Raw genomic sequence first — 391404 nt, 5'->3', positions numbered from 1 at the left:
GGCTGGGACATCTCCGGTGTGCAGGAGGCCTGGGCCGAGCGGTTGCGCGACAAGGGCTTCGCCGAGGTCGAGCCCCGCACCAACATGGCCACCCCGGTCTTCGACGGCGCCCACGAGGAAGAGATCGTCGGCCTGCTCGACAACACCCTGGTCAACAGGGACGGCGGCCGTATGGTCGGCGCCAACGGCAAGGCCCGCCTGTTCGACGGGCGTTCGGGCGAGCCGTTCCCGCACCCGATCTCAGTGGGTTACATCTACATCCTGAAGCTGCTGCACCTGGTCGACGACAAGATCCACGCTCGGTCGACGGGCCCGTACTCGATGATCACGCAGCAGCCGCTGGGTGGTAAGGCGCAGTTCGGTGGTCAGCGGTTCGGTGAGATGGAGGTGTGGGCGCTGGAGGCCTACGGTGCCGCCTACGCCCTCCAGGAGCTGCTGACGATCAAGTCGGACGACGTGCTGGGCCGGGTGAAGGTCTACGAGGCGATCGTCAAGGGCGAGAACATCCCCGAGCCGGGCATCCCGGAGTCCTTCAAGGTCCTCATCAAGGAAATGCAGTCGCTGTGCCTGAACGTCGAGGTGCTCTCCAGCGACGGCATGTCCATCGAGATGCGCGACACCGACGAGGACGTCTTCCGCGCCGCCGAAGAGCTCGGCATCGACCTGTCCCGGCGCGAGCCGAGCAGCGTCGAAGAGGTCTGATCAGAAGCTGAGGAGGGGAACAACAAATGCTGGACGTCAACTTCTTCGACGAGCTTCGGATCGGCCTCGCGACGGCTGACGACATCCGCCAGTGGTCGCACGGTGAGGTCAAGAAGCCCGAGACCATCAACTACCGGACCCTCAAGCCCGAGAAGGACGGACTCTTCTGCGAGAAGATCTTCGGTCCGACCCGGGACTGGGAGTGCTACTGCGGCAAGTACAAGCGCGTCCGCTTCAAGGGCATCATCTGTGAGCGGTGTGGCGTCGAGGTCACCCGTGCCAAGGTGCGTCGTGAGCGGATGGGCCACATCGAGCTGGCCGCGCCCGTCACGCACATCTGGTACTTCAAGGGTGTCCCGTCCCGTCTGGGATACCTGCTCGACCTGGCCCCGAAGGACCTGGAGAAGGTCATCTACTTCGCGGCCTACATGATCACGCATGTCGACAAGGAGATGCGCGACCGCGACCTGCCGTCGCTGGAGGCGAAGATCTCGGTCGAGCGCCAGCACGTCGAGCAGCGTCGTGACGCCGATGTCGAGGCCAGGCAGAAGAAGCTCGAAGGCGACCTGACCGAGCTTGAGGCCGCGGGCGCCAAGGGCGACCAGCGCCGCAAGGTCCGCGAGGGCGCCGAGCGTGAGATGCGTCAGCTTCGCGACCGGGCCCAGCGCGAGCTGGACCGTCTCGACGAGGTCTGGAGCCGCTTCAAGAACCTCAAGGTCCAGGACCTTGAGGGCGACGAGCTGCTCTACCGCGAGATGCGCGACCGGTTCGGCCGCTACTTCCGCGGTGGCATGGGCGCCCAGGCCATCCAGGAGCGCCTGACCAACTTCGACCTCGAACTTGAGGCCGAGAACCTCCGCGAGACGATCCGCAGCGGCAAGGGCCAGAAGAAGGCCCGCGCGCTCAAGCGTCTCAAGGTCGTCTCCGCGTTCCTGAACACCCGCAACTCGCCCAACGGCATGGTGCTGGACTGCATCCCGGTCATCCCGCCGGACCTGCGCCCCATGGTGCAGCTCGACGGTGGCCGGTTCGCGACCTCGGACCTGAACGACCTGTACCGTCGTGTGATCAACCGGAACAACCGCCTCAAGCGTCTTCTCGACCTCGGTGCCCCCGAGATCATCGTGAACAACGAGAAGCGGATGCTCCAGGAGGCCGTCGACGCGCTGTTCGACAACGGCCGTCGCGGCCGTCCGGTCACCGGTCCCGGTAACCGCCCGCTGAAGTCCCTCAGCGACATGCTGAAGGGCAAGCAGGGTCGTTTCCGTCAGAACCTGCTGGGCAAGCGTGTCGACTACTCCGGCCGTTCGGTCATCGTCGTCGGCCCGCAGCTGAAGCTGCACCAGTGCGGTCTGCCCAAGCAGATGGCGCTGGAGCTGTTCAAGCCGTTCGTGATGAAGCGTCTGGTCGACCTGAACCACGCGCAGAACATCAAGTCGGCCAAGCGGATGGTCGAGCGTGCGCGCCCGGTCGTGTGGGACGTCCTCGAAGAGGTCATCACCGAGCACCCCGTGCTGCTCAACCGCGCGCCGACGCTGCACCGCCTGGGCATCCAGGCCTTCGAGCCGCAGCTGGTCGAGGGCAAGGCCATCCAGATCCACCCGCTCGTCTGCACCGCGTTCAACGCGGACTTCGACGGTGACCAGATGGCCGTGCACCTGCCGCTGTCCGCGGAGGCGCAGGCCGAGGCCCGCATCCTGATGCTGTCCACCAACAACATCCTGAAGCCGGCCGACGGCAAGCCGGTGACCATGCCCACCCAGGACATGATCATCGGTCTGTACTCCCTGACCACCCTCAAGGACGACGACGAGGACGCTCCGGGACAGGGCCGGGTCTTCGGTTCGGTCTCCGAGGCGCTCATGGCCTTCGACCGGCGCGAGCTGGACATCCAGGCCAAGATCCAGATCCGGATGAAGGGTGACGTCCCGCCGCCTCGCGGTTGGGCCGCCCCCGAGGGCTGGGAGCCGAACGAGCCGTACCGGCTGGAGACCACGCTGGGTCGCTGCCTGTTCAACCAGACGCTGCCCGCGAACTACCCCTACGTCAACTCGCAGGTCGGCAAGAAGCAGCTGTCCGCGATCGTCAACGAGCTGGCGGAGAAGTACCCGAAGGTCGAGGTCGCCGCGGCGCTCGACGCGCTCAAGGACGCGGGCTTCTACTGGGCGACCAGGGCCGGTGTGACGATCTCCATCGAGGACGTCATCGCGCCGCCGAACAAGTCCACGATCATGGAGACGTACGAGCGCAGGGCCGACAAGGTCCAGCGTGAGTACGAGCGCGGTCTCATCACCGACGAGGAGCGCCGTCAGGAGCTCATCGAGATCTGGACGCACGCGACCAGTGACGTGACCGACGACATGCAGAAGGCGTTCCCGAAGACCAACCCGGTCTGGATGATGGTCCAGTCGGGCGCCCGAGGAAACCTGATGCAGGTTCGTCAGATCTCCGGCATCCGTGGTCTGGTGTCCAACACCAAGGGTGAGACGATCCCGCGTCCGATCAAGGCCTCCTTCCGTGAGGGCCTGTCGGTGCTGGAGTACTTCATCTCCACCCACGGACAGCGAAAGGGTCTGGCCGACACCGCGCTGCGGACCGCCGACTCGGGTTACCTGACCCGTCGTCTGGTGGACGTCGCGCAGGACGTCATCGTTCGCGAGATCGACTGCGGTACCGACCGCGCGGTCCCGCTGAACGTCGGCGAGCGCGACGCCCAGGGCAACCTGGTCAAGGCTGAGAACGCCGAGAGCAACGTGCACGGCCGCATCCTGGCCGAGGACGTCGAGGTGGACGGCAAGATCATCGCGAACGCGGGCGTCGACATCGGCGACGTCCAGGTCAGCGCGCTGGTCGAGGCCGGTATCGAGACCGTCAGGACCCGCAGCGCTCTCGTCTGCGAGGCCAAGATCGGTGTCTGCGCCACCTGCTACGGCCGTTCACTGGCCACCGGCAAGCTCGTGGACGTCGGCGAGGCGGTCGGCATCATCGCCGCCCAGTCGATCGGTGAGCCCGGTACCCAGCTGACGATGCGTACCTTCCACACCGGTGGTGTGGCCGGTGCGGACATCACCCACGGTCTGCCCCGTGTCCAGGAGCTCTTCGAGGCGCGCGTCCCCAAGGGTGTCGCCCCGATCAGCGAGGCCGAGGGCCGGGTCCGCATCGACGAGACCGACAAGACCCGGAAGATCGTGATCGTCCCGGACGACGGTTCGGACGAGATCGCCTACCCGGTGTCGATGCGCTCGCGCATGCTGGTCTCCGAGGGGCAGCGTGCCAAGGTCGGCCAGCAGCTGATCGCCGGTGCCGTCAACCCCAACGAGGTGCTGCGCATCCTCGGCCCCCGGGCCGTGCAGCTGCACCTGGTGGCCGAGGTCCAGCAGGTGTACCGCTCGCAGGGTGTGTCGATTCACGACAAGCACATCGAGATCATCGTTCGTCAGATGCTCAAGCGGGTGAACGTGCTGGAGTCCGGCGACGCGGACATGCTCCCCGGTGAGCTGGTCGAGCGGCCGCGCTTCGAGCGGATCAACCGTGAGTGCGTCGCCGAGGGCGGCACCCCGGCCTCCGGCCGTCCGGTGCTGATGGGTATCACCAAGGCGTCGCTGGCCACCGAGTCCTGGCTGTCGGCGGCGTCCTTCCAGGAGACGACACGAGTGCTCACCGACGCGGCGATCCACGCCAAGTCGGACTCGCTGCTCGGCCTCAAGGAGAACGTCATCATCGGAAAGCTCATCCCGGCCGGTACCGGCATGCCGCAGTACCGCAACATCCGGGTCGAGCCGACAGAGGAGGCCAAGGCCGCGATGTACACCGTCGGCGGTTACGACGGCTCCGCGGCCGACTACACCTTCGGCTCCGGCTCGGGTGAGGCCGTACCGCTGGAGGAGTACGACTTCGGTCAGTACAACCGCTAGCCGGTAGGCAACGGATCGACGACGACGCCCGGTTCCCGAGAAGGGGGACCGGGCGTCGTCGCGTCCGGATGCTTTTTGACCGGAACGTTGCCCGGAAAGCCACGAGCCCGTAACCGGAACGGCCGGAGTAGTCCTTGAAGGTGGGTAAACTGTGGCCTGGACCCGACAGCGGCCGGCTGGAAATCGGCCGCGGAGTCGCGACACGAACACCGGCGCTCGCAATGGTGGCCGGAGGACGCAACCGTTTTGACGTGTTGCGTTGGACTGGGTAGTCTTTCCGTTCGTGCCCGTGGCTTCATGGGCTCTCATGCGTGCGCGTCGACAGGTCTCCCGTCTGGGAGTTGACAGAGGCGCCGTATGGCTTCCTCCACCGGAGCGGCCCTCCTTGGGAAGTGGCGCGACAAGTGCGCGACACGCCCGAGCGCGTGGGTCGGAGTGGATGGAAAAACCGCAGGTCATGACACCGGCAGCGCCTGCAAAAGCAACAAAATTCGAATCACCGGCAAGCACGAACGGAGACGCGGTGCCTACGATTCAGCAGCTGGTCCGCAAGGGCCGCCAGGACAAGGTCACCAAGACCAAGACCCCGGCGCTCAAGGCCAGCCCTCAGCGACGCGGCACCTGCATGCGCGTTTACACCACGACCCCCAAGAAGCCGAACTCGGCGCTCCGCAAGGTCGCGCGTGTCCGGCTCACCAACGGCATCGAGGTCACGGCCTACATCCCGGGTGTGGGGCACAACCTTCAGGAGCACTCCATCGTGCTCGTGCGTGGCGGTCGTGTGAAGGACCTGCCGGGTGTTCGCTACAAGATCATCCGCGGTTCGCTGGACACCCAGGGTGTTCGTAACCGTAAGCAGGCCCGTAGCCGTTACGGCGCGAAGAAGGAGAAGTAAGAATGCCTCGCAAGGGTTCTCCTGGCCGTCGTCAGCTCATGGCTGACCCGGTCCACAACTCGCCCCTGGTCACCGCCCTCATCAACAAGGTGCTCCTGGACGGCAAGCGCTCCATCGCTCAGTCCATCGTGTACGGCGCCCTTGAGGGTGCCAGGGAGAAGACGGGCAACGACCCGGTCGTCACCCTGAAGCGGGCCCTGGACAACGTCAAGCCGACCCTTGAGGTCCGCAGCCGCCGCGTCGGTGGCGCGACCTACCAGGTTCCGGTCGAGGTGCGCGCCGCGCGCAGCACCACCCTGGCCCTGCGCTGGCTGGTGCAGTACTCCCGCGCCCGCCGCGAGAAGACCATGACCGAGCGCCTCATGAACGAGCTGCTCGACGCCAGCAACGGCCTCGGCGCCAGCGTCAAGAAGCGCGAGGACACCCACAAGATGGCCGAGTCCAACAAGGCCTTCGCCCACTACCGCTGGTAACAGCGGGTTCGACGAGACGACGAGGACGCGAGAGAAGTGGCCACCACGACCGCTCTTGACCTGGCCAAGGTCCGAAACATCGGCATCATGGCCCACATCGACGCGGGCAAGACCACGACGACCGAGCGCATCCTGTTCTACACCGGCATCAACTACAAGATCGGTGAGGTCCACGAGGGCGCAGCCACGATGGACTGGATGGAGCAGGAGCAGGAGCGTGGTATCACCATCACCTCCGCTGCTACGACCTGCGAGTGGCTCGGCCACACGATCAACATCATCGACACCCCGGGTCACGTGGACTTCACGATCGAGGTGGAGCGCTCGCTCCGCGTCCTCGACGGTGCCGTCGCCGTGTTCGACGGCGTGGCCGGTGTGGAGCCGCAGTCCGAGACGGTGTGGCGTCAGGCCGACCGTTACGGCGTGCCCCGCATCTGCTTCGTCAACAAGCTCGACCGTGTCGGCGCGGAGTTCCACCGCTGCGTCGACATGATGGTCAGCCGTCTGCACGCGACCCCCGCGGTCCTTCAGCTCCCCTGGGGCGTCGAGGCCGACTTCAAGGGCGTCATCGACCTGGTGAAGATGAAGGGCCTGCTCTGGAGCGCCGAGGCGGCCAAGGGCGAGATGTACGAGGTCGTGGACATCCCGGCCGAGCACGCCGAGGCTGCCCGCGAGTGGCGTGACAAGCTCGTCGAGACCGTCGCCGAGAACGACGACGAGCTGATGGAGCTCTTCCTTGAGGGCGTCGAGCCCAGCGAGGAGCAGCTGGTCGCGGCCATCCGCCGCGCGACGCTGTCCAGCGCCATCAACCCGGTTCTGACCGGCACCGCGTTCAAGAACAAGGGCATTCAGCCCCTGCTCGACGCGATCGTCGCCTACCTCCCCGCCCCGACCGACATCCCGGCCTTCAAGGGTCACGCGGTCGGTAACGAGGACGAGGTTGTCGAGCGTCACGCCGACGTGAACGAGCCGTTCTCCGCGCTGGCATTCAAGATCATGAGCGACCAGCACCTGGGCCGTCTCACCTACATCCGCATCTACTCGGGCACGCTCGAGACCGGCACCGCCGTGGTCAACTCGGTGAAGGGCCGCAAGGAGCGGATCGGCAAGATCTACCAGATGCACGCCAACAAGCGTGAGGAGCGCCCGTCGGCGCACGCCGGTCAGATCGTCGCCGTCATGGGTCTGAAGGACACCACCACCGGTGACACCCTGGCCGACCCGGCCAAGCCGGTCGTCCTGGAGTCGATGAACTTCCCGGCTCCGGTCATCAACGTCGCGATCGAGCCCAAGACCAAGGGCGACCAGGAGAAGCTGGGCACCGCGATCCAGCGTCTGGCCGAGGAGGACCCGTCCTTCCAGGTCCGTCGTGACGAGGAGACCGGGCAGACGGTCATCTGGGGTATGGGCGAGCTCCACCTGGAGATCCTCGTCGACCGGATGCGCCGTGAGTTCAAGGTCGAGGCCAACGTCGGTCGCCCGCAGGTGGCCTACCGCGAGACCATCCGCCGCAAGGTGGAGAAGGTCGACTACGTCCACAAGAAGCAGACCGGTGGATCGGGTCAGTTCGCGAAGGTCATCATCGACATCGAGCCGCTGGGCGAGGGCAACGACGGCTACGAGTTCGAGAACAAGGTCTCCGGTGGCCGTATCCCGAGGGAGTACATCCCCTCGGTCGACGCGGGCGCCCAGGAGGCCGCCGAGTTCGGTGTTCTCGCCGGCTACCCCATGGTCGGGGTCAAGGTCACCCTGCAGGACGGTGCCTACCACGAGGTTGACTCGTCCGAAATGGCCTTCAAGATCGCCGGCTCGATGGCCTTCAAGGAGGCCGCGCGCAGGGCGGACGCCGTAATCCTGGAGCCGATGATGGCCGTTGAGGTCACCACGCCCGAGGACTACATGGGTGACGTCATCGGTGACCTCAACGGTCGCCGCGGACAGATCCAGGCGATGGACGAGCGCGGTGGCAACCGTGTCGTCAGCGCGCTCGTGCCGCTCTCTGAGATGTTCGGCTACGTGGGTGACCTCCGTAGCAAGACGCAGGGACGCGCGAGCTACAGCATGCAGTTCGACTCCTATGCGGAAGTGCCTGCGCACATCGCCAAGGAGATCGTCGCGAAGGTACGGGGCGAGTAAGCCCGGTATCCGCCTCGGTGACGGGCGGCGAGATGATCGCCAACCGCCACCGAGGTGTACGGGCGAGGTTCTCATCGGCGGGTCCCCTCGGGGACGCGCCACCCGAACCCGAGTGAAAAGACGCAAGTCAAGTCAGAATCTCTAAGGAGACAGAGCAGTGGCCAAGGCCAAGTTCGAGCGGACCAAGCCGCACGTAAACATCGGCACCATTGGGCACATCGACCACGGCAAGACCACTCTGACCGCGGCGATCACCAAGGTGCTCCACGAGCGTTACCCGAACCTCAACGAGGCGACCCCGTTCGACAAGATCGACAAGGCGCCGGAGGAGAAGGCTCGTGGTATCACGATCTCCATCGCGCACGTCGAGTACCAGACCGAGCAGCGTCACTACGCCCACGTGGACTGCCCCGGTCACGCCGACTACGTGAAGAACATGATCACCGGTGCGGCTCAGATGGACGGCGCGATCCTCGTGGTCGCCGCCACCGACGGTCCGATGCCGCAGACGAAGGAGCACGTCCTCCTGGCCCGCCAGGTCGGCGTTCCCTACATCGTGGTCGCCCTGAACAAGGCCGACATGGTGGACGACGAGGAGATCCTGGAGCTCGTCGAGCTCGAGGTCCGTGAGCTTCTCTCGGCCCAGGAGTTCCCCGGCGACGACCTGCCGGTCGTCCGCGTCTCCGCGCTCAAGGCGCTGGAGGGCGACGAGAAGTGGGGCGACAGCATCATCGAGCTCATGACCGCGGTGGACGAGAACGTCCCGCAGCCGCAGCGTGAGACCGACAAGCCGTTCCTCATGCCGATCGAGGACGTCTTCTCGATCACCGGTCGTGGCACCGTCGTCACCGGTCGTATCGAGCGCGGTGTCGTCAAGGTCAACGAGACCGTCGACATCATCGGCATCAAGGACACCAAGACCACCACCACGGTCACCGGTGTCGAGATGTTCCGCAAGCTCCTCGACGAGGGCCAGGCCGGTGACAACGTCGGTCTGCTCCTGCGTGGCATCAAGCGCGAGGACGTTGAGCGCGGCCAGTGCATCATCAAGCCGGGCACCACGACCCCGCACACCGAGTTCGAGGCCCAGGTCTACATCCTGAGCAAGGACGAGGGCGGCCGCCACACGCCGTTCTTCAACAACTACCGTCCGCAGTTCTACTTCCGTACGACTGACGTGACCGGCGTTGTCAACCTGCCCGAGGGCACCGAGATGGTCATGCCTGGCGACAACACCGAGATGAGCGTCCAGCTCATCCAGCCCATCGCCATGGAGGACGGTCTCAAGTTCGCCATCCGCGAGGGTGGCCGCACCGTCGGTGCGGGTCGCGTTACCAAGATCATCAAGTAGTTCGATCGCGGAGTGGCGGTCGGCCCTCATCCCAGGGTCGGCCGCCGCGCCACGAGGGGGCTCGTGCCGTACGGCCCGCGCCTCACGCCCCACGAGAACCGTGATCTCGCAGTTGGTTCGGCCGCACCGTGACCGAACTAACCGCCAGATCACGGAAGAAAGCGCAGATCATCTGCGTCTGCTCCGTGGGACACATTTAGCGGCAACAGGCCGCACGCAACTTTTTCAGACGACAGCGAAGGACACCGAGGCCATTATGGCGGGACAGAAGATCCGCATTCGGCTCAAGGCCTATGACCACGAGGTCATCGACAGCTCGGCCAAGAAGATCGTCGAGACGGTCACGCGGACTGGCGCTAAGGTCGCGGGCCCGGTGCCGCTGCCGACCGAGAAGAACGTGTACTGCGTCATCCGCTCGCCGCACAAGTACAAGGACAGCCGCGAGCACTTTGAGATGCGTACGCACAAGCGGCTGATTGACATCATCGACCCGACGCCGAAGACGGTCGACTCGCTCATGCGACTCGACCTCCCCGCCGGCGTTGACATCTCGATCAAGCTCTGAGGGAACGCACTGACATGGCTAAGCAGATCAAGGGCGTCCTGGGCAAGAAGCTCGGCATGACCCAGGTCTTCGACGCGGACAACCGGATGGTCCCGGTGACCGTCGTTGAGGCCGGTCCGTGCGTCGTGACCCGTGTCCGCACGCCCGAGAAGGACGGCTACTCCGCCGTACAGCTCGGTTTCGGGCAGGTCGACCCGCGGAAGGTCAACAAGCCGCTCGGCGACTACCTGCGCAAGCACGACATCACCCCGCGCCGTTACTTCACGGAGATCCGTACTGACGACGCGAGTGACTACACCCTGGGCCAGGAGGTTCTGGCCGACACCTTCGAGGCGGGCCAGTTCGTCGACGTGACGGGCAAGAGCAAGGGTAAGGGCTACGCCGGTGTCATGAAGCGTCACGGCTTCAAGGGTCTGGGCGCCTCGCACGGTACCCAGCGCAAGCACCGTTCGCCGGGTTCCATCGGTGGCTGCGCCACCCCGGGCCGCGTTTTCAAGGGCGTGCGCATGGCCGGTCGGATGGGCAACGTCCGCACCACCATCCAGAGCCTCAAGGTCCACGCCGTGGACGCCGAGAAGGGCCTCATCCTGATCAAGGGTGCGATCCCCGGCGCCAACGGCAGCCTTGTTCTCCTCCGCACCGCTGCCAAGAAGGGGGCTGCCAAGTGAGCACCATTGACGTCCTCGACGCGAGCGGCGCGAAGTCCGGTACGGTCGACCTCCCCGGCGACGTCTTCGGCGCCAAGGTCAACGTTCCGCTGATCCACCAGGTCGTCGTGGCCCAGCTCGCCGCTCGTCGGCAGGGCACGCACAAGGCGAAGACCCGTGGTGAGGTCAGCGGTGGCGGCAAGAAGCCGTACCGCCAGAAGGGCACCGGCCGCGCCCGTCAGGGTTCGACCCGCGCCCCGCAGTTCACCGGCGGTGGCACCGTCCACGGTCCGGTTCCGAGGGACTACAGCCAGCGGACGCCCAAGAAGATGAAGGCCGCCGCCCTGCGTGGCGCCCTGTCCGACCGGGCCGTCGGCGGTCGTGTCCACGTGGTCAGCTCGCTGGTCACCGGGGAGACCCCCAAGACCAAGGTGGCGCTTGAGGCGCTGCGCAAGGTCACGCAGTCCCGCAGCGTCCTGGTCGTCGTCGACGAGGGCGACGAGCTCACCTGGCTGAGCCTGCGCAACGCCCCGGAGGTCCACCTGCTGGACGCCGGGCAGCTGAACACCTACGACGTGCTCTGCTACGACGACGTCGTCTTCACTCAGGAGGCGTACGACCAGGTCGTCGCGCGCCTGAGCCAGAGCGGGAAGGAAGACGCCTGATGGAGAAGATCGCCGACCCGCGTGACATCATCATCAAGCCGATCGTCTCCGAGAAGAGCTACGGCCTGATCGACGAGAACAACAAGTACACGTTCCTGGTGCGGAAGACCGCCAACAAGACGCAGGTGAAGATCGCCATTGAGCAGATCTTCGGTGTCAAGGTGGTCAGTGTGAACACCATCAACCGCCAGGGCAAGCGCAAGCGGACCAAGTTCGGTTACGGCCAGCGCCCCAGCACCAAGCGCGCGATCGTGAGCCTGGTCGAGGGTGACCGTATCGACATCTTCGGCCAGGTCGGCTGACCCGCTCGCTGAAGTAAGGAACAGGGAGAATGCCCCCCGTTTACAGCGGGGGGCATTCGACCGGATTAACCGACGAAGGATGAACGAAAAAGATGGGCATCCGTAAACTCAAGCCGACGACCCCGGGTCGCCGCGGCGCCAGTGTCTCGGACTTCGCCGAGATCACGCGCAGCACGCCCGAGAAGTCGCTGCTTGCCCCCTTGCACAGCAAGGGAGGGCGCAACGTCCACGGCCGGGTGACCGCTCGTCACCAGGGCGGTGGCCACAAGCGCGCCTACCGGATCATCGACTTCCGGCGCCACGACAAGGACGGGATCCCGGCCAAGGTCGCTCACATCGAGTACGACCCCAACCGCACCTCCCGCATCGCACTGCTGCACTACGCCGACGGGGAGAAGCGCTACATCCTCTGCCCGACCGGTCTGAAGCAGGGCGACAAGATCGAGAACGGCCCCACGGCCGACATCAAGCCAGGCAACTGCCTGCCGCTGCGCAACATCCCGACCGGTACCTTCATCCACGCGGTGGAGCTCCGTCCGGGCGGCGGCGCCAAGCTGGGCCGGTCCGCCGGTGCGCAGATCCAGCTCCTCGCCAAGGAGGGGCAGTACGCCACGCTGCGTATGCCCTCCGGCGAAATGCGCCAGGTCGACGTCCGCTGCCGGGCCTCCATCGGCCAGGTCGGCAACGCCGAGCAGGCGAACATCAACTGGGGTAAGGCCGGCCGCATGCGGTGGAAGGGCAAGCGCCCCACCGTCCGCGGTGTCGCGATGAACCCGGTCGACCACCCGCACGGTGGTGGTGAGGGTAAGACCTCTGGTGGTCGTCACCCCGTGAACCCGAAGGGCAAGCCCGAGGGTCGTACTCGTGCGGCGAACAAGGCCAGCGACCGGCTGATCATCCGTCGTCGGACCAAGCGGAAGAAGCGGTAGGAGCAGCCAAAATGCCACGTAGCCTTAAGAAGGGTCCCTTCGTGGACGACCACCTTCAGAAGAAGGTGGATGCCCAGAACGACAAGGGCACCAAGAACGTCATCAAGACGTGGTCGCGGCGCTCCATGATCGTTCCCGACATGATCGGGCACACGATCGCCGTTCACGACGGCCGCAAGCACGTCCCGGTCTTCGTGACCGAGGCGATGATCGGTCACAAGCTCGGTGAGTTCGCGCCCACGCGGACCTTCCGCAGCCACGTCAAGGAAGACCGCCGCAGCCGGCGGTAAGCGCCTCACCGGACGGCAGGCCATGCCGGCCGTCCCACACGAAGCAGAAGGTTAAGAGGAGTAAGCGATGGAAGCCAGGGCTCAGGTGCGGTTCGCGCGCCACACGCCCATGAAGGCCCGCCGTGTGGTGGACCTCATTCGCGGGCTGCCCGCTTCGGAGGCGCAGGCCGTGCTGCAGTTCGCTCCCCAGGCGGCGAGCGAGACCGTGTACAAGGTGCTGTCCAGCGCCATTGCGAACGCGGAGCACAACTTCAAGCTCGACCGCGACACGCTCTTCGTGAGTCGTGCGTGGGTCGACGAGGGCCCGACGCTGAAGCGGTTCCGTCCCCGCGCTCAGGGTCGTGCCTATCGGATCAACAAGCGGACGAGCCACATCACCGTGATCGTGGAGTCCCGCGAGCCGAAGGGGAGGACCCGCTAGTGGGTCAGAAGGTTAACCCGCACGGGTTCCGCCTCGGCATCACGACCGACTTCAAGAGCCGGTGGTATGCCGACAAGCTCTACAAGTCGTACGTCGCCGAGGACGTGGCGATCCGCCGCATGCTCAAGAAGGGCATGGAGCGGGCCGGCATCTCCAAGGTGGAGATCGAGCGGACCACCGACCGGGTTCAGGTCGACATTCACACCGCCCGTCCGGGCATCGTCATCGGCCGCCGCGGCGCCGAGGCGGACCGGATTCGCGGTGACCTCGAGAAGCTGACCAAGAAGCAGGTCCAGCTGAACATCCTTGAGGTCAAGAACCCTGAGATCGACGCTCAGCTCGTCGCCCAGGGTGTCGCCGAGCAGCTGTCCAGCCGTGTCTCCTTCCGCCGCGCCATGCGCAAGGCGATGCAGTCGGCCATGAAGAGCGGCGCCAAGGGCATCCGGGTGCAGTGCTCCGGTCGTCTCGGCGGCGCTGAGATGTCGCGTTCGGAGTTCTACCGCGAGGGCCGCGTGCCCCTGCACACGCTCCGCGCCGACATCGACTACGGCCTCTACGAGGCCCGCACCACCTTCGGCCGCATCGGCGTGAAGGTGTGGATCTACAAGGGTGAGGCTCCGACCAGCCGCGCCGAGCGCGAGGCGGCCGCCGCCGGTGCCCGTGCGGGGCAGCGTCGTGACCGTGACGACCGTCGTGGTGGCCCCGGTGGCGACCGTCCGCGTCGTGGTGGCGCCGGTGGCGACCGTCCGCGTCGTGGTGGCGCCGGCCGCGGTGACCGTGGCCCCAGGAACGAGGCGGCCTCCCAGGCCACCCCCGAGACCGGCCCGGCTGCGCAGCCGGGTGCTGAAGGGAGCTGACCATGCTGATCCCGCGCAGGGTCAAGCACCGCAAGCAGCACCGGCCCGACCGTCACGGCGCCGCCAAGGGTGGCACCAGGGTCGTGTTCGGCGAGTACGGCATCCAGGCGATTGAGCACTCCTACGTGACCAACCGTCAGATCGAGTCGGCTCGTATCGCCATGACCCGTCACATCAAGCGTGGCGGAAAGGTCTGGATCAACATCTTCCCGGACCGTCCCCTCACCAAGAAGCCCGCTGAGACCCGCATGGGTTCCGGTAAGGGTTCGCCGGAGTGGTGGATCGCCAACGTCAAGCCCGGTCGCATCATGTTCGAGCTGTCGGGTGTCGCCGAGCCCGTGGCCCGCGAGGCCATGCGCCGCGCGATGCACAAGCTCCCGATGAAGTGCCGGTTCGTCAAGCGTGAAGTGGGTGAGGCGTGATGGCTAAGGGCCTGACCGCCGGTGAGCTGCGAGCAGAGGACCAGGACACCCTGGTTCAGAAGCTGAAGGAAGCCAAGGAGGAGCTGTTCAACCTCCGCTTCCAGGCCGCGACCGGCCAGTTGGAGAGCCACGGGCGGCTGCGCGCCGTCCGCCGCGAGATCGCCCGTATCTACACCGTGATGCGCGAGCGGGAGCTTGGCATCGTGACGGTTGAGAAGGAGTCGGTCGATGGCTGAGACAGCTGAGAGCACGAACGAGGCGCGTAACTACCGCAAGACCCGCGAGGGCCTGGTGGTCAGTGACAAGATGGACAAGACTGTCGTCGTCGCTGTCGAGGACCGCGTCAAGCACCCCCTGTACGGCAAGGTCATCCGCAGGACGACCAAGTACAAGGCGCACGACGAGGCCAACTCGTGTGGCGTCGGCGACCGCGTTCTCCTGATGGAGACCCGGCCGCTGTCCGCCAGCAAGCGCTGGCGGGTCGTCGAGATCCTCGAACGCGCCAAGTAACAAGACGCGCCTCGTGGGGGGTGACCTGATCACCCCCCACGACGGTGTCCAAGGGAACGGGGACGATCCTCGTTCCGCCTGCGGCGGCGGTGGTGCGGACACGGACGCTCATCCGGGCACGGGAAGTGCCCGGCGGGTGGCCGGCCGTACGGCTGTCGCCGGGGGAAAAAGACCACAGCGGTTCCGCAAGGCTTGCCCGGCACACGGGTGAGAACCGGCGAGACAAACAGGAGTTATAGGTGATTCAGCAGGAGTCGCGACTCAAGGTCGCCGACAACACGGGTGCGAAGGAAGTCCTTTGCATCCGTGTGCTCGGTGGCTCGGGTCGGCGCTACGCGGGAATCGGCGACATCATCGTCGCCACGGTCAAGGACGCCATTCCTGGCGGCACCGTGAAGAAGGGCGACGTCGTCAAGGCGGTCATCGTCCGTACTGTCAAGGAGCGCCGCCGGCCCGACGGCTCCTACATCCGCTTCGACGAGAACGCCGCCGTGATCATCAAGGACAGCGGCGACCCTCGTGGGACGCGTATCTTCGGCCCCGTCGGACGCGAGCTGCGCGACAAGAAGTTCATGCGCATCATCTCGCTCGCCCCGGAGGTGTTGTAATGCCGAATCTGCATGTCAAGAAGGGTGACCTGGTCCTCGTCATCGCGGGCAAGGACAAGGGCGCCAAGGGTCGTGTGATCGCCGCCTACCCGCGCGAGGACCGCGTGGTCGTCGAGGGCGTCAACATGATCAAGAAGCACTCCAAGGAGACCCACCAGGGCCCGCGCGGCGCCAAGAGCGGCGGCGTGCAGACCATGGAGGCTCCCATCCACGTGAGCAACGTCAAGAAGCTCAAGGGTGACGAGAAGCCCGCCAAGAAGGAGTCGGCGAAGGCGGACTCCGACGAGTCGGGTGAGGACAACTGATGACCGCCAACACCACTGAGGCCGTCGCGACGAGGCCCCTCCCGCGCCTCAAGCAGCGTTACCGCGAGGAGATCATCGCGAAGCTGCAGGAGCAGTTCGGGTACGAGAACGTCATGCTGATCCCCACGATCACCAAGATCAAGGTGAACATGGGTGTCGGCGAGGCCGCGCGTGACTCGAAGCTCATCGACGGCGCCGTTCGCGACCTGACCTCCATCACCGGCCAGAAGCCGGCCGTCGTGCGGGCCCGCAAGTCCATCGCCCAGTTCAAGCTGCGCGAGGGCATGCCGATCGGCGCCCACGTGACGCTGCGCGGCGACCGCATGTGGGAGTTCCTCGACCGTCTGCTGTCGCTGGCGCTGCCCCGTATCCGTGACTTCCGCGGTCTGTCGCCGAAGCAGTTCGACGGCAACGGCAACTACACCTTCGGTCTGACCGAGCAGGTCATGTTCCACGAGATCGACCAGGACAAGGTCGACCGTCAGCGTGGTATGGACATCACGGTCGTGACCACCGCTAAGACCGACGACCAGGGCCGGGCGCTGCTGAAGCTTCTCGGTTTCCCCTTCAAGGAGGCCTGATCATGGCGAAGACGTCGCTGAAGGTCAAGGCCGCTCGCAAGGCCAAGTTCGAGGTCCGGGCGTACACTCGGTGCTCGCGCTGTGGTCGTCCCCGCGCCGTCTACAGGAAGTTCGGCCTGTGCCGCATCTGCTTCCGCGAGATGGCGCACCGGGGCGAGCTGCCCGGCATCACCAAGTCGAGCTGGTAGTCTCCGCGCGGCCCGGTGGGTCTCTCGCCGGGCCCCCGCGGTGCCAGCCGTACAAGTAAGTCGATATTCACCGGGCGCTGTCTCAAGCGCCCATGACCGCACCGAAGGTCCCCTGGGGAAACCGCGGTGAGGAAGGCCACCGGCCATGACGATGACCGACCCGATCGCAGACATGCTCACGCGTCTGCGAAACGCGAACTCGGCGTACCACGACACCGTGGCCATGCCGTACTCGAAGATCAAGGCGCACATCGCCGAGATCCTCCAGCAGGAGGGTTACATCCAGTCTTGGAGCGTCGAGGACGCCAAGGTCGGAAAGAACCTCGTGGTGGAGCTCAAGTTCGGGCCGAGCCGTGAGCGTTCGCTGTCGGGCCTGCGCCGGGTTTCCAAGCCCGGTCTGCGGGTCTATGCGAAGAAGGACAACCTGCCCCGAGTCCTGGGTGGACTGGGCGTCGCGATCATCTCGACGTCCGGCGGCCTCATGACCGACAAGCAGGCCGGTAAGCGTGGAGTGGGCGGGGAAGTCCTCGCCTTCGTTTGGTAGAAGGGAGAAATCACAGCATGTCGCGAATCGGACGGCTGCCCATCCCTGTACCGAACGGCGTGGACGTCGCCATCGACGGCCGGGAAGTCACGGTCAAGGGCCCCAAGGGCACGCTCTCACACAAGGTCGCTGAGCCGATCGACGTCGTCAGGGGAGATGACGGTGCTGTCACCGTCAGCCGCCCCAACGACGAGAACAAGGTCCGTGCGCTGCACGGCCTGTCCCGCACGCTGATCGCCAACATGGTGACCGGTGTGACCCAGGGTTACTCCAAGACCCTGGAAATCGTGGGTGTCGGTTACCGCGTGCAGGCCAAGGGCCCGACTCAGCTTGAGTTCGCCCTCGGCTTCAGCCACCCGGTGGTCGTCGACGCCCCCGAGGGTGTCACCTTCCGTGTCGAGAAGCCGACCCTGTTCCACGTGGACGGCATCGACAAGCAGAAGGTCGGCGAGGTCGCCGCGAACATCCGTAAGCTGCGCAAGCCCGACCCGTACAAGGGTAAGGGTGTGCGCTACCAGGGCGAGGTTGTCCGCCGCAAGGTCGGAAAGGCTGGTAAGTAGGCATGGCTGGCAAGACTGCGTTCGGCAAGCACACGGCCGCCCGCGCCGTCTCGCGGGCCCGCCGTCACGGCCGAGTCCGCAAGAAGGTGGTCGGTACGGCCGCGCGTCCGCGCCTGGTCGTCAACCGCTCGACGCGGCACCTGTTCGTGCAGATCGTCGACGACTCACAGGGTCACACGCTGGTGAGCGCCTCCACCATGGACGCCACCCTGCGCGCGGCGACCGGTGACAAGACCGAGAAGGCGAAGCAGGTCGGCGAGCTTCTCGCTCAGCGGGCCAAGGCTGCCGGGATCACCGCGGTCGTCTTCGACCGTGGTGGAAACCGTTACGCGGGCCGCCTGGCGGCTCTCGCGGACAGCGCCCGCGAAGCCGGGCTGGAGTTCTGATGGCCCGTACTGACAAGAGCAACGAGAAGAGGAACCACTGATGGCTGGAGCTCCGCGTCGCGGTGGCGCCGCCGGTGGCGAGCGGCGTGACGGTCGTCGTGACGATCGCCGCGGTGGCAACGCTGACAAGGGCGTCTCGTACATCGAGCGCGTAGTGAAGATCAACCGAGTGGCCAAGGTCGTGAAGGGTGGTCGTCGCTTCAGCTTCACCGCCCTCGTCATCGTCGGTGACGGCAACGGCATGGTCGGCGTCGGCTACGGCAAGGCCAAGGAAGTCCCCGCGGCCATCGCCAAGGGCGTCGAAGAGGCCAAGAAGCACTTCTTCCGGGTGCCGCGCATCCAGGGCACCATCCCGCACATCGTGCAGGGTGAGGAGGCCGCCGGCGTGGTCTTCCTGCGCCCGGCCTCGCCCGGTACCGGTGTCATCGCCGGTGGCCCGGTGCGCGCCGTGCTGGAGTGCGCGGGCATCCACGACGTGCTGTCCAAGTCGCTCGGCTCGGACAACCCGATCAACATCGTGCACGCCACCGTGGCCGCTCTGAAGGGCCTCAGCCGCCCCGAGGAGATCGCGGCCCGTCGTGGTCTGCCCCTGGAGGACGTCGCCCCCAAGGCGATGCTCAAGGCTCGCGCCGAGGGTATCGCCGAGGCCGCTGCGGCCAAGGCGGTGAGCTAACCGATGGCACGTCTGAAGATCACTCAGGTCCGCTCGAAGATCGGCGGCAAGCAGAATCAGCGTGATTCGCTGCGTTCGCTTGGTCTCAAGCGAATCGGCGACGTCGTCGTCAAGGAGGACCGCCCGGAGATCCGCGGCATGGTCTCCGTGGTGACGCACCTGGTCACCGTGGAAGAGGTCGACTAGACATGGCAGAGAACACTCCGCTCCGTATCCACCACCTGCGTCCGGCCCCCGGTGCCAACAAGGCCAAGGTCCGCAAGGGTCGTGGTGAGGGCTCCAAGGGCAAGACCGCCGGCCGTGGAACCAAGGGCACGCACGCGAGGACCGGGGTTCCCCTCGGCTTCGAGGGTGGCCAGGTTCCGCTGCAGCGTCGCCTGCCCAAGATGAAGGGCTTCTCCAACGCCCTGTTCAAGACGACCTACCAGGTCGTCAACCTGGACAGGCTCGGCGAGCTGTTCCCCGAGGGTGGCGAGGTCACCGTCGAGGCCCTGGTCGCCAAGGGCGCGGTTCGCAAGAACCAGCTCGTGAAGGTCCTGGGCACCGGTGACATCTCCGTGGCGCTGAACGTGCAGGTGCACGCCTTCTCCGCCAGTGCCAAGGAGAAGATCGCCGCGGCCGGGGGCTCTGTCTCCGAGCTGTAGGACATGGAATTTCACGCATGAAAACGAGGCGCGGGGGCTCATTATGGGCCCCCGCGCCCGTAGTGCGTTAGAGTTCGCTGGACAGCGAGACTCAACTTGTTTCCGTGAGTTCGTTGACACGAGATAGCAAAGATGGACCACCCCCGCACCATCGCTGACCGACATCGCCTTTCAGGCGCGCAGGAGGGCCCGTGCTGACCGCGTTTACCCGAGCGTTCCGTACGCCGGACCTGCGCAATAAGTTGCTCTTCACCTTGGGCATCATCGCGCTGTTCCGGCTGGGTTCGGTGCTTCCGACCCCGGGTGTGAATACGGAGAACATCAGCCGCTGTCTCAGCCAGGCTCAGGCTGGGGACGCGGGCAACATCTACGGAATGGTACAGCTCTTCAGCGGTGGCGCCCTGCTGAAGCTGTCGGTGTTCGCGCTCGGCATCATGCCGTACATCACCGCGAGCATCATTCTGCAGCTCTTGGTCGTGGTGATCCCGCGCCTTGAAGCCCTCAAGAAGGAGGGCCAGGCGGGCCAGACCAAGATCACCCAGTATACGCGGTACCTCACGGTCGGTCTGGCTATTCTCCAGTCGACCGCCTTCATCGCCCTCGCGCGCACCGGCCAGCTGTTCCCGCAGTGCCGTGAGGAGATCCTGCTCGACAAGAACAACATCTTCTCGATCGTCACCATGGTGATCATCATGACCGCGGGCACCGCGGTCATCATGTGGCTGGGCGAGCTGGTCACCGACCGCGGCGTCGGCAACGGCATGTCCATCCTGATCTTCACCCAGGTGATCGCGGTCTTCCCGGTCGAGCTGATGACCATCGCCCGCACCCGCGGCATGTTCGTCTTCAGTGTGGTAATCATCACAGGCATCGCGATGATCGCCCTGGTCGTCATGGTCGAGCAGGCTCAGCGCCGGGTCCCGGTGCAGTACGCCAAGCGCATGGTCGGCCGCAGGATGTACGGCGGCACCTCCACCTACATCCCGCTGAAGGTGAACCAGGCCGGCATCATCCCGGTGATCTTCGCCTCCTCTCTGCTCTACCTTCCGCAGCTGGTCACGACCCTGTTCAGCAACGCTCAGGAAGAGCCGAACGCGGTCGTGCAGTGGATCCAGCAGAACCTGGTCACGGGCGACACCCCCGCCTACATGATCACGTTCTTCCTGCTGATCGTCTTCTTCACCTACTTCTACGTGTCCATTACCTTCAACCCCGTTGAAGTCGCCGACAACATGAAGAAGTACGGTGGGTTCATCCCGGGCATCCGTCCGGGCCGCCCGACGGCTGAGTACCTCAACTATGTGCTCACGCGACTCACCGCTCCTGGCTCGCTCTATCTGGGGCTGATCTCCATGGTGCCGATCGTCGCACTCGCCCTCGTCGGCGCGACCCAGAACTTCCCGTTCGGAGGGACGAGCATTCTGATCATGGTTGGTGTCGGCCTGGACACCGTGAAGCAGATTGAGAGCCAGCTGCAGCAGCGCAACTACGAAGGCTTCCTGAAGTAGTGCGTCTCGTCCTGGTCGGGCCCCCCGGAGCGGGTAAGGGGACACAGGCCCAGTTCATCGCATCGAACCTGTCCATCCCGAAGATCTCGACAGGTGACATCTTCCGCGCCAACGTCTCGGGCGGCACGGAACTCGGCAAGCTTGCCAAGGAGTACATGGACCGTGGCGACCTCGTGCCCGACGAGGTCACCATCGCGATGGTCCGCGACCGCCTCTCGGAGAGCGACGCGCAGGACGGTTTCCTGCTCGACGGCTTCCCCAGGAACGTGCCCCAGGCCGAGATCCTGAAGAAGATGCTTGCGGAGTTCGGTGTCGCGCTGGACATCGTCCTTGAGCTCGTGGTCGACGACGAGGAGGTCGTGCGCAGGCTCGCGGGCCGCCGGACCTGCAGCCAGTGCGGCCGCATCTGGCACGTCGACTTCGACGACAAGAAGGACGATGTCTGCGACGCCTGCGGTGGACGCCTCTACCAGCGCGACGACGACAAGGAGGAGACCATCAGGCACCGCCTGGAGGTCTACCAGGAGCAGACCGCTCCTCTGGTCTCCTTCTACGCCCAGGAACGCATCCTGGTCGGAGTCGACGCGACCGGTCCGGTGGAAGAGGTCACCCAGCGCGCGATGGAGGCGCTGAGCCCGTACACCGACTAGGGACACTTGTCTCCCCGGCACGCCATCCATGGCAACCCCATGGGTGGCGTGCTGTCGTTTAGGGCACAATCGGGGGAATTGGGCTCCCCGACTGCCCGTTGAATCACCCCAGGGGGTGCACACGTGTTCAAGAAGAACAAGCATGGAATTCAGATCAAGTCGCCCGAGCAGCTGGAGAAGATGCGGGCAGCGGGCCTCGTGGTCGGCCGCACGCTGCAACTGCTCCGCGAGAACGTCCGGCCGGGCGTGACGCCGCTGGACCTCGACGGCATCGCGGAGAAGGCGATCCGGGACGAGGGCGCCATCCCCTCCTTCAAGGGCTACCAGGGCTTTCCCGCGACGATCTGCGCCTCCGTGAACCACGAGGTGGTCCACGGCATCCCGAGCGACCGGCGTCCGCTTCGCGAGGGCGACGTCATCTCCATCGACTGCGGCGCCATCCTGGACGGCTGGCACGGCGACTCGGCGATCACCGTCCCGGTCGGAGAGGTCGACCCCAAGCTGACCGAGCTGATGCGGGTCACGGAGGAAGCCATGTGGCGGGGCATCGCCGCGCTCACCGTCGGCCGCCATCTGTCCGACATCGGCCACCAGGTCGAGAAATACGTCCGCTCCCAGGGCCGTTACGGCATCCCCCAGGAGTACGGCGGGCACGGCATCGGCACCGAGATGCACATGGACCCCTGGGTGGCCAACCATGGCAAGCCCGGCAAGGGCCTGTGTTTCGAGCCGGGCATGTGCTTCGCGGTCGAACCGATGGTCAATCTCGGCACGGACAGGACCAGGGTGCTGGCCGACGACTGGACCGTCGTCACCGTTGACGGGAAGGCCTCCGCGCACTTCGAGCACAGCGTTGCCGTGACACATAATGGACCTTGGGTACTGACCGCTCTTGATGGCGGAAAAGAGCGGCTTGCCGAACTGTTGGGCGATGCGGGATAACACGTACCGCCCGCCGATGAGCGGATGTGGTCGACCATGATGCCTGGCCCGGAGATGCGAGCCTCGGACGGTGACCGCGACAAGGTCGCGGGGGTGCTGCGTGAGCACTACGCCCAGGGCAGGCTCACCGGTGAGGAGTTCGACGAGCGGCTCGAACGGCTCTACTCCAGCAGGACCTACGGGGAGCTGGCCAGGCTCACCTCCGACCTTCCCGATGTCGACCTGAGGCGGATGACCCCCGCTCCGGTCCCGGCGAACCCCTCGCGTGAGGCCCAGCGCAGGGGCGCGGCGGCGATGTGGGGCTCCTGGGCCGTGGCCAGCGGTGTCAACTGGGTGATCTGGCTCATCATCGGTGTCACGAACGGCCTCGACTTCCCCTACCCGTGGCCGCTGTGGGTCATGGGTCCGTGGGGCGTCATGCTGCTGGTCGCCACGGTCCTCGGCGGGCGGGGCGGCCACCCGAACCGGTGACGCCAGAGGCCACATACGCGAAAAGCCCTCTCATGACCCGGTCATGAGAGGGCTTTTCGCGTTGTGTCAGATCTTTACCGTCAGAGGCAGTTGGGGCTGGTGAGGAGGGGTAGGTGATCGTTGCCGGGGCACCGTCGTGAGGTGGGGGTGGATGATGGGCCTCAGACGAGACCCTGTGGCGGCGGTGAAGGTCCTCCTGGGCGCCGGAGCGGTGATCGTGCTCACGGGAGGCGCCGCCGTACCGGCCGATGTGCGGGTCACGCCTTCGACGGTCACGCCCGGACAGTCGGTGGCCATCGCCGCGGGGGGCTGCGCCGCTCCGGCGACCGCCTACTCGGCCGCCTTCGCCTCGACCTCGGCGCGGCTGAGGGGCAGGGCCGAGGCGATGCGCGGGACCGCCCGCGTCAACCCCCACGCCGCGCCCGGCACCTACGCCGTCACCGTCCGCTGTGTCAGGGGTGGGCCGTACAACGGCACCTTCGTCGTCGAGGAGCCCCGTCCGGTCCTCGCTCCGGAAACCGGGGGCGGCGGCCTGGCGATGCACGCCCCCGGCGGCGCCACCCGCACCGCCTGGCTCTTCGGAGCCCTGGCCATGGTCGTCACGGTCCTCGGAGCGGCCCTGGCGCTGACGCGCGGGCACCGTGGACAGGGCGGCCACTAGACCTCCGTGCCCGTCCGGAACCGTTGGCGCGCGGCATCGGCGGGGCCGCGCCCCGGCCGGGCACGGATTCATTCACCGTTTCGTCCTGTTGTGGACGCTGGCTCTCGCGGCGGGTTGCGGCGCCGTACCGGAGGGCGGGGCTGCGAGGGGTCCCGCGCGCTCTGTGGCGGTCCAGGCCGAGTCGTCATCGGGGGAGCGGGCAGTGGGCGGGCCGGGCTGGCCCGCGCCGATCACACGCCCACTGGGCCGCGCGGAGCCGACGCGGGTGGTGATCCCACGCATCGGGGTGGACGCCCCGCTCGTGGTGCTCGGCGTCGAGGGGGACGGCAGGCTCGCCGTACCGCCGCTCGACCACGCCGACGCGGCCGGCTGGTACGGCGGCGGCCCGGCTCCGGGGGAGTCCGGCTCCGCGGTCATCGTCGGCCATCTCGACACCAGGACGGGACCGGCGGTCTTCGCCAGGCTCGGTGAGCTGGACCCCGGGGACGCGGTCGGGGTGGTCCGCGCCGATGGCACCGTCGCGGTCTTCGCGGTCGAGCGTGTCGAACAGGCTCCGAAGGACCACTTCCCGGCCGAGCGGGTGTACGGCCCGACGGACGGGCGGCGGCTGAGGCTGGTCACCTGCGGGGGCAGATTTGACCAGGTGAGACGCTCCTACGCCGACAACGTGATCGTTCACGCCCTGTACCGGGCGGGGTACCGCGCTTCGGATCTGCGGTATTCTGAGTAGCGGTTGTGTCAAGGTACCGGCCGTCTGTTTCGCATTTCATCGCCCGGTGCCGTACACTCCTTCTTCGGTTCACTATGACCATTGCGCATCGGCGGTGTCGCAACCGTCGCTCTCATCGAAGCGCTGGGTCGCGGCTGCGTAGTGTTCCAAGAGCCTCAGACGACCGATCAGTGAAACGCGAGGGACATGGCCAAGAAGGACGGCGCCATCGAGATCGAGGGCACTGTGGTTGAGTCGCTCCCGAACGCGATGTTCCGGGTGCAGCTCGACAACGGCCATAAGGTCCTGGCCCACATCAGCGGGCGGATGCGGATGCATTACATCCGAATCCTTCCTGACGACAGGGTTGTCGTCGAACTGAGCCCCTACGACCTCAGTCGTGGGCGGATCGTCTACCGATACAAGTAAGCGTCTGAGGGACGAATAAGGACTATGAAGGTCAAGCCGAGCGTCAAGAAGATCTGTGACAAGTGCAAGGTGATTCGCCGGCACGGTCGCGTCATGGTGATCTGCGACAACCTGCGCCACAAGCAGCGTCAGGGCTAGTCGAGAAAAGGCCCACACGGAGTCCGCTCATCAGTAGCGGACTCGACCCATGTCGGGCCACAAAGTAATCGCGCCCCACACCCGCGCAGGCGACCTTCGGGTCGTACCACGCGGGAGACCCCCGGTCGGAGGCCGGGGCCCTCACCCCGGGCATGGGGAGGGGAAGCGGGGCGTAGGACCTCCGCCACAACGAAGGAGAATGCCCGACCATGGCTCGCCTGGTTGGCGTCGACCTCCCCCGCGACAAGCGGCTGGAGATCGCTCTCACCTACATTTACGGAATCGGCCGCACCCGCGCGCTTGAGACCCTCAAGGCCACCGGCGTCAACGGTGACCTGCGGGTCCACCAGCTCACCGACGAGGAACTGGTGCCGCTGCGCGACTACATCGAGGCCAACTTCAAGATCGAAGGTGACCTCCGCCGTGAGGTCCAGGCCGACATCCGTCGCAAGATCGAGATTCAGTGCTACCAGGGCATCCGGCACCGCCGTGGCCTCCCGGTGCACGGTCAGCGCACGCAGACCAACGCGCGCACCCGTAAGGGCAAGAAGAAGACCGTGGCCGGCAAGAAGAAGCCCGGTAAGAAGTAGTCCGCGTAGCCGCAGGACCGAACACCTCAGGAGTGAAGGCAAGCAATGCCTCCTAAGAGCCGCCAGGGTGCCCCGAAGAAGGTGCGCCGCAAGGAAAAGAAGAACGTCGCTCACGGGCACGCCCACATCAAGAGCACGTTCAACAACACGATCGTCTCGATCACTGACCCGAACGGGAACGTGATCTCCTGGGCCAGCGCCGGCCACGTCGGGTTCAAGGGCTCCCGTAAGTCCACCCCGTTCGCCGCGCAGATGGCCGCCGAGAACGCCGCCCGCCGCGCCATGGAGCACGGCATGCGCAAGGTCGACGTCTTCGTCAAGGGTCCCGGCTCCGGCCGTGAGACCGCGATTCGTTCGCTGCAGGCGACCGGCCTTGAGGTTGGCTCCATTCAGGATGTCACCCCGGTGCCGCACAACGGCTGCCGTCCGCCCAAGCGCCGTCGCGTCTGACGCCCAGGAGAAGATAGAAAATGGCTCGTTACACGGGTGCGGACTGCAAGCTCTGCCGCAGGGAGAAGACCAAGCTCTTCCTCAAGGGCAAGAAGTGCGAGTCCGCGAAGTGCCCCATCGAGATCCGTCCTTACCCGCCGGGTGAGCACGGCCGCGGCCGTCCGAAGGAGTCTGAGTACCAGCTCCAGCTTCGTGAGAAGCAGAAGACCCGCCGCATCTACGGCGTCCTCGAGAAGCAGTTCCACAACTACTACGAGGAAGCCAACCGCAAGTCCGGCAAGACCGGCGAGAACCTCCTCCAGATCCTGGAGAGCCGTCTCGACAACGTGGTCTACCGCGCCGGCTTCGCCGAGTCCCGCGACGCCGCCCGCCAGCAGGTGCGCCACGGCCACATCCTGGTGAACGGCAAGAAGGTCGACATCCCGTCGTACCGCGTGCGCGAGCACGACATCGTCGAGGTTCGCGAGAAGGCCCGCAACCTTCTGCCCTACGAGGTGGCCCGCGCCACCGCCGGCGACAAGACCTACCCGGCCTGGCTGGGCGTCGCTCCCGAGGCTCTGCGCGTGCTGGTCCACCAGCTCCCGGTCCGTCAGCAGATCGACACGCAGGTCCAGGAGCAGCTGATCGTCGAGCTCTACTCCAAGTAGTGGCTTCGAGGGTGCCGTACGGTTCGCCGTACGGCACCTATGCTGTTTATCCGAGCGACGTCAAATAGCGGGCGTCGCCATGCAGGGGGAGTTTCCACATGCTGATCGCTCAGCGTCCCACCCTCCTTGAGGAATCCCTTGAGGAGACCCGGTCCAAGTTCGTCATCGAGCCGCTGGAGCCGGGCTTCGGCTACACCATCGGCAACTCGCTGCGGCGCACGCTGCTGTCGTCCATCCCGGGCGCGGCCGTGACCAGCATCCGCATCGAGGGCGTGCTGCACGAGTTCTCCACGGTTCCCGGGGTCAAGGAGGATGTCACCGACATCATCCTGAACCTCAAGGAACTGGTCGTCTCCTCCGAGCACGACGAGCCCGTGGTCATGTACCTGCGCAAGCAGGGCCCCGGTGACGTCACCGCCGCCGACATCGCGCCCCCGGCCGGTGTCGAGGTGCACAACCCCGAGCTGCGCATCGCCACGCTGAACGGCAAGGCGAAGCTGGAGATGGAGCTGACGGTCGAGCGTGGCCGTGGCTACGTCTCCGCCGCGCAGAACAAGCAGCCCGGCCAGGAGATCGGTCGCATCCCGATCGACTCCATCTACTCCCCGGTCCTCAAGGTCACCTACAAGGTCGAGGCGACCCGTGTCGAGCAGCGCACGGACTTCGACCGGCTGATCCTGGACGTCGAGACCAAGCCCTGCATGAAGCCCCGCGACGCGGTGGCCTCCGCGGGCAAGACCCTCGTCGAGCTGTTCGGCCTGGCCAGGGAGCTCAACGTCGAGGCCGAGGGCATCGACATCGGCCCGTCGCCGACGGACGCGGCCCTGGCCGCCGACCTGGCGCTGCCGATCGAGGAGCTGAACCTCACCGTTCGCTCCTACAACTGCCTCAAGCGCGAGGGCATCCACACCGTGGGTGAGCTCGTGGCCCGCAGCGAGCAGGACCTCCTGGACATCCGTAACTTCGGTGCCAAGTCCATCGAAGAGGTCAAGCAGAAGCTGCACGAGATGTCGCTCGCGCTGAAGGACTCCCCGCCCGGATTCGACCCGAGCGCGGTGGCCGGTGGCGGTTACGACGATGACGACAGCGCCTACGTCGAGACCGAGCAGTACTGATTTTCATCTGACGGGGGCCGGCCGACCGGCCCCCGGCCTGACCGCGGTACCTCGTACGGCCGCGGCGGGTTAACTCTCAAGGAGAACGAAATGCCCAGGCCCACCAAGGGTGCCCGTCTCGGCGGCAGCCCGGCTCACGAGCGGCTGATCCTGGCGAACCTCGCCACCCAGCTGTTCCAGCACGGCCGGATCAAGACCACCGAGGCGAAGGCCAAGCGTCTGCGCCCGCTGGCGGAGAAGCTGATCACCAAGGCCAAGAAGGGCGACATGCACAACCGTCGCCAGGTGCTGACGGTCGTGCGTGACAAGAGCGTCGTGCACCACCTGTTCACCGAGATCGCGCCGACGTTCGCGGAGCGTCCCGGTGGCTACACCCGCATCACGAAGGTCGGCCTCCGTAAGGGCGACGCCGCCCCCATGGCCGTCATCGAGCTGGTGTCCGAGCCGCTGAACACGGTCACCACCACCCGCCAGGCCCCGGCCGCCGCTCCCGCCGCCACGGAGGAGCCGAAGGCCGAGGAGACCTCCGCGGTCGAGGCCGCCGAGGCTCAGGCTGAGGAGGCCCCCGCGGCCGAGGCTCCCGCCGAGGAGACCGAGGGCAAGAAGGACAACGCCTGATCTTCCAGGCTCTCCGGACGGGTCCGGCTTCCTCCACACCGGAGGTGCCGGGCCCGTTCTTCTTTTCCCGGGTCCTCCCGGGGCTCTTTCACCCGGGGTTCTTTCAGGAGGGACGACATCGTGGTACGGCTGCGCCTTGACCTCGCCTACGACGGCACCGGCTTCTCAGGCTGGGCTCGGCAGCCGGGGCGCAGGACGGTCCAGGGGGAGATCGAGGAAGCGCTCGGCAAGGTCTTCAGGTTGCCGGAGCCCCCGTCGCTGACCGTGGCGGGACGGACCGACGCCGGAGTGCACGCCAGAGGGCAGACGGCCCACGTCGACCTGGAGCCCGAGGTGTTCGGCGCGCTGGACAGCAGGCACCGAGGCGGGCAGGACACGGCTCCCGCGGACCCTGTCGCCGACCGGCTGCCCGTTCTGATCAGGCGGCTGGCCGGAATCCTGCCCGGCGACGTCAGGGTCCACCGTGTCACCGTGGCCCCCGAGGGTTTCGACGCCCGTTTCTCCGCGATGTCGCGACGCTACGCCTACCGGGTCTGCGACGCCCCCGGCGGGGGTGACCCGCTGCGTCGTCACGAGGTCGTCTGGTATCCCCGCCCTCTCGACCTGGACCGGCTCAACGCCGCCGCGTCGGCGCTGCTGGGCGAGCACGACTTCGCGGCCTTCTGCAAGAAGCGCGAGGGCGCGACCACGATCCGCGAGCTCCAGAGGCTCGACTGGGCCAGGGAGGGGGACCTGCTGGTGGCGACGGTCGTCGCGGACGCCTTCTGCCACTCGATGGTCCGGGCGCTGGTCGGGTCGCTGCTGCCGGTCGGGGAGGGGCGTCTGCCGGTCGACTGGCCGGGGCAGGTGCTGTCGCGTGCCGTACGGGACTCGGCGGTGCATGTCGCGCCCGCGCACGGTCTGTGCCTTGAGGAGGTGCGTTACCCGGAGGGGGAGGCGCTGGCGCGCCGGGCGGCGCTGACCCGGCGGGTGCGCACGCTCGGAGCCTCCTGAGGGTGATCCGGCCGCCCGGCCGTACGGCGGGCGTGATTCGGCCGGACGAAGAAGGCGGTCTTGGTACAGCCGAGCACCTCGGCCGCTTCGGCGGTGGACAGGCCATGCCAGGCGGTCAGGGTCAGGATCCCTTTGCCGGCTTCGGACACCACGGCAAGCGCGCGGAGTACGGTGACCCGCTCGATGGCCTGTGCGCCCGCGTCGCCGGCGGCCTCTTCCAACCACGTCCTCAGTTCGGCTTCCAGGGATTCACGCCGGGCGGCCCCCGGAGGTTGTCGCGTGGAACGTTGCGAGCGACGCGGAGGAGCCGTGGCAACCGCGCGTGGTCGGGAATGCTGTCCAGACGTCTCCAGGCGACCGGGAAGGTCCCGCTGACCACTTCCTCCGCGAGTCGATGTCCGGCGCGGCTTGCCGCATAGCCGTACACCCGCGCTTGGTGGGTGTCGTAGAGCGCGGTGAAGCGCTCGTGTGGGTTGGGCGAACCGGTTCCTTCGGTCGCTGGCAGGTCGTCCGCAGGGCATGTGGTCCGAAGGAGGGCTTTCTTACATCCCGATCCCACATTTCCGATGTCGGCGCGGCCACGCCGTGACGCGCGCTCCCACCGGCCGGAAGCGGTCCGGGCGGGAGCGGGCGGCGCGGGTAACCTCTGCACACGTGGCAGATGAGGAGATCTTGCAGGATTCCGCGCATCGCAGGGTGGTACGCCTCGGTGACACGGTTCGCAGGCCCACGCACCCGTGGACACCGGCCGTCCACGCGTTGCTCCGGTTTCTGGAGGAGGCGGGGTTCCCCTACTCACCGCGGGTGCTGGGAATCGACCAGGAGGGCCGTGAGATCCTCACCTACCTGGACGGCGAATCCGGCCCGCGGAGCTGGGCCAAGGTGGTCGAGGAACCGGGTCTGACGGCCTTCGCCCGCCTGCTGCGCGACTATCACGACGCGGTCGCCGGCTTTCGCCCGCCTCAGGGACTCAGATGGTCCAGTGGCGAGGCGGAACCGCGCGACGACGAGGTGATCTGCCACGGAGACTTCGGACCGTGGAACATCGTCTGGCAGGGTGAACGCCCCGTGGGAATCCTGGACTGGGACTACGCCCGGCCCAGGCCGCGACTGCACGACATCGCCTACGCGCTGGAATACGTCGCGCCGTTCCGCGACGACGCCGAATGTCTGCGCTGGCTGCGTTACCCCACGCCACCCAACCGGCGTCACCGCCTGGAGCTTTTCGCCACGGCCTACGGCCTGACCTCGACCACGGGCCTGATCGACGCGGTCATCGACGTCCAACGGGACGTCATCGAGCAGGTACGCCGACTCGCCGACGCCGGCCACCAGCCCCAAGCCCACTGGGTCACCGACGGCTTCCTCGACGAGGCGGACAGAAGGCTGGCATGGAGCCGAGCCAACCGCCACCTGCTCGAATAGCACGATCGACGACCGTGGCACGGCCACGGCTCGGGGCGGCGCCCGTCATCCGCGACCGTCCCGCGCGTGCCGCCTGGCCGTACGGCGCGCGCTGTCTTCAGGGACGGCCTGCCGCGTGGCCGGTGCCGGTCAGCTGGTTATACGGCGCTCGATGACCTTGGCGGTCTCGTCGCGGAAGGCGCCGCTGACCTTGCCCAGGTTCTTCTCCTTGGCCGTCGGGGTGTGGCCGTCGCTGAAGGTGGCGTAGCTGAAGACGATGTAGCGCCCCCAGACCAAGCCGGCGGCGTAGCCGCCCGCGATGCCGACGCGCTCGGCTCCGCTGCCCGAGCCTCCCGGCAGGCCACGGAACCACAGGTTGCTGCCCAGGTTCTTCGTCCGGTCGACCTCGACGGCCGACTGCAGGGTGGGCAGCACCGCGATTCCCGTGGTCACGGCGTACTTGCGTTTGCTGTCGACGTACGTGGCCCGCAGCACCTGGCGGCAGTCCTGGGTGGCCAGCGTGTTGGCGAACCTGCCCGCCGCGGCCTCGTCACACTTGTCGGTCACTTCGGTCTTGACCCGGACGAATGTGGCACCGGCCAGGGTCACCTTCTTGGTGAAGGCGTCGGCCACGGTCATCTTGCCCGGGTCCGTCTTCTCGGAGTTGAGGATCTCGGTCTTGATCGGGTCAGGCTCGGGAGGGGCGTTCGGGTCGTCGGTGGGTTCGACGGGAGGCGCGGTGGGGGCCGGAGCCTCCGCGCTGGCCGACCGCCTGGCGTTGAACGACTGGTAGGCGAAGAAGGCCCCGGTGCCGGTACCGCCGACCACGACGGCGACCACGGCCGCGAGCAGGACGGTGTTGACGCGCTTGCGCGGCGGCGCGGTGGGGAGCGGCGGAACCTCCTGGACGACCGCGGACGGCGGGGTGAACGGCCCACGCTCGACCTCGGCCGACGGACGCGGAGCCGGTGGCCTGCCGGGAGGGGGACCGCCCGTCGGGGCGGCGAGCGGCGCCGTGACCACCGGTATGCCCCTGGGCGGGGTCGGATGGTCGCCCTGATCGGGAGGCGGGGCCGACGTCCTGTCGATCACACCGGGCGCGTCGGCCCCCAGGGGAACGGGAACCTGGTCCGGTGCGGCGTTCTCCACCGGGGGCGGGCCTTCGAAGCCGGGGGCCGCCTGACCTCGGTCGGCAGGCTGGGGGACGGCGTCCGGCTCCGGCGGGGGCGCCGGGGTGCCGGGGCTGTCCTGCGCGCGCCCACGACGGACGGGGAGCGGGGCCTGGTCGCCCTTGCGGACCCTGACGGTGCTCTCGTCGTCGGCGATCCCGTCCTGCGGCGTCTCGTTCTCGGCGCCCTCGGGCCAGACGGGTTCTCCGGAGGCCGCGGGCCACCGTGAGGCGTCGTCGGGGTCCTGTCCTGGGGCGGGCCACACCTGCATACCCGCGGCGGCGGCCGTGAAGGCCGGAGGAGGCTGCCAGGACGGCGCGTCAGGTTCGGCCGATGCCGCCGTCGGCGGGTGGACCTCCTGCTGGGGCTGCGGAGGCGCGCCGGGCGGAGCGCCCTGCGGGGACGCGTTGAACGGGGTGTTCTGCCAGGACTGGGGAGGGGTGCCGGCGGGGCCGCTCTGCGGGGGCGTGCCCCAGGAGAGAGGCGGTCCCGCCGGCTCGGCCGGGGGTGCCCACGGTGTCTGGCCCTGTGGTTCTCCGGTCGCGGGACCCCATGGCTGCGGCCCCGGCGACCCCGGCGGCGCGGGCGGCGCGGCGGGGGCGGAGGAGACGCCAGGCAGTGATGCGGACCCTGCTTCAGGAAGTGGTCCGGGCGGGGCCCACGGCTGGGCCGGGGGACCACCGGGGACGGGCGGTGCCTGCCACGTGGGTCCCTGTTGGGCGGGCGGTGTGTTCCAGGGCGGCCCTGGAGGCTGGGCCGACGCGGGTCCCGGCTGACCTGCGGGGGACCAGGGGGCCGGACCGGCCTGGACGGGGGGCCGGCCCTGCGGGGCGTACGGGACGGGGGCCGGGCCTCGAAGGTCGGTCTGTCCCTGGGGCACGTATGGGACGGGGGCCGGTCCCTGGGGGCCGGTCTGCCCCTGTGGTGTGTTCGGGACGGGGATCTGTCCCTGGGGGGCGGCCTGAGCGGAATGCTGTCCTTGCGGTGTGTTCGAGAGGAGAGGCTGCCCTTGGGGCCCGAGCTGTTCGGAACGCGGTCCCTGGAGACCAGGCCGGCCCTGCGGTCCTGATGGCTCCTGAGGCCCGGCCTGGGAAGGCGGCGGTCCTGGGCGCGCGCCGGGGGCCGGAGGGGCCCAGGAGGGTGGGGCACCCCACGACGGCGGAGCGGCCGGGCCGGACGGCTCACGGGAGGGAGCGGGACCGCTCCATGGCCGGGTCGGCGGCTCTTCGGGGGAGCCGTTCCACGGTGGAGCGGGTTCCCCGGGGGCCGCCGACGGCTGCGGCGGCAGGCCGGAGGCACCGTTCGGGTCTCCCTGCCCGGGGCTCTCGGTCCAGGAGATGACGGCGGGCACCGCGGGGGAGACGTCCGGCCACGGCCGGGCCGGAGGCTCCCCGGTCCCCCCGGGAGGGGAGCCGCCGGGGCCGTACGGCTGAGCCGTCCCGCCCGGGCGTTGTTCTCCCGGCCGGGCGCCGGGCCACGGGGTGGGAAGGTCGTCCTCGGGGTCGGAGAACCAGTCGTAGGGCGTGCCGCCGTCGCCGGGCACCACCCATGGCTGGGCGGCTCCCGGCGAGGACTCCGGCCATGCCGGAGACTCGCGGAGCTGGTCGTCACCTGTGAGGTCTGTCCGCGGCACGTGCGGCGAAGGCTGACCGAAACTCGGCGGGGGCGTCGCCGGTGCGGCCGAACCGTCGGCTTCGCGCTTGTGCTCGGACCCGGATTCCTGGCCACGCATAGGTGGAAGAGTAGCGACAGCCAGAGATCATCATGTGGGTATGGGTGTTCCTGGCCGGATCGCCCGCCAGTTTTATCCGGGGAAGTTGCCGTATGAACCTTTGGTCAGGGACGCTTTCCGGTCAGCGAACGTGATTCGAGGGCCGGGGTCACGGTGGCGTCCACGGTCCCGAAGGCCGCCTGGTTGAGCCGCTTGACCTCGGACTTCTTCGGCAGGTGGCCGTCCTTGAACTGGAACCAGACCATCACGGCGTAGTGCCCGTGCCGCCACCCTCCGGCGAACGCCTCGCCGGAGCCGAGGGATTTGGTGACCTTGTCCTTACCGGGCAGCGCCTTGAGGTACTCCTTGCGCGACTTGCCCGCCCCCGCCGAGACGACCTTGGCCGCCGCGGCCGACGTCTTGAGGTTGGCGACGCCCACGGTTCCGATGATCTTCCCGGAGGCGTCGCGGAAGCTGGCCCGCAGCAGTTGGGTGCACTTGCCCGCCGCCAGGGCCTTCTTGAGCTTGTCGCCGACCACGGCGTCCTTGCACTTCTTGTCCATCCTGCGGACCGTCATCAGATAGTCGCGGCCGCCGTAGGAGACCTTCTTGTGCCGGAACAGTTCGTTGAGCGTGAGCGCGTACGGGTCGGTCTTGCGGGCGGCCGCGAAGCCGAACTTGCCGCTGGGAGGCTGGGGGACGGCCGGGGCGCTTGAACTTTGTGTGGGGGCGGCCGTGCCGGGGGAGGGCGTGGAGTCGGAGTTCACGAGCATGGTGAGGCCGACGCCGCCCGCGACGAGCACGGCGAGCGCGCCCAGCGCGACGTACAGCGGCCGCCGCGAGCGCGGACCCTCGTCGTACGGGCTCCACATCTTCTGCCCCCGCGACATCTTCTGGCCCCGTGCCGGGGGCTCCGTGTCGGTGGAGCCGGAGGCTTCGGGGGCCGGCGCGGGAGGCCGTGCCCCCGGAAGGGGGCCCGGGACGGTGCCGGGGGTGGGGGCGTGTCCGGGGGCCGTGCCGTACGGCGGCGTCTCGGCGGGGCGCTCTCCGGTGCCGGGGCCCTGCGGGCCGTGCGGCGCGGGGTCGAACCAACGCTCTCCCCGTGCGGGCGGGGCCTGAGCCTCTGGGCCATCAGGCTGGACGTACGGCTGGCGGCGCGGCGGTTCCCCGGGAAAACCCATGCGCAGAGACTAGCCCGCTCCCCGGGCCGGTTCACTCAGGAGTAGCCGAAGTCCTGAGTCCACCAGGGGCCGCTGATACCGCCCATCACGCCTACCCCGGTCGCCTTGAGCGAGCAGTTGAGGATGTTGCCCCGGTGGCTGGTGCTGGCCAGCCAGCCCCGTACCGCGTCGGCGGCCGTGGTGAAGCCCCGCCCGATGTTCTCCGCGCCTCCGTTGCGGTAGCCCGCGGCCTCCATCCGCTGCCAGGGCGAACGTCCGTCGGGGGAGGCGTGGGAGAAGACGTCGCTGGCGGCCATCTCGGCGGAGTGGGCCCTGGCCGACTGGACCAGCCGCCTGTCGACCCGGAACGGCGCGCATCCGGCCCGCCTGCGCTGGACGTTGACGAGCCTGACGAACTCCCTCTCCAGGGAGCTCAGCGGGGCGGCGGAGGTGACGGTGTTCTCTCTGCCGCCGATGTTCTGGTTGTCCCCGCCGATGATGTAGCGAGGGCCGTTGTCGGTGCCGAGGTCGTCGAGGGGGGCTCGGGGCAGGTTGGTGGCGCGGGGACTCGGGGACGCGTTCTGCGTCACGGGAGAGGGGGTGGGACGGATGACCCGCCCGAGAAGGGGACGGCCGGCGGAGTATCCCTGTTCGGCGGCGACCGTCTGAGTCGGTCGTGCCGGTCCCGCGTTGTTCAGATAGATCTTCGGGGTGTCCTCGTCACGGCTTCCCCGCCCGATGAGATACCCCAGGAGCAGCACCGTCATCAGGCAGGCGAACAGCCCCATACGGCGCAGACCGGTCCGCTGGGTGTCGCGAAGGTGAGGAAGCTGCCACATTCCGCTGCCAAAGATAGAGATGTTTGTGCTGAGGAAGAAGAGAATGTCAAGAACGTGTTGGAACCGTTCTATGAAGAACGAGAAGACCGATCGTGGCGGTGGTCCGGCGGGGTGACGCCGTACGGGTAGACTGCTCGGGGACACCGGTGGGATGAAGCCTGGTTTTGACCCGTGCTCGTCCGCGCCGGTACCCTGCTAGTTCGTTGTGTGCGAATTGGTCCCCTCGGTGGACCGATGCGCGGCGCGTCCGGCGTCATCTCCTGCGTCTTGGGAGACGGAAGGTCCGGGCTGTCGTGTGCCCGCACCTACCGACCATGTTGCTGTCATCTCCGACAGCGCCGAAGACGCGAGCAAAGAAGGCATACGACCGTGCGCACGTACACACCCAAGCCTGCCGAAGTCGAGCGTCAGTGGTTCATCATCGACGCCACCGACATCGTGCTTGGCCGGCTGGCCAGCCACGTCGCGATCCTGCTCCGCGGTAAGCACAAGCCGATCTTCGCCAACCACGTCGACACCGGTGACTTCGTCATCGTCATCAACGCCGACAAGGTCGCGCTGACCGGTAACAAGCTTGAGCAGAAGAAGGCGTACCGTCACTCGGGCTACCCCGGTGGCCTGCGTTCGATGACCTACGGCGAGCTCATGGAGAAGCGTCCCGACCGCGCCGTCGAGAAGGCCGTCAAGGGCATGCTTCCCAAGAACGCCCTCGGTCGGAAGATGATCAAGAAGCTCAAGGTCTACTCGGGTTCCGAGCACCCGCACCAGGCTCAGCGCCCGACCCCCTTCGAGCTCACCCAGATCGCCCAGTAGCCACCGGCTGACTATCGCCAGCAGCGTTGGCCGGACGGCCTGCGCCAAGAAGGAAAGTAAGAGGAGAACCGTGGCTGAGCCCACCGGTGTCGAGACGCCCATCGAGGGCGAGCAGGAAGCGTACTCCACGGAGGAGTTCCCCTCCGAGTACACCTCCGAGTCCACTGTCAGCGGCGAGGCCGCCGTCCGTAAGCCCATCACCACGGGCAACTCCTACGGCACCGGCCGCCGCAAGGAGGCCGTCGCCCGTGTCCGCATCGTGCCGGGCACCGGCAAGTGGACGATCAACGGTCGTCCGCTCGACGTCTACTTCCCGAACAAGGTCCACCAGCAGATCGTCAATGAGCCCTTCGTGACGCTCGGCGCCGAGGACCAGTTCGACGTCATCGCCCGCATCGACGGCGGCGGCGTCACCGGCCAGGCCGGTGCCCTGCGCATGGGCCTGGCCCGCGCGCTGGCCATCCTGGACGTCGAGGTCAACCGCGCCCCGCTGAAGAAGGCCGGCTTCCTGACCCGTGACGCCCGCGCCACCGAGCGCAAGAAGTACGGCCTCAAGAAGGCCCGTAAGGCTCCGCAGTACAGCAAGCGTTAAGTTGGGGCGCCTTTTCGGCACCGACGGGGTACGTGGGGTCGCGGGTCGCGACCTCACGGCCGAGCTCGCCATGGACCTGTCCGTGGCGGCCGCTCATGCCCTCGGCGATGCCGGGGCGTTCAACGCCAGCGTCGGGCGGCGTGGCCGCCCGGTCGCCGTCGTGGGCCGGGACCCGCGGGCTTCAGGAGAGTTCCTGGAGGCCGCTGTGGTCGCCGGCCTTGCGTCGTCTGGCGTGGATGTTCTCCGGCTCGGCGTGTTGCCAACCCCGGCGGTCGCGTATCTGACCACGGCTCTTGGAGCCGACATGGGCGTGATGATCTCCGCCTCCCACAATCCCGCTCCGGACAACGGGATCAAGTTCCTCACCCGCGGCGGCTACAAGCTGCCCGACGCGGTGGAGAACGAGATCGAGGAACGGCTCGGCGAGAAGTGGGACCGCCCCGTCGGCTCGGACGTCGGCCGTGTCCGCGAGGCGTACGGCGAGGCCGACCGTTACGTCTCCCACCTGCTGTCCACGGTCTCCGGCCGTCTGGACGGCCTGAACATCGTCCTCGACTGCGCGCACGGGGCCGCCCACATGGTGGCGCCCGAGGCGCTGCGCAGAGCCGGGGCGACCGTCGAGACCATCGGGACCCGTCCTGACGGTCTCAACATCAACGCGGGCTGCGGTTCGACCCACCTGGACAAGCTCCAGCAGGTCGTGATCTCCAGAGGGGCGGACCTCGGTATCGCCTACGACGGGGACGCCGACCGCTGCCTGGCGGTCTCGCACACCGGAGAGGTCGTCGACGGCGACCAGATCATGGCGGTCCTCGCCACCTCCATGCACGCGGAGGGCAAGCTGGTCGGCGACACCGTGGTGGCCACGGTGATGTCCAACCTGGGCTTCAAGATCGCGATGCGGAACGCGGGCATCGACGTGATCGAGACGGCCGTCGGTGACCGTTACGTGCTCGAAGCCATGCGGGCCGGTGGTTACAACCTCGGTGGGGAACAGTCGGGACACGTCCTGCTGCTCGACCACGCCACCACGGGGGACGGTCTGCTGACCTCGCTCCACCTGCTGTCGGTCGTGGCCCGCACGGGCAGGCCGTTGGCCGAGCTCGCCTCGGTGATGACCCGGCTCCCGCAGATCCTGGTCAACGTCAAGGATGTGGACCGCGCCAAGGCCTCCGCGCCCGAGTTGTCCGCGGCGGTCGCCGCGGTCGAGCTGGAGCTGGGGGAGACCGGGCGGGTGCTGATCCGTCCGAGCGGCACGGAACCCATGATCCGCGTCATGGTCGAGGCCTCCTCCGCGGAGCAGGCCGAGCGGATGGCGGGCCACCTGGCCGACGTCGTCCGTACGGCCTGCGTCTGAGGGCTGTGACGGCCGGTCCGTGAGGGCCGGAGCCGTAGCGATCGTCGCCCGGCGCGCCAAGGCGCGCCGGGCGTTTCGCCGTTCACGGGGGTGCGCCTTCGGGTCACGGCCGCGCCACGGCCCGTTCGGACGATGAGCGGTGACCGATCGGGGAGATGCCGTAGGCGGCGCGGAAGGCGCGGCTGAAGTGGGCGTTGCTGGCGAAGCCCCAGCGGGCGGCGATGACGTGGATCGGCTGGGAGCGCAGGGCGGGATCGGCCAGGTCGCGGTGGCAGTGCTCCAGGCGGCGCCGGCGGATCCAGGCGGCCACGGTCAGGCCCTGGTCCTGGAAGAGCTGGTACAGGCGGCGAACGGAGATCTGGTGGGCGGAGGCGATGACCTCGGCGCCCAGCGCCGGATCGCCGAGGTTGCGCTGGATGAAGGCGTGGATGCGCTTCTGCAGCACCTGCCGGTCGGTCTCCGGCGGCAGGACGGCGTCGAGGTGGTGGGCGCACACCGCGGCGAACAGGTCCACGGTGATGGCCGAAAGGCGGGTGGCGTCGGCGGCGGTGTAGCCGGAGGTGTGCCGTACCAGCGCATCCAGGTGGTGGCGTAGCAGGGCGCCGACACCGTCACGGGCGGGCAGCGGGGTGGCGGCGAGAGAGGTGAGCCTGTCGGCGGGTAGCGGAAGCACGGCCTTGGGGATCTGCAGGACGACGCCTTCGAAGCTGCCGGTGCGGTCGGCGACGATACGGCCGTGATAGGGGTGCGAGGTGTCGCAGAACGACATCTCCCAGGGGCCGGCGGCCGTCTGCCTGTCGAACTGGGTCGTCTGCGTCGCGCCACGCCGGGCGAACGACAGGCAGTACGTTTCGGGGTCGGAGCGGCGGACCAGTGCGGAGGTGCGGTACAGACGCAGGGGCGGGCAGGTCATCACGTACACCTGCACCGGACCGAGGGCGAGCACGTGCATGGTGGCGCGGAAGTCGGCCTCCTGGTCGCTGCGCGCCAGGATGGGCACCAGGGACTGCGACGTCGTCTCGTGCCACCGGGCGAACCGGTCGGAGACGGGGAGCTCCTCGGTCCGGAACACGGTCCCGATCATCGCCGGTTTCCCGCGAGACGTTTCGTACCCGCCGAAAGAAGTGTTACCGGTCCCTCGTTTTCACCGATGTACACGAAACAGGTCCCTTCGCATCTCGGGTTCTGCGGGTTTCCGCCACTGGTTGGATGCGGGCGACCGACGGATTGTTGGGAGAACCGGAACATCCGGGACCGCCCGGCCTCTGCGGCGGCATGATGACACGGAGAGAAGGGCCCCGTTCGTGAGCCGCCCGGGGACGGCTCACGAACGGGGCCACGGTTGTGCGTCCGGCTCTGAGATGTCAACGGTCCCGGCAGGTCTCCCGGGCGGCGCCTACTCGTCGCCGGTCAGGGAGAAGGAGCGCAGGCGCTGGCCCGTCCAGATGACGGCTCCGGCGGTGATCAGCAGGAGGGCGGTCGCGGCGAAGCCGATGGTGAGGTCGCTGGACAGGAACGACGAGGACGAGACCTGGTCGGCGACGGTCTGCGCCCACTGCTGGATCGAGTATCTCCTGGCACCGGGGACGAAGTTGCCGACCACGCCTTCCCAGATGAGCGCGTAGGCGATGCCGACCGTCACCGCGTGCCTGGTCAGGACGCCGAGCAGCATGAACAGCGCCGCGTAGGCGAAGCCCCCGGCCAGGGCGCCGATCGCGAAGCCGAACGCGATGCCGGACTCGAAGCCGACCAGCAGGTAGGCCGCGACGAGGGTCGGCACGGCGGCGAACACCGCCAGGACCGAGGAGGCGACGAGGAACTTGGTCTGCGCGACGGCAGGGCGGGAGATCGGCTTGGACAGCAGGTGGACGATCGTTCCGTCGTCGATCTCGGGGGCGATCACACCGGTCCCGGCGATCAGGCCGAGCAGGGGCAGGATGGCGCCGAGGGCGAACTTCTGCATGAACTCGACCGCGATCCGCTCGCTTCCGCCGCTGATCATCCGCAGCAGTACGGCCAGGGCGATCAGCAGGATCGGCAGCAGGACCAGCAGCCAGATCCTTCTGCGGCCGAGCAGCGCGCGGTAGGAGATTCCGGCGATGACAGCGTTCATGGGTCAGCTGCTCCTGTTGATCAGGTAGGAGAAGACGCTCTCCAGGTCTTCATCGGCGGGGGAGATCTGCCAGATCCGCACGTCCGCGTCCCTGGCGACCCTGGGCAGCAACCAGGTGAACCGCCGGAAGTCGACCGCCTGCACCTCAAGGCCCGTCTGGGTGAGGGAGACCGAGCTGGAGGAGCCGTCGGCGATCAGGGCCGAGGCCAGCCGTCTGTCGTCGCTCGACCGGACCCGGAACACGTGGGGCCGGTCGGTCATCCTGCGGCGGATCTCACGGAAGTCACCGGTGGCCGCGTGGCGGCCCGCGACCAGCACCTCGATGTGCTGGGCGACCCGCTCGACCTCCTCCAGGATGTGCGAGCTGAACAGGATGGTCTTGCCCGCGGCGCCCATGGTGCGCACCAGGTCCATCAGGTGCATGCGCTGGCGTGGGTCCATGCCGTTGAACGGCTCGTCGAGCAGCAGCACCTGGGGGTCGTGCACGAGTGCGGCGGCGACCTTGATCCGCTGGCGCATGCCCTTGGAGTAGGTCTCGATCCTGCGTTCGGCGGCGGTCTCCATCTCGACCGTGGCGACGGCCTTGCGGGCGGCGCCCTCGGGGTCGGACAGCCGGTGGAGCCTGGCGCTGGACAGCACGAACTCCCAGCCGGTCAGGAAGCCGTAGGCGGCCTCGCGCTCGGGGACCAGGCCGATGGAACGGTAGACCTCGTGGTTACGCCAGATCTTGACGCCGTCGAGGGTCACGGTGCCGCCGGAGGGGGCCAGGAATCCGGCCATCATGTGCAGCAGCGTGGACTTTCCCGCCCCGTTGGGGCCGAGCAGGCCGGTGACGCCGGGACCGACGGTCATGGTGACGTCGTTGACGGCCACCACGTTGCCGTACCAGCGGGAGACCTGGGCCAGTTCGATGTTCATCGCGCGGCCGCCTTCCGGTAGCGGGTGACCAGGGCGATCACGGACAGGGCGATCAGTGCGACCACCACCAGCGACTGCAGCGCGACGGCGCCGCCACCGCTCGGGTAGACGACGGGGGAGGAGGGGTCGGCGCCGAAGATTCCGACGTGCACCGCCGCGTCGACCAGGAAGAACGGGTTGATCATCAACGCCCAGCCGGAGGCGGTGTAGTTGTTCACCGACTCCATCGTCGCCGAGACGAGGGTCGAGACCGCCGAGGTGAGCAGGTAGAACGCGATGACGGAGGCCACCCCGAGGCCGCGGCGCGGGGTGAAGGAGGCGATGGCCACACCGACACAGGACAACAGCAGCGCGTAGACGAACGCCCCGGCCATGGCCGTCAGGTAGTTGCCGGTGGGCGAGGAGTCCGGCAGGTCGACGACCAGCTCACCGATGTAGAGCACGGTCAGCGGTACGGCCAGCAGCAGGAACATCGCCGTGACCATCGCCGCGAGCTTCGCGCCGACGTAGTCCCACAGCGTCACCGGGCGGGACAGGTAGAGCGGCAGCACCCGGAAGCGCAGGTCGGGCGCCACGGTGTACGGCGACTGCGAGGCCAGGAAGACCGCCAGCACCGCCTGCATGGTGACGCCGTAGGAGGTGTAGGTCATCACGTTCTGCCGCAGCAGCGCCATGACCGCGATGGAGACGACCGCGGGCAGCATCATGGCGCCCACGATCAGGAAGGGGATGATCTTCGCCCGTGCGGTACGGCCGAGGCCGAAAACCCCGCGCAGGCTGTGCACGGCCAGCGCCACGGTGGCGTGCCTGCGGCCGAGCCGTACCCCGTCGTAGTGGCGGTATCCGATGTCGTGGATGACACCTGTCGGCTCAGACATCGGCGGACTCCCTGCTGACCGGCTCTCTGAAGACGTCCTCGATGCGCTGGCGCCCCTGTTCCATGCGGACCAGGCACAGGTCGAGGTCGCAGACGGCGTCGCGGAGCGTGTCGAAGGTCTCCGGTGCGCGGACCTGGACCAGGAGGGCCCGGCCGTGTTCGACGACGGTCTCGCCCAGCTCGGTCAGGCGGGCGGCCAGCGCCTGGCGGCCCTCCTCGACCTCGACCGTGACCGTCTGGGTGGTCTGGGTGAACTCCTCGATCGAGGAGGAGCGCAGCAGTCTGCCGCCGTCGATCACGATGACGTGGTCGCAGACGCGTTCGAGCTCGCCCAGCAGGTGGGAGGTCACCAGCACGCTGATGCCGAACTCGGTGCCGATCCTGCGGATCAGCGCCAGCATCTCGTCGCGGCCCTGGGGGTCGAGACCGTTGGTCGGCTCGTCGAGGAAGACCAGGCGGGGGTCGTGCACCAGCGCCTGGGCCAGCTTGACCCGCTGCTTCATGCCGGTGGAGTAGCCGCCCATCACGCGGTAGCGCTCCTCGTACAGGCCCACGTGGCGTAGCACGTCGGCGGCGCGCTCTCTGGCGGCCGTACGCGGCAGGCCGGACATCTGCCCCATGTGCACCGTGAACTCGGTGGCGGACACGTCGGGGGGCAGACAGTCGTGCTCCGGCATGTAACCGACGACCCGGCGGATCTCGGCGCCCTGGGTCGTGGCGTCCATGCCGAGCACCTGCGCCCTCCCCGCGGAGGGGTCGAGCAGGCCCAGCAGGATCTTGATGAGAGTGGACTTGCCCGCGCCGTTGGCGCCGACCAGGCCGGTGACGCCGGGACCCACGCTCACGGTGAGCTGGTCGAGCGCCGTCACCCGGGGAAAGCGTCTGGTTAGTCCCTCGGTGGCGAGGATGGTCATGCTCGGACCCTACCTAGCGGATGGGGGTAATTCCTCACCCACACGGACGAGTGGCGCATCGTCCGAAAGTTCGGTCGGGGCGTCTGTCTCTCAGGGCTTTTCCCAGGGTGTACCCCGGCGGGGCCGTACGGGCAGCCGTACTCCGAACCTCGCCCAGTAGGCCCGCTGGGCGAGGAGCGTGGCCGTACCGGCGATGATCATGCCCGCGATGTTCACCGCGAGCTGGATGACGGAGGCGGCCATGTCGTCCCAGCGGGCCAGCGAGGCGGCGACCGCGAAGTATCCGGCGGCCGGGACGGTGGTGACCGAGATGAAGACTCCGACCAGGGCGGAGGACTTGCCCGCGGTGACCGAGAGCACCCCGGCCGCGCCCGCCAGCAGCGCCACGATGAACGACCACCGGTCGGGTTTGACGATGAACTCGATCTCGTCGTGCCGGCTGAGGCTGGACGGCCCGATCCAGCCGAGTCCCCGGGAGACCAGGGCGCAGGCGAGGGTGACCGCGATGGCGAAGGCGAAACCGACGGCCAGCGCGCGCAGGGCTCCGGCGATCAGCCGTCCGTCACGGCGCAGCAGGCCGAAGCAGATGGCGGCGACGGCGCCGAACTCGGGCCCGAGGACCATCGCGCCGACGATGAGGATCGGTGAGTCGGTGACGACGCCGATGCCCGCGAGCTGGGTGGCGATCGCGAGGAAGGCGAGGAAGGCCCAGGTGATCCTGGACTCGGCGGCGACCCGGGTGGCGAGCTCCGACCAGATCACGGCGTCGTCGCTCTCGCCGGGGGCCTCCTGTTCGGCGCGGTCGGCCGCCTCCGAGATGGACAGGTCGATCTGCTCGGCGGAGATCGATCCCTCCGCGCGCAGGCCGAGATGCTGGAGGTGCTCGATCACCTCGTTGGCGGCCTCCCTGGCGACGTCGAACTGGACCAGGTCGCCCCTGGGGGAACGGGCCACACCGGGCAGCACGACGAGGTTGGTCACCCCTACGGCGTCGTCGAGCAACCCGAGCACGTCCTCGGTACGTCCAGGGGGGCTGATCACGCGCAAATGCAGCACGGGGCAACCCTAGTGCGGTCCGCCGCGCACCTTCTCGGCACGACGGTCACGAGACGCGCAGGGCGGGGCGGCGGGCCCAGGTGATCCATCGCCACAGCCACTCGACCGGTCCCTGGCGGTAGCGGCTGAGCCAGAGCGTCGACCACACCCATTGGACGGCGAGGATGACGCCCGCGATCGTCAGGACCGTGGCCGTCGACCACTCCTGCGGCACCCCGCCCACCAGCCGGGTGGCTGCCAGGACGAGCACGGTGGCGGCCAGATAGTTGGTCAGCGCCATCCGTCCCAGCGGTGCGAAGACGCTCTCCAGTACGGCCCGCAGCGGCGTCCTGAGCAGCACGAGCGTCCCGCAGACGTACACGCCCGCGATCAGCAGACCCGCCAGCGCCAGGGTGAGGGTGAACCGTACCTCCCTGACCTGCAACCACACCGCGGGCACCGCGAGCACGGCCAGGAGGAGGCCGAGCGCCGCGGGAACCCGGGTCGAGCGCTCGATCCGGTCGGTCACCCCGTACCGGGTCAGCGCGGAACCCAGCAGGAAGAGCCCCGGCACCAGCGAGAACGGCCCACCGGCCAGGACCAGCGCGCCCGTGAGGAGTACGGCCGCGAGCCCCGCCACCGCCCACCGGGGCAACCAGGTCGAGGGCAGCAGTACCACCAGTCCGACGAGGGCGTAGACGGCCAGGATGTCGCCCTCCCAGAGGAGCAGATGGTGCGCCACCCCCATGGCGAGCAGGGCCAGCAACCTGCGCGTCAGCAGGAGCCGGGGCCGGGCGGTCCGCTCCCCGGCCGAGTTCAGCAGCAGGGAGAACCCGACGCCGAACAGCAGCGAGAAGATCGGATAGAAGCGCTGCTCGACGAACAGGCCGAGCCAGGCGTCCGCAGGACTGGCCTGTCCCTCCAGGATGACCGTCCTGCCCGCGTTGGCGATCGGCTGGACGTTGGCCAGCAGGATCCCGCACAGCGCGAATCCCCGGATCACGTCCAGCGCCGCGATCCGCGGACGTCGCTGACGGAGTTCATATGACATGGGCCTCATCCTGCGGACCGCGACCCGCCTCCCACATCGGCGCAAAGCAGGGCCGGAACGGTACTTTCGGCCGGTACCGGCCAGGCGGCCTTCCCTCCTAGCCTTGACACCGTGCAGGCACCCGATCGGCTCAGGGCGTTGGCCGACGCCGGGCTCGGCACCGCGTTCGCGGCGGCCGTCGCCTTCCAGGCGTACCGGATCGCCGACAGCTGGGGCGCGGGGCACTGGCCATTGGACGCCGTCGCCGGCGCGTCGGTGTGCGCGCTCGCCCTGGCCCGTCGCCGCGACCCGCTCAGGACCGCCGTCGCGGGCCTGGCCGTGGCGGCGCTCGCCGTCCTCCTCAGCGGGCTCGTCCACCTGCCGGCGGAACCCGGCCCCGCCGTCTCCCTCGGCCTGGCGGTGCTCTCCGGCTCCGCGGTCAGGACGCTTCCCGTCCGCACGGCCTGTGGCGTCGCCGTCGCGGGCCTGGCCGTGGTGACGGGTGGTCTCCTGGCGCATCCCGGCTCGGCCGTACCGGTGCTGGGCGGCCTGGTCTGGCTCACCGGCCTGGCGATCGGCCTGGCCTCCCGGCTGCTCGCCGTCCGCCGCCGTGCCGTCGCCGAGCGGATCCGGCGTGCCGAACGCCTTGAGCTGGCCAGGGAGTTGCACGACGTCGCCGCCCACCACATCGCCGGCATCGTGCTCCAGGCCCAGGCGGCCCGGCTCGTCACCCGTAAGCACCCGGAGAGGACGGAGGGCTCCCTCGCCGACATCGAGACCGCGGGTTCCGAGGCCCTGGCGGCGACCCGCCGCGTGGTCGGCCTCCTGCGTGACGGCGCTCCCGCCGGTCACGAACGGCTCGACGAACTGGTCGAGGGCTTCGAGGGTCTCAAGGGCAGGGTGCGTCTCCGGCTGGAGGCCGAGCCGTCCGGCTGGCCGCCCGAGGTGAGCGGCACCGTGTACCGGGTCGTACGGGAGTCGCTGACCAACGTCGCCCGGCACGCCCGGCACGCGGGCACGGTCGCCGTCGACATCACCCAGGCGGACGCCGTCGTCACCGTCGAGGTCGCGGACGACGCCCCACGGGCGCCCGCTCGCCTCCGTCGTGCCGGGTACGGCCTCATCGGGATGCGCGAACGCCTCGAAGCCCTCGGCGGCACCCTGACGGCGGGTCCTCGCCAGGGGCCGGGCTGGTCCGTCCGTGCCACGGTTCCCACGGGAGAACGCCGATGACGCCCTCGAAGCCACTCGCGTTCCCAGAGCCGGCTCTCTCAGAAGGGCGCCCATGACCATCAGGGTGCTGCTGGCCGACGACCAGCCGATGATCCGGGCCAGTCTGCGGATCATCCTTGAGGACCAGCCCGGCATCACCGTGGTCGCCGAGGCGGGCGACGGCGTCGAGGCGATCGAGCGGGCTCGCAGGACACGCCCTGACGTGTGCCTGGTGGACGTCCAGATGCCCCGCCTCGACGGGATCGAGGTGGCCCGCGCCCTGGCCGATGCCCCGCCCAGGGTGGTCATGGTCACCACGTTCGACCTGGACGAGTACGTCTACGGCGCGTTGCGCTGTGGCGCGGCGGGGTTTGTGCTGAAGGACGCCGGTCCGTCCCTGCTGGTCGAGGCGGTGCGGGCCGCGTACGCCGGGGACGCGCTCATCTCACCGTCGATCACACTGCGGCTGCTGCGCCACCTCTCCACCCGGGGAGCCCGGATCACGACCGGGGCGTCCCCGGCGCACTCCCTGAGCGCGCGGGAGGTCGAGGTCGTGCGGGCGATCGCCAGGGGGCGCACCAACCAGGAGATCGCCGACGAACTGTTCATCGCGCTGAGCACGGTCAAGGGACACGTGTCAGGCGTCCAGGCCAAACTGGGCGTGCGCAACCGGGTGGGGATCCTGGCCTGGGCCTGGGAGAACCACCTGACGGGCCGGGAATGACGTTCTCCGGCGTCAGGTCGTGCCCGCTACCGCAGACCGGTGGCCACCTCGACATGCCGGATGACCGGCAGGAGGTCTCGTGATCGGGGGTCGTGCTCAAGCTCGCTCAGCCTGGCTCCCAGGAGTTCGCGGCGCTCCGTCGTGAGCACGGCGCCGGAGTCCAGGCACTCGCTGACGTACCCGCCGACCTCCAGGACGACCGGGTCGGTGGAGGACGCCAGGAGAGGCAGGTGCCGCCGGTGCCAGAACCGCAACGCGTGCAGCGCGGCCTCCCGGGGAGCGCCGTACCAGTACCAACGAGCCTGGAAGTGGGGATTCGGATTCGGTGTCAGATGCGGCGTAGCCGTACGCGGCGGACGGAGTGGTTGGGGCCCTTGTAGAGGACCAGGCCCGCGCGGCCTCTGGTGGGGGCGATGTTCTCGACCAGGTTGCGTTCGTTGATGTCGCGCCAGATGTCCTTGGCGAAGGCGGTCGCCTCCTCCTCGGACAGCTCGGCCAGGTGCCTGAAGTAGGACTTGGGGTCCTCGAAGGCCGTACGGCGCAGCTTGTGGAAGCGGTCGACGTACCAGTCGCGGATGTGCTCGACCTTGGCGTCCACGTAGATGGAGAAGTCGAAGTAGTCGTTGACGGCCAGCGCCGTAGGAGGGGCCGGCTGCAGGACGTTGAGGCCCTCGACGATGAGGATGTCCGGCCTGCGCACGGTCTGCAGCGCGCCGGGGACGATGTCGTACTCAAGGTGGCTGTAGACCGGGGCGCTGACCTCGGGCAGACCGGCCTTGACGTCGGCGACGAAGCGCACCAGGGCCCGCCGGTCGTAGCTCTCGGGGAAGCCCTTCCTGTGCATGATGTCCCGCTCGGTGAGCACCGTGTTCGGGTACAGGAAGCTGTCGGTCGTGACCAGGTCGACCCTGGGGTGCTCGGGCCAGCGGGCCAGCAGGGTGTGCAGCAGCCTGGCGGTGGTCGACTTGCCGACCGCGACACTGCCCGCGATGCCCAGGATGTACGGCGAGGGCCGCTGCCCGGCGCCGAGGAAGGTGCTGACCGCCGCGCCGCGCTGCCTGGCCCCGGTGAAGTGGAGGTTGAGCAGCCGGGTGAGCGGCAGGTAGATGTCGGTGACCTCGGCCAGGTCGATCGGGTCGTCGACGCCGCGCAGCTCCGAGAGCTCCTCCTCGGTGAGCGTCAGCGGCGTGTTCTTGCGGAGCTCGCCCCACTGCTTGCGGCTCAGCTCCACATACGGCGTGCCGTCCAACCCGTTGGCCATAGCTCCGAAGCCTACTGATCGGTCAAAAGTGCCTTTCGGTGGGGACGGCTTTGCTCGATACCGGGCGGGAACCCCGAGCCTGCGGGCACGTTCTCCCTATCTCGTTCGGACGAAAGGGGGGTCCCATGTGCGGAATCGTGGGGTACGTCGGCGGGCGGCGGGCCGTCGACATGGTCGTCGAGGGGCTGGGGCGGCTGGAGTACCGGGGATACGACTCCTCGGGGGTCGCCCTCGTCGGGACCGACGGGGAGCTCACCGTCGAGAAGCGGGCGGGCAAGCTGGCCAACCTGCGCTCCAGCCTGGCGGGGTACCCGGTGCCGCCGGTGACGACCGGGATCGGGCACACCAGGTGGGCCACCCACGGCGCGCCGACCGATCGCAACGCCCACCCGCACACCGACTGCCACGAGCGGATCGCGGTCATCCACAACGGCATCATCGAGAACTTCGCCGAGCTGCGGGCCGAGCTTGAGGACAACGGTCACAAGATCGAATCGGAGACCGACACCGAGGTGGTCGCGCACATGCTGGAGGAGTTCGCCGACCTGGGACTGGCCGAGGCGATGCGCCGTACCTGCCGGCGGCTTGAGGGGGCCTTCACGCTGCTGGCCGTCTCGGTCGACGAGCCGGACACGGTGGTCGGCGCCCGCCGCAACTCCCCGCTGGTCGTCGGGCGCGGCGAGGGGGAGAACTTCCTCGGCTCCGACGTGGCGGCCTTCATCGCCCACACCCGGGAGGCGATCGAGCTCGGCCAGGACCAGGTGGTACGGCTGCGCGCCACCGAGATCACGGTCACCGACTTCGAGGGCCGTCCCGCCCCGACGCGGGACTACCACGTGAACTGGGACGCCTCGGCGGCGGAGAAGGGCGGCTACGACCACTTCATGCTGAAGGAGATCGCCGAGCAGCCCCGGGCGGTCGCGAACACGCTGCTGGGCAGGATCGACGTGGACGGGCTGCTGACGCTGGACGAGGTACGGCTGTCCGCCGAGGAACTGCGGGAGATCAACAAGATCATCGTGATCGCGTGCGGCACCTCCTACCACGCCGGACTTATCGCGAAATATGCCATCGAACACTGGGCGGGCATCCCGTGCGAGGTCGAGTTGGCCAGCGAGTTCAGATACCGCGACCCGATCCTCACCCGCGACACGCTGATCATCGTGATCAGCCAGTCCGGGGAGACGATGGACAGCCTGATGGCCGTACGGCACGCCCGCGAGCAGCGCTCCCGGGTGCTGGCCATCTGCAACGTGAACGGGTCCACGATCCCGCGTGAGGCGGACGCCGTCCTCTACACCCACGCGGGCCCGGAGATCGCCGTCGCCTCGACCAAGGCCTTCCTCACCCAGCTCGTGGCCTGCTACCTGGTCGCGCTCTACCTCGCCCAGGTCAGGGGGACCAAGTTCGGCGACGAGATCTCCCAGATCGTCGCCAGGCTGTGGGAGATGCCCGCGCGGGTCGAGGAGGTGCTCTCCACGATGGAGCCGGTCAGAGAGCTGGCCCGTTCACTGGCCGACGAGCGCTGCGTGCTCTTCCTGGGCCGTCACGTCGGCTTCCCCGTCGCCCTTGAGGGGGCGCTGAAGCTCAAGGAGCTCGCCTACATGCACGCCGAGGGCTTCGCGGCCGGGGAGCTCAAGCACGGGCCGATCGCGCTGATCGAGCCGGGGCTGCCCGTCGTGGTCGTGGTGCCCTCGCCGTCCGGTCAGCGGGTGACCCACGAGAAGATCGTCTCCAACATCCAGGAGATCAGGGCCAGGGGGGCCAAGACCATCGTCGTCGCCGAGGAGGGCGACACCTCGGTCGAGCCGTACGCCGACACGCTGATCCGTGTTCCGGTGGTGCCGACCCTGCTGCAGCCGCTGGTGGCCACCGTGCCGTTGCAGGTCTTCGCCTGTGAGCTGGCCACGGCCAAGGGCCATGACGTGGACCAGCCCCGTAATCTGGCCAAGTCCGTCACGGTCGAGTAGCCGGGGGCCCCACCGCGATCGCCCACTGCCGGGTGCCCGTGAGGAAGGCGCCGACCACCAGGGGCAGGCCCATGACGCCCACCGGCAGGTCGCCCCAGGCGGACATGGGGACGTCGACCAGGCCCCAGACGTAGGCGAAGACCGCGTTGCCCGTGGCCAGCGTGTGGGCCGACCGGGAACGGGTGGCGAGCACGGCCGCGACCACGTCGGCCGGGGCCGCCGGGATCGGGCGCAGCCGCAGGGAGCGGACCAGGAGCAGCGTTCCACCCGTGACGGCGGCGCCGACCCCCGCCCAGGGCAGGGCGGGGGAGGCGCCTCCCGCGAGGGCGACGCCGATCCCGATCAGCAGGCTCGCCGCGCTCAGTACGGCGCCGCCGTACAGGAAGGCGCGGGCCTGGGGGGACAGCAGGCGGGGCGGGGCGGTGACGGCCGCGACCGGCCCCGGATCCCGTCTGGAGCCGATCGCCAACTCGGCCCCGATCACCCCGAGGAACCAGCCGCTGAACGGGTCGATCGACATCCCGAACGGCAGCCCCAGGTCGGTGAAGGGGATCAGGGACAGCGTGAGGAAGAGTCCCGCGACCAGCCCCGGGGCCCGCCACATGCGGGTGGTCCGCAGGTAGTGCCGGACGACGGGTTCGGCACCGGGGGTGATCGCCAGCGCGTGGCGCCTGGCGAACGCCGTGATCCGCTGCGGACGGACCGGGCCTGACCCGTAACGGGCCGCGAAGGCCATCAGGATGGCCACGACGGCCAGCGAGAGCATGTGATCACCTTAGAAGCGGCGACCGACATATCTTGCCATGGAGGATGTGTCCACAACCTGTGGATAACATCCATGGATTGCCGGGGCGGGAAAGTGGGTACCGGGGACAGACCCTAGCCTGGAACCGTGATCGTAGGCATCGGGGTCGACGTCGTGGACGTCGCGCGGTTCGCGGCGTCGCTCGAAAGGACGCCCTCCCTGCGGGCCAGGTTGTTCACCGAGGCCGAGCGCGGGCTGGCCGTACGGTCCCTGGCGGCGCGGTTCGCGGCCAAGGAGGCCGTCGCCAAGGCCCTCGGCGCCCCTCCGGGGCTGAGCCACCTCGACGCCGAGGTGCTCTCCGGCGCGTACGGCAGGCCGGAGCTGCGCGTCCACGGCGCGGTCGCCGAGGTCGCCGTGGCCCTGGGCGTCGTCCGGTGGCACGTGTCGCTGACGCACGACGGGGGCGTGGCCGTCGCCTACGTGATCGCCGAGGGCTGACCGTACGGCCTCACGGTGTGGCGCGGGCCGGACGGGATACCGTCGGATCATGCTCAGCGCTCACACCTCCGATCAGGTCAGGACGGCCGAGGCGGCCCTGATGGCGAAGCTGCCCCACGGCACGCTCATGGACCGGGCCGCGACCGGCCTCGCCGTGACCTGCGCGGCGCTGCTCGGCGGCGTGTACGGCTCGCGGGTCGTGTTGCTGGTCGGCTCCGGGGACAACGGGGGAGACGCCCTGTTCGCCGGGGCCCGCCTGGCGGCCAGGGGGGCCAGGGTCGAGGCGGTCCTGGCCGGGACCCGGGTCCACGAGGCCGGCCTGGCGGCCCTGCGCCGTGCCGGGGGACGCGTCCTCGACATCAGGGCGGCCGAGGACGGCTGGCGGGAGCGGGTGCGCGCGCTGCTCGGGGCGGCCGACCTGGTCATGGACGGCCTGCTCGGCATCGGCGGATCGGGGGCGCCGCGTGAGCCGTACTCGACGCTGGCCGGGCTGACCCGGGAGGCCTCAGGACGGGCCGCGGGCGACGGGCCCCTGGTCGTCGCCGTCGACGTGCCAAGCGGGGTCGACGCCACCACGGGGCGGGTCGAGGGGGAGGCGGTCGAGGCGGACGTCACGGTCACCTTCGGCACCTACAAGGCCGGGCTGCTCGTCAGCCCGGGGGCACGTCACGCGGGACGGGTGGAGTTCGTCGACATCGGGCTCGGGCCGTACACGCCGGAGCCCGAGGTGACCGCGCTGACCGGCGCCGACGTGGCCGCGCTGCTGCCCAGGCCGGACACCACGTCCGACAAGTACCGCAGGGGGGTGGTCGGCGTCGCGGCGGGGAGCCACGGCTACACCGGCGCCGCGGTGCTGGCCGTCGGCGGGGCGGTCAGGTCGGGGGCGGGCATGGTCCGCTACGCCGGGGTCGCCGAGCCGGTGGCGCAGGTGCGCGCCCGCTGGCCGGAGGCGGTGATCACAGAGCTGAGGCCGGGGCAGGGGATCGGCGAGGTCGGCAGGGTGCAGGCGTGGGTGCTCGGTCCCGGCCTCGGGACGGGACCGGAGTCGCTGGAGGTCGTCCGCGCCGTGCTGGCGAGCGACGTGCCCGTGCTCGTCGACGCCGACGCGCTGACGCTGGTGGCCCAGGACAGGTCGCTGCTGCGCCGTACGGCCCCGGTGCTGGTCACCCCGCACGCGGGGGAGCTGTCACGGCTGCTCGGCGTGCCCAGGGAGCGGATCGAGGCCGACCCCCTGGACCACGTACGGCGGGCGGTGGCGGAGCTGGGCGTGACCGTGCTGCTCAAGGGATCGACCACCCTCGTGGCGCGGGACGGCCTGCCGGTCAGGGTGAACCTCACCGGCAGCCCGTGGCTGGCGACCGCGGGCACGGGGGACGTGCTCGCCGGGATCGCGGGGACGCTGCTGGCCGCCGGGCTCGACCCCTACGACGCGGCCTCGTGCGCCGCCCATCTGCACGGCCTGGCGGGCGCGGACGGCCCCCTGTCGGCCTGGGACGTCCTTGAGGCGGTCCAGGGTGTGCTGCGGTCACTCCTCGAATCCGATTTCCGGTCGAGATAAGCGGGGGTTTCGGACAGGGTAGGGAGGGCAGGTGAACACCTCGCCCCGGCCGCCTGCCAGGGCGATGGTGCGTCGCCGGAAACGTCCCAAAAGAGGTGTCTTTGGCATAGGTTAGACCGCTGACCTGGGAGACTGGGGGAATGAGCATGCCGATGACCCCTGCCGAGGCGAGGGTGAACCTCTCCGCCATCAGGGAAAACGTGGCCTTGCTGAGGGAGCGCTCTCAGGGTGCGGAGACCATGGCCGTGGTCAAGTCCGACGGTTACGGCCACGGCCTCGCCGCCTCCGCCAGGGCCAGTCTCGCGGGGGGTGCGACCCGCCTCGGCGCCGCCTACATCCGTGAGGCGCTGGCACTGCGGGCCGACGGGATCACGGCGCCGGTCATGGCGTGGATCATCCCGCCGGGCGAGCCCCTTGAGGAGGCGATCGTCCAGGGGATCGACCTGTCGGCGGGCGCCGTGTGGCTGGTGGACGCCATCGCCGAGGCCGCGGGCCGTACGGGCAGGACGGCCAGGGTGCACCTGAAGGTGGACACCGGCATCAGCAGGGGCGGCGCGTCCGGCGCCGAGTGGCCGACGCTCGTGGAGCGTGCCATGAAACGACAGGTCGAGGGCACCGTCGAGGTCGTCGGACTCTGGTCGCACCTCGCCTGCGCCGACATGCCCGGCCATCCGTCCATCGACATCCAGATCGACGCCTTCGACGACGCCGTGGCGGTCGCGAAGCGGGCGGGCATCGGCGGCTCGCACGTGATCCGGCACCTGGCCAACTCCGCGGCGGTGCTGACGCTGCCCAGGGCGCGTTACGACATGGTCCGCCCCGGCCTTGCGGTCTTCGGGCTGAGCCCCATCCCCGAGATGGGCGACTTCGGGCTGCGGCCCGCGATGACCCTGGTCGCGCGGATCGCGATGGCCAAGCGGGTGCCCGCCGGAGCCGGGGTCTCCTACGGCCACACCTACCTCACCGGGCGCGAGACCACGCTCGGCCTGGTCCCCCTCGGCTACGCCGACGGCATCATGCGGAACGCGGGCAACCTCGCGGAGGTGTTCGCGGGTGGCAGGCGGCACCGGGTCGCCGGGCGGGTCTGCATGGACCAGTTCGTCATCGACGTCGGGGACGACCCGCTGACCGAGGGCGACGAGGTCATCGTCTTCGGTGACGGGTCGCTGGGCGAGCCGACCCTGCAGGAATGGGCGGATTCCCTTGGCACGATCACGCATGAGATCGTGACCAGGATCGGATCGCGGATTCCGCGCGTTTACCACTGAGAGGCACGGCTGGGGGTCGCATGAGCAACACCGCACGGCGCAGGGTCGGCATCGCGGGAGCCGTCGTCGGCGCCGCGTCCGCCGGGGTGGCCGCCGCGGCCCTCGCCAAGCGGTACGCGGTCGGGCGGATCAGGCTCCGTCCGGACCTGGAGATGAGCGAGCCCCTCGGCGAACTGCGCGGTGAGCCGGTCAGGGTCACCACCTCCGACGGCGTCGGCCTCTACGCCGAGGTGGACGGCGTCGAGGACTCCCCGCTCACCGTGGTGCTCTGCCACGGCTACACGCTCAACCTGGACTCCTGGCACTACCAGCGGCGTGACCTGCGCGACTCCCACCGCCTGGTCCTGTGGGACCAGCGCGCGCACGGGCGCTCGCCGCACGCGGGCGCCGAGGGATGCACGATCGACCGGCTCGGCGACGACCTGGCCGAGGTGATCGAGGAGCTGGTGCCCGGCCCGTGCGTCCTGGTCGGCCACTCCATGGGCGGGATGACCGTCATGGCGCTCGCCGAACGCCACCCCGACCTGTTCGGCGACAAGGTCAAGGGCGTCGCGCTGATCTCCACCTCGGCGGGCAAGCTGGCCGAGATCTCCCTGGGGCTTCCCGCGCTGCTGTCGAGGGCCGTGCACAGGGTCACCCCCGGAACGGTCGCCCTGCTCGGCAGGGGCGGCACGCTGGTCGACAAGGGGCGGCAGGCGGGCAACGACGTGGCCTTCCTGCTCCTGCGCCACCTGGGCTTCGGCGACCCGAAGAACGTCAGCCCGACGGTGGTCGACTTCGCCGAGTCGATGATCCGCTCGACGCCGTTCGAGGTGATCGCCGACTTCTACCCCGCGCTGATGTCGCACGACAAACTGGGCGCGCTCGGCGTCCTGGACGACGTGCCGACCTCCATCATCGTGGGGGACAAGGACTGGCTGACGCCGGTCGAGCACAGCAGGGCCATCGCCGCCGCGCTGCCACGGGCCCAGCTCACCGAGGTTCCCGGAACCTCGCACCTGATCCAGCTCGAACGGCCTACCGTCGTCAACGACGCGCTGCGCGACCTGCTCAAGCGGGCGGCGGCCGAACCAGGGGGCGCGGAGCCCGCAGACACAGAGGAGACGAACCGGTGAGAGTCGTGGCGACCGCGGAGGAGATGCGCGAGCTGGGCGTCGAACTGGCCGGGCTGCTGCGCGCGGGAGACCTCGCGGTGCTGTCCGGGCCGCTGGGCGCGGGCAAGACGACCCTGGTCCAGGGGATCGCGGAGGGGCTGAAGGTGCGCGGGCCGATCACCTCCCCGACCTTCGTCATCGCCAGGGTCCACCCCTCGCTGTCCGGCGGTCCCGCGCTGGTGCACGCCGACGCCTACCGCCTCGGCGGGAACCTGGAGGTCGACGACCTCGACCTGGACGCCTCCCTCGAAGACTCGGTGACGGTCGTCGAGTGGGGCGAGGGCCTGGTCGAGGGGCTGACCGAGGACCGCCTTGAGATCAGCGTCGAGCGCGCCGAGGCCGCGGGCGCGACCGAGGAACGGACCGTACGGCTGCGCGGCGTCGGCGCCCGCTGGGAGGGCGTTGTCTGATTCACCCCCGTAGGCCCGGGAATCCTGGCACTCTGGCATCACATCCCACTTGGGATAGATCATCGGTACCGAAGATCGACCATGCGGTTATGTCCATGTTTAATGGAGATCAGGCGGGAAGTTAAGCCGAGCCAGGGTCGTCGGCCGGACTGCGAAGTGGAGTGCGACGGGTGCCAAGGGTGAAGCGTGTCGCGGTTCTGGGGGCTGCCGCCCTCTTCGGAGTGGCCGGATGCACGGCCCAGCCCACCACGGAGGGCACGAACGGGAACACCTCACCCGTGGCGGATCGGACCACGATCAGCAGGCAGGACATCGAGGTCCAGCTCCAGCCGGCCCGCGCCAAGGCCGGGCAGAAGGTGTGGGTGCTGGCCAACTGCCCCATCCCCGAAGGCGGTCCGGAGCACCGGGGAACCGCCTCCGCCGAGGTCTTCAGCGCCGCGATCACCCTTGAGCCGATCCTGGCGACCCCGAGCCCCTCCGCCTCCGCGACCGGCACACCCGCCGCGCGCCCCTGGGTCCGTGGCCAGGCCACCGTCGCCGACGGCGCCAAGACCGGCGTCTACGACGTCAACACCAGGTGCGAGGGCACCAACGACACCGGCAAGGCCAGCCTGAGGGTCGTCTCCGACGGAGAGTCGAGCTCAAAGCCGACCTCACGCCCGAAGCCGACCCGCACGATCATCTCGACCCACGGCCCGGCGACCGGCGGCGGAGGCACCGCCGCCGGCGGTCCGAACGACGGCTCGGGTATGCCGCTCGGCACGACCGGGGCGCTGCTCGCCGTCGCCCTGGCCGGCGGAGCGGGCTACCTCGTCGTACGGCGTCGCCGCTCGTAGCGGTAACCGATGGCCTCCTCCCGCTGGACCCGGATCGTCGTCGCCGGGCTCGTCACCGGCTTCGTCATGGTCGCGATCAACAGGGGCGACCGGGACGAGACCCCCGCCCGCGCCGCGGTCGTGCCCAAGCGCCTCGACATCCCCTCGCTGGGCATCCAGGCGCCCCTGATGAAGCTCGGCGTCACGGACGGCCAGATCGACCTGCCGCCGTTCGACAGGCCGGACGAGGCCGGATGGCTCAAGGAGAGCGCGGTCCCCGGCGACCCCGGCTCCGCGGTGATCCTCGGGCACGTCGACACCAAGACCGACCCGGCCGTCTTCTACAAGCTCAAGCAGATGCGGGCCGGGCAGGCGATCAAGGTCGTGCGCAGTGACGGCAAGGTCGCCCAGTACCGTGTGGACTCCATCGAGCAGACCAGCAAGGACCGTTTCCCCGCGGACAAGGTCTATCTGGAGGACGGCCTGAGGCTCATCACCTGCGGCGGCACCTTCGACTGGGACAGGCACGAGTACCGCGACAACGTCATCGTCTACGCCACCCTCGTCAAAGCGAGGACCTGACCCGGGATGGAGCGGTCGGCCAGGTCGGCGCGCGGATCGGCGCGCGCTCGTCAAGGCGAGGACCTGACCCGATCCGAGACGGACTAGGCTAACTGTTCGTGCTGGTCCTGGCCTTTGATACCGCGACCCCCGCCGTCACCGCAGCGCTGCACGACGGCGAGAGGGTCCTGGCCGAGTCGACGACGGTTGACGCCCGTCGGCACGGCGAGCTGCTCGTTCCCACGATCGAGACGGTCCTGCGGGAGGCCGGTGTCGTCCTCGCCGACGTCACGGTCGTCGTCGCGGGCTCCGGCCCCGGTCCCTACACCGGGCTGCGGGTCGGCCTGGTCACCGCCCAGGCCCTGGCGACCTCGCTGGGCGTGCCCGCCTACGGCCTGTGCACGCTCGACGCCGTGGCCTACGGCAGCGGGCGCGAGGAGCCCTTCCTCGTGGCCACGGACGCCCGCCGCAAGGAGGTCTTCTGGGGTCACTACGAGGACCGGCGGACCCGTCTGTCCGGTCCCGCCGTCGACAAACCCCAGGACCTGCCCGCGGACCTGCCGCTCGTCGGCGCGGGCGCGCGGATGTACGCCGAGGTCGTCGGCGTCTCCCGGCTGCTCGACGCGCCCGAGTACCCCTTCGCCGGGGCGATGGCGGCGCTGGCCGCCGAACAACTCGGCCAGCCCGACGTCGCGGAGGTCGTGGAGAGCGGCACGCATCCCGTGCTGAGCCTGCCCAGGCCGATCTACCTGCGCCGTCCCGACGCCCAGGTGCCCGCTCCGCCGAAGAGGGTCTCCGCGTGAGCGTGATCCTGCGCCTGATGACCCACGACGACCTGCCCGAGGTGATGAAGGTCGAGCGGGAGACCTTCCCGCTGGACGCCTGGAGCGAGGGCATGCTCCGCGGTGAGCTGGACGACCAGCCCAGGACCAGGCACTACGTGGTCGCCGTCGTCGGCGAGGAGATCGTCGGCTACGCCGGGCTCTACGCCGCGGGGGACCAGGCGGACGTGCAGACCATCGCCGTGTCCGAGGGCCACCGCCGGGCCGGGATCGGCGGGGCCATGCTGACCGAGCTGCTCGCCGAGGCCGTACGGCGTGGCGCCACGTCGATCTTCCTTGAGGTGCGCGCGGACAACTCCGGGGCCCAGGCCGTCTACGAGAGGTTCGGATTCGAGCGGATCGGCCTGCGCCGCCGCTACTACGAGGACGGCACCGACGCGATCATGATGAAGAAGGACCTCAATGCGTGACGAACCCCTAGTGCTGGGCATCGAGACCTCCTGCGACGAGACCGGGATCGGCATCGTCAGGGGGCACACCCTGCTGGCCAACACGATCGCCTCAAGCGTCGAGCAGCACGCCCGGTTCGGCGGCGTCGTGCCCGAGGTCGCCTCACGGGCCCACCTTGAGGCGATGACCCCGACCGTTGAGCGCGCCCTCGACCAGGCGGGCCTGCGCCTGACCGACATCGACGCGATCGCGGTGACCGCGGGTCCCGGCCTGGCGGGAGCCCTGCTCGTCGGCGTCGCCGCCGCCAAGGCCTACTCGCTCGGACTTGGCGTGCCCCTGTACGGCGTGAACCACCTGGCCGCCCACGTCGCGGTCGACCAGCTCGAACACGGCGCCCTGCCCAAGCCCTGCATCGCGATGCTGGTCTCCGGCGGTCACTCCTCGCTGCTGCTGGTGCCCGACGTCGCCAAGGAGGTCATCCCGCTGGGCTCGACCGTCGACGACGCCGCCGGAGAGGCCTTCGACAAGGTGGCCCGGGTGCTCGGCCTGCCCTTCCCCGGTGGCCCCCACATCGACCGGGTGGCGGGCGACGGCTCGGGTACGGCCATCGCCTTCCCCAGGGGCAAGCACGACGACGGGACGCTCGACTTCTCCTTCTCCGGGCTGAAGACCGCCGTCGCCCGCTGGGTCGAGGCCAGGGAGCGCGCCGGTGAGACGATCCACGTGCCGGACGTGGCCGCCTCCTTCCAGGAGGCCGTGGTCGACGTGCTGACCCACAAGGCCCTGCTGGCCTGCCGCGAGCACGGCGTACGCGACCTGCTGATCGGCGGCGGCGTGGCCGCCAACTCCCGGTTGCGGGCCCTGGCCCAGGAGCGCTGCGACGCCGCGGGTGTACGGCTGCGCGTCCCCCGGCCCGGTCTGTGCACCGACAACGGGGCGATGGTGGCCGCGCTCGGCTCCGACCTGGTCGCGGCCGGGATCTCCCCCTCTCCGCTGGACATCCCCGCCGACTCCTCGCTGCCGATCACCACGGTCCACGTGTGACGACGGGCCGTCAGGCCGGGTGCAGGGCGAGCGCCGGGTAGTCGGTGTAGCCGGTGTGGTCGCCGCCGAAGGCCTTGGAGAGGTCGGGCTCGTTCAGCGGCGCGCCGAGGCGCAGGCGCACCGGCAGGTCGGGGTTGGCCAGGAACGACCTGCCCAGGGCGACGAGGTCGGCGCCCTGGCCCAGCCAGTGGGCGGAGGCGGCCGAGGGGTCGGCCTTGGCGGGGTCGTTGACGATGAGCGCGTGCGGCCACAGCGCGCGGACCCGCCCGTCGAACTCCGCCGAGCCGCCCGCCAGGTGGTGCAGGTAGACCAGGCCGATGTCGGCCAGCTCGGCGAGCAGTGCCGGGTAGACCTCGTGCGCGTCCTCCTCGACCAGGTCTTGGCTGCCGGTGGCGGGGGAGATCCTGATGCCGACCCGGTGCGCGCCGACGGCGTCGGCGACGGCCCGCGCGGTCTCGACGGCGAAGCGGATCCGGTTCTCGACGGAGCCGCCGAAGCGGTCCTGGCGCAGGTTGGCGTTCTGGGAGAGGAACTGGTGGATGAGATAGCCGTTCGCCCCGTGCAGTTCGACCCCGTCGAACCCGGCGTCGATCGCGCGGCGGGCGGCGTCGGCGAAGTCGCCGATGGTCGCCTCGGCCTCCTCGGTGGTCAGCGCGACGGGGGTCGGCGGGTCCTGCGGGCCGTTCGGGGTGAAGATCTGGCTCTGTAGCCGTACGGCCGACGGCGCGACGGGGATCGCGCCGGTGTTGTCGGGGTGGCCGACCCGGCCCACGTGCATGAGCTGGGCGAAGATCCGGCCGCCCGCCGCGTGGACGGCGTCGGTCACCTCACGCCACCCGGCGACCTGGCGGTCGGTGTGCAGACCCGGCGTGTCCATGTATCCCTTGCCCGCCGCGCTCGGCTGCACCCCCTCGGAGACGATCAGACCGGCCGAGGCGCGCTGCGCGTAGTACAGGGCGGTCAGCGTGGAGGGGATGCCGTCCACGTAGGCACGTGAACGGGTCATGGGGGCCATGACCAGACGGTTCGGCAGTTCCAGGGCACCGAGCCTGAACGGGGAGAACGGCATGGCTGATCCCTTCGGGATTCTAATATGGTCGGCTAACTTGGGCGACCAACTTGGTCGGCCAAGAGTCAGTTCTACAACTTGGGCGACCAACTTGCAAGGAGTAGGCTGGAGTCGAACAGGAGGACGAGATGACGCTTCCACGGCTTGACGAGGAACCGGCGGGGGTCGAAGCCTGGGAGGAAAGCCCCGACAGCCTGAACTGCCTGATGATCCAGGCCGCCCGAGGGCACCGCACGCTCATGGCCGGTCTCCTGGCCGAACTCGACCTCTACCCGGGCCAGGAGCGCACCCTGACCCTGCTCTGGGAGTACGGCCCGCAGCCGCAGAACGTGCTCGCCAGGCTCATCGGCATCGACATGTCCACGATGACCAAGACCCTCCAGCGCCTCGAACGCAGCGGCTTCGTCAGCCGCGCGCCCAGTCCCGCCAACCGCCGGGTCAGCATCGTCAGCAGCACCCCGAAGGGCGACGCCCTGCGCCCGGAGGTCGAACGCGTCCTGGCGGAGGTCCACCGCCGGATGACCGGCGGCCTGAGCCCGGGGCAGGCGGGGGAGCTGACCCTGCTGCTGAAGGTGGTCAGGAACAACCTGTGCGGTGAGGAGGCGTGCGACACCTCCCCCTGCCTACCGGGCGACAACATGTGCTGAAGGCGTCAGTCCCCGTTGCCGTGGGGCCGGCGCAGCAGGGCCTCCGCGAGGACCAGCACGGTCTCCTCAAGCGCGCCGAGCCTGCCGGTCGGGTCGGCGCCGGCGGGCTCGACGGTCCGGGCCAGCGCCTCGGTGAGCCGCTCGCGGCCCGGCTGGGCGCGCAGCACGTCGCCCAAGGGGGCGAGGGCCGCGCGGGCCTGGGCGACGCGCTCCTCGAACGGGTCGAGGCGCCGCTGCTCCCGCTCCCGGGTCTGCAGCAGGCCCTTCAGCCGCTTCCCGGCCCCGGTGACGTGCGCCTGCACGTCCTCCGGCCGCCCGGTGTGGCCGTCGAGCGTCCGTAGCCGGGCGTCGACGGCCTCGATCCGGTTGAGGGTCCGCCCCTCGACGTCGTCCAGGCGTTCGTCGAGGGCGTCGAACCGCGCCTCGTGACGGGCGGCGATCTCGCCGAGCCGCTCGTTCGTCTCCGTCATCCGCCGCTCAAGCGCGGCCAGCCGCCCGTCCAGGTCGTTCAGGCAGTCTCCGACGTCCTCGGTCAGGCCGTCGATTCTGACCATGATCATGTCGATCTTGCCACTCACCTGCTCGACGGCGTCCGACAGGCGGCGGGTCGCCTCGGCGACGACCCCCTGGAAGCCCGCCGACAGCTCGGGCAGGCCCTTCTCAAGGGACCCCGTACGCCGGACCAGCTCACCCAGCCCCTTGTCCAGCCGGGTGAACCGGCCGGCGGCCGCGTCCATGCCCGTCTGGAGACGGCCGAGCCGCTCGGTGGTCTCCCCGGTGTCCTGGGTCTTGCCGGTGAGCACCCGGAGCCGGGAGAGCGCCTCGTCGGTCTTCTCGCTTACGGCGCTGAGATCGGCCCACAGGCGCGGCAGCCCGTCCAGGGGGACGATCTGCGCGCCGACCGACTTGACCTCCCGGGTCAGGAAGCCGACCCGCGCGCCGACCGAGTCCACGTGGTCGCGGACCGCCTCGACGTGCTGGGCGAGTCCCTGGACCCAGGCGGGCGGGCGGGTCAGGGCCTTGTCGAGGCGGCCGGTCACGGATTCGAGCGTGCCGTTCAGCCCGCTCTCCCGATCCCTGACCTCCCGCAGCAGCCACTCCACGCCGTCGAGGCGCTGACGGATCTCATCGAGCCCGGTGCCCTGGGGGCGCTGGTCGTACACGGGCGCGGGGGAGAGCTGCTCGTACACGGGCGTCTGGGGGCACTGGTCGTAGATGGGCGCGGGGGGGAGCTGCTCGTAGACGGAGCTCTGCGGGCGCTGCTCGTACGCGGGCCCCTGCGGGCGCTGCTCGCGCACGGGGTCCTGGGCGGCGTGCGCCAGCAGTTCGCGCATCCGGTCGAAGATCGGGCTCTGCTCGTCCGCGTGGAACAGGGTGTGGCCGGAACGATCCACGGAAAACCCCTTTCCCCGCCGACGGTCGGCCACGCGGCGGGCTTTAATATTTCTTTAAGGACTTTGTTTGTAATTTACCGAGGAATGCTGGCCGAGCTTTCCCCGGAAATCCATGCGCGAGTAACCCTAGCCCCTGAGACATGTGTCCTCCGTGTCAAATTTAAAAAAGACAGATCGCCGGTTAATTGCTGGATGTACCGTTTTGCCAGTTCAGGAAGGGGTGCATATCAAGGCGAAAGGCCTTTCCTCGATCCTGGTGAGAATAACGACCGCAGATTCGCCCCCGGTCAGGCGAAGGTCCTTTCTGAGGCGATCGACGTCGACCGCCGAACCCCTTTTTTTGATCGTCACGTTTCCCACTCCACGCGCACGCAGCGCCGCCCTCAGCCGTTTGAGCGAGAACGGCAGAGTCTCGTGGACCTCGTACCGCGCCGCCCACGGCGTCCGCTCCGCCCCGTCCCCCGTGATGTAGGCGATGCGCGGATCGAGCAGGTGCCCGCCGACCGCGTCGGCGACCTCCGCCACGAGGTGGGCCCTGATCGCCGCCCCGTCGGGCTCGTGGACGTAGCGCCCGACCGGGCCGTGCCCCGCCGTACCGAGCTTGGGATCGGGGGTCAGCGTCGCGCCGGACGGCAGCATCGTGGCCCTGCGCTCGACCTCGCCGGCCAGGGCGCCGCACCAGATCGCGGCCTCCTTGACCTCGCCCCGGTGGGAGACCCACTCGGCCTCCGCCCCCGGTGGGATGAACGCGTAGTCGATCCCCGGGGCCACCTTCAGGCACGCGGCCCTCGCCCCGCGCGCCATCTCCAGCACCTGGGGCCACGGCGGTGAGTAGGCCATCGGATCGAAGGTCCTGCCCCGGGCCGTACGGCGGGCGGGGTCGGCGAACAGGACGTCGAAACCGGACGGGTCGACCGTGGCGGCGTCGGCCGCACGGACCGTGACCCGGTCGCCGAACCCCAGCGCGTCGGCGTTGGCCCGGGCGACCGCGGCGGTGAGCGGGTCGGCGTCGACCGCCTCGACCACGCATCCGGCCCTGGCCAGGGCCAGGGTGTCCCCGCCGATGCCGCAGCAGACGTCGGCGACCCGGGAGCCGGGGGGGACGCGCCGGGCGCGGTGGTCGGCCACCTCGCGCCGGGTCGACTGTTCAAGGCCGTTCGGCGTGAAGTACATCACCCCGGCGTCGGCGCCGAACTTCTCCACGGCGCGGCGTCTGAGCCCCGCCTGGGTGAGCGCCGCGGAGGTCAGGTCGGCGTCGTAGGTCTTCCTGAGCCGGGTGACCGCCGCGACCGGGTCGTCTCCCGCGGTCTCAGCGGCGGCCAGGGCCTCCTGGCCCCGGGGTGTCAACAGCTCCAGGAACGAGTAAAGCTCCACACCGCCCGACGCTACCGCCTCGGACGGATGGAGCCTCTCCTCAGCCCAGCAGGGCGGTCACGCCGCTCGCCGTGGCGTCTTTCCCGTCACCGTTCGTAGCCATCGGGTCGCGTTCCCCCCCGGTGCTCGCTCGTATGTTCCCGAAGTCGTATGTTCTCCGATGGGCGTCCCGGTGTCGCCCCGAAGCGCGGGAATCGGGGTGAAGGTTCTCAGGCGTCCGCGGCGCGGTAGGCGACGAGGGAGTCGACGAACTTCCTGCGCAGCGCCGGGACGCCGCCGACCGCGCGGAAGAACGTCCGGTTGGCCGCCAGGACCGCACGGCCGATGACCGGCCTGTGCAGCAGGTCGTCGCCGTTGGTGCCGTTCTGGGCGAGGGAGTCGGCGACGCGGGCGAAGCCGTACGGGATCATCTCCGCCTCGTAGGCGGCGACGGCGTCCAGCAGCGGCGTGCCGTCACGGACGGTGACGAGCCGCCTGGTCAGGAGCATCGCGTCGCGCAGGGCGGTGTTGGCGCCTACGCCCCGCCCGGGGGTCATGGTGTGCACGGCGTCGCCGAGCAGGGTGACGTTGGTGGTCTCCCACGGGTCCACCGGCTCGGAGGTGCGGATGGCGATGGGGAAGCAGCTGCCCGGGTCGGCGGCCCGGAACAGCGCGCGCAGGTCCGGGTGCCAGTTGGGCGTCATGTCCAGGACCACCCGTTTGAGGTCCTCGCCGCGCAGGTCCATCACCCCGGGCGGGAACCTGCGGGCCGAGGCGGAGAAGCCCCAGTTGATGTAGTCGCGGGTGTTGTCGTACAGCAGGCCGGGCCAGCGCGCGATCAGCTCGGCGTCGTTGCCGCCGACACCGTGCTTGACCTCGCCGTCGCGGTCCCACTTGAACTCCATGACGTGCCAGATGCAGAACTGGCCCTTCGGGGCGAAGGTGGCGGAGATCCCGTTGAAGACCTCCTCGGGCAGCAGCGCCCTGGTCTCCGGGGTCACCGCGACCTTGGCGGAGACCGCGATCACCCCGGTGTCCCTGACCTTCGCGTGCGGGAGGTACTGCCTGCGGACCCTGGAGCCGGTGCCGTCGGCGGCGACGAGCAGGTCGCCGGTGGCCGAGGTGCCGTCGTCGAAGAAGGCGGTCACGGTGCCGTCCGCGCCGCGCTCGTAGTGGGTGAAGGTCTTGCCGAAGCGCACGACGTCGTCCATCCCGGTGAGCAGCACCTGGCGCAGGGTCATCCGGGAGACCGAGCGTTCGCTGTGGACCGGGTCGGTGCTCTCGGGCAGCCGGAAGGAGGCGATCGTCCCGCGCCGTTCGGTCAGCACGTTGAAGTAGGCGGGCGTCCTGGCGCAGGTGGCGGTGTAGGTGTCGAACAGTTCGGAGGGCAGGCACTCGCGGAGCGCCTGGTTGCCCGTCGGGTCGATGCCGACGCGGTAGCCGTGCACGCCGTCGGCGCGGGTGCGGTCGCGTTCGTAGACCGCGACCGAGATCCCGGCGCGCCGCAGGCCGTGGGCCAGGCACATTCCGCCGGTGCCCGCACCGATGACGATCACGTGGAGAGGGGACACGGGTCTCCCTTGGAAGGTGGGTCTGGACAGGGGTGTTCTTCTCGAACGCCATGTATCTTGATGTTCGAGGCATATTTAGCTTGATGGTCGAGAGGCTTGAATGTCAAGGGAAAATGGTCCCGAGCGTCGGGACGGCGCTCTCAGGGCGGAGCTGGGACAGGAGATCCAGGCAGGTCAGACGGCCGTCGACGCCTTCGACGAGGCGGTCGCGATCCACCTCGGGGTGAACAGGACCGACCTGCGCTGCCTGGAGATCCTGGTGCGCGAAGGGCCTGAGGGGAACGTCACACCCAGCGTCCTCGGGACGGGCCTGGGGCTCACCACGGGCAGCGTCACCGCGATGCTCGACCGCCTCGAACGGGCCGGATACCTGACACGCTCCCCGGACCCCGGGGACCGCAGGAAGGTGGTCGTGCGCGCCACCCCCGAGACCCTCGCCAGGGTCGAGGGGCTGTACGGTCCCATCGTCGAACGGGGGAGGCGGCTGATCTCGGGTTACTCCGACGAGGAGATCCGTTTCGTGCTGGGTTTCCTGCGCGGTTCGCGGGAGCTGTACGAGACCGAGATCGCGCGGGTCAGAGGCCTGCCGGCGGCGGGGCGGCGCAGGGTTTGAGGTTCGCGTACCCAGTACGGAGGCGGTTCGTGTTGACTGTCAAGGCCTCCTTGCATACTGTTCCGTATTGGCACTCTCCCGGTGAGAGTGCCAAACATACGCGACGAGGCAGGTCTGACACCCGCGACGGCAGACCGCTGGTCGCCTCTTCTAGATCATTCAAATCTGAAGGGGAGGTCCGACGTGACGACCGCCACCAAGGTTCCCGTTAAGCCGCTCGGCGACCGCATCGTGGTCCAGCCGCTTGAGGCCGAGCAGACCACTGCTTCCGGTCTCGTTATCCCGGACACCGCCAAGGAGAAGCCGCAGGAGGGCAAGGTCCTCGCTGTCGGCCCTGGCAACTGGGACGAGGACGGCGACAAGCGCATTCCGCTCGACGTCAAGGAGGGCGACGTCGTCCTCTACAGCAAGTACGGCGGCACCGAGGTGAAGTACGGCGGCGAGGAGTACCTCGTGCTCTCCGCCCGTGACGTGCTCGCCATCATCGAGAAGTAACCGACACTTCGCAGAGATGACGTATCGAGCCCCGGGTCGCGCGAGCGCCCGGGGCTTTGATGCGCCGACGTGCTTTCAGAGAGGACCACAATGCCCAAGATCCTGTCCTTCGAGGAGGACGCGCGCCGCGCTCTTGAGCGTGGTGTCAACGCCCTCGCCGACGCGGTCAAGGTGACCCTCGGCCCCCGTGGCCGCAATGTCGTCATCGACAAGAAGTTCGGCGCGCCGACCATCACCAACGACGGTGTCACCATCGCGCGTGAGGTCGAGCTGGAGAAGCCGTACGAGAACCTCGGCGCCCAGCTCGCCAAGGAGGTCGCGACCAAGACCAACGACGTCGCCGGTGACGGTACGACCACCGCGACCGTCCTCGCCCAGGCGATGGTCCGCGAGGGCCTGCGCAACGTCGCGGCCGGCGCCCAGCCGCTGTCCCTCAAGCGTGGCATCGACCTGGCCGCCAAGGCCGTCAGCGACAAGCTGATCGACTCGGCCAGGCCGGTCGAGGACAAGAAGGAGATCGCCCACGTGGCGACGATCTCCGCGCAGGACGCCAAGATCGGTGAGCTGATCGCCGAGGCGTTCGACAAGGTCGGCAAGGACGGTGTCATCACCGTCGAAGAGTCCAACACCATGGGCCTCGAACTGGAGTTCACCGAGGGTCTCCAGTTCGACAAGGGTTACCTTTCGCCCTACATGGTGACCGACCAGGAGCGGATGGAGGCGGTTCTCGAAGACCCCTACATCCTGATCAACCAGAACAAGATCGCTTCGGTCGCGGACTTCCTGCCGCTGCTGGAGAAGGTCGCGCAGACCAAGAAGGCGCTGCTCGTCATCGCCGAGGACGTCGAGGGCGAGGCCCTGGCCGTCCTGGTCACCAACAAGATCCGCGGCACCTTCACCTCGGTCGCGGTCAAGGCCCCCGGCTTCGGTGACCGCCGCAAGGCCATGCTGCAGGACATCGCCATCCTCACCGGTGGCGAGGTCGTCAGCGAGGAGGTCGGCCTCAAGCTGGAGCACGTCGGCCTGGAGGTCCTCGGCACGGCCCGCCGTGTCGTGATCACCAAGGACAGCACCACGGTCGTGGACGGCGCCGGCGACGCGCAGGCCATCGCCGACCGCGTCAAGGAGATCAAGCTCGCCATCGAGCAGTCCGACTCCGACTGGGACCGCGAGAAGCTCCAGGAGCGTCTGGCCAAGCTCTCCGGCGGTGTCTGCGTGCTGAAGGTCGGCGCGGCCACCGAGGTCGAGCTCAAGGAGAAGAAGCACCGCCTTGAGGACGCCATCTCCGCGACGCGCGCCGCGATCGAGGAGGGCATCGTCTCCGGCGGTGGCTCCGCGCTCATCCACGTCTCCAAGGTCCTCGACGACCTGGGCCTGTCCGGTGACGAGGCGACCGGTGTCGCCGTGGTCCGCAAGGCGCTCATCGAGCCCGCCCGCTGGATCGCGGAGAACGCCGGCCTTGAGGGCTACGTCGTGACGACCAAGGTCTCCGAGCTCCCCGTCGGTCAGGGCCTCAACGCCGCCACCGGCGAGTACGGCGACCTGATCTCCCAGGGCGTCATCGACCCGGTCAAGGTCACCCGCTCGGCCGTCCAGAACGCCGCCTCCATCGCCGGCATGCTGCTGACGACCGAGGCTCTCGTGGTGGACAAGCCCGAGGAGGAGGCTCCGGCCGCCGCCGGGCACGGCCACGGTCACGGCCACGGCCACTGATCCGCTTTCGCCGTACGGCCCGCATCTCTCACCGGATGCGGGCCGTTTCGTTTTCCGGTAAACCGAAACGTGCCTCAAAGCGTCATGCGACGATGCGCACAAGGAGTAAACTTTCATGTGACCAATGGCCGACATAATCGGCAGTCCAATGAAATATTCCTTCAGGCGCAAAGCCTTACTGTGTCCGATTGATTACGCCCCGTTATCGCCCTCTCAATGTGACCAATCCGTAGCCGTTCGCCATGACGACAGGCTCGATCGGGGCGGGCATCATGCCTAACGTGACCGAGGGATGCGTCGCCGACGCCAAAAGTGGGGTAAGGCTTGCGACGAGATCTGAAGGGGTCCCCCACAGGGACGATCTCAAGGATCTGACGAGCCTCGCCGTTCAGGGAGATCGCACCGCGATCGAATCTCTGATCGCGCAGTTACGGCCAATGGTCGTCCGATATTGCCGTGCTCGCCTCGGGCGGGTTTCCGGTCAGTACCACATCGCGGACGACGTGGCGCAGGAGGTGTGCATCGCGGTTCTGTCCGCCCTGCCGCGTTATCGCGACATGGGCAGGCCCTTCGCGTCCTTCGTCTTCGGCATCGCCTCCCACAAGGTGGCCGACGCGCTGCGCAGTTCGGTGCGCTCCGCCGTACCCACCCAGGATCTTCCCGACGGTCCCGACGAGGGACCGGGGCCCGAGGAGACCGTGGTGCGCTACATCGAGGCCGAGCACGCCCGCAGGCTGCTCTCCAGGCTCCCGGACAACCAGCGTGAACTGCTCATGCTTCGCGTGGTCTCGGGGCTGTCGGCCGAGGAGACGGGTAATGTGCTCGGCATGTCACCAGGTGCGGTCAGGGTCGCGCAGCACCGGGCGCTCGCGCGGTTGCGCGCGATGGCGGAGCTGGAGTCGACGGCTTGATCGCCGACCAGCCGGGCCGGATTCGCCGGCGCCGCCGGGAAGCGTGGAGTGGGTCTCGCCGGTCCGGTGAGACCCGTTGGCGGGTGCGCCCATGACGGCGGTCCACCCCAGGCGTCCCGTCCGGAGATACGGCCCTGAGGAGGATCGGGGCGTCACCGAGACCGACCGCCTTCTCGACGGGCTCTCCCGGCGTGAGCCCGTCCCGTCCTCGGACGTCGCCGTCGGCCTGCTGGCCGCACTGATCGACGACGTCGATCAGTGGTGCCCCTCGGTGTCGGTCACCCCGTCGACGTAACCCCTGGCGTACTCCCAGGTCACATAGTTCGTGGGGTCGGGCTGGTAGGCGGGTTCGTGAACCTGCGGCCTGCCGTTGTCGATCATCTGACGCAGGTTGCCGCGCAGCAGCTCCCAGTCGAAGTAGTGCTGTTCCCCGCACTCGGGGCAGTCGAGCACCAGCCCGAGCACCCCCTGGGGCTCAAGAAGAGACCGGAAGACCTCGACGTCGGCGAGGTCCGTCATGGCCTCGTCGCGTTCGGCGGAGGTCAGCGACTGGGGGGAGTCCGTCTCACCCAGTGCCGCCGCCGGGTCGTCGGGGTCGTCCGCGAACGGGTCGCGGGGGACGTCGTCGAGCACGATCCCACCTTATGGCCTTGATATGACCTTGATGTGCGGCAGGTCCAACCGGCGGTCCACGGGCACGCGGAGCGACGTGCAGGCGCGCAAAGAGGCCTTCACGTCAGCCAGCCGCGCCGGGCGGCCTCCGCACCCGCCTGGAAGCGGGACTGGGCGCCGAGCTCGGCCATGGCGTCGGCGAACCGGGCCCGCACCGTGCGCACCGAGACCCCGAGCTGCCTGGCGATCATCTCGTCGGAGACGCCCTGGGCCGCGAGCCGCAGCACCTGGATCATCCCGTCGCCCCGGCGCGGCCAGGGCAGCGGCGCCGCGCGGGCCCACAGCTCGTCGAAGAGGGAGCGCAGCGCGTCCACCACGACGGGGGTCCTGACCAGGTGGAAGTTGTAGGCGCTCTCCGCCAGCGTGCCGCCCCACCGGGCGGGCACACCCGCGGCGTCCGTCCCGGCGATCAGGAACCAGCTCGGCACCGTGTCCAGGGTGCGGATGCTGGCCCCGGCCTGCTGGAACTGGCTCAGCTTCTCCCGCAGGGCGGGGATCTCCAGGGTCTGGACCGGGATGATGTTCCTGGTGGACAGCAGGCCCGCGCGCTGCGCCCCGATCCACTGGTCGGCGTAGCGGTGCGCGAAGTCGTTCATCGTGCGCCGGTCGGGGATGACCGAGAGCAGTTCGAGCGGCGGTGACTGTACGGCCATGCCGATCACGCTCTCGTACAGCTCGTCCGCCCCGCCGACCAGATCGACCGAGAATTGGCCCGTCTGGTAGTCGCGGCCCGCGTCGTACTGGTGGATGAGGTCGCGGATCGAGCCGACGACGGTGTCGATCCTGCGGCTCTCCGCGGCGAGCCGGTCGAGGCGGTCGGCGAGCAGGTGGCCCAGGGCCGTCGCGGGGTGACGGGCGAGGTACTCACCGCCCTGCTCGTGGACCACGCCCAGCTTCACCAGGGTGTCCAGCTCACGGCTCAGCGGCTCAGGCGAGCCGTCCAAGGCGTCGGCGAGTTCGGCGCAGGTTGCGCGGTGCAGGCGTAGCACCGCGTTGTACAGGGAGATCTGGGCCGAGGTGAAGCCCAGACTCTCAAGCGGCGGTGTGTCGGTACGCATCGGCGAGAGGCTCCAGAGATGACACGGCGTTCCGCGAGAATAACGTCCCGAAATCACCGGTGTCCGGGCGTTGCGTCTTCTGGGCCACTTCCGGTCTCGTGGACGACTCGTCCCGAGCCGTCGCCGATCGGGGAACCCCGTCCGTCCTGGGCGGTCGGGTGCAGCTTCGTGCAACTGCACGTCCGTACATTGCGTGTGAACGGAAGGTAACGCAGACTTTACCCAGCGTCGGCGAGGGGCGTGGGCGTGTAGTGGCCGTTCGGACGCGGAGGGGGGTCCGGCGGCGTGCGGTGCCCCCGCGCCTCCCGCCGGTGACCGGGGAACCGGGCGGGTCACCGACCGCTCGGTTCCCCAAACCCCGGCCGGGACCGGGCGGTCCGTCGGCCGCCCGGCTCCCGTCCTTCAGGGAGGGGAACCGGACGCTCACCGGCCGTCCGGTTCCCCACCTTCCCCGGTGTCCTCCGGGTTTGGCGCCAGACTCTAAACTGTGACCCGGGGGCCGGCGCCTTCCCCACTCCACTTGAGAGCGCCGTGGCAGGAGGGTCGCAGATGGCAAGGTTCACCGAGACCGGGCTCACGTTCGACGACGTGCTCCTGGTTCCCGCCTATTCGGATCTACAGCCGGGTGAGGCGGAGACCACCACCCGCCTGTCGCGGGGCATCACCCTGCGCATCCCGCTCGTCTCCGCCGCGATGGACACGGTCACCGAGGCCCGGATGGCGGTGGCGATGGCGCGTCAGGGCGGTGTCGGCATCCTGCACCGCAACCTCTCCATCGAGGAGCAGGCCCAGCAGGTCGATCTCGTCAAGCGCTCCGAGGCCGGGATGGTCACCAACCCGGTCACCTGCTCGCCCGAGGACACGCTCGCCGACGTCGAGCGCCTGTGCGCGACCTACCGCATCTCCGGTGTCCCGGTGACCGACGAGAACGGCGTGCTGGTCGGCATCGTCACCAACCGCGACATGCGCTTCGAGACCGACCACGGCCGCCTCGTGCGCGACGTCATGACCTCGATGCCGCTGGTCACCGCGCCGGTCGGGGTCTCCAGGGACGACGCCTTCGCGCTGCTGCGCAAGAACAAGATCGAGAAGCTGCCGCTGGTCGACGCGGGCGGACGGCTGCGCGGGCTCATCACCGTCAAGGACTTCACCAAGAGCGAGCAGTACCCCCTGTCCACGAAGGACGCGGACGGCAGGCTCGTCGTCGGCGCCGCGATCGGCGTGGGCGAGGACGCCGAGAAGCGGGCGGCGGCCCTGATCGAGGCCGGGGTCGACGTGGTCGTGGTGGACGTCGCGCACGGCCACTCCAAGGGCCTGGCCGACATGATCTCCAAGCTCAAGGCCAACAGCGGCGTCCAGGTCGTCGGCGGCAACATCGCCACCCGCGCGGGTGCCCAGATGCTGGTCGACGCGGGGGCCGACGCGGTCAAGGTCGGTGTCGGGCCCGGCTCCATCTGCACCACCCGGGTGGTCGCGGGCGTCGGCGCGCCGCAGGTCACGGCCATCCACCAGGCCTCGCTCGCGGCCGGTCCCGCCGGAATCCCGGTGATCGGCGACGGCGGCCTGCAGTACTCCGGCGACATCGCCAAGGCCATCGCGGCCGGAGCCGACACGGTCATGCTCGGCTCGCTCCTGGCGGGCTGCGAGGAGTCGCCGGGCGAGCTGATCTTCATCAACGGCAAGCAGTTCAAGTCCTACCGGGGGATGGGCTCGCTGGGCGCGGTCCGCAACCGCGAGCGCGGCGGGACCTCCTTCAGCAAGGACCGCTACGCCCAGGCCGACGTCGGCAGCGAGGACAGGTTCATCCCCGAGGGCATCGAGGGTCAGGTTCCCTACCGCGGGCCGGTCGCCGCGGTCGCCCACCAGCTCGTCGGCGGTCTGCGCCAGGGCATGTGGTACTCCGGGTGCCGAACGATCGAGGACATGCACAGCAGGTGCGAGCTCATGCCGATCACCGCGGCCGGGCTCAAGGAGAGCCACCCGCACGACATCCAGATGACCGTCGAGGCTCCGAACTACCACCGCCGATAGAGTCCCGACCCGGTTCTCGCGGCGGGCCGGGCCGTGACGGCACGGTACGGCCCGCCGTACAGGCATGACATGGAAAGACAGGCATATGACTCAGGTGGAGATCGGCCGCGGCAAGAACGGCCGCCGTGCCTACGCGCTCGACGAGATCGGTATCGTCCCCTCCCGCCGCACCCGTGACCCCGAGGAGGTCTCGATCGCCTGGCAGATCGACGCCTACCGGTTCGAGCTGCCCGTCGTGGTGAGCCCGATGGACAGCGTGGTCTCCCCGGCGACGGCGATCGAGGTGGGCAGGCTCGGCGGGCTGGCCGTACTCGACCTTGAGGGGTTGTGGACCCGTTACGACGACCCGACGTCGCTGCTGGCCGAGGTGGCCGAGCTTGAGGGGGAGGCCGCGACCAGGCGGCTCCAGGAGATCTACAACGCGCCGATCAGGGAAGAGCTGATCGGCCGTCGCATCGAGGAGATCCGCGGGGCCGGGGTGACCACGGCGGTGCGGTTGTCCCCGCAGCGCACGGTCCAGTACCACAAGGCCGTCATCGACGCGGGCGTGGACATCTTCGTGATCCGCGGCACCACGGTCTCCGCCGAGCACGTCTCCGGACGGGCGGAGCCGCTCAACCTCAAGCAGTTCATCTACGAGCTGGACGTGCCGGTGATCGTCGGCGGCTGCGCCACCTACACCGCGGCCCTGCACCTCATGCGGACCGGCGCGGCCGGCGTCCTGGTCGGCTTCGGCGGCGGCGCCTCGCACACCACGCGCACGGTGCTCGGCGTCGCGGTGCCGATGGCCACCGCGATCTCCGACGTGGCCGCGGCCCGGCGTGACTACATGGACGAGTCGGGCGGCCGGTACGTCCACGTCATCGCCGACGGCGGCATGGGCACCTCGGGCGACATCGCCAAGGCGATCGCCTGCGGCTCGGACGCGGTCATGGTCGGCTCGCCCCTCGCCAGGGCCACGGAGGCCCCTGGCCGCGGGTTCCACTGGGGTTCGGAGGCCCAGCACCCCGAGCTGCCCCGGGGCAAGCGGGTGCAGTTCGGCACGGTCGGCACGCTGGAGCAGATCCTGCACGGTCCCTCCTCGGTCGCCGACGGCTCGATGAACCTCATGGGCGCGCTCAAGCGGACGATGGCCACCGCCGGATACTCCGACCTGAAGGAGTTCCAGCGGGTCGAGGTCGTCGTCGCCCCTCAGGGTTCCTGACACCGCCGTTCCTCCCGTGCCCGGAGCGATTCGCTCCGGGCACGTGTGTTTTCCCGCCCGTGCGCCGTGGCCCGGTGCCGCTCCGGAACAGGTCCGTCACCGACCGGGAAGGTCCCAGGTCGGGTGTCGTCGGATGGCACGGGATGTGCGCCGGGTGCCAGGGATTGGCGCTGGAGGACGCTGTCATGGGTGTCGACGCAGACCGGCGGCTGGTCACGAAATTGACACTGTCTGCGTCGGCAAAAGTGACGTAAGCCGAAAAATCTGTGAACATTCCCATGTGTCGGATGATCGTGAGCTGCGGGTCGCTCTTCGGGAAGGCCCGTTCCACGTCGCGCTCCGCGCCGCGGTCGAAGCGAGGGGGCTGACCCTTGACCGGCTCCGCCACCGCCTTGAGGAGCGCGGGCTGCGGGTCGGGATGACGAGCCTGAGCTACTGGCAGCAGGGACTGCGCCGCCCCGAGCGGCCCGAGTCGCTGCGGGCCGTACGGGCGCTTGAGGAGATCCTCATCCTCCCGCCGCGCTCGCTGATGGGCCTGCTCGGGCCGCCCCGGCCCCGGGGCAGGGGGCAGAACGGCGGGGGCACGCCCGTCCCGATCTCCGCCGCCGTTCCCTACGCCACGATCCTTGAGCCCTCACGCGCGCTCTCGGCCCTGCTGCAGGACCTCGACGGCTCCGCCGACGACAGGCGGCTGCACATCAGCGGGATGTACGAGACGCTGCAGATCGGCCCGGACCGCAGCGTCGTGCGCCGTGAGACGCTCCAGGTGATGCGGGCGCAGGAGGCGACCGACCGCCACATCATCGTCTACCGGGGCGACCTGGGGTGCGACGTCGAACGTGTGCGGATCAGGGCGCTTGAGGACTGCCGGGTCGGCAGGGTCAGGCGGGACGGCCCGACCGCGCTCGTGGCGGCCGAGCTGCTGTTCGACCGCAGGTTGCGGGTCGGGGAGACCCAGGTGATCCGCTACGAACTGGCCGACCCGAGCGGGGTGGAGACGACCGAGTACGAACGGGGGTTCCGCTTCCCCGCCGGGCAGTACACGCTCAGGGTGAGCTTCGCCGCCTCGGCGCTGCCCGCGGGCATCCGCCGCTTCTCCCGTCACGACCACGCCGCCGAGGAGCACGACCACGGTGAACTGACCCTCAACGCCCACCACGCGGTCCACCTGGTGGCCGACTCGCTGCGCCCCGGCCTGATCGGCATCCGCTGGACCTGGCCCTAGGGACCTGGCCGGAGAGGCTAGGTCAGGACCTTCAGGAGGCGGGTGACCTCGGTGGCGACGGCCGTACGGGCCGCGGCGAGGTAGACGCGGGAGTCGACGACCCGCTCGTCGGCGGCCAGGTGGTCGCGGATCGCCCCGGTGAAGGTCTTGTTGAGGTGGGTGGCGATGTTGATCTTCTTCATGCCGTGCCGTACGGCGGCGCGGAGGGTCTCGTCCGGCACACCCGAGGAGCCGTGCAGCACCAGCGGGACGGGTACGGCGGCGCGCAGCGCGGAGATCAGCTCAAGGTCGAGCACGGCGTCCCTGGTCGTCATGGCGTGTGAGCTGCCGACGGCCACGGCCAGGGCGTCCACCCCGGTCCTGGCCACGTAGCCCACGGCCTCGTGCGGCCTGGTCCGCGCCCCGGGCGCGTGCACCCCGTCCTTGCCGCCGACCTCGCCGAGCTCGGCCTCCACCCACAGGCCACGGGCGTGGCAGTGGGCCGCGACCTCGGCGGTGAGCGCCACGTTCTCCTCGTCGGGCAGCGCGGAGGCGTCGAACATCACCGAGCCGATCCCCAGCTCCGCGGCCTCCTCGACCAGCGCGCGGTCGGTGGCGTGGTCGAGGTGGACGGCGACGGGCACGGCCGCCGCCCTGGCGACCGCCAGGGACGCCGCCGCGATCGGGGCGAGCGCGCCGTGGTAGCGGACGCAGTTCTCGCTGATCTGCAGCACCACGGGCGTGCCCGCGGCCTCGGCCCCGGCGACGATCGCCTCCGCGTGTTCGAGCTGGATGACGTTGAACGCGCCGACGCCCGCTGGAGCGTTCCCGACGATGTCGCCGATTCCGACGAGGGACATGGTTGGCCTCCGTTACACAGGTTCCGCTTCCACCCGGACACCCGGGTGGACCTCCCGCAGGACGTCGGCGTCGAAGTCACCCGCGACCGGGGCCGCGACCGCCGCCGCGCCGAGCGCCGCCGCCCGGCGCAGCCGTTCCGGCCAGGGGGTGCCCTCGACCAGGCCGAGCGTCAGTCCCGCGACCAGCGCGTCACCCGCGCCGGTCGGGTTCCCCTCGACCCGGTACGGCATCGCCGCCCGCCACGCCCCCTCGGGGGTCACCGCGAGCAGGCCGTCCGCCCCGAGGGAGACCACGACGGCCCTGGCCCCCGACCGCCTGAGGGCCTGGGCCCCCCGCACGGCGGCACCGGCACTGTGAGGTACGTCGTGGAGGCCGTCGGCGGCCAGGGCGCGGGCGAGTTCCTCGGCGTTGGGCTTGACGATCTCGGGCCGTCCGCCGGGGGCGTGCCTGAGCGGCTCGCCGTCGGCGTCCACGACCGCCGGGACGCCGTGGGCCCGGGCGCGGGCGGCGAGTTCGGCGTACAGGCGCGGGGAGACCCCGGAGGGCAGGCTTCCGGAGATCACGACCGCGGCGGCGCCCCTGAGCCGGGCCTCGTAGTCGCTCAGAAAACGCCCGATCTCGTCCTCGGTGACGAGCGGGCCCGGTTCGTTGAACAGCGCGGTGCGCCCCGGGGCGCGGCCGTGGTCGTGGACGGCCAGGGTGGCGCGGGAGGGGCCGGCGATCGGGGTGAGGGCGGTGGGCAGGCCCGCGGCGGCGAGGTCGGCCAGGGCCGCCTCGCCGTTCGGGCCGCCCGCGAGACCGGTGACGAGCACCTCGCAGCCGAGGGCGGCGAGCACCCTGGCCACGTTGACGCCCTTGCCGCCCGCCCTGCGGTGCACGGCCCCGACGCGGTTGACGCCGTCCCAGTCGACGTCCCCGGTCACATAGGTGACGTCGAGTGCGAGGTTCAGCGTGACGGTCAGGACCGGACCACGGGCGGGCGGGGAGGTCATCGGGGAGCCGTCGTCCAGTTTCCGTGCCGCATGACGCCGGAGACCTCCAGGTCGTCGGTGAGAACCACCAGGTCGGCCCGCTTGCCGACGGAGATGGAGCCGAGATCGTCGGCCAGGCCGAGCACCTTGGCGGGGGTGAGCGAGGTGATCTCGACCGCCTCGGGCAGCGACAGGCCGACCTGCTGTACGGCGCGGCGGAAGGCCACGTCCATGGTGAGCGTGCTGCCCGCGATGGAGCCACCGCCGGCCAGCCTGGCGACGCCGTCGACGACCTCGACCCGCATCGGGCCGAGACCGTACACGCCGTCGCCCATGCCCGCGGCGGCCATGGCGTCGGTGATGAGCACGGTCCTGCCGGGGCCGGCGACGTCGTAGGCCAGGCGCATCATCGCCGGGTGGACGTGCACACCGTCGTTGACCAGCTCGATCGTGACCCGCTCGTCCTCAAGCAGCGCGGCGATCGGGCCGGGGTCGCGGTGGTGCAGGGGCGGCATCGCGTTGTAGAGGTGGGTGGCCACGCTGCCGCCCGCCTCGATGCCCAGCAGGGTCTGCTCGTAGTCGGCGTCGCTGTGCCCGAGGGCGGCGATCACGTCGTTGGCGACGGCCTCCCTGATGGTGTCCAGCGCCCCGGGCAGCTCGGTGGCGATGGTGAGCATCCGTATGTGGCCGCGGCCCGCCTTGAGCAGCTCGGTGAACTCCCGGATGGAGGGCTCCCGCAGGAGGGCGGGGTTGTGCGCGCCGCAGCGGGCCTTGGAGATGTAGGGGCCCTCAAGGTGGACGCCGGCCAGCAGGCCGTCCTCGCACAGGTCGGCCAGGGCGGAGGCGGCCCTGGTCAGCTCGTTCGTGGTCGCGGTGACCAGGCTGGCGACGATCGTGGTCGTCCCGTGCTCGGCGTGCAGGGCGGCGATCCTGCGGGCCTCCTCCGGGTCGCCGCTGGGGAAGGATCCTCCGGCGCCGCCGTGGGAGTGGATGTCGACGAAGCCCGGAACCACGTGGCGGCCCCCGAGGCTGAGCCCGGGGCCGGGGGCGGCGCCCCGGCCCACATGGGTGATGCGGCCGTCCTCGATGGTGAGCCAGCCCTCGTGGACACCTTCGGGGGTCACGACACGGGCGTCGGAGAGTGTGATGCTCATGGCGTCAGTTCTTCCCGTTTCTCCCACCGGTCAATGTTCAGGAGGGGAGGATGACAGAACGGGTCAAGTTGAGTGGTTCGTCCGGGTTGAGTCCCTGGGCCAGTGCCCTGGCCACGGCCACCCGCTGAACCAGGATCAACTCGGCCATCGGGTCGAGGAGACTGTTCAGGAACGCTCCACCCGCGGCCTCGACCTCGGCGCGCAGCCCCCTCGCGCCCTCTCCGAGGACCCAGGTGACGCGGTTCGGGCCCGCGATGCTGATCGGGCCGTGGCGGTACTCCATCGCGGGATAGGACTCGGTCCACGCCCGGCACGCCTCGCGCATCTTCAGGGCGGCCTCAAGCGCCAGGCCGTACGACCAGTCCCGGCCGAGGAAGGTGAACTGCTCGGCGGCCAGGGTGATCTCGGGGAGCGGCGCGGCGAGCGCCCGTTCGGCGTCGGCGATCGCGCCGCTCAGGTCCTCGCCGAGGTGGGCGCGGAGCAGGGCGAGCTGCGTCGTGGCGAAGCGGGTCTGCACGACCGACCGCTCGTCGGCGAAGTCGAGCATCACGATCTCGTCGGCGGCGGTCACGACGGGGGTGCCGGGGGAGGCGGTGACGGCGCTCGTCCTGACGCCCCGCTCGCGCAGGACCGCCAGCGCGTCGAGGACCTCGGTCGTCGTGCCGGACCTGGTCAGCGCGAGCACCCGGTCGTACGGACGTCCCGCGGGGAACTCGGAGGCGGCGAAGGCGTCGGTCTCGCCCTGCCCGGCCCGCTCGCGGAGCACCGCGTAGGCCTGGGCGACGAACCACGAGGTGCCGCAGCCGATGACGGCCACCCGCTCCCCGGGGCGGGGCAGCGCGTCCCTCGGGGTCTCGGCGACGGCTCTGCGCCAGCAGTCGGGCTGGGACATGATCTCGGCTTCGGTGTGCGTGGTCACGGCGCGCCTCCCCAAGAAGCTTCGTTTGTGATTGATTTATACCAGAAATGAGCAACTTTGTGCAGAGGTGGGTTTTGATCGCCTCGTGTGGAAGGCTGACTGCTGTGAGCCGATATGAGCGCTGGAACGCGATCCTCGAACTGCTCTCGCAGGAGGGGCGGCTGTCCGTCGAGGAGGCCGCGGAGGCGCTGACCGTCTCGACGGCGACGATCCGCCGTGACTTCGACCAGCTCGCCCAGCAGCAGATGCTCATGCGCACCCGTGGCGGCGCCGTCTCCCAGAGCGTGAGCTACGACCTGCCGCTGCGCTACAAGACCGCCCGTCACGCCGACGAGAAACAGCGGATCGCGGACGCCGCGGCCGAACTGGTCACACCGGGTGCGATCGTCGGCCTGAACGGCGGCACGACCACCTCGGAGGTGGCCCGCGCCCTGGCGATCAGGGCCGACCCCGACCTCGGCTTCACCGTCGTCACCAACGCGCTGAACATCGCCGCCGAGCTGACGGTCAGGCAGCACGTGAAGATCGTGGTGACCGGCGGGGTGGCCAGGCCGCAGTCCTACGAGCTGATCGGCCCGCTGGCCTCGGGGGTGCTCGAACAGGTCGCGCTCGACATCGCCTTCCTCGGCGTGGACGCGCTCGACCCGGTCGCCGGCGCCTTCGCCCACCACGAGGGCGAGGCGAGCGTCAACAACCTGCTGATCGGCAGGGCCTCCCAGGTCGTCGCGGTCGCCGACGCCTCCAAGATCGGCGGGCGGGCCTTCGCGCGGATCTGCTCGATCGAGGCGATCGGCACCCTGATCACCGACGAGGGCCTGCCGGACGAGGAGGCCGCCCGGTTCACCGACGCGGGTGTGAAGGTGGTCCGCGTCTAGGGTCCCAGAACAGGCATTTGTCGGAAATCATCTAGGATCAGTGGGGTCCGGACGATTCCGCCGCCCGGGGTGGGATGTGTTGATGTGGCCGAACCCCGAGGAGCTTGTCTGTGAGTGGCGCGCACACCCTGCGGCAGACCGAGGAGGCCGTCTCGGGAAAGCTCCAGGGGCTGGAGCTGGACTTTCGCGCCATGACCGCGATCTCGAACCTCTACCGGGTCGCCTCGTCCATCAGGAACCACTTCGAGCAGACCGTGCTGAAGGAAGCCGAGCTCACCTGGACCGCCTTCGTGGTGCTGTGGGTCGTGTGGATCTGGGAGTCGATCGAGAACCGGCACGTCGCCGAGGAGGCGGGCATCACCAAGGGCACGCTGACCGGGGTGGCGCAGACGCTTGAGGCGCGCGGGCTGATCCTGCGAGAGATCCCGGCCACCGACCGCAGGCGTACGGTCTTCTCCCTCACCCCCGAGGGCAGGAAGCTGATGACCACCCTGTTCCCCGAGTTCAACCGGGAGGAGCAGTTCGTGCTCTCCGGCCTCGGCGAGAGGCGGCTGACCGAACTGGGGGAGTCGCTCAGGCACGTCCTCCAGCACCTGGAGAAGGAGGGCCCGGAGCGCAGGGCCTCCCGGGGCGCCTGAGAGCGACCGGCTCTCCGGGCCCTGTGCCGGACGACCCGGTGATCCTCCGGGGTCCGGCGGTGGACGATCCGGTGGCCCTGCGGGTTTCGGCGGCGGATAACCCGGTGCGGTGGGAGCGGGCCGTACGCCACGATGTTCCGATGAACGACCCCTGGCTTGGGAGGATTCTTCGTGAGGGGGCGGCGCCGGAGATGCTTGAGGCGCTGGCCGAGCGGCTGTCCCCCGCGGATCTCCAGACGCTGCTGATGGCCGTCCACCGGCGCCGTGCGGCCGACGTCACGCCCGCCCATCTGCTCCGGCGATACGAACGTGACCGGTTCACCGCCCTCTCACCGATCGACGCGGGCGACCTGGCGCGCCTGACCCTGCTGACCCACGAACGTCTCACCCGGCACGGGTTCACCGACCTCGCGACGGCGCCGGTCTGCCCGCTGGGCACCGCCTCGGCGGTGGCGACCGTGAGCCAGGACAAGGTGCTGACGACGATCCGCAACACCGAGGTCGTCTCGGACGTGACCAACGTCCTGGCCCTCGAATGCGCCGTCCGCCGCCGGGGCCTGCTCCGGGCCGAGCCCCGCTCCCGGTCGAGGGTACGGCTCGGCGCGGCACAGCGCGTCCTGCGCGCGCAGCCGTTCGGTCCGGGCCTGATGCAGCACTTCGCGCTGCTCGGGCTGTGCACGGCGGGCCGGGACGAGGGTTCCTTCGGCTTCGAGACGGAGACCCTCGTCGAGCACGTCGGCGTTCACCTGGACATCCTGGACGGAGCCCGCGACCTCGGCCACGCCATCTCGGCGGTACGCGTCGGCCTCACCGACCTGACCGGAGGACGGCACCGTACGGCGCTGCGCGAACGGGTCCTCGACCGGCTGGCGCCGGAGCACCCGGACGTCACCTTCGTCTTCGACGACGAGCGCGTGACGGGGCGCGGTTACTACACCGGCGTCTCGTTCGGGATCGACGTCGTCACGCCACGGGGTGAGACCCTCAACATCGGGGACGGCGGGTCGACCACCTGGACCGCGGCACTGCTCGGCAACGCCAAGGAACGGCTGCTGATCAGCGGGCTGGGGATCGAGCGGGTGTGCGGACTTCTCGCTGAGTGACCTTCGTCGCGGATTTTGTCCCGTTTCGTAGGGAATGGGGTGATCATTTCACCCTTTTGGGTGACGTGCAGTGCGGCGCGGGTGGCTAAGGTCCTGGGCATGCGTGCTCTCGGATGGACTCTGGCGGTTGCGGGACTGGTGCTTGCCGGATGCGGCACCGGCGGCTCTGAGGAGGGACAGGGCCTGCGCCAGGCGATGGCGCGTCTCGACGCCTCCGGTCCCGCCGCGACCTACCTCGAATACGGCGACATGGCGCACTGGCGCACGCTCGGTGTGGTCACCGACAAGGGGCCGGGCGAGGACAAGCGCTGGAGGGCCGCCGTCGGTTCGGGCTTCGGCGACCTCGCGGTGAGCGGGGACAGGCTCGCCGAGGCGACCGGTCTCAACGTGTTCGCCGCGAACCAGGCCGTCAACATCGGGGTCCCGCCGAAGACCGCGATCCGTGTCGAGGGCGCTCTCGACGCCTCGGGCATCAGCGCCAAACTGACCTCCATGGGGGCCAAGCCCCGGGAGATCGGCGGCCAGGAGGGGTTGTCCCTCGCCGCGGACAACATGATCGACATGAAGGGCCCGCAGTCCGGGCTCGGGCTGATCAACCAGCTCAACCAGGTGGTGGTCACGGACTCCGCGCTGGTCGCGGGCGCCGCGGCCGATCCCGTCGCGGCGGCGCTCGGCACCGGCTCCTCCCTGGCCGACGACCCCGACCACGCCGCCGTCGCCGACTGCCTGGGCGACGTCGTCTCCGCGATCGTCATGGCCCCCACACAGCCGGGCGGGGTCGTCCTGTACGGCGTCGGCCTGCGCAGGCCCGCGTCCACGGCCGACAAGGCGGTCGACGTGGTGTGCGTGCTGCCGAGGGCCGCCGAGGCGGGCAAGGTGTTCAAGGAACGCCTCACCACGACCGCCACCGTCGCGGGCAAGCCCCTGTCCGACTCGGTCGAGACGGTCGCGCACGACGACGTCAGCTCGGGTGACCGTACGGTCCACCGCGCCCTGCTGACCGTCAAGCCCGACGGCCCGGTCCTGCTGGCCAACCAGCTGCTGATCCGCCGCGACCTGGAGCGTCTGGCCGACCCGGCCGCCCCTGTCGACCCGCTCGGCTCCTGAGGGCCTTCACCGGGGCGGAGTCCCGGCCAGGCCGTTCAGGTGGGCGTAGACGACGGCGTGGACCCGGTCGCGCAGGCTGAGTTTGGCCAGGATGCGGGAGACGTGCGTCTTGACGGTCTCCTCACCGACGTGGAGGGCGACGGCGATCTCGGCGTTGCTGCGGGCGTCGGCCAGCAGGAGCAGCACCTCACGCTCCCGGGAGGTCAGCCGTTCGAAGTCGGCGGGCACGGCCGTCGGCTCGATGCTGGTGGTGAACCGGGCGATCAGGCGCCGGGTCACCGAGGGGTCGATCAGCGCGTCCCCCCGGGCGGCCACCCGGATCGCGGACGCCATCTCCTCCGGCGGCAGGCTCTTCAGCAGGAAGCCGCTGGCCCCGGCCCGTAACGCGCGATAGACGTAGTCGTCGTTGTCGTAGGTGGTCAGCACCAGGACCCTGGTGACGTTCCCCGGCGCCGCCAGGATCGCCTCCGTCGCGGCCAGGCCGTCCAGCCTGGGCATCCGCACGTCCAGGATCGCCACGTCCGGGCGGAGCCGCAGGGTCTCGGCGACCGCCTCGTGGCCGTCGCCGACCTCGGCGACGCAGAGCAGGTCCGGCTGGGTTTCGAGTACGGCGCGCATACCGGAACGGAACATCGCGTGGTCGTCGGCGAGCAGCACGCGCAGCGTCACGGCGTCTCCAGGTCTCGGGGGTCTGGGAGGTTCCGGACGGAAGCCGGTTCCGTGCGGAGAACGTGTCACGGACGGCGATTGTCTCCCGGAGGCGGGGACTTTCGCGGACGGTTTGTTATATGGAGAAATTTCCGTATAAAAGCCTGGGGGAGCCGCTGGACTGGCCTTTCCGAACCCAGCGGCTCCCTGCCTCACCCGCCGGAACGGTCGGCCGTCGGCACCCGCCCGTCCGAGGTGACGCCACGCCGTACGCCGTGGGCGTTCCGGGACAGGGGAGAGGGCCACCAGTTCAGCCGGTCGAGCACGATCATGGCCGCCGGCAGGATCGTGGTGCGGATGACGAACGCGTCCAGCAGCACGGCCACCGCGAGGCTGAAGCCGATCTGCTTCATCTCGGCCAGGTGCAGGAACACGAACCCGGCGAACACCGTCACCATGACGATCGCGGCGCTGGTCACCACCCCCGCCGAGCCGGTGATGCCGTCGAGCACCGCCCGCCGGGTCGGCACCCCGGCGACGGCCTTCTCCCGGATACGGCTGACCACGAACACCTGGTAGTCCATCGACAGCCCGAACAGGATCACGAGGAGGAACAACGGCACCCGGGAGCCGATCGCGCCGGTGGCGCCGGGGTCGAACCCGAACAGCGTCGTCGCCAGGCCGTACTGGAAGAACACCACGACCAGCCCGAACGAGGCCGCGGCCGACAGCGAGTTGAGCAGCACCCCGAGCAGCCCCAGCGTCACCGAGCGGAACACGATCATCGTCATGACCAGGCTGACCAGCAGCAGGAGCCCGGTCACCAGTGGCAGCTTCCCGTTGACGTGGTCGAGGTCGTCCACGTTGCGCGCCGCGTCCCCGGTGACGGCCGCCTCCACCCCGGGGATCGCGCCGACCGTGGCGGGCAGGTAGTCGTCGCGGATCCGGTCGAGGGAACGTTCCGCCTCGGCCGAGCTCAGCCGGTACGGCACGGCCAGTTCGAGCACGCTGACCCGGCCGTCGGCCGAGACACGGACGTCGGCCGGGACGTTCGCGGCGAACAGCGGGTCGGCGTGGGCCCGCCTGCCCAGCTCCCGCAACGCCCGGCCGACCTCCTCGGTACGGCCCCGCCCGTCCCGCACGACGACCTGGTGCAGGGTCCGCAGCTCGGGGAACGCGGTGGTCATCCGGTCGTGGATCCGCAGCGCCGGGATCTCCCTGGAGTGACTGTCCCGGTTGAGCACGCGCAGTTGCATGCCCAGCGCGGGCAGGGCCAGGACGACCATCGCGAGCACGGCCACGGCCAGGGTGAGCACGGGGTGCCGTTCCGCGGGCCGTAGCAGTGTCCGCCACAGCCGTTCCCCGCCCGCTCCGCGCTCCCGGCCGCGGCGCGGCGGCAGGCCCCGTCCGGCCCTGCGGGAGGCCCGGCGTTCGGCGCGCAGCCCGAGCCTGACGAGCAGCGCGGGCAGTACGGTCACCGAACTGGCCATCGCGACCAGCACGACGAGCACGGTCCCCGTGGCCAGGGAGGAGAACACGACGTCGGCGGCGAGGTAGAGCGTGGCGGTCGAGACGAGCACGGCCAGCCCGGAGACCACCACCGCCCGGCCCGAGGTGGCGGCGGCCAGTTCGACCACGGCCCGGGGGCTGAGCCGTCCGCCCGCGCGGGCCCGTTCCTCGCGTTCGCGTTTGAGATAGAAGAGCGTGTAGTCGACGCCGACGGCCATGCCGATCAGCAGGATCACGTTGTTGCCGACCCCGGCGTCCGGCAGCAGGTGTGAGACCAGCATCGACAGCCCCATGGCGGCGGCGATCGACGACAGCGCCAGCAGCAGCGGCACCGCGGCCATCAGCACGGAGCCGAAGACCACGAGCAGGGCGACCAGCGTGACCGGGAACGAGATCGCCTCGGAGAGCGCGAGGTCGTCGCTTCGCTGCCGGTTGACGCCCTTGCTGATGGAGGCGCTGCCGGTCTGTTCGACGACCAGGCCGGGATGGTCGCGCTGGGCCTGGGCGGTCTGCGCGAGCAGCGGGTCCACGTGCTGTCTGGCGTCGAGCTCGGGACCCCTCATGGTCACGGAGACCAGGAGCGCCGTGCCGTCGGCCGAGGGCGCGGGAGGGCCGACGCTCTCGACCTCGGGGAGCCGCCTCATGCGCGCGGTGACGTCCCGGGCGGCGGCACGGGCGGCCGTGGGATCGAGCGCTCCCTTCCGCGCCCTGATCAGGACGTACTCCTCGGGCCTGCGCTGCAGTCCCGCGCCCGTGGCGATCTCCTCGGCGCGTCCGGCCTCGCCGATCCAGTAGTCCTCGGTGCCGGCGTTGTGGGTGCCCGCCGCGATCCCGGCGCCCAGGCACAGCGTGACGAACAGCAGCCAGCCGGTGATCGCCCGCCACGGGTTGGCCGCGCTCCAGGCGGCCACGCGCACGACGGGGGAACGGGCGCTCACGGGCGCGCGCCGTACGGGCGGGCGGATTTGCATGGGAGCAGCATGAACTGCTCTCCTTTCTGTGGGGGTACGTGCGCATGAAGGCACGCCGGAAACGGCGTGGTCGCGCGACTTCCTTCACGGGGGTGGCGAGCTGGCACTCGCCGCCCCCGTTCTCGTGATCAGACGGATGCGGGAGAACAGGTCAGCCGACGCTGCGCAGGATGCGCTCGACCTCCGCGACCCGGCCGTTCAGCTCGGTGAGCTGGGTGGTCATCCGGTCCTGCTGCCTGGTCATCCGGTCGACGGCCGCCCGATACTCCGCCATGGCCGCCCGGTACAGCCTGGCGCTGAGCACGAAGGCCACCGTGACGCCCACGGTGCAGATCAATATGACGCCCAGAGGGAGAATCGTTTCCTTCGTCATTGGCTCTCCTGCCCTTCCTTACCGGCCGCTTCGTTCGCTTCGTCCGCGCGAAGAGCGTCAAGGACCGTGTCCACGGTGACGCAGACCCTGAACGGCACCAGCTCGTGGAACTTCATCGCCTTTCCCTCGGGGGAGAGCTCCAGCTCGCCGGTGATCATCCCGGCCTCCTCCAGGCGTTGGAGGTGCATGTAGAGCAGAGGCCGTGAGATACCCAGCCGCCGGGCCAGCTCACTGACGTGCAGCCGCCCCGCCGAGAGTTCGGCGATGATCCTGAGCCGCTGCGGGTGGCCGACGGCCGCCAGTGCTCTCAGTAGCTCCTCACTGGTCAGCGTCCAACTCCCATCACACCGACTTACACCTGTCATTCATATCTTACACATGTCTCATCGGTGGGCCATGGCGACCGCTCAGGGGCATGGCCGTTCCAGCGGGAAGCTGGCCCTGACCTGCCAGTGCCTGCCGTCGGGCTGCACGCCGTAGGTGATCCGGCCGCCGAACAACGCGACCCGCTGCCTGATCCCGGCCAGGCCCCGGTGCGGCGAACTCCGCTCCTCGAAGGGGCCGTGCCACTCGCCCAGCTGGTTGGTCACGGTCACGACCGTCTCGGTCTCCCGGTATTCGAGCTCGACGCCGACGCTTTCGCCCCGGCCGTGCCGCAGGGCGTTGGTGAGGGCCTCCTGCGCGACGCGGTACACCGCGATGTCGAGTGAGCCGGGCAGTTCACGAGGTGGGCCGTGGGTGGTCAGTGTGACCTTCAGGCCCGCGGCCCGCACGCCGTCGAGCAACTCGTCGAGGTTGTTCAGACCCGGCTGGCGCCGTCCGGTCTCGGTCTCGTCGCCGTGCAGGATCGCCAGAAGCATGCGCAGGTCGGCCATGGCCGCGCGGCTGCTCGACTCGACGGCGGACAGCGACCGGTAGGCCCGGTCCGCGGAGCCGTCGCCGGGCGGCGCGCCGAGCCCGAGCCGCGCCGCGCCCGCGTGCATGCCGATCGCGCTGACGTGGTGGGAGATCACGTCGTGCAGGTCCCTGGCGATGGCGCTGCGCTCCTCGGCGACGGCCCGCTGCACCGCCGCCCGCTCGTCGTGGAGCCGCAGCTCGGCCTGGCGTTCCATCTCGGCGATGTAGGCGCGCCGCTCGGTCGTGTAACGCCCGACCATCCAGGGCAGCAGCACCCTGGCGGTGAGGTCGATCCCCAGGACGATCGGGCTCATCGGGCGGACGGCGATGTGGCCGACGGTCAGCAGATAGCTTCCCGTGACCCCCGCCGCCAGCGCCGCGAGCGCGGTCAACGCCTGCGTCGAACGCAGCCACGCCCCCGCGCGGTAGCCCGCGACCAGGAGGCCGGCCTCGACCGGATGCCAGGGGGCGCCGGGGAACAGCAGCGAGGGCATCATGACGGCGAGGCCGTGGATCGTCGCGACGACGCCGGAGAAACGGGGAGGGGTGGCCAGCAACGCGTCGATCACCAGGACGGCGAGGAGCGCCAGCCAGTACTGCCACACGCCGCTCGGCCGGTTGCCGAGCAGGAACACGCCCGAGTCCGCCACCATGCACACACCCGCGACCAGTAACGACTGGCCGGCCAGCGACCGGCTGGCGTCACGTCCCATGGCCCTCGCTCCTCGTCGGTCCCCACCCGGCATGCTGCCCGCTCCCCCATGGAGAGGGAAGATCCCTCCCCATGGGGGAGAACACGGTATCCCCCGTGGGCCCGGCCTTCGCGGGCCGTACCGTCCGGTGGTCGGCTGAGGCGCGTTCTCGCAGGTGGGGCCGTCGTGTCCCTCAAACGGGGGACCCGGATCCCGCTCCCAGGTGACGAAATCCCCGGAACGTCCCGGTTAGCGTCGGCCGCGATGAGAACCTACGGACACCGGGTGCTGTTCCTACCGGCCTTCGTGGTCCTGCTGGCGACCGTGCTGGCGGTCGGTCAACGGCCCGCGCTGGCCGACGGCGCGCCCACGGGGCAGGACGTACACGTCGCCCAGACCCTGGGCACCCGTGAGCTCTCGGTCATCCTGCGCCGGGTGGACGAGGTGCCCGGCCCGCTGCGCGTCGAGGTCCTCACCCACGCGGGGACCTCCTCGGGAACCCTTACGGGAACCTCCGGGGACTCCGCGGGGGCCGCCTCGGCAACCGGCTCGGGGGCGGCTTCGGCGACCGGTTCGGGAGTCGCCTCGGGGGTCGGCGGGGGGAGGCTCACCCTGCGGCTGGTCCCGACCGGGGCCAGCGGCGCCGACGACGGCCTGCCCGTCGCCGGTACCGTCGTCAGCCAGGGAGAACTGGTCCTGGGCGCCACACCCGGCGTGTACGGCACGACCCTGCGGGTCGACCGTCCCGGGCCGTGGGAGCTGACCGTCGACGACGGCCGCGACAGCGGGCGAATCCCGTTCGTCGTGCCCGCCCCGATCAGCTCGCCTCCCGACACGGTCGCCTACGCCGGCTTCTCGGTGGCGGGCGGGCTGCTGCTGGTCGCACTCGGTACGGCGGTGTGGTCGCGGCGCTGGTGGGTTCCGCTGGTGCCGGCCTGCGGGATGGTCGCGTCCCTGGCCACCGGGGTGACCGGTGCCGCGCTGTCCCCGCTCACCCCGCAACCGCCGCTGCCCGGCCGGCAGGTGGACGCGACCGTGGACAACGTCGTCTCGCCCTACACGGCGGCCGGGCCGGTGAACGCCGACTACTCACGGCCACCGGTGAACATGCTGGTACGCGCCTCGGAGACGACCTCGGGACGCCTGGCGGACCTCGACCTGCTGCTGACGGACGGCTCGACGGGACGGCCGGTCGAGGACCTGCTCGTCCACGACGACGCGCTGGTCCACCTGCTGGTCGTCTCACCGTCCGGCCGGTTGTGGCACCTGCACCCGGTCATGGCCGCTCCGGGCCGCTACCGGGTCGGCCTCGCCCTGGCGGAGCCGGGGCACTACGCGATCTCGGCGGAGCTGGCCAGGCGGGGCGGCGGCGTGCAACTGGTCCGTTCGGCCTCCGGGCTGGACGTCGGCCCGGGCGCCACCCCCGTCGCGGCGGCGCCGCAGCCCGGCGGCCCCGGACCGAGGGAGATCGACGGCGTCAAGGTCGACCTGGCCGTGACGGCGCCGTCGGCCGGAGCCGCCACCACGGTCACCGTCAAGGTCGGTGAGCGCGCCGACCTGCAGCCGTGGCTCGGCATGGTGGGGCACCTCATCGTCGTCGGGCCGCTGCCGGACTCCACACCGGTCGGCGCCGCCGCGCAGACCGCGCCGGTCTGGGGGCACGTGCACGCGATGGCCCCCAGGCCCAGGGGCGCGGCGAGCCGTCCGGACGAGACCGTCGCGATGTTCGGGCCCGAGGTGCGCTTCACCCACACCTTCCCCGAACCGGGCCGCTACCGGCTCTGGGCGCAGGTGGAGCGCGGCTACGCGCTGGTGACCGTACCGGCCGTGCTGGACGTCACGGCGCAGGAAGGGGACTCATGAGGCGCCGGGGGGCGTGGGCGGCCGTCTGCGTCGCCGTACTGGCCGGTGCCGCGCTGTGGCTGCTGTGGCCGCGGGGTGGCTCGGGGCCGACGGTGCTGCGCAGCGGGACGGAGCACTACCGGGTACGGCTCACGGTCGAACGCTCGGGGGCGGGCCCCGTGACGGTCGACGTGGCCGACCTTCGGGGACGGCCGGTGACACTGCGCAGCGTCACCGTCGAGCCGGTCATGACGAACATGGGCCACGCCCTCGAACCCGTCCCCACCGTGGCCCGGGGGCCGGGCAGGTACCGGGCGGAACGCCTGGCCCTGCCCATGGGCGGCGCCTGGGCGTTCACCGTGCTCATGAACGGGCCGGGAGGGACCGACCGGGTCACCTTCCCGGTGCTGGTGACCGGGTGACCCCTTCCTGACCGGACACCGGGCGGCCCGTGGGCCCGGTGTCCGACGGACCGACGGGGCCCTCGCGGTGGCCACCGGCGACCGGCGAGCCCGTGGGCCCGGCGACCGGGAGAGTCCGTGAGGACGACGGCATGAACGAAACGACCGAGGAGGAAACGATGACCGTCGCTGACGGGGCGCTGCCGATCGGCGGACGCGCCCCGGCGTCCACCCGAGCGGTGACCACGCCCAAGGGGTGGGTCCCCGCCTATGTCGTCCTGCTGGGCGCGGCGTTCTCGCTGACGGCCGCGAGCTGGGACATCCAGTGGCACATCGACGTGGGGCCCGACACCTTCTTCACCCTGCCGCACCTGTTCCTGTACGCGGGCAGTGCCCTGTCCGGGCTGGCCAGCCTGGCCGTGGTGCTCATGACGACCGCGGCCAGGCGCAACGACCGCGCGATCGACGCCACCGTCGGCGGCCGGGCCGTACGGGTGTTCGGCGGGACCTTCGCCGCGCCGCTCGGCTACCTCGTCTCCGGCACCGGCTCGGCGGGCTTCCTGCTCTACGGCCTGTTCGACCTGTGGTGGCACAGCCTGTACGGCTTCGACGCCGTGATCGCCTCACCTCCGCACATCGGCCTGCTGCTGTCGATCACGCTGAGCATGGTCGGCGCCGTGATGGTCTTCGCCGCGGGCATGGAGCACCCCTGGGCCAGGGTCGGCGCCGTGCTCGCCCTCATCGTGACGCTGGCCTTCAGCCTGGTGGCCGCGCAGGGGCTTGAGGCGTTCGAAGGTGGCCCGGTGGACGCCATCGCGGTCGGCATCACGTTCCTGACGACGCTGATGGTGTTCACCGCCGTGGGATTCCTGCGCGACACCCGGCTGATCCTGGGCTTCGGGGTCGTGTTCGCGCTCGTCCAGGGCCTGCTGTGGTGGTTCTCGCCCTGGGCGACCAGGGCGTACGCGGCCGGGGTCGGCCTGCCGCTGCGCGACTACGTGCCCGCGGCGCCGCTGGTGCCCTCGCAGATGCCGATGTCCCTGCTCGTGGCCGCCGTGCTGACCTGGGGGATCATGCGGGCCGTTGGTCGCCGGTGGACCGGGCTCCTGGCCGCGCCGCTGACGGGCCTCCTGGTCGGGGCACTCGTCACGACCTGCGGGCTGGTACAGACGATCCTGGCCTACGGGCACTCGCTGCCGTCGTTCCTCCCCCTGGCGCCGACGGTCGCCGTGGGCGCCCTCGCCGGGGCCCTGGCCGGGTTCCTCGGCCGCCGCTTCGCCGTCATGCTGCGCGTGATGGCGCCCGTCACGTCTCAGGAAGGTCGGTGACCCGTGTCCCCTCTCGGTTCTCTCTCCGGTTCACGGCGTGCCGTCGCGGCGGTGCTGGCCGCGACCGGCCTGGTCCTGACGAGCGCGACCCCGGCCCTGGCCTATCCGCCGGTCGAGACCGTGCACACCGAACGGATCCAGGCGGGGCCGTACGGCGTCACCGTGGGGTTCAGCACCTGGCCGCTGCGGGCCATGCAGTCGCTGGACTTCACCTTCACCCCCGACGACGGGATCGGCGGCAAACGCGGCACCATCACCATGGCCGGCCCCGGAGGCCAGAAGCACCGGAGCAGGCTGGCCAGGCACCCGCGCAAGCTTGAGGTGTGGGGCATGGACACCCAGGCCCTGCCCAGGGAGGGCACCTGGAGGTTCTCCCTCGCCATCGAGGGGCCCTCGGGACGGGGGGAGGGTGTCATGAAGGACCTCCAGGTGCTTCCGCAGCCGGGGCCGCCGATGGCCCTGAGCTGGTCGGTAGGCACCGTCCCGCTCTGGGCGCTGATCGGGCTGCTCGCGGTGGCCTGGCGCCGTACCAGGATGGCTGTCGCCGAGCAGGTATAGAACCGGAAATATGCCTGACAGGCGGGATGTGTCGTGATCCGATGGCAGGTGGCCCCTCACCCCCGAATGGAGATCACGCATGGCTGCCGAACGGTTCTGGTTGGACGTCCCCTACGACGAGAAGGACGAGGCCAAGACGCTGGGTGCTCGGTGGGACCCGGCCGCCAGGAGGTGGTACGCGCCTCAGGCCGGTATGACCGGGCTGGAGCGCTGGGCGGCGCTGCCGGACGTGCCCGACCTGCTGCCCGGTGAGGACCGTGCCTTCGGCTCCGGCCTGTTCGTCGACCTGGTCCCCACCTCGTGCTGGTTCACCAACGTCCGGTCCTGCGTCGACCGGCGCGACTGGGAACGGCTGCGCCGGATGATCACCCGGCGCGCCGCACACCGCTGCGAGATCTGCGGCCAGGGTGAGGACCGGGTCGTCCAGCGCCGGCTTGAGGCCCACGAGCGCTGGTCCTACGACAAGGCGGCCCGCACCCAGGCGCTGCGGCGGCTGGTGTGCCTGTGCACCGACTGTCACACCGTCACCCACATGGGACTGGCGCAGATACAGGGCAAGGAGGTCCAGGCCGTCGCGCACCTGCGGGCCGTCACCGGGATGAGCGCGGGCCAGGCCGACTCCCACATCGACGCCGCGTTCGCCGAGTGGCACTCCCGCTCGGCCATCACCTGGACCCTGGACCTGAGCATCCTCACCGAAGCCGGTGTCACCCTGGCCGCTCCCCCCGAGGCGGCGGCCCGCGTCCGCCAGGCGGAGCGACGGCTGCGGGGTGTCCGTCAGTAGCCGACCGTGAGGTGCCGGTCCCCGCAGGGGTTCTCCAGCTCGTCGAGTACGGCCACGGCGAGGTCCTCGGCGGAGATCCGGGACGTGCCGTCGGCGTCGGCGATGAGGGTCGTGGTTCCGCGCCGGTACTCCCCGGTGCGGGTTCCGGGTTCGAGGAGGGCGGGCGGGCTGAGGTAGACCCAGCGCGCCGGGTGCGCCAGGCAGGCGTCCAGCTGCGCGGCGCTGGCGGCGGCGATGGTACGGACCTCCGGGGGCACGTACCGGGGGCTGTCGAGAACGAGCAGGCCGGGATCGGCGGGCGTCCGCAGGGGAGAGGCGCCTCCGACGACGAGGACGCGCGCGTCGGCCTTCGCGGCGGCGTCGAGCAGCGCCGTCGTGGTCGCCGCGACGGTGTGCTCCCGCCCGGGGGCGGGCCGGGTCGCGACCACGACTGCGTCGGCGCCGTCGAACAGCCCCGCCATATGGCCGGAGTCGTCGGCGTCGCCCTCGACGAGGACCACCCCGGGCGGTGAGACGGGCCGGGTTCTCCTGAACACCGCGACGAGGTCGTGGCCCCGGTTCGCGGCCTCGCTGACGACGCGCGAGCCGACCATGCCCGCGGCTCCGACGACGACGATCCTCATGAGGTCTTCCTTTCCATGGACGGGACGAGGCGGGAGGGCTGGGGGAGCTGGCCCGCGACGATCGCGGCGAGCGAGAGCCCGAACCCGGCGAGCTGGACCGGGCCGAGCGTCTGGCCGAGCAGTACGACGCCGAGGACGGCGGCGACCAGCGGCGACAGCAGGGCAAGGACCGCGACGGAGGTGACGGGCAGGACGGTGATGCCGTGGAACCACAGGGCGTAGGCGACCAGGCCGCCGACCAGCCCCAGCCAGAGGTAGCCGAGGGCGGCGTTCAGGTCGATCGCCGGAGGCGCCCCCTCGGCGAGGAAGGTGACCGGGACCAGGAACAGGCCGCCCGCGGTGAGCTGCCAGCCGGCGAACGCGGTCGGGCCGACCCCGGCGGGCCGCCCCCAGCGCTTGGTGAGCGTCACACCGAACGCCATGGCGACCGCGCCCGCGAGGCCCGCGACCACCCCGGTGGCGTCGAGCGCCGCGTTCGGCCCGATCACCACCAGGCCGACCCCGGCGACGCCCACCGCCCCCCACAGGATTCGCCAGACGGAGGGGCTCTCCCGCAGGACCGTCACGGCCAGGACGGCGACGACGAGCGGCTGGGCCGCGCCCAGGGTCGCGGCGACGCCGCCCGGCAGCCGTTCCGCCGCCACGAACAGCAACGGCAGGAACAGGCCGATGTTCAGGACGCCGAGCACCGCGGCCCTGCCCCACCAGGCGCCCCTCGGGAGCGTCCTGGTGATCGCCAGCGCGAGCAGACCGGCGGGCAGCGCGCGCAGCAGCCCCGCGAACAGCGGATGCCCCTGGGGCAGAAGCTCGGTCGTGACGACGTAGGTCGTGCCCCACACCAGAGGCGCGAGCGCGGTCAGGACCGTACGCGGCAGATTCGTTGGATTCGTCACCCTCGTAGTCTCACGGGACGGCGATCGATGAGTCCAACACATGTTTGTCAGCTCATCGATCGTCAATCAAGATGGATCCATGGAACTCCAGCAGATGCGCTACGTGGTCGCCGTCGCCGAGACCGGCGGCTTCACCCGGGCGGCGGAGCGGTGCCTGGTCGTCCAGTCCGCCCTCAGCCACCAGATCGCACGCCTGGAACGGGAACTCGGCGCGAAACTCTTCGAGCGCACCAGCCGCCGGGTACGGCTGACGCCCGCCGGGGAGGCGTTCCTGCCCGCCGCCCGCCAGTGCCTGGAGGCCGCGGAACGCGCCGCGGCCGAGGTCGCCGCAGCCGTCGGGGAGGTGCGCGGACGGCTCGCCGTCGGCCTGATCCCCACCGTCGCCGCGGTGGACATCCCGGACGCGCTGCGTGTCTTCCGCGAGCGGTACCCGAACGTGCGCATCAGCCTGCGGGTGGGCGCGAGCGACGACCTCGCCGAGCAGGTCAGGCAGGGGGCCGACGACGTGGCCTTCCTCGGGCTGCCGACCACGGCGCGTCCCGAGGGCGTCGCCGTACGGGAACTCGCCCGCGACCGGCTCGTCGCGGTGGTCGCGCCCGACCACCCCCTCGCCGCCGAGCCCACGGTCACCCTCCGCAGGTTCTCCCGTGAGGTGTTCGTTGACTTTCCCGTGGGGACGGCCGGGCGCATCCAGTCGGACCAGGCCTTCGCCGCCGCCGGGCTCAACCGGGACGTGGCCTTCGAGGTGACCACCGCTGACTACATCACCCGGCTCGTCGGGCCGGGCCTCGCGGTGGCCATGCTCCCCAGCGCCTACGTGCCCCAGCTCACCGGGGTCGTCACGATCGAGGTCACCGACGCGCCGAGCCGGGTCGAGTACGTCATCTGGCGCCGTACCGGCCACCCCCCGGCCGCCGCCGCCTTCCTCGCCATCCTCGGTGTCGAGTCGGGCGAATAGCTACCAGCCGGTAGTAACGGACGGAACGAGGGGGTAGGTACCCGAGAGCAAGCCGGTGACCCGTACCCCGGGGGGATGCACATGACGGCGCGAATGGGCACGGCTCGGCTCGGTCCCGCCGAGCGGGCCACGGCACTGCGGCGGATGGCCGCCCAGGAACTCGACGTGGTGGTGATCGGCGGCGGAGTCGTCGGCGCCGGGGTCGCCCTCGACGCGGCGACCCGGGGACTGACCGTGGGACTCCTCGAAACCCGTGACTTCGCCTCGGGAACCTCCTCCAGGTCGTCCAAACTGATCCACGGCGGGCTGCGCTACCTGGAACAACTCAACTTCGACCTCGTCAGGGAGGCGCTCCAGGAACGGGCCCTGCTGCTGCAGCGCATCGCGCCCCACCTGGTCAGGCCCGTGCCGTTCCTGTTCCCGCTGACCCACCTGGGCTGGGAACGGCCCTACGTCGGGGCGGGCCTGACGCTGTACGACACGCTCGGCTTCTCCCTCGGGTTCACCCGGGGCGTCCCCGGCCACCGGCACCTGTCCCGCAGGCGGGCGCTGCGGCTGGCGCCCGCGCTGCGCCGTACGGCCTTCTCCGGGGCGGTGCAGTACTGGGACGCGCAGGTGGACGACGCCCGTTACGTGATGACCATGCTGCGGACCGCCGCGACCTACGGCGCCGAGGTCGCCTCCCGGGCCCAGGTGGTCGGCTTCCTGCGCGAGGGGGAGCGGGTCACCGGCGTCAGGGCGCTCGACCTGGAGGACGGCGCCGAACTGGACGTCCGGGCCCGCCAGGTCGTCAACGCCACCGGCGTGTGGACCGACGACATCCAGGAACTGGTCGGCGGACGCGGGCAGATCCACGTCCGCGCCTCCAAGGGCGTCCACCTGGTCGTCCCACGCGACAGGATCCACTCGCTCACCGGGATCATCCTGCGGACGGAGAAGTCCGTGCTCTTCGTGATCCCCTGGGGCCGTCACTGGATCATCGGGACCACCGACACCCGCTGGGACCTGGACAGGGCGCACCCGGCCGCCTCCCGCTCCGACATCGACTACGTGCTCGAACACGTCAACCGGGTGCTGTCGGTACCGCTGTCGCGCGACGACGTCGAGGGCGTCTACGCCGGGCTGCGGCCCCTGCTGTCGGGCGAGTCGGAGGAGACCTCCAAGCTCTCCAGGGAACACGTGGTCGCCCACCCGGTCCCCGGCCTGGTCATGGTGGCCGGGGGGAAGTACACCACCTACCGCGTGATGGCCAGGGACGCCGTCGACGCCGTGGCCCACGGCCTCGACCAGCGTGTCCCGCCGTCGTGCACCGACCGCATCCCGCTCGCCGGAGCCGAGGGCTACCAGGCCCTGTGGAACTCCCGGCAGCGCCTGGCCGGATCCTCCGGCCTGCACGTGGCCAGGATCGAACACCTGCTCCAGCGGTACGGCTCGCTGATCGACGAGGTCATCACGCTGATCGAACGGGACCCGTCCCTGGCGCTCCCGCTGACCGGGGCCGACGACTACCTCAGGGCGGAGATCGTCCACGCGGCCACCCACGAGGGGGCGCGGCACCTGAACGACGCGCTGTCACGGCGCACGCACATCTCGATCGAGACCTTCCACCGGGGACTGGCCGTGGCGGAGGAGGCCGCGGAACTGATGGCCGGGCCGCTCGGCTGGGACGCCGAACAGACCAAACGGGAGATCGAGCACTACACCAAGCGGATCGAGGCCGAACGCCTCTCCCAGGAACAGGACACCGACCAGGAGGCCGACGCCATCCGCCTGGGCGCCCCGGAGATAGTCCCGGTGGTGGGGCCCGCCTCGTGAGTCGTGTTCCTCCACGACCAGCGGGTGATCACCGTGAAACACGGCCGCCCCGGACCGGGGTCAGAGAAGGTTCGCGCGGGAGATCAGGCTGATGAGGGTTCTGACGAACCTCTCCGCGGCTTTCCGGGTGAGGCCGAGGTCGTGGGCGGCCCGCTCGACCAGGGCGGGGCCGCCTCCCGGGACGGCGGCGCGGATCTCCTCGATCAGGGGCCGGTACCGCGCGCGGCTGTCGTCGAGCAGCGCGGCCAGGGTTCCGCGGGCCAGCCGCTCCTCCTCGCCGCGGATGATCACCTCCTCCGGGGTCGGCGGGTGGACGTGGGGGAGGGAGGGCTCCCCGAGGTGGACGGCCACGTTGGCCGTGTAGAAGGCGGGACGTAGCCCGCGCAGCCGTTCCAGCGTGTCGCGCAGCAGCCTCCGCGCCGTTCGCACGTCCAGCCCGTGTTCGCCGAGCACCGCCGGGGAGACGGCGAACAGGTCGCACGTGACGCCGCGCAGCCGTACGACCGCGTCGGTCAGCAGGGCGAGGGCGACCGGGTCCCGGCGCAGCGGCGCGGCCCAGTCCGCCTGCCTGAGGTCGCGCAGCGGCTGGGCGGAGGCTCCCCTGGCCGTCGCGATCTTGCGGCGTACCTGCGCCTCCAGGCTGCGCAGCGGGTAGTGGACGAGTTGGGCGCGGGCCGCGCGGATCGCGGCGGGCTCCCCGTCGCCGGGCCGCCTGCGGATCAACAGGGCCGCGTGGCCGACGTCCTGGCGGGCGGCCTCGGGGGAGGCCAGCCAGCGGGCGACCGTCTCCAACTCGCGCACCGGTTCGCCCGTCCGGGTGCGGGGCGGGTCTCCGGCCAGCGCCCGGCGGAGGGAGGCGTATCCGTCGAGCAGGCGGTCGTTCGTCTCCTGCTCGCACTCGTCGCACCAGCGCGTCCCGCTGACCCCGCTGCAGGGACGGCCGCCGTGTCTGGCCCTGCGCAGCGGACCCCGGATCAGGTCCCGCAGCGTGGGGGAGATCAGCGCGTGGTAGACGAGGAAGGCGGCCGAGCGATCGGGGGTGGCGAGGTCGCCGAGGTGCATGGTGCTCCTCCGAGAATGACGAAAGGACGCGCTTCGGGAGGCGCGTTTCTCATGACGTCGACCTCGACATCCGAGGTCCTCAGAAGGAGCGGAGACAACCGCTCAAGCTCGCGGGCACCGGCCGTTGAACGGCATCAGAATTCCAGTCGATCCGATTACCGTCAACCGTTTTCCTGATATACGAGAGAGAGTTGGGAGATGAGCGATTTATAGCGAACAATAAGCTCGTCATCTCCTTTGAGCGGTCCGCCCAGTTCGCCGATCGCCCGCGCCAACACCGTCCGCGCGTCTCCACGGCCGTCCGCGCCGTTGCCGGAACGGCCCCGCCGGTCGAGTCTGTCCAGCGCGTGGCCGTGCAGGGCCTCGTTCGCCCGTTGTCCGAGCTCCCGCAGGGCGGGATGTGACTCGCGCATGTCCTTCCAGGCCCTCCAGGAGAACAGCGCCGGTTGGAGGGCGGAGACGGCGAGGTAGACCGCCAGCCCCGGATGGTCGCCGCACGCCGCCGCGACCAGCCCCAGACGCCCGCGCGCGAGGGCCCGTTTCCGCCCGTCCGTCCAGGTGGGAAGGGCGGGGCCGAACAGGTCCTTCTCCAGCCCTTCGATCGCGGGCAGCGACTCGCGCAGCCGGGACGAGCCTCGACCGGCGAGCCGTACGGCGGTGCGCAGGTCCAGCCGGTGGACGGCGCTCGCGGTCAGCCGGGCCAGGACGTGGTCCGCGCCGAGCCGGGCCAGGACCGGCAGGCCGCCGCGCAGTTCGGGGGCGGCGTTCCCGCGACCGACCAGTTCCGTGACGTGGAGCGGGCAGGCCGCGGTCAGCGACCAGGCCACGCTCGCCGCGATCATGCCGTAGTTCGTCGCCGGAGGCCCGGGGTTGAGCACCAGCAGCAGTTCGTCGATGTCGCGGGGGCTGCCCGAGCCGGTGCGGCCGGTGGGCGCCGCCTCGGACCGCAGCGCGGTGACGATCACCTCGCGGACCCGCTCGATGTCGCCGGAGACGTCCTCGATCACCCGGACGTCGGTGTCGAGGGCGACGGAGGAGACCCAGCCGGCGAGCGCGTGCGCCCGCCGCGTGGCCTCGGGGCTGGCCAGCAGCCGCAGTCGCGGGACGCCCCTGCGCGGCAGCCGATCCAGCCGCCTGCGCAGCTCGGTCAGGATCACCCGGATGGCCTGCCGGTCCTCGGCGTCCCTTCGGCCGTCGGTGAGGCCGTCGGTGAAGCCGTCGCCTCTGTCCAGTCCGACGGCCAGGAGTCCGAGAACGTCCCCGCTGCCCAGGACGGGCCAGCCGGTCCTGCCCGTCCCCGCGACGAGCCTGACCCCCTGGTCGCCCCGCTCCCACTGGTCGGCCGCCGTCAGCAGCCCGGGTGGCAACGGCCCCGGCCCCATGGGTTCGGACAGCAGATGCGCCCGATGGGTCGACGCCCTGGTGTAGAGGTCGGTCAGCGCCTGGTCCCTGAGCAACCGGACGCAGGAGGCGTCGACACGCTCGTCGATGAGGCGGGCGGTCTGCCTGATCCGCCCGGACAGGTGGCCCCGGTCGTCGTCCCGGGTGCCGAGCGCGGTGATGAGCCGTTCGATCTGCTCCCTGACCCGGACGGGCAGTTCCTCCCGGTCGTCGCGGAACAGTTTGCGGAGCCGGTCACCGAACCAGGCCCGCAGCAGGCCGTGGTCGGCGGCCTCGCCGCGTCCCAGCCGCTCGAACAGGGCCGCCTGCATGGTGGGGCGCAACTCGGCGAACTTCGCCAGCTCCCCCCGAGTGATCGTGTCGCTCGCGTGCGTCCGCGCGGCGAGCCGGGTGTCCCCGGCCTGCCGGGCGGCCAGCAGCCGCCACAGCTCCCCGTGGCCGGGGTCGGTCTCCGCGAGCGCGTCCCAGAACCGGTGCCTGAGCAGCCAGGACTCCATGTGCCCGGCCATGTCCGGGGGACGTTCCAGCGTGTACGGCCTGCGCGGCTCGTCGATGTGCACGAGGCAGGTGGGAACGCACGTCTCCAGCGCGGCGCACAGGGCGCCCGCGCTGAGCGCGAACGCCCCCGAGCCGTAGCTGATGAGGACCTTCTCCGGCCGGTGCCGCGCCAGCCAGGCCGTCAGGGACAGCGAGGCGGCCTCCATCCGGGGCTCCTCGACCTCGACGACGTGAACCGCGCCGGGATCGAGGCGCACCCCGCACAATCCCTCCTCGGAGGTGAGACGGGCCCCGATCTCCGTGGCCCAGTGGGCGAACGGCAGGCCGAGGGGGCCACCCGGGTTGGTCGTCCCCAGCAGGGCGAGCACGGAGACCGGCGGCAGCGCCTCGAAGAGCTTCCGCAGCGGCCTGCGGTCCGTGCCCGTCGCCTCGGGGGTGTCGTCGAGGGTGGGAACCGTCCGTGCGGAGGCGAGCCCCAGGTCTCCGCCACCGACGGCGTGGACGAGCAGCACGCCGTCGCTCTTGTCCGGAATGGCCGCCCCCCGTCTTTATGAAGTCATCTCTTGTTACCACCTTTCCGCCGGGGGCCGTTGGCGGCTTTTCTTATGGTTTCTTCGGGCAGCGCTTTCTTCGGATAGATCCTGAGCGGGGGAGCGGTGGCCTCCAGGCCGGGGAGTGAGCGTTTCGTCCGGATTCTCGGTGACTTCTCGTCCTGCTCGTTCACGGTGAACCACTCGAAGTTCCTGCCCCTCGGATCCGGTGGCGCGGGAACCCCGGGGGGAAGCTCGTCCGAACGGGTGCGGGGGTAGTGCACCGGCAACGCCGGGTCGCCACGCGACACCGTGAGCATCGCGTCGCGGATCGTGGACAGCGCCGGAGAGGCGGCCGCCTCCTTCTCGAAGACCCGCCGCGCCTCCTCCAGGACCTCGACGCCGTCGGTCGCGGGAAGGTCGCCGGTGAGGGTTCGGTAGTACGCCGTGTACTCCGCCCCCGTGTGCAGTTCGGTGCCGGTGGGATCGACGGCGAGCCGGACGCTGCCGAAACCGAGCGGACGGCCGAACCCCAGCCGGTGGAAGTGTCCCTCCGGCAGGCCGAGCAGCCAGGCGAGTGCCCCAAGCTCGTGCTCGTCGAGGTCGCGGACCTCGACGGTGAACCGGAAGACCGTGCCGGGCCGTACCCAGCCGTTGATCGAGCGGTTCTGGGAGTCGCGCTGCTCGGCGCCGGGGACGGTCTCGTAGCGTCGCCGGTCCCTGGTCAGCCGGCCGCTGTCGTCGGCGGCCTTCCAGGAACGCGCGTACTCCCGGTGGCGGTCACCGGCCGGAGCCTGTGCCGGGTCCTCGGCGCCGGGGACCCTCCAGTGTTTCTCGGCGTCCAGACCCGCGTGGTGCCAGTAGACCTTCCTGCCGCGCAGCCCCCGCCCCTCCACGTAGAACTCCTCCTTCGGGGTGCCGTCCCTGATCGGCCGCTGGGGACGCCGCCTGGACTCCGCGAGGTAGAACCGCCCCTGCTGCGGCTTGGGGCGGCTGAGGATCGCCAGCGGCAGGCCGTCCCCCTCGAACCTGTCCACGGTTTCCGCGGCGGTGCCGTCGCAGGTGACCGGGCCGACGCGCAGCCGTCCCCGATACGCCGAGGGCCGTACGCCGGCCCCCTTCGGCGCCACCCACCCGAACACCCGGTCGGCCGGGGACAGCCGTTCGTAGGAGGGCGCCGGGGCCAGGTCCTCTCCCAGGAGCCTCGCCGGGGCGACGGAATACAGGTCCCGTGGGATGAGAACCGGATACAGCCGATCGACCCTGCCTTCCACGAGCCTGGCGTAGCAGAGGGTGGAACGGGTCAGCAGCGGCTTCTCCTTGTCACGGAGGTGCGGGCTCCAGGCGAGCTGGCCCGGCCCGTCGCCGATGCGCTGGTCCGGCCCGGCGGGCCTGCCGTCCGGGGTCCGCCTCCGGAGGAGTTCGTCGTCGCCGTGGGCGTCGCGGTAGTTCTGGATCAGCAGTTCCCAGTCCTTGACCAGCGCCTTCCACTCCCGGGCGAGGGGCAGGGGCGACGGTTTCTCGCCCGGTGCCCGGTAGAGGAACCGTTCGTACTTCTTGCGTTCGATGTTGGGGCCGGTGACGTAGGCGTAACCGTCGACCAACGTCTCCCCTCTTCTGGGGGAGAGCGTCTCGGACGAGTCGTACGGGATGAAGTCGAGCACCTCGTTGTTCCTGACGACCGCCCACAGATGCTCCATGTGCCGGGGGGCGTGGTGGTCGTCGTCCGGATAGAGGTTCTCGCCGCTCTTCTTGTCGTACATCTCGAACAACGCGCTCCTGAAGCGGACGAGCACCCCCTCCCCGACGACGTACACCGGCACCATGCCCAGGGCGTACCCCGCCTCGCGCCGGAAGCCGAAGGGGGTGTCGTGGTCCTCGAAGACACCGAAGCGGGAGTTGGTCACGGCCTCGTAGGCGGTGCGGAGCATGCCCTTGACCGTGGTCGCGGGCAGGTGCGGGCGGCCGTCGCGGAGCCGTACGGGGTAGACCCGGTGGTCCTTCTCCCCCGTCGAGGGAGGGGCGGCGCGGGTGGCGTCCAGGAGCAGGAGTGGGGTCTCCACGGTCAGCGTCACCGCGATCCGGCCGGTCAGGCATTCCGCCCGCAGCCGGTCCCTCGACGGGGGCGGGGCGTCCCCGAACGCGTCGGGCAGGACGTCCCTGGGGAAGGCGGGGACGAAGGTGTAGGGGTTGAGGAATCCCTCTTCGCCGGTCGTCACGCGGTTCCTTTCACGAGGTAGGGCTCGAAGCGGATCAGCCGCTCCTCGGCGACGTGGACGTTGCCGTGGTCGTCGCCGACGACGTACTCGCGGGTCAGCAACCGCACCCGCCTGTGGTGTCCCTCGGGCCGGGGGACGGCCGTCGCCATGGGGACGGCCAGGCGGCCGACCCGGCTTGAGGAGAGAGCGGCCCAGCCGGGACCGGGCTCGGCGGAGTCGTCGACCGTGCCCCACAGGAGGTAGCGGTTGTCCAGGGTCGTCAACGCCTCCAGGTCCTCCACCTCCTCGTCGAACCCGGGTGGGAACGGGGCACGGTCCTCGGTCAGCAGCACCGCGCGTTCCTCCGTCCAGCGCAGTTCGGCCTCCTCGGTGAAGACCCGCGCCTCGTAGACGGCGGAGAGATCGACGACCCCCTCGGGCGTGCGGCACGTCCCACCCGTCACCGAGGCGATCCGGTAGGCCGACGGCGTCGTCAGCAGGGCGCACCCGCCGTCGAGGCCGGACGCCTCCAGCGCCCGCGGCAACGTGAGACCCGTGACGGCGGCGGCGCGCAGAACGGTCATGACACCTCCCGTGCCAGGTAGTCGGTCCAGGCCCGCGCCACGGAGGACGCCTCCGGCGAGTTCAGGGCCTGCGGCAGCGTGACCGGCCGTGCCCAGGGCGGGCCGGACAGGACGATCTCGGCGACCTCGATGTCACCGAACCCCCGGTTGGCGGAGGCGCCGAGGGGGATCCGCCCCCCGGCCAGGTCGCGAAGGGTGACGAGCAGCAGGGCCAGCGCGACCTCGGAGCCGGAACCCAGACGGGTGAGGTCGACGGAGAGCCTGATCGGCTCCCACTTCACGGCGTGGGGTTCGAGCACGGTGAACAGCCGTCCGTCGGCGGCCCCGCCGGTCCAGCGGTCGAGGGCGACGTGGTCGGCCCGTGCCATCCCCAGGTCCTCCAGCCGGTCGCGGACGGAGTCGGCCAGCGCCCCCTCCCGCGTCTCCTCGGGCTCGGCGGGGTCGCCTCCGGTGTCCGCCCCGGTCACGGCGTCCCACAGCTCGTCGGGGACGGTCACCAGGGCCACGCACTCCTCGGCGCGCAGCGCCCCCGCCCCACGCTCCCGCCCGTCACGGGCCGCGCCGAACAGCGCCCGTACGGCGGGCAACTGGTCGAGCCGGGCGCGGAAGGCGGCGCTGTGCGCCGATGAGGCGTCGGACCGCACCGGGAGGTCGGGCGCACGCCGCGCGGAACCGTCCTCCCTCGCGGTGCGTTCGACCAGCTCGGCGTGGCTGCGCAGCACCCCCTTGATCGACCCGCCGGGCAGGACGAGCGTGACGTGCCGGCGGTCGACCCGGGTGGTGAGCGGCAGGGTGTCGGCGAACAGGCCGCCCGCCCCCGCCCTGACCATCACCGGCGCCAGCGGCCGCCACTCGACCCGGACGTCGAGGACCTCTCTGGCGGGCGGCAGCCCGGGGTCGGTCCGGCGCGCGGGCTCAGCCCCGCGACGGCGCGCGGGATCGTCCCGCAGCACGGCCAGCAGCCCCTCGGGGGAGTCGAACCGGTCGACGACCAGCTCGAACGGGTCGTCGAGCAGCCGTACCGCGCCCAGCCCCCTGCCGGTCGCCGCGCCGACGCGCACCTTCTCCGCGCGCAGCGCCGTGAGCAGCGCGTCCATCCTCGCCTCGTCGAGGGCGGCGTCCGCGTCCGACTCGACGTCGATCTCCAGCCTGACGTAGTGCCCCGCCGGGACGACGGCCCTGCCGTACAGGAACTCGGGGGCCGCGGCTCCCGTCACCCTGTCGATGCCCACCGAGGGCCGGAACTCCAGGGCGGCGACGTCGAGCGGGGTGGCGGGCAGGGCGTGCTCGTCGAGGCGGGGTTCGGTCGTGACGAGGCCGTCGGCGACGACCACGCGGCTGGCGTGGCCCTCGTCCTCCGCCGACCCCCACAGGCCGTTCAGCGCGCCGGGTTCCGCGCCGTCCATCCAGTGCCGCAGGACTCCGGCCAGGGTGGTGCCGGGGACGTACGGCCTGCCCTGGCCGTCGATCGCGATCGGCAACGGCTCGGACGGGTCGTGTCCCAGCCCGCCGACGTGCAGCGGCGCCGTGGTGAGCAGCCAGCCGCGTGCCCTGATCCTGCTGGTGAGACGGCGTCCCGCTCTCGGGTTCATCTCCCGCTCCCGGTGCTCGTCGAAGTCGCCTTGTCGCGGACGTGCGCGGCCAGGCAGGAGTCCATCAGCACGCGCACCGCCTCGTGCCGGAGCTCGGCCCGCAGGCTCTCGATGCCGTCGCGGGTCACGACGAGCCGGTCCTCCGGCAACGCGAGCAGCGCCCAGACCGTGTCGGGGTCGGTCAGCAGCCTTCTGAGCGCCGTCACCTCCTCCTTCGGCCAGGGGGGCCGCCCCGCCTTGTTCCTGGTGAGCCAGAGCAGGCCACTTTCCGCGCGGCCGGACGGCAGCTCACGGACGATCCGCCGCAGCGCGTTGAGCTGGGTTCCGGAGACCCCGGCGGGGACGACCCGGGCGCGTGACGTCCGGTCGGCCCTGATCCGCTCGCAGGCCCGGTGGATCTCCGCACGCCAGGCGGCGCGCTCGAAGACGCGTGCCTCCCGGTGCCCCCTCTCGTCCGGCGCGAGTGACTCGACCGGCTCGGCGGGTCCGGCCGGGGCGGGCGGCGTGGGAGGGACGGTGCCGACGGGGGTGAGCAGGACGTCGTGGTCGAACTCCACCTGTCCGAAGCCCTCGGCCCTGCGCTCACCCACCCCGGCGGCCCGTACCTCCGCGAGGACCTCCGGAGTGAGCGGACCGTGCACCCCGAAGGTCAGGCAGCTTCCCTGCGCGAGGCCGTACAGGGTGGGGCGGGGGAGGTTCCACCCCCGGTGCCAGCTCTCGGTGCGCTGTACGCCGAGGGCGGCGGTGATCGCCTCCTCACCGGTCCCGGCTGCTCGGCTCTCACCGGTCCCGGGCGTCGGCGTCCCGCCGGTCCCGGTGACCGGCTCCAGCCGTACGCCGGATGCTCCGGCCTTCGCGAACGCCCGCTCAAGCGCCCGCGCGACGTCACGCGGGTCCGTGCTCGGCCGAAGCCTGCGGTCGCGGACCAGCAGGCCGGACAGCAGCCACACCCTGAGCGGGCCACCGCTGTGCCCGCCCGCAGAGGGAACACCGACGGGGGCGCTGACGGGGGCGCTGACGGAGGCACCGACGGGGGCACCGATCGGAACGGCCGTGACTTGGACCTTCCCGTAGTCGTCCTTGGCCGAGCGGCCGATCCGCCAGCGTCCCCCCAGCCGTCGTGCCCAGCCGTCGCCCAGCGAGCCCGTACGGACCCGCACCTCGGCGCGGAGCACCGTCCCGGCCGCCAGCGCCCGGTAGACGTACACGCCGCCGACCTCCCGGGTGGGCCGCTGCAGGTCGTCCTGGATGGTGTTGTGCATGCGCACCGTGCCGGCCGGGGTGACGACCGTGTACCTCTCCGGTCCTTCGGGCACGAGGTACCCCTCCCGGTACGGCTTGCCCCCGGGCGGCCCGCCTTCCGCCATCCGGTTGCCGGTCACCGTGCCGCTCGCGCCCTTCTCGTGCACCAGGACCCTGGGCACCGGCAGCGTCCCGGCCCCCGAGGGGGACACGGGGAAGGCCGCCGTGACCACCAGGTCTCCGGTGCGGACGAGGGCGTGCGCCCCGCCACCCAGCCTCCTGGCCACCTCCGGCATCAGGCACCAGCCGGGGAGGTGGTCGGCGCCCCTGACGACGTTGCCTAGCACCGTGGCCGCGGCGAGCACCGGTTGTTCCACGGTGATGAGCAACTCCACGCGCTCCCACCCCGGGCCCGCCGTACCCGCCGGCTCCGGGCGGTCGGCGACCTCGTGACGTGGACCGTCCGGAGGGGACGGGACACCGTCCAGCGGCGGCGGCGTCCACTCGGGGGAGACACCGAGACCGTCGAGGGTCATCCGGCAGCGGCCCGCGCCGCGCCGCCGCTTGCCGCCGAGCCGTTCCAGCAGCCGCGCCCCGGCGTCCAGCAGGGCGACGGCGGTCTCCCGCCGGGCCTCGTCGAGTCCGGCGAACCCGTCGATCCTGCCCTGCCCCTCCAGGGTGACGCCGCCCCTGGCCATCTCCTCGAAGCGGAGCATGCCCTCCTCCGCGCCGCCGGTCCGTGGATCGACCGCCACACCCGGCTTGCGGAAGGTCGTCGCCAGCGCGACGTGCGGCCGCTCCCGCAGCACCTCGGCGAGCCTGCCGGGCAGCCGCAACGGGCCGTCCAGCGTCAGCGCCGCCGGGCTCGACGTCCTGCCCGTCGCCCCCGGGGTCCTGCCCGCAGGGGCGTACTGGCCGCCGAACAGGAACCTCACCCAGTCGTGCCACACCCCGGCGGGACCGCTGTCCAGGGCGTACGCGGCCAGCTCGCACGAGTCGCGCCAGACGCCGACCAGGGTCTTGGCGGGCACGACCGGGGGAGCGGGAGCGAGGGCGGACGACTGCTCCTCGCGCCGGACGAGCCGGTCGGCGTATCCGTGGACACCCGTTCCCGTGCCCACCCGCCAGTCGCTCACCATGAACAACGAGATCGTGAACTCGCCCGTCACGCGACCCCTCCCTCCGATCTTCCCGGTCCCTCCGGGACGAACGGCCGGGCCGCCAGCACGTCCAGCAGCCTTGTCACGGTTCTCCCCTCAAGATCGGTCCATGTCAGGCCGCCGTCCTGGGCCAGGGTGCGCAGGGCCCCGGTGCGCGCGGCGTCCTTCTCGAAGCGGCGGCGCGCCAGCTCGAAGCGGGACGTCGCGACCTCCTCCCCCAGGCACATCCCCTCGCGCAGTTCGTGCACGAGACCGCCGGGCAGGAGCGCCTCCCCCGAGGCCGGATCACGCCGCCGCAGCGCGGCGACCCCTTCGAGCACGTCCTCCCAGCGCCGCCCGCTCGCCCTGTCGTCCCCACCGCCCACCCCCACCAGGTACGGCGAGGCCGACCGGCCCCCGCCGCCGGACAGGGCGGTCGAGCTCCGGATGCGGCCCAGGTCGGGAGCCGAGCTCTCGAACAACGCGACGAACGACAGGGCCGAGCTCCAGCTCTTGACCCCCTTGGCCTCCCCGGTCAGCTCCTCGGCCAGCTCGTAGGCGAAGTGGAAGGGGTAGTTGCGCTTGACGATCGCCACCCCGGACGCGGCGCTCAGACCGTCCCGCCCGAGTCGCGCGAGAACGGGGCGCAGCAGGGGGTCCTCCTTCGTCATCCGTTCGAACTGCTCCAGGTAGTGCCGGGCGAAGGGCAGCGCGACCGTTCCCTCGCACACCACGGTCAGGTCGTCCCCTCCGATGATCAGCGGCAGGACGGGGACCGGTTCGCCGGAGGCGAGTTCGCGGGCGGTGAGCCGCAGCGCGGCGGCGAACGCCCGTTTGGCGCAGCCGTCCACACCGCGCGAGAGGGCGCCGATCCTCTCCGCGTGGCGGCGGTCCCGCTCTCCGGGTGGCAGGGGCGAACCCGCCACGCCGGGGCCATCATCCGGGCCGTCACCGGTGCTGTCACCGTGGCCGTCGCTGTGGCCGTCGTCGGGGCTCTCGTCAGGGCCGTCGGTGAGGCCGTCCAGGCCGCCGAAGACCTCGCCGAGGCCGTTGCCGTCGGCATGGACCACCGCCACCCACTCGGCCTCGACCCCGAGCCGGTCGACGATCTCGTCCATCGTGGCCCAGCCCGTTCCGGCGATGGCGGACATCCGGGAGAGAGCCTTCGGGTGCGCCTCGCGCTTCGCCCTGGACACGGCCGACTCGGAACGGACCGGTTCGCCCTCTCCCTCGACGTAGAGGCCCTCGGCGGGGAGCCCGCTCGCCGAGCAGTCCTCCACGAAGGGCAGACGGAGGAAACGCTCCTGCCGCCCCGACCGTTGTTCGCGTACCACCGGCAGATCCCGGCGTGCCCTGCGTATGGCGGCGGCCAGCGAGCCCTCCTCGTAGGCGACGACCACACCGCACACGTCCAGCATCGGGGCGGACTTCAGTGCGAGCAGCCCCATCTGCGTCACCAGCCGTTTCCCGGCCGCTCCGTCCCTGACGAGTACGGTGACGCCGCCCGCGCCCGCGACCAGCAGTTCGGCGTCGTGGGTGCCCAGGCGCCAGCCGTCCCTGTCGAAGCCGGGGAAGACCCGTTTCAACGCCTGGTCGGCCCACTCGCCCTCGATCCGGGCGATCAGGTCGGACGCCCCGACGATCTGCTGGCGTTTGCCCGAGGCGAAGATGTAGCGCTGGAGACCGGTAGTGCCGATCATGACGAGGTGCATGTCTCTCCTGTCTCGTGAGGAGGTTCCGTCCCGGGGGAGCGCGGGGACGTGCCGCGAGAGGGTTCCGTCCCGGGGGAGGGCGGGGGCGCCTCGTGGGCGGGCTCGACGACCCGCACCGTGTGGCCGAACAGCCAGCCCAGCGCGAAGGCGACGCCGGTGGGGGCGGCGATGAACAGCCGGTGGGTCAGACCCGCGTACTGCGGCCTGGCCCGGGTCCAGGCGCGCCACGCCGCGTAGACATGCCGTACGACCAGTTCGAAGTCGGCGGTCGTCTCGGGAAGGTTGGCCGGGCCACCGTCGACGACCAGCGCGGCGCGGCACCGTGCCCACTCTCCCCGGGTGTCCGCGCACCCCGTGCCCGCCGCGCGCAGCGCCTGGGCGACCATCAGCGGGTTGTCCGACAGGTGCACGACGACGGCGACGGCCCGCCCCTCGGGGTCGCTCTCGAAGTCCGGCTCCTCGACCACCTCGGCCAGCCTCGCCGCCCGTACGGCCTCCGCCGGGCTCAGCGGATCCTTCAACCGGCCACTGATCCGGACGGCGGTGAAGAAGTCCGTGTGCGGACGTTCGGAACGCTGCGGCAGCGTGACCCTCGCCGGCACCCTCTCCGGGATCTCGCGCATTCCCCGCAGCTCACGCTGGACGTGGAACTTGAACTTCGCGCCCAGCTCGAAGGCGTCGGGCAGGGCGGCGTTGACGTACAGGGACACCGGCGTCGAGGGGTCGGCCGCGGACAGCTCGGTCAGCCGGGCGCTCACCAGCTCGTAGGCCACCTCCAGCGCGTCCTCACGGGCCGTGTCGCCCCCGGCGTTCCCCTCGGCGCCGGATCCGGACGGAGGGACGGCCCGCCGTACGGTGAAACAGGAGTCGTGACCACGCCGGGCGTGGTCGGACGCCGCGACCACCCATTGGCTGTTCCAGGGGTCCCGCCGCCCCTCCCTCGGCAGGGAGACCACGATGCCGACCCCTTTGCTGCGTTGCTGCCACAGGTTGATCCCGGTGAACACCCCCGCCGCGACCACGCACAGCACCGTCAGGAACGGCCGCCGCTCTCCCAGCCAGCTCTTGATCACATCCGGCAGGGTGCCCGCGGCCACCGCGGCGGCCACACCGGCCAGGGCCGCGATCGCCCATGTGGAGGTCCCCGCCAGCACCTCCCTCGCCCTGCCCGTCCCGCTCTTGGCCCGGGGAAGCCCCATCTCCGCACCGCCCCATCCGTCGTTCCCGCCTCTCGTCGACTACTGATGGACGACGGCTTCGAAGGCGTCGTCCATCAGTAGTCGACGAGAGGCGGAACAGGCGGGAGGAAATGATGCGGTTGCGGATCGAGGTCACCACGGGGGCCACCGAACTCGCGTGGACGAAGGTGCTGTCCCCTGGCCGTTCCCTGCTCTACGACCTGCTGACACGTGAGGTCCCCGACCTCGGGCGGCTCCTGCACGCACAGGGGGCGGGACCGTACGGCATGGTCCCGCTGGGGCACGGCGCGCCGGTCTTTCCCAGGGCCGCGCGGGTCAGGGGCAGGTACGCCGTCGGCGGCCGGGGGTACGTGGAGCTGGGCAGCCCCCTCTTCGAGGCGGTGACCGCGATGGCTCAGGGGATCAAACGGCGGGAGCTGCTGGACTGGGGTGGGGCGGCCTTCCGCGTCCTGAACGCCACCCTGGTCGAGCCTCCGGCGTTCACCTCGGGTCGCGCTCTTCTCAGGACGCTCACCCCGGTGGTGGTGAAGGGGGCGGGGAAGGACGCCCAGGGCGAGCGCGTCACCCGTCAGGCGTGGCTGCTGCCGACCGACCGGGAGTTCCCGATGTGCTTCCAGCGCAACCTGCGGCGCAAGGCCGAGACGCTGGGCCTGGACCCGGAGGTCTCGCTGGCCCGGATCACCTGGGTCGGCGCCAGGCGTTCCTTCTCCGTCGGCTCGACGGGCCAGGTGCGGGGCGGCAAGTCCGGGGCGCCGGTCGAGGTGGAACTGACCGGCCCGCCGGAGACCCTCCAGGCGATCTGGAGCTGGGGCCTCGGCGAGGCCAACACCGCGGGTTTCGGCTGGATCGCGGGGTGAGAGATCTCCGCCTCTCTGCGGTTCCCCTTCTCTTTGCGCGGGTCTGGCCGTATGCGATTCCCGCTTTTATCGTGGATTCGGTTGCGGTTTGACGAACCGCGAGATCCGCTGCCCAGACCGTGTTTATGATTTCGGAGCCGAAGGCTGGAGCAAGGTGCGAAGACAGCCTGAGGTGACGTGGATCGTGCGCACCACCTGTCAACAGCACAATCGACTGAGAACCGGCTGAGCGGAATCGGACGCCCCCGGACGTCGCGATCCTGCCGAGCACCGGGTCACCGCTGACCAGTTTGGCGAATCACGCTCCCTCTTGATTTCGGTGTCTCGCCGTCCCCGAAGCGAACGTCGTCATCGCGAGTGCGGCGATCGCAGCCGATTTCTCCGGGGCCTACGCGAAGGCGCGGCGAGTGGCCGACGTCCGGCCTGAGGCGCGGAGGAGGTCCGATGGCGGAAGCCGTACGGGCGTGGTCGAGCAGTCCGGACGAAGCCATGGCCATGGCGGTCGTCCAGATCAGAGGACGGGACGGCGTCGGGGGCGGGGCGGGCTTTCTCATCGCTCCGGATCTGGTGCTGACCTGCGCTCACGTGGTTTCGGCCGCGTTGGAAAGGCCCTGCGAGGAGGCTGTGGCTGAGGGAACGCCGGTCACGGTCGAGTTCTCGCTGCGCGCGCTCCCACCCGGCGACGACGCTCGTCCTGTGTGGTCGGCCCGGGTCGAAAACTGGGTACCGATCAGGGCCGAGAGAACCGGGGACATCGCCGTTCTCCGGCTGCCGGAGCCCGTACCCGGCGCCCGCCCGCTTCCCATGGCCGATCCCGACAACGTGCGGGGTGGTCGGGTGCGCGTGGTGGGGTTTCCGAGGGACGCGCCGGGTGGGACCTGGTTCGAGGGCAGGCTCAGCGGCGCCACGGGCGAGGGATGGGTGCAGCTGTCGAGGGCCAGCGGGCAGGTCGCCCACGTCAGGCCCGGTTTCAGCGGCAGTCCTGTTTGGGACGACGCGCTGGGTGCGGTGGTCGGTCTGCTGGTCGCCGCGCAGCCGGTGGGCGACGCCCAGCAGGCTTACGCGCTGCGTACCAGGACCATCGTGCGGGAGGTCCCCGAACTCGGTCCCGTCATCGACCCGCCTTCTCCCTTCAGAGGGCTGGAGCCGTACGGAGAAGGTGACGCGGACTTCTTCTTCGGGAGACAGGAGGACATCGGCAACATCGTCAAGGCTCTGCGCGGAGCGCGCACCGTGACGGTTTACGGACCTTCGGGGTGCGGCAAGTCCTCGTTGGCCCTGGCCGGTGTGGCGCCCCGGATACGGGAGGACGGACACGAGGTCCTGGCGTTCAACGCCGGGGAGATCTCCTCCGTGCGGTCGGCGCTGGCCACCGAGCTGTACGAGGCCGCCAGGTCCGGACGGTACGGTCCCGTGCGTGCGCGAAGCGCCGACCAGGTCGAGACGTGGCTCGCGGACAAGGGGCTTGCGGACACCCTCCATCGCACCCGTGGTACGGCCTCCGGTGGTCTTCTCGTCGTTCTTGACCAGGCAGAGGCGCTCCTGAACCGTCCTCAGGCCGAGGTTGACGAGCTCGTCGACCTGTTGTTCCCACAACGGCCGACCGCTGGAGTGCGTGTCCTGGCCACGTTGCGCTCTGACCTGATGGATGCGGTTCTGAAACACCCACGGCTGGGGCCCGCCCTGCTCAGCGGGGCGACGGTACCGCTTGCCCCCATGTCCTCCGGGCAGTTGGAGGAGGTGATCGCCAAGCCTGTCGAGCGGCTCGCGGCCGTGGAATACGAACCTGGGCTGGCCCGGCGCATTCTGGACGACACAGGTGGCGAGCCGGGTGTTCTTCCGCTGCTGGGATTCGTCCTGCAGAAGCTGTGGGAGCAGCGGAACGGCGGTTACCTGCGGGACGCGGCCTACGAGGAGATGCAGGGTGTGTCCGGCGCACTGGGACACCACGCCGAACGGGCCTGGGCGGACCAGGTCGACGGCAAGCCGGAGCAGGAAAAGGCGGCGCGACGGCTGCTCACCAAACTGGTGCGGATGCTGCCCGACAGCCAGATCCTGCTGCGTCGCAGGCTCACCCGGGACGAGGTGGACGAGACGCAGTGGGAGCTCGTCAAGGCTTTCGCCGAGCGGCGGCTGCTGGTGCTGTACGGCGGTGAGGGGGAACCGGAGAGCGCGGAGCTGGCCCATGAGGCACTGATCACAGCCTGGCCTGAGCTGCGACAGCAGGTGGAGGCGGACGGAAAGCTCCTGACCGGGCAGGCGGAACTGGCCCATGACCTACGGCGCTGGCAGCACGGCGGACGGCCGGCGAACCTGCTGCCGGACAGAGAACAGTTGCAGGCCATCGACCAGTGGCTGGGCGGGCGTGAGGGTGAGCTGACCAAGGAACAACGCGAGTTCCTGACACTGGCCCGGCGGCGGAGCCGGATGTCGCAGCGGCGAACCCATGCCGTGCGGACCGCGCTGACCATGGTGTTCGCGCTGATCGTGGGCCTGGCCACCTTTCTCGTCGATCAGATGCTGGTCAGCGCGGAGCGGGCGGACGAGAACAGATCACGGGCGCTGGCGAGCTTCACGGCGGAGATGGCCAAGGAGGACCCGGGACTGGCGACCCTGGCAGCTGCCGCCGCTTACGAGATCGCGCCGACGCAGGAGGCTCGTAACGCGTTGTTGCAGCGATATGACCAGCTCAAGGACGCCGTCTGGATGCTGACCGGAGTCCAGGGGCCGATCCGTGCCGCCGGGATGAGCGCCGACGGCACGGTGACGCTGGCCTCCTCAGAGCTCGGCCGTGCGACGTTGTTCCTCCGCCAAGCCGGCGGAAGGATTCTGCGCAAGCATTTCGATCTGGCAGGGTATGCGACGTTTCCGCTGGTCAGCAGGGACGGCCGGCGCATTGCCTATGTGCTGGAGGGGACCGGCACGACGATCTGGCACGAGGTGCGCCACACGGCGCACGGCATTGTCCTGGGACCGGCGCACCGGCTGTACGGCACCGCCCCGCAGAGGTACGTCATGGGAGGAATCTCCGGCTCCTACAAGGTCATCGACTTCTCGCCGAACGCCGACCGGATCGCCACGGTGATCTCCGATGGGCGGCTACAGGTGTGGGACCTGGCGACACAGCGGCTCAGGCGACTGCCGGGGCGACTGCCCGAACTGCGGCAGGTGTGGTTCGGCCCGGACGAGAACACGCTCGTGGCCGTACGACTGGGCGACGGAAACTCCCCGGTGTCCATCGATCTCCGCAGCGGTTCCGTACGGGAACTGGAGAACGGCCGGGGCATGTCGGAGATGGATCTGACAGAGGCCGAGGTGTCGGCTGACGGGAGGGTCCTGGCCCTGTGCAGGAAGCCCTCCAGCGCGAAGAAGGCCGTCTACCAGATCCTTCGCGTGTCCGACGGGCACAGGATGACGCGTTATATTCCGCCTGCCGGCTACAGCTCGTGCCAGGGGCTCGCCGTCGACCGGACGGGCGAACACGTCGCGGTCAATGAGGGAGAAGGGAGGTGGACGCTTCTCAGCGCACGGCCGGGTACCTCTCCACAACGGCTCGAAGGTCCTGTCCTCTCCCTCGGAGACAGGGCGGGTCCCCTGCTCGGTACGCCGGATGCCCCCGTAGTGGTCCGTCGAGACAAGATCAGCGTGATCGGTTGGCGGATGTTCGCCGACGATGGACTGCAGGTGTTCAGCCCGCCGCTGCTGCTCGATCAGGGGCGCACCATGCTGATCCGTGTCGGAAAGAACGGCGCCGGGACCGCTGATCGACTGGTGATCAAGGAGACCGGAGGGCAGGAAAGAACACTCTCCGAAGTCCGCATTCCCGCCATGCCCCCTGACCCGGGACTGCTGTTGACCGTCAACCGCGCTGGGACATTGGTGGCCGATGTGACCGACCAGAACAGGGTCACGGTCTATGAGCTTCCGCACCTGCGCAGAGTGGCCGAGTTCACCGCCCGTATGCCCCCCGCCGGCAAGAACGGGAAACGACTCCGGATGACCTCCTTCTTCTTCACGGACGAGGAACTGGTGACGGTCTCCGGAAGCGTGATCGAACACTGGAACGCCCGTAACGGCCGGCCTCTGTCCGATCCGTTCGACATTTACGGTTTTCTCGGCGGGGCCGACCTCATGGAGCTCACGGTGGGTCCGTACTACGAGCCGGGATACATAAAGATCACGAACGCCCATGATCACACTCTGCGGGCCGTCCGTCTGGCGACCCACATGGAGAACCCGGATCTGCGGATCAGCCTGGGACCCGATCTGATCACCGCGGCGATCGAGCCCAGCGGTCGCTATGCCATCGTGCTGACCCGGGGACTCATGGTCGAGTTGTGGTCGGTACAGGACCGTCGGCGAGCACGGAAGATACTAGGCCCGTTCGGACCCATGGAAGCAGAGAAATGGCAGGTGGGGATCATGGAGAACGACGGATCGGAGAGTCCGGGATTCTTTCTGGCCAACGGAAGTTCCGTACGCCTCATGAGGATGACCGACTCCGGTGACGTCGAGGTGACCTCCTACAACTTCGCCGGCAAGCAGGACTTCATGGAGGCTTCCGACAACGGCAGGGTCCTGCTGAGGAACCGTAAGCCCACGGAGTACACGGCCCAAGGATCTGTGGAGTTGTTCCGGCTCGATCCTGAACTGTGGAAGTCCCACCTGTGCGGCGTCCTTGGACGTGACCTCAGCGAGGACGAGCGCCGCAACCTGCCACGAGGCGTGCCGGACGTCGTCTGCCCCGCCTGACGGTGGAGCGACTCCGGACGTCAGGAGCCGAGGCCGGCAGCAGGGTGGAAGTGAGGACCGGTGCGGGAACCCGGTCCTCACTCCCGTCAGGAGTCACCATCAGAGCGCGTCGTCAGGAGCGTCTTCCCGGCCGACGCGCGAACCGGGCACTACAGGGGAGAGGTCCAGCCGGGCATGTGGGGCAGCGGGGAGACGAGCTTCCGGAGGTTACCGGTCCCGGTGTTCGGCGGGACGGCCGGGCAGCGGGCTCCTCGGGCGGGGAGGGTCCGCGAGATCAGGTAGGAGTCGATGGCGCCCGTGGCACACGGTCCACGGCCGTAGACGATGTGACCCCAGCCCTCGTAGGTGAGCAGGCGCCCGGAGCGGCCGAGCTGGCGGGCCGTGCTCACGGCCCACGGGTAGACGGTGGCCGGGTCGTGCAGCGAGTTGGCGACCAGAAGCGGCGTGTCCGTGCGGACCCTCAGCTCGTGCTGCGGGTTGGGGATCGAACTCGGCTCTCCCAGGCAGGTGAAGACCGGGAAGACCGCGAGGAAGCTGTAGCGCATGTCGGGCGCGATCTTCCCCAGCCTGCGCAGGTGCCTGTCGTACTCGCGGAAGTCGCGGACGGGCAGCCGGTAGTCCTCACAGAAGATCTGGAAGGGGTTGGGGCTGACGTCCTGGGCGCTCTTGGCGGCCAGGGGCGTGGGCAGCTGCCCGGCGGTGGCCTGGCCGGTGTCGAGTGCGGCCAGCAGTTCGGAGAACGGACGCCAGGTGTCGGCGCTGTAGAAGTAGTCCAGCGCGGTCCAGCTGAGGACGAAGGGCGTCAGCAGGGCGCCGGGCTGACCGGGGACACCGAGTTCGCCGCGGTCGGCCCGGGCCATCAGCCCCTTCCAGAGGGTTCTGACGTTCCCGTCGTGCTGGAGGCAGGCCTCGTCACGCTCGCACCAGGCCACGAACTCGTTGAAGGCGTCCTGCGCGCCCCAGGTCCCGGTGTCCATGAAGGTCCGGGTGTCGACGCTGTGGTCGATGACGCTGTCGAGCACGAAGGCCCGGACCCGCCGGGGGTAGCGCTCGGCGTACTGCTGGCCGAGGAGGGTGCCGTAGGAGATGCCCCAGAAGGACAGCTTCTCCTCGCCCAGCGCCGCGCGGAACGCGTCGAGGTCGGCCGCCGTGCTGAGTGAGTCGACGTGGTCGAACACCGGGCCGGTGCGGGCCCGGCAGTCGGCGCGCAGCCGCTTGCTGTAGGCAACGGCCCTGTCGAACTCGGCCTGGCTCTTCACGATCGGGTCGGGGGTCTGGGACAGCAGCTCCGTCGAGCAGACCACCGGGTTGCTGCGGTTCGTGCCGCGCGGGTCGAGGCTGACGACGTCGAAGCGGCGCAGGGTCTCCGGGGTGAGGATCTGCGGGCTCGCGAGGACGAGGTCCACTCCCGATCCTCCGGGGCCGCCCGCGGCCACCACGAGCGTGCCGATCCTGGCGGCCGGGTCGGTGGCCTTGCGGCGGGCGACGCCCACGTTGAACGTCCCGCCCGCCGGGTGCCTCCAGTCGACCGGTACGGCGAGCGTCCCGCACTCCGCGCTCGAATCCTCGGGGCAGGGGGCCCAGGAGATCGCGGCGCTGGGGGCGGGGGTCCGTGTGGGGGCCGCCGAAACCGGGGTGAAGGTGGATAAGGGGATCGTCAGCCCTAATAAGAGGGCAAATGCCTTACGCATGCCTTGATCATGGCCTATTTCCGGCGAGCGATCACCAGGCGGAGGTACGGACCGTTTCCTCCCTCCGGAGGATCAGTGAGACAGGTCCTCGGGGTGAGGGTGGATCACGTGTTCAAGCGTGTCCTGAACCGCTCGTGCGCGCTCTGTTTGGAGATTCCCATCGCCTCTCCGACCTGCGCCCAGGACGCGCCGGACTCCCGGGCCCCGGCGACGGCCTGGTCGAGAAGGACGCGCTGCCAGCCCTCCACCTGGGACAGCAGCGTCAGGGCGGCCAGCGGGCGTTCCGCGGCGAGTCGCGCGATCCGCTCGTACAGGAGGTTCGACTTGACGACCAGTTCGCTGGGCGGGGCGGCGGCGATCAACGGGGCGGCGTGCCTGCTCCACCACCGGTACTCCGTCTCCTTCGCCCCCTCCCGCGTGGGCGGGAACCGGCGCTGGTCGGCCCACCCGCACGAGCAGGCGGCCTGGTAACCGACGAACTCCTTGACGAAGGCGCTTGAGGAGGAGGCCGGTTCGCCGTTGGGCAGCACCGGGGCGGCGAAGCCCTCGTGACCGGGGATGTCGGGACTCATGAACGTCATATTCGTCAGGATATCCTGACGAATCCCGGTCGGTGCAAGGAGTCGTACCGGGCGGAATCGAAGGGATGAACCCCAAGGGGCCGGCGCACCGGGTTCTCCGTCGGCGAGGGATACGTGGGGTACCAGGCCCGGCACCGGACGGCTCCTTCCACCGGCACGCCGCCTTCCGGATCGCCGCCGCGGTCCGGTCTTGAACGAACCGCTCGCGGACACCCGGAGGGCCCTGGGCGGCGGCGGTCGGCGCGCCACCGCCGGGGGATGGGCGCCCCGGGCGGCCCCGGGCGGTCGTACGGCAGTGCGGCCGTCGCCCGGGACACCGGTCGACGGTCAGGAGGGGTCGGAGAGGATTCTCAGGCGGGGTTCGCGCTGCCACTTGACCCGTACCTCGAAGTGGCCCTCCGCGCCGGTCTTGGCGATCACCGCCCCGGCCTCCGCGCTCAGCCTGACGCCGAACTGCAACTCGACCTCGTCCGGTGGCACGGACATCGTCTGGAACTGCTTCAGGGCGCTGGATGCCGCGTCGCGCACCCCGGCCAGGGCGCCCTCGAAGGAGACCTTCGCCTGGGCGAGGACGCCGTCCTTGCGGGAGAGACGTTCGAAGCCGGGGGCCGGGTCGAGTTCGACGAGCACCGAGCCCTCCTCGCCGTCGATGTCGAAACGCACCAGTTCTGTCATGGGGTGACTCCGTTCGGTTTCGTGGGCCGGATGGGCCGGCCGGGCCGGTTGAGGGGGCCGGGGCAGGAGAACGACCGCAGGTCCTCCCGTTCCTGCTCGTTCGGCTGCCACCTGTCCCCGACACGGTCCTGGACCCGGTCGAGTTCGGTGAGCAGGTCGGGCAGCCGTTCCGGGGCGCTCAGATACTCGATGACGGCGTCGCCGAAGGCGTCGCGCAGGGCGGGCGGCATCAGGTCGGAGGCGTCCAGGCACACCATGGCAGCTCCGTCGAGGGTGTCCGCGACCTTCCTGCCCACCGGATCCTTGGCGGAGTGGACGTTGGGGGGCACTCCCAGGTTCGCCGAGAAGGCGGCGCCGGCCGGGATGGCGGGCCAGATTCGCTGGGCCTCGTCACCGGCGAGGAACCTCATCAGCTCCTGGGCCTGCGGGGTCGCGTTGAACATCCCGGCGAAGTCGGCGGAGACCACCACCGACCGGCGATCGGTGCCGCCTTTCTTGGAGAGGAGGGACGGGAAGGGGAAGAAGTCGACGTCACCGCCCGCCGGGTAGGTGACGATGACGAAGGACGCCTGGTGTTCGAGGAGACAGCCGGGCGGGTCGCCGAACAGTCCGAGCCCGGCCTCGCTGAAGTCGGTCAGCAGCGCGACCCTGCGGCCCTGCCGGTCGAGGCCCGAGGCGTCCAGGATCCTCCCCCACGTCTCCCACGCCTGCCGTACCTCGCCGGAGGTCCACTTCAGCGTCCCCGAGGCCCACTCCCGGTACTTCTCGGGACCGGCCTGGTGCAGCAGGACGTCCTCGATCCAGTCGGTCCCCGGCCAGCCCGCCGAACGCAGGGCCTGCATTCCCAGGCACCAGACGCTCCGGGCCCGGCCCCTGGTCCGCAGGGAGAGCGGGTCCCGCGTCTCCTGGGGGGTGGGCCGCCAGCGCGACCGGTCGTACCAGACGACGCTCTTGAGGTTGACCTTGAACGGCACGGCGTACACCTTCCGGTTCAGCCGCAGCAGCCACGGCTGCCCGTACTGGTCCTGCCGGGAGAGCACCATGTCCAGGGGGAGCAGGTCGCCGCTGTGCGCGTACTGCGCCAGGTCACCGGTGCTGGGCAGGATCGCGATGTCCGGGGGTGTCCCGCCCCGCAGGTCGGAGCGGAGCGTCTCGTCGATCGCGCGGGTCCCGGTGTACTCGACGTGGATGCCGGTTCTGTCCTCGAAGGCGGCAAGGACCTTCCCGAAGTGCTCGGCCTCGGTGCCGGTCCAGGTCGCGAGCACCGAGACGGTACGGCCTCCGGGCAGCGGCGCGCACGCCGTGGCGCACATCATGGCGCACAGCGACGCCAGCCCGGCGACGATCCTCGTGGTGATCCTGTGAAGCGTTCGTCGTCTCATCGTGGCCGGTACCTGTACTCGTTGAGGCGTGGGTGGACGCCGCTCCAGATCAGCGCCCCGGCCGCGGCCGAGAGCAGCGGGATGAGGAAGACCAGGCCCGCGTACTCCGTGGCGTCCCGCATCCGGACGTTGACCTCTCTGATCTCGGCCGCCTCCCTCGGGACCGGTGGTGGGGGGACGTTGCTCCGTACACGCAGTTCCTTGGCGACCGTGGGGCCGCACGTGCCCGGCGCGCCGCAGACGGGGTCCAGCAGCCGCGCCAGCCGTTCGTCGCCGTAGTCGTGTTCCGCCTCGACCCCGGCCTTCCTGGCCTCGGCCACCCTCCGCGTCATCGTGCCCGCCTCGTCGAGATCGGCCCCGGAGAAGTAGGCCGGTGAGGTCGCCGCCGCCAGGACGAGCACGAGCGCGGTGGCCGTGAGCAGCCGGGGGTTCAGGTCCCGGCGGAAGCGCCGCCGCAGGAAGACCTGTGTCCCGAAGAGCAGGGCCAGCGTCGTCAGGAGGCTGAGGCCCCAGCAGACCGTGGCCGTCCGCATCGCCCAAGTGGACGGGAACTGCGCGCGCAGCCATGTCCACTGCCGTTCCTGGGCGTCGTCGAGCGTCTTGAGGATGCCCTGCCTGTCATGGTGCATGAGGCGGGAGGCGCCCCAGAGGTAGGTCGCGCCGACGGTGCCGTCCCCGCGCCGGTAGTGCTCCCCGGCCTGCTCGACGAGGGTGGTGTAGACGGCCAGCATCCCCTGGGCGAGTTGCAGGTCGTCGCTCCTGCCCGGTACGTCGTCGGCGACGTCGTCCCTGGCCGCCTGGGCGAGGTTGAGGCCGGCGGTCTGGATCTGCTCGCGGTACTCCTGCTCGGCGGGCAGGGTGAGCGTGGCCCCTCCCGACCCCGAAGCGCCCGACCCCGAAGCGCCCGATCCTGGAGCGCCCGGTTCTGGAGCGCCCGGTTCTGGAGCGCCCGACCCCGAGGTGTTCGGCCCTGAAGCACCAGGGCCTGAGGCGGCCGGTTCCGAGGTGCCGAGGAAGGTCTCGACGGCGGCCCGGTCGGCGGTGGCCAGCGCCTGCCGGACGCTCGATATCTCCAGGATCGCGGAGATCGCCCGGGAGTCCGCGGTCTGGTGCACGCCCTGGAACAGCCAGAAGGAGGTGACGAACAGCGCCGCGACGGCGACCGTCAGCATGGCCCGGAGGCGCCACAGGGTCCTGCGCGTGGTGCTCACCGGTCCTCCGGGGGCAGCTCGTCCGGCGTGTCCGGCAAATCCGATAAATCGGGTGATTCCTGCAAGGGAAGGCCGCACTGTTCGCAGAACAGGGAGTCCGCCCGTGGCACACGTGAGCAGTTCGGGCACCGCCGCCGCGCGGCCACCAGCCGTTCCTCGGGCTCGTCACCGGGCCGCCGGGAACGGGCGCCGGGACTCAGCGTCGAGTGCCACGAGCTGAGCTGCGACCCCTTCATGTCCCTGGGGTCGATCCGCTCCCTCAGCCGTACCCGCCCCTGGGCGGCGTCCACGACGTGGACCAGGTGGGACAGCCACCGCAGGTTCCTGTCGTTGCCGAGTTCCGTCGCGAGCCGTACGGCCCGGCCCCACGCCCGCTCGGCCTCGGCCCTGTCGCCGGACTCGTAGGCCAGGCGGCCCGCGTCGATCGCCTCCCTGAGCGCCAGGTGCCGGGTGTGGTGGCCGACCTTCGGGTCGATCCGGGAGGACAGCGCGGGCTCGTCGGTCCAGTGCACGAGGATCGGCGTCCCCACGGCGGGCAGTTCGACCTCTCCGGAGGCGCCCTCGGCCGCCGCCAGGTCGACCCTGGCCAGCCGCAGGTCCTCACCCCTGTCGCGGCCTGCCGGATCGACGTCTATGCGGACGAAGTACTCCCTGCTCTCCTCACCCCACGGCCCCGTCCCGAACTCCACCGTCCCGCCGGTCCGCACGAGCCGCTCGGTGAGGTCGGCCTCGACGGGGAAGACCTGTTTGACGTAGCGGACCTCGGCGCCGGGCAGCAGTCTCAGCCTGACGCGCAGGTCGGGGACACCCCGGCGCATCGCCGAACGTGTCATCTCCCGGAAGTCGGCCACCAGGTCGGCGTCCTCGCGTACGGCGTCGGCCGTGCCGTTGAGCCCGGTGACGACGCGCAGCAGCTCCTGTGACGCCCAGCCGTCCCCGATGCCGCGGGCGTCGCAGGAGAAGAGCCCCGCGCAGGCGTCGAGTTCCGCGTCGAGCCGTTCCCCGGGCTCGCTCTCGTTGCGGCCGTCGGTCAGCAGGATCGCGTGCCTGATCACGGCGGGCCGGGTGGCGAGGATCCGCCGGGCGAGCCGCAACCAGGTGCTGATCGCCGTGCCGCCGCGTTCGGTGAGCCGCCGCACCGCGGCCTTCGCCTCGGCCCTGACCTCCGGCGTCGCCACGGCCAGCCCGGGGGCGGGCGGGTAGACCATCGCGGCCTCGTGGTTGCCGGAGACGACGGCGAAGAACGCGCCGTCGCGCAGCGTGTCGATCGCCGCCGCGCTCGCCCGCCTGGCCGCGCCGATCTTCGTGCCCGGCCTGCCCATGGAACCCGAGGTGTCCACGAGGATGACCTCGGCCACCGTGGGGGTGAGCCCGTCCAGGCCGTGCGCGCCGATCGTGAGCATGGCGTGCATCTCGCCGGCCGTGGCCCGCAGGTACTTGTTCTGGCCCACTTCGAGGGTGAAGGCGGGGCGTGCGTTCATCCGTTCCTGTTCCTCCTCATCGCCGGATCGTCGCGGGTCATCGCCGGATCACCGTCGGATCACCGCCGTGTTCTCGGACGGACCGTGTTGGCGAGGTCGATCAGCGCGTTGTGCCGCCGGGCGTCGTCCGCCTGCTGGGCGAGCCTGCGCAGGGACTCCTCAAGGAGCGCGCGCTGGGCCGCCTCACCGACCGGGTCGGCCAGGACCGGCGGGCCGTACCCGCGAGGCGCCCCGACCGGCTGCCGCCCCCCGCCCTCCAGCACCCACTCAAGCGCGACCTCCTGCAGCGCGGCCCGCAGCCGGGCGCGGGCGTCGCCGTCCCGGTCGCCGCCGTCCAGATAGAGGTCGGGCAGCCGGTCGACCACCTCGCCCAGGTCCGCGGCCGTCGGCAGGCGCACGCCCCCGCCCGGTCCGCCGGGCAGCCGTCCCGCGTGGATCCGCACCGCGGCGATCCTGGCCGCGTCGAAGTGCCGCGAGACGCGGGGCACCTGGTCGAGGATCCGTACGGCCTCGCCCCTGGCGCCCTCGGCCAGATGGATGCGGGCCAGCCCGAAGGCCGCGCTCACCTGGGAGCGGTCACGGCGCCACACCGCCCGATAGAGCCGCGCGGCCCGGTCCGGCTCCCCCAGGTGCTCGGCGCAGAAGCCCAGGGCCAGCTTGGGCGCGTCCTCCCCGGGCAGCGCCGTGTAGACGGCGTCGAACCTCTCCAGCGCCAGGTCGGCCCGCCCCTCGGCGAGGGCGAGGAGCCCGTGGTGCCAGGCCGTCCGCCAGTCGTACGGCGCGGCCGCGCCGAGGATTGTCCCGGCCCTCTCCAGGCACCGCCCGGCCTCGTCGATCTCGGCCAGTTCCAGGTGGGCCCGGCACATGAGCAGGTACGCCTCGGCCGACTCCCGCCGCAGGGCGCCGAGGGTGTCGACGAGCCGCCGGGGGTCGTCGACGCTCACGTTCGCCAGGTGGCCCGCCTCGGGGTCGTCGGGGTTCACCCTGGGCGTGGGCAGCCGGACGGCGCCCACGGAGGGCGCGGGCCTGCCGGGGTCCAGCGACGCCGTACGGCCCGCGGGCCCGGTCCAGTGGTCGAGCGGCGGCACCGCCCCGAGCCCGGCGTCGAGCAGCGCGGCCGTCGGGGTGAAGACCGTGGACGGCTCGGGACGGGGGAGGCCGTCACGCAGGGAGAGGATCTCCCGCAGCACGCCGCGCAGTTGCTCGGCCATCTCCGCCGCCGAGGCGAAACGTTCGGGGAACGGGGCGGTCGCGCGGCGCAGCAGCCGCAGGAACGACTCGGCGCCGGGGACGTCCTCGGCCCGCCAGCCTTCGGGGAGCAGGGACTCCAGGGTGCGGCCGACCGTGTGGAGGTCGGACCGTACGGTCAGCCAGTGCTCGTCGATCTCCTCCTGGGAGACCTGGAAGTCACGGGTGTGGACGAGGGGGGAGGTCCTGTCGCCGATCCAGCGGGCCGCGCCGAGGTCGATCAGCTTGACCCGGTCCCCGGTGTGCAGGACGTTGTCGGGCTTCATGTCGCAGTACAGCAGGCCACGGCGCCCCGAGCCCGCGTCGGCGAAGCCGTGGAGGTACTCGAAGGCCGAAAGGATGCCCAGGCCGTAGGAGATCACCTGCTCGACGGGCAGGTCACCGGTGGCGGCGACCTCGTGCAGGGACCGCCCGTCCACGTACTCCATGACGATGTAGTCGGTCTCGGTTTTCGAGCGCGGGTCGGGATGGGTGACGAAGTTGAGGATGCGGACGATGTTGGGGTGGTGCAGGACGGTGAGGATCTGCCGTTCCCGTACGGCCACCCGCCTGGCGTGCTCGTCGCCGTCGCCGATCAGCCCCTTGAGGGCGACGTGCAGCTCCAACCCGGTGTCCCAGGCGAGGTAGACCCAGCCGAGACCGCCGTGGGCCAGGCAGCCGAGCACCCGGTAGCGGTCGACCATCTCACCGGGCAGCAGCTTCGGCCTGAAGGAGTACGGGGTACGGCAGAGCGAGCAGACCCCCTCGAAGAGCGGCGGCTGTCCGAGGTAGCCGCCTCCGACGACCCCCGCGCAGCCGGGGCGCGCGCAGGGCCGTCCGTGCTCGGGTGGGCGGGGGGCGGGGTCGACACGGCTGAGCGGATCGGTCGCGGGGAGCACGGGCAGCGGGACCGTACCGGAGGTGCCGTGGGACCTGGCCGGTTCCTCAGCGACCCCAATGGCCCCAGCGGTCCCAGCGGTCCCAGCGGCCCCAGCGGCCCCAGCGGCCTCAACGGACGGCGGGTCGTTCCTGTGCCCCCGGGCGTCGCAGTAGCCGGTCTCGTCGACGACCCCCGTGCAGCCGGGGCGCGCGCAGGGGGTCATCCGCCCCCGCCCGCCCGGCCGGTCGCGCGCAGGCGTCTGACGGCCGTCTCGTAGTTCCTGACCAGGGCGTTCGCCCGGTCGACGTCGCAGGGTCGCCGGTCCCACAGCAGTTCGTGGGCCTCGTCGTAGAGGCGGCCGAGCTCGATGTCCTCGGCCAGGCCCGCGCCGGCCGCCAGGGCCTTGCCGGTCTCCAACCGGCCGCGCAGCTCGTCCCTGCGGCCCAGGGCCTTCCGCAGGCTCCGGCCGTACTCCTCGATCCGCGCCGCCGCGCGGCCCTCGCGGCGCAGGAGTTCCTGGAGCTCGCGGGCGGTCCAGCGTTCCTCGGGCGCCGAGTCCGGATGTCGCAGCAGGCGGAGCCGGAACGCGGCGACGAGGTCGGGCGGGTCGGGCACGCCCGCGACGCGCGGGGCGACCTCCCGCCAGTGTTCGACGGCGCGTCGCTCCGCGACCCCGAGCTTGGCGACCATGTCGGTCAGCTCGCCGAGAAGCCGCAGGACGTGCGCACGCTCGGCGCGGGCCGCCTCCGACTCAAGGGACCGCGCCTGGTCGAGGGCCGGGGAGGCGTCACGCCCGAACACCAGCAGCAGCCGTGACCGCTGCTCGGCGAGCGGCCGCAGCAGGGTCTCCACGAGGGAGACCGGGTCGTCGGCCTCGTCGATGCCGTACACGACGATGGTCATGGACGGGACGCCGTCACGCACCCGCCCGGTCGCGGCGCCGGGAGGGCCGGGGATGCCGAGCCGGTCGAGGATGCGCAGGGAGATCGCCTCCACGGTCTTCCCCGAGGCGTCGACGGCCAGGTCGAGGCTGGCGGCGGGGGAGACGGTCCCCGGGGGCGCGGAGACCAGCACCCCGTCGGGCGGGCGGTGTTCCCGGTCGGAGGAGACGATGACGCTGCGCAGCGTCCGAGACTGCCCCGGGCCGCCGCCGGTGATCACGCGTACGGTGCTCGGCGCGCGCAGCCAGTCGGTCATCCGCTGGGCGAGCGCGACGTCGGGGACCAGCGGGTCGTAGTCGACGGCCGTCTCCGGGTCGACCGCGCCCGGCCCGTGCACCCACCGTCTGGTCCGCGGCAGATAACGCGCGACGGTCTCCACCGGGATCATGTAGGCGAGGTTCGCCGGGCCGCCTCTGCGCCCGCCGACGACCACGCCCATCACGTGGTCGTTGAGCTCGTTGAGGACGGCCGCGCCGCTGAACCCCTGCCGGGGCTCGCCGGGACGCCAGTCGTTGAGCTGCACCCACTCGCCGCGCGGGCCGCAACTGCCCGCCAGCCGCATGGAGGCCCACAGGCCGTCGGGGTGGTCGTGGGGGAAGCCGAGCGCGTGGACCTGGGTCCCCAGCGGGGTCGCCTGCCTGCGCAGGGAGGCGCCGCAGCCCTCCGGCTGGTCCTCGGCGAGCCTGAGCAGGGCGAGGTCGCCCTCGCCCGCCTTCCCCTCGGGAATCCAGTGGTCCGGTTCGACCCGGCCGGTGGTCGTCGCCCCGGGGCGGGTGGTGAACTCGACGACGACCTCGGTCTCCGGCGGGGCCTGCCCGTCACCGGCGACGTGGGCGCAGGTCAGCACGTGCCGGGTGCCGACGAGCATGCCGGCACCCAGAATCCGGCCGGTTCCGGCGTCCCTGATGCGCGCGTGCCAGGGGAAGGGGACACCGGCGGTTTCGGTCGGGCGCACTCTGATCAACTCCAGGCGGCCGGTGGGGGTCGGCCCCCGTCTCTCGAATGATGATCGGAAAGGCGGATCGACCGGGGTCTCCGCCTCTGTCTCGCTTTGGGGCGACGGTAATGCACCGTGTGCAATTCGTAAAGGAATGCGGGTCAGGCTGCCGGGCGTTTTTCCGTCGTTCTTATCGGCTGGCCGGATATGGCGATATGTATGGTGCCGTACGAGGGTCTGTCGCCCTTCTTGTGGTGGTTTGTCGGCCCACATCCGACGGGAGGAGCGGTGTTCTCCATGGTCCTGCGGATCGTGGGGCCTTTCACGTGGAAGACGGTTCCCCGGGTGTCGTGTGAAATTCTCCGCCCCCGTATTCGGGGCGCGCAAGCCCTTGGGACGGGGTCGGCAAAGGCCGGGCCAAGCGCGGAACGCCGTCTTGAACAGGCCACTACGTTATTTTCACAACGTTGCCCGTTGAATGGCCGGTGGCGCTGGAATGCGATCCATACGGGCAATTTCCCGAAAGGCCCAAGTACGTATGCCGTTGATAAGAATGCCCAGCCGTACCATCAGGGTCGCCGCCGGTGTGGTGATCGCGGTCACGGCGCTGTCCTACAGCGCGGGAGACTTCGACCCCCGCCTGCCGATGGCCCTTTCCGCCGGGCTCGCAGCCGGGACGGGCTGTCTGGCGTTCGCCGTCGGGCGCTCCCTGACACGCGCGCTGCGGCGGGGTGAGGCCAAGGTCGGCCGGATGTGCGGGGAGCTGAACCGCGTCGGGCGCAGGATCGGCTCCCTTGAGAGGAAGGGCGAGGCGCGGCACGCCGAGTGTCTGCACTCCCTCACCAGGACCGACCGGCTGGTCGAGGACGGCTTCGAGCGGGTCGGCGGGCAGTACCGCTCCCTGGAACGGGAGATCGGCCGCTCGTACACGCAGGTCGAGGCCTTCACCGACCTGCGGTCGCTCATCACCCCCCGCGCTCCGCTTCCCCCGCTCAGGGGCTGGGCCGCCTCCCCCGACGTGCTGCGGATGATGACCGGATGGATCCTCAGGACCAGGCCGAAGACCATCGTCGAGTGCGGCAGCGGGTCGTCGAGCGTGTGGCTCGGCTACGTCGCCGAACGCACCGGGGCGAAGGTCGTCGCGCTCGAACACGAGTCGCGCTACGCCGAGGCCAGCCGCGACCTGGTCCGCGCCCACGGCCTCTCCGACGTCGTCGAGATCCGTGACGCGCCCCTGCTGCCCTGGATGGAGGCGATGGAGACCTACCTGTGGTACGACCGGGAGGCGCTCGTCGGCATCGAGGACGTCGGCCTCGTCTTCGTGGACGGGCCACCCGGCGCCACCGGGCCCGCCGCGCGCTACCCCGCGCTTCCGCTGCTGCTGCCCCGCTGCTCCGAGCAGGTCGCGTTCTTCCTCGACGACGCGGCCAGGGCGGACGACAAGGTGGTCAGCGACCGCTGGGCGCTGCGCTTCCCCGAGGTGGCCCGCACCACGCACCCGGCGGAGAAGGGCCTGGACGTCTTCGTCAGGGGCGGCGTGTGAACCGCGAGGTGCTCGGCTGTCACATCGGGTTCGAGGAGAGCCCCGCCGTACTGGCGAGACTGCGCGACGGGACGGACGCGACCTGGACGGACCTGGACGCCGTCCCCGCCGACCATGTGATCGCCGAGGAGAGCGAGAGGTTCCTGCTGCTCGCCAGGACCCCCGCCGACCTGCGCAGGGCCGTGCCGTACGGGGGGATGCTGCCGCGGGTGCGGACGCTGACGGTCATGGTCGCCGAGACGCCGCCGTGGCGGGTTCCTCCGGTGCCCGTCCCCGACGGGGCCGCGTTCTGGCGCGCGCTGCGCGAGGTCCACGTGAGCGGCGGGCGGCCGCCCGCCTGGGCGTGGCGCGTCGAGGTGAGTTTCGGCAGGGCCGTACCGGCGGGGGAGGTGCTGCGCGCCGTGACCAGGGGGCTGGGCGGCACGGCCCGCGAGAGGCTGCACGGCCCGGTGGTCGCCCTGGCGGGGACGGGGACGGCCCACTGGCGCCCCGGGGACCCCAACGTCACCCCGGCACCCCTGTCCGGCCCCGTCCCCGTCCGGCGGGACGCCCCGGGCGGGGACCTCTGCCTCCGCGCCTCCTCCTCCGGGACACCGGACTGGCTGGGGGAGGGGCCGGTCCCGATCGACCGGCGGGAACCCGCCCGCCGTTCCGCCTCCCGGCTCGTCCCCGCCCGCCCGGCGCTCCTCGCCCAGGCCAACCTCGTCCCCGGCCCCCTCGCGCCCGTCCCGGACCTGGGACCGGACCTGGGACCGGACCTGGGGTCCGACCCTGGTCCTGACCTGGGCCTCGGGCAGGGCCTTGAGCCGGGCCTCGGGCCGGGCGTGAGAGGGCCGGGTCCCGCCACGGTCCTCGGCCCTCTCACGCCCGACCTGCTCGCGCCGATCGACGAGCGCTCCGTCTGCCCCATCGGGTTCCTGCCGGCCGCGGACGGGCCCGTGGCCGAACTGACCGGACGCTCGGGGGCCTACGAGATCGCCGCCGGGGACGTCGTGGTGCGCGTCCCGCCGTCCGGCGCCCTCACCGACACCGACATCGCCCGGCTGCGCGGCCTCGCGGGCGTCACCGTCGATCTCACAGCCGACCTCGCCGCCGACCTCACGGTGGATTCCACCGGAGACCTCATCGGGGGCCTCACCGGGAGTGCCGCGGAAGCCCTCGGCCTCGCCCGTACGGTCTGCGGGCTGGCCGCCGCGGGTGTCCCCGTCGTCGCCACCCCCACCGGGGCCTGGCGCGACCTGCTCGGCGTCGAACTGGCCTGCCTGCTGGACGGCTTCACCGTCTCCCGGCTGACCGACGCCCTGGACCGTGAGCAGTACAGCGTCAGGCTGCGGCGCCTCGCGCTCGACCTGCACGGCGTCGAGGGCAGGTGGCGCGCGCTCGCCGCCGCGAGAGGCCTGCGCGTCCCCGGGCCGAGGACGGTCTCGGTGCTGCTGTGCACGCGGCGCCCCGACATGGTGGCCTTCGCCCTGCGGCAGGCGGGCAGGCAACGCGGCCCCGAGGTCGAGGTCGTCCTGACCCTGCACGGCTTCCGGGCCGACCACCCGGACGTCGCGGCGGCCGTCGCCGCCCACAAGGGGGCGATCACCGTGATCGAGGCCGACGCGCGCATGGTCTTCGGGGAGGCGCTCAACCAGGCCGCGGAGCGGGCCTCGGGCGCCTGGCTGACGAAGATGGACGACGACGACTGGTACGGCCCCGGCCACCTGTCGGACCTGCTGCTCGCCCAGCGGTACTCCGGCGCCGACCTGGTCGGGTCCGCGCCCGAGTTCGTCTACCTGGAACGGATCGGCGTCACCGTACGCCGTGACATGGCCACCGAGCTGTACACCGGCGTCGTGGCCGGTGGAACCATGCTGCTGTCCCGTGCGGCCTTCGACAACGCCGGAGGCTTCCGCCCGATCCCGCGCACCGTGGACGGCCAGCTGCTGCAGTCGGTCACCGCGGCCGGAGGCAGGGTCTACCGCACCCACGGCCTCAACTACATCCTCCGGCGCCGGGAGGCCTCGGGCCACACCTGGCAGGAGCCGATCAACGCCTTCCTGCGGTCGTTCAGGCGGCAGTGGAGGGGATTCCACGCCAACCCCCTGATGGAAATGGAAGGGCTCTCCGCGACCGGAGAGCGCGACAAGGCATAGATGAAGGGGCCCATGAACATGCACGACTCGCGCGCCCGTCCGGTGCGGGGGGCGCAGCCGCTGATCCGGCTCAACGACTTCGGCGCCGTGACACCCCCCGTGCTGGGAGCGTGGACGCCGAGCCGTACGGTCAGCGTCGTCGTCCCCGTCCACCGAAGCCGTACTCTGCCGCTGACCCTGGCGAGCCTGGCCGCGCAGAGCTATCCGAGCCACCTGATGGAGGTCGTCGTCGTGGACGACGGCGCCGAACCTCCGCTGCCGCTGCCCGAGATCGTCCCGGAACGCACCCGCCTCGTGCGCAGCCGTCCCGGCGGGTGGGGGCGCGCCTGGGCCTGCCAGAGCGGGGCCGACGTGGCCGAGGGCGAGGTCATCCACTGGCTCGACGCCGACATGGTCCTCTTCCGCGAACAGGTCGAGGCGCAGATGCGCTGGCACCACCTGGCCGACTACCTCACCGTGCTCGGCACGTTCAAGATGGTCGCTACCTGGGACCCGGGCCTCACCCCGGCCGAGGTGCACGCCGCGGTGAGCGCGGGCACCACGGAGAAACTGTTCGAGGACGCCTCCCCGGAGGACGCCGACGGCGCAGGGAGCGCAGGGGACGCAGGGAACACGGAGAGCAACGTCACCGACACCTGGACCAGCGAGTACATCGAGCGGACCGCCGGACTCCGGGAGGCGCGCTTCGAGGCCTTCAAGGTGCACGTCGGCGCCAGCGCGTCCCTGCCCGCCTCTCTGCTGCGCCGCGCCGGAGGGATGGACACCTCCCTGGTCCTGGCCGAGGACACCGAACTCGGCTACCGCCTCGCGCAGGCCGGCGCCGTCTTCGTCGCCGACCGGGAGTCCCGCAGCCGCCACCTGGGCGCCTCCACGGTGATGCGCAGGGAGCAGGAGGTCAAACGGCACAACTGGGTCTTCCTCGCCAACCGGGTGCCGACCTTCAGGTGGCTGCGCAAACCCCCGGTCAGGCAGTGGGCGGTGCCGTACGTCGAGGTCGTGGTCGAGGTGGGGGAGGCCTCCTACGAGCAGGTCCGCGCCACGGTCGACGGGTTCCTGCGCGGCGCGGTCGCCGACGTCAGGATCGCGATCGCCGGGCCGTGGTCCGCCCTGCGGGACGGGCGCCGCGCACCCCTGGACGACCCGACCGTCGACCTGCGGCTCGTCCACGAGCTCTACACGCACGAGAGGCGTGTCGAACTCGTGGAGAGCGTGGCGGAGAGCGCCTTCCCCGCCCCCTTCAGATTCGTCTGCCCGCCGGGCTGGGTGGCCGCCGCCGACTGCCTGACCCGTCTCGTACGGCTGGCCGACGACAACGGCTACGGACTGGTCTCGCTGGCGCTGGCCGAACGGAGTGACGCGGGAGCGGACGGGGTGGTGGCCGCCAGGCTCGAAAGGACCGCCGCCTTCGGCCGCGCCGGACTGCTCGCCGAGCGGGGCGGCGGCCCCGAACTGGAGGACCTCGTCGAGGCCACCTTCGGCACGCAGTGGCTCGACGGGGAGACCTGGGGCCTGCTGCCGATGGACCGGGCCGAGGAGAAGAAGCCCGCCAAGGCCTCAACCAAAGCCTCCACCAAGGCTTCAACCAAGGCCAAACGGCGCAAGCGGAAGACGACCCGGCTGCGGGCCGTACTCGCCCGCACCCCCGCCCGGGGGCTGTACCGCTTCCTCAGCAGGGCCGCCAGGAAGGCGCTGACCGTCGCGGGCGTCCGCCGCAGCAGGCACTCCCGCTCCCGTGGCGGGAGCCGTCCGGGATGAGAACCGGGCAGACGACATTCAACCGGGCAGGCCGGGGTGCCGGGTCCCGTCCACTCCAGCCATGGGAGTCCACACCATGCCAGCTCTGAGTGTGATCGTTCCGATCTACGACGTGGAGCCGTACCTCGCGGCCTGCCTGGAATCACTCGCCTGCCAGACCTGGCGGGACATCGAGGTCGTCATGGTCGACGACGGGTCCCCCGACGCGGGCGCGGAGATCGCCGCGCGGTTCGCCGAACGGGACGGGCGCTTTCTGCTGGTCCGCCAGGCGAACGCCGGGCTCGGCGCGGCGCGCAACGCGGGCCTGCGAGCCGCCTCGGGGGAACTGTTCGCCTTCGTCGACAGCGACGACATGCTTCCGCCGTACGCGCTGGAGACCATGGCGGTCACCCTCGCCGAGAGTGGTTCCGACCTCGTCACGGGCAACGTGCACCGGTTCAACGGCCGGGGCGCCTGGCAGTCGAACATGCACCGCGACGCCTTCGCCGAACGCCTCACCCGCACCCACGTCACCCGTGCGCAGACCCTGCTGCGGGACCGCCTGGTCACCAACAAGCTGTGGCGGCGCTCGTTCTGGGAGAAGCACGGGCTGCGCTTCCCCGAGGGCGTGCTCTACGAGGACACCTCGGTCGCCCTGCCCGCCCACTTCCTCGCCGAGGCCGTGGACGTGCTCGCCCGCCCGATCTACCTGTGGCGGGAGCGGGACGGCGACTCCCTGTCCATCACCCAGGATCGCGCGCACGTCAGGGGCGTCGAGGACCGCTTCGCCTCGGTGCGCGCCGTACGGGACTTCCTGCTCACCACCGGGCGCGCCAGGCACGTGCCCGCCTGGGACCTGACCGTCCTCGACGGCGACCTGCCGGTCTTCCTGCCCGCGCTGGAACGGGGCGGGGAGGACTTCCGGCGGCGCTTCCTCGACCTGGCGCGCGAGTATCTCGACGACGCGGGGCCGAAGGTCTTCGCGCGGCTGCCCGCGCAGAAACGGGCCCGCTGGCGCCTCGTCCGCGAACGCCGCATGTCCGAACTGATCGAGCTCCTCGAATGGGAGCGTACGGCCCCGCCGGACGCCAAGGCCGTCAGGCGTCTCGGTCGCCACCACCTCGCCGCCCCCGTGCAGCTTCCCTCCAGGGTGACCCGGCTGCGCGGCGAACTCGAACCCCGCCAACGGATCGACGACGTCCGCTGGGAGGCCGGCAGGCTCCACGTGCACGGCCGGGTGACGCTGAGGTACCTCAGCCCGCGCGAACGCAGGCACCAGCACGTGTTCGCCTGGTTCGTCAGGCGGGACACGGGCCGTGGCGTCAGGGTCCCCGTCTCCGTCTTCCCCGCCGACTCGCTGGTCTCCCGCGAGGAACAGGACTGGTGCGGCTTCAGCCTCTCCGTCGACGCGGACGAACTGACCGCCGGGACGGACTGGCACGTCGACCTGTGGATCGTGCACCGCGGCATGCTCAGGCGGGACCGGCTGCGCAGGCACGGCCCGGTCGAGACGCCGATCGACCACCACGAGTCACGCCCGGGAGTACGGCTGTGGCCCCACTGGACGGAGTCCGGGGAGTTCCGCGTCCGCGTCGAACGCGACCGGCTCGTGGTCACCGGATGCTCCTTCGACGACGACCGGCTGCTGCTGGCCGGCCACGTCGCCGACGACCCGGGTCCCAACCCCGTGCTGCTGGTCTCCCGCGCCGGAGGCGGGGCCGTGCACCGCTTCCCCGTCGACGTCATGGGTGAACGCTTCCTGTCCATGGTCGAACTGGGTGAACTGCTGGCCTCCCGGCTGCCCGCGCTGCCCGCCTCGAGCCCGGAGGCCACGCTTCTCGACGTGCGGGCCGAGTGGCGGATCGAGGTCGAGGGGGCGGGCGCGGGCTCCGTCGCCGCCGACCCCGTGGCCGGGAGCCGCCACAGCCACGCGGGACGCGACCTCACCGTGGGCCCCTCCCTCTCCGGGGCCCTCGTCCTGCGTGAGCACGCCCACGCCTACCACGTCCTGCGGGCCGAGTGGACGCAGGACGGCGACCTGGAACTGACCGGGACCGCCGCCGGGACGGAATCCGCCCAACTGGTCGTGACCTCGCGCAGCCGCTTCGACGAACACACCTTCCCGCTGCGCGTGTCCTGCGGGCGCTTCACCGTCACGATCACCCCGGGCGAGGTCGCCACCCTCGCCGGACGGCTTCCCCTGCCCACCGGCGCGTACCGCCTGGCCGTACGGGCGGGCGGGCGTGAGCGGCGGCTCCTGTCACGTCTCGGCGGGCCGGTCACCCACACCGGGGCCTGGCGCGAGGTGACCTTCGACACCGGCGGGGACGGCGTGCCCACCCTCACGGTGGGCGGCGACCTGCGCGGCGAGGGGCAGGGCGCCAGGGACAGAAGGGTGCTGCGCGACCGGTTCCACGTCAGGCTGCGGGAGGAGGAGCCGCTGCGTGAGGCCGTCCTCTTCGACAGCCGCGCGGGCAGGGGCTTCTGCGGCGACCCCAGGGCGATCTACGAGGAACTGCGGCGCCGGGGGACCGCCCTTGAGTTCCTCTGGCATGTCAAGGACCGTCAGGTGACGCTGCCGGAGACGGTCACACAGGTCGCGACCTCGACCCGCGAGCACTTCGAGGCGCTGGCGACCTGCAGGTACGTCGTCACCGACGGAGCTCTGCCCAGGTGGTTCCGGCGAAGACCGGGACAGGTGGTCGTGCAGACCTGGCCCGGGGCCACCCCCAAGCGGGTCGGCTTCGGCATCGACAGGGGACCGCTGGCCGCGCCGATCCACATGGAACGGCTGGCCAAGGAGGTCGGGCAGTGGACCCACCTGGTCACGCAGGGGCCGTGGAGCACCCGGGTCCTGCGTGAGGCCTTCCGCTTCGAGGGGGAGGTGCTGGAGATCGGCAGCCCCCGCGACGACGCCCTGGCCCGCCCAGGCTCCGCTGTTCCCGGCTCCGTCGCCCCCGGTTCCGCGGCGCTCGATCCCGGGGCGCCTGCGGGACCCCTGACCTCCGGTTCCGCGGCCTCCGGTGCCTCGGGTGCTTCAGGTCCCACGGCCTCCGGTCCCGCCGCCCTCGGAGCCGTCGCGGCCGTCAGGGGACGGCTCGGCCTGCCCGAAGGCAAGAAGGTCGTGCTCTACGCGCCTACCTGGCGCGACGACAGGTACCACGGCAAGGGCCGTTCCCGTTTCGACCTGCGTCTCGACCTGTACCGTCTGTGGCGCGCCCTCGGCGACGACCATGTGATCATGGTGCGCAGGCACCCCAACACCTTCGACCGGATTCCCCGGGCCGGGACGGGGTTCGTCCTGGACGTCACGGCCTATCCCGACATCCGGGACCTCTACCTGGTCGCCGACGTGCTCGTCACCGACTACTCCTCGGCGATGTTCGACTTCGCGATCACCGGACGGCCCATCCTGCTGTACACCTACGACCTTGAGCACTACCGGGACGAGGTGCGCGGCTTCTCCTTCGACCTGGAGTCCCTGGCCCCCGGGCCGCTGCTGCGCACGACGCGGGAGGTGGCGGCGGCCGTACGCGACCTCGACGGGGTGCGGGCCGAGTACGGCGAGCGCTACCGCGCCTTCGTGACGGACCTACGGCCTCCGGCCGACGGCGGAGCCACCGCCAGACTCGTGGACGGCCTCTTCGGCCACCGCCCGGAGATCGACATCCCCCGCCAAACCCGCAAGGCCATCCACGAACGTCCCTCGTGACGGCTCAGGGCGGGCGGGCTCCCGGCGATGTGAAGAGTCGGCAGGAGGGGGAAAAATCACCAGATGACCGATCCCACAGCCCCGACCACGTCGACCACCTGGGTCGAGCCGGAGGTCTACTACGCCGGGCTCGCCACCGTGCACGTCGCCGCCGGTGCCCTCATCACCGACGAGAACGGGCATGTCCTGCTGGTCAAGCCCAACTACCAGCCCTACTGGCTGATCCCCGGCGGGATGGCCGAGGAGGGCGAGCCCCCGGAGGACGCCTGTGTCCGCGAGCTCGACGAGGAACTCGGGGTCTCCATCCGGCTCGGCCGGCTCCTGACCGTGGACTGGGCGCCGCCGTACGGGCATCGCACACGGCCCCTCGTCCACCTGTTGTTCGACGGCGGAACGCTGAAGGACACCCCCATCCGCCTGCAGACCGCCGAACTCGACGACCACGCCTTCGTACCCGTGGACAAGGCCGTCACGATGCTGTCCTCCGCCACGGCGGCCCGGATCCCCGCGGCGTTCGCCGCCCGCGAGCGGCGCACCACCGTCTACCGGCCCACCGGCATCCGAACAGGCTGAAAGCCCCCGAGGTTCGAGGGCTTTCAGCGACGCGTTGGAAGATCAGAGGCCGGAGCCGCCCTTCCCGGCTCCGTCGAACAGGGCGGTCAGCGGGAGAAGGCCTGGAACTCGGCGGCCCTGAGCTGGTCCCGCAGGGGGCTGGCGGTGGCGCAGTCGGTCGAGGAATTGGGGTCGTTGTCCTGCTCACCGGCGTAGAGCGGGTTGCCGGTGCACTGGGACGAGACGGCCCGCAGGGTCAGGTGGGTCGCGGTGGTCGCGGGGATGCGGAAGGACTTGATGATCAGGTCCGAGGCGCGGGGGCGCGGCAGACGGGTCTGGAAGGCGTCGGCGGGGCTGGTGTAGACGACCGAGTACGACGCGGGGGAGGAGCAGTCCTTCCTGGTCGCGTCGCAGGCCAGCACCTCGAAGGCGCGCAGGGCGCTGAAGCGGTTCTGGCCGCCGGGGTCGGCGGGGTCGTTGACGTTGGGCCGCAGCAGGGCGCTGACCTGGACCCTGCGGACCGTGACCGGCGTGGTCCCGGCCAGGTCCACGGTCACCGACCTGCCCTTGACCGGTCCGGTGAGCGAGGCCCAGTCGGTCGCCTCGGTCTCGTCGATCAGCTTGGCCTGGTTCACGCCGTCACCCGAGGCCGTCGCACCCAGGGCGGCGGAGGCGTGGTTGCGCTCCAGGACCGACGGCACGGCCAGCGTCCTGCCGGGCCGTACGGTCAGCTTGAGGCGGGTGTGACCGAAGCCCTCACCGACCACGAGGAAGCCGTAGGTGCCGGGGGTCAGCTCCGCGGTGTCGCCGAGCGGGGTCGCCGGGTCGGTGTCGGCCACCGGTACGGCGCGGCCCTCGTAGTCGCCGACGTAGAGGCGCAGTTTGGCGTCCCTGGTGCTGACGAGCGGGCCGAGCCGTACCTTGCCGTTCCCGCCCTCGGGGTTGACGAAGCTGGGCGTCGGGTCGGGGTCGCCGGGGCCGTTGCTCACCGCGCCCTTGCCGAGGCCGTGCTCGGCGAAGGCCCGCCACATGATGTCCTTGTCCCTGCCGCCGAAGCGGATGGCGTCGGCCGCCAGCAGCGCGTCACGGTGGTCGACGTAGCTGACCGACCCGGAGGCCATCAGCAGCAGCGCGTCGAAGGAGACCTGCGCCCAGCGCCGGTTGCCCGGGCAGTGGTTGACGGACAGGACGCCGTCGGCGCAGGCCCGCTGCTGGGCCGGGACGCCCTTGCCGTACTTGTCGACGAAGGCCTGGCGCACGTCGTACTGGGTGGCGGTCCAGATCTCACCGTCGGCGTGCACCTGCTGTCCGACCAGGTCGTAGGCGATGTCGCTGTAGTTGAGCGGCGACTTCGACATGTCGTAGTTGCGGATTCCGGCCTTCTTGTCGCCGGTGACGTAGCCACCCGTGACGTAGGGCGTGTCGCCCGCGGGGCGGAAGCCGTTCTCGAAGAGGTACTCCATGGCGAACAGGTCGGAGGTGCTCTCGTTCATGGCACCCGCCTGGGCGCCGCTCCACCCGGCGTCCGGGCCGCCGACCATGCGGCCGGAGATGGCGTGGGTGTACTCGTGCCCGATCACCGACATGTCGTAGTCGCCGTCCACGCACGGCGCGTAGAACGAGCCCGCGATGGGCTGCCAGAGGTACATGTTGGTGATCGGCGCGAGCCCGTCGGGGCCGGTGATCTGGTTGGCGTTGTCGCGGACGGTGAGGTCCCTGGCGCCCGCCTGGGCGTTGCCCTGCTCGGGGTCGCCGCCGAGGCCGCCGCGGTCGCCGTTGTCGCTCTGCATGTTCCACGCGGTCTCGGTGAAACCGAGCTTGTAGGACCAGTCGTGCATCCGGTTGTGCATCACGTGCAGGTTGGCGACGGCCGCTTCGAGGTCGGCCTCGCCGGGCCGGTCGAAGGTCCCCGGGTCGCACTTGGCCTTGTACCACGTGTTGGTCCACGGGTAGGTGTACTCGCGGGAGGGCGTGGCCACGTTGCTGCGGGTGCCGACGGTATAGGGATCGTTGCTGGCGCGGTTCTCGAAGGTCTTGGCGGAGTTGCCGACGCTGGTGCCGCTCGGCGTGCCCGTGGCGTGGTCCACGTCCCAGGCCTTGCCGGTCGCGGCGTCGCCGACGGGCGCCAGGTCACAGCCGCGTCCCGGCCTGAGACACCAGTTCACCCGGGTGTCGGTCGAGGAGTAGTCGGCCGGAGGGTTGGCGGTGAAGCCCTTCCAGCGCGGGTTGTCCGGCTGGAAGGCGTGGTCGACCAGGTTCTCGCGGGTGAGGATCTCGCCGCTGACCGCGTCCACGTGGGTGGTGTAGGCGGCGGCCTCGCCCTGGCCGCCACCGATCAGGGTGACCTGGAAGGCGCTGTGCGTGCCGTCGGGGGCGGGCACCGCGACGAGGGTGACCTTCTTCACGCTCGCGGTGGCCAGGTCGATCGCGCCGTCGGCGGCGGCGACCTCAAGCGCCCGCCGCTCGGTGATCCTCGCGGCGGGCGGCGCCGCGCTCGAACGGGCCAGGGTCGAGGTGACGTGCAGGACCTTGCCGTCCACCACGCCGATCGCGACCTGTCCGTCCACACCGGCGGGCAGGTCACCGAACCTCTGCCGAAGCAGTACGGCGTGGCCGTCCCCGATGGGGTTGACCGCGACCTTCTCCAGGGCGTCCACCTCCTCGGCGGACAGGCCGAAGAGCGGCTCGTTGGCCTTGAGGTAGGCGCGGGCGGCCTGCTCGGGGTCGGCGCCGAGGCCCTCGGCGAGCGGTACGACCCCCGCGGCCGTGTCCGGCGCGCCGGTGACGACGGCCGGGGTGCCCAGGGAGTTCCAGCGGATCGTCGCCCCCGCGGCCTTGGCCAGTGAGGCGGGCGGGGCCACGCTGCCCCTGCGGTTGTCCAGGTCGGGCCTCTCGTGCTCCTCGGCCTGGAAGTCGTGTGTTCCCTGGGCCTGCCCGCCGGGCTTTTCCTGGGCGAGTCCTGGAAGGGGGAGTGCGAGCGCCGCTGTCGCGGCGGCTATGACGGTGATGCGTAACCAGGGTTTGGTCGACACCGATCCTCCTGCGCAGAGTTGGCCGTCGTTGGCCATGCGGCACGTGGGTCACGTGCGTTGCGCAAGAGGTAACACCCCACGAAGTGGCCTGACAAGATCTTGTAAAGGGGGATATGTCCGTGTAAAAGCACGTCCCGGCGGGCCGTGAAAGCACGGCCGGCACGCCCCGGGGGAAGGCCGGGGCGTGCCGCCGTACCGTCAGCCGAACGGGATCCAGGACCGCTCGGCGAGGCCGTCCATGGCGTTGACCTTCACGCCCTGCTCGGAGAACGTCCACAGGCCGTCGCCGATGACGACCGCGCGGCGGACGGTCGGGTCGAACAGGATCGGCTCACCCTTCCTCACGGGCTTCGGCTTGGGGTGGACGACGGTCCCCGTCCTGGTGACGGCGGAGTCGTCGATCTTGAGGACCAGCGCGGAGCCGGTGGTGTTCGCCGTACCGTCCCAGGTGTTCAGCGGCAGCACCGCCATGCCCGTCTTCGCCCAGTACAGGAAGGCGTGCGGGTCCCACTCGGCCTCCGAGCCGGAGTCCTTCTGGAACATCTGCGACAGACGACGCGGGTTGGCCGGGTCGCTCACGTCGAAGAGCGAGACCTGGGTGCCGAGCGTACGGCCCTCGGTGTTCGCCTCCTGGCCGATGCCGATCAGCCGTCCGTCACCGGCGGGGTGCAGGTAGGCGGAGTAACCGGTGATCTTCAGCTCGCCGGTCTTCCTCGGGTTGGCCGGGTCGCTCAGGTCGAGCGTGTAGAGCGGGTCGACCTGCTTGAAGGTGACCACGTAGCCGACCGGGCCGATGAACCTGACCGAGTAGATCCGCTCGCCGTTGCCCAGACCGCCGATCTCGCCGACCTTGGCCAGCGTGTCGTCCTTCAGGACGTAGACGGTGCTCGAACTGTTCTCGGTGGAGCGGAAGACGGTGGAGTTCGTGGTCGTCGCGACCCGCAGGTGGCCCTGGTACTCCGACATGGCGTACTGGTTGATCAGCCGTCCCGACACCTTCCCCGAGGCGACGTAACGGGGCGCTCCCGGCGCGCTGATGTCGAACCGGTGGATCTCGGTCTCCTCCGGCGGCTGCTTCGGCGTCTCCTCAGGAGTGGGAGTCGGGTCGGCCGACGGATCGACCGGGGGAGCCGACGGGTCCTCCTGCGTCGGCTCGACCTGCGGAGCCTGCGCGGAGCCGCTCTCGGCCGGGGTGCCGGTCGGGGCGTCGGTTGGAGCGTCGTCCATCGGGACGACGTCGTCGATCGGCCTCGGCCACCACCACCAGCGCGGGTTGCTGGCCACGTACAGGCTGGTGCCGGTGCCGTACACCGTGTCGCCGTCGGCGGCGACGCTGATCGGCGCGGTGTCGGTGAGCCCCTGGGACAGGTCGAGGGTGTGCACGGTCAGCAGCGAGGTGCCGGTGTAGTCGTCGGGGTGGCTGACCTGCTCACAGCCGACCGACTTCTTGACGGACACGCCCTTGGCGTCGGCCGTCTCGAACGTCGGCAGCCACGCCGTGATCGGCGCGTTGTTGACGATCGTCCTGTTCTTCAGGGTCCGCTCCTGCTCGGAAAGCTTGGGACCCAGGTCGGGGAAGGGGATGTCGGGCTGGCTGCGGACCACGATCCGCACCGTCGAGCCGACCATCCTGGCGTCCACGTGCGAGCCGTTCGGAGTCAGCGAGCCGATGACCTTCGGCTCCCCGGACAGGTCGACGAGCACGTAACGCGGTCCCGGGCTCGGCGCCTGCTTGGCCACGGCGCCGTAGGGGATGATCCCGCCGCCGGAGAAGAGCACCAGCGCCCTGTCCCCGCTGACCAGCAGGTCGGCCGGGGCCCACGACTGCTCGGGGCTGACCAGCTTGAGCGTTCCGGTGATCTTCTTGGTCGCGGCGTCGATCACCCGCAGCACCCCGCGGTTCACCGTGATCACCCGGTTGCCGTCGGTCTTGACCATGTCGGGCTCGTCGACCCCGGCCTCGTGGGTGTTCGTGGTCGAGTGCTCCTGGCTCGCCTGGTCCTGCCCCGACCCGATCGCCTTGGCCTCGGCGACGTCGGAACGGGCGTACATGATCTGCGGCCCCCCGAACCCCCACGGACCGACCTGCTTGGCCGCCGCGGCCCGCAGCCCGGCCAGCATGTCGTCGCAGCCGCTGTAGGAGACCAGCTTGACCTTCCCCAGCTCCACGACCGGTGCCGTACGGCTCTCCCCGTCCGCCGACTCCGTCGAACCGCTGCACCCCGTGGTGAACAGCGCGGCGGCGAGAGTGACGGCGCCCGCCGTACGAATGGATGTCCTCATGCCCCCTACACGGATCGTCATCGCGTCCGGTTCATGCCATTACCGCCCAGTAGTCAGCGGCGGTCACCCGGAATACTCTTCGAACATGGCTGTCACTGTCGGTGTGAACCGGACCCTCGACCCGGCGATGATCGCACGCATCGTTCAGCAGGTGACCTCCGACGGAGGGAAACGGACGATCGTCGCGCCGTTCACCGAGGAACCCCTCGCGGACATGCCCGTCTCGACCGCGCAGGACGTCCGCGCCGCGTACGCCAAGGCCCGCGCGGCCCAGCGGGAGTGGGCCGCGCTGCCGGCGCACGAGCGGGCCAAGCCGTTCCTGCTGCTGCACGACGCCATCCTCGACCGGCGCGAGGAGATCCTCGACGTGGTCCAGTGGGAGACCGGCAAGGCCCGCAGGCACGCCTTCGAGGAGGTGCTCGACGTCGCGGGCTGCACGCTCCACTACGTACGGCGCGCGCCCTCCCTCCTCGCCCCCCGGCGCAGGTCGGGCATCTTCCCCGTGGCGACCAAGGTGACCGAGACCCGCCACCCCAAGGGCGTCGTGGCGCTGATCTCCCCGTGGAACTATCCCCTGTCCCTCGGGGTGACCGACCTCGTCCCCGCCCTGCTCGCGGGCAACGCCGTGGTCCACAAGCCCGACACCCAGACCGCCCTGTCCACGCTGTGGACGATCGACCTGCTCGTCTCCCTCGGGATGCCCCGCGACATCTGGCAGGTCGTCCTCGGCGAACCGGACGAGGTCGGCGACCCGCTGATCGCCGAGGCCGACTACGTGGCGTTCACCGGCTCGACCAGGGGCGGCAGGAGGATCGCCGAGGCCGCGGCCTCCCGGCTGGTCGGCTGCTCCCTCGAACTCGGCGGCAAGAACCCGATGATCGTGCTCGACGACGCCGACCTCGACGTGGCCGCCCAGGGCGCGCTGCGCGCCTGCTTCACCAACGCCGGGCAGCTGTGCATCTCCATCGAACGGCTCTACGTCCACGACAAGGTGTACGACGCCTTCGTCGACCGGTTCGTCCGCCAGACCAGGAACATGAAGCTCGGCTCCGGCCTCGACTGGGCCGTGCAGATGGGCTCGCTCACCTCCCGCCGCCAGCTCGACGCCGTCGGCGCCCACGTGGACGACGCCGTCGCCAAGGGAGCCAAGGTCCTCGCCGGAGGAAAGGCGCGCCCCGACCTCGGCCCGCTGTTCTACGAGCCCACGATCCTGACCGGCGTCGAGGACGGTATGGCGCTGTGCCGTGACGAGACCTTCGGCCCCGTCGTCTCCGTCTACCGTGTCGGCGACGACGAGGAGGCGGTCGAGCGGGCCAACGACACCGCCTACGGCCTCAACGCCTCGATCTGGACCGGGAACCTGGCCCGGGGCCGTGCCCTCGCCGCCCGCGTCAAGGCCGGGACGGTCAACCTCAACGAGGGGTACGGCGCCGCCTACGCCTCCTACGACGCGCCCATGGGCGGCATGAAGTCCTCCGGCCTGGGCCGTCGCCACGGCTCCGAGGGCCTGCTGAAGTTCACCGAGGCGCAGACCATAGCCAGTCAGGCCTCCTGGCTCGGCTTCGAACCCATCCTCGGGATGACCTACGACAAATACGCCGACACCCTGACGAGCCTCCTGAAGACCATGAAGAGGTTCCACCTCAAGTAGACGGTTTCAGGGTGTGAGTCCGGACCGGCGCCGGTCCCACCCGGCCGTCAGGTCTGTGGTCGTCAGCCGAGCAGGAACGCGCGGGCCTGCTCGGCGACCGGCTCGGGGGCCGTCCAGAAGGCGGAGTGATCGTGGCCGGCGAGCGTCAGCACGGTCACGTTCGGCAGGATCGCGGCCAGCGCCTGGGCGCCGGCGCGGATGAAGGCCTCGCCGTCGCCGCCGACGGCCACCGCGATCGGCGCCTTGATCGACCAGCGGTCGGTGGGCAGCGGCCCGCCGTCCTGGAGCCCGCGCATGATCCGGCCGTCGTAGGCGTAGGTGTGGGCGTACCTGACCATGGTCTCCCAGGAGGGGTCCTGCTTCATCGCCGGGACGTACTCGGCCGGGACACCGATCATCTCGGTCATGAAGTATTCGACGGCCTCGTCGCGCCTACCCGCCGCGACCAGGGCGTCCTGGTGTTCGACGTAGTCGGCGGGCGCCGGGGGCCTGGAGTCGTCAACGATGAACGGCGGCTCGTACAGGTAGAGTCCCGTGACCTTGTCACCCAGCGCGCTCGCCGCGTCCAGGGCCAGCCCGCACCCACCGGAACCGCTGGTCAGGGCCGCGGAGCCGCCCGCGATCTCGATGAGCGCGGCGATGTCCTCGATCTCGCGCGCCGGGTCGTAGGGTTGCGGGTCGCCGCTGGCCCCGCGACCGCGCCGGTCGAAGCCGATCACGGTGAAGTCCTTGGACAACGCCTCGGCCACGCCCGCGACACCGGTGTGGTCCTCGGCGACATTGCTGATCACGATGACGGCCGGGCCTGACCCGGTCTTCCGGTACGCGATCGTGGTGCCGTCGGCGGAGGTGACGGTGGAGAGCTCGGACAAGATGGTTTCTCCTTCTTTGGTTGACGGGTCGTCCAGCAGGCCGCCGAGCCGGTCGAGGGCTTCGGCGTAGCCGTCGGCCATCTGGAGTTCGACGGCCCTTTGCAGCGCCTGGCCGTCGGGGAAGCCCGCGGCGACGGAGACGACGCAGCCGTTGTCGGTGGAGGTGAAGGTGATCGAGGTCGGGAAGGCGCCCGTGCCGTCGGGCTGCCACGCCGCGTCGGCGAACGCGTCGTCGTAGGCGAGTTCGCGGCGATCGACGACGACGGTGTAGGTGGCGACGCTGCGCACCGGCGGGGCCGAGCCGTCCACGGGCGCGATCTCGAAGCGCCAGCGCCCTCCCGGCCGCACGTCCATCTCGTGCACGGTCGCGGCCCACCCCTGCGGCCCCCACCAGCGGGCGACCGCCTCGGCGTCCGTCCAGGCCCACCACACCCGCTCGACCTCGGCCGAGTAGGTGCGTCTGATGTGGAGGGTGTTGGCCGACCTGTCGACCACGATCCCGTCTGCGATGTCCGGGGACATGCTCAAGCTCCTCATTGATCGGCCGTTTCGTCGAGAAAGGCACCGAGGCGATCCATCCGTTCCGACCACAGAACGGCGAATCCCTGCGCCCAGTCGCTCAGCTCACGCATCGCGCTCGGATGCAGCCGGTAGATCCGCTGCTGTGCCCGCTTGGTGACCTCGACCACGCCCGCCTCGGACAGCAGTCGCAGATGCCGGGACACCTGCGGCTGACCCAGGTCCAGCGCCTCGACGATGTCACCCACCGACCGCGGACCGTCCCTGAGCAACTCGACGATCCGGAACCGGTTCGGCTCCGAGATCGCCGTCATTCGCAGTTGCACGCTGTTGACCACACCTCGAACATACATGGCCGTGTATATATGTTCAAGTGTATGTACAGGGTCAGGGCGCGGGCAGGGGGTTCTCCGTGGCTCTGGGCGTCTTGGTCCGGCCTGGGATTCCCGAAGTCCGGACTGCGAGCGGTGGAACACCAGCCGGCCTGGGTGGGCCTGTCGCACGGTGTCACAGGTTCCATCTGAAACTCAGTCCCTGGACGAGACGTCCTGGTGGGGGGCATCGTGCTGCCCCGCCACCTGGTGAGCGCCGCCCACCTGTCCTTGCCGCCTGACGATCCTGCGCCTCGGGGCCGGACGCTCCCGCCGAGTCGACGAAGGCGGTGCGAGCCGGATCGCCCGGATCATCTCCGCCTCCCGCATCCGCTCCTCCAGCCCCGCACCCGTGACGTCCTCGACGACCACCGGCCGAGGGTTGTCCCAGCCCGCCATGGCGTAGAAGCGGCGATGCCCCAGGCTGTAGAGCACCGTCCACTCGGCCCACGCCAGATCAAGCCGCTCGGCCTCCGCTCGTGCGGGCCCGTCCCACACCCGCCGATACACCGGCGTGTACGGCAGGCCGTCCCGATGCCGCCCCGTCACGAAGACATCCCCTCAACGGCGTCGCGGGCCTTCTCCTCCTGCTTGGCCACGGCCTCCCGGACCTCCTCGAAGGTGTCGGCGTCCACCGCCGGCTCCGCCCCGGCCCGCAACGCCGTGCGCGGGAACGCATGGTCGCGAACGGCCCAGAACCGTCCGGCACCGCTGATGATCAGCCGCCACCCCGGGATCTCCGGGGCAGAGGGAACGGGCATGTCGTTGTGCATGAATCGGGCCTCCACGGTCCAGGAAGGAACGGCGGGTAGGAAAACGCGATAGGGAGCGAACGGCAGAAGTTGTTGTTCGCCGAACCTCGGGCGTCGTTACGCTTGGGGCGCTAGCCGGTAGGTCTTCTCGATTCCGGGAAAACGGATGACGACGCGGTGCGCTATGGAAGGACACCTGGTTGTCCGGTTCCGTCTGAACGGGAGGAGTTCTCGATGAGCGCCACGACTGAGAACGGTCGTGTTTTTCGGGAGGCCTGGATCGCCGGTGTGCTGAGGCACTTTCCTGGTGAGCCCAAGCCCGGTTACGTCACCCCGTGGGACCAGACTCCCGAACGGCGGCGCCAGACCGACGCCGACATCTTCGAACGCATCGAGCTGGCGTCCTGACAGCCGGGCACAATGGACCCAGGCGACGCGCAGGTCGCGCAGCCGAACGTCTGCGGATGGAGGCGGCCGTCCGCCTCCGGTGAAAGGGCCTGTAGAAGGATCTGTCTGTTGAGCCTGTCGCGAGCGATGCCCGCGGAGAACCAGTGGGATCTCCTGGAGGAGCATCTTCTGAACAGCCGCTTCGATGTGGCCTGGATCGACACGGAGGAAATCGGTGAAGCCGCGGAGCGTTTCCGGGTGGATCCGGGCTCTGGAGTTCTCTGCGATCTCGATACCGCGTTCGACCTGATCGAGAACGACGAGCAGGAGACTCTGGTCTGGATCGGGACGCACTCCCCGGGCTGGTCGGTCGCGGTCACCATGAACAGGGGTTTCACGCTGTCCGAGGAAGCGAGCACGGGAGGAAGGGGCGTTCTCGCCCACTGGCACATGGCCGGCCTGTATGAGCTCGCCGACGAGGGGATGGTCTACTACCACGACGGGGAGCACATGGGCAGGGTGGGCGAGGAGGTGTTCCGGGATCACGCGCCGGATCTGGACCTGGACGGCGCCGGGTTCCGGGAGCAGGTGGAGTACTACCTCATCCTGGCGGGGCGGATCACGGGCCGGTTCCTCGACCGGGAGTGGTTCGCGGCGTCGCGCGTTCTCTATCGCGTCCCCGGCGACGCCTGGTCTCGCTGATCGAGTCCTGTCCAGGTGGGTGCGCACGCCGGGACGGGATCAGCGGCGGAACCCCGTCCTTCGGCGACCACCGAGGGCGTCGTGCGGGCGCGGAGCCTGCGGAGCATTCGGGCGTCGCCGAAGCCCACGGCGCGGGCGGCGGTCTCGACGGTCGCGCCGCGCCCGAGGAGGTGTTCGGCGCGTTCCAGGCGCAGGGCGGTCTGGTAGGCCAGGGGGGTGAGCCCGGTCGCCCGGCTGAACAGCCGGGTCACCGTCCGTTCGCTGCACTCCGCGGTCTCGGCCAGCAGGCTCAGCGGCAGCCGCTCGGTGAACCGGGCCTCGATCAGGTCCTGGACGCGGTGAACCGTCTCGTCCACGTGTGAGCGGCGGCGCAACAGCGGGCTGACCTGCTCCGCCGTACCGTCGCGGTGGGTGTGGACGAGCATGGTGCGGGCCACCTGCCCCGCGACGTACGGCCCGTGCCGGGTGGTCACCAGGTGCAGTGCCATGTCGGTTCCGCTGGCCACGCCCGCCGAGGTGACGACGCGGTCGTCCTCGACGTACAGGGTGTCCCTGACGACCGTCGCCCGGGGGTGGAGGCGGGCGAGTTCGTCCTGGACGGCGTGGTGGGTCGTGCAGCGGCGGCCGTCGAGCAGCCCGGCGCGGCCCAGTGCGTCGGCGCCCGCGCACACGCTGGCGACCGTACCGCCGGACGCGTGGTGTTCGCGCAGGCGGCGCAGTGTCTCCCGGCCCGCGGGGCGGGTCGGGCCGCGCCAGCCCGGCACGATGACCAGGTCGTCGGGCGTCAGCGCCGGCCAGTGGGTCTCCGCTCGCAGCGGCAGCCCCTGGACGGTGGCGACCTCGTCGTCCTCGGCGACGTAGGTGAGTGTGTACGGGTGGCCGAGGTCATCGGCGGTGGAGAAGACCTGGGCGGGTCCGGCCACGTCGAGGAGGTGCACCCGCGGGATGAGCAGGAAGACGACCCTCGGCATGACCGGCACCTCCTAGTTTCCGGTGAGCTGGTCCACGGTCCTGATGGCGGCGAAACGGCCCGACAGAGCGTATTCGGTGCGGGCGATGATCTCGTCGACGCCGAGTGTGCGCGGGTGCCGTACGAGTTCGTCGAAGGACAGGCCGTCGGGGGCGGAGCGGTGCGGGATCGGCGTGGTCGCGGTGGCGTCGATGGCGAAGTCGACCTCGAACCCCAGGTCGGAGGCGATGCGAGTGGTGGTCTCGCAGCACTGCTCGGTCCGGATTCCGCAGACGGTCAGCTTCCTGATGCCGCGCTGGGTGAGGTGCTGCTGGAGGTTGGTGGTGGTGAAGGCGTTGTGCGCGGTCTTGGTGAGGACCGGCTCTCCGGGAAGGGGCTCGACGCCGTCCATCAAGCGGACGAACCCCCGGGCCGGGTCGAAGACGGAGCCCGATCCGGGGCGCGAGCCGAGCACCCACACGACCGTGTCCCCCGCGTCCCTGGCGGCCGTGGCGAGGCGGTTGACCTGGGGGACGATGTCGGGTCGTGAGGTGTACCCCCAGTCCGGGAGCTGGAGGAAGGAGTTCTGGACGTCGATGACGACGAGGGCGCTGGGCATGCCCTCAGCCTGACGACGCGGGGGTCCGGGCTGAAGGCATCACCTGGTCGGCCTGCGGACCGATCCGGTCAGGGACCTCACCCGCACGCCGTACCCAAGGCAGCCCGTACCTGTGTCGCTAAAAATAGCCACAAGAGGCCAGAAGGTAGCTCCAAAGGGGTGAATGGGGCATCATTGGGGCGCGAACTGAGATCATCTCAGTTCGGCACGTATGCCAACGCGGGAGCTCGGGGCAACCGGGCTGAGAGGGCAGCTACCGCCGCTGCCGACCGCTGAACCTGACCGGGTAATGCCGGCGTAGGGAGAAGTTGTCCTATGGTGCCACCTGCCAAGAATGCCCAGAAGGCTGCCCAGAATGTCCAGAACGCAAGGAAGATCTACCTCACCGGTTCGCGGCCGGACATCCGCGTGCCGATGCGCGAGGTGCCGTTGACCGACGGGTCGTCCGTCGTCCTGTACGACACCTCGGGGCCGTACACCGATCCTGAGTACGACGCCGACCCGGCCAAGGGCCTGCCGCCGCTCAGGTCGGCCTGGCGGCGGACCGGGGAGACGCTCGCCTGCGGCGGGACGGAGTCCTGCGGCGGAACGCTGCCCAAGCCGGTGCGTCACACGCAGCTGGCCCGCGCCAGACGCGGGGAGATCACGCCGGAGATGGAGTTCGTCGCGCTGCGCGAGGGCGTGGCCGCGGAGTTCGTCCGCGACGAGATCGCCAGAGGCCGGGCCGTACTGCCGGTGAACGTCAACCATCCGGAGAGCGAGCCGATGATCATCGGCCGGAACTTCCTGGTGAAGGTCAACGCCAACATCGGCAACTCGGCCGTCTCCTCCTCGATCGAGGAGGAGGTGGAGAAGATGCGCTGGGCCACCCGCTGGGGGGCCGACACGATCATGGACCTGTCCACCGGGAAACGGATCCACGAGACCCGCGAGTGGATCCTGCGCAACTCCCCGGTGCCGGTCGGCACGGTGCCGATCTACCAGGCGCTGGAGAAGGTCGGCGGCAAACCGGAGGCCCTGTCGTGGGAGGTCTTCCGCGAGACGGTGATCGAGCAGTGTGAGCAGGGCGTCGACTACATGACCGTGCACGCGGGGGTACGGCTGGCCTACGTGCCGCTGACCGCGAACCGCAAGACGGGCATCGTCTCCCGAGGCGGCTCGATCCTGGCGGCCTGGTGCCTGGCCCACCACGCGGAGAACTTCATCTACACCAACTTCGCGGAGCTGTGCGAGATCCTCGCCGCCTACGACGTGACCTTCTCCCTCGGTGACGGGCTGCGGCCCGGCTCGATCTACGACGCCAACGACGAGGCGCAGTTCGCCGAACTGCGCACGCTGGGGGAGCTGACCCACGTCGCCTGGGAGTATGACTGCCAGGTCATGATCGAGGGGCCGGGCCACGTGCCCATGCACAAGATCAAGGAGAACGTCGACCTGCAGATGGAGCTGTGCTCAGAGGCCCCCTTCTACACGCTGGGGCCGCTGACCACGGACATCGCGCCGGGCTACGACCACATCACCTCGGCCATCGGCGCGGCGATGATCGGCTGGTACGGCACGGCGATGCTGTGCTACGTCACCCCGAAGGAACACCTGGGCCTGCCGGACCGTGACGACGTCAAGGCCGGGGTGATCGCCTACAAGATCGCGGCCCACGCCGCGGACCTGGCCAAGGGCCACCCCGGGGCACAGGCCTGGGACGACGCGCTGTCACAGGCCCGTTTCGAGTTCCGGTGGGAGGACCAGTTCAATCTCTCCCTCGATCCGGAGACCGCCCGCTCCTTCCACGACGAGACCATGCCCGCCGCCCCGGCGAAGACCGCGCACTTCTGCTCCATGTGCGGTCCGCACTTCTGCTCCATGCGGATCACCCAGGACGTGCGGGCCTACGCCGAACGCAACGGCCTGACCGACACCGAGGCCATCGAGGCCGGGATGCGGGCCAAGGCCGAGGAGTTCCGCAAGGAGGGCGGCAAGGTCTACCTCCCCATGCCCTCACCCCCGGGCGAGGAGTAGACCCGTCCGTTCGTGGGATGTGGCGCGGCCGGGAGCCGACCAGCATGGAGAGAGGCGGTTGTCGTTTCGACGAGAGGGGCTGGCAGATGGCTCAGGAACGACCCGAGGTGCCGCGCGAGGAGTGGCGCCCGTTCTTGGACGGCCTGACGAGACAGTACGAGGGCTCGGACGTGACCATCGAGGTGCTGGACGCCTCGGCCGGTGACCTCTACCAGGCGGAGAGGCTTCCCCTGGCCTACATCGAGTACGACGACAAGGACGACATCTTCTCCGTGGGCGTCGGAGGAAGCGATCCGCGTTATCCGGTCGTGCTCCGCCACGGCATCGAACACCCGAGGCGGATCCTCGCCGACACCGTCTCGCCGGACACGCCACGGGTCTTCGACGTCGTGGACGGGGAGGGCACCCAGACGATCATCACGATCCACCGGCACGCCGCGTGATCTGGTCCGGCCCCGCCGTCGTCGCGGGGCCGGACCGGAGCCGGTACGGCGGCGCCCTTCCCCGGCCCGCGCCGCCGTACCCTCGAAGGCTCGTCCCGCGGTCCCCTCGGACCGGAGGTCAGGCGTGGCCGCCGGGGGAGATCAGGCCGGTCTCGTAGGCCAGCACGACGGCCTGGACCCGGTCGCGCAGCCCCAGCTTGGACAGGATGCGCGCGACGTGCGTCTTGACCGTCGTCGTGCTGAGGGTGAGCCGCTCGGCGAGTTCGGCGTTGCTCAGCCCGGTGGCGAGCAGGCGCAGCACCTCAAGCTCCCGTGGCGTCAGCTCGGACAGGTCACGGTGCGGGGTGTCGGTCCCCGCCTCCTCCCGGCGGGCGAAACGCTCGACCAGGCGGCGGGTGATGGACGGCGCGAGCAGGGCGTCCCCGGTGCGCACCAGCCGTACGGCCGCGACCAGGTGCTCCGGGGTGACGTCCTTGAGCAGGAAGCCGCTGGCCCCCGCGGCGAGGGCCGTGTAGACGTAGTGGTCGAGGTCGTAGGTGGTCAGGATGATCACCCGGGTCTCCTGGAACTCCTCGGCCATGAGCCGCCGGGTGGCCTCAAGGCCGTCCATCTGCGGCATCCGGATGTCCATGAGCACCACGTCGGGGCCGGTACGCCGTACGGCCTCGATCGCCTCGGCCCCGTCGGCGGCCTCGCCGACGACCTCCGCGCCGTCGGCGGTGAGGATCATCCGGAAACCGGTGCGGACCAGCGCCTGGTCGTCGGCGATGACGACACGCGGCGGCCGGTCGACGGCCCACTCGGGAGGCCGGTTCAAGAGGTCGTCCTGGGCAGGCGGGCGACGAGACGGTATCCGCGGCCCCGGGGGCCCGCCTCCAGGCTTCCGCCGTACAGGGCCAGCCGCTCGCGCAGGCCGATCAGGCCCCGGCCGTCGCCGGTCCTGGAGAGGGCTGGCCGTGTGGCGCCGGTGTCGGTGACCTCGATCCTCAGCCAGTCGCCGTCGTGGCCGATCACGACGGACGCCGCCGCGCCGGAGGCGTGCTTGATCGTGTTGGTCAGGGCCTCCTGGACGACGCGGTAGGCGGCCAGGTCGATCCCGGGGGGCAGCGGCCCGGGAGGCGGCGACAACGTGACGTCCACCGGCGTCCCCGCGGCGCGGACCCGTTCGACCAGCGTGTCCAGCCGGTCGAGGCCCGGCTGCGGTTCGAGACCCTCGCCGGGATCGGCGTAGCGTCCCCCGGCGGGCCCCGCGAGCAGGCCCATGACGTGCCGCAGCTCGGCCAGGGCGGTCCTGCCGCTCGCCTCGATCGCGAGCATGGCCTCCCGGGACATTCCGGGATCGGCCGCCATCACCTTGCGCGCGGCACCGGCCTGAATCACCATCACGCTCACATTGTGGGTCACGACGTCGTGGAGTTCTCCGGCGATGCGGGCGCGTTCGGCCTCGACGGCCCTGCGGGTGGTCTCCTCCTGGGCCTGGCGCAGCTCCTCGATCCTGCGTCTGCTCGCCCTGAGCCGCTGCCGCCAGACGTGGACGAGGCTCGCGACGATCCCGGCGCCCAGCAGCAGGGCCGAGGGGCCGAACCAGCCGGGCAACCGTGGGGCGACACCCTCGAAGGCGGCCCCGGCCAGTACGGCGGCCAGCAGCAGACCGGCCACCGCGGCCACCCGGTTACGACTGTGCGCGACGGCGCTGTAGGCCGCGACGGCGCAGGCCAGCACGGTGATCCAGGTCGCCCCCGCGTAGGTGACCAGCGCGGCGGTCAGCACCGTCCAGAAGACGGCCAGCGGAAAGCGGCGCCGCAACGCCAGCGGCAGCGCCGTCAGCACCACCAGGATCACCGGCGGCTCGTAATCCCCGTAGTCCCCGGGCCAGGCGTCCTCGCCGTCGATCTCGCTGGTGGGCGGCATGACGGTTATGGTGCCGCTGCTCAGTCCGTCGGGACGCAGTCGCAGAACCCCGACCAGGGGCTGCGGACCGCCGTGGTCGTCGCGGTTCCCACCGGGGAGGTTCACCGCCGCGATCACCGCGAGGGCGGTCAGCGCGACCGCCAGTAGCACGTCGACGACGATCGACCGGCGTGACGGTGTGACGGGTTCCCTCGCCGGTCGCAGTACCTCAAGCGCGTATCGTCTCCATGATCGTCGTCCCTCTGCCACCACCCGCCCATTGTGGCCTCCATCACCCGGCCCCCACATCCGCCGGGAAGACCAGGCTTACCTTCCCGGGAAGTACACCGCGCGGACGATCGGGGAAATCGGTCGTTTTCCGGAACACCTGAATCCCGCGCCGTACGCGGCTGGTTTCCCTGCCGGGCGGGGAGGTTGGAGGGTCACAATCTGTTTCACGCAGGTACTCTGCGCGAGATGGCGGATGACCTGTCTGACATGGGAGGCCCGTAGTGCCGACCACCGGTCCATTCACGAAGAGCACGAGCTGTCCCTGATCGCGACCGAGTTCGACGAGGGGACGGCACGCGACACCGGGCTCAGACCCGAGGCCGGGCTGTCTCCGTGCAACCCGTTGTGGGGATCTTCGGTGAATGCTTCGGGAAAGCCGACCTGCTCAGCGGATTCCGGTTCATGCGTGACGCGGTGCGAGGTTCTTTCGCCGACTGGGCCGAAACACCGGGGACGGCGCCTCGCCGGCCCTTCAAGCTCGGCCGGACATCCCGTCAGGAGACGACCCTGTTCGAGGTGGACCTCGTCCTGGGGCACGACGACCCCGTCCGCTACACCTGCGGCTTCGAGCTTTCGGACGAGCGAGTGGAGGCGGAGCGGCCGCACGCCCGCCTCCACGGTCGACGTGACGTCTGTTCGCCGGAGCCGGCCACTGTGGCGGGCAGGGGAGCCGGGTTCCCGGGTGCCCATGTTTCGGCTACACGGATCTCTTTTTCCAGTGATTCTCCCGCTCCGAATATTTCACTTCGTCCTCTCTGTGAAATGTGACGTAATTCAGCTCTTCGAGCTCGCGTAGAAGGGTATCGGCTCGCCTTCTCCGAGGCGCATCCTCCATTCGGGAGATTCTGCCGGTCGAAAATCATCCTGACCGCCCTATCAGGGCGGTCTTCTATCCCGAAGTCGCCCGATAGGCCGTCGGCGGCGGCGGACCGGGAGGTCTGGTGGGTGGGCTGTGAACCCGCGAGGAGGCGAGCTCGTCGGCTCGCCTGATGGGGCGACCTGCGACACGGTCACCATGGACCGCAACGAGCGAGGGTTCGGATGGCGATCGGTCTGTCATAAAGCCGGTGGTAGGGCGGCGCGAACCACGGAATATGGGCTGAAACCGCCGCCGCCGGGCCGGTAACCGGAGCGTCCGGAAATTCGTGATGATACGCCGATTGGAGAATTAGAGTGAGCCCTTTAAGTGCACGGTTCGTGAGAGTGTTTAACGGAAAGTAGTTTCATGGGGGGTCTAGCGCGAACCGTCCGTTTAATCGTTTACTCCGAATGTGTCCACCGGCTGGAAAGTTTGGTCCACCCGAAAGGAGTGAATAGTGCATCAAAGGTATGAGGGAAGGCGTTCTCGGTGGCGGGGGCTGATCGCTCTGCTGATCGGCGCGGTCGCCGTGTTCGGGACAGGGGCGTCGCCCGCCGGCGCCTCCGTCCCGGGAGCCTCTGTCCCGGGCGTCTCGACGGCGGCACTACGCAACTTCGACGCGGTCACCACGGTCAACCAGAAGAACGTGTGGAAGCACCTGGCACTGGTCGGCAGCCAATACGTGATCTTCAATGACGGAGGGGTCATCGAGGGGCCTGCAAGCATCCAGGCGAAATGGCCGTTCCTGCCTGAGCAGTTCACCCACGACGTCGACTCGGCGGGTATCTCGTTCAGCGGCCCTGGCTTCCGTTGGCGGCACACCTGGACTAAGGGCAACCAGGCGATCGTTTTCGAGGACAGCGGCATCGTCGCCGGTCCGACGGTGATACCGTCCCCGTACGACGGTCTTAGTGACTACAATGTCCCGAACACTCCGACGATTTATCATCTGGCGGTTCGCGGGGAGGCTTACGTGTCCTTCCAGGGATACGACTACCAGGCTCCGCTGCGACCGTTGTCGGACTTCTCGTTCCTGCCCGAACGCTTCAAGCGTGATCTCGACGACGTATCGATCGAAATCGAGGGCGCCACAACGAAGTACAGTTTCTACAAGGGTAACGAACGGATCATCTTCGACCAGCGGGGAAGAATCATCGAACTCGTCGGTCTTGATGCCAAGTGGCCGTTCCTGAACTACTGGCGATCCACCGTCTGACCGTTCTCCGTATGAATTGTCCGTGAGCGGGCGGCCCGGCCACCTGGCCGGGCCGTTTGGCTGGGAACGGCGAGGGGATCTTCACGGTTCCTGACGCGCTTGAACCGTTGAAATGGCAGTGAACGCTTTTCGCCCTCAAGTCGCTGTGTAAATCGGTGATCCTGCAGAACGGCGATGGCCTTTGCGCGGGCGGCCGGTCTTGGACGGGCGGCGTCGTGGTCTCCGGGGAATTCTCCGACTCTCAGCGGGTGTTCGAGAACTGATCGACGGCCTCGTCAGACCCATTCGAGTGGTCGTGGTTCAGAGCGCTGAGCGGGACGACCTCGGACGGTCCGTCGCGGCAGCGTGCTGATCGCCGCCCACCGGATCATCGCCGCGCCGGTCGGCGGGTGGCGCTCGTAGTCGGCCCGCGTCCGCCGGGAAGACCAGGCTTACCCTCTCGGGAAGTACATCGCGCGGACGATCGGGGAAATCGGTCGTTTTCTGGACGTATCCAATATCGGTTTGATGGCCGACGCGCGGAGGAAACGGTGGCGCCTACCTTTCCGTCATCGGCCGTCCTGACGGGGCGGCCGTTCCGACGGGGAAGGACGGACATCACATGGACAACGAACCCAGGCGGTACGGCACCTTAGGGCGGGCACCGGGGACGGGAGGGCGGGCCGTACGGGGTGGTCTGGCCGTCGCGGTCGGCCTGCTGGCCCTTCTCGTCCCGCTGACCCCGGCCTCCGCCTCCGGCGGCGCCCCGGTGCCCGCCACCCTCGGTGACGGCGTTCCTCCGGCGGCCGCCGTACCCGGTTCCGGCACTCCCGAGCCTTCCGCTCCCGGTGCGGGCGCCCTCCCGACAGCCGCCGCGCCGGGTTCCGGCACCACTCCGGCGCCCTCCGGTTCCGGCGCCCCGGTGCCCGAAAACTCCAAGGCCTCCGGGGACGTTCCGGTTACGGCGGCACGGCTGCCCGCGCCGACCGGGCCGCATCCGGTCGGCACCGTCTCCCTCTACCTGAAGGACACCTCCCGGCCCGACCCGTGGGTTCCGTCCGTGAAGGTCAGGGAGCTGATGGTCTCCCTGTGGTACCCGGCGGCGTCGAGGCACGGACGGCGGGCGCCGTACATGACGCCGCAGGAGTCGGAGGCCCTGCTCAAGGGGGAGGGGCTCACCGACCTGCCGCCCGGTGTCCTCGCCGAGACGCGGACCAACGCCGTTCTCGGGGCCCGGCCGGCGGGGCGTGGGCACGGGCTGCCGCTGGTGGTGCTCTCCCCGGGCTTCATCAGGTCGCGCAAGACCCTCACGGGCCTGGCCGAGGAGCTGGCGAGCCGGGGATACGTGGTGGCCGGGATCGACCACACCTACGAGAGCCGGGGTACGAGCTTCCCCGACGGGCGGCTCGCCACCTGTGTCGCGTGCGAGGTCGACCACGAGGAGGGCTTCGGGGAGAAGGCCGTGGCCGTACGGGCGGCCGACGTCTCCTTCGTGCTCGACGAACTGACCGGTCCCCGTCCGAAGTGGGCGGGCGCCTCCCTGATCGACCCCGGCAGGATCGCGATGGCGGGCCACTCGCTGGGCGGCGCGAGCTCCCTGGCGGCGATGCTGAAGGACGGCCGGGTGAGGGCCGGGATCGACATGGACGGCACCACCTACGCCCCGATCCCGCAGGAGGGGATCGCGCGGCCGTTCATGTTCCTGGCCTCGCCGGAACACACCCCGGGAGGCGCGAGCCCGGCGTGGGACCGCGACTGGGGGCTCATGACCGGCTGGAAGCGCTGGCTCACGGTGGCCGGGGCCCAGCACTCCTCCTTCACCGACCTCATCTCGCTGGCCGACCAGCTCGGCGTCCCGCACGAGGGCGAGCTGTCGGGTGACCGCTCCATGAAGATCACCCGGGACTACGTCCTCGCCTTCTTCGACCGGCACCTGCGTGGCAGGTCACGGCCCCTGCTGGACGGGCCCTCCGCCCACTATCCCGAGGTCGGGCACTGCTCCCCGCCCCGGAACACCTGCTCCTAGGGTCCGGAGCCTCCCAGGGTCCGGAGCCGACGTTCCGGCCGCCCGGACGGGCCTGCCGGTCCCGGGCCCTTCTAGGGTCTGGGGCCGAGCAGGTCCCAGCGGTTGCCCGCGATGTCGAGGAAGACGGCGATCCGGCCGTACGGCTCAGCGCGCGGTGCGGTGACGAACTCGACACCGGCGGCCGTCATCCGCCGGTAGGCGGCGTCGAAGTCGTCGACCCGCAGGAAGAAGCCCACCCGTCCCGCCACCTGGTTCCCGACGGCCGTCGCCTGGTGGTCTCCGTCCGCGCGGGCGAGGAGGACGCCCGTCTCCGCGCCCGGCGGACGGACGACGACCCACCGTTTCCTGCGGCCGTCGTTCGTCAGGGACGGCGAGTCCTCGGCCAGCTCGAACCCGAGCACCCCGACGAAGAACTCGATGGCCGGGTCGTAGTCGTCAACCACGATCGTGAACAGATCGATTCGCACGCCCCCGATCGTAGGGGCGCCAGAAGGGCTTGGCCGAGGCGAGGGACGCGTATGGTCGCCACGGAAACGGCGGTCCCGGTCTGAGTCGCGTTGACCATGGCGAAAGTGGAGATTCGCGGAGAAATCCTTCAGTATCCCCGGTGTGATCTGGAACGTTGAGGAGTTCGTGGGCGCCGCGGGTGTGACCGTCGAGCGGTTGGCGGCCTATGTGGACGGCAGCCAGCGAGGGCTGTCCCCGGTCGTCGGGCGGCGTCCGCGGGGGGAACTGGCCGAGCGGCTCGGGCTGGCGCGGTGGATACGCGAGGGCGGGATGACGCCGGAGACGTACGCCGAGTTCCTGGCGGTCTACCTCGACGAGGGGACCAGGTTCCACCATCCCGGCCACCTGGGTCACCAGATCGCCGCGCCCGACTTCCCCGCCGCGCTCGCCGACCTCGTGCACGGCGCCGCCAACAACCCGATGGCGGTCTACGAGATGGGCGCGGCGGCGGCGACCGTCGAGTTCGAGGTCGTGCGCTGGATGCTGGACAAGGCCGGGTACGGTCCGGCGGGCGGGGGTGTGCTCACCCACGGGGGGTCGCTGGCCAACCTCACCGCCCTGCTGGCCGCGCGGGCGGCGGCCGTACCCGAGGCGTGGGAGGACGGGGTTCCCGGAGACCTGGCGTTGCTGGTGCCCGAGTCGGCGCACTACTCGCTCACCAGGGCCGCGGCGATCCTCGGGCTGGGCGAGCGGGCCGTCGTGCCGCTGGACACCGACCCCCTCGGCCGGATCGACGTGGCGCGGCTGCCGGAGGCCCTCGACCGGGTACGGCGGGCGGGGCGGCGGCCGATGGCGCTGGTCGCGGCGGCCTGCGCGACCGGGACCGGTCTGTACGACGACCTGCGGCCGATCGGGGAGTTCTGCGCCGCCAACGGCCTGTGGTTCCACGTGGACGGCGCCCACGGGGCCTCGGCGCTGCTGTCGGAGGGGTACCGGCACCTGCTCGACGGGGTCGAACTGGCCGACTCGCTCACCTGGGACGCGCACAAGATGCTGCGTACCTCAAGTCTCGCGGCGGCCGTGCTGGTCAGGAGGGGAGGCGCCCTGGACGCGGCCTTCAGGCAGCGGGCGAGCTACCTGTTCTACGGTGACCAGGGCTTCGACTCGATCGGCAGGACCGTCGAGTGCAGCAAGGCCGAGCTCGGTCTGAAGATCTTCCTCAATTTGGCCTGGCGGGGGGAGCGGGGCCTGGGCGAGTACGTGGCGGGGCGGTACGCCACCGCGCGTCGTCTGTGGGAGCTGGCCCGGGAGCGGCCCGGGTTCGCGCTGCCGTACGAGCCGGAGAGCAACATCGTCTGTTTCCGGTACGGCACCGGCGACCAGGCGGCGATCCGGGAGTCGTTGACGGCGGACGGAGCCTTCCATCTGACCTCCGCCGAGATCGGTGGGATCCGTCACCTGCGGGCCAGTGTGATGGCCCCGGCCACCGACGACAAGACGCTGCACGCGCTGCTCGACAGGATCGCCGAGCCGGGGTGAGACGGGGACGGACCACCGCGCCGCCGTGCCGGTGAGGCGACGGCGGCGCGGGGAGTCCGTCAGATGGTGACGCAGATGTTGTCGGTGATGGGCTGGTTGTTCTCGTTGTAGAACTTCGCGCACCACAGGTGGTCCGGCCAGGCGATCACCCAGGGGTAGGAGTTGTACGGCTCGCCCCAGCCCCAGCTCTTGGTGGGGCTGTCGTCCGACCAGCCGTAGGGGCCGAAGAGGTTGAAGTGTCCGTACTTGGAGCCGGCGGCGCTCCAGGCCTGCACGTGGTTGACCTGGCAGTTGCTGCCGTAGACCACGTAGTAGACCCTGATGGTGATGCCGTCGCCGGTCTCGGCCTTGCTGCCGGGGCAGCTGACCAGTGCCTTGCTGGACTGCGCGGCCTGGGCCGTGGAGGGAACGGACAGGAGCGTGAGGCCGGCGAGAACGGCCAGCACGGTGAGGAAGAGCTTGCGCATGGAGCCTCTTTCCTTGGCCGGTTACGGTTTGATGTTCATCAAACTACTTTTCTCCGGGGTTTTTCCACGAGCGGATAAAGCGCCAAAAATCATGGCTTTCCTGCCAAATGCGCCGGGAGGGAGCAGGGGATCCGTCCTGATCGTCTGATATAGCGTCGAGGCCATGACCGAACTCGACAGCCGCCTGCGCGCGGTGTGCGACCTGTCCCTCTCGGAGATCCGGGAGATGGCGGGCAGACACGAGTACGACGGCCGGATCCAGGACCTCTCCCCCGAGGGGGTGCGCGCGGGGCTGGCCGCGCTCGGCGGGGGAGAACCGCCCGCCGACCCCCACGACGCGGCGCACCTGCGGATCTTCGAGGAGGACGCCCGGGTCAGGTACGGCGAGCTGGAGCTGCACCGGAGCAGCCCGCTCCCGCACCTGGGGAACCTCGACCTGGCGACCTACGACCGCGAGTACGCCCCCGAGGCGGAGCGGGCCGCCGCCCGGAACGCCCACCTCGCCCGGTGGCCCGAGGCCGTCGAGCACGCGATCGCCTCCCTCGACCGGCTCAGCGCCCCCGTCGCGACCGCGCTGCTCGGCGCCGCGCGCGGCCTGGCCGCCGGGGTGCCCGCAGACGCCGACGCCTCCGTGCGCGAGGCCGCGCTCAAGGCCCACGCCCGCTTCGTCGAGCACGTGGAGGAGGCCGCCCGCTCCGGCGACCCCGACGCCTCCCTCGGCGCGGCCGGGCTGGCCCGGCTGATGGGGGCGGGTGACGGCCTCCCGGTCGATCTCGGCGCGCTGGCCGTACGGGCCGACGCCGAGCGTGACCGGCTGCTGGCCAGGCTGGCCGATTCCTGCGAGCGCCTCGGGCAGGGTGGCAGGCCCCCGCTCGACGTCGCCCGTGAACTGGTCAAGGACCACCCCGGGGTCGACGGCGTGATCGAGGCCGCCAGGGCCGGCACCGAGCGGGCCATCGCCTTCACCAGGGAGAAGGACCTGGTGCCCTACCACGACGGCGAGTGTCTGGTCGGGATCGCGCCGGAGTCGCGCAGATGGGCGATGGCGATGATGAGCTGGGCGGCGCCCGGCGAACCCGAGGCCCCCTCGTGGTACCACGTCACCCCGCCCGACCCGTCGTGGCCGGAACGCGACATCGAGGAGTGGCTTGAGGTCTTCAGCGCCACCACGCTTCCCGCGATCAACGTGCACGAGGTCGCCCCCGGGCACTTCTCCCACAGCCGTGCTCTGCGGCGCGCCCCCTCACCGGTGCGCCGTACGCTCATGTCGCTGGCCTTCGCCGAGGGCTGGGCGCACTACGCGGAGGAACTGTGCGTCGAGGAGGGCTTCGCCCCCGAGGACCCGCGCTTCGAGATCGGCGTCTGGCTTGAGGCGCTGATCAGGGTGACCCGGCTGGCCTGCGCGATCGGCGTTCACAGCGGCGCGATGACCGTCCAGGAGGGGGCCAGGCGCTTCGAGGCCGACACCCACCTCGCGGGGCCCGCCGCGCTCTCCGAGGCGGCCAGGGCCACCTTCGACCCGACCTACGGCCGTTACACGTGGGGCAAGCTGGAGATCCTCGACCTGCGTTCACGGGCCAGGGCGGAGTGGGGCGCGGGGTTCACCCTCAAGCGCTTCCACACCGCGATGCTCGACCTCGGCTCCCCGCCCCTCGGCCTTCTCGGCGCCGCCCTCGTCCAGCCGTCCGCTCAGCCGTCCACATAGGCGGAAACCCAGGCGCGTCCGGGGGGAACGACTCGTGAGTAAGCGTGCGGACGAGCGCCGATAGACTGACAGGACCGCTGTGTTTTCTTTGGGGGTCTTGTGTCTGAGTTCGACACGGTCCTCGTCGTCGACTTCGGCGCGCAGTACGCGCAGCTGATCGCGCGACGAGTGCGTGAATGCCACGTCTACTCCGAGATCGTCCCCTCGACGATGCCGGTCGAGGAGATGATGGCCAGGAATCCCAAGGCCATCATCCTGTCCGGAGGCCCCTCCTCGGTCTACGCCGAGGGCGCCCCGGCCGCCCCCGTGGGCCTGTTCGAGACCGGGGTGCCCACCTTCGGCATCTGCTACGGCTTCCAGGCCATGGCCCAGGCGCTCGGCGGCCAGGTGGCCAAGACCGGCGTCGCCGAGTACGGCGGGACGCGGCTCGACGTGGTCAGCGAGGGCGTGCTCTTCGCCGGGCTGCCCGTCGCCCAGTCGGTCTGGATGTCCCACGGTGACAGCGTCGCCGCCGCCCCCGAGGGCTTCCTGGTCACCGCCACGACGGCCGAGACCCCGGTCGCCGCCTTCGAGAACCCCGGCCGCGGCCTGTACGGCGTGCAGTTCCACCCCGAGGTCCTGCACAGCGACCACGGCCAGGCCGTGCTGAAGCACTTCCTCGACGCGGCGGGCTGCCGTCCCGCGTGGACGATGCTCAACATCGTCGAGGACGCCGTGGAGGCCATCCGCGCCCAGATCGGCCCCGAGGGCCGCGCGATCTGCGGCCTGTCCGGCGGCGTCGACTCCGCGGTGGCGGCGGCGATGGTGCAGCGGGCCATCGGCGACCGGCTGACCTGCGTCTTCGTCGACCACGGCCTGCTGCGTCAGGGCGAGGCCGAGCAGGTCGAGCGCGACTTCGTCGACGTGACCGGGGTCAAGCTCAGGGTGGTCGACGCCCAGGAGCGCTTCCTGAAGGCCCTCGACGGCGTGACCGACCCCGAGGAGAAGCGCAAGATCATCGGGCGCGAGTTCATCCGGGTCTTCGAGGACGAGCAGCGCGCCATCCTCGCCGACGGGCCGGTCGAGTTCCTCGTCCAGGGCACCCTCTACCCCGACGTGGTCGAGTCCGGCGGCGGCACCGGCACCGCCAACATCAAGTCGCACCACAACGTGGGCGGCCTGCCGGACGACCTGCGGTTCACGCTGGTCGAGCCGCTGCGCGCGCTGTTCAAGGACGAGGTCCGCCGCGCGGGCGAGGAGCTCGGGCTGCCGTCCGCGATGGTCTGGCGCCAGCCGTTCCCCGGCCCCGGCCTGGGCATCCGCATCGTCGGCGCGGTCACCCGCGAGCGCCTGGAGATCCTGCGCGAGGCCGACGTCATCGCCCGTGAGGAGCTGTCCAGGGCCGGTCTCGACCGGGACATCTGGCAGTGCCCGGTCGTGCTGCTCGCCGACGTCCGCTCGGTCGGCGTCCAGGGCGACGGCCGCACCTACGGTCACCCGATCGTGCTGCGCCCGGTCTCCAGCGAGGACGCCATGACGGCCGACTGGTCCCGCCTTCCCTACGAGGTGCTGGCCCGCATCTCCACCCGGATCACCAACGAGGTCCGCGAGGTCAACCGGGTCGTCCTCGACGTGACGAGCAAGCCCCCGGGCACCATCGAGTGGGAATAGGACACGACGGCACGGCCCCGGAGAGAACCTCTCCGGGGCCGTGCCGTTTCTCCGGCCCTCACCGCTCGCGGCGGAGGGCGACGTACTGCAGGGCGGCGAAGCCGCCGACGACGAGGGCCTGGGCGACCACCCAGACGGCCCCGAGGGTCGTCGTGCCCAGCCCGCCGAGCGCCAGTTCGGCGACGCTCGCCACGGCCCACACGGCGTTCAGGGCGACGACCGCGGCCACGGCGCCCCGGTTGACGGTCCTGGGCACGGCCAGCAGCCAGACCGCGACGCCGTACACCAGGAGGAAGACGCCGACGCCACGCTGGAGGGGTACGGCCAGGCCGAGCAGGTCGTTGATGGGGTCCGCGAGCAGCAGGTAGGCCAGGCCGTTGACGCCGGTGACGACGGCGTCGAGCCTCAGGGCCAGGCGCAGGAGGGGGGCGGTGACGGCGGTGGTGGTCATGGCGGGGCCTTTCCAGGGTTTTTCGGATTCCGCGAAGGCTTTCCGGGGTTTTTCTGTGCGCTTTCCGGGAGCTCCCCGGAGTTTTCCGGGGGATTGGGGAGCGGGCCCGGGACGGCGCCGCGGGGGCCGTCCCGGAAGGGCCGGAAGCGGTCAGGCGGGGACCTGGTCGAGGAAGCCGTGCACGGTCCTGATCCGGCCGTCCTCGGTCAGCGTCGCGACGTCGAAGCCGACCACGATCGCCTCGCCGCCCTCAGGGCCGAGCCTCCAGGTGAAGCGGGCCAGGTCGTGGTGGGCGTCGACGTCGTCGCCCGGGGTGAAGACCAGGCCGGGGAACTGCTGCTGGACGGCGGCGATGGTCGCGTCGATCGCGTCACGCCCGGTGACGTCCACCAGGGGGTCCACGTAGCGGGCGTCCTCGGTCCAGACGGCGTCGATCTCCGCGCGCCGTTCGGCGGCGTCGGTGATGTTCCAGATGGCCAGGTAGCGCTCGACCAGCTTGGCTGCGGCGGTCATGTCGATCTCTCCTCGTCGCTCACGTGCTTCGTTCTCGCAGGTCACAACGTTACGGAGCGGTACGGAACGGGGAATCCGTCATCGACCGGTACTTCTGACGCTCTCTATCGGTCAACCTGGGAGTGTCCTGTGGATGGAGGACCCCGACGGGGCTCGGTCCTGTTTCAGAGGGAATGAGGGGGTAACTTGGGGCGAATGTCTCCCCCGGCCCTTCCTCCGACGTCTCCGCTGCCCGCGACCGGCGAACGCCTGGCCTGGCTGGACGCGCTTCGCGGCGTCGGCGCGGTCGCGGTGCTGCTCGAACACCTGCTGCCGTGGTTCATGCCGGCGCTGCGGCCCTACTGGTTCAACCTCGGGATGTACGGCGTCCTGGTGTTCTTCCTGGTCAGCGGCTACATCATCCCGGTCTCCCTGGAGAGGCGGGGGGACGTGCGGGCCTTCTGGATCAGCAGGGCGTTCCGGCTCTACCCGATCTACCTGCTGGTCGTCGGGCTCGTCCTGGCCATGGGGTTCTGGATCCCGGTCCGTGAGCAGGTGCCGCGCGACCTGTCGGCCGTGGCGGGGCACGTCACGATGCTGCAGGACGTCCTGCACATGGGCGGCCTGGCCGACACCATGTGGACGCTCTCCTACGAGATGGTCTTCTACCTGCTGGTGACCGCGCTGTTCGTGCGGGGCCTGCATCTCAGGAGCGGGCTCTTCGCCGTTCTCTTCGGCGTCATGGGGGTCGGGGCGGGGCTGGTGCTGTCCGCGCCGCTGCTCGGGGGCCCCTGGCCCGCCTACGTCGCCGGGGTGCTGTTCTGCGTGGGCATGGTGTGCGTGGTCGGTGGCCGGTTCCGTACGGCCGCCGCCTGTGCGCTCGGCGTGATGGCCGTCGTGCTGACGCTCTTCTCGGGGTTCGTCCCGTGGCTGGGGGCGACGATCCTGGCGGTGATGTTCACCGGGACCGCGATCCGCCGCTGGGAGCAGGGCGTGGGCGGGCCGCTCCCGGTGGCCGCCGCGACCGTGCTCGTGGCGCTCGCCCCGGTGTGGTCGATCCAGGCGGGCTGGTGGTGGGTCCAGCCCGGTGTGTGGATCACCACGCTCGTGCTGGCGGGGGCGACGTTCGCCGGGGCCATGGCCCTGCGCGGACGCCGCCTGCCACGGCCCGTCGTCTGGCTCGGGCTGATCAGCTACTCGCTCTACCTGCTGCACCACCCGCTGCTGAAGCTCGTCTCCGCCGTTCTCGGCGACGTACGGGCCATGCCGCAGGCGGTGCAGCTGTCGGTCTCGACGGCCTGTGTCGCCGTCGTGGTCGGGCTGAGCTGGCTGACCTACCGCTACGTCGAGCTACCGATGCAGCGGTTCGGCCGGAGACTGGCTCACATGCCGTCCTCGGGGGAGGACGCCTCGGGGCCGGGGGAGTCGGGCGTCTCGGAGGCCAGGTCGTCGTCCTTCTCCGAGCCGACCGGGTAGATGTCGCCGGCCTTCAGGTCCTTCGCGCCGCGCAGCGAGGAGACCGAGACGACGTGGTAGCCCTGCTTCTGCAGGGCCGCGATCAGCTTGGGCATCACCTTGACGGTCTGCTCGACCCAGTCGTGCATGAGGATGACCCCGTCACGCTTGGCGTTCTTGAGCACCTCGTCGTAGATGGCCTTCTCGTTCCTGGTCGCCCAGTCGCGGGAGCCGCCGTTCCACAGCACGATCGGCAGGCGCATCTCCTCGGCGATCGCCCGGACCCTCTCGTCCAGCTCGCCGTACGGCGGGCGCAGCAGGGTGGGGGCCTTGCCGGTGGCCTGCTTGACGATGTCCTGGGTCCGGGTCAGCTCCTCGCGGATCTTCTCCTCGCTCAGCTCGCGCAGGTGGGGGTGGGTGTAGCTGTGGTTGCCGAGTTCGTGGCCCTCGACGGCCATCCGCTTGGCGAAGGCCTTGCGGGACTTCGCGTACTGACCCTCAAGGAAGAAGGTGGCCTTGGAGTTGGTCTTCTTGAGGGTGTCGAGCAGCTTGTCGGCGTACTTGCCGGGGCCGTCGTCGAACGTCAGCGCGATGCACTTGACCTTCGCGCAGTCCACCGGGGGTGCCTTTTCCGCTTTCGGTTTGTTCGCGCTCCATGCCGCGGTGGGCGAGGACAGCAGGGCCGCGGTGCACGCGGCGGCCAGGAGCAGTCGGACGGGAGACTTCATGAGGGTGAGCTTCCGGGTCGAGTGACTTCTGGGAAGCAAACAGCCTATCGAGGCCTGTCAACGCCATTGAGGGGCATGTGTCACGATGTCCTGTGAAAAGCGGATAGCGCTGGTTTCCGTACCGCCGGGGTCGTGACCGGTTGGGTGGAGGCGGCACGGTATGCCACGGCCGGTCAAGAACCAGTATGGAGATCCTCTCTTGGCGTCAGAGTGTGACTCTCCGGTCGCTCCGGGTGGCCATCCTGGTAGGCATGAGGGCCTATTCGTTGAACGATGTGCACGCGACCCGGAAGCGAAAAGACTCCTGGTGGACTGTCTTCCTGGTCGACCCGGTGGCGTGCAGGCTCACGCTCGCCGTCGCCAACCGCACAGACGTCACGCCGAACGGGCTCACCCGTCTGTCGCTGCTCCTCGGGTTGGGGTCGGCGGTCTGTTTCGCGTTGGGACAGGTCGTGGCGGGGGCCGTGCTGTTCTACGTGAGCTTCATGGTCGACTGTATGGACGGGAAGATCGCCCGTCTCAAGGGGACGGGGACCCCGTTCGGGCTCTGGCTCGACTACGTGGGCGACCGCATCAGGGTGGTCTGTTGTGCCACGGGCCTGGCGTTCGGTCAGTACGCCGCGTCGGGGGACGTCTCGTTCGTCCTGCTCGGCGCCGGGGTCGCGGTGCTCGACCTGTTCAGATATGTGAACGCTCCGCAGATGAGGCGGGTGCGTGAGGCGGTCAAGGAGAACCGGGCGGAACAGCCGCAGAAGGACCGTGCCGCCGCCTACCGGCCACCGAAACCGCCAAGCCTGCGGCGCAGGATCGGCCGGCTTCTCATCAAGCACCGGGTGCGCACCCACCTGATCAGCGGGATCGAGTTCCACGCCGCGGTCTTCGTGGCCGGCCCGCTGCTCAGCGCGCTGGCCGGGCCCGCGGTCCTCATACCCGTCACGGCCGTCGCGGGATCGCTGCTGCTGCTGAACGAGATCGTGCTGATCTACCGAATGTGGCGGTTCACCCGGTCGACGCCTTTCGTCCCGCGCCCGGAGAACACGCAGCGCGTACCTGTTTGATCATCTTTTTCGGGGGTTCGTTGTCATGCAGTCCGATCGACCGATCTTCGTGATCGGATGTCCTCGTTCCGGCACCACCATGCTGCAGCTCATGCTGCACTCCCACCCGCGCATCGCGGTGCCGCCGGAGACCCGTTTCGTCGTGCCCGCCTACTACCGCAGGCTGGCCTTCGGGAACCTGCGTGAGCAGGTCAACCGGCGCAGGCTGGCCCGGTGGATCGTCGGCGACAAGGACACCAAGTTCAAGGAGCTCAGGCTCGACGGGGACAAGCTGGTCGAGGACATCGTCATGGGACCGCCCACGCTGGGCTCCGCGCTGGGCATCGCCTTCCGCTCCTACGCCGAGCAGTACGGCAAGTCCCGCTGGGGCGACAAGCGGCCCAGCTACTTCCACCACGTGGACCTGCTGCTGAGGCTGTTCCCCGACGCGCAGTTCGTCCACCTGATCAGGGACGGCCGGGACTGCGTCGCCTCGCTGAAGGAGATGCCCTGGTACACCAAGGACGTCTTCCACGCGGTGACCAACTGGGCCGAGGCCATCGACTACGGCCGCAGGCACGCCGGGAACCTGCCCGCCGACACCTACTACGAGCTGCGCTACGAGGACCTGACGGCCTACCCGGAGACCGAGCTGAGCAAGCTCTGCGACTTCCTGGGCGAGGAGTACGACCCGGCGATGAGCGAGCCGTACCACGTGGGAAGGCTGGCCATCCCGCAGCACAAGGTCTGGCACAGCAACACCCACGGCGACGTGACGACCGCCAGGACCGGGTCGTGGCGCAACAGGCTCGAACCGTGGGAGGTCTCGCTCTGCGAGACCGTGCTCGGTGAGCGGCTGACGGCCAACGGCTACGAACTGAGCGGCGCGCCCGTGGCGGGCAGGTCCCACGTGGACGCGTGCGCGAGCGTCGCGGCGAAGCGGCGCTGGGCCCGCAGGCGCAAGGGGTTCCGCGACCGGATCAACCGTCTCCGCGAGCCGGGGCCGGTGGCCGCGCAGCTCACCACCCGGCAGCTCGGCGAGCTGGCGAAGGTCTGAGCATGCAGTCGGACCGACCGATCTTCGTCGTGGGCTGTCCCCGCTCGGGGACGACTCTGCTGCAGCTCATGCTGCACTCCCACCCCCGCATCGCGATTCCCCCGGAGACCCGGTTCATGGTCGCCGCCTACCAGAGGCGGCTGCGCTTCGGCGATCTGAACGACCCGGCGCGCAGGCGCGAACTGGCCGACTGGGTGGTCGGCCGCCGGCAGTCGCGCTTCCACGAGCTGCGGCTCGACGCCGAGGAGGTGACCAGGCAGATCGTCGAGGGGCCGCCGACGCTGGGCTCCGCGCTGGGCATCGTGCTGCGCTTCTACGCGACCCAGCACGGCAAGCCTCGCTGGGGCGACAAGCGGCCCTCCTACTTCCAGAACATCGACGTGCTGCTGAGGCTGTTCCCCGACGCGCAGTTCGTCCACCTGATCAGGGACGGCCGGGACTGCGTCGCCTCGCTGAAGGAGATGCCCTGGTACAACGGGAGCGTCTACAGCGCCGTCTCCGCCTGGGCCGAGGCGGTCGACTTCGCCAGGTACGGCGCGCCGAAGCTCCCCGAGGGCAGCTACCACGAGCTGCGCTACGAGGACCTGACCGCCGCCCCCGAGGCCCAGCTGCGCAGGCTGTGCGACTTCCTGGGTGAGGACTTCGCCCCGGCGATGTGCGAACCGAGGCTGATCGCGGACGTGGCCGTACCCGCGCACAAGACGTGGCACTCCCGCACCCACGGCGAGGTGACCGCCGCGCGGACGGGCACCTGGCGTGAGCGGCTCGACCCCTGGGAGATCTCGCTGTGCGAGAGCGTCCTGGGGGACCGGCTGGAAACCTACGGCTACGAGCTCAGCGGGGCGCCCAGGACCGAGGCCTCCCGGATGGTGGCCTACGAGCGGATCGCCGCCAAACGCAAGCTGGCCCGGGTCAAACGGGTCGCCTTCGACCGTCTGGTACGGCTCCGCGAACCGAACCCGCTGGGCGCCAGGCTCACTTCGGGCCAGCTCGTGCTCGCCGGGGTCCCCATGCCGCGCAACGAACCGGCGGTGGTCAGCGAGCGGTCAGCGTAGGACCTGCTCGAACAGCGACTCCCAGCGGTCGAGGACCCGTTCCAGCCGGAAGGCCTCGACGTGGGCGCGGGCGGCGGCGCCGAGCCGCCGCCGCTCCTCGTGCGAGGCCATCAGGGTGGTCAGCGCCGCTGTGAGCGCGGGCACGTCGGCCGCGGGCGCCAGCAGCCCGGTCTCGCCGTCGAGCACCAGGGAGCGCACCCCGCCGGAGACGTCGAACGCGACCGAGGGCACGCCGTACGATGCGGCCTCGGCCAGCACCAGCGGCAGCCCCTCGTGCTCGCTGGACAGGGCGGCGATCGCCCCGTCGAGGTACTCGCGGCCCAGTTCGGCCGCGGGTACCGCACCACGGAACACCACCCGGTCGCGGACCCCGCTCTCGCGCGCGTGCGTCCTGAGCCTGCCCAGCTCGGCGCCCTCCCCGATCAGGTGCAGCTCCCAGTCGTCCCCCACCGTACGGCTCGCCTCGGCGAAGGCCGTGATCAGCCGGTCGAAGCGCTTGACGCCCTCCAGCCTGCCGACGCCGAGCACCCGGCGGCGGGCCAGCGGCGAGACCCGGGACGGCCAGCCGGGCAGCGGGTTGGGGATCGCGCAGGCGTTGGGCAGCAGCGCGTGCTCGGAGAAGGACCAGGCGTCCTCCTCGCTGAGGAAGACCGCCTTCTCCAGCCTCCCGTAGTCGCGGCCGACCGAGCGCAGGTGCCACGACCCCCGCGCGTGCTCGTAGGACCCGTGGTACTGCCCGATGGGCAGCAGCCGCCGGGGGATCACGTCCTTGAGCCGGGAGACCACTCCGGGCGAGGAGAGCACGGCGAAGCCCGGTCCTAGCGTGCGCAGCATGCCGCGGAGCCGGTGGCGTTCCCGGTGCGCGGCGGTCCAGGAGAGCCTGCCGGCGGGAAAGCGGTTGACCACGTGACGCCGATAGCCGGGTTGTTCCACGTAGCGGAACGGCCGGACGGCCCGGTGCAGGCCGAGCACGTGCACGTCGTACCCCCGCCCGGCCAGCCCCTGCGCCAGCGTGTGGGTGACCCGCTGCACGCCGCCGAGCGTGTCCGCGTCCAGACACGCGAACACCACCGTCTCGCCGCTCACCGGACCTCCTCCACCTCGGGCGCCGCCGGCCGTACGGCGGGCACGGGCACGGGCGAGAGGCCGAAGAAGGCGTCGACGACCCTGGCCGAGGCGTCCCCCCGTTCCTCGGCGCACCAGGTGGCGCGGAAACCGGCGTAACGGGCGGCGTGCTCGGCGGCGAAGGCGGCCGGGTCGGCGTCGAGGGCGCGGATCGCCCCGATCAGCTCCTCGGTCCCGGTCACGCAGGGGCCGGGGGCGATCGCGGGCAGGTCGTGGTTGACGCCCCGTTCCGCGCGCCGGTACTCCTCCCAGTCGTCGAGCAGGAAGAACATCGGCTTTCCGGTGACCGCGTAGTCGCACATCAGTGACGAGTAGTCGGTCAGCAGCGCGTCCGAGGCCAGCATCAGGTCGTTCACCTCCGGATAACCCCCCGCGAACCGCACGAAGTGCCGCAGCCGTTCGGGTACGGCGTAGCGTTCGACGGGGTGGGTGCGCAGGACGACCACCCAGTCACCGGCCAGTTCCTCGGCCATCATGGCCAGGTCGGCCCTGACCGAGGCGCCGGAGAACTTGGCCCTGTCCCGGTAGGTGGGCGCGTACAGCAGGACTTTGCGGTCGCCGGGCAGTTCGAGCCGCTCCCTGGCCCGCCGTACGGCCTCGGGGTCGCCGTTGACCAGCACGTCGCACCGGGGCGAGCCGTGCCGCAGGACCGGCCCCCGATACCCGTTGGAGGTGACGAAGATCCGTTCGAACTCGGCGCTCGGCATGACGAGGGCGTCCCAGCGGGCCACGGCCCCGCGCCAGGTCTTTCTGGGCGCCTCGAAGTCGGCACGCAGGTCGGGGGCGTCGAAGCCGACCGTCTTGACGCCCTGGCCGTGCCAGGTCTGCAGGTAGCGGGTCCCGGCGGGCTTGGGGTAGGCCAGCGGCAGGCCGTGGCTGTCCACCCAGTGCCCCGCCCTGGCCATGGTCCACAGGTAGCGCCAGCTCATCCGCCGCACCAGGCGGACGTCGGAGGGGAAGTTGCGCCGGTTCCCGGCGACCGACCAGACCATCTCGAACGGCGCCCGCCTGCGCTTCAGCTCCTCGTAGACGTAGCGGGGGTTGCCGGTGTATCCGGCGCCCACGTCCGCCTCGAACAGCACCAGGTTCTCGCGCGGCGGGACGAGCCTGATCAGCGTCCGGTAGACGCGCAGCTTCACCCGGGGGGCGCAGAGCCGCCGCACCAGCCCGGCCCGGAGCCTGCCCAGCCTGGGCGCGATCCACCGCAGTGTCCCCCTGCGACGCCAGCGCACCCGCAGGAACGCCGACTGCCCCTCCGGCCCCGCGACGATCTCGTGGCCGGGGACGGCGACCCTGACCGGTTCGGCCGCCGGATCGACGAGCAGCCGGTCGGAGGTGGCCCGGCCGTCGGCGCGGACGACGGAGATCCTCGGGTCGCGGAAGCTCTCGTGGCCGAAGCGCCCCCGGCCCGCCCTGGCCAGGTCGACGGTCGCCTCGCTCAGGTAGGAGCCGTCGTCGAGCGCGCGCGGCGCCAGCTCGACCCGGTGCCCGCCGAAGCGCGCGAACGCGCGCCAGTCCGGCGCCGTGGCCAGCACTCCGAACGGGTCGTAGGTCCTGACCCTCAGCGCCAGCCGGGAGCCGTCGCCGTGGAAGGCCGCCTCGTGCCGCAGCCTGGCGGCGCCGTAGGGCAGCTCGGCCATCCTGAGCGAGGTGATCTCCAGCTCCCCGTCCGGGACGGTGCCCCAGTAGGTGCGTCCCGCCCGCCGTACGGCGAAGCGGGGCGCGGCCCTCGGAGTGGTCAGCGACCGGGCGGCGACCACCAGCTCGTCCGCGTCCTCGTCGAGGATCAGGCGGCAGCAGACCCGCACGAGAGGATCGGCGCCGTCCATGACGCCGGGGTCGAGGCCCGCGAGATAGGGGCGGACCAGCCGGGTGAACTCCCGCGCCCAGACCGGGCCGCGCGCGGGCAGCGGGTTGAGGTAGACCGGCAGGTCGTGGCGGACGAACCGGCGCTGCCGGTCGGCGACCAGCTCGGCCAGGCCGTTGCCGCGCAGGATGTCGTCGCTCAGCCGGGCCGCCCTGATCCGGTGCCCGATGTTGTCCATCTCCTGGAGGTTCAGCGAGATGGACGGCCTGCCGTCCCCCTCGGCGGCCCGGTGCCAGAGGTAGACGACCCACGGGACGACGGCGAAGCGCCGGGCCACGCAGTACAGCTCCGTGGTGAAGACGTGGTCCTCGTAGTGGAGGTCCTCCGGAAACGGCAGCTCCCGGAGCATTGAGGTTCGGTAGATCTTGTTGGTGCTGAAGGAGTCGAGGAACATGCCCGGCTCCTCGGCGATCCCCTCGACGACTCTGCGGCGTGCGAAAAGCCCGGGATAGTAGGGCTTGATCCTGCCGTTCCACTCGTGCAGCCGGGAGATCTGCCCGGTGACGAAGTCGGCGCCGGTGCGCTCCATCTCCAGGAGCATGCTCTTGCAGGCGTGCGGGGGCAGCTCGTCGTCACTGTCGAGGAACATCGCGTACGGCGCGCGGGCGGCGGCGACCCCGTCGTTCCTCGGCGCCCCGCAGCCGCCGCTGTTGACGTCCCTGCGCAGGTAGCGCACCCGGCGGTCCTCCCGCCTGAGCGCGCGGGCGACCCTTTCCGTCCCGTCCGTGCTGCCGTCGTCGGAGATGATCACTTCGATGTTCCGCAACGACTGGGCGAGCGCGGACCGTACGGCCCTGGGCAGCCGGGCGGAGTCGTTGTAGGTGATGACGATCACACTGCACTCGGGAGCCTTGATCACAGTATGGGGCTTTCCCTGGACTGTGATCGGTATTGTCCGCTTTATGGACCTATGAATTTATTTTTGCGGCCTTCTGTCTTAAGGGGGACGTGTCCCTCTTCTTGCCCTCATCTCCATTGATCATAAATTTCATGGCGTTCCTGGCTTTTCATATCGTTTATGCGGCCCATTGAACGTCGGGCGGACCCTCTCAGAGCGGGGGAGCGAGGGCGACCACCTCGGTCCTCGACCGCACGCCCAGTTTGCGCAGCACGGTCGCCACATGGGTCTCCACCGTACGAGGCGACAGGAACAGCACGTCGGCGATCTCCCGGTTGGTCTTGCCGAGCGCGACCAGCCTGGCCACCTCCCGCTCCCGCCGGGACAGCGCGCCGGAACCGCCCCTGCCCCGGGACCTCGGCGGCGCGACGCCGACCCCCGTGTCACGCAGCGTCCGCCTGCACCGGGCCGCGTCGTGGACCGCGCCGAGCTCGTCGTACCACCCGGCGAGCCCGGCCAGCAGCGAGGCGGCGGCCGGATCGCCCAGGGCGATCAGGGACCGCGCCCTGCCCTCCTGCGCCCTGGCCGCCTGGTACGGCTGCGGCAGGGCCCGGTAGGCCTCGTCGGCCCTGGCGAAACGGTCGGCCGCGGCGGCGTGCCGCCCGGCCGCCGCGGAGATCGTCCCCTCGGCGAGGGCGAGCCCGGCCCGCGCGGCGGGCGTGTCGTACCCCTCGATCCCCCGGGCGAACTCGGCGACCAGGGCGGCGGCCTCCTCGGCGTCGCCGGTCCTGACCAGCGCCGTGACGGCGGAGGGCACCAACGCGGCGCCCCACACCCACACGCCCTTGTGCCGCAGCCGCGCCACCGCGCGCGTGGCGTGACCGACGGCCTCCTGCGTCAGCCCCCTGGCCAGGCACAACTCGATCATGCCGCCCGCCGCGGTGAACATGACCGGCAGGAAGTGGCCGTCGGGCTCCTCAAGGCCGGTCGCGCGCAGATGCCGGGCCGCCTCCTCCCACTCACCCCTGGCCAGCGCCAGCATCCCCATGACCAGCCAGATGTCCGCGGCGGACAGGGGAGTCTCGGGGACCAGCTCCACCAGGGCGCGGGCCCGCTCGCGCAGCCCCTCCCAGCGGCCGGTGAGCCAGTCCCTGCGGATCGCCGTCGCGTTGAGCTGGTAGGCGGAGACCTGGGCGTTGGCCGCGGCGGCCAGCCGTACGCCCTCCCGGGCGAAACGCTCGGCCCACTCAAGGTGTCCCAGGGTCGCCGCCGCGTCCACGACGTTGGCGTAGGCCCTGGCGACCTCCCTGCGCACACTCGGGTTCCCGTCGGTGACCGGCAGCTCCGCCACCAGGTCGAACGCGCGCGGAGAGCCGAGGGTCATCTCGAAGGAGACCCGGTTGACCAGGACCGCGGTCGCGAGAGCCGGATCGTCGGCGTCCGTGATCAGCTCCTCGGCGCGGTCGATCCACTCCTGGTGGGCCGACAGGGGGTCGGAGCCCCACCACGGCATCGCGAGCGCCGAGCAGGCGCGGGCGGCGAGCATCGGCCGGTCCCGCAGCTCGCCGACCGCCGTGGCGATCTCCGGCCTGCCCTCCGCGCTGTTGTTGGCCTGGTTGCACAGCAGCAGCCCCAGGTTGAGCCGCGCCTCGCCGCGCACGTCGGGTTCGAGGAGGTCGTCGCTGAGCAGGCGGCGCAGCAGCCGTACCACCCGTTGGTGGGACAACCCGGTCGTGGCCAGGCGGCTCAGCGTCAGCATCAGCGGTTCCCGGTCACGCGGGGGCAGGTCCGGGTCGGCGAGCATGTCCTCGATCAGCTCGACCGCGACGGGGGTGTCGCCCAGCTTCGCGGCGTGGCTCGCCGCCGCGGTGCCGTACCGCAGCCAGGCCTCGCGCATCCCCGCCTGCCTGGCGTGGAAGGCGAGCTGCACCAGCGCCAGCGGATCGGCCTCCTGGAGCGCCGCCATCGCCCGCTCGTGCCCCGCCCGCCGTTCCGGGCCCGGGATCGCCTCGTAGACCGCCTGCTGGGCCAGGGCGTGGCGGAAGCCGTACCGGCCGGGGGGGTCCTCGTACAGGACCCCGGCGGCGAGGGCCTCACCGAGCCCGGCCAGGTCGCCGCCGACCGCGGTGACGAGCCGTTCGCCGACCGGGACGCCGAAGACGGCGGCGGCCCTGACCGTCCGCACCGCGGCCTCGGACAGCCCGGAGAGCTGGTCGGCGGTCGCCTCGCGCAGCAGCAACGGGACACCGACGTGGTCGAGCGCGTCCGGGCACTCGGAACCCGGCTCGTACGTCGAGGACAGCGACCTGAGGATCTCCTCGATCACGAACGGGATACCCGCCGTCCGCTCCCGCAGCCTGGTGACGAACGGCTCGGGCGGGTCCGGGCGGCCGAGCAGCGCCGCGGCCATGCCGCGCACCCCGGAGACGTCCAGCGGTGCCAGGGTGACCACCACGCTGTCGGCGCCCGCGGGACGCCGGTAGGCGTGGCCGAGCGGCAACGTGGCCTGCCCGTGCTGCCCGTCCCGCCGGTAGGTCACCACCAGCGTCAGCTCCTCCGGCGGCTGCCCGATGAGGAAGTGCAGCAGGTCCCTGGTCCCGTCGTCGGCCCAGTGCAGGTCCTCGACCACCAGTACGGCGGGCCCCACGGCGGCCAGCAGGGCGCGGACGGCGCGGAAGACCCGGTGCCGCTCGGCCCGGGAGTCACCGAGCGGCGGCGGCGCCGAGGGGAGGGGAAGTTCGGGCAGGTAGTCGCGCAGCGCCCCGATCACCGGGTTGAGGTCCCCGACGGGCGGCAGCCCACCGGCCAGGTCCCGCAGCGCCTCGAACACCGGCCCGTAGGGGAACGGCTCACGGATGCGGTGACAGCCGCCCAGCAGGACGAGACGTTCACCGGGGATGAGGTGGGCGAGCGCGGTGCGTACCAGCCGGGTCTTGCCGATCCCGGCCTCCCCCTCGACCAGGACGACCGCGGGCGGCCTGCTCATCGCCCTGACCAACGCCCGCAGCTCGTTGCCACGCCCGATCAGATCGGGTGACGCCGGGCTCCTCATGGCTGCTCCTGACGCTGCATCGCCCTCCCCGATATGAAGACGCTATCCGTCATAGCATCCGCATTCACCATCAGTTTGAGAAATTAACTGACTTGTTGTGACTTCAAGGAAATCATTGCAGTTCCAGGGCGTGGAGAGTCGAAGCGCCGTCGGCGGGTGGATTTCACCGGAAGCGCAACTCATAACTCTCGTTTATGGTTTTCTTCATCTTCCTATAAGGATCGGGGCCCTCCGGCGGCCCCCCGCGGCCCGGCGGCACAGAGCGCGGCGGGCCAGCCACCCCGCCAGAACGAGGACGGCGAGGGCGCCCGCGAACGGGGCGAGACGTCTCAGGAGGGGAATCCCCGCGACCTCCAGAAGGTCCAGGGCCTCCTCGTCGGGTGTGCGGGAGGTACGTGAGGTGCCCGCCGGGTGGACGTCCCGGCCCCCGGCGTTTTCTCCCTCCTTGGACTTTCCCGTCTCCCCGGAGGTTCCCTGCTTTTCGGATTTCGCGGCCTTTTCCGGATCCCCGGGCTTTCCGGGGACGGCGGTGAGACGACGGGACTCCCGGGGCGCGGTCTCCGAGCCCTGAAGCGACTCCGACAGATTCGCCGCGAACCGCTCGACCAGCCGGGAACCGACCTCCGACATCACGCCCCTGCCGAACTGGGCGGGCCGTCCCGTCACCGTGAAGGAGGTGTCCACGGTCACCCGCGTCCGCCCCTCTTCCGGACGCAGGTGCGCGACCACCGTCGCCGACGCCGTACCCGGGCCCCGTGTCTCCTTGCCGGTCGCCCCGATCGTCAGCGTACGGCCTGGTTCGTCCACCTCCTCGAACCTGGCCCTGCCCCGGTAGGTGAGGGTGATCGGCCCGACCTTCACCTTCAACCGCCCGGTCATCTCGTCGCCCTTGGCCGTCTCCAGCGTCGCCCCCGGCAGGCAGGGGGCGACGCGCTCGACGTCGAGCAGCGCCGTCCACGCCCGCTCGACCGGCACAGGAACCGTGAACTCGTGCTCGAACCGCATCGCCATCGAACCGCTCCTTGTCGATCACCACGTCGATCACCGCTCACACGCCGGAGGCCGGGGCCCGGCAGGGGACTCAGTGGCCCGCCGCGACGACCGCCCTGCGGGTCAGCACCCGGGCCAGATGACGCCGGTAGGCGGGGTCTCCGTGCAGGTCGGTGGGCGGGGAGGTGCCCTCGTCGGCCAGGTCACAGGCATGCCTGAGCCGATCCCCACCCGAGGCGGGTCCCCCGGGACCCGAGAACCCGGAGCCCGAGGGCTCCGAGCCTGAAGGCGTGATGGGGACACCCACGAGCGCGGTCTCGGTCGCCCGCGCCCGCACCGGGGTCGGGCCCATGTTGGTCAGCGCGATCCGCGCCTCCTCGACCACCCCACCTCCCTCGCCGAGCCGTACGGCCGCCGCCACCCCCACGGTGGCCCAGGACTGCGCGGTCCGGTGGAACTTCTCGTAGTGGAAACCCCAGCCTGGGCCGAGCTTGGGCACCCGCACCCCGACGAGCACCTCGCCGGGTTCGAGCGCGGACTCCAGATAGTCCACGAAGAAGCCGGCGGCGGGGATCTCCCGTTCCCCCTCGTCCGACCTGACGACCAGCACGCAGTCGAGCGCCAGGGCCACGGCGGGCAGGTCCCCCGCCGGGTCGGCGTGGGCCAGGGAGCCGCCGAACGTGCCGCGGTGCCGTACCGCGGGGTCGGCGACGGTGGCCGTGGCTAGCGCGAGCAGCGGGACCAGTTCCCTGACGACCTCCGAGCGCAGCACCTCGTCATGCGTGGTGAGCGCGCCGACGAACACGTGGTCGCCCCGGTCCTCGACACCGCGCAGCTCGGCCAGCCGCCCCACGTCGACCAGCGCCGACGGGTAGGACAGCCGCAGGCGCAGCAGCGGCAGCAACGACTGGCCGCCCGCCAGCACCTTGACGTCCTCACCCGCCTCGTCGGCCTCGGCGAGCACCCGGCACGCCTCGTCGAGCGAGCCGGGCCTGACGTAGTCGAACGGCGCCGGAATCATCGGGCACCCCCCTCGAAGCCCTCCGGATCGCCGGAGGCCGGAGGCCTCTCCGATGCCCCGGCGGCGTCGGAGCCCACCGAAGCCCCGGAGGCCCCGAAGGCGCCCAGGGCCCGCGAAGCGCCGAAACCCTCCGGAGCCCCGGCGGTCATGGCCCGCCAGACGCGCTCCGGGGTGCAGGGCATCCGCACGTCGTGCACGCCGTACGGGCGCAGGGCGTCGACGACCGCGTTGACCACGGCGGGGGTCGAGGCGATCGTGCCCGCCTCCCCGACGCCCTTGACGCCCAGCGGGTTGCTGGTCGCGGGAGTCTCCGTCCTGTCGGTGACGAACTCCGGCAGGTCGGCCGCCGACGGGATCAGGTAGTCGGCCATCGTCGTGGTGAGCAGGTTGCCCTCCACGTCGTGGATCGCCTCCTCGAACAGCGCCTGCCCGACGCCCTGCGCGATGCCGCCGTGCACCTGGCCCTCGACGATCAGCGGGTTCACCACGGACCCCACGTCGTCGACGGCGACGTACGACCTGATCACGGTCCCGCCCGTCTCGGTGTCCACCTCGACCGCGCACAGATGGGTGCCGTGCGGGAAGGAGAAGTTCTCCGGGTCGAAGGTCGTCTCGGCGTCCAGGCCGGGTTCGACGCCGTCCGGCAGGTCGTGCGCGGCGAAGGCGGCCAGCGCGACCTCCTGGATGGTCCGTCCCTGTGTGGTTCCGCGCACCCGGAACGACCCGTCGGCGAACTCGACGTCCTGCGTCGAGGCCTCAAGCATGTGGGCGGCCAGTTCCCGCGCCCTGTCCTTCACCTTCTCGCAGGCCGACAGTACGGCGACGCCCCCGACGACCAGCGACCGGGAGCCGTAGGTGTCCATGCCCTTGTGCGAGACCGCCGTGTCGCCGTGCAGCACCGAGACGTCCTCGAACGGCACGCCGAGCGCGTCGGCCGCGATCTGGCTCCAGGCCGTCTCGTGCCCCTGGCCGTGCGGGCTCGTCCCGGTCACCACCTCGACCTTGCCGGTCGGCAGCACCCTGACCGAGGCGTGCTCCCAGCCGCCCGCGCCGTAGTTGAGCGAGCCCAGCACCCGCGAGGGCGCGATGCCGCACATCTCGGTGAAGGTCGAGACGCCGATGCCGAGCTGCACCGGGTCGCGCTCCGCCCGCCGCCGCGCCTGTTCCGCCCTGAGCGCGTCGTAGCCGAACAGCTCAAGCGCCCGGTCCGTCGCGGCCTCGTAGTTCCCCGAGTCGTAGGTCAGGCCGCAGACCGTGGTGTAGGGGAACTCCTCATGGGTGATCCAGTTACGGCGCCGTACCTCAATGGGGTCGAGACCGAGCTCGTGGGCCAGCTCGTCCATGGCCCGCTCGATGGCGAAGGTGGCCTCGGGACGCCCCGCGCCCCGGTAGGCGTCGGTCGGCATCTTGGTGGTGAAGACGCCCGTGCAGGTGAAGTCGTAGGCGTCCATCTTGTAGATGCCGCCGTACATGAACGCCCCGAGCAGCGGCACCCCCGGCGTGACCAGCATCAGATAGGCGCCCATGTCGGCCAGCAACTCGACCTGTACGGCCCGCAGCCGCCCGTCCCGCTCGGCGGCGAGCCGGATCCGCTGGAGCTGGTCACGGCCGTGGTGCACGGTCAGGTTCCCCTCGGAACGGGACTCCGTCCACTTCACCGGCCTGCCGAGCCTGCGGGTCAGCAGCAGCGCGAGGACCTCCTCCGCGGTCACCTGGAGCTTGGACCCGAAACCGCCGCCCACGTCGGGGGCGATCACCCGCAGCCGGTGCTCGGGGATGCCGGTGGTCATGGCCAGCATCACCCGCAGCACGTGCGGGATCTGGGTCGCCGAGTACAGGGTGAAGGAGTCGCCGTCGGTCGTCGCGACCACGGCCCTCGGCTCCATCGCGGTCGGGATGAGCCGCTGCTGGACGTAGGAGCGATCGACGACCACCGGCGCGTCACGGAGGGCCGCCTCGACGTCCCCCTGGGAGAAACGCCAGGTGAAAGCCCTGTTCCCGGTCTCGTGGACCTTCGGGGAGCCCTCGGTGAGCGCCTCGGTCATGTCCACGACCGCCGCAAGCGGCTCGTAGTCGACCTCGATGTCCTCCAGGGCGTCGGCGGCGGCGTAACGGTCGGTCGCCACCACGCAGGCGACCGCCTCACCGACGTAGCGGACCTTCTCGACCGCCATCGGCGGATGGTCGGGGATGACGACGTCCTCGGTGACCGGCCACGCGCACGGCAGGCTGCCCTGTTCGCCGGCGAAGTCCTGACCGCGGAACGCGGCCACCACGCCGGGCCGGGAACGCGCGGCGGAGGTGTCGACCCGGGTGATCCTGGCGTGCGCCATCGGAGCGCGCAGGAACGCCACGTACAGCATGCCGGGAAGCCGGATGTTGTCGGTCCAGGTGGTCCTCCCGGTGACCAGCCTGGCATCCTCCTTACGCCTCCGAGCCCTGCCGACCTCACGGCCCTCGTCGGCCTCGTGGTTTCGGGGGAGATCCGCCGGAACCGCCCGTCCGCGTCCCTGAGGCCCGTGGCCCCTGCCGGTCGCGTGGTTCTCGTCGGTCTCGCGATTCCCGCGGAGGGTGCCGAGCCGGTCGTTCCCGGCGGTTCGCTCGGTCATGGCGTTCCGCCCTCTCGCCCCGCCATCTCCTGGGCGCCGCGCCGTACGGCCCTGACGATGCCGGTGTATCCGGTGCAGCGGCACAGGTTGCCCTCAAGTCCCCGGCGCACCGCCTCCTCCGACGGGTCCGGGTCGTTCCTGACCAGGTCGATCGCGGCCATGATCATGCCGGGGGTGCAGTAGCCGCACTGCAGCGCGTGCTCGGCGTGGAAGGCCTTCTGCATGGGATGCCACTCCGGCCCCCTGGCCAGACCCTCGATCGTGACGACCTCACCCCCGTCGGCCTGTACGGCCAGCACGGAGCAGCTCTTGACGCTGACGCCGTCGAGCATGACGGTGCAGGCACCGCAGTTGCCGGTGTCACAGCCGATCGGGGTCCCGGTTCTGCCGAGCCGGTCCCTGAGCAGATGGACGAGCAGCAGGCGCGGCTCGACCTCCTCCTCGTAAGTGATCTCGTCAACGGTGACGGTGATCCGAGGCATAGACCCTCCCGATGCACCTGTGGCGGCCCGGAAGGCGGAGCCGGACAAACGTATACGTATCTCCCTGTTTCTGCCCGTCACCCTTCCTCTTCAAGCAGGCGAATCCGCAGCTCAGGGGCGTGAGATCCACGACGTCGACCGACCGAGTGTCCTCGTACGCGGGCACGAGTGGCGGCCGGCCGATCCACCGGCCGGCGTTCCGTGCCACATCGGCCTCTCCGGTCTCCGCCGCGACGCGGCCGAGAATCAGGTCGGTGCGAGCCTGCCGGGCGCTCCGGTCCTCAACGGCCGCCTTCTCGGGCGTCAAGAAAGGCCACCACCGCCGGGACGGCTTGGAGATTCGTGTGGCCCCGACGCCGTGGGAACGTAAGTGACCGATCGGGGAGCGGCCCGCCGGTCACCGAATTGAACGCCGGATGAAGAAAGACGCTCGACTGGGAAACCCCAGCCGAGCGTCTCGTCAGGCTTCTGGAGGCGGTCGGTTATGCCATATGGAGGGCGATCCGGAAAGTGCGCCGTCCAGGACCGTCGCGTCCGTCATTCTCGGGTGTCGCGTGAGACCCGTTCGGGAAGCGCGCTTAGGTCCGACCGCCGACGTAGATCTTCCTAGCTCCACCGAATGGAAGAGGTCTTGTCGTTCATGTCCGCGCCGATCCAACTGGAATCGTGTTCCCAGGAGGTGCTGTTTCCCTTGAAGTTCTCGTTCTCGTAGTGCATGACCCAGCACCCTCCGTAGGTCTCGTAGGAGGAGATCGCGTTGTTCAACCAGCCCGACAGACTGCTGACCTCGTAGTCGACGCCGACATCCTTCCTGCAGCCGTAAGGGGACTGGAAGGTGTAGGACCCGCCTCCCCAGTTGCCGTGCTCGTACTCGATCCCGACGACGTTCGGCGGCTGGGGGGTCTTGGTGGGCCGAACCGATGCGGTTCGGCCGTCGGTCTGGTCGAGGGCCCCCTGGTTGAGGGCGTTGATGCGGCGCTTGAGGTCGGAGTCGGCCATGGCGGTCGCGGTGTCGGCGGGAGCGTTGGTGATCGCCCCGCCGGTGGCGTCGGCGATGGCCGCGGTGAAGGTGGTGTAACAGGTGGTGTTCTCGCTGGAGAGCACGATGGAGGGCTTGCTCGCGGTCAAGTGGACCACGCAGTGCCTACCGGCCGGAGAGGCCTGGCCGACGGTGTTGAGGGAGGAGAGGGAAACGGGCGACGGAGAGGCTGAGGGCGACGGAGAGGCGCCGACGGCGGGCGCGACGGCCACACCGAGAGCCGCCAACGCGGCGACCGTGCCGATGGACATGGTGAGAAAACGCATTGATCGATCAACCCCCGAAGATTGAATCGGACAACGTGTGAACCGGGTGTTCCCGGCGCGGCTGACCCTGTCAGCAAGATCACTTGAAGATCAATACCGTGTCCGCCCCGGCACCGAAATGGCCCGCGCGGCACAAGACGATCTCACCCCGGAAATGCAGAAATCCGAGAACTCGTCGGCGACCCGTGCCCGTCCGGAAGTGTTCTCCCGAACCCGCACGGTGACGGTTCTCGGGAAAGCCGGCCAGGAAACAGACGGCGCCAAAAGCCGAAGCCGCCAGGCCGGACTTCACGATGCGAACGAAAACGCCCCGTTCCGCCCGGGACTCGGACACCCCAGATGCAAACGTGAAAGCCCCGGCTCCCACTTTTCCACCCCGGAGCGAGGGCTTCCGGCTCAGGCTTTCCCGGTGCCAAGCGTGAGGGTTTTGACCTTGTGCTTTCCCGGCCCCAAGTGTGAGGAGTGTCGGCTTGGGCGCGTCGGTGTCTGGACTGAGGAACGCGGGAGCGCAGCGACGGAGTGACGAGGGAAGACACCGACTCAGAGGCGCCCAAGCCCGCGACGCCGCCAGGCGGAGCAAAGAGGCACGGCTTGGGCGCGTCGGTGTCTGGACTGAGGAACGCAGGAGCGCAGCGACGGAGTGACGAGGGAAGACACCGACCCGAAGCGTCCAAGCCCGCGACGCCGAAGGCGGCGCAAAGAGGCACGACCCGCGCTGCCGAAGGCAGCGCAATATCAACGCCGTACGGCCCTGGCCAAGATCGCCGCGAACCCCGCCAGCCCCAGCCCTCCGAGGACCACCGGGAGCATGACCAGGGGCTCGATGTCGGGCAGGGTGATGAAGAGGATGCCGGTGACGATGAACAGCAGGCCGCTGAGCAGCGCCATCCAGTCCGTGCGGTGCACCCGCCGGCGCACTTCGGGCTCGTTGTCAGGCCGCACGCCGTACCTCCACGTCTCCGATGCCCGCCTTGACGTCGAGCACGATGGTCGGCGCGTCGCCCTTCGGCTGGACCTCGGGCTCCAGGATCTTGTCGTAGCGGACGTCGGCGCCGCCCTCGACCAGGTGGTCGATCTTGACTTCGCCGATCTTGGTGTATGCCTTGACCTCGACCCTGGCGGTCGGGGGGAGGATCACGCGGAGCTCGCCCACGGAGATGGAGGCGGCGAGGACGGTTCGTGACCCGGGGGTCAGGGGCAGTTCGCTCAGGTCGAGGGTGCCTTCGCCGATGCCCACCGCGTAGGCGGGGGCCATGTCGGCCATGCTGGTCGGCTCCCAGTGGTAGCTGCCGAACTTCCTCGGCATGCCGGTGAGCGTCGATCCGGCGACGAGGGCGAGCGCGAGGACGGTGCCCACGGCGACCAGGGCGGTGCCCCTGCCGAACCAGGCGGCGACCAGCAGGCCCGCGCCGATGGTGATGAGCATCGCGCCACCGACGGCCGTCATGTTCACAGATCCGGACGGGGACTGGACCGCCACGATGATTCCTCCGACGATCAGGGCCAGGAACATGGTGATGACCCCGACGAACGTTCTTGGGCGCCTGGGCCTGGCCGTCTTCTGCGGCGGCGGGCCGTACGCGGGCGGGCCGTAGGGGGAGTACGGCTGCTGCCGCCTGCCGGGGTCGAGCGGGCGGTAGGGGCCGTAGGGGGAGAACGGCTCTCCCGAGGAGTCGAAGGGCATCCGCGTCGCGGTGTACGGCCCGCTGGAGGCCGCCCGCACGGTTCGCGGGGCGTCCCCGGGCGGGGCGGGCGCCGCGTTGACGGTCGTCTCCTCCGTGTACGGCCGGGCCGCGACGGGGGGCTCGGGGACTTCGGGTGCCGCAGGAGTGACCGGGGCCTCGGGCGCCGAAGGAGCCTCAGGGGCCGCGGCGGCCGGGGACACGGGTGCCTCGGGGGCCGGGGACACAGAGGACTCGGGAGCCGAAGGCGTCTCGGATGCCGGGGGGACCTCGGAAGTCGCAGAAACCGGAGGCACGGGTGCTTCGGTCGTGTCCTGGTGAGGCCGTGGGTACGGCTGCGCCACGGGACCCTGGGGCGTGCCGTACGGCTCCCCGGAGGAAGGCGGCGCGGGGGAGGCCCTGAAGGAGAAGCCGGGAGGGCCGGGAGGGTTGGAGAAGGACGGGGGAGCCGGGGGGTGGAAGGCCCGGCGCGGGCGGAGCCGTTCGGGCAGGGAACGGGTGACGGCCAGCAGGTCGACGCCGCGCGAGTGGGCGGTGAGCAGCGCGATGGCGAACAGCGTGCCGACCACGACGGTGCCGGTGCCGATGCCGTCCGAGGACAGGTTGATGATCAGGCCGACGGCGAAGACGCCGGCCAGCAGGGCCAGGACGGTCTCGCTGTCGAAGTCGCGCCTGGTCCACTGCTCCATGTAGCCGGGGCCGCCGTTGGTCTCCCGCATGAGCAGGAACGCCGCGATGTAGAGCATGACGCCGATGCCCGACCCCAGCACCAGTATGGCGAAGGCCACCCGGAACAGCACCGGGTCGACCCCTGTGTGGCGGCCGAGTCCCGCGCAGACACCGGTGAGCATCCGGCCCTCTTCGGAGCGCCCGAGCGTCCTGTTCCGCTGGGACGAGGGAGATGGCGAGTCGGGCGGGGTGCTCGCCGGGTCCTGCGCGTTCCCGGTGTCGTTCATGTGTCCATCGTGGCCTGGTCGGGGTGGTGGTCGCATCCGGGAGACCCCTGAGTCGTCCCCTACCGAACGAGCCTTCCTCAGGGTCCCGTCAGGGGAACGCCGGATGCGGAGATACCGTCCGACGTGTGACGATGCTGGTGATATGGCTGACAGAACGATGATTCGCGACGCGGCGCCCGCGACCTCGGAGGAACCCGCCTCCCCCCGGCTGATGCGGCCGGTCGAGGGGCGGCTGTTCGCGGGTGTCGCCCAGGGCGCGGCCGCCCAGCTCGGGCTCGACCCGGTGGTGCTGCGGCTGGCCTTCGTGCTGCTCACGGTCCTGGACGGGATCGGCGCCGTGGCCTACGCGGCGCTGTGGATGTTCACGCCGCGCGAGCCGTACGAGGGCAGGGAACCGGCGAGGGACTGGAGCCAGCTGGCCGCCTACGGCGCGATCGGCATGGCGCTGCTGGCCCTGGGGTGGCTCACCGGAGCCTCCGCGGGGGGAATCGGCGCGTGGCCGATCGCGGTCGGCGGCATCGGCTCGCTGATCCTGTGGCAGCAGGCCGACCCCGACCGGCGGCGGCGCTGGATGTCCACCACGGTCGGGCAGGTACGCCAGAACCGGGTCCGTACGTTCGTCGGCCTCGGGCTGGTGGTCGTCGGGGCGATCGGCTTCCTGGCGGTGACCAACGAGCTGGGCAGCGCCCGCCCCGGCATCATGTTCACGCTGGTTGTCGTCGGCGGGGTCGCGCTCATCGCGGCGCCGTGGCTGGCGGCCCTGTGGAAGGAGCTCCAGCGGGAGCGGCGTGAGCGCATCCGGCAGGAGGAGCGGGCCGAGTTCGCCGCGCACGTGCACGACTCCGTCCTGCACACGCTGACGCTGATCCAGCGCAACGCGCACGACTCCCGTGAGGTGATGCGGCTGGCCCGCTCCCAGGAGCGTGAGCTGCGCAACTGGCTCTACCAGCCCAAGCAGGACGCCGACGCCTCGGTCGCGGCGGCCGTACGGCGGGTGGCGGCCGAGGAGGAGGACGCGCACGGCGTGCCCATCGAGATCGTCTGCGTCGGCGACTGCCCGCTGACCCCGGAGTTGTCGGCGATGATGCAGGCGGCGAGACAGGCTATGGTCAACGCCGCGAAGTACTCCGGCTCGCCGGTCATCTCCGTCTACGCCGAGGCGGAGCCGGAGGAGGTCGTCATCTTCGTCCGGGACCGGGGTGTCGGCTTCGACATGAAGGACGTCCCGGAGGACCGGATGGGCATCCGCCAGTCGATCATCGGCAGGATGGAGCGCAACGGCGGCAGTGCCCGGGTCAGGACCGAGCCGGGCGAGGGTACGGAAGTGATGCTGACCATGAAACTGGAGAAGGTGTGAGCGTGTGAGCGCCGTCAGGGTTCTGATCGTCGACGACCACCGGCTCTTCCGCTCGGGCGTCCGCGCCGAGCTGGGCGACTCGGTCGAGGTGATCGGTGAGGCCGAGGACGTGGAGTCGGCGGTCAAGGCCATCGCCGAGCTGCAGCCCGACGTGGTGCTGCTGGATGTGCACATGCCGGGCGGCGGCGGCCAGGAGGTGCTGCGCCGGGTGCTCGGGTCGGGCTCGCCGGTACGGTTCCTGGCCCTTTCCGTCTCCGACGCGGCCGAGGACGTCATCGGCGTGATCCGGGGCGGCGCGAGGGGTTACGTCACCAAGACCATCAGCGGGCGTGAGCTGACCGACGCGATCCGCAGGGTCGCCGAGGGCGACGCGGTCTTCTCCCCGCGTCTGGCGGGTTTCGTGCTGGACGCCTTCGCCTCCAGTGAGGCCCCGCCGATCGACCCCGAACTCGACTCGCTGACCCAGCGGGAGCGTGAGGTGCTGCGCCTGATCGCCAGGGGCTACGCCTACAAGGAGATCGCGAAGGAGCTGTTCATCTCGGTGAAGACGGTTGAGACGCATGTTTCGTCCGTCCTGCGTAAGCTTCAGCTCTCCAACAGGCATGAACTGTCACGATGGGCGACCGCGCGCCGTCTGGTGTGATCTGTACTATATGTAACTTATGTGCGACTCTGCGATGTATGGGTCGTGACGTACCTGCCATGGTGTTCAGCCGGGAGGACCGCCGACGCTACCGGGACAAGATCCGGCGGTCCCTCGACGCGCTGGCGCGGATGCTGCGTGAGTTCAGGTTCGAGGCCGACAGGCCACGAGCGGGCCTGGAGATAGAGCTCAACCTGGTCGACGACCGGGGCGAGCCCACGATGAAGAACGCCGAGGTGCTGGCGGCGATCGCCCAACCGGACTGGGCGACCGAGCTGGGCCAGTTCAACGTCGAGATCAACGTCCTGCCCGAGCCGCTTGAGGGGGACGGCGCCGTACGCCTGGAGAAGGCGGTGCGCGACCGGCTCAACCACGCGGAGGAGCGGGCCGACACGGTCGGCGGCCACCTGGTGATGGTCGGCATCCTGCCCACGCTGCGCGAGAGCGACGTGCACGAGGGGACGCTGTCGGCCAACCCCCGCTACCGGCTGCTCAACGAGCAGATCTTCGCGGCCAGGGGCGAGGACATGCATCTGTCGATCGAGGGCGGGGAGAGCCTCGACACCTATGCCGACAGCATCACGCCCGAGGCCGCCTGCACGAGCCTCCAGCTCCACCTCCAGGTGGCCCCCTCGGCGTTCGCGGCCACCTGGAACGCCGCCCAGGCCGTCGCCGGGCCACAGGTCGCGGTCGCGGCCAACTCGCCCTTCCTGTTCGGCAGACTCCTGTGGCAGGAGACCAGGATCCCGCTGTTCGAACAGGCGACCGACACCCGTCCCGTCGAGCTGCGGGCTCAAGGGGTGCGGCCGAGAGTGTGGTTCGGCGAACGGTGGATCACCTCGGTCTTCGACCTGTTCGAGGAGAATGTCCGCTACTTCCCGCCGTTGCTGCCCCTGTGCGAGGAGGCGGACCCGCAGGAGGAACTCGACCGGGGCGTCCCGCCGGAGCTGGCCGAGCTGACCCTGCACAACGGGACCGTCTACCGCTGGAACCGGCCGGTCTACGCGGTCGTGGACGGCGTCCCGCACCTGAGGGTGGAGAACCGGGTGCTGCCCGCCGGGCCCTCGGTGGCCGACGTCGCGGCGAACGCGGCCTTCTACTACGGCCTCATGCGCGTGCTCACCGAGGCCGAGCGGCCGATCTGGACGCGCATGCCCTTCTCCGCCGCGCGGGACAACCTGCACTCCGCCGCCAGGCACGGTCTCGGCGCCCGCCTCTACTGGCCGGGCGAGGGTGAGGTGACCGCCTCGGACCTGATCCTGCGCCGCCTGCTGCCGATCGCCGACGAGGGCCTCCGGCTGCGGGGCGTGGACGCGGAGGTACGCGACAGGCTGCTCACCATCGTCGAACGGCGGTGTGCGACGGGCAGGACCGGGGCCAGGTGGCAGACCGGCACGGTCGAGACCCTCGAAGCGGCCGACGGACTCGACCGGCACGAGGCGCTGCGCCGGATGACCCTGCGCTACATCGAGCACATGCACACCAACGAGCCGGTCCACACCTGGCCCCTGAACTGAGCCCCTGAACTGAGCCCCCGAACCGAGCCCCTGCCCGGAGCGCCGTCCTGGGTGCCGTTCCCGGCGCCGGGTACGCCGCGGCGCCTACCCGGAAATCCGCCACGAGGTTGATGTCGGCGTCACCCTGGTCCGCCTAGTCTGTTGATCGGTGGTCCACCAGGGGGTGATGTCATGCGGAAGATGGTCGGGCAGATCGGCTGGGCCGTACGGGGGGCGTGTCGTGCGAGCGATCCCGAGCTGTTCTTCCCGCTGGCGCAGGCGGTCGAGCAGGAGGCGCGGGCGAAGGCGGTCTGCTCAGGCTGCCCGGTCCTGGGCGAGTGCCGCGCCTACGCGCTGAGGGCGGCCGAACCCGAGGGCATCTGGGGCGGTCTCACCGTTCAGGAACGGCGCGGGCTGCGCTTCCCGGCAGGGTGGCGGCGGCCCGAGGCCGGATGACCCATCCCGGAACCGGCAGGGACGGAGGCGGGATGACGCGACGCGTGCACCCGGAGAGCATGGGCTTCAGGACCTTCAAGGCGGTACGGCGGGCGGCGCGCGAGCGGGCCGCGCCCGTCAGGCAGCGGCAGCGGGCCGCGCTGGCGGGGGCGGTCGCCGTGCTGGCGGCGGCCAACGTGCTCAACAACCGGGTCGCGCCGAGGCTGGCCCCGCTGACCTCGGCCGCCACGGTCGGCGTCCTGCTCGCGGTCGCCCGTCGCCGTGGGATCTCCTGGTCGGAGGTCGGCTTCCAGGAGGGTTCCCGCGGCCTGTTGATCGGGGGTGCCCTGGCCTCCGCGGTCGCCGGGGCCTACGGGGTGGGGATCGCGCTGCCCGCCACCCGGGGGTTCTTCCGCGACGAGCGGGCGCTGGCGCTCTCACCGGCCAGGGTGGCCGAGGAGGCCCTGATCCAGGTGCCGTTCGGCACGGTCCTGCTTGAGGAGGTCGGCTTCCGCGGGGTGGTGCACGCCCTCGTCGCCCGTTCGCACGGGCCCGTCACGGCGACCGCGGTCTCCTCGGCCCTGTTCGGCCTCTGGCACGTGCTGCCCGCGATCGACATGCTGACCGCGAACCCGGCCCTCGGCCGCCTGGCCGCGGGGGAGGACCCCACGCCGGGCAAGCCGTCCACGCGGGAGGTCTCCCGGGCGGTCGCCGGTTCCGTGGTCGCGACGGCGCTCGCCGGGGTCGTGTTCTGCGAGCTGCGGCGCAGGGGAGGCCTGGCCGCGCCGTCGCTGCTGCACGTGGCGACCAACTCGCTCGGCTACCTGTTCGCGCGGCTGGCCCCCGCCGACGCCTCTCGCTGACGTGACGGTCCCCGTGCCCTGAGAGGACACGGGGACCGTGGGACGTGCGTGCTCAGCGGATTCCTGTGGGTGCGTGAACGGCATCCCTCCTTTCCGTGTTTCGCGCCGGGACGCGCGGGTCAGTGTTCGGCGTGGTCGGACAGGCCCTCGCGCTGGATCTTCTTCCAGGACCTGGGCTCCTGGAGCGGGCCGGTGGGGGCGGCGCTGCGGGCGTTGGCCGCCACCGGGGGCGAGGCGGGCTTGCCCGCGGTGAACAGCCAGGTCCTGAACAGGTCGTCCAACGGCCTGCCGGCCAGACGCCCGGCGTAGGCGACGAAGTCCTCGACGCGGGCGTTGCCGTACTTGTTGGCCACGGGCCAGCCCTTGAGGATCTTGAAGAAGGTCTCGTCGCCGACCTCGCCGCGCAGGGCCTGCAGGGCGATGGCGCCCCGGTTGTACACCGCGGCGTGGAACTGGTTCTCGGCACCGGGGTCACCCGGCCTGACCTGCCAGAACGGGCTGTCCGCCGGGTAGAAGCCGTAGGTGTAGGCGGCCAGCTCCGCGGCGGTCCCCTCGCCCTCCTTCTCCGACCAGAGCCACTCGGCGTAGCGCGCGAAGCCCTCGTTGAGCCAGATGTCGCGCCAGGTCTTCACCGAGACGTCGTCGCCGAACCACTGGTGCGCCTGCTCGTGCACCACCACGTAGGGGTTGGCCCCGCTGCGGAAGTGACGCGGGCTGTAGAAGGGCCTGGTCTGGGTCTCCAGGGCGTAGCCGGTGGGCACGTTGGGGACGTAGCCGCCGATCGCGTCGAACGGGTAGGGGCCGAAGACCCCGGTCTCCCAGTCGAGGATCTCCGCGGCGCGCCCGACGCTCGCCTTGGCCGCGCCCTCGTCGGCTCCGAGATCCCTGCTGTAGGCGCTGAAGACCGGCAGGCCGCTCTCGGTGGTGTCCGTGACGATCTCGAACCTGCCGACCGCGAGGGTGGTCAGGTAGGTCGCCTGGGGCTTGGCGGAACGCCAGTTGTAGCGGGTCCAGCCGAGGCGGGAGACGGCCGACTGCAGGGTGCCGTTGCTGATGGCCTGGGTCCCGTCGGGAACGAGGACGGAGACGTCGTAGGTCGCCTTGTCCGAGGGGTGGTCGTTGCTCGGGAACCACCACCAGGAGCCCTCGGGCTCGCCCGCCGCCACACCGCCGTCGGGGGTGCGCAGCCAGGGGTTGATGCCGTTGACCGTCACCTGGGACGGCGTGCCCGCGTATCTCACCACGACGGTGACGGGCTGGTTCCTGCGCAGGGGAAGCGCCGGGGTGATCTCAAGCTCGTGGGCCCCGGACCGGGCGAAGGTCGCCTTGCGGTTGTTGACCAGGACCTCGCTGACCGTCAGCGCGAAGTCGAGGTTGAAGCGGGTCAGGTCCTGGGTCGCGGTGGCCGTGATGGTCGCCGTGCCCTCCAAGTGGTCGTCGGCGGGCTGGTACTTCAATCTCAGGTCGTAGTGGGCGACGTCGTATCCGCCGTTTCCGTAGTCGGGGTAGTAGGGGTCGCCGACCCCCGGCGCGCCCTGACCCGCCGTGACGGCACCGGCTGGCAGGCTCGTGAACATGCCGGCGAGGGCGACGACTGCGGTGGCGAGGACTCTCTTGCGCACGTTTGTCTCCATCCGGTCGTTAAGCATGCATTACCTACCTGAATACTAGGTAATGTGGGCAAAGCTTACAAGAGACGAACGCGATCGTGGTCTCAGACGGTCAGGACACGCTGCGGACCGGTCGGACCTTCTCGGATTCCTTCATGGGTTCACCGCGGCCGGAGGATCGAGAACACCGTTCACAGGGCGCTCGACGCGGATGGGAGGGGGCCGCCCGCCCACGCGGGCGGCCTGGGGCTCCGCCGAAGGAGTACGGCTCGCAGGCCGGAGGTCAGACGGTCAGGACGCGCTGGAAGGCCTCCGCGTAACGGCCCTCGCCGAAACCCGCCGTGACCGCCGTCTGGCCGAACCGGTCCCGCACGAAGCCGTCGAGGTCGTCCATGTGGCTCACCTGGCTGGCGTGGGCGCGCAGCGCGCTGATCTTGCGGTCCACGGTCTCGGTGATGTCCACGTGGTGGTCCGGGGTCGGGGAGCCGTTGAGCCAGACCTCCCTGACCGTCCACGCCTCAAGACCCTCCTGGAGCAGAAGCTCGGGGAAGGCGTAGGGGTTGCGGGCGTCGGGGTAGACGGCGTCGAGGGCGGCCCCGCCGACGGCCCGGTGGTCGGGGTGGCTGGGGGCGACGAAGCGGTAGTTGCGCTCCGGTGAGTGGGTGATCACCAGGTCGGGCCTGACCTGGCGGATGACCCGGGCGATGTCACGCCGCAGGTCGAGACTCTGCACCACGGAGCCGTCCGGGTAGCCCAGGAAGCGCACGTCGGTCACGCCGACGGCCTTGGCGGCCGCCGTCTGTTCGCCACGGCGCAGCTCGGCCATCCCGCCGTTGTCCACCTCCCGGTCGAAACCCCCCGCGTCGCCGTCCGTGACGACGCAGTACGTCACCTCGACACCACGGTCGGTGAAACGCGCGATCGAGCCCGCCGCGCCGAAGTCGACGTCGTCAGGGTGGGCGGTGACCACGAGCACCCGCTCGATCTCGCTCTCCGACAACATGTGCGCCCCCTCGTGTCGTTCACGTACTGATGAATTCTCATAACCGTCCACCGGCCCGCCCACATTCCTGGACCCGGCTGTCGGCGGGCCGCCTTACCCTAGGGGACGTGTCGATCCCAGCCGCTCCCCTGACCCATCCGTTGCTCGACGGGCTCAATCCCCAGCAGCGTGAGGCCGTCGTGCACCACGGCGCCCCCCTGCTCATCGTCGCGGGCGCGGGCTCCGGCAAGACACGGGTGCTGACGCACCGCATCGCCTACCTCCTGGCCGAGCGCGACGTCAGGCCGCAGGAGATCCTGGCCATCACCTTCACCAACAAGGCCGCCAGGGAGATGAAGGACCGGATCGACGCCCTCATCGGCCCGCGTTCGGCCTCGATGTGGGTGATGACCTTCCACAGCGCGTGCGTGCGCATCCTGCGCAGGGAGGCCAAGCGGCTCGGCTTCCCCACGAGCTTCTCCATCTACGACCAGGCCGACTCCCAGCGGCTGATGGCCATGGTCTGCAGGGAGATGGACCTCGACCCCAAGCGTTACCCGCCGCGCTCCTTCTCGGCGCAGGTCAGCAACTTCAAGAACGAGCTGATCGACTACGAGACGGCCGCGGCCCAGGCGGGCACCCACCTGGAGCGCACCCTCGCCGAGGCCTACCGCAACTACCAGCGCAGGCTCACCGAGGCCGGCGCGATGGACTTCGACGACCTCATCATGCTGACGGTCACGCTGCTGCAGATCTTCCCCGACGTCGCCGAGCACTACCGGCGCCGCTGGCGGCACGTCATGGTCGACGAGTACCAGGACACCAACCACGCCCAGTACACCCTGGTCAGAGAGCTGGTCGGCTCTCCCGAGCTGGTCACCGCGGACGGCGAGGTGGTCAGGGAGGGCACCGTCGACCCCGCCGAGCTGTGCGTCGTCGGCGACGCCGACCAGTCGATCTACGCCTTCCGCGGCGCGACGATCCGCAACATCCTGGAGTTCGAGCGCGACTACCCCGACGCCAGGACGATCCTGCTCGAACAGAACTACCGCTCGACCCAGACGATCCTCAGCGCGGCGAACGCGGTGATCTCGCGCAACGAGAGCCGCAAGCCGAAGAACCTCTGGTCCGACCAGGGCGCGGGGCCGAAGATCATCGGTTACGTCGCGGACAACGAGCACGACGAGGCCATGTTCGTCGCCCAGGAGGTGGACAGGCTCGCCGACGACGAGGAGGTCATCCCCGGTCAGGTGGCCGTGTTCTACCGCACCAACGCGGCCTCCCGGGTCTTCGAGGAGATCTTCATCAGGACCGGCCTGCCGTACAAGGTGGTCGGAGGGGTGCGCTTCTACGAGCGCAAGGAGGTTCGCGACCTGCTGGCCTACCTCAGGGTCCTGGCCAACCCGAACGACGTGGTCTCGCTGCGCCGCATCCTCAACGTGCCCAAGCGCGGCATCGGCGAGCGGGCCGAGGCCATGGTCGAGGCGTTCGCCTCCCGTGAGCGCGTCTCGTTCTGGGAGGGGCTGCGCCGGGCCGACGAGGCGCCGGGCATGGCCACCCGCTCGCTCAACGCGATCAAGGACTTCGTCGCGCTGCTCGACGGCCTGCTCGCCAAGGCGGAGACGACGCCGCCCTCCGAGCTGGCCCAGGAGGTGCTTGAGGCCACCGGCTACCGCGCCGAGCTGGCCGCCTCGGAGGACCCGCAGGACGAGAGCCGTCTGGAGAACCTCGACGAGATGGTCTCGGTCGCCTCCGAGTTCGAGGAGGCCAACCCCGAGGGCACGCTGGTCGAGTTCCTCGAACAGGTCTCACTGGTGGCCGACGCCGACCAGATCCCGGCCGGTGACGGCGGCCAGGGCGTGGTCACGCTGATGACGCTGCACACGGCCAAGGGGCTGGAGTTCCCCGTGGTCTTCCTGACCGGCATGGAGGACGGCGTCTTCCCGCACATGCGTTCGCTGGGCGAGCCCAAGGAGCTTGAGGAGGAGCGCAGGCTGGCCTACGTCGGCATCACCCGGGCCGAACGGCGTCTGTACCTCTCCCGCGCGGCCGTCCGCAGCTCCTGGGGCGCCCCCGCCTTCAACCCGGCCTCCCGGTTCGTCACCGAGATCCCGGCCGACCTGGTCGAGTGGCGCGGCGACCCCGGCAAGAGCGCCTGGAGCGCCGCGACGACCCGCCGTGAGGCACGGCCCGCCCAGCCCAGGAAGACAGGCGGGCGGCAGGTCCCCAACCTGGCCCCCGGCGACCGGGTCACCCACGACCAGTTCGGCCTGGGCACGGTCGTCTCGGTCGACGGGGTCGCGGAGAAGACCAAGGCGAAGATCGACTTCGGTAGCGGCGGGGAGAAGACCCTGCTGCTGACCTACGCGCCGATCGAGAAGCTCTGACCCCGGTTCACCCGGTGAACAGGCTGTTGAGGGAGACGTTCCCGGGGTCGGCGTCACCGATCCTCAGCTCGTCGAAGTCGGCGACCTCGGCGGCGGGCGGGGCCTTGAGCGCCGAGCGCAGGCCCCAGCCGCCGTACTGGGTGTCGTTGAAATAGGTGACGTCGACGCTGGTCAGGCCCCGTACGGACTGGACGTACGACGAGACGGCACGCCGGGGGAGCTGGTCGGCGCCGAGATAGAGCCGCCAGCTCACCTTGAGCGGGGCCGACTTGGCCGAGGGCTTCGCGCCGAGCACCGCGCGGGCCGACGGGGAGATGCGGTACAGCTCGCCCAGGGTGAAGGAGCCGGAGCGGACGACGGTCCTGGTGCCGTCCAGGGTCCCGCCGGGACGGGCCGGGCCCGCGTGGGCGAGCGCGGCCCGCAGCGTCGCGGGCTCCAGGGGGTTGAACAGCCGCTGCGCGGGGTTGGTCACGGTGAGGATGTCGTCACGGCCGCGCAGCCACTTCTTCCCCTCGGGGAAGGAACCCGCGTAGACGCCGCCCTGGGTGTAGGAGACGCCCTTCACGGTGATCGTCCGGGAGGGGGCGAACGGCTCGGAGGGGGTGCCCTCCGCGGCGGGCAGTTCGAGGGAGTTGGTCAGGTCGGACGCCACGACCCCCGAGGGGCCGAACTCCAGCACGCCCTTGACCCGGCCGTACACCGTGCGCGGGCTTCCGCCGTCGCCGACGAGCTTGGCCCTTTCGACGATCCTCACCCCGTGCCCGGCCTTGAACCGCCCCTTCAACGCCGCCACGGGATCGGCGGCGAGGGCGTTGGCGGGCGGGGCCGCCGTCAGCAGGGGGAGTGCCAGGGCCGTGACGGCGGCACCGGTCAGGGCGGCGGTCGTTCGCCTCATCGAGAAGATCCTCCCGGGGTGTCCCCGCGTCGTCGCAGGGGGGTGAGGAGATTGTCGCCCACCCGGGGGATCAACGAGACGTGCCCGGCGGACACGGTCCGCCGGGCACGTACATGTTCGCCGTCTTTCCGGATCAGTGGTTCCGGGAGGTGCCCGTCCCCGGGCGGTCGACGAAGGCGTTCACCTGACCGCGCAGGATCGAGACCTGGGCCTCGGGCTTGGTCAGCCGCAGGTCCTTGAGCTCGGCGACGGTCTCGGGCTCGGGCGTCTTGATCGACACGATGCTGCCCCAGCCGCTGTAGACGGTGTCGTAGACCGTCGTGGTCTTGGCGCCAAGGGTGTAGCTGGTCGTCAGACGCCGGGGAAGCTGGTCGGCGCCGACGTAGAGCTTCCAGCTCATCACGGTCTTGCTCGCGTTCGTGGTCAGCCCGATGCCCTGCGAGGCGCGGAACCACGGCGAGACCTTGGCCAGCTCACCCCAGGTGATCTTCCCGGCGTAGAACCCGGCGCGCTTGGTGGTGGCGTGTCCGAGCAGCGCCTTGAGCGTCGCGGGCTCGGCGGCGTTGACCGACTGGCTCGCCTCACCGACCGCGCCGAGTGTGCCGTGGGGGAAGCCGATCTTGTCATGGGGGAAACGGATCCAGGACTTGCCCTCGGGGACGAACTCGCCAAGGGGGCCTCCTGAGACGTAGGTCGTCTTCGCGAGGTGGATCACCCGCTCTGGCTTGGCCATACCTCTGATCAGCCTGACGAAGGGATCTTCCTCGCCGTTCTCGTCGGAGTCGGAGAACTCCTCAAGCATCTTGCGGGTCGCCTCGTCGATCCGGTACTTCCCGGTCTGGTCGGACGCGACGACGCCCGACGGGCCGAACTGCAGGACGCCTTTACGGTCGGCGGCGATCGCGCTCTTCTGGCCCTTGGCGTAGATCTTCGTCTTGTCGACGAAGGTCACACCCTGGCCGCTGACGAGCTTGCTCTTCAGCGCGGCGACCGGGTCGGCGGCCTTGGCGTGCGCGGTCGACGCGAGCGCGGGGACGCTCACCACGGCCATGGCCGCGCACGCCAGACCGGCAATGTATCGCTTCAAAGGGGGATTCCTCCTGAACATACCCTCCGCCCCGTTCGGGAGGGCTCAGGGTATTCATATCAGATATGATCATCGTAAAATGCGATATCTGATGGCTTATTCGTAATTAGTTGTGAATATTTGGTGCAGTGTCTTTCCGGTCACCTTCCGTGAACCCCGCCCGCCGCTCCGCACCGCCCAGGACCAGGCAGGCGCGTGAGCCGTACGGCGGGCGGCGGGGGCCGGGCGGCGGGGCGGTGACGGGGCGTGGTGTCCGACAGGCGAGTGCGGCGCAGAACCAGGCGGGACGTGGTGTCCAACTGAGACGGACGGGAATGTCGCCGGAGGCGATATGCGAAAGGCCCGATCGGAGAGAACAGCCGGGCATTCGGCGGCCGTGATTCGCTTTCCGCCTTTATGGATTCCGCGGTTGCACGCGAACTCCGGTGAGCCCGGCGGTCGTCAGCCGCGGCCGGAGGCGCCGACGGCCGGCTCCCGGTCCTCGACGGGGGCCTCGACGACGGGGGCCTCGACATCGGAGGTCCCGGCGTCGCTTCGGGGGGACGGCGCGTCCTCGTGTCCGGCACCCGACCTGGCCCCCTCGGCGGGGGAGTTCGGCGTGCGCTCGATCGCGGCGCCTGAGCCGAGGTAACGGGCGTCGACGACCTGGTCCGCGGGCGGGGCGGTCACGACGATCCCGGTGCCCCAGCCGGTGTAGCGGATGTCGTCACTGCCGTGGGGGTCCTTGGTCGCCAGGCGGGTGGGCAGCCCGCGGGTGTCGAGCCACAGCCGCCAGCCGACCGAAAGACGGCCTGTCTCGACGGGCAGCGTGTAGCCCCGGCGCTCCCTGAAGGAGGGGGAGGCGTCGTACAACCGCTTCAGGGTGACCGTGCCCCGGTACTGGACACCGCCCTTGTACGGCAGGCGATCCTTCGCGGTGCGCAGCAGGAGGCCCAGGGTGGAGGGTTCGAGCGCGTTGACCGCCTGGTCGCCGAGGAGGACCTCCCAGCGGGTGTTCCCGCGGGTGTCGCTGACCCAGGCCTTGCCGTGCGGGAGCCGGTCCGCGAAACGGGGGGAGGAGGTGTAGTTCACCCCGCCGACGGTGATCACGCGCTCCGCGCGCAGTTCGGTTCTGCCGCCGGAGACGGTTCTTGAGACGTCCCGCCGTACGACGTCCAGACCCGCGAGACCCGAGGGGGACAGGCGTAGGACACCCGTGCGGCGCGAGCTCAGGACGCCGCTCGCCGAGGGGGCCCGGCCCGTCTCGGTGACGCGGACGCCGTCCCAGGACGCCAGCCGTTGCCTGAGCGCCTTCACCGGGTCGACGGCGGCGGCCTGCGCGGCGGCCGGAGCCGTGATGGTCAGCGCCGGCGCGAGCAGCGCCGCGGCCAGCGGGGCGATCCATCGCCTCATGGGGTTCACCGTCCTGTACATCAGTTTTCGCAAGGGGAGGGAAAGGCATCATTCCAGACAATGATCATGAATGTGTCGAGATTTCCGGTGGTCCCGTGAAATCCGGCGGGGCATCGCCGGTTACGCTGCGAACAGCTCTTCCGTAGCGCGTGGAGCGCGGACAAGGAGGTCTGCATGGAAGCCGAGTCGAGGATTCGCGTGGTCATCGCCAAACCCGGCCTTGACGGGCACGACCGGGGCGTGAAGATCGTGGCGCGGGCACTGCGGGACGCCGGGATGGAGGTCGTCTACACCGGCCTGCACCAGACACCCGAGCAGATCGTGCGCACCGCCATCCAGGAGGACGCCGCGGCGGTCGGTCTCTCCGTCCTGTCCGGGGCGCACATGACGCTCTTCGCCAAGGTCATCGAGCTGCTGGCGGAGAACGACGCGAGTGACATCGTGGTGTTCGGCGGCGGCATCATCCCCGATGAGGACATGCCCGAGCTGGAGCGTATGGGAGTCGCCCGGGTCTTCACCCCGGGAGCGACCACTCAGGAGATCGTCGATTGGGTGCGAAGCGCGATCCCGTCCCGCGTATGATTCCGTCCCGCGCGAAGAGGGCCCTTTCGTCCGCGAGGACCCGGTGACCTGGCCACGCCCTTCGGGAGGCTAGGCTTCTTTGGCGCAAAGACGCCGGGCTCCCCCATGAGAGCGAGGAGCCGGCCCGCCCGCATTCTGTACACCAGCCGCACAAGCAAGGACGGACCCTCGTGGACCTGTTCGAACATCAGGCGAAGGAGCTCTTCGCGGAGTACGGCATCCCGGTGCCGCGCGGTATCGTCGCGCACACCGTGGAGGAGGCACGAGCGGCAGCCGAGCAGCTGACCGGCCGTGTCGTCGTCAAGGCACAGGTCAAGACCGGTGGCCGGGGTAAGGCGGGTGGCGTCAAGGTCGCCGACGACGCCGCCGACGCCGAGCAGAAGGCCACCCAGATCCTCGGCATGGACATCAAGGGCCACACGGTCCACAAGGTCCTGATCGAGGAGGCCAGCGCGATCGCGGAGGAGTACTACTTCTCCTTCCTGCTCGACCGTGCGAACCGTACCTTCCTCGCCATCTGCTCCGCCGCCGGCGGCATGGACATCGAGGAGGTCGCGCACACCTCCCCGGAGAAGGTCGCCAAGGTCCCGGTCTCCCCGCTGGACGGCGTCGACCGCGCCAAGGGCCGTGAGATCGCGGTCGCGGGCGGCCTGCCCGAGGTCGCGCTCGACGGCGCCGCCGAGCTCATCGAGAAGCTGTGGGCCGCCTTCGTCGACGAGGACGCCTCCCTGGTCGAGGTCAACCCGATGATCCTGTCCGCCGACGGCCAGGTGAAGGCCCTCGACGGCAAGGTCACCCTCGACGACAACGCCTCCTTCCGCCAGGCCGAGCACTCGGTCTTCGAGGACAAGGCCGCCGAGGACCCGCTTGAGGCCGCGGCCAAGGCGAAGGACCTCAACTACGTCAAGCTCGACGGCAACGTCGGCATCATCGGCAACGGCGCGGGCCTGGTCATGTCCACCCTCGACGTCGTCGCCTACGCGGGCGAGGCCTTCCCCGGCCAGCCCAAGCCCGCCAACTTCCTCGACATCGGCGGCGGCGCCTCGGCCGAGGTCATGGCGGCCGGTCTGGAGATCATCCTCTCCGACCCCTCGGTCAAGTCGATCTTCGTCAACGTCTTCGGCGGCATCACCGCCTGTGACGCGGTCGCCAACGGCGTCGTGTCCGCCTTCCAGCTCCTGGAGAGCCGCGGAGAGGCCGTCAGCCGCCCCCTGGTCGTCCGTCTCGACGGCAACAACGCCGATCTCGGACGGAAGATCCTCGCCGACGCCAACCTCAAGGGCGTCGAGCTTGTCGACACGATGGACGATGCGGCCAAGCGCGCCGCCGAGCTCGCCGCGGTAGGTGCGTAATGGCTATCTGGCTGACCGAGAACAGCAAGATCATTGTTCAGGGCATGACCGGCGGCGAGGGCACCAAGCACACCCGCCGCATGCTCGCCTCCGGCGCCCGCGTCGTCGGCGGCGTCAACGCCCGCAAGGCCGGGACCGTCCACGAGGGCCTGCCCGTCTTCGGCACCGTCAAGGAGGCCATCGAGCAGACCGGCGCCGACGTCTCGGTCGTGTTCGTGCCCCCGGCGTTCACCAAGGACGCCGTCAAGGAGGCCATCGACGCCGAGATCCCGCTCTGCGTGGTCATCACCGAGGGCGTCCCGGTCCACGACACCACCGAGTTCTGGGCCTACGCCGTCGCCAAGGGCAACAAGACCCGCATCATCGGCCCCAACTGTCCCGGTATCGCCTCCCCCGGCGCCTCCAACGCGGGCATCATCCCGGCCGACATCACCACCGCGGGCCGCATCGGCCTGGTGTCCAAGTCCGGCACGCTGACCTACCAGCTCATGTACGAACTGCGTGACTTCGGCTTCTCGACCGCCGTCGGCATCGGTGGCGACCCGGTCATCGGCACCACGCACATCGACGCCCTCCAGGCCTTCCAGGACGACCCGGCGACCGACGCGATCGTGATGATCGGTGAGATCGGCGGAGACGCCGAGGAGCGCGCCGCCGCCTACATCGAGCAGCACGTGACCAAGCCGGTCGTCGCCTACGTCGCGGGCTTCACCGCCCCCGAGGGCAAGACCATGGGTCACGCGGGCGCGATCGTGTCCGGCTCGGCCGGAACCGCCCAGGCGAAGAAGGAGGCTCTGGAGAAGGTCGGCGTGCGCGTCGGCAAGACCCCGAGCGAGACCGCCCGCCTGATGCGCGAGGTCATGCAGGCCCGCTAGGACATCCCGGTAGACCACAGGCGAAGGCGCCCGTCCTCGACGGGCGCCTTTCCTTGCTCTCGGCGTTCCGGCGTCCCTGGCGCCCCGGTGTTCCCTGTCGCGTTCTCGACCGCGTTCCCGGCCGTGCGGGATCGTCGGACGCGCAAGGTTCCCGGCCGCGTTGGGTTATCGGCCGTAGGGGGTTTCGGCCGTGGGGTTATCGGCCGCGCGGGGCCGTTCGCACACCCCGGACGCACATCAGCCCGTACGGCGCCGCGACACGCGGGGCGATGAGTGCCTTCCCCGTGGAAGATCCTGAGACCATCGACTATTGTGACGGCCCTTCTCGACCAGCTACGGACGGCTCCCCGAAACGTCCTCAGCCGTATCCCCCTGCCCGGCGTCACGGGTGACGACGACGACGTCCGCAGGCCGCTTCCCGTCTCGGGGATGCTCGCCGCGGTGTGGACGCTCGGCGTGGGTCTCGCGGTGCTCACCACCTTCACCCTGGTCGGCTGGATCGCCTCCCCGAGGGGCGCGTTCAGCAGCGGCCTGCCCGGGGTCTTCCGTACGGCGGCGCAGTTGTGGCTGGTGGCCCACCACGCGGGGTTCTCGATCTCCGGCGGGGTCATCGGGCTGCTCCCCCTGGGGCTGACGGTCCTTCCCGCCTTCCTGCTCTACCGCGCGGGTGTCTGGATGACCAGGGACGCCGACCTGCGGCTCAGGATGCCCGCCAGACTGCCGAAGAACAGCCCGAAGGACGAGGCCAACGCCCGGCGAAGGGCGCAGCTCGTGCTGGTCGCCCAGGCGGGTGTCTCACTGGCGGCGCCGTACGCGCTGCTGGCGGGGGTGATCGCGCTGATCACCGACAACGAGGTCACCCAGCCGTTCATCGGCGAGACGCTGCTCAGCCACCTGCTGCTGGCCTTCGCCGCGGGCTCGCTGGCCACGGCCAGGGCGATCGGGCCGTGGCGGGCGATGCTGAGGCTGCTGCCCGAGCGCCTGCGCGCGGCCCTGATCAGCTCGGCCGCCGCGCTGGGGATCATGCTCGTGGCGGGCACGGTCCTGGTGACCGGCGCGCTCGTGGCGAACTTCTCGCAGGTCAGGGCGTTGTCGGAGATCCTGGCTCCCGGCTTCGTCGGGGGGCTGCTGCTTCTGCTGATCCAGGTGCTCTACCTGCCGAACGCGATCGTCTGGGGCATGGCCTACACCGCGGGTCCCGGTTTCGCCGTGGGCGCGGGGACGCTGGTCGCCCCGACGGGGGTCCAACTCGGCGTCGTGCCCAGCCTGCCGATCCTTGGGGCGCTTCCCGAGGCCGGTCCCACTCCGGCGTGGGTGATGGTGGTGGTCGCGCTGCCGTTCGCCGCGGGAGCGGTCGCGGGCGTCCTGAGCGTCAGGATCGCGCCCTCGCCGACCTACGAGGGAGCCCCGCTGTGGGGGTTCGCCTGCGGGCTGTTCACGGGCGCGGTGGCCGGGGCGCTGTCGGCGCTGTCCGGAGGCCCGCTCGGCGGCACACGGCTCACCGTGGTCGGTCCCGCGGCCTGGGAGGTGATGCTCTCGGTCACCCTGGAGGTCGGGGTCGCCGCGGGGATCTCCGCAGGACTGGCCAACTGGTGGCTGATCTTCCGGGGCCAGAACACCGCCGTCGCCAGGGCCGCGGAGAGGGTCGGCACGGCGACCGCCCCGGTCCGCAAGGCGGGTGTCAAGATCGCCAAGGCCGCGGGCACCGTGGCGAGCAAGGTCGGCCTCGCCGATCCCGAAGAGCTGGGCAGGCTGCCCGGCCACTGGCTGGACGCCACCGAGTGCGAGACCCAGCCGATCCCGGTCATCAGGGACGACTGGCAGGACGAGCACGCCTCGGCCGCCGCGGAGAGCCCGTCGAAACCGGCCGACCGGGAGCCTCCGCGCCCACCCCGGCGTGACATCGTCGACGAGTCGGATGACAAGGGCGGCCACGTCATCTACCTGGACCCCTACGCCTGGGACCGCGACTGACGCCGGGGCCGGATGATCCAGCGGATGTGGCTACGTCCTGACCCGTGGTACGCCGCCTTTGCGACCGATGGAGAAAGCGACACGGTAGACGTCGGGAAGGTCAATACGGCCGTCCTTGCGGCGGCGCATCACTCCCAGATCGATGAGTTCGCCGATGAGATCGGGATAGCGGTCGGGGTTCCGCGGGCCCGTCCTCACCGCCTCGCTTCCAACGGTGCCCGTCATCTGCCGCTGAAGGGACTCGGTCAGCTCGTGATCGCTCCACAGACCGATCACGAGACTCTCGTCGATGGGGACCTGCTGTCCCGCGAGAGGGGCTATGGCTGTCTGAACCCAGGGGAGATCTTCTCTGATCTCCTCCACACGGGTTGTGGACGCCGCCTGAACGCCCCGTCGGATGCCTTCGTGGTGGATGGCATAGGGGTGAGTGGCATACCGTGCCTCGGTCTCCTCGACCGCCTTGGCCAGAGCGTTGAGAAAACTTCGGGGACTGACCTGTTCGGCCCCGTCCATCAGGTGGTTCGGAAGCCAGGTGTAGGTATGCCCCTTACGGAAGTTCGCCCCCATGTAAGGGCCTGCGATGGCGGTGAACAGGGCAGCCTGTTGATCTTCATCACCGAGCAGTGAGGGAGGCGGAAGGTGACGTCCGGGAGTGGGTTCGGTCCATCCGGGGACTGAGGCTCGGAAACGTTCTGCCTCAGTGGTCGCAACGTTACCGAGATGATGGAAGAGAAGCCCGTACAGATTCGGAGGAGACCAGGTCAGGTTGGCCGCGTTCGAAGTGAGCTTCGAGGCATCGGGGAAGGACAGAAGTGCTCCATCGAGCATGTCGGGCCGGATGAAGACCTTGAACCGGATGTTCTGGGTGCGCAGCCGTACCTCAAGGGCGAGCTGGAGGATGCCGGCGACGAGTTGATCCGCATGGCGGCGATCTCGATGGAGGTGCTCCAGGGCATCGAAAAGGATCATCCGCAGGGTTCCGTCGGCCCTGGCCTGCCGGTCGGCGTCGGCGATGACCCGATCCCTAGCCATGGGATGCTCACGCACCCACCTGATGCGCTCCTCCCAGGAGAGGACGCTCTTGAGATCGGGTACGCCGAGCGCGGCCAGGAGCACGGTGTTCCACACATCTTGGGCGGCGACGTCACGGTCCACCAGGTGGTGCAACTCTCCGGGCCCCGGATATCGATCGGAATCGATGGTCGCGCCGTACCCTGCGTCGACTCTCACCCGTGCGAGCCGGTCGATGAGATATTCACTGGCCGCGACCGCGCGTAGGCGATCGTCACGCAGCGATCTGAACCAGAAGGTCTTACCGGCGCCGCGACCACCTCTGACGACCGTGGTGTCCACATCCAGCGCGCGCCGGTGCCCGGCGGGCGTGAACAGTGTGCTCACTGTCGGCTCGATGGTGTCGGCATCGTATGTGCTCGGCAACGCGGCACCGAGCAGCGTGCGGAGCTCCTGAGGAGGGAGCAGGGCGGTCATCATGCTCCTTCGAGGATGAGACGAGTGGCGGTGGTCAGAAATTCGTCATAGGCGGCCTGTACGAACCTCTGCTCGCTCCACCCGGGGCTGGAAACCCCGTCGAGGCCGACGAGATCCAGGGTGAACAGGATGGGGATGGGGGAGTGTGGGGCGGAGAGGTCCTCGGGACTGGGGTTGAAACCAGTCGAGTCGTCGGCTGATAGGTCGTCGTAGAGGATGGAGAAACACGTCCAGGACCGATCGCGAAACGTCGAGAGATATTCCGCGCGGTGCGTGTCCGGAACCATTGAGGCCACCATCTTCACCTTGTCGCGGATCGCCTCCGCCTGGCCGGAGGCCTGCCAGGCGGTGAAGAGGTCGCGGTAGCCGTTCCACGTCTGACTGTTGTCGGAGCCGAACAGCAGAGCCAGGTCGCACAGCCGCGAGATGGTGACCGCGGCGATGTCGTGGATACCGGCCCGGCTGTCCAGCAGGATGACATCCGGTCGGCGGCTCCGGGCGGCGACAGCCGCCTCGCAGGCGGTCACAGCCTGTTCCAGCCGGTCGGCGAAGGTGAGGGACGGAGTACCGGGCACGCTCCCGTAGACGCGGTTGAGTTTGTCGACATACGTGTACGGTGCCGTCCCGGAACCACGGCCCCGTGCGGGGGCGACCCACAGCTCGCCGTTTCCCGCGACCGAGATGCCGGAGGCCGTCGCCACGAGATCCAGACCGTCGGCGTTGCCGAGAGCGAACTCGACGAGATGATCGACCAGGCCGTACTGGGGCGTGTCCTCTTCCCTGAGCAGCAGAGGACCTGACCCCGGCGATTCGAGGTCGAGATCGAGGACAAGGACGCATGATCCCTGATCGGCCAGGTGCTTGCCGAGCATGAACGTGGCAGTCGATCTTCCGACACCTCCCTTGAATCCGTACAACGCGATCCGTGTGGTGCCGACGCCGGAGTCCTCCGTCCGAGGGGTGGTGACAGGCGCCCAGTCCTCACCGACCACACCGTTGTCCAGCACACGAATGCGCCCGTGTCCTGGAGAGACCTCCTGCCCTGGAAGGTCGATCAGATGGGGAGATTCGAAGACGGCTTCTGGAGCGAAGAGGTCGGAGGCGAGCAGGACGGTGTTCGCGGCGGCATAACGACCGAGGCGCTCGGCCAGTTCGGTGCGCCACCTGTCGGCGGACTCCGATGAGACCTTCGGGACTCGGTCGTCCAGAGCCAGGCTGAAACGTCCCAGGATGTCACGCACCAGTACGGTGTCATACCCCTGGGCCGCCGTCGCTCTGGCCACGGCCAGGGCGAGAGGCCAGGCATCGTCAAAACGGACGGTGGTGTCAGGGGTGGTCACTGGATGGCTCCGGTAATGAGCGCCTGCTGATGCAGGGTGAGGATCTGCGTGGCGGCTGCCTTGCGCTGGGTCATGATTGCCGTGCTGAGCGATGGGGCCTTCAGATAACGGTCGGCGACGTCCCAACCGGCGAAGGGGGCGGAAGAGGTCAGCACAGCAGCAAGTGTGCTACCTGTCCGGCCTCGGAGCAGAGTCGCCACGTCGGACCAGATGCCAGGCAGGTGGCCGTGCCTCGTATGACTGCCACCGGTGTCAACGGTCCATGGGTAGTGGGAGGGTCTGCCTCTGGAGTCGATCATCGTGGCGTTGAGGTAGCGCAGGAGAAGGCTCTTCAGCGCGCACTCCACCGCGAATCCGTAGTGATGGTCGGCGTTGGGAAGCCGTTTGTCGTCATGCAGGTATACCGCGTCCCGGTAGTGGCGGAGAGCGGCGTGAGCGTAGTCGTCTTGGGGAGAGGACGGGGGCCCGCTCGGATCTTATTCACTGTTTCCGCAGGGCAGAGGTGCTTGCCCTGGGGGAGGTGCCACCCGGCTGGATGGCCGATATAGGACGTTTACCAGGAAATCCGTGGAAAACCAGTGGGTTGTGGGTACTCCTTTGGGGAGTGTGATTCGGCCCTCGCGGTTGGATTGTGCGCAAAAGGCGCGGCGGCATTTGCTGGGGAAGTGCTTGCCGCCGCGCCCCTGTCGTCCTAGTTCTCCGGCGTCGTCCGCAGCCTGATCCCGTCGAGTTGTTCCTCGGTCATGGCGGGGACGGGGAGTGGACGGGCGGTCTCGGCGCGCAGGCCGTCGAGGAGGAACGACAGGCAACGCCGCCAGGCCTGGGGCGCCACCCCCATCGACTCGCGGATCACCTGGGACATGGCCCAGACCAGCAGGGGCAGGTCCCGCATCTCGAAGTCCGCGCGCAGCGTGCCGCTCTCCTTGGCGCGTTCGACGACCTGGCCGGCGAGTTCGAAGCCTTGGTGGCAGGAGGCGAGCACCTCCTCGCTCAGCGGCAGCCGCCGGGCCATCGCGTCGTTCAGCCCCTGGTCCTCGGCCTGGAGGGCGAACAGCCCCTCAAGGAAGCCGGTGAAGCCGCGCCACGGGTCGGGATCGGCCATCGCCGCCGCGGCGATCCGTTCCAGGGCGGCCAGCCGTTCGGGGAGGATCGCGTCGAAGAACGCCTGCCGGGTGGGGAAGTGGTTGTAGAGCGTGCCGATGCTGACCTCGGCCCTGCGGGCGATCTCCTCAAGCGGCGCGTCGAGCCCGCGCTCGCCGAACACCTGCTTGGCGGCGGCCAGCAACCTGTCGCGGTTGCGTACGGCGTCGGCACGCAGCGGCCTCGCCGGTCTGGCGTGAAGCGCCATGTGTCGTCAGTCCCCTCGAAGCGCGGATCCCACGAAAAGTCGAGGGAAGCCTCGATTTCATGGTACCTTCGCAAGAAATTGAGGACTCCCTCAACTTTTAACTTGAGGGTCGCCTCAATCTATCCTGGGAAGGAAGGCGCAGCCATGTCCGCTTCACGTGGGGTCGCGGTCGTCATCGGAGTGGGGCCCGGCCTCGGCATGTCCATCGCGCACCGGCTCGGCCGTGAGGGCCACACCGTCGTCCTGGTGTCCAGAAGCGACGCCAGACACGCCGGATATGTCTCCTCGCTCGCCGACGCCGGTGTCAAGGCCGAGGCGTTCGCCGCCGACGTGCGCGACCACGACCGCCTGCTGTCCGTCCTGGACACGGTCGTCGAACGGCACGGTCCCGTCGGGATGGTCTACTACGGGCCGGGTTCGGCCGACCCCGAGTCCCATCCCGTCCCGATCCTCCAGGCCGGGCAGGACGACGTCCGGCGGGCGATGGAGTGGGCCTACCCCGCGGTCGAGGTGGCGCAGCGAGTCCTGCCCGGCATGATCGAACGCGGTGAGGGCGGCCTGCTGTTCGCCACCGGGCTCAGCGCCGTCATGCCGATGCCCGCCCTCGGCAACCTGGCGATCCTGTCGGCGGCCCTGCGCACCTACGCGGTGACCCTCAACACGGCCCTGGCCGAGACGGGGGTCTACGCGGGCTGCCTGGTCATCGGCGGTGTCATCGAACGCGGCGACATCCATGGGATGGTCTCCTCCCAGCCGGAGCGATACGGCCCCGTGGCGGACATGACCCTCGACCCCGACGCCCTCGCCGACGCCGCCTGGGAGATGTACGCGACCCGGGGCCGCGCCGAGGCGACCTTCAGCGTCTTCGGCTGACGGGAAGCGCCCGGCGGGGGACACTTTGCCTGAGCCACGGCGACCGGACCGTGGTGCCCGGACCGTGGTGACAAGACCGGGGCGACCGGGCGGGTGCGCCGACGACGAGGGAGCGCGATGGCGGTTCAGGTGGCGGTCTGCGGTCCCGGCGACTGCACGCCCCAGGAGGAGGCCGACGCGCGCGAGGTCGGCAGGCTGCTGGCCGAGCGGGGCGCGGTGGTGGTCTGCGGCGGTTACGGAGGCGTGATGGCCGCCGTCGCGGCGGGGGCGCGATCGGCCGGTGGGACGGTCGTCGGCGTCCTGTCCAGGGCCGACCGGTGGCAGGCCAACCCCGACCTGAGCGTCGTGATCCCCACCGGCCTCGGCGAGGCGCGCAACGCCGTCGTCGTCAACTCGGGAGACGCCGTGATCGTCGTCGGCGGCTCATGGGGCACGCTGTCCGAGCTGGCCCTGACCATGCGCGGGGGACGCGCCCCGGTGGTCCAGCTCGGCGGCTGGCGCGTCCTCGACCGCGACGGCGCCCCGCTGCCCGGCGTACGGCACGCCACCTCACCCGGGCAGGCTCTTGAGCTGACCGGGTTGTGGCCGTGAGGGTTCCTACGGAGTGAAGGGGAACCGGATGTCGCCGGGCTGCAGGAAGGGCATCTTCTTCTGCAGCGCCTGTTCGAGCTGCTGGACGCACTCCCGCTGCGCGGCGACGGTGCCCGCCCCCGCGCGGCAGTCGGTGTAGGCCGAGAGCTCGTCACTGAGATAGAGCTGCATCGCCGCCATCGACAGGGAGATCGGCAGCGCCAGGGCCGACAGGACGATCCCGGTGACGGCCGTACCGGTCGGCTTGGAGACCGAACGCAGGGCGGGGATCGCGCGGATCGAGACGACCAGCGCGAATATCGACATGACAAGGCCGGCGAGAGGGAGCAGGAACGTCATCACCACGGAGGCGAACGCGAGCCACAGCGCCCTGCGCCCCGCGCTTTCCGCAGGCCGTGCCTGGACGGGTGACGTCAACGGACCTCCTTGCGTCGTACGAGCGCACAGGCCGATACCCTTGCAGCGGCGTGAGTCCCGTCCGAAAGGAGTGCGTCGGTGTCATCCCAGGCCGCTCGGCTTGTGGTCCTCGTATCCGGTTCTGGAACCAACCTACAGGCCCTGCTGGACGCTTCGGCCGATGAGGCGTACGGGGCCCGGATCGTCGCGGTCGGAGCCGACCGGCACGGCATCGAAGGACTGGCCCGCGCCGAGCGCGCGGGAGTGCCGACCTTCGTGGAGCGGCTGCCCGACCACGAGGACCGGGCCGCGTGGGACAGGGCGATCGCCGAGAGGATCGCCGAGCACCGGCCCGACCTGGTGATCCTCGCCGGGTTCATGAAGATCCTCGGTGAGCCGTCCACGACCTCCTTCACCATGGTCAACACCCACCCCGCGCTGCTGCCGTCCTTCCCGGGCGCCCACGGCGTCCGCGACGCCCTCGCCTACGGCGTCCGCGTCACCGGCTGCACGGTGATCCTGGCCGACGCCGGGGTGGACAGCGGGCCGATCGTCGCCCAGGAGGCGGTGGCCGTGCTCGACGGCGACGACGAGGAGACGCTGCACGAGCGCATCAAGGTCGTCGAGCGGAGGCTGCTCGTCGAGACCGTCGGCAGGCTGGCCCGGGAGGGCTGGACGGTGACCGGACGGACCGTACGTCTCGGACGATCCGGCGGATGAGCCGGACGGCCGGAAAATCTGAACAAAACAGGAGGACCACGAAGTGACCCGCATCGCCATCAGGCGCGCGTTGATCGCGGTGTATGACAAGAGCGGGCTGGAGGAGCTGGCTCGCGGACTCGACGCCGCAGGCGTGGAGATCGTCTCCACCGGCGGCACCGCCGCGACGATCGCCTCGTTCGGTGTTCCCGTCACCCCGGTCGAGTCGCTCACCGGGTTCCCCGAGTGCCTGGACGGCCGCGTCAAGACCCTGCACCCGAGGGTGCACGCGGGCCTGCTGGCCGACAGCGGCAACCCGGCCCACGTCAAGCAGCTCGAAGAGCTGGAGATCGAGCCGTTCGAGCTCGTCGTGGTCAACCTGTACCCGTTCCAGGAGACCGTCGCCTCCGGCGCCTCCGACGCCGAGTGCGTCGAGCAGATCGACATCGGCGGCCCCGCGATGATCCGCGCCGCGGCCAAGAACCACGGCACCGCCGCGGTCGTGGTGGACCCGGCCGTCTACGGCGACGTGCTCGCCGCGGTCGCGGCCGGCGGTTTCACCGTCACTGAGCGCCGTCGTCTCGCCGCCTCCGCCTACGCCCACACCGCCGCCTACGACACGGCGGTCGCCTCCTGGTTCGCCAACGTCTACGCCGCCGAGGAGGGCGCCTGGCCCACCTACATGGGCGCGGCCTGGACGCTCAGGACGCCGCTGCGCTACGGCGAGAACCCGCACCAGGGCGCGGCCCTCTACTCCGGTCAGCGGGACGGCCTGGCCAACGCCGAGCAGTTGCACGGCAAGGAGATGTCGTACAACAACTACCTCGACGCCGACGCCGCGTGGCGGGCCGCGTGGGACTTCGCCGAGCCCGCCGTCGCGATCATCAAGCACCAGAACCCCTGCGGCATCGCGGTCGGCGCCGACGTCGCCGAGGCGCACCGCAAGGCGCACGCCTGTGACCCGGTTTCGGCCTACGGCGGGGTGATCGCGGTCAACGGTGAGGTCACCGAGGAGCTCGCCGGGCAGATCGCCGAGGTGTTCACCGAGGTCGTGGTGGCTCCGTCGTTCACTCCCGAGGCGCTGACGCTGCTCACCGCGAAGAAGAGCATCCGTCTGCTGGCCTGCCCGAAGGGACCGGACAACAAGGCCGAGTTCCGCCGGATCGACGGCGGCCTGCTGATGCAGACGACCGACAGGGTGGACGCCCCCGGCGACGACCCCGCCACCTGGGAGCTCAAGGCGGGGGCCGCGGCCTCGCCGGAGGTCCTGGCCGACCTGGCCTTCGCCTGGCGGGCCAGCCGTTCGGTGAAGTCGAACGCGATCCTGCTGGCCTCCGGCGGAGCGAGCGTCGGCGTCGGCATGGGGCAGGTCAACCGGGTCGACTCGGCACGGCTGGCCGTCGCCCGCGCCGGTGAGCGCGCCAAGGGGTCGGTCGCGGCCTCCGACGCGTACTTCCCGTTCGCGGACGGCCTCGAACTGCTCGTCGCCGCCGGGATCACCGCGGTCGTCGAGCCGGGCGGCTCCATCCGCGACCCCGAGGTGATCGCCGCGGCCGAGGCCGCCGGGATCACGCTCTACTTCACCGGCACCCGGCACTTCTTCCACTAGTCTCAAGATCTTCCCAGGTCGTACGGCTGCCGCCATCCGTGGGGCAGCCGTACACCAGAGACAGGAACGTGGCGAGACGGACAGGATTTTTCGGCTAAAAAGGGTTTAAAGCCCGGTTAAGGTGAAGCATCCCGTCCATCGCGCCCGTGGAGACTCCCATGCCCCTGCTCGGCTCCTTCCTGAACGCCTTCGTGATCATGAATGGGTTCTGGCAGAGCCCCGTGCTCCTCGTCATCGTGGCCCTCGGGGCCGCCTACCTGGGAGCCAAGGCCGTGGAGTACATCCCCTTCACCCGCCGCATCATCGAGCGCAGGCAAGCGAGCCGCGGCTGAACTTCATGGAAGGATTGGCGCCATGAGCGCGCAGATTCTGGACGGCAAGGCCACCGCGGCCAAGATCAAGGCAGACCTCGCGGCCAGGGTGGCCGCGCTGAGGGAGCGTGGCGTCACCCCGGGCCTGGGCACCGTCCTGGTCGGCGACGACCCCGGCAGCCAGATCTATGTTGCGGGAAAGCACCGTGACTGCGCCGAGGTGGGCATCTCCTCCATCCGCAGGGACCTGCCCGCCACCGCGACGCAGGCCGAGGTCGAGGCCGTCATCGACGAGCTCAACGCCTCGCCCGAGTGCACCGGCTACATCGTCCAGCTCCCGCTTCCCCGGCACCTTGACGCCCTGGCCCTGATCGAGCGGATGGACCCGGCGAAGGACGCCGACGGCCTGCACCCGATCAACCTGGGCCGTCTCGTGCACATGGTCGACGCGCCGCTGCCCTGCACCCCGCACGGCATCGTCCTGCTGCTGCGGGAGTACGGCGTGCCGCTCAAGGGCGCCGAGGTCGCCGTGGTCGGGCGCGGCATCACCGTGGGCCGTTCGCTGGGCCTGCTGCTGACCCGCAGGTCGGAGAACGCGACCGTCACCCTGTGCCACACCGGCACCCAGGATCTCGCCGCCCACGTCAGGCGCGCCGACATCGTCGTCGCCGCCGCGGGCGTGCCCCACCTGATCACCGCCGACATGGTCAAGCCCGGCGCCGCCGTACTCGACGTCGGGGTCTCCCGGGTCGACGGGAAGATCGCCGGTGACGTCGCCCCCGAGGTCGGCGAGGTCGCGGGCTTCCTGACCCCCAACCCCGGCGGCGTCGGTCCGATGACCAGGGCGTTGCTGCTCAGCAACGTCGTCGAGGCCGCGGAACGCCAGGTCCAGGGCGCCCAGGGTCCGCTGTGACGAAGTGAACGACGTGCCGGTGGCTCCCGCCCGGGTGAACGACTACGGCAGCTCCGCCGAGGCGTACCCGGCGGAGAACGACAGCAGCCTCGTGAGCGCCTACTACGCGCGGCCCGCGATGCCGGGCTCCGGCGGGTAGCCGGTCACGGGTTCGGTTCCGAACCGCACGGCTGCGGTGCGACCTCGGGGGTGTGGTTCGCACGCGGCCTGGCCACCAGCGCGTACGCCAGCCAGGAGCCGATGCGGGCCAGGGCGATCCCGACGGTCATCGCGACGGCGCTCGCGCCGCCGAGCGAGGCCAGCGGGGCGATCATGGCGCCGAACAGGAAGCCCGTACTGCCGAGCAGCGCGGCGGCCGTGCCCGCGTTGGCCGGATGACGGACCAGCGCGAGCGCCGTCGCGTTCGGTGAGGCCAGCCCGCCCGACATGATCGTGAAGAACAGCGAGGTCAGGAACACCCAGAGCGGCGCGTGCAGCGCCGCGGCGACGGCCGTACCGACACCGGTCACGACGGCGATCAGCGCCTCGGGCACGAGCAGCCGCTCCGGGGTGAAGCGGCGCAGGAGCAGGGCGTTGAACCAGCCGCCCAGGATCAGGCCGACCGAGTTGATCCCGAAGATCAGGGAGAACGCCTGCGGGCTCACGCCGTAGCCGTCCTGGATCACGAACGAGCTGACCGAGATGTAGATGAACAGCGCGATGCTGCCGATGCTCGACCCCAGGGTGCAGCCGACGAACAGCCGGTCGCGCCCCACGGCGGAGAAGCCCGCCCGCACCCTGGCGATGCCCCCGGCGTGCCGGAGGTCGGGGCGCAGCGTCTCGGGCAGGGTGAGGGCCACGACCAGCAGCACCGCCGAGATCGCGGCGAGGAAGACGAACAGCCCTCGCCAGTCCACGACGTAGAGCAACTGGCCGCCGATGACGGGGGCGACGATCGGCGCGATTCCGCCGATCAGCATGAGCAACGACAGGATGCGGGCCATCTGCCGGCCCTCGTACAGGTCGCGGACCATGGCCTCGACCACGACCATCCCGGCCGATCCGGCCAGTCCCTGCACCAGGCGCAGCACGATGAGCGTCTCGATCGACGGCGCCGCCGCGCACAGCAACGACGCCGCCGTGTACGTCATCACCCCGATGAACAGCGGTCGCCTGCGGCCGATCCGGTCGCTGAGCGGCCCGATGAACAGCTGGCCGACGGCCAGGCCGATCATGCAGGCCGAGATGCTCCACTGGGCGGCGCCGTCCGAGGCCCCGAGCTGGCGGGCCAGCGCGGGCAACGCGGGCAGGTAGAGGTCGATCGACAACGGGCCGAACGTCGACAGGGCTCCGAGGGTGAAGAGCAGCCTGCGGGTCCGGGCGATCGGAGGCGGGACGGCCGGTAGGCCGTCCGCGCTCACGGGTGACCCACCGGGCGACCTCGTCTGGACGCGGTCACCGGGTGGCTTTCCCCCGAATGTGTGCCTGCGCTCACCGGCGCGACCGCCGCTGTCGTCGCTGCTGGTCGAGCAGCATCCTCGCCCGAGGATCGACGAAGGCGCGCAGCGCCGAACCGGTGAGGTTCAGCAGGAACACGAACAGGGCGATGGTCAGGCCGGGGAAGATCACCATGGTCGGGTGGGTCTGCAGGTAGGTACGCCCGTCGGCGACCATGTTTCCCCAGGTGGCGGTGGGTGGTGAGATACCGAGACCGAGGAAGCTGAGCGAACCGTCGATGAGCATGGCGCCCGCCGACAGCAGCACGCACTGCACGACGGCCAGCGGCAGGGTGTTCGGCAGGATGTGCACGCCCAGGGTCTTCCACGGCCCCATGCCGGACACCCTGGCCGCCTTCACGTAGGTGCGGGTGGTCAGGCCGAGCACACGGCTGCGGATGATCCGGGCCGTGTACGGGGTGAAGATGATCGTCACGGCGAGCAGTTCGCTCATCATGCCGGGACCGACCACGACCGCGAACACGATCGCCAGGATGATCGACGGGAACGCCATCCAGGCGTCCACGACTCGCATGATCACCGTGCCGGCCCGCGCGAAGTAGCCCGCGACCAGGCCGATGAACGTGCCGAGCCCGACCGAGCACAGCGTGATCAGCATGGTCATCCCGATGGAGACCCGACCGGCGGAGGCCCACCTGGCGAACAGGTCGCGGCCGTACTTGTCGGTGCCCATCAGGTGCTCACCCGACGGCGGCAGCAACCGGTTCACCGGGTCGGCGGCGTTCGGGTCGGGCAGGAACGGCGGGAGCACCATGACCACCAGGGTGATCAGGATCAGCAGTCCGCCCGTCACGATCAGCGTGGGGTTTCGCCGGACGAACGAGCGGACCCGGGTGGGGGCCGCCACGGTCGGCGCGGTGGCGAGGTCGGTGGTCACGACACCCGCACCTTCGGGTCGATCAGCGCGTAGGCGAGATCGACCAGCAGGTTCATCAGCACGAACAGGAACGCGATGAACATGACACCCCCCTGGATGAGCGGGAAGTCCCGGGCGTAGACGGCGCCGAGCAGTGTGGTGCCGAGGCCCGGGATGATGAAGATGCTCTCGATCACCACCACGCCGCCGATCAGCGAGGCGAAGTTCAGTCCCACCGTGGTGAGGACCGGCAGCATGGAGTTGGGCAGCACGTGCTTCAGCATGATCCGCCGTTCGCCGACGCCCTTGGCCCGCGCGGTACGCAGGTAGAGCTGGGTCAGCTCACCGAGCACGCTCTCCTCCATGGTGATGGTGAGGAAGGCGGTCTGCCCGACGACGAGCACCGCGACCGGCAGTGCCAGCTGGGTGATCGCGGTCGCCGGGTCCTCGAACAGCGGGGTGTAGCCGCCGGTCGGGAACCAGCCGAAGGTGAGCGCGAACAGGTAGACCGCCAGCAGGGCGAGCCAGAACTCCGGCAGGGCCAGCCCGAACTGGGTGGCCCGGTTGACGAGCCGGGCCACCCGGTTGTGCGGCGCCACGGTGACCCAGGTGACGATCAGCACGGTGAGGATGAAGCTGATCACCGTACTCAGGATGGCCAGGGTCAGCGTGGGTGCGATGTTGTCGAAGATCATCTGCAGGACCGGGAGGTTGTACTTGATCGACGTACCGAAGTCACCGCTCAGCACGTTGCCCAGCCAGTGCAGATACTGCTCGTACAGCGGTCCGGTCAGGCCGAGGTCCTGGCGAAGCCGTTCGAGTTGCTCCGGGCTGGCCTTGGTGCCCAGGAGCACCGCGGCCGGGTCACCCGGGATCGAGCGCAGCAGGAAGAACAGTGCGGTGCCGACCACGAACAGCACGATCACCAGATCGCGCAACCGGCGCAGAATGACCCCCAGCATCAGGTGCTACCTCGCCAGCCAGGTGTTGGCGAACTCCAGGCCCCAGCCGTCATAGCCCTGCACCTTCGGGTTGTAGGCCACGTAGGACCTGGCGTGGTAGAGCGTCAGCGTGGGCAGGTTCTCCGAGGTGAACTCCTGGATCTTGTCGATCGCCTGCTTCTGCTCCTCCGGCGTCTTGGCCTCGTTGTAGGTGGTCAGCAGGGGCGCGAGCTTGTCCCTCGGGTAACCCATGTTGTCCATGCCCTGGACGTTGTCGCTGTAGGACGGGACGGGCGGGTTGGCGTCGTCCATCAGCGCGAGCACGTCCCAGCTGTTCGGCTGGTTGTTCTTGCGTCCGATCAGGGTGGCGAAGTCGTAGCTCTCGACGGTCGCGTTGATCCCGATCTTCTTCAGCGAGTCCTGGATGATGACCAGGGCGTCCTTGAACTGCGGGAACTCGTCCGTGGTGATCATGCGGATGGTCTGACCGGGACGCAGGCCCGCGGCGGCGAACATCTGCTTGGCCTTCTCCGGGTCGTGCTGGTCCCACTTGGCCTTGCCGGCCTCGGAGTACATGGCCTTGTTGGTCTGGGTGGCGAACGCGCCGTTGCTGGGCAGCACCAGGTCGGGCACGCCCTGCGAGTCCATGATCGCCTTCTTGTCGACGAGCATGTTCATCGCGTCCCTGGCCTCGGGCTTGGAGAAGATCGAGCCGGAGTTGTGGTTGAGCGCGATGTACTGGACGTTCGCGGCGCCCTCGACGCCGATCTTGAGGTTGGGGTTCTGCTTGACCTGGTCGTACTGGTCGTAGGACGGCTCGGAGACGTCGAGCAGCCCGGTCTGCAGGCTGTTGAACGCGGCGTCGCGGTCGGCGATCACCTTGTAGGTGATGGTGTCCAGGTAGGCGCCCTTGGCTCCGGCGTACCCGCTGGACTCACCGGCCGGCGGCTTGTACTTGTCGTTGCGCTCCAGCACGATCTCCTGGCCCGCCGTCCAGGTCTTCAGCTTGTACGGCCCGGTGCCGATCGAGTGGTCCTGGGGGATTCCGGTGGCTCCGGCGGCGGCCACGTCGGCGGCCCTGCGGATGCCGCTGCCGTGGCTGGAGGCCATGAGGGCGACGAGGTTGAACGGCGCCTTCATGGAGAACACCACGGTGCCCTCGTCGGGGCCGGTGATCTCCTTGAGCACCGGCTTGAGCGAGCCCGCGTAGCTGCCCTTCTCCACCCAGTAGCGCATGGAGGCCACCACGTCCGCCGAGGTCAGCGGCGAGCCGTCGGAGAACTGGACGCCCTTGCGCAGGGTGAAGGTGTAAGTCAGGCCGTCATCACTCTTCTTGTAAGATTCGGCCAGCACGGGCTGGGGCTGGTAGTTGGCGTCGATGGCGACCAGAGACTCGAAGATCTCGTGCCCGAGATAGCTGGTTCCTGCGTTGCTGTTCTGCACCGTGTCCAGCGATCCAGGGTCCTGGGCGAGGCGGACGGTCAGGTTGCCGCCTCGCGCGGGCTGTCCCGCGTCGCTCTGTGCAGCCGGGGTGGCCGGGGTGGATGGGGACTTTGTGGCAGTGCCGCAAGCCGAGAGCAAGAGCCCTGCCGTGACGAGGGCGATGATCTTGGGTTTGCGACGTTGTCCGGTGCGATCCATTGCGGCTCCTCGCGCCTGTTTCCGCGGGTCGGTGGCGGAGAACGTAACCCGGCCCGCCCGCCCAAGATAGGCGTCGATGTCGGCTTTTATGTCACTCATGCGAAATCAGCCCACCTGTGCCCATGAGTGTGGACAGACGCCGTTCCCGATAGGCACACTGTGCCGACAGCCTTGTTAAGCGGCAGCTTTGAGGTGCAGAATCCCCGACCCGAGGTCAGGTTGGCCGACGGAAAGGATGACACCCATGTCACTACTCGAGATAGATCGCCTCTCCGTTGGAGTACTTTCCGACGAGGTGACCACCGACCTGGTCCACGAACTCACCCTCAGCCTTGATTCAGGACAGACCCTCTGCGTCGTCGGCGAGTCCGGCAGCGGCAAGACCGTCACCGTGCTGTCCATCATCCGCCTGCTGGAGTTCGTCGCCCCGGTGCGGACCACCGGTGCGGTCCGGCTCGACGACGTCGATCTGACCTCCCTGAACGCGGCGCAGATGCGGTCGTTCCGCGGCCGGCGGATCGGAATGGTGTTCCAGGAGGCGCTCGACTCGCTGAACCCGGCGCAGCGGATCGGCGCGCAGCTCGGCGAGGCCTACTGGTCGGCCGACGCCGCCTCCCGTCGTGGTGACCTTCGTGCGCAGGGGCAGGCCAGGGCGCTTGAGCTGCTGGGGGAGGTGGGCTTCTCCGACCCCGAGCGGGTGGCGAACCTGTACCCGCACCAGCTCTCCGGCGGGATGCAGCAGCGAGTGATGATCGCCATGGCGCTGATGTCCAGCCCTGATCTTCTGCTGGCCGACGAGCCAACGACGGCGTTGGACGTGACCACCCAGGCCGAGATCCTGCGCCTGTTCCGCACGGTGCAGCAGGAACACCAGATGGCGTGCGTGTTCATCACCCACGACATGGGCGTGGCGGCGGAGATCGCCGACCGGATCGCGGTGATGTACGCGGGCCGCCTGGTCGAGGTCGGGCCCGCGGCCGAGGTGCTCAGCTCGCCCAGGCACCGCTACACGCGGGCCCTGGTCGAGTGCGTGCCGCAGGTGGGTGTGCGCCACACCCGGGGCATGCCGTCCATCGTCGGCTCCGTCCCCGAGGCGGGCGCCAAGCTCCCCGGCTGCCGGTTCGCCCCGCGCTGCTCACACGCCGGGGACCGTTGCCGCTCCGAGGAACCGCCGCTGGCCCTCGTCACCGTTCCGGTGGAGGAGATCAAGCGTGTGGAGCGTTCCGAAACGGCCGTGGTGGAGCGGCAGGCCGAGGTCGCCTGCTGGAACCCCGGCGCCGGCCCGGTCGCCCTGCCCCCGCCCGTCGTCACGGCCGCCGAGGCTGAGGCCGAGGCCGACGCGCGGACCGAACCGCTCCTGGTGATCGACAACGTCCGCCGGGAGTTCGTCACCCGCAGTGGCCGCGCCGGCGGCCTGCTGAGGCTCCGCCGCCGCGAGCGCATGTCCGCCGTCGACGGGGTCAGCCTGGACATCCGGCCGGGCGAGTTCTTCGGCCTGGTCGGCGAGTCGGGCAGCGGCAAGACGACCCTCGGGCAGATCGTCTCGGCGCTCGACCACCCCACCGAGGGCACGATCACCGTGGACGGCCAGCGGCACACCTCACGTGGCCTGGAGGGCGACGTCAGGGCGTTCCGCCGTACCGTGCAGCTGGTCTTCCAGGACCCGCAGAGCTCACTGGACCCGCGCCACACCGTGGGCCGGATCATCGCCGAGCCGCTGCGCGAGCTGACCGACCTGCGCGGCGACGACCTGCGCCGCCGGGTGGAGCGCCTGATCGACGAGGTCGGCCTGCCCAAGGCGATCATCGACAAGATCCCCGGGCAGATCTCCGGCGGACAGCGGCAGCGGGTGGCCATCGCGCGAGCCCTCGCCCCCGAGCCCCGGCTGATCGTGGCCGACGAGCCCACCTCCGCGCTCGACGTCTCGGTGCAGGGACAGGTGATGAACCTCCTGCTCGACCTGCGCCGCGAGCACAACCTGAGCTACCTGTTCATCACCCACAACCTGAGCCTGATCCTCTCGGTCGCCGACCGGGTCGGGGTGATGAAGAACGGCAGGCTGATCGAGGTCGCCACCCCCGAGAAGCTCGCCACGGAGCCGCAGCACGACTACACCCGCACCCTGCTGGCGGCCAACCCGGGCATCACCCCCTCTTCCTCGGCTTCACCGGAAGCCTCCCCGGCTTCACCGGAAGCCGAGGGCACCGCAAGTTCGCGTCAGTGACACTGGGAGCCGCCATGCCGTCCGTGTCGTCCATCTCGTCTGTGTCATCCACCTCGGTCTCTCCCGTCTCGTTCCCGACCCACAGCTTCGACGATCCCCTCATCGGCGACGGGGCCCCCGGTTTCGCCATCGGGTCGTTCGCCGACCTGGCGCCATGGTCGTCCGCGCCCTACCCGCACCGGCACGAGTTCTACGAACTGGTGTGCGTGACCGGCGGCACGGGCACCCATGTGATCGACTTCGTGCCGTACAAGGTCACCCCGACGACGATGTACTTCGTCGCCCCAGGTCAGGTGCAGTTCTGGGAGGGTCACACCCCCCTTGAGGGATACATCGTCACCTTCGTCGAGGAGTTCCTGGTTCCCCAGTACGGGGACCGGGTCTCCCCGCGTCAGTCCCTGGCGCTCGACCCGCTGGGCACCGGGCACGCCCTGCACCTGGCCCCCGAGGAGGTCGAGCCGGTCACCACGCTGTTGGCCGCGCTGGTCAGGGAGTACCAGCGTCCCGGCGGCACCGACGTCTCGGTGCTCCAGGCGTACCTGCACATCCTGCTGGTCGAGATGCGCAGGTTCAGCCGGGGCGCGGACGTCCGTACCGTCGAGGAGGACAGCGGCACCGCGCTGGCCCGCCGCTACCTGCGGCTGGTGAGCGAGGAACTGCCGTACGAGCAGAGTGTCAGCGGCTACGCCAGCCGGATCGGGGTGACCCCCAAGCACCTGGCGGACGTGGTCAAACGCACCACGGGCAAGCGGCCCGCGGAGATCATCCGGGCCGCGCTGACCGTCGAGGCCAAGCGGCTGCTCAGGCACACCGACCTGACCGTCGCCCAGGTCTCCCAGCGGTTGCTGTTCGACAACCCGTCGTACTTCGGCCGCTTCTTCAAGCGCGAGACCGGAACGAGCCCGGGGGAGTTCCGCAGGCGCGCAGGCGCCGCGGATTACCTCCGTTCAGTGACACGGCCGCCGACCTGACGAGCTATATGTGCCGCGACCTGCTGCCTAGCGTTAAGTCATGGAATCCTCCGTTGTGGGCATTAGGGCGCGGTTCGCCGAACGCCGCGTCGAGCAGCTACGTTCGTTGATCACCGAGGACCTGGTGACCGCATGGATCCACGATCCTGAGGCGGTTCACCGGGAGCCCCTGACCCTGCTGGCGAACTTCCTCGGCCAGCGGCCCGCGACCGAGCGCCTGTCCGTCTACGAACAGACCAGGCGCGAGGTCTGGCGGCTGGTCCACCCTCCGGCGCGGCGCGGCGAGACCTACCGGCTCGCCGACCGGCGGGAGTTCACCAGCCTCAACGAGGCACGTGAGGCGGGTCTGCGGCGCGAGCTGTTCGACGTCTTCGGCTGGGGAGAGCCCTCGGAGGACGCGATCGACGGGCCGGAGCTGCGGCACGAGGGACCGGTCCTGCTCGGCTACGCCGACCGGGTGAGCGCGGCCCCCGGCGACCGGATCACGTTCATGGTCAGCGCCGAACAGGTCGCCGAGTACACCACCGAACTGGTCCGGGTACGGCACACCGACGACAACCCGGCAAGCCCCGGCGTCCGGATCGAGCAGGTGCCCGACGTCTGGCAGGGCCGCCACGCCGGCCGGGAACAGCGGGTACGGCTCGGCTCGCACATCGCCGTCCGCGACCCGCACGGCGTGACCACGGGCGCGGACGGCTTCACCGTCGCCGCCTACGTATACCCGACCTGCGTGACAGGCAGGCCGCAGGTCGTGGTGTCCCGCTGGGACGAGGGCCCGCGCGGTTACGCGCTCGGCCTGGACGAGACCGGACGGCTGACCCTCTGGCTCGGTGACGGCTCCGGAGAGAGCGCGGTCCACGCCGAGACCCCCCTCCCGCTGCACCGCTGGTACGGCGTCGCCGCCTCCTACGACCCGGAGACCGGGCGCGCCACGCTGGTCGCCCGGCCGCTGGTGACCGGGGTGAACAGCCGGGTGAGCCCGATCGTGGTCGACGACCGGCCCCAGGTGACCGAGCAGGACGTCGAGGGCGGCTTCGCCCCGGCCGAGCACGGTGACCTGCTGTTCGCGGCCCGCACCCCCGAGGACGACCACTACAACGGCAAGATCGAACGGCCCGGCGTGTGGCCGTACCCGCTGTCGAGGGCCGCGCTGGTGGTCGCGGTCTCCGACGACCACGACGCCCCGCTGCGCTGGTCCTTCGAGCCGGGGGAGACCGCGGCGTCGCTGGTCGTGCCGTGCGTCGGCCGTCCCGGCCTGGACGGCAGGCTGGTGAACCTGCCGGTGCGCGGGGTGACCGGGCGCCACTTCACCGGCCGGATCGAGCACTACGCTGCCGACCCGCGCGGATACGCCGCGATCCACTTCCACGAGGACTCCCTCGCCGACGCCGGATGGGCGCCGAGCCACGAGTTCACCGTTCCCGACGACCTGCCGAGCGGCGTCTACGCCCTGCAGGTCACAGCGGCCGACGGCTCCTGCGACCGGGGCATCCCGTTCGTGGTGCGCCCCCGCCGGGGAACCGCCACCGGCAGGCTCGCCCTGCTCCTGCCGACCGCGACCTACCTGGCCTACTCCAACGAGCGCGGCCTCGGCCACGTGCCGGTCGTCCCCGACGGCACGGTGTTCCTCGAACACCGCTACGACCTGGGGCACTCGGCCTACGCGAGGTACACCGACGGCAGCGGCGTGAGCTACATCTCGTGGAGCCGCCCGATCCTCACCCTGGCGCCGGGCTTCCGCGTCCACCTGTCGCCGTTCATGCTGGCCTCCGACCTGTACTTCCTGGACTGGCTCACCGAACTCGGCTACTCCTTCGACGTCATCACCGACCACGACCTGCACGCCGAGGGCGTGGACCTGCTGCGTCCCTACGCCGGGGTCATCAGCGGCAGCCACCCGGAGTACGCCTCCGAGCAGATGATCGACGCCATCGAGACGTACGTGGACGGCGGCGGCAACTTCGCCTACCTGGGTGGCAACGGCTACTACTGGGTGGTCTCCTTCCACCCCGAGCTGCCGCACGTGATGGAGCTGCGCCGCGGTGAGAACGGCACCAGGAGCTGGCAGGCCCAGACCGGTGAGCACCACCACGCCACCACCGGTGAGCGCGGCGGCCTGTGGCTGAACCGCAGCCGCCCGCCGCAGAAGGTGTTCGGCGTCGGCTTCAGCGCCCAGGGCGGCGGCCCCTCCGGCCGCTACCGGATCGGCCCCGACGCCGTGCCCGAGGACCTGAAGCACCTGCTCGACGGCGTGCCCGAGGTGTTCGGCGACTCCGGGCTGGACGGCGACGGCTCGGCGGGCGGCGAGATCGACCGCTACGACCTCACGCTGGGCAGCCCGCCGGAGGCGGTCGTGCTGGCCACCTCGGAGGGACTGCACGACGGCTACCAGTTCGCCGTCGAGGAGCTGAGCGGCACGCACCCGGGCCACGGCGCCTATGAGGACCCCGAGGTCCGCTCCGACATCGTCTACTTCCACACCCGTGGCGGCGGCTCCGTGTTCGCCACGGGCTCGATCTCCTACAGCGGTGGGCTGTCGGCCCACGGCTACGACAACGGGATCTCCAGGATCACCCGCAACGTTCTCGACCACTGGCTGGGTAAGAAGAATGATTGAGTCGCTCTCGGTCGACCGGATGGTCGCCATCCCGATGCGGGACGGCACCGTCCTGCGCGCCGACATCTACCGTCCGGTCGGGCAGCGCTGCCCCGCCCTGATCTTCCGCACGCCGTACGACCGCACGGGCCTGGGCATGTACGGCACGCTCGCGTTGCGGGCGGCCTCCAGCGGCTTCGCCGTCGTGATGCAGGATACCCGGGGCCGGGGCGCCTCGGGGGGCCGGTTCACACCGTTCGTCCACGAACGCGAGGACGGCTACGACTCGATCGACTGGGTCGCCTCCCAATCCTGGTGCGACGGCAACGTGGGCATGTTCGGCGGCTCCTACGACGGGGTGACGCAGTGGCAGGCCGCCATGTCCGGGCACCCGGCGCTGAAGGCGATCGCCCCGAACGTCACGGCCTCCAGCTACCACCACGGCTGGGTCTACCGGGGTGGCGCGTTCCAGCTCAGCTTCAGCCTGGGCTGGACGCTCTCGCTCGCCGCGCACAACGCCGCCCGTGACCCCTCGGTCTCCGGCGAGGTGCGCGGGGCGCTGACCGACGCCCTGGACGACCTGCAGGACACGGTGCTGACGCTGCCCCTGGACAAACACCCCTACCTGGACGGTGTCGCGCCGTACTACCGGGAGTGGCTCAAGCACCCCACCTACGACGAGTTCTGGGAGCGGCTCGACGTCTCCCGCGCCTACCCCCAGATCAACGTGGCCGCGTTCAACATGGGTGGCTGGTACGACACCTTCCTCGGCGGCACCCTGGCGAACTTCGCGGGCATGCGCGCCGAGGGCGGCGAGGCGGTACGCGACCGGCAGCGGCTGCTCGTCGGGCCGTGGCCGCACGAGGGCCTGTTCAGCGGCAACCCGGTCGGCTCGTGGAACTTCGGCGGGCGCTCGACCGGGGGCGCCCTCGACGTCGACGGCCTGCAGCTTCGCTGGTTCGACCGGTGGCTGCGCGACGGCGGCGACTCGGCGGGGGAGGACCCGCCGGTGCTGCTGTACGCCATGGGGGCCGGCCAGTGGCGGGTCGCCGACTCCTGGCCTCTGCCCGGCACCGACTACCAGGACTGGTACCTGCACAGCGGCGGCCGGGCCAACACGCTGCACGGCGACGGGCGCCTGTCCAGGGACAGGCCCGGGGCGGAGCAGCCGCCGGACAGCTACGTCTACAACCCGCGCAACCCGGTCCCCACGCTGGGCGGCTCGCTGTGCTGCAGCCCGGTGCACACCAAGGGCGGCGTCTACGACCAGCGCCCGATCGAGGAGCGCGAGGACGTGCTCGTCTACACCAGTGAGCCGCTCGGCGAGCCGCTGGACGTCACCGGCCCGGTCTCGGTGGTGCTGCACGCCAGCACCTCCGCGCTGGACACCGACTGGACCGCCAAGCTGGTCGACGTCGGCCCCTGCGGCTACGCCCGCAACATCACCGACGGCATCCTGCGCGCCAGCCACCGCGACCCGAAGGCCGGGCTGAACCCGGTCGTCCCGGGAGAGGTCGTGGAGTATCACCTCGACCTCGGCGCGACCAGCAACGTGTTCCAGCCGGGGCACCGCATCCGGGTGGAGATCTCCAGCAGCAACTTCCCGCACTTCGACCGCAACCCCAACACCGGTGAGCTGCCCGGCAGGTCCACCGAGATGATCAGCGCGTTGCAGAACATCCACCACGCGGGCCTCAACCTCTCCCGTGTCGTGCTGCCGGTCGTCAGCCCGGAGGCGACGCGTCCCTACCACACGGAGCACTGATGTCCATCAACGAATTCCGCCGGCTCGGCCGTACCGGGCTGGAGATCAGCTCGGTCGGCTTCGGCAGCTGGGTCACCGGCGGCCCGGGGCTGATGGGCTGGGGCTCCCAGTCCGACGAGGACTCGATCGCCGCCGTCCACCGCGCCGTGGCGGGCGGGGTGAACTGGGTGGACACGGCGGCGGTGTACGGCTTCGGCCACTCGGAGACGGTCGTCGGCCGGGCCGTGGCCGCGCTGCCCGCCGCCGACCGGCCGCTGCTGTTCACCAAGTGCGGCCTGGTCTGGGACGAGAACGGTGTGGAGAGCCAGAACCTCACCCCGGAGTCGATCCGGCGTGAGTGTGAGGACTCGCTGCGCCGCCTGGGCGTCGACCACGTCGACCTGTACCAGATCCACGCCCCGGACCCGCAGGGCCCGCCCATCGAGGAGTCCTGGGGCACCGTGCTCGAACTGGTGAAGGAGGGCAAGGTCCGGCACGCCGGGGTGTCCAACTTCGACGTCGAGCTGCTGGAGCGGTGCGAGGCGGTCGGCCCCGTCGAGACCCTCCAGCCGCCGCTCTCGCTGATCAACCGTGAATCGGCGGCCGACGTGATCCCGTGGTGCGCCGAGCACGACACCGGAGTGATCGTCTACAGCCCGATGGCGGCCGGTCTGCTGACCGGCACGTTCACCGCCGAGCGGGCCGCCGCGCTGCCGTCCGACGACTGGCGCTCGCGCAACGACGAGTACAGGGAGCCCGCCCTGTCGCGCAACCTGGCGCTCCAGGAGGCCCTGCGGCCGATCGCCGAGCGCCACGGGGTGCCGGTCGGCGCGGTGGCGGCGGCCTGGACGACGACGGTGCCGGGGGTGACGGCGGCGATCGTCGGCGCCCGTAACCCGGGGCAGGTGGACGGCTGGCTGCCCGCCGGATCGCTCAGCCTCACTCAGGAGGACCTGGCCGAGGTGGTGGCGGCGCTGCGGGAGACCGGGGCGGGGAGGGGTCCCGTCCCGGAGGCCTAGGGTGAACGGACGCGGGCCGGGCGGAGTCTCTCCGCCCGGCCCGTTCTCGTCCCCGGCCCGCTCCGGGTGACGTCCCAGGAACGGGCGTGGGGGGGGGGGGGGGTGGGCCCCCCCCCCCCCCCCCCCACGCCGCCCCCCAACCGATCAGGTGTGGCGCGGCACGTTCTCGTCCGAGGCGTAGGACGGGTTCAGCGACAGCGCGATGAACGTGAACGGGCGGTTCACGTAGTTGAACCCGAGCGGGCAGTGCCGGGTGCCCGCGGGGATGAACACCGAGCCGGTCGTGTTGACCGTGTGCCGCTCGCCCTCGATGTCGAGGTACAGCTCCGCGCCGAGGTCGTGGATGTTGTCGGGGTCGTTGCCCATCCAGATGAGGACCTCGTCGTAGGTGTGCTCGTGGTCGTTGACCCAGTGCACCTGCTCCGTCGTGGGGTTGATCCAGCTGTACGCCATGTGGACCGTGCTGAGGTCCACGTCGATGGAGCGCATCAGTCCGAAGGGGTTGCCGATGTTGGCCGGACGCTCGCCACCCGCGGCGGCACCCTCGTTCACCAGGTCGTCGGCGCAGTCCCGCATGTGATGGACGAACAGGTGATCGTACTTGCCCATGCCTCTCCTCGCTCCTTCACGTCAAGCGGTCGTTTCCGCACTTGAATGGTGCTTCTTGGGGCATAGGCGGAAAAAGACACTTATGACAGCGCTCATGTCACTGAACCTGTCATCAAGGGAACGATCCGGTCGTCAGTACCGGGCTCCGCGGCCGGAAAGGATCATGAAATGGGCGAGAAGTCGCTGGTCAACGCGTTGGGCCGGTTCGTGGGCGAATGTGGGGGCCGGTCAGGGGATCGTCACTGAGCGGCCGATGCCCACCGTGATCTGTCACTTTTTGCCCGTTTCTGGCGGCCCGTGCCGCCCCGGCCCTGAAGGGCTGTGCGGGACCGGTCCTGAAGGCCACGCGGGACCCGGTCGCACCGGCCAGAAGAGGGCCGCGGACATGACGGAGCACGGTGTGCCGGAGGGAGGCACACCGTACGCTCGTGCCGACGGAACACCCCACCCCAGACCTGGGGGCGGGACACCGGTCGCGGGCTAGGAGGCCCGGCGGTTGGCCGTCGTGGTCGCGGGTTGCGGCTCAGGAGGACCCGCCGCGCGTTGCGGCGGCACCACCGGAGTCGGCCTGACCAGACCGAGGGCGACCACCTCGTTGGCCAGTCGCGTTCGGCGGTTGGTGCCCTCGGGTATCCGGAACTTCTGGTACAGCCGCAGCAGATGCTGTTTGACCGCGGCCTCTGTCACCACCAGGTCGTCGGCGATCTCCCGCGCGGTCGCGGGAGCGACGAACGCCTCGTCGGAGAGGGCTGGACGGCACAGTGATGTCAGCACGTCCACCTCCCGGCGAGTCAGCTCGGGCGCCGCGGCGCGGCGCAGCTCGACCTCGGGGGCGAAGTCCTCGCGCGGGACCCCGCCTATCCTGCCCCTCGCGGCGCCGAAGGAGACGACGTCGCCGTCGTCGAGCACCCTTCTCGCGATCGGCCTTCCGTTAACCCGTGTGCCGTTGCGGGACAGGCCCAGATCAACGACATACAGGTAGGGACCGCGCCGGACGAATTCCGCGTGCAGCCGGGAAACACTTGGATCGTTGAGCCGGATGTCTACTCCCCGGCCACGCCCGATCGTCGTGATCTCGGGGCGCAACGGGACAACCTCGCCTGTGTCCTCGATGCGTATGAACGGCCCCTCCACGGCAGTTCCTCCCCAGGTAGCCCGCCGTAACTATTCCTACAGCTGCGGCTTACCCAAACGAGGGGAAGGGGAATCGCCTTTGCCGTGAGGAGAATCCCACGTGAAATTGGCCTTGACCTCTTGGGAAGGTTTGTCCTGCTCACAGGTAGACTTCGCTGGAAGAAAAGCGGAGGAAACAGTCATGGCGGACAAGCCCACAAAAGGTCTCGCAGATGTCGTAGCCGCGTCCACGGCGCTCAGCGACATCGACGGACAGGCCGGTCGTCTCTTCTACCGCGGTTACGACATCCACGATCTCGCGGGCCGTACGACCTTCGAGGAGACCGCGCACCTGCTCCAGCACGGCAGCCTCCCGACCAGGGGGCAGCTCGCCGACTACGGCGCCGAACTCGTCAGGGGACGCGCGCTCGGCGCGCTCGCCGAGGCGAACATCCCGGAGATCGCGGACAAGCAGGCTCCCATGGAGGCGCTGCGCACGCTGGTCTCGCTGGCCTCGGGCGACGATCCGGACAAGGACTCCAACAGCCCGGAGGCCAACCTTCGCAAGGCGGCCAGGCTCACCGCCCAGCAACCGATCCTGGTGGCCCGCTACCACGCGGCCAGGACCGGCGCCGAGATCCCCGAGCCCGACCCCGAGTTGAGCGTCGCCGCCAACTTCCTGCTCCAGATCACCGGCCGGGTCCCCGACCCGCACGCCGTCGAGATCTTCGACACCTGCCTGGTCCTGCACGCCGACCACACCATGAACGCCTCGACCTTCGCCGCCCGCGTCTGCGCCGCGACGCTCTCGGACATGCACTCGGCCATCGTGGCGGCCATCGGCACCCTGAAGGGCCCCCTGCACGGAGGCGCGAACGAGCAGGTCATGCGCACCCTTGAGGCGCTGGACCCGGCCTCGGTCGCCCAGTCCGTGCGTGACAGGCTCGCCGCCCACGAGAAGATCATGGGCTTCGGGCACCGGGTCTACAAGACGGAGGACCCGCGCGCGACGCACCTGCGCAGGATGTCGCGGGAGCTCGCCGAGGCCTCCGGGGACGACACCTACTACCGGATGTCCAAGGAGATGGAGGAGGTCGTCTTCGAGACGAAGGGCCTCTACCCGAACGTGGACTTCTACGCGGCGACTGTTTACCACTATCTCGGTATCCCGACCGACCTGTTCACTCCCGTCTTCTCTGTCAGTCGCATGTCAGGATGGACCGCACATGTCATCGAACAACACGCGGACAACCGTCTGATTCGCCCGGACAGCGAGTACGTCGGCGAGCGTGACCAGAAGTGGAAGCCGATCGACGAGCGATGAGCCGGACACGGGAAACGCAGGGGAACGGGCGCGGAGGCGAACGGTGAACGCGGGCGGCGTCCCCAGAGAACGGTGGGGGCCGTACCCCCTGGTCCTGGCCGGCGCGATCCTCGCCGTGGTCTTCGCCGTGCTGGCCGACCCCGAGTGGGGAGGCTTCGCCCTCGGCGCCGTCATGGCGCTGGGCGCGCTGCTGCGCCTGGGCGGGGGAGGACGGCTCGCCGTACGCCGCAAGGGGACCGACGCCGTCACCTTGGCGATCTTCGGCATCGCGCTGATGGTGGGATCGCTGTTGTTGCAGTATCCGTGGCTCATGCCGCGCTATGGCAGATGACAGGGGGCGTCGCAGGGCGGTCAAACCCGTCCGATAGCCTCAACGGCCAGTGAGCCTCAAGGACTGTCTGGCCAGTGTTAGTTCAGAAGGGGAACCACACGCATGCCCAAGATCAAGGTAGAGGGTCCCGTCGTCGAGCTTGACGGCGACGAGATGACCCGGATCATCTGGCAGTTCATCAAGGACCAGCTGATCCTTCCCTACCTGGACGTCGACCTGAAGTACTACGACCTCGGGATCGAGCACCGTGACGCGACCGACGACCAGGTGACGATCGACGCCGCCAACGCGATCAAGCAGTACGGCGTCGGCGTCAAGTGCGCCACGATCACTCCGGACGAGGCCCGGGTCGAGGAGTTCGGCCTCAAGAAGATGTGGAAGTCCCCGAACGGGACGATCCGTAACATCCTCGGCGGTGTCATCTTCCGCGAGCCGATCATCATGTCCAACGTGCCGAGGCTCGTGCCCGGCTGGACCAAGCCGATCGTCGTCGGCCGTCACGCCTTCGGCGACCAGTACCGCGCCACCGACCTGAAGGTCCCCGGCGAGGGCACGCTGACCCTCACCTTCACCCCGAAGGACGGCTCCGAGCCGATCGAGCTCGACGTCTACGACTTCCCCGGCGGCGGTGTCGCGCTGGCCATGTACAACCTGGACGAGTCGATCCGCGACTTCGCGCGGGCGTCCATGCGGTACGGCCTGGCCCGCAACTACCCGGTCTACCTCTCCACGAAGAACACGATCCTCAAGGCCTACGACGGCCGGTTCAAGGACATCTTCGCCGAGGTCTACGAGACCGAGTTCAAGGCCGAGTTCGAGGCCGCGGGCATCACCTACGAGCACCGCCTGATCGACGACATGGTCGCCGCGGCGCTCAAGTGGGAGGGCGGCTACGTCTGGGCCTGCAAGAACTACGACGGTGACGTCCAGTCCGACACCGTCGCCCAGGGCTTCGGCTCGCTGGGCCTGATGACCTCCGTCCTGCTGACCCCCGACGGCCGCACCGTCGAGGCCGAGGCGGCTCACGGCACCGTGACCCGTCACTACCGTCAGCACCAGAAGGGCAACCCCACCTCCACCAACCCGATCGCCTCGATCTTCGCGTGGACCCGGGGCCTGGCCCACCGCGGCAAGCTCGACAACACCCCCGCGGTGATCGACTTCGCCGAGAAGCTGGAGCAGGTCTGCGTCGAGACCGTCGAGAGCGGTCAGATGACCAAGGACCTCGCCCTCCTGGTCGGCGGCGACGCCAAGTGGCTGACCACCCAGGACTTCCTGGCGGCCCTGGACGAGAACCTCAAGAGGAAGATGGCCTGAGAGGCCGTTCCTCACGCGGAGGGGTCGCCGTCACGGCGGCCCCTCTCGTTCTTCCGTGTCCCGAATGTGTCGGGAAGCGCTTTCCCACGTCTCGAAGGCAGAGGCCACGCTCACGGCTCGGTCAGGTCGCCGAGCACGATCGAGTCCCCGTCCGGCAGCCCGGCGATCCGGTGCAGCCGTCCGGTGATCGCGTCGACCCTGAAGAAGCCGAGCAGGTCTCCGGTCCGTCTGTCGGTCAGCTTGACGACGACCTCGCGGACGTTCGCCCAGCCGACGACCTCGGCGGAGGTGGGGTCGCCCAGCGAGGGCATCGGCAGGTCCTTGAAGACCTTCCTGGTCCTGGCGTCGATGACGTGCAGGCGATCGCTGTCGTCCCCGCCCGGCTTGACGGCGGCGGTGAACCTCCCGCTCGGCGAGTCACGCCAGACCCGGTAGGTCTGCCGCATCCAGTCGGCCACCTTCTCCGCGGCCGTCGCCTGGCCCGCGGGCAGCGACGTCGTGGCGCCGGTGGCGAAGTCGGTCCGCAGCCGCCGTCCGTTCAGTTCGACGACGAAGAAGCCGCCGTCGCGCGAGACGCTCACCCCGGTCCCCGTCTCGGTGTCGGAGGGGGCCAGGACCGGCGACAGGTACTTCTTCTCGCCGCTGCTCAGGTCGTGGGCGACGTAACGGCCCTCCGCGGCGCTGAGATAGGCGATACGCCGCCCGTCCCCGCTGACCGCGGGTGACAGGCTCCAGTAGCTCCAGTCGTCGCCGTGCGCCAGATGCTGGGCCGCGTCGGGCACCTTCACGGTGGACTCGCAGTGGCCGGGACGCTCGCACTCGACCGACTCGAGCGCGGGACGGCCCTCGTCGCCTCCGGCCAGCTTCAGTGTCCAGCCCGCGCAGGTGACCTTCCCCGCCCGCGAGGGCGCGGGCCTGCCGTCGGTCGAGGCGCCGTCGTCGGGACACTTGTCCGGTACGGCGTAGCGGATCGTGAACGACGTACGGGGGGTCTGCCAGGCCTGTGGGCCGGGGCCCAGGGTCGACCCCACCCCGGCCGAGGCGATCTGGTTGCTCTCACCGAGCGCGGAGTTCCACACCTGTCCCTGCTGCAGGGTGAAGGCGATGAGACCCACCGGGACCAGGCCCGCGACCGTGGTCAGGAGCACCCCCCGGACGCGGCGGCGGCGCAGCGCGCGCACGGACCTGACGGCGAGGTCGGGAACCGAGGCCTCGGCCGCCACGGCGGCCAGCCTGGTGGTCAGCCGCTTGGCGTCACCCTTGGCCAGGGTGGTCACCGCCTCGGAGACCTCCGTCTCCACGGCCTCCAGGGACAGGCCCAGGGCGGTGGCCACCTCCTCGGGGGTCCTGCCGTCGTGCAGGCACGCCACGGCGATCACCCGCCGGACCGGCGGGAGGCGCAGCAGGGCCGTGGCCCTCGTCGTGACGGGCCGCCGCAGATAGCGGCGGTACATCGTGATCTGGGCGTGAACGGTGGGGTTCTCCCAGAGGGTCGGGGGCCAGCTCAGCCCGACGGAGCGCAGGGACCACAGGACGAGCCGCAAGGCCTGGTCGTGGCTACCGGTGAGGAGCAGGGCCGTACCGACCAGGAGACGCTGATCGCGCTGGATGAAGTCGCGATAACCCGTGTATCGGCGCATCAAGGATTGGCTCCGCTTTGACTGAAGGAACGGTCAACGGTAGCGATCTAAGCGCGTGCCGCGCCATCTTGGGGTGGTTTGTCGGTAATCGGGCAGGTCGGCGTGTCCAGATGACCCGCCACAGACCGTACAAGACGGAGATGGGGGCGCGGGGTCGTAAAGTTTGGCTGGTCGGGGAGTCACCGGATCGTGAGGACGATGATGCCGCAGATCGCGCCGCTGGGGGCGGGGGAACCGCACCAGCTCGGGCAGTTCCGCATTGTCGGCCGGATCGGGGAGGGCGGCCAGGGGATCGTCTACCTGGGCGAGAACCCCGAGGGGGAACGGGCGGCGATCAAGCTGCTGCACGTGAAGTTCTCCGGCGACACGATCGCCAGGTCCCGCTTCGCCAGGGAGGCGCGCGCCGCCCGCCGGGTCGCCTCCTTCTGCACGGCGGGCGTGATCGACGTCGACCTGGACGGCGACACCCCCTACATCGCCAGCGAGTACATCGACGGCAGGTCGCTGCGGGAGGTCGTCGAGGCCGAGGGGCCGCTGCGCGGCACCGCGCTGCAGCGCCTGGCCGTCGGCACCGCGACCGCCCTGACCGCCATCCACCAGGCCGCGATCGTGCACCGCGACTTCAAGCCGGACAACGTGCTCATCGCCGCCGACGGGCCCAGGGTCGTCGACTTCGGCATCGCCCGCGTCATCGACTCGACCGGCACGATCACCAGCAGGGCCATCGGCACCCCCGCCTACATGGCCCCGGAGCAGGTCTCCGGGGGCGACGTCGGGCCGCACACGGACGTCTTCGCGTGGGGGGCGACCATCGCCTTCGCCGCGACGGGCGAGACGGCGTTCGCGGGCGGTTCGATCGCGGTGGTGCTCAACCGCATCCTCAACCACGAGGTCGACCTCGGTGACCTGCCCGAGCCGCTGCGCGGCGTGGCCGCGGCGGCGCTGTCCAAGGCGCCCGACGAGCGCCCCTCCGCCGACCAGATCCTGTTGCGCCTGCTCGGCCACCCGGAGACCGTCAACGCCTCGCCCGCGGTGCTCAACGAGGGGGCGCAGGTCGCGGGCCCCGAGGACGCCACCAACCCCATCAGGATGCCCGTCGCCGAGTCGCCGCCGACCGTGCAGATCCCGCGTCCCCCGCAGTCCTCGCTCTCCCAGATCTCCCGCCCGAGGATCCCCTCGGCCGAGCGCCCCCAGGCCGAACGGTCCCAGCCTGAGTGGTCCCAGGCTGAACGGTTCCAGCCCGAGCGCCCTCAGACCGAACGGTCCCAGCCCGAGTGGTCCCAGGCCGAGCGGTTCCCGGTGTACGGCGAGCGGCCGACCCAGCATCAGGCAGGGCCGGCGCAGCCCGCCTACGGCCCGTCCGGGGGGTACGCCGAGCAGCCGCCGAACTGGCAGGCGACGGTCGCGAACCAGGCCTCCTCCCCGGCTCCCCGGCGGCGTTCGCGGAGACGCTGGATCGCCGCGGCGGTGGCCGTCCTGCTGGTCGCGGGAGCGGGCGCGGTCGCCTACTTCTCGGGCTGGCTGCCGGGACTGGCCGGACGTGTCCAGCAGTCGACCCTGACACCGGTCACGCCGGACCCGAAGACCTTCTCCTCGGTCGTGGACAAGGCGGCGAGCACCCACCGGCTGACCATCGGCATGCGTGACTTCCTGCCCGGCGTCGCGCTGAACAACGAAGGCACCTGGCAGGGGTTCGAGGTGGATCTGGCGACCGCGATCGCCAAGAAGCTCGACGTGCCGGCGAGCGGGATCACCTTCAGGGGCACCTCCCGCGAGGAACGGCCGAAGCTGCTGGCCTCCGGGGACCTCGACCTGGTCATCTCGACCTACTCGATCAACAAGACGGACGCCGTCACCTTCGCCGGGCCGTACTACGTGGCGCACGTGGACGTGCTCGTCAAGGGAGGTTCGGCGATCTCCTCCGTGGCGGACCTCGAGGGCCGCAAGCTCTGCCAGCCGGGGGCGAGCGCCTCGGTCGGCGCCCTGCAGGACGTGGTCAAGCGCCTGGACCTGGTCGCCGCGAGCACCTACACCGAGTGCATGAACATGCTGCTGGCCGGGGACGTGGACGCGATCCCCGGCGACGACCTGGTGCTGGCGGGCTTCGCCGACCGCGAGAGCATCCGCTACAAGGTGGTCGGGCTCAAGCTCACCGACGAGCGCTACGCGGTGGCCCTGCGCAAGGGCGACCAGCGCACCTGCAAGGCGGTCCAGGGCGCGATCGTGAGCCTCTACCGCGACGGCACGATCAGCAGGCTGCTCGACCGTCACTTCTCCAAGGTGGACTTCTCCACCAGGGAGGACACCCTTCCCACGATGGCCGGGTGCGGCTGAGGTCAGCCCTGGTCGGCCGACCTCTCGATCTCGGTCGCGGTCTCCGTGGCCCAGTCGTACAGCAGGCGGGTCTGCCGGATGCCCAGATCAAGGGCGTACCGTCCGAAGCCGGGCTTGAGCCAGACGGAGGCCCTAGCGCGGATGGCCTCAAGCTCGGTCATCTTGGCGGCGAGCACCTCGGCCTGCTCGCGCAGCAGCGCGACGGCCTCGTGCGGTTCGATCGTGGGAAGCAGGAAGGCGCGCAGCGCCACCTCGCTGCGGTGCATGCGTGAGGGCTGTTCGTCCAGCATCCACGCGCGCAGCTCCGCCGAACCCTCCTTGGTGATCGCGTAGCTCTTCCTGCCACGCGGTCCGGCCTCCTCGACCGTGATCAGTCCCTCGGCGGCCATCTTGTTCAGCTCGGGATAGATCTGGCTGTGCCGGGCCTGCCAGGCGTTGCTGATCGAGCTCTCGAAGAGCTTGGTCAGGTCGTAGCCGCTTGAGGGTCCCGCGGCGGTCAACAGGCCCAGGAGCGCGATCCGGAGAGACATGTCCTCATCATAGCTACGCATTGACATGTCAAGACTGACACGTCACTATCAACATGTGTCTACCGACGTATTGAATCCTCCCGTGGAGACCCGGCCCGCGAAGAACGGGCTGTTGCTGCTCGCCGTACTCGGCGGCATGTTCCTGGCCATGCTCGACCAGACGATCGTGGGGACGGCGCTACCCCGGATCGTCCAGGAACTCGGCGGCGCCGGCCTGTACACCTGGGTCGTGACCGCCTACCTGCTGACCTCGACGATCACCGTCCCCCTGTACGGCAGGCTGTCGGACACCTATGGCCGCAAGCCCCTGCTGCTGACCGGGGTCACGCTCTTCCTGGTCGGTTCCGCGCTGTGCGGCGCGGCGCAGGACATGGGCCAGCTCATCGCCTTCCGCGCCCTGCAGGGACTGGGGGCCGGGGCGCTGCTGCCGCTGTCCCTCGCACTGGTCGCCGACCTGTTCCCGCCCGGCAGGAGCGGCCGGGTGCAGGGCGCCCTGGGCGGAGTGATGGCGTTGAGCTACATCGCCGGGCCCTTCCTCGGCGGACTGTTCACCGACCAGGCGAGCTGGCGCTGGGCCTTCCTGGTCAACCTGCCCATCGGTGTCGCCCTCATCGCGATCATCGTCGCCAGGCTGCCGCACACCGCCGGGCAGGGACGGGGCACCCGTCCCGACTACCTCGGCATCGCCGTCTTCAGCGTGGCGATCAGCGTGCTGCTCATCGGTCTGACCGAGAAGGGGATCGACGGGCACACCTGGACCAGCGCTCCCGTGCTGTGGCCCGTCCTGGCCTCCGTCGCGCTGCTGGCGCTGTTCGTCCTCGTCGAGAGCCGGGCCCAGGCGCCGATCATCCCGCTCGAACTGTTCCGCGTCCGCACCTACGCCCTGGCCAACATCGCCTCCTTCTTCACCGCGTTCTGCCTGTACGCCGGGGTGGTCTTCCTGCCGCGCTACTTCCAGGAGTCCGTGGGCCTGAGCGCGACAGAGTCAGGCCTGCGCATCTACCCGCTCATGCTCGGGATGGTCGTGGGCAGCGCGGGCACCGGCCTGCTCATCACCAGGAGCATGCGCTACCGGCCGTGGCTGATCTGCGGGGCGTTCCTCATCGCGGCCGGGGCCCTGCTGTGCTCCGGAATCACCGCCGGGACCTCGGGTGTCCTGCTCGCCGGATGGATGGCGCTGCTCGGCCTCGGCATGGGGCCGATGCTGTCCGGCCTGACCGTCGCGGTGCAGTTCGCGGTGCCGCCCAGGTTCATCGGCACCGCGAGCGCCAACCTGACCTTCTTCCGGCAGATCGGCGGCTCGGTCGCCCTGGCCCTGGCCGGAACGCTCTACGCCTCCGTCGTCAGGCAGGAGGCGCCCCTGCGCGGGCTGAGCGCGGCGCACGCGGCGGCGACCGCGAACGTCGTCCCCTGGCTCGCCGTCAGCGGGGCCGTCGTGGCGCTGATCGCCCTGATCGCGCTGCCCTCCGGCCGGATCAAGGTACTCGCCGCGAGGTCGACGACCATCGACGGGTAACATCCGAACGTCGCAATTCATCCTACGAGTGGGGGAAGGTCATGGCCCAGACTCCCGTAAAGGTCACCGTCACCGGCGCCGCCGGTCAGATCGGCTACGCGCTGCTGTTCCGCATCGCGTCGGGCCAGTTGCTGGGCGCCGACGTCCCGGTCAAGCTGAGCCTGCTGGAGATCCCGCAGGCGGTCAAGGCCGCCGAGGGCACCGCGATGGAGCTCGACGACTGCGCCTTCCCGCTGCTGAGCGGCATCGAGGTCACCGACGACGCCAACAAGGCCTTCGACGGCGCCAGCGTCGCCCTGCTGGTCGGCGCCCGCCCCCGTACGGCGGGCATGGAGCGCGGCGACCTGCTGCAGGCCAACGGCGGCATCTTCGGCCCGCAGGGCAAGGCCATCAACGACAACGCGGCCGACGACATCCGTGTCCTGGTCGTGGGCAACCCGGCCAACACCAACGCCCTCATCGCCCAGCAGCACGCCCCCGACGTCCCGGCCGAGCGCTTCACCGCGATGACCCGTCTCGACCACAACCGCGCGCTGTCCCAGCTCGCCGCCAAGCTCCAGGTCCCGGTCACCGAGGTCAAGAAGATGACCATCTGGGGCAACCACTCCGCCACGCAGTACCCCGACCTCTACCACGCCGAGGTCGGTGGCAAGATCGCCGCCGAGCAGGTGGACGAGGCCTGGCTGCGCGACACCTTCATCCCGACCGTCGCCAAGCGCGGCGCCGCGATCATCGAGGCCCGGGGCGCCTCCTCGGCGGCCTCCGCCGCCAACGCCGCGATCGACCACGTCTACGACTGGGTCAACGGCTCCGAGTGGACCTCCGCCGCCATTCCCTCCGACGGCTCCTACGGCGTGCCCGAGGGCCTCATCTCCTCCTTCCCCGTCACCTCCCGTGACGGCAAGTGGGAGATCGTCCAGGGCCTGGAGATCGACGCCTTCTCCCGCGAGCGCATCGACGCCTCGGTGCGCGAGCTTGAGGAGGAGCGCGCCGCCGTACGCGAGCTCGGTCTCATCTGATCCGAGCGGTCGCGTTCCGCACGCGAGAGGGGGTCCCGGTCCGCCGGGCCCCCTCTCGCGTCTCCCCGGGTGAACCGGTTCAGGTCTCCAGAGCGTCGGCGGGCGGCGTGTCAGCATGCCCCGGGAGGGTGTCTCGCGTTGAATGACCACTGACGTTCGGGGGATCGGTGTTCACAGCGTATGGTGCGGGGCGTTTTGTCGCCGCAGTTGTAGGTTTTGCCCTTTTTATGGCTTTTGTAATGCCAGGGGCGGCTCAGGCGGAGAACAGGGGAGCAAGACCCGGTGGAGCGGACCTTTCGGTGCGGATCCACGCCCTACCGGAAGTGGCACAACCAGGGCAACCACTGTCCTACCGGGTGGAGGTGCACAACGCGGGCCCGGAGGACGCGGTGCTTCCCCTTCTCGTCGTACGGCTTCCGCACGGCGTGGACGTCCTCAGCGTCAACGTCGCCGAATGCGTGCCGGGCAAGACGACCGGCGAGGTGATCTGCCCCTCCCAGCAGGACGTCCTGGCCGGGACCGACGGCGGGGTGACCATCAGCGGCATCGTCAGGACCGGCGCGCACGGCCCGCTGACCGCCACCGCCGCCCTCACCTCCGAGGTGATCGACGCCGACGAGACGAACAACTCGGCCCGGCTCACCACCCAGGTCGACGAGGGCGCCGACCTGGCCGTACGGCTGGCGCGCAAGACCCGGCAGGGCCGCCTGGTGACGATGGACGCCGTGGTCCACAACCGGGGCCCCAGAACCGTCAGGGACGCCTCCGTCTTCCTGCGCACCGTCAAGGCGCGCTTCCTGTCGGCCGAGGGGGCGCGCTGCCACGCGTACGCGGGCTACGTCGGCTGCGCGCTGGGCGCGGTCGGCTCGGGCAGCCGGATCAACCTCAGGCTCGCCTTCCGCGCCAGAAGGACGGCCCCCAAGGCCAGGGCGACGGTCTACTCCTCCCATGTGGGAGACCGCCGCCCGGCGAACAACATGGCGCGAATCAGGCTGTGACCCTTTGCGACGCCTGGCGGCGTCGCGGGTTGTGTCCCTTTGCTCCGCCTGGCGGCGTCGCGGGTTTGGGCGCTTTCGGGTCGGTGTCTTCCCTCGTCGTTCGTCCGCTGCGCTCCCTCACTCCTCAGTCCAGACACCGACGCGCCCAAACCGATACTCCTCACACTTGGCACCGGGAAAGCACAAGGTCAAACCCCTCACGCGTGGTGGCGGGGAGAGGAGTTGTGGTCAGGGGGTCTGTAGGGCGGTCCAGGCGTCGGTGACTATTTCCTTGAGGGTCGGGTGCTCGGGCTTCCAGCCGAGGTCGCGTTGGATCTTCTCGGAGGAGGCGACGAGTACGGCCGGGTCGCCTGGTCTGCGGTCGAGTTCGACGGCGGGGATCGGGTGGCCGGTGACCTCGCGGCAGACCGACAGCACCTCGCGCACGGAGAAGCCGGTGCCGCTGCCCAGGTTGTAGATCCTGTGCTCGCCGGGGGAGCAGGCGTTCAGCGCCAGCAGGTGCGCCCTGGCCAGGTCGGCGACGTGGACGTAGTCACGCACGCATGTCCCGTCGGGCGTGGGGTAGTCCGTGCCGAACAGGCTGACCGTCTCGCGCCCGCCGAGCGCGACGGCGAGGACGTTAGGGATCAGGTGGGTCTCCACGGTGTGCCGTTCGCGGTAGGTTCGCCCGTCCGGCGCGGTGTAGGCGCCGCCCACGTTGAAGTAGCGCAGGCTCACCGCGGCCAGGCCGTACAGGCCGGCGAAGGCGGTCAGGGCCGTGTCGACCGCGAGCTTGGAGGCGCCGTAGGGGTTGGTCGGCCGGGTCGGGTCGGTCTCCAGGATGGGGGAGCGCTCCGGCTCGCCGTACGTCGCGGCGGTGGAGGAGAAGACGATCCGGCCGACCCCGGCGGCCCGCATGGCGTCGAGCAGGGCGAGGGTGCCGCCGAGGTTGTGCCCCCAGTACAGACCGGGCTTCTCGACGGACTCGCCGACCAGGGACTTGGCCGCGAAGTGCAGGACACCGTCCACGCCGGTCAGCACGCCGGAGGCGTCGGTGATCGACCCCTGGACGAACCGCGCGCCGGAGGGAACCGCGTCGGCGTGACCGGTGGAGAGGTCGTCGAGCACGACGACCTCGTGACCCGCCTCGACGAGCTGCGCCGCCACGACGCTCCCGATATATCCGGCACCACCGGTGACCAGCAGCTTCACAAGACCTCCTGTTTGATGATGTTGATACGTGTTTATTTTTGTGAGGACGGTGCCAGCATATGCTTGCACCTCAAATATCGGCCACAGTCGGAACGGGCGGCGGCCATGACGGAGACAATCTCGTGAACAGCGTCCTGGCGAATGCGGCCCTGGTTCTGGTCTTCATCCTGGTCGGGGGTTTCTTCGCGGCGGCGGAGATGGCGATGGTCTCCCTCAGGGAGAGCCAGGTGCGCAGGCTGGAGACCCGGGGGCGCAGGGGCGCCAGGGCCGCCAAACTCGCCCACGACCCGAACCGCTTCCTGTCCGCGGTCCAGATCGGCGTGACCGTGGCGACCATGCTCTCGGCGGCCTTCGGCGCCGACACCCTCGCCAGGGAGTTCCAGCCGGTCGTGGCCGGCTGGGGGGTGCCCACGGCGGTCGCGGCCCCGCTGGCCCTGGTGTTGGTGACGCTGGCGATCTCCTACTTCTCGCTGGTGCTCGGCGAGCTGGTGCCCAAGCGGATCGCCAGGCAGCGGGCCGAGGGCATCTCGCTGCTGGTCGCGCCCTTCCTCGACCGGGTCGCCGCGCTGTCGCGCCCGCTCATCTGGGCGCTGTCCACCTCGACCGACGTCGTGGTCAGGACGCTGGGCGGCGACCCGGAGGCCGACCGCGAGGAGATCACGACCGAGGAACTGCGCGACATGGTCGTCGGCCACCACGAGCTGACCCAGGACGAGCGCGACCTGATCGCGGAGGTCTTCGCCGCGGCCAAGCGTCAGCTCCGCGAGGTGATGCTGCCGCGCACCGAGGTGGAGTTCATGGCGGCCGACACCCCGCTGGCCGAGGCCGCGGTGCTGGCCGCGGCGATGCCGCACTCCCGCTTTCCCGTCTACCGCGACTCCTACGACGACGTCGTGGGGTTCGTGCACATCAGGGACCTGCTCGACCCGGTGCTGACCGGTTCCATCGAGCCGATCAGCGAGCTGGTGCCGATCCGCCCGGTCAAGCTCGTCCCCACCAGCAAACGGGTCCTGACCACGCTGTCGGAGATGCGCGGGGAGGGGCACCACCTGGCGATCGTGATCGACGAGTACGGCGGGACGGCGGGCATCGTCACGCTTGAGGACCTGGTCGAGGAGCTGGTCGGCGACATCCGCGACGAGCACGACGTCCAGCACAAGCGGGTGGCGCTGCCCGCGGGGGAGGTCGAGCTGGACGGCCTGGCCAACCTCGACATGGTCGAGGCGGAGACCGGCATCAGGCTCCCCGACGGGCCGTACGAGACGCTCGCCGGGTTCGTCATGGCCGCCCTGGGACACCTGCCCTCGACGGGAGAACGGGTCGAGATCCCCGGGTTCGAGCTGTCGGTCACCGGAATGGACGGCCGCAGAGCGTCAAGAATCCGGATAAAGCGTCGGGCGCCCGCGTCCGGCGCACCGAACACTCCCGACAGCTGACACAATTACCAGCTATGGCCAGTCCCCGTGTCCTCTCCGGAATCCAGCCCACCGCAGACTCCTTCCACCTGGGCAACTACCTCGGCGCGGTGCGTCAGTACGTCGCCATGCAGGAGGGGTTCGACGCTTTCTACTGCGTCGTCGATCTGCACGCGATCACGGTGGACTACCAGCCGGAGGGCCTGCGCAGGCGCAGCAGGATCGCCGCCGCCCAGCTGTTCGCCGCGGGTCTCGACCCCGAGCGCTCGACGGTCTTCGTGCAGAGTCACGTCCGTGAGCACACCGAGCTGGCCTGGGTGCTGATCTGCCTCACCGGCATGGGCGAGGCGGCCAGGATGACCCAGTTCAAGGACAAGTCCGCCCGCTACGGTGAGGGCTCGGCCAGCGTCGGCCTGTTCACCTACCCCATCCTGCAGGCGGCCGACATCCTGCTCTACCAGGCCGACCAGGTCCCGGTCGGAGCCGACCAGAAGCAGCACCTCGAACTCACCCGTGACCTGGCCCAGCGCTTCAACCACCGCTTCGGCGAGACCTTCACGCTGCCCAAGCCGCACATCGTCAAGGACGTCGAGAAGATCACCGACCTGCAGGACCCGACGGCGAAGATGTCCAAGTCGTCCTCCTCGCCCGGCGGCATCCTCGACCTGCTCGAACAGCCGGGGCCGCTGCGCAAGAAGGTCATGCGCGCCGTCACCGACACCGGTTCCGAGGTCCTGGCCGACGACGAGAACAAGCCCGGCGTCACCAACCTGCTGCGCATCCAGTCGGCCCTGACCGGCACGCCGATCCCCGAGCTTGAGGCCCGCTACGCCGGGCAGGGCTACGGCACGTTCAAGAAGGACGTCGCCGAGGCCGTGGTGGACACCTTCACCCCGATCAGGGAGCGCACCGAGAAGCTGCTCGCCGACGAGGCCGAGCTCGACCGGATGCTCGCCGTCGGCGCCGCGCGGGCCCGTGCGGTCGCCGCGGAGACCATGGCCAAGGTCCGCGACCGGGTGGGGTTCCTGCCCACCGTCTGACGCCTCCCGCCCCGGGCCGTACGTCCCACGTGGAGTCATACGTACGGTCCGGCGGTATTTGGGTAGGTGACGCGCGTGACAAGCGTGCGAGAGCGGATCGTCGCGATCCGTGAGCGGGGCAGGGCGGCGATCGCCTCGGAGCGGGTCGAGCGTCCCTGGTTCGACCACCTGATCAGAACCGTGCAGCGTTACCAGCTCCAGTCGGGCGACCGGCTGGCCGGAGCGGTGACCTACTTCGCCTTCCTGTCGTTCTTCCCGATCATCGCGCTGGCCTTCGCGGTCTTCGGCTACTTCCTCTCCGTACGGCCGGACGCCATCGCGACGTTGCAGCAGGCCATCGACCAGTACCTCCCCGGGCTGGCCGACCAGCTGCCGATCAAGCAGATCGCCGACTCCCGGGGCAGCGCCGGGGTCATCGGCCTGCTCGGTCTGCTCTACGCGGGGCTCGGCGCGATCGACGCGCTGCGCGGCGCGCTCCGCGAGATGTCGATGACCGTCGAACCCCCGCTCAACTTCCTCCTGGCCAAGCTCAGGGACCTGGCCGCCTTCATCCTGGTAGGCGCCACGATGATCGCCTCCGTGCTGGTCGGCGGGGTCGCCACCCAGGCGGGCGGGTTCGTCGCGGAGAAGCTGGGCCTGTCCGCCTCGATCGCGGGGAGCTGGTCGCTGTGGCTGCTCGGCGTGGCGGTCGGCCTGCTCGCCGACACCGTCCTCTTCGTGATCGTCCTGCGCTGGATGGGCCGGTCGCGGCAGCCGTTCGGGGTGGTCGTGCGGGGCGCGCTGCTGGGCGCGGTCGGCTTCGGCCTCCTGAAGCAGCTGGCCGCGCTGATCCTGTCGCGGACCCTCAACAACCCCATCTACGGGGTGTTCGCGGTGATGGTCGGCCTGCTGGTCTGGATGAACCTCTCCGCCAGGGTGATCCTCTACGCGGCGGCCTGGACGGAGACCGCGAGGCTCGGCCCGCCGCCGGACCCGACCCCCATCCCCGACGCGGGCGCGCTGGGCGGGGAGCCGGCCTGAGGGCTCAGCCCGCCTCCGCGTCCGGGGACCGGCAGACCGTCCGCTCCGAGGTGAGCGGGCACGGTATGGTCCCCGAACGGGTCACGACCACGACCTTGACGCCCGGCGGGACGGCGAGGGTGTAGTCGGCCCGGCAGGGCGGGGAGGGCGCCCACGGCGGGCCGTAGCCGGGGCAGTCGAGGTCGACCCGCAGCGTCTTGCCCTTCTCCCACACCTCCCGCATCGTGCGGGAGACCTGGGTCGAGGTGAGCTTCTGCCGCACCGTGAGCCTGCCCGCCGTACCGGGGGTGACGCTGACGCCGACCGGGCCGGTGACGTCCACGATGACCCAGGGGGCGGCCAGCGAGTAGACCTTCGTGCTCTCGCCGTCCGAGGTCTCCCGGCTTTCGATGAGGGAGGAGCCGAAGGAGCCGGGGTAGACGAAGTCGTAGGCGCGGGGCAGTTCGATCTGGCCCCAGGTCGTGACGGCGAGCCCGAGTACGAGGGCGACGCTGAGCGCCCCGCCGACGACGATCCAGGCGGCCCTGACACCGGTTCGCATGCCTGTCCTTCCTCAGATCTTCAGAAATCGCAGTACGGCGAGCACCCGGCGGTGGTCCTTGTCCGCACCGGAGAGGTCGAGCTTGGTGAAGATGTTGTTGATGTGCTTGCCGACGGCGCTCTCGGAGATGACGAGGGCCTCGGCGATCCCGGCATTCGAACGTCCCTCGGCGATCAGCGCGAGCACCTCGTACTCCCTGCGGGTCAGCCGGTCCAGCGGGTCACTGCGCCCGCGCAGCAGGAGCTGGGCGACCACCTCGGGGTCGAGCGCGGTGCCGCCCTCGGCGACCCGGCGCAGCGCGTCCACGAACTCGGCGACGTCGGCGACCCGGTCCTTCAGCAGGTAGCCGACGCCGCTGGTCGCGGTGGACAGCAGCTGGGTGGCGTAACGCTCCTCGACGTACTGCGACAGCACGAGGATCGGCAGCCCGGGATGCTGCCTGCGCAGCACCAGCGCCGCGCGCAGTCCCTCGTCGGTGTGCGAGGGCGGCATGCGCACGTCGGTGACGACGAGGTCGGGGGTGTGCTCGTCCACCGCGCGCAGCAGCGCGGCGGCGTCGGCGACCGCCGCGACGACCTCGATGCCGACACCGGCGAGCAGGCGGACGAGCCCCTCCCTGAGCAGCACCGAGTCCTCGGCCAGGATCACTCGCATGGCAACTCCACCGTGATGGTCGTGGGCCCGCCGTCCGGGCTGTGGATGCTCAGTCTCCCGTCCACGGAGCCGACCCGCTGGGCCAGGCCGCGCAGACCGGTGCCGCCGTCCTGGCGGGCGCCGCCCCGGCCGTCGTCGTGGACGCTCACGTGCAACAGCCGGTCGCGGCGCAGCACCCTGACCTCCGCCCTGGAGGCCCGCGCGTGCTTGGCGATGTTGGTGAGCGCCTCGGAGACCACGAAGAAGGCCACCGCCTCGATGGTGGGGGAGACCCGTTCCTCCACCTCGACCTGCAGCTTGACCGGGACCGGGGCGCGGGCGGCGACACCGGAGAGCGCCGCGTCGAGCCCCTGGTCGTTGAGCACCGCGGGATGCAGGCCGCGCACCAGGTCGCGCAGCTCCTTGAGCGCCTGCTTGGCCTCCTCGTGCGCCTGGACGATCACCTCGCGGGCGGGGGCGGGCAGGTCGGTGAGGGTGGTGCGGGCTATGCCCAGGTTCATCGCCAGCGACACCAGCCGCTGCTGCGCGCCGTCGTGCAGGTCTCTTTCCAGACGGCGGCGTTCGGCGTCCGCCGCGTCGACCACCTCGGCGCGGCTCTCCCGCAGGCTCTCCACCCGCTGGGCCAGCAGGTCGCTCCTGCTCGGGCCGAGCAGCGCCTCGGCGGCGATCAGGTCGAGGGCGGTGATCCCGCGTGCCACCCACGGCACGGTGACGAAGAGCGCCAGCGCGGCCACGACGGGCGGCATCATGTACCACTCACCGCCCGCCCGCCAGATCTGGACGGTCGTGGGCAGCGCGACCAGGCAGGCGGCCCAGCCGCAGACGACCCCGAGGAAACCGACCAGGCCGATCAGCGGCGCCAGCAGGTGGTAGCCGAGCTGCCGCCACGTGCCGCCGTCCCTGGCCGCGCGTACCAGAAGCTTCAGCGGGTTGCGGGTACCGAGACGGCGGTGCGTCCTGGGGATGTCCACACCGAGGAACGCCTGGAAACGGGCCCGTTGCAGGCGGGTGAGCAGCGGTACGGCCCAGACGAGCAGCAGCAGCGCCGCGATCGGGACCACCACGGTCCACACCAGTACGATCGAGGCCGCGACCAGGCCGATGACCACGCCGGAGGACAGCAGGGCGATCGGCAGTCCCGTCACCACGTGGACGGTGCGCAGCCAGGTGAGTGCCGACCAGTGGGCGCGGGCCCGGGCCCGGACCCGGTCCCAGGGGGTGAGCACCTCGTTCATGGCATCAAAGGTATGGACTGCCCGTGCCCGTGTGACATGGGCGAGGTATCCCGGAAAAAGGTGGGGAAAACTCCACCCCGGCGAGGCTCAGGAGGACTTGCTCCGGGAGCGCCTGCGCAGGCCGTACACCAGCAGGACGCCGCCGCCGAGCAGACCCGCGCCGAGCCCGTAGACGGCGGGGGAGACGCCGCCGCTGTTTCCGGCCGGTGCGGCGTCGGCCCTCGGGGCGGTCGAGCGCGCCACCTGGGGTGTCCTCGGTACGGCCTGGCCGGTCGGCGTCGGGGCGGCCTCGGGGAGCGGGTCGACGAGCGTGCCGACCGGTGTGACCCTGCTCCTGGCGGCGAACCCCCAGTCGAGCAGGTCGGCCACCTCGTTCCAGAAGTAGCCGTCATGCCGCATGATCGTCACGATGATCGTGTGGCCGTCACGCCTGGCCGCGCCGACGAAGCTGCCCAGGGCCTTGGACGTCCAGCCGTTCTTGACGCCGATCATGCCCTTGTAGCGCCACAGCAGCTTGTTGTGGTTGCCGATCTCGTAGTAGCCCTTGGGGGCGGGGAACCTCCCGGTCTTCGTTCTGGTGTAGCGCTGGAAGTCGCGGTTGGCCAGCCCGGCGCGGGCGATCAGCGCCAGGTCGTACGCCGAACTGCTCTGCCCCGGTTTGTCGAGGCCGCTCGGCGTCTTGGCCACGGTGTCGTAGGCCTGCAGGCGCCTGGCCTCGGCGTTCATCTCCCTGAGGGTCTTGGCGAGGCCGCCGTTGGTCTCGGCGAGCGCCATCGCGCAGTCGTTGCCCGAGACCAGGAGCAGCGCCTTGAAGAGGTCGTCCACGGTGTACAGGGGTTTGGAGACCAGGCCGACGGCGCTGCCCTCCTCGTTCACCGCGCGGCTGCTCGGCTTGACCTTCGTGTTCTTGTCGAGCTTGGGGATCAGGGTGAGCGCCGTCAGCGCCTTGAGCGTGCTCGCCGGGAGATAACGTCCGTGCGGGTCCTTGGCGGCGAGCACCTCCCCGGTCTCCGCGTCGGCGACCACGTAGGACTTCGCGGCGGTCTTCGGCGGTGCCTTCACCCCGGCGGGGGCGACGACGCCCCGGGTGCCGAGCGCGGCGCCGCCGACAGGCGCGCTACCGGCGGAGTGCGTGGTGCCGCCGACCGGCTCGTTGTCGGCGTGTGCGGGAAGCCCGAGCAGAGCGTTCGCCGCCAGCAGCACCCCGACGGGCGCGACGTGTCTCATCCCCATAGTGATCACAGGGTAGCTTCGTACTGATTCGCATCATGTACACGACGCCCTGATCAGGGGCGCAATGGTGCGACGGAGTACTGAACGCATGCAAATGTCGCGAAAGATCGCCGGTTTCTTGGTCGCCGTCGCGGTTTTCATGATCTTCGAGTGGATAAACCTCGGGTTCAACCTCGCCGACGGCCACCCGACGGCCTTCTACGTCGTACACGGCGTCCTGATCGGGGTCAACATCCTCCTGGGAATCGCCCTCGGGGTGATCGGGCTACGCGGACTCGCAAAGCGCCCGTAGGGTCCTGTCGTGCAGGTCGGCCGCCTCCTGCGGGGAGTCCCCGATGCTGGTGAAGCCGAGCTTGCCGTACCTGTGGATCGCGCCGAGCAGGTGCAACACGTTCCCGGTACGGCTGTCGCGGTCGAAGCCGAGCCCGCTGTCGTTGACGAACTTGACGACGTCCGCGGGCGTACGGCCGAGCAGGCCGTCCGAGGCGCAGTTGTCCGTGGCCACGTAGTACTTGGGGCGCTCCCCGCTCACCAGCCCGGTCTGCCCGCCGGGGGAGGCGCCGGTGGTCAGCAGGGCGGCCCCGAACGGGTGGGTGGTGCCGCCGAGCCGCAGGTTGATCTCACACAGCAGCGCGCGGTACCCGGCGTCGGTCTTGATGGCGAAGAAGTCGACGCCGAACAGCCCGACCACACCGCGTTCGGCGAGAGCCCTGGCGACCCGGCCCGCGCACTCCTGGACCTCGGCGCGGTAGTCGGCCGCCGCGGGGAAGACGCAGCCCTTGTAGACGTCGCCGTTCTGGCCGCCCAGGATCTGCTCGTGCGTGGCGACCACGTGGCAGGAACCGCCCGGGGTGATCATGGCCAGGGCGCTCGGGGAGCGCAGCGGGCGCTCCTCGATGAACTCCTCAAGCACCGCGCCCCGCTCGGCGATCTTCTCGGCGAACGTCACCCACGTCTCGTCGGGGGCGGAGAAGCTCGTCGGGCTCGCGCTGAGCGGCCCGTCCCCCCTGGTCACGACGGCGTTGCCCAGCCCCGAGTAGCTGTTGTTGAGCTTGACCATCAGCCGGGCCGCGGGGTTCAGCGCGCGGGCCGCGTGCTCGACCTCGCTCAGTGAGCGCAGGTCGGAGAAGCCCCGCGCCACCGGCACCCCGGCCGCCTCGGCGAGCGTACGGCCCCCGCTCTTCGACCCGAAGGAGGCCAGTCTGCTCGCGGGCCCGTAGATGGGCAGGTTCAACAGCGCAGAGAGCCGCTCCTCGTGCTCGCTGACGATGAAAGGCACCATCCACGCGTCGGTCGTACGGTCGAGGGCCGCGCGGATCCTCGCCAGCAGGTCGGGGCGGCGCAACAGGGACTCGGTGAGTTGGGTCGCTCCCGTATCACCCAAATTGATCATATGTAACCGCGAACGAGCCTCAGCGGGATCGTCAAGGAAGCTCAGGTAGTAGTCAACCGTGGCGGCGTCCACCGGTGCCGAGGAGAGGTAGACGACCTCGACACCCGGGCGCCGGAGTGTGAGCAGGAAGAACAACATGCGTTCCTCGTAGCAGTAGGCACCCGTGATCCTGCGGAGTTCGTCCTGGGGAAGCGACAGAGAAGGGACGATCACTATGGTCCCTTCGTCCGGTTCGAAGATGCTCAATCCGGAATGCTTCTCCCCGAACGGGATGCAAGTGATCATAGGCGGAGTTAAACATGCATTCCTCCCCTTTGCATCACTCCGTCGGGTTCTATGACTGGTACCTGAGGACACGGAAATTGGCAGCCCTTCGACGTTTCAAACCCCCACAAACCTGCCACTACCCCCAGAGCGGTCCCTCTCCCCACTCCCCAGCCCAAACATCACCGCCCGCGACGGCTGGAAGCCCCTGATCGAGAACGCCCCGGGACGCCCCGGGAGGCCCCCTCACCGATGCGTCCCTCGCCCCGTGAACGCCGACGAGGTTCGCCCCCGCCCCCCTCACGCACAGGGTTTGATCTTGGCTTTTCCCGCCCTCCGCTTGATCTTGGATTTCCCGTCGCCGGGCGTGAGGGGTTGCTTGTGCCTTACCGGTGCCGTGCGTGAAGGGTTTGGCTTGGGCGCGTCGGTGCTTGGACTGAGGAGCGAAGGAGCGCAGCGGATGAGCGACGAGGGAAAGCACCGACTCAGGGCGCCCAAGCCCCCCGCGACGCCGCTAGGCGGAGCAAAGAGGCATAGTCAATCCGGGCCATCATCCCTGGTCCAAGTGGGTCAGGAGATGTGAATGGAGAGCATGGGGCGGCAAAACATTTGGCCGAGATGACGGCGAGGTGTGTCCGAGGGGAGATAAAGTCGAAGTCATCGTCAACACGCCGGTGGACTCTGACCGGCCTGCCGCTTTCGTGCTGGCGGTCCATCGGTCCGCGCCGGAACGGCTTTGGGCACCCCCTCAGGCTTGTCGGTGCGGTGATCGTTTTTGTCGACTGCCCCATGTTTCACGTGATTGAGGGCAGTGGCACGGTGCGTCGGGACCCAGAGCTGGCAGGCGCGGATAGGACGGTGACCAATGCGGGGGCATAATCTGCGGGGGGAACTGGACGTGTTCCTCGCCGAGACCGGGCAGGAGCTGATCGGTTTCCGGCGTGACCTGCACATGCATCCCGAACTGGCGTTCGCCGAGTACCGGACGACCCAGCGCATCGCCGACCGGCTGATCGCGGCGGGTCTCACGCCCTCGGTGCTGCCGCGCGGTACCGGCCTGATCTGTGAGGTCGGCAGCGGCGACGGGCCGACCGTCGCGTTGCGGGCCGACATCGACGCGCTTCCCGTGCCGGATGAGAAGGACGTTCCCTACAGTTCGACGGTTCCCGGGGTGTGCCACGCCTGTGGGCACGACGTGCACACCACGGTTCTGCTCGGCACCTCGCTCTTCCTGGCCAGGCAGGCCGAGGCGGGTCTGCTGCCCGGCAGGGTCCGGCTGATCTTCCAGCCCGCGGAGGAGCTTCCCGGCGGCGCGCTCGAGGTCATGGCGGCGGGTGGCATCAGCGGTGTGGACCGCATCTTCGGCCTGCACTGCGACCCCCGGGTCGACGTCGGCAAGGTCGGGTTGAAGACGGGGCCGATCACCTCCGCCTGCGACAAGGTCTTCATCAGGGTCAGCGGTCCCGGCGGGCACACGGCCAGGCCGCATCTGACCGCCGACCTGGTCTTCGCCCTGGCCAAGATCCTGACCGAGCTGCCCGCGGCGCTGTCGCGCAGGATCGACCCGCGTTCCTCGCTGAGCCTGGTCTGGGGCCGGGTCGAGGCGGGTTCTGTGGCCAACGCCATTCCCGACGAGGGGCTGGCCGAGGGCACCGTGCGCTGCCTGGACGAGCAGGCGTGGCACGCGGCCCCCGACATGATCAAGGCCCTGCTGGAGTCCGTCGCGGGCGCCTACGGTGTCGAGGCCCGGATGGACTACATCAGGGGCGTGCCGCCGGTCGTCAACGACGAGGTCAGCGTGCAGATGCTGGCCGAGGCGGCGGGGGGCGTGCTGGGCGAGGGTTCGGCCGAGCCGACGCAGCAGAGCCTGGGCGGCGAGGACTTCGGCTGGTACCTCGAGTCGATCCCCGGGGCCTTCGCCAGGCTGGGCACCCGTACGCCGGGGACGCCGCATCCGGGTGACATCCACCAGGGCACCTTCGACGTCGACGAGTCCTGCATCGCGGCCGGGGTGCGTTTCCTCGCGGCCACGGCGCTGACCGCCCTGTGGGAGGGGCAGCGGCCCAGCGCGAGCGAGCACGTGGCGGGAGCCATCGCCTGAGGCGTCGTCGCCCGAAGCGCCGCCGCATGAGTGCCTTCGCCTGAAGTGACGTCGCCTGAAGTGCCATCCCGGACGCCGGTCACCGGCGTCTGGGTGGCCGCCGGTGACCGGAGCAGGTGAAACCCGGACGGATCACCCGTGGGCCTCCGCATGGAAGACGGTGCCCTACCGTGACGCTACCGTGACGACACCCGAAGCTACCGTTCGGTAGGATCGGCCGTCCCTGTGGGTCACGAGGTGGCGTGAGCTGCATAACAGACCTGTTGCGGACTGGTGTGCTGGTTTGGTCAACCCTGGTCAACCAACTATCTTCCGTGCAGGGTTGCCGTGCGTCTCCTCGCGCGTGCACTGAACGCGAAGGGGGTCCATCTTGCTTCGGAACCGATTCGGCAGGCTGACCGCGGCGGTGGTCGCGGGAGGCATGCTCATGGGGGCTGCCGCGTGCGGGGGAAGCGAGGAGCCGACGACGTCGGCCAAGCCCGACGCCAGCGCGAGTGGCGCTCCGCAGGAGAAGGGACCGAAGGTCGGCCTGGCGTACGACATCGGCGGTCGCGGTGACCAGTCCTTCAACGACGCCGCGGCGGCGGGCCTCGACAAGGCCAAGACCGAGCTGAGCCTGGCCGACACCAAGGAGCTCGAAGCGGGCAACGGCGAGACCGAGGCGGCCAAGGAGGAGCGGCTCAGACTGCTCGCCCAGGGCGGTTACAACCCCGTCATCGCCATCGGTTTCGCCTACTCGGCCTCGCTGAAGAAGGTCGCCGCCGAGTTCCCCAACGTGCAGTTCGCGATCGTCGACGACGCCGCGGCCACCGGTCCCAACATCTCCAACCTGCTCTTCGCCGAGCAGGAGGGCTCCTACCTCGTCGGTGCCGCCGCGGCGCTGAAGTCGAAGAAGGAGCACATCGGTTTCGTCGGCGGTGTCCAGGTGCCGCTGATCCAGAAGTTCCAGGCCGGTTTCTACGCCGGGGCGAAGAAGATCAAGCCTGACATCCAGATCGACGTCAAGTACCTCACCCAGCCGCCGGACTTCACCGGCTTCAACGACCCGGCCAAGGGTAAGACCGCCGCGCAGGGCATGTTCGACGCGGGCGCCGACGTGGTCTACCACGCCGCGGGCGGTTCCGGCGGTGGCGTGTTCGAGGCGGCCAAGTCCGCCAAGGGGCTGGCCATCGGCGTCGACTCCGACCAGGCGAAGACCGCCGCGCCCGAGGTGCAGGGCGTGATCATGACCTCCATGATCAAGAAGGTCGACGTCGCCGTCTTCGACTTCCTCAAGGGCTTCACCTCCAACTCGCTGAAGCCGGGCACCACGGTCTACGACCTCAAGGCGGGCGGTGTCGACTACTCGACCACCGGCGGTCAGATCGACGACATCAAGGCCCAGCTCGACGAGCTCAAGCAGAAGATCGTCTCCGGCGAGATCGTCGTCCCCGACAAGGCCTCCTGATCCACGACCTCGAAGGGCCCGGCGGATTCCTCCCCGGGCCCTTTGGGTAACGTCCAGCGTTGCGCTTTCACCACCATGGCCATCCGTACGGAGGGGGCCGTCATCAGCACCTCGACACCGGCCGTCGAACTTGAGGGAATCACCAAACGGTTCCCCGGCGTCGTGGCCAACCGCGACATCTCCCTGTCCGTCCAGCAAGGGCACGTGCACGCCGTCGTCGGCGAGAACGGCGCGGGCAAGTCCACCCTCATGAAGATCCTGTACGGCATGCAGCGTCCGGACGAGGGTGAGATCCGGGTCAACGGCACGGGCGTGACCTTCAAATCCCCCTCCGACGCCATCGCCGTGGGCATCGGCATGGTCCACCAGCACTTCATGCTCGCCGACAACCTGACCGTGCTGGAGAACGTGATCCTCGGCAGCGAGCCCCGCGTCGGCGGGGTCGCCATCGACTTCGGCGCCGCGCGCCGCAGGATCAGGCAGATCTCCGACTCCTACGGCCTGGGCGTCGATCCGGACGCCATGATCGAGGACCTGGGTGTCGGCGCGCGGCAGCGCGTGGAGATCCTCAAGGTCCTCTACCGGGGAGCCCGCATCCTCATCCTCGACGAGCCGACCGCGGTGCTTGTGCCGCAGGAGGTGGACGAGCTCTTCGAGAACCTGCGCGGCCTGGTCCGCGAGGGCCTGACGATCATCTTCATCTCCCACAAACTGGACGAGGTGCTCTCGGTCGCCGACGCCGTCACCGTCATCAGACGCGGTACGACCGTCGCCGAGGTGAACCCCGGGGACGTCACCGCCAGGCAGCTGGCCGAGCTGATGGTCGGCAGCGAGCTGCCAAGCCCGGAGACGCGCGAGTCGACCGTCACCGACGAGGTCGCGCTCTCGGTGCGGAACCTGACGGTCCGCGCGCCCGACGGCAGGGTCCTCATCGAGGAGATCGGCTTCGACATCCGCAAGGGCGAGGTGCTCGGCATCGCGGGCGTCGAGGGCAACGGCCAGGCGGAACTGGTCGAGGCCGTCATGGGGATGCGCCAGGCGGAGGGGGAGATCCTCCTCGGTGACCAGGACATCTCCGCCTGGACGACGCTGCGCCGCCGTGAGGCGGGCATCGGCTACATCCCCGAGGACCGGCACCGGCACGGCCTGCTGCTTGAGGCGCCGCTCTGGGAGAACAGGATCCTCGGCCACCAGACACGGCGGCCGAACGTCAGGGGACCCTGGATCGACCGCTCGGGCGCCCGCGCGGACACCCGGCGCATCGTCGAGCAGTACGACGTCCGTACGCCGGGGATCGACGTGGAGGCCGCGTCCCTCTCCGGCGGCAACCAGCAGAAGCTGATCGTCGGCAGGGAGATGAGCGGGGAGCCGGTCTTCCTGATCGCCTCCCACCCGACCCGGGGGGTGGACGTCGGGGCGCAGGCCGCGATCTGGGACCACCTGCGGGCCGCCCGCGCGGCCGGGCTGGCCGTCCTGCTGATCTCGGCGGACCTGGACGAGCTGATCGGCCTGTCCGACACGCTGAAGGTGATCCTGCGCGGACGGCTGGTCGCCGACGTCGATCCGGCGACGGTCACGCCCGAGCTGCTGGGGTCGGCCATGACGGGCGCGGGGGAGGCGGCATGAGCGACGGTACGGCCGGCGGCCGGGAGGCGGGGTCCACCTTCGTCGACAGGCTGATGGGCCGGGTCAAACTCGGCGGTCTGCTCTCGCTGGCCGCGCCGGTCCTGGCCATCGTGTTCGCCGGCCTGGTCACCTCGGCCATCCTGCTGGTCACCGGAGCCCCTCCGGTGGAGACGCTGGGCGTGATGGTCGACTACGGCGTGCAGCCCAGGTCGCTGGCGCTGGCGTTGAACCTCGCCTCCGGCTACTACCTGTCCGCGCTGGCCGTGGCGATCGGGTTCAGGATGAACCTGTTCAACATCGGCGTCGACGGGCAGTACCGGCTGGCGGCGCTCATCGCGGCGGCCGTCGGCGGCGCCATCACGCTGCCCGCCCCGCTGCACATCGCCGCGATCCTGCTGGTCGCCGTGCTGGTCGGCGCGGGCTGGGCGTCGATCGCCGCGGTGCTCAAGGTCAGGCGCGGCGTCAGCGAGGTCATCTCCACGATCATGCTGAACGCCATCGCGACCGCCCTGGGCTCCTGGCTGCTCAACAAGGACCGGCTGGCGGTCGAGGTCGCGGGCAGCAACAACATCGGCACCCAGCCGCTCGGCCCCTCCGCCCAGGTCCCCGGCATCCCGCTCATCCCGGGGAGCCCGCTGAAGGTGGACGGCCTGATCATCCTGGCGGCCGTCATGGGCCTGCTCTACTACGTGGTGCTCAACCGGACCCGTTTCGGCTTCGACCTGCGCGCCACCGGGCGTTCCGAGCCCGCGGCCGTGGCCAGCGGTGTCAACGTCAAACGGATGGTCCTCGTCACGATGATCATGTCCGGCGCGGTCGCGGGCCTGGCGGGCATGCCGAACCTGCTCGGCGAGTCCTACAGCTACAGCCTGAACTTCCCGCCGGGGCTCGGGTTCACCGGCATCGCCATCGCGCTGCTCGGCCGCAACAACCCCGTGGGCATCGCCTTCGGCGCGTTGCTGTGGGCCTTCCTCGACACCTCGTCGAACATCCTGCAGATCCACGACATCTCCCCGGAGATCGTCGAGATCATGAAGGGCACGATCGTCCTCTCGGTGATCGTCGCCTACGAGCTGGTCCACCGCTACCAGATCTCGGCGGGACAGCGCAGGGTCAGCAAGGAGCTGTCCGGCGGACCCAAGGTCCAGGCCGAAGGAGCGTCGGCATGAGCGAAGGCGGTCTCACCCTGGCCAAGGTTCCCGTCGCGGAGCCGCCCAGGCCGCGCAGGTTCAGGGTCACCTGGCCGATCCTGCTGTCCGCCTTCGGCGCCCTGGTCGTGCTGCTCTCGGTCACCAGGACGGTCACCGGCGCCGCCGACCTCACCTCGGCGGGGGCGATCAACGCCGCCGTCGCGCTGGCGGTCCCGATCGGCCTGGCCGGTCTCGGCGGCCTGTGGTCGGAGCGGGCGGGCGTGGTCAACATCGGCCTTGAGGGCATGATGGTCATGGGCACCTGGTGCGGTGCCTGGGGGGCGCTCCACTTCGGCAACCCGTGGGCGGGTGTGCTCGCCGGGGCGATCGGCGGCGCCCTGGGCGGCCTGCTGCACGCGGTCGCGACCGTGACGTTCGGGGTCGACCACATCATCTCCGGTGTCGCGATCAACATCCTGGGCGTGGGCGTCACCGAGTTCCTCTCCAAGATCACCTTCGCGGAGATGCCGGGCGGCGGTGACTCCCAGTCGCCTCCCGTGCCCAAGCCCGGCATCGTGAGTGTGCCCGGCGTGGAGGACGGCCTGGCCGCCCTTGAGTCCGGTCACTGGTTCCTGGTCTCCGACCTGGCGGGCATCGTGCGGGGCCTGCTGACGAACGTCTCGCTGTTCACGGTCCTGGCGATCGCGCTGGTCCCGCTGAGCTACTACGTGCTGTGGCGTACGGCCTTCGGCCTGCGGCTGCGCTCCTGTGGCGAGCGTCCGGTCGCGGCGGAGTCGCTGGGCGTCAACGTCTACTTCCACAAGTACGCCGCGGTGCTCGTCTCCGGTGCCCTGGCCGGTCTCGGCGGGGCCTTCCTCTCGCTGGTGGCCGCGACCGCCTACCGGGAGGGGCAGACCGGAGGCCGGGGCTTCATCGGCCTGGCCGCGATGATCTTCGGTAACTGGCGTCCCGGCGGCCTGGCCGCGGGCGCGGCGCTGTTCGGCTACACCGACGCGCTCCAGCTTCGCCGGGGCGGGGAGTCGGTGCACGCGCTGCTGCTCGTGGTGGCGATCCTCGTCGCCGCCGCGGCCGTCTACCAGCTCGTCGCCCAGCGGCGCACCCAGGCCGCGGTGATCAGCGGGATCGCGGCGGTCGCGGTCTTCGTGGTGTTCGCGCTGACCAGCACCATCCCCTCGGAGTTCACCTCGGTCGCCCCGCACGTCACCACGCTGCTGGTGCTCTCGCTGGCCGCCCAGCGGTTGCGTCCGCCCGCCGCCGACGGCGTGCCGTACCGCAGGGGGCAGGCGAAGTGAGCGGGGAGAACGTGGACTGGCCCGCCCTCAGGCGGGAGGCCGTACGGGTGATGGCCCACGCCTACGCGCCCTACTCGAAGTTCCCCGTCGGCGCCGCGGCCCTGGTCGACGACGGGAGGGTCGTCTCCGGCTGCAACGTGGAGAACGCCTCCTACGGCCTGGGCCTGTGCGCCGAGTGCGGCCTGGTCAGTGCCCTCCAGGCGAGCGGGGGCGGCAGGCTGGTCGCCTTCACCTGCGTGGACGGCCGTGGGGGACTGCTCATGCCGTGCGGCAGGTGCAGGCAGCTGCTGCTGGAGTTCGGCGGCCCGGGCCTGCTCGTGGAGACCGTGGACGGTCCCAGAACGCTGGCTGAGATCCTGCCGTACGCGTTCGGGCCGGACGACCTGGACCGGGGAGACTGAGGAATGGACGCCGTCGACGTCATCGTCACCAAGCGGGACGGCCGTGAGCTGTCAACCGGGCAGATCGACTGGGTGCTCGACGCCTACACCCGGGGCGCGGTCGCCGACGAGCAGATGTCCGCGCTGGCGATGGCCGTCCTGCTCAACGGCATGAACCGGCGGGAGATCGCCGACTGGACCCAGGCCATGATCCGCTCCGGCTCCAGGATGGACTGGTCGGGGCTGCCGGGCCGTACGACGGACAAGCACTCGACCGGCGGCGTCGGAGACAAGATCACGCTGCCGCTGGCGCCGCTGGTCGCCGCGTGCGGCGGCTACGTCCCCCAGCTCTCGGGGCGGGGGCTGGGGCACACCGGGGGCACGCTGGACAAGCTGGAGTCGATCCCCGGCTGGCGCGCCTCGCTGTCGGGCCAGGAGATGCTCGGTGTGCTCGGCGAGACCGGCGCGGTCGTCTGCGCGGCGGGGGAGGGACTCGCCCCGGCGGACAGGAAGCTGTACGCGCTGCGCGACGTGACCGGCACCGTGGAGTCGATCCCGCTGATCGCCTCCTCGATCATGTCGAAGAAGATCGCGGAGGGCACCGGGGCGCTGGTGCTGGACGTGAAGGTCGGCTCGGGCGCCTTCATGAAGACCGTGGAGCGGGCCCGTGAGCTGGCCACGACCATGGTCGAGCTGGGCACGGACGCCGGCGTGCGCACCGTGGCGCTGCTCACCGCGATGGACCGGCCGCTGGGCAGGACCGTGGGCAACGCGCTTGAGGTGGCCGAGTCCGTCGAGGTGCTCGCGGGCGGCGGCCCGGCGGACGTGGTGGAGCTGACGCTGCGGCTGGCCCACGAGATGCTCCAGGCGGCGGGGATCGACGGCGACCCGGAGCGGGCGCTGCGGGACGGCTCCGCGATGGACGTCTGGCGCCGCATGATCGCCGCCCAGGGAGGTGACCCCGACGCCCCCCTGCCCAGGGCGGCGGAGACCCTTGAGGTGACCGCGCCCGCCTCCGGCGTGCTGACCGGGCTCGACGCCTACGGCGTGGGCCTGGCCGCCTGGCGGCTCGGCGCGGGCAGGGAGCGCAAGGAGGACCCGGTCTCCTTCGGAGCGGGCGTCGTGCTGCACGCGGGCCTGGGCGAGACCGTACGGCGGGGCCAGCCGCTGATGACGCTGCACGCCGACGACGCCTCCCGTTTCGAGCGGGCGCTGGCCGCGCTCGACGGCGCCTACGTCATCGCCGAAGGGGGAGCCGTCGAGGCGCTGCCCCTGGTGATCGACCGGATCACGGCCTGAGGCCGGATCACGGCCTGGGCGCAGGTCTCAGCCGCCCAGGCTGAGGAGCCTGTCGACCAGGGAACGGGCGTGGTCGGGGCCGACCGGGCGGCTGAAGAACATCGCGTGGTAGTACAGGGGCGCGATGACGACCTCCATCAGTTCGAGCAGCGTGGGAGGGCGCTCCCCGCGCTCGGCGGCCCTGTCGAGCATGCCCTCAAGCTGCACCGCCCGGTCGACCAGGTAGGTCGCGCCCTCGGGGCCGCGTGAGCCGATCATGGCCGCGCGCAGGTAGAGGTTGCCCAGCGGCCCCGCGACGTCCTCGGCCACCTGGAGCGCGTAGGCCTCCAGATCGCCGCGGAGCGTGCCCGTGTCGGGCACCGGGGACCCCTGGGACAGGCGTTCGACCACCACGTCGTCCACCAGTGCGTTGAGCGTGCCCCAACGCCGGTAGATCGTGGCCTGGTGCACGCCGGACCGTTCGGCCACCACGGCGATGCTCAGGTCGTCCCAGCGGTCCTCACGCAGCAGGTCGAGCACCGCCTCGTGCACAGCCGTCCTGACCTTCGCGGTGCGGCCTCCCGGTCTCTGTACAGGTTGCATGGGAACAGACTAACGCGAACCGTCTTGCTTTAGTGTCGAGCGCACGCTACTTTGAAGCGAAATTACTCGCATTAAGGAGTTGGGGATGCGTCCTCTCGTCTTCGCGGAAGACACCACGTTCTGGTACGAGACACTGCGCATGTTCGGCCACATCGCCTACGGCGGCGCCGACTTCGGCGAGGTCGTCACGACCTCCCAGCGCATCGCCGAGAGCGACTACGACAGCTGGCACGACGAGTGGCTGGCCACGGCGGACCGGGTGGCCGCGGAGGCGGAGCGCTCACGGGCCGCCGGGTACCGGATCAGCGCCGCCGACGGCTTCCTGCGCGCGTCCAACTACTACCGCGCGGCCGAGTTCTTCCTGCACGGCGACCCGTCGGACCCGCGCCTCGCGGCCGCCTACGCGCGGCAGGTCGCGGCCTTCGGGAAGTTCGCCGAGGTCCATGACGTCGAGCCGGTCGAGATTCCCTACGAGGGGACCACGCTGCCCGGCTACCTCTACCGTGGCAGCGGGGGCGCCACGGTCGTCATGCACAACGGCTTCGACGGCAGCGTGGAGGAGATGCACTTCTTCGGGGCGGCGGCGCTGCGGGAACGCGGTTTCAACGTGCTGACCTTCGACGGCCCCGGGCAGCCGGGCGCCATCAGGAAGGGCCTGGTCTTCCGGCCCGACTGGGAGAACGTGGTCGGTCCGGTGCTCGACTGGCTTGAGGCCAGGCCGTACGTGGACCGGGAGCGGGTCGCGCTGCTCGGGGCGAGCATGGGAGGCCTGCTGGCGCCGCGCGCGGCGGCGTTCGAGCCCAGGATCAAGGCGCTCGTCGCCTTCGACGGCGTCTACGACATGGGCGTCGTCATCGCCGAGCGGTTCGGCGGCGACAGGGAGGCGGCCAGGCGGGCCCTCGACGACCCGGAGGCCGACGCGTTCATGCGCGGGCTGATGGAGCGGGACGCGGTCGCGCGCTGGGCCATCGGCCACGGCACCTGGGTGACGGGCACCTCGCCGAGCGGCTACGCCAGGGCGATGCTCGACGACTACCACCTGGGCGACGGCGTCGCCGAGCGGATCACCTGCCCGACGCTCGTCTGCTCCGCCCCCGACGACTTCGCGTTCAGGGGGCAGCCCGAGACGCTGTACGCCCATCTGACCTGTGAGAAGACGCTCATCGAGTTTCACGAGTCCGAGGGGGCCGACGCTCACTGCCAGTCGGGCGCCCAGCGCCTGGCGATGGCCCGCATCGGTGACTGGCTGGAGCTGACCCTCCGGTAGCCGGTTCGGCCGCGGACCGCGCCCTCGGAGGCGGGGATCAGACCTCCGCGGGGCGTGACTCCGTGGTCAGGGCGCGCATCAGCACGGCCCGGTGGGTCGGCAGGGCCTCCTTGTGGCGCGCGCGGCCCTCGTCGGTGATGCGGACGAACACCCCGCGCCGGTCGGCCTCGCACATGTTCCTGCAGACCAGGCCCGCCTTCTCCAGGCGCGCGATCAGCCGCGAACACGCGCTCTGGCTCAGGTGGACGGCGTCGGCCACCTCCTGGACGCGGTATTTGTCGCGGCCGCCCTCGACCATGCGCTCCAGGACCTCGAACTCGCTCATCCCGAGCCGGTGGCGCTCGGAGAGCTCACGTTCCAGCGCGCACGAGGCCGCGGCGTGCCTGGCCAGCACATCTCGCCACAGGTGCACGACGGAATCCTCGTTCATGTCGCGGAGCATACCATCCTCAGTCAACTAATGCATGCGAATTAAGTTCGTTTGCATTAGATGCGTCTGCATGTATGGTTGTCCGCATGATCTCCTCCACGGAAGAGCGCTGGGACGCGCGCCTCTGGGCAGCGCTCGCGGTGCTCTGCGCCGTCATCTTCCTCGACGCCCTCGACGTCTCGATGGTGGGAGTCGCGCTGCCGTCCATCCAGGCGGACCTGGGTCTCTCCACCTCTGCCCTGCAGTGGGTGGTCAGCGGCTACGTGCTCGGATACGGCGGGTTGCTGCTCCTCGGCGGCCGCACCGCCGACCTCCTCGGCAGGCGCAAGGTCTTCCTGGCCGCGCTCGCCGTCTTCGTGTTCGCCTCCCTCCTCGGCGGCCTGGTCAACGACGGGACGATGCTGATCGCCGCCCGGTTCGTCAAGGGTGTCAGCGCCGCCTTCACCGCCCCCGCCGCGCTGTCCATCATCACCACGACCTTCGCCGAGGGCCCCGCCCGCAACCGGGCTCTGAGCGTCTTCACGGCCTCCGGCGCCAGCGGATTCTCGCTGGGCCTGGTCATCTCCGGCTTCCTGACCGAACTCGGCTGGCGCTGGACGTTCCTCATGCCGGTCCCCGTCGCGGTCATCGCGCTGTTCGCGGCCATGAAGGTCCTGCCCAAGCGGCGTGAGGAGAGGGCGGAGAGCGGTCACGACCTCATCGGCGCGGTGACGATCACCGCCTCGATGCTGCTGCTCGTCTTCACCGTCGTCGAAGCGCCCGCCGCGGGCTGGTTCTCCCTGCGCACCATCGGCTCCCTGGTCGGCTCCGCCGTACTGCTCGGCCTGTTCGTGCTGACCGAGTCGAAGGTCAAGCACCCTCTGGTACGGCTCGGCATCCTGCGCTCGGGGCCGATCGTCCGGGCCAACCTCGGACTGGTGATCCTGTTCGGCTCCTACGTCGGCTTCCAGTTCGTGGCCATGCAGTACTTCCAGAACTTCCTGCACTGGTCGGCCCTGGAGACCGCGCTGGCCTTCCTGCCCGCCGGAGTCCTGGTGGCCGTGACGTCGACCAAGATGGGCAGCCTGGCCGACCGGTTCGGCACCGGCAAGCTGATCGCGGTCGGCTCGGCCTCGCTGGCGGGCGCCTTCGCCCTGTTCCTGCGGGTCAACGCCGACCCCAGCCTGGCCACGCTGGTCATCCCCGGCATGGTCCTGCTGGGCATCGCCTTCGCCCTGTCCTTCCCCTCGCTGAACATCCAGGCGACCAACGGCGTCGCCGACGACGAGCAGGGCCTGGCCTCCGGCCTGCTCAACACCTCGGGGCAGGTCGGCGGGGCGATCGTGCTGGCCGTCGTGACGGCCGTGCTCACCTCGAACACCGGTGCCAACCCGCTGGACGCCTTCCGCGCCGCGATCATGGTCTCCGCGATCCTCGCCGTGGTCGGCCTGCTGGTCGCCCTCACCGGGCTGCGCCGCCCCCGCTCCGCGTCCGTGGCCGTGGACGCCGTGGACGCCGGAGAGGGCAGGGTGCTGGAGACCGTCTGAGACGCGCGGGCCGTACGGCTCGCGGAACCTGGCCTTCGGGGCCGCCGACGCAGAAACCGGGGCGCGTCGGCGGCCCCGAAGCCGTGTACCGGGTGTGGATCTTCGCAGGTGGTGAACCCGGCCCGGCCTCTGGGCATCTAACCGGACAGGAGGCCATAATGAAGCGCACCCGCGTCGCACTCGCCCTTGCCCCGTTCGTCCTGCTGACCGGTTGCGGCCTGTCCGGCGGCCCGCCCTCGGCCGCGCCGGGGACGACCGCCCCGCCGACCGTCACGGCCACCGTCACCGTCTCACCCTCCGTCTCCTCCTCCGCCACGGCCTCTCCCGACTTCCCCGGGGAGACCCGGCTCGGGCCTCCGACGAGCACGCGGGAGGTCACGGTCAGGCGGACCACGGACAACCCGCCCCTCGTGCTCGGGGCGCGCTTCGCCAAGCACGACGGGTTCGACCGGGTGGTGATCGACCTGAGCGGCGGGCAGCCCGGCTACAGCGTGCAGTGGGTGCCCAAGCTGGTCCAGGACGGTTCGGGCGACCCGATCGACGCCCCGGGAGGGGCCTACCTCCAGGTGACCATCACCCCCGCGAACGCGCACGGTGAGACCGGCTCCCCGACCTGGGTCGGCGGCCCGGTCTTCCACGCCGGGCTGGGCAACGTGCGCAGCGTGGTCAAGACCGGAGACTTCGAGGCCGTGGTCGGCGTGGGCATCGTCCTCGACCACCGGGCGGCCTTCCGGGTCCTGGAGCAGCGCAACCCGCAGCGCCTGGTCATCGACGTCGCGCACTGACCGTGCCCCGGCAGCGCCCCGGCTGTGCCCTGGTGGCGCCCCGTCGGTGTCCCGGTGGTGCACTGGTGGTGCCCCGCCGGTCGGCGGCGCGCCACCGGGGGAGGTGGGCTCCCGGCGCCGGCCCGAGCGCTGGCAGACTGGCCCGATGGTACGCAGAATCGACAACGCCACCCGCATCCCCGTCCCCGGCGGCAAGACCATCGACGAGTACGTCGGCCGGGTCAACAGCGGCGACACCCAGATCTCGATCGCCCACATGACGGCTCCCCCCGGGTGGGACGAACCCGCCCAGACGCCGGAGTTCGCCGAGTACACCCTCGTGCTCAGGGGCACGGTCGTCGTCGAGCACGACGAGGGTGTCACCGAGGTCGGTGCGGGCCAGGCGTTCGTGAGCGAGCCGGGGGAGAAGATCCGTTACAGCTCCGGCCCCGAGGGCGCCGAGTACGTCGCGGTGTGCCTGCCCGCCTTCTCCCCGGAGACCGCCAACCGCTCCGAATGACGACCGGAAGGCTCCGGGCTTGACCTGGAGTGCACTCCACATCCCAGACTCCTTTACCGGGGCCCGCGAACGCCGGGCCGTACCGGAAGGACACCATGAAGTACCGCACCATCGGCACCGACCCGAAGACCCGCCGCGAGGTGAGCGTGATCGCCCTGGGCGCCATGCTCTTCGGGTCGGCGACCGACGAGAGCACCTCCTACGCGATCCTCGACCGCTACGTCGAGGCGGGCGGGACGTTCGTCGACACCTCGAACAACTACGCCTACTGGGTCGACGGAAGCCTGGGCGGGCGGAGCGAGGAACTGCTCGGGCGGTGGCGGCGCAGCCGCGGCGTCGGGGACGAGATTGTCATCGCCACCAAGCTGGGCGCCCGCCCGCTCGTGCCCGGCACCGGCTACGCCGACGGCGCCGACGGGCTGTCCGCGAAGGCGATCAGGGAGTCCGCCGAGGCCAGCAGGGAGCGGCTCGGGGTGGACAGGCTCGACATGCTCTACGCGCACATCGAGGACAGGAGCGTCTCGGCGCGGGAGACCGTCGAGGGCTTCGCCGAGCTGGTCACCGAGGGAACGGTCGGGCTGCTCGGGGTGAGCAACCACGCGGTCTGGCGGGTCGAGCGGGCCCGTGCCATCGCCGCCGAGGCCGGGCTGCCCGGCTACGAGGTCCTGCAGTACCAGCACAGCCTCCTGCGCCCGCGCTACGACATGCCCTACGGCATCTTCCCCGAGGGCAGCCTTGGTCACGCCGGGGCCGAACTGCTGAGCTACCTGAAGGAGGAGCGCGACCTCACCCTGGTCGCCTACTCCCCGCTGATGGGCGGCGTCTACGCCCGGCAGGACAAGCAGCTGCCGCCGGACTACGACCACCCGGGAACGCCCGTCAGGCTCGCGGCGCTGCGTGAGGTCGCCGCGGAGACCGGGGCGACGGTCAATCAGGTGGTGCTGGCCTGGCAGCTCGGCGGGCCGTACCCGATCATCCCGCTGGTCGGCGCCTCCTCCGTCGCGCAGCTTGAGGAGAGCCTGGCCGCCGTGGACCTGGAGCTGACGGAGGACCAGCGAGCCCGTCTGGACGTGTTCTGACGGCCGTCAGGTCGTCTCCCCACGCCCGAAGGCGCCGGGGCCCGCGTGGAAGAGGCCGATGAGCAGGACGCTCACGCCGATGGAGGCGAAGGCCGGTCCGGGGTGCCGGTCGATGTGCGCCCACCACAGCAGCGCGCCGCCGAGGACCAGGCCCGCCCATCCCGCGACGAGGTTGGGGACGGGCCCGTTGCCCAGGGCGCTCGGGTAACGCCTTCTGGTGATGCCGCGGACGAAGTGCGGCAGCCCGTTACCGGCGACGAGGCCGCCGAGGAAACTGAGAACGATCGTCTGCCACATCGTGGAAGTCCTTATGGTCGGTCGAGCTGACGGCTGAGCATGGGAAGCAGCACCGCGTCCACGAGTGTGTGCAGGAAGAGGTCGTCGAGGGGTTCGCCGGTGACGAGGAGACGGGACAGCAGCGCGGCCGAGCCGATTTCGGCGAGGAGCGCGTGGTCGACCGTCTCGGGAACCTCGCCCCTGGCGGCGGCCCTGGTCAGGACGGCCGCGAACACCTCACGTTTGTGGTCGAGGACGTGTCGCCGTACGGCGTGCGCGAGATCGGGGTCGCGACGCATCGCGACGAGGAGCCCGAGAATGAGCGCACTGTCCTGGCCGGTGAGGCCGGCTCGCAGCTCCAGCAGCACCGCCACCAGGTCGTCACGCAGATTCGTGGTTTCGGGTGGGGTGGCCACCGGTGTTCCGGCATACCGCCGTACGGCCGTCCCCACCAGCTCGGCCTTGCCCGGCCATCGTCGATAGATCGTGGCCTTGCTGGCGTGGGCACGCTCCGCGACGGCCTCGATGGTCAACCGGTCGTAACCGACCTCGCCCAGCAGGCTCATGGCCGCGAGCAGGATGGCTTCCTCCCGGATCTCGCCGCGTCGGCGCGTCGGCATCCCGACCTCCTGTCGAAACGGTGTCGTTCACATCGAGAAGTGTACGCATGCGTTTCGATTTTGCGGAAGAGGCCGACGGGGGCGGGCGCGTGGCCGTCGCCTTCCGCCCCGGACCTCGCCCCTAGGATGAGGAGATGAGTCAGCCACTCGCCCTTGAGGAGATCCGTCAGGCTCCCAAGGTGTTGCTCCACGACCACCTCGACGGTGGCCTGCGGCCGGAGACGATCGCCGATCTGGCGCGTGAGTCGGGATACGCCGGGCTGCCGACGACGGACCCGGACGCGCTGCGCGCCTGGTTCCGTGAGGCCTCCGACTCCGGGTCGCTCGAACGCTACCTTGAGACCTTCGACCACACGGTCGGCGTCATGCAGACCCGCGAGGCCCTGGTGCGGGTCGCCGCCGAGTGCGCGGAGGACCTGGCCGCCGACGGCGTGGTCTACGCCGAGGTGCGCTACGCGCCGGAACAGCACACCCAGGCGGGTCTCAGCCTCGAAGAGGTGATCGAGGCGGTGATCGAGGGGTTCGAGACCGGCTCACGGGGCCGTGGCATCAAGGTGGGCACCCTGCTGACCGCGATGCGCCACCAGGCCAGGTCCATGGAGATCGCCGAGCTGGCCGTCCGCTACCGCGACGTGGGCGTCGCGGGCTTCGACATCGCAGGGGCGGAGGCGGGCTACCCGCCGACCCGTCACCTCGACGCCTTCGAGTATCTCCAGCGGGAGAACGCCCACTTCACCATCCACGCCGGGGAGGCCTTCGGCCTGCCGTCGATCTGGCAGGCGCTCCAGTGGTGCGGCGCGGACCGGCTCGGCCACGGGGTCCGCATCATCGACGACATCACGGTCTCCGAGGACGGGCAGGCGAAACTGGGCAGGCTGGCGGCCTACGTCCGTGACAAGCGTGTCCCGCTGGAGATGTGCCCGACCTCCAACCTCCAGACCGGGGCCGCCCCCTCCATCGCCGAGCACCCGATCGGGCTGCTGCGGTCGCTGAACTTCCGGGTCACGGTCAACACCGACAACCGGCTGATGAGCGGAACCTCCCTCTCCGAGGAGTTCACCAAGCTCTCGGAGACCTTCGGGTACGGCTGGGACGACCTGCAGTGGTTCACCATCAACGCGATGAAGTCGGCGTTCCTGCCGTTCGACGAACGGCTGGCGCTCATCAACGGCGTCATCAAGCCCGGGTTCGCACGGCTCAAATGGCGGACGTGATTCCCCGCGGATGTGTTGAAGCCTCCCGTGATCGGGTTGGATGGAGGTTCGTGACGAGAGTGGGAGCTGTGGGATGAAACAGGCGTTCCGATCGACGGCCGTGCAGGTGCTCGGCTGGATCTGGATGGCCTTCGCCGCCTTCAACGCGGTCGATCTGATCGTCCGGTTCAGCGGGCGGCCCTCGGTGGTCGCCGCCGCGGTGCTGACCGTGCTGACCGCGGTGGTCCTCATCACCTGCCTGCGCCCCGTGACCAAGTTCGTCGAGGGCGGTGTGCTGGTCCGCAACCCCCTCAGGAACTTCTTCGTGCCGTGGCTGCTCGTGGACGACGTCAGCGTCTCCCACTCGATCATGATCACCTCGGGAGACAGGAAGATCCGCTGCTGGACGCCGCAGGCCTCGGGGCGTGAGCGGGTCTCCGCCATGCGCAGGGCCCTGCCGGGCAAGGGGGGCCGGTTGAGGACCGAGCCCGCGCGGTCGAAGGGCGAGCAGGCGGCGGTCGAGGCGCTGGCGGGCAAGACCCACGCCGACTGGGTCGCCGAGCAGATGCTCGAACGAGCGCGCTCGGCCAAGCGGACGGCGTCGAAGGCCACCGGCACCGCGCCGGAGCCGGGGACGGTCAGGGTGACCTGGTCGCCGACCGCCCTGGCGGCCCTGGCCGTCTCGGTGGTCATGATCGTCGTCGCCCTCCTCTCCTGACGCCCGGCACCCGGGGCTCGGCCTCGGATGCCGGGCGTCGGAGAACGCGTCAGAGGATCAGAAGACAGGGTGGATGCCGAACACCGGGGCGCGGACCCCCGCCGGCAGCAGCACCACCCGCTTGGGCAGCAGGCTGCGGTCCTCGATGAGGTTGCGGCCGATGTACTGGTTGGTGCCCGCCAGCCTGATCCTGGCCGTCCGGATCACCTCTCCGGGGCCGTCGGGGGTCAGGTCGGAGGTGGGGCCGGAGGCGAGGCCGTCCTCGATGGGGGTGGCCTCCTCGATGACGAAGACCGAGTGCGGGGGCACGTGGCCGGGGGCGCTCACGCGCAACTGGGTGAAGGGCTCGGTTTGGGGGACGTAGACCAGGCCGTGGGTGCGCTCGTCAAGGAACCGGACGCCGCCGCGGGCGGGCAGAATGCGGAACCTGGTGGCCGGGGGTGAGGGCAGCAGGGCGGCGAAGACCCTGCCGTCGATGTTCACCACGTGCCCTCGGCCGATGGTGAGCGTGACCCTGGGTGGCAGGGGAGCCGAGACGGTCTCGGCGGAGGCGGCGGTGGACAGCCCGGGCACCAGGACGGTGGCCAGAGCAGTGGCCAGAACGGTGGCCAGCGCGGCCAGGTGGGCGCGGATCGGACGCATACTCTCTGCCTTCCTTGTGGAGGGAGACCGAAGGACATCCCGGCCTCGTCTGCACAGAAAGCATGCGATCGATTACTCAGAGTGGCTGTAGCCGTGGGGTGAGGGCTGCCCTACCGTCCCGGAGCCGACCGGCGGGCCACAGGTTCAGAGCGGCGGATCGCAGGCCGGAGCGGCGATTCGCGGGTCGGGGCCGACAGGTCACATTTCCAAGACCGCAGGTCACAGGCCCAAGACCGCAGGTCACGGGTCCAGGATGGCGGGCCACCGGCCTGGGGCGGCGAGCCGCGGGCCGGGGCCGCCGCGGGTCACAGGCCCAGCGCGACGGAGAGGTCGGCGCGAAGGGCGTCGAGGTCGTGTACGGCTCGCTCCCTGGCCGCGGAGACCTCCCCCTCGACCGGCACCACGACCTCCAGGTAGCACTTGAGCTTCGGTTCGGTGCCCGAGGGGCGGACCACGACGCGGGCGCCCCCGGACAGGCGGTAACGCAGTCCCTCTGTCGGCGGCAGCCCGTCCAGGCCCTCACCCAGGTCGTCGACCGCCTCGACCTTGCGCCCGCCGAGCTCGGCCGGGGGCACGGCGCGCAGCCCGGCCATCGCCTCGGCGATCAGTGACAGGTCGGCGACCCTGAAGGACAGCTGGGACGTGGCGTGCAGGCCGTACCTCCTGGCCTGGTCGTCGAGGAGGTCGAGCAGGGTTCGTCCCCGCTCGCCGGCCTCGGCGGCGAGCCCGGCGACGGTCAGCGCGGCGCCGATGCCGTCCTTGTCGTGGACGGGCAGGCCTTCGTCGGAGCCGACGCTGTAGCCCAGGGCCTCCTCGTAGCCGAAGACCAGCCCGGGCCCGGCCTTCATGATCCATTTGAAGCCGGTGAGGGTCTCCGCGTGGCGGACGCCGTACTCGGCGGCGATCTTGCCGAGCAGTGAGGAGGAGACGATCGTGGTGGCGACCAGGCGGTCCTCGCCGGAGGTGTGCCTGATCACGTGCTCGCCGAGGAGCGCGCCGACCTCGTCGCCGGTGAGCATCCGGTGACCCCCGCCGGGCAGGCGCACGCCGACCGCGCACCGGTCGGCGTCGGGGTCGTTGGCCAGCACGATGTCGGCGTCGATCCGCCGGGCCAGCCCGAACGCGAGGTCCATCGCGCCGGGTTCCTCCGGGTTGGGGAAAGCGACGGTGGGGAAGTCCGGATCGGGGGCCGCCTGCTCCTCGACGGCCACGGGGGCGTCGAATCCGGCCGCCAGGAAGGCGCGCGCGGCCAGGTCGCCGCCGACGCCGTGCAGCGGGGTGTAGGCGACCCGCAGCCGCCTGGCCTCGCCGATGGGCAGCGCCGTCACCGCCGCCAGATAGGCGGACACGACGTCGTCGCCGAGTTCGGTCCACGACGAGCCGAGCGGCAGCTCGGAGACCGGCCCGACGGCGTCGATCGCGGCGGAGATCTCCGTGTCGACCGGCGGCACGATCTGCGAGCCGTCCCCCCAGTAGACCTTGTAGCCGTTGTCCCTCGGCGGGTTGTGGCTGGCGGTGACGGTCACCCCGGCGTCCGCCCCGAGACGCCGTACGGCGAAGGCCAGCACCGGGGTCGGCAGCGGGCCGCAGAAAACCGAGGCCCGCAGCCCGGCGCCGGTGAGCACGGCGGCGGTGTCACGGGCGAAGACGTCGGACTTGTGCCTGGCGTCGTAGCCGATCACGACGTGCGCCCCGGGGCCGAGGGCCCGGGCGAGCCCGGCGGCGGCGCGCATGACCGTGACCCGGTTCATCCGGTTGGGCCCCGCGCCCAGCTCGCCGCGCAGCCCGGCCGTACCGAACTCAAGCCTGGTGTGGAAGCGCTCGCGCAGCGCCTCCAGGCTCTCCGGGAACCGGTCGAGCAGATCGGTCAGCTCGGCCCTGGTCTCCGGGTCGGGGTCCTGGGCGAGCCAGGCCCGCGCGCGCCGTACGAGATCGTCGCTCATCGTGGCCTCCCGCTACAGCTTGCAGACGACCTGGGCGAGCAGGTCTCCCATGCGCGAGGCGGTGGCGCGGCCGACCGCCAGCACCTCCTCGTGGTTGAGCGGCTCGCCGACCAGGCCCGCGCCCGGGTTGGTGACCAGGGAGACGCCGAGCACGTCCGCCCCGCCCTCCCTGGCCGCGATGGCTTCGAGCACCGTGGACATCCCGACCATGTCGCCGCCGAGGATCCTGCACATGCGGACCTCGGCGGGCGTCTCGTAGGTCGGCCCGCGGAAGGCCACGTAGACACCCTCGGTCATGGACGGCTCGACCTCCCGGACGAGGTCGCGCAGCCGGGGGGTGTAGACGTCGGTCAGGTCGACGAAGGTGGCGCCGGTGATGGGGCCGGCGCCGGTCAGGTTGATGTGGTCACTGATCAGTACGGCCTCGCCGACCCGCTGGGTCTCCGGGCGTAGCCCGCCCGCCGCGTTGGTCAGCACGATCGTCCCCGCGCCCGCCCTGATCGCGGTCCGCACCCCGTGCACGACCGGGTCGACGCCCCTGCCCTCGTAGAGGTGGGTACGGCCGAGGAAGATCAACGCGTTCGTGCCGGACCCGGTGCGCACCGCGCGGATCCTGCCCGCGTGTCCCTCGACCGCGGGAGGGGCGAACCCGGGCAGGTCGGTCACCGGGATCTCGGCGATCGTCTCACCGATCGCGTCGGCGGCCGGAACCCATCCCGAACCCATCACCAGGGCGACATCGAAGGAGCTCACGCCGACGGCCTTCCTCAGGGCGGCCGCGGCGTCCGTTGCGAGGGCATAAGGGTCGTTGGTCACGAACTGAGGGTACTCGTCCCGCCGTGGGAAACGGCGGGACAGAGCCGGTCAGCCTCCCGCGGACGTGCAGGGACGGCCCCGCAGCTGCCTGACGTAGTCGTCCGGCGCGCCCGCCTTCTCCGCGGCCTCGGCCAGGATGCCGAGATAGCGCGCGGACGGCAGGCCGCCCTCGTAACCGTCGATGACGTAGAACCAGGCGACGACCTCGCCGTCCAGGGTCTGCACTCGGAGCCTGACCTTGTGGTAGAGGCCGCGCGCGGCGCCCTCCCACTGGTCGAGGGAGGTCTCGTCCCACTCGGGCACGTCGTAGAGCACGACGAAGACCTCTTCGAAGGAGTCCTCCACGATGGTGGCGAGAGCGCCCTCCCAGCCGAGGTCGTTCCCGCCGAAGGTGAGGCGCCAGCCCTGAAGCCAGCCCGACCCCCTCATGGGGGAGTGAGGGGCCCGCAGGGCCATCTGCTTCGGGTCCATGTTGGTGCCGTAGGCGGCGTAGACAGGCACAGCGTCCAACACTAATCGAAGATCCGGCGGGTGCTCACGCGTGTCGGTGTGGTGTCGGTGTCTTTTGTCCCACGCCGTTGTCCACCGTACCCGGGTGTCCTTTGCCATAACCGGTCCTTCTGTGACAAGCGAAGGGGCCCCAGGGGGCGAATGCCGCGAAGGATGCGGGACAATGGGGTACGTGACGAGGATCGTGATCATCGGTGGCGGGCCCGGCGGATACGAGTCGGCTCTGGTGGCCGCGCAACTTGGGGCACGGGTGACCGTGGTCGAACAGGAGGGCCCAGGAGGGGCCTGCGTCCTGACCGACTGCGTGCCCTCGAAGACCCTGATCGCGACCTCGGTCCGCAAGCAGGCCCTGCTCGACGCCAGCATGCTCGGGGTGCACTTCACCGGCGGCCCCGACGGGGAGGTCGGCGGCGTCATCGCCGACATGCCGCTGGTCAACAGCCGCGTCAAGCACCTCGCCCAGGCCCAGTCGGCCGACATCGCCGCGCGGCTCGCCGCAGAGGGGGTCGAGGTGATCAAGGCCGCCGGGAGGCTGGTCGACCCCCAGGTGGTCAGGGCGGGCGACCGGACGATCCGGGCCGACGTCGTGATCGTGGCGACCGGCGCGACCCCGCGCATCCTGCCCTCCGCCGAGCCGGACGGCGAGCGCATCCTCACCTGGCGGCAGATGTACGACCTGGAGGAGCTGCCCGAGCACCTCATCGTGGTCGGCTCCGGCGTCACCGGCGCGGAGTTCGCCGGTGCCTACCGCTCACTCGGCTCCGAGGTCACGCTCGTCTCCTCACGCGACCGGATGATGCCCAACGAGGACGCCGACGCCGCCGAGGTCCTGGAGGAGGTCTACCGGCGCCGTGGGATGAACGTCATGGGCCGCTCCCGCGCCGAGTCCGTCAAACGCACCGCCGACGGCGTGGTCGTCACGCTTGAGGACGGAAGGACGGCCGAGGGCACCCACTGCCTGATGACGGTCGGCATGATCCCCAATACCTCGGGCATCGGCCTTGAGGAGGCCGGGGTGACCCTTGACCGGGGCGGGTTCATCCAGGTGGACAAGGTCTCCCGCACCTCCGCCCCCGGCGTCTACGCGGCGGGCGACTGCACCGGCGTGCTGATGCTGGCCTCCGTCGCCGCCATGCAGGGCAGGATCGCCGTCTGGCACGCGCTCGGGGAGGCCGTACAGCCGCTGCGCCTGGCCACCGTCGCCTCCAACATCTTCACCGACCCCGAGATCGCCGCCGTCGGCGTCACCCAGAAGGCCATCGAGGCCGGTGAGATCGTGGCCAACGTCGTCAAGCTTCCGCTGGCCACCAACGCCAGGGCCAAGATGCAGGGCTTCAACGACGGCTTCGTGAAGCTGTTCTGCCGCCCGAACACCGGCATCATCCTCGGCGGCGTCGTGGTCGCCCCCCGGGCCTCGGAGCTGATCCTGGCGGTCTCGGTGGCCGTCCAGCAGCGGCTCACCGTGGACCAGCTCGCCCACACCTTCGCGGTCTACCCCTCGCTTTCCGGGTCCGTCACCGAGGCGGCCCGCCGCCTGATGCAGCCGATGACCCCCAGCGGGATCTGACCTCGCCAACCGACGGGAGCGCCATGACACGTCTCGACGTCAACGGGATCGGGCTCAACGTCCAGGTCGAGGGGGAGGGGCCCGCCGTGCTGCTCGTGCACGGCTACCCCGACAGCCACGCCTGCTGGCGCTACCAGGTGGCCGCGCTGAACGCCGCCGGATACCGTACGATCGCGCCGGACCTGCGGGGATACGGCGACTCGGACAAACCGGCCGGGCTTGAGGCGTACGAGCCCCGGCTCTTCGTCGGCGACCTGCTCGCCGTCCTCGACGCGTTCGGCGTCGAGCGGGCGCACGTGGTCGGACACGACTGGGGGTCGGCGCTCGCGCAGTTCCTCGCCATGTTCGCCCCCGAGCGGGTGGCCAGCCTCACCTGCCTGTCGGTCGGCCACCCCGCCGCGCTGGCCGCCGCAGGCTGGCGGCAGCGGGAGAAGTCGTGGTACATGCTGCTGTTCCAGTTCGGCGGTGTCGCCGAGCGATGGCTCAGCCAGAACGACTTCCGCAACGCCAGGGAGATGCTGGAGGGGCATCCCGACGCCGACGAGATCATCGCGCGCATGCGCGACCCGGAGGCGCTCACCGCGGGCCTGGCGATCTACCGGACCGGCGTGCCCCCGGAGAGCCTGGTCGCCCCGCCCTCGGAGCCGCCCGCCCTCCAGGCCCCCACGCTCGGGGTGTGGAGCAGCCGCGACCGCTTCCTCACCGAGGAGTCGATGACCGGTACGGCCGAGCACGTCAGCGGCCCCTGGCGCTACGAGCGTGTGGACGGGGCGGGCCACTGGCTGCAGCTGGAGGCCTCGGACCGGGTCAACGAACTCCTGCTCACCCACCTGGCCCGCCACCCGGTCTGAGCCCGTCTCAGCGGGACGTCCTGGCGCGCAGCCTGTTCAGGGCGTTCCTGCCGTCCTGTACGGCCCGCGCGACGAAGTGCAGCTCCTCATCCCGCCTGGCCATCACCAGCGCGTTCTTGGCCGCCTCGTAGGCGTCGAGGGCGTGCCGCCAGTCGGCGTCGGCGGTCATGCCGCCCCGCCCGCTGATCTGGAACTCGTAGTCGAGCTGGTCGATCTCCTCACCCAGGCGGGTGATGTCCTCCTCGGCCCCGCGCCGCATGAGCGCGAACCTGGCGTTGCGCCTGTTGCGCCGCTGGGCGCTGACCCCCCAGGCCACCACGGTGACCGCCAGGCCGAGCGCGCTGAGCACGACCATGATGAGCCCGACGGACGTCCCTCCCCGTGAGGCCTGGGCGTCCGGAGTGGCCGTGCTCTTCGGCTCGTCGCTCTCCGGCTCCTCGGCGGGCGTCGGCACGGCGAACGGCCCGTCGATGCCCTTGGGGGTTCCCCGGGCACCGGTCAGGTCGGCGTCGTCGGCCTGGGTGAAGGAGGCGTCGTCGACCAGGGCGCCGACGAAGGAGGCGCCGTCGAGCTCGGCCTGGTCGAACACGGCCTCGCGCAGGTCGGCGTCCTTGAAGACCGCGAAGCCCAGGTCGGACTGCCCCATCTTGGCCTCGTGCAGCTTGGCCCGGGTGAAGTCGGCCTTGCGTCCCTTGATCTGGCCGGGCCTGCTCTCGTTGAGGTCGGCGTCGATCAGCTTGGCGTTGACGAAGTTGACCTGGGTCAGCACTGCCCTGGTCAGCTTCGCCCCGGTCAGGTTGGCGTAGGGGAACTCGGCCTGCCCGGCCTCGGCGTCGACCAGGATCGCCCCGCGCAGGTCGGCGTGGTCGGCGTGCATCTGGCCGAGGTCGGCCTCACTGAGGTTCGCCTCGCGCAGGTCGGCGTACTTCAGCGTGGCCTGGGTGAGGTTGGCCTGCCTGAGGTCGGCCCCGCGCAGGATTGCTCCGGTCAGATCCTTCTGGATGAGCTCGACGCCCCCCAGCTTCGCCTTGGTCAGGTCGGCGCAGCGCAGGCTGTACGGCAGCGCGGCGCCCTTGGTGAAGTCCCTGCCGCGCAGGTTGGCGCCCTGGCCGGGCCTGCACGGCCCGGCCGCGGCGGAGGCCGCCGTCTCGGCCTGGGCCGTGACGGGAGAGATCATGACCCCTGACAGCGCGAAGATCGCGGCGAGGAGTGTCAGGGAAACGGAACGACGCACGGGAACCTCCTTGGAACAGTCCCGATCGTGTCAGTGGATCATTGCATCCCGCTAGACGGAGGCTTGCACGTCGCGAGGGCGCGCCGTACCCCGCGTGACGGGTGTCACCGGGCCACGGCCAGGCGGTAGGTCTCGTCGGAGGCGAGGAGGTTGCGGTGGGTGTCGTCCGCGGTGACGGTGCCGTCGTCCAGGACGAGGACGCGGTCGGCGGCGCCGAGGAAGGCCGGGCTGCTGGTGATCACGATGGTGGTGCGGTCGCGGCGCAGCTTCGCGATGTTGTGCGCGATGAGTTGTTCGGTGACCGCGTCGACGGCCGTCGTCGGGTCGCGCAGGACCAGGATGCCGGCGTCGGCGGCCAGGGCCCGGGCCAGGGAGAGCCGCTGGCGCTGCCCGCCGGAGAGGTTCGCGCCGCGGTCCCGGACACCGTGGTCGAGACCTTCGCGGTGGAGGGCGACGACGTCGGTCAGCATGGACGCCTCGACGGCCTCGTGGATCATACGGTCGCCGCCCGCCGGGGCGATGTTCGTGCGGAGGGTGCCCGAGAAGATCTCCCCGTCGAACGGGTTCACCAGCATGTGTTCGCGGACCGTCTCGACGGAAAGGTCCGCCAGCCTCCGCCCGCCGATCCGCACCGCGCCCTCGTAGGAACCGGGCGGGGCGTCCATGGCCAGCACCGCCACGAGGTCGGCCGCCACGCGCGGCCGGTAGGCGACGATCGCCACGAACTCCCCTGCGGGCACCTGGAACGTCAGATCCCGCAGGGAACCGTGCCGGACGCCGTCCAGCACGAGGTCTCCGCTCTCCGGCAGACGCTCCCTCCCCGGGGTCGTCACCGCGGGCGCGGCCAGCACCAACGCCATCCGCTCGGCCGAGGCGCGCGCGATCATCACGTACTTCGGCATCTCGGAGAACAGTTTCAGTGGTTCCATGATGAACTGCGCCAGGCCCACGGCCATGACGAGCTCTCCGACGGTGATTCGGCCGTCGAACGCCAGCCAGCCCGCGGTGAGGGTCACCGCCGTGGCGAGGAGGGCGTTGAGCGCCAGCGCGACGCCCGCGTACGCGCCGTTGACCCCGGCGACGGTGACCGCCTGGTCTCTGGCCTCCGCGCTGACCTTCCGGTAGGAGAGGAACGCCGCGTGGTTGCCGCCGAAGCCGCGCAGCGGGCGCAGGCCGGCGATCAGGTCGGCGACCTTCGCGGCCGCCCGGGCCACCCTGGCCTGCTGTTCACGGGTGGCGGTGCCGATCCGTCTGGACATCACGCTCAGGACGGACAGGGTCGCGGCGGTGCCCACGATCACCAGCAGGCCGAGCCGTACGTCCGCCGTTCCCAGGGCGACCGCGGCGACCAGCACCGCGACCAGTGAGCTGACCAGCAGCGGCACCACCTCGATGATGTCGGCGGTCTGGTCGGCGTCCTCGGTGGCGACGGTCAGGACCTCGCCGGATCTGAGGTCGAGGTCCCTGGCCACGGGCTGGAGCCCGCAGGCCGCGACCCGTACCCGCCAGCGGTGCGCCTCGGTGGTGTTGGCCTTCTGCAGGATTCGCATCCCGAACCGCCATGAGAGGGAGACGGTCGTGATGATCACGGCCAGCGCGGTGATCGACAGGGCGAGAGCGCCGAGGCCTCTGTCCCGCAACGTGTGCTCGACGATCAGGCCGAGCGCGATGGGAAACGCGGTCTCACCGGCCTGGTACAGGCCCATGAGGAGGGTGCCCCAGGCCATGGCGCCCGCGTTGCGGCGCAGCGCCGTACGGAGGATGCCGGTTCCCGTGCGGAACCGTCGTTCTTCTGAGGTCGTCATCTCAGGCGCGCCGACCGTCCTGCCGCCACGCGTGCCACAGCCGTGCGTACCGGCCGCCCAGAGCCACCAGCTCCTCGTGGGTCCCCTGCTCCACGACGCGTCCGGCGTCCAGCACGGCGATGCGGTCCGCCGTCGTCGCCTGGGTCAGCCGATGGGCCACCAGCAGGGTGGTCCGGCCCAGGCACGCGGCGGACACGGCCCGTTCCAGTTTCGCGGCGCTCTGGCTGCCCGCCTCCGCGGTCGACTCGTCAAGCACCACCACCGGTGAGCGGCCCAGCACCAGCCTGGCCAGGGCGACCTGGGCGGCCCTGGCGCCGTCAAGACGTTCGCCGCCCTCGCCGACCAGGGTGTCCAGCCCGTCGGGCAGCGTCGCGACCCACGTGTCGGCGCCGCTCCCGCGCAGCGCGTCCATCAGCTCGGCGTCGGTCGCCTCCGGCGCGGCCAGCCGCAGGTCGTCGGCGAGCGTGCCGGAGAACACGTGTGTCTCCTGCGTGAGGACGCTCACCAGGGCCCGTGCCCCGGCCTCGTCCAGGTCGGCGAGATCGGTCGATCCGATGCGGACCACCCCTGCCTGCGGGGTCACGACGCCCGCGACCAGCGCCGCCAGAGTCGACTTGCCCGCGCCCGTCGCCCCCACCAGCGCGAGCGAGCCGCCCGCCGGGATCACCAGGTCGATGTCCCGCAGGACCGGCCGTTCCGAGCCGGGGTAGCCGAACGTCACCCCTTCCACGACCACCGGGTACGGCCCGGCGCCCGCCGCGGCGGTCACATGCCCCACCAGCCTCTCCTGCGTCGCCTCGCCGAGCACGCCGACCAGACGGGTCAGGCTCGCGCCCGACTTCTGCGCCTCGTCGAAGGTGAACATGATGGAGCCCAGCGGGTTGAACAGCCGATGGAACAGCAGCGGGGCCGCCGAGGCCTCGCCCAGGGTGACGGCGTCGGCCTCAAGCAGGACGTATCCCACCACGATGATCAGGACCAGCCCGACGAACTCGGCGCGGTTCTCCCTGCCGACGAACCGGCCGAAGAGCCGGAACACCTCGACGCCGAGGTCGCGCACCCGTGCCGACTCACCGGTGACCTTCTCGCGGAAGGCGGCCTCAAGGCGGTACGCCCGTACTGTGTCGATCCCGTTCAGGCCGCTGATCAGTGCCTGCGCGCGATCGGCCTGGGCCTCCCGCTGCCTCCGGTACAGCGGTGCGGACCGGGGGAGGTACCAGCGCAGGGCCAGCGCGTACGCGGGCAGCGCTCCGACGCCCGCAAGCCCGAGCCGCCAATCCAGCCCGAACATGCCGGCCGTGGCGATGACGACCAGCACTCCTGCGGAGAACACGGTGGGAACGGCCGTGCGGACGCCCTTGGACAGCACGGCCACGTCGTCGCCGACCCTGGACAGCACGTCTCCCCGGCCCGCCTGTTCGACGCGTGCGCTCGGTGTTCCCAGGACCGCGCGGACGGCGCCCTCCCGCAACCTCGCGAGCAGGTCAGCGCCCAGCCGCCCGATCAGGTACGTCGACGCCGCGGCGGCCGCCGCGCCGAGGAGCGCGGCGGCCAGCATCAGCGCGCCGATCGTGATCAGCGTCGACCGGGGCTCGCGGTCGATCACCCCGTCGACCACTCGGCCGAGCAGGAGCATCGGCAGCACCTGGAGAGCGGCCCCGGCCACCGTGGTGAGCACGGTGGCGGCCGTCAGCCACGGCACCTCGCGGGAGCGCGCCGCGACCCAGCGGGCCGCCTCCCGCCCGGTCGCCGTACGCAGCGGGGCCGGGACGGCGGGGGTGTCCGTGGTGTTCACCCACGGATCGCAGCGGGACGGGGGATGTTCATCGGTGACCTCAGCCGACCGACTTGACGAGTTCGTCGATCGCGTACGGCAGGGACAGCAGGGTGCTCTGGGACAGGGCCGCGCCGATCGCCGGGCCCTCGCTGTCCAGAAGGTAGGAGACCTTCCCGTTCTTGACCGCGGACAGGTTGGTGAAGAGCGCGAACTTCTTCAGCGCCTCCTGGTCCGCCTGGTCGGCGATGACGAAGATGCGGTCGACGTCGACGAGGTCGATGCGTTCGGGGGAGAGCACGGTGTAGAACTTGCCGCCGGCGATCTTGTCGATCTCCGTCGCGCCCTTGAAGCCGATGCCCGTCACGAGCCGTCCGCGTACGTCGGTGGTGGCGAACGGCGCGACCGAGTCCTTGTACCAGGACAGCGCGACGGCGGTCTGGTCCGCGAACTCCGGGTGCGCCTTACGAGCGGCGTCGAGTTTGTCCTGGATGCCCTGCACCAGCTTCGCGCCCTCGTCGGCCTTGCCGAGCGCCTTGGCGATGTGGAGAGCGTTGTCCTGCCACGGCGCGCTGAACGGCTCCGCCTCGCCCTTGGTACGGCCGACCGTCGGGGCGATCTTGGAGAGCCGGTCGTAGGCGGCCTTGTCGATCTCCGAGTAGACCGCGATGATCAGGTCGGGTCGCAGGGCGGCGATCTTCTCGTAGTTCGGGCCGGAGTCCCCGTTGCTCATGATGACCTCGGGCCGGGCGTCGCCCCACTTGTCCTTCACCCAGGGCCACTGGGTGTTGATGTCGGGGGTCTTGCCCGGCGGGTTCGGGTACTGGTCGACCATGCCGACCGGCCTCACGCCGAAGGCCAGGATGGCCTGGTCGTCGGTGTAGCCGACGGAGACGACCCGTTGCGGGGCCTTGGTGATCTGCGTGGACCCGAAAGCGTGCTCCACGGTGACCGGGAACGCGCCTCCCGGAGTGGCCGCCACGTCGCCGACCGGCTTGTCCGCGGGCTCGGAACCGCATCCCGCGAGGAGGCCGATGCCGAGGGCCGCGGCGGAGAACGCCGTGGCGAACCGCCGCAAGGTCTTCGTGGCCGTTGTTCGTTGGAGGAGCATCCCGGAATCCCTTGCTTTCGTACAATCCGCCACAAAACCAACCAGCGGTGGGGAAACCGTAGCACGTAGATATTAGGCAAGCCTAACCTCACCCTGTTGGCCGGTCACCGGGCCCTGAGGTTCGCCCGCACCAGCAGGTAGACGAGGAAGGGGCCGCCGATCGCGGCGGTGACCACGCCGACCGGAAGGGAGATCGGCAGCACCGTACGCGCCGCCAGGTCCGCGCAGATCAACAGCAGCGCGCCCGTCAGCCCGGAGGCCACGAGCGGCGGCGCCGGGTACCGGACCAGGCGCATCGCCACCTGCGGCGCCACCAGCGCGACGAACGGGACCGGGCCCGCGGCGCTCACCGCCATGCCCGCCAGCGACACCGCGCACAGCAGCAGGATCGCCCGCACCGTCGAGTGCCGGACGCCCAGGCCCGTCACGACGTCGTCGTCCAGTTGCAGCGCCCTGAGGTGGGGGGCGACGCACACCACGACGGCCATGAGGGCGAGCGTGCCCCACAGCGCCACCCGGACCTCTGCCCACGACCGGTCGTTCAGCGAGCCGACCAGCCACGCCTGGGCCCGCGCCACATCCCTGATGTCGGCCGTGACCAGCAGCCAGGTCGTGACGGCCTCCATCACGGCGCTCACCGAGATGCCGATGAGGATGAGCCGGAGACCGTTGATCCCACGTCGCCACGCCAGGAGGTACACCAGCAGACCGGTGCCGAGCCCACCGGCGAGCGCCGCGGCGGACAGGCCGACGGAACCGGCGATCGTCGCGGCGGCCCCGCCCGAAACCGTCACCAGGGTCACCGTGACCGCGCTCGCGCCTCCGGTGATCCCCAGGACGTCGGGGCTGGCCAGCGGGTTGCGCGCGATGGACTGCGTGATCGCCCCGGACACCCCCAGCGCGATCCCCACGACGAGCCCGGCCAGGGCGCGGGGCATCCGAAGGTCCATGATCACGAACTCGTCGACCTGCTCCCCTCGGCCGAGGAGGGTGGCGACCACCTGGCGCAGGCCGATGGGGAAGTCTCCGACGCCGATGGACAGGCAGAACGCCACGAAGGCGGCCGCCGTCAGCAGCAGGGTGACGAGCACCATCCAGGGCCGCCACACGAACGACACGGGGCCGAGCCGCACGCCCGGTGCCGACGATCGCTTCGTCGTTGTCTCGTTCATGCCGTCTTGAACTTTCCACGCCACACCAGCGCCGCGAAGAACGGGGCGCCGACGAGGGCGACGACGATACCGGCCTGCAACTCGCCGGGCCGTGCCACCACGCGCCCCACGATGTCGCAGACCAGCAGGACAAGGGCGCCGAGCAGGCCCGCGCACGGCACCAGCCAGCGATAGTCCGGTCCGATGAGATACCGGGCCACGTGGGCCACCATGAGGCCGAGGAACGCGATGGGGCCGCACGCCGCCGTCGTCGCGCCCGCCAGCAGGGTGATGGCGACGATGCCGACCGTCCGGCTCAGCGTGACGTTCACCCCGAGCCCTCGTGCCACGTCGTTTCCCAGGCTGAGCAGGTTGACGGCGGGCAGCGTGACCGCCGCCAGGGCCAGCCCGGCCACGACGAACGCGGTCAGTGGCCAGATGACGTCGAATCCGACACCGGACACCGAGCCCGCGTTCCAGAAGCGCAGCGCGTTCAGCGAGGCCTGGTCCGTCAGCGCGACCGCCGTGGTCATCGCGGCCAGGAACACCGCGACTCCCTGACCGGTCAGCGCGAGCGTCAGCGGACTGCCCGCTCCCCGGCCGAGACTCGCCAGCCCGAACACGACGGCTCCGGCGATCCCCGCCCCCAGGAAGGCGAACCAGACGTACTGGTACGGATTGCTGATCCCGAACAGGGTGATCACCGCAACGACGGCGAACGAGGCGCCGGAGTTCACCCCCAGCAGTCCCGTGTCGGCGATCGGGTTGCGCGTGTATCCCTGGATCAACGCCCCGCCGACCCCCAGGGCGACTCCGGCCACGATCGCCAGCACGGTCCTGGGTATCCGCACGGTCTGCACGATGAGCGTTATCTCGGTGAGCCGCCGGTCGGAACCCGGGGCCGTGAACAGTCCGTGCCACACTTCCGCGGGACTCAACGCGCGGGTGCCGACGGCCAGCGAAACCGTCCCCACGAGCAGAAGAACGACCACGAGCGTGCCCAGGCCCACCCCTTGCCGTCGCCGACGGACCCCCGTGGCCGCAGACATGGGACGTTTCACCACAGACGCACTCATTCGACGTACGTTATCCCTTTGGTTCGCCGGGGAATCCCTCCGGTCCGCAGGAGAGACGGCCGGTGGCCCGCGAACCGGAACACCTCGGCCGGCCGGGCCGTACGGCGTGCGCCCGCGCGAACGACGACGGGCGCGTCCCCGAGGGAACGCGCCCGTCCTGATCTCTGGCCGGTGAGGGCTCTCAGCCGGTGACCGCGGTGGCCGCCGGATCCGTCAGCGGTGACTACCAGTCGCCGCCACCGAAGTCACCACCGCCGAAGTCGCCGCCGCCGAAGTCACCCCAGCCGCCGCCGCCGAAGTCGCCTCCGCCGCCGCCGAAGTCACTGCCGCCACCGCCGTCGGCCAGGCCCTGCTCGTAGCCCGCGCCGTAACCGCTGTGACCCCAGCCGCCGCCCAGCATGCTGCCCATCATCGTGCCGACGAGCATCGCGCTCATGACGTCGCCGAAGCCGCCGTAGTAGCCGTAGGCGTAGGGCTGGTAGGCCGGGCCCGCGTCGTAGTAGGGACGGTAGTGGCCGTCCACCATGACCTGGCGGGTCTGCGGCTCGAAGCCACGCTCGATGGCCTCGGCGTCGGCCGCGCAGGCGGGCACGTCGCGCACCGCGCCGCCGGGCGGGGCCCAGCGGACGTCACGGACCGAGGGGCCGTGCTGCGGGTTGAAGAAGCACGGCGAGCGCCGCTCGGGGAGCGGCTGGTTGTTCACGCGCGCCTTCACGCAGGCCAGGGCGTAGCGGCCCTCCTCAAGCGCGGTGGTCACGCCACGGAGCTCGTCGGGGCGGTTGACCGCCGCGAGCTCCATCTTGGCCCGCTCGTAGGAGTCAAGGGCGCGCTGCCAGTCCTGCAGGTGATCGGAGCCGTTGCCCAGCAGCTTGACGTCGGTGTCCAGGTCGGTGATCTCCTCACCGAACTTGGTGACGTCCTCGTCCACGGTCTGCTTGACGGCGGCCAGCTCGGCGGCCTCACGGGCCTCGCGCTGCCGCTTCTTCTTGCGGGAGTAGAAGAAGATGCCCAGACCGCCCGCGACGGCCAGCACCAGGATGCCGATCAGCACGCCGCCCGAGGAACCCCCGGAGGAGCGGGAGGAGCTGGAGCCCAGCCCGGCACCGGTGGCCGCGTCGTCGGCCAGCTTCACGAAGTTGACGATGTTGTCCGTCGGGTTCTGGGTCGTGGCGGCCCTGCGGAGCAGCTCGTCCACGTCGATGCCCTTGACGTTGGAGACACCGAACGGCTGCTTGCCGTTCATGACCAGGATGGTCGCCTTGCCTCCGACGTCCTTGCGCAGAGACGTCAGCAGAGTCTTCGCCTGGGACTGGCTGGTGATCGAGCCGGAGGGCAGCAGCGCCACGTAGACCGTCGAGGTCTGCTCGGCGGCGCTGCTCATGGCGTCCGCGGCGTCGGTGGGGATGCCCGCCGCGGGGTCGGCGTAGAAGTGGTCGCCGTCCTTCAGGCCGGACGCGATCGTGCTCGGGTCGGGCGCCGCGGCGTTCGCCGCCGGGGCGATCATGAAAATGGTCAGCAGCCCGGCGAGCAACGCGATGATCGCGGCACCGAGGCGACCTGACGCTGTTTGCTTGGTGGTCACGGCAGAAAGCCCTCCTTCGCCCTGGAAGACGAGCGAGTGGACGTCAGAGTTCCCCCCTGACCGTAATCCTTTCCAAACCTGGACGCGTCACCCGGGAGGAGGAGGGGTCAGTTGTCACGAATGTCACAGATGGCGGCACCCGCCGTGACGGTCTGCCCGACCGCCGCGTTCAGCCCGGCGACGACTCCGGCCCGGTGCGCGGTCAGCGGCTGCTCCATCTTCATCGCCTCCAGGACCACGACCACGTCCCCGGCCGCGACCACGTCCCCGTCGGCGACCGCGACCTTCACGATCGTGCCCTGCATCGGGCTGACCAATCCGTCCCCGCTCACCGCCGCGGCACGCCCGGCGCCCTGGCGCCTGCTCGCGCGCCTGCCCCCGGCACCGCCCTGGGCCGTCGCGCCCGCGCCAGAACCGCCGACCAGCCCGGCGGGCAGGACGACCTCAAGCCGCTTGCCGCCGACCTCGACCGTGACCCGCTCGCGCTCGGCGGCCCCCGGCTCGGCGACCGGCCCGGCGTACGGCTGCACCGGGTTGACGAACTCGGTCTCGATCCAGCGGGTGTGCACCGCGAACGACGACGCCCCGTCCGGCGCGGTGAAGGCCTCCTCCTCGACCACGACCCGGTGGAACTCGGCCACCGTCGGCATTCCCTCAAGGCGCAGCTCGGCGAGCGCCCGCCTGGCCCGGGCCAGTGCCCGTCCCCGGTCGGCCCCGGTCACGATGACCTTGGCCACCAGTGAGTCGAACGCGCCGGGGACGGTCATCCCCGCCTCGTATCCGGCGTCGACCCGCACGCCCGGCCCGGAGGGCCAGCGCACCGCGGTGATCGTGCCCGGCGCGGGCAGGAAGCCCCGTCCCGCGTCCTCGGCGTTGATCCGGAACTCGATGCTGTGCCCGCTCACCCGCGGGTCGTCGTAGCCGAGCGGCTGCCCCTCGGCGATCCGCAGCATCTCGGAGACCAGGTCGAGCCCGGTGACCTCCTCGCTGACCGGGTGCTCGACCTGCAGCCGGGTGTTGACCTCCAGGAAGGAGATCGTGCCGTCCTGGCCGACGAGGAACTCGCAGGTGCCCGCCCCGACGTAGCCGGCCTCCCGCAGGATGGCCTTGGAGGAGGAGTACAGCAGCTCCATCTGCTCGTCGGTCAGGAACGGCGCCGGGGCCTCCTCGACGAGCTTCTGGTGCCTGCGCTGCAACGAGCAGTCACGGGTGGAGACCACCACCACGTTGCCGTGCGTGTCGGCCAGGCACTGAGTCTCCACGTGCCGGGGCCGGTCGAGGTAACGCTCGACGAAGCACTCGCCCCGGCCGAAGGCCGCGACCGCCTCCCGCACCGCGCTGTCGTACAGCTCGGGGATCTCCTCAAGGGTCCTGGCGACCTTCAGGCCCCGGCCGCCACCGCCGAAGGCGGCCTTGATCGCGATCGGCAGGCCGTGCTCGGCGGCGAAGGCCACCACCTCCTCGGACCCGGAGACCGGCTCGGCGGTCCCGGCGACCAGCGGCGCCCCCACCTTCTGCGCGATGTGCCTGGCCTGCACCTTGTCGCCGAGGGCGACGATCGCGGAGGGGGGCGGCCCGATCCAGGTCAGCCCGGCGTCGATCACCGCCTGGGCGAAGGCCGCGTTCTCCGCCAGGAAGCCGTACCCGGGGTGGACCCCGTCGGCGCCGCTGGTCTCGGCGACCGCGAGCAGTTTGGCGATGTCGAGGTAGGTCTCGGCGGGGGACTGGCCGCCCAGCGAGTGGGCCTCGTCGGCGAGCTGGACGTGCAGGGCGTCCAGGTCCTGCTCGGCGTAGACCGCGACGCTGGCCAGGCCCGCGTCCCTGCAGGCGCGGATGATCCGTACGGCGATCTCGCCACGGTTGGCGACCAAGACCTTCTGCACCGACATGGTTCCCTTCATCACGTGCGAACGGGGGGCTGGCGGGCCTCCAACGGAGTTTAGGCGCCGTACGGAGCCTGGGAAGAGCGGGGTCCCGCCCGCCGGGATTGGGATATGTCATGGGTTGTTTTTGGATGGCCGTATTGGTGATGATCCCCGTGCGCCGGAGTGGGCACGGCCGCCGGCACATGGCGCCTCTCGGATGACGATTCCCGGTATGACATGTGACTTACGGCGAATGACGCGTTATCCGGTCCGTGGGTATGGGAAGATCCATAGCCGCTCGGCATAATCCGAGTATCTCCGTGATCCACTCACCTATCGTGATGTCGTTTGGTGAGCCCCCGACACCGATCCAGAAGGAGTGCTGGCATGAGCCAGAACTTGCTTGGTGGCAATCCCGCGGAAATGCAGCAGATGGCCACCCAGTTCACCCAGCAGGCCGACCAGGTGAGGGCCACGATGGCGGCTCTGGACCGTGAGGCGGGAAAGGTCGGCACCGCCTGGACCGGCCCGGGTGCCCAGCGTTTCACCGAGGCCTGGCAGAACTACCGTGCCGCCTTCCAGCGCATGTCCGAGGAGCTCGCCGAGGCATCCCGCGTGATCAACACCTACCGCGGCAACATCGAGTCCGCCACGCGCTGACTCGGCCGCCACGCCGCCCCGGTCTCGTGAGACCGGGGCGGCGTTTTCGTTGCCCCGCCGTACCTCAGCCGGGCAGGGCCGTCTGGACGGCGGTGGCCGTGCCCAGCGTCACCAGCAGTCCCCTTCCCGGCGGGCCGCCGACCGCGCCGCGGGGGAGCCGGATGGTGAACAGGTCGCCGTCCGCGGGGCTCTGCACCGAGAGCAGCAGACCGGTGCGGGCCTTCCTGGCCTCGGCGACGAAACCCCGGTAGGCGGTGGTCAGGTCACCCGTCGTACCGCCGATGATGAGGCCGTGCTCGCTGTCGCGGCCGGTGCGCAACACCTGCTCAAGGGACATGCCCAGGGGTGAGTCGGGGGAGACCAGCTCCGCGTCGTCCACGATCGCCACGTACCGCTCGTGCCCCGCGACGGCCCTGTCGAGGTCGCCGTCCGCGCCGAGTACGGCCAGCACCCCCTCCTGCCCGGCCAGCGTGCTGAGCGGGCTGCGCCTGGGGGTGACCACCACCACGGGCGTCCCCCTGTCCAGCAGGGAACGGGCGGCGGTCAGCAGCGCCGAGGAACGCCCGGAACGGGACGGCCCGGCGACGACCGCGCCGGGTCCCTGGGCGAGCAGGTCGACGCCGAGCGGTGTCAGCGAGTCACCGCCGACGCCGAACAGCGCCCACAGCGGGGAGGGCGGCTCGAAGGAGGGCACCAGCTCCAGCGCCTGCGCCGAGGTGATCCGCATCGGCAGCGCGTCGACCCGCAGCGGCGGCTCGCCGTCCCACGGCCACCGCCCCGGCTCGGCCGTACCGGGGGAGGCGCCGAAGCGGCCGGGCACCTCCCTGGACAGCGCCTGCAACGCGGCGACCTGGGCGGGTCCGGAGGGATCGTCGCACAGCAGCGCGATCTGGCTCTCGACGATCCCGTGCTCCCCGGTGGCCAGCGCCCTGCCGGGGGCCAGCGCGGCGGGCAGGTCCTTCACCGGCAGCCCGGCCAGACCGTAGTCGGAGGGGTCGGCCAGGCGCAGGATCAGCCGGTCCTCGAAGACCGTGGAGATCTGCCCGAGCAGCACCGACCTGTCCCCGGTCACCACGGCGCGCAGCCCGACCGCGGGTCCCTCCCTGAGCAGCTGCATCGCCGACTCGATCAGCCGCCCGTAGTCGTAGCCCTCGAACGCGGCGACGAACCCCTCCCACCGGTCGAGCATCAGCACCATCCACGGCAGCCTGGGCCCGGTCGCGGCGGCGCGCAGCTCGGCCAGCGACGCGTAGCCCGCCTCGGCCAGCAACTGCTGACGCCGTCCGACCTCGGCGCGCAGCCGGGTCAGCAGCCGCTCGACCCGGTCGAGCTGGTCGCGGGTCACCACGGCGCCGCAGTGCGGCAGGGCCATCAGCGGCAGCAGTGCCCCGGAACCGCAGTCGATCGCGTGCAGGTGCACGTCCTCGGGGGAGGCCCCGGCGGCGATCGCCCCGGCGAGTGTGCGCAGCGCGGTCGAACGTCCGCTGCGGGAGGCGCCCGCCAGGAGCAGGTGCCCCCCGGCGGCCAGGTTGAGCGCCAGCGGTCTGCGGGCCTGCGCCCACGGCAGGTCGGTCGTCCCGAAGGCCAGCGGCGGCACCTCCTGGACCCCCGCCCGGTACGGCGGCGCGTCCCCGGGGGCCACGGTGACCCCGGGGGCCACCAGCAGGTCGTCGAGCGGCGGCAGCCAGGGACTCGGCTGCCGGGGGACACCGGCGACCCGGGCGGCCTCGACCAGGGCGTCGACCAGCACGGACAGGTCGGTGACCGCGGCGTTCTCCGCGGCCGTCTCCGGCGGCGTGAGCGGTTGCCCGAGCGCCCGCCAGCCGACCTCCGTCACCCTGGCCCGCACCTCGCTCTGCGCGCCGGGCCCGCGTCCGCCGATCCGCGCGGTCTGCACCGCCGTGGGCGTGCCGACGCCCGACTTCACGTAGCACCGTCCCGGGGTCGCCTTGGAGATGTGCGCGGCGTCCGGCCTGTCGATGACGTCGGAGGACTCCGCGGCCTCCGTCACCCGCAGCGCGATGCGCAGTGAGGTGTTGGCCTGGATGTCGGCGGTGACCACGCCGCCGGGCCGCTGGGTGGCCAGGATCAGGTGGATGCCCAGCGAACGGCCCCGCCTGGCGATGTCCACCAGGCCGGTCATGAAGTCGGGCAGCTCGCTGACCATGGCCGCGAACTCGTCGATGACCAGCACCAGGCGGGGCAGCGCCGCCAGCGGGTCGGTGCGCAGGGGCAGCTGCCTGACCGCCGAGCCCGCCCCGGCCACCATCAGGTCCCGTGAGGCGCGGGCCCGCTGCGCGTCACGCAGTTCGTGGTAGTCCTCGATGTCCTTGGCCCCGGCGGCCAGCAGCAACCGTTCGCGGCGGCGGATCTCGGCGGCCAGGGAGGCCAGCGCCCGCTGGGTGAGGTGGCCGTCGAGATCGCTGACCATGCCGACCGTGTGCGGCAGCCGTACGCACTCCTTGAAGGCGGCCCCGCCCTTGTAGTCGATCAGCACGAACGTCATCTCGTCGGGGCGGTTGGCCACCGCGAGGGAGCAGATCAGGGTCTGCAGCAGCTCCGACTTGCCCGCGCCGGTCGTTCCCGCGATGAGCGCGTGCGGCCCGTCGGTGCGCAGGTCGACGGAGAAGACGCCGTCGGGGCCCGCGCCGATCACCGCCCGTGTCGTACGGCCCCAGCGCTCGGCGAGGACGGCGCCGGAGACCGAGGGCAGGTCGAGCAGGTCGAGCAGCCTGGCGGAGCCGGGCAGGGCCAGGGCGGCCTCGTCACGGCTGACATCGCGCACCGGGGCCAGGGAACGGGCCAGCCGGTCGCACCAGGAGGAGGAGACCTGGTCGGCCAGGATCTCGCCGAGCCCGTCCAGGCCGCCTCCGCGCAGCCGTACGGTGCCGTCCCCGGCCACGTCCGCCACGGTGGCGCACTCTTCGGGCAGCAGCCGCTGGTCGTCGTCGAGGGCCAGGGTGTAGACGCCCGCCCTGGGGCCCTGGCGCAGGACCTGCGGCATGCCGGGCAGGGCGCGCAGGACCTGGGCGCCGTCCAGGACGACCAGCACGTCGTAGGGCCGCTCGTCGTACACGGGCGTCACGTCGGCGCCTCCCGGGGCGCCGTCGCCCCATCCGGAGGCGATGCGGCCGAGTTTGGCCGCGGACCCCTCCTCCTCGCCCTGGCGCCCCTCGATCAACGCGGTCAGCTCGGTCACCCTGCGGGCGGCGGCCTCGGGGTCGGCGCCGACCAGCGCGACGCAGTCCTCGCCGCCGCGCGGGGCGCAGTGCGGCAGCCAGCGCACCCAGTTCCAGTTCTCCTCCCCGTCGCGGTGCGCCGACAGCACCACGATCGCCAGGTCGCGGGGACTGTGCAGGGCGGCCGCCTGGCCGACCAGCCACCTGGCCAGCCCCGTGACGGCCGGTCTGTGCCCGGTCAGGCCGGCGACGCCGAGACGGCGCATGGCCAGGGCCACGGGCACCGCGTGACAGTCGGGCGGGTCGGGGAGCACGGAGTCGGCGGGGGCGGAGCGCTCCGGGGTGAACTCCAGGGCGGCGGGCAGGTCGGCGAGCCCGACCCGCAGCCTGAGCGCGTCCTGGTCGTGGTCACGGCGCTCCCACAGCCGCCGTCTCGGCCCGGTCGCGGTGAGCAGCACCTCGGCCGGGTCCGGCGCGGCGGTACGGCGCTCCGCCTCGTCGTCGGCGCGGGCGCGCTCGACGTCCGCCTCGAAGTCCTTCAGGCGCTTCCTGTACTCCTTCATCCGCTGGCGGTACTGCTTGCGGCCGTGCCGCCGGTCGCTCCACCACTGGCCGATCATGATCAACGGCGTCATCAGCGCCATCAGCAGGAAGTACCAGACGTGCAGGGTCCAGGCCATGACCACGCCGAGCGCGGCGGGCAGGAAGGCGGTCAGCAGCTGCAGCCGCATGGTCTCGGCGCGTTTCGGCTCCGCGGGGACCTCGAAGCGCCGTGTGTTCGGCGGGGTGCGCAGCCTGGGCGGCCGGTTGTAGGCGAGGCCGCCGTCGGGCTGGGCGTCCAGGTGCGCGTCCGGGGGCTCGACGGCCCTGAGGGTCAGCACGCTCGCGCCACAGGTCAGTACGGCGTGCTCCCGCCAGGGCGCCGGGCCTTCGAGCGGTTCCCGGTCGAGTCTCGGCGTGGCGCCTTCCCCCGCCTCGACGGTGATGGCCTCGGGCGTGAGCCGTACGACGGCGGCCCTGGGGGGCAGCATGGGGTCGGCGACGGAGACCGCGCAGGCCGGGCCGGAGCCGATGGTGTGGACGCCCAGACTGAGGCGGTGCACGGACCCGGCGGCGGGCCCGCCGACGACCCGGATCTCCACGACGCCGCCCGGTTCCTCGGCGAGCGTCGCGGCGGCCAGGTCGCGTTCGAGGGTGACGAGGTCGCCGTCGCGGAGCAGGCCGAGGGCGGGCGCGGACGGTTCGAGGAGGCGGCCGTCGAGCCACATGGGCGGGGGTTGTGACCCGGTGTCGCGGTCCAGGCCGTAGGGGGCCTTGCTGCGGGTCAGCCGTACCACGTTGCTCGGCCGCTCACCGCCCTGGCCGGCGAGCGCCTCGGCGAGCCTGGCGACCGTGGTCGTGTCGTCGCCCTCGACCACGACATCGCGGTCGGCGTGCTCGCTGAGCACGGTGAGCATGATCCGCATCGACGCTCTCCTCGGGTCGGAGCCCCGGTCCACGGTACAGAGTGGCACTTGTCGCGAAGGAGTGGTTTGCGGCAATGCCATGGGTTGTGGAGCGGTATGTGGAAAACGTGGCGGCCTGTGGAAAACCGCCTGATGACAGTGGCCGGTCGTGCCGTTTTAAATGGGCGTTCGCTCATCGGGCCGCGCACGGGAATGGCCGGGTGGGGCTGTGGAAAACTCAGGCCGCCGCCTCGCCGTACGGCCTGACCTGGGAGGTCGTGGCGACGGGGCGCGGACGGCGGGCAACGGGAGACGCCGTCTTCGCGTATGTGGTTTCGCGGTGACACGGGTGATCCGTTTTCCTGAGGGGGAACCGCATCCGGGGTGGGGCCGTGGCGGCGCACCCGGGCCACTTCGCCATGACGCAAGCCATGACGCAAGGATGACACACGGTGAACGGCCTTCCGGCCGGATGGTGAAGGGTGCGGGTCTTTCCCGCCGAATGAGCCCCCTAAACGCCGGGGCGGATGCCGCACGAGATTAATCAGATGCCCTTATCACCCCGATAAGTCTCCTGTCATCTCACCGAACCGTCAGTATCCTTGGGATCGACGTTGACAGACCTGTTCCTATCAAACGAGCATGGGACCTGGATTTTGTCTGCCTGTTCATCGGTGCGGTGCGCATAATGGCGTAAATTCGAGCAGTAGTCCCATTTGCGAAGACTCTGGGAGTCCCCCTACCCATGAGGACCAGTGAGAAGCCGGGCGGCCGCCCCCCGGCGAACGCCGAGCGGCCGGGCGCGCAACCAGGGCTTTCCGGCCCGGCGTCGCGCAAACTCCCCGTGTCCCCGCGTGAGCGCAAACCCGCGCTCGCGGCCCTCGCCCTGTTACTCATCCTGGGCGGCGCGCTCGCCACCACCCTCCTGGTGCTGCGCAGCGGAGACCGGGTCTCCGCGATCCGGATCGTCAAGCAGATCGGCGCCGGGCAGCAGATGCTCGTCACCTCCATGCAGGAGGTGCAGATCGCCGACACCGGCATCGACTACGTTCCGTGGTCGCAGAGCGCCCAGGTCGCCCACGACTTCGCCAGCGTCACCCTCCTGCCGGGCACCCTGCTGACCCCCAGGATGGTCGCCTCGGCGAGCGGGGAGCTCGGGCCGGGCAAGGCCATCGTCGGCCTGTCGCTCAAACCCGGCCAGCTGCCCATCACCCTCGACGAGGGCGACCGGGTCCAGGTGATCTACGTGCCGGGCCGGGGCGGCGACGGCACACAGAGCCGGGTCCTGGCGCAGAGCGCGCTCGTCCACCGGATGACCGCGACCAGCAGGGGAACCCCGGCCGGTCCGCTGGCGATCGTGGTCGACGTCAAGGACGCGCCCCTGATCAGCACCTACGCCTCAAGCGGCGAGGTCGCGGTGGTCGAGCTCCCCGGAGCCCGCTGAGATGGCGCTCATCGTGCTGGCGGCCGACAAGGGGGCGCCCGGGGTCACCACGGCGGCCACCGCGCTCGGCGCGGTCTGGCCTCGTTCGGTCCTGCTCGCCGAGTGCGACCCGGCGGGAGGAGACCTGGCCTACCGCCTGCCCGCGCAGGACGGCGGCGTGCTCAACCCGGGCAGGGGCCTGCTCACCCTGGGGGCCACGGCCCGCAGGGGACTGCAGCCCGAGCAGATCCACGAGCACACCCAGCGGATCGTCGGCGGGCTCGACGTGCTGGCCGGGCTGACCCACGGCGAACAGGCCGCGGGCCTCACCTGGCTGTGGGGGCCGCTCGGCCGCGCGTTCGCCGCGCTGCCCGGCGCCGACGTGCTGGCCGACTGCGGGCGCCTGGGCGGTCACCCCGAGATGACCGAGCTGGTCACGGAGGCGGCCCTGGTGGTGCTGTTCACCAGGGCGAGCCTCGACCACGTCGCCCACCTGCGCGAACGCCTCCAGGTGCTGCCCTCCTCGGTGCAGGTCGCGGTCGTGGTGATCGCCGATCCCCGCCAGTACCGCACGACGATCGACGACGTCCGCCGGATCGTCACGGCGACCGGCAGACAGGTCGCCTTCGTCACCGGCATCGCGCACGACCCCAAGGGCGCCGAGCTGCTGCGCGGCCAGTGGGGCGGGCGCCTCGACCGCTCGCTGCTGATCCGCACCGCCCGTGAGCTGGCCGGACGCCTCGCCGCCCAGATCCGCGCCCCGGAGCACGTCCTGTGACCATAGACCACACCCTGGTGAAGCGCTTCCGGCAGGAGGTCGGCGACCGGCTGGCCCACCAGCGCCGCCTCGACCAGGCCAGCGGCCTGCCGCCGATGAGCGGCGAGGACGAACGCCAGTTCGCCCGCGCGCTGATCGCCCAGGTGCTTGAGGAGTTCGCCCGCGGGGAGATCGGCGTCGGCCGTACCCCGCCGACCGCCGAGGAGGAGGAGGCCCTCGCCGGCGGAATCCACGCCGCGCTGTTCGGCGTCGGCCGCCTGCAGCCGCTGCTCGACGACCCCGACGTCGAGAACATCGACATCAACGGCTGCGACCGGGTCTTCGTCGGCTACGCCGACGGCCAGGAGCTCATGAGGGAGCCGGTCGCCGACTCCGACGAGGAGCTCATCGAGCTGATCCAGGTCCTCGCCGCCTACAGCGGCCTGTCCAGCAGGCCGTTCGACACCGCCAACCCCCAGCTCGACCTGCGCCTGCCCGACGGGTCCCGGCTTTCCGCGGTGATGGACGTGACGGTCCGCCCCGCCGTCTCCATCCGCCGCTCCCGCCTGGGCAAGGTCTTCCTCAGCGACCTGGTCGGCAACGGCACCGTGACCCCGGAGATCGGCCGTTTCCTCGCCGCGGCCGTCGCGGCCAGGAAGAACATCATGATCTCCGGCTCGACCAACGCGGGCAAGACGACCCTGCTGCGAGCCCTGGCCAACGAGATCCCGCCCCACGAACGCCTCATCACCGTCGAGCGCGCCCTCGAACTCGGCCTCGACCAGTTCGCCGAGCTGCACCCGAACGTGGTCGCCTTCGAGCAGCGGCTGCCCAACTCCGAGGGCCAGGGCGAGATCTCGATGGCCGAGCTGGTGCGCCGCTCGCTGCGCATGAACCCCTCCCGGGTGATCGTCGGAGAGGTCCTCGGCGACGAGATCGTCACCATGCTCAACGCGATGACCCAGGGCAACGACGGGTCCCTGTCCACCATCCACGCCAACTCCTCGATGGAGGTCTTCAACCGCATCGCCACCTACGCCCTCCAGGCCGCCGAGCGCCTGCCGATCGAGGCGACCCACATGCTCATCGCGGGCGCGATCGACTTCGTGGTCTTCATCGAGAAGCGCAACGACTACGCCAAGGGCGGCAGGCTGCGCCGCTTCGTCTCCAGCGTGCGCGAGGTGGCGGGCGTCGACGGGCGGGTGCTCTCCTCCGAGGTCTTCGCCACGGCCCCCGACGGCCGGGTCCTGCCGAACGCCCCCCTGTCCTGCATGGAGGAGCTGGCCCACCACGGCTACGACCCCGGAGGCTGGGCGTGAACGGCCTTCCCCCCGGCCTGTTCGACCCGCTGGTCATGCTCGCGGGCGCGGCACTCGGCGCCGGGCTGTTCCTGCTCGGCCTGGCCCTGTACGGCCTGCGCCCCCGGCCCGCGACCCCGGGCAGGAAGGCGGGAAGACGCGAGCTTCTCAAGGCCCTGTCCACCCGCTCGGCGATCGGCGCGATCGTGGGCGTCCTGGTGCTCGTGGTGACCGGATGGCCGGTCATGGCGGCCGGGGCCGTACTGCTCGCGCTCGGGTGGCGGGGTCTGGCGGGAGGCGCGGCCGAGGAACGTACGGCGATGCGGCGCCTTGAGGGCCTGGCCGCCTGGACCGAGTCGCTCCGTGACACCATCGCCGGGGCGGCGGGCCTGGAACAGGCGATCCCGTCGTCGATCAGGGCCGCCGCGCCGACCCTGCGCCCGCACCTGCTCTCGCTGGTCGACCGGCTGCACACCAGGATGCCGCTGCAGGACGCGCTCAGGCTGTTCGCCGACGAGCTGGACGACCCCTCGGCCGACCTCGTCGTGGCCGCGCTCATCCTCAACTCGAAGCTGCGCGGCCCCGGCCTGCGCGACGTGCTCGGCGCGCTGGCCGTCTCGGCCCGCGAGGAGCTGGACATGCGCCGCCGCGTCGAGGCCGAGCGCCGCTCGACCCGGCGCAGCGTGCAGATCGTGGTCGGTACGGCCATCGCCTTCGCCGTGGCGCTCGTGGTGTTCAACCCCTCCTACGTCGCCGAGTACGACAGCGCCCTCGGGCAGGCCGTGCTCGTGGTCGTGGCCGCGTTCTTCGGTGCGGGCTTCGCCTGGATGCGGCGCCTGGCCCGCTTCGACAAGCCCGCCAGACTGCTTGGCCTGCCCACCGGAGGGGCCGTGGGAGGCGAGGCGCGCGATGCCGACTGACGCGCTGTTCGCCGGGGGCGTGTTCGGCCTCGGCCTGTTCCTGCTGATGCGGGCGCTGTTCCCGGCCAGACCGGGACTGGTGACCAGGCTGCTGGCCCTCGACGCGGCCAGGGAGGGCACCCAGGCGCCCAGGGCCAGGCTCATCCTGCCGGACGAGGACGTCAGCGCCCTGCGCAGGGAACTCGGCGTACGGCTGGCCCGCCTGTACGCGGCCAGGGGCTGGCAGGCGCGCTCGGCCAAGGCCGACCTGGCCCTGCTCGGCAGGTCGTTCGAGGCGTTCCTGGCCACCAAGGTGCTGCTGGCCGTCTCCGGGCTGCTGGCCTTCCCCCTGCTGGCCGGTTGGCTGGTGCTGATGAGCTGGGACGCCTCGATCACGATGCCGCTGTGGGTCGCCCTCGCGGTCTCCGGGGTGTTCTTCGTCCTGCCCGACCTCCAGGTCAAACGGGACGCCGCGCGGATGCGCCGCGACTTCCGGCACGTCGTCGGCGCCTTCCTCGACCTGGTCGCGATGAACCTCGCGGGCGGCCGGGGCGTGCCGGAGGCGCTGCTGATGGCCGTCTCCGTCGGCGCGCCCGCCGGGGACGAGGAGGAGGCCAACTGGGCGATGGCCCGCATCCGTGAGGCGCTCGGCAACGCCAGGATCGTCGGCATCACCCCGTGGCAGGCCCTCGGACAGCTCGGCGACGAGATCAACGTGGACGAGCTGCGCGACCTGTCCGCCGCCCTCGGGCTGGTAGCCGACGACGGCGCCAAGGTCCGCTCGTCGCTGACCGCGCGCGCCGCGACCCTGCGGCGGCGGGAACTCGCCGAGATCGAGGGACAGGCGGGTGAGCGTTCCCAGTCGATGCTCGTCGCGCAGCTCCTGCTCTGCGCCGGCTTTGTGATCTTCCTGAGTTTTCCGGCAGCGATGAAGATGTTGGGGTCCTGACATGCTGAACCATCCGTGGATCGTCTACGCGACGACCTTTCTGAGCGTACGGATCGACCGGGCGCGCAACGCTCCGAGCAGGGGCGCCTCAGCGGTCGAGTGGGTCATCATCACCGCCATCATCGCCGGGGTCGCCCTCGGTCTGGCCACCCTCATCAGGAGCCTCGTCGAGGGCAGGCAGGGGGAGATCTCCGACCAGTTCGGCGGCGGTGGCGGTGGCGGGGGCGGCGGCACCGACGGCGGAGGTGGCCCGGTTGGCGGCAACGGCTGAGGCGCCCGCGCGCCGCTCCCGGCGCGTGCGCGGACGGGACGGCGAGCGCGGCGCCTCCGTCGTCGAACTCGCGATGATCATGCCGGTCGTGCTGGCCGTCGTGCTGCTCGTCGTGCAGTTCGCCCTGTGGTTCCACGGCCGCCAGGTGGCCGACGCCGCGGCGCGGGAGGGGTCACGGCTGGCCAGGATCGACTCCGACTCCTGGCAGGACGACGCCACCTCCAAGGCCGAGGAGGTGCTCAAGGCCATCGGCCCCAAGCTTCTCGACGGTGCGAAGGTGACGACCTGGGAGGAGGGCGACCAGCGGGGGGTCGAGATCACCGCGACCGCGGTCCAGGTCGTCCCGCTGCTGCCCTCGACGAGCCTCACCATCACCTCGCGCTTCGGCGGCCCCGTCGAGTGCTTCCGGCCCGACGACGGCGGTGAGGGGTGTCAGGAGTGACCAGGAGAGCGGACAGGGACCCCGAGCGGGGGTCGCTGTCGGCGGAGGCCGTGCTCCTCGCGCCGGTCTTCCTGCTGTTCCTGCTGTTCCTGGTGGGCGCCGGACGGATCGTCGAGGCCCAGGGCGAGGTGAACGGCGCCGCCAGGGACGCCGCGCGGGCGGCCTCCGTCGAACGCACCCGTTCCGACGCGGAGAGCGCGGCGGACGAGGCCGCCAAGGGGTCCCTGTCCGGGCAGTGCGAACCGGACGTCAGCCTCGCAGGCACGGACTGGAAGGCGGGCGGCCAGGTCAAGGTGACGGTGACCTGCTCACTCGACCTGGACTTCCTCGGCTTCGGCGCGGCCAAGGACATGCGGGGGGACGCGGTGGCCCCGCTTGAGCAGCTCCGGAGGGTGGAGAAGTGACCTCTGCCCGCCGACCCGGAGACCGGGGGTCGATGTCGGTCTTCACAGTGATCTTCTCGGTGATGGTCTTCATGCTGGCCGGGCTCCTCGTGGACGGCGGGGGAGCCATCAACGCCAGGCTGCGGGCCGCGGACATCGCCGAGCAGGCGGCCAGGGCCGCCGCCGACAAGATCGACGTCGAGTACCTCAGGGAGACCGGTCAGGCCCGGCTGCTGGGCGAGGACGAGGTCTGCGCGAAGGCGAAGGAGATCGTCTCCGGCTACGCGGGCTCCGACGTCCGCCTCGGCGAGTGCTCGGTCGGCGGCGGGCAGGGCGAGGTCACGGTCCGGGTCTCCGCGGCCTGGACGTCGTTCTTCCTGGCCGCGCTCGGCTTCCCCGGCTCCGACATGGAGGCCTCGGCCACCGCGGGACCCGACATGGGGGACGACGGGTGACGGGTGCGGGCCGTACCGATTGAGTCGAACGGCTGGCGGAGCCGGCTGAGGACGAAGAACCTGGACACGAAGGGAGACGCATGCCCACGCGACAGCCAACGCGCATCCGACCGAGACGTACGGCGGGCGACCTGGCCGCCGGTCTCGGCGCGCTGGTCGTGCTGGTCGCACTGGTCGGCGGGGTTCCCTACGCGCTGCTGAGGCTGGCCGGGCCGCCGTTGTCGCCCGAGCTGCTCCACCTGAACCTGCTGACCAGCCAGGTCGGTACGAGCATGATCGTGGCCATCCTCGTGCTGCTGGTCTGGCTGGCCTGGCTGCAGCTGACCGTCTGCGTGATCGTCGAGGTCTACGCCGGGCTGCGCCGGGTCGGCATGCCCGCCAGGGTGCCCTTCTCCGGCGGCACCCAGATGCTGGCCAACCGGCTGGTCTCCGCGGTCCTGCTGCTGTTCACCGTCTCCGCGGTCGTCGTGCCGATCGTCAGGCCCACGGCGACGCCCGCCGCCCGCCCCGTGTCCGCGGCCGCCTCGGTCACCACCCCGGAGCCGGAGGAACGGGCGCCGTTGGTGCACGTCGAGAAGGCCAGGAAGGTCTACGTGGTGCAGCCGCCGCACGGGCGTCACCACGAGAGCCTGTGGGAGATCGCGGAGAAGTGCCTCGGCGACGGGCGGCGTTATCCGGAGATCTACCGGCTCAACCAGCACAAGGAGCAGCCCGACGGCAGCCGCCTGCACATGGCCGACCTCATCAGGCCGGGTTGGGTGCTCGACATGCCGGACGACGCCAGGAACGTGCACATCGTCCCGGCCTCCCAGCCGCGCGGGGAGACCCTTGAGGACCACCCGGGCAAGCCCGCGGAACTCGACGGCCACACCCAGGACATCTCGGCCAAGGGAGGCTCGGACCTGCCGGGCGAGGCCCGCGAGGAGGCGGGCGGCGGGGAGAACAGGGGCGAGGCCCGCAGGCCCGCCGACTCCCGTGAGGAGAGCGCGGACAGCGGCAGGCGGGAGCCGTACAGGACCAAGGACCAGGGCCAGAGCCAGGACCAGGGCCGGAACCAGGGGCAGCAGCAGGGGCTGGAGCTGCTCGACTACCTGGCCGGGGCCTCGCTCGCGGCGGCCGGGCTGCTGGCGGCCCTGGGCCGCAGGCGCAGACAGCAGCTGTGGCACAGGGCGTTCGGGCGCAGGATCGCCAGGCCCAAGGACGACGCGGCCAAGGCGGAGGTGGCGCTCAGGCTGGGCGCCGACGCCCCGGGCAGCCGGATGCTGGACATCGGGCTGCGGCTGCTCGGCCGCTCCCTGGCCGCGCAGAAGCGGATCCCGCCCACCATCTACGCCGCCCACCTGTCGGCGCAGAGCCTCGACCTGTGGATCCACCCGCCCGTCGCCGAGGCGCCCGCGCCCTGGAGCGCCCACGACGGCGGCCAGGTGTGGAAGCTGCCCGCACACGAGGGCAGGATGCTCGACGAACGGACGCTGTCCGAGGCGCCCGCGCCGTACCCCGGACTGGTCTCGCTCGGGTCGAACGGCGAGGGGCGCGTGCTCGTCGATCTGGAGGCGGCGCACGGCCTGATCAGCCTCGACGGCCCGCGTAGCACCGAGGCCCTGGCCGCGCTCGCCGTCGAGCTGGCGACCAACCGCTGGTCGGACCTGATGACCGTCACGCTCGTCGGGTTCGGCGAGGAGCTGACCGTGATCGCCCCCGACCGGATCAGGCACGTCGCGACCCTCGCCGAACTGCTGCCCGAGCTTGAGGCCAGGGCCGCGGAACGCGGCCAGGGCGGGGACGTGCTGACCGGCAGGATCCAGGGGCGGGCCGCGGAGCCGATCTGGCCGCCGCACTACGTGCTCTCCGCGCTCGTGCCGAACGAGGAGGAGGGGCACCGGCTGGCCGTACTCGCCAGGAAGGGCGTCAGGACCGCGGCCGGGTACGTCGTGGCGGGGAAGGTCCCGCACGCCACCTGGAACTGGGAGGTCACCGAGGACGGCAGGGCGAAGGTGGACGCGCTCGGCTTCGAGGTGGACGCCCAGCTGCTGCCCCGCCGCCACTACCGTGCCCTGATCGACCTGTTCGAGACCGCGGGACGGCTCGACGGTGAGCCGATGAGCGACCGGCCGGAGCCCGTCCCGGCGAACGCCTCGGTCGAGGTGCGGGTCCTCGGCCCCGTGGAGATCGCGGGCCCCTCGCCGATGGAGGAGGGGCGGGCCACGCTCGCGGTGGAACTCGTCGTCTACCTCGCGACCCACCCTGGCGGCGTCCACCCGGTCGTGCTCGGCGGCGTTCTGTGGCCACGCGGCGTGCAGGCGGCGGTCAGGGACGCGACCATCGCCAGGGTCGTCGACTGGCTGGGCACCGACGGCGCGGGACGCCCCAACCTCTACGCCGACGAGGCGGGCAGGTTCCGCCTCGGCCCCGAGGTGCGGACCGACTGGATGGTCTTCCGCGACCTGGTCCGCCGCTCCCACACCGACTCCGGGGTGCGCGCCGTACTGCTCGAACGGGCGCTGAACCTGGTGCGCGGGCCGTTGCTCAACGGCCGCCCGCGTGGCCGGTACGCCTGGCTGGCCGACGACGACCTGGAGTACGACGTGACGGCGGCCGTCGCGGACGCCGCGCACCGGCTCTGCGACATCCGGATCGAGGAGGGCGACGGGGGACGGGCCGTCGCCGCGGTGCGGGCGGGCCTGCTGCTCGCCGCCGACGACGAGGGGCTCTGGCGTGACCTGCTGCGGGCCACCCACCTCACCGGAGACCAGGCGCGGCTGCGGACCGTGGTCGAGGCCCTGCACAGGCGAGCCTCCGCCCAGCCGGGCGGGAGCGGGATGGCCCCGGAGACCGAGGCCCTGATCGACGAGCTGCTGCCCTCGTGGCGGATGCGCTCGGCGCCGTCCGCATGAGGACGGCGAAGGCCCTGGTGGCCGGGGCCGCGGCGGCCGGCGTCCTGCTCGCGGGCTGTACGGCGGAGCCGGACAGGTTCGTCCCGCAGGGCGACGCCGGTGGGGTGAGCGCGACGCCGGACCTCTCAAGGGCGCCCGTCGTGACCCCCACGGCGCGGACGGAGACGGTCGAGGTGGCCCCCGGCGTACGGCTGGTCGTCGAGTGGCCCGCCGCCCCCGACCGGGACACCGCCGGGATGGTCGCCGCCTTCCGCGACCACCTGGCAGGGTCGTTCAGGGCCGTCGTCACCGGCGGCAAGGACGTCGGCTATCTCGACGTCGTCACCGGCGACGCGGTCGGCGAGCTGAGTACGTGGGTGGGGGAGTTCCTCGACCAACGCCGTTCGGTACGGGGCACCGCCCGCGTCTACGCGCTGACCGTCGGCCCCGTGGACGGCAGGGGGGCGCAGATGGAGGCGTGCATGGACGAGTCCGGCATGCGTCTGCTCGACACGGCGACCGGGAGGCCGCTCGCCCGCCAGCCCGTGTGGACCCGTCAGCCCTTCCTGCAGGCGGCCGGGATGCGGCTCGGCGACGACGGGGTGTGGCGGGTCGCGCTGCTGCGGCACACGGAACTTCCCAGTGAACGGGTGAAGGGATGTTTGCGATGATCGGGAGAACGGCTGTCGCGGGGCTGGTCCTGCTCGCCTCCGCGAGTCCCTCCGCCGCCTTCGCGGAGCCCCCCGGAGGGGGCGGAGGTCCCAACGCCACGGGCTTCCAGGGGGGCGAGGACAACGAGAAGGTCGGCGTCGTCCTGAAGGACTCCCGGATCGTGGTGTCCGGGAACGGGACGGGCGGCAAGAGCGACGGCTACCGGGTCAAGCGTCCCTGCTGGTACGAACCTGGCGGAAACGCCGAGGACATGCTGAAGAAGCAGGAGGGGAGCAAGCCCGAGTGGATCCCCGAGACGGAGTGGCGCAGGCACCTGGACGACCTCAAGCAGTTCAAGGACAAGGTCGGCAAGGAGGGGAACTGGTGGACGCGCGCCTACAACGCGGCCGACCCGAACGCGCTGTCCTGCCTGGCGGGGCTCGAACCGTACGTGTTCGTCCCGCCGAACACCACCCCGCCCGCCGGGATCACCGTCAGGGAGCTGGCCGACATCGCCAGGGCCGCGCTGACCGTGCCCAAGCCGAAGATCGAGGTCAATCCGAACGTCAAGAGCTACGTCAACCTGGCCACCTGGGTCTGGCTCGGTGACACCGGCGCCAAGACGCGCTCGGTGACCGCGACGCTGCCCGGCGTCATGAGCGCCACGGTCACGGCCACCCTCGGGAGCCTGCAGATCAAGTCGGGCACCACGGGCGATCGCGCCGACGTCAAGCAGGACTGCGAGGGGGGCGGCAAGCCGTACAGCAAGGGGGAGAAGGACACGTTCAGCTGCGGGGTGACCTACCGGCGGGCCTCGGCCGACCAGCCGCGCGGGGTCTACACGATGACCGTGACCGCGGTGTGGCCCGTCACGGCGCCGGGGGTCGACTTCGACTACGCCCCGGTCCAGGTGAGCGCGGACCGGGACGTGGCCGTCGGCGAGGTGCAGAGCGTCGTCAAGGGAGGCGAATGAGGCCGGCCGGTCAGGGCAGGAGGGCGCCCTCGTGGGTGAGCAGCCACCGCTTGACCGGGACGCCGTAGTAGTAACCGCCGAAGCCGCCGGTCGAGGGCAGGACGCGGTGGCACGGCACGAACGGGGCGATCAGGTTCTGCGCGCAGGCGCCCCCCGCGGCCCTGGCGGCCGTCCTGGGCAGCCCCGCCCGCTCGGCCAGCTCGGCGTAGCTGACGGTGACGCCGGGCGGGACCTGCCGCAGGGCGTCGAGCAGCCGCTGCCGTTTCGGGGTGCCGGGCTGCGTCACCTCGACGCCGTCGAGGGCCTTGAGGTCGCCGTCCAGATAGTCCCGTACGGCTCGCGCGGGTGGGCCCAGGTCGTCGGTGACGACCAGGTCGAGGGCCCTGAGGGCGGGCGGGAGCCGTACGAACATCTCCTGGGGGTCGGCGGTGAACCCGGCCGCCACGACGACGCCCTCGCGCGCGAGCAACGCCAGCGGGCCGATGGGGGTGGGGAGGACCTGTGCCTCGACGGTCATGCGGCGCTCCAGAGGTGTAGCGCGGCGTAGGCCCGCCAGGGCCGCCACCGCTCGATGTGATCTTCGGGGATGTCCAGGCGCGCCATGGTCCTGCGCAGCACCAGGTCGCCGTCGGGCCAGGCGTCCGGGTCGCGCAGCGCCCGCAGTGCCACGTAGCTCGCCGTCCACGGCCCGATGCCCGGCAGCGACAGTAGCCGGGAGACGACCTGGGCGGGTTCCTGCGCGCCGTCCAGGTCGACCTCGCCCTCGGCGACGCACACGGCGAGCGCCCTGAGCGTGGCGACCCGCCGCCCGGTCAGCCCGAGTCCTTCGAGGTCGGCTTCGAGCAGCTCGCCGGGGGTCGGGAACAGCACGCCCTCGTGGCCCGCGCGGGCGACGATCCTGCCCAGCAGGGTACGGGCGCCCGCGACGGAGATCTGCTGGCCGACCACGGCGCGCACGGCGATCTCGAAGCCGTCCCACGCGCCGGGCACCCGCAGGCCCGGATTGGCGGTGACCAGCGGCCCCAGGGAGGTCCTCCCGAGCGCGTCGGCGATGGCCTGCGGGTCGGCGTCGAGGTCGAGCAGACGGCGGCAGCGTGCCACGACACGGGCCAGCCCCCGGGTGTCGTCGAGTTCGACGTCGAGCCGCACGTGGCCGGGCAACGGGGTGAGGCTGACGGTTCCGCCGGGGACCACCCGGCTGTAGGAGGTCTCGTCGACGGTCTCCAGGCCGGGGATCGCCCTGGCCCGCAGGAACCGCAGCAGCGTCCGCGAGTCGTACGGCTCGCGCCGGTGCAGCCGCAGCGTCAGCGAGGTGTCGGCCACGGCCCTGCCCCCGTTCCCGCTGGCCGTCGCCCGCAGCTCGCCGGGCGTGAAGCCGTACGTCTCCTTCATGGTCGCGTTGAACTGGCGCACGCTGCCGAAGCCGGAGGCGAAGGCCACGTCGGTGATCGGCAGGCCGGTCTCGGTGAGCAGCTGTTTGGCCAGCAGCAGGCGTTTCGTCCTGGCGACGGCCAGCGGGCCGACGCCGATCTCGGTGGTGAACAGGCGGTGCAGGTGCCGTTCGGTGATGTGCAGGCGACCGGCCAGCCTGGCGATCCCGCCGTCGTCGGCCACGCCCTCGTCGATCAGCCGCAGCGCCCTGCCGATCAGGTCGCCCCGGTGGTCCCAGCCGGGGTCTCCGGGGCTGAGCTCGGGACGGCAGCGCTTGCACGGCCGGAACCCGGCCGCCTCGGCGGAGGCGGCGTGGCGGTAGAAGCGCACGTTGCGCGAGGCGGGCGTACGGGCGGGGCAGATGGGCCTGCAGTAGATGCGGGTGGAGGTGACAGCTGTGTAGAACCGCCCGTCGAACCGGGCGTCCCTGGCGGTCACCGCGCGGTAACAGGAGTCGAAGTCAAGCTCTGCGACGGACATGTCCCCCACGATATGAGCAGCGTAAAGGGGATGACCGGCGGGATTCGGACGTGACCGTGGATCACCGCGGGGAGATCACTTGGAGGAGATGCCGACCCCGATCTCGAACTCGCGGTAGACCCTGGCCCAGAAGCCGTCACGCAGCCAGACCCTGGCCTCGGGGTAGGGGCGCAGGGAGTGGCCCAGCTCCTTCTCGGCCTCGATGAGCAGCTCGGTGTCGATGACCGTGGGCAGGATCGGGCCGGGCAGCAGGTCGCGGATGTTGTCGCGGCCCCGGGTGAGGATCCACTTCTGGGCCACGTGCTCGCCGACGTCCTCGACCCGGGGGCGGCTCGGCCCGAGCTTGGCGGGCTGACCGGCGGGGGCCTTCGGCTTGGCGGCGGTACGGCCGGCGAAGACCTGGGCCGGGGAGGGCGTCACCGGGGGCACCGGGACGGGGACGGGCGCGGGGGCGCGGCTGAAGAAGGAGCGCAGGAAGTCGGCGCTGATGATCTCGACGGTGTCGGACTCCCAGACCAGGCGCTCGGCCTGGTTGGTGCCGTAGGGCGGCTCGACGCCCCACAGGTGGATGCGCACCCCGTAGGCCTGGGCCGCCTCGACGGCGGGGACCATGTCCTCGTCCCCGGCCAGCAGGATGGTGTCGCTCACCGCGTGGTGCCTGGCCAGGGCCTCCAGGTCGCTCCTGATCTGGGCGTCCACGCCTTTCTGCTGGCCGCGGGCGTTGAGGTTGCCGAGCCGGACCTTGACCCAGGGGAGCTGGGCGATGACGCGCTGGTCGACGGTCGGCACCCGGTCTCTGGCGGCGTCGTACCAGTAGATCCGCAACAGTTCGCCGTGGATGCGCGCCTCGGCGTGCTTCTGCAGCGCCTGGATGAGTTCGTCGGCGGCGACGCGGTACTCCTTGCGCTCCTTGGCGCCGAGGAGGACCTCTCCCGCCGCCGCGTAGAGGTAGCCGACGTCCACGAGGACGGCGTACTTGGCGGCGACGGGATGCGTTGTGAGGTCCAGGATGGTCATCTCGTCCTCCAGGCCTCGGAACTCACTGATCGGGCTGACTATATGCGCCCATTTCTTAGATAGTCCCAAGTCTCGTGCAACTTGACACCCCGTTCCATGGATCTAACGAGGCAGTCCGCTTGATCTCCAAGCACCATGTCCGGTGGGCAGATACTTTCGCATGCGGTGTGCGGGATTACGCCAATTTTCGCGCTTTGGTGGTGCTTTCGCCGCCGGAGCCGTCCGTGCGGCGAGGGCGACCACCAGCGCGACGACCTCCTCCTGTGTCGCTTCTCCATGAACGATCTTCAGGTGTGTCATAGCGGGATGTTCCCATGCTTCTTGGGGGGCAGGACCGTTCGCTTGTTACGCAGGGCACGCAGGGCCCTGACGACCTGGACTCGGGTGTCGGACGGGCGGATCACGGCGTCCACATACCCTCGTTCGGCCGCGAGATACGGGTTGGCGAGGGTGTCCTCGTACTCGGTGACGAGTCTGGCCCGCTCGGCGTCGGGGCTGGCGGCCGAGGCCAGCTCACGCCGGTAGAGGATGTTGACCGCGCCCTGGGCGCCCATCACCGCGATCTGCGCGGTCGGCCAGGCCAGGTTGACGTCGGCGCCCAGGTGCTTGGAGCCCATGACGTCGTAGGCGCCGCCGTACGCCTTGCGGGTGATCACGGTGACCAGCGGGACGGTCGCCTCGGCGTAGGCGTACAACAGTTTGGCGCCGCGGCGGATGATCCCGTTCCATTCTTGATCAGTTCCTGGAAGGAATCCCGGTACGTCCACAAAAGTAAGAACGGGAATGTTAAAGGCATCACAAGTGCGGACAAATCTGGCGGCTTTCTCGGAGGCCGCGATGTCCAGTGTCCCGGCGAAACTCATCGGCTGGTTGGCGACGATCCCCACCGAACGCCCCTCGACCCGTCCGAAGCCCACCAGGATGTTCGGCGCGAACAGCGCGTGCACCTCAAGGAACTCGCCGTCGTCGAGCACGTGCTCGACGACGGTGTGCATGTCGTACGGCTGGTTCGCCGAGTCGGGGATCAGCGTGTCCAGCTCCCGGTCCTCGTCGGTGGTCTCCAGGACCGGCTCCGCGTCCAGCACCGGGGCCTCGTCCAGGTTGTTCGACGGCAGGTAGGACAGCAGCGCCCTGGCGAACTCCAGGCAGTCGGCCTCGTCGACGGCCTCGTAGTGCGCGACGCCCGACCTGGAGTTGTGCGTGCGCGCGCCGCCGAGCTCCTCGAACGTCACCTCCTCGCCGGTGACCGTCCTGATGACGTCGGGGCCGGTGATGAACATGTGCGACTTCTCCGACACCATCAGCACGAAGTCGGTGAGCGCGGGGGAGTAGACCGCGCCGCCCGCGCACGGGCCCATGACCAGCGAGATCTGCGGGACGACGCCGGAGGCGTGCACGTTCCGCTTGAAGATCTCGGCGTACAGGCCCAGGGAGACGACGCCCTCCTGGATGCGCGCCCCGCCGGAGTCGTTGATGCCGACCACCGGGCAGCCGGTCTTCAGGGCGTGGTCCATGACCTTGACGATCTTCTCGCCGAAGACCTCGCCGAGGGAGCCGCCGAACACGGTGAAGTCCTGGGCGAAGATCGCCACCGGCCTGCCGTCGACCGTGCCGTGCCCGGTCACCACGCCGTCGCCGTACGGCCTCTCGCGGTCGAGGCCGAAGTTGGTCGAACGGTGCCTGGCCAGTTCGTCGAACTCGACGAAACTGCCCTCGTCCAGGAAGGAGAGCACGCGCTCCCTGGCCGTCATCTTGCCTTTGGCGTGCTGCTTCTCGACCGCGCGCGCCGAACCGGCGTGAGCCGCCTCGTCCAGGCGGCGTTCCAGGTCGGCGAGCTTGCCCGCGGTCGTGTGGATGTCGATCCCCGGGGCTGTCGGCTCGGCGCTCATCGGGTCCCTCACTCCTCGCTGCGTTCGTGACAGGCGCGTCCGGGCGTGGCGGCCGTTGTGCGGCCTGACGTTCCCGGGCGCGCGGGCGCGTTCCCCGCTCGTTTCCAGCAGGGTAGCCCTCCGGTGATCCCGGAACCCAGAGGGGTCCCGGACCGTTCTGAGCTGGGAGGTATGACTTCCAAAAGGGTAATTCTGGCAAAATAGAGGTCATGATGGACAGCGCCGAAGCGGTACGAACACAACAGCTCTTCAAGAGATTCGGGCAGCAGGTGGCCGTCGGCGGTGTCGATCTCATCGTGCCCCGCGGCAGTTTCGCCGGACTGGTCGGCCCGAACGGGGCGGGCAAGACGACCACGCTCAGCATGGTCACCGGCCTGCTCCGCCCGGACGGCGGAGCCATCCACATCGACGGCCTCGACGTCTGGCGTGACCCGGTCCAGGTCAAGGCCCGTATCGGTGTGCTGCCGGAGGGGCTTCGCCTGTTCGAACGCCTGTCCGGGCGGGAACTGCTGTCCTACAACGGTCAGCTCAGGGGCATCCCCAAGGCCGAGGTCGAACACCGGGCCGAGGAGCTGCTGCGGGTCATGGACCTGACGGAGTCGGCGGACAAGCTCGTCGTCGACTACTCCACCGGCATGCGCAAGAAGATCGGCCTGGCCGCCGCGCTGCTGCACAACCCCAGGGTGCTCTTCCTCGACGAGCCCTTCGAAGGCGTCGACCCGGTCAGCGCCAACACGCTGACCGAGGTCCTGCGGCGCTACACCGAGTCCGGCGCGACCGTCGTCTTCTCCAGCCACGTCATGGACCTCGTCGAGCGTCTGTGCGACTGGGTCTCCGTGATGAGCAGGGGCCAGATCGTCGCCCAGGGGCCGCTGGACCAGGTCCGCGCGGGCCGCAGCCTCAACGAGGCCTTCCTCGGGCTGGTCGGCGCGGGCGGCCACGGGCACGGCGACGGCGGAGGGGAGGGTCTGTCATGGCTGGGCGCGACCTCGGCGTGAACGAACAGGCCGCGCGGGTCGGCCCCATGCTCTTCGTACGGCTCAAGCTCAGGCTGATCGCCGGGAACCTGCGCGGCAACGGCGCGCGTGTCGCCGGGTTCGTCTTCACCGTGCTCGCCGCCGTGGTCGTCGCCGGTCTCGGCTTCGTCGGGGTCTCCGCGCTGCGGTTCGCCCCCGCCGAGATCGCGGCCGACGTCGGGGTGGTGCTGTTCACCGTCTTCGTGGTGTGCTGGGCCATCGGGCCGCTGCTGGTCTTCGGCCTTGACGACACGCTCGACCCGTCACGGCTGGCGCTGCTGCCGCTGAGCACCGGCAGGCTCGCGGCCGGGATGTTCGCCGCCTCGATCACCGGCGTCTGGCCGATCTCCGCGCTCATCGTCATGTCCGGCGCGGTCGTCGGCATCGCGAGCGGGATCGGCGGCGTGCTCCTCGGAGTCGTCGCGGTGCTGCTGCAGTTCGCGCTGTGCATCGTCACCTCGCGGCTGGTCACCACCTCCCTGTCGGGCGTCATGCGCACCCGCAGGGGACGCGACGTGCTCGCCGTCTCCGTCGTCCTGTTCGTCCTGGCCGGGCAGATCCCCAACCTGGTGCTCAACGGCGGTTTCTCCGCCGACCCGGGGCGGGTGCTGCACGCCCTGGCCTCGGTGCTGCGCTGGACCCCGCCGGGCCTGGCCGCCCACGCCATCGCGGACGGCGGCCTGGTCGCGTTCGCCGAGCTGCTGGTGCTGGCCGTACTGGTGCTGGTGATCGGGCGGCTGTGGATCGCCGCGCTGCGCAGGGCGCTGGTCACCCCGGACGCCTCGACTCAGGGCGCCTCGGTGCGCAACTCCCGGGGCCTGCTCGCCAGGTTCCTGCCGGACGGGCAGCTCGCCGCGGTCGCGACCAAGGAGCTGAAGTACGCCCGCCGCGACCCCAGGGGCAGGGTCGTCTGGTTCACCTCCCTTGTGGTCACCGGCATCATGGCCTTCTCCCTGAGCCGGGGAGAGGGGATGAGCGGCGCCGGCCTGGTGGTCGGCCCGGCCTGCCTGGGCGCGGTGATGATCGCCCTGCAGTCGGCCAACTCCTTCGGCATCGACGGCCGCTCGCTGTGGATGAACGCCGTGGTCTACGGCACCGGCGGAGACTGGCGGACCGACCTGGCCGGGCGGCATCTGGCCGTCGCGACGATCGCCACGCCGCTGCTCGCCCTGGTGGCCGTGATCGCCTCCCTGCTGGCCGGCGACCCGATGCTGGCGATCCCCGGAGCGCTCAGCGGCTGGGGCGTCCTGGGCGTCGGGCTCGGGGTCGGCGCCCTGACGAGCGTGCTGGTGCCGTACTCGGTGCCGGAGCGGCTCAACGCCTTCACCGGCGCGGTGCCGGGACAGGGCGGCCTCGCCTTCGTGGCCTCCTTCGGCGCGATGATCGGCGGCGGCCTGCTGTCGCTGCCCGTCGTGGTGCCCGTCCTGCTCGGCGCCACCTGGGTCAGCGCGCTGGCGGTGCCGTACGGACTGCTGGCCGCGTGGGCGGGACGGAGAGTGGCGGGGAGCGTCGGTTTCCGCAGGTATCCGGAGCTCGTGGGAGCCGTCTCCCAGGGGGGTTGATTGGTCTAGTCCAATAGGTGGGACCGGTCTGCGGTGAAGAATTCGGACTGACTACGCTGACGATTATGTCCGCTATCGCGAACACCGCAGAACGTTCATCCGCTGTCACCGAGATGCCCGACGAGCTCCGCGCGGATGTGCGGCTGCTCGGTGGGCTCCTGGGGCAGGTGATCGCCGAGCACGGAGGCGACGACCTGCTCGCCGACGTCGAACGCCTCCGCAAGGCCGTCATCGACGCCCGTCGCGGGAAGGTCTCCGGTGACGAGATCACCGAGATGGTCGCGCAGTGGCCGGTCGACAGGGCGGTGCTGATCGCCCGTGCCTTCACCTGCTACTTCCACCTGGCGAACCTCGCCGAGGAGCATTTCAGGATCCGCACCCTCCGTGTCCGTGACACGGGGGAGGAACCGCTGCCGGAGTCCATCGCGCAGGCCGTACAGGAACTGGGCGGTGAACGTGTCGCCGAGCTGGTCGAGGGGCTGCGGCTGCACCCGGTGCTGACCGCGCACCCGACCGAGGCCCGCAGGCGCGCGGTCGTCACCGCGATCCAGCGGATCAGCGGCAGGCTCGCCGCCTACAACAGTCCCGACCGGGGCGCGGCCGAACGGGCCGAGACCCGGCGGCGGCTCCTTGAGGAGATCGACCTGCTGTGGCGGACCGCGCAGCTCAGGTCGACCAAGCTCGACCCGCTCGACGAGGTGCGCACCGCCATGGCCGCCTTCGACGAGACGCTGTTCCGGGTCGTGCCGCTGGTCTACCGCTCGCTGGACGCCGCGCTCGGCGAGGGCACCGGCACCCGTGAGCCGCTGGCCAGGGCCTTCATCCGCTACGGGAGCTGGATCGGCGGCGACCGCGACGGCAACCCCAACGTCACCGCCAAGGTGACCAGGGACGCCGTGCTCATCCAGTCGGAGCACGTGCTGATCGCGCTGGAGAACGCCGCGCTCAGGATCGGCAGGTCGCTCACCCTGACCTCCTCCTACGTGCCCGCCTCCGCGGAGCTGCAGGCCGCGCTGTACGCGGCGGAGAACGACCACCCCGAGCTGGTCTCGGAGATGGCCACCCGTTCGCCGCAGGAACCGCACCGGCAGTGGCTGCTGTTCGTCGCCGCCAGGATCGCGGCGACCAGGAAGCGCGGCCTCGACCTGGCCTACCGTTCTCCGGAGGAGCTGCTGGCCGACCTGCGCCTGGCCCAGGAGTCGCTGGTCGCCGCCAAGGCGTCCCGGCAGGCCTACGGCGAACTGCAGCACCTCGTCTGGCAGGTGGAGACGTTCGGCTTCCACCTGGCCGAGCTTGAGGTGCGCCAGCACTCGCAGGTCCACGCCCAGGCGCTGGCCGAGCTGGCCGAGGGCCGTACCTCGGAGCGCACCGACGAGGTCCTGGCCACCATCAGGACGATCGGCTGGATCCAGGAGCGGTTCGGCACGACCGCCTGCTCCCGCTATGTGGTCTCCTTCACCCGTTCCGCGGACGACGTCGCCGCCGTCTACACGCTGGCCGGGCACGCCCTGGGCGATCGGGCGCCCAGCCTCGACGTGGTCCCGCTGTTCGAGTCGGGCGCCGACCTGGCCAACGCGCCCGCCGTACTGTCCGGCATGCTGGACATCCCCGGCATCCAGGACAGGCTCGCGGCCAACGGCCGCAGGCTTGAGGTCATGCTCGGCTACTCCGACTCCGCCAAGGAGCTCGGCCCGGCCGCCGCGACGCTGAAGCTGTACGAGGCGCAGGAGGCGCTGACCGCCTGGGCCGCCGAGCACGACGTACGGCTGACGCTCTTCCACGGCCGGGGCGGCGCCCTGGGCCGGGGCGGCGGTCCCGCCAACCGCGCCGTGCTCGCCCAGGCGCCCGGCTCCGTCGGCGGCAGGTTCAAGGTCACCGAGCAGGGCGAGGTCATCTTCGCCCGCTACGGCCACGCCGCCATCGCCCGCCGCCACATGGAACAGGTCACCTCGGCGGTGCTGCTCGCCTCGACCCCGACCATCGAGGACCGTACGGCCAAGGCGGCCGGACGCTTCCGCGGCCTCGCCGAGCAGGTCGCCTCCGCCTCGGAGCGGGCCTACCGGTCGCTGACCGAGGCCTCCGGCTTCCCCGAGTGGTTCTCCCTGGTCAGCCCGCTTGAGGAGCTCGGCCTGCTGCGCCTGGGCTCCCGCCCCGCCAGGCGCGGCCTCGGCGCGCCCAGGTCCCTGGACGACCTGCGGGCCATCCCGTGGGTGTTCTCCTGGGCGCAGACCCGGGTCAACCTGCCCGGCTGGTACGGCCTGGGCAGCGGTCTTGAGGCGGTCGTCGCCAAGTCGGGCATCGACGAACTGCGCGCCGCCTACCGCGAGTGGCCGCTGTTCGCCTCGCTGCTGGACAACGTGGAGATGTCGCTGGCCAAGACCGACCGGGACATCGCGGCCCGCTACCTCGCCCTCGGCGGACGGGACGACTTCGTCGAGCAGGTCCTCACGGAGTACGACCGCACCCGCCGCCTGGCCCTTGAGGTGACCGGCCACAGCCGCCTGCTGGAGAACCGCAGGGTGCTCTCCCGCGCGGTCCAGCTCCGCGACCCGTACGTGGACGCGCTCTCGCACCTGCAGCTGCGCGCCCTGTCCGCCCTGCGCTCCGGCGACACCCTGACCGAGGAGGAGCGCGAGCGGCTGTCCACGCTCCTGCTGCTGTCGGTCAACGGCGTGGCCGCGGGCCTGCAGAACACCGGCTGACCGTTCGATCGGGTGACCGGGTCCTCACCCGGTCACCCGCTCGGCGCCCGCGTAGAGGTTGAAACGCTCCTCGCGCAGGAAGCCGACCAGCGTCATCCCGAACTCCCTGGCCAGGTCGACGGCCAGGGAGGAGGGGGCGGAGACGGCGCAGACGACCGGGACGCCCGCGCTCAGCGCCTTCTGCGTGATCTCGTAGCTGGTGCGCCCGCTCACCATCAGGACGTGCCCGGTCAGCGGCGTCATGCCCTTCATCAGGGCCCAGCCGACCAGCTTGTCCAGCGCGTTGTGCCGCCCCACGTCCTCGCGCAGGGCCACCAGGTCGCCCTCCGGGGTGAACAGCCCCGCGGCGTGCAGCCCCCCGGTCTTGCCGAACACGCCCTGTGCCCGTCTGAGGCTCTCCGGCAGGCCGTACAGGGTCTCGGGGGAGACCCGGACGTCACCGGCGGGCAACGGGGCGCACCGGTCGCGCAGCGCGTCCAGGCTGGCGCTGCCGCAGACGCCGCAGGCGCTCGACGTCACGAAGTGCCGGTCGAGAGAGGGCAGGTCGGGCAGCGGGCCGCGCAGCCGTACCGTGACGGTGTTGTAGCGGGCCTCCGGCGCCACGTCCTCGTCCGTGCAGTAGGCGATGGAGACGATCTCCGCCGCCGAGGCCAGGCCCTCGCCGTGCAGGAACCCGGCCGCCAGCTCGAAGTCGGCCCCCGGCGTCCGCATGGTGATCGCCACCGTACGGCGCGCGCTGTCCGCCTGGACCCTGATCTCCAGCGGCTCCTCGGTCGCCAGGTCGTCACGCCTGTCCCGCGCGACCCCGCCGGTCACCTCTCTGACCCGGGTCCTGGTGCTGGGGCCGGGGCGCCGGACGACCCCTCCGGGCACCGGATGACGTGAGTCGAGGCCTTCGTTCATGGTTCCCATCCTGGCGCTCCAGGCGTGCGTCGTCGTCACCGCCCCGGTATTCCCTGCTCAATGCCCTACTTCGGTAACAGATGGTCGCCCGGGGAGGGAAGATGGACGGGTGCTCGACTCGCCCTTCTCCGATCTCGACCGCCCGCCGCTGTCCCAGACGGCGCTCACCCGCGCCCTGGTCCGTCCCGGCGGCCTGTGGACGGACATCACCGTCGTCGGCAGGACCGGCTCGACGAACGCCGACCTCGCCCAGGCCGCACGCGACGGCGCCCCGCAGGGAACCGTCGTCGTCGCCGAGGCGCAGTCCGCGGGCCGTGGCAGGCTCGGCCGCGTCTGGAGCGCGCCGCCCCGATCCGGGCTGGCCTTCTCGGTGCTCCTGCGCCCCGAGCCGTCGCCGTCGCGGCAGGGCTGGCTGCCGCTGCTCGTCGGCCTGGCCGCAGCCTCGGCCGTCCGCAGGATCGCCGAGGTCGAGGCCCGCCTGAAGTGGCCGAACGACCTGCTGGTCGGGGAGCGCAAGCTCGCCGGGGTGCTCGCCGAGCGGGTGGACGGCGCGGTGGTCGTCGGCGTCGGGCTCAACGTGAGCATCCGCGCGGAGGAGCTGCCCGTCGAGACCGCGACCTCGCTGGCGATCGAGGAGGCCGCCTGCGTCGACCGCGACCCGCTGATCAGGGCGGTGCTGAGGGAGATCGAGACCCACTACCACGAGTGGTCGGAGGCGGACGGCGACGCCGACGCGTGCGGGCTGCGGGCGGCCTATCTGGGACTCAGCGCGACGGTCGGCCGCGATGTCCGGGTCGAGCTGCCGGGCGAGCGGGTGCTCACCGGGCGGGCCGTCGGCGTCGACGGGGCAGGACATCTGCTCGTCGAGTCGCAGGGGAGCACGCACACGCTGAGCGCGGGAGACGTCGTGCACGTGCGTCCGCACGTCCCGTGACTAATGAGGTCGAGACGTGCCACGATTTGCCCCATGGGTCTCGCTGATCACCATCTGGCGGAGGGGGAACTGCGCATCCGCACGTTCCACCCCCATTGGAAGCGCCTCGTCATACCGTTCCTCGCGCTGGTCCTCATCGTTCTGGGGTCCGGCGCCGGGATCTTCTTCATGCCGGTCTTCGCCTACGACGGCTACGCGCGCATCGCCGTCGCGGTGATCGCGGTGGGGCTGCTGACGGTGTGGTCGTTCGTGCCGTACCTGCAGTGGAAGAACACCACCTACGTGCTGACCTCGCACCGGCTGGCCATCAGCAGGGGGGTGCTGAACAAGTCGACCGAGGACATCCCGATGACCAAGGTCAACACGGTCAGCGCCGACCAGACCCTGCTTGAGCGGCTGTTCGGCTGCGGCACGCTCAACGTCGAGTCGGCGGGAGAGCAGGGACACGTCACACTGCGTGACATCCCGGACCTCCAGGGCGTACGCGCCGACCTGTTCCGAGCCGTGGACGAAGCCGACGACGAGGAACCGGAACCCCGCACTCCCCGTCCCGCCGAGCCCTGACCCACCCCGCCGGCGTCCCGGGGAGGCGTCCGCCTCCCCGGACCGTCGAAGGTCGTTACCGCCGGGGCGGATCCTACCTGTGATCTCACGATGTCACCGAAGTGCGAGATCGTCGAAGCCGCCCTGTTTGATGTCGTTGACGAAGGTCGTCCAGGTGTCGTGGTGGAACGTGAGGGCGCCGCCTTTACGGTCCTTGGTGTCGCGGACGGTGACGGTGTCGTCGATGAAGGCCACCTCGACACAGCTCGGGCCGTCGGCACTGAGGCTGCTCTTGCGCCAGAGCCCATCGGGGGGGTTGGGCTGCTGCATCCTGCTCCTCCCGTTAGCGATCTTCGCGTAGGGAGGCGATGAGTGCGGCCGAGTCGTTCGGGCTCAGCGCCACCGCGCGAAGATGCTCGCATATGTGGTTGTACCGCTGGATATCCGCCTCTTTCTCAAGAAACAGGCCACCGGCCATGCTGTCAATGTGGATCACGTCGGGGTCATCCGTGCCGAACTTCAGGACGATGAAGCTGCCGGGCATACCCGAGTGGGCTCCGGCGGAGAACGGGATGACCTGAAGGGTGATGCGCGGACGCTTGGCCTGGCGGACGAGATGCGTGAGCTGGTCACGCATGATGGCCTCGCTGCCGACCGTCCGTGACAGGGCTGCCTGGTCCAGGATCGCCCACAGCCGGAGGGGCGTGTCGCCTTCCAGGAGTGCCTGCCGCTGTAGCCGGGCGACGACACGGGTCTCGGCTTCGTCGTCGGTGATGGTCGGCCGTACCCCCCGGATCACCGCCCGCGCGTAGTCCTCGGTCTGCAGCAGGCCGGGGATGAACAGCGACTCGTAGTTGATGGCCTGCTGTGCCTCGGCTTCCAGGCCGATGTAGGTGCTGTACTTCCCGGGAAGATCGGCCTCGAAACCGTGAAGCCAGCCTCGCTGTTTGGCCTCCTTCTGGAGTTTCATCAGGGCGGTACGGCGACTGCCGGTGGCGCCGTAGACGTCGAGCAGAGCATTGAGCGTCCGGAGTTGCGGCTTGGTTTTGGCCGCCTCTATCCGGTGAAGTGTGGCGAGGTTGATGTCGGTCTTTTCGCCCACTTCGGCCTGGGAGAGCCCGGCCTCCTCGCGAAGGCGGCGTAGCTCTGCCGCCAGGCGACGCAGACGTACCGTGGGTGGTTGGCGCCTGGCTGGTGACAAGGGTGCGATTTCGCCCATACGGCCCTTCTCCTGCATCTTTAACGCCCTTCTGGATTATGCGGTCAGTGTAAAAGCCTGCATTGCATTTACTCAGTGTGATGGTGCATGCTCTCACCGTAAAGCCTTCCAGGGTGGCTCTTCCCTGGAAGGCGAAATGTGTGATTTCCCCAGGCGGCCGGGCGGACGATCTTCCCTCCCGATACGGCCCACCCCCTGTCGGGTGTTCCGTCCGGCGCAAGCGGTACGACCGGCGGCAGCCCCCTGTCGTTTCCCGGTCGTGCCCCCACGGGACCGGCGCCGCACCCTCGCCACCCATGAGGGAGCGCTTCCCCGGCTGCGAGCGGCGCCGGTCCCGTATCCGACCTGCCGACCAGGATCGAGGGAAAATGACCGGTGTCAGCGTCAGAGAGCACTACCTGGAACTCTCCGTCTTCCCGACCTCGCCTTACTACGCCCGCCTGCACGTCCAGCGCGTGCTGGAGGGCTGGCGGCGGGAGGACCTGGTCGAGACGGCCCGGCTCGTCGTCTCCGAACTGGTCTCCAACGCGATCAAGGCACACGCCGTGTCCCTCGCCGCGCTGGAGACGGCTGCCCTGGCGAGCCCGGACCGCATCTGGATGGACCTGTACCAGGCGGAGGGGGCGATTGTGCTGCGTGTCTGGGACGCCGGCAGCGCCTCGCCCGTCCTCAAGGATCCTGATCCGGACGACGAGGGCGGACGCGGCCTCTACCTCGTGGACCTGCTCACGAGCGGCTGGGGTTACCACCGGCCGAAATCAGGAGGAAAGATCGTGTGGTGCACGCTGGCGGCTTCACCGGCGCTTCCGGCGGAGAATGCTTGTCCTGGTTTTTCCGCCATGTTCGCCGACCCCGCGGCCGAACCGGCGAAATGAGATCGGCATGGCAGTACGGCAGGCCCCGGCGCCTAGGGCCTCGCTGAACAGGTCGAACTCGTTCGGCGCCTTTGTTCAAGGTGATCGCGCCGTCGGGGGAGATGCCGATACAGCCCCGGCACACTTCGGCCTTGAAGCGGGGCATCTCGGAGCGGCAGGCGAAGGTGGGCTGGTAACAGACCCGGGTGCGGTAGTCGGCGGTGACCGCAGGAAGCGGGTCGATGAAGCCCAGCTACTCGTGGAGGCCGTTCAACGGATGATCTTTTCTGACGGCCCAGCCATTTACGCGGGAACACGGAGTTCCCGGCGTACTCGATGATGAAACTCCTGTACCCGGGTCTCGGCTTTCCATGGTTGCAGGGCTTCGAGAAGGTCCTTGACGTAGGTCAGGGAGCGGATGGAGGCGACCTGGGACAGGATGTCCACGGCGCGGTGCCCGTACTGCAGCCCTTCGTCGAGGTGGTGGGCGTGGAGGTGGGCGGAGCCGACGATGGCGTTGCGCATACCGCACGAGCGCGTGTAGGTGTCGGCGGGCATGGTGGCCAGCGCTTCAAAGCGCATCACCATGTGCGGCATCCGCAGGTCGCGGTGGATCTCGGTGGCGTCGGCGGCCAGTCGCGGGTAGGTGAAGAAGTCGATCCAGTCCGGGTCGTCGTCGCTAGGACGGGCTTGGCCGAGCAGCGTCTCCGCCTGGGCCAGCGCCTGCCCCGCGGCCCGGCCCGCGTGGGCGCGGCCGTGCAGACGAGCGGCACGGGCGTGGGCGCGGGCCTCGACGAGTTTGAAGAAGGCCAGCGTGCGAGGGGTTGCGTTGTGCCGGGTGCGTTCGAAGGCGCCTTGCGCCATGTCCACGGCGTCTTCGCAGAAACCGTTGAGTCCGGCCTGCAGCGACATGGAGGCCAGCGCATAGCCGCCCAGGGGGACGTCTCCGGCGGCGCGGGCCAGCCGAAGGGCCTGGATGTAGTGCCGTTGAGCGCGGGCCTGGTGGCCGAGGTCCCAGGCGGAATAGCCTGCCAGGCGGCCGAGCTGGGCGGTGACGGCGAACAGGCGGCGGCCGATGGCGTCGCTGTAGGTGCCTTTCAACAACGGGACGGCACGCTCACGCAGACAGGCCGTGAGTGTGGACCCGCTGGAGAGACCGCCGTATTTCGAATCGATACGGCGGGCATGTTCCGCGGCCTCGTGTAGTTCGGCGATGTCGGCGGCCCCCACACGCCGTACTTGGGAACGGTCGGCGGCGGCGCTGGGGTCGGAGGGCTGGATCAGCCAGCGGGTGACGGGAGTGGTGAACGTCGCGGCGGCGAACGTCAGCTGGTTGAACTCGCGGCGATTCATTCGATCCCCCAGGACCCACCAGGCAGTGGCGGTGTCGATGGCAGCCGGAAGGTCACGAGGGAAATCCAATCCGATGTCGGGGGAGGTTGTCGCCGACTGCGGCATACCGATTTCGGTGACGCTCACGGGGTGGCCCAGCCGTTCGCTCAAGGCGGCGGCGATCGCCTGCGGGGCCGGCCAGCGGGGAATCATGCCGGAGATCCAGTTGGCGATGGAGGTGTGGGTGTAGCTCGCGGGTTTTCCCATCGCGGCGCAGTGCTGATTCACCCGCGCGGCCAGAGCCTTGTGGCTGATACCGGAGACGACGATCAGTTTCTCCAGTTCCACATTCGGGTGCTCAGACGCACGAGATACCTCGGTGCGCTTCACGGGGCCTCCTGGAGGCGTGAAGTCGAATGTGTGTTCCACGAACGTGGCACCTACGGTAACGCGGTGAGGGCTGCGCGTGAACCTGATCTGTGATTTATGCGCCCCCTTGTGAGCCCTCCCCGGGGCGGCGCAGGTCGGGTTTGGTGGGAGACACCTGCCGGTCCTCTTCGATGGGCCGGTGCCAGTCCAAGGGGGGCGCAGTGTCTTTGGAACAGCTCGCGGGCACGAAGGTATTGGTGACGGGGGCCGGGGGGCTGATCGGCAGCCGGTTGACGGCCCAACTGCGTCAACTCGGCGCGCGGCCGGTGTCGGTGTGCAAGATCGACGCCTATCCGCGGGACGTCTACCACCGCCACTTCGGGATCAGCCTGGACGATGAGGACTTCCACGTCGGCGACATCGCCGAGGCCGGGACGGTCGGCAAGCTGATCGGCGGGTGCGACTACGTGATCCACGCCGCGGCCCTGGCCGACGTGGCGGCCTGCACTCGTCGGCCGACAGCCGCCATCCAGACCAACATCGTCGGCACACAGCGGGTGTTGGAGGCCGCCGCTACGGCCTCCAACGTGCGGCGGGTGGTGTTCGTCTCCTCCGCCAGCGTCTACGGCAACCAGGACACCCATGACGGTGAGCCCGCTGTGTTCGCCGAGGACGCGCCGCTTCGCCCCGTGTCGGTCTACGGCGCCAGCAAGGCGTGGGGGGAGTTCCAGAGCGCCGTGGTGCTGCCGGAGGCGGGCGTCTCGTACACGAACGTCCGCTACTTCTCGGTCTACGGCGAACCGCAGATCATCAAGGAGAACAGCCACTCGTGGGTGGTGGCCTGGTTCTGCATGCGTGCCGCACTCGGTCTGCCGCTGCATCTGCACGGCGGCGGCCGGCAGGTACGCGACCTGGTGCACGTGGACGACATCGCCACCGGCACCCTGCACGCCCTGATCGCGCCTGCGGCGCACAACCAGACCGTCAACCTCGGCACCGGTCTCGGCACCACCATCCGCCAGGTGGCCGACCTGGTCCGCGTCCACTACCCCGACCTCACCGTGGACGACACACCGCTGCCGCCCGGTGACCCGCAGGGAGGCTACGCCTGCCCCCGCCGCATGACCGAGGCCCTCGGATGGCAGCCCGGGGTCACGGTCGCCGAGGGCGTCGCCCGATACGCCGCCTGGCTGCGGGAGACACCCACCGCCATCCCCGCCTGGTTGCGCGAGCCCACCGCCGCCTGAGAGATCGGCCCTGGTCCTTCTCACGAGGAAGAGCAAACGCATGCCGTCTGCCGTCTGGCTCAAGGACCTGGCCCGTACGGGTCGTCTGCCCGATCACCAGGTCATGGACCAGCCCACCCTGACGTGGATCGCCGAACACCGGCCCGCCGAGGCCTCTCGTACGGTGGCCGTGACGGACCCGCCCGGCCTGCTGACACCCGAACCCGCCTGGTTCACCAGCAGGCAGGCCGCCGACGGCATCCACGGCATCCGGCACAACGCCCGGGTCTGCCTGCTGGCCGGGCTACTGGCCCGCCAGCACCGTCTCGAACCCGACGAAGACTCCGCCGTACGGCTGGCAGCCGCCGTTCACGACTGCCGACGCCGCAACGACCGCGCCGACCCCGGGCACGGGCAGCGGGCCGCGTCCTGGCTGGCCCGCCACCACCCGGCCGTCACCGCCGCGTTCGACCTGGACCTTCCGGCGCGGTCGCTGACGGCCGCCGGGACGGCCATCGGCCTGCACGACATCCCCTACTCCTCCTTCTCCCCGGCCCACCACCACGCTCACCGGCGCGCCGAGCCTCTGACGGATCTGCTGAAAGCGGCCGACTGCCTGGATCGCTACCGGCTTCCGCTGACGCGGTGGTGGCCCGACACCTCACAGCTGCGGGTGCCGGTGCCGGACTGGCTGCACGGGATCGCCTTCGACCTGATGCTGCACAGCGAGCAGGCCCGTCTCGAGGGCGCCTCCCACCACGACGCCCTGGTCCACGCCCGCCAGATCATCTCCCACCTGCCTTAGGAGCGTTCGCCGTGCATCACGACCCGCCCCCTGCACCGATGTCCCTGTGGGAGGACGCCCACACCGACTACGGCCTCGGCCGCCACCCACGCCCGGCCCCTCAAGGGCTGGCCGCCAGCGACACCGAATGGCGCTCCTACCTTGAAGAGCAGACCCCGAACGGGTGGCTGCTGCGCTCGGGCTCCCTGCTGGAGACGCTGGCCGGCGGCCGGCCGATCTACCTGATGCACACCACGACCTACCTGGAGGCCATCCGCGCCAGCCGCCAGCTCTACCAGGCCGCCGGGTGCCTGGTCGGCGCGCTGTACTGCGCCCCGCTCACCCACCAGCCCGAGGGGTTGCGCCCGCACAACCTGGGGGCCTGGCTGCTGGAGACCAAACCCCACACCCGCACGATCGTCTTCGAGGTCACCCCCGGGCGTCCGGTCCCCGCCAAAGGGATCAACTACCTCCGGCTGGGCAGCGTCCACCTGCGTACCTACCTGGAGCACCGGGGTTTTCTCACCGAGGCTGAGGACGACCAGCTCCGGCGTACGGCCGTTGGCCGGGTACGGCAGGCAGCCGACGTCCTGGACGCGCTGCTGGCGGGTGCGTGCGGGAACGACACCCCCGCCGAGGTGTTCCTCGACCGGCTCGCCGCCACGGTGCCCGGGGTTCCCGCACTTGGCTACCTGTACTTCGAGGTCGTCGCCGAATACCTCATGCTGCACTCGACCAGCCGCCCGACCAAGGAGTGCGCCCAGGCCGGAGAGCTGAACAACCGCCTGTACAAACAGCTGGCGTTCGCGGCGGTCGACACGATGGGGGAACTGTTCGACCTGGCGCTGTTTCACCCCGGTCACGCACGGCTGCGGCACCTGGTCGAGCAGGTCGATCCCGCGCTGGCCGCCGGTGCGGCCGACTACGTTCGCCGCCGCCTGCCGCACCGGTTCGCCTGCATGGCGCTGACCGCCCGCCAGGACGCCGGCGCCGTCACCTTCCGTCAGGCCACCTTCGACACGCTGGCCACGACCGCCCCGGGACTGCTGGGCCAGATGCTTTTCCGGCTGCTGCGTACCAGCCCTCGCTACCCGCAGCTGTTCCCGATCATCGAGCAGGCCAAGGCGAGTGCCGTATCCGCCTACTGGAACCTCCAGGGCATTCCCACGCCGTTCAACGGCGTCATCCCGAAAGGAGAGATCGGCCTCAACCTGGCCTGGCCCGCCGGGATACGCGCCTGGACGGCCGAGACCTGCCAGCGGGGCCTGCTGCACCCCACCGAGGAACTCGCCCTGACCTTCGTGCCGCGCCTGGCCGATCTGCGCGAGACCGCGCTGGGCCGCGCCCGCTTCCCCCTGCCCGCCCCCGCCCCGACTCCGCCTTCGGCGTCGGCCTTCACCTCGAGAAACCACTGACCAAGGAGTTGAGCTTCATGCGTGTTGTGCTGCTCGGCGGCGCCGGATATCTGGGCGCCGTCGCCACCCGCCACCTGTCGGCGCTGGGCCACCATGTCACCGTGGTCGACGGCCTGATCTACGCCCGCGACGACGACCCGAAGCGTCTGCTGCCCACCGCCACGGCCTTCGTCAACGCCGACCTGCGCGACGTGGATGCTCTGCGCCGGGCGATGCGAGGCGCCGACGCCGTGGTGCACATGGGCGGCCTGGTCGGGGAACCGGCCTGCGCCGTCGACGAGCGCCTGGCCGTCGAGCTGAACTTCGCCTCCCCCGTCCTGGCCGCCGCGATCGCCCGTGACCTCGGCGTGCCGAACTACGTGCTGTTCTCCTCCTGTAGCGTCTACGGCCAGCACGAGGGCACCGTCGATGAGGACACCGCCCCGCATCCGCTGGGCATCTACGCCCGGACCAAGGTGCTGGCCGAAGAGCACGTCACCGGGATGCTGGACGGACAGGCCGGGGTGACGGTGCTGCGCCTGGCGACCGTGCACGGTCCGTCTCCGCGTCAGCGCCTGGACTCGGTGGCCAACCGCATGACCGCCCAGGCCGTGGCGACCGGCCGCATCCCGCTCAACGGCGGCTCCCAGCGCCGCCCCCTGGTGCACGTCGCCGACGTGGCCGAAGTCCTGGCCGCCGTCCTCGGCCACCCGGGCGGGCACGGCGTCTTGAACGTGGGGGCCGACGGTGAGAACTACACCATCACCCAGATCGCGCAGACCGTCGCGCGTGCCGTCCCGGGAACGCACATCGACCGCGGCCCCGAACGGGACGAGGCCGACGCCCGTGACTACCGGACCTCCTTCGGCCGCCTGGCGGACCTGCTGCCTGGCACCTGCCCGACCCCGCTGATCGACGGTGTCCGTCAGATCGCCGCCGCGATGGCCGACCAGCGCATCACCGACCCCGACCGGCCTGAGTACGACAACCTCAAGGGCCTGCGGGCCTGCCATGCCGCCGGTCGCCTGCAGGCGGTGCGCTCGGCCGAGTGCGACCGCCTGTGGCAGGAGTACGCCGACGCCTTCGGAGGTGTTCTCCGGTGACCGCGCAGACTCCCACCACGGTGGAGGTGCCCTGGAACCGGCCCAGTCTGGGCGAGGAGGAGATCGCCGAATTCGCCGGCACGGTGCGCTCGGGCTGGCTCACCCACGGCCCCAAGGCGACCGCGCTGGAGGAGGCTGTTCGTGAGGAACTCGGTGTCCGGGACGCCTTCGCTGTCTCCTCCTGCACCGCCGCCCTCCACCTGGCGTTGCTGGCGGCCGGGATCGGGGACGGAGACGAGGTGATCACCCCGAGCCTGACCTTCTGCGCCGGGCCGAACGTCATCCGGCAGGTAGGGGCACGACCGGTCTTCGCCGACGTCGAGCCCGTCACCTACAACCTGTGCCCCGAGCAGGCCGAAGCCGCGATCACTACCCGCACCAAAGCGATCATGGTCATGCACTACGGCGGCCACCCGGCCGACCTGGCCGCTTTCCGGGACCTGGCCGACCGGCACGGCCTGCTGCTGATCGAGGACGCCGCTCACGCGCTGCTGGCCCGACGCGGCGGACTACGTGCCGGGGCGGTCGGCGACCTGGGAGCCTTCAGCTTCTACGCCAACAAGGTGATCACCACCGGAGAGGGCGGCATCCTCTTCGGCCGCCGTGACCTCGTCGGCAAGGCCCGCCTGCTGGGGCGGCACGGCATCGACTCCTCGGTGTGGCAGCGCCACAACGGGCGCCACACCGCCGACTACGAGGTGGTTGAGGCGGGCCTGAAGTACGTGATGTCTGACCTGACCGCCGCGGTGGGCCTGCCGCAGTGGCGCAAACTGGCGGGCTTCACCGCGCGCCGCGCCGAGATCGCCGCCGCCTACACCGACGCCCTGAGCGGCCTGCCGGGCCTGGCCACCCCGACCGTCCTGCCCGGCGTCGAACCCGGCTGGTTCCTCTACTCGCTCTTCATCGACCCCGCCCGTGCCCCACTGACGCGTGAGGAGACAGCCGAGCGCCTGCTCACCCAGTACGGGATCGCGACCAGCCACCACTTCCGTCCGGTGCACACCCTGCGGTTCTACTCCGGCAGCGCCACCCGGCCTCTGCCGGTCACCGAGACCGCCGCCGCCCGGCAACTGTCGCTGCCCTGCTACCCCGCCATGACCGACGACCAGGTGCAACGAGTCATCACAGCCGTTCGCGCGCTGTGGGGACCCTGACGACACCCCAACGGGCGATCAGGCGGCATACCATGCCGCCTGATCGCCCTCCACTACTGATCTTCACCGATTAAGGTGGGCTGTCCGCAGCATGACGGCAACGTGGCGGCACAGTGAGCGGGCAACGAACACCCCACCATGACCCGGCGTCGGCGTCAGCGCGCTGTGAGGCAGCAAAGGAACCCAAGGAATCCGGTGAGCACGGACATCTCGCGCCCGTCAGTCGGCGCCGTGGTCTTGACCATGAACGACCGCCGCGTCGAGTTCCCCGCCGCCATGAACTCCCTGCTGTCGCAGGAAGGCATCGACCTGGACGTGGTGGTGGTCGGCAACGGCTGCGCACCCGAGCAGGTACCCGACGGCGTGCGGGCCGTCGAACTGCCGCAGAACGTCGGCATCCCCGAGGGCCGCAACATCGGCGCCGCCACCGTCAAGGGCAACCTTGTCTTCTTCTTCGACAACGACGCCGTCCTCCCCACCTGCGATGCCCTGGCCCGCCTGGCTGAGGAGTTCACCCACGACCCGCGCCGCGCGTTCGTCCAGCCGCGCATCGCCGACCCCGTCACCGGCCGCACCCTGCGACGCTGGGTGCCCCGACTGCGTGCCTCCCGCCCCGACCGGGGCGGCACCGTGACCGTCATGGCCGAAGGCGTCGTCATGGTCCGCCGTGAGGCGTTCGAGAACGCCGGCGGCTGGCCAGGGCACTTCTTCCTCTTCCACGAAGGAGTGGACCTGGCCTGGCGGCTGTGGGAGCGCGGCTGGACCGGCCACTACGCCCCCCATGTCGTCGTCCACCACCCGGCCACCAACCCGGCCCGACATGCCGCCTTCTACCGCCTCAACGCCCGCAACCGAGTCTGGCTGGCCCTGCGTAACCTGCCCGCCCCGCTGATCCCCCTCAACCTCGCCACCTGGGCCCTGGTCACCCTGTGGCGTCTGCGAAATCTCGCGGCGCTGCGCGCGTCCGTTGCCGGACTCGCCGAAGGACTACGGGGAGGCCACGGCGCCCGCACGCCGATGCGCTGGACCACCGTGGCCCGGCTCATCCGGGCAGGACGACCTCCCATCTGCTGACCAGCACGTGACGGCCGCACCCTCGGATAGTCTCAAGGACCTTCCTTCCCCTGGGGAAAGGGCCAGAGACAGAGAGGGCGTACAGCAGACACATGGCCGACCGGTTCAGCACCCACCATCTCGAACTCGGCGACAGCGTCGTGATCAAGCGGTACGCGTCATGGAACCGGGGAGAGCCGCATCGGGAGTGGACGGCGCTGACGCTCCTGGCCGAACACGCCCCCGGCCTCGCCCCCACCCCTGTGGAGGCCGCGCTCGACGGCGACCCTCCGGTGATCACGATGAGCAGGCTCCCCGGCCACGTCCTGCGTGGAACACACGCCACCGATGAGCAGATCGGCGCGCTGGCCGCCGCCCTGAACCGGCTGCACCGGATTCCCGCCGCGGTGGTGCGGACGCTTCAGCCCGCCCCCTGGGGGCCCGCCGTGGCCGTCGACAAGGTCCGCACCTGGGCCGACAAACAGCCTGACCTCGGCGACGACCCTCTCGTGCGGCGCGCCTACCAGGCCGGGGTCTCCTGGCTGTCCTCGACCGCGCCGGACGAACTCACCGTGAATCCGTTCCCGCCCGTCATCGGCCTGGCGGACGGCAACCACGCCAACTACCTCTGGGACGACCACGAGCGCCGGATCCGGCTGGTCGACTGGGAGGACTCCGGCCGCAACGACCGCGCCTTCGAACTCGGCGAGGTGACCGAACACATCTCCCGCCTCGACGGCTCCCTCGACGCGGAGGAACTGCTGGCCCACCTCGACCTCGCTCCGCAGGAGGCCAGGCGAGTGCACGACTTCCGCCGCCTCATCGCCCTGATGTGGTTCCTCCAGCTCGGCCCTGACGGACCGGCGACACCCCACAATCCGGCGGGCACCTTGGAGCGCCAGGCCAGAAGCGTTCTGCGGCTGTTCGGCTGAGGCTCTCGGCTCAATGGTTTCGTGACCTTCTCAGCCAGGAGTTCCAGCGTCGGCGGTGAGGTGCTCATCCGGGTCCTGGCGAGTGGCGTGAATCCCGTGGACGTCTCCGTCAGGTCGGGGGTCTATCCGATTCTGGGTGAGCCCGGCTTCGGGGTGGGGCGGGATGTTTCCGGCGTCGTGGAGGAAGCCAGTCCGGGGGCTCGGTTCAAGGTGGGCGACGAGCGCGAAAGCCTTCAAGCGCGAGTCCAACGTGGCTCCCGGTGGATACCGCCGTACGGTCAGGACGGCCTGACGACAGGACGGCGTTGGGCCGGGGGAGGTGCGGCCCCCGGCCCTTCCCTCAGGGAGAGCCCACTCCCTTGAGGGAGATCGGGGTCACAGGCCGAAGGCCAGCAGGACCGAACCGTGGTCGGGGTTGGGGTACGGGGTGAACATGTAGCCGGAGTTGACGTAGACCATCCCGTGCGAGACGACCGCGCCGCCCGCTCCGGAGACGGCGCCACCGCGTCCGGGCAGGCCGTTGACGCCCTGGACCTCGGTGATCGTGTCGTGGGTCCACAGCACCTCACCGGTGCGCGAGGAGTAGGCCCGCATCTTGCCGTCCATGCTGCCCAGCCACACCAGGCCCGGGGTGGTGGTCACGGCGGGGCCGTGGCCGAGCTGGCAGACGTTCGGGTACTGCGCGGCACCGCCGGTGGTGCAGCCGTCCGCCGGGTTGGGGGTCTTCCAGATGATGTGGCCGTCGGCCGGGTTGATCGCGAACAGGGTGCCCGGCCTGCCCATGTAGGTCGAGACGTACAGGCGCCGGCCGTCGAAGCTGGTGCCCCACTGGATGCCGGACAGGCCGCCGCTGGGCATCGGCTCGGAGAGCTGACGCTGCCAGACGATCTTTCCGGTCCTGGCGTCGAGCACGTGGTAGACCCCGGCCTTCTGCCCGATGCCGACCAGGTGCCTGCCACCGGCGGTGAACAGGTTGGGCGCGGCGCCCAGGTCGAAGTCGAGCGCGGTTCCCTGGTCGAGGTTCGGGCAGTACTGCTTGTCCTCGGGAGTACGGGCCGAGCACTCGATCCGCCAGGTGTCGACGTCGGTCATCTTCCTGGTCCAGCGGGCCTTGCCGGTCGTGAGGTCCAGCGCCAGGACCGAGTCGTAGTTTCCGGCGCTTCCGGTGTAGTTCTGCCCGGTCCCGACATACAGGGTGCGGGTGGCCGGGTCGATGGCCGGGGTGCTCCACACACCCGCCCCGGACGGCTCGTACCTCGGCACGCCGTTGGGCCAGGTGCCGTTCTGCTTGGGCTCGGGCACCGTGTAGTAACGCCAGACCTGCTCGCCGGTCTCGGCGTTCAGCGCGTCGATGTGGCCGCGGAAGGTGCAGCAGGGGAAGGTCTTGCCCATGATGTTCTGGCCGCTGGAGACACCGACGTAGACGCGTCCGCCGAAGACGATCGGCGAACTGGTCACGCCGGAGGAGACCTCGGTGTCGATCTGCCGGGCCCAGGCCAGCTTGCCGGTGCGCTGCTCAAGGGCGTAGAAGTAGCCCCGGCCGTCACCGAAGTAGACCTTGCCCCCGGAGACGGCGGCCCCGTCCTGCACCACGGCGCGGAAGCTCGCGGGACCGACGGTGCTCAGGTCGAAGTCCCACTTCGCGGCGCCGGTCCGCGCGTCCCGGGCGTAGAAGTGGCCGTCCGGAGCGCCGAAGTAGATCGTGTCGCCGACGACGGCGGGCTGGCTGTGCGGTGTGCCCGCGTTCTTGGGGAAGGCGAAGGCCCACTTCAGCTTGAGCTGCCCCACGTTGGCCGGGGTGAGCCTGCGCTCGAAGGGATTGGAGCGCGAACCGCTCAGATCCTTCTGCCAGGACGCCCAGTCGCCGGGGAGGGAGTGCCCGCCGAGCGCCTCAGCGGTCGCCTCGGTGGTCTGGGCGGTGTCGTCGGGGGGCGCGGCGTTCGCCGTGAGAGGCGTGTTCAGCAGCAGGGTCAGGCACGACGCGGCGACGACCGCGGTCGATCTGAGCACTTTTCCACTGCGGATGGAACGTGTTCCCATGATCTTCTCTCCATGTGTGGTCCCGGGGCGGAGTGCGCCGTACCGGGAACGGGGAGGCCGGTTGTCGCGTGGGCCGGCCTCTTTCGGTGCGGCCCACGGGACCCGGGGCGGTCCTTTGGGCCGGTTACGACGGGCGGGCACGATGGTGGAGGACGGTCAACCGGCACGCGGGGGCAGGGCGGAACAGCCGGTGAGCCAGGCCGTACACGGGAAGGCGCGCGTCGGATCGTCCGGTCACCGGCTGTGGCGTGCCGCTCAGTGCGTGAAGGCCGCGTACTTCTGCCAGAAGCCGCAGTGGTGCTGCTTGGCGATCTCCTCGGTCAGCTGGCTGTCACCGGCCGGCACGAGAGACATGACCGTCGGGTGCGAGCGGGTGTACCTGGACCAGTACGGCGTGCCGTCCACCGTCGGGTTGCCGGTCTTGGCGAACCCGGTCCACTGGGAGACCAGCTGCCTGCCGAAGGCCTGCTGGTTGCCGTTCAGGTCGGTCCTGGGGAAGATCAGGAACGGCACCTCGTTGATGTGGTACGACCCGTTCGGCTTGGTCGCGTCCAGGAAGAACAGCGGCGGGGCGTCGGCGTTGTCCACCTGGAAGCCGAAGACCGGGATGTGCCGGGACAGCCGCTCGTCGTTCAGCAGGGCGGGACAGACGGAGTTGGAGTCGGCCACGAGGGTCCGGTAGGCGATGAACGCCGAGGGCTCGGGGAAGCGCTTCAGCGGGTAGCGCTTGAACACCTCGGGGGCGAGGGTGTCGTACTGCTCCTTGACCAGCCTCTCGTAGTCCGCGGGGGTGTTGGCCCCGGGGAGCTGGGTCTCGTCGCGGTCGACGCCGTGCATGAGGGAGACCCGGTTTATCCGGCCGGTGGCGAACGCCTCGGCGGGTGACAGGGGCAGCACCGTGCCGTCCACGATCGGGGCCAGCGTGCCCTTGTCGGGGCCGAGGCCGTCGCCCGCCTTCTCCAGCAGGGTCTTGGCGGGCACCGCGCGCAGGCAGGCGGCCACGTCCGCGGCGTCCCCGCAGCCGACGGCGGCGGCGAACCGGTCGCCCGTCTGCTGCGCCTCCGCCTCGGTCGGCAGGTCGGCCTTGCAGTCCTGGGTCTGCCACATGGTCTCGTGGCCGCGCAGCGAGTTGTACTCGCCGCTCTGCGAGATGCCCTTCTGGAACAGCCCCCGCGACAGCGGCGAGGTGGTGTGGGCGCACACGCTGGACCCTCCGGCGGAGGCGCCGTAGATGGTCACGTTGCGCGGGTCGCCGCCGAACCGGGAGATGTTGCGCTGGACCCAGCGCAGCGCCTCCTGCTGGTCGCGCAGCGCCCAGTTGCCCGAGCGGGCGCCCAGCGCCTTGTGCGCCAGGAAGCCGAGGATGCCGAGCCGGTAGTCCACGCTGACGTGGACGACACGGCCCGCGCCGGCCAGGTAGGTCCCGTCGGAGGAGGAGCCGAGCCGGAACCCGCCGCCGTGGAACTCGACCATCACGGCCAGCGGCGTGCCGCCGGCGTCGGCGGGAGCGGCGACGTTCAGCTTCAGGCAGTCCTCGTTGAAGGTCTCGGGAGTGAGGAACGCGGGCTGCGGGCAGGGCGTGGAACGCTGGGTGGCCTGCAGGGCCTCCGTCCACGGGGCATGCCGCTCGGGTGGCGCCCAGCGCAGTTCGCCGACGGGCGGCGCGGCGTAGGGGACGCTGAGCCAGGACTTGACGCCGTTGGTGACCAGGCCGCACACCGGACCCTGGTCGGTCTGCACGGTGGTGTCGGGGGCACAGTCGGGGGCCGCCGTCTGCGGGGCCGCGGCGGTCGGCGCGCCCGCAGGAGCGCTCGGCGCGGCGGAGGCCAGAGCGGTGGGAACCGAGGAGGTGAGGGTCAGGGCCGCCGCGACGAGTGACACGCCCACGGTGAACGTGAAGTGCCGTTTCTTCGTCTTCATGTTGGGTTTCCTTTTGGGACCGACAACAGAGCTGGGGGGATCGGCCGGTGGGGCCGACTTCGATCTGCCGGGCAAATGAACACGAGAGGGCACCCTGACCATAGGACGGGCCGATGGTGCGGAACAGGCATGCTGTGCCGGGGTGGACGAACGGCGTTCCCGGAGCGCTCACCGGTCCCGCCGTGTCGGTGAGCGGTCGAATCACATCGACCAGCGGTCAGGGGAATCCTGACCGTTTCATGACAACGTCGGTAACCGTCGGTGGCGCGGTGGAACACGGTCGGCGACGACGGTCACGGGGCGGCGGGCGCCCCGGCGGGTGATACCGCAGGTCAGGCGTCTGAACGCGGACCCAGGCGGTCGATGGCGGCCGCGGCGTGCACCGCGTGCTCACCGAGGAGCCGGGCGTGCGCCGCCTCAAGACTGAGGACGACCGCGCCGAAGACGGTGGCCAGTTCTCCGATGACGCTGCCGGAGACCACCAGGAACTCGTGCAGCGGCCGGGCCGCGGCCTGGACCGCCTCGACGACCTCGGGGACGTCGCCGATCTCGCCGCCGATCACCACGATGTCGGGGTCGACGACGGCCGCGAGCGCGACACACGCCCTGGCCACGTCCCGCACGTACTCGTCGAGGACGGCCCGCACCTCGGCGGGGCCGGTCGCGACGTCGGCCAGGATCGCCCGCACCACGTCGCCGACGGAGGAGTCCTGGGCGCCGGGGGTGCTCGACCGGTAGGCGTCGACCAGACGGGAGGCCGCGAGCCGGTCCTCCATTGCGTACCGGGAGGCCTGCTCGGCGCCGTCGGCCCAGGGGAACGGCAGCCGGGAGAGCTCGCCCGCCGCGCCGTGGGCGCCCCGGACGAGGTGGCCCTCGTTGATGATCCCGGCGCCGACGCCGACGCCGAGCTGCAGGTAGGCCAGGCTCGGCACCTCGGCGCCGACTCCGATGCGCATCTCGGCCACCGCCGAGCAGTTGACGTTGTTCTCCAGCCGGACCGGGCCGTCGTAGTGGTCCGTGAGCGCGCGAAGCAGGGCCGCGACGGCCCCCCGCTCCCGGTCGGCGTCGGCGGCCGAGACCTGGCGGCGACCCGCGTCGACGATCTGCGGGACGGCGATCGTCACCGCGCGCAGCCGCCGCAGCCGGTCGGGCCGGGCGCACCACTCGGTGAGCTGCTCGACCGCCCGTTCCACGACCGAGGCGGACGGTTCCCGCCGCCGCGCGGTCCCGGGGCCGCCGGGTTCGGTGACGGAGACGTGCGCGCGGTCCGTCCCGGCGAGGTCGACGGCCATCAGCTCGATGTGGGAGCTGCCCAGGTCGACGCCGAGCGCCCAGCCGACCTCCTCTGCCGCCTCGAACACCACGGCGGGCTTGCCCGTCGCGGGGAGGTGCCTGCCGTTGCGGCGCACGTATCCGGCGCCCTCAAGCGAGCTGACGGCGTCGTTGACACTCGGCTTCGACAGGCCCGTCGCCGCGAGCAGCCGGGGCCGGGTGGTCGACCCGTGCCCCAGCGTGTGACTCAGGACGTGCCGCTGGGTGGGGGGCAGTTCCAGGGGACGAACGTCATCGTGCAATCGAGGTCACACCGTCTCGGTCAGGGCGCGTACGGCGGCGGCCGAGCTCGCCCTGGACGCGCCGAAGGTTCGGATCACGCCGGTGGCGTGGGGGTACTCCGTCCCCGGGTATCCCATGTCGACGACGACCAGGCGCGAGGCCCGCAGTCTCTCGAAGACCTCCGCGCTGCGGGGGTGCAGCGGCAGGTCCCGGACCACCGCGACCACCACGTCGGACGGCGCGACCCCGGACAGGTCGGGAAGGTCGTGGATCGGCGGGCTCAGGACCAGGTCGTGGAACGGGACGCCGGCCGCGCGCAGCTCCGGCCCGATGCCCCACGGGACGGGGCCCGCCGCGATGGAGGTCCGGTCGTCGAAGGTCAGGACGTGCACGGCACCCCCGGCGATCGAGACGTCGCCCTCGCGGACGGTCGCCCCCCACGCGGCCTCAAGGGCGACGGAGCGTTCGGCCGTCGTGTCGGTCGCGCCCGGCGCGCCCGGCGTGCCGGGGTAGGCGCGGGCCATCGCCTGGATTCGCCGGTTGGCCTCCTCCAGCCGCTCGACGGGCAGCTCACCGGACTCCGCCGCGGTGACGATCGCCTCGACGACGGCCCGGGTCGCCTCCTCGTACTGCTCGGCGCCCAGGCACAGCGCGTCGACACCGGCGCGCAGCGCGCCGACCGCGGCGGCGGGCAGCGACGAGGCGTGGTCGAGGACGCCGCGCATCTCCAGCGCGTCGGAGATGACGACGCCGTCGTAGCCGATCTCGTCGCGGAGCAGGTCGCCGATCACAGTCTCGCTCAGGGTGGTGGGGACACCGGGGTCGAGACAGTCAATCACGACATGGGCGGTCATCATGCTCGCCACGTTCGCGCCCGCGGCCCGTACGAAGGTCCGCAGATGCTCCGACTCGAAGTCGGCGCGTTCCGCGGTGACCCGGCCGAGCGAGAGGTGCGAGTCGAGCAGGGATCCGCCGAGCCCCGGATAGTGCTTCAGGCAGGCCGCCACGCCCGCGCTCTGCAGGCCCTCGATCCAGGCCGCGGCGTGTTCGGCGTTGGCCTGGGGCGTACGGCCGTACGAGCGGGTGGTGATCGGGCTGGTCGGGCTGGTCACGTAGTCGCCGATGGGCGCGAGATTGAAGTTGACGCCGAGGTCGCGCAATTCGGCGCCGATGCCCCGGCCGACCGCCCTGGTGGCGTCGAGGTCGTCGTTCTCGCTCAGCACGCGGTTGCCGGGGTAGGGGCTGCCGCTGTCGTGGTGGATCCGGGTGACGTCGCCACCCTCCTCGTCGATCCCCACGACGGCGTCGGGGCGCGCGTCCAGGATCTGCCGCACCAGCGCCGCGACCTGGGGCGGGGAGACGATGTTGCGGCCGAACAGGATGACGCCGCCCAGCCCCTCCCGCAGCAGGTCGAGCAGCCACTCCGGGGCCGTGGTCCCCTCGAACGCGGGCAGTACGGTGCCAAGGGCGAGATGACGCAGGTGGGATGTCATGTCAGTTGTTCCTCATCGTTGCATGAAGCAGCGTTGCGCAGGGCCAGTTTGGCGAGCCGGACGGCCCCGAAGACCGGCTCCGTGTCGAGAACCGACAGTGGCAGCGTCACGTCCTGGGCTACCAGCCCGGAGGCGAACGCGGCCCTGAAGGAGGGCTGCTTGACCATGATCGCACCGGCGCCGACGACGGCGTCGGCCCGGACGCCGAGGCGCAGCGCCGTCACGACGTTGCCCGCGAGCCGCCAGGCGTTGTCGGTTATGGCCTGCCGGGCGCAGGGCGAACCGGCCTCGGCGCACTCGAAGACGCCCGGCGCGAGATCGCCGAGGGTCTCCCGGGCGCGTCGCACGGCGCCGGGGAGCCTGCGGTCCTCGGCGACACCGAGCGCCCCGGCCACGAACCGGCCGAACACCGGGTCGCTCTCCTCGCGGTCGAGGCCCGCGGTGTAGAGCCGGAGCGCGTCGACGACGATGCGCGGCGCGCTCCCGTGGTCGCCGAGCAGCCAGCCCCAGCCGTCGGTGAGCACCGTGACCCCGTCGGTGGTCAGCCCGCCGACCACCGCGCCGGTTCCGGCGATCACCGAGAGCGCGTGCTCCCACCCCCCGGCCAGGCCGACCAGCAGGGCGTCGTTGCAGACCCGGACGGCCACGCCGGGACCGAACTCGGCGGAGACCGCGGCCTCAAGCTCCCTGGTCAGCGCCTCGGAGTCGCATCCCCTCGCGCCGACGCCGACCGCGGCCAGGACGTGGCCCTCGGGGGTGACCCGGCGCAGCGCGTCGTGGACCAGCCGGGCCCGCTCCACGGGCGACAGGTCGTTCCAGCCCGTGTTCGACCTGGTCTCCGTGACGAGCGGTTCGCCGGTGATCGCGTCCTCGACGCGGACCCTCAGGTACGAGCCGCCGATGTCGAGGCCCGCGACGCCGCGACGCGGCCGGTCGACCGTGCTCACGCGGCCGTCACGACCTTCGTGTCGAGGCGGGTGAACACCGGGTCCTCGGGGCGGCGGCCGGTGGTTGCGCAGGCCTCCTGGACGACCATCTGGAAGATCACGCTCGCCGCGATGGACAGCTCGGCGTCGGTCAGCCCCGGCAGGTGGATCTGGTGCAGGGGGCCGCCTCCGCCGTACTCGATCGGGTCGGCTCCGATGAGGTGGACGGTGGAACCGTGGTCGGCCAGCTGCCGGGCGAGCAGCGCCTCCGTCCCGCGGTTCACGATCAGGTGGACGGTGCCCGGCTTGGCGCTGTCCATGAAGCCGTGCAGGTAGGACCGGGTGTCGAAGGCGGAGGCGGGGATCGTGAGGCCCTCACGGAACAGCAGCGAGCCCCCCTCGGCCGCGGCCAGCCCCGCCCCTGAGGAGACCAGGTCGACGTGGCCCGCGGCCAGCAGGTCGGCCGCCATACGGCTCGCGGCCCCGCGCCACCGCGTCACCGTGGCCAGCCGTTCGCCGAAGGCGCGCCAGCGCCCCTCGTCGACGCCGCCGGTGAGGTGCTCGGCCAGCAGGGCCAGAGCCAGGGCGGTGGCGGTGTAGCCGACGGTCGAGACCCGGGAGTCCGCGACGTCGCCCAGCCACAGGTGCCGGGGCGTCAGGTCGGCCACCGGCGACGGCACCCGGTTGACGACGCTCATGCGCGACTCGGCGGGAGCCGCCGACAGCGCGCGCACGATCTCGACGCTGCGCCCCGACTGGGAGATCCCCAGGTACGTCGTCCCCGGCCGCACGTGCTCGGCGGTGAAGTCGGCCCCGGTCAGCAACTCGCACGAGACCCCCCGCGCGGTGAGCCCCGCCGTCAGCACGTGGGCCGCGGCACGGCTCGCCCCGATCCCGAACACGACCAGGCGCCGCGTCTGTGGCGCGGTGTGGCGGCGGAGCAGGTCCGGCAGCGTCGTGGCGAGCCGCGTCAGCGCCTCGGGCTGGCTGTCGAAGGCCTGGTCGAATGTGTTCCATGGCGGGCTCTGAGGATTGCCGGTTGCTGTAGCCATGTTAGTAAGGTAGCTTACCTTACTCAGGATCGTCAAAAGCTCAGGATCCTGTGGAGGTACATCTCATGAACGACCGTCCGTCTCCGCTCCAGCCGACCCGTCGCTCGGTTCTGGCGCTCCTCGCCCTCTCGCCTGTCGCGGGCGCGCTGGCCGGCTGTGCCACCGGCGGCACCCGGCAGAGCGCCGCCCCGGCCGCCACTCCGACCGGGGCCGCGGCCGCGGGCAACCCGTTCGGGGTGGCCCAGGGCGCGCCCATCGAGGTCGTCGTCTTCGACGGCGGCTACGGCCAGACCTACATCAAGCTGCCCGTCGAGCTGTACCAGGGCAAGCATCCCAAGGCCAAGATCACCCAGACGGCGACCCAGCAGATCCAGCAGTCCCTCCAGCCGCGCTTCGTCGCCGGAAACCCGCCGGACGTGGTGAACAACTCCGGCTCCAACGCCATCGACTACGGCGCGCTCGTCAAGGACGAGGCACTGCTGCCCCTCCTCCCGCTGCTGGACGCCCCCTCGTGGAGCGATCCAGCGGCCACGGTGCGCGACACCCTGCGCCCCGGTGTGGTCGAGGTGGGCACGCACGGCGGCCAGTTCACGGTCCTGAACTACTCCTACGGCGCCTACGGGGCGTGGTACAGCTCCGCGCTGTTCAAGGAGAAGGGGTGGACCTACCCCCAGACGTGGGACGAGTACCTCACGTTGTGCGACAAGATGGCCACCGCGGGCATCGCCCCGTGGACCTACCCCGGCCAGTTCCCGTACTACATGTTCTGGTGGCTGGCTTCGATGATCTACAAGGTGGCCGGCAAGGAGGTCATCGACAAGATCAACAACCTCGAAAAGGACGCCTGGACCGATGAACGGGCCGTCGCCGCCCTGAAGGCCTTCGAGGCGATCCCCGCCAACGGCTGGGTGCTCAAGGGAAGCTCCGGGCTGAACCACACCGACGCGCAGATGCAGTTCCTGCTGGGCAAGGCCGGTTTCGTCCCGGGCGGCTCATGGCTGGAGAAGGAGATGGGCGACAGCGTCCCGGCGGGCTTCGACATGTCGATCTGCCGCGTCCCGTCGATCACCGCGAACGACGACCGGCCCTTCGGCGCCCTGTGCGCCAAGGCGGGCGAGCCGTACATCGTCCCGCGCTCGGCGAAAAACACCGCGGGCGGCCTGGAGTTCCTGCGGGCGATGCTCTCCGACGAGGGCGCCGCGAACTTCATCGCCCAGGCGGGCACCCTGTCCTCCAACCGCAGGGCGAAGCTGCCCAAGGACGCCAAGCACGGTCTCGTGTCGATCGACGCCGCGCTGGCCGAGGCGGGCGACAACGTCTTCGGCGTCACCCTGGACACCCGTGACAGCCGGCTGTGGGGCGACATCGCCAAGGTGATGGGACGCTTCATGAACGGTGACGTGAAGGCGGATCAGCTCGCCAATGAGGCTCAGCGCCTCACCGACGCGGCCCGCGGCTAGGACGAGCACCCCATGCGCAACCGGCATCAGAGCCGTGTCATCGTCGGCTTCCTCGCCGCGCCCGTCGTCCTGTACACGGTGTTCGTGGCCTCGCCATACGTGCAGGCGTTCTACATCGCCCTCACCGACTGGCGGGGCCTGTCAGCCGAGGTGGACCTCGTCGGCCTGGCCAACTTCGCCGAACTGTCCGGTGACCCGGTGTTCTGGAAGGCACTGCTCAACAACCTGATCCTGCTGGTGACCCTGCCCGTGGTCACCATAGGACTGGCGCTGTTCCTCGCCTTCATGCTCAACGCCGCGGGCGGGCCCCGCAGCGGAGAGATCCGGGGCGTGTGGGGCGCCGGGTTCTACCGGGTCGTCTACTTCTTCCCGTACATCCTGTCGATCGCGATCATCGGTGTGCTGTGGACGAACATCTACAACCCCATCAACGGCCTGCTCAACGGCGCGTTGCGCGCCGTCGGGCTCGAACAGGTCCAGCCGTCGTGGCTCGGCGACGAACGGCTCGCCTTCTGGGCCGTGCTCGCCGTACTGGTCTGGAACGGCGTCGGCTTCTACGTCGTGCTCTTCACCGCGGGCATCAAGGCGATCCCCGCCTCGCTGCTTGAGGCGGCGGTGCTCGACGGCGCGTCGAGAACCCAGATCTTCTTCCGCATCACGATCCCGCTGATCTGGGAGAACGTCCGGACGGCGACGGTCTATCTGGGAATCGCCGCACTGGACGCCTTCGCCGTGGTGCAGATCATGACCGGCGGCGGGCCGAACGACTCGACCCAGGTCGCCTCGTTCTACCTCTACCAGAACGCGTTCTCCTACGGCCGTTTCGGCTACGCCTCCGCGATGGGCGTCGTGCTCTTCGCCGTCACCCTCGCCCTGTCCGCTTTCACGCTCCGGGCGACCCGTAGAGAGAGGATCGAGTTCTGATGGCCACCGCCACGGGCCCGCGAAGGTCGTCCGGCCCCACGATCGCCGTCGCCCAGGTGTTCCTGGTCCTGTGGGCCGTGATCTCCACCGCGCCGCTGCTGTGGGCCGTCGTCAGCTCCCTCAAGTCGGATCCCGAGATCGTCGCCGACCCGTGGTCGCTGCCCGCGGCCCTGCGCTGGGAGAACTTCGCCAGGGCCTGGGACAGCGCCTCCATCGGGACGTACTTCGGCAACACCGTCATCGTGGTCGGCGGCGGCGTCACGCTGACGCTCCTGCTGTCGGCCATGGCCGCCTACGTGTTCGCCCGCTTCGAGTTCCGTTTCAAGGGAGTGCTCTACTACTTCTTCGTCGCCGGGATGACCTTCCCGGTCTTCATGGCGCTCGTCCCGCTGTTCTTCGTGGTCCAGAACCTGGGGCTCGGCGACTCGCTGCCCGGCCTCATCCTGGTCTACACGGCCTACTCGCTGCCCTTCTCCATGTTCTTCCTGGTGGCCTTCTTCCGCACGCTGCCGGGGGAGATCGCCGAGGCCGCCACGCTCGACGGCTGCGGGGAGATCGCGACCTTCTTCAAGGTCATGCTGCCGATGGCCAAACCGGGACTCATCAGCGTCGGGATCTTCAACTTCATCGGCCAGTGGAACCAGTACCTCATCCCGCTCGTCCTCGTCAGCGACGACAGCAAGTTCGTACTGTCGCAGGGACTGGCCAACCTGGCGGTCGAACAGGGCTACGCCGGTGACCGGTCGGGCCTCTTCGCGGGCCTCACGATCGCCATGGCGCCGATCCTGGTCGTCTACGCCCTCCTTCAGGGCAGGGTCCAGGCGGGGATGACGGCCGGTGCGCTCAAATAGGAGCTCGCCGGTCTGACCCGGAGAGTGCGGGCGGTGGCGTAACCTCCTGGGCGGAAGCCTGAGCACGACGGAGGGGACGGCGAAGAAGAACGTGGCGCAACGTCCGACGGCCGAGCAGATCGAGCGCCTGTTCGTCGGCACCTCGCCCCGCTACACCCGGGTCGAGGTCGCCGAGCTGGCGCGGCTGCCGCAGGAACTCACCGAACGGATCTGGCGGGCGCTCGGCTTCGCCACGCTGGCCGACGACGCGGTCGCCTTCACCGACGCCGACGTGGCCGCGCTCGGCCGGGTCAGGGCGATGCTGGAGGACGGCCCGCTGGACGAGCGGGCCGTCATCAGGATGACCAGGGCGATCGGCCAGACGACCGCCAGGCTGGCGCAGTGGCAGGCCGAGATCATGGTCGGCGCCGTGCTCGACGGGCAGGGACGGCCCAGCGACGCCGACCTCGCCGCGGTCCTGGATGCCTCCCGCAGGTTGCTGCCCGACTTCGAGCAGGTGCTGGTCCACGTCTGGCGGGCCCAGCTCGCCGCGGCGGGGACCCGCCTGCTCGCCACGACCGACCTCAGCGAGGAGATCGTGCCGAACCGGCTGACCCTCGCGGTCGGCTTCGCCGACCTGGTCTCCTTCACCCAGCTCTCCCGCGAACTGGACGAGAACGGCCTGGCCGACCTGGTCGAGGGGTTCGAGTCGCGCGCCGCCGACGTGGTCGCCACGTACGGCGGGCGGCTGGTCAAGACGCTCGGGGACGAGGTGCTGTTCACCGCCGCGGAGCCGCGGACGGCCGCGGGGATCGCGCTCGGCCTGGTCGAGGCGATCCGCGACTACGGCCCCGAGGTGCGCGTCGGGCTCGCCTACGGTCCCGTGGTGCCGATGATGGGCGACGTCTTCGGGACCACGGTCAACCTGGCCGCGCGGCTGACGGCCATCGCCCGCCCCGGCACGATCATCGCCGACGGCGAGCTGGCCGAGGCCGTCGCGGGGGCAGCGGGGGTCACGGTCCAGCGCATGCGCCGCCGCCCCGCGCGCGGGCTCGGCATGGTCCAGCCGTACGTGCTCAGAAGGGCCTGACGGGAGCCCGGTCCGGCCTGGTAAGCATGGACACCGGGGTGCCCGGTGAGGCACCGCCACGATGCCAGACGATCAAGGACGAGGTGCAGACATGCCGTACACCGTGCAGGGCGTGGTCGCGCGAGGCAAGGGGGAGCCCGTCTCCCTGGAGACCGTCCACGTGCCGGACCCGGGTCCGGGCGAGGCGGTGGTGAACATCCAGGCGTGCGGGGTGTGCCACACCGACCTGCACTACCGCGAGGGCGGGATCAACGACGAGTTCCCGTTCCTGCTCGGCCACGAGGCCGCCGGGGTGGTCGAGGCCGTCGGTGAGGGCGTCACCGACGTCGCGCCCGGCGACTACGTGATCCTGAACTGGCGGGCGGTCTGCGGGCAGTGCCGCGCCTGTCGCCGGGGCCGTCCGTGGTACTGCTTCAGCACCCACAACGCCACCCAGCCGATGACGCTCGCCGACGGCACGCCGCTCAGCCCGGCGCTGGGCATCGGCGCCTTCGTCGAGAAGACACTCGTGGCCGCCGGGCAGTGCACCAAGGTCGACCAGGCGGCCCCGGCGACGGCCGCCGGGCTGCTCGGTTGCGGCGTGATGGCGGGCATCGGCGCCGCGATCAACACCGGCGGCGTGACCAGGGGCGACAGCGTGGCCGTCATCGGCGTCGGCGGGGTCGGCGGCGCCGCCGTTCACGGCGCCCACCTGGCGGGCGCGACGAAGATCATCGCGGTGGACATCGACGACCGCAAGCTCGCCTGGGCCAAGGAGTTCGGCGCGACCCACACCGTCAACTCCCGTGAGAGCGACCCGGTCGAGACGATCAAGGAGCTCACCGGCGGCAACGGCGCGGACGTGGTGATCGAGGCCGTCGGCCGTCCCGAGACCTACCGGCAGGCCTTCTACGCCCGCGACCTGGCCGGGACCGTGGTCCTCGTGGGCGTCCCGACCCCGGAGATGACGATCGAGCTGCCGCTGCTCGACGTCTTCGGCAGGGGTGGGGCGCTGAAGTCCTCCTGGTACGGCGACTGCCTGCCCAGCCGTGACTTCCCCATGCTCATCGACCTCTACCTCCAGGGACGGCTGAACCTGGACGGCTTCGTCTCCGAGACGATCGGCCTCGGCGACGTCGAGGAGGCCTTCGCCAAGATGCACCGCGGCGAGGTGCTGCGCTCGGTGGTGGTCCTGTGATCGACCGGGTCGTCACCTCGGGGACGTTCTCGCTGGACGGCGGGACGTGGGAGGTGGACAACAACGTCTGGCTGGTCGGCTCCGAGCGCGAGGTCGTGGTGGTCGACGCCGCGCACGACGCGGCGGCCATCGCCGGGCGGATCGGCGACCGGGAGGTCAGGGCGATCGTCTGCACCCACGCGCACAACGACCACATCGACGCGGCGGCCGACCTGGCCGCCCGGGTCGGCGCGCCGATCATGCTCCACCCGGCGGACCAGGTCCTGTGGGAGATGGTCTACCCGGACCTGCCGTACACGCCGCTCGGGGACGGGCAGGTGATCACCGCCGGCGGCGTCGAGCTGACCGTGCTGCACACCCCCGGTCACACGCCGGGCGCGGTGTGCCTGCACGCGCCCGAGCTGGGCGTGGTCTTCACCGGCGACACGCTGTTCAACGGCGGCCCCGGGGCGACGGGCAGGTCGTTCTCCTCCTTCGAGACGATCATCGGGTCGATCGGGGAGAGGCTGCTCACCCTGCCGGGTGAGACGGTGGTCGAGACCGGCCACGGCGACTCGACCACGATCGGCGCGGAGGCCCCGCATCTCCAGGAGTGGATCGCGAGGGGGCACTGATCGTCTGACGCGCCGGGACACGCGCGGCGGGGAAACGTTCTTTGTGTGTTCTACATCACATAGGAAAGCCTTACTGAATGCGTTATGTTAGGTATGCCTTACCTAGTTTGTAGTGCACCTGAGAAAGGCCTTTCCCCGCCGTGTATGTCTGCGTCTGCCGCGCTGTCACCGAAAACGAGGTGCATGACTGCATAGCGTCAGGAGCCAGCAGTGCGCGCCAGGTTCGTGACCGGACCGGTGCGGGCGGTGATTGCGCCTCCTGCGTGCGGAAGATCTGTGCGATCCTGAAGCGGTCTGAAGACTTGTTGCCGACCGCTTAGCCCGAGGAGCCCGCCATGCAGGGCGACAAGAAGATCATAGAGTTGCTGAACGAACAGCTCACGGCAGAGCTGACCGCGATCAACCAGTACTTCCTGCACGCGAAGATGCAGGAGAACTGGGGATACACCAGACTCGCGAAGTACACCCGCGAAGAGTCCATCGACGAGATGCGCCACGCGGAGAAACTGACGGATCGAATCCTCTTTCTCGAAGGCCTGCCCAACTATCAGAGGCTCGGTACGCTGCACATCGGCCAGACCGTCGAGGAGCAGCTGAGATCCGACCTCAACATCGAGCTTGAGGTCGTCACCCGGTTGAAGCCCGCGATCATTTTCATGCGGGAAAAGGGTGACGCCACCTCCGCTCGTCTCTTCGAGGAGATCCTTGAGGACGAGGAACACCACATCGACTATCTGGAGACGGAGCTGGGGCTGATCAGCAGCCTGGGCGAACAGCTCTACCTGGCTCGCTACGCCGAGCCACCGTCGGCCTCCTGAGGAGGATCGTCCGAACACGCCCGCCGAATTCCTTTCGGAGGGCGTGTTCTGTTTTGTCGGAAACATTTGAGGGAAGAGCCGGCGGGGCTGCCCTTTCCAGGGAGTTCTGATGCGGGAGCGCTACCGCGAAGGCTCCAGCCGTTGCGGGACGACTATCCGGGATTTATCAGTGTTTGCCCAGGTCAATGGATAGGTCAATGACGAGTCAAACCGCGCGCTGTGCCCGGGAAACGATCCCTTAAGGTCCTACGATCGCAACATGACCTGTGTACTTCTCGCCGAGGACGATACCTCGATCTCCGAGCCACTGGCGCGCGCGCTGCGTCGGGAGGGCTACCAAGTCGAGGTGAGCCCCGACGGCCCGCAGGCCCTGGAACGGGCGCTGTCGGGTGGCATCGACTTGATTGTTCTTGACCTGGGCCTTCCTGAGATGGACGGTCTGGAAGTTGCAAGACGCATACGCGCAGAGGGGCACGGCACGCCCGTGCTCATCCTCACCGCCCGTGTCGACGAGGTCGACACCGTGGTCGGCCTCGACGCCGGGGCCGACGACTACGTCACCAAGCCGTTCCGGCTCGCCGAGCTCCTGGCCAGGGTTCGCGCGCTGCTGCGGCGCGGCACCTCTGAGACGCCCGTCGTCCAGGGAGTGCGCATCGACGCCGACTCCCGTCGCGCCTGGATGGGCGACAAGGAGCTCCATCTGACGACCAAGGAGTTCGACCTGTTGCGCGTCCTGGTCCGCGACGCCGGGAAGGTGGTCACCCGCGAGCAGATCATGCGCGAGGTGTGGGACACCAACTGGTGGGGCTCGACCAAGACCCTGGACATGCACATCTCGTGGCTGCGCCGCAAACTGGGGGACGACGCCGCCAAGCCGCGATACATCACGACCGTACGAGGGGTTGGCTTCCGCTTCGAACGCGAGTAGGGAATGCGCCGCCGCCTGCTCTCCTCAACCCTGCTTGTCGCCGTCATCGGGGTGTTGCTGCTGGGCATCCCCCTGGGCGTCGCGGTGAACCGGCTGATCGAGGAAGAGGCGACTCAGGAGCTTTCCTCCCAGGCCAAAAGCCTGCTGGGGGAGGTGGAGTATGCCCGGATTCAGGACCAGCCCGTCGATCCGGAGCAGCTCAAGCGCAAATACCCCGACCGATATATCCAAGTCTATGCGAAAGGGACTCCCCCCCAGGTGACGATGGTGGGGACCGAGCCCCCCGACAGTCGCAAGATGACCCAGGACGCCCAGTCGGAGAACGGCGTGTACGTCGCGGTCAGCCGGGACAAGACGCAGGTGGAGCGGGAGGTCAGGGCATGGCTCCTGCTCATCCTGGCGCTGGCCGCCGCGGCCCTCGCGGTCGCGGTAGGGCTCGCGGTCGTGCAGTCACGCCGGCTGACACTGCCGCTCAGCGACCTGGCCATGATCGCCGAGCGGCTGGGCTCCGGCGACGCGAGACCGAGCAAACACCGCTACGGCATCCAGGAGCTTGACCGGGTCGCCGAGGTGCTGGACCGCAGCGCCACCCGGATCTCGGACCTGCTGGCCAGGGAACGGGAGTTCGCGACCGACGCCTCGCACCAGCTCCGCACCCCTCTCACAGGTCTGACCATGCGGCTTGAGGAGATCGTGGCGGCCGCGCACGAGCCGGGAATCGTCAAGGAGGAGGGCGAGGCGGCCATCGTGCAGGCGGAGCGGCTCACGGCGGTGATCGACGAACTGCTGGCGGCGGCGAGAAGGCAGCGGCAGGCGCAGGCGGACGCCGTCACTCTGGACGACGTGCTCGACCAGCAGTTCATCGAGTGGGGGCCGGCCTTCCGCAGGGTGGGACGCAAGCTGAAGCTGTCCGGGATGCGTGGCCTGCAGGCGCTCGGCACCAGCGGAGGCGTCAGCCAGGTGATCTCCACGCTGCTGGAGAACTCCCTCGAACACGGCGGCGGCACCGTGACGGTCACCACCAGTGACAAGGACAGGTCGATCGTGATCGAGGTCGCGGACGAGGGGCAGGGGGTCTCCGACGAACTCGCCGGACGGATCTTCGAAAGGAACGTCAGCGGAGGCGGGGGAACCGGACTCGGGCTGACCCTGGCACGGGCGCTGGCCGCCGCGGACGGCGGCCGTCTCGAACTCATCCGTCCTCGTCCTGCGGCCTTCGCGCTGTTCCTGCGCCAGGTGGACGACACCACGAGAAACCGGGTGGTCAGCGGCCCCGCGTGAGTCCTAGAGGACCCGGGTGTTCTCGTTCGGGAGCTCCCTGGGGATGTCCTCGGTCGCGGCCAGGAAGACCCACTTCTTGTAGGACCAGAACCTGAAGAGCGTCCCCAGGCCGACGCCGACCAGATTGGAGATGTTGAAGCTCAGCGGGTCGGTCAGTTTGAGGGTGTACTGGGTGAAGCCGATGCACAGCAGCCCGATCAGCAGCCCGATCCCGTTGAGCAGGAAGAACAGGAAGTATTCCCTGGCCAGGCCGCTCTGCTCGCGGTGCCTGAAGGTCCAGTAGCGGTTGCCGAGGTAGGCGAAGGTGGCGGCCACGGTCGTGGCGGCGACCTTGGAGGTCAGCGGCCCCTGGTGCAGGACGTACTGCATGAAGTTCAGCCCGCCGGTGTCGATGACGAAGGCGATGGCTCCGATGACCCCGAACTTGGACAGCTCGTGGATCAGGCCGACGAGCTGCTTGTAGGCGCGTCGCAGAAACAGCACGTCTCCCACACGGTCCCTTCGGATGGCTGAGGCCGTCGCTGGGAGGACCTCGGACGTTGTTCTGTCAGGTTACCGGCGCACCCGCTCGTCCCGTGTTTCGGCTGACCAGATGTTCCGCAAGCAGTCAGTTAGCGGTGTTTCAAGAAATATCGGATTTATGGCGATAAATCTAGGCATCTGACGTTACTCCGGCCCGGGATGTCACACCTGGCACTCAAGGCAAAATGGGACCGGCCCCGCGCCGTACCCGGTGGCACGGGGCCGATGCCCCCTGCCGGTTCCCGTGCGGCGGGCCGGTAAACTCGACCGACGTGAGCAGCCCTTCCCCGGTCAGTCCCATCGGTCCCGTCGTCGGCGTCATCGGAGCAGGTCAGCTGGCCCGGATGACCCAGCAGGCGGCCATCGCCCTCGGGATCGAGCTGCGGGTGCTGGCCAACTCCCTCGACGAGAGCGCGGCCAGAGTGATCGCCGACACCAGGCTCGGCGACTACCGCGACCTGGCGGTCCTGCGTGACTTCGCCAAGGGGTGCGACGCGATCACCTTCGATCACGAGCACGTGCCGACCGAGCACGTCCGGGCGCTGACCGAGGACGGCTTCGCCGTACATCCCGGTGCCGAGGCGCTGGTGCACGCCCAGGACAAGGCGGTGATGCGTGAGCGGCTGACCGCGATCGGCGCCCCCTGCCCGCCGTGGCGGCGGATCGCCTCCGTCGAGGACGTGACGGAGTTCGCGGCCGAGCACGGCTGGCCGGTCGTGCTCAAGGCGGTGCGCGGCGGTTACGACGGGCGGGGCGTGTGGGTCTGCCGGTCGGCGGACGAGGCCGCCGAGGTGCTGGCCGGCGGGGTGCCGCTGATGGCCGAGACGTTCGTGCCGTTCGAGCGCGAGCTGGCCGTCCTGGTCGCCAGGTCGCCGCACGGACAGGGCGTCAGCTACCCCGTCGTGGAGACCGTCCAGCGTGACGGCATCTGCGTCGAGGTGCTCGCCCCCGCCCCGGGGCTCGACCCCGAGCGGGCCGCGGAAGCGCAGCGGATCGCCCTGAAGATCGCCCACGAGCTGGGCGTGACCGGGCTGCTGGCCGTCGAGATGTTCGAGACCGCCACCGGGCTGGTCGTCAACGAGCTGGCCATGCGCCCGCACAACAGCGGCCACTGGACCATCGACGGCGCCCGCACCTCCCAGTTCGAGCAGCACCTGCGCGCGGTGCTCGACCTGCCGCTCGGCTCGCCATCACTGGCGGCCCCCGTCGTGGTGATGGCCAACCTCCTGGGCGGCGACGACCCGGACCTGTTCTCCCGCTACGAGCACGTCATGGCGCACGACCCGGGAGTCAAGATCCACTTCTACGGCAAGGACGTACGGCCCGGCCGCAAGATCGGCCACGTCACCGCCCTCGGCACCGACCTGGACGAGGTCAGGGCGCGCGCCCAGCACGCCGCGGTCTACCTGTCCGAGGGCCGCTACACGTGAACGTCCGTAAGCGCGGCCGCGGGCCGCGAGGCGAGGAGAGAGCATGACCGCCGTCGGTATCGTCATGGGCAGCGACTCCGACTGGCCGGTGATGCGGCTGGCCGCCGAGGCGCTGGCCGAGTTCGACGTCTCCTTCGAGGCCGACGTGGTCTCGGCGCACCGCATGCCCGAGGAGATGATCGCCTACGGCAAGCAGGCGGCGGGGCGCGGACTGAAGGTGATCATCGCGGGGGCCGGGGGCGCCGCCCACCTGCCCGGCATGCTCGCCTCGGTGACCCCGCTGCCGGTGATCGGTGTCCCGGTGCCGCTGAAGTATCTCGACGGCATGGACTCCCTGCTCTCGATCGTCCAGATGCCCGCCGGGGTCCCGGTCGCGACCGTCGCCGTCGGCGGCGCGCGCAACGCGGGGCTGCTGGCCGTACGGATTCTGGCGGCCTCGGACGAGGCGCTGCGGGTCCGGATGGAGGGCTTCCAGGAGTCGCTCAGGGACCAGGCCCACGCCAAGGGCGCCAAGCTGCGCGCCGAGGCCGCCTCTCTCGGCGGCTGATCCCTCACCCCTCGCTCCCCGTCCAGGCCGCGTGGATATCTCCGCCCCTTCTGGGAAGAGAAGGACTTTCGGCGGGACGAGGAGGGAGGAAGACATGAGAAACGTGATACGGACGGCCCTCGGGGTGACGGTCCTGGTCCTGGCGGTCCTCGGCGGCATGGGAGCCGGCACCCGCCGCCCCCTCACCTCAGGACAGGCGGCGCTCCCGGCCCCCACGCCGGGAGAGGCAGGCAACAGCCGGTTCCTTCAGCGGCGCGCCCCCGACGGACCGGTCGAACGCCCGGCGGGCCGTCACGTGCCCGGCCACCGCAACCCTGGACTTCGGTCGGCGTGGTGACCGGTCACCGGACAGGCACTCCACGCGCGACGCGGGGCGGCGCGGGCGGGTGGGAGACGTCCTAGCGGGAGCCCGTCGAGGCGGGTGGGGGAGGGGCGGAGCCGTACGCGAGGGCGGCGGCGACGCAGAGGTACGGCGCGGCGAACAGCGCGAAGATCACGCCATGTGCGGCGAACGGTGACAGAGCGGCGTAGACGCCGTAGACCACCACCGTGCCCGCGTCCATGCCGATGCCCGCGAACGAGGTCACCGTGGCCCGGCTCGGCCCGGTGATCCGCAGCTGGAGCCGGGCGTCGGCGATCACGCTCGCCAGCTGGAAGACGCAGAAGCCCGCGCCGACCGCGACCAGCCCGGCGGGCCGCTCCGTCAGCGCCCCGGCCGCCATGACGAGTGAGGCCAGGGTGAGCACCACGGCGAAGGCCCTGACCGGCATCCTGTTCGCGGCCCCGGCCAGCAGGCCGCCGACCGCGACGCCTCCCCAGACGATCAGTACGAGCAACGGCACGGTCGCCTCGGAGACGCCGGTCGCCGCCGCGAGCAGCGGGACGTACTCCTCAAGACCACCCCAGACCGCCGTCACCACCGCGACGAGCAGCAGGGCGCCCCGGACCGGCCGGTTGCCCCGCACCTCGCCCAGACCCGCCCGCAGCACGGCCACATACCCGCTCGCGTCCTCGTGCTGTGCCGAGGCCGCCCGGTGCTCGGGCAGCGCCGTACCGGTCAGGGCGCACAACACGCAGGTCAGCACACTGGCCACGCCGAGGGTGAGATACCCGCCGACGGCCAGCACCGGGGCCGCCACCGCGGTCGCCGCCGCGACGGCGACGAGCCCGATGGCACGGACCCTGCCCATCACCGTGACGTAGCGCCCGGCCTCACCCAGATGGTCGAGCTCCTCGTAGACGAGTGCCTCCATCGAGCCGGAGCGGAGCGAGGAACCGGCGCTCCAGAGCACGAATCCGAGCGCGAACGACCAGTAGGCCGGAACCAGGAACCACAGGGCGTAACCCGCCGCGGACAGCAGCGGCCCCACCGACAGCAGCAGACGACGGGAGACGGCGTCGGCCCACGCGCCCGATGGGACCTCCAACAGCATGCCGCAGACGGCGCCGATGACGAACAAGGAGGAGATCTCGGGCACCGACAGACCGTGGTCGGCGAACAGCAGGGCGTAGACCGGGTAGAGGAGGACGAAGTCCTCAAGGGCCGCGTAGAGGTAGAGGGGACGGGTCAACCGCTTCACGCGGGCGCCCGACGCCCGCGGGGAAAGTGCGATCATGAGGTCTTTCCACGAGACGAGATGGGACGGGGCTCCAGGTGCTCTGAGGCGCCAGGTGGCCCACGGCATCCGTTCTCGTTTCGACCTCTGGTCGTTCATCAATGTCGCCGGATCATGCCAGGAGTATACGGACGTCCTGCCCGCGTCCGTCCTCCGGTTTTTCCCCTCGGCCGTCCGGCGGAACGAGCCGTCAGCCCTTGATCAGGTCAAGGATGTCGTTGTTCAGCCGCTCGCTGTGGGTGGCGAACAGGCCGTGGCCGCCGGTGGGGTACTCCTTGTAGACGCAGCCCGGTACCAGCTGCGCGGTGCGCCTGCCGGTCATCTCCACGATCGCGGACTGGTCGGCCGTGCCGTGCACCACCAGCGTGGGGACGGTGATCGTGCGCAGTCCCTCGCGGTGGTCGGCGTGGAAGGTCGAACGCCACACCTCGGTCGTCGCCCACGGCGCGGTGTCCAGGCACCGCCGCATCGTGAGGTCGACCAGCGCGGGCGAGACGTCGTTGCCCAGGTGGGTGGCGTAGAACCCCTGTGCCCGCTGGGCGAACCACTTGGGCCTGTCCTTCCTGAACTGGGCGATCACCGCCTCGCAGAGCATCTCGGGCGCGCCCTGCGGGTTGTCGTCCGTCCGCTTCAGGAACGGCAGCACCGCCGAGACGAACGCGACCCGCGAGACCCGCTCCTCACCGTGCCTGACCAGGTAACGCGCCACCTCGCCGCCGCCGGCGGAGTGCCCGACCAGGGTGATCTCCCTCAGGTCGAGGTGCTCGATCAGGGCGGCGAGGTCGTCGGCCCTGGTGTCGATGTCGTATCCCCCCGAGGGACGGTCGGAACGGCCGTGCCCACGCCTGTCGAGGAGGACGCACCGGTAGCCCTGCTCGACGAAGAACGGCACCTGGTACTCCCACATGTCGGCGCCCAGCGCCCAGCTGGCCACGAACACGATCGGCCTGCCGGTGCCGTAGTCCTCGTAGGCGAGCTGGGTGCCGTCGGCGGTCTCGAAGTACGGCATGACAATCCCTTCAGGATCTTTCGGTTGTTTCGCTGGTCAGGACACTAGTGAGGTCAATTCAGGGAGGAATCAGTCACCCGTTAGGTAATCGCGTACGGTCCTGTCCGTCGCCGGTCGTCGCCGCGGATACTGTGTGCGGGAATCCGGCACGGGGGAGAACGTCACCGGTCATCCTGGACCTCCGTATGAAGGCGCCCGGCGGGCGCCGACCTGACAGCGAAGGTGATGAGAGATGGACGTTGACCTGAGCAAGGCCGTCTGGCGCAGGGCGGTCACGGGTGACGACCCCACCGAGGACTGTGTCGAGGTGGCCGTGATCGACCCGGTCGACTCCGGCCACAAGGCGGGCCTCGGCTCGCTGTACGTGCTGCGCGACTCCAAGAACCCCGAAGGCCCGAAGCTCTTCTTCACCCGCTCGGAGTGGGAGGCCTTCGTGGGCGGTGTGAAACTCGGCGAGTTCGACAACTGACCGACGCCGGGGTCGAAGTTTGGGTCTGGCGGCGGGCCGGGTGGTGATCAACAATCCCGATCGTGACCTTGACTTCGATCGCTCTCGCCCTGTCCCTCGCCGTGTCCGGCGCCCTGTCCGGTGTGTCCGCTCCCGTCCAGGAGGCCACCTGGTGTCCCGAGGTTCCCGGCCACCGGGTCGAGTGCGGAACGCTTCCCCGGCCCCTCGTCCAGGGAAGGCCGGACCTGGGCGCCGTCACCGTCGGATACGCGCGAATCCTCCGGCGGGAGACGGCCGGCCCCGCCAAGGGGACGATCCTCGTCAATCCCGGTGGCCCGGGAGGACAGGCGATCGCCCAGCACGAGACGTTCACCGCCCTGCTCGGGGGCCTGCTCACCGACCACGACCTGCTGCTCGTCGACCCCCGGGGAGTGGGCCGATCGGGCCCCCTGACCTGCGGCGTTCCCGCGGGTGCCGTGGTGACCGAGTCACGGGAGAGCCTGTTACGGCTGGTCGGCCGCTGCGCGGACAACCTCGGCCCGCGCGCCGCCGGCTACACCTCGGCCGCGACCGCCGACGACCTCGACGCCGTCAGGGCCGCCCTGGGCGTCCCCAAGGTCATGTTGTACGGAATCTCCTACGGCACCTACCTCCTGCCCGTCTACGCCCAGCGGTATCCGGAGCGGGTCCAGTCGGCGGTGTTCTCCGCCGCCTACCCCATCGGCCTCGACCCGCTGGGCAGGGAGAGCGCCCAGGCCGTCTCCCTGACACTGCGGCGGATCTGTGAGCGGAGCGGTGCCTGCGACGGGGAGCGGGCCGTACGGGACCTGGGCAGGGTGGCCGCCAGGCTGCGGGCCGTGCCCGCGCGGGTGCCGCTCACCGTCGGCGGGCGGAGCAGGTGGGTCGCGCTCACCGAGGACAGGTTCGCGCAGCTGGTCTACTCCTCGGCCAGCGTCGCCGTCGGGGCGTCGCCCTCGGAGGTCCCGGCCGTCGGCAGGCTGCCCAGGGCGTTACGCGGCGCGGCCCGGGGGGACGACCGTGAGCTGGTCGCCCTGATGGGGGAGATCATGGCGGGAGACCTGGCGGCCTACGAGGGCATGGACATGGGCATCGCGGCCACCGTCTCGTGCAACGACTACCCCCGCCCGTGGCCGGTCGCGGCCTCGCTCGCCGAACGGCGCCGCCACTTCGACCGCGCGGTCGGTCAGGCCAGGCCCGGCGAGTTCGGCGCGTTCAGCCCCCTGGGGTTCGCCAGGGCGCAGGCCGACGCCGGGGACTACTGCCTGCGCTGGCCCGCCAAGGGCACCGGCAGGCCGTACGTCTCGACCGGGCGCTTTCCCGACGTGCCGGTGCTGGTGCTCAACGGCGACCTGGACGGCATCACCGCCGAGGCCAACGGGCGCAAGGCCGCCGCGCAGTTTCCCCGGGGGGTCTTCGTGTCCGTGCCCAACGTCGGCCATGTTTCGGAGTTCGAACCCAGCGGGTGTGTCGCGGGCGTTGTGACCGCGTTTCTCCGTGACGGCCGGACGCCGGACACCTCGTGCCTGGCCGCCATCCCCCCGGTCAAGGTCTCTGGGTGACCGCCTGGGTTTCGCTTTGCTGATCTTGACGTGTTTTGGGGATGCGCTTCCAAACGAGACGGTGTCACATTACCGTGCGTGATGCAGTTGTCACTGAAGGCATGATCGTGTCCCCTGATGACCGGTCATGCTGCGATACCGGTGTGAGACGTAAGACAGGAGTTCGGATGCCACCGTCGCGTGAGCTCGACAGCGGGTCAGGCCCGCTGGCGTTCTTCGCCGCAGAGCTTCGCCGCCTGCGCGACCAGGCCGGATGGACCCAGGAGCAGCTCGCAGAGGCGATTTCCTCCTCCGTCTCCCTGGTCGGGATGGTCGAGACCGCCAAGCGCAATCCGTCGCGTGACTTCATCGAGCGCTGTGACCGGATGCTCAACACCGAGGGGACCCTCATGCGGATCTGGCCGATTCTCAGCCAGGCCGCCTATCCCGTCTGGTTCCGCCCATGGGTGGGGATCGAACGCAGGGCGCACGTTCTCAAGAACTGGCAGCCGCTGGTCTTCCCCGGCCTGCTGCAGACCCCCGACTACGCCCGCGCCCTGCTGAAAGGCAGGCGGACGATGCCGGAGGAGCGGATCGAGGAGCTGGTCGCCGCCAGGATCGAACGGCAGAGTCTGCTACACGGCGCCAATCCACCTTTGCTGTGGGCGGTGCTGGACGAGAGCATGCTCTACCGGCGGGTCGGCAGCCCCGAGATCATGCGCGGTCAGATCGCGGCCGTCATCGCGGCGATGGAGAACCGTCACATCTCCATCCAGGTGATGCCCGGGGACGCCAGTGTCACGGCCGGTCTGAGCGGGGCGTTCGTCATCGCCGGAATCGAGGGCACCACGGACACCGCCTACGTGGAGTGCGCGATCGAAGGGCGGGTAACGGATCATCCGCGTGACGTGGCGGAGGTCAGCAGACGCTACGAGGAGCTTCGCACCGAGGCCATGTCCCCGGGGGCGAGCATCGATCTCATGACGAAGGTGATGGAGACATGGAAGCAGACCTGAGCGGGGCCGTGTGGCGCAAGGCGTCGTTGAGCAGCGACAACGGTGGAGAGTGCGTCGAGATGGCCACGGTCGGCCCGCTGTTCGCGCTACGCGACTCCAAGGACCCCGACGGGCCGAAGCTGATCCTCACCCGTACGGCGTGGCGGGCGTTCCTTGGCGAGGTCAGGCAGGGTTCGTTCGACATCTGATCAACCGGCCCCCTGACGTTCTCACGCGCAGGGGGCCGTCGCGTGCCTCAGGGGCGCCCCAGGGCGCGGTAGTGCCAGCCCGCCTCGCGCCAGACCTCGGCGTCGAGGGCGTTACGGCCGTCGACGATCTTGCGCCTGGCGACCACGGAGCCCAGCGCCTCGGGGTCGAGGTCGACGAACTCCTGCCACTCGGTCAGCAGCAGCACGACATGGGCGTCGCGGGCGGCGTCGAGGGCGGATTCGCCGTAGGAGAGCTGAGGGTGTGCCCGGCGGGCGTTCTCCTGGGCCGCCGGGTCGTAGACGGTGACCTGGCCGCCCTGCCGGCTGATCGTGACGGCGACGTCGAGGGCGGGCGAGTCGCGGATGTCGTCGGAGTTCGGCTTGAACGCGGCGCCGAGGACGGTCACCGTACACCCGTGGAAGGAGCCGCCGGTCAGCTCGCGGGCCAGGTCGACCATACGGGCGCGGCGGCGCATGTTGATCGCGTCGACCTCGCGCAGGAAGGTCAGCGCCTGGTCGGCGCCGAGTTCGCCGGCGCGGGCCATGAAGGCGCGGATGTCCTTGGGCAGGCAGCCGCCGCCGAAGCCCAGGCCGGGGTTGAGGAACTTGCCGCCGATGCGGTCGTCGAAGGACAGCGCCAGCGACAGCTGCTTGACGTCGGCGTGGGCGGCCTCGCAGACCTCGGCCATCGCGTTGACGAATGAGATCTTGGTCGCGAGGAAGGCGTTGGCGGCGACCTTGACCAGCTCGGCGGTGGGGTAGTCGGTGATCACCAGGGGGGTCTGGCGTTCGAGCATGGCGGCGTAGACCTCGCGCATGACCTTCTCGGCCCTCTCCGAGGCGATGCCGAGCACGATCCGGTCGGGGTACAGCGTGTCCTTCACGGCGAAGCCCTCACGCAGGAACTCCGGGTTCCAGGCCAGCTCGGCGCCGGAGCCGATGGGGGCGAGCCGTGCGAGTTTCTCGGACAGGCGTTGCGCGGTGCCGACCGGGACCGTCGACTTGCCGACCACCAGGCACTCACGTTCCAGGAACGGTGCCAGCGACTCGACCGCGGCGTCCAGATGGGAGACGTCCGCGCCGTACTCTCCGGGCTTCTGCGGGGTGCCCAGGCACAGGAAGTGCACGTCCCCGAAGGCCGCGGCCTCCTCGTAGGAGGTGGTGAAGCGCAGCCGTCCGTTGGCGAGATTGCGCCGGAGGATCTCCTGAAGGCCGGGTTCGTAGATAGGCAGGTCCCCGGCCTGCAAGCGGGCGATCTTCTCCGCATCCACGTCGACGCCGAGGACTTCGAAGCCCAGCTCCGCCATGCATGCCGACGTCGTCGCACCCAGGTATCCGGTTCCCACCATCGTCAGGCGGTAGGCCACTGGTGTTCCTTTCGGTTTCTGCCCGATTCTGTGCCGTCAGAGTAGCGGCATCCACTTGTCTGTACTCTCTCGCCACCTGCACAAACATCTAGCCGTACTGATCTACCACCCTGGAGCGGTCCATATTTTGTTGGACGTCCTAGTATTTCTCCATGAGCTTCCCTCTCTACGAGCTGCCCGAAGAGCACCAGATGCTCCGGGAGACCGTCCGTGCCCTGGCCGACGAGAAGATCGCTCCTCGGGCCGCCGAAGCCGACGAGACAGGGGAGTTCCCCTGGGACGTCTACAAGGCGCTCGTCGCGGCCGATCTGCACGCCGTACACGTCCCAGAGGAGTACGGCGGTGCCGGGGCGGACGCGCTCGCGGCCGTCATCGTCATCGAGGAGGTGGCGCGGGCGTGCGCCTCGTCCTCGCTGATCCCCGCGGTCAACAAGCTGGGCACCGTCCCGCTGCTGCTGTCGGCCTCCGAGGAACTCAAGCAGCGTTACCTGCCGCCGGTCGCGCGGGGTGAGGCGATGTTCTCCTACGCCCTGTCCGAGGCTGAGGCGGGCAGCGACGCCGCGGCGATGAAGACCCGAGCCGTGGCCGACGGCGACCACTACGTGCTCAACGGCGCGAAGATGTGGATCACCAACGCCGGGGTCTCCGAGTACTACACGGTGATGGCCGTGACCGAGCCGGGTGAGGGCGCCAAGGGAATCTCCGCCTTCGTCGTGGAGAAGTCGGACGAGGGCGTCAGCTTCGGGGCCAAGGAGCGCAAGCTCGGCATCCGGGCCTCCCCGACCCGCCAGGTCATCTTCGAGGACGTCCGCATCCCGGCCTCCCGCATGGTCGGCGCCCCGGGCACCGGCTTCAAGACCGCGCTGGCCACCCTGGACCACACCCGCGTCACGATCGCCGCCCAGGCGCTCGGCATCGCCCAGGGGGCGCTGGACTACGCGATCGGCTACGTCAAGGAGCGCAAGCAGTTCGGCAGGCCCGTCGCCGACTTCCAGGGACTCCAGTTCATGATCGCTGACATGGCGATGAAGCTGGAGGCGGCCAGGCAGCTCACCTACGCCGCCGCCGCCAAGTCCGAGCTGGCCATGCACGGCAAGCCGCAGAAGGACCTCACCTTCATCTCCAGCGCCGCCAAGTGCGCCGCCTCCGACGCGGCCATGGAGATCACCACCGACGCGGTCCAGCTCCTCGGCGGGTACGGCTACACCAGCGACTACCCGGTGGAACGCATGATGCGCGATGCCAAGATCACCCAGATCTACGAGGGCACCAACCAGATCCAGCGCCTGGTGATGGCCAGGCAGCTGCTGAAATAGGTCGCTGAGAGTCGTCCGTCGGTCTTCGTGACCCCCCGGATGCTCTTCCAGGTGGCTTTGTTCCGTCCCTGTTCCGTGAGACACGGTGCGGGGACGGAACGGGTCATGTCATGGAGATCGGGTGTGGGAGAGGGCTTTTGTGGATCTCTGGTGAGGATCGGAGACCACGGCGGTCATGTCCTGTTTGAATTCCTCGCAGAATGATCTTTCCGGGCGTCGCGACGGTACGGTGTGCCGATGGGAGACATCTACGAACTCGTGCTGTCGGTGGACATTCGTGCTGATGTGACCGACGACGAGCTCGCCGAGCTGCGGTGGCATGTGGGGGAGGGGCCACGGCCTGAGCGGCTGCCGATCGGCTCTGACAGATATGTGGAAACCCGTCCACTCGGTGATCCCGACGACCCTGATTGCGAGTGGGAGAACGCGGAGGCGGAGCCCGTGTTCGCGCAGCGGGGCGCCGCCCGGTGGGCGGGGGGCGCGCTCGTCGCCGAGCTGGTCGCGCGAGAGCGAGCGGACGGCTGGGCGCTGACGGTACGCCAAGAACTCCATCCTGACGACTTCTACCGGCTCCGGACACTGCTGGACTGGCTTGGCCGGTGCGCCGTTGACGCACCTGCCGGTGGTGCCGGATTCTTTGTCGGCTACCTGCGCTTCCACGAGAGCGTTGAGATCGCGCCACTTGTCCTGTCGAACGGGCGGATCCGTGTGCCGGAGGACATCGAATCGCATACCCCGTACTGGGAGGACGCCGGGTCGTGACCGGTCCAACCCGTGACATGCCAGAGGGAACAAGTGCTCAAAAGGCCTGGACGGACATGGCGCCACCGGCGGATGTTCGTTCTGGGCGCCGCGTTGCTGCTCACCACCGGAGACCATATGGCCGACCGCGACGATCCGGGGAAGACGAGGCAGTCGGTCGTCACACCGGCCGGGAAAGACGACACGTCGAACGCTAAGGTCATCGACAAGGACCAGCGTATCGACATTGACGAGGACAGCCCGCTTTGGCCGCTGTTCGAGGGGCTTTCCCACGGCGATTCCACCGCTACGGATTCCAAGAAGGAATGACCGCCGGCCTCCGCAGAAATCGTGGAACGATCATGTTCCGGGTGACTGTGACCGAGGGGTTTTCACGGTTCGGAGCAGGTGCCTTCGAACCGGCCATCGCCGCACGAAGGGAAGCCACGTAGAAGGGCGGCTGACCGTCCATCACGTCTGTCGGATCGTCCTGTTCGCTCGGGGTGGACTCCAGCGGTGCCCACCCCTGTTCCGTGAGGCACGGGGCCCGATCCGACGCGGGTCGAGGAAGGCTCCCCGCCGAGTCACGGTGATCCTCGTTCTCCGGTCGTAGGGCGGGTTGTGCCGTGGGCCAACGCCGTCTCCTTCTTCTGGAGGAGATGCGCCGGGGGAGGGCGGGTTAGGTTCGTTCATGACCTACTGGAGCGGCCTGCGGCCCCGGCACCGGGTCGCCCTCGACGTCGCGGGTGCGGGACTGACCTGCGTGATCATGGTTCTGATCGGCCAGGGCGGCCTCCTGTCGCAGGCGGTCGGCGTGGTGACGGCGCTGGTGGTGATCGCCCGGCGCCGATGGCCGGTCGGTGTCCTGGTCACGGTGACGGCGGGCACGCTGGCGCTGCTCGTCTCCGGGGCGCTGGGCGGCTACCCGCCGATCCCGATGGTGCTGGCGATGCACACCATGACCGTCACCCGTGACAGACGGCGAGCCGCCGCCGTCGCCGGAGGGGTGACGGCCGTGCTGCTGGTGGCGGGCCTGGTGGTCCGGCAACCGGTCAGCGAGCTGACACGCGACGTCGAACTGCTGGTACCGGGGCTGCTGACCGGGGAGCTCGCGCGTGCCCGGCGGACACACCTCGCCGGGGTGGCGGCGCTCGAACGGCAACGCACGCGGGCGCTGCTTGCCGCAGAGCGGTTGCGTATCGCCCGTGAACTGCACGACGTCGTCGCGCACGGGCTGAGTGTGATGACCATGCAGGCGGGCGCCGCTCTCTACCGGCCGCAGAGCGAGGCGGTGCTGCGCGAGACGCTGGGATCGATCGAGACGACGGGCCGGGCGGCGATGACGGAGGTACGGCGGTTGCTGCAGGTACTGCGTGAGGAACCGGACGGTACGGCCGCTCCCGAGCTGGCTCCGATGCCCGGCCTCGCCGAGCTCGACGCGCTGATCTCCCGTACGGCGAAGGCCGGGATCGAGGTGGAGCTGCGCGTCCACGGGGACCCCCGGCCCCTGCCCGCGGGGACGGACCTGGTCGCATACCGGGTCGTCCAGGAGGCGCTCACCAACATCGTCAAACACGCGGGCACCGGCAGCGGTACGGTGCTGGTCGGTTACGAACCGGGCGCGGTGCTGCTGGACATCACCAACCCCCCGCCGCCTGGCCGTACGCCTCGAATCCCGCCCGTCGACGGCGGGTACGGGCTGGCGGGCATGCGCGAGCGGGTCGCCCTGTACGGCGGGGCACTGCGGGCCGGGCCACTGCCCGACGGCGGCTACGCCGTCACCGCGCACCTGCCGGTCCCGGGGAAGGTGTTCTCGTGAGGCTCCGGGTGGTCGTCGCCGACGACGAGCGGCTGGTGTGCGCCAGTCTGCGGATGGTGCTGGCCGGGGACGGCCACGAGGTGGTCGGGGAGGCCGAGGACGGTGGCCGGGCCGTTGAACTGGCACGGGACCTCCGCCCCGACCTGGTGCTGATGGACGTGCGGATGCCGGTCATGGACGGCATCGAGGCGACCCGCCGGATCACGGCGGCAGACCCCGAAGTGAAGGTGCTCATCCTGACCACCTTCGACCTGGACGAATACGTGTACGCGGGCCTCAGGGCCGGGGCCACCGGATTTCTGCTCAAGGACGTCCCGCCCCGGGAGCTGATGACGGCCGTCGAGGTGGTCGCGGCGGGGGAGGCGCTGCTCGCGCCGCCGATCACCCGGCGGCTCATCGCCGACTTCGTCGCCCGCGTCCCCGACCCCCGGGATTCGTCCGTTCTCGGCTCGCTGACCGGCCGCGAGATCGAGGTGCTCGAACTGGTCGCGCGGGGGCTTTCCAACACCGAGATCACGGAGAGTCTGGGAGTGACGCTGTCGACCGTGAAAGCCCACATGGGCAAGCTGCTGCAGAAGCTGGACGCGCGTGACCGGACGCAACTCGTGATCATCGCCTACCAGGCGGGGCTGGTCGGCTTGGCCCCTGGTTCTACATCTCGCGCAGGAGAAGGGGCCCCGAACTCGGCTCCGTAGCAGGATGATCCGGCCAACGGGCAGGCCTGATCGTGGATGTCATGCGTTCAGCAACCAAACGGGGCACGGCGCTGGCGGCCGTGGCCGTCACCGGAATCCCCCTGTTCTTCGTCACCCCGCAGGCCGCCGCGGTTTCCTGGTGTCCCGAGGTCCCGGGCCATCGGGTGGAGTGCGACACGATCCCCCGTCCGCTGGTGGCGGGAAGGCCGGAGCTGGGCACCATCTCGGTCGGCTACGCCGTCGTACGGCACAGCACGCCGGGCGGCCCCGCCACCGGGACCGTCGCCGTCAACCCCGGCGGTCCGGGCAACCCCGCGCTTCCTCTCACCTCGACCTACGCCGGCCTGCTCAAGCCGTTGCTGACCGACCATGACCTGCTGGTCGTCGACCCCCGGGGTACAGGTGTGTCCAGTGCCCTGGACTGCGGCATCACCACCGCCGACCTCCTGGGCACGACCCAGGAGCGCGGGGAGGCCGTCGCCCGCTGCGGGAGCAGCCTGGGGCCGCGTGCCGGGGGCTACACCTCCGTCGCGACCGCCGACGACCTCGACGCGGTACGGGCCAGGCTCGGGGTCGCCCGGCTCGATCTGGTCGGTGAGTCCTACGGCACCTATCTGATGCAGGTCTACGCCCGGCGTCATCCCCGGCAGGTGAGGTCGATCATGCTGTCGGGGGTGCTGCCGCTCGACTTCGACACCTTCCAGCGGCCCAACGCCCGCGCCTTCACGACGACCCTGCGCCGGATCTGCGAGCGGAGCAAGGCGTGTGACGGCGCCGCCGCCGTACGTGACCTGCGAACCTTCGCCGCCGCCGTCAGGAAGGAGCCGGTCACCCTGTCGGTCAAGGTCGGTGCCGGGGAGCGCACCGTGAAGTTCGGTGAGGAGTGGCTCACCCGGCTGGCCGTCCAGGACTCCACCAGCGGGACCGGAGCCGACCCCCAGGCGTCCTCGCCGATCGGAGCCTTCCCCGCCCTGCTGCGCGACGCCGTACGCGGAGACCTCGAACCGCTGGCGACCGCTGTCCAGCAGGTGCTCGGGGCCGAGGAGGAGGGGCCGAACTCCTCCCTGGGCGTCAACGTGGCGTGCAACGACTACCCCAGAGCCTGGTCGGTCGACGCCTCCCCGGCCCAGAGACGCCGGCAGTACGACCAGGCGCTCGCCGGCACCGACCCCGCGGACTTCGGCGCCTTCGGCCCGGTGGCCTCGGCGGCGTCGACCTTCTGGTCGGGTGACATCTGCCTGGGATGGCCGCGTCAGACCGGGACCCGGCCCTACCCCGTCGGCGACGACTTCCCCGACGTCCCGGCCCTGGTGCTCACCGGCGACCTGGACGCGATCACCCCGAGCTCCGACGCCGCCAAGGTGGCCCGCAGGTTCAAGCGGTCAAGGTTCATCTCCGTGCCCAACATGGGCCACGTCCCCGATCTGGACCCCAGCGGCTGCGTCTCCGGTCTCATCACCGGTTTCATCGCCAAGGGGGTCCCCGGGCCGACCTCCTGCCTGAAGCGGATCCCGCCCGTCAAGGTGGATCCCGTCGGGAGTGGAGGAACCCCAGAGTGATCGCGAGGAGGGCGCAGGCCGCGGCCGTCGTGGTCAGCACGGCCACGGGGAGGGAGCCTCCCGCCGTGATGGAGATGAGGAACAGGCCGTGCCAGGCGGTGATGACGATCACCAGGGCGGTCATGGAGAGCAGGGGGACCGTCAGGTGCCACCAGGCGGCAGGCCCGGGGGCTTCGCGGTCTTCGGCGAGGCCGATCCAGGCGGCCTGGAGCAGCGTGAACACTCCCACGAGGCCGAGCAGCGTCAGCCACGTTCCCAGCCCGGTCCGCCGGACCGCCCCGTCGATCCAGCCGGCGCCCGGGGCGGTGGTCTCCATCACGGGCAGCGTCGCGTAGGCCGCTCGGGCGACCTGTGGGTACTGCCCCCTGGTGTCGCTGACGACCACGACCAGGTTCCTGGTCCGTTCGGTACGGCCCCGGCCGACCCGGCCGGTCAGCGTCCGGATGCCGTACCAGCTTCGGAGCTCCTTCAGCCTGTCATCCTCGTGGTTCCCGGGGACCCGCGCGCCGGTGCACGGCAGTTTCAGCATCCGGAGCGTCCGGCACGGCCCGACGAGCGTCGCGGGCCGGCCGTCCTCACCGGTCGTCAGCACCGCGAGCGCCGACGTGCCGGGGAGGGCCCGGGAGAACCTCTCCAGGTCCGAGCGCCCCGCCGTACGCACGACCAGGAGGGTGTCGCCGATGCGCCGCTCCGTCGTCAGGGCCGCTCTCGCCGTGTCCCCGATCCGCCCCTCCCAGACCTGCAGGAGGGTCAGGACCCCCAACAGGACGATCAACGCCGTGAACAGGCGCACGAACGGGGCGGGTCGTGCCGCGAGCCGCAGACCGCCGGCGAGGAGGCCGGGGCGCCCCGATTCCGCGCCGCGCCTGGCGAGTTCACGGCCTCCGGACACGGCGAGCGCGGTCGCCACCGAGGGCAGCAGGGCCCACATGCCGACCGTGCCCACGGCGAAGGCGATCAGTTTCCCGGCCGGGGGGAGGTACTGGCTGAGGGCGACGGTCCCGACCGCGAGAGCGCACGCCACGAGGCGCCGTTTCGGAACGGAGTACGGCGGGGCGCCGGGCTCCCCTCCCGCCTCTCGGTCTGGTCCGGCTCCCCGGCCCTCCTCCGCCCGGTGGTCTTTTTCCCGTGTCGTCCCGTGGTCCGTTTCCACCTCGGAGGTCTTTTTCTCCGTCCGGCGCGGGGCAGCCACGAGGACGAGCCCGATGGCGAGGCTCGTGAGGATCGCCGCGCAGCCGAGAGGCCAGGCGGCGCGGACGTCGGCGGAGTTCAGCACGTAGCCGGTGACCGGGACGGGCAGGTCGACGCACGCGGCCAGGACGAGCACGAGTCCTCCCGCCACGCTGCCGGCCGCGAGCGGCGGGAACCGCTCGCCGACGCCCGCCGACGCCCGGCGCCACCGTGGTCCGGTACGGTTCCCGGTTCGCGGGGCGCGTCGGGCGGCGACCGCCATGAGCGCCAGGGCGGGCACGAGCGTGAGCGCCCCGAGCGCGAGCAGCACCTCGGACAGGTCCCGCTGGTCCAGCGTCTCGACCAGCGGGAAGGACCGTCCGAATCCACTGATCGGCATCCACGAGTCGCGTTCGACCGCGTTCGGGGGAGTGGGCGGGCGGACGTAGGCGAGCCGTTCCGAGGGCGACAGGAGCCCCTCCCGCCCGATGAGCCCGCCGAAGCGCCCGTAGCGGGTCCGGACATCCTCCGTGGCCCCGCGTCTCAGCAGCTCCGGGGAGAGCATCGCCTCTCCCGGCGCGGGCCACCGGGCCAGTCCGGGAGGCGGCGGCGCCGAGGCGTCCAGCGGTTCGACGAACACCACGCTGTGCTGGAGGCCCTCCACCGAGTCGAATCTCGACGCCCACCAGGCGACGGCGCCGTGCGCCGTCCCGGTGATGATCGGGCCACGCGCCCGGTCCCTGGCCGCGCGCCCCTCGTACGTCGCGACCGCGAGCACCATGGACGACGCGACCACGGCCAGCACGCACGAGGCGACCAGGAGCGCCCACCGGCCCGTCACGAGACCGGACTCCCCGTCTCCGGACGGAACCGGCGATCGGCCCGTACGGCGTCGCCGTACGCCACGGGAACCGGACACCGGGGTTCCCTCATGCGTGAGGTCCACTTGCCTCCCGTCGTCGGTTCCGGGCCGACGGGAGGGTGGCCGCCCGGAGGACGAAGGCCGGGTCGACGAAGCCGGCCCGGCCAGATGACGGACTTCGGTCAGGGGGCCACCCAGGGTCCGACGTCGTCGGGAGCGTTGTTGTTCTCATCGATGGCGCGGAGCTTGATGATCTTCGAGCCGCTCCCGGAGTAGGTGGTGCTTCGGTAGCCGCTGTGGTTCCAGAGGGTCTTCTTGGTTCCTGAACTGCTCTGCCGGTAGAACTCGGCCTTGACCGGGTCGCCGTCGTCGCTGTTGTCCTTGACCGCGATCTTTCCTGCGTCTCCCTGCGCGGGGGCCCAGGCGTGGGCGCCGCCGCCGTAGGAGCTGACCGCGACCGCGTTGGCGGTCGGAAGCACGAGCCCGGCCGTGAGCACCGCCCCCGCGATCCATCTGATCTTCACCATAATGCCTCCCGTAGTGCCGATCTGATTCTGGAGCCACTCGAACTTGATTTGAGGAGTGGCCAATTAAAAAGAGCGGCTGTAATAACCATATGTTTTCATCTCGCCTCGTCAAGATGGCTCATGTCGTGAATCGGATGGATGTTTTCCGGCATCTTGGCAGGTCGGAGCGGCGTGGAAGTGGTTTCACTGTATATTGGACCAGTTATTTCGGCATAAAAGGAGATATGGAATAACGGGCTCGGTTCGGCCGGGTGGCGTTTCCTGTTCCGGGCGGATCGGCCGGGGTGTTTTCACGGCGGCGGGCCCGGGCGGACCGTCGGGGAGAACGCATGGTCGGCATCGGAGCGGCGACTCGCTAGGGTGGGGCCTTCGATCTTGACCCCCTTCGGTCTTGACCTCCCAGCTTCGATCTTGACCCCCCAGGAAGAGCCGCATGCCGCGTCGTCATCGTTTCGGTGTTCCCGCCCTGATCGTCATGAGCGTCTACCTCGTCGCGGTGGCGGTCGCCGCCGTGGTCGCGTGGGTCACCGGTGATCTCGGTGCGCTGTGGTGGCTGACGGTGTTCACCGAGGCGGACGCGGGCGCGGCGGTGACGTGGCCGAACATGATCGTCCTGGTTCTGGCCGGAGCGCTGTGGGCCTGGGCGCTGTGGCAGTGCCTTCGCGGGCCGGTGGCGGGGCCGTCGCCCACGCTGGACCGGGACGAACGGCGGCTGAGGGTGGTGCTGTACGCGACCGCGGCGACCTGGTTGCTCTACTTCGCCGTGCCGTCGTGGCCCTGGTGGGTGATAGTGCTCGACTCCCTGCTGATGGTGGCGGTCGTGCTGTTGTTCCGGCCGGTGCTGACACGCGGTGTGAAGGGCGCCGACCGCACGGGGGCCGTGGGCGTCCTGGCGTACGGGGGCGTCGCCGTCTCCGAGGTGCTCGCGCTCCTTGGCCGGGACACACCCGGTCAGCTGAACCTGATCTGCGCCCTGGCCACCCTGGTCTGGACGGTGCTGGTGCTGCGGGCGCAGCGGATGGACGGTCGCTGGCGGATGGCCACCGTCCAGTACGGCATCGCCTCCCTGCTGCTGCCCGTTCTCTGGCCGCTGGCCGGGCTGCTCGTGGGAGGGGAGGCCGTCCGCGACGCCCTGACGGTCGTCGACGCCCTGGGCATGGTCTGGCTGATCCGTTCCGCCCATGACCTGGCCGACCCTCGGCCGTCGGCCGACTCCTCGCCCGTGCCCGCGGAAACGGTCTCGGGCACGGTCTCGGGGATGGGCGGGAGCAGCCCGGCGACGTGACGCAGGTGTCCTGTCCGGGCCGAGTGTCCCGGCGCGGGCGGGGGCCGTTCGAGGCGCGCGGGGACCACGGCCTTCGCCGAGGGAGAAGGGAAGGCCGTGGTTTCTTTTCCGGTTCTCGTCGGGACCGGTGAGTTTTCGATCCGAGCGAGACCCCTGTCCTCTGTCGGATCGGACGCTCACCGGCTGTCATGATCCGGCGAGGGGCGTCGTGGACGGGTTTTCCGCGCCACCTCCACGGGATTCGCCCCTGCCTTTCGCCGGGGAGGCGACGGGGCCGGAGTTCTCCCCGCTTCGGCTCCTACTCCTGGGTGAGGGCCAGGGAGGTGACGCCGTACTTGGCGGAGCATGTGGAGGAGGAGCCTTTCACCAGGCACACCCACATGGTGTAGTGCTGGTTCTCCGGCAGGTCGCCGCTTCTCCTGTCCGTGTAGGGGGCGTTGTGTCCACGGGTCGTGGCCACGCGCCCGTTGCTGAGGTGGGCCTCGATCCCGTAGCCGTCCGCGCTGACGTCGTACGCGTAGAGCGTGTCCCCGGGGGAGCCGCCGACGGGATCCTGGACCCACTCCGCGGCCCCCGCCAGGTCACCGTCCCGGTAGACCTCGATCTGGAAGCCGGTTGGGGTTCCCGAGGGGGCGAACCTCACGGAGAGGGCCGCGCTCGCCGGACCCGAGCCGACGGTGAGCGAGCCTCCGGTGAGAAGGGCGGCGGTCGTCAGTAGCGCTGCGACTCGTCCGCGCACGGTGGTGTTCACTTGCACTCCTTTTCTTCCTGTCCTTTTCACATGTTCTTTTGGGGAAAAAGATGGGCAACGGGGAGTTTTTCGCTCCGCTGAATGTCGCACACGCAGAGCTTCTCCTATTGGCCTGACAGGCGGGAATATGTTGAGATGTCCTGCTACGTTCGTGTTTGTTTTGGGATTTCCCCCAGCTCACGACGCTGTCCATGGAACGAAACGGGACAGCCTTCCTGCCGGTGAAGGGATGGTGTGTCCATGGAGGAATCAGCGCCTGATCCGCGCCGGGCCCGGACGGTTGAGGAGTTCATGGCGTCGATGCGGGCGCTGCGCGCCTGGTCGGGATTGAGTTACCGCCAGTTGGCGCGGCGGGCGCGGACGGCCGGACAGGTTTTGCCGCCCAGCACACTGGCGGCTCTGCTACAGCGCGATGTCCTGCCGCGGGAGGAGGCGTTGGTGGCCTTCGTGAGCGCCTGCGGGCTGGAGAGCGGGCGGGTGGCACGGTGGACGGCGGCCCGCCGACGGCTGTCGGTACGCTCTGCCGTCTCCCGTGACCGGGAGGGCGCCACGCCGGAGCAGGACCTCCCTTCCCGTACGGTGCCACGCCACCTGCCCCGGCAGGTGGGTGATTTCACCGGCCGTGAGCCGGAGGTGACCCGTCTGCTCGAAGAGATCGAGGGCAGCGGCGCGGGGGTGGTGGTGATCGACGCGATCGACGGGATGGCCGGGGTGGGCAAGACCGCGCTGGCCGTACACGCGGCCCATCGGCTGGCCGGGCGTTATCCGGACGGGCAGCTGTATGTGAACCTGCACGCCCACACTCCGGGGCGAACCCCGCTTGAGGTGATCGACGCGCTGGGGACGTTGTTGCGGATGGTCGGGGTGGGCGCGGAGGCCGTACCCGCCACGGTCGAGGAGGCGGCGGCGCTCTGGCGGACCGTTCTGGCCGAGCGCCGTATGGTGATCGTCCTGGACGACGCGACCGGTGTCCCGCAGGTGTGGCCGCTGCTTCCGGGGACGTCCGGCTGCCGGGTGTTGATCACCAGCAGGCGTCGCCTGGTCGATCTGGACGACGCCGTCGTCCTCTCCCTGGCCGTGCTCACCCCGGCCGAGTCGGCGGCACTCCTGACGAAGGTGGTCGGAGCGGAGCGGTCGGCGGCCGAGCCACAGGCGCTGGCCGAGGTCGCGGCCCTGTGCGGGCACCTGCCCTTGGCGCTGCGCGTCGCGGGGGCCCGGCTGCTGCACCGGCCCACCTGGACGGTGGCCGCGCTGGCACAGCGTTTACGTCATCGGCACGACCGGCTTCGGGAGCTCCGGACCGGTGACCGGGGGGTGGAGACGGCCTTCACCATGTCCTACGAACAGTTGTCCGGTGAGCAACGGCGAATGTTCCGGCTGTTGGGGCTGGTGCCGGGCGATGACATCGACGTCCACGCCGCCGCGGCTCTGACCGGCCTGTCCCTCCAGGAGGCCGAGGAACTGCTGGAGGAACTGGTCGACGTACACCTGGCGCAGCAGCCCACGGCCGGTCGTTTCACCCTGCACGACCTGCTGCGCCAGCACGCCCGCAGCCTGAGCCAGGAGATCGACGCCGAATCCGAGCGCGTCCGGGTACTGGATCGGCTCCATGACTTCCATCGTCACACCGCGGCCGCCGCCGTCGAGCTTCTGGCGCGTCCCACCGAACGGTTCGACGCGTCCGGCCTGGACCACCCGATACCCGACCTGGCCGGTCCCGGCCGGGCGGCGGCCTGGCTGGAGGCCGAGTACGCCAACCTGGTGACCACGGCCGTGCACGCGGCGGCACACGGACGGCCGGATCACGCGCTGCGGATGTCGGCACTGCTGTTCCGGCCCCTGCACCGGCACGGCCGCTACCAGGACGGTCTCACCCTGCACTCCTGCGCGCTGCGGGCCGCCCATGACATCGGCGACGACGCCGCGCTGAGTCGCGTCCACTACGCGCTTGGCGGGGTGTACCACGAGTTGTGCGACTCCGGCCAGGCCGCCTGGCACGCCGAGCGGGCGCTGCTGTTCGCCAGGGCCGAGGGAGAGGTGGACGTCCAGGAGCGCGCCCTGACGCTCGGGGCCATCTGCGTCGCGGAGGCCCGCCCCCTCCTGGCCGTCGACCGTCTGCGCCAGGCGTTGCTCCTCACCGCCCGCACCGGCAGCCGCGAACGCCGCAGCCTGGTCCTGTGCAACCTGGCGGTGCCCTACCGGGACGCCGGGCTGCTGGGATCATCGCTGTTCCACGCGAGTGAGGCCCTGGTCATCGGTCAGGAACTCGGCGATCTCAGCACCCAGGCAGCCGCGTGGGAGGAGGTCGGGGTCGCTCACCTGCTGTACGGCAGGCTGGAGCGGGCACTTCTGTGCTGTCACGAGGCCCTGACGCTCATCCGGCAGACCGTGTACCGCGGAATGGAAGCGTCCATCCTCGACAAGCTGTCCATGATCTACCGGAGGCTGGGGAACCTGCCCCAGGCGCTCGCCTCCTCCGATCAGGCCCTGATCCTGGCGGAGGAGATCGGTGACCGCCGCAACCAGATGGCCGCCCTGACCAACCGGGGCCTGACCTGCCAGCTTCTCGGCCGTCACGAACAGGCCCGTCGTCACCACCTGGAGGCCCTGCGCCTGGCCCACGTCCTGCGCAACCGCAAAGGCCAGTCCAACGCGCTCAACGCGATGGGAGAGCTGTGCCTGCTGGCGGGCGCCCCGGCCCAGGCCGCCGAGCACCACCGTCACGCCATGGCCCTGCTGCCCGGCAACCCCCTGGAGCAGGCCCGGGGCCTGACGGGTATCGCCATGGCCCTGCTGGCCTGCGGGCGCGGACGGTCAGGTCGCCGTCACCTTCGCCACGCGGAGCACTTGCTGACCTCGTGAGACGGGCACCGCCTCGGTGAGGGGAGGCGGCCTCGCGTACGTATGAGAACGACGGACGGGGCGTTACGGCCACTGCCGCCGGGAAACGGCTCAGACCGTTGTCCGTGTGTCAGCCGGTGGAGAAGGCGATGACGCCTGCCTCGGCGCACAGGACGTCCTGGGCGGGGGTGGCGCCGCTCACGCCTACGGCGCCGACGGGATCGCCGCCGTGTTCGAGGAGGAGGCCGCCGGCCAGGGTGGTCGGGCGGAAGGGCAGCTGGTCGCCCGCCAGGTCGAACACGTCGGGGTAGTTCTCCCTGAGCCCGGTCAGGTCGGCGCTGTCGCGGCGGAAGGCGGCGGCCGTACGGGCCTTGCAGCGGGCGACCTCGGGGGTGAACCAGGTGGCGCCGTCACCGCGGACGACGAGGACGTCCCGGCCGAGGGCGTCGACCACCGCGACGCTGACCCGCAGGCCCTCCTGGGCGGCGCGGGCCAGCGCGGCCTCGGCCATGACGCGTGCCTCGTCCAGTCTCAGTTCCCGTGCCACAGTCGTCCTCTCCCACATCGTGTCGTACGGTCCCACTATGTAGGACATCACAGCAAAAGTCGTATACGACAGGACCCGGTGGGAATCGGGGAAATCGGCGTCGTGATACTGGTTCTGATCCGAGCGCCCCGCCGGCTCCCGCACGGACCGGAACCCCCGCGAGAAGGAGATCCATGAACGTCGGCACCCCCGGCCAGGACGGACGGCACCAGGACGGGCGGACGCGATGACGGTCGCCGCACGGCCCGCCGCGCTGTCCGGACTCCGGCGGGTACGGGTGCTGGTCACGCTCGGCGCCCTCTCGGCCTTCGGCCCGCTGTCGATGGACCTCTACCTGCCGGTCCTGCCCGAACTCGGCAGGGCACTGCGGACCACCGACGCCCTGGCCCAGATGACCATGTCGATGTGCATGGTCGGGCTGGCGCTCGGCCAGCTCCTGGCCGGTCCGATCAGCGACCGGATCGGCCGCCGCCGCCCGCTCCTGCTGGGGGTCGCGACGTACGCGGTGGCGTCGGTGCTGTGCGCGCTCGCCCCCGGGATCTGGTCGCTGATCGGCTTCCGCCTGGTGCAGGGACTGGCCGGGGCGGCCGGGCTGGTCATCGCCAGGGCGATGGTCCGCGACCTGTTCGACGGCGACGAGGCGGCGAAGGTGTTCTCGCTCCTCATGCTGGTCGGCGGCCTGGCGCCGGTGGTCGCCCCGCTCGCCGGTGGCCAGCTCGCCCGCTTCACCGACTGGCGGGGCATGTTCGTCGCGCTCGCCGTCATCGGCGTGCTGCTGCTCCTGGCCGGACTCACCCTGCCGGAGACGCTGGAGAAACAGGCACGGCACACCGGCGGGCTGCGTGAGACGGGACGGCAGTTCACGGTGCTCGTGCGCGACCGGGTCTTCGTCGGCTACGCGATGCTGCTGGCGCTGGCGGGCTGCTCGCTCTTCCTCTACATCACGCTCAGCCCGTTCGTGCTGCAGGAGGGCTACGGGGTGACCGCGCAGACCTTCTCGGCGATCTTCGCGGTCAACTCCGTCGGGATCGTCCTCGGCGGCAACGTCAACGGCCTCCTGGTCGGCCGGTACGGCGCCCGCCGGATGCTGGGCTCGGGGATCGTCGTCGGTCTGGTCGGGGCGGTGGCCGCCCTCGCCGGGGTGCTGGCGGGCTGGGGCCTCTACGGCCTGCTGCCCGGCCTGTTCCTGGCGGTCGCGAGTGTCGGCATGTCCACGCCGAACGCCAACGCGCTGGCCATGACGCCGCACGGCGAACGGGCCGGGACGGCCTCGGCGATGCTGGGCGTGCTGCAGTTCCTCCTCGGCGCCGTGGTGCCGCCGCTGGTCTCCCTGGCGGGCGCGAGCGCGCTGTCCATGACGCTGGCGATCTGTGTGACCTCCGTCACGACGCTGGCCGTGCTGTTCGCGACGCTCCGGGTACGGCCGCGCGCCGCCTGAGCTGGGGTACGGCCCGGCGCTGGGCGCGGGAGACCACCTCGCGCAGCACGTCGGGCCGGTTGGTGATGACGCCGTCGACCCCCTGGGAGATCACACGGCGCATGGCCTCCCGGTCGTCGACGGTCCAGGTGAACACCTCCATGCGGTGGTCGTGGACGTTCCTGACGTAGCCGGGGGTGAGATCGCCGTACGTCGGATTGATCTGACGGGCGAACCTGGACAGATCGTCGAGCCGGGAGGCCGGGGGCGTGCCGAGCAGGCCGATCGGGACCTGGGGCATGATCCGGTGGAACGTCCGCATCGAGTCCCAGTCGAACGACTGCACGACGAGCCGTCCCGGGGCCAGCCAGGCCGGATTGCGGCGGAGCTCGTCGGCGACGTGCTCCTCGACGCCCGGATACAGGTTGGGCGCCTTGATCTCAAGCAACAGGCCGAGGCCGCTGCCGTCCATCGCGCGTAGCGCCTCACCCAGGGTGGGCACCCGCTCGTCCCGGTACTTCGCGGCGAACCACGAGCCCGCGTCCAGCCTGCGGATCTCCGCCAGCGTGAAGTCCCCGACCCGCCACGGCGACCGGCCGGGGAAGACCCGCTCGACGTCGGTGGTGCGGTTCAGGGTGGTGTCGTGCACCACGACGAGTTCGTGGTCCCTGCTCTCCTGGACGTCGAGCTCGAACAGGTCGGCGCGCTGCTCACGCGCCAGTTCGAAGGCCGCGACGGTGTTCTCCGGCGCGTACGCCGACGCCCCGCGATGGGCGACGACGCTCACCGGCCGTACGGCGGCGGTGGCGGCGGGGACGGCCGTCAACGCCGCCACGAGTGCGGTCGTGACGAAGAGGCCGAGTCGTCGGAACATGGGTCTCCTCGGGTCGGAGGGATGACCTACGATTCCAAGCTGACTGTGGCCTGTGACAACGAGTTGAGGAACAAGTAACCCGACGATGCCGGGCAGGTGAGCAGACGTGGCGGCGGTTTACCCGGACCCGGGCGGATCTTCCCCTCGGGGAGGGGAAGATCGCCGGCCTCAGCGGCGGCCGGACAGGTTCGCGGTGTAGGTGGAGTAGCCACAGGGGTAGCCCCCGAAGCCACGTAGCGAGATCCGTCCGGAGACGGTGCCGTCGTTGCGGAAGGTGTAGGAGGCGCCACCCTCCGTCGGGAAGTAGATGCAGCTGGTGAGGGTGCCGGTCGCGGTGAAGTTGTTCGAGCCCGAGGCGCTGATCCGGCTGTCGGGGGAGACGGTCGCGGTGTTCCCGCTGGTCCTGACATAGGCCATGTCGAGGGCCGCGGCACCGCCGAAACAGGCCGAGTTGCTGCCGTACCAGATGGCGCCGACCTGCGGGGCTCCGGCGGGGAAGCCCGACTTCAGGCAGACGTCGACCGGGTTGGTCCCGTTCGTGGTGACCCGGGTGACGGTGCTGCGCAGGACGAGCGTGGCGGAACGCCGGAAACTCCTGCCGCTGACGGTGCCCGAGATGACGACGCTGTAACCGACGGCCGTGCTCGACCGGCCGGTGGCCGTGCTCGCGTGGGCGGTCGTGGGGAGTGCCGCGGCGATCAGTGCGGCACCGGCGAGGGTGGACGTGATGACGCGTGTGCGCATGTTGTGCTCCTGACGGAAGGGCGGACCCCAAGGGGATTTTGGGATGGCCGCTCCTTGGGCCGCCATCCCCAAACATGGGGATGCCACCGGGGAGAGGGAGGCGGAAGGATCAGCACAGGCGCAGCTCCATCGCCCAGCGCAGCGCCGCGGCACGGGGGGAGAGGTCCTTCTCCCCGGGATGGGAGGCCAGGTACTTCCGTTTGGCCGCCTCCAGGTGGTCGGCGACGGTACCCGGCCTGATCCCCAGCTCCCTGGCGGTCTCCTTCAGGCCCAGGCCCCGGCAGCCGACGACGGCGACCACGTCGAGTTCACGGGGGGAGAGGCGGTTGATCCTGCGGCGGCGGGCCGTCAGGGCGAACGCCCCGGCGAGCGCCGCCTCAAGCCCGGCCTCACCGGTCCCCTGGACGGTTTCCGAGACGTTTCCCAAGGCGGCGAGGACCTCCTCGCGGCCGTCGCCCTCGGCCAGCGCGCGCAACGCCGTACGCTGCCCGGCCGACAGGTCGCCCGCGCCCAGCGGGCGGGCCGCCGCGTCGTCGAGCAGGAGGGCGGCCAGCAGCGGGGAGACGTGGTGACGGCCGGCGCTGACCAGGCCGACGGCTTGGACGTACTCCGCGTGGGTGGTGAAGCGCTTCTCCACGTATCCCCACGCCCCGGCGGCGACCACGTCGAGCACCTGGGCGCGGCCCGCGACCCCGGAGGTGGCCAGCACCCGCCAGCCCCTGGAGGTCAGGTGGGCGACCGCCTCCGCGCCCGAGCGGCCCTCGGGAAGCGAGTGGTCACAGACGGCGACGTCCCCCGGGCCGCCCTCAGGCAGGGACTCCACGGCGGTCACCGGTTCGAGCACCGTGTGGCCGGCGCGGCGCAGGGCGTCGGCCAGCGGATAGGACACGATCGGGTGGTCGTCGACGATCCCGACCCGTGCCCGGCTCACTCCCGGTCCCCGGGCCAGCGCAGGACGACCTTGGCGCCGCCGCCAGGGGGGCGCTCGATCGTCCAGCTCCCGCCGTGCCGTTCGACGGCGGCGAAGCTGCGCGACATCCCGCCGCCCCGCCGTACGGGACCTTCGGGCAGGCCGCGGCCCCGGTCGCGCACGACGACGGTCACACCGTCGTCGTGCGCCTCGGCGTACAGGTGCACGCCGTCCGGGTTGCCCGCGTGCCTGGCCACGTTGTTCAGCGCCTCGCGGGCGGCCGAGGCGAGCGCCGCGCCGACCTCGGGGGGAGGGTCGTGGTGGACGCGCAGCACGTGGGTGAGCTCAAGGCCCAGGTCGGTGGCGCTCTCGGCCACCTCGGCCATCAGGTCGGCGAACGCCGTCGCGTGCTCGTCGGTGATGAACCGCCTGGCCCGCTGGGCGGCCCTGCGGGCGGCGCGGGCGGTCGGCGGATCGAGAGACGGGCTGCCCGCGACCCGTTCGACGATCGGCAGCAGGTCGTCGTGGATGGCCCGGTGAGCCGACTCACGCTGGCGTGTCGTCTCCTGGCGGCGTTTGTACTCGGCGATGAGCTCCTGGCGTTCCTCGGCGAGCCGCTGCGCCAGCACCGTCTGGCCCGCCAGGTCACGCAGCTCCCTGCCGATCAGCACCGCGATCAGGAACCACAGCGTGAAGCCCAGCAGGTCGGACAGCAGTTTCTGGGTGAGGTTGGGGTAGATGGAGGCGGTCCACGCCACGGCCAGCACGGCCACCGCCGTCACGGCCCTGCGGCTCCAGCCGAACCCGAAGCCCAGTACCGCCGAGGTGGCCAGGCAGAAGGGCAGCAGGGCCGTCAGGACGACGTTGCGTTCGTGGGGGAGGGCGGCGCGCGAGCCGATCGTCATCACGACCAGGCTCACCAGGACGTCGGCCCAGACGAGCGGCGTGTCGTGCAGGGTGCCGTGCCAGGCCCTGGCCGTGAACCACACGGCTTCGACGGTGGCCAGGAGCGCCACACCGGCCGCCGCCCAGGGAAGGGCGAGCCGGTCCCACGAGACCAGCGGGACCAGCAGGAACGCCGTGGTGCCCGCCCTGGCGTAGATGATCATCCTGGCCATGCGCCGTTCGGTGGCGGCCTGGACGTCGTGCCGTAGCAAATCCACGACTAGGCGACGTGCCTGGGCCCTCGGCCGGGTTACCGCGTGCCCTGATCGTTACCCCCGTGCGGGCGCGCGGGGGTCAGGCGACGGACAGAGCCTCCCGCAGGCTGCCCCGGGTCTCGATGTACCTGTCGAGATTGGTCATGGTCAGCAGACGGGCGACCATGCCGGGCCGTACGACCAGGATGAGGCGGCCCTGGGCGTCCCTGGCACGGGTGAGCGCGCCGACCAGGACACCGAGGCCGACCGAGTCGCAGAACGAGATCTCGGTCAGATCGAGCACCAGGCAGGGATGCTCGACCATGCCGAGGGCACGGCCGATCTCCGTGTCGAGACGCGGCGCGACCGACATGTCCAGTTCCCCCGCGGCGTGGACCACGACGCAGGGACCCCTGCGCCATCTGCGGACCTCAAGAACCGTCATGGCCATCACCTCCTCACCGGGTCCCTGCCCCGGGAGGCGCCGGACTCACTTCTTGCAGATGTTCTCGGTTGCTGTCTTCGCCTCGGGAAGCGTGCTCGCCGAGGGGCTCGGGGTCGGGGTCGGGGTCGCCGAGGGGGCCGTGACGGTGACCTTCCTGGCTCCCGGGTACTTCTGGCCGACGACCACCTCGATCCGGTCGCCGAGGTCGTCGACCGCGCGCACCTCGGCCCCCGGCAGCGCGGCGGCCAGGGTGCGCGCGGAGTCCTCGCGGCCGGGGCCGTACCGGATGAGGGTCTTGTCGTGGTCGCGCTCGCGGGTGTCCCCGGCGGGCTGCGGCACCCGGAACCCGGCCTTGAGCAGGTCGTTCCTGGTGCGCGCGCCCAGGCCCCTGATCAGGGTCCCGTTGAGCACCTTGACGGCGATCCGCGACGGCGGCACGGTCAGCGGAGCCGCCGACGGCTTCTCGGACGGCTTCTCGGAAGGTTTTACCGAGGGTTTTACCGAGGGGGTCCCCGAGGGGCTGTTCGTGGGCTTGGCGGGCTTGGTGAGCGGGTCGTCCGCGGCGATCCTGCGGAACAGCTCGGCCGCGGCCTCCTTGTCCCACAGCACGGCCGACTCACCGGTCGGCGTCTTGTAGTCGACGTCGGCGAGCGGGACCGTCGCGAAGGAGACGTCGTCGGTCGAGACGTTCTTGAGCTGTTCGGCCAGGCCGAGCAGGTCCTTGCGGAGCGCGTCGTCGACACTGAGCGTGCCGAGGGTGCTGTTGACGAACGCGCTGAGCCTGACGGGATTGGTCAGCGTGCCGCCGCTCAGCGCCCGCTGCAGCAGGGCCGAGATGACCTGCTGCTGACGGTCGATGCGGTCCAGGTCGGAGCGGGCGGTGGCCCGGGTCCGCGCGTAGGACAGGGCCTTGGCGCCGTCGAGGGAGTAGTTGCCCGCCTGGAGCTGCAGCCCGGTCTTTGGGTCGTCGATGGCCACGGGGGTGCAGACGTCCACGCCGCCCAGGGAGTCGACGACCTGGATGAAGCCCAGCACGTTGATCTCGACGTAGTGGTTGATGGTCAGCCCGGTGACGTTCTGCACCGTCCGTACGGCCAGTTTGGGCCCGCCGAGCTGGTAGGCCGCGTTGATCTTGCGCATGCCCTGGCCGGGGATCGTCGTCCAGGTGTCACGGGGCAGGCTCACCACGGTGACGCGGGTGTGGTCCTCCGACAGGTGCAGGACCATCATGGTGTCGGTGCGCTGCCCGCTCTCCCGGCCGAGCTTGAGCTGGTTCTGCTGCTTTCGGGTGAGGTTGTCGCGCTTGTCCACGCCGACGACCAGGATGTTCATCGCGCCGGTGGCCTGCGAGCCGGGCACCCCCGCGTCGACCGACTTGATCTGGCTGCCCACGTAGTTGGTGAACGCCCAGGTCGTCCCGGAACCGCCGAGCACCAGGCAGGAGAGCGCGCCGGCCAGGACGAGACCACGCCGCCGCGACCGGGCACCCCGGGCGGGCTTGCGCTCACGCCGGGGGGTGACTCGGACCTTGCCGTAGGCGTCGCCGCCCACCCGCACCCCCGAGTCCTCTTCTCCCGACTCGCGCATGCGTGGCCCCCTAGGCTTGCTGGGTCGATGAGGTACCCGTCCGTACAGTAGCGTGAGCGACGCCATGAAGCAGTTCCCCGACTCGCCCGCGCCGGCGTCGTCTCCCGAGACACGTGTCTGGCCGCCCATCTCCATCGTCATCCCGGTGCTGAACGAGGAGCGCCATCTGCGGGAGGCGGTGCGTCAGGTCCTGTCGCAGCGTTACGACGGCCCGATCGAGGTCGTGCTCGCGATCGGGCCCTCGAAGGACCGCACCCAGGAGGTCGCGGACGCGATCGCCGCGGAGGACCCCCGGGTGGTCGTGGTCCCCAACCCGACGGGCCGCACGCCCAACGCCCTCAACGCCGCCATCGCCGCCTCGCGCAACGCCATCGTCGCCCGGGTCGACGGCCACGCCATGCTGCCCGAGGACTACCTCAAGGTCGCGGTCGAGACCCTTGAGGAGACCGGGGCCGACAACGTCGGCGGCGTCATGGCGGCCGAGGGCGTCACGCCCTTCGAACAGGCGGTCGCCCGCGCCATGACCTCCAAGATCGGCGTCGGCGGGGCCAGGTTCCACACCGGCGGAACCGCCGGGCCCGCGGACACGGTCTATCTCGGGGTGTTCCGCAGGGAGGCGCTCGAACGCGTCGGCGGCTACGACGAGCACTTCCAGCGGGCGCAGGACTGGGAGATGAACCACCGCATCCGCGAGACGGGCGGCCTGGTGTGGTTCCAGCCCAGGATGCGCGTGTCCTACCGGCCGAGGCCGAGCGTCAAGGCGCTGGCCAAGCAGTACTTCCACTACGGCCGCTGGCGCAGGGTGGTCGCCCGCACCCACGAGGGCACGATCAACCTGCGCTACCTGGCGCCGCCCGCCGCGGTGCTGGCCATCCTCCTGGGGCTGGTCGTCTCGCCGTTCTTCTGGCCCGGCCTGCTGCTGCCCGGTGGCTACCTCGCGGCGATCCTCGCCGGGTCCGCGCTCACCGGAAGCGGACTGCCGACCTCCGCCCTGCTCAGACTGCCGCTGGTCTACATGACCATGCACATGTCGTGGGGGTGGGGCTTCCTGACGAGCCCGCGCAGCCTGGTCAAGCCCCCCAAGGGCTGAGGTCGCGCCGGGCCGTACGGCCCGCCCCGGAGCCTCAGCGGGCCGTGCGGCTCCTCCGGATCCTCAGTGGGCCGTGCGGCTCACCCCGGAGACGAGGACGTCGACCACCGTGCGGGCGACGTCCGCACGCGACGGGTCGGGCGCCGGTGCCGTCAGGGGTCCCGCCGGTTCGGGGGCCAGGCAGCTGACGCGCACACCGTCGGCCGCCCACTCCCCGGCCAGCGCCCGGGTCAGGGCGACCACCGAGGCCCGCGCGGCCGACCGCAGGGCGTACCCCGCTCCGGGGTACGGCACGGCGGAGTGGAACAGCAGATGGCCCCGCCGTTCACGCAGGTGGGGCAGGGCGGCGTCGGCGACGACCACGGGACCGAGCTGGGCGGCGCCGAGGGCCTCGGTCAGCTCGGCGACGCCGGTCCTGCCCAGGTCGCCGGCGGCCGGGGCCTCGACCACGCCGACGACGTGGTCGACCCCGCCGCTCTCCTTGGCCGCGCGCGCCAGGGCCTCCTCGACGGAGCGCGGATCCCTCACCAGGGTCCAGGGGAAGGAGAACACCGCGGCGCCGTGCCGTCCGGCCAGCTCGGCCACCGCCGCGCCCACCCCGTCCCCTTCGCCCTCGCCCTCGCCGAAGATCACCACGGTCCTGCCGTTCAGCGCCGCGCCGTACGCGGCGGGCGGCTGCTCCGGCACCCGCCCCGCGGCGAGCTGGAACAGCCGCTCGGCGATGAACACGTCGGCCGGATGGGTGACCTTCAGGTTGCGCTCGCTGCCGGGCACGACGTGGATCGGCACGTCGGGCAGGTAGCGCAGCACGACGCCGCAGTCGTCGGTCGGCGGCCGGTCGGCGAAGCCGGGGTCGGCGAACGCCCGCTCGTAGGCCTCGCGGATCACCGGAAGGCGGAAGCACTGCGGGGTCTGCACGCGCCGCAGCGCCGCCCGGTCCGGGACCTCGCGGACGACCTCCCCGTCCGGTCCCCGCCCGACGACCACGATCGTGTCGGAGGTGGGGATCGCGACCTCGACGGCCCGGTGGGTTCGCAGCGCCTCGACGCACTCGGTGATGACGCGCGGTTCGAGCAGCGGCCGTACGGCGTCGTGCAGCAGCACGTCGCACTCGCGTCCTTCGAGGGCCCGCAGCGCCCGCCAGGTGGTCTCGGTACGGCTGGCGCCGCCTTCGAGAACCCGGCTGACCTTCGTGAAACCCCCCGCCGCGACGACGCGCTCCACGTCCTCGGTGAAGCCGGGCGTCATCAGCACGAGGATCTCGTCGATCTCCGGAGCGTCCTGGAACACGGTCAGCGTGTGCTCGATGATCGACCTGCCCGCGATCTCGACGAGCTGTTTCGGGGTGTCGAGCCCGACCCGCCTGCCGACCCCGCCGGCCAGGAGGACCCCGACGGTGTACGGGCGTGGTTCAAGAGCGGTCAAGGTCTGACTCCTCCAACGGTCTGGATACGGCGAGCGTAACGGTTGACCGTCCGATCCCGGCCCGCGGTCCCGTGCTATGCGGTCAAGATCTCGCTACCCTGAGTGCGCACTCCCCGATTCGTACGGCGAAGCCGTCGGATACGAAGGAGCTCTTCTTGCCCGATCCCGATGCCTCCCTCCCCGCGGAGGGTCTCCCTCCAGACACTCCATCCGACGGCTCCGCACCTGTTCCCGCCGCCCGGACGGCCACCGTCGTGCTCGCCACGACGGACGCCGCGGGGCTGCGCGGGCAGGGCGGCACTCTGCTCGACCGGCTGACCGTCCAGCTCTCCGGGCTGCCCACCGGGGACGTGCACGTGGTCACCCGCTCAGGCGACGTCATCCGCGCGCCCGGCGGCGCGTACATGATCGGCTCGGAGGGGTCCGGCGGCCTGGCGGACGACCTGCGCAGGGTCGCGGGCGTCGCCCGTACGGCCACGGGACCGGTCGCGGTGCTCGCCGGGAACCTGGTGGCCCACACCGAGGCGCTGGCGCTGCTGCTCGAACGCCCGGGACGCGACACCGGCGCCCTGGTCACCAGGGGGGACGGAACCCCGCCGGTCAGGATCGACAGGGGGCTGGTCTCCTCGGCGGGGACCTCCCTCCACGACGTCGAGGGCCCCAACGGCGCCTTCCACGGTGCCTTCCAGGTGGGCGCCGACGACGTGCGGACCCTGGCGGCGACCGCGGAGACGCTGGCCGACCTGGCGGAGGCCGGCGGCCTCGGCACGATGGACGGCGCGGAGGCGGGAGAGCTTCTGCTGTCCGGCCTGCTGCGCTCCGGTGTCGCGGTGCGGGCCGTCGGGCTCGGCCGGCTGCGCTGCGACCGGGTGACGACGCAGGAGGAGGCGAACGCCGCCCTGCGGCGGCTGGGCGAGGTGGACGAGTCCGAGGCCCGGCTGGACGCGGCGATCAAGACCGACGACGGCTTCTTCGCCACCTTCTTCGTCAGCTCGTGGTCCGGACACGTGGTCAGGGCCGCGGCGTCGCTGGGCCTGCGGCCGAACGCGGTCACCGGTGTCTCGGTCGGCCTGGCCGTACTGGCCGCCGTCTGGTTCTCCGCGGGCACCCGTCCCGCGCTGGTGACCGGGGCGGTGCTGGTCTACCTGTCGTTCGTGCTCGACTGCGTCGACGGCCAGCTCGCCCGCTACACCCGGATGTTCTCCCCTCTCGGCGCCTGGCTCGACGCCACCTTCGACCGGGTCAAGGAGTACGTCGTCTATCTGGGACTCGCCCTCGGCTACCAGGGAGAGGGCATCTGGCCGCTGACCGTGGGGGTGCTGATCCTGCAGACACTGCGGCACACGGTCGACTTCTCCTATGTGGGCGCCAGGGCGGACGCCGAGCGGGCGGGTCACGCCTGGGCGGGGGCCGCGGGTTCGCCGGCCGCCAGGAGCGACGTGGCCGTGGCCGCCGAGGGGCCCCGGCGGCGGGGGCGTGAGCCGTACGGACCGGTCGCGACGCCCGCCGAGCCGCCGGCGTCTCCGATACCTCAGGAGCCGCCCGCCCGGCGGGGCAACGCGGTCGTACGGCTCTCGCACCGTCTGGAGCAGGACTCCCTCACCCGCTGGTTGAAGAAGATCATCGTGCTGCCGATCGGGGAGCGGATGGCGCTGATCGCGGTGACCGCGGCGCTCTTCGACGCGCGGGTGACGTTCCTCGCGCTGCTCGGCTGGGGCTGTGTCGCCATGCTCTACACGCTTTCCGGCCGGGTCGCCAGGTCGATGAGCCGGTGAGAGGAGCAGGGAGAGGAGAGCCATGGTCACCGTTCACATGACACCGGTGCCGCGCGGCAACGTGGTCGCCTACCGCGACGACGGGGTGCTGTCACGGGGGATGGGCGCGCTGGTCGTCGGGCAGTTGCCGCCGCTGCCGCCCGTGCTGGTCGGCACGTTCGTGACCGGGGTGCTGCTGCTGGTCGGAGTCGCGGGCACCGACGGGCTGGCCGTCCTGGCCCCCGCCGTCGCGCTGCTGCTGGCGGGCCCCGGCAGCTCACACCCGCACGACGGCCGCCTCGACTGGCTGGTGCCGCCGATCCTGCGCCTGACCGAGTACGGCTTCGTGGCCTCGGTCGGGTTCGCCCACGACGTGCCGCCCTGGTTGATCTTCACCCTGCTCGGCGCGATGGCCTTCCACCACTATGATCTTGTCTATCGTCTGCGGCAACGCGTCTATCCGCCGCAGTGGCTGGCGACCTTCGGGCTCGGCTGGGACGGCCGGATGCTGCTGGTCGCGCTCGGCGGGTTGATCGGGCAGGTCACGCTGGTGTTCGCCCTGCTGGCGCTGTATCTGTGGGGTCTGTTCGGGTGGGAGAGCGTTACCTGCTGGCTGGCCGTACCCCGCTCGAAGGCGGGCTCGGCCGGCCTGGAGACGCGTGACTGAGAACACCCGGCAAACCTCCGATTACACGATCAAGGCCTGAAGGCAACTAACCTTTGGGACCAGGAGTGCCCGTCGAGGGGCTCACTTGGATGAGGAGTGCACGTTGCTGGGAATGGTGCTGGCCGCCGGGGCCGGACGACGCCTGCGGCCGTACACCGACACGCTGCCCAAGGCGCTCGTGCCGGTCGACGGTGATACCACGATCATGGACATCTCGCTGCGGAATCTCGCCGCGGCCGACCTCCGTGACGTCGTGGTCGTCGTCGGATACCAGGCGCAGGCCGTACACGAGCGCAAGGCCGAGCTGGAGCGGCGGCACGGTGTGAAGCTCACCCTCGTGCACAACGACAAGGCCGAGGAGTGGAACAACGCCTACTCCCTGTGGTGCGCCCGTGACCACTTCGACCAGGGCGTGCTCCTGGTCAACGGCGACACCGTGCACCCGGCCTCCGTCGAGGAGACGCTGCTTTCCGCGCCGGTGACCGGCGACATCCTGCTGGCGGTCGACAACGTCAAGAAGCTCGCCGACGAGGAGATGAAGGTCACCCTCGACGACGACGGTCACCTCAAGCTGATCACCAAGCTGATGGACCCGGCCGTCGCGGCCGGTGAGTACATCGGCGCGACGCTGATCCGTCCCGGTGCCGCCGAGCGGCTCGCCGACGCCCTCAAGGCCACCTTCGAGCGTGACCCGCAGCTGTACTACGAGGACGGCTACCAGGAGATGGTCACCCGCGGCGAGAAGATCGCCGTAGCCCCGATCGGGGATGTCCCGTGGGTCGAGGTGGACAACCACGACGACCTCGCGAGGGCCCGGGAGATCGCGTGCCGATACTAGCCAGGATGCTGCCCGCCCCGCTGACCATGGAGGTACGGCGGGGCGCGGTCGCCCAGCTCGGCACGCTGCTGGCCGACAGCAGGGTGGCGACCTCGGGGCGGGTCGCGGTGGCCGTCGGAGCGGGGCAGGGCGACCGGATCGCCTCGGTCATCGCCCCCTCACTCGGTGAGGCCCGGGTCTTCCGGGTGGCGAACGGCTCCGTTGACGCCGCCGTCTCGCTCGGCGCCGACCTGCGCAAGGGCGCCTACGAGGCGGTGGTCGGCATCGGCGGAGGCAAGACGATCGACGCGACCAAATACGCCGCGTCGCTCGCCGGGATCCCCATGGTCGCGGTGGCGACCAACCTGTCGCACGACGGCATCTGCTCGCCGGTCGCGTCGCTGACCCACGACGGCGGTAAGGGCTCCTTCGGTGTGCCCATGCCGCTGGCCATCGTGGTCGACCTCGACTTCGTGCACGACGCGCCCGACTCCCTGGTCCGTTCCGGGGTCGGCGACGTGGTGAGCAACCTGTCGGCGATCGAGGACTGGCAGCTCGGCAACACCGAGCGGGGCGAGCCGATCGACGGTCTGGCCTGTGCGATGGCCCGCACCTCGGCCGAGGCGGTGATCGGCAGGAACGACTCCATCGAGTCCGACGCCTTCCTCACCGTGCTGGCCGAGGCGCTCATCATGTCGGGGATGGCGATGGTCATCGCCGGGTCATCCCGTCCTTCGAGCGGTGGAGACCATGAGATCCTGCATGCCGTGGATCAGCTTTTCCCCGGCACCTCGAACCACGGCGAACTCGCCGGAATCGGTGCCGCCTTCTGCTTCTTCCTCCGCGAGGACTCGCGGAGACTGACCCAGGTCGTCGAGTGCCTGCGCGGGCACGAGCTTCCGGTCACCCCCGGCGACGCCGGACTGACCGAGGAGCAGTTCACCGAGGCCGTCATGCTGGCGCCCTCGACGCGTCCGGGACGTTACACGATCCTGGAGCACCTGCGCCTGTCCGAGCCGGAGATTCGCGAGCGGGTGGGGGACTATGTCCGGGCCGTCGGTCGCTGAGTTCCGCGCGGTCGCCCAGCCGCAGTCGACCATGGGCCGCAACAGCGGCGAGCACTGGGCGGGCTCGCTGTACATGCGCAAGCTGTCGATCTACGTCACCTGGTTCCTCGCCAAGACGCCGATCACCCCCAACCAGACCACCTGGCTGATGATCCTTTCCGGGCTGCTGGCGGGCGTGGTGCTCACGGTGCCGGGGTTCTGGGCCGCGGTGGGCGCCGCCCTGCTCATCCAGCTCTACCTGCTGCTCGACTGCTCCGACGGGGAACTGGCCCGGTGGACGGGCCGTACCTCGATCACCGGTGTCTACCTGGACCGGGTCGGTCACTACTTCGCCGAGGCTGCCCTGCTCATCGGTCTTGGCTTCAGGGCCTCGGAGGTCCTGCCCGACTGGTACACCGTGCTGGGCTTCGCCGCCGCGCTCGGCGCCATCCTGATCAAGGCCGAGACCGACCTGGTCGACGTGGCGCGCGCCCGCTCCGGGCTGGTCGCGGCGACGGAGAGCTCGGCGGAGCAGTTCAGCTCGCGGGGCCTGGGCATGGCCCGCAGGGCCGCGGCGGCGCTGAAGTTCCACCGGCTCGTCCAGGCGGTCGAGTTGTCCCTCATCGTGGTGCTCGTGGCGCTGTGGGACGCCCTCAGCGGCGGTCTGGCCGCGACGCGGGTGCTCATGGTCGCCTGCGTGGTGGTCGCCGTGCTGCAGACCGCTCTGCACCTGGTGAGCATTCTGGCCTCCAGGCGGCTTTCGTGAGGAACCGGATGGCGTTTCGGTGCGTCGTAGGTGCGGACGTCTCACTGTTTGGTGGGTGTTCGCCGGAGGTTCCGATACGCTTATTTCCCGGTAAATCAGGAAGTAGTACTGAAGCCAGAATCGCCCCACCCAGCAGACTCGGTGATCATGAAAGTATGCCCCGTACGTGCTCTCGACGCGTCAAGGCGATGACGCGTTGAAGATCTCGTGCGTCATCCTCACCATGGGCAACCGGGTCCCTGAGCTGGCCCGGGCCGTCGAGTCGGCCGTCAACCAGGTCGACGGCGATGTCGAGATCGTCATCGTCGGCAACGGCGCGGACGTGCCCGAGCTGCCGGTCACCGTGCCCGCGGGATCGTCGGCCTCGATCAGGACCGTCCGGCTCAGCCACAACACCGGCATCCCGGCCGGCCGCAACCGCGGCGTCGAGGAGTGCTCCGGCGACGTCGTCCTCTTCCTGGACGACGACGGCTGGTACGGCGAGAGCAACGTCATCTCCCACCTTCGTGAGCGCTTCTCGACCGAGCCGGACCTGGCGGTCGTCTCCTTCCGCGTGATGGACCCCGAGGGGGGTGTCGGTCAGCGCCGTCACGTCCCGCGCCTGCGCGCGGGCGACCCCGAGCGGTCCTCACCGGTCACCACCTTCCTCGGTGGCGCCTGTGCCATCCGCCGGTCGGCCTTCCTCCAGGTCGGCGGTCTCCCCGAGCGTTTCTTCTACGCCCACGAGGAGACCGACCTGGCCTGGCGGCTGCTCGGCGAGGGCTACCGGATCGAGTACGACGCCCAGACGGTCATGTACCACCCGCAGGTCCCGCCGACCCGCCACGCGGACTTCTACCGCCTCAACGCCAGGAACCGCGTCTGGCTGGCCCGGCGCAACCTCCCCTGGCCGCTGGCGGCTTTCTACCTCCTCAACTGGATCGTTCTCACCCTGCTCAGAGAACGTTCCCGTCCGGCGCTGCGCGCCTGGTTCACCGGCTTCACCGAGGGGGTGCGTGAGCCCGCGGGCGAGCGCCGTCCGATGGGCTGGAAGACCGCCTGGCGCATGCTCCGCCTGGGCCGTCCCCCGATCGTCTGAGACGTCAGCCGGGCGCGGTGGCGTGCGGCTGACCGAGATCGTCTTCTCGTCCTTCGAGCCGGTGGCCGCGCGGGCGAGACCGGTCTCGGTGAGGGGTCGTACGTCTCAGGTGCGCGGATCCCGAGGGGCCGCCAGGAAAGGGGCGAGGCGTTCGAGCTGGTCGACGGCGGAGACCAGGTCGTTCGCCAGGGGATGCACGAGGACGTGGTCGGCGCCCGCCTCCAGGTGGGCGCCGAGCCTGGCGGCGACGGCCTTCTCGTCCCCCCAGCCCAGGATGGCGTCGATGAGCCGGTCGCTGCGCTCGCCCGCGAGGTCGTCGTCCCCGTAGCCCAGGCGCCTGAAGTTGACGGTGTAGGGGGTCTCGACGTCACGGAACCGAGCGGGGGTCAGGGCGCGCATCCGGGCCCTGGCGGAGACCGGGTCGGTGTCGAGGACGACCGCCTGGTGGGGGATCAGCAGTTTGCCGGGGCCCAGCCGCTCGCGCGCGATCGCGGTGTGCTCGACCGGCTGCATGAACGGGTGCGCTCCGTCGGCGTGGTCGGCGGCCAGCCGGTGCGCCCGGGGCCCCAGGGCGGCCAGGACGAGGGGATAGCCGATCTCCGGGAGCAGCGTCGTCGCCGCGGTCGCCATCGCCTCCAGATAGGCCTGCAGCTCCCCCAGCGGGCGGTCACCGCCGTGCCCGCCGAGCCCGAGGACGAACCGCCCGGGGTAGGCCTCGGCGAGGGTGGCGGCGGCGCCGTGTGTGGCGAGGGGCTCGCGCATCCGGATGTTCGCCACCCCCGTTCCGACGACGATCCGGTCGGTCGCGGCCAGCATCACGGCGTGCTGGGAGAACACCTCGCGTCCGGCGCCGAGGGAGGTCGCCGGGGGCTCGCCGCTCCACAGCGAGCCGTAGCCGAGCCGTTCGACGCGGGCGAACTGCTCACGTTGCACGCCTATGGGGGTCCTCAGCAGGGTGGGCGGGGCCAGCCAGACGCCGAACCGGCCCAGTCTCAGACGTGTCGTTTCCACGGTCACGATCGTTTGCCTCCGGGGTATGGGAGGGTCCTCCATTATTCGGAGGATCCCTCCGTTTTGTGTACGCCACGATACGGAGCTTGCCTCCGTTTGGCAATCGGGCGCGTGTCGTCGGGTGAGGCGGCGGCCTCGTCGCAAAGCGGCTGCCTTGCCGTGAAGGGGCTGCTTTGTCGTAAAGGGAGACCGGATCGACGGGAACCTTGTCCCAAGAGGTCGAGGGGGGTCTCGTGCCATGGGCGGGCCGCGGCGGGGGGACCCGAGGGAATCGTCGGGTGGAACGGGCCGGGCCGGGCGGAAGGTGAAACGCCGGTGGCGGCCGTCCGACCGGACGGCCGCCACCGCTGTGGTCCGTGGGCTGTGAACTCGCCCGCGAGAGGGACTAGGGAATCCAGTTGAAGGTGTCCGGGTTGGGGCCGACCCGCTCGTCGCGGTTGAGGGCGGAGATCGTGTTCATCTCCTCCTCGGAGAGCTCGAAGTCGAAGATGTCGAAGTTCTCCTGCATGCGCTCGCGCCTGAGCGACTTGGGGAAGACGATGTCTCCCCGCTGGATGTGCCAGCGCAGCGTCACCTGGGCGGGTGTCCTGCCGTGCCGTTCGGCGATCCGTACGATCACCGGGTCGGTGAGCACCTTGCCCTGCGCGATCGGCGACCACGCCTCGGTGGCGATGTCGTGCTCGGCGTCGAACGCCCTGATGTCGTCCTGGGTGAGGTACGGATGCGCCTCGATCTGGTTGACCGCGGGCACGGTCTCGGTCTCCTCCAGGACCCTGCGCAGGTGGTTCACGTGGAAGTTGGAGACGCCGATGGCCCGGACGCGCTCCGAACGGTAGATCTCCTCCAGGGCCCTCCAGGTCTCCACGAAGTCACCGACGGCGGGCAGCGGCCAGTGGATGAGGAACAGGTCCAGGTAGTCGAACCCCAGCTCCTCCAGTGTCCGGTCGAACGCCTTCAGGGCGTCGTCGTGGGCGTGGAAGCCGTTGTTCAGCTTGCTCGTGACGAACACCTCGCCCCGGTCGAGACCGGATGCCCTGACCGCCTCGCCGACCTGTGCCTCGTTGCCGTACATCTCGGCGGTGTCGATGTGCCGGAAGCCGACTTCGAGCGCGGACAGCACCGCCGCCTTCGTCTCGCCAGGTTTGATTTGGTAGGTCCCGAACCCCAGCTGCGGGATTTCGACGCCGTTGTTCAACCTGATGATGGGTACCGAAGTCATCCGATTTCCCCTTGATGTCTGTGTGTTGAGCCCCAAGCATGCCGGTACCCGGCTTTGTGCCGTTTAACAGGGGGCGCTCGACATCGCCCACCGGCATCGTGACCCCGCATGACCTGGAAAGAAGGGACAAATTCCCCTTATGTGGTGATAAGTGGTGAGAAGCGGGAAGGGGTGCGGCACCCAAGGGCGGGGAAGAGCCCCCGGGCCGCAAGGTCCGCCGAAGCCGTACGAGGGCGGCGCCGGTGGTCGTCCGGCCCGGGGGCTCCGCACACTTCGCGGTCTCGCCGGGGTTCACGCGGCGGCGTCCGCGGGCTCCGGGCCGGACCGGGAAGAGGAGAGGGGACCGGAGGGCTCGGGAAGCCGCAGCGCGATCAGGACGGCCACGGCCAGGACCGCGACGAGACAGACCAGCACGGTGCGCACCCCCCAGGTGTCGGCCAGGGCGCCGAAGGCGGGGGAGAGCAGGCCGCCGACCGACAGGGTCAGCCCCAGGGTGAGCCCGCTGGCCGTTCCCACCCGGTTGGGAAGGTAGTCCTGAGCCAGGGTGACCTGGGCGGCGAAGGGCACGAACAGGGCGGTGCCGAACAGCGCCGTACAGCACAGCACCCCCGCCAGGCCAGGCGAGAACACGACGCCCGCCACCGCGAGCGCGGCCGTCAGATAACCGAGGCGGATCGTGCTCAGCCGTCCCCGTCGTTCGGCGAGCCATCCGCCCGCGAGGGTGCCGACCACGCCGCCCGCGGTGAACACGGTGAGTGTGGCGGTCCCGGTGGCGGTCGAGACGTGGAAGCGGCCGATGACGTTCAGGGCGGCGAAGGAGCCCATGACGACATAGGGGACCGACCAGAAGACCGCCAGGGCCGACAACCGGGCGAACGCCCGCCAGTCGTCGCGCCCCGCGGCCCCGTCCGCGCCCTCCGGGGCGGTGGCGGCTGCCGGGACGGGGCCGGAGGCACGCCGGGCCAGGAGGTAGCCGACTCCGGCCACCACGGCGGGCACGGCCAGCAGCCAGGTGCCCCGGGTGCCTGCGGCGTTGAGGACAAGGGCGACGAACAGCGGGGCGAGCGCGCCTCCCACGTTGCCGCCGACGGAGAAGACGCCCATCGAACGCGCGGAGCCGCCGCCGGCGATCCGTGCGGCCTTGGCCGCCGCGGGGTGGTAGGCGGCGACGCCCAGGCCGGAGACCGCGATGGCGAGCCATGTCCACGCGTAGTCGTCGACCAGGCCGGACAGGCCGACCCCGACACCGGCCGCGATCATGCCCACGGCGACCAGCCAGCTCATCTGGCGGCGGTCGACGGCCACACCGAACAACGGCTGCAGGACGCTGGACAGCCCCGTCGCGGCCACGATGATCCCTGTGGCCAGCGCGTAGCTGTAACCGCGTTCGGCCACCAGGAAGGGGAGCAGGGCGGGGACGGCGCCCTGGTACATGTCGTTGACCCCGTGGGTGACCGTGAGCAGCCCCAGGGCCCTGCTGTTCTTCACTCTCTCGTGCGTCCTTCTCGTGGAGGTCCGAGGACTGTCCTCAGACCTCAGACAACATAGGATGTCGGTCCTCCCTGGGGCTCCGGAAGGCTCCGGAACCCCGGGGAGGAAGGTCAGGGGGTCGCCAGCAGGGTGGCGGCCTTGGCGCTCCAGCGGCCCTCGCTGCGGGTGATCCGCACCGGGTGGTCGAAGCACGCGCTGATCAGGTCGGTGGTCAGGACGTCGTCGACCGGGCCGGAGGCCAGGCAGTGGCCCTTCCTGAGCAGCATCGCGTGAGTGGTGCTCGCGGGAAGCTCCTCCAGGTGGTGGGTGACCAGGACCGTGGCCAGCGAGGGATGCTCGTGCCGGAGCAGGTCGATGCTGCCGAGGAGCTGCTCGCGGGCGGCCAGGTCCAGGCCCGTCGCGGGCTCGTCGAACAGCAACAGCCGTGGCCGGGGCATCAGCGCCCTGGCGATCAGGGCCCGGCCCCGCTCGCCCTGCGACAGCGTGGGCCAGCGCGCCTCGCCTCTGGCGCCCATGCCCAGCAGCTCGATCAGACGGTCGGCGCGCCGGGTCTCCTCGGCGGTGGGCGCCCAGCGGGGCACGAGCGCGATGGTGTTCGTCAAGCCGGTCAGGACGACCTCTCTGACCCGCAGCGGGGAGTCGGGGGCATGGCGCGGGTCGACGTGGCCCAGGTAGGAGCGCAGCTCCCGCATGTCGACCCGGCCCAGCCTGCGCCCGAGCACCTCGACGACGCCGCGGGTGGGGTGGGTGACCGCGCCCAGCAGGTTGAGCAGCGTGCTCTTGCCCGCGCCGTTGGCGCCGAGCAGGGCCCAGTGCTCACCCCTGTGCACGGTCAGGGAGATCTGCCGCAGCAGGTGGTTGCCGTCGCGCACGACGTCGACCTCCCGCGCGTGCAGGACGGGCCCGGTTTCCGAGGGCTGGGAGACGATCATCGGTCGGCCATCTCCGCCCTGATGAACGCCATGGTGCCCTCCAGGTTGTCGGCCGTGGCGGCCACCGCGGCCTCGGCGTCGCCGCGCGCCAGCGCCTCGAGCACGTCGGCGTGGGCGCACGAGACGTCGGGCAGGGCGGCCTCGTGGGTGACCATCTCGATCAGCGCCGCGCGCAGCACGGGTCGCACCACGTCGAACAGGCCGACGAGCACGGCGTTGCCGGACAGCTCCACGATCGCGTGGTGGAAGTCGAGGTCGGCGTCGACGAAGGCGGCCGGGTCACCGCCGACCCGCTCCTGGCGCTCGCGCAGACTCGCCCTCAGCCGCTCGACGTCCTCGGGGCGGATGCGCCGCGCGGTGAGCCTGGCGGCCTCGACCTCAAGGGCCCTGCGCACCTCGTAGGCCTCGAGCAGCCGGGCCCGGCGCAGGAGCTGGCGCACGTCCGGCCCCTCGTGGGGGACCGCGGACAGGTCGGTGACGAACGTGCCCGAGCCGTGCCGTACGTCGACCAGGCCGTCACGGGCCAGCAGGCGGATGGCCTCACGCACCGAGGAACGGCCGACGCCGAGCTCCTCGGCGAGCCGGACCTCGCTGGGCAGCCGTTCACCGGCCTTCCAACGCTGCTCCCTGAGCAGCTCGCGCAGCAGGCTCTCCAGTTGCGGCACGACGGGTCCGTGCCGCAGGCCGGGCGACTCGGCCATCTCCCACCTCCCGTGGACTCTCCTCGATGCGAGAACCCTAACAGGTCCTCAGACCTCTGAAGACCGGCGAAGGTCCTCGAGAGGCCGCGAAGACCTCCCGAGGACCCGTGAAGCCGGGGCCTGTGAGGGACTTCGAGGGCCCACGAAGGCCTTCCGGCCGAAGGCTCCCAGAGCCCCGGGAGAACCTCGGAACACGCGGAGATCACCGGCCGGTTGCTGTTGTGCTCCCCGGGGAGAGCGGGACGGGGAGAATCGCTAGAGTTCGGAATCCGAACATGGCTCCATCGGCGTCGTACGGCGCCGCGAAAGGTTCCGGCGTGGACGTCTACACCCTCGGCGAGGCCTTCGCCATCGTCAGCAGCAGCCGGATCCGTCACGAGAACGAGGTCAGGCTGGACGTCACGGGATCGGAGTTCACCGTCGCGGTCGGCCTGGCCAGGCTCGGCCACAAGGTCGCGTGGCTGGGCAAGGTGGGTGCCGACGAGCTGGGCCAGCGGGTGCTCACCGCGCTGCGCGGCGAGGGAGTGGACGTCTCCGACGCCAGGACCGAGGACGGCTCGGCGACCGGGATGATCCTGCGGGAGACCAGACCGGGGCAGGCGGCCAAGGTCACCCACTATCGGGGAGGCGCCCGGCTCGCCCAGGGGAACGTTCCCGTAGACCGCGTCGCGGCCGTGCGCATCCTGCACGTCAGCGGGGTCACCGCCGCGCTGAGCGCGCGCGACGCCATGCACGCCGCGGTACGGGCGGCGCAGACGGCGGGGGTCGTCGTCTCGGTGGCCGTGGACTACCACGACCGGCTCTGGCCCGACCTGCGGGAGGCGGAGGAGGTCCTCGGCGCCCTGGCAAGCTCGGCCGACCTGCTGTTCGTACGGCAGAGCGAACTCGACCTGGTCAAACCCGCCCTCGGCGGTGGCAGGCAGGTCGTGGTGCTCAGGGGGACCAGGGGGGCGAGCGTGCGGGTGGACGGCGTCCGCCACGACGCCCCGGGCATCGTGGCGCCCGTGGTCGACCCCGGAGGGTGTGAGAACGCCTTCGTCGCGGGCTATCTCAGCGCGCTGCTCGACCGGCTGCACCCGACGGACAGGCTGCGCAGGGGCGCCCAGCTCGCCGCCTTCGCCGCGTCGAGCCCCAGCGACTGGCAGGGCCTGCCGACCCGCGCCGAACTGCCGCTCCTCGAACTGGAGGGCTGACCTACAGTTGCTTGGCCTCGCCGAGCGTCATGGCCAGGTGGGAGACCGTACCGGTCAGCACCGCGCGCCTGGGCAGGCCGAGCTCGCTCAGCTCCTTGGCGATCGGGTGGTTGCCCAGGCGGATCAGCGCCCCACCGAGGCGGGCCCGGACCCCGCGCAGGGTGGCCGACCAGGGGACACGGCGGGTGACGCCGTCGAGCTGACCGTAGGCCCTCGGCGGCGTGACCCTGCCCACGAAGGGGACGGCCGCCCCCGGCTTGACGAGCAGGTCGAGCACAAGGCGGCCGTCCCTGCGCACCACACACCGCTTGTACGGCGAGGCCATCCGCAGGTCGATGTCGGCGACCTCCCGGGGAAAGCCCCAGATGGCGCGTCCCGCCTCCGCGGCGAAGTCCTGGTCGGACGGCAGCCAGTGGACGAACGACCCCGCCCCGGCCCGGCGCAGCTCGGCGAGGTTGGCCCGCAGGCCACGAGCCCTGGGCGGCGGCCCGGCGTCGGGCGGCCTGGTCAGGAAGGAGACGGCGAACTCCCGGCAGGCCTCCAGGTCACCGTCGGCGTGCTCGGCGAACGCCAGCGTGCACAGGGCCCTGCCCGGCAGCACCTCGGCGACGTCGAACCCCGAGTAGGCGATCACGGCCCGGGCGGCGTCCGCTCTGACGAGATAGGAGGCGGCG

General features: G+C 70.4%; 358 protein-coding genes, 1 pseudogene and 1 riboswitch (1 of these 360 running past the window's edge). Of the genes and pseudogenes, 209 read left to right on the top strand and 150 right to left on the bottom strand.

The window, feature by feature from the left end; translation table 11 throughout:
- The 42 genes and pseudogenes from ACFYY8_RS04080 to ACFYY8_RS03875 form a co-directional block, all read left to right on the top strand.
- Positions 1-702, top strand: a pseudogene (locus ACFYY8_RS04080) (DNA-directed RNA polymerase subunit beta); the annotation flags it as partial.
- 26 nt (positions 703-728) lie between these two features.
- On the top strand, positions 729-4616 hold the full coding sequence (locus ACFYY8_RS04075) for a DNA-directed RNA polymerase subunit beta' (protein ID WP_390036899.1): 3888 nt from the start codon (positions 729-731) through the stop codon (positions 4614-4616).
- A 523-nt stretch (positions 4617-5139) separates the two neighbouring features.
- On the top strand, positions 5140-5511 hold the full coding sequence (gene rpsL, locus ACFYY8_RS04070; protein WP_012887826.1) for a 30S ribosomal protein S12: 372 nt from the start codon (positions 5140-5142) through the stop codon (positions 5509-5511).
- A gap of 2 nt (positions 5512-5513) precedes the next feature.
- Positions 5514-5984, top strand: a complete 471-nt coding sequence (rpsG, locus tag ACFYY8_RS04065; protein WP_179819699.1) for a 30S ribosomal protein S7 — start codon at positions 5514-5516, stop codon at positions 5982-5984.
- 87 nt (positions 5985-6071) lie between these two features.
- Positions 6072-8120 (top strand): elongation factor G, encoded by a 2049-nt coding sequence (fusA, locus tag ACFYY8_RS04060; RefSeq protein WP_390036940.1) that lies wholly within the window; start codon positions 6072-6074, stop codon positions 8118-8120.
- Between the two features lie 157 nt (positions 8121-8277).
- On the top strand, positions 8278-9471 hold the full coding sequence (tuf, locus tag ACFYY8_RS04055; protein ID WP_390036897.1) for an elongation factor Tu: 1194 nt from the start codon (positions 8278-8280) through the stop codon (positions 9469-9471).
- A gap of 256 nt (positions 9472-9727) precedes the next feature.
- Entirely contained in the window at positions 9728-10036 is a 309-nt protein-coding gene (gene rpsJ / locus ACFYY8_RS04050) for a 30S ribosomal protein S10 (protein WP_012887830.1), read from the top strand.
- A gap of 14 nt (positions 10037-10050) precedes the next feature.
- Positions 10051-10704 carry a 50S ribosomal protein L3 gene (rplC, locus tag ACFYY8_RS04045; protein ID WP_352004428.1) on the top strand — a complete coding sequence of 218 codons (654 nt, stop codon included), beginning with the start codon at positions 10051-10053 and terminating at the stop codon, positions 10702-10704.
- On the top strand, positions 10701-11348 hold the full coding sequence (gene rplD / locus ACFYY8_RS04040; RefSeq protein ID WP_390036895.1) for a 50S ribosomal protein L4: 648 nt from the start codon (positions 10701-10703) through the stop codon (positions 11346-11348). Before rplC ends, rplD begins: the two co-directional genes overlap by 4 nt.
- A complete protein-coding gene (rplW, locus tag ACFYY8_RS04035; protein WP_352015608.1) occupies positions 11348-11650 on the top strand; it encodes a 50S ribosomal protein L23 in 303 nt (100 codons plus the stop codon). Before rplD ends, rplW begins: the two co-directional genes overlap by 1 nt.
- Positions 11651-11742: 92 nt before the next feature.
- Complete coding sequence (rplB, locus tag ACFYY8_RS04030; RefSeq protein WP_352015607.1) at positions 11743-12579, top strand: 50S ribosomal protein L2; 837 nt, start codon at positions 11743-11745, stop codon at positions 12577-12579.
- A gap of 11 nt (positions 12580-12590) precedes the next feature.
- A complete protein-coding gene (rpsS, locus tag ACFYY8_RS04025) occupies positions 12591-12869 on the top strand; it encodes a 30S ribosomal protein S19 (RefSeq protein ID WP_367738313.1) in 279 nt (92 codons plus the stop codon).
- Between the two features lie 67 nt (positions 12870-12936).
- Complete coding sequence (gene rplV, locus ACFYY8_RS04020) at positions 12937-13290, top strand: 50S ribosomal protein L22 (protein WP_179819691.1); 354 nt, start codon at positions 12937-12939, stop codon at positions 13288-13290.
- Positions 13290-14147, top strand: a complete 858-nt coding sequence (gene rpsC, locus ACFYY8_RS04015; RefSeq protein WP_352015606.1) for a 30S ribosomal protein S3 — start codon at positions 13290-13292, stop codon at positions 14145-14147. The genes rplV and rpsC overlap by 1 nt, the downstream gene beginning before the upstream one ends.
- Before the next feature lie 2 nt (positions 14148-14149).
- Positions 14150-14569 (top strand): 50S ribosomal protein L16, encoded by a 420-nt coding sequence (gene rplP / locus ACFYY8_RS04010; protein ID WP_390036891.1) that lies wholly within the window; start codon positions 14150-14152, stop codon positions 14567-14569.
- Entirely contained in the window at positions 14569-14805 is a 237-nt protein-coding gene (rpmC, locus tag ACFYY8_RS04005; RefSeq protein WP_352015605.1) for a 50S ribosomal protein L29, read from the top strand. Before rplP ends, rpmC begins: the two co-directional genes overlap by 1 nt.
- Entirely contained in the window at positions 14798-15079 is a 282-nt protein-coding gene (gene rpsQ, locus ACFYY8_RS04000) for a 30S ribosomal protein S17 (RefSeq protein ID WP_390036888.1), read from the top strand. Before rpmC ends, rpsQ begins: the two co-directional genes overlap by 8 nt.
- Positions 15080-15318: 239 nt before the next feature.
- A complete protein-coding gene (gene rplN / locus ACFYY8_RS03995) occupies positions 15319-15687 on the top strand; it encodes a 50S ribosomal protein L14 (protein WP_012887841.1) in 369 nt (122 codons plus the stop codon).
- 8 nt (positions 15688-15695) lie between these two features.
- Positions 15696-15992: a 50S ribosomal protein L24 gene (gene rplX, locus ACFYY8_RS03990; protein WP_352015618.1), complete on the top strand. Its 297-nt coding sequence runs from the start codon at positions 15696-15698 to the stop codon at positions 15990-15992.
- Positions 15992-16573: a 50S ribosomal protein L5 gene (gene rplE / locus ACFYY8_RS03985; RefSeq protein ID WP_352015603.1), complete on the top strand. Its 582-nt coding sequence runs from the start codon at positions 15992-15994 to the stop codon at positions 16571-16573. Before rplX ends, rplE begins: the two co-directional genes overlap by 1 nt.
- A 2-nt stretch (positions 16574-16575) precedes the next feature.
- Positions 16576-16761: a type Z 30S ribosomal protein S14 gene (locus tag ACFYY8_RS03980; protein ID WP_012887844.1), complete on the top strand. Its 186-nt coding sequence runs from the start codon at positions 16576-16578 to the stop codon at positions 16759-16761.
- Between the two features lie 145 nt (positions 16762-16906).
- Entirely contained in the window at positions 16907-17305 is a 399-nt protein-coding gene (gene rpsH / locus ACFYY8_RS03975) for a 30S ribosomal protein S8 (RefSeq protein WP_189793344.1), read from the top strand.
- A 17-nt stretch (positions 17306-17322) separates the two neighbouring features.
- Positions 17323-17865: a 50S ribosomal protein L6 gene (gene rplF, locus ACFYY8_RS03970; RefSeq protein WP_390036885.1), complete on the top strand. Its 543-nt coding sequence runs from the start codon at positions 17323-17325 to the stop codon at positions 17863-17865.
- A gap of 2 nt (positions 17866-17867) precedes the next feature.
- Positions 17868-18251, top strand: a complete 384-nt coding sequence (gene rplR / locus ACFYY8_RS03965; protein WP_390036883.1) for a 50S ribosomal protein L18 — start codon at positions 17868-17870, stop codon at positions 18249-18251.
- A 40-nt stretch (positions 18252-18291) separates the two neighbouring features.
- The gene (gene rpsE / locus ACFYY8_RS03960) at positions 18292-18924 is read left to right on the top strand and encodes a 30S ribosomal protein S5 (protein WP_390036881.1); all 633 of its coding nucleotides are present in this window, start codon (positions 18292-18294) and stop codon (positions 18922-18924) included.
- A 3-nt stretch (positions 18925-18927) separates the two neighbouring features.
- Positions 18928-19110: a 50S ribosomal protein L30 gene (gene rpmD / locus ACFYY8_RS03955; protein ID WP_068896549.1), complete on the top strand. Its 183-nt coding sequence runs from the start codon at positions 18928-18930 to the stop codon at positions 19108-19110.
- A gap of 2 nt (positions 19111-19112) precedes the next feature.
- The gene (rplO, locus tag ACFYY8_RS03950) at positions 19113-19568 is read left to right on the top strand and encodes a 50S ribosomal protein L15 (RefSeq protein WP_390036879.1); all 456 of its coding nucleotides are present in this window, start codon (positions 19113-19115) and stop codon (positions 19566-19568) included.
- 191 nt (positions 19569-19759) lie between these two features.
- Positions 19760-21076 carry a preprotein translocase subunit SecY gene (gene secY / locus ACFYY8_RS03945; RefSeq protein ID WP_352015597.1) on the top strand — a complete coding sequence of 439 codons (1317 nt, stop codon included), beginning with the start codon at positions 19760-19762 and terminating at the stop codon, positions 21074-21076.
- Positions 21076-21726 carry an adenylate kinase gene (locus ACFYY8_RS03940; protein ID WP_390036876.1) on the top strand — a complete coding sequence of 217 codons (651 nt, stop codon included), beginning with the start codon at positions 21076-21078 and terminating at the stop codon, positions 21724-21726. Before secY ends, ACFYY8_RS03940 begins: the two co-directional genes overlap by 1 nt.
- 123 nt (positions 21727-21849) lie before the next feature.
- Positions 21850-22668, top strand: a complete 819-nt coding sequence (map, locus tag ACFYY8_RS03935; protein WP_390036874.1) for a type I methionyl aminopeptidase — start codon at positions 21850-21852, stop codon at positions 22666-22668.
- Positions 22669-22704: 36 nt separating this feature from the next.
- Positions 22705-23139 carry a DUF1707 domain-containing protein gene (locus ACFYY8_RS03930; RefSeq protein WP_390036872.1) on the top strand — a complete coding sequence of 145 codons (435 nt, stop codon included), beginning with the start codon at positions 22705-22707 and terminating at the stop codon, positions 23137-23139.
- Positions 23140-23314: 175 nt separating this feature from the next.
- The gene (locus ACFYY8_RS03925; RefSeq protein ID WP_390036870.1) at positions 23315-23800 is read left to right on the top strand and encodes a hypothetical protein; all 486 of its coding nucleotides are present in this window, start codon (positions 23315-23317) and stop codon (positions 23798-23800) included.
- Positions 23801-23963: 163 nt separating this feature from the next.
- On the top strand, positions 23964-24530 hold the full coding sequence (locus tag ACFYY8_RS03920; RefSeq protein WP_390036868.1) for a class F sortase: 567 nt from the start codon (positions 23964-23966) through the stop codon (positions 24528-24530).
- Between the two features lie 186 nt (positions 24531-24716).
- On the top strand, positions 24717-24938 hold the full coding sequence (infA, locus tag ACFYY8_RS03915; protein ID WP_012887858.1) for a translation initiation factor IF-1: 222 nt from the start codon (positions 24717-24719) through the stop codon (positions 24936-24938).
- Positions 24939-24962: 24 nt separating this feature from the next.
- Entirely contained in the window at positions 24963-25076 is a 114-nt protein-coding gene (rpmJ, locus tag ACFYY8_RS03910; RefSeq protein ID WP_003956441.1) for a 50S ribosomal protein L36, read from the top strand.
- A 209-nt stretch (positions 25077-25285) separates the two neighbouring features.
- Positions 25286-25666 (top strand): 30S ribosomal protein S13, encoded by a 381-nt coding sequence (rpsM, locus tag ACFYY8_RS03905; protein ID WP_271220159.1) that lies wholly within the window; start codon positions 25286-25288, stop codon positions 25664-25666.
- A gap of 45 nt (positions 25667-25711) precedes the next feature.
- A complete protein-coding gene (gene rpsK, locus ACFYY8_RS03900) occupies positions 25712-26116 on the top strand; it encodes a 30S ribosomal protein S11 (protein ID WP_020542285.1) in 405 nt (134 codons plus the stop codon).
- A 20-nt stretch (positions 26117-26136) separates the two neighbouring features.
- A complete protein-coding gene (rpsD, locus tag ACFYY8_RS03895; protein WP_352015591.1) occupies positions 26137-26763 on the top strand; it encodes a 30S ribosomal protein S4 in 627 nt (208 codons plus the stop codon).
- Between the two features lie 98 nt (positions 26764-26861).
- A complete protein-coding gene (locus tag ACFYY8_RS03890; protein ID WP_189246821.1) occupies positions 26862-27878 on the top strand; it encodes a DNA-directed RNA polymerase subunit alpha in 1017 nt (338 codons plus the stop codon).
- A 90-nt stretch (positions 27879-27968) separates the two neighbouring features.
- The gene (gene rplQ, locus ACFYY8_RS03885) at positions 27969-28496 is read left to right on the top strand and encodes a 50S ribosomal protein L17 (protein WP_390036865.1); all 528 of its coding nucleotides are present in this window, start codon (positions 27969-27971) and stop codon (positions 28494-28496) included.
- A gap of 120 nt (positions 28497-28616) precedes the next feature.
- Positions 28617-29489, top strand: a complete 873-nt coding sequence (truA, locus tag ACFYY8_RS03880; RefSeq protein ID WP_390036863.1) for a tRNA pseudouridine(38-40) synthase TruA — start codon at positions 28617-28619, stop codon at positions 29487-29489.
- 654 nt (positions 29490-30143) lie between these two features.
- On the top strand, positions 30144-30914 hold the full coding sequence (locus ACFYY8_RS03875) for an aminoglycoside phosphotransferase family protein (RefSeq protein WP_390036861.1): 771 nt from the start codon (positions 30144-30146) through the stop codon (positions 30912-30914).
- A 129-nt stretch (positions 30915-31043) separates the two neighbouring features.
- Here the strand turns inward: ACFYY8_RS03875 and ACFYY8_RS03870 are convergent, their stop codons facing one another.
- The 3 genes from ACFYY8_RS03870 to ACFYY8_RS03860 all read right to left on the bottom strand — a co-directional run bounded on the left by ACFYY8_RS03870 (position 31044) and on the right by ACFYY8_RS03860 (position 35772).
- A complete protein-coding gene (locus ACFYY8_RS03870) occupies positions 31044-32327 on the bottom strand; it encodes a hypothetical protein (protein ID WP_390036859.1) in 1284 nt (427 codons plus the stop codon).
- A gap of 1571 nt (positions 32328-33898) precedes the next feature.
- Positions 33899-34954 (bottom strand): hypothetical protein, encoded by a 1056-nt coding sequence (locus ACFYY8_RS03865; RefSeq protein WP_390036857.1) that lies wholly within the window; start codon positions 34952-34954, stop codon positions 33899-33901.
- 35 nt (positions 34955-34989) lie between these two features.
- Entirely contained in the window at positions 34990-35772 is a 783-nt protein-coding gene (locus ACFYY8_RS03860; RefSeq protein WP_390036855.1) for a CAP domain-containing protein, read from the bottom strand.
- A gap of 369 nt (positions 35773-36141) precedes the next feature.
- Between ACFYY8_RS03860 and rplM the strand changes: the two genes are divergently transcribed.
- The 3 genes from rplM to glmM all read left to right on the top strand — a co-directional run bounded on the left by rplM (position 36142) and on the right by glmM (position 38534).
- A complete protein-coding gene (gene rplM / locus ACFYY8_RS03855; protein WP_390036853.1) occupies positions 36142-36585 on the top strand; it encodes a 50S ribosomal protein L13 in 444 nt (147 codons plus the stop codon).
- Positions 36586-36655: 70 nt separating this feature from the next.
- The gene (gene rpsI / locus ACFYY8_RS03850) at positions 36656-37177 is read left to right on the top strand and encodes a 30S ribosomal protein S9 (RefSeq protein ID WP_390036851.1); all 522 of its coding nucleotides are present in this window, start codon (positions 36656-36658) and stop codon (positions 37175-37177) included.
- A 1-nt stretch (position 37178) separates the two neighbouring features.
- On the top strand, positions 37179-38534 hold the full coding sequence (glmM, locus tag ACFYY8_RS03845; RefSeq protein ID WP_390036849.1) for a phosphoglucosamine mutase: 1356 nt from the start codon (positions 37179-37181) through the stop codon (positions 38532-38534).
- 103 nt (positions 38535-38637) lie between these two features.
- Here glmM and ACFYY8_RS03840 read toward each other — a convergent pair whose 3' ends face one another.
- The 7 genes from ACFYY8_RS03840 to ACFYY8_RS03810 form a co-directional block, all read right to left on the bottom strand.
- A complete protein-coding gene (locus tag ACFYY8_RS03840; RefSeq protein ID WP_390036847.1) occupies positions 38638-39618 on the bottom strand; it encodes a helix-turn-helix domain-containing protein in 981 nt (326 codons plus the stop codon).
- Positions 39619-39930: 312 nt separating this feature from the next.
- Positions 39931-40647 carry an ABC transporter permease gene (locus tag ACFYY8_RS03835; protein WP_390036845.1) on the bottom strand — a complete coding sequence of 239 codons (717 nt, stop codon included), beginning with the start codon at positions 40645-40647 and terminating at the stop codon, positions 39931-39933.
- A gap of 3 nt (positions 40648-40650) precedes the next feature.
- Positions 40651-41565 carry an ABC transporter ATP-binding protein gene (locus ACFYY8_RS03830; protein ID WP_390036843.1) on the bottom strand — a complete coding sequence of 305 codons (915 nt, stop codon included), beginning with the start codon at positions 41563-41565 and terminating at the stop codon, positions 40651-40653.
- A complete protein-coding gene (locus tag ACFYY8_RS03825) occupies positions 41562-42443 on the bottom strand; it encodes an ABC transporter permease (protein WP_390036841.1) in 882 nt (293 codons plus the stop codon). The genes ACFYY8_RS03830 and ACFYY8_RS03825 overlap by 4 nt, the downstream gene beginning before the upstream one ends.
- Positions 42436-43356 (bottom strand): ABC transporter ATP-binding protein, encoded by a 921-nt coding sequence (locus ACFYY8_RS03820; protein WP_390036839.1) that lies wholly within the window; start codon positions 43354-43356, stop codon positions 42436-42438. The genes ACFYY8_RS03825 and ACFYY8_RS03820 overlap by 8 nt, the downstream gene beginning before the upstream one ends.
- 90 nt (positions 43357-43446) lie before the next feature.
- Positions 43447-44412, bottom strand: coding sequence for a DUF389 domain-containing protein (locus tag ACFYY8_RS03815; protein ID WP_390036837.1), 966 nt, complete (start codon positions 44410-44412; stop codon positions 43447-43449).
- A 46-nt stretch (positions 44413-44458) separates the two neighbouring features.
- On the bottom strand, positions 44459-45442 hold the full coding sequence (locus tag ACFYY8_RS03810; protein WP_390036835.1) for a DUF418 domain-containing protein: 984 nt from the start codon (positions 45440-45442) through the stop codon (positions 44459-44461).
- Between the two features lie 111 nt (positions 45443-45553).
- Between ACFYY8_RS03810 and ACFYY8_RS03805 the strand changes: the two genes are divergently transcribed.
- On the top strand, positions 45554-46654 hold the full coding sequence (locus ACFYY8_RS03805) for a sensor histidine kinase (protein WP_390036833.1): 1101 nt from the start codon (positions 45554-45556) through the stop codon (positions 46652-46654).
- A 52-nt stretch (positions 46655-46706) separates the two neighbouring features.
- Entirely contained in the window at positions 46707-47357 is a 651-nt protein-coding gene (locus tag ACFYY8_RS03800) for a response regulator (protein WP_390036831.1), read from the top strand.
- 26 nt (positions 47358-47383) lie between these two features.
- Here the strand turns inward: ACFYY8_RS03800 and ACFYY8_RS03795 are convergent, their stop codons facing one another.
- Positions 47384-47611 (bottom strand): hypothetical protein, encoded by a 228-nt coding sequence (locus tag ACFYY8_RS03795; RefSeq protein ID WP_390036829.1) that lies wholly within the window; start codon positions 47609-47611, stop codon positions 47384-47386.
- Positions 47612-47685: 74 nt separating this feature from the next.
- A complete protein-coding gene (gene coaA, locus ACFYY8_RS03790; protein WP_390036937.1) occupies positions 47686-48588 on the bottom strand; it encodes a type I pantothenate kinase in 903 nt (300 codons plus the stop codon).
- Positions 48589-48743: 155 nt separating this feature from the next.
- Here coaA and glmS point away from each other — a divergent pair, with 155 nt between their 5' ends.
- Positions 48744-50588 carry a glutamine--fructose-6-phosphate transaminase (isomerizing) gene (gene glmS / locus ACFYY8_RS03785; RefSeq protein ID WP_390036827.1) on the top strand — a complete coding sequence of 615 codons (1845 nt, stop codon included), beginning with the start codon at positions 48744-48746 and terminating at the stop codon, positions 50586-50588.
- Here the strand turns inward: glmS and ACFYY8_RS03780 are convergent.
- A complete protein-coding gene (locus ACFYY8_RS03780) occupies positions 50575-51354 on the bottom strand; it encodes a hypothetical protein (protein ID WP_390036825.1) in 780 nt (259 codons plus the stop codon). The two genes, glmS and ACFYY8_RS03780, sit on opposite strands and share 14 nt — an antisense overlap.
- A 126-nt stretch (positions 51355-51480) precedes the next feature.
- Here ACFYY8_RS03780 and ACFYY8_RS03775 point away from each other — a divergent pair, with 126 nt between their 5' ends.
- The 10 genes from ACFYY8_RS03775 to tsaD all read left to right on the top strand — a co-directional run bounded on the left by ACFYY8_RS03775 (position 51481) and on the right by tsaD (position 59873).
- Complete coding sequence (locus ACFYY8_RS03775) at positions 51481-51831, top strand: holo-ACP synthase (protein WP_352015570.1); 351 nt, start codon at positions 51481-51483, stop codon at positions 51829-51831.
- Between the two features lie 49 nt (positions 51832-51880).
- Positions 51881-53389, top strand: a complete 1509-nt coding sequence (locus tag ACFYY8_RS03770; protein ID WP_390036823.1) for an NAD(P)H-hydrate dehydratase — start codon at positions 51881-51883, stop codon at positions 53387-53389.
- Between the two features lie 146 nt (positions 53390-53535).
- Positions 53536-54657, top strand: coding sequence for an alanine racemase (gene alr, locus ACFYY8_RS03765; protein ID WP_390036821.1), 1122 nt, complete (start codon positions 53536-53538; stop codon positions 54655-54657).
- Between the two features lie 20 nt (positions 54658-54677).
- On the top strand, positions 54678-55772 hold the full coding sequence (locus ACFYY8_RS03760) for an alpha/beta fold hydrolase (RefSeq protein ID WP_390036819.1): 1095 nt from the start codon (positions 54678-54680) through the stop codon (positions 55770-55772).
- Positions 55769-56221, top strand: coding sequence for a tRNA (adenosine(37)-N6)-threonylcarbamoyltransferase complex ATPase subunit type 1 TsaE (gene tsaE / locus ACFYY8_RS03755; protein ID WP_390036817.1), 453 nt, complete (start codon positions 55769-55771; stop codon positions 56219-56221). Before ACFYY8_RS03760 ends, tsaE begins: the two co-directional genes overlap by 4 nt.
- A gap of 179 nt (positions 56222-56400) precedes the next feature.
- Positions 56401-57057: a hypothetical protein gene (locus ACFYY8_RS03750; RefSeq protein WP_390036815.1), complete on the top strand. Its 657-nt coding sequence runs from the start codon at positions 56401-56403 to the stop codon at positions 57055-57057.
- A 9-nt stretch (positions 57058-57066) separates the two neighbouring features.
- Positions 57067-57618 (top strand): class F sortase, encoded by a 552-nt coding sequence (locus ACFYY8_RS03745; protein ID WP_390036813.1) that lies wholly within the window; start codon positions 57067-57069, stop codon positions 57616-57618.
- A 98-nt stretch (positions 57619-57716) separates the two neighbouring features.
- The gene (gene tsaB, locus ACFYY8_RS03740) at positions 57717-58400 is read left to right on the top strand and encodes a tRNA (adenosine(37)-N6)-threonylcarbamoyltransferase complex dimerization subunit type 1 TsaB (protein ID WP_390036811.1); all 684 of its coding nucleotides are present in this window, start codon (positions 57717-57719) and stop codon (positions 58398-58400) included.
- A gap of 17 nt (positions 58401-58417) precedes the next feature.
- Positions 58418-58849 (top strand): ribosomal protein S18-alanine N-acetyltransferase, encoded by a 432-nt coding sequence (rimI, locus tag ACFYY8_RS03735; RefSeq protein WP_390036935.1) that lies wholly within the window; start codon positions 58418-58420, stop codon positions 58847-58849.
- The gene (tsaD, locus tag ACFYY8_RS03730; protein ID WP_390036809.1) at positions 58842-59873 is read left to right on the top strand and encodes a tRNA (adenosine(37)-N6)-threonylcarbamoyltransferase complex transferase subunit TsaD; all 1032 of its coding nucleotides are present in this window, start codon (positions 58842-58844) and stop codon (positions 59871-59873) included. The genes rimI and tsaD overlap by 8 nt, the downstream gene beginning before the upstream one ends.
- A gap of 10 nt (positions 59874-59883) precedes the next feature.
- On the opposite strand, the gene ACFYY8_RS03725 is transcribed toward tsaD, so the two are convergent.
- A complete protein-coding gene (locus ACFYY8_RS03725; protein WP_390036807.1) occupies positions 59884-60942 on the bottom strand; it encodes an alkene reductase in 1059 nt (352 codons plus the stop codon).
- A gap of 128 nt (positions 60943-61070) precedes the next feature.
- Here ACFYY8_RS03725 and ACFYY8_RS03720 point away from each other — a divergent pair, with 128 nt between their 5' ends.
- A complete protein-coding gene (locus tag ACFYY8_RS03720) occupies positions 61071-61589 on the top strand; it encodes a MarR family winged helix-turn-helix transcriptional regulator (protein WP_390036805.1) in 519 nt (172 codons plus the stop codon).
- Positions 61590-61594: 5 nt separating this feature from the next.
- Here the strand turns inward: ACFYY8_RS03720 and ACFYY8_RS03715 are convergent, their stop codons facing one another.
- The 3 genes from ACFYY8_RS03715 to ACFYY8_RS03705 all read right to left on the bottom strand — a co-directional run bounded on the left by ACFYY8_RS03715 (position 61595) and on the right by ACFYY8_RS03705 (position 65907).
- Positions 61595-62983, bottom strand: a complete 1389-nt coding sequence (locus ACFYY8_RS03715; protein ID WP_390036803.1) for a hypothetical protein — start codon at positions 62981-62983, stop codon at positions 61595-61597.
- 210 nt (positions 62984-63193) lie between these two features.
- Positions 63194-64357, bottom strand: coding sequence for a methyltransferase domain-containing protein (locus ACFYY8_RS03710; RefSeq protein ID WP_390036801.1), 1164 nt, complete (start codon positions 64355-64357; stop codon positions 63194-63196).
- Between the two features lie 209 nt (positions 64358-64566).
- The gene (locus tag ACFYY8_RS03705) at positions 64567-65907 is read right to left on the bottom strand and encodes an FAD-dependent oxidoreductase (RefSeq protein WP_390036799.1); all 1341 of its coding nucleotides are present in this window, start codon (positions 65905-65907) and stop codon (positions 64567-64569) included.
- Between the two features lie 100 nt (positions 65908-66007).
- Here ACFYY8_RS03705 and ACFYY8_RS03700 point away from each other — a divergent pair, with 100 nt between their 5' ends.
- The 5 genes from ACFYY8_RS03700 to ACFYY8_RS03680 all read left to right on the top strand — a co-directional run bounded on the left by ACFYY8_RS03700 (position 66008) and on the right by ACFYY8_RS03680 (position 69934).
- Complete coding sequence (locus ACFYY8_RS03700; RefSeq protein WP_390036797.1) at positions 66008-66520, top strand: MarR family transcriptional regulator; 513 nt, start codon at positions 66008-66010, stop codon at positions 66518-66520.
- Between the two features lie 183 nt (positions 66521-66703).
- Positions 66704-67015 carry a co-chaperone GroES gene (gene groES, locus ACFYY8_RS03695; RefSeq protein WP_184712660.1) on the top strand — a complete coding sequence of 104 codons (312 nt, stop codon included), beginning with the start codon at positions 66704-66706 and terminating at the stop codon, positions 67013-67015.
- 90 nt (positions 67016-67105) lie between these two features.
- Positions 67106-68728 carry a chaperonin GroEL gene (gene groL, locus ACFYY8_RS03690; RefSeq protein WP_352015553.1) on the top strand — a complete coding sequence of 541 codons (1623 nt, stop codon included), beginning with the start codon at positions 67106-67108 and terminating at the stop codon, positions 68726-68728.
- Positions 68729-69000: 272 nt separating this feature from the next.
- Entirely contained in the window at positions 69001-69639 is a 639-nt protein-coding gene (locus tag ACFYY8_RS03685; protein ID WP_352015615.1) for a sigma-70 family RNA polymerase sigma factor, read from the top strand.
- Between the two features lie 91 nt (positions 69640-69730).
- A complete protein-coding gene (locus tag ACFYY8_RS03680; RefSeq protein WP_390036794.1) occupies positions 69731-69934 on the top strand; it encodes a hypothetical protein in 204 nt (67 codons plus the stop codon).
- On the opposite strand, the gene ACFYY8_RS03675 is transcribed toward ACFYY8_RS03680, so the two are convergent.
- Both ACFYY8_RS03675 and ACFYY8_RS03670 read right to left on the bottom strand, forming a co-directional pair.
- A complete protein-coding gene (locus ACFYY8_RS03675; RefSeq protein ID WP_390036792.1) occupies positions 69895-70272 on the bottom strand; it encodes a DUF5319 family protein in 378 nt (125 codons plus the stop codon). The two genes, ACFYY8_RS03680 and ACFYY8_RS03675, sit on opposite strands and share 40 nt — an antisense overlap.
- A 98-nt stretch (positions 70273-70370) precedes the next feature.
- The gene (locus ACFYY8_RS03670) at positions 70371-71369 is read right to left on the bottom strand and encodes a LuxR C-terminal-related transcriptional regulator (protein WP_390036790.1); all 999 of its coding nucleotides are present in this window, start codon (positions 71367-71369) and stop codon (positions 70371-70373) included.
- Positions 71370-71918: 549 nt separating this feature from the next.
- On the opposite strand from ACFYY8_RS03670, the gene guaB reads away from it, so the two are divergent.
- The 3 genes from guaB (at position 71919) to ACFYY8_RS03655 (ending at position 75829) form a co-directional block, all read left to right on the top strand.
- Complete coding sequence (guaB, locus tag ACFYY8_RS03665) at positions 71919-73400, top strand: IMP dehydrogenase (protein WP_390036788.1); 1482 nt, start codon at positions 71919-71921, stop codon at positions 73398-73400.
- A gap of 85 nt (positions 73401-73485) precedes the next feature.
- Positions 73486-74604 (top strand): GuaB3 family IMP dehydrogenase-related protein, encoded by a 1119-nt coding sequence (locus tag ACFYY8_RS03660; protein WP_390036786.1) that lies wholly within the window; start codon positions 73486-73488, stop codon positions 74602-74604.
- 280 nt (positions 74605-74884) lie between these two features.
- Entirely contained in the window at positions 74885-75829 is a 945-nt protein-coding gene (locus ACFYY8_RS03655; RefSeq protein WP_390036784.1) for a hypothetical protein, read from the top strand.
- A gap of 17 nt (positions 75830-75846) precedes the next feature.
- Here the strand turns inward: ACFYY8_RS03655 and ACFYY8_RS03650 are convergent, their stop codons facing one another.
- From ACFYY8_RS03650 to ACFYY8_RS03635, 4 genes are read right to left on the bottom strand one after another with little or no spacing between them, the layout of a single operon-like run.
- Complete coding sequence (locus tag ACFYY8_RS03650) at positions 75847-76668, bottom strand: class II fructose-bisphosphate aldolase (RefSeq protein ID WP_390036782.1); 822 nt, start codon at positions 76666-76668, stop codon at positions 75847-75849.
- Positions 76669-76680: 12 nt separating this feature from the next.
- Positions 76681-77661, bottom strand: coding sequence for a 1-phosphofructokinase family hexose kinase (locus ACFYY8_RS03645; RefSeq protein WP_390036780.1), 981 nt, complete (start codon positions 77659-77661; stop codon positions 76681-76683).
- On the bottom strand, positions 77658-78794 hold the full coding sequence (nagA, locus tag ACFYY8_RS03640) for an N-acetylglucosamine-6-phosphate deacetylase (RefSeq protein WP_390036778.1): 1137 nt from the start codon (positions 78792-78794) through the stop codon (positions 77658-77660). Before nagA ends, ACFYY8_RS03645 begins: the two co-directional genes overlap by 4 nt.
- A gap of 37 nt (positions 78795-78831) precedes the next feature.
- Positions 78832-79713, bottom strand: coding sequence for an SIS domain-containing protein (locus tag ACFYY8_RS03635; RefSeq protein ID WP_390036776.1), 882 nt, complete (start codon positions 79711-79713; stop codon positions 78832-78834).
- Positions 79714-79817: 104 nt separating this feature from the next.
- Here ACFYY8_RS03635 and ACFYY8_RS03630 point away from each other — a divergent pair, with 104 nt between their 5' ends.
- From ACFYY8_RS03630 to ACFYY8_RS03615, 4 genes are all read left to right on the top strand, one after another.
- Positions 79818-80588, top strand: a complete 771-nt coding sequence (locus ACFYY8_RS03630) for a DeoR/GlpR family DNA-binding transcription regulator (RefSeq protein ID WP_390036774.1) — start codon at positions 79818-79820, stop codon at positions 80586-80588.
- Between the two features lie 110 nt (positions 80589-80698).
- Positions 80699-81226, top strand: coding sequence for a MarR family winged helix-turn-helix transcriptional regulator (locus ACFYY8_RS03625; protein WP_352015541.1), 528 nt, complete (start codon positions 80699-80701; stop codon positions 81224-81226).
- Between the two features lie 140 nt (positions 81227-81366).
- Positions 81367-82329: a hypothetical protein gene (locus ACFYY8_RS03620; protein ID WP_390036772.1), complete on the top strand. Its 963-nt coding sequence runs from the start codon at positions 81367-81369 to the stop codon at positions 82327-82329.
- A 99-nt stretch (positions 82330-82428) separates the two neighbouring features.
- The gene (locus ACFYY8_RS03615; protein ID WP_390036770.1) at positions 82429-83436 is read left to right on the top strand and encodes a hypothetical protein; all 1008 of its coding nucleotides are present in this window, start codon (positions 82429-82431) and stop codon (positions 83434-83436) included.
- Positions 83437-83442: 6 nt separating this feature from the next.
- On the opposite strand, the gene ACFYY8_RS03610 is transcribed toward ACFYY8_RS03615, so the two are convergent.
- The 5 genes from ACFYY8_RS03610 to ACFYY8_RS03590 form a co-directional block, all read right to left on the bottom strand.
- Positions 83443-84105, bottom strand: a complete 663-nt coding sequence (locus tag ACFYY8_RS03610; RefSeq protein WP_390036768.1) for a response regulator — start codon at positions 84103-84105, stop codon at positions 83443-83445.
- A 191-nt stretch (positions 84106-84296) separates the two neighbouring features.
- Positions 84297-86564, bottom strand: a complete 2268-nt coding sequence (locus tag ACFYY8_RS03605; protein WP_390036766.1) for an MMPL family transporter — start codon at positions 86562-86564, stop codon at positions 84297-84299.
- A 151-nt stretch (positions 86565-86715) separates the two neighbouring features.
- Positions 86716-86937, bottom strand: a complete 222-nt coding sequence (locus tag ACFYY8_RS03600; RefSeq protein ID WP_390036764.1) for a hypothetical protein — start codon at positions 86935-86937, stop codon at positions 86716-86718.
- On the bottom strand, positions 86934-87302 hold the full coding sequence (locus ACFYY8_RS03595) for an ArsR/SmtB family transcription factor (protein ID WP_390036762.1): 369 nt from the start codon (positions 87300-87302) through the stop codon (positions 86934-86936). Before ACFYY8_RS03595 ends, ACFYY8_RS03600 begins: the two co-directional genes overlap by 4 nt.
- A gap of 42 nt (positions 87303-87344) precedes the next feature.
- Entirely contained in the window at positions 87345-88547 is a 1203-nt protein-coding gene (locus ACFYY8_RS03590; RefSeq protein WP_390036760.1) for a sensor histidine kinase, read from the bottom strand.
- 243 nt (positions 88548-88790) lie between these two features.
- Here ACFYY8_RS03590 and ACFYY8_RS03585 point away from each other — a divergent pair, with 243 nt between their 5' ends.
- The 5 genes from ACFYY8_RS03585 (at position 88791) to ACFYY8_RS03565 (ending at position 93439) form a co-directional block, all read left to right on the top strand.
- A complete protein-coding gene (locus tag ACFYY8_RS03585) occupies positions 88791-90389 on the top strand; it encodes a hypothetical protein (RefSeq protein WP_390036758.1) in 1599 nt (532 codons plus the stop codon).
- On the top strand, positions 90386-90790 hold the full coding sequence (locus ACFYY8_RS03580; protein ID WP_390036756.1) for a FixH family protein: 405 nt from the start codon (positions 90386-90388) through the stop codon (positions 90788-90790). Before ACFYY8_RS03585 ends, ACFYY8_RS03580 begins: the two co-directional genes overlap by 4 nt.
- Positions 90791-90921: 131 nt before the next feature.
- Positions 90922-92097 (top strand): hypothetical protein, encoded by a 1176-nt coding sequence (locus tag ACFYY8_RS03575; RefSeq protein ID WP_390036754.1) that lies wholly within the window; start codon positions 90922-90924, stop codon positions 92095-92097.
- A 3-nt stretch (positions 92098-92100) separates the two neighbouring features.
- Positions 92101-92655, top strand: coding sequence for a hypothetical protein (locus tag ACFYY8_RS03570; protein WP_390036752.1), 555 nt, complete (start codon positions 92101-92103; stop codon positions 92653-92655).
- A 79-nt stretch (positions 92656-92734) separates the two neighbouring features.
- On the top strand, positions 92735-93439 hold the full coding sequence (locus tag ACFYY8_RS03565; RefSeq protein ID WP_390036750.1) for a DUF5710 domain-containing protein: 705 nt from the start codon (positions 92735-92737) through the stop codon (positions 93437-93439).
- Here ACFYY8_RS03565 and ACFYY8_RS03560 read toward each other — a convergent pair.
- Together ACFYY8_RS03560 and ACFYY8_RS03555 are read right to left on the bottom strand one after the other, a co-directional pair.
- Positions 93433-94062 carry an NAD(P)-dependent oxidoreductase gene (locus tag ACFYY8_RS03560; protein ID WP_390036748.1) on the bottom strand — a complete coding sequence of 210 codons (630 nt, stop codon included), beginning with the start codon at positions 94060-94062 and terminating at the stop codon, positions 93433-93435. The two genes, ACFYY8_RS03565 and ACFYY8_RS03560, sit on opposite strands and share 7 nt — an antisense overlap.
- Complete coding sequence (locus ACFYY8_RS03555) at positions 94059-94955, bottom strand: EamA family transporter (RefSeq protein WP_390036746.1); 897 nt, start codon at positions 94953-94955, stop codon at positions 94059-94061. The genes ACFYY8_RS03560 and ACFYY8_RS03555 overlap by 4 nt, the downstream gene beginning before the upstream one ends.
- A gap of 79 nt (positions 94956-95034) precedes the next feature.
- Between ACFYY8_RS03555 and ACFYY8_RS03550 the strand changes: the two genes are divergently transcribed.
- Both ACFYY8_RS03550 and ACFYY8_RS03545 read left to right on the top strand, forming a co-directional pair.
- Complete coding sequence (locus ACFYY8_RS03550; RefSeq protein WP_390036744.1) at positions 95035-95913, top strand: LysR family transcriptional regulator; 879 nt, start codon at positions 95035-95037, stop codon at positions 95911-95913.
- An 81-nt stretch (positions 95914-95994) separates the two neighbouring features.
- The gene (locus tag ACFYY8_RS03545) at positions 95995-97728 is read left to right on the top strand and encodes a glycerol-3-phosphate dehydrogenase/oxidase (RefSeq protein ID WP_390036742.1); all 1734 of its coding nucleotides are present in this window, start codon (positions 95995-95997) and stop codon (positions 97726-97728) included.
- A 60-nt stretch (positions 97729-97788) separates the two neighbouring features.
- Here ACFYY8_RS03545 and ACFYY8_RS03540 read toward each other — a convergent pair whose 3' ends face one another.
- From ACFYY8_RS03540 to ACFYY8_RS03505, 8 genes are all read right to left on the bottom strand, one after another.
- On the bottom strand, positions 97789-98790 hold the full coding sequence (locus tag ACFYY8_RS03540) for a hypothetical protein (RefSeq protein WP_390036740.1): 1002 nt from the start codon (positions 98788-98790) through the stop codon (positions 97789-97791).
- A 161-nt stretch (positions 98791-98951) separates the two neighbouring features.
- Positions 98952-101201, bottom strand: a complete 2250-nt coding sequence (locus ACFYY8_RS03535; protein WP_390036738.1) for a hypothetical protein — start codon at positions 101199-101201, stop codon at positions 98952-98954.
- 44 nt (positions 101202-101245) lie between these two features.
- Entirely contained in the window at positions 101246-103438 is a 2193-nt protein-coding gene (locus tag ACFYY8_RS03530; RefSeq protein ID WP_390036736.1) for a TIGR03986 family CRISPR-associated RAMP protein, read from the bottom strand.
- Complete coding sequence (gene csx19 / locus ACFYY8_RS03525) at positions 103435-104001, bottom strand: CRISPR-associated protein Csx19 (RefSeq protein WP_390036734.1); 567 nt, start codon at positions 103999-104001, stop codon at positions 103435-103437. The genes ACFYY8_RS03530 and csx19 overlap by 4 nt, the downstream gene beginning before the upstream one ends.
- A complete protein-coding gene (locus ACFYY8_RS03520; protein ID WP_390036732.1) occupies positions 103998-105593 on the bottom strand; it encodes an RAMP superfamily CRISPR-associated protein in 1596 nt (531 codons plus the stop codon). The genes csx19 and ACFYY8_RS03520 overlap by 4 nt, the downstream gene beginning before the upstream one ends.
- Positions 105590-108004 (bottom strand): RAMP superfamily CRISPR-associated protein, encoded by a 2415-nt coding sequence (locus ACFYY8_RS03515; RefSeq protein ID WP_390036730.1) that lies wholly within the window; start codon positions 108002-108004, stop codon positions 105590-105592. The genes ACFYY8_RS03520 and ACFYY8_RS03515 overlap by 4 nt, the downstream gene beginning before the upstream one ends.
- The gene (locus ACFYY8_RS03510) at positions 108001-109686 is read right to left on the bottom strand and encodes a hypothetical protein (protein ID WP_390036728.1); all 1686 of its coding nucleotides are present in this window, start codon (positions 109684-109686) and stop codon (positions 108001-108003) included. Before ACFYY8_RS03510 ends, ACFYY8_RS03515 begins: the two co-directional genes overlap by 4 nt.
- Positions 109671-110885, bottom strand: a complete 1215-nt coding sequence (locus ACFYY8_RS03505) for a hypothetical protein (RefSeq protein ID WP_390036726.1) — start codon at positions 110883-110885, stop codon at positions 109671-109673. Before ACFYY8_RS03505 ends, ACFYY8_RS03510 begins: the two co-directional genes overlap by 16 nt.
- 110 nt (positions 110886-110995) lie before the next feature.
- On the opposite strand from ACFYY8_RS03505, the gene ACFYY8_RS03500 reads away from it, so the two are divergent.
- Both ACFYY8_RS03500 and ACFYY8_RS03495 read left to right on the top strand, forming a co-directional pair.
- Complete coding sequence (locus ACFYY8_RS03500) at positions 110996-111742, top strand: CRISPR-associated endoribonuclease Cas6 (RefSeq protein ID WP_390036724.1); 747 nt, start codon at positions 110996-110998, stop codon at positions 111740-111742.
- Positions 111743-112186: 444 nt separating this feature from the next.
- Positions 112187-116494, top strand: a complete 4308-nt coding sequence (locus ACFYY8_RS03495) for a trypsin-like peptidase domain-containing protein (protein ID WP_390036722.1) — start codon at positions 112187-112189, stop codon at positions 116492-116494.
- Positions 116495-116643: 149 nt separating this feature from the next.
- On the opposite strand, the gene ACFYY8_RS03490 is transcribed toward ACFYY8_RS03495, so the two are convergent.
- The 8 genes from ACFYY8_RS03490 to ACFYY8_RS03455 all read right to left on the bottom strand — a co-directional run bounded on the left by ACFYY8_RS03490 (position 116644) and on the right by ACFYY8_RS03455 (position 127518).
- A complete protein-coding gene (locus ACFYY8_RS03490; protein ID WP_390036720.1) occupies positions 116644-118185 on the bottom strand; it encodes an alpha/beta hydrolase in 1542 nt (513 codons plus the stop codon).
- A gap of 104 nt (positions 118186-118289) precedes the next feature.
- Positions 118290-118766 (bottom strand): hypothetical protein, encoded by a 477-nt coding sequence (locus tag ACFYY8_RS03485; RefSeq protein ID WP_390036718.1) that lies wholly within the window; start codon positions 118764-118766, stop codon positions 118290-118292.
- 327 nt (positions 118767-119093) lie between these two features.
- Positions 119094-119441 (bottom strand): CU044_2847 family protein, encoded by a 348-nt coding sequence (locus ACFYY8_RS03480; RefSeq protein ID WP_390036716.1) that lies wholly within the window; start codon positions 119439-119441, stop codon positions 119094-119096.
- Positions 119438-120823, bottom strand: a complete 1386-nt coding sequence (locus ACFYY8_RS03475; protein WP_390036715.1) for an ABC transporter substrate-binding protein — start codon at positions 120821-120823, stop codon at positions 119438-119440. Before ACFYY8_RS03475 ends, ACFYY8_RS03480 begins: the two co-directional genes overlap by 4 nt.
- Positions 120820-122034 carry a hypothetical protein gene (locus tag ACFYY8_RS03470; RefSeq protein WP_390036714.1) on the bottom strand — a complete coding sequence of 405 codons (1215 nt, stop codon included), beginning with the start codon at positions 122032-122034 and terminating at the stop codon, positions 120820-120822. Before ACFYY8_RS03470 ends, ACFYY8_RS03475 begins: the two co-directional genes overlap by 4 nt.
- Positions 122031-123515: a VWA domain-containing protein gene (locus ACFYY8_RS03465; protein WP_390036712.1), complete on the bottom strand. Its 1485-nt coding sequence runs from the start codon at positions 123513-123515 to the stop codon at positions 122031-122033. Before ACFYY8_RS03465 ends, ACFYY8_RS03470 begins: the two co-directional genes overlap by 4 nt.
- A gap of 59 nt (positions 123516-123574) precedes the next feature.
- A complete protein-coding gene (locus ACFYY8_RS03460) occupies positions 123575-125845 on the bottom strand; it encodes a tetratricopeptide repeat protein (protein ID WP_390036710.1) in 2271 nt (756 codons plus the stop codon).
- Positions 125842-127518 carry a trypsin-like peptidase domain-containing protein gene (locus ACFYY8_RS03455; RefSeq protein WP_390036708.1) on the bottom strand — a complete coding sequence of 559 codons (1677 nt, stop codon included), beginning with the start codon at positions 127516-127518 and terminating at the stop codon, positions 125842-125844. Before ACFYY8_RS03455 ends, ACFYY8_RS03460 begins: the two co-directional genes overlap by 4 nt.
- A 535-nt stretch (positions 127519-128053) precedes the next feature.
- On the opposite strand from ACFYY8_RS03455, the gene ACFYY8_RS03450 reads away from it, so the two are divergent.
- The 5 genes from ACFYY8_RS03450 to ACFYY8_RS03430 all read left to right on the top strand — a co-directional run bounded on the left by ACFYY8_RS03450 (position 128054) and on the right by ACFYY8_RS03430 (position 137200).
- Positions 128054-129043: a class I SAM-dependent methyltransferase gene (locus tag ACFYY8_RS03450; protein WP_390036706.1), complete on the top strand. Its 990-nt coding sequence runs from the start codon at positions 128054-128056 to the stop codon at positions 129041-129043.
- On the top strand, positions 129040-131181 hold the full coding sequence (locus tag ACFYY8_RS03445; RefSeq protein ID WP_390036704.1) for a glycosyltransferase: 2142 nt from the start codon (positions 129040-129042) through the stop codon (positions 131179-131181). The genes ACFYY8_RS03450 and ACFYY8_RS03445 overlap by 4 nt, the downstream gene beginning before the upstream one ends.
- 18 nt (positions 131182-131199) lie before the next feature.
- Complete coding sequence (locus tag ACFYY8_RS03440; protein WP_390036702.1) at positions 131200-132936, top strand: glycosyltransferase family 2 protein; 1737 nt, start codon at positions 131200-131202, stop codon at positions 132934-132936.
- Between the two features lie 76 nt (positions 132937-133012).
- Positions 133013-136627 (top strand): CDP-glycerol glycerophosphotransferase family protein, encoded by a 3615-nt coding sequence (locus ACFYY8_RS03435; RefSeq protein ID WP_390036700.1) that lies wholly within the window; start codon positions 133013-133015, stop codon positions 136625-136627.
- A 63-nt stretch (positions 136628-136690) separates the two neighbouring features.
- Positions 136691-137200, top strand: a complete 510-nt coding sequence (locus tag ACFYY8_RS03430) for an NUDIX domain-containing protein (protein WP_390036698.1) — start codon at positions 136691-136693, stop codon at positions 137198-137200.
- 86 nt (positions 137201-137286) lie between these two features.
- Here ACFYY8_RS03430 and ACFYY8_RS03425 read toward each other — a convergent pair whose 3' ends face one another.
- Positions 137287-140211, bottom strand: coding sequence for a M36 family metallopeptidase (locus tag ACFYY8_RS03425; RefSeq protein ID WP_390036696.1), 2925 nt, complete (start codon positions 140209-140211; stop codon positions 137287-137289).
- A 198-nt stretch (positions 140212-140409) separates the two neighbouring features.
- Positions 140410-142494, bottom strand: a complete 2085-nt coding sequence (locus tag ACFYY8_RS03420) for a beta-propeller domain-containing protein (RefSeq protein WP_390036694.1) — start codon at positions 142492-142494, stop codon at positions 140410-140412.
- A gap of 85 nt (positions 142495-142579) precedes the next feature.
- Here ACFYY8_RS03420 and ACFYY8_RS03415 point away from each other — a divergent pair, with 85 nt between their 5' ends.
- Positions 142580-144145: a succinic semialdehyde dehydrogenase gene (locus tag ACFYY8_RS03415; RefSeq protein WP_390036692.1), complete on the top strand. Its 1566-nt coding sequence runs from the start codon at positions 142580-142582 to the stop codon at positions 144143-144145.
- Between the two features lie 62 nt (positions 144146-144207).
- On the opposite strand, the gene ACFYY8_RS03410 is transcribed toward ACFYY8_RS03415, so the two are convergent.
- From ACFYY8_RS03410 to ACFYY8_RS03395, 4 genes are all read right to left on the bottom strand, one after another.
- Positions 144208-145539, bottom strand: a complete 1332-nt coding sequence (locus ACFYY8_RS03410) for an alpha/beta fold hydrolase (RefSeq protein ID WP_390036690.1) — start codon at positions 145537-145539, stop codon at positions 144208-144210.
- An 11-nt stretch (positions 145540-145550) separates the two neighbouring features.
- Complete coding sequence (locus ACFYY8_RS03405; RefSeq protein ID WP_390036688.1) at positions 145551-145889, bottom strand: ArsR/SmtB family transcription factor; 339 nt, start codon at positions 145887-145889, stop codon at positions 145551-145553.
- 174 nt (positions 145890-146063) lie between these two features.
- Positions 146064-146456 (bottom strand): hypothetical protein, encoded by a 393-nt coding sequence (locus ACFYY8_RS03400; RefSeq protein ID WP_390036686.1) that lies wholly within the window; start codon positions 146454-146456, stop codon positions 146064-146066.
- A complete protein-coding gene (locus ACFYY8_RS03395; RefSeq protein ID WP_390036684.1) occupies positions 146453-146680 on the bottom strand; it encodes a hypothetical protein in 228 nt (75 codons plus the stop codon). The genes ACFYY8_RS03400 and ACFYY8_RS03395 overlap by 4 nt, the downstream gene beginning before the upstream one ends.
- A gap of 213 nt (positions 146681-146893) precedes the next feature.
- Here ACFYY8_RS03395 and ACFYY8_RS03390 point away from each other — a divergent pair, with 213 nt between their 5' ends.
- Both ACFYY8_RS03390 and ACFYY8_RS03385 read left to right on the top strand, forming a co-directional pair.
- On the top strand, positions 146894-147067 hold the full coding sequence (locus tag ACFYY8_RS03390; RefSeq protein ID WP_390036683.1) for a hypothetical protein: 174 nt from the start codon (positions 146894-146896) through the stop codon (positions 147065-147067).
- Positions 147068-147193: 126 nt separating this feature from the next.
- Positions 147194-147748 (top strand): hypothetical protein, encoded by a 555-nt coding sequence (locus tag ACFYY8_RS03385; RefSeq protein WP_390036681.1) that lies wholly within the window; start codon positions 147194-147196, stop codon positions 147746-147748.
- Here ACFYY8_RS03385 and ACFYY8_RS03380 read toward each other — a convergent pair.
- Both ACFYY8_RS03380 and ACFYY8_RS03375 read right to left on the bottom strand, forming a co-directional pair.
- Positions 147715-148719, bottom strand: coding sequence for a GlxA family transcriptional regulator (locus ACFYY8_RS03380; RefSeq protein ID WP_390036679.1), 1005 nt, complete (start codon positions 148717-148719; stop codon positions 147715-147717). The genes ACFYY8_RS03385 and ACFYY8_RS03380 overlap by 34 nt on opposite strands.
- 12 nt (positions 148720-148731) lie before the next feature.
- Positions 148732-149316: a cysteine hydrolase family protein gene (locus ACFYY8_RS03375; RefSeq protein ID WP_390036677.1), complete on the bottom strand. Its 585-nt coding sequence runs from the start codon at positions 149314-149316 to the stop codon at positions 148732-148734.
- A gap of 209 nt (positions 149317-149525) precedes the next feature.
- A riboswitch (TPP riboswitch) is annotated at positions 149526-149637 on the top strand.
- Between ACFYY8_RS03375 and thiC the strand changes: the two genes are divergently transcribed.
- Together thiC and ACFYY8_RS03365 are read left to right on the top strand one after the other, a co-directional pair.
- Complete coding sequence (gene thiC / locus ACFYY8_RS03370; protein ID WP_390036675.1) at positions 149632-151332, top strand: phosphomethylpyrimidine synthase ThiC; 1701 nt, start codon at positions 149632-149634, stop codon at positions 151330-151332. It overlaps the preceding riboswitch by 6 nt.
- 86 nt (positions 151333-151418) lie before the next feature.
- Positions 151419-151775, top strand: coding sequence for a DUF5335 family protein (locus ACFYY8_RS03365; RefSeq protein ID WP_390036673.1), 357 nt, complete (start codon positions 151419-151421; stop codon positions 151773-151775).
- Between the two features lie 118 nt (positions 151776-151893).
- Here the strand turns inward: ACFYY8_RS03365 and ACFYY8_RS03360 are convergent, their stop codons facing one another.
- Positions 151894-152592, bottom strand: a complete 699-nt coding sequence (locus ACFYY8_RS03360) for a response regulator (protein ID WP_390036671.1) — start codon at positions 152590-152592, stop codon at positions 151894-151896.
- Complete coding sequence (locus tag ACFYY8_RS03355; protein ID WP_390036669.1) at positions 152589-153836, bottom strand: sensor histidine kinase; 1248 nt, start codon at positions 153834-153836, stop codon at positions 152589-152591. The genes ACFYY8_RS03360 and ACFYY8_RS03355 overlap by 4 nt, the downstream gene beginning before the upstream one ends.
- A gap of 1436 nt (positions 153837-155272) precedes the next feature.
- Between ACFYY8_RS03355 and ACFYY8_RS03350 the strand changes: the two genes are divergently transcribed.
- A complete protein-coding gene (locus ACFYY8_RS03350) occupies positions 155273-156031 on the top strand; it encodes a hypothetical protein (protein WP_390036667.1) in 759 nt (252 codons plus the stop codon).
- Positions 156032-156632: 601 nt separating this feature from the next.
- The gene (locus tag ACFYY8_RS03345; RefSeq protein WP_390036665.1) at positions 156633-158036 is read left to right on the top strand and encodes an alpha/beta hydrolase; all 1404 of its coding nucleotides are present in this window, start codon (positions 156633-156635) and stop codon (positions 158034-158036) included.
- Between the two features lie 71 nt (positions 158037-158107).
- On the opposite strand, the gene ACFYY8_RS03340 is transcribed toward ACFYY8_RS03345, so the two are convergent.
- Positions 158108-158503, bottom strand: a complete 396-nt coding sequence (locus tag ACFYY8_RS03340) for a VOC family protein (RefSeq protein ID WP_390036663.1) — start codon at positions 158501-158503, stop codon at positions 158108-158110.
- A gap of 142 nt (positions 158504-158645) precedes the next feature.
- On the opposite strand from ACFYY8_RS03340, the gene ACFYY8_RS03335 reads away from it, so the two are divergent.
- Positions 158646-160022 (top strand): pyridoxal phosphate-dependent decarboxylase family protein, encoded by a 1377-nt coding sequence (locus tag ACFYY8_RS03335; protein ID WP_390036661.1) that lies wholly within the window; start codon positions 158646-158648, stop codon positions 160020-160022.
- Positions 160023-160081: 59 nt separating this feature from the next.
- Here ACFYY8_RS03335 and ACFYY8_RS03330 read toward each other — a convergent pair whose 3' ends face one another.
- On the bottom strand, positions 160082-160489 hold the full coding sequence (locus tag ACFYY8_RS03330) for a hypothetical protein (protein WP_390036659.1): 408 nt from the start codon (positions 160487-160489) through the stop codon (positions 160082-160084).
- A 163-nt stretch (positions 160490-160652) separates the two neighbouring features.
- On the opposite strand from ACFYY8_RS03330, the gene ACFYY8_RS03325 reads away from it, so the two are divergent.
- Both ACFYY8_RS03325 and guaA read left to right on the top strand, forming a co-directional pair.
- Positions 160653-162194, top strand: coding sequence for a DUF885 family protein (locus tag ACFYY8_RS03325; protein ID WP_390036657.1), 1542 nt, complete (start codon positions 160653-160655; stop codon positions 162192-162194).
- 99 nt (positions 162195-162293) lie between these two features.
- Positions 162294-163844 carry a glutamine-hydrolyzing GMP synthase gene (gene guaA / locus ACFYY8_RS03320; RefSeq protein ID WP_390036655.1) on the top strand — a complete coding sequence of 517 codons (1551 nt, stop codon included), beginning with the start codon at positions 162294-162296 and terminating at the stop codon, positions 163842-163844.
- A 58-nt stretch (positions 163845-163902) separates the two neighbouring features.
- Here guaA and ACFYY8_RS03315 read toward each other — a convergent pair whose 3' ends face one another.
- Together ACFYY8_RS03315 and ACFYY8_RS03310 are read right to left on the bottom strand one after the other, a co-directional pair.
- On the bottom strand, positions 163903-164295 hold the full coding sequence (locus tag ACFYY8_RS03315) for a hypothetical protein (protein ID WP_390036653.1): 393 nt from the start codon (positions 164293-164295) through the stop codon (positions 163903-163905).
- A gap of 150 nt (positions 164296-164445) precedes the next feature.
- Positions 164446-164808 (bottom strand): nuclear transport factor 2 family protein, encoded by a 363-nt coding sequence (locus ACFYY8_RS03310; protein WP_390036651.1) that lies wholly within the window; start codon positions 164806-164808, stop codon positions 164446-164448.
- A 195-nt stretch (positions 164809-165003) separates the two neighbouring features.
- Here ACFYY8_RS03310 and ACFYY8_RS03305 point away from each other — a divergent pair, with 195 nt between their 5' ends.
- Positions 165004-166263, top strand: a complete 1260-nt coding sequence (locus tag ACFYY8_RS03305) for an acyltransferase family protein (RefSeq protein WP_390036649.1) — start codon at positions 165004-165006, stop codon at positions 166261-166263.
- Here the strand turns inward: ACFYY8_RS03305 and ACFYY8_RS03300 are convergent.
- Positions 166170-166970 carry a polysaccharide deacetylase family protein gene (locus tag ACFYY8_RS03300; RefSeq protein ID WP_390036647.1) on the bottom strand — a complete coding sequence of 267 codons (801 nt, stop codon included), beginning with the start codon at positions 166968-166970 and terminating at the stop codon, positions 166170-166172. The genes ACFYY8_RS03305 and ACFYY8_RS03300 overlap by 94 nt on opposite strands.
- A gap of 251 nt (positions 166971-167221) precedes the next feature.
- Here ACFYY8_RS03300 and ACFYY8_RS03295 point away from each other — a divergent pair, with 251 nt between their 5' ends.
- From ACFYY8_RS03295 to ACFYY8_RS03285, 3 genes are read left to right on the top strand one after another with little or no spacing between them, the layout of a single operon-like run.
- Complete coding sequence (locus ACFYY8_RS03295; protein ID WP_390036645.1) at positions 167222-168028, top strand: CDP-alcohol phosphatidyltransferase family protein; 807 nt, start codon at positions 167222-167224, stop codon at positions 168026-168028.
- A 25-nt stretch (positions 168029-168053) separates the two neighbouring features.
- Complete coding sequence (locus ACFYY8_RS03290; RefSeq protein ID WP_390036643.1) at positions 168054-169064, top strand: sulfotransferase family protein; 1011 nt, start codon at positions 168054-168056, stop codon at positions 169062-169064.
- 2 nt (positions 169065-169066) lie between these two features.
- Positions 169067-170119: a sulfotransferase family protein gene (locus ACFYY8_RS03285; protein WP_390036641.1), complete on the top strand. Its 1053-nt coding sequence runs from the start codon at positions 169067-169069 to the stop codon at positions 170117-170119.
- Here ACFYY8_RS03285 and ACFYY8_RS03280 read toward each other — a convergent pair.
- The 12 genes from ACFYY8_RS03280 to ACFYY8_RS03225 all read right to left on the bottom strand — a co-directional run bounded on the left by ACFYY8_RS03280 (position 170111) and on the right by ACFYY8_RS03225 (position 186046).
- Positions 170111-171205 carry a glycosyltransferase gene (locus ACFYY8_RS03280; RefSeq protein WP_390036639.1) on the bottom strand — a complete coding sequence of 365 codons (1095 nt, stop codon included), beginning with the start codon at positions 171203-171205 and terminating at the stop codon, positions 170111-170113. The genes ACFYY8_RS03285 and ACFYY8_RS03280 overlap by 9 nt on opposite strands.
- Positions 171202-173970, bottom strand: a complete 2769-nt coding sequence (locus tag ACFYY8_RS03275) for a CDP-glycerol glycerophosphotransferase family protein (RefSeq protein ID WP_390036637.1) — start codon at positions 173968-173970, stop codon at positions 171202-171204. Before ACFYY8_RS03275 ends, ACFYY8_RS03280 begins: the two co-directional genes overlap by 4 nt.
- A 190-nt stretch (positions 173971-174160) precedes the next feature.
- Positions 174161-177001: an AAA family ATPase gene (locus tag ACFYY8_RS03270; protein ID WP_390036635.1), complete on the bottom strand. Its 2841-nt coding sequence runs from the start codon at positions 176999-177001 to the stop codon at positions 174161-174163.
- 204 nt (positions 177002-177205) lie between these two features.
- Positions 177206-178012 (bottom strand): SRPBCC family protein, encoded by an 807-nt coding sequence (locus ACFYY8_RS03265; RefSeq protein WP_390036633.1) that lies wholly within the window; start codon positions 178010-178012, stop codon positions 177206-177208.
- Between the two features lie 70 nt (positions 178013-178082).
- Positions 178083-179012, bottom strand: coding sequence for an FAD binding domain-containing protein (locus ACFYY8_RS03260; protein WP_390036631.1), 930 nt, complete (start codon positions 179010-179012; stop codon positions 178083-178085).
- A complete protein-coding gene (locus tag ACFYY8_RS03255; protein WP_390036629.1) occupies positions 179009-181621 on the bottom strand; it encodes a xanthine dehydrogenase family protein molybdopterin-binding subunit in 2613 nt (870 codons plus the stop codon). Before ACFYY8_RS03255 ends, ACFYY8_RS03260 begins: the two co-directional genes overlap by 4 nt.
- Positions 181618-182103, bottom strand: coding sequence for a (2Fe-2S)-binding protein (locus ACFYY8_RS03250; protein ID WP_390036627.1), 486 nt, complete (start codon positions 182101-182103; stop codon positions 181618-181620). The genes ACFYY8_RS03255 and ACFYY8_RS03250 overlap by 4 nt, the downstream gene beginning before the upstream one ends.
- Positions 182078-182410 carry a hypothetical protein gene (locus ACFYY8_RS03245; RefSeq protein WP_390036625.1) on the bottom strand — a complete coding sequence of 111 codons (333 nt, stop codon included), beginning with the start codon at positions 182408-182410 and terminating at the stop codon, positions 182078-182080. The genes ACFYY8_RS03250 and ACFYY8_RS03245 overlap by 26 nt, the downstream gene beginning before the upstream one ends.
- A gap of 299 nt (positions 182411-182709) precedes the next feature.
- Positions 182710-183408 (bottom strand): hypothetical protein, encoded by a 699-nt coding sequence (locus ACFYY8_RS03240; RefSeq protein ID WP_390036623.1) that lies wholly within the window; start codon positions 183406-183408, stop codon positions 182710-182712.
- Positions 183409-183487: 79 nt separating this feature from the next.
- Entirely contained in the window at positions 183488-183700 is a 213-nt protein-coding gene (locus ACFYY8_RS03235) for a hypothetical protein (RefSeq protein WP_390036621.1), read from the bottom strand.
- 443 nt (positions 183701-184143) lie between these two features.
- Positions 184144-184350 carry a hypothetical protein gene (locus ACFYY8_RS03230; RefSeq protein WP_352010103.1) on the bottom strand — a complete coding sequence of 69 codons (207 nt, stop codon included), beginning with the start codon at positions 184348-184350 and terminating at the stop codon, positions 184144-184146.
- Positions 184340-186046 carry a PspC domain-containing protein gene (locus ACFYY8_RS03225; RefSeq protein ID WP_390036618.1) on the bottom strand — a complete coding sequence of 569 codons (1707 nt, stop codon included), beginning with the start codon at positions 186044-186046 and terminating at the stop codon, positions 184340-184342. Before ACFYY8_RS03225 ends, ACFYY8_RS03230 begins: the two co-directional genes overlap by 11 nt.
- A gap of 142 nt (positions 186047-186188) precedes the next feature.
- On the opposite strand from ACFYY8_RS03225, the gene ACFYY8_RS03220 reads away from it, so the two are divergent.
- The 5 genes from ACFYY8_RS03220 to ACFYY8_RS03200 all read left to right on the top strand — a co-directional run bounded on the left by ACFYY8_RS03220 (position 186189) and on the right by ACFYY8_RS03200 (position 190840).
- Complete coding sequence (locus ACFYY8_RS03220) at positions 186189-187403, top strand: PspC domain-containing protein (protein WP_390036616.1); 1215 nt, start codon at positions 186189-186191, stop codon at positions 187401-187403.
- Positions 187404-187407: 4 nt separating this feature from the next.
- Positions 187408-188046, top strand: a complete 639-nt coding sequence (locus ACFYY8_RS03215) for a response regulator (protein ID WP_390036614.1) — start codon at positions 187408-187410, stop codon at positions 188044-188046.
- Positions 188047-188084: 38 nt separating this feature from the next.
- Positions 188085-189563, top strand: coding sequence for a glutamate--cysteine ligase (locus ACFYY8_RS03210; protein ID WP_390036612.1), 1479 nt, complete (start codon positions 188085-188087; stop codon positions 189561-189563).
- A 171-nt stretch (positions 189564-189734) separates the two neighbouring features.
- Positions 189735-189998 carry a WhiB family transcriptional regulator gene (locus ACFYY8_RS03205; protein WP_390036610.1) on the top strand — a complete coding sequence of 88 codons (264 nt, stop codon included), beginning with the start codon at positions 189735-189737 and terminating at the stop codon, positions 189996-189998.
- 32 nt (positions 189999-190030) lie between these two features.
- Positions 190031-190840, top strand: a complete 810-nt coding sequence (locus tag ACFYY8_RS03200; RefSeq protein WP_390036608.1) for a CPBP family intramembrane glutamic endopeptidase — start codon at positions 190031-190033, stop codon at positions 190838-190840.
- A 119-nt stretch (positions 190841-190959) separates the two neighbouring features.
- Here ACFYY8_RS03200 and ACFYY8_RS03195 read toward each other — a convergent pair whose 3' ends face one another.
- Both ACFYY8_RS03195 and ACFYY8_RS03190 read right to left on the bottom strand, forming a co-directional pair.
- Positions 190960-192462 (bottom strand): M1 family metallopeptidase, encoded by a 1503-nt coding sequence (locus ACFYY8_RS03195; protein WP_390036606.1) that lies wholly within the window; start codon positions 192460-192462, stop codon positions 190960-190962.
- 271 nt (positions 192463-192733) lie between these two features.
- The gene (locus ACFYY8_RS03190) at positions 192734-193453 is read right to left on the bottom strand and encodes a PIG-L deacetylase family protein (protein WP_390036604.1); all 720 of its coding nucleotides are present in this window, start codon (positions 193451-193453) and stop codon (positions 192734-192736) included.
- A gap of 140 nt (positions 193454-193593) precedes the next feature.
- On the opposite strand from ACFYY8_RS03190, the gene pcrA reads away from it, so the two are divergent.
- Positions 193594-195819, top strand: a complete 2226-nt coding sequence (pcrA, locus tag ACFYY8_RS03185) for a DNA helicase PcrA (protein ID WP_390036933.1) — start codon at positions 193594-193596, stop codon at positions 195817-195819.
- A gap of 7 nt (positions 195820-195826) precedes the next feature.
- Here the strand turns inward: pcrA and ACFYY8_RS03180 are convergent, their stop codons facing one another.
- From ACFYY8_RS03180 to ACFYY8_RS03170, 3 genes are all read right to left on the bottom strand, one after another.
- On the bottom strand, positions 195827-196714 hold the full coding sequence (locus tag ACFYY8_RS03180; protein WP_390036602.1) for a hypothetical protein: 888 nt from the start codon (positions 196712-196714) through the stop codon (positions 195827-195829).
- Between the two features lie 133 nt (positions 196715-196847).
- Complete coding sequence (locus tag ACFYY8_RS03175; protein WP_390036600.1) at positions 196848-197801, bottom strand: hypothetical protein; 954 nt, start codon at positions 197799-197801, stop codon at positions 196848-196850.
- A 441-nt stretch (positions 197802-198242) separates the two neighbouring features.
- A complete protein-coding gene (locus ACFYY8_RS03170) occupies positions 198243-199193 on the bottom strand; it encodes a hypothetical protein (protein WP_390036598.1) in 951 nt (316 codons plus the stop codon).
- A gap of 174 nt (positions 199194-199367) precedes the next feature.
- On the opposite strand from ACFYY8_RS03170, the gene ACFYY8_RS03165 reads away from it, so the two are divergent.
- The 4 genes from ACFYY8_RS03165 (at position 199368) to ACFYY8_RS03150 (ending at position 203976) form a co-directional block, all read left to right on the top strand.
- Complete coding sequence (locus ACFYY8_RS03165; protein ID WP_184712787.1) at positions 199368-199775, top strand: cobalamin B12-binding domain-containing protein; 408 nt, start codon at positions 199368-199370, stop codon at positions 199773-199775.
- A 170-nt stretch (positions 199776-199945) separates the two neighbouring features.
- On the top strand, positions 199946-201127 hold the full coding sequence (sucC, locus tag ACFYY8_RS03160) for an ADP-forming succinate--CoA ligase subunit beta (protein ID WP_390036596.1): 1182 nt from the start codon (positions 199946-199948) through the stop codon (positions 201125-201127).
- Positions 201127-202002, top strand: a complete 876-nt coding sequence (gene sucD, locus ACFYY8_RS03155) for a succinate--CoA ligase subunit alpha (protein WP_390036594.1) — start codon at positions 201127-201129, stop codon at positions 202000-202002. The genes sucC and sucD overlap by 1 nt, the downstream gene beginning before the upstream one ends.
- A 312-nt stretch (positions 202003-202314) precedes the next feature.
- Positions 202315-203976, top strand: a complete 1662-nt coding sequence (locus ACFYY8_RS03150; RefSeq protein ID WP_390036592.1) for a DUF6350 family protein — start codon at positions 202315-202317, stop codon at positions 203974-203976.
- A gap of 30 nt (positions 203977-204006) precedes the next feature.
- Here the strand turns inward: ACFYY8_RS03150 and ACFYY8_RS03145 are convergent, their stop codons facing one another.
- The 4 genes from ACFYY8_RS03145 to ACFYY8_RS03130 form a co-directional block, all read right to left on the bottom strand.
- Entirely contained in the window at positions 204007-205467 is a 1461-nt protein-coding gene (locus ACFYY8_RS03145) for a hypothetical protein (RefSeq protein WP_390036590.1), read from the bottom strand.
- Positions 205464-206804: a KGGVGR-motif variant AAA ATPase gene (locus ACFYY8_RS03140; RefSeq protein WP_390036588.1), complete on the bottom strand. Its 1341-nt coding sequence runs from the start codon at positions 206802-206804 to the stop codon at positions 205464-205466. Before ACFYY8_RS03140 ends, ACFYY8_RS03145 begins: the two co-directional genes overlap by 4 nt.
- Positions 206801-206959 carry a hypothetical protein gene (locus tag ACFYY8_RS03135; protein WP_390036586.1) on the bottom strand — a complete coding sequence of 53 codons (159 nt, stop codon included), beginning with the start codon at positions 206957-206959 and terminating at the stop codon, positions 206801-206803. Before ACFYY8_RS03135 ends, ACFYY8_RS03140 begins: the two co-directional genes overlap by 4 nt.
- Before the next feature lie 536 nt (positions 206960-207495).
- On the bottom strand, positions 207496-208152 hold the full coding sequence (locus ACFYY8_RS03130) for a TetR/AcrR family transcriptional regulator (RefSeq protein ID WP_390036584.1): 657 nt from the start codon (positions 208150-208152) through the stop codon (positions 207496-207498).
- A gap of 144 nt (positions 208153-208296) precedes the next feature.
- Between ACFYY8_RS03130 and ACFYY8_RS03125 the strand changes: the two genes are divergently transcribed.
- Both ACFYY8_RS03125 and ACFYY8_RS03120 read left to right on the top strand, forming a co-directional pair.
- Entirely contained in the window at positions 208297-209025 is a 729-nt protein-coding gene (locus ACFYY8_RS03125) for an SDR family NAD(P)-dependent oxidoreductase (RefSeq protein WP_390036583.1), read from the top strand.
- Between the two features lie 117 nt (positions 209026-209142).
- Positions 209143-209616, top strand: a complete 474-nt coding sequence (locus ACFYY8_RS03120) for a TIGR00725 family protein (RefSeq protein WP_390036582.1) — start codon at positions 209143-209145, stop codon at positions 209614-209616.
- A gap of 6 nt (positions 209617-209622) precedes the next feature.
- Here ACFYY8_RS03120 and ACFYY8_RS03115 read toward each other — a convergent pair whose 3' ends face one another.
- A complete protein-coding gene (locus tag ACFYY8_RS03115; protein ID WP_390036581.1) occupies positions 209623-210033 on the bottom strand; it encodes a hypothetical protein in 411 nt (136 codons plus the stop codon).
- 78 nt (positions 210034-210111) lie between these two features.
- On the opposite strand from ACFYY8_RS03115, the gene purN reads away from it, so the two are divergent.
- From purN to ACFYY8_RS03090, 5 genes are all read left to right on the top strand, one after another.
- Positions 210112-210732, top strand: a complete 621-nt coding sequence (gene purN, locus ACFYY8_RS03110; protein ID WP_352010083.1) for a phosphoribosylglycinamide formyltransferase — start codon at positions 210112-210114, stop codon at positions 210730-210732.
- A 43-nt stretch (positions 210733-210775) separates the two neighbouring features.
- On the top strand, positions 210776-212320 hold the full coding sequence (purH, locus tag ACFYY8_RS03105; protein ID WP_390036580.1) for a bifunctional phosphoribosylaminoimidazolecarboxamide formyltransferase/IMP cyclohydrolase: 1545 nt from the start codon (positions 210776-210778) through the stop codon (positions 212318-212320).
- Positions 212321-212478: 158 nt separating this feature from the next.
- Positions 212479-212652, top strand: a complete 174-nt coding sequence (locus ACFYY8_RS03100; protein ID WP_352010081.1) for a hypothetical protein — start codon at positions 212479-212481, stop codon at positions 212650-212652.
- A 22-nt stretch (positions 212653-212674) separates the two neighbouring features.
- Positions 212675-213544: a bifunctional methylenetetrahydrofolate dehydrogenase/methenyltetrahydrofolate cyclohydrolase gene (locus ACFYY8_RS03095; RefSeq protein WP_390036579.1), complete on the top strand. Its 870-nt coding sequence runs from the start codon at positions 212675-212677 to the stop codon at positions 213542-213544.
- Between the two features lie 4 nt (positions 213545-213548).
- Entirely contained in the window at positions 213549-213683 is a 135-nt protein-coding gene (locus ACFYY8_RS03090; RefSeq protein WP_390036577.1) for a hypothetical protein, read from the top strand.
- Positions 213684-213687: 4 nt separating this feature from the next.
- Here the strand turns inward: ACFYY8_RS03090 and ACFYY8_RS03085 are convergent, their stop codons facing one another.
- The 4 genes from ACFYY8_RS03085 to ACFYY8_RS03070 form a co-directional block, all read right to left on the bottom strand.
- Positions 213688-214944: a multidrug effflux MFS transporter gene (locus tag ACFYY8_RS03085; protein WP_390036575.1), complete on the bottom strand. Its 1257-nt coding sequence runs from the start codon at positions 214942-214944 to the stop codon at positions 213688-213690.
- Between the two features lie 70 nt (positions 214945-215014).
- Positions 215015-215917 carry an ABC transporter permease gene (locus ACFYY8_RS03080; protein WP_390036573.1) on the bottom strand — a complete coding sequence of 301 codons (903 nt, stop codon included), beginning with the start codon at positions 215915-215917 and terminating at the stop codon, positions 215015-215017.
- Positions 215914-216858 (bottom strand): ABC transporter permease, encoded by a 945-nt coding sequence (locus ACFYY8_RS03075; RefSeq protein ID WP_352010076.1) that lies wholly within the window; start codon positions 216856-216858, stop codon positions 215914-215916. Before ACFYY8_RS03075 ends, ACFYY8_RS03080 begins: the two co-directional genes overlap by 4 nt.
- A gap of 6 nt (positions 216859-216864) precedes the next feature.
- Entirely contained in the window at positions 216865-218478 is a 1614-nt protein-coding gene (locus ACFYY8_RS03070) for an ABC transporter substrate-binding protein (RefSeq protein WP_390036570.1), read from the bottom strand.
- 235 nt (positions 218479-218713) lie between these two features.
- On the opposite strand from ACFYY8_RS03070, the gene ACFYY8_RS03065 reads away from it, so the two are divergent.
- From ACFYY8_RS03065 to ACFYY8_RS03045, 5 genes are read left to right on the top strand one after another with little or no spacing between them, the layout of a single operon-like run.
- The gene (locus ACFYY8_RS03065) at positions 218714-220702 is read left to right on the top strand and encodes a dipeptide ABC transporter ATP-binding protein (RefSeq protein WP_390036568.1); all 1989 of its coding nucleotides are present in this window, start codon (positions 218714-218716) and stop codon (positions 220700-220702) included.
- 41 nt (positions 220703-220743) lie between these two features.
- Positions 220744-221673 (top strand): AraC family transcriptional regulator, encoded by a 930-nt coding sequence (locus tag ACFYY8_RS03060; protein ID WP_390036566.1) that lies wholly within the window; start codon positions 220744-220746, stop codon positions 221671-221673.
- Between the two features lie 40 nt (positions 221674-221713).
- Positions 221714-224290 (top strand): N,N-dimethylformamidase beta subunit family domain-containing protein, encoded by a 2577-nt coding sequence (locus ACFYY8_RS03055; protein ID WP_390036564.1) that lies wholly within the window; start codon positions 221714-221716, stop codon positions 224288-224290.
- On the top strand, positions 224283-226034 hold the full coding sequence (locus tag ACFYY8_RS03050; RefSeq protein WP_390036562.1) for a CocE/NonD family hydrolase: 1752 nt from the start codon (positions 224283-224285) through the stop codon (positions 226032-226034). Before ACFYY8_RS03055 ends, ACFYY8_RS03050 begins: the two co-directional genes overlap by 8 nt.
- Positions 226034-227032, top strand: a complete 999-nt coding sequence (locus ACFYY8_RS03045; RefSeq protein ID WP_390036560.1) for an aldo/keto reductase — start codon at positions 226034-226036, stop codon at positions 227030-227032. The genes ACFYY8_RS03050 and ACFYY8_RS03045 overlap by 1 nt, the downstream gene beginning before the upstream one ends.
- Positions 227033-227176: 144 nt before the next feature.
- Here the strand turns inward: ACFYY8_RS03045 and ACFYY8_RS03040 are convergent, their stop codons facing one another.
- Positions 227177-227641, bottom strand: a complete 465-nt coding sequence (locus ACFYY8_RS03040; RefSeq protein WP_386193699.1) for a hypothetical protein — start codon at positions 227639-227641, stop codon at positions 227177-227179.
- A gap of 480 nt (positions 227642-228121) precedes the next feature.
- Positions 228122-228775 carry an FHA domain-containing protein gene (locus ACFYY8_RS03035; protein ID WP_352010068.1) on the bottom strand — a complete coding sequence of 218 codons (654 nt, stop codon included), beginning with the start codon at positions 228773-228775 and terminating at the stop codon, positions 228122-228124.
- Between the two features lie 181 nt (positions 228776-228956).
- Between ACFYY8_RS03035 and ACFYY8_RS03030 the strand changes: the two genes are divergently transcribed.
- The 3 genes from ACFYY8_RS03030 (at position 228957) to ACFYY8_RS03020 (ending at position 231726) form a co-directional block, all read left to right on the top strand.
- Entirely contained in the window at positions 228957-230078 is a 1122-nt protein-coding gene (locus tag ACFYY8_RS03030) for a citrate/2-methylcitrate synthase (protein ID WP_390036557.1), read from the top strand.
- A 43-nt stretch (positions 230079-230121) separates the two neighbouring features.
- The gene (locus ACFYY8_RS03025; protein WP_390036555.1) at positions 230122-230409 is read left to right on the top strand and encodes a DUF3017 domain-containing protein; all 288 of its coding nucleotides are present in this window, start codon (positions 230122-230124) and stop codon (positions 230407-230409) included.
- A 102-nt stretch (positions 230410-230511) separates the two neighbouring features.
- Positions 230512-231726, top strand: coding sequence for an NADP-dependent isocitrate dehydrogenase (locus tag ACFYY8_RS03020; RefSeq protein ID WP_390036553.1), 1215 nt, complete (start codon positions 230512-230514; stop codon positions 231724-231726).
- A 110-nt stretch (positions 231727-231836) separates the two neighbouring features.
- On the opposite strand, the gene ACFYY8_RS03015 is transcribed toward ACFYY8_RS03020, so the two are convergent.
- Positions 231837-233366: a hypothetical protein gene (locus ACFYY8_RS03015; RefSeq protein WP_390036551.1), complete on the bottom strand. Its 1530-nt coding sequence runs from the start codon at positions 233364-233366 to the stop codon at positions 231837-231839.
- 198 nt (positions 233367-233564) lie between these two features.
- On the opposite strand from ACFYY8_RS03015, the gene ACFYY8_RS03010 reads away from it, so the two are divergent.
- On the top strand, positions 233565-235700 hold the full coding sequence (locus ACFYY8_RS03010) for a protein kinase (protein WP_390036549.1): 2136 nt from the start codon (positions 233565-233567) through the stop codon (positions 235698-235700).
- Positions 235701-235702: 2 nt separating this feature from the next.
- Here the strand turns inward: ACFYY8_RS03010 and ACFYY8_RS03005 are convergent, their stop codons facing one another.
- Entirely contained in the window at positions 235703-236230 is a 528-nt protein-coding gene (locus ACFYY8_RS03005; protein WP_390036547.1) for a PadR family transcriptional regulator, read from the bottom strand.
- A gap of 82 nt (positions 236231-236312) precedes the next feature.
- Here ACFYY8_RS03005 and ACFYY8_RS03000 point away from each other — a divergent pair, with 82 nt between their 5' ends.
- The 3 genes from ACFYY8_RS03000 (at position 236313) to ACFYY8_RS02990 (ending at position 239763) form a co-directional block, all read left to right on the top strand.
- The gene (locus ACFYY8_RS03000; RefSeq protein WP_390036545.1) at positions 236313-237746 is read left to right on the top strand and encodes an MDR family MFS transporter; all 1434 of its coding nucleotides are present in this window, start codon (positions 236313-236315) and stop codon (positions 237744-237746) included.
- 41 nt (positions 237747-237787) lie between these two features.
- Positions 237788-238765, top strand: coding sequence for a malate dehydrogenase (locus ACFYY8_RS02995; protein ID WP_390036543.1), 978 nt, complete (start codon positions 237788-237790; stop codon positions 238763-238765).
- 227 nt (positions 238766-238992) lie between these two features.
- Positions 238993-239763, top strand: a complete 771-nt coding sequence (locus ACFYY8_RS02990; protein WP_390036541.1) for a hypothetical protein — start codon at positions 238993-238995, stop codon at positions 239761-239763.
- A gap of 228 nt (positions 239764-239991) precedes the next feature.
- On the opposite strand, the gene galE is transcribed toward ACFYY8_RS02990, so the two are convergent.
- Positions 239992-240954: a UDP-glucose 4-epimerase GalE gene (gene galE / locus ACFYY8_RS02985; protein WP_390036539.1), complete on the bottom strand. Its 963-nt coding sequence runs from the start codon at positions 240952-240954 to the stop codon at positions 239992-239994.
- A gap of 122 nt (positions 240955-241076) precedes the next feature.
- Between galE and ACFYY8_RS02980 the strand changes: the two genes are divergently transcribed.
- The 3 genes from ACFYY8_RS02980 to ACFYY8_RS02970 all read left to right on the top strand — a co-directional run bounded on the left by ACFYY8_RS02980 (position 241077) and on the right by ACFYY8_RS02970 (position 244429).
- On the top strand, positions 241077-242390 hold the full coding sequence (locus ACFYY8_RS02980; RefSeq protein WP_390036537.1) for a hemolysin family protein: 1314 nt from the start codon (positions 241077-241079) through the stop codon (positions 242388-242390).
- 14 nt (positions 242391-242404) lie between these two features.
- The gene (trpS, locus tag ACFYY8_RS02975) at positions 242405-243409 is read left to right on the top strand and encodes a tryptophan--tRNA ligase (protein WP_390036535.1); all 1005 of its coding nucleotides are present in this window, start codon (positions 242405-242407) and stop codon (positions 243407-243409) included.
- Positions 243410-243484: 75 nt separating this feature from the next.
- Positions 243485-244429, top strand: coding sequence for a YihY/virulence factor BrkB family protein (locus ACFYY8_RS02970; RefSeq protein WP_390036533.1), 945 nt, complete (start codon positions 243485-243487; stop codon positions 244427-244429).
- Positions 244430-244433: 4 nt separating this feature from the next.
- Here ACFYY8_RS02970 and ACFYY8_RS02965 read toward each other — a convergent pair whose 3' ends face one another.
- The 4 genes from ACFYY8_RS02965 to ACFYY8_RS02950 all read right to left on the bottom strand — a co-directional run bounded on the left by ACFYY8_RS02965 (position 244434) and on the right by ACFYY8_RS02950 (position 248086).
- Positions 244434-244970: a hypothetical protein gene (locus tag ACFYY8_RS02965; protein ID WP_390036531.1), complete on the bottom strand. Its 537-nt coding sequence runs from the start codon at positions 244968-244970 to the stop codon at positions 244434-244436.
- Between the two features lie 12 nt (positions 244971-244982).
- On the bottom strand, positions 244983-245624 hold the full coding sequence (locus tag ACFYY8_RS02960) for a response regulator (protein WP_390036529.1): 642 nt from the start codon (positions 245622-245624) through the stop codon (positions 244983-244985).
- Positions 245615-246859 (bottom strand): sensor histidine kinase, encoded by a 1245-nt coding sequence (locus ACFYY8_RS02955; RefSeq protein WP_390036527.1) that lies wholly within the window; start codon positions 246857-246859, stop codon positions 245615-245617. Before ACFYY8_RS02955 ends, ACFYY8_RS02960 begins: the two co-directional genes overlap by 10 nt.
- Positions 246860-246946: 87 nt before the next feature.
- Positions 246947-248086, bottom strand: a complete 1140-nt coding sequence (locus ACFYY8_RS02950) for a D-alanyl-D-alanine carboxypeptidase family protein (protein ID WP_390036525.1) — start codon at positions 248084-248086, stop codon at positions 246947-246949.
- Between the two features lie 94 nt (positions 248087-248180).
- On the opposite strand from ACFYY8_RS02950, the gene ACFYY8_RS02945 reads away from it, so the two are divergent.
- The gene (locus ACFYY8_RS02945; protein WP_362772813.1) at positions 248181-248384 is read left to right on the top strand and encodes an SCO4848 family membrane protein; all 204 of its coding nucleotides are present in this window, start codon (positions 248181-248183) and stop codon (positions 248382-248384) included.
- Here ACFYY8_RS02945 and ACFYY8_RS02940 read toward each other — a convergent pair.
- Positions 248358-249698 (bottom strand): peptide ligase PGM1-related protein, encoded by a 1341-nt coding sequence (locus tag ACFYY8_RS02940; protein WP_390036523.1) that lies wholly within the window; start codon positions 249696-249698, stop codon positions 248358-248360. The genes ACFYY8_RS02945 and ACFYY8_RS02940 overlap by 27 nt on opposite strands.
- A 916-nt stretch (positions 249699-250614) precedes the next feature.
- On the opposite strand from ACFYY8_RS02940, the gene ACFYY8_RS02935 reads away from it, so the two are divergent.
- The 7 genes from ACFYY8_RS02935 to ACFYY8_RS02905 all read left to right on the top strand — a co-directional run bounded on the left by ACFYY8_RS02935 (position 250615) and on the right by ACFYY8_RS02905 (position 259045).
- A complete protein-coding gene (locus ACFYY8_RS02935; RefSeq protein ID WP_390036521.1) occupies positions 250615-251850 on the top strand; it encodes an amidohydrolase in 1236 nt (411 codons plus the stop codon).
- Between the two features lie 370 nt (positions 251851-252220).
- Positions 252221-253297, top strand: a complete 1077-nt coding sequence (locus ACFYY8_RS02930) for a BMP family protein (protein WP_390036519.1) — start codon at positions 252221-252223, stop codon at positions 253295-253297.
- Positions 253298-253372: 75 nt separating this feature from the next.
- Entirely contained in the window at positions 253373-254923 is a 1551-nt protein-coding gene (locus tag ACFYY8_RS02925) for an ABC transporter ATP-binding protein (RefSeq protein ID WP_390036517.1), read from the top strand.
- Positions 254920-256092: an ABC transporter permease gene (locus tag ACFYY8_RS02920; protein ID WP_390036515.1), complete on the top strand. Its 1173-nt coding sequence runs from the start codon at positions 254920-254922 to the stop codon at positions 256090-256092. The genes ACFYY8_RS02925 and ACFYY8_RS02920 overlap by 4 nt, the downstream gene beginning before the upstream one ends.
- Positions 256089-257366 (top strand): ABC transporter permease, encoded by a 1278-nt coding sequence (locus ACFYY8_RS02915; RefSeq protein ID WP_390036513.1) that lies wholly within the window; start codon positions 256089-256091, stop codon positions 257364-257366. The genes ACFYY8_RS02920 and ACFYY8_RS02915 overlap by 4 nt, the downstream gene beginning before the upstream one ends.
- Entirely contained in the window at positions 257363-257767 is a 405-nt protein-coding gene (locus ACFYY8_RS02910; RefSeq protein ID WP_390036511.1) for a cytidine deaminase, read from the top strand. The genes ACFYY8_RS02915 and ACFYY8_RS02910 overlap by 4 nt, the downstream gene beginning before the upstream one ends.
- A gap of 3 nt (positions 257768-257770) precedes the next feature.
- Positions 257771-259045: a thymidine phosphorylase gene (locus ACFYY8_RS02905; protein WP_390036509.1), complete on the top strand. Its 1275-nt coding sequence runs from the start codon at positions 257771-257773 to the stop codon at positions 259043-259045.
- Between the two features lie 27 nt (positions 259046-259072).
- Here the strand turns inward: ACFYY8_RS02905 and ACFYY8_RS02900 are convergent, their stop codons facing one another.
- Positions 259073-259627 carry a TetR-like C-terminal domain-containing protein gene (locus ACFYY8_RS02900; protein ID WP_390036507.1) on the bottom strand — a complete coding sequence of 185 codons (555 nt, stop codon included), beginning with the start codon at positions 259625-259627 and terminating at the stop codon, positions 259073-259075.
- Between the two features lie 85 nt (positions 259628-259712).
- Between ACFYY8_RS02900 and ACFYY8_RS02895 the strand changes: the two genes are divergently transcribed.
- Positions 259713-260894: an alpha/beta fold hydrolase gene (locus tag ACFYY8_RS02895; protein ID WP_390036505.1), complete on the top strand. Its 1182-nt coding sequence runs from the start codon at positions 259713-259715 to the stop codon at positions 260892-260894.
- A gap of 37 nt (positions 260895-260931) precedes the next feature.
- Here ACFYY8_RS02895 and ACFYY8_RS02890 read toward each other — a convergent pair whose 3' ends face one another.
- Positions 260932-261324, bottom strand: coding sequence for a MarR family winged helix-turn-helix transcriptional regulator (locus ACFYY8_RS02890; protein WP_390036503.1), 393 nt, complete (start codon positions 261322-261324; stop codon positions 260932-260934).
- Positions 261325-261410: 86 nt separating this feature from the next.
- Between ACFYY8_RS02890 and ACFYY8_RS02885 the strand changes: the two genes are divergently transcribed.
- The 4 genes from ACFYY8_RS02885 to ACFYY8_RS02870 all read left to right on the top strand — a co-directional run bounded on the left by ACFYY8_RS02885 (position 261411) and on the right by ACFYY8_RS02870 (position 265213).
- A complete protein-coding gene (locus tag ACFYY8_RS02885) occupies positions 261411-262850 on the top strand; it encodes an MFS transporter (protein ID WP_390036501.1) in 1440 nt (479 codons plus the stop codon).
- 158 nt (positions 262851-263008) lie between these two features.
- Positions 263009-263635, top strand: coding sequence for a hypothetical protein (locus ACFYY8_RS02880; protein ID WP_390036499.1), 627 nt, complete (start codon positions 263009-263011; stop codon positions 263633-263635).
- A 145-nt stretch (positions 263636-263780) separates the two neighbouring features.
- Positions 263781-264134, top strand: a complete 354-nt coding sequence (locus ACFYY8_RS02875; protein ID WP_390036497.1) for a cupin domain-containing protein — start codon at positions 263781-263783, stop codon at positions 264132-264134.
- A gap of 95 nt (positions 264135-264229) precedes the next feature.
- A complete protein-coding gene (locus ACFYY8_RS02870; protein WP_390036495.1) occupies positions 264230-265213 on the top strand; it encodes an aldo/keto reductase in 984 nt (327 codons plus the stop codon).
- A 6-nt stretch (positions 265214-265219) separates the two neighbouring features.
- Here ACFYY8_RS02870 and ACFYY8_RS02865 read toward each other — a convergent pair whose 3' ends face one another.
- Both ACFYY8_RS02865 and ACFYY8_RS02860 read right to left on the bottom strand, forming a co-directional pair.
- Positions 265220-265510 carry a hypothetical protein gene (locus tag ACFYY8_RS02865; protein ID WP_390036493.1) on the bottom strand — a complete coding sequence of 97 codons (291 nt, stop codon included), beginning with the start codon at positions 265508-265510 and terminating at the stop codon, positions 265220-265222.
- 11 nt (positions 265511-265521) lie between these two features.
- The gene (locus ACFYY8_RS02860) at positions 265522-266109 is read right to left on the bottom strand and encodes a TetR/AcrR family transcriptional regulator (RefSeq protein WP_390036491.1); all 588 of its coding nucleotides are present in this window, start codon (positions 266107-266109) and stop codon (positions 265522-265524) included.
- A 134-nt stretch (positions 266110-266243) separates the two neighbouring features.
- Between ACFYY8_RS02860 and ACFYY8_RS02855 the strand changes: the two genes are divergently transcribed.
- Together ACFYY8_RS02855 and ACFYY8_RS02850 are read left to right on the top strand one after the other, a co-directional pair.
- A complete protein-coding gene (locus ACFYY8_RS02855; RefSeq protein ID WP_390036489.1) occupies positions 266244-267323 on the top strand; it encodes an adenosine deaminase in 1080 nt (359 codons plus the stop codon).
- 73 nt (positions 267324-267396) lie between these two features.
- Positions 267397-268020, top strand: coding sequence for a hypothetical protein (locus ACFYY8_RS02850; protein WP_390036487.1), 624 nt, complete (start codon positions 267397-267399; stop codon positions 268018-268020).
- 57 nt (positions 268021-268077) lie between these two features.
- Here the strand turns inward: ACFYY8_RS02850 and ACFYY8_RS02845 are convergent, their stop codons facing one another.
- The 4 genes from ACFYY8_RS02845 to ACFYY8_RS02830 all read right to left on the bottom strand — a co-directional run bounded on the left by ACFYY8_RS02845 (position 268078) and on the right by ACFYY8_RS02830 (position 271922).
- Positions 268078-268662, bottom strand: coding sequence for an I66 family serine proteinase inhibitor (locus ACFYY8_RS02845; RefSeq protein ID WP_390036485.1), 585 nt, complete (start codon positions 268660-268662; stop codon positions 268078-268080).
- A gap of 305 nt (positions 268663-268967) precedes the next feature.
- Complete coding sequence (locus ACFYY8_RS02840) at positions 268968-270605, bottom strand: phospho-sugar mutase (RefSeq protein WP_390036483.1); 1638 nt, start codon at positions 270603-270605, stop codon at positions 268968-268970.
- A 12-nt stretch (positions 270606-270617) separates the two neighbouring features.
- The gene (locus tag ACFYY8_RS02835) at positions 270618-271421 is read right to left on the bottom strand and encodes a purine-nucleoside phosphorylase (protein WP_390036481.1); all 804 of its coding nucleotides are present in this window, start codon (positions 271419-271421) and stop codon (positions 270618-270620) included.
- 48 nt (positions 271422-271469) lie between these two features.
- Positions 271470-271922 carry a gamma-glutamylcyclotransferase gene (locus ACFYY8_RS02830; protein WP_390036479.1) on the bottom strand — a complete coding sequence of 151 codons (453 nt, stop codon included), beginning with the start codon at positions 271920-271922 and terminating at the stop codon, positions 271470-271472.
- A gap of 181 nt (positions 271923-272103) precedes the next feature.
- Between ACFYY8_RS02830 and ACFYY8_RS02825 the strand changes: the two genes are divergently transcribed.
- Positions 272104-273498: an NAD(P)H-quinone dehydrogenase gene (locus ACFYY8_RS02825; RefSeq protein WP_362772768.1), complete on the top strand. Its 1395-nt coding sequence runs from the start codon at positions 272104-272106 to the stop codon at positions 273496-273498.
- Between the two features lie 23 nt (positions 273499-273521).
- Entirely contained in the window at positions 273522-274349 is an 828-nt protein-coding gene (locus tag ACFYY8_RS02820; RefSeq protein ID WP_390036476.1) for an alpha/beta fold hydrolase, read from the top strand.
- 7 nt (positions 274350-274356) lie between these two features.
- Here ACFYY8_RS02820 and ACFYY8_RS02815 read toward each other — a convergent pair whose 3' ends face one another.
- The 8 genes from ACFYY8_RS02815 to ACFYY8_RS02780 all read right to left on the bottom strand — a co-directional run bounded on the left by ACFYY8_RS02815 (position 274357) and on the right by ACFYY8_RS02780 (position 285965).
- The gene (locus ACFYY8_RS02815) at positions 274357-275583 is read right to left on the bottom strand and encodes a pentapeptide repeat-containing protein (RefSeq protein ID WP_390036474.1); all 1227 of its coding nucleotides are present in this window, start codon (positions 275581-275583) and stop codon (positions 274357-274359) included.
- A gap of 104 nt (positions 275584-275687) precedes the next feature.
- Positions 275688-277388 carry an ABC transporter ATP-binding protein gene (locus ACFYY8_RS02810; protein WP_390036472.1) on the bottom strand — a complete coding sequence of 567 codons (1701 nt, stop codon included), beginning with the start codon at positions 277386-277388 and terminating at the stop codon, positions 275688-275690.
- Between the two features lies 1 nt (position 277389).
- A complete protein-coding gene (locus ACFYY8_RS02805) occupies positions 277390-279183 on the bottom strand; it encodes an ABC transporter ATP-binding protein (protein WP_390036470.1) in 1794 nt (597 codons plus the stop codon).
- Between the two features lie 40 nt (positions 279184-279223).
- Complete coding sequence (locus tag ACFYY8_RS02800; protein ID WP_390036468.1) at positions 279224-280273, bottom strand: iron-siderophore ABC transporter substrate-binding protein; 1050 nt, start codon at positions 280271-280273, stop codon at positions 279224-279226.
- A gap of 104 nt (positions 280274-280377) precedes the next feature.
- Positions 280378-281445, bottom strand: a complete 1068-nt coding sequence (locus tag ACFYY8_RS02795; RefSeq protein WP_390036466.1) for a FecCD family ABC transporter permease — start codon at positions 281443-281445, stop codon at positions 280378-280380.
- Positions 281442-282473, bottom strand: coding sequence for a FecCD family ABC transporter permease (locus ACFYY8_RS02790; RefSeq protein ID WP_390036464.1), 1032 nt, complete (start codon positions 282471-282473; stop codon positions 281442-281444). Before ACFYY8_RS02790 ends, ACFYY8_RS02795 begins: the two co-directional genes overlap by 4 nt.
- 250 nt (positions 282474-282723) lie before the next feature.
- On the bottom strand, positions 282724-284082 hold the full coding sequence (locus ACFYY8_RS02785) for a hypothetical protein (protein WP_390036462.1): 1359 nt from the start codon (positions 284080-284082) through the stop codon (positions 282724-282726).
- 107 nt (positions 284083-284189) lie between these two features.
- Complete coding sequence (locus ACFYY8_RS02780; RefSeq protein ID WP_390036460.1) at positions 284190-285965, bottom strand: biotin carboxylase N-terminal domain-containing protein; 1776 nt, start codon at positions 285963-285965, stop codon at positions 284190-284192.
- Positions 285966-286334: 369 nt separating this feature from the next.
- On the opposite strand from ACFYY8_RS02780, the gene ACFYY8_RS02775 reads away from it, so the two are divergent.
- Positions 286335-286607 carry a WXG100 family type VII secretion target gene (locus ACFYY8_RS02775; RefSeq protein WP_012888044.1) on the top strand — a complete coding sequence of 91 codons (273 nt, stop codon included), beginning with the start codon at positions 286335-286337 and terminating at the stop codon, positions 286605-286607.
- A gap of 64 nt (positions 286608-286671) precedes the next feature.
- Here the strand turns inward: ACFYY8_RS02775 and ACFYY8_RS02770 are convergent, their stop codons facing one another.
- A complete protein-coding gene (locus tag ACFYY8_RS02770; protein WP_390036458.1) occupies positions 286672-291252 on the bottom strand; it encodes an FtsK/SpoIIIE domain-containing protein in 4581 nt (1526 codons plus the stop codon).
- A 724-nt stretch (positions 291253-291976) separates the two neighbouring features.
- Here ACFYY8_RS02770 and ACFYY8_RS02765 point away from each other — a divergent pair.
- The 12 genes from ACFYY8_RS02765 (at position 291977) to ACFYY8_RS02710 (ending at position 302605) form a co-directional block, all read left to right on the top strand.
- Positions 291977-292675 (top strand): hypothetical protein, encoded by a 699-nt coding sequence (locus ACFYY8_RS02765; RefSeq protein ID WP_352010015.1) that lies wholly within the window; start codon positions 291977-291979, stop codon positions 292673-292675.
- A 1-nt stretch (position 292676) separates the two neighbouring features.
- A complete protein-coding gene (locus ACFYY8_RS02760; protein WP_386193602.1) occupies positions 292677-293432 on the top strand; it encodes a hypothetical protein in 756 nt (251 codons plus the stop codon).
- The gene (locus tag ACFYY8_RS02755; protein WP_390036455.1) at positions 293429-294730 is read left to right on the top strand and encodes a CpaF family protein; all 1302 of its coding nucleotides are present in this window, start codon (positions 293429-293431) and stop codon (positions 294728-294730) included. Before ACFYY8_RS02760 ends, ACFYY8_RS02755 begins: the two co-directional genes overlap by 4 nt.
- Positions 294727-295629: a type II secretion system F family protein gene (locus tag ACFYY8_RS02750; RefSeq protein ID WP_390036453.1), complete on the top strand. Its 903-nt coding sequence runs from the start codon at positions 294727-294729 to the stop codon at positions 295627-295629. The genes ACFYY8_RS02755 and ACFYY8_RS02750 overlap by 4 nt, the downstream gene beginning before the upstream one ends.
- Positions 295619-296557 (top strand): type II secretion system F family protein, encoded by a 939-nt coding sequence (locus ACFYY8_RS02745; RefSeq protein ID WP_390036451.1) that lies wholly within the window; start codon positions 295619-295621, stop codon positions 296555-296557. Before ACFYY8_RS02750 ends, ACFYY8_RS02745 begins: the two co-directional genes overlap by 11 nt.
- Before the next feature lies 1 nt (position 296558).
- Complete coding sequence (locus ACFYY8_RS02740) at positions 296559-296828, top strand: hypothetical protein (RefSeq protein ID WP_390036449.1); 270 nt, start codon at positions 296559-296561, stop codon at positions 296826-296828.
- On the top strand, positions 296803-297270 hold the full coding sequence (locus ACFYY8_RS02735) for a TadE/TadG family type IV pilus assembly protein (RefSeq protein WP_390036447.1): 468 nt from the start codon (positions 296803-296805) through the stop codon (positions 297268-297270). The genes ACFYY8_RS02740 and ACFYY8_RS02735 overlap by 26 nt, the downstream gene beginning before the upstream one ends.
- On the top strand, positions 297267-297674 hold the full coding sequence (locus tag ACFYY8_RS02730; protein ID WP_390036445.1) for a TadE/TadG family type IV pilus assembly protein: 408 nt from the start codon (positions 297267-297269) through the stop codon (positions 297672-297674). The genes ACFYY8_RS02735 and ACFYY8_RS02730 overlap by 4 nt, the downstream gene beginning before the upstream one ends.
- Positions 297675-297706: 32 nt before the next feature.
- Positions 297707-298108: a pilus assembly protein TadG-related protein gene (locus tag ACFYY8_RS02725; protein WP_390036443.1), complete on the top strand. Its 402-nt coding sequence runs from the start codon at positions 297707-297709 to the stop codon at positions 298106-298108.
- 80 nt (positions 298109-298188) lie between these two features.
- Entirely contained in the window at positions 298189-301002 is a 2814-nt protein-coding gene (locus tag ACFYY8_RS02720; RefSeq protein ID WP_390036441.1) for a hypothetical protein, read from the top strand.
- Positions 300972-301652 carry a hypothetical protein gene (locus tag ACFYY8_RS02715; protein WP_390036439.1) on the top strand — a complete coding sequence of 227 codons (681 nt, stop codon included), beginning with the start codon at positions 300972-300974 and terminating at the stop codon, positions 301650-301652. The genes ACFYY8_RS02720 and ACFYY8_RS02715 overlap by 31 nt, the downstream gene beginning before the upstream one ends.
- Positions 301649-302605, top strand: coding sequence for a hypothetical protein (locus ACFYY8_RS02710; RefSeq protein WP_390036437.1), 957 nt, complete (start codon positions 301649-301651; stop codon positions 302603-302605). Before ACFYY8_RS02715 ends, ACFYY8_RS02710 begins: the two co-directional genes overlap by 4 nt.
- A gap of 10 nt (positions 302606-302615) precedes the next feature.
- On the opposite strand, the gene ACFYY8_RS02705 is transcribed toward ACFYY8_RS02710, so the two are convergent.
- The 5 genes from ACFYY8_RS02705 to ACFYY8_RS02685 form a co-directional block, all read right to left on the bottom strand.
- Positions 302616-303122, bottom strand: a complete 507-nt coding sequence (locus ACFYY8_RS02705) for a methylated-DNA--[protein]-cysteine S-methyltransferase (RefSeq protein ID WP_390036435.1) — start codon at positions 303120-303122, stop codon at positions 302616-302618.
- The gene (locus tag ACFYY8_RS02700; RefSeq protein WP_390036433.1) at positions 303119-304516 is read right to left on the bottom strand and encodes an AlkA N-terminal domain-containing protein; all 1398 of its coding nucleotides are present in this window, start codon (positions 304514-304516) and stop codon (positions 303119-303121) included. The genes ACFYY8_RS02705 and ACFYY8_RS02700 overlap by 4 nt, the downstream gene beginning before the upstream one ends.
- Before the next feature lie 75 nt (positions 304517-304591).
- Complete coding sequence (locus tag ACFYY8_RS02695) at positions 304592-305533, bottom strand: NYN domain-containing protein (protein WP_352010001.1); 942 nt, start codon at positions 305531-305533, stop codon at positions 304592-304594.
- 102 nt (positions 305534-305635) lie between these two features.
- The gene (locus ACFYY8_RS02690; protein WP_390036430.1) at positions 305636-305833 is read right to left on the bottom strand and encodes an acyl-CoA carboxylase epsilon subunit; all 198 of its coding nucleotides are present in this window, start codon (positions 305831-305833) and stop codon (positions 305636-305638) included.
- On the bottom strand, positions 305830-307422 hold the full coding sequence (locus ACFYY8_RS02685) for an acyl-CoA carboxylase subunit beta (RefSeq protein ID WP_390036428.1): 1593 nt from the start codon (positions 307420-307422) through the stop codon (positions 305830-305832). Before ACFYY8_RS02685 ends, ACFYY8_RS02690 begins: the two co-directional genes overlap by 4 nt.
- 209 nt (positions 307423-307631) lie before the next feature.
- Here ACFYY8_RS02685 and ACFYY8_RS02680 point away from each other — a divergent pair, with 209 nt between their 5' ends.
- From ACFYY8_RS02680 to ACFYY8_RS02670, 3 genes are all read left to right on the top strand, one after another.
- Positions 307632-308420, top strand: a complete 789-nt coding sequence (locus ACFYY8_RS02680) for an ABC transporter ATP-binding protein (protein ID WP_390036426.1) — start codon at positions 307632-307634, stop codon at positions 308418-308420.
- Positions 308396-310000, top strand: coding sequence for a hypothetical protein (locus tag ACFYY8_RS02675; protein ID WP_390036425.1), 1605 nt, complete (start codon positions 308396-308398; stop codon positions 309998-310000). Before ACFYY8_RS02680 ends, ACFYY8_RS02675 begins: the two co-directional genes overlap by 25 nt.
- A gap of 65 nt (positions 310001-310065) precedes the next feature.
- Complete coding sequence (locus ACFYY8_RS02670) at positions 310066-312702, top strand: phosphoenolpyruvate carboxylase (protein WP_390036423.1); 2637 nt, start codon at positions 310066-310068, stop codon at positions 312700-312702.
- A gap of 24 nt (positions 312703-312726) precedes the next feature.
- Here the strand turns inward: ACFYY8_RS02670 and fdhD are convergent, their stop codons facing one another.
- Positions 312727-313605: a formate dehydrogenase accessory sulfurtransferase FdhD gene (gene fdhD, locus ACFYY8_RS02665; protein ID WP_390036421.1), complete on the bottom strand. Its 879-nt coding sequence runs from the start codon at positions 313603-313605 to the stop codon at positions 312727-312729.
- A 109-nt stretch (positions 313606-313714) separates the two neighbouring features.
- Between fdhD and ACFYY8_RS02660 the strand changes: the two genes are divergently transcribed.
- Together ACFYY8_RS02660 and ACFYY8_RS02655 are read left to right on the top strand one after the other, a co-directional pair.
- Positions 313715-314539, top strand: a complete 825-nt coding sequence (locus ACFYY8_RS02660) for a biotin--[acetyl-CoA-carboxylase] ligase (protein WP_390036419.1) — start codon at positions 313715-313717, stop codon at positions 314537-314539.
- A 33-nt stretch (positions 314540-314572) separates the two neighbouring features.
- The gene (locus ACFYY8_RS02655; RefSeq protein ID WP_390036417.1) at positions 314573-315103 is read left to right on the top strand and encodes a PH domain-containing protein; all 531 of its coding nucleotides are present in this window, start codon (positions 314573-314575) and stop codon (positions 315101-315103) included.
- A 93-nt stretch (positions 315104-315196) separates the two neighbouring features.
- On the opposite strand, the gene ACFYY8_RS02650 is transcribed toward ACFYY8_RS02655, so the two are convergent.
- Positions 315197-315412 carry a DUF397 domain-containing protein gene (locus tag ACFYY8_RS02650; RefSeq protein WP_390036415.1) on the bottom strand — a complete coding sequence of 72 codons (216 nt, stop codon included), beginning with the start codon at positions 315410-315412 and terminating at the stop codon, positions 315197-315199.
- Between the two features lie 13 nt (positions 315413-315425).
- On the bottom strand, positions 315426-316301 hold the full coding sequence (locus tag ACFYY8_RS02645) for a helix-turn-helix domain-containing protein (RefSeq protein WP_390036413.1): 876 nt from the start codon (positions 316299-316301) through the stop codon (positions 315426-315428).
- A 368-nt stretch (positions 316302-316669) separates the two neighbouring features.
- On the opposite strand from ACFYY8_RS02645, the gene ACFYY8_RS02640 reads away from it, so the two are divergent.
- On the top strand, positions 316670-317176 hold the full coding sequence (locus tag ACFYY8_RS02640; RefSeq protein ID WP_390036411.1) for an ATP-binding protein: 507 nt from the start codon (positions 316670-316672) through the stop codon (positions 317174-317176).
- Positions 317177-317458: 282 nt separating this feature from the next.
- Here the strand turns inward: ACFYY8_RS02640 and ACFYY8_RS02635 are convergent, their stop codons facing one another.
- The gene (locus ACFYY8_RS02635; protein ID WP_390036409.1) at positions 317459-318877 is read right to left on the bottom strand and encodes a sporulation protein; all 1419 of its coding nucleotides are present in this window, start codon (positions 318875-318877) and stop codon (positions 317459-317461) included.
- A gap of 200 nt (positions 318878-319077) precedes the next feature.
- On the opposite strand from ACFYY8_RS02635, the gene ACFYY8_RS02630 reads away from it, so the two are divergent.
- The 8 genes from ACFYY8_RS02630 to ACFYY8_RS02595 all read left to right on the top strand — a co-directional run bounded on the left by ACFYY8_RS02630 (position 319078) and on the right by ACFYY8_RS02595 (position 326865).
- Positions 319078-320103 (top strand): NAD-dependent epimerase/dehydratase family protein, encoded by a 1026-nt coding sequence (locus ACFYY8_RS02630; RefSeq protein ID WP_390036407.1) that lies wholly within the window; start codon positions 319078-319080, stop codon positions 320101-320103.
- A gap of 40 nt (positions 320104-320143) precedes the next feature.
- Positions 320144-320887 (top strand): hypothetical protein, encoded by a 744-nt coding sequence (locus ACFYY8_RS02625; protein WP_390036405.1) that lies wholly within the window; start codon positions 320144-320146, stop codon positions 320885-320887.
- A gap of 38 nt (positions 320888-320925) precedes the next feature.
- Positions 320926-322281 (top strand): hypothetical protein, encoded by a 1356-nt coding sequence (locus tag ACFYY8_RS02620; protein WP_390036403.1) that lies wholly within the window; start codon positions 320926-320928, stop codon positions 322279-322281.
- 17 nt (positions 322282-322298) lie between these two features.
- Positions 322299-323363 carry an NAD-dependent epimerase/dehydratase family protein gene (locus ACFYY8_RS02615; RefSeq protein ID WP_390036401.1) on the top strand — a complete coding sequence of 355 codons (1065 nt, stop codon included), beginning with the start codon at positions 322299-322301 and terminating at the stop codon, positions 323361-323363.
- Positions 323360-324517 carry a DegT/DnrJ/EryC1/StrS family aminotransferase gene (locus ACFYY8_RS02610; protein ID WP_390036398.1) on the top strand — a complete coding sequence of 386 codons (1158 nt, stop codon included), beginning with the start codon at positions 323360-323362 and terminating at the stop codon, positions 324515-324517. Before ACFYY8_RS02615 ends, ACFYY8_RS02610 begins: the two co-directional genes overlap by 4 nt.
- A gap of 195 nt (positions 324518-324712) precedes the next feature.
- The gene (locus ACFYY8_RS02605) at positions 324713-325591 is read left to right on the top strand and encodes a glycosyltransferase family 2 protein (protein ID WP_390036396.1); all 879 of its coding nucleotides are present in this window, start codon (positions 324713-324715) and stop codon (positions 325589-325591) included.
- Between the two features lie 92 nt (positions 325592-325683).
- Positions 325684-326502, top strand: a complete 819-nt coding sequence (locus tag ACFYY8_RS02600; protein ID WP_390036394.1) for a phosphotransferase family protein — start codon at positions 325684-325686, stop codon at positions 326500-326502.
- 21 nt (positions 326503-326523) lie between these two features.
- A complete protein-coding gene (locus tag ACFYY8_RS02595) occupies positions 326524-326865 on the top strand; it encodes an alcohol dehydrogenase catalytic domain-containing protein (RefSeq protein ID WP_390036392.1) in 342 nt (113 codons plus the stop codon).
- A gap of 12 nt (positions 326866-326877) precedes the next feature.
- Here the strand turns inward: ACFYY8_RS02595 and ACFYY8_RS02590 are convergent, their stop codons facing one another.
- The 6 genes from ACFYY8_RS02590 to ACFYY8_RS02565 form a co-directional block, all read right to left on the bottom strand.
- Positions 326878-328542, bottom strand: coding sequence for a PQQ-binding-like beta-propeller repeat protein (locus ACFYY8_RS02590; RefSeq protein WP_390036390.1), 1665 nt, complete (start codon positions 328540-328542; stop codon positions 326878-326880).
- 255 nt (positions 328543-328797) lie between these two features.
- On the bottom strand, positions 328798-330462 hold the full coding sequence (locus tag ACFYY8_RS02585) for a carboxylesterase/lipase family protein (protein WP_390036388.1): 1665 nt from the start codon (positions 330460-330462) through the stop codon (positions 328798-328800).
- Positions 330463-330794: 332 nt separating this feature from the next.
- The gene (locus ACFYY8_RS02580) at positions 330795-332036 is read right to left on the bottom strand and encodes an ROK family transcriptional regulator (protein WP_390036386.1); all 1242 of its coding nucleotides are present in this window, start codon (positions 332034-332036) and stop codon (positions 330795-330797) included.
- A 6-nt stretch (positions 332037-332042) separates the two neighbouring features.
- Complete coding sequence (locus tag ACFYY8_RS02575) at positions 332043-333509, bottom strand: glycoside hydrolase family 3 protein (RefSeq protein ID WP_390036384.1); 1467 nt, start codon at positions 333507-333509, stop codon at positions 332043-332045.
- Positions 333506-334456 (bottom strand): BadF/BadG/BcrA/BcrD ATPase family protein, encoded by a 951-nt coding sequence (locus ACFYY8_RS02570; RefSeq protein ID WP_390036382.1) that lies wholly within the window; start codon positions 334454-334456, stop codon positions 333506-333508. The genes ACFYY8_RS02575 and ACFYY8_RS02570 overlap by 4 nt, the downstream gene beginning before the upstream one ends.
- Complete coding sequence (locus ACFYY8_RS02565; protein ID WP_390036380.1) at positions 334453-335487, bottom strand: hypothetical protein; 1035 nt, start codon at positions 335485-335487, stop codon at positions 334453-334455. The genes ACFYY8_RS02570 and ACFYY8_RS02565 overlap by 4 nt, the downstream gene beginning before the upstream one ends.
- Before the next feature lie 65 nt (positions 335488-335552).
- On the opposite strand from ACFYY8_RS02565, the gene ngcE reads away from it, so the two are divergent.
- The 10 genes from ngcE to ACFYY8_RS02515 all read left to right on the top strand — a co-directional run bounded on the left by ngcE (position 335553) and on the right by ACFYY8_RS02515 (position 344609).
- Complete coding sequence (ngcE, locus tag ACFYY8_RS02560) at positions 335553-336947, top strand: N-acetylglucosamine/diacetylchitobiose ABC transporter substrate-binding protein (RefSeq protein WP_390036378.1); 1395 nt, start codon at positions 335553-335555, stop codon at positions 336945-336947.
- 12 nt (positions 336948-336959) lie between these two features.
- On the top strand, positions 336960-337871 hold the full coding sequence (locus ACFYY8_RS02555; RefSeq protein WP_362910269.1) for a sugar ABC transporter permease: 912 nt from the start codon (positions 336960-336962) through the stop codon (positions 337869-337871).
- The gene (locus tag ACFYY8_RS02550; RefSeq protein ID WP_390036375.1) at positions 337871-338722 is read left to right on the top strand and encodes a carbohydrate ABC transporter permease; all 852 of its coding nucleotides are present in this window, start codon (positions 337871-337873) and stop codon (positions 338720-338722) included. Before ACFYY8_RS02555 ends, ACFYY8_RS02550 begins: the two co-directional genes overlap by 1 nt.
- Before the next feature lie 91 nt (positions 338723-338813).
- The gene (locus tag ACFYY8_RS02545; protein ID WP_390036373.1) at positions 338814-339791 is read left to right on the top strand and encodes an adenylate/guanylate cyclase domain-containing protein; all 978 of its coding nucleotides are present in this window, start codon (positions 338814-338816) and stop codon (positions 339789-339791) included.
- 91 nt (positions 339792-339882) lie between these two features.
- A complete protein-coding gene (locus ACFYY8_RS02540; protein WP_390036371.1) occupies positions 339883-340968 on the top strand; it encodes an S-(hydroxymethyl)mycothiol dehydrogenase in 1086 nt (361 codons plus the stop codon).
- Positions 340965-341582 (top strand): MBL fold metallo-hydrolase, encoded by a 618-nt coding sequence (locus ACFYY8_RS02535; RefSeq protein WP_390036369.1) that lies wholly within the window; start codon positions 340965-340967, stop codon positions 341580-341582. The genes ACFYY8_RS02540 and ACFYY8_RS02535 overlap by 4 nt, the downstream gene beginning before the upstream one ends.
- 140 nt (positions 341583-341722) lie before the next feature.
- Positions 341723-341902 (top strand): (2Fe-2S)-binding protein, encoded by a 180-nt coding sequence (locus ACFYY8_RS02530; protein WP_362910264.1) that lies wholly within the window; start codon positions 341723-341725, stop codon positions 341900-341902.
- 15 nt (positions 341903-341917) lie between these two features.
- Positions 341918-342400, top strand: coding sequence for a bacterioferritin (gene bfr, locus ACFYY8_RS02525; protein WP_364072086.1), 483 nt, complete (start codon positions 341918-341920; stop codon positions 342398-342400).
- A 259-nt stretch (positions 342401-342659) separates the two neighbouring features.
- Complete coding sequence (locus ACFYY8_RS02520) at positions 342660-343328, top strand: response regulator transcription factor (RefSeq protein ID WP_012888073.1); 669 nt, start codon at positions 342660-342662, stop codon at positions 343326-343328.
- A gap of 3 nt (positions 343329-343331) precedes the next feature.
- A complete protein-coding gene (locus ACFYY8_RS02515) occupies positions 343332-344609 on the top strand; it encodes an ATP-binding protein (protein ID WP_390036366.1) in 1278 nt (425 codons plus the stop codon).
- Between the two features lie 3 nt (positions 344610-344612).
- Here the strand turns inward: ACFYY8_RS02515 and ACFYY8_RS02510 are convergent, their stop codons facing one another.
- Entirely contained in the window at positions 344613-345092 is a 480-nt protein-coding gene (locus ACFYY8_RS02510; RefSeq protein WP_362910262.1) for a GtrA family protein, read from the bottom strand.
- A 383-nt stretch (positions 345093-345475) separates the two neighbouring features.
- Between ACFYY8_RS02510 and ACFYY8_RS02505 the strand changes: the two genes are divergently transcribed.
- From ACFYY8_RS02505 to ACFYY8_RS02495, 3 genes are all read left to right on the top strand, one after another.
- Entirely contained in the window at positions 345476-346561 is a 1086-nt protein-coding gene (locus ACFYY8_RS02505) for a 5-(carboxyamino)imidazole ribonucleotide synthase (RefSeq protein ID WP_390036931.1), read from the top strand.
- Between the two features lie 43 nt (positions 346562-346604).
- Positions 346605-347108, top strand: a complete 504-nt coding sequence (gene purE, locus ACFYY8_RS02500) for a 5-(carboxyamino)imidazole ribonucleotide mutase (RefSeq protein ID WP_390036364.1) — start codon at positions 346605-346607, stop codon at positions 347106-347108.
- Between the two features lie 94 nt (positions 347109-347202).
- Complete coding sequence (locus ACFYY8_RS02495) at positions 347203-347445, top strand: hypothetical protein (protein ID WP_390036362.1); 243 nt, start codon at positions 347203-347205, stop codon at positions 347443-347445.
- Positions 347446-347506: 61 nt separating this feature from the next.
- On the opposite strand, the gene ACFYY8_RS02490 is transcribed toward ACFYY8_RS02495, so the two are convergent.
- Positions 347507-348724, bottom strand: a complete 1218-nt coding sequence (locus ACFYY8_RS02490) for an MFS transporter (RefSeq protein WP_390036360.1) — start codon at positions 348722-348724, stop codon at positions 347507-347509.
- Between the two features lie 190 nt (positions 348725-348914).
- Positions 348915-349733 (bottom strand): alpha/beta fold hydrolase, encoded by an 819-nt coding sequence (locus ACFYY8_RS02485; RefSeq protein ID WP_390036358.1) that lies wholly within the window; start codon positions 349731-349733, stop codon positions 348915-348917.
- Between the two features lie 232 nt (positions 349734-349965).
- Between ACFYY8_RS02485 and ACFYY8_RS02480 the strand changes: the two genes are divergently transcribed.
- From ACFYY8_RS02480 to ACFYY8_RS02465, 4 genes are all read left to right on the top strand, one after another.
- Complete coding sequence (locus ACFYY8_RS02480) at positions 349966-350202, top strand: DUF397 domain-containing protein (RefSeq protein WP_352009970.1); 237 nt, start codon at positions 349966-349968, stop codon at positions 350200-350202.
- 62 nt (positions 350203-350264) lie between these two features.
- The gene (locus tag ACFYY8_RS02475) at positions 350265-351761 is read left to right on the top strand and encodes an alpha/beta fold hydrolase (protein ID WP_390036356.1); all 1497 of its coding nucleotides are present in this window, start codon (positions 350265-350267) and stop codon (positions 351759-351761) included.
- Positions 351762-351928: 167 nt separating this feature from the next.
- Positions 351929-352756 carry a Scr1 family TA system antitoxin-like transcriptional regulator gene (locus ACFYY8_RS02470; protein ID WP_390036354.1) on the top strand — a complete coding sequence of 276 codons (828 nt, stop codon included), beginning with the start codon at positions 351929-351931 and terminating at the stop codon, positions 352754-352756.
- On the top strand, positions 352741-352944 hold the full coding sequence (locus tag ACFYY8_RS02465) for a DUF397 domain-containing protein (protein ID WP_390036352.1): 204 nt from the start codon (positions 352741-352743) through the stop codon (positions 352942-352944). Before ACFYY8_RS02470 ends, ACFYY8_RS02465 begins: the two co-directional genes overlap by 16 nt.
- Before the next feature lie 47 nt (positions 352945-352991).
- Here ACFYY8_RS02465 and ACFYY8_RS02460 read toward each other — a convergent pair whose 3' ends face one another.
- Positions 352992-354311 carry a UDP-glucose dehydrogenase family protein gene (locus tag ACFYY8_RS02460; protein WP_390036350.1) on the bottom strand — a complete coding sequence of 440 codons (1320 nt, stop codon included), beginning with the start codon at positions 354309-354311 and terminating at the stop codon, positions 352992-352994.
- Between the two features lie 152 nt (positions 354312-354463).
- On the opposite strand from ACFYY8_RS02460, the gene ACFYY8_RS02455 reads away from it, so the two are divergent.
- From ACFYY8_RS02455 to ACFYY8_RS02430, 6 genes are all read left to right on the top strand, one after another.
- A complete protein-coding gene (locus ACFYY8_RS02455; protein ID WP_390036348.1) occupies positions 354464-355627 on the top strand; it encodes an acyl-CoA dehydrogenase family protein in 1164 nt (387 codons plus the stop codon).
- Positions 355628-355864: 237 nt separating this feature from the next.
- On the top strand, positions 355865-356389 hold the full coding sequence (locus tag ACFYY8_RS02450) for a hypothetical protein (protein ID WP_390036346.1): 525 nt from the start codon (positions 355865-355867) through the stop codon (positions 356387-356389).
- A 72-nt stretch (positions 356390-356461) separates the two neighbouring features.
- Positions 356462-356698 carry a hypothetical protein gene (locus ACFYY8_RS02445; RefSeq protein ID WP_390036344.1) on the top strand — a complete coding sequence of 79 codons (237 nt, stop codon included), beginning with the start codon at positions 356462-356464 and terminating at the stop codon, positions 356696-356698.
- 361 nt (positions 356699-357059) lie between these two features.
- On the top strand, positions 357060-358187 hold the full coding sequence (locus ACFYY8_RS02440) for a sensor histidine kinase (protein ID WP_390036342.1): 1128 nt from the start codon (positions 357060-357062) through the stop codon (positions 358185-358187).
- Positions 358184-358882 carry a response regulator gene (locus tag ACFYY8_RS02435; RefSeq protein ID WP_390036340.1) on the top strand — a complete coding sequence of 233 codons (699 nt, stop codon included), beginning with the start codon at positions 358184-358186 and terminating at the stop codon, positions 358880-358882. Before ACFYY8_RS02440 ends, ACFYY8_RS02435 begins: the two co-directional genes overlap by 4 nt.
- Positions 358883-358923: 41 nt before the next feature.
- On the top strand, positions 358924-360441 hold the full coding sequence (locus tag ACFYY8_RS02430) for an alpha/beta fold hydrolase (protein ID WP_390036338.1): 1518 nt from the start codon (positions 358924-358926) through the stop codon (positions 360439-360441).
- Here the strand turns inward: ACFYY8_RS02430 and ACFYY8_RS02425 are convergent.
- Positions 360401-362530: a hypothetical protein gene (locus ACFYY8_RS02425; protein WP_390036336.1), complete on the bottom strand. Its 2130-nt coding sequence runs from the start codon at positions 362528-362530 to the stop codon at positions 360401-360403. The two genes, ACFYY8_RS02430 and ACFYY8_RS02425, sit on opposite strands and share 41 nt — an antisense overlap.
- 125 nt (positions 362531-362655) lie before the next feature.
- A complete protein-coding gene (locus ACFYY8_RS02420; protein ID WP_390036334.1) occupies positions 362656-363000 on the bottom strand; it encodes a hypothetical protein in 345 nt (114 codons plus the stop codon).
- 433 nt (positions 363001-363433) lie between these two features.
- Between ACFYY8_RS02420 and ACFYY8_RS02415 the strand changes: the two genes are divergently transcribed.
- Entirely contained in the window at positions 363434-364285 is an 852-nt protein-coding gene (locus ACFYY8_RS02415) for a hypothetical protein (protein ID WP_390036332.1), read from the top strand.
- Between the two features lie 298 nt (positions 364286-364583).
- Here ACFYY8_RS02415 and ACFYY8_RS02410 read toward each other — a convergent pair whose 3' ends face one another.
- A complete protein-coding gene (locus ACFYY8_RS02410; RefSeq protein WP_390036330.1) occupies positions 364584-365036 on the bottom strand; it encodes a hypothetical protein in 453 nt (150 codons plus the stop codon).
- Between the two features lie 240 nt (positions 365037-365276).
- On the opposite strand from ACFYY8_RS02410, the gene ACFYY8_RS02405 reads away from it, so the two are divergent.
- Entirely contained in the window at positions 365277-367898 is a 2622-nt protein-coding gene (locus tag ACFYY8_RS02405; protein WP_390036328.1) for an ATP-binding protein, read from the top strand.
- Between the two features lie 109 nt (positions 367899-368007).
- Here ACFYY8_RS02405 and ACFYY8_RS02400 read toward each other — a convergent pair whose 3' ends face one another.
- Positions 368008-368424: a heme-binding protein gene (locus ACFYY8_RS02400; protein WP_390036326.1), complete on the bottom strand. Its 417-nt coding sequence runs from the start codon at positions 368422-368424 to the stop codon at positions 368008-368010.
- A gap of 226 nt (positions 368425-368650) precedes the next feature.
- On the opposite strand from ACFYY8_RS02400, the gene ACFYY8_RS02395 reads away from it, so the two are divergent.
- On the top strand, positions 368651-369862 hold the full coding sequence (locus tag ACFYY8_RS02395; protein WP_390036324.1) for a multidrug effflux MFS transporter: 1212 nt from the start codon (positions 368651-368653) through the stop codon (positions 369860-369862).
- Here the strand turns inward: ACFYY8_RS02395 and ACFYY8_RS02390 are convergent.
- The 6 genes from ACFYY8_RS02390 to ACFYY8_RS02365 form a co-directional block, all read right to left on the bottom strand.
- Positions 369807-370715: a glycerophosphodiester phosphodiesterase gene (locus ACFYY8_RS02390; protein WP_390036322.1), complete on the bottom strand. Its 909-nt coding sequence runs from the start codon at positions 370713-370715 to the stop codon at positions 369807-369809. The genes ACFYY8_RS02395 and ACFYY8_RS02390 overlap by 56 nt on opposite strands.
- Positions 370716-370883: 168 nt before the next feature.
- Complete coding sequence (locus ACFYY8_RS02385; protein ID WP_390036320.1) at positions 370884-371459, bottom strand: hypothetical protein; 576 nt, start codon at positions 371457-371459, stop codon at positions 370884-370886.
- Between the two features lie 109 nt (positions 371460-371568).
- A complete protein-coding gene (locus ACFYY8_RS02380) occupies positions 371569-372390 on the bottom strand; it encodes a response regulator (RefSeq protein WP_390036318.1) in 822 nt (273 codons plus the stop codon).
- Entirely contained in the window at positions 372387-373532 is a 1146-nt protein-coding gene (locus tag ACFYY8_RS02375) for an ATP-binding protein (protein WP_390036316.1), read from the bottom strand. The genes ACFYY8_RS02380 and ACFYY8_RS02375 overlap by 4 nt, the downstream gene beginning before the upstream one ends.
- Positions 373533-373608: 76 nt before the next feature.
- Positions 373609-373953: an STAS domain-containing protein gene (locus ACFYY8_RS02370; protein ID WP_352009951.1), complete on the bottom strand. Its 345-nt coding sequence runs from the start codon at positions 373951-373953 to the stop codon at positions 373609-373611.
- A 45-nt stretch (positions 373954-373998) separates the two neighbouring features.
- A complete protein-coding gene (locus ACFYY8_RS02365) occupies positions 373999-375540 on the bottom strand; it encodes an LCP family protein (RefSeq protein ID WP_390036314.1) in 1542 nt (513 codons plus the stop codon).
- A gap of 64 nt (positions 375541-375604) precedes the next feature.
- On the opposite strand from ACFYY8_RS02365, the gene ACFYY8_RS02360 reads away from it, so the two are divergent.
- A complete protein-coding gene (locus tag ACFYY8_RS02360; protein ID WP_390036929.1) occupies positions 375605-376630 on the top strand; it encodes an ExoA family glycosyltransferase in 1026 nt (341 codons plus the stop codon).
- Between the two features lie 63 nt (positions 376631-376693).
- Here ACFYY8_RS02360 and ACFYY8_RS02355 read toward each other — a convergent pair whose 3' ends face one another.
- Positions 376694-378055, bottom strand: coding sequence for an SDR family oxidoreductase (locus ACFYY8_RS02355; RefSeq protein WP_390036312.1), 1362 nt, complete (start codon positions 378053-378055; stop codon positions 376694-376696).
- Between the two features lie 155 nt (positions 378056-378210).
- Here ACFYY8_RS02355 and ACFYY8_RS02350 point away from each other — a divergent pair, with 155 nt between their 5' ends.
- The 6 genes from ACFYY8_RS02350 to ACFYY8_RS02325 all read left to right on the top strand — a co-directional run bounded on the left by ACFYY8_RS02350 (position 378211) and on the right by ACFYY8_RS02325 (position 384183).
- Positions 378211-379830, top strand: coding sequence for a CDP-alcohol phosphatidyltransferase family protein (locus ACFYY8_RS02350; protein WP_390036310.1), 1620 nt, complete (start codon positions 378211-378213; stop codon positions 379828-379830).
- Between the two features lie 22 nt (positions 379831-379852).
- Complete coding sequence (locus tag ACFYY8_RS02345; RefSeq protein WP_390036308.1) at positions 379853-380476, top strand: DUF5941 domain-containing protein; 624 nt, start codon at positions 379853-379855, stop codon at positions 380474-380476.
- Positions 380477-380579: 103 nt separating this feature from the next.
- Positions 380580-381314, top strand: coding sequence for a sugar phosphate nucleotidyltransferase (locus tag ACFYY8_RS02340; RefSeq protein WP_390036927.1), 735 nt, complete (start codon positions 380580-380582; stop codon positions 381312-381314).
- Positions 381315-381319: 5 nt separating this feature from the next.
- Entirely contained in the window at positions 381320-382360 is a 1041-nt protein-coding gene (locus ACFYY8_RS02335; protein WP_390036925.1) for an iron-containing alcohol dehydrogenase family protein, read from the top strand.
- A complete protein-coding gene (locus ACFYY8_RS02330; RefSeq protein WP_390036306.1) occupies positions 382338-383105 on the top strand; it encodes a CDP-alcohol phosphatidyltransferase family protein in 768 nt (255 codons plus the stop codon). The genes ACFYY8_RS02335 and ACFYY8_RS02330 overlap by 23 nt, the downstream gene beginning before the upstream one ends.
- 196 nt (positions 383106-383301) lie before the next feature.
- On the top strand, positions 383302-384183 hold the full coding sequence (locus ACFYY8_RS02325) for a glycosyltransferase family 2 protein (RefSeq protein WP_390036923.1): 882 nt from the start codon (positions 383302-383304) through the stop codon (positions 384181-384183).
- 105 nt (positions 384184-384288) lie between these two features.
- Here ACFYY8_RS02325 and ACFYY8_RS02320 read toward each other — a convergent pair whose 3' ends face one another.
- The 5 genes from ACFYY8_RS02320 to ACFYY8_RS02300 form a co-directional block, all read right to left on the bottom strand.
- Positions 384289-385194, bottom strand: a complete 906-nt coding sequence (locus ACFYY8_RS02320; protein WP_390036304.1) for a TIGR03620 family F420-dependent LLM class oxidoreductase — start codon at positions 385192-385194, stop codon at positions 384289-384291.
- 385 nt (positions 385195-385579) lie between these two features.
- Positions 385580-386413: an aldo/keto reductase gene (locus ACFYY8_RS02315; protein ID WP_390036302.1), complete on the bottom strand. Its 834-nt coding sequence runs from the start codon at positions 386411-386413 to the stop codon at positions 385580-385582.
- Positions 386414-386704: 291 nt separating this feature from the next.
- A complete protein-coding gene (locus ACFYY8_RS02310; RefSeq protein ID WP_390036300.1) occupies positions 386705-387901 on the bottom strand; it encodes an MFS transporter in 1197 nt (398 codons plus the stop codon).
- Between the two features lie 113 nt (positions 387902-388014).
- Entirely contained in the window at positions 388015-388836 is an 822-nt protein-coding gene (locus ACFYY8_RS02305) for an ABC transporter ATP-binding protein (protein ID WP_390036299.1), read from the bottom strand.
- Positions 388833-389537: a FadR/GntR family transcriptional regulator gene (locus ACFYY8_RS02300; RefSeq protein ID WP_390036298.1), complete on the bottom strand. Its 705-nt coding sequence runs from the start codon at positions 389535-389537 to the stop codon at positions 388833-388835. The genes ACFYY8_RS02305 and ACFYY8_RS02300 overlap by 4 nt, the downstream gene beginning before the upstream one ends.
- Positions 389538-389854: 317 nt before the next feature.
- Here ACFYY8_RS02300 and ACFYY8_RS02295 point away from each other — a divergent pair, with 317 nt between their 5' ends.
- Complete coding sequence (locus tag ACFYY8_RS02295; protein WP_390036296.1) at positions 389855-390730, top strand: sugar kinase; 876 nt, start codon at positions 389855-389857, stop codon at positions 390728-390730.
- Position 390731: 1 nt separating this feature from the next.
- Here ACFYY8_RS02295 and ACFYY8_RS02290 read toward each other — a convergent pair whose 3' ends face one another.
- A protein-coding gene (locus ACFYY8_RS02290) for an acetoacetate decarboxylase family protein (protein ID WP_390036294.1) crosses the window boundary here: on the bottom strand, positions 390732-391404 show its 3' portion. The gene runs 68 nt beyond the window's last position; 673 of the gene's 741 nt are visible here — the last part of the coding sequence; the start codon falls outside the window, past its right edge; its stop codon occupies positions 390732-390734.

Source organism: Streptosporangium sp. NPDC001559 (assembly GCF_042893955.1).
GTDB lineage: Bacteria > Actinomycetota > Actinomycetes > Streptosporangiales > Streptosporangiaceae > Streptosporangium.
This window is presented reverse-complemented; position numbering and strand designations above follow the sequence as displayed.

Bases quoted from the DNA above. Each gene is read 5' to 3' on its own strand.
- ACFYY8_RS04075 (WP_390036899.1), top strand. From the start codon at position 729: ATGCTGGACGTCAACTTCTTCGACGAGCTTCGGATCGGCCTCGCGACG.
- rpsG (WP_179819699.1), top strand. From the start codon at position 5,514: ATGCCTCGCAAGGGTTCTCCTGGCCGTCGTCAGCTCATGGCTGACCCG.
- fusA (WP_390036940.1), top strand. From the start codon at position 6,072: ATGGCCCACATCGACGCGGGCAAGACCACGACGACCGAGCGCATCCTG.
- rpsJ (WP_012887830.1), top strand. From the start codon at position 9,728: ATGGCGGGACAGAAGATCCGCATTCGGCTCAAGGCCTATGACCACGAG.
- rplC (WP_352004428.1), top strand. From the start codon at position 10,051: ATGGCTAAGCAGATCAAGGGCGTCCTGGGCAAGAAGCTCGGCATGACC.
- rplW (WP_352015608.1), top strand. From the start codon at position 11,348: ATGGAGAAGATCGCCGACCCGCGTGACATCATCATCAAGCCGATCGTC.
- rplB (WP_352015607.1), top strand. From the start codon at position 11,743: ATGGGCATCCGTAAACTCAAGCCGACGACCCCGGGTCGCCGCGGCGCC.
- rpsS (WP_367738313.1), top strand. From the start codon at position 12,591: ATGCCACGTAGCCTTAAGAAGGGTCCCTTCGTGGACGACCACCTTCAG.
- rplV (WP_179819691.1), top strand. From the start codon at position 12,937: ATGGAAGCCAGGGCTCAGGTGCGGTTCGCGCGCCACACGCCCATGAAG.
- rplP (WP_390036891.1), top strand. From the start codon at position 14,150: ATGCTGATCCCGCGCAGGGTCAAGCACCGCAAGCAGCACCGGCCCGAC.
- rpmC (WP_352015605.1), top strand. From the start codon at position 14,569: ATGGCTAAGGGCCTGACCGCCGGTGAGCTGCGAGCAGAGGACCAGGAC.
- rpsQ (WP_390036888.1), top strand. From the start codon at position 14,798: ATGGCTGAGACAGCTGAGAGCACGAACGAGGCGCGTAACTACCGCAAG.
- rplE (WP_352015603.1), top strand. From the start codon at position 15,992: ATGACCGCCAACACCACTGAGGCCGTCGCGACGAGGCCCCTCCCGCGC.
- ACFYY8_RS03980 (WP_012887844.1), top strand. From the start codon at position 16,576: ATGGCGAAGACGTCGCTGAAGGTCAAGGCCGCTCGCAAGGCCAAGTTC.
- rpsH (WP_189793344.1), top strand. From the start codon at position 16,907: ATGACGATGACCGACCCGATCGCAGACATGCTCACGCGTCTGCGAAAC.
- rplF (WP_390036885.1), top strand. From the start codon at position 17,323: ATGTCGCGAATCGGACGGCTGCCCATCCCTGTACCGAACGGCGTGGAC.
- rplR (WP_390036883.1), top strand. From the start codon at position 17,868: ATGGCTGGCAAGACTGCGTTCGGCAAGCACACGGCCGCCCGCGCCGTC.
- rpsE (WP_390036881.1), top strand. From the start codon at position 18,292: ATGGCTGGAGCTCCGCGTCGCGGTGGCGCCGCCGGTGGCGAGCGGCGT.
- rpmD (WP_068896549.1), top strand. From the start codon at position 18,928: ATGGCACGTCTGAAGATCACTCAGGTCCGCTCGAAGATCGGCGGCAAG.
- rplO (WP_390036879.1), top strand. From the start codon at position 19,113: ATGGCAGAGAACACTCCGCTCCGTATCCACCACCTGCGTCCGGCCCCC.
- ACFYY8_RS03930 (WP_390036872.1), top strand. From the start codon at position 22,705: ATGATGCCTGGCCCGGAGATGCGAGCCTCGGACGGTGACCGCGACAAG.
- infA (WP_012887858.1), top strand. From the start codon at position 24,717: ATGGCCAAGAAGGACGGCGCCATCGAGATCGAGGGCACTGTGGTTGAG.
- rpmJ (WP_003956441.1), top strand. From the start codon at position 24,963: ATGAAGGTCAAGCCGAGCGTCAAGAAGATCTGTGACAAGTGCAAGGTG.
- rpsM (WP_271220159.1), top strand. From the start codon at position 25,286: ATGGCTCGCCTGGTTGGCGTCGACCTCCCCCGCGACAAGCGGCTGGAG.
- rpsK (WP_020542285.1), top strand. From the start codon at position 25,712: ATGCCTCCTAAGAGCCGCCAGGGTGCCCCGAAGAAGGTGCGCCGCAAG.
- rpsD (WP_352015591.1), top strand. From the start codon at position 26,137: ATGGCTCGTTACACGGGTGCGGACTGCAAGCTCTGCCGCAGGGAGAAG.
- ACFYY8_RS03890 (WP_189246821.1), top strand. From the start codon at position 26,862: ATGCTGATCGCTCAGCGTCCCACCCTCCTTGAGGAATCCCTTGAGGAG.
- rplQ (WP_390036865.1), top strand. From the start codon at position 27,969: ATGCCCAGGCCCACCAAGGGTGCCCGTCTCGGCGGCAGCCCGGCTCAC.
- ACFYY8_RS03865 (WP_390036857.1), bottom strand. From the start codon at position 34,954: ATGGGTTTTCCCGGGGAACCGCCGCGCCGCCAGCCGTACGTCCAGCCT.
- ACFYY8_RS03860 (WP_390036855.1), bottom strand. From the start codon at position 35,772: ATGTGGCAGCTTCCTCACCTTCGCGACACCCAGCGGACCGGTCTGCGC.
- ACFYY8_RS03840 (WP_390036847.1), bottom strand. From the start codon at position 39,618: ATGATCGGGACCGTGTTCCGGACCGAGGAGCTCCCCGTCTCCGACCGG.
- ACFYY8_RS03835 (WP_390036845.1), bottom strand. From the start codon at position 40,647: ATGAACGCTGTCATCGCCGGAATCTCCTACCGCGCGCTGCTCGGCCGC.
- ACFYY8_RS03830 (WP_390036843.1), bottom strand. From the start codon at position 41,565: ATGAACATCGAACTGGCCCAGGTCTCCCGCTGGTACGGCAACGTGGTG.
- ACFYY8_RS03825 (WP_390036841.1), bottom strand. From the start codon at position 42,443: ATGTCTGAGCCGACAGGTGTCATCCACGACATCGGATACCGCCACTAC.
- ACFYY8_RS03820 (WP_390036839.1), bottom strand. From the start codon at position 43,356: ATGACCATCCTCGCCACCGAGGGACTAACCAGACGCTTTCCCCGGGTG.
- ACFYY8_RS03810 (WP_390036835.1), bottom strand. From the start codon at position 45,442: ATGTCATATGAACTCCGTCAGCGACGTCCGCGGATCGCGGCGCTGGAC.
- ACFYY8_RS03800 (WP_390036831.1), top strand. From the start codon at position 46,707: ATGACCATCAGGGTGCTGCTGGCCGACGACCAGCCGATGATCCGGGCC.
- glmS (WP_390036827.1), top strand. From the start codon at position 48,744: ATGTGCGGAATCGTGGGGTACGTCGGCGGGCGGCGGGCCGTCGACATG.
- ACFYY8_RS03780 (WP_390036825.1), bottom strand. From the start codon at position 51,354: ATGCTCTCGCTGGCCGTCGTGGCCATCCTGATGGCCTTCGCGGCCCGT.
- ACFYY8_RS03770 (WP_390036823.1), top strand. From the start codon at position 51,881: ATGCTCAGCGCTCACACCTCCGATCAGGTCAGGACGGCCGAGGCGGCC.
- alr (WP_390036821.1), top strand. From the start codon at position 53,536: ATGCCGATGACCCCTGCCGAGGCGAGGGTGAACCTCTCCGCCATCAGG.
- ACFYY8_RS03760 (WP_390036819.1), top strand. From the start codon at position 54,678: ATGAGCAACACCGCACGGCGCAGGGTCGGCATCGCGGGAGCCGTCGTC.
- ACFYY8_RS03745 (WP_390036813.1), top strand. From the start codon at position 57,067: ATGGCCTCCTCCCGCTGGACCCGGATCGTCGTCGCCGGGCTCGTCACC.
- rimI (WP_390036935.1), top strand. From the start codon at position 58,418: ATGACCCACGACGACCTGCCCGAGGTGATGAAGGTCGAGCGGGAGACC.
- tsaD (WP_390036809.1), top strand. From the start codon at position 58,842: ATGCGTGACGAACCCCTAGTGCTGGGCATCGAGACCTCCTGCGACGAG.
- ACFYY8_RS03725 (WP_390036807.1), bottom strand. From the start codon at position 60,942: ATGCCGTTCTCCCCGTTCAGGCTCGGTGCCCTGGAACTGCCGAACCGT.
- ACFYY8_RS03720 (WP_390036805.1), top strand. From the start codon at position 61,071: ATGACGCTTCCACGGCTTGACGAGGAACCGGCGGGGGTCGAAGCCTGG.
- ACFYY8_RS03700 (WP_390036797.1), top strand. From the start codon at position 66,008: ATGTCAAGGGAAAATGGTCCCGAGCGTCGGGACGGCGCTCTCAGGGCG.
- groL (WP_352015553.1), top strand. From the start codon at position 67,106: ATGCCCAAGATCCTGTCCTTCGAGGAGGACGCGCGCCGCGCTCTTGAG.
- ACFYY8_RS03685 (WP_352015615.1), top strand. From the start codon at position 69,001: ATGCCTAACGTGACCGAGGGATGCGTCGCCGACGCCAAAAGTGGGGTA.
- ACFYY8_RS03680 (WP_390036794.1), top strand. From the start codon at position 69,731: ATGACGGCGGTCCACCCCAGGCGTCCCGTCCGGAGATACGGCCCTGAG.
- ACFYY8_RS03670 (WP_390036790.1), bottom strand. From the start codon at position 71,369: ATGCGTACCGACACACCGCCGCTTGAGAGTCTGGGCTTCACCTCGGCC.
- guaB (WP_390036788.1), top strand. From the start codon at position 71,919: ATGGCAAGGTTCACCGAGACCGGGCTCACGTTCGACGACGTGCTCCTG.
- ACFYY8_RS03660 (WP_390036786.1), top strand. From the start codon at position 73,486: ATGACTCAGGTGGAGATCGGCCGCGGCAAGAACGGCCGCCGTGCCTAC.
- ACFYY8_RS03650 (WP_390036782.1), bottom strand. From the start codon at position 76,668: ATGTCCCTCGTCGGAATCGGCGACATCGTCGGGAACGCTCCAGCGGGC.
- ACFYY8_RS03645 (WP_390036780.1), bottom strand. From the start codon at position 77,661: ATGACCTCCCCGCCCGCCCGTGGTCCGGTCCTGACCGTCACGCTGAAC.
- nagA (WP_390036778.1), bottom strand. From the start codon at position 78,794: ATGAGCATCACACTCTCCGACGCCCGTGTCGTGACCCCCGAAGGTGTC.
- ACFYY8_RS03620 (WP_390036772.1), top strand. From the start codon at position 81,367: ATGAACGACCCCTGGCTTGGGAGGATTCTTCGTGAGGGGGCGGCGCCG.
- ACFYY8_RS03615 (WP_390036770.1), top strand. From the start codon at position 82,429: ATGCGTGCTCTCGGATGGACTCTGGCGGTTGCGGGACTGGTGCTTGCC.
- ACFYY8_RS03605 (WP_390036766.1), bottom strand. From the start codon at position 86,564: ATGCAAATCCGCCCGCCCGTACGGCGCGCGCCCGTGAGCGCCCGTTCC.
- ACFYY8_RS03600 (WP_390036764.1), bottom strand. From the start codon at position 86,937: ATGACGAAGGAAACGATTCTCCCTCTGGGCGTCATATTGATCTGCACC.
- ACFYY8_RS03595 (WP_390036762.1), bottom strand. From the start codon at position 87,302: ATGACAGGTGTAAGTCGGTGTGATGGGAGTTGGACGCTGACCAGTGAG.
- ACFYY8_RS03590 (WP_390036760.1), bottom strand. From the start codon at position 88,547: ATGGGACGTGACGCCAGCCGGTCGCTGGCCGGCCAGTCGTTACTGGTC.
- ACFYY8_RS03585 (WP_390036758.1), top strand. From the start codon at position 88,791: ATGAGAACCTACGGACACCGGGTGCTGTTCCTACCGGCCTTCGTGGTC.
- ACFYY8_RS03580 (WP_390036756.1), top strand. From the start codon at position 90,386: ATGAGGCGCCGGGGGGCGTGGGCGGCCGTCTGCGTCGCCGTACTGGCC.
- ACFYY8_RS03575 (WP_390036754.1), top strand. From the start codon at position 90,922: ATGAACGAAACGACCGAGGAGGAAACGATGACCGTCGCTGACGGGGCG.
- ACFYY8_RS03565 (WP_390036750.1), top strand. From the start codon at position 92,735: ATGGCTGCCGAACGGTTCTGGTTGGACGTCCCCTACGACGAGAAGGAC.
- ACFYY8_RS03560 (WP_390036748.1), bottom strand. From the start codon at position 94,062: ATGAGGATCGTCGTCGTCGGAGCCGCGGGCATGGTCGGCTCGCGCGTC.
- ACFYY8_RS03550 (WP_390036744.1), top strand. From the start codon at position 95,035: ATGGAACTCCAGCAGATGCGCTACGTGGTCGCCGTCGCCGAGACCGGC.
- ACFYY8_RS03545 (WP_390036742.1), top strand. From the start codon at position 95,995: ATGACGGCGCGAATGGGCACGGCTCGGCTCGGTCCCGCCGAGCGGGCC.
- ACFYY8_RS03540 (WP_390036740.1), bottom strand. From the start codon at position 98,790: ATGCACCTCGGCGACCTCGCCACCCCCGATCGCTCGGCCGCCTTCCTC.
- csx19 (WP_390036734.1), bottom strand. From the start codon at position 104,001: ATGACCGTTCTGCGCGCCGCCGCCGTCACGGGTCTCACGTTGCCGCGG.
- ACFYY8_RS03520 (WP_390036732.1), bottom strand. From the start codon at position 105,593: ATGAACCCGAGAGCGGGACGCCGTCTCACCAGCAGGATCAGGGCACGC.
- ACFYY8_RS03510 (WP_390036728.1), bottom strand. From the start codon at position 109,686: ATGCACCTCGTCATGATCGGCACTACCGGTCTCCAGCGCTACATCTTC.
- ACFYY8_RS03505 (WP_390036726.1), bottom strand. From the start codon at position 110,885: ATGGGGCTTCCCCGGGCCAAGAGCGGGACGGGCAGGGCGAGGGAGGTG.
- ACFYY8_RS03500 (WP_390036724.1), top strand. From the start codon at position 110,996: ATGATGCGGTTGCGGATCGAGGTCACCACGGGGGCCACCGAACTCGCG.
- ACFYY8_RS03495 (WP_390036722.1), top strand. From the start codon at position 112,187: ATGGCGGAAGCCGTACGGGCGTGGTCGAGCAGTCCGGACGAAGCCATG.
- ACFYY8_RS03490 (WP_390036720.1), bottom strand. From the start codon at position 118,185: ATGCGTAAGGCATTTGCCCTCTTATTAGGGCTGACGATCCCCTTATCC.
- ACFYY8_RS03485 (WP_390036718.1), bottom strand. From the start codon at position 118,766: ATGACGTTCATGAGTCCCGACATCCCCGGTCACGAGGGCTTCGCCGCC.
- ACFYY8_RS03480 (WP_390036716.1), bottom strand. From the start codon at position 119,441: ATGACAGAACTGGTGCGTTTCGACATCGACGGCGAGGAGGGCTCGGTG.
- ACFYY8_RS03475 (WP_390036715.1), bottom strand. From the start codon at position 120,823: ATGAGACGACGAACGCTTCACAGGATCACCACGAGGATCGTCGCCGGG.
- ACFYY8_RS03465 (WP_390036712.1), bottom strand. From the start codon at position 123,515: ATGAACGCACGCCCCGCCTTCACCCTCGAAGTGGGCCAGAACAAGTAC.
- ACFYY8_RS03460 (WP_390036710.1), bottom strand. From the start codon at position 125,845: ATGACCCCCTGCGCGCGCCCCGGCTGCACGGGGGTCGTCGACGAGACC.
- ACFYY8_RS03450 (WP_390036706.1), top strand. From the start codon at position 128,054: ATGCCCAGCCGTACCATCAGGGTCGCCGCCGGTGTGGTGATCGCGGTC.
- ACFYY8_RS03440 (WP_390036702.1), top strand. From the start codon at position 131,200: ATGCACGACTCGCGCGCCCGTCCGGTGCGGGGGGCGCAGCCGCTGATC.
- ACFYY8_RS03435 (WP_390036700.1), top strand. From the start codon at position 133,013: ATGCCAGCTCTGAGTGTGATCGTTCCGATCTACGACGTGGAGCCGTAC.
- ACFYY8_RS03430 (WP_390036698.1), top strand. From the start codon at position 136,691: ATGACCGATCCCACAGCCCCGACCACGTCGACCACCTGGGTCGAGCCG.
- ACFYY8_RS03420 (WP_390036694.1), bottom strand. From the start codon at position 142,494: ATGAGGACATCCATTCGTACGGCGGGCGCCGTCACTCTCGCCGCCGCG.
- ACFYY8_RS03415 (WP_390036692.1), top strand. From the start codon at position 142,580: ATGGCTGTCACTGTCGGTGTGAACCGGACCCTCGACCCGGCGATGATC.
- ACFYY8_RS03410 (WP_390036690.1), bottom strand. From the start codon at position 145,539: ATGTCCCCGGACATCGCAGACGGGATCGTGGTCGACAGGTCGGCCAAC.
- ACFYY8_RS03405 (WP_390036688.1), bottom strand. From the start codon at position 145,889: ATGTATGTTCGAGGTGTGGTCAACAGCGTGCAACTGCGAATGACGGCG.
- ACFYY8_RS03395 (WP_390036684.1), bottom strand. From the start codon at position 146,680: ATGCACAACGACATGCCCGTTCCCTCTGCCCCGGAGATCCCGGGGTGG.
- ACFYY8_RS03390 (WP_390036683.1), top strand. From the start codon at position 146,894: ATGAGCGCCACGACTGAGAACGGTCGTGTTTTTCGGGAGGCCTGGATC.
- ACFYY8_RS03385 (WP_390036681.1), top strand. From the start codon at position 147,194: ATGCCCGCGGAGAACCAGTGGGATCTCCTGGAGGAGCATCTTCTGAAC.
- ACFYY8_RS03380 (WP_390036679.1), bottom strand. From the start codon at position 148,719: ATGCCGAGGGTCGTCTTCCTGCTCATCCCGCGGGTGCACCTCCTCGAC.
- ACFYY8_RS03375 (WP_390036677.1), bottom strand. From the start codon at position 149,316: ATGCCCAGCGCCCTCGTCGTCATCGACGTCCAGAACTCCTTCCTCCAG.
- thiC (WP_390036675.1), top strand. From the start codon at position 149,632: ATGGTGCCACCTGCCAAGAATGCCCAGAAGGCTGCCCAGAATGTCCAG.
- ACFYY8_RS03365 (WP_390036673.1), top strand. From the start codon at position 151,419: ATGGCTCAGGAACGACCCGAGGTGCCGCGCGAGGAGTGGCGCCCGTTC.
- ACFYY8_RS03345 (WP_390036665.1), top strand. From the start codon at position 156,633: ATGGACAACGAACCCAGGCGGTACGGCACCTTAGGGCGGGCACCGGGG.
- ACFYY8_RS03330 (WP_390036659.1), bottom strand. From the start codon at position 160,489: ATGCGCAAGCTCTTCCTCACCGTGCTGGCCGTTCTCGCCGGCCTCACG.
- ACFYY8_RS03325 (WP_390036657.1), top strand. From the start codon at position 160,653: ATGACCGAACTCGACAGCCGCCTGCGCGCGGTGTGCGACCTGTCCCTC.
- ACFYY8_RS03315 (WP_390036653.1), bottom strand. From the start codon at position 164,295: ATGACCACCACCGCCGTCACCGCCCCCCTCCTGCGCCTGGCCCTGAGG.
- ACFYY8_RS03310 (WP_390036651.1), bottom strand. From the start codon at position 164,808: ATGACCGCCGCAGCCAAGCTGGTCGAGCGCTACCTGGCCATCTGGAAC.
- ACFYY8_RS03305 (WP_390036649.1), top strand. From the start codon at position 165,004: ATGTCTCCCCCGGCCCTTCCTCCGACGTCTCCGCTGCCCGCGACCGGC.
- ACFYY8_RS03300 (WP_390036647.1), bottom strand. From the start codon at position 166,970: ATGAAGTCTCCCGTCCGACTGCTCCTGGCCGCCGCGTGCACCGCGGCC.
- ACFYY8_RS03295 (WP_390036645.1), top strand. From the start codon at position 167,222: ATGAGGGCCTATTCGTTGAACGATGTGCACGCGACCCGGAAGCGAAAA.
- ACFYY8_RS03290 (WP_390036643.1), top strand. From the start codon at position 168,054: ATGCAGTCCGATCGACCGATCTTCGTGATCGGATGTCCTCGTTCCGGC.
- ACFYY8_RS03285 (WP_390036641.1), top strand. From the start codon at position 169,067: ATGCAGTCGGACCGACCGATCTTCGTCGTGGGCTGTCCCCGCTCGGGG.
- ACFYY8_RS03270 (WP_390036635.1), bottom strand. From the start codon at position 177,001: ATGAGGAGCCCGGCGTCACCCGATCTGATCGGGCGTGGCAACGAGCTG.
- ACFYY8_RS03265 (WP_390036633.1), bottom strand. From the start codon at position 178,012: ATGGCGATGCGGTTCGAGCACGAGTTCACGGTTCCTGTGCCGGTCGAG.
- ACFYY8_RS03260 (WP_390036631.1), bottom strand. From the start codon at position 179,012: ATGATTCCGGCGCCGTTCGACTACGTCAGGCCCGGCTCGCTCGACGAG.
- ACFYY8_RS03255 (WP_390036629.1), bottom strand. From the start codon at position 181,621: ATGACCGAGCGAACCGCCGGGAACGACCGGCTCGGCACCCTCCGCGGG.
- ACFYY8_RS03250 (WP_390036627.1), bottom strand. From the start codon at position 182,103: ATGCCTCGGATCACCGTCACCGTTGACGAGATCACTTACGAGGAGGAG.
- ACFYY8_RS03240 (WP_390036623.1), bottom strand. From the start codon at position 183,408: ATGCGTTTTCTCACCATGTCCATCGGCACGGTCGCCGCGTTGGCGGCT.
- ACFYY8_RS03225 (WP_390036618.1), bottom strand. From the start codon at position 186,046: ATGAACGACACCGGGAACGCGCAGGACCCGGCGAGCACCCCGCCCGAC.
- ACFYY8_RS03220 (WP_390036616.1), top strand. From the start codon at position 186,189: ATGGCTGACAGAACGATGATTCGCGACGCGGCGCCCGCGACCTCGGAG.
- ACFYY8_RS03210 (WP_390036612.1), top strand. From the start codon at position 188,085: ATGGGTCGTGACGTACCTGCCATGGTGTTCAGCCGGGAGGACCGCCGA.
- ACFYY8_RS03205 (WP_390036610.1), top strand. From the start codon at position 189,735: ATGCGGAAGATGGTCGGGCAGATCGGCTGGGCCGTACGGGGGGCGTGT.
- ACFYY8_RS03200 (WP_390036608.1), top strand. From the start codon at position 190,031: ATGACGCGACGCGTGCACCCGGAGAGCATGGGCTTCAGGACCTTCAAG.
- ACFYY8_RS03190 (WP_390036604.1), bottom strand. From the start codon at position 193,453: ATGTTGTCGGAGAGCGAGATCGAGCGGGTGCTCGTGGTCACCGCCCAC.
- ACFYY8_RS03180 (WP_390036602.1), bottom strand. From the start codon at position 196,714: ATGAGGCGAACGACCGCCGCCCTGACCGGTGCCGCCGTCACGGCCCTG.
- ACFYY8_RS03170 (WP_390036598.1), bottom strand. From the start codon at position 199,193: ATGAGGCGATGGATCGCCCCGCTGGCCGCGGCGCTGCTCGCGCCGGCG.
- ACFYY8_RS03165 (WP_184712787.1), top strand. From the start codon at position 199,368: ATGGAAGCCGAGTCGAGGATTCGCGTGGTCATCGCCAAACCCGGCCTT.
- sucD (WP_390036594.1), top strand. From the start codon at position 201,127: ATGGCTATCTGGCTGACCGAGAACAGCAAGATCATTGTTCAGGGCATG.
- ACFYY8_RS03145 (WP_390036590.1), bottom strand. From the start codon at position 205,467: ATGATGACCGCCCTGCTCCCTCCTCAGGAGCTCCGCACGCTGCTCGGT.
- ACFYY8_RS03130 (WP_390036584.1), bottom strand. From the start codon at position 208,152: ATGGCGCTTCACGCCAGACCGGCGAGGCCGCTGCGTGCCGACGCCGTA.
- ACFYY8_RS03125 (WP_390036583.1), top strand. From the start codon at position 208,297: ATGTCCGCTTCACGTGGGGTCGCGGTCGTCATCGGAGTGGGGCCCGGC.
- ACFYY8_RS03120 (WP_390036582.1), top strand. From the start codon at position 209,143: ATGGCGGTTCAGGTGGCGGTCTGCGGTCCCGGCGACTGCACGCCCCAG.
- ACFYY8_RS03100 (WP_352010081.1), top strand. From the start codon at position 212,479: ATGCCCCTGCTCGGCTCCTTCCTGAACGCCTTCGTGATCATGAATGGG.
- ACFYY8_RS03095 (WP_390036579.1), top strand. From the start codon at position 212,675: ATGAGCGCGCAGATTCTGGACGGCAAGGCCACCGCGGCCAAGATCAAG.
- ACFYY8_RS03075 (WP_352010076.1), bottom strand. From the start codon at position 216,858: ATGCTGGGGGTCATTCTGCGCCGGTTGCGCGATCTGGTGATCGTGCTG.
- ACFYY8_RS03070 (WP_390036570.1), bottom strand. From the start codon at position 218,478: ATGGATCGCACCGGACAACGTCGCAAACCCAAGATCATCGCCCTCGTC.
- ACFYY8_RS03065 (WP_390036568.1), top strand. From the start codon at position 218,714: ATGACACCCATGTCACTACTCGAGATAGATCGCCTCTCCGTTGGAGTA.
- ACFYY8_RS03055 (WP_390036564.1), top strand. From the start codon at position 221,714: ATGGAATCCTCCGTTGTGGGCATTAGGGCGCGGTTCGCCGAACGCCGC.
- ACFYY8_RS03050 (WP_390036562.1), top strand. From the start codon at position 224,283: ATGATTGAGTCGCTCTCGGTCGACCGGATGGTCGCCATCCCGATGCGG.
- ACFYY8_RS03045 (WP_390036560.1), top strand. From the start codon at position 226,034: ATGTCCATCAACGAATTCCGCCGGCTCGGCCGTACCGGGCTGGAGATC.
- ACFYY8_RS03040 (WP_386193699.1), bottom strand. From the start codon at position 227,641: ATGGGCAAGTACGATCACCTGTTCGTCCATCACATGCGGGACTGCGCC.
- ACFYY8_RS03030 (WP_390036557.1), top strand. From the start codon at position 228,957: ATGGCGGACAAGCCCACAAAAGGTCTCGCAGATGTCGTAGCCGCGTCC.
- ACFYY8_RS03020 (WP_390036553.1), top strand. From the start codon at position 230,512: ATGCCCAAGATCAAGGTAGAGGGTCCCGTCGTCGAGCTTGACGGCGAC.
- ACFYY8_RS03015 (WP_390036551.1), bottom strand. From the start codon at position 233,366: ATGCGCCGATACACGGGTTATCGCGACTTCATCCAGCGCGATCAGCGT.
- ACFYY8_RS03010 (WP_390036549.1), top strand. From the start codon at position 233,565: ATGATGCCGCAGATCGCGCCGCTGGGGGCGGGGGAACCGCACCAGCTC.
- ACFYY8_RS03005 (WP_390036547.1), bottom strand. From the start codon at position 236,230: ATGTCTCTCCGGATCGCGCTCCTGGGCCTGTTGACCGCCGCGGGACCC.
- ACFYY8_RS02995 (WP_390036543.1), top strand. From the start codon at position 237,788: ATGGCCCAGACTCCCGTAAAGGTCACCGTCACCGGCGCCGCCGGTCAG.
- ACFYY8_RS02990 (WP_390036541.1), top strand. From the start codon at position 238,993: ATGGCTTTTGTAATGCCAGGGGCGGCTCAGGCGGAGAACAGGGGAGCA.
- trpS (WP_390036535.1), top strand. From the start codon at position 242,405: ATGGCCAGTCCCCGTGTCCTCTCCGGAATCCAGCCCACCGCAGACTCC.
- ACFYY8_RS02965 (WP_390036531.1), bottom strand. From the start codon at position 244,970: ATGCGAACCGGTGTCAGGGCCGCCTGGATCGTCGTCGGCGGGGCGCTC.
- ACFYY8_RS02960 (WP_390036529.1), bottom strand. From the start codon at position 245,624: ATGCGAGTGATCCTGGCCGAGGACTCGGTGCTGCTCAGGGAGGGGCTC.
- ACFYY8_RS02955 (WP_390036527.1), bottom strand. From the start codon at position 246,859: ATGAACGAGGTGCTCACCCCCTGGGACCGGGTCCGGGCCCGGGCCCGC.
- ACFYY8_RS02950 (WP_390036525.1), bottom strand. From the start codon at position 248,086: ATGAGACACGTCGCGCCCGTCGGGGTGCTGCTGGCGGCGAACGCTCTG.
- ACFYY8_RS02945 (WP_362772813.1), top strand. From the start codon at position 248,181: ATGCAAATGTCGCGAAAGATCGCCGGTTTCTTGGTCGCCGTCGCGGTT.
- ACFYY8_RS02935 (WP_390036521.1), top strand. From the start codon at position 250,615: ATGCGGGGGCATAATCTGCGGGGGGAACTGGACGTGTTCCTCGCCGAG.
- ACFYY8_RS02925 (WP_390036517.1), top strand. From the start codon at position 253,373: ATGGCCATCCGTACGGAGGGGGCCGTCATCAGCACCTCGACACCGGCC.
- ACFYY8_RS02920 (WP_390036515.1), top strand. From the start codon at position 254,920: ATGAGCGACGGTACGGCCGGCGGCCGGGAGGCGGGGTCCACCTTCGTC.
- ACFYY8_RS02915 (WP_390036513.1), top strand. From the start codon at position 256,089: ATGAGCGAAGGCGGTCTCACCCTGGCCAAGGTTCCCGTCGCGGAGCCG.
- ACFYY8_RS02905 (WP_390036509.1), top strand. From the start codon at position 257,771: ATGGACGCCGTCGACGTCATCGTCACCAAGCGGGACGGCCGTGAGCTG.
- ACFYY8_RS02900 (WP_390036507.1), bottom strand. From the start codon at position 259,627: ATGCAACCTGTACAGAGACCGGGAGGCCGCACCGCGAAGGTCAGGACG.
- ACFYY8_RS02895 (WP_390036505.1), top strand. From the start codon at position 259,713: ATGCGTCCTCTCGTCTTCGCGGAAGACACCACGTTCTGGTACGAGACA.
- ACFYY8_RS02890 (WP_390036503.1), bottom strand. From the start codon at position 261,324: ATGAACGAGGATTCCGTCGTGCACCTGTGGCGAGATGTGCTGGCCAGG.
- ACFYY8_RS02885 (WP_390036501.1), top strand. From the start codon at position 261,411: ATGATCTCCTCCACGGAAGAGCGCTGGGACGCGCGCCTCTGGGCAGCG.
- ACFYY8_RS02880 (WP_390036499.1), top strand. From the start codon at position 263,009: ATGAAGCGCACCCGCGTCGCACTCGCCCTTGCCCCGTTCGTCCTGCTG.
- ACFYY8_RS02875 (WP_390036497.1), top strand. From the start codon at position 263,781: ATGGTACGCAGAATCGACAACGCCACCCGCATCCCCGTCCCCGGCGGC.
- ACFYY8_RS02870 (WP_390036495.1), top strand. From the start codon at position 264,230: ATGAAGTACCGCACCATCGGCACCGACCCGAAGACCCGCCGCGAGGTG.
- ACFYY8_RS02865 (WP_390036493.1), bottom strand. From the start codon at position 265,510: ATGTGGCAGACGATCGTTCTCAGTTTCCTCGGCGGCCTCGTCGCCGGT.
- ACFYY8_RS02860 (WP_390036491.1), bottom strand. From the start codon at position 266,109: ATGCCGACGCGCCGACGCGGCGAGATCCGGGAGGAAGCCATCCTGCTC.
- ACFYY8_RS02855 (WP_390036489.1), top strand. From the start codon at position 266,244: ATGAGTCAGCCACTCGCCCTTGAGGAGATCCGTCAGGCTCCCAAGGTG.
- ACFYY8_RS02850 (WP_390036487.1), top strand. From the start codon at position 267,397: ATGAAACAGGCGTTCCGATCGACGGCCGTGCAGGTGCTCGGCTGGATC.
- ACFYY8_RS02845 (WP_390036485.1), bottom strand. From the start codon at position 268,662: ATGCGTCCGATCCGCGCCCACCTGGCCGCGCTGGCCACCGTTCTGGCC.
- ACFYY8_RS02840 (WP_390036483.1), bottom strand. From the start codon at position 270,605: ATGAGCGACGATCTCGTACGGCGCGCGCGGGCCTGGCTCGCCCAGGAC.
- ACFYY8_RS02820 (WP_390036476.1), top strand. From the start codon at position 273,522: ATGACACGTCTCGACGTCAACGGGATCGGGCTCAACGTCCAGGTCGAG.
- ACFYY8_RS02810 (WP_390036472.1), bottom strand. From the start codon at position 277,388: ATGACGACCTCAGAAGAACGACGGTTCCGCACGGGAACCGGCATCCTC.
- ACFYY8_RS02800 (WP_390036468.1), bottom strand. From the start codon at position 280,273: ATGCTCCTCCAACGAACAACGGCCACGAAGACCTTGCGGCGGTTCGCC.
- ACFYY8_RS02795 (WP_390036466.1), bottom strand. From the start codon at position 281,445: ATGAACGAGACAACGACGAAGCGATCGTCGGCACCGGGCGTGCGGCTC.
- ACFYY8_RS02790 (WP_390036464.1), bottom strand. From the start codon at position 282,473: ATGTCTGCGGCCACGGGGGTCCGTCGGCGACGGCAAGGGGTGGGCCTG.
- ACFYY8_RS02775 (WP_012888044.1), top strand. From the start codon at position 286,335: ATGAGCCAGAACTTGCTTGGTGGCAATCCCGCGGAAATGCAGCAGATG.
- ACFYY8_RS02770 (WP_390036458.1), bottom strand. From the start codon at position 291,252: ATGCGGATCATGCTCACCGTGCTCAGCGAGCACGCCGACCGCGATGTC.
- ACFYY8_RS02765 (WP_352010015.1), top strand. From the start codon at position 291,977: ATGAGGACCAGTGAGAAGCCGGGCGGCCGCCCCCCGGCGAACGCCGAG.
- ACFYY8_RS02760 (WP_386193602.1), top strand. From the start codon at position 292,677: ATGGCGCTCATCGTGCTGGCGGCCGACAAGGGGGCGCCCGGGGTCACC.
- ACFYY8_RS02745 (WP_390036451.1), top strand. From the start codon at position 295,619: ATGCCGACTGACGCGCTGTTCGCCGGGGGCGTGTTCGGCCTCGGCCTG.
- ACFYY8_RS02740 (WP_390036449.1), top strand. From the start codon at position 296,559: ATGCTGAACCATCCGTGGATCGTCTACGCGACGACCTTTCTGAGCGTA.
- ACFYY8_RS02725 (WP_390036443.1), top strand. From the start codon at position 297,707: ATGTCGGTCTTCACAGTGATCTTCTCGGTGATGGTCTTCATGCTGGCC.
- ACFYY8_RS02720 (WP_390036441.1), top strand. From the start codon at position 298,189: ATGCCCACGCGACAGCCAACGCGCATCCGACCGAGACGTACGGCGGGC.
- ACFYY8_RS02710 (WP_390036437.1), top strand. From the start codon at position 301,649: ATGATCGGGAGAACGGCTGTCGCGGGGCTGGTCCTGCTCGCCTCCGCG.
- ACFYY8_RS02705 (WP_390036435.1), bottom strand. From the start codon at position 303,122: ATGACCGTCGAGGCACAGGTCCTCCCCACCCCCATCGGCCCGCTGGCG.
- ACFYY8_RS02700 (WP_390036433.1), bottom strand. From the start codon at position 304,516: ATGTCCGTCGCAGAGCTTGACTTCGACTCCTGTTACCGCGCGGTGACC.
- ACFYY8_RS02695 (WP_352010001.1), bottom strand. From the start codon at position 305,533: ATGACCATCCTGGACCTCACAACGCATCCCGTCGCCGCCAAGTACGCC.
- ACFYY8_RS02690 (WP_390036430.1), bottom strand. From the start codon at position 305,833: ATGACACACCTGAAGATCGTTCATGGAGAAGCGACACAGGAGGAGGTC.
- ACFYY8_RS02685 (WP_390036428.1), bottom strand. From the start codon at position 307,422: ATGAGCGCCGAGCCGACAGCCCCGGGGATCGACATCCACACGACCGCG.
- ACFYY8_RS02680 (WP_390036426.1), top strand. From the start codon at position 307,632: ATGATGGACAGCGCCGAAGCGGTACGAACACAACAGCTCTTCAAGAGA.
- ACFYY8_RS02675 (WP_390036425.1), top strand. From the start codon at position 308,396: ATGGCTGGGCGCGACCTCGGCGTGAACGAACAGGCCGCGCGGGTCGGC.
- ACFYY8_RS02670 (WP_390036423.1), top strand. From the start codon at position 310,066: ATGTCCGCTATCGCGAACACCGCAGAACGTTCATCCGCTGTCACCGAG.
- fdhD (WP_390036421.1), bottom strand. From the start codon at position 313,605: ATGAACGAAGGCCTCGACTCACGTCATCCGGTGCCCGGAGGGGTCGTC.
- ACFYY8_RS02655 (WP_390036417.1), top strand. From the start codon at position 314,573: ATGGGTCTCGCTGATCACCATCTGGCGGAGGGGGAACTGCGCATCCGC.
- ACFYY8_RS02650 (WP_390036415.1), bottom strand. From the start codon at position 315,412: ATGCAGCAGCCCAACCCCCCCGATGGGCTCTGGCGCAAGAGCAGCCTC.
- ACFYY8_RS02645 (WP_390036413.1), bottom strand. From the start codon at position 316,301: ATGGGCGAAATCGCACCCTTGTCACCAGCCAGGCGCCAACCACCCACG.
- ACFYY8_RS02640 (WP_390036411.1), top strand. From the start codon at position 316,670: ATGACCGGTGTCAGCGTCAGAGAGCACTACCTGGAACTCTCCGTCTTC.
- ACFYY8_RS02625 (WP_390036405.1), top strand. From the start codon at position 320,144: ATGCCGTCTGCCGTCTGGCTCAAGGACCTGGCCCGTACGGGTCGTCTG.
- ACFYY8_RS02620 (WP_390036403.1), top strand. From the start codon at position 320,926: ATGTCCCTGTGGGAGGACGCCCACACCGACTACGGCCTCGGCCGCCAC.
- ACFYY8_RS02615 (WP_390036401.1), top strand. From the start codon at position 322,299: ATGCGTGTTGTGCTGCTCGGCGGCGCCGGATATCTGGGCGCCGTCGCC.
- ACFYY8_RS02600 (WP_390036394.1), top strand. From the start codon at position 325,684: ATGGCCGACCGGTTCAGCACCCACCATCTCGAACTCGGCGACAGCGTC.
- ACFYY8_RS02590 (WP_390036390.1), bottom strand. From the start codon at position 328,542: ATGGGAACACGTTCCATCCGCAGTGGAAAAGTGCTCAGATCGACCGCG.
- ACFYY8_RS02585 (WP_390036388.1), bottom strand. From the start codon at position 330,462: ATGAAGACGAAGAAACGGCACTTCACGTTCACCGTGGGCGTGTCACTC.
- ACFYY8_RS02575 (WP_390036384.1), bottom strand. From the start codon at position 333,509: ATGACATCCCACCTGCGTCATCTCGCCCTTGGCACCGTACTGCCCGCG.
- ACFYY8_RS02565 (WP_390036380.1), bottom strand. From the start codon at position 335,487: ATGGCTACAGCAACCGGCAATCCTCAGAGCCCGCCATGGAACACATTC.
- ngcE (WP_390036378.1), top strand. From the start codon at position 335,553: ATGAACGACCGTCCGTCTCCGCTCCAGCCGACCCGTCGCTCGGTTCTG.
- ACFYY8_RS02555 (WP_362910269.1), top strand. From the start codon at position 336,960: ATGCGCAACCGGCATCAGAGCCGTGTCATCGTCGGCTTCCTCGCCGCG.
- ACFYY8_RS02550 (WP_390036375.1), top strand. From the start codon at position 337,871: ATGGCCACCGCCACGGGCCCGCGAAGGTCGTCCGGCCCCACGATCGCC.
- ACFYY8_RS02540 (WP_390036371.1), top strand. From the start codon at position 339,883: ATGCCGTACACCGTGCAGGGCGTGGTCGCGCGAGGCAAGGGGGAGCCC.
- bfr (WP_364072086.1), top strand. From the start codon at position 341,918: ATGCAGGGCGACAAGAAGATCATAGAGTTGCTGAACGAACAGCTCACG.
- ACFYY8_RS02520 (WP_012888073.1), top strand. From the start codon at position 342,660: ATGACCTGTGTACTTCTCGCCGAGGACGATACCTCGATCTCCGAGCCA.
- ACFYY8_RS02515 (WP_390036366.1), top strand. From the start codon at position 343,332: ATGCGCCGCCGCCTGCTCTCCTCAACCCTGCTTGTCGCCGTCATCGGG.
- ACFYY8_RS02505 (WP_390036931.1), top strand. From the start codon at position 345,476: ATGACCCAGCAGGCGGCCATCGCCCTCGGGATCGAGCTGCGGGTGCTG.
- purE (WP_390036364.1), top strand. From the start codon at position 346,605: ATGACCGCCGTCGGTATCGTCATGGGCAGCGACTCCGACTGGCCGGTG.
- ACFYY8_RS02495 (WP_390036362.1), top strand. From the start codon at position 347,203: ATGAGAAACGTGATACGGACGGCCCTCGGGGTGACGGTCCTGGTCCTG.
- ACFYY8_RS02490 (WP_390036360.1), bottom strand. From the start codon at position 348,724: ATGATCGCACTTTCCCCGCGGGCGTCGGGCGCCCGCGTGAAGCGGTTG.
- ACFYY8_RS02485 (WP_390036358.1), bottom strand. From the start codon at position 349,733: ATGCCGTACTTCGAGACCGCCGACGGCACCCAGCTCGCCTACGAGGAC.
- ACFYY8_RS02480 (WP_352009970.1), top strand. From the start codon at position 349,966: ATGGACGTTGACCTGAGCAAGGCCGTCTGGCGCAGGGCGGTCACGGGT.
- ACFYY8_RS02470 (WP_390036354.1), top strand. From the start codon at position 351,929: ATGCCACCGTCGCGTGAGCTCGACAGCGGGTCAGGCCCGCTGGCGTTC.
- ACFYY8_RS02465 (WP_390036352.1), top strand. From the start codon at position 352,741: ATGGAAGCAGACCTGAGCGGGGCCGTGTGGCGCAAGGCGTCGTTGAGC.
- ACFYY8_RS02455 (WP_390036348.1), top strand. From the start codon at position 354,464: ATGAGCTTCCCTCTCTACGAGCTGCCCGAAGAGCACCAGATGCTCCGG.
- ACFYY8_RS02450 (WP_390036346.1), top strand. From the start codon at position 355,865: ATGGGAGACATCTACGAACTCGTGCTGTCGGTGGACATTCGTGCTGAT.
- ACFYY8_RS02445 (WP_390036344.1), top strand. From the start codon at position 356,462: ATGTTCGTTCTGGGCGCCGCGTTGCTGCTCACCACCGGAGACCATATG.
- ACFYY8_RS02440 (WP_390036342.1), top strand. From the start codon at position 357,060: ATGACCTACTGGAGCGGCCTGCGGCCCCGGCACCGGGTCGCCCTCGAC.
- ACFYY8_RS02430 (WP_390036338.1), top strand. From the start codon at position 358,924: ATGCGTTCAGCAACCAAACGGGGCACGGCGCTGGCGGCCGTGGCCGTC.
- ACFYY8_RS02420 (WP_390036334.1), bottom strand. From the start codon at position 363,000: ATGGTGAAGATCAGATGGATCGCGGGGGCGGTGCTCACGGCCGGGCTC.
- ACFYY8_RS02415 (WP_390036332.1), top strand. From the start codon at position 363,434: ATGCCGCGTCGTCATCGTTTCGGTGTTCCCGCCCTGATCGTCATGAGC.
- ACFYY8_RS02405 (WP_390036328.1), top strand. From the start codon at position 365,277: ATGGAGGAATCAGCGCCTGATCCGCGCCGGGCCCGGACGGTTGAGGAG.
- ACFYY8_RS02395 (WP_390036324.1), top strand. From the start codon at position 368,651: ATGACGGTCGCCGCACGGCCCGCCGCGCTGTCCGGACTCCGGCGGGTA.
- ACFYY8_RS02390 (WP_390036322.1), bottom strand. From the start codon at position 370,715: ATGTTCCGACGACTCGGCCTCTTCGTCACGACCGCACTCGTGGCGGCG.
- ACFYY8_RS02385 (WP_390036320.1), bottom strand. From the start codon at position 371,459: ATGCGCACACGCGTCATCACGTCCACCCTCGCCGGTGCCGCACTGATC.
- ACFYY8_RS02370 (WP_352009951.1), bottom strand. From the start codon at position 373,953: ATGACGGTTCTTGAGGTCCGCAGATGGCGCAGGGGTCCCTGCGTCGTG.
- ACFYY8_RS02365 (WP_390036314.1), bottom strand. From the start codon at position 375,540: ATGCGCGAGTCGGGAGAAGAGGACTCGGGGGTGCGGGTGGGCGGCGAC.
- ACFYY8_RS02360 (WP_390036929.1), top strand. From the start codon at position 375,605: ATGAAGCAGTTCCCCGACTCGCCCGCGCCGGCGTCGTCTCCCGAGACA.
- ACFYY8_RS02345 (WP_390036308.1), top strand. From the start codon at position 379,853: ATGGTCACCGTTCACATGACACCGGTGCCGCGCGGCAACGTGGTCGCC.
- ACFYY8_RS02335 (WP_390036925.1), top strand. From the start codon at position 381,320: ATGCTGCCCGCCCCGCTGACCATGGAGGTACGGCGGGGCGCGGTCGCC.
- ACFYY8_RS02330 (WP_390036306.1), top strand. From the start codon at position 382,338: ATGTCCGGGCCGTCGGTCGCTGAGTTCCGCGCGGTCGCCCAGCCGCAG.
- ACFYY8_RS02315 (WP_390036302.1), bottom strand. From the start codon at position 386,413: ATGACTTCGGTACCCATCATCAGGTTGAACAACGGCGTCGAAATCCCG.
- ACFYY8_RS02305 (WP_390036299.1), bottom strand. From the start codon at position 388,836: ATGATCGTCTCCCAGCCCTCGGAAACCGGGCCCGTCCTGCACGCGCGG.
- ACFYY8_RS02300 (WP_390036298.1), bottom strand. From the start codon at position 389,537: ATGGCCGAGTCGCCCGGCCTGCGGCACGGACCCGTCGTGCCGCAACTG.